Raw genomic sequence first — 461,373 nt, 5'->3', positions numbered from 1 at the left:
GCAAGGATCGGATCGCGCTCTGTTCACCTGATGCGTCGTCACCGCGCATCCGTCCGGTTGGCAGCGGGGGCGGCTGTCGTTGTCGTCGGCATCTTTGTGGTTCTGGGACCACTGCGCTGGTGACACGGTGGGGGACCTTCACGGCAAGGACCGGGCCCACGCGCTGAACGCTGTGCGTCAGACGGTCCTGGCCGGGTTCGCTGGAGCCTCCGTACTGCTCGGGCTGAGGTGCACGGCTCGCACCTACCAGCTTTCGAGGCGTGGGAAGGTGACCGAACGGTTCAGCAGGGCTGTCGGACAGCTGGCCTCCGAGAGGCTCGAAGAACGACTGGGCGGTACGGGTGTCGTAGCCGTCCCTGAGCTTGTTGGACAGCCGGTTACCGGGCTGGTCGACGGCGAGGACCGTAAATTGCCTGGCCAGCGTCGGCATCATTGGGCTCCAGACGTACCAAGTCTCGAGGTCTCGGGCCAGCCGTGCACCAGGAGCACTGCCAACCCGCGTGAACGTCCTGGTGAGCCCCTACGAGCGGGGCGCCCACTGGACGGCGCCGAGGCCCTGGGACGTCGGGGCGGGCATGGCGCTCGGTGACCCGCCGCGAGGTGTCACGGCACCGGTCAGCGTGACACCTCACCCGCCACGGCCGCGCGCAGCACGTCCCGGCGGGGCATCCGGGCGCCGAACCCGTCCGTGGGGTTCTCGTTCGCAGGTTCCTGAGACATCAGACTCCCATTCGCATCTGGCGGTCGCCCACCCGGTGAGGCACCGGGACCGATCACCTCGTCCGAGGCCGAGCCCACCCGGCGCATGGCCCGGGGTGCCCCCACGGGATGCGTCCACAGGCCCGACGGGCGGATGTGCACCTGGGACGTCCGGCCCATGCTGCGGCGCATACGGCGCTGTCCCATGCCGGGGATCGGCCATGGTGGCATTCCTCCGTGCGGGCCGCTGTGCTGAAAGCCCGACCTGGACCTGCACCTCACGACGCGTGTCATCCAGCGCTTCTCGGAAGACCTCAGGGAGACGACGGCTGTTCGGCATGTGCCCGGTTCGCGGTGGGTGACCGTGCACCTCGACTGTGACGGCGATGTCGTCCTGCTGATGAGCCTCGTCAGCACCGCGCTGCAGGCCCATCAGGCGGTGTGTCCGTTCGTGGACGCACCGCCCGCGGTGTGCAATTTCCGCCGCGTCACGGTGGTGGACCGCGACAATGAAGCCGTCGTGGCCTGTGCCTATGCCGCGTTCAGGGACCGGCCTGTACGTGACTTCGTTCCGATCCTCGTCGAGCCCAGGGCACGGCGGATCCTAGACGGGGCTTCCGAGTGATGCGACGGCTCTATCCGGCGCCGACGGTCTTACACGGTGATCGACGCCTTCTTCGGCCTCGCCGACACGATCATCACCATCTGTAGCCTGATCGGCCGGGTCTGGACCACCCACCGCGGGGACACACGCCCACAACACCAACCATGACCGGCCGCCTACCTGCGCGGCCCCCTTAGGTCGGTGGCCGTCCGGTCGGCCATGTGGGTGTGCGGTCAACTGATGCCGACGATGCCGGTCAGCGGGTGGGGGCGGGACACGATGTCGCGTTCCCCTCGCCCGTCGGCCGGTCCGCCGGGCAGCGGGACGGCGCGGATGTGTCCACCGAGGTCGGACACGTAGGCGGTGTCCGCGTCGGCGTCGATGGCCAGGCCGATCGTCTCGGCGAGCCCGCTCGCCAGGATCTGCGGTGTACCGCCGGGGGCGCCCGCCGCCGGGACCCGTGCCCGGTTGAGGGTGTTGCCGGCCGGCGGAGCGCCGCGGTCGGTCCAGTAGAGCCAGTCGCCGTCGAGGTGCAGGTCGATCGGCTCGGGCAGGCTCGTCCAGAGCAGTTCGATGTCGCTGCGCCGCTCGGGGCTCTCTCCGGCGAGGAGCTCGATGCCGGCGCGGAAGATGCGGCCCCCGCCGCCCTTGGCCGGGCCTTTCTGAGTCCAGTAGAGGTGCCCGCGTACGGGGTCCACAGCCACACCCACGCATTCCTGCGAGATGTCGCCGGCCGGGTTGACCACCAGGTCGGACAGGCCGCTGCCGTCCGTCCGGACTCGGCTCACCCGGCAGCCCTCACGCTCGCCCCAGTACAGGAACCCGGCGCCGTCCGAGGCCAGTTGGTTACCGGTGGTGACCGCTCCGGGCTCGACCACGTCCCGGCGGCCGCTGCCGTCCAGACGCACCGCGTGCACGCCGCCGTTGCGCCGGGAGAAGTCCTGGGCCGCCCCCGAGCCCTTGGCCGGATCGTGCGTTGGCGTGCCCATGGTGGTCCAGTAGACGACGCCGGCCTCGACGACGATCCCGTCCGGGGCGGGCCCTGCATCCTGGACCAGGGTTTCCACCTGGCCGTCCGCGATGCGGACCCGCAGCACGCTCCCCGGTACGGCCGTCAGTGCCAGCAGTTCGCCACATCCGGCTCTCCTCGTGTCTCTCGGCATGGCCACCGGACGTGCCTTCCGTGGCAGTGGGCTCCGCCCAGCGGTACGACTGCAGTTGGGCCGATCGGCGGACCGGATGGATGACACGGGAGAGGCTGTATGCCACCGAGTCCGGCCGCAGCTGAGCTCTGCCTCGAACGGTCCTCCCCGGTTTCCGACTGCATGGCGCGCGCTGAGACTGAGGTTCCGAGGCGATTCAACATCGCAGCAATCGCAGCAGCCGCCACGAGAGCAGGAACCAGCATGTCCTTCGCGCTCCCCGCGAACATCGAGAGCCGTCCGGTCGCGGTGATCGGCGCAGGCACCCTCGGCCGCAGGATCGCGCTGATGTTCGCCGACCGCGGCGGGCTCGTCCGGATCTACGACAAGTCCGCGCAGGCCGGCGAAGCGGCGCGCGCCTATGTCGAGGAGAACCTGCCCAAGGTCGTCGCGAAGATCCAGGGCGGCAAGCCGGGCTCGGTGGTCGTCACCAACGACATGGCCGAAGCCCTCGCGGAGGCCTGGCTCGTGGTTGAGGCCGTGCCGGAACGCCTCGACCTGAAGAAGGAGATCTTCGGCGAACTCGACCGCACTGCGGCCCCCGACGCGATCCTGGCCAGCAACTCCTCCTCCTACGCGTCGAGCGAGTTCATCGACCAGGTCGAGCACCCGGAACGGGTGCTGAACATGCACTTCTACATGCCGCCCGCGCAGAATGCCATCGACATCATGTCCGACGGCCACACCGCTCCGGGCATCATGGAACTGCTCAAGAAGGAACTGCCCCGGTACGGCGTGTACGCGTTCGAGGCTCACCAGAAGTCGACCGGCTTCATCTTCAACCGCATCTGGGCGGCCATCAAGCGCGAGGCCCTCGAAGTGGTCGCCGAGGGGGTGTCCACGCCACAGGACGTGGACGAGATATGGAAGATCAACACTGGTACCCCGGCTGGACCGTTCCGGATGATGGACCAGGTCGGCCTGGACGTGGTCCTGGACATCGAGAAGCACTACGCCGCCGAGAACCCGGCCCTGCCCACCGGGCCGCGAGAGTTGTTGGAGAAGTACGTGGACGCAGGCCACCTGGGCGTCAAGACCGGACAGGGCTTCTACACCTACAGCCACCAGGGTTGATCTGCCCGCATCGCGGTGTGCTTCGTGGTCGCGCTCGCCTTCGGCTTCGCGAAGACCTGCCATGACGACCGCAAGGGCCTGTACCGCATGGCGCCCGCGCAGGGACGAAGCGACCGGGCGGTCTGACCACCCCCGGCCGCGCCGCCGCTTCGCGTTGGCGGGGGGGAGTCAGGCCAGCCTGAGCTGTACGTTGTCGCAGTGCTGTGGGCCGCGAGGCCCGTAGTCGATGTCTGCGCCGGTGTTGCTGCTGGCCATGACCGCGGCGGGAGCGTCGTAGGGATCCATGACCGCCTCGATGAAGATCAGCGTGTCGTTGGGCGCGCTGAGGGCCTCCGCCAGGTCCGCGGGAGTCTTGACGACGAACCTCGGTCTTCCCGAGGTAACCGCGTTCGATGGTGTATCCGCCGTTGTTGATCAGGAAGATCACCGGCTTGTGGTCGTGCCGCAGGATGGTCGACAGCTCCTGCGCGGTCAGCTGAGCCCTCCCCCAGTCGCTGCGGCAGCGAGCCGGTCCTTCAACCGTGACTGACGTTCGCGGTGAGCAGGCGGAGCAGCTGCTTCGCGGTGGCGTCCTGCTCGGGGGTCAGACCCATCGCCTCCCCGATGGCCAGGGGGACCGTGCGGGCTTTCTCCCGGAGATCCGCCCCGGCCTGGGTGAGGCGTACGGCGACGGAGCGTTCGTCCTCGGCGCGCCGCTCGCGGCGTATCAGACCGCCCGCTTCGAGGCGCTTGAGCAGCGGTGACAGGGTGCTGGATTCCAGCTGGAGCGCGTTGCCCAGATCCCGCACGGAGACCGAGTCCTGCTCCCACAGCACCAGCATGACGAGGTACTGCGGGTAAGTCAGCCCCAGCTCGTCCAGCAGGGGCCGGTAGCGGGTCGTGACCGACCGCGAGGCGGCATACAGGGCGAAGCAGAGCTGGTCCTGAAGGAACAGCGAACCCTGTTCGATGTCGTGGCGCGCGTCGTGGCCCATGAGTGCGGTCCTTACCTCCGATGATCAGCAGAGGCCATTCTACCCATTCCAGACGCCCACGACCATGTATCGCTCGATTAAGTTGTGCACGACCAAATCGAGCGCTACAGTTCTATCCGTGCCCGCCGAACGGCCGGGCGCACCAGCCGTCGAGGCCACCGGCCCCGGCATCACCTCAAGGAGTCCCCATGTCCGAGAACATCACCGCTCCGGTGCTGGAGCCGACCGCCGCCGCGTTCGCCGAGGCCACCGCCAACCCGCCGTACCTGTTCGACCTCGGCCCGGCCGAGGGACGCAAGGCCGTCGACGAGGTCCAGTCCGGCGAGATCGACAAGCCCGAGATCCACGAGGAATGGGTGACCGTCCAGGGCGGCCCCACCGGATCAGTGCGGGCCCGCATCGTCCGCCCGACCGACGCCGACGGACCGCTGCCGGTGATCGTCTACCTGCACGGCGCGGGCTGGGTCTTCGGCAACGCCCACACCCACGACCGCCTGGTGCGCGAACTCGCCGTCGGCGCGAACGCCGCGGTCGTCTTCCCCGAGTACGACCTCTCGCCCGAGGCCCGCTACCCCGTCGCGATCGAGCAGAACTACGCCGTCGCCCGCTGGATCATCACCGACGGCGCCTCCAAGGGCCTGGACGCCACCCGCATCGCAGTGGCCGGCGACTCGGTCGGCGGCAACATGTCCGCCGCGCTGACCCTGATGGCCAAGGAACGCGGCGACGTCCCCCTGGTGCAGCAGGTGCTGTTCTACCCGGTCACCGACGCCGCCTTCGACACGCCCTCGTACCACCAGTTCGCCACCGGCTACTTCCTGCGCCGGGATGCCATGCAGTGGTTCTGGGACCAGTACACGACCGACGAGCGGCAGCGCGCCGAGATCACGGCCTCCCCGCTGCGCGCCACCACCGAGCAGCTCACCGGCCTGCCCCCGGCCCTGGTCATCACCGGCGAGGCCGACGTCCTGCGGGACGAGGGCGAGGCGTACGCGAACAAGCTGCGCCAGGCCGGTGTCCCCGTCACCGCCGTTCGCTACCAGGGCATCATCCACGACTTCGTGATGCTCAACGCCCTGCGCGAGACCCACGCCGCAGAAGCGGCCATCAACCAGGCCATCGCCACCCTGCGCACCGCCTTCGGCACCGTCTGAGCGCGCTCACCTCACCGCACCCGAGGCGTCGGCGGCGGCGAGCTCCGCGCCGCCGGCAACGACATCACCACCGTCCGCTACCCCGGCATCTTCCACGACTTCGCCATGCTCACCGCCCTCGCCAACACCAACGTCGCCAAGGCAGCCCTCGACCAGGCCAACCGCTTCCTCTACACCGGCCTGCACAGCGGCTCCTGACCCCTCTCCAAAGCGGCCCGGCTCGGCCCGGGCCGCCCCCGGGTGCGCATACCCGACCCCTTCCACGGCCGGACGCCGCGCACTGCACAGCCCCTTCCGGCCGACCAGCCCAACTCACCGCCGGCACGCTTCATCAACCGTGTGGTCGTTCAACCATCGTCGCCGGTCAGAACGGTTCGAAACGCGGCACACCCGCCTTCCCGCAAGACCGTGTCACCGGCGACTGCCTTCAAGGAGACCGTCATGTCCCGTTTGCAATCCCCTCACCTGGGACGACCTGCCCTGGCTGCGCTCGATCACCGACCTGCCGCTGATCCTCAAAGGCATCTGCCACCCCGATGACGCCCGCCGCGCCAGGGACGCGGGTGTGGACGGCATCTACTGCTCCAACCGCGGCGGACGCCAAGCCAACGGCGGCCTGCCAGCCCTTGACGCCCTGCCGGAGGTGGTCGCGGCCGCCGACGACATGCCCATTCTGTTCGACTCGGGCATCCGCACGGGAGCCGACGTCATCAAGGCCATCGCCGTGGGCGCCACAGCCGTAGGCGTCGGCCGGCCCTACGCATACGGCCTGGCCCTGGACGGCGCCGACGGCATCGTCCACGTGCTGCGCTCCCTGCTTGCCGAAGCCGTTCTCGTCATGACCGTCGACGGTTAACCCACCCTCGCCGACCTCACGCCCGACACACTCCGCCGCATCCGCTGACAGGAGTTCCGGGGACGGCCCGCCACGGTCGTGCAGGGCCGCCCGCGGTGGATGACGCCGTCAGCCGTCACGACACCATGACGACATCACGCTCGGGCCAGGGCACACAGCTGGTGGGCCAGGTCGCGTACCGGCTTCGCACCGAGCGCCACCACGAACCGCACCCGACCGGTGCCCCGCGCCAGAACGTCTGCTGTCGGCTGTGCACCCGCGTGGTGCAGCGTCGCCACCCCGTGGGCTCACAGGGCACTGCCTCGCCATAAGTACCACGGAGGGTGGGAGGCGGGCCGTCCCGCGCTGGCTGGGCGTCCGGTGTGCGACCTCAACTCGGCAGTCCGTGTCGAGACCATCCGCCGTCATCTGATCGTGGGCCTTCGGCGGCTGGGTAATGTCGCGCCCGACCGGCAATGCCCCGCCTCCCTTCACCCTGGTGAGCCAGAGCGCTCGACAACAGCGGGGCCGCACGGCGGCAGCACGTCCGACAACGCTCGCAATGTGAGGGAGCGCCACGCAGGCGCCAGGAGCAGGCTGGATGGTGGAGGTGGGTTGCCATGGCGCAAGACGAAGCCATCTCGCCCGTCGAGGGTGCCGCGGTACTGGAAGCGCTGTTCCACCAGTCCCCTACAGGGCTGCTGATCCTGGACACGGAGCTGCGAATCCTACGGATCAACCTCACCAGGCCGGTTCTGCACGCCGCGCCCCCTGAACAGATCATGGGTCGACACGTCACCGAGGTGTACGACCTTTCCGCACCCGGTGAGGTGGAGGCGATGCTGCACGGAGTGTTGGAGGGCGGCACACCCGCGCAGGGGCGACTCGTGGGGGTTCGTCCGAAGGGTGCACCGGGGCCGGAGTACCTGTTCTCCGTCTCGGCATCTCGCCTGGAGGACGCGCAGGGGAGGATCTTGGGGCTGCTGACGGAGATGCTCGACGTCACCGAACGCGAAAAGGTGGACGCTCGCCTGCGTGTCCTCGGCTCCGTGCGCGAGCACGTGGGACAGACCCTCGACGTGGTGGCCACTTGTGAGGAACTGGTGCAGGCAGTGGTGCCGGACCTCGCCGACATCGCTGTGGTGGAAGTCGTGGACGCAGTGGTACGTGGCGAGGAACCTCCGCTGAGCCCTCTGGGACCGGTGCCCCTGCGCCGTGCCGCCTACGGCCACCGCGGCGGCGGCGATCAGATTCAGGCGCATCCCGTGGGCGACGTGCGCGCTCTGCCGCTTCCAACGCCTTACGCCCAGACACTGACCGACCTCAAGCCCCGCCTCGTCGCCCTGGGCCCCGACACCCCGTGGCTGGCAGCCAACCCGCCCCGCGCCGAGGCGATCCGTGCATCCGGTGCCCGCTTTCTCATCACAGCACCCTTGACGCTGCGGGGAACCGTGCTCGGGCTGCTGAGCCTGTACCGCACCGACCAGGCCGACGTCTACGACGAGGACGATGTCACCCTGGCCCTCGCAGTGGCCGCTCACACCGCGCTGTGCATCGACAACGCCCGCCGCTACACCCGCGAACACGCCATCGCCTCGACCATCCAGCGCCATCTGCTGCCTCCACACCCTGCGCCCCGGACCACCGTTGAAACAGCGCACGTGCACGTGCCCGCCGAGGCGGGAGGAGGCGGCGGGTTCGACACCTTCGCCCTGCCCGGCGCCCGCACCGCACTGGTGGTCGGCGAAGTCGCCGGCCAAGGCATCCACGCGGCCACCACCATGGGACAGATGCGGACCGCCACCCACTCCCTGGCCGCACTCGACCTGGAGCCCGACGAACTACTCGCCCGCCTCAACGACACCGCCATCAGCCTGGCCCAGGAACGCGCAGCCCTGCCGCCCGACGACCCCATGCCCCTCACCGGAAGCTGCGCGTACGCGGTCCACGACCCACTCGCCCAGACCTGCACCATCGCCCTGGCCGGCCATCCCCCACCGGTCATCGCCCATCCCGACGGGACCACCCAGATCCCCGACCTGCCCGCCGGACCTCCTCTGGGCACTGCAGAGGGACCCCCCTTCGCCGCCACCACCGTCTCTGTCGCCGACGGCAGCGTCCTCGCCTTCTACACCGCGTCACTCCTGCACACCTCACCGTCTCCGGACACCCTCCAACGGGTGCTGGCCCACCCTGAGCGGCCACTTCAGGATCTGTGCGATGACGTGCTCTACCGGCTGCGGAGCGACATCCGCCACGGCGACGTGATCCTCCTCCTCGCCCGCACCCACCCGTTCCCCGCCGACCAGGTCGCCACGTGGCATCTCGACCACCACCCCAAAACCGTCGCCACGGCCCGCGCCCACGCCCGCCACCAGCTCGTCCTTTGGAGAGTCGATGAGGAAACCACCTACGCCACCGAAATGATCGTCAGCGAACTGGTCACCAACGCCGTCCGCTACGGCACCCCACCCGTTTGGTTGCAGCTCATCAAGGACAGCACACTCACCTGCGAAGTCCACGACAGCAATGCCCTCGCGCCACGACTGCGCCACGCGAAGACGATCGACGAAGGCGGGCGCGGCTTGTTCATCATCGCCCAACTCGCACAGAACTGGGGCGTCCGCTACACGCTCGACGGCAAGACCGTCTGGGCCGAGCAGACTCTCCCGCCCGCAACCACAGCCCGCCCCCAACAGCGGGCATAGGTTTGCGACGCGCATCACTCCGCGCCCGCCCGGAGTTCCCGCCGGACTGCGCCATTGAGATGCCGGGCTACCCGCACCCGCCAAGCCCACCCGTCACTGGCTACTCCAGCCTGGGCCCGGGCCTACTACGAGGTGTGGAGCCTGGCGAACGGCATTGTGGCTGAGGAACGACACGAGCAACGGTCCGTTCGGTCCCCCGCACAGTCCCAGAGTCATCTACGGCCTACGCGCAGAGCTTGCCAAAGTCGTCACCGAACTCCTCGACGCCTTCGAAGGCAAGGATCAGGTCGACATCGTCAGGGCTTTTTATACCCTTCCCGTCGACCCCCGGCTGAACTACTGACCTCCGCAGTTTCGCGTCGCTGAAAAGTCAGGCCGGCCGGAGTTGGGCGTTGTCGCGGTGCTGCGGGCCGCGAGGCCCGTAGTCGATGTCCGCGCCGGTGTTGCTGCTGGCCATGACCGCGGCGGGAGCGTCGTAGGGATCCATGACCGCCTCGATGAAGATCAGCGTGTCGTTGGGCGCGCTGAGGGCCTCCGCCAGGTCCGCGGGAGTCTTGACGACGAACGATCGCGCCGTGGTGTCCGGGCGGAGCACCCGCGGCAGATCCGCGTAGGCCCAGGTCGCGATGTCGTTGTACTGCTCGGTCTTGCCGAGGTAACCGCGTTCGATGGTGTATCCGCCGTTGTTGATCAGGAAGATCACCGGCTTGTGGTCGTGCCGCAGGATGGTCGACAGCTCCTGCGCGGTCAGCTGGAACGAGCCATCACCCAGGAACAGCAGGTGGCGACGGTCCGGCGCTGCGGTCAGCGTGCCGAGCAGGGCAGCGACCGAGTAGCCGATCGAACCCCAGTTGATCGATCCGACGAAGGTGCAGTCCGGTGGCAGCTGCAGGCCGAGCAGGGCGTACGACGTCCCGTTGTCGAGGAGGAGCACGTCCCCAGCCCGGAGGTAGCTCTGGATTGCTTGCCAGTACGCGGCCTGCGTCAGGTTGGTGGAGCCGCCTGCGGGGGCCCCTGTCGCCGTAGCCCCTCGCCCTGTAGCCCCCCGCTGTGGTGCAGCGCGGCTCGTGCCGTGCGGGACGGTGTCCAGTACGCCGCGGATGACTTCCTGGAGCGTCACCGCCTGATAGTTGTCATCGCCGATGTCCACCGAGTGGCTGCGGGCTTGGATCGTGTCGGCGGGCAGCGAAGCGGTGAAGTCGCCCGTGGTCACCTCGATCGGCCGGTAGCCGATGGAGAGCAGGCAGTCGCTGGTCTCGATCGCCGCGCGCACGTGCGGCTCGCTTGCCCGGCCGTTGTAGATGCCGACGTAATAGGGGAACGTCTCGTCGATGACCGCCTTGGCTGTGCTGATCACTGCTACGGGGAGCCGCAATTTCTCGGCCAGTCCCATGACGTCGGCTGCCACGCCGAACCGGTCCGCGTCCAGATCCACCAGGACCGCCGGTGACTTGGCGGCGGACAGGTGGTCTGCGATTGCGGTGATGCACGACCGCAGCCGTTCCGGGTCGCTGGGCGGTTGCGCGAGCACCAGCGGGGCCTCGGGGACCTCAATGTCGAGGTAGGCGATGTCGGAAGGCAGTTCCAGATACACCGGGAGCTTTTCCCGCCACGCGGTGAGGATCAGCCTGTCGATCTCGGTGACCGCGTTGTGCGGCGTCAGTCGCGCCTGCGCGGCGGTCACCTGCGCGTAGGCGCCGAGGAAGCGGTCCCATGTGCCGTCGGCCATCGTGTGGTGCATCCCCAGGCCGCGATCGATGGACTTGAGCGGTATCGACCCGCAGATACAGACCACCGGCACGTGCTCGCTGTAGGAGCCGGCGACCCCGTTGATCGCGCTCAGGGCGCCGACGGCGTTCGTCACGAGGAGCGCACCCATGCCGTTCAGCCGGGCGTAGCCGTCCGCTGCATAGGACGCGTTCAGCTCACTGCAGTTGCCGACCCATTTCAGCGTGCCCGTGTCCTGAAGCTGCTGCAGCAGTTCGAGGTTGAAGTCACCAGGGACGCCGAAGAGGTGCCCGACGCCGGCCTCCTTCAGGCGCCGGAGCAGGAAGTCGCCGATCGTCATCCATCGGCTCGGGCTGGTGGACATCGTCTGTGCCTCCGAATCGCCGGTATCGTCTCCTCCAGGAGGGGAGCGGCTTATATCCATTTTGCGGTGAGAGATGGTTGGAGGCCTCCGGAGGCTCGCGCTTCCACTCACGGGCGGAACAACCAGAGAGTTGCGGGCGGCCTCGTACCCCGGTCCCTTTGGTGGCGCCAGGGCACGCTGCAACGGCAAGACCGCCGGCAGAGTGAAGCCGATGACTAGCAGACCGAGAAGAGGACGGCGCCTTCCTGATGGCCTGGACCCGCGGGCAGAGGGCCGCCCGAGCCGTCATGTGTGCGCTGGGCGGGCTTCCGCCCGTCCCCGCCCGATAATCTTGAGGGGTGAGCGCCACGATCCGCTGGGCGTAGATGCCAGGCAGGTAGATCTGCGGGCACAGACGCTGCCGCTGATCCTGCCACAGTCGCGAGGCACGGGGGCGACGCCGCCGCAGCTGGCGAGGCAGCCGTCGGTGCCCACTGGCCTGGCTCAGTGCAGCCAGCCGCGGCGGGCGGCTTGGGCCGCGGCCTGGAAGCGGGTGGCTGCACCCAGTTCCGTCATCAGACGTTGGATACGGCGCTGGGTGGTGCGTTGGCTCCAGCCCTGCGTACGGGCGATGGCCGCATCCGTACAGCCGGAGGCGAGCAGGCCGAGGAGGGCCAGGGTATCGGCGTCCGGGCCGCCGGTTCCTCCCGCCGGCGGCTTGGTGTCCCGCACCGGGGTCGCGCGCTCCCACTCGGCCTCGAAGAGAGCCTCCAGCGCGGCGAGCATGGGTGAGCGGTGTACGAGGTAGGCCACGGAATGGCCACCGGTGGCGAGGCTGAAGGGAATGACCGCCCATCTGTCGTCCGCGATCACAAGCTTCAGGGGCAACTTCTCCCGAACCCGGGCTTCCTCACCGATACGGACGCTCGGCAGGATGTCGTCCCGCAAGCGCCCCGGCCACGCCACGGCGGCCCGGTCGTAGATGACACGATGGCCGACACCGACGTGCTGCCGGCGACGCTGGTTCTCCAGGTTGCTGCCCGGACGCTCGACATAGGGCGGACGGTCGAAGGCGCGCAGCTGGCGCCGAGCGCTCGCAGTGAGCCGGGAGACGGCCGCACTGATGTCCTCATGACCGGTGATCAGTTCGACAGCGATGTTCGGGTCGCTGATCCGACGGGCCTCACGGTGCTTCTCGGCGAGCTGCCGCACCACAGAGCGAGCCGCGTCGAGCCGGCGCTCACGTTCGTGGATCAGCTCGGTGACCGCCACATCGGGAGCCGCTGCGGTGAAGCGTGGGGGACGGCCCGCCGCCTTGGTGGCAAGGCCGTCCTTCACCAACGCGGACAAATACCGGCCGGCCGTGCCCAGGCGCAACCCGCAGGCATCGGCGACCTCCGAGGCCGTACTGGGGCGCAGCCCCACCAGGGTGCTGTACACGAGTTGTGAGGCGTCGCTGAGTCCGACGACGTCAAGTTCCATGTGTGTTCCGGTCATTCCTGTCAACCAACCACCCACCCGGCCCGACTCGGCACCGGGCCATCCCTGCCACACTCCGCCTGGGCTGACATGCCGGCCAGCGGAGTCCCGGTCTGTGTCGGCCTCGCCGCAGCCCTGGCATCCCACGATCGGCATCGGTATCAGCGATCAGAGGCTGCCGACACGCCAGGGCAACAGCTCCTCGGCCAGGGCCACGCTGTAGGGCCTGACCAGACGGCGCAACTCGGCACACTTCTCAGGGCCTATCGCGACATACGGCAGCGCGGCCAGCTCGTCGGTGGTGTGCTCCACCATCGCGCGTCGCTCCCGTCCTTCCAGGGTGAAGGCGAGGTCGGGGCCCTCTGCCAGCCAGCCGCGCTCGCGCAGCCGCTGTGCTGCCTGCGCCCACTGGCCCTCGGACCAGGCCCGAGTCCTCCGAAGGCCCTCGGCAGCCACCGGGCCCGCGGCAGCATGTGTGACCAGCGCTTCGATCCCGTCCAGCCCGGCGGCGAGCAGCGTCGCGATGTGGCCGTCGCCGCGGAACTCACGCAGCAGCGTCTGTGCCTGCCAAAGCGCCAGGTGTGGTTCGTGCGGCCAGGGCAGGGCAGCGTGCGCGGCGAAGAGCGGGCGGCCCTGAGGATGGAGCAGTGTCACTCGGGCCGCTTCCTGGGCCAGTTCCGCAGCGCGCTCCATCTTGGAGGAGCGGACGGCGGGGCCGAGGATGCGGCGCAGCGTGGCATCGACGGCCGCCAGCCGAGCCGCCAGCAGTTGCTCCGGCGACGCTGTCTTCCATACCGCGGGAACCACACTGCGCACCAGCTCCGGGCTGAAGTTGTAGAAGGTGGCGATCACCAGTTCGGCGGATGCCGGACCCAGGGCCGCGGCACGCGAACCGAAGTAGCCGGCCCTGCCATCGACTCCCAGCTCCGCGTATCGGGCCTGGGCCTCGGGAGCGAAGTACACGGCTCCGTGGAAGGGCTCCACCATGTTCCAGGTGGCCCGTGCATAGGCGCAGGCGAGTTCTTCCTTCATGTGCATGAGATGACTCCTTCGACTCTTCCATGCGTCCGCAGGCACCGGAACAAGTCCCTGATTGTCGACGGGTACTGCGGTTTCCTTGTGGTGTGGGCGGAGCACGGTGCTGGTGCCGCAGGCGGGCCGGGGCAAGTTCGCGTGCTGGGGCACGGTGGGGCCCGACTCCTGCCGCGTCGGTACGCCGGCGGTCGCTCCCCTGCTTCCCTGCCTGGGGCGTGTGTTCGCCAAGACGGCGATCCTGGTCGGCGCGTGCGCGGAGTGGAGCGGCTCCCCGATGGTGCCGACCCCGGTGCTGCCACGGCGCGCTGCCGGAGCTTTCCGGCTGTGGGCGCAGGTCCCCACCATGTGGGAGACGGCGATGCCCCCGGGCGCGGTACTGATCGCGGGACGAGGCTCCCGGGTCCAGGTTTCCGGGAGCCCCGTCAGGTCGTGCCCATTCGGCCGGCCGTGGGCAGTCAGCCGTCCGCGGTCACTGTGTGCCGACCACCTTCATCGTGGCGGCGAGCGCCGGGACGGCGTACGGCGAGTCGGTGTCGACGGTCAGCCCGCTCGTGTAGGTGCCGACCTGGTCGACCGCGCCCGCGTTCAGGGTGACCCGCACCTTCACCGTGGCGCCCGGGTCGACGGTGACGTTATGCGGTGCCGACAGCCAGGTGGCGGCCCCCGAGCTGCCGCAGTCGCCGTAGCCCGGGAGCTGCTCGACGCCGGTGACCGCGTGGTAGGCGTCCGAGCCGCCGACGACGTACAGTCCGCAGGCGCCGCTGCCGCGGTAGACCAGCGCGTTGGCCGTCGGCAGAGCCGACCAGGAGTCGGTGGCCGGGTCGTACTCCTCGGCTTGGTTGGTCAGCTGTCCGCCGCTGACTCCGCCGACCAGCTGCAGCCGACCGCCGGAGGACGCGGAAGCCATCGCCCAGTTCGCGTACGGCAGGTCGGCCCGCACAGTCCACTTGCCGGTGACCGGGTCAAAGGCGTACGTAGCCGTCGTGTCCTCGCCGCTGAGCGGATCGTACCCGCCGACGCAGACGACCTGGCCGTCGATGCCGGCGCAGGAGAGCCACTCGTCCGTGATCGGGTAGTTCGCCACCTGGCTCCAGGCATCGGCCTGGGGATCGTAGACGTAGGTCGCCTGCGAGGCCGGGAAGCAGTCGCCGCCGCAGCCGGCGACCACGTAGAGCCGGCCGCCGAGGACCGCCGTGCCGCCGGCGGCGACGCCCGCGGGGAGCGACGCCACCGAGGACCACGAGTCGTGCTTCGGGTCGTAGCGGTACACCGCTGCTGAGGCGTTGCGAGTGCTGTTCCAGCCGCCGACGACGTAGATCTCGCCGTCGACCGCCTCCACACCGGGCTTCTCCAGCCCCTCCGGCATGTTCGCCAGCCGCTGCCACCCGCCGGTGGCCGGGTCGTGGACGTAGGACTTGAACAGCAGGTTCGCCCCGTCGGTCCCGCCGAAGACGTAAACCTTCCCGTCGAGCGTCACCGAGCCGCTGTCCATCACCGGCGTCGGCAGAGCGTCGGCGGTCGTCCAGGCGGTGGCACTCGCCACGGCGGTCGCGTCGGTCGAGCCCGTCGGTGCCGCGACCCTGTGCGTCTCATCGGCGACCAGCGACCGGGGGGTGAAGTCGCCACCGACGTGCCGGACCGGTGCCCCGGCGCCGGACTGCCTCGGGCTGCCCGAGCGGGAGTTGGGCGTGTACGAGCCGTCCTGCGGGTTGAGGACGACGTGGACGGGTGCGGTGCCGGTGTTGCGGAGTGTCACGGTCCGGGTCGTCGAGCGGCCCAGCGGCTGGGCGACCCGCAGCGAGTCGCCGGAGACGCTGATCCGGCCGGCGCCCAGGCGCCAGTCCTTACGGGTTACCTGATCGCGGGCGACGGTGACCTGTGCGGTCGAGCCGGTGTACGCGCCGTCGACGACCCCCAGCGTGGTCCGGCCGGAGCTGTCGGCGGCCGAAGCGGACGCGAAGAGCTCGTAGGCGCCGTTGGTCGTCGAAGCCGTCGGGGTGCCGGCCACGCTGACGGTGGCACCGGAGAGTGCCTTGCCCGTGTTGGCGTCGTCGACGGTGCCGGCCACGAGCCCGCCGGCGGTGGCATCGCAGGAGCGGTTGCCGATGAAGACGTTGTCGACCTTCCAGAAGTACGAGTGGGCCGCGTCGTACCGGAACCGCACCTGTACGTTGCTCTTGCCGGCAGCCTGAGGAATCGCGACGACCTCGGGGCCGATGGAGGGGAGTGTGAAATTCCGGACCGAGGTCCAGGTCTGTCCGCCGTCGACGCTCACCTCCACGGATGCGTTGGCCGGGGTGTGGATCCCCCTGAAGAAGGAGTTGTCGAAGGAGACGATCGGCGTGGCATCGCCGCTCAGGTCGAGCAGCGGCGAGACCAGGCTGCTCGTCACGCGGCTGCCGATGTCACCGGAACGGGAGTCGACCTCGGCGAACTGGCCGGTGCCGCCGGTGTCGTTGCCGTAGTGAGCCGGGTCGTCGAAGCGCCAGGTGACCCCGGAGCCGCTGTCGTCGGTGACCGTCCAGCCGTCCTGCGGTTTTCCGCCGGGCCAGCCCTCGAAGTCGGTCGTGGTTCCCTTGTACCCGAAGTGGTAGCCGAGCGCGGTGCAGGCGCTCGCGTCCACGGACAGCCGCACGTCATGGCGTACGTCGCCGGAGCCGACGGCAAGGGTGTCGTCCGCCGTCTTGTAGCCCGGCAGGGTCGCCGAGACGTGCAGCTTGTAGTTCCCGTGGTCCGGCAGCCGGACGGCGTATCGGCCGGTGACCGGGTCGGTGTCGACCACGCCGCCGGGGTAGCCGTCGACGGTGATCGCCGCGGCGAGCGGCCAGCCGTGGCGCGAGGCGTCGGTGACGGTGCCGGAGACGACGTGGGTGGGCAGGGCGTGCAGGGTGATGGACTCCTTCGCCGTGCTCCCCTCGGTGATCTTCACCGTGGCGGTGGTCGTCGCATAGCCGAACTGCGCGAGAGTCAGGTGGTAGGTGCCCGGTGCCGGGGCGAGGTCGAAGCCGCCCGACGCGTCGGTCGTGGCGCCGTAGCTGCGGCCGTCCCCGTCGGTGGCGGTGACGGCGGCACCCGGAATCGGGCCGTTGGCCGTTGCCGAGCCGGTGCCGCGCACGGTGCCGGCCACCAGACCGTGCGGACCCTGGCGGAACGCGCCGACGCCGACGGGCGTACCGAGCCCGGTCGGGCCGTCCCAGCCGTGGCGGGCGTCGCAGAGCTGGTTGCCGCAGAAGCCGTCGGAGCCGGCGGTGACGTCGGTGAGGTCGCCGGCGTGGGTGTCGGCGTACGGGTAGGTGACCGGGTAGGTACCGGGCGTCGGGGTGCCCGCGAGGGCGTACATCGCGGCGACGAGCGGCGACGAGAGCGAAGTGCCGCCGACCTGGAGCCAGCCGCCGACCGTCGGGGTCGAGTTGTAGATGCCGAGACCGGTGGCCGGGTCGGCGTCCGCGGAGACGTCGGCGATGGCACGGTTGTCGCAGCCGGTGTCGATCCCCTGCTGGTACGCCGGTTTCGGTTCGAATCTCGAGCAGCCCGAGCCGCCCGATGCCCAGGCCGCCTCGGTCCAGCCGCGGGCGGTGGTGTCGTCGCGGGTCAGCGTCGTCCCGCCGACGGCGACGACGTTCCCGTTCGACGCGGGCCAGTTCACGGTGTTGCCGTAGTCGCCGGTGGATGCGGTGACCGCGATACCGGGGTGGTCGTAGTAGTGGTCGTACGCCGCGGGGAAGCCGCCACCCTCGCGGGGGATGCCGTAGGAGTTGGAGATGGCCGCGGGGTGGTGGGCGGCAGCGGTGTCCTCGGCCTGGCCGAGGTCGTCGATACCGGCCGAGTCGGCCTGGACCAGCAGGATGCGGCACGCCGGACAGGCGGCGGAGACAGCGTCGAGATCGAGCGCAGTCTCCATCGACCAGTCGCCGTCCTGCGGTGGGTAGTTGTGGCCGCCGTCCTGGTCGAGCTTGGTGAAGCAGCCGTTCGCCGTCGTACACGCGGGAAGGCCGTAGGTGCTGCGGAAGACGGCCAGGTCGGCCTCGGCGGTCGCATAGCCGCCGGCGTCGACGATGGCGACCGTCTCGCCCGAGCCGCCCGAGGGCAGGTCGTACGCAGTCCTGAGGTCCTTCGGGGCGAGGGCGGTGGCGGGCGGGGTCGACGAACCCGCGGCCAGGGTGCCGTGACTGTCGGTCACGCCCATGAGGTCGCAGGTGGCGTAGGGCGCGCCCCCCTTCTGCTCGGAGGCAGGTAGGGGGACGGCGCATCCGGCGGGCTTGTAGGTCGCTGTGCTCTGCGGGGTGCCGCTGGCCAGGGTGGGCGCCGCTTGCGCCGGGGCGACGGCCATCAGGCCGGACGCCACTGCGCAAGCGACCGCCATCCCGGCGGCCCATATCCGTATTGGTCTGTGCATCGCTCTTCTCGGGAGGGTGCGTCGGCCGGGCCGACTCGAGTGGGTGCTGGTCAGACCGGCCGGTACACCACGCCGGCCTTCCGTCGGTACTCACGCGATCGGTCCGCGCTCGCCGCCGGGGCCGGATCGGCGGAGGTGCCCTCGCCGTCGTTGGAGTCCTCGTCGGGGTCCTCGGTGGAACCCTTGAGGGATCCGTCGATGGGGCCGACCGCGATCTCCTCGCCAGACCGTTCGACGCCGTTGCCAGAAGCCATCGTGGCTGCTCCGTTCTGTCCCAGAGCCAGCAGTGAACGCCGCACGGCGATCAGGCGGCAATGCGCAGAACTACCCGGGAAACCCCCGTACGGTTACCGGTGGCTACTCCGTCGGTGTCGGCGGCTGCGGCATGCTCCCCGGCAGCGGTACGTCACCGGACTCCACCGCGGTGACGGCGAGCGCGGTCCGCGAGGGCGCTTGCCGTTTGCGCATCGCGGAGTGGACGTGCTTCTCGACGGTGCGGGGCGAGAGCCCGAGAACCCGGGCGATCTGTGCGCTGGTCCGACCCTCGACGAGCAGGCGCACCACGTCGAGTTCGCGCGGCGAGAGCTGGTCGCCGTAGCCGGGTCGACCCGACCGCGCTCCGGTCCGGACCCCCTCGTCCGCGAGGGTACGCCGCACCCGGTCCGCGTCCTCGGTCGCGCCGAGGGCGGTGAGGTCGCCGAAGACCTCGCGGAGCAGGCCGACGGCCCGGTCCCGCTCGCCGACGGCGAGGTGACAGCCGGCCGCCGCCTCGCGGGCCAGCAGGGCTTCGTACGGCCTCGGAAGGGCGGTCCAGGCGGCGCCCGCCTCCTCGAAGAGCTTGGCGGCTCCCGTGAGGTCACCGCTGGCGCGGGCGAGTAGGGCCTCGGTCAGCCGGCGGGCTGCCGTAGCCACCGGCGCATCCAGGTTGCGGGTACCCGCCGCGAAGGCCTCGGCCGCGCGGACGGCCTCCCCGACGCGCCCGCCTTCGAGCAGGGCGCGGATCCGGAGCGGGGCGATCTCGGCGGCCCAGAGCCAGAGTCCCTTGGCCTCGACGAGCCGCCAGGCGGCATCGGTGGCGGCCAGGGCCTCCTCGGAGCGGCCGGCGGCGATCGCCAGTCGTGCGAGCGCAGCGGACGGGTCGCGGGACCCGTCGGCGGGGCCACGCGGACGCCCGACCGCGATCGCGGCGCGGACCTGCTCCTGGGCCCGACGGTGGTCGCCGCGGGCCGCGTCGAGCAGACCGGCCAGCAGCAATGCGTCGGCGCGCAGCACGGGTTCGTCGGCGTCAAGGGCCGAGGCCTGCCACTTCATGGGGCCCTTCCAACCGCCGGTGAGCCAGTCGAGATGAACGAGGGTGGCCCCGACGAGGTCACGCAGGCGCAGATATCGGTGCTGCTCGGCCAGGGCAGCGGCCGCATCGAGCCGACGCCGGGCGTCGTCGTAGCAGCCCCACAGCATCGCCGCCTCACCGAGGTTGGCGTACCCACGGGCGCGCTGCAGCACCTCGCCGGGGGTCTCCCCGCCGGCCGGCAGGTCACGCGCCGCCGCCCAGCCGGCAGGGTCCCCGAGTACCAGGAGCGTGGCGGCACGGTCCATGAGAAAGGCGAGCCGCTCCTCGGACGACGGGCCCGGCCCGGCCTCAATGAGATGCCCGGCGCGCTCCAGCCAGGCACGGTGATGCGCCGCCGGGTGCGCGGTACCGAGTGGGCGGGCGAGCATCATCATCGCGTGGACCGCAGCGACCGGCCGGTCCTGGACCAGCCCCGGCACGGCCTGCTCCATCTCGGCCGAGGCACCCTCCACGTCACCGACGTGGAACATCAGCCGGGCCAGCTGCCAGGTCGCCTCGGTCCGCTCCTCCGGCGTGAGTTCGCCGGCGGCGGTCTCACGTAGCACTGTCACGAGTTCGCGCAGTGGCCCGTTACCGGGTGCCGCGTACAGCGGCATGCGCCGAACCAGACGAGACACCGCCGCGCCGCGGACGGCACCGCCGGTGAGGAGGTCGAGAAGCAGTCCGAACGCCGTACGTGGGTCGCCCGACGAGATCGCGTGATCCGCCGCCTGCTCGGCGTACGCAGCCCAGCGGCCCGGGTCGCCCGCCTCCCGGAAGTGCCGGGCCAACTCGGCGACGCTGCGTATCGGCTCCCACTCAAGGGCCTCCCCGGCGCGGCGGTGGAGGCGACCGCGCTCCATGGCGCCGAGGGCGTGGTAGATGCTGCGCGCGGCCAGCACATGACGGAACCCCACCCGGGCGTCGCGGTCCTCGTGCAGCAGACCGCCCGCAAGCGCCTCGACCAGACCGTTCTCCGCCTCGGACAGGGGTATACCGGCGACCTCGGCGACCAGCACCGGTGCCCGCTCCCCCTCAAGTACGGCGAGCGCGGCCAGCGCCGCGCGGGCCGCGGGCTGCAGATGGGAGGTCCGCTCGAGCACGGCGTCGCGGATGCTGGGCGGGACGTCGAGCTCCGCGACGTCGCGCCGCAGCCAGGCGCCGTCCTCACAGACCAGGTCTGCACGGTCGTAGAGCAGACGGACGGACTCCTCGATCGCGAGCGGCAGCCCGTCGGTATGGCCGCGGAGGAACTCGGCGAACTCCGCCGAGACCGGCTCCCCACCGAGCATCGAGGACACCAGGTCCGCCGTCCCAGCGGTGTCCAGCGGCCCAGGTTCCAGGCGGGTAACGCCGGTCTGGGCGACCAGTCGGCGCAGCAGCGACTCCGGGCGGACGTCCTCGGGCCGGTAGGTGAGGACGAGGCGCGGGCTCCGCTCCCGCCGGGACCGCAGGAACAGCAGGAGTTCGAGCGTGGTCTCGTCGGCCCAGTGGGCGTCCTCCACCACGAACAGCCCGATGCCGAGGGCGTCGATGAGTTCGACGAGCGCGCGGAGCAGACGGTGCCGGGCGGCTGCGGCGTCGGGCAGCGGCGCGGGCGCAGGCGGCAGTTGTTCGGCCCACTCCGGGAAGACCGGCCGCAGCGCTCCCGCCAGCCCGGTGAGCTGCAAACCGCCGACACGGTCGGCCAAACGACGTACGGCGTCCACGACCGGGCCGAGCGTGTATGGCTCCCGGAATGGCGGGCACACCGCGACCACCGCCGTCTCCGGACGCCTCCGGAGGAGTTCGTGGAGCAACCGGGTCTTCCCGATCCCCGCCTCACCCGCGACCACGACGAGTCCCGGCCACTCGTCGAGGGCGTGGTCGAGCAACGAAAGGTCGTGGCCGCGGCCGACCAGACGGGGTACGCCGAGGCCAGGTCGGCGCGCCGACACGCCGGCGCTCTCCGCTACGGTCATCCCTGCCTCCGATCCAGCCACGTGGACTCACTCTTCCGGACACCCCTTCAGCCCCCACTCTGGCGTTCTGCACGCGTATGTCTGGTGGATTCCTCTGCTCGAAGCGATTCGGTAGCGGAGATTCCGGTGGGCCGGCAAAGCGCCGCCGTACAGTAGCGCGCCTCCCGTCCGGCAGGAACCTGCCCCTACCAGAGGCACCGCCGCCGGTAGCCCGTCGTGCGCAGGACGGTCAGGGTCTGGTCGGGCGGGGGCGGGAGATGAGGACTACCGGTGCGCAGCGCCGCCGCACTGTGAGCCGCGCGAGCCGCGCGCCCGGCGACGTCGGCAATAGTGCCGTGTCGTCGGAGCGGACGTAGCCCGCCGTGCGGACCATCCGCGCGCGGCCGTGGGCGCGGGCGGTGCGCCTCCGCTCGATATCGCCGGGAGACGCAGCGGGCACGGCCCTCGCTGTTCGTCGCCGCCGCGCGCTCCGGCGAGCGTCTCTCCCTGTTCCCCAGTCCATGTGCCCGGCCAGGGACTCGAAAACGCGGCTACGTGCCGACGGGCCTACGGCTTCAGCCGCACCACCGTTTTGAATGACCAATTGCCCGCCACCGACCACCGGTTCCACCCGTCCCCATGCTCCGAGCGTCCCGCCCAGGACTCGGACCTGCGAGCAGGGCCTCATGCCGCTCCCCTGCCGTTGGGCCGCGCGGCCCAGCGGGCCCCGCCGCGGCGCCCGCATCGTCCGCGGCAATGTCACAACGCGCCCCCACCCGGTCCCGCGACGGTCCCCCGACACCCGGCCAGCAACGAAATCCGTAGCCAACGTGCGCGACAACGGCCCTGCGTGGTTGTGCATCAGGAGCAGCATCACCACAGCGAAGGTGAGCGACCGGCCGCGCACCTACCGGCTGGCCACAGCGCAGGCCAACGCGTAGCCGACCCGCCGTCTCCAACCGGGCTGGCTCCCAGAGGGATTGGGAACCAGCCCGGCTACTGTGCGAGTCTGGAGGGCATGCAGCGGCCACAGACGAAGGGGGCGAGCCACCGCCGAAACGATGAGTGACCGAACGGATCTTCGCCTGGTTGATGCGGCCCCGTTACCCGGCGCGGGACTGCAAAGCTCGCGCACAGAGATCGCGAGCAAGTCAGTCCGCCTCTTCGCGGGGCTCTGGCCGCCGACATAGGCGTCCTGCCCGCCGAGCACGTCGACCACGCTGTCGCGGGGCGACAGGGGTCGCCAGGCAGGGGCCCACGCTACTCAGGCGGCCTACCGACCTCGTGGATCCGTGACCGCAGCCGTTCCTCGGCCTTGTCGAGGGTGGTCCACAGATCGAACCCACCTGGTCTTGGCGGCTGCCGTCGAGACCGGCCGACACCCACGAAAACACGCCGGTCAGAACGTCAGGCCTCTCGTTGGGTGGCTTGGCTGAAAGGGCGAACGGGACAGCGATGCCGGCGCGTGTGACTACGAGCTGCCCCGAGTTTCGTAGAGTCCGGTGATCTTGTTTCAGGCGGACTGCAGGGTGGCTTCCTGTTGTCGCCACCACTCGCGTTCGTACTCGGCGGGCGGTACGTAGTCGAGGGCGGTGAGATACCGCGGAGTCTCAAGCGTAGGTGTAGCCACCGAGTTCCTGCGGGCTGCTGACCTCGAACACAGCCCTCTCTGCCAGCCTTGGGTGAGACGCTGATGAAGCGGCCTCCAGGCAGAAGGGCTGTTCGTTCGCCACACACGGCTGATGCCCCGGCGGATTTCTCCACCGGGGCATCGGCCGTCAGTCCTCAGACCGGCCGGGCTATTGCGGTGGCCCCGTCCAGTTCTCAGGAACGAGTGGTGCGGGCATCAGGTACGCGGCGAAGGCGATCTGGCACAGGAGCTGGAACACCAGCGGCTGGGGATAACTTGCCCCGAGGAGAGGCCACACGAAGAACGCCATTGGGAAGGCCACCCCCGCCCGGAACTTGGTGACGTCCATCTGCGTGTGAGCCAGGCCCGCGAGGAGAGCGAGGAGCAGCGTCGGTATGCCGATGAAAGCCAGCATGCCGAAGCCGAGCCGCATGACGTCGGTGAACGAGTCCTCCGAGGACACGAGGAGGGCGATGATCACCCATGCCACGGTATGCAGGGCCACATAGGTCAGGACCAATCGCCCTATCCGCTCCAGTACCCGGCGCACGCCAGGACCGCCCGAGGATTCCGTCTCTCGCGTCAGCATCCCGAAACGCACTTCCCGTCCGTCCACGTCTTGTTGATCTTCGTGCCCCACCAGGGGGCCGAGTCCATGCCGCTCTCGCTCGCCATGCGATCCGTAGCGATCACGCGCGGCGCCTGATTGGTCCGGTACTGAACCACTTCCATATCAGGATAGGCGTCCCCCTGCCGGCTCACGGTGACGGAGGTCTGCGTCGCCTTGATCTTGATGTTGTTGTCGACCGCGAAGAAGTTCATCAGGCTGTTGACGCAGTGCACACCGATGTCAAGCTGCTCGGGGGTCGACTTGTGTCCGAGGGTGTCGACGTCCAGGTCATTGTCGCCACCCCAGGTGTCACCCGGCCACCCCTCCATCTTCAGCGGGTTGGCATGGAGCATCTCGCTCGGATCGTCGACCATTCTGGTGCGGGCGAGGAGGCCGACCCCATCTGCCACGAGATGCTTCGAAGGACTGGTGTGGGACGCGCTGATCGTAAAGGTGCACTCGCCCAATTCGGTGTTCCACACGAGCGACATCCGATACGGCAGGTCCGGGTCTATGCTCGCGTCACGGTTGTCGCCGAGCAGCAGGTGCATCGCCGCCAGCTTCGTGTGGATGAAGAAGGTCATGCGGATGATGCCTCGGTTCGGGCCTTTCCCGACATTGAAGGTTCCGCGGACCGACCCATCGGGCGTCGGCCCGAAGCCGGCGTTCAGAACTTCGTTCATCATGTCGTCCACGGTCGGCTGCGTCTGGCTGTCATCGCCAACGCCACCGCCGACGCTGCCGTGCTTGGGGCAGGCGGGTGCATCGCCATCGCAGATCAGTCGAAGACCCGTGGGGTCGCTGTTCCTGAGGGGGTTGTCGCCTGCGTAGGCGTAGCCGCCCAGCTCCTGCGGGTTGGCAGCCTCGAATACGGGGTCGGCACTGATGAAGCTGCCCAGGGTGGGGTCGTACTTACGAGCGCCGACGTCGGTGTAACCCGTGCTCGTGTCCTGGGGTTTGCCGAGGAAGGTGTGGGTGGGGTCGGGCCAACCGCTGCTATTCGCGCTGGACCGTTGCTGCCCGTAGGGCGTGTACTGCTGCCGGGCGACCTGCTGGGTGGTGGCGTCCATGGACAGGTTCGCCGTGCCGTGCGGGTCGCTGAAGAGGTACTTCAGTCCACCGCCGGCCAGGCTGGAGCGGACGGCCATGGCCACACCGGCGCCGCCGCCGTGCACGTAGGTGCGCACGGCCCCGAGCAGCGTGTTGGGGGTGACACTGGTGTTGACGACGATCTCGGTGTCCCCGGCGAAGAGGGTGGTCTGCCCGGGGTCGCGGCGGATGAGCTGGCTGCCGTCCGCGTCGTACAGGTACTTGGTGGTCGATGGGCTGGCGCCGGCGACGTCCACCTGTGCCAGGTGGCCCTCGTCGTCCCAAGTCAGGGTCTGGCCCGGGCCGCTGGCAGGGGTCCGGGTCTGCAGGTTGCCGTCCTCGTCGTAGCCGAACTTCGTCGGGTTCGTGCCACCCGTGGTGGCGGTCAGGGTGTGCGGCTGCGCGCCGGTGGAGTTGCAGCCCGTGGTGCAGCCGTCGGTGTAACCGGTGGTGACCGTCGTGCCGGAACTGCCGATGGCGTGGTCGACGCTCTGCTTACGGTTGCCGATGGCGTCATAACTGAAGGACTGCCAGTACGAGCCGGCGGTGGTGCTCAGGGTTCCGGATGTTGGTGGGTTGGCGGCGCAGTTGTCCTTGGCCGTCCAGGCGTCGGTGAGCCGGTTCAGGGTGTCATAGCTGTAGCACTGCTGGTCGGTGACGGTGTTACCGGTCTCCGACTGCTGGTCGGTGGTGGACGTGGGGTTGCCGAAGGCGTCGTAGGTGTACGTGGTCTCGTCGACCGTCGGTCCGGGCGCCTGAGTACGGGTGATCAGACGGTCGGTCAGCCGACGGGTCTGGTCGTCGTAGCTGTAGGTGACCCAGGCCGGGTTGGTCGACGCCCCCATGGTGACCTGCGACGGCTCACCGTAGTTGGTGAGGACCGTGTCCCCGACGTAGGTGTTGATGCTGCTGCTCGTCTTGACCGGGGCGCCCAGGGCGTCGTGGCTGTAGGTGATGGTCTCGTTCAGCAGGCCCTGGGTGCGCGGGTCGCTCTGCGTGGCCAGCGTCTGGGTGTTTGTCGTGTACGTGTAGGTCGTGGTGTACGTCGACGGCAGCGGCGCCTCCGACGTGGGCAGGGTGATCTTGGTACCGGTCGGCTTGCCGAGGCTGGTGTAGCCAGTGTTGGCGACCGTGTATCCGCCGGTCACGCCTTGGACGTAACGCGTGGACGAGGTCGGCAGGCCGATCCGCAGGGTGTCGTAGGCCCAGGAAGCAAACTCGAAGCCGGACTTGGCCTTGTCCGTAGCCGTGAGCTTGCGGCCCAGCAGGTCGTAGGTGTAATCGAGTTCGGTCTTCTTGGCGTCCGTGGTGGAGATCATGTTGCCGGCGTCGTCGAAGCCGTAGCTGCTGCCGCCGGCGTCGGGGTCCGTCTGGGAGGTCTTGCGGCCGAGCAGGTCGTAGCCGAACGACCATACCGCCTTGTCCGGGCCAGTGACCTGGCGCTGCTTCCCGTTGGGGAAGTAGGTGTAGGCGGTGGCCGAGGTGGTGCCGCCGGTGGCGGTGAAGCCTGCCGCGACCGAGCCACTCAGGGTGGGAGGCGCGGTGTATTGGTCGAATTCCGTGGTCTGCCCGCGGGCGTCGGTGATCGTGGTGGTGGGCACCCCTCCCTTGGGCGGCAGGACCGTGGTCCTGTCACCGGCGTAGGCGCTAGTCGTGGCCCAGGTCTTGGCCCCGGCATGCTCCTCGGTGACCAGATCCGCGCGCCCCATTCCGTCGTGGTCGGTGACGGTGGTGTCCGGGATGGACACCTGGGAGACCGAGACCAGCTTGGCGCCGGGGCTGCCTCCGACGTTGTAAGCGTTGTTGGTGACGACCGTCCAGCCATGCGAGTCGTACTGCGTGTCCGAGACGGTGGTCGTGCCGTTCTCGGCGGTGGTCTGCGTCTGCAGGGTGCGCAGCATGGCGTCTTGCAGTGTCTCGCTGATCTTGTAACTGCCATTGTCCAACAGCGTGCTGGTGGTCACGACCGAGGGCGCCGTCTGGGACAGGCTGTAGGCGTAGGTCATGTTCGCCGGCGCGCTGTTGACCTTGCTCTCATTGGGTAGCCAGGCGGCCGTGAGGCGGCCGAGGGCGTCGTAGGTGAGCGAGGTGAGTAGGCCTGCCGCGTCGGTCTTGGCGGTGGGCTGGACGCGGGCCGGATCCTGGACCGTGGTGGTCAGCTGGCAGTCCTTGGACGACACGGTGACCGTGGAGCAGTCTGTGCCCGGAGTGACCTGGGTGACGGCCGTGGTGCTGGTGGGCAGCTCGCCGCTGGCCGGGGTGTAGGCGGTGAAGACGCTCTGGGCCAGGCTCCTGCCGTCAGGAGACGTGGAGTTGGGGGTACGGGTCGCTTTGGTGACGCGGCCGTAGCTGTCGTAGCTGCTGGCGGTCTGGTCGATGAACGAGGTCGCGGTCGCGCCGGATGCCGCCGACGCGGCCTGCACCAGGGTGGCGTCGCCGCGCGTAGGGAGGTCGGGGTTCTGCCGGCCGTCGCCGTCGTAGCCGAAGGCCTTGTTGTCGTAGGAGGTGCGACTGTCCAAGAGCAGCGCGCCGCTGGGGGTCGTTCCGGAGGTGGAGCAGTCCTGGGCCGTGGTGATGGTCTCGGCCGGCAAGGTCAACAGCGGACTGGTGTTGGACAGGTAACGGGTGTAGGTGCACTTGGCAACGTTGCTGCTGTCGGCGTTCTCACCACGGTCGTCGACCTGCACCGGCATACCAGTGGTGGGCTTGCCCAGCGTCGTCTCGTAGAAAGTGTCGGTCTCGGTCTTGCGCCAGCCGTACGAAACCGCTTCCCGGGTCAGCGTCTTGGCGGTCCGGACCATCTGCGCCGTCAGGTCCTGCATACCGCTGCGGCTGCGCGTGGCGGTGGGGCCGATGATCGCGGGAACGTCGACCACAGCCTTGTTCAGGCTGCCGCCGGAAGCGGTGTAGGTGTCGGTCTCGAAGACCTGGCCGGCCAGCGCGTCGCTGTCGGCGACAGTGGCGGTGGTGCCGTCCTGGCTGGTCAGAGACGACACCGAGCGGGTCTTGCCGCCGGGCAGTGTGTCACCGTTCATGCCCAGGAAGTAATACGTCTTCGTCAACGTCTTCTGGTCGTAGGCCTTGGCGCCGTCGGTCAGATGGAAGACGTTCGGGTCGCCGGTGGTGACGTCCACCTCCGGGTAGCCGCGGAACTGGCCCCAAGTGCGGTTCTTCGCCTTGACGACCTCGTTGTCGTCGTAGTGCCAGCCAGGGTTGCCCTTGTAGGCGTAGTCCGTCTCCAGCTTGGGCTCGGTACCGTCCTGGTAGGAGTTGTGCGTATCTTCGGTGACGACAGAGGTGACCTTGTACTTGTAGAACCAGTCCATCCACGGCGCAGGCTGCCCGTCCGGTGTCCAGTACACCGGGAAGCACGACAGCGTGTTGGTGGAGGCGAAGGTCTGCGCGGCTGCATCCGTGGGGTCATTGGGGTCGCTGGCCGGGGCGCTGGAGCAGTCGGGCCGGTCGTAGGTGACGCTGGTCTGGGCGCCGGTCTCGCTGGTGACCGCCTGGATTCGGTCGTGGTACATCAGCGGCATCTGCGGGATCGTGCCCACGCGGTTAGGCAGCTGAAGCGGCGGGTCGAAGCTCAACGACGGCGTCGAGGTGCTGCCCGACGCGCCGCCCAGTGTATCCAGGCCGGTGCGCTGGATGGAGTCCAGCCACAGAGTAGGGGCGTGGTCACCGCCGTCGGGGAAGGACTGGGTGAAGCTGTACTTGTCGACCTGCTTGGTGACCCCGCCGGTCTGGATCTGCGTCGTGATGGAGATCAGCCGCTTACGCGACCAGAAACCCGGCCCGTGGTTGGTGCAGTTCGTCGATCCCGACGTGCAGTTCAGGTCGATCGGCACATCCGGCCAGTACGCCGCGTTGGCGACCGTGAACTGACTGTCCGCACACGTGTTGCCCACCGGAGTACCCGCGATGCAGCGCTCGGCGGTGTCGAAGACGACCTGCGCTGGGGCAGTACCCGAGTAGATCGTCGAAGACGTCATGCCGTAGTCGATACGCGCCAGGGTGCCGCCACGAATGTAGGAGACCGCGGTGTCCTTCATGTCCGCGCCGTAGTAGCCGGTCTCCGGCGTGTAGTACCAGGCGGTGGCGTTGCCGTGCAGGTCGACGGCGTAGTCCAAGTTGAACCGGTAGCCCAGCGTGCACGAGGTGGAGGCGAAGTCGGTGCTGTCCGGACAGTCGGAGGCCCCGCTGTGCGCGTGGTAGACCGGCTCGGTCCAGACGGACTTCGTCTCGTCCTTGCCACTGGACCAACCCGGCAGCCGGTTGTAACCGAAGAAGTACTGCACACCTCCCTGCGTGACCTTGAAGTACTCCTTGTTGTCCGTGCCGTTGGTCGTCGACCCGGTCACGTCCTCGATCTTCGTGGTGCCGTCGTCCGTGGCCGGGTGGAAGGTCTTGGTCGCGTCGTCGTAGACGATCTGCGTGGACTTGCCGTTCAGCGACAGGGTCAGGATCTGCCCTGCCCAGCACTGGTCCCCGTCGTTCTTGGGCGCACCCGAGGCCGAATCGTCACTGCACGGCTTGTAGGTGCGCTCGACGAAGTTCTCCGTCGTGGACCAGCCGTCACCCAGCCACGAGGACTGGTTGTTCGTTCCCTCCGTCCGTGCGTCCTGGTCCGAGGAGTCGTACGACAGGTCCACCTTGGGGGGCGAGCCACCGATCGCCGCCGGCACCGTGATCGGGTAACTGTAGGTGAATGCACCGGTGTTGCCAGAAGTCGCCCAGGTACCCGCCGGCGACAGGCTGGTCGCCGAGTAGTCACCGGACGAACCGGAGGTCCCAGCTGTTGCAGCCATGACAAGCATGGGACTGGACGCGGCCTTCTCCGAGAGCGGAGAGGCCGCGCCGGCCGGGGCCGCAGATATCCCCGGCAGGGAGACCTGGGCGGACAGCGGGGTACCGGACGTGGTGCGCACCGGCGTCTGGTGCTGGCACTTCGCCGCCTTGGGCGTGCGCAGGGCACATGAGGGCAGCTGGACCAGGTGCAGACGGGCGGCGAAGTCACCGCCGAAGGCGTAGCGGAACGACGAGTCGTCCACCCGCACGGCGACCTTGCCGCCTCCCGGGCTGGTGCGCTGCAGCGTGAAGAGCACACCGTGGACACCGGCAGCACGCGCGGCCTTCTGGTCCAGCACCGTCACCCGCACCTGCTGCGATCCGGTGACGGCACTCGCCTGGGGCCGTGCGTCCGCGGCGGCACCGAGGAGGACGGGCGTGTTGCCGGCCCGCACCTGGGTCGCCTTGGCGGTCAGTCGCGTGGAGGCGGCGGCGATGGGAAGGGTGACCTCGGCGCTGCCCGGCGGGGGCAGCTTCACGTGCGCTGTGGGGTCGTAGTGCTTGAACCCCTTGTGCGCGGCGCCCGTGTGAGGCGTGGCGCGGGTGAACGGGATGTTCTTGCCGTGCGGTACGGCCGGAGCCGACACGTGGCGCTTCGGCGCGGAAGCCGCCGCGGCCAGCTGGGCGGGAAGCAGTCCTGCGAGCACCAGGGCCCCGGCCGTCGCGAGCGCCGTACGGCGACGTAGATATCGGGTGCGTAAAACCTCCGGCCTGCGTCTCCACCCCGTTCTTCGCACCATGCGTGCAACCCCCTCCGTGGTCCCGGAACGAACAAGTCGCCTCGCTCTGCAGCGACATGAACGAACGTCAAGAAAACGGAAGCACTAAGTCGATCAAGCCCCCGCCGGGCTTCAAGGTATGGCTTCGATTCGCCACCCTTGGCAAAGTCTTCTCAGAAGAATCACAAAGAAATCACCTAACTTGGAACTCAATTCGCTTCGTATCCCTCAAAAAGGGTTCCCTCGTGAGCAGTTGACGGTCAGGCGGCCATGGACCTGATCATCGGCGCCCTCCAGAATGCACACCTGCGCGCGGGCCCACGGGGGGACCGCCATAGACCCGCAAGGAATCCCAGTCGATGTCCGCCTTTCGCAGACCCCAGCGTGTGTCCAGAGGTCCTTCACCCAGACCCATCGCGCTCGCGGCGGTCGCAGCCCTCGCCACCGGGTCACTGACCGCCACAGTGCCGGCCCATGCAACGCCGGCCACTCCCGCTCAGCCGTCGAGCACCGCCTCGCAGACCACGCCTTCCGACTCCGCCGCCCGGGGACTCAACCCCACGGAATCGGCGTCCGCCCAGGCCAAGGCGACCGGAAAGCCGGTGACCATCGACCAACTCACCGACACGGCAACGACGGTGGTGGCCAACCCGGACGGCACCTTCACCCGCACCGACTCCTCTATGCCACAGCGCACACAGCAGAACGGGAAGTGGGTGGCGATCGACACCACGCTGGTGCGGCGGTCGGACGGAACCTGGGCACCCAAGGCCGCCGTCACGGACGTGTCCTTCTCCGGCGGCGGCGCCGGCGCCCTCGTCACCCTGCGCGACGGCCGGCACAGGCTGGGCTTCTCCTGGCCCGACGCCCTGCCGAAGCCGTTAATCTCCGGTGACACCGCCACCTACCCCGACGTGCTGCCCCAGGTCGACCTCCAGCTGACCGCAGACGCCTCCGGGTATTCCTCGGTCCTGGTGGTCAAGTCCCCCAAGGCGGCTGCTGATCCGCACCTGCGCAGCCTCGCGCTGAACACTACGTCGGTCGGCCTCGCGCTGAACACTACGCGCGACGGCGGTTCCCAGGCCATCGACAAGCGCACGGGTGAGACCGTGTTCCACAGCGACACCGCGCTGATGTGGGACAGCGCAGGCCGGAAAGCCACCGGCACGTCCCTGGCCCAAACCTCGACGGTTTCCTCGGCCCGCGCCGAGCACAGCGCGGCGGTCAGGGTCGGCGGACACCGCGCCCAGGTCCGCGTGAGCCTCAAGGCTGACCGGCAACTGCTGGGGCTCGACACGGCGTTGCTTACCGCCAAGAGCACCGCCTACCCGGTGTACGTAGACCCGGAGTGGAGCGGCCGGCCGTCTCAGCTGGACTGGGCGCGGATCTCGGACAACGGTTGGAACGTCTACAACTCGACGTCCACCACGGGCGCGACCAACGCCCGCGAGGGCTGGGACAACAACGCGCCTGGCAACGGTGAACGCGCCCGCACCTACTACCAGATGAACACGAGCGGCATCAAGGGCGCCGTGGTCACGAGCGCCTCGTTGTACGTGAAGCAGCTCTCTGCCGCCTCCTGCGACGACACTCCGGCTGCCGTCTACGGCACCGACCGCCCCGCGGGCTGGAACTCCTCCTCCCTCTACTGGGGCCACGAGCCTGGTGGACGGACCGGCTCGCTCGGTAATACCAACCCGGTCAGCCATGAGGCCGGCACCTGCCCGGTCACGGACGGCGCCAACTCATGGGTCAGCCCGCCGTCCCTGGAGTTCGACGTGACCTCCCGGGCGCAGAGCGCGGCGGCAGGCGGCTGGAAGAGCATGACACTGATGGTCCAGTCGCCGGACATGAACAACGCCAACCAGTGGAAGCAGCTCGCCTTCGGCGGCGGCGCCACGATGTCGGTCACCTACACGTACCGGCCCCAGCTCAAGAACGGCACCGGCACCCCCGCCGTCAAGCCGTCCACGGTGAGCATGGGCAAGACGATGACCACCACCCACACCCCGACGCTGTCCGCACGGGCGGTCGACCCCGACCTGGCCGGCGGCAGTGAGCTGGTGCGCATCGACTACAACGTCTTCAACTCCTCGGGCACCCTGGTCGGTGAGGGCTTCGGCCCCAACCTGGACTCCAAGAAACGCGCCCGCTACAACACCAATGGCAGTGACTGGACCACGCCGAGTCTGCCTGACGGCACCTACACCTGGAAGGCCACCGCGCAGAACGCGGCCGGCTATTGGGCGGGATCCGGCTCCAGACTCTGGACCAAGACGCAGACGTTCACGGTGGACACCAGCGCACCGCCCGCGCCCACGGTGACCTCCGATCAGTTCCCGACCAAGCAGATCGGCGCCGCGTTTGGCGACACCGGAACCTTCACTCTGAGCAACAATCACACCAACAACATCACCGGCTACCTGTTCTGCCTGGACGGCACGCTCGGCAACACGGTGTACAGCAGCAGCGTCACCTCGTGGACCACCACCACGAAGATCGTGCCAGGCCATGTGTACTACGCCACCTCCGACAACGGCCCCGGTACCGGCACCTCCGTCCTCAACGGCAGCGCCTCACCGGCCTTCGCCCCCGGCAAGGCAGGACCGCACACCCTGTACGCCAAGGCAGTGGACCAGGCCGGATCGACATCCATCTCCCAGACCGCGTACTCCTTCTACGCGGGCACCAGCACCCCGACGTACGCCTACGGCGACAAGATGATCAGCGGCTGGACCGCGACCAACGCGGACGGCACGACGACCGCCGTGCCGAAGGCGACCACCACCTCCGGCGGGGGGCAACTGATCAGCCAGGCCGCCGGCAGTGGCTACGCGTTCGCTGACGGCTACCAGGCCATGCTCGCCAACAAGAGCAGCACTTCGAAGGTCGTCGCCGGCGACAATGCCACCTTCGGCTTCGACGTCCCCAAGGATGGCCCCTGGAGCTTCGGCGTCAACCTGACCAAAGCCAAGGACTACGGCATCTACCGTCTCGTCCTGGACGCGGGCAAGCCCACCGAATCCACCCTGCTCAATGGCTTCGACGCCTACAACTCCTACGTCGCCACCCAGTTCGTCAACCTGGGCATCCCCAAGGACTCCAGCGGTCATCTGCAAACCCTCAAACAGGGTGCGCACACCCTGACCCTCACCCTGACCGGCAAGAACCCCGGTTCCACCGGCTACCAGGCAGGCATCGACGTGCTGCGGCTCGCGCCCGCGCTGAGCTGCACGCTCAACAGCACCGACAGCTGCTTGAACAACACCGCCACCAGCACCTTCACCACCACGACCAGCCCGGCCGACGCCGACGGCTCCGGCAACAGCGTCAACTCCGCCGACCTGACAGGCACGGCGGGCTGGCAGAGCGGCAAGACCGTGACCGTCGACGGCGGCACCATCACGCTGCCGAAGTTCGGCACCGGCGCCTACGACAACATGCTGTCCTCCGGACAGACCCTCACCGTGCCGGGCAGCGGCGTGACGAACACCGGTGACGCCGTGGTCTTCCTCGCCTTCGCCACCGGCGGCGCGGCCAAGGGCGCCACCGGCACCATCACCTACGCCAAAAACAACTGCCTGGACCCCAACGGCGACCCGGCCGACCAGTCGTACCAGATGGACACCGTCCCCGACTGGATCACCGGCCCTGTCTCCGCGGCCTCACTGACCCTGGTCCACGAGAACCACAGCAACAACACCCAGACGAGCCCGGCCTCGGGCCCGAAGGTCTACGCCATCAGCGTCCCCCTGGCCTGTCCGGGCTCGGTCGTCAGCAGCATCTCCCTGCCCGTGTTCACCAACGGTGTCCAGGCCGGCCAGCCCAGCCTGCACATCCTCGGACTGGGCATCCGACCGCTGACCGTCACCGGAAGCGGATCCGGCGCTCAGCACTGGGTCGGCACCTGGTCGTCCGTGCAGGACACCGGCAAGGTGCAGCAGTCCGGCGGCAGCACCGCCACCGTCAACGGACAGACACTGCGCATCCCCGCCCACGTCAGCATCGGCACCGACAGCGGCAATGGGGTCCGCGTCCATCTGTCCAACGCCCTGGGCAGCACACCCGTGACCTTCGACGCAGCCTCGCTCGCCCTGCAGGACGGCACCGCAGGTGGCGCAACCGCGGCCGCGGCACCCGTTCCTCTGTCCTTCGGCGGCGCTAGCGCCGTTACCGTCCCCGCGGGCGGTGATGCCACCAGCGATCCGGTGACGCTGACCGTCGCGCAGCAGGCGACCCTGCTGGTCAGCCTGCAGGTGCATGGGTCGGTGTCCGCCATGCCCGGGCATGGGGCGGCCCAGACCCCGGTGTGGCTCAGTGACGCAGCCAACCGCACCGGTGACACCGCGGCCGACAAGTACACGCAGACGACATACACCGGCCTGCCGTACCTGGCCGGCATCGACGTCACCACGCCCGTGTCCGCCCCCACCGGCTCCCTGGTCCTCTACGGAGACCAGAGCGTCAACGCCGACACAGGAAGCGGCGACGGCAGGCACCATCTCAGTGATGCCATCACCGACGCCCTGGCCACCGACTCGAACGGGGACGGAAACGTGGACTACGGCGTGCTCAACGCCGGTACAAGCAGTGCCAGTCTCAGTGACAATCTGCTTCCGCAGGACACGAACAGTGACACCCCGACCAACGCCCTCAACCCACTGGACCGCAATGTCCTGGCCCAGGGCAACGTGCGCACCGTCCTCGTCTCCAACGGGGCCACCGACCTGCTCGCCTGCACCGGCGACGCCAACACCTGTGCCAAGAATGTTGAGAACGGACTGACCGCGCTCAACAGCGAGCTGAGTTCGTACTACACCGACGACGGGCAGACCTACGTCAACGGGCAGCCGGTGACACAGAACGCCAACATCACCGTCTACCTCACCACTATTCCGCCGTTCACCGCCGTCCACCCCGGCACGGCAACTCAGGAGTCCGCGCGCGAGCTGGTAAACAGCTACCTGTCCAGCACGTTCCCCAGCCAGGTCATCGACTTCGCGGCGGCGGTCTCCACGGACGGCACGGCCACCTCCTCGACCGTGAAGGCGGCCGACCTCTCGGGCGGCAACCCGTCCGACGCCTACTACACCGACCTCGCGAACCGGTATCTGCACGACACCAACACCCAGGCCGTGAGCATCGCGCCCAACCTGATCGTGCCGCTCGCCACCGGCAGCGACACTCCCGACAACGAGTGGGAGCTGGCCGCCGACGGCACCGACCAGCGCGGCGACAACCCGGTCACCGCGATCGGCGGAGCGACCTTCAACGCGACCGGGCCGGACGCGGTCAACGCACCGGCCGGCGCCACCAAGTTCGATGGCACCACCGGATTCCTGGAGAGCGACCACACCGCGGTGAACACCCTCGCCGACTACACCGTCTCCGCGTGGGTGAAACTCGACTCGGCAACCGGCCCCGCCACGGCCATCTGCGAGGGAACCAGCCAACACCAGGCGTTCTACCTCGGCTACGACCGAGGCAACCAGGGCTGGATGTTCCAGACCACGACCACCAATGACGCGAGTTCCGACTTCCCCACCGCGGAAGGGGACGCGAACACCGCAGCCCTGGGCACCTGGACCCACCTCCTGGTCACCTACAGCGCTCCCGTCGACGGCGACTCAAGCACCGGCGTGATGTCGCTCTACCAGAACGGCACCCTGATGGGGACAGCCACCAACCTCACCCCGCAGTACGACTCCTCCATGCCCCTGACCATCGGCGGCTGCGTCAACAGCCCCGACGCCACCACGCCGTACAACGCCTTCCCCGGATCCGTCTCTGACATCCGCGTCTACCCGTACGCGATGACCGCGAGCCAGGCCGGCGCGAACAGCGTGATCGTGCCCGCGGGCTGGGACAAGGGCATGCCCGAGGACGAGTGGAAACTCGCCACCGACGGCACCGACACCGCCGCCCTCAACCCACTCACCGCATCCGGCAGCGCCACCTTCGGCACCGACGCGCCCAGCGGGCTCACCGGCAGCATCGCCTTCGACGGCAGCACCGGCTTCCTCAAGAGCAAACAGAGCGCGGTGAACACCCTCGGCGACTACACCGTCTCCGCCTGGGTGAAGATCAACCAAGCGCTCGGCACCACAGCCCTCTGCCAGGGCACGACGCAACACCAGGCCTTCTACCTGTCCTACGACAAACCCAGCAGCGCCTGGATGTTCCAGACCACGACCACCAACGACCCGAACTCCGCCTTCCCCACTGCAGAAGGAGACCCGGGCAGCGGCCCGGTCGGCACCTGGACCCACCTGGTCGCCGCCTACCGGGCACCCGTCGCCGGGAACTCCAGCACCGGCTCGATGGCCCTCTACCAGAACGGCACCCTCATGGGGACGGCCACCAACCTCAGCCCCCAGTACGACTCCTCCATGCCCCTGACCATCGGCGGCTGCGTCAACAGCGCCTCCGCAACAACCCCGTACCTGGCGTTCCCCGGATCCGTCGCCGACGTCCACGTCTACCCGCGGACGCTCTCAGCGACCGAGGTCAGCGCCCTGCGCTGACCCGTACCACCATCTCGCCGCGACGCCCGTCGCTCCCGCCAGGAGCGACGGGCGCCGCCTGCTTTCGCCGGCCTCCTGCCGGACCCAGATCGCGAAGTGCCCGGCGCCCATGGGAGGTGAGGTACGGCAGGGAGCCAGTAAGGCAGCATCAGGATCGGCCACATACCGTCTGAGGTGACTTGAAGGTCAGATGCAGGGGTCGCTCAGCGCCTGCCGAGGTCCCGGAGGCGGCTTGCCATGTGCGGGACCTGCGATCGGATGGGAGTGCAAGTACCGGTCGGCACTTCTACGGCGGCCTCGGCTACGACTCGGGCGAGGGCGGGCACGTCAAGGCCGGCGCGGTCCGGCCGGAGCCATTGTCAAAATCTGTGGATTCGCCGCCCTGGTGACTACTGGTGGTCGCTCTGGCGGGCCCGGGTCTCGCGTGTGACCGCGTATTCGACGTCGCCGTGCTCGGCCCACTCGATGGGCTCGGGCCACTCCTTTAAGAACGTGCGGATCAAGGACAGGCCGGCCTTCTCCAAGACCCGCCTCGATGCAGTGTTGACCGTCCGGCGTTCGTGAGGGCACCTCCCGGCCGATGGCTGGGAGCGAGACACAGCGCTGCCGCGCGACACCCGTTCCGAAGGCCGCAGTTGCAGAACCGAGACGAAAACGCACCCGGGACGGTCTTGAACCGGGGATCATATGTTCGCCGTACGGGACGGACCCGGGCCGGCAGGGGCTCGCCAGAGAGGCGCGGCTCATTGTTTCAGGGCCGGTGGCGGACCGGCAAAGGCGAAGGAGAGAACGCTTTGGGCAGGCATGCGCTTCCGCGTGGCAGGAACAGGAAAAACGGGAGGACCGGCCCGCGGGTGGCCGTGATCGCGGCTCCGGTGGTGGCCGCGATGGCTGTGACCGCCGCCTCCGCATCAGCGGCGAGCGGGCTGACGGTTGCCGACAAGGCCATGGCCGGGAAGCTGAACCAGCGGGTGGGCGTCGCCCTCCTGGGCAGCAATGTGGTGGGCGAGGTCCGGGACGTCGCCTCGGGGCAGACGGTGTGGTCCGAGAACCACGCAAAGGGGTTGATGCCCGCGTCCACCAACAAGCTGGCGACCGCGGTCGCCGCGCTCACCGTGCTGGGTCCCAACCACACCGTGCAGACCAAGGCCGTCTACCGTTCCGGCACGGTGTATCTGGTCGGCGGCGGCGATCAGCAGCTCAGCTCCGCCGACCTGGAGAGTCTCGCGACCGCCGCCGCCGAGGCACTGAAGGCCAAGGGCCACCACTCGGTGCGGCTGATGATCGACGACCACCTTTTCGCCGCCCCCAGTCTCGCCACCGGCTGGAGCAGCGGCTACTACCCGGACACCGTAGCTCCGGTCCGAGCCCTGCGCATCGAGGGGAACAACACCCAGGACACCGCGCTCACCGCCACCGAGTACTTCGCCCAGCAGCTCACCGCCCACGGCATCACGGTAGGCAAGCCCGCGCGCGCCAGGACACCGTCGGGCAGCACGGTTCTGGCCACCCATCAGTCCAAGCCGCTGTCGACGACCGTGGAATACATGCTCAAGCACAGCGACAACGACATCGCCGAGGGCCTGCTGCGTCTCACCGCGCTCGGCCAGGGCCGGGCTGCCACCTTCGCGGGCGGCGCCGCCGCGGTCCACGCCGTGCTCGTCCAGTACGGCATACCGCTCACCGGCGTGCAGGAGTACGACGGCAGCGGCCTGTCCCGCAGCGACCGGATGACCGCCGACGCTCTCTCCGCCATCGCCGGGCTCGCCGTCGACACCCACTACCAGGACAAGCTGTGGCCGATCCTGAAGGGTCTGCCGGTCGCAGGCGTTGACGGCACCCTCAGCACCTCCTACGGCCGTTTCACCACCGCACCCGCCTCCTGCGCCGTAGGAAAAGTCGATGCCAAGACCGGCTCCCTGAGCGATGTGTCCGCCCTGGCCGGGGTCGCCAAGGGGGAGGACGGCCGCTGGAAGAGCTTCGCATTCGTCGAGAACGGCTCAGCACCCACCGACACCGTCACCCAGGGCCTGGATGGCCTCGCCGCCACGGTCGAGGGCTGCTGGTAGCGCCGACCGCTGTACCGGCCAAACCAGCGGCACCCTTTCTCTCCCGCCCCGAGCACATTCATGAAGTACCGGGTGTGCTCGGGTCTATGCGGCCCGGGCGCCACTCCCAAGGACACGATGGTGCGCGTCGGCCAGTCCTGCGAGAGGGCCGCGTCCCGCACCACCATCCCCGCGGCACCCGTCGCTCCCGCGAGGAGCGACGGGTGCCGGCCGCCATCCGCCGGTCTCCTGCTGAACCCGGCTCTCGAAGTGCCCGATGTCTGTGGAGGTGCGATACGGCAGGGAGCGGGTGAGGCGGTATCGACCGCATACGTTCTGAGGTGAATTGAGGGTCAGGTGTGGCGTTCGCTCTGCGCCCGCAGAGGTCCCGGACAACACCGAGAAGTACGACCTGAACGCTGCCCAGATCTGCGCATTCGCTCTACACCTGATCATCGTGGTCCCGGCGGGGTCCCCCACTGCAGCGCGCCCAGGTGCAGATTTCGTACATGGTCCCTCAGCTCATCGCGTGTGATACCCGGAGACACATAGCCAGGGCGGACCCACTGGCTCTTCTCGCCCAATTCGAGGTACGACAGACCGTCATATAACACCCGCAACGCGCTCCACTCCACACACTCCGGGAGTCTGACCGCACGTGATCCGTTTCGCCTTCGCCGGACGCTGCTCCACCGAGGACCTCCAAGACCCGGAGGCTTCCAGGAACTGGCAGCTCACTCGCGCCCGAGCCCTGATCGAGCCCGTCGGCGGCCAGGTCGTCGCCGAGTACTTCGATGTCGGCCACAGCCGCTCCCCGCCCTGGCAACGCCGCCCCCGCGCCAACGAACTCCTCCAAGCCCTCCGCGACCCCAACCGCGGCTTCGACGCCGTCGTGATCGGCGAACCCCAGCGACGATCCCCAGCTCCGCCTGCCGCACGGACGCGCCGCACAGACCCTGCTCAATGCCGTCATCATCTTCGTGGCGAACCTCAGAGCCATCCGACGGTTCCTCCGCGACCAGGGCATCCAGCCCCCCAAAGCCAGCACGCAGAGCGCCGCAACCCAACCCGGTGAGCCCTCCGACCCGCCCCAGGCGCGACCGCTTCCGACCGAGCAGGTCGAGCCTCCGGCACGCGAGTGACACACCCCCGCAGCGCTCCGCCCCCTGAAAACCCCACATGCCTGCGCCACGGCCACCAGCCGTCGCACAGGCATGTCCTGTTTCCGCAGATGAGAGGCGCAGCACTCGGACCGCCACCGCACCAACCCCTCACCGAGCCGATCACGAGGCCCGAAGGCCCAGAAACGACGAAATACCGGCGAGTAACATGACTCGACCGGTAATTCGTGAACGCTTCGGGACGATCTCGTGAACGTCCCAGCTGGTGTCCGAGGGGGAGTTGGCGACTGACGATGCGGTCTTGGTCGCGCAGGGGAAGCTCCACCGCTGAGGCTACTGTCGCCGTACGCCAAGGTTTGGCTCGGCCGCGTCGTCCATCGTAGCTGCCCAGTTCTCATCCCTCTCAGGACGGCAGCATTCCGCGTTTTTCGCTCCTCGCATGGACCTTGGGCCCGCTGTACGCGTCCGTGCAGGCCTTCAAACTCCGTGATCCGCGTGCACACACCGAGGGATCGAACTCGTGCGGCCTCGCTTCCGTGGGAATGGAAACGGGAAACAGCATCGTTCGCCTTGTCCGTCCGGTCGGGGTTGACGCACTCTTTCGTGCGGCAACCCCGTTCAACTGGATGGATGGTTATGGAGGTTTTCCGTGCCGCAGCCGTCCACCCACTTCGGCGAGGAGCTGAGGCAACGGCGTTTGGACGCTGGTCTCACTCTCACCACGCTGTCTGCCGCCGTGCACTACAGCAAGGCGCAGCTGAGCAAGGTCGAACGAGGTATCAAGGCGCCCAGCCGCGATCTCGCCCGACTGTGCGACGCCGCCCTTGAAGCCGACGGAGCGCTGATCGCCCTGGTCACCGCGCCCGTTGTCGGCGCGCCGGACACAGCGGCGCCCAGCGGGATCGACGAGGAGGAGTGGATGATGCAGCTGTCACTGAACGGCCCAAGCCGGTTCCACCCCGTGAGTCGGCGACAGGTCGTCAGTGCCGGCACCGCCTCGCTGATGACATGGCGTGCGGGTGGCCAAGGACCAGTCTCCGTGGCTGCCGCGGGCGGCATGCTCGAAGCGTCCCGCTCGCTGTTCACGCACTACCGTCGGCTCGGCCAGAGCGTGGAACCCGGCTTCCTGCTGCCGGGGCTGATCGCGCAGACGCACACGTTGCGAGAACTGTCAGTGCATGCGGATTCCCGCACCCGTCGGCAATTGCTGGGACTCGGCTCCCGGTACGCCGAGTACGTCGGATGGCTGGTGCAGGAGACTGGAGACGAACAGGCGGCACTGTGGTGGACGCAGCGCGCCGTGGATCTCGCGGCTGCTGCCGGTGACCGTGCGCTGGCCGGGTATGCGTTGGTCCGCCGAGCGCTGGTCACGCTGTACCAGGAGGACGCAGCGCAGACAGTCGCCCTCGCACAGCAGGCACAGAGCAGCACTCTCCCGACGCGGATCCGCGGGCTTGCTGCGCAGCGTGAGGCGCAGGGGCACGCGCTCGCCGGTGAGCGCGACGCGTGCCTTCGCGCCCTGGACCGGGCCCGGCCTCTGTTGGCCCGCCAGGAAGACGATGCCGACGCACCGGTGATCGGCAGCATGCACCTGCCCGATTCGGTCGGCATGGTCACCGGGTGGTGCCTGTTCGACCTCGGTCGGCCGCGGGAGGCAGCGGAGGAGCTGAGTCGGCAACTGGCACGGGTCTCCGCCGAGGCGGTGCGCACGCAGGTGCGGTACGGCGTACGCCGAGCGCTCGCTTACGCGTCGGCTGGTGAGATCGAGGAGGCCTGTGCGTCGATGGCACCGCTTCTCGATGCGGTTGCGGCGGTCCGGTCCGCCACTGTCACGATCGATCTCCGCCGTCTCGCCCGCGTCCTGGGCCGGCACTCCGATCACCCTGCGGTACGTCAACTGGCCGCGCGGCTCGGCGCTTTAACGCACCTACCTTCCTGAAGAGAGGCATGGCCGTGACCGATGTGTTCATCAACTACCGGACTGGGGACGGCGACAAGACCGCCGCACTCATCGACCACGAACTCTCGCGCCGCTTCGGCCGGGACCGCGCCTTCCGTGCTTCCAAGTCCATCGTCCCAGGCAGCGCCTACCCCGAAGCCCTGTTGACCGGTCTGCGACGCAGCTCCGTGCTCCTGGCTGTCATCGGGCCTGACTGGACGAACTTCCAAACCCGCCTGCGGGACCCGGAGGACTGGGTACGCAAAGAGATCTTGGAGGCCTTCACCTGCGGAATTCCGGTCGTCCCCGTACTGGACGGTCGGAAGACGGACCGGCTGAACAGGGCAGACCTGCCGGACGGGCTGGCGCGGCTGGCCGACCTCCAGTCCATACGGCTGGACGGCCACGACACCGAGACGGGTCTCAAGCGCCTCGGCGACCTGGTGGCCGAGATGGCCGGCCTCCACGACCTGGACCGGGATACCGTCCCCCCGCCCGCGTCCGACTCTGTGACGAACTCGACCGGAGACGTGAACGGAACAGCTGTACAGAGCCGGGACTTCACCGGTGACGTCGGCGGGACCGTCATCAAAGGCTCCATCGGGCCCGTGCACACGGGACAGGGCGATATCTACCAGAACTCGCGGCACGTGTCGGGTGGCCGGCACTTCTCCGGCGACGGGATGACGTACTACGAGGGCGACCATCACGGAGACAACCGGCACCGCTTCGGCGATGCCGACCGGCGCGAGGGCGACGACGCGTGAGCGAGTCGCACAGCACACGGATCGACAACCCCCTCGGTCCCATGCACACCGGAAGCGGCGACATGTACGTAACCGTCGGCGCGCAGCTGCACGAGGTGGACCGATCCGTCTTGCGGCGCGTTGCTGACGACCAGCTCGCTTGGCTGCGCAGTGTGCTGGTCGCCCCGACCGGCATGGGAGACGCTCGTCACAAGCTGGACGACACCGGTACCGTCATCCTGGACGGTACCCCGGGAAGCGGTCGCACCTCGGCGGCTCGGGTACTTCTGCGCGAACAACACCAGGACACCGGCGTCTTCCACGAGCTTCTACCCGACGAGGAGGAGCTGTCCCTGAGGGACCCGGACCTCGTAGGTGTCGGCGACCGGCTGCTCCTGGACCTGTCGGCCGCCGAAGCCGACCAATGGGCCGCAGCCCGGGCGGACCTCTCCACTCTCCGTAAGGCGGTGCACGAACAGTGCGCCCATCTCGTGGTCGTGATGCCCCGTGGGAGCACCCTCGACTCAGATCTGCAGCAATACCGGGTCGAAATCGAACGCCCGCCCGCGCTTGACGTCTTCCGGCGCCACCTGCGTGTGCATGGTGTGCCCTATGAGCAGTACCTTCAGACTGCCTCGACTGTCACCGACCTTCCGGGTGACCAGTGGCCGATGCGAGAGATCGCGACCTTCGCCGACCTGGTGCGCCGCGCCCGCGAGGCAGCTCCCGTCGACCACGGATTCGCGCGGTGGTGCGCATCGGCTCGCAGAGCGCAAAACGACCGGCGCAAGGAGATCGCCACAGTCGTCAACGGATTACGCGAAGGCCCGCAGCGTGCCTTGTTGATCACCGTCGCCATGCTGCACGGCGCCCACGCCGACGTCATCCACCAGGCGGCCCAACTCTTGCTCAGCACCCTCAGGCACCCGCCGGACGAACTCCCAATACTCCAGCGCAAGGACCTCGCCGAGCGACTGAGCGAGATCTCCGCCGGTACGGGACCGGACGGTCACGTCCGCTTCGAGGAACTCGACTACGACGCCGCGATCCGCGCCCACTTCTGGGACCACGTCCCCGAACTGCGGCAGCACCTCGGCACCTGGACCGCGCGCAACGTGGACCTGAACGACCCACACGTCACCCGGGAGGTCCGTGACCGGTTGGTGGCGCGGCTGGCCACGCAGTACCTGCGGACCGGACGCGGGGAAGGCCTGGCGTCCCTGGCCGAGCACTGGAGCACCACGACCACGAGCCGGGTCCGCCTGGAGGCCGCCGTCCATGCGCTCACCTGCGGTCTCAACGACCCAGCACACGGCAGGAGCTTCCGCCAACGGATCTACCAATGGTGCGCCAACAAGCAGCTCAAAGGGGAGTTCGCGCAGGTCCTCGTCCGGGTCTGCGCTGATGTCATCGCGTCCAGCCACCCCGATCAGGCCCTGCTCCGGTTGTACCACCTGGCTCGCCGTGAGCGCGGAACCACCCTCGCCCTGCAGGAACTGTGCGACCTGGTGGCAACGAGCGGCCGATTACGCCGACGGTTGCTCGACCGCCTGGCACGCTCTGCCCTCTCCCCCGCCGAACTCCGCATCTTCCTGCCCGCCTGTGACCCGATGGCGCTGATCGCGTCGCATGACAACTCACGCGCCCTCGTCGAGGAGAACGGGGTGCAGAACTCCGTGACCATGTGCTGGCGAGCGGTGCTGGACGGGCTGCCGCATATGGAGTGGCAACCGTTCGCGGAACGCTGGCTACACACGGCGACCGACGCTGGACACCGCGGTGACCTGCTACTGGACCTCGTCGTCGGTGCGGCGGACCAGTGTGATGACAAGCGTGGCACAACCTTCGCCTCGCTGTATGCAAGCGCGCGTAGCGCCGAGTGCACTGCCCCCGGCGGGGCCGCGCGAGCCGCTGCGACCACCGAGCGGCTGCTCCAGAAAATCTCCGCGGCTCAGGGCCTCGCCCTGCACGACACTCCACCGCCGACGGAATCACCCAGGGGGACCACACCATGACGACCGGCTGTAAGACGACAACCGTCTTCCTCACCATCCTGTGCGGCCTCCTGCTGATCATTCTCGGCCTGGCGCAGAATTGGCCCACGTTTGCGTGGCCCGCACTGGCCGCACTCCTCGTCGGGGTCCCCACAGCCGCGTTCAAGATCGCCGCATTACGACGTGGACCTCTTCCAGTCGACGTGCAGGAGCAGCGCACAGATCCCCCCGTCGAACGCAGGGAACACAACGTCAGACACGTGGCACTGCCCAGCCAGTGGGCCGACTACGACTTCGTGTTCTCGGCAACTGTTCGGTGGTACCCCCTCGAAGCAGTCGGCAACGACCCCGTCCTGAACCCAGCCGGCCTCGCAGTCGAAGCAGTCCTGGAACGAGCCCGTTCGATGACCGAGCAGCGGGAGCCAGGTCGGCCATCCCTGGTCCAGCATGAACTGAGCGGCGCGCTCAGCAGGATGCTCCCGGACCCCACCGGACACCTTCACGTCATGGCGGAGGACATCACCCTTGCCTTGCGCGAACACGACCAGGAGCGGCTGGACCGACTCGCCGAGGTACGCAAGGACAAGGCGGTCTGGGAACATCAGCGGAAGTATGAGCAGAGCAAGCGTCAATACCTGAGCGAAGACGTACTGAAGGACACCGGCAGCGCGGTCGTCTGGTGGCTCGCCAAGAATGACGACCGTGTAGAGAAGACCGTGGCTGATCTCGGTCTGCTCGCGCAGCTCACGTCTGCCGCCAACGACACCGACGTGCCCACACGGCTTCTTCATCTCATGGCACAGCCGCACGGCGAACGACCCGGTCCGCTACACGAGCCGACACCTCCCTTCGAACAAGAGCTGACGACCGCCGACCACTTCGAGGCCTTCCTCAACAGCATGGGCTTTCCAGACGGAGACGTCCGACGAGCAATGCTGGCCAAGCAAATCGCCGACGTCATCAAGACACAGGACCGGCACGAGACCGCCGAGGACCTCCTACGCAGGTTCGATCCACCTGCAAGCTTCACAGCGAACGCCGGTGACCCATCGGCCTCAGCACACGCCGCGCCCGGCGGAACGCCCGAAACCCCGTCCTGTGAAAGGAAGACCGATGGACAGTGAGATGGCCGCCCTCGCCGCATCTGGAGCAACCACCCTGGTCTCGCTCATGGTCACCGACTCCTGGATGCACGCCCGCGAACTCGTCGCGCGCTACTTCTCACGCATCGGTACAGATGAAACCTCGATCACCAACTTGGACACCACCCGAACTCGGCTACTCGCCGCCGAAGCCAGAGGTGACGCACAAACGACCCGTGACATCACCACCGAGTGGGATGCCTACCTGCGACATCTCCTGCAGTCAGGTTCGGCAACCGGCGACGACCTCCGCGAATTACTCGCATGCTTGCCGGACGTCACGAACAGCGTGGAGGCACAAGCAAGCACCGTGCACAACACCATCAGTGGAGGCGTACAGCACGGTCCCGTCATCCAATCCGGCCGGATCGCCCGGATCACCGTCCACACACACCGTCCCACCGATCCGGCGTAGGAACGGGCCACGGCGGTCAGTATCAGCACTGGGCCGAACTGCCGATGTGGCAAGCCCTGTGCCATCCGCAGTTCCAGGGCAGATGCAGGCCGTCAGCACCACGGTGATGGCCGGTCTCCTGTCCGCTCACTGTTGCAATCGGGTCTGTACGGTCTTCGGTGTAACTCCCGATCATGGAAGTAGCACCTGATGAGCGACGTGACTGTCTCTGTTGAGGCGGTTGAAGAGGTCCGGCCGGCCGAGTCGCCGGCGGACCTGCTGGATGACCAGTTGATCGGGCAGCTGGTCGACCGGGCCCGCGCGAGCGGCCTGCAGCTGACCGGCGACGGCGGGCTGCTGCAGCAATTGACCAAGCGCGTGCTGGAGTCCGCCCTGGAAGGCGAGATCACCGACCACCTCGGCTACGAGAAGCACGACCCGGCCGGTGCCGGCAGCGGCAACAGCCGCAACGGGGCCCGGTCCAAGACCGTTCTGACCGACGTGGGGCCGGTGGAGATCACGGTGCCGCGTGACCGCGACGGCAGCTTCGAGCCGCAGATCGTCAAGAAGCGGCAGAGGCGGCTGACCGGCGTCGACGAGATGGTCCTGTCGCTGTCCGCGCGTGGTCTGACGCACGGTGACATCTCCGCCCACCTGGCCGAGGTCTATGGCGCGAGCGTGTCCAAGCAGACCATCTCGACCATCACCGACAAGGTCATGGACGGGATGGCCGAATGGCAGAACCGGCCGCTGGACCCGGTCTATCCAGTGATCTTCATCGACTGCGTGCACGTCAAGGTGCGAGATGGGCAGGTGGCGAACCGGCCCATCTACGTCGCACTCGCCGTCACGGTGGACGGCACGCGCGACATTCTCGGCCTGTGGGCCGGCGACGGCGGCGAAGGCGCCAAATACTGGCTCCAGGTCCTGACCGAGATCAAGAACCGCGGTGTCGAGGATGTGTGCATGGTCGTCTGTGACGGGCTCAAGGGCCTGCCCGACTCGATCTCGGCGGTCTGGCCCCAGGCGGTGACCCAGACCTGTGTCGTCCACCTGATCCGGGCGTCGTTCCGCTACGCGGGCCGCCAGGACTGGGACAAGATCTCCCGCGCGCTCAAGCCGGTCTACACGGCTCCCACTGCGAGCGCGGCGGAGGACCGGTTCCTGGAGTTCCAGGAGGAGTGGGGCGCCAAGTACCCGGCGATCGTGCGCCTTTGGGAGAACGCCTGGGCAGAGTTCGTGCCCTTCCTGCAGTTCGACACCGAGATCCGCCGTGTCGTCTGCACCACCAACGCTATCGAGTCGGTCAACGCTCGCATACGAAAAGCCGTCCGGGCCCGCGGGCACTTCCCGAACGAGGCCGCAGCCCTCAAATGCGTCTACATGGCCATCATGAGCCTCGACCCCACCGGCCAGGGACGCAAACGCTGGACCATGCGTTGGAAGCCCGCCCTGCAGGCATTCGACATCGCCTTCGACGGCCGACTCTCCGTCGGCCGCCGATAACTCACATCACCCGAGTTACACCGTTGGCTGGACAGACCCTTGCAATCGCCGGTGTTCTGGTTGCCCACCTGCTCGACGTGCGCACCGCTGAGCCTGAGTACGATAGGTGTCGTATTTGCACGACAACTGTCGTCATCCGCGTCCGACCTCCTGGTGCAGGCGCTCTCGGGACACCCTCCAGGAGCCGCCGGCAAGCGGCGTTGTCGGTGGGCTCTGCCAGGGTGTGCGTCGTGGATGAACTAGTGGAGCGTGTCGACGATCAAGATCGTGTGCTGGGGGTGGTGGTCAGCCGCCGACAGGCCATCCGGGAGGGTTGGCTGCACCGGGTCGCCGTGACGGTGTGTCGTGATGAGCGTGGGCGGATCCTCGTCCACCGGCGGTCGGAGCAGCTGTCGCGCTTCCCCGGGTTCTACGAGGTCGTGGTCGGTGGCGCCGTGGATATCGGTGAGTCCTATGAAAAGGCCGCTGCGCGGGAACTGGCTGAAGAGCTGGGGACTCGTGTGCTGCCGCGCTTGTTGTTCACGTTCATCAACCGAAGCGGTTTGAGCCCTCACTGGCTCGGCGTGCACGAAGCCGTGGTGCCGGATGCCGTGGTCCCCGATCCCGATGAGGTCGCCTGGCATGCCTGGCTGACGGAGCCGGAACTGCGGTCGGCCCTGCTTGAGTGGTGCTTCACCCCCGACAGCCACGAAGCCTTCAGCCGGTATCTCGCGTTCCGGACCGCGCAGTCCTGACCTTGCCCTCCTTAGCTTGCAATAAGCGCGGCAGGCGCCAAGAACGTACGATCTGGCACGCGACTGGCACGGCCTCTTCGCGGGCAATGAGCGCTGTGGCTGCTGAGGTCTCCCGCCTGGTCGAGACAGCGGCCGATCTGTGTGATCCAGACCCCCCCCAGGCACCACCCGTTCACCTTCGGGGTGGTGCCTGCCGCACGCTGCTTTCAGGGCTCAGGCCTTGTTGACCATGGCTGCTTTTCCGGGTCCTTCGACCCGGAACGAGACGGTGTCCCCCTGATGGATCTCGCCGGGGTCGATCATGAGGTCGTCTACCGTGAAGTACAGCACGGGACCACCTCGGTCGCTCTTGATGCTTCCCTCGCCCGGGTCCGCGTCCCACTCATGGATCTTGCCTTGGTCCATGGCTGTGTCTCCTTGGCTTGATGGGGGGTGAGCTCCGGTCAGATGCGGGGCTCGCTCCCAGCGAACGCGAACCCGGGTGCGACAGCGACCGCTGCGCGCCGAACGGGCGACGGCGGCGACCAGCCTCCGGCGGGGCGTTCAGTGCTCCCAAACCTCCGGGCCGCCGCCGAGCCACTCGATCAGCGGCGAGTTCACCAGGTCCACCACGTCCAACCCCTCCAGGCCGGCACGCTCAAGAAACACGCTCAGGTCGTGCAGGCTGTGTGCGGTGCCCAGAGTCTCGCTGTCGACCTGGACACGACGGCCGCCACCCTCGCCGGGCGGGAACACGATCACTCGACGCTCAGCCATAACCGCAGCCTCACCCAACGGCAGGTGAGCCGCACTCGGGAGTCGGCTGTCGGTGGCGGCCAGTCGCCCCACGATTCCGAGCGCCTGGGACTCCCGGTCGGTGTCGGGCCGGTGTTTCTCTATCGCCGAGTGCTACCAGCCGGTGTAGCGTCGTAAACAGCAGTCGTGGTTCCGAAGTCCCGTTCGCCCGTGATCGCAATCGCGGGCGTTCTGGCTGTTCAACGCCTCTCCGGACCAGGGCGATCACCTCCGGATCCCGCACGGCGTGGGACCCGATACGAGCCCCTCGAAGGAGACAGCACATGGCCAAGGGCACTGTGAAGTGGTTCAACGCGGAAAAGGGCTTCGGCTTCATCGAGCAGGAAGGCGGCGGCCCAGACGTCTTCGCCCACTACTCGAACATCGCCACCGAGGGCTTCCGCGAGCTCCGGGAAGGCCAGCACGTCGAGTTCGACGTTACGCAGGGCCAGAAGGGCCCGCAGGCGGAGAACATCCGCCCCCTGTAACACCGAGCACGAAGAAGCCCCAGCCGGTGGGTACATCCCGGCTGGGGCTCCTTCGTTCCCGCCCGCCATCTACCTGGTGCAACCTTCTGATCCGTAGCTCCAAGAGCATCACATAGCTACTGGGCCAGACGACGGGACGGTGAGCCTGGCATGCGGCGGAACCGGTCCGACCAGTCGAGCCTCCCGGGCTCGGCTGCTCCACGATCGGGGACCGTAAGGACACGTGGATTAACGTCTACATTCATGTAGACGTTAATCCACGTGTTGCCTGTGGGCTTGTTCAGGGCCACAAGTGCGCCATGACTTCTGCGGAGGGTCGGACACGAGCCCCCCACCCCCACGGCTTAAAGGAACGTCATGGCAAAGCTGTCCACCAAGTTCGTCCGCATCTACGCGGGAACCGTCGCGGCTGTGGCCGTCAGCGGGATCGGCTACTCGGCGTCGGCGAGTGCCGCGACGCCGCCGGCGACCGTGCCCGCGGGCTTCTCCACGACCGTGTTCGCCCATGCCGGGGGGAAGCTGACCGGAGCGGACGACATCGCCCGGCTCGGCGACAAGCTCTTCGTCGGTTACCAGAACGGCGTCGGCTCCAAGGGCGAGCCCGCAGCCAACGGCACCAAGAGCAGCACCGTGGTGGAGTTCGACAGGCACGGCAAGGAGGTGGCGCACTGGGACGTGGCCGGCAAGGTCGACGGTCTCGGCGCCGACAAGCGCACCGGGCAGATCGTCGCCACGGTCAACGAGGACGGCAACAGCAGCGCCTACACCGTCGACCCGGACAGCAAGCACCACGCCGTCAGGCACTACCACTTCAGCTCGCTGCCGCACGGCGGCGGCACCGACAACGTCAGTGTCCGCCACGGCGTCGTCTACATCGTCGCCTCCAACCCGACCGCGGACGCCAAGGGCAGCACCGCCGGCCGCCCCGCGCTCTACAAGGTCACCTTCCACGGCACCACCGCCAAGACCACCCCGGTCTTCGACGACAACATCACCGCCACCAACCTGGTGACGGGCAAGACGGGCGCGCTCAACCTGACCGACCCGGACTCCAGCACCTTCGTCCCGCGCAGCGTGCCCAGCCTCGGCGGCAGCCTGCTGCTCGACGGCCAGGGCGACCAGCAGGCGGTCTTCGTCAAGAACTGGGGGACGAAGAAGCAGCGCGCCCACGTTCTGCCGCTGAGCCAGCAGGTGGACGACACCGCCTTCGCGACCTCCACCGAGGGCACCCTCTACGTGGTGGACAGCGCCAAGAGCGAGGTCATCGCCGTCACCGGCCACTTCACCAGGGGCGAGGCGTTCGTCTCCGCGAAGGGCGGTCTCGGCACCCTCAGCCTGAAGACCGGCACGGTCACCGCCTTCGGCAACGCCGTCTCCAGCCCGAAGGGCCTGCTCTTCGTCGCCGCCGAACGCGACGAGCGAAAGTAGACGGTCCCCCACCCCGGAAACGCCAAGGACCCCGGATCTCTGCGGGGCCCCTGGCCTGTGTGCACCCGGCAGGATGTGAACTTGCGACATCCGCTTTAGGAGTGGGATCGAATCCTTGCCGGGTGGTGCTCAACGCTGCCGCAGGGTGTTGTTCCGCCTGATCAGGACCCTGCGGGGTCGTACCTCATCCCGCTCGTGACGCCTCGTGCCGCACCATCCGCTCACGCATCGCGCACGCACGAAGCCGCGTCCTGGGAAGCCAAAGGCGCAGATGGCGGCCAGGCCATGCAGGGCGCGGTGGCGAGCGGAGCGCCCAGGGTGAACTCGCCGACCTGCCGCTCGACCGTACCCTCCGACTGTGGAGGCACGAGGTTGCTCCTCCTGTACATGAGGGCACGCCAGGGCAGCCGACAGTACGCAGGCTCGCGGACCGGACTCGGAATGCCGACAGCGTGGGGGCGCCCGGTCATCACCATTCGCGGGTGCCTTCACCCTGGAACACCGGCGGTCTCACTCGGTCGTGGATCGTGGCCGACATCCCATGAAGCTGCTGGTCAACGACGCGTAGGGCATCACGGTGAGGTAGTCGGGATGCTGTGCTTGTCAGCGGTTCGGTCCGACCGCGCCAGGGGAAGGAGTCGCTGATGGTGCGCCAGGGGTCGACGTTGTCGGCGTTGACCGGCCCGGACAGGGTCAGGTCGACTTCATGGCCGGAGCGCTGGAAGGCACAGCCCTCTACCCGGTGGTCGGGGAGCAGACGCTGCGCGGCCTAGTGGCCGAGGCGAAGGCGAACGAGAAGGTCTTCAAAGCCAAGGTCCGCACCACGCTGCGCTCCTCCTACAGCTCCTACTACCGGCAGATGCTGCCGCCGCTGCTGCGGACGCTGGGATTCCGCTGCAACAACACCGCCTACGGCCTGTGATGGACGCGCTCGCGCTGCTGGAGAAGTACGCCGACGTCGACGGCAAGACTCGCCTCTACGACGCCGCGGACGTGGTGCCGATGGACGGCGTCGTACGCAAGGACTGGTGCGAGGCCGTTGTCGACGACAAGGGCAGGGTCGAGCGCATCCCGTACGAGCTGTGCGTCCTGGTCGCGCTGCGCGATGCGATCCGGCGCCGGGAGATCTACATCGAGGGCGCGGCCCGCTGGCGCAACCCTTCTGGCCGCTGGGCCCGGTGTGCAGTGGCTGCTACCGCCGACGGCGCGTCAACCCCTCGCCCTGCGCCGGATGCGAGACCACCCGGATCCTGGTCTGCGTCACACACGACGGCGAGTCGGGCCTGTGCGCCACGTGCTGCACCCACGGTGGAGCCGTCGGGACGTGCCATGCCAGCGCGGACCTGCGGCCGGACGGGCGGTGCCCGGAATGCTCCCTACGGCACAAGGTGCACGACCTTCTCACCAACACCGCCGGCGAGGTCCCCGCCGGTCTGGCAGCCCTGGAAGCCGTCCTCACCGACGTCACCAACCCCTACCCGGTCCTGGAGTGGATCCGCCGCAGCCCCGCCGCACGGCTGCTGGCACGCCTGGCCCAGGCCGCGGACCCCCTCACGCACCAGGCACTGGACGCGCTCCCGCCAGATGCGAACACCGCCTACGTCCGCGGGCTACTGGTGACCGCTGGTGTCCTGCCCCAGCGACAGGAGAACCTCGCTCGGCTGGAGATTTGGCTGACGGGCAAACTCGCCCGGCTTCCGGCTCACCACGTCACACTCATCCGGCCCTTCGCAGAATGGGGCATCGTCAAGGATGCCCGGCGCCGGGCCGCCCGGGGCCGCTACAGCCTGGCTGCCTTCAAGGGAGACTGCACCGGCATCCGCGTCACCATCAGGTTCCTCGCCTGGCTGGATGACCAGGACCTGCACGTCCGAGACCTCTCACAGGCGCACCTGGACGACTGGACAAGCACACATGCGACCCAGCGCACGTGCCTCATCCCGTTCGTCCGCTGGGCACATGCCCGCCACATCGTCCGCGACCTGGAGATCCACCACCGGCCGACCCAGGCCCCCGGCACCTTCCAGGACGAGACCACCCACCAGGCCGAACTGCGACGCTGTCTGACCGATACCGAACTCCCCCTGCACGTAAGGATCATCGGCGCTCTGGTTCGCCTCTACGCCCTGCCGCTGACGCGCATCGTCGAACTCACCACGGACCAGTTCCACCAAGACGCCGAGGCCCACCCGGTGCTGCTCCCGCCGGCGCCGGCACGCCTGCTTGACGAGCAGATCACCAACCCCGGAGAAGCCCTGACCCCGTCAGGCCAGCGACTCCTCCTGCCCGGCGTCGTGCCCGGCCGCCCCCGCAATCCGGCAGGTCTGGCAGACCAGATGAGGCAGCACGGGCTCCCCGTACGTGCCGCGCGCAACACTGCGCTGATGGAGGCCATCACCGATCTGCCGCCCATCGTGGTCGCCGACCTCTTCGGCATCAGCCCCGCAACCGCCCAGCGCTGGTCCCAGCTCGCCGGGAACAGGCGGCGTGGACGGAAGCGCGGGAGTTCGCAGATTCCGGGACGGGTCGACGAACGAACCGTACGTGTATGTGTAAGTGAGGCTCTTGGTAATTCGGGTTCGTCAATGATCGCGCGTGGCGGATCTGACTGCCTCATCGGTCGTGTCCTGTGAACGGCCGTCGTCGTTACACGACTGAGCTGTCCTTGCGGGGCACCGCCGGTTCCCGCCCGTTGCTGGGGGCGGTGCAGCCGAGGAGGTCGTGACTGCACTCGGTCGCAACAGGCTGGCCCTGAAGGAAGCGATGGGCGTGGAGGGTGGAGCGGTGAGTGCAGTTGGTCCGGTTCTGGACGTGCGGGATGTACGCAAGGGCTACCGGGATCGTCCTGTCCTGCGCGGGGTGTTCCTGGATCTCTGTCCGGGCCAGCTGGTGGGCATCGTCGGCGAGAACGGGGCCGGGAAGAGCACCCTGCTGCGCATCCTGGCCGGAGATCTCGCTGCAGACAGTGGCACCGTGGAGCGGGCAGGCCGGCTGGGCTGCTGCCCGCAGGGGACCGTGCTCCACCAGGCGTTCACCGTCGAACAGCACCTGCAGTTCTTCCAGGCCGCCTATGGCATCAGCCATCTGACTCGGGCCTACGAGCTGCTGGAGGAGCTGAACTTCAGCGACTACCGGCACGAGCCGGTGGCCGCACTCAGCGGCGGCACACGCCAGAAACTCAACCTGGTCCTGGCCTTGATGCACGACCCTCAGGTGCTCCTTCTGGACGAGCCGTACCAGGGCTTCGACTGGGAGACCTATCTGCGGTTCTGGGACCTGGCCGCGGCCTTGCGGGACCGGGGCTGCGCGGTGCTCGTGGTCTCCCATCTCGCCTACGACGCCTCGCGCCTGGACATCCTGTACCGCCTTCAGGCAGGCGTATTGCTGCAGACGGAGCAGACCGAAGCGGGGAGGGCAGCGGTATGACGCGGTGGTGGTCCTGCTTCCGCACGGCCTTGCGTTTTGCGCTGATCGAGCAGGCCCGTAACCGGCTGGCGTTGCTCATCGTGGTCCTGTTCGTGCCGCTGTGGACCACGCTGGCCTTCACTGTGGTGCCCTCCACTCCCTTGCGGTTCCGCATCCGGTCGATCGGCCGCACGGTGGTCATGGACGGCAACATCCTGCTCCAGATCAACGGTGCGCTGCAGGCCCTTTCGCTGGTCATCGCTTTCATGATGTTCGTCGCCACAGCCCGCTCCGCGCTCTTCGACCAGCGTCTGGCGCGCGCCGGCTATCCACGCTCGTGTCTGGCGATCGCCAAGTGCACCGCGCTCCTGCTGGTCGCGGCCCTCGTCGCCGCCTACACCACCGCGTGGATGCACCTGTTCTGGCGGCCCGAGCAGCCCTTGGTGCTCGCTGCGGGCATGTTCACCGGCGCCTTGGTCTACGGCGGTATCGGGATCGTGCTGGCGGCCGTGGTGCGCAGCGAGCTGGCCGGCATGTTCCTCGCCATCATGATCAGTTCCATCGATCTGGTGCTGCAGAACCCGCTGATCAACCCGGACGCGGACAGCCTCGTGGTGCGCTTCCTCCCGGCCTACGCAGCGGTTCAGACCTCGGTGACCGCGGCCGGTCTGCAGGTGGTGCCGGTCACCGGCCTGCTACTGGGCGGAGGCTGGGCGGTGGGCATGGCTGCCCTGGGCCTGGCCGCCTTCACCGCCCGGACGCGCAGCCGCCAGTCACGCGCGGCGACCCGAAAAGAAACGGCGAGTGTCGAGCAGGGCGCGCTGGTGCCGTGACGGGCCTGGTGAGCACGTCGTTTGGATGATGGACGCCGAACACGGCGGCAACACCTTACGGAGGGGCGGGACGTAGCGAGTGTCGCAATGCAACCAGGCTTCGGCCGCTCCACCGGACGTATCAGCCCCTCCTGGTGTCGGCCCTGCCCAGGCGGCCGCGGATGAGCTGGTGCCGCGAGGTGAAGCGTGCTGGGCGTGGCTGCTCAGTGACGGCGGCGAGCCCCGGAACTGGATGCTCATCCTGGCCCCGCTGTTGGGCTGGCACGCCGACGGCTGGGCCGGCCTGGGCTGGGGATTGTTCGCCGCGTTGTTCACCGCGGTGCTGCCCACGCTAATCCTTCGCTTCGGTGAGCGCCGCCGGTACTGGGGCGACCGGCACGTGCGGCGCAGGCAGGACCGCATCGTGGCCGCCCCCGGGGTGATGGGCTCGGTCCTCACCGGCAGCGCACTGCTGTACGCACTGGATGCTCCCGCGGCGGTGGTGGCGCTCGTAACGGCGATGGTCGCTGTCCTGCTCGCCCTGCTGATGATTACGTTCTTCTGGAAAGTGTCGGTGCACTCTGCTGTTGCCTCTGGCGCTCTCGCCATTCTCGTGACGGGCTTCGGCCCCTGGATGCTCGTGCTGGCTCCCTTGGTGGTGCTGATCGGCTGGTCCCGCGTCCGGCTGCACTGCCACACCGTCGGCCAGGTCGCTGTCGGGATGCTGATCGGCGCGGCCGTCAGCACCCCCCTCTACACGTTCCTGGGATGAGGAAGATGAGCCGGTTTCCGGACCCCAGTCCCGCCGACCTTGCCGTGCTCAAGGCTGAACAGCTGGCGCAGCACCCGGACGCCAACGCGACGATCGGGGTAGTGCTGCACCTGAGCGGCACCGTGCCCGAACTGGCCGGGCTGCGCGAGCACGTCACCGGCCACCTTGACACCCTGCCTTGCCTGACACACCTTCTGACCGGCGGCGGGCCCTCTGCACGGTGGACGCATGCCGACCCGGACATGGACCGGCACGTTCTCGCCCAGCACATCGGCGAAGGCCCGTCGGCTCTCGAGGATGCGGTGCGCCTACGGCTGCGAGAACCGTGGCCAGAGGGTGCCCCGGCTTGGCACATGATCTTGCTGCACGGCCACGTGCGCGACGGGTTCGCGCTGCTGTATCTCACCCACCACGCCGTCCAGGACGGCGCCAACGTGATCAGGTTCCTGGAAACCCTGTTCGGGCCGCGGCCGCAAGAGTTCTCCGCGCTCGCACACGACGTTTCCTCCACCGCCCGGCCCAGCCCGCACCAGGTCGCGCGCAGCACGGTGAGCCTGCTGCGGCACGCACGCCAGCACCGCCTGTGGCAGTCCGCCGCGCATCCGCTGTCCAGCCGCCGCCACCTGCTGTGGGCCCAGGCGCCCTCCGACAGTCTGCGCACCGCAGCACGCGCCGGCGCAGCCAGCACCAACGACGTCTACCTCACTGCTCTGGCCCACGCGATCACCCAATGGGCCACGGACGCATGGCCCCGTGCCGCCTGCGCAGCCCTGCCGGTGATGGTGCCCGTCAACCTGCGCACGCCCGACGAAGTAGCGGCACCCGGTAACCGGCTGTTCCTGACGCGGATCGACCTGCCCGGCGGACCCATGACGATGGACCAGCGACTGGCACGTACACGAGAGCGCACCCCGACCCTGAAGTCGGCCGCACACAAGACGGTGCTGCGATCGGCACTCACCCGCCTTCCCCAGCGGCTGTTCCAGCGTCTTGTGGACGTGAGCACGGTCCCGGGCCGGCTCACCGTCTGCGCCTCCTATCTCGTGGTGCGCCAGCGGCTGCACTACGGCGAGGCGGAAGTGCATCGCATCGACCCCATCATGTGCTGCCCGCCCGGTGTCCCCATCGCTGTCGTGGCGACGGCATACGGCGACACAACCAGCGCGTGCTTCCGCATCGACACCGCACTCCCCGACGCCGACAGCCTCCCCGAACTCTGGCAGCAGGCACTGGCGGACCTGGCAGCCGCAGCCCCGCCGACCGCGGGCGACGATCCCGCATCCACGCGGTGCACACCGGCCGGGCGCATCACGCCAGTGGTGCGGTCGCTGGTCACCTGGCTCGCTCAACGCTCCACAGCGGCAGCTGCTCGAAGAAGGCGACCGCCTCCTCCCTCCACCGCGACCGCCAGCCGGCTGCCACCGCGGACGCCTGCTGCGCGTAGCGGCGCATGTAGGCCTGCATTTGGTCTGCCACGCCGCGGCGTTCGCCGATCTCCCTGATGGCGGCGATGGTTTCCGGCGTGCAGGACGAATCACCGAGCGCCGCTTCCACCGTGCGACGCTCCGGGCCGGTGATGGCCGCCAGCAGGGCGTTGACGGTGTAGCTGTGCTTGCCGTCGCGGATGTCGGCGCCTGTCGGCTTGCCCAGGCGGGCGGCCTCCCCGAACAGGTCCAGGTAGTCATCGCGCATCGTTTCGCTGATCCCGACCAGCCGCGCATAGTCACGCAGCTCTTCCTCAAAGAGGGAGGGCTGCTCCCCTGCGGCCAGCAGTCCCAGCTGCATGGGCGCGAGGATCGAGTAGCGTGCCGTCTTGTAGTCGGCCACGCAGTGCAGGACATCCTCGTCCGGGGTGGTCATGAAGTCCCGCTCGACGTCGATGATCTGCCCCATGAACGTGTCGGCCGCGGCCCGGGTCTGGACCTCGACCATGGCCTGCCGCACCCCCATCGGCGCCTTCGACTCCAGCAGCACCTGCAGGGACATCACGAGTGCGAGGTCACCCGCGAGCACGGTGAGACCGACGGCTGTGTGCGGGTGTTCGGGGAACCGCTCGCGGTAGGCGTAGTAAGTGGACGGGCCTCCCCGGCGGACAGGACCGTCATCGATGACGTCGTCATGCACCAGGCCGGAAGTCTGCAGCAGCTCGACGCTCAGCGCCGCAGCGTCCAGTCCTTCGACCGGGTCGGCGGTCACCAGGCGAGCTGCCTCGTTCAGTGCCACGACCCTGAACCGCTTCCCGCCGCGCAAGGAGACGTCCCACAGCAACTCAACGCAGTCCGGGGTGAAACGGCTGAGCGACGGCACGTCCAGCCGCGCGCTCAACGTGTCGAAGTACTCCTCGAAGAGTGTGTTGAAGCGGCGCTCATATTCGGCGACGCGTTGCATAACCTGCTCGGTCATCAAGCGTTCTCTCTGTTCAGGTCGGACGGCATAGTCGTGGCCGTGCGCCAGCGACGGTGGTGCTGACGGCTCCAGGCCGCGTGGTGTCAGGAGGTGTACTGGGTGGCCTTGGCGGCCAGGCCACGCAGCGCGCGATCTGCGGCCTGCGGGAAGCCAGCCTGATCCAGAACGCGCAGCACATGTTCGTAGCGGGACGCGATCATCCGCTCGGTCTGCTCCCGCGCCCCGGTCACCTGCAGAATGTCCCGGACCTCCGCCGCTTCACGTTCCTCCAGGGCGGCGCGGCCCACCAAGTGGCCAAGCCGTTCCCGCTGGACCGGGTCGGCTAATCCCAGTCCCAGGGCCAGCAGGACGGTCCGCTTGCCCTCTCGCAGGTCGCTCAGGCCAGGCGCGCACGCGCCGTCTGGGCTGCCGAAGACGTCCAGCAGGTCATCCCTCAGCTGGAACGCCTCACCCAGCGGCAGACCCAGCCTGGTGAAGGTATCCATCACGGCCTCACCGGCCCCGGCGACGGCGGCCCCCAACTGCAGGGGCCGCTCGATCGTCGCGGTGGCGGTCTTGTAGCGGATGATCCGCAAGGCTGCCTCGATGTCGTCGGCGCCCCGGCCGGTCCCCATGACGTCCAGGTACTGCCCGTACATCACCTCCTCCAGCATCGCGTCGTACAGGCCGTGGACCAACCGCTGCCGCCCGGGCTCCAGCCGGGCAGTGTGCAACAGCTCTTGCGCCCACGTCAGCGCGAGGTTGCCCACCAGCAGCGCGCCGCCCGCGCCCAGCCGTTCAGCTCGCTCGCCGCCTCCCAGCTGGGCTCGCATCACGCGGTGGACCGCGGGCCGGCCTCGGCGGCTGGCCGAGTCGTCCATGATGTCGTCGTGGATGAGGGCGAAGGCCACGAACAGCTCCAGCGACGCCGCCACCCGCACCGCCGACGCCGCATCCCCCTGCCCGCCGGCGGCGTGCCAGCCCACCACACACAGCAGTGCCCTGATTCGCTTCCCGCCGGCTGCCAGGAAGTCGCGGACGCTCTGCACGACCTCCGGCGGATGCCCCCGGCCAGTCGCCGCCCGGGCCTTCTCAGACAGAAAGTCCTCAAGCACTCCATCAACCTGGCGTTGCACCACACGCAGGTCAATCGCCTGTGCGTCGACCACACTCGAGGTCACCGATTCACCACTCCCAAGCGGGCAGATTCCGGCCCAGCGGGGACGGAGGGGAGGTGATCGTTATGGCCGCACCCTGTGACAGGGCGCTGATGACACCCGGGGCCACTGGCTGGCCACGTCACCCATTTGGTCTGCATGATCCGTCCAACGACCCAGACCGCTGAAGAACACGCGCGACGCGACGTGCTTGCGTGGGGACTCGACGTCGCCTTCGGACACTCCCGGGAGGGCCGATCAGCGGGGGAGCCGGGAGGTCCGGGTACGCGGCGGCGACGTACTGCATGGCCGTTTCTACACCGAACAGACGCAGGGCCGCCGAGGAGATCCGGATCACTCGCTCCGCGCCATCAGCCCACCTGATGACCCGAGCCAACAGCCGAATCGGCCAAGAGCGGATCAGAACCTCTCCTAAGGTTCATTTAGTGCGCCGAGAGCTTGGTGTGACTGGACTACTGCGCCCAGCGTCCCATGGTCGGCGCGGTGCCGATCAGGCACTCGATGTCGGTCGGGAAGCCAACGATGGCGTAGACGGTCAGGCGCAGGTGGCCCTCAAGGCAGACCAGATTGTCCCGCTTCTCGCCGACGAGGATGAGCGGAGGAAACCGCTCGCCTCTGATGAGCGCCTGGGCTGCGTCGACAAACGGTTCGTTGGACACGTCGAACGCCCGCAGCCCTGCCTTGATGCGTGCGGCCGCGTCGGTCGGCCGGCGGCTGCCACCCGACAGTTCGACCCAGTAGGAATACTTGAGGTAGCGCACGCTGGCCGCCTCGTCGGCGGACAGGAGTGCCCTGGTCCAGGTGACCTCAGTGGGGAAGTTTTCGAACAGGTCGCGGTTCTCGCCGTACCCGCGCGTCGCAGCGAGCAGAGCACGACGTGCGAAGTTCGCTCCAGCGTCGGAGAGGTCTGGATGCGTCAGCAACTGCTCGGCCTGCCCGGCTGCCGCCAGGTGGGACCGGAGGTTCTGGCCGAACCTCTGGCTGGACAGCTCGCCGCTCAAGAAGCAGGCGACCATCTCGTCCTCACTGCTCATGCCCAGTACCTGCACGACCGTCAGCATAGGGTCGACCTCGTTCGCCTGGCGGCGCCCGGGTAACCCGTCGCTCCGCGCCACCAGCCCACCTGACACAAGCCAGCGGTCGAACCGGGTAAAGCGGTTCAGAACGTCCTCTCACATCCAGGGTGAACTCCACACCGGTGCTGCTGCCGCCGTCTGGAGCCAGCCCCGCATCGACCCGCCCGCGGGCGATCACCCACTCCTGCCACTCCTGCTCGGCCCACAACAGCTACGGAGGCGCGGTCGGTATCTACGATGTTGGTCTGACGGAATACCGCAACTTTCGAATAGCGACACTTCGCCAGTGGGACGATCTACCCGGCGACTTCGAGGCCACCCGCACCGTGCACTACGCGGCGATCCGTCAGCCGCTGAACGTTCGGGAGTTCATCACGGATCTGAAGCAGCGGATGGCGAGCGGCCGGGACCGGCTCACGGCCGCGCTGGCGGACGGCTCGTCGGGCGGAGTGAAGGTGATCACCCGGCACGGTGAGCCGTGGATCTCCGTGCCGAAGCTGGACGGGCCCACCGGCCAGCAGCGCTCAAGGACGAGGTGGTGCGCCGCTGGGGTGTGCTCGACCTCCTGGACGTGCTGACGAACGCCGACTTCGACGCCGGTTTCACCGACGAGTTCGCCTCGGTCGCCGGGTACGACCGCATCGACCGCGCCGTCCTCCAGCGACGCCTCCTCTTGGCCCTGTTCGCCCTCGGTACGAACATGGGCATCCGTGCCATCGTGGCGACCGGCGAGCATGGTGAGAGCGAGGCGGCGCTGCGGCACGTGCGCCGGCACTTCATCACCGTCGACAACCTGCGGGCCGCCGTGCGGAAGTTGGTGAACGCCACCTTCGCCGCCCGGGACACCGCATGGTGGGGCCAGGGAACCGCGTGCGTGTCGGACTCGAAGAAGTTCGGGTCCTGGAAACCCCGTTGGGGTCCGGGCCTTGGTGGCCCGGCATGCTCCTCCCGTGGTCGGACAGCCTCCGAAGATGGATGGGACCAGCCGCCGCATGCTCGAGGTGCTGCGAGCCGACGGACGAACGTCGATCGACGAGCTGATGGCTGCCACGGCGCCGCATCGGCGAGCACTGTCCGCCGTCGACTGCACGAGTTTCGGGCCGCCGGTGTCCTGCACTTCGACGTCGATGTCGACCTCGCCGTCTTCGACGTGCCAGTGCGCACCATGTTGTGGCTCACCATGGGATCGATGAACTCCTCGCCGCGGGCACCGCGCTCGCCGCCAGTCCCGAGGTGGCGTTCGCAGCGGGGGTCACCGGGGCCAGCAACCTGTTCGCGGGCGTCTCGACGCCGGACACGTCCGCGCTGTGGCAATTCCTGACGTCATTCGTGGGGCGACTGCCCGGCGTGCGGGACGTCGAGACGGTGACGGCCTTGCGCCCGGTCAAAGGCGCCGTCGCCTTCTTCCCCCGTCCGCCGACACGCGCGTCCCGGCATGCGTCGCCCCGAGCCGGGTCACCGCGCGGACCTGCCGCTACGGTGACGCGGTGCTTCAACCGGTCGAGTCGGACAGCGGGTGGCTCGTGACGAACTCGCTGACGATGCGAGCCATCAACACGGGATCCTCCAACGGCATGGCGTGGGTGAGGCCGTCGACGACCAGCGTCTCGGCGTGTGGAAGGTGGGCGGCGATGGAGGCGGCTCGCGCCCGGTGGGGCGTGCCGAGCCGGTCGCCCCCGCCTCCGACGACGAGCAGCGTCGGCGCCTGCACGGCGCTCATCTGCCGTGCACCGAACTCCCAGCCGCCGAACGCGGCCGATTCCCGGGTGAAGAAGTAACGGCTGCTGTCGACAGCTTCGGCGAGCCCCTGCTCTCCCAGCCGTTCCGCGAACAGGCTGCGTACGCCCGGCCCGCACACCCCGGTGAGAAAGGCGTAGAAGGCCGCTTCCCATGCACCGGTCCTGGCCGCGGCGATCGCGGCCGGCATTGCCGGACTCGCGGGCTCGTCGTCCGCCCGGGGCAGCGCGGGCTCCAGGAGGACCAGCGAGACGACCAGGTCCGGTCGGGCGTAGGCCAGGTGCAGTGCGATGTCGGCCCCGGCGGAGTGCCCCACCAAGTGGGCACGCCGCAGCCCCAACTCCGTCAGAACCGCGGCACAGTGGCCGGCCTGCGCGGACACGCCGGCCCCGCTCGTGCGGTCCTCGCTGCGGCCGTAGCCGGCACGGTGGATGACGACGCGTCGGAACTCCGTCAGCTCGCGCGCCATGGGGGTGAGCCAGTCGGCGCACAGCGAACCGTGCAAGAACACCACGGGTTCGCCCTCGCCGGCGTCGTCGTAGAAGATGGAGGCATCGGATAGTTCGAGTCTCATCTCCACACACCTCAACCCCGGTCCGGGTCGCGCAGCCCGTCGATGAAGCCGCTCACCTCTGTGAAGAACCTCTCCGGCTGCTCCAGTTCGATGAGCTCGCCCGCATCCTCGAAGACGGCCAGCGTGGCGTCCGGGATGCCGTGCACGAGCTCCTCCGACAGCGGAAGCGGCGTGCAGAAGTTGTGCTCGCCGCACAGAACCAGTGTCGGCTGGGCGATCTCGCGGAGCCGTGCGAACGTGTCGTGTGCCGCGATCATGTCGATCCGCGCCAGGCCGATCCGCCGGTCGTCGGGGTGGGCCGGGAGCGCGGCTGCGCGGTCGATCCACTCCACGACGGCCTCGGGGTGCTCACGGGCGTACCGCGGCCCGAACAAGAACAGTGAGTAGGCGGACAGCAGTTCATGCCTGTCCCACTCGGCGGCGAGCTTACGCCGCACCTCGAACTCACGCCTGGTGAAGGCGTCGAAGCGCGCGAACGTCGAACTCAACGTCAGCGAGCGCACAAGCCTCGGGTGTTCCAGCGCCATGTACTGCGCGATGGCGCCGCCCGTCGACGCGCCAACGACATGGACCGGGCCGACGTCGAGTTCCTCGACGAGCGAGGCCATGTCGGCCGCGAGCTGCCGAGTGGTGTGGCCGTCGAGGGCCCGGGTTGTACGCCCTGTGCCCCGCTGATCCGGCAGGATCACGTGGTACTTCTCGGTGAAGCGGGCGATCTGCGTCCCCCAGCTCGCGCCCACCCCACCCAGACCGGAGACGAGCAGAACCGGCGCGGCCTCCGGGTCCCCGTGGCTCTCGTAGTAGAGAGAAATACCTTGCACGTTCCGAGTGCTCATGCTGCTGTCCCTTGCGTCTTGCCTGCTGTTCCTTCGACACGAGGCAAGCACTCGTCCACCGGTATGCCACCCTTGGACCGTCAGTTTGAGCGATATCCGACAGCTGTTTGCTATCGATGGGCAAAAAGCGACACACTCGCCGCCGACCAGTGAAGCTGGCGTACCTCGATCTCGCCCATGCGATGTGCTGCCCCCCTCTCCGAGCCTGACTACAAGGACCCGGCGACCTCACTGACCTACCCCCTCCTCCACGGCTGCTCCGAACAACGGCTCCGCACGGAGGCCGCCCGCGTCCAGGGCTTCCTCAGGCAACCCTGCTCTACGCTGCCCCGCCTGACCGCCGACGCGCTCACGCTCCCCGCCCCACGCCGCAAGCGGAAGGGCGGCGCCGCGGCTCCGACGGCGCCCGGCGGTACGACGGGCGCGGCCGCCCCGGCAAACGCACCTTCCGGAACGGCTTCTGCGCGTCCGCCGCCGAGCCTGGCGGCAGCCACAACCCATCCCTGCACGCAGCCCCGTCCGCTGACGTCGCAGGCTCTCCTGAAGTCAAGTCAGGACTTTCTCCTCGGATTATTCGAGGACCAACCGGGAACCAACCGAGCAATCGACCACCAGCAGACGGTGGTACTGCTGGTCCTATCCACGCCTCTGGCGGTGGCCGCTTCCGGAAGCGCATCATCACTCGTGGGAGGCGACCCGCCGAAGGTCGCCGGCCACGGCCGTCCGGGCCCGAGGTGGCATGGGCAGAGCACACCGCCCGTCCGTCAGGCCACCCGACCTCGTCTCGCACCGGAGAAGTGATGGCTGATACCACCGCTTTCAACGCACGCAATATCGAGGAGTTCCGTGCGCATCACGGGCGGCTGAGCGGGGGTTTCGCCGGGCCCGGTGTTACTGCTGCAAACCGTAGGAGCACGCTCGGCCGCGGCCCGGGTGAGTCCGGTGATGTACCTGGCCGATCATGACCGCTATCTGGTCTTCGCCTCCGAGGCGGGCTCCGATCGCAATCCGGACTGGTGCCACAACCCGCTCGCGCGTCGAGGTGGGCGACGACGTGGTCGCCGCATGGGCCGTGGAGCTGCGCGGCGCCGAGCACGACGCCGCGTTCGCGGAGCAGGCCCGCCGCTATCCCGGTTTCTCCGGTTACCAGCGCAAGACGCATCGGGTGATCCCTGTCGTCGCGCTCATCCTCACGGGTGAGGGCGGCCCGGCACCCGCCGACTGCACAGAACGGACATCGTCGTGAGCATGACCTACCTCGCGCAGCCTGATCAGCAGCAGAAGCTCGAATGGCTCGACGGCGGTCAGTTCGCCGTGCTCCTGGACAGCGCGGCCACTGACGGACAGCTGACCGTCGGACGGTTCAGCGTCGCCAAGGGTGAGGCACCGCCCTACCACATGCACACCCGTGAGGACGAGATCTTCATGCTGATCAAGGGCACCGCGCTGCTGTGGTCGGACGACCGGGAGATGGAGCTGTCGGAGGGCGGCATCGTCTACCTGCCCAAGAACGTCCCCCACGGCTACCGGATCACCTCCGACACCGCGGACCTGCTGATGATCTGCACTCCCGGCGGCATCGAGGGCATGTTCCGGCACGCCGGGCGCGACATGTCGACCGCCCGGCCCGAGGGGTTCGAGATCTCCACGGACCTGATGGCGGAGGCCGCCGATCTGTACGGCCAGATCATCCTCGGCCCGCCGCGCTGAGTGCCGGCACACCGACCGCTCCAACCAAGCGCCCATCCCGTACGAACCGCACGAAAGGCACAGCCATGTCCGGGCAGCAACGCCGCGACCTCGACGAGATGCTTCGGCACGCTCCGCTCGACGTCGGAGGCGACGTGGCCGAAGCACGCGCCGTCTTCCACGAGATGATGACCTCGATTCCACTGCCTCCCGATGTCACGACCACCCCCGGGCAGCTCGGCAGCATCCCCGTCGTCACCGTCGACACTCCCGAAAGCGATGCGGCCGACGTGCTGCTGTACTTCCACGGCGGCGCGTATGCCATCGGTTCGGCGGCCGACGCGGCGGGCCTGGCCGCCGACGTGTCCCGGCGCTGCAGCGCCCGTGCCGTCTGCGTCGACTACCGGCTGGCTCCCGAGAACCCGTTTCCCGCGGCCGTAGACGACGCCGTGGCCGCGTACGGCGCGCTGCTCGACCAGGGCATCCCCAGCGACCGGATCGCCTTTGTCGGCGAATCCGCCGGCGGCGGTCTGACCGTCGCGACGCTGGTCGCCCTCAGGGACGCGAGCCTGGCCCGGCCCTCGTCCGCCACGGTGTTCTCGCCGTGGGCCGACCTCACGGTGTCCGGCGCCAGCGCGACCGGCAAGGCCCACCTCGACCCCGCACTGACCCCGCAGGCACTGCGCACCCGCGCCCGCGACTACCTCGGGCGAGCGGCCGGCCCTGAGCCACTGGCCAGTCCTGTCTTCGCCGACCTGACGGGCCTGCCACCGCTGCTCATCCAGGTGGGCTCGCACGAGATCCTCCTGGACGACGCCGTACGACTGGCCTCCCGCGCTGCCGAGCACGACGTTCATGTCGAACTCCAGGTCTGGCCCCAAGTCCCGCACGTCTTCCAGTCGTTCGCCGTGATGCTCGATGAGGCCGACGAGGCACTGCGGTCCGCCGCCGCCTTCGTCCGGGCCCACTGGGCCACCACCAAGAGCCCCAACGAGGCTGCGCCGGTCAGCTCGCTCCCGTCGTGACCGCGACTGTCTTCCGCACTCCGGAAAGGCTTGGAGAAGAACCGTTATGGTCGACGTGAACACAGCCCCCTTCGAGACCGAGGTCCGCACCCGCGCGGGAGATCTCGTCCGCGCCGATGTCTACCTCCCCGCCGACAGCGAGGGGCCGTTCCCGGTCGTTCTCGGCGCCTCCCCGTAACAGAAGGCGCTGCGCCACCTGCCGGCACACCCGGTGTTCCCGTTCATCGAATACGGGCCCATACAGCTCTACCTCAACAACGGCTACGCCTACGTCGTGATGGACGTACCCGGAACCGGCCGCTCCGAGGGCACTTGGGACCCGGTCTCCCGCGGCGAGGGCGAGGCCATCCACGACATGATCGAGCACGTCGCTGCCGAGCCGTGGTCGACCGGTGCGATCGGCATGATCGGCATGTCCCACTACTGCTGGAGCCAGTGGAACGCCGCGCGCACCCGCCCGCCGCATCTGAGGACGATCGTCGCCTACGACGGCGCCACCGACATGTACCGCGACTGGATGTACCACGGGGGCATCCCGATCCAGGGCTTCCTGAGCACCTGGCTGTTCGGCTCGGTGCTGGTCCAGCACGAGATCGAGGGCATCGGCTTCCGCGTCGGCGGCAAGCAGGACTTCGTCTACGACATCCTCTCCCACCCCGTGGACGACGAATGGCATCGTCGGCGCTCGCCGTTCTGGGAGTTGCCACAGATCGACATCCCCGTGTTCTCCATCGGCGTGTGGGGAAAGGCGGCGCTGCACCTGCGTGGCAACTTCTACGGCTTCGAGCGCGTACGGGGGCCCAAGAAGCTGCTGGTCACGCACCCCGGCAGCTTCGCCGCCGCGCAGAGGTACTACTTCGACGAGGACTTCCACCGCACTGAGTTGCTCCCCTGGTACGACCACCACCTCAAGGGCACCGACAACGGCGTGATGGAAAAGCCCAACATCCGTTTCTACGTCAACGGCGAGGACGCCTACCACTCGGCGCCCTCCTGGCCGCCACCGGACGTGCGCACCAGCACCTTCTACCTCGCCGGGGAGCACAGCGGCGCCGTCGACTCCCTCAACGACGGAACGCTCACCGAGACCAAGCCGGTGGCGGACGAGGCGTCCACCTCCTGGTCCTACCCGGATCCCGAGTGGATGGCCGGCGTCACGGTCTTCGACAAGCACGGCGTCCCCGACCACGTCGCGCGGGTCAACACCTTCACCACCGCTCCCATGGACAAGGACCGCGAGTTCACCGGCCATGCCACGCTGACCCTGCACGCCTCCACGGACCAGACCGACATGGACGTCATCGTCAAGGTCTCCCTCATCCCCAGCAACTCCGGCGCGAAGCTGCCGATCAAGGTCAGCCAGGGCTGGCTACGTGCCTCCCACCGCGCCGAGGACCCCGAACTCACCAGTGACATGCGTCCGTTCCACCTGCACAACGGCGTGGATCCGCTGGAGCCCGGCAAGGTCTACGAACTCCACATCGAACTGCTCCCCCTGTCGTTCCTGGCCCGCGAGGGCGACCGCATCCGCCTGGAGATCACGAACCAGGACTCGCTGATCACCGACGCTCCCATGACCCACTTCTACGGCCAGAAGGCCGGCACCGACACCTACCACCACGACCGGCTGCGCCCCTCGGCGCTGCACCTGCACGAGCGCCCGCGCCCCTGACGGTTTTGCCCAGATGTGGGAAAGGAGGACTGCTGCGGGCGGGGCACCTGAACGATGATGACCGCATGGCCATGACGAACAACTTCGGCATCGCCCTGCGAGGCTGGCGGGAGCGCTTCTCGCCCTTGGCGGGCGGGCTGGAATCCGACGCCCACCGGCGGATTCCCGGTCTGCGCCGCGAGGAACTCGCCGGCCTGGCCGGCCTGTCGGTCGACTACGTGGTGCGGCTCGAACAGGGCCGCGCCCGCAATCCCTCCGCCCAGGTCGTCACCGCCCTGGCCAGAGCCCTGCACCTGGGCACCTCCGAGCGTGACCACCTGTTCCGCTGTGCCCATCTCGCGCCGCCATCCAACGGCGACGTGTCACTGCACGTGCCGTCGAGCGTCCACCGGCTCGTCCGGCACATGGGCGACGCGCCTGTCGCGGTCTACGCCGCCGACTGGACGCTGGTCAGCTGGAACCGGATGTGGACCGCCGCCATCGGTGACCCCCTTACCTACGGCTGGGACCAGGGCAATCTCGTCGCCGGGATGTTCCGCTCCAGCGACGGTCGCCGAGTCGATTCGATTGCCGCCTGGCCAGTACGGTCCTGGGCGGGCGACGAGGACGAGGAGGAGGCCCTCGTCGCCGATCTGCGGGTCACGGCAGCGGCCTACCCCGACGACGCCCGCCTCACCTCGCTCGTCGACCGGTTGCTCCACACCAGCCCCCGCTTCGCCCACCTGTGGTCCAACGGCACTGCCGGCCTCCACACCGGCGACCGCAAGACAATCGAACATCCCAAGGTCGGCGACCTGACCCTCGACCTCGACGTCCTCATGGTCCCCGGCTCGGATCTCCGTATCGTCGCCTACACGGCCGTTGCCGGAACCGATGACGCCGAGAAGCTGGACGCTCTACGCGCCGACTCTCACCTGTAGTTCGTCGAACTCGTCGGTAGGTCGGGATGAAGTGGGGCCACGAGGTGGGCAGCACCATCACGAACGACCAAATTCGGTTTCGTTTACCGGTAGTTGGATTGATCCACTGCCCCAGGAAGCCATTTTCGATCTGGGCCTTCGAGCCCGGTTCGACGTTCCCCCGCAGCGTGGTGACCTTGGAGTGTGTCGCCTCGTCGGACAGGTTCTCCCGCTTGAGTGAGGCGAAGAACGACTCCGCGGCGGCGTTGTCCGCGGAGGTGCCGACTGCTCCCATGGACCGCCGGATCCCGGCCTGGCGGCAGGCATCGACGAACGCCTTCGACCCGTACTGAGCCCCGTGATCGCTGTGGAAAATGACGCCGTCCACCTGGGCGCCGCGAGTGCGGACGGCCGCGTTGAGCGCGTCGGTGACGAGCTCGGCCCGCATGTGATCGGCCATCGACCAGCCCAGCAGGCGACGGGAGAACACGTCGATGACGGTGGCCAGATACAGGAAATTCCCGCCGGCGACGGGCAGATAGGTGATGTCACCGACCCATGCCCGGTCAGCGGCGGATGCGGTGAAGTTCCGCCGCAGCAGATCGGGCGCCGCCTGGGCGGCGGGGTCCGAGATCGTGGTGTGGTGTCGCCGCGTCAACCTCCGCCCCTGGATGCCGTGTTGGCGCATGAGGCGCTCGATGCGCTTGCGGTTCACCATCACACCGTCGGCGCGGAGCTCGGCGGTGATCCGCTTGGCCCCGTACGTCTTCCCGGACTCTGTGTGGACCTTGCGTATCCGCCGGGTGAGCGCGGCGTCGGCGGCCTTCTTCGCGGCGCGGGCCGGGGCGGTCTTCAGCCACCGGTAGAACCCGGACCGGGACAGATTCAGCACGGTACACAGCCGCTTCACGCCGAAGGCGTCGCAGTGGTCGGCAACGAACTCGAATCGGCTCACCAGTTCGTCTCGCCCGCAAAATACTTGGCCGCCCGGCGCAGGATGTCACGTTCCATCTCCAGCTCGCGCACCTGCTTACGCAAGGCCGCGATCTCCGCGTCCTTCGCCGACGCCGCAACCGCCTCGGGCCTCTCCGCCTTCTCCGCCGTCTTGATCCATTGTCGTAGCGTCTCGTGGTTCACGCCGAGCTCGGCGGCAATGCGTGAGACAGGCCAGCCCGACGAACGGGCCAACGCCACCGCGTCGGCCCGGAACTCCGCCGAGTACTTGTAGGTCCCCACCTGGGACTCCTCTCCCTGGACTCAAGAACCAGTGGCGAGGTGTCCACGATCAAGGTGGAAGGCCCCTCCGCGAGAACACCCACACCCGCTACACCGCCGTCGCCCGGCTCTACCTCATCCCCGGCCTCGGACGAAAGAAGCTCGCCAAGCTCACCGCCAAGGACGTCCGCACCTGGCTCAACCCGCTCCGCACCACCTGCCAGTGCTGCACCCGCGGCCTCGACACCGCCCGCGACCAGCCCGTCTGCTGCGCCACGGGGAAGTGCTGCTCCAAGCGGCTCTCGCCGCTGACCTTGGCCTACGTGCACTCCGTGCTCAAGTCCGCCCTGGAGCACGCGGTACGCGAGGAGGAGATCCCGCGCAACGTTGCCCGCAACGTCCGCACCGGCACACCCCGGCCCCGCCGCTTCGAACCCCTCACCGCTGAAGAAGCCCGCCAGTTCCTGGCCGCCGCGCGCGGACACCGCCTGCACGCCCTGTTCGATTTCGCTCTGCACACCGGGCTCCGCAAAGGCGAACTCCTCGGCCGCGTCGGGAAGCCCTCGACCTCGCCGGCGGAACCGCCAGCATCCGACGCACCCTCCAGCGCACCAACTCCAGCGGCCTGACCGCCCTCCCGACCAAGACCCAGAGCTCCGAACGACGCATCGCCCTGCCGACACCATGCCTGCGCTCCCTCGAACAGCACCGCGAACGGCAGCGTCAGGAACGCGAAGCGGTGGGAACCCGCTGGAAAGCGAGCGGCTACGTCTTCACCCGGCCCTACGGCTCCCCGATCGAAGGGGCCACCCTCACCCGGCACTTCAACACCCTGCTCCGCCGCGCCCAGCTGCGCCGCATCCGTTTCCACGATCTCCGGCACTCGGCGGCAACCCTCCTCCTGGAGCAGGGCGTCGAACTCGTCGTGATCAAGGAGCTGTTGGGTCACGCCCACATCGGCGTCACCGCCACCGTGTACGCCCACGTCCGACTCCGCCTCCAACGCGACGCCATCGACCTCCTCGGCCACGCCCTCCGCAACCCCACGGAGATCAACAGCAAGCCCGACGGCGGCGACGAACCACCGCTCTGCCCGGTCCCCGTCCGCTGACGTTGCCGTCAACTACTGCCGTCACGGCACCCAGAAGCCCCGTCGGGCACACCCGGCGGGGCTTCGTGTTTGCTATTGGAACCATCGTGCTGGTTTCCGGTCAGGCCATCTCCTGAGACACATCAAACGCAGCAGGCACCTTTCCGCGGATAGCTCTCCAGACAGGATTCTGTTTCACCGCTTCAAGCCATCCATCGAACGGACCTTGACTTTCGGCGAACCACCAAGAGCTATGACTCTGAATTGGGTCCAGGTCAGCATCAACTCGATACCGAAATTCGAGCTGCACCTGCGAGTACGCTTCGTGTTCTCCGCCAGCGTCAACAATTTCCAGCTGACGCACAAAGCCCACGACGAAAGTTGGATCAGGAAACCAGTTCACCTGGCCATACTGGAACAGGAACCCGTCGGAATCTGCACGATCTGGAACGTCGAATTCAATGCGCTCGAAATCGCGGATAACCGTAAACAATTCCTCGACAGACGGAACGTCTTGACCCGGCACCGCCTGGTCAACAATGCCCTCTACCACGCCAAGCGCAGAGTCGATTGACCGTCTCATCGCTAACTCCACTTCATTGTCTCGAACCCACCACTACTCGGCGGTGGTGCGAGCGGGACTCCCGGGTCGCACCACCGCCGAGACTACACGTTCAACTACGGCCAGTACCCGCCCTGCAATTGACTTCGCAGGTACCCAAGCACGTCCCTGGCTTCATCAGCGTTTCGAGCTCCGCCAATCATGTCGTTGACGTAGGTGTAGTAGTCGTTGGTATGAATCCGCGAGTGCACGGACGCGCCTGACGGATTTACCGATGCCGATCCACGAGGCAAGAAGACACCATTGTCTGCATCATTGATGTCAATTCCGAACTTCGCGAGCTGTTGTCGAGCTGCCGCCGCCTTCGGGGATGTGCTGGCCACTATATGATGTGCCGCTGTCTCGGGAGGTCGGACAGTTCCCGCCGCTTCCATGTTCTCGCCGAGAATCTTGGCGTTGCTGGAGCAAGTGTTGTGCACCAGAACAGGTGTCTTGCCAGCCAGCACATAGTACGTGTGCTAAGCGACCCCTCTCTACCAGCGTTTTCGCAGGTCAAGTGGTATTCGGCGGTCCGGTGAGGTACGGGTTCGGCCGGGGTTGTTCGTGACTGTTGCCGTCACTACTGCCGTCAAGGGTCTAGACCAGCCGGGCAGGCCAGTCGTCTCTCGGCGGCTCGGCGGTCGATTGCCGGGGCGGCCTTTGGTTGGCGTGCGGCGGGGGCTTGTGCGTCGGCCAGTCTTGCAGCGCGGGGGCCGGGGCGGGAGGGGTTGGTCGACGGCGGGCGGCCGGGAGCTTTGCTCCCCGCCGGAGGCGACGTCGGCCGCCGCCCTCAGTGAGCCCGGCGACGGATGTTGAGGGTCGGCCCCCTGGTCGGCCCTTGCCTGCGATTCCGGCCGTAGGACGGTCGTAGGCGACAACTTGCTCCGCCAGGAGCACAGTTCAGGTCAGCCCGGCGGTCCCACCGGTCGCCGCACCTGCGCCCCTGGATCAGGCTCCGAACGACGGGTTCGTCGGCGACGGCGGCCAGCCCCGGCGGGCGGGGCCCGCCTTGAACCTCGTAGAGAAAATCTGAACGCACCGCCCTGGCCAGCGTCTGTCCGATCCCGGTAGATGCTTGACAGTTGGGTCCCAGCTGATGGTTGACAGTGGCCGTGATCGGCTTTTCTGTGCGTGTCGTTGCGGCGCGTGTGGGGAGGCCGGGATTGGCGCTGGTGGAGTTGTCGGTTGTCGAGCAGAGATACCGGGCTGTCCTGGCTGTGCTGGCGGGTGCGACGGTGACCGAGGTCGCCGCGTCGTTGGGGGTGTCCCGGCAGACGGTCAGCGGCTGGAAGTCCCGGTATGAGACCTCCGGTCTGGCCGGGTTGGCGGATCGTTCGCGCAAGCCGGCGTCGTGTCCGCATCAGGTCTCTGCCGAGGTGGAGGCGGCCGTGTGTGAGCTGCGGCGCAAGCACCCGAAGTGGGGTCCGCGGCGGATCGCGCATGTGCTGGAGCGGTCCGGGGCGGTGAGCCCGGTGCCGTCGCGGATGACTGTGTATCGGATCCTGGTCCGTCACGGCCTGGTGGAGCCGGGGGTGCGGCGCCGGAAGCGGTCGGATTACAAGCGCTGGCAGCGGGACCGGCCGATGCAGCTGTGGCAGATGGACATCGTTGGCGGCGTGATGCTGGTCGACCCGGTGACCGGGGAGCTGACCGAGGCCAAGGTCGTGACCGGGGTGGACGACCATTCCCGGTACTGCGTGATCGCGTCGGTGGTCGAGCGGGCGACCGGGAGGGCGGTGTGTGCGGCCTTCGCCCGGGCCTTGCAGGCGTTCGGGGTGCCGGAGGAGGTGCTGACGGACAACGGCAAGCAGTTCACCGATCGGTTCGGGCAGGGCGGTGAGGTGCTGTTCGACCGGATCTGCCGGGAGAACGGGATCGCGCACCGGCTCACCCAGCCGGCGTCGCCGACCACGACGGGCAAGGTCGAGCGGTTCCATCAGACGCTGCGGCGTGAACTCCTCGACGACTGCGGTGCGTTCGAGAGCATCGAGGCGGCTCAGGCGGCGCTGGATGCGTGGGTGGAGGAATACAACTCCATGCGGCCGCACCAGGCGCTGGACATGCAGTTCCCGGCGGACCGGTTTACCCCGGTTGCTGAGCAGGAGCGGGACGTCCTGGGCCTGAGGGTGCCCGGAGTGCTCGCGCTGGTGCCGCACCAGCGGACGGCCCCTGCGGTGACGTCGGAGCCGGCCGAAGCGCCGCCTGCCCCTGCCCCTCTTCCCGAGGCGGTGCAGGTGGACGAGGGCGGGCCGGTGGAGTTCGAGCGGGTGGTGCCTGCGAGTGGGAATCTGCAGGTCGCGGGCAAGCAGTTCTGGCTTGGACCGGCCCGCTCAGGGCTGACGGTGACCTTCTGGGCGGACACCTCGGTGATCCATCTGCTGATCGCCGGGGCGCGGATCAAGACCGTGCGGTCGCACTTGTCTGTGGCGGATCTGGGACGGCTGGCCGCCCGGGGCGGACGTGCGGCCGGGCCGGCACCGCTTCCGGCCGGTGAGGGGGCGGCGTTCGAGGTGGACCGGGTCGTGAACAACAGCGGCCTGGTCGGCCTGGGCGGGCACCAGGTGCTGGCAGCGGAGATCCTCGGCGGCCGCCAGGTGGGCATCCGGATCGATGACGAGACGCTGTCGTTCTTCGATCCGTCCTCGCGGGAACTGCTGAGGGTGCGGCCCAACCCGCTGACCGGCGAGGAAGTCCGCAGGCTGCGGGGCTTGCGTCCGGCCGGACCGCCGCCGCGGCCGGGTATCGAGCCGGTGCGGGTGCAGCGGCGGGTCAGCGCGGTGGGCACGGTCATGGTCTGCCGGCAGGTCGTGTCCCTCGGCCGCCCGTACGCAGGGCAGACCGTGACCGTGCACGTGTCGGACACGACGATCAGTGTCGAGCTGGACGGCCAGGTCCGGGTGATCCGGCGCACGACCGACGTCCCGGTCCGTAACGTGAAAGCGAACAAGCCCCACGGGGCTCCCTATGTTGTCTAGGTCCACCGTCAAGCATCACCTGGGACCAGAACGTCAGGCATCAGCTGGGATCCGACAGCCCTGGCCAGCGTCCCGGCACGGCGGGTCAGCGGCCCCGCTCGCCGCCGTCCGACTCCAGGGCCTCGACGCGGCCACGAAGGTCGGCAATCTGCTGGGCAGCCTCGGTCAGCGCTCGTTCCAACGCCTCGACGCGGGCCGTCGTCCCGGTGGCGGTCGCGTCCGGGCCGTCGAGGTCATCGGCATCGCCGGCGGCGTGGCCGTGGTGGGCGACGAAGGCTCCCTTACCTGGGCGGGAGACCGCCCACCCTTCCTGCTTCAGCAGGGTCATGGCCTTCTGCACGGTCAGGCTCGACGCCCCGAACTCCCGCATCAACACGGCCTGCGTCGGCAACGCGTCCCCCGGCCGCAGCCCACCCGAGCGGATCCGCTCCCGCACAGCCTCGGCGATGACCTCGAACGTCAGCGGCACCCCACTGCCCGCCGGCCTGCGCCCGCGCCTCCCCACCACCACGCCCGGCCACCCCCGCTTTCCACGCCCTCTACCAGCACAATCCGGCCCGTCCAAACCGGGAAACCAGCCCCACACTACCCGCGCCCCACCGCCTACCAGAAAGGAATCAGGAGGGATGTACTTGAATGTGCCAGTGAGGCGATGTTAACGTCACGCACTCGCCGGTGATCACCACCGCGCCCCGCCGACCAGACCCCCTGGTCCGGCCCTCCGCGCCCCACTCCGAGGCGCCCCCGTTCCCCTGTGAGCCGATCACTTCGGCCTGCCCACGTCACCCCACGCCGTACCGCTTCCGCGCTCCCGCCGAAAGGCCCCGTCCCGCATGCCCGCACAGCTCCCACTCCCGTACCCCGCGACCGTTCCAGCCACCTCGCGTCCCTCGTCGTCGACGTTCACGACGCCGCCCTGCCCAGCGGACGCCACCGCCATCGTCCCGCCGTCGACGGGGCGGTCGGCGCTGGAACGGCGCGCCAGGCTCACCGCCAGGCTGGCGAAGCTCGCCGCCACCGGCCACCTCGCACCCCTCGCACGACAGATCAGCGCGCTCGGCGGCTGCGCACTCCCGATCCGCCTCACCGGACACCGCACCCGACTCGACACCGCGACCGGCGAGATCCTCAACCACCTCGACTCCGGCCGACTCCCGGCAGGCGAACTGCTGGTCCGCTGCGGCAACCGCCGCGCCACCCGCTGCCCCGCCTGCTCCACCGTCTACCGCTACGACACCTACCAACTCATCGCCGCCGGACTACGCGGCGGCAAAACCGTCCCCACCAGCGTCGCCGCCCACCCCCGCGTGTTCGCCACCCTCACCGCCCCCGGCTTCGGCCCCGTCCACAACCAACCCGACACCGGCCGCTGCCACTGCGGCCAGGTCCACCCCGACGACGACCCGCTCCTCGGTACGCCGCTCGACCCCGAGCGCTACGACTACGCGGGCGCGGTGCTGTGGAACGCGCACGCCCCGGCCCTGTGGGCACGCTTCATCACCCACCTACGCCGCGAGATCGCCAAGGCCGCCGGCCTCACCCAGCGCGCGCTGCGCCACCACGCCACGCTCTCCTACGCCAAGGTCGCCGAGTACCAAAAACGCGGCCAGGTCCACTTCCACGCCGTCATCCGCCTCGACGGACCCACCGGCCCCACCAGCACACCACCCGCCTGGGCCACCACCCAGCTCCTCGACCACGCCGTCCGCGCCGCCACCACACGCACCCGCATAGCGCATGAGGGCCAGCAGCCGCAGCAGCCCGCTGGGGCCCCGGTCGGTGACCGAGCTGACCGGTTGGTGTTCCGGTTCGGGCGGCAGATCGACGTCCGCGCGATCCGAGGCACCGACTTCACCGGAGACGGCCCGGTCACCGACCGGCACGTCGCCGCCTACATCGCCAAGTACGCCACCAAGGGCGCCGAGACCACCACCGGCACCCTCGACCGCCGCCTCCGACTCCTCGCCGAACTCGCCACCCACGACATCACCGACCACGCCCGCCGCATGATCCACACAGCCTGGCACCTCGCCACCAACCGCCGGCACGCCCACCTCCGACTGCGGCAATGGGCCCACATGCTCGGCTTCCGAGGCCACTTCTCCACCCGCACCCGCCACTACTCCACCACCCTCGCCCACCTCCGAGCCGAACGCACCGCCTGGCGAACCAGCCAACCCGACACCCAGACCCCGGCACCTGCTGAAACGCAGGTCGGTCAGACGGACGGCAGTCCGGTCGATGACCGCACCGGACACCCCACCGACCTGGCCGCCGGTCACCGCTCCCGTCACCCCAACATCGCCGGTAAGCGCGTGGACTCGGACACCACGCTGGTCATCTCCCACTGGCAGTACGCCGGAACCGGCCTCGTGCCCGAACTCGAACACCTCGCCAACCTCCTGGCCACGACGCGACAGCACGGGACCCGAACCCGGCGCTCGGAACACTCTGGTGACCGCGCCGGTCGCCCCGCCGGTCACCCGGTCGGTCACTCCACTGACCGGCTGACCAGCGCTGCCCGGGCGGGGGCCGTCACGTGACCGCCGGCACGGAACTCCTCACCGTCCCCCAGGTCATGGAACGCCTCCAACTCGGCCGCACCGCCGTCTACGACCTCCTCCGCACCCGGCAACTCCCCTCCCTCACCCTCGGCCGCGCCCGCCGCATCCCCACCCACGCCCTCACCGACTTCATCCACACCCGCCTCGACCAGGAAGCCGCCGCCTGATGACCACACCCCGCGACACCCCCGCATCCCGCCGCACCCGCGCCAACGGCGACGGAACCGTCTACCAGCGAAAGGACCGCCGCTGGGAAGCCGCCGGATACGTCCTCGCCCCCGGCAACACCCGCAAACGCGTCCACGTCTACGGCAGCACGCGCACAGAGGCACTGGCCAAACTGACCGAGAAGATCGCCGCCAGCAACCGTGGCATCCCCGCTGTCGCCGCGCAGGGCAGCCTGACGGCCTTTCTGACGTACTGGCTTGAGAACGTCGCCGTGCACCAACTCCGCGAGACCACCCACACCCGGTACAACGCCGTCGTCGAGCAGTACCTCATACCGGGCCTGGGCAGGAAGAAGCTCGCCAAGCTCTCCGCCAAGGACGTCCGGACCTGGCTGAACACCCTGCGGACCGTCTGCCAGTGCTGCGCACGCGGCACCGACGCCCGACGCGACCCCAACACACAGGCCAGCCGCCGCCCGCGCTGCTGCGCACTCGGCCAGTGCTGCCGCAAACGGCTCTCCCCGCTGACGCTCGCCTACATCCACTCCGTACTCAAGTCCGCCCTGGAGCACGCCGTCCGCGAGGAGGAGATCTCCCGCAACGTTGCCCGCAACGTCCGCACCGGAACACCCCGCCCCCGCCGCTTCAACCCCCTCACCGCCGACGAAGCACGGCAGTTCCTCGCCGCTGCCCACGGGCACCGGCTTGCCGCGCTGTTCGAGCTCGCCCTACGCACCGGACTGCGCAAGGGCGAACTCCTCGGCCTGCACTGGGAAGACCTCGACCTCAACAGCGGCACGGCCAGCATCCGCCGCACCCTCCAGCGCACCCACAGCAGCGGCCTGGCCACACTGCCCACCAAGACCATCAGCTCCGAACGCCGCATCGCCCTGCCGGCCTCCTGCGTCACCTCGCTCCGCGCACACCGCGCCCGGCAAGCACAGGAGAAGGAGGAAGCGGGCTCGCGCTGGCAGGACAGCAGCCACGTCTTCACGCGACCCGACGGGCACCCGATCGAACCCGCCACCCTCACCCGCCACTTCAACGCCCTGCTCCGCGAAGCCCGCCTACGGCCCATCCGGTTTCACGACCTCCGCCACTCAACGGCGACCCTGCTCCTGGAGCAAGGCGTCGAACTCGTCGTCATCAAGGAGTTGCTGGGCCACGCCCACATCGGCGTGACCGCCACCGTCTACGCCCACGTCCGACTCCGTCTCCAGCGCCAGGCCATCGACCTCCTCGGCCACGCCCTCGGCAACCTCAATGGCACCGCCACCGAGTCCGACGGCAACGACGATCCGCCACTTGGTGCAGCACCCGTCCGCTGACGTTGCCGTCAACTACTGCCGTCAGACGCCGCAGCGGCCCCACCGGATGGATCCGGTGGGGCCGCTGCATAAGCCACGGAAATTTAGCGATTTCACTGCCGGATTAGTTGCGCCAAAGTCGTTTCACGACGACTTGGGCGCATCACCGTCGATGCCGACAACCAGCGACTCTGACCCCTCGGCCAGATAGTCATGTTCTGGAAAGTAATCCACATGGAGGTGGTCGCCTTGATCCGCCTCCAAGGCGAACCCTTCGATGTTATCGGCAAGAAGAGCAAGAGAATCTAGCTCGCCTTGAATCTCCATGGCTTCACCGTCTCCCGACGGAGAAATACGAACCTTCCCACTCGCTTGCTGAAATTCGATCCGCGACAACGCCCTATCGTACGGGAATGGATTTGAGGCCTTCGGAATGAGGATTTCCCCTCGGCCGCTCCGCAACTCCCGGCCCAAGGCCAGCAGCTCGGAGCGAGTCCCAGAGAGCTCCATTTCCCCGGTCGAATCTTCGCGCAAGACCTTCAACACCACACCTCCGTCAGTTACCTACGGCCAGTAGTCGCCCGGCCGGATCGTGGATGGATCGATAGGGGTGTGAGGATCCTTGAGTGGGCCACTCGTAACCGTCCTTCCATTGATCTGGGTTTCCAGATTAAGGTGCGGTCCAAGCTTCTGGACATGAGCGCTATTGGGGTTCACATCGAACCGCGCAATCTTCCTAACCGCGTTCCCGGCCTCATCGGTCGTCACGCTCATGAACTGAACTCCACCACTTCCAGACCGCACCACCGTTGCATTGTCGCCAACGTGTGCAACGGCACGGTTGACGGCCTCATCCATCGAAATATCGCAGTTGTGAACCAGGACCGGCGTGGCCCCCGCCAGCACATAGTACGGGTCTGTACGGTCTTCGGTGTAACTCCCGATCATGGAAGTAGCACCTGATGAGCGACGTGACTGTCTCTGTTGAGGCGGTTGAAGAGGTCCGGCCGGCCGAGTCGCCGGCGGACCTGCTGGATGACCAGTTGATCGGGCAGCTGGTCGACCGGGCCCGCGCGAGCGGCCTGCAGCTGACCGGCGACGGCGGGCTGCTGCAGCAATTGACCAAGCGCGTGCTGGAGTCCGCCCTGGAAGGCGAGATCACCGACCACCTCGGCTACGAGAAGCACGACCCGGCCGGTGCCGGCAGCGGCAACAGCCGCAACGGGGCCCGGTCCAAGACCGTTCTGACCGACGTGGGGCCGGTGGAGATCACGGTGCCGCGTGACCGCGACGGCAGCTTCGAGCCGCAGATCGTCAAGAAGCGGCAGAGGCGGCTGACCGGCGTCGACGAGATGGTCCTGTCGCTGTCCGCGCGTGGTCTGACGCACGGTGACATCTCCGCCCACCTGGCCGAGGTCTATGGCGCGAGCGTGTCCAAGCAGACCATCTCGACCATCACCGACAAGGTCATGGACGGGATGGCCGAATGGCAGAACCGGCCGCTGGACCCGGTCTATCCAGTGATCTTCATCGACTGCGTGCACGTCAAGGTGCGAGATGGGCAGGTGGCGAACCGGCCCATCTACGTCGCACTCGCCGTCACGGTGGACGGCACGCGCGACATTCTCGGCCTGTGGGCCGGCGACGGCGGCGAAGGCGCCAAATACTGGCTCCAGGTCCTGACCGAGATCAAGAACCGCGGTGTCGAGGATGTGTGCATGGTCGTCTGTGACGGGCTCAAGGGCCTGCCCGACTCGATCTCGGCGGTCTGGCCCCAGGCGGTGACCCAGACCTGTGTCGTCCACCTGATCCGGGCGTCGTTCCGCTACGCGGGCCGCCAGGACTGGGACAAGATCTCCCGCGCGCTCAAGCCGGTCTACACGGCTCCCACTGCGAGCGCGGCGGAGGACCGGTTCCTGGAGTTCCAGGAGGAGTGGGGCGCCAAGTACCCGGCGATCGTGCGCCTTTGGGAGAACGCCTGGGCAGAGTTCGTGCCCTTCCTGCAGTTCGACACCGAGATCCGCCGTGTCGTCTGCACCACCAACGCTATCGAGTCGGTCAACGCTCGCATACGAAAAGCCGTCCGGGCCCGCGGGCACTTCCCGAACGAGGCCGCAGCCCTCAAATGCGTCTACATGGCCATCATGAGCCTCGACCCCACCGGCCAGGGACGCAAACGCTGGACCATGCGTTGGAAGCCCGCCCTGCAGGCATTCGACATCGCCTTCGACGGCCGACTCTCCGTCGGCCGCCGATAACTCACATCACCCGAGTTACACCGTTGGCTGGACAGACCCACGGGGCTTCCCCCAAGGCCGGGAAGTTAACCCGTTTGTGCTGGTGACAAGGGGGTTGAGGTCCAGGCTGTGGCTGCATAGAGGCCTGGTCCGAGCTTGTGGATGAGGCCGCTGTCGGCCCATCGGGACAGCTGGCGATACATGGTGTGCAAGGTGATGTCGCCGAAGTGGGCGGCGATCTCTGCGGGTCTCCACAGGCGGGTCGGGTCGTCCTGCAGCAGGGCGAGGACGCGGTGCCGTCGGCGCTGGGCTGGAGCGGTGTGGCGGTCGTCGCGGGAGGCCGTGGGCAAGGGCTGCTGTTCGGGGCCGGGTTCGAGGACGGTCACGGCGAGGTCGGTGATGGTGCGGCTGCGGTCGGGGCGGCCGTCGTCGCGTTGCTCGCTGTAGCGGGAGATCGGGGACTTGACCTTGCGGGTGCTGGACCGGTGGCGGCGGGGTGCGAGGAGCCGGGCCAGCACCCGCCTGCCGATCAGGCCGATGGAGCCGGGATCCTCGGGGATGATCCCGGCGGCCTGGACGACCTGGTCACGGGCGGTCTGCAAGGCGACAGTGAAACTGCAGCGGTCGGGGTCGGTGCCGGGGACCGACTCGGCGGCCTCGACCATCACGGCCCGCAGGGCCTGGTAGAGCGTGAGCAGGGCCCACATCTCCTGTTCGAGGCCGACCGCGTCGTTCGAGCGGAGGTTGTGGCCGGCGAGGATCGTATGGCGGAGCGCGAAGTACGCGCTCTCGTGTTGTCGGGTAGGTGCGGCGCATTGCTGCGCCGCACCCCCCTCAGAACCGGACGGGCGGCGTTAACCGCATCCGGCTCAAGCAGGCCCTGAAGGCCCACGGGCAGCCAGGATGGCTGGTCACCGTGGTTCACTGCCGCCGCGCCAGCGGTGGCAGTGAACGTGGGTGAGTCGGAAGGTGACGGGATCGTCGGATTGGCTTCCGTCCGGTTCGGCGGTGAGCGCGTTCGCGCGTACCGCCGTCCGGATCGCCCGCAGCCACTGCTCCCATTCCTGGGGGCTCTGCGGCTGCTGGTCGGCATGAAGGAGAAGCGTTCCGCAGAGCGGGCACCGGCCGTGCTGCCCTTGGAGCAGACCCAGCAGGCGCGGGCTGAGCGGGGGCTTGTTCCGTTGTCGCCGCGAGGCCCAGTACTCGGTCAGCGCCGGGTCGTCCACGGACGCCCCTTTGATGACGAGTTGATGTCTGACGATCCTGGTCCAGGCGAACTTGGTGAGGTAGCGGCCGCTCTCGCGGTCACCGAATACCCACCGGTCCTGCCGGGACTCGTTGAACCGGCCGAAGTACCGGGATGTCACCCAGCCGTTCGGCTTGTTCGGGTGTGTGTGCCGGGCCCACTTGTAGACCAGCCTCCACACGTGGTTGTCCAGCGACGTGAACACCTCGCTGGAGACCACCCCCCGAAAGTAGGCAGCCCAACCCCGGATGATCGGGTTGAGCTTGGCGATCACCGCCGCCGCGTTCTGTCCTCGAAGGGCCAGTACTTCGGCGGTGAGCCGTGCCCGGATCCGTCGTACGGATGCCTTACTCGGCTTGATCAGGAGCATGCCGTGGTATCGGCGGACGGTGAAGCCCAGGAAATCGCAGCCCTCGTCGAGGTGCGCGATTCGCGTCTTGTCCTCATTGAAGGCCAGACCCCGGGGCTTGAGCCACCGGGAGAGCCGCTCCTTGACCTGTTGCGCCTCGTCACGGCTGTGACAGAGCACCACTAGGTCATCGGCGTACCTGATCAGAGTCGGTGAACCCACTGCCAGTTCGCCAGCCCGTGGGCCGGTGAGCCGGTAGCGGACTCCGGCAGCCTCTTCCATCCCGTGCAGGGCCACGTTCATCAGCGCCGGGGAGATGATCCCGCCTTGCGGGACCCCCTCCTCGGTCGGGGCGAGGACGCCGTGGTCGAGTACTCCCGCCTTGAGCCACCGCTCGACCAGACCCCGGGCGGGGAACTGTCCGATGGAGGCCATGAGGCGGTCATGGTCGATACGATCGAACGCCGCTGCCAGGTCCGCGTCAAGGACCCACTGGCGCTTCGGGCTCTTGCCCTTGGCAGCCAGGAAGATCGCTCCGATCGCGTCGTGACAGCCACGGCCGGGACGAAATCCGTAGGATCTCGGCTCGAACCGTGCCTTCCACTCGGGTTCCAGCGCGTTCAGCGTCACGGCTTGAAGACACCGGTCGATGATCACGGGAATTCCGAGGCCGCGCTGACGGCCATTGGCCTTGGGGATATAGACCCGCTTGACGGGCAGGGGCCTCCATGGAGCTGCCCGGTGCTGCATCCAGTCGGCCAGTTCGGCCTTCCCCTGGGGCAGCAGGACAACCCGTCCGTCGATCCCTGCCGTCTTGCGGCCAGCGTTGATCTCCGTCACCCGCCGCACGCTCACCAGCGTGTTGGAGCGGGAACGGAGCATCAGCTTCTGGAGATTGCGGACCTTCTTGAGGTCCCCTGCCTGTGATGCCGTGAAGATCCGCTGCCTCAGCCGCCGTACTTCGTTCTCCGCGCCCTGCCAGTCGATCGACTGCCAGTCGGTGGAGTCGTCCTCAGGTCCGTTCGCCGTGACGGCGCTGTCGTCCTGGACGGTGTCCGTCACGGGAGATGTTGTCGCCACGGTGTCCAACTTGTCCTTCGGTTCCAGCGTTGATGGTCATCAGTTCCTCACAGGCCCACCTGACCCACGTCAGCACCCTTTCGGGTCCGGGCAGAGCCCGTATCCGGCCGGTTATGCGGAGCGGCCAGCGGAGGTGCTGGCCTTCTGCTCCGGTTTCCCGCTGCCTTTCGGCCACCGGCGTTGGCTTCTTGGGTCATCCTGTGCCCGCTGGGGAGTTGGGCCTTCCTCGCGGTCGGCTGACCGGACACTTACGTGTCCGGACCCCAGCGGGGTTTCCACGTTCCACACGAGTGAGATACGACCGGGGTGGGTGCCCCCTAAACTCCGGGACGGCGATGCTCTCCCGGCTGACGTTGGGGCTTCAGCCAGCGCCTGCCACTTCTCAGCGGCCAGTCCTGCACCCCGCTGGAGCAGTCCATCGGCGGGGCCCACGATCACGAAGCATCATCAGGGGTTCACTTGCGTTCACCCGTCCGGTCTTCCCCTCGCCTGTAGTCCCCGGATGGCACGGGGGCCCTTGGGCTTCTCCTCTGGGCTTCACACCCCGCCGTTACCAGCGACGCATGCCAGAGTGGGGACGGGCCTTGAGCACTGGCCCGGAACTATCCTGTCGACAGCAACGGCCGTCCTCCTTCAGGTAATTCACTCAAACTCGTGCGACTTCGTGTCGCACCCCAGCGCTCGTGGTAGAGGTTGATCAGCGCCGCCGCGGGGTGTCGGCGGGCGTCGGTCAAGGTGGTGACCAGCCGGTAGGTGCCGGTGAAGACGGTGCCGTCGTTGCATGTCACCGTGATCTCGGCGTCGACGATCCGGACGCCCACGGTGCCGATCACCGACAGGTACGAGCCGTCGTCGAGACGGGCCAGGACCGGGGTCCGTCGGTTGCTGCGGAGCCTTCCCAGTACCTTTGCGCCGGTCGCGCCCACCTGGGCGAGGAAGTCGTTGGGGTCGAAGCCCTTGTCCCACAGCACGAGCATGTCCGGCCCGAGCAGGTGCAGGAGCCGGCGGGCGTAGGCGGTCTCGCCCTCGTCGGTGGTGCCGAACACCGCCCCGATCAACGCTCTCGTCCCGGTCTCGACCAGCGTCATCAACTCGACTGTGGGATAGCCGTGATGAGCCGTCCGCCCGAGCCAGGCCCGGTTGCGGGGCGAATCGGGCACCCGCAGAGAGCTGCAGCCGTCGAAGGACACGGTCCGGTAGGCGCCGAAACGCACCCCGGGAGTCGTCGGGCGGGCCAGGGGACCTGCGAGCACCTCGAACAGCGCCCGCACCGGCGCGGCTCCCAGCCGGCGGCGCAGGTCCCGCAGGGACTTCGCGCTCGGCGAGGCCACCGGAATCCCGGCCAGACCTGCGGTGAGCTTGTCCCACACCAGCCGGTAGCCGATCTCGGGGAACAGGCACATCGCGAGCAGGAAGTACATCCCGACCCTCGAAGGCAGGTCACGCAACCGCCGCTGCACGGTCCGCGTCTCCGCCAGCACCGCGTCCACCAGCTCGAACGGCACCACGACGGTCAGCTCTCCCAGATGCCCCGGCGCGAACCGGCCCGCAGCCACGGGCACCGTACGGGTGATGGCCGCCAGCGCGGACGGCAGGGCAAAATGAACCCGCAACGGAGCTCCTCACGTACAAGCTGTCTTGGTCGACTGCCTGTACCAACGAGCTCCGTTGTGCTTTCGCCTCGAACCCTCAACGCGCTTGCAGGACCTGCGAAAACGCTAACTTCCCGGCCTTGGGACAAGGCCCGCTCAACGACTTGTTGCGAGAGCGAGCTGCCGATGGGTGTGCTGTCCGTACCGCGATCGGCGACCCGGACAGCACGAACGTCCAACATCGCGGTAGCGAAGAGAGGTTCGGCCATGGGATCGAGTCCCGCTGCCGACTCGCCCTCATGCACTATCGCCCCTTGGCCGAGGTACCCGGCATCGAGGTGCGGACCCATGCCACCACGCTCTACAACTCGATCTATCGTGCGGATGACCAGGCGCTGGTCAATGCCCATGTCTGGGGCGTGAACGCCTACGGTGCTCCCGTGTGGCATCTTCGGCGCAACGGAGAGGGCGGCATGTTCGACACCTACGCCAGCAGCTTTGATGCGGTGTGGGAGACCGCGACGCCGATAGGAGAAGACTGACCATGGCACGGATCGAGTACTACGACGACCCGGCGGCACCTGAGCCGAACAGCTTGGTGGTCGCCGCGTCCGCCGTGGTTACCGATGAGGAAGGGCGCGTACTCCTTCAGCGCCGGCGGGACAACGACCTTTGGGCGCTCCCTGGTGGCGGCATGGAGATGACCGACTCACTCCCGGGAACGGCCATCCGGGAGGTGAAGGAGGAAACGGGTCTGGACGTAGAGATCACGGGGCTCGTGGGCACGTACACCGATCCTCGCCACGTCATTGTCTACTCGGACGGTGAGGTGCGCAGACAGTTCAACGTCTGCTTCACCGCGCGTGTGGTCGGCGACCGACTGGCGATCTCGGACGAGTCCACGGAGCTGCGGTTCGTCCATCCGGCGGAGATTGATCAACTGCCGATGCACCACACGCAGCGGCTCCGGATCCGTCACTTCCTGGAGCACCGTGAGCGGCCCTATCTCGGCTGATCGAACCTGAGACCCCCGCTTTAGGAGTGGGATTGGATCCTTGCCGGGGGGTGCTCGACGCTGCCACGGGGTGCTGTTTTGCCTGATCAGCGCCCTGCGGCGGCGTACGCCATCCCGCTCGTGACACCTCGTGCCGGACCGTCCGCTCACGCATCGCGCACGCACGGAGCCCGTGTTCCGGCAGGCAAAGCGCAGGTGGCCGTCAGGCCGGTCCACACAGGGGTGGCTCATCTGGTGCCCCAGTTCGAACGACTCTGCCTGTGAACGCGCCCACCCCGAAGGAGCGGTAACTTACCCCACTGCAACAGGAGGTCACAGCTCCGTTCTCGGCAACACTGAGTACTACCACGTTCGCCCCCGAATCATGCGTAACTGTGCGCTTGCCTCTTTCGGCCAGGGCAGATCTGGTTCGCGCCGATTATGGCAAATCGGGGCTCTTGGGTTGTCCGGCGGGACAACGCTGTGGAACGGCGGGGACTGCGCCCGTGGGGGCGGTGTACATCGTCATCTCCAATCCGACCAGGGACTGGGCGCCCTGGTACTCCATCGAGGTGGAAGTGCCCTGCGGGGAAGAGGAAGCCGATCTCACGCCCGATCCGAAGACGATCGACGCGCGGATCCAGCGAGGGTATTCGGTGAGGTTCAGGGACGAGCCGACGTCGCACTGGGACGGTGTCCTCACGGTGTCCGCCGGCCGGAACGGCGGGCTGTTCACTCCGGGCGATTCCATGGTCCTGCTGCTGGACGGCTTTCCTGTCTCCAGCAAGGCGGGGCTGGTCCTGCTGAAGGTGACGGAGACCTCGGGGAGGGCTGAGGAGGTGCAGGAGCACTCCGTCACTCTGAGCCTGCTGAAGCAGGCGCCCAAGGTGCCGCGCAACTTCCGCCCGAAGGTGGCGCTGGTGGACTCGGGCGAGAACGTCGTCCTGCTGTGGGACGGCCCCGACATACTGAAGTACGAGATCCAGAGGCCGGACGGCGGCGTAGAGCTCGCCGAGTTGCGGTCGGCATCCGGCTGGCAGTGGTCACCTCAGCCGGACCAGGCACCGAAGCGAGACGCCACCTACACCCTGATAGCCAAACCCGAAACGGGACAACAGCCGGGGTATTTCCTCACCACCACCGTCCAGCTGCGCAGCCCCGAGTTCGACAGCGTCACCGCCACCAACGGCGTACACACCCCGTGGGCCGAGGGCACGACGGACAAGGGGCGGATCGTCTTCTCCGCGCAGGGAGCGGAGATTCGCGGCGCATCCGGCGCGCCGGGGATCGTCTCGGCTGCCAAGGGCGAGCTGGACGTCGTGAGCACCACGTCGGTACGGGGCCGCGACAACGGTGCCGGGTGGATCCAGTTCCCGCCCGACGGAATCAAGGTAGGCCATGGCGAGGGTGGCGACTTGGGGACCGTCACGGCTGAGAAGGTCAGCGCGAACGGCGTGAATACCACGTGGGTGGGGGAGCTTGACGCCGGCAAGGGGTGGCTCGAATTCCCGCAGTCCGGAGTGCATGTGCACAAGGACGGAAAGCGGGAGTGGGGAACCGTCGACGCTGACAGGGCGGACCTGAACGGCATCAACACCAAGTGGGTTCAAGGCCGCGACAGCAGCACCGGCTGGATCGAGTTCCCGCCCGCCGGGGTGAACGTGTTCCAAGGCGCCGGAAACCGCCAGTGGGGAACCGTCGCAGCCGGCGAGGCGGACCTGAACGACCTGGTCACCCGTCGGGCTCGGGTGAAGGAACGTCTCACCGTCGAGGGCGATCTGAACGCTGCCCAGAACGCCGCCGTCGGCGGCGACCTCACCGTCAACGGCGATCTCCGGCCCATGCGGAACCTGGAGGTCCAGGGCGCGGTCATCGCGGGCGACCTGACGGTCAGGGACAAGCTGACGACCGACCACGAGCAGTTCAAGCTGGTCGTCCACGGGGAGTCGCTGTTCCTGGGGAAGGTGAACGCCAACCGGCTCCTGTCGGTCCGCACCGAGGACGCACGTCGACGGCGACCAGGTGTCGATCCAGGGCGACCTGCGAGTCCACGGAGCATTCCGTTCCGACAGCTGACCGTCATGGTGTGACGGCCGCCCGACAGGAGCACCACGAGCCCGACCGGGCGGCCGTCGGCATAGGGCAGCCGACATGTCCCAGACGTATCATCCAGGCGTCACACACTGAACGGACCCGATCCGGCCATCACGTCGTTGTCGCATGCTCTTCCGGTCGCCATTCTCTGGGCGCGCCGGGATTGTTAAAGGATCCCGGTTGATGTCAGGGGTTCTGCTGGTGACGGCTGGACTCCCGCGCATAGAATATTGCGCGCTGCTCGCGATGGCGGTCGGTGAGGTCGGCGGTGGGGGCGGGGATACCGTGATTGAGCTGCGAAAATATACAGCCCAGGGCGGTCCTGTCCGAGGTTCTGAACGCGCGTTCGCCTTTCCTGGCCTCCGGCTTTTACAGTTCGCCCACAATATCCTCAGGCGATCACCACAAAGCGGTCCACGCAACGGCAGTGGACCCTTTTTCTTGTCCGTGGCGTTCGCGACAGGCGTCCGCGCCTGGGGCCACGAACGGGACGTGCAGCGAGAAGCGGGTGCTTCGTTTTCATGACAAGTGAAGTGTGGAGTGTGATGCCATGAACCGAGTCGGCAGAGACTCGCGCCAGTCGGCCCCGAGGCTTGGGGGGCCGCTGGCGCGCATAGGGTTATCCGTTCTCTTGTTGGCAGGCGGCGCCGTGGGGGCGACGGCCGGAATGGCTGGAACGGCCGCCGCTTCGACCGCCGACGGCACGCTGACGGTCGAGGTGCTGCGTGACTTCTTCGGCACCGGCGTGATCAACGCGACGATGGACGTGCCGCAGCGGGGCATGAAGGTGGAGATCTCCGACCCTGCCGGGCACGCTGTCACCGGCGTCACGGACGCCACCGGAAAGGTCGTGGTGTCGGCGTCGACCGTGCTGAGCGGCGGCCAGTACCGCGTGGACGTCAGTGTCCCGGCACCGTACAGCGGCTATCTGCGGGCGGCGCCCGCGTCGACGGCGGCGAACCACTTCGACAGTTTCACGTCGTTCGTGGACGTGTCGGGCGGCAAGGACGCCTCGGTGGTGACGGGGGTGTGGAACCCGGCCGACTACGCGCTGCCGGACTCGCGCTATTTCGTGCCGGTCCAGAACGGCGCCACCGGAACCGACACCCGGGCCCTGGTGGCGTTCGGGACGAAGACCCGCGGCACGTGTCCTACCGCCGTGTCGTGCCCGGCCACGCTGGCCACGCAGGCCCAGGTGGGCACGACGTTCGGGCTGGCCTACGACAAGTACCGCAGCCGGCTGTTCCAGAGCGCGTTCGCCCGCCGGTACGCCCCGTACGGGCCGGAGGGCGCCGGCGCGATCTACACGGTGCCGGTCAGCGGCGGGGGTGCCCCGAAGCTGTTCGCGCGAGTGCCGGCCGCTGCGCTCACGCCGCACGACACCGCCGACATGGTGAAGGATCCCGGGTTCATCGACGCACCGGGCGAGGAGAGCATCGGCGGTCTGGCTCTGTCGGAGGACGGCTCCACGCTGTACGCGGTGAACCTGCTGACCCGCAGCCTGGTGAGCTTCGACGCGACGGGAACCACCGCCGCGGTGCCCGAGGCGACGGTGCCGATCCCGGACCCGGGGTGCGCGACGCCCGGCGACTGGCGGCCGTTCGGTCTCTCCGTCCACGACAACAAGCTTTACGTCGGCGGTGTGTGCGACGCGGAGAGCACGCAGCAGCGCGCCGACCTGAAGGCTGTCGTGTACGCCTACGACGGCAAGAAGTTCACCACGGTGCTGACCCACGCGCTCTCCTACAAGCGCGGCACCGTCTTCACCGGGGCCGGCGACATCGACCAGGCCACCCACTGGAACCCGTGGAACACCAGCCTGGCCACGTGGGACGAGCGGAAGGCGGGCGGCGCCTTCATCGATCCGCAGCCGGAGCTGGCCTCCCTCGCGTTCGGCCGCGACGGTTCGATGGTCCTGGGTTTCCGCGACCGGTTCATGGACGTGCTCAGCGCCAAGGGGCTGGATCCCCGCCCGGGGAACAACACGCCGGAACTCGGCATGTCCGGCGGTGACATCAACATGGCCTGCGCCGATCCCGCCGGTGGATACGCGTGGGAAGGCACCGGAAACTGCCCCAACCACGCCACCCCCGCCAACGATCACGGCGAGGACGCCGGTGTCGTCGAGTACTTCCCGGGCGACTTCTTTGTCGGCGGGCACCAGGAGACCGCACTGGGGGCGGTGGCCTACATTCCTCAGCAGCAGTGGGTTGTCAGCACGGAGTTCGACCCGACCACCAATATCGAGACCAGCGGGACCGGTTACTACGACATCACGACCGGTCAGGGCCCGGGCAACGCTCCGAACGCCAACGCGTACCAATTCGTCGGCCAGGAACAGAACGGGTTCGGCAAGGCCGGCGGGCTCGGCGACATCGCGTACGCGGCGGAGAACGCGCCGATCCAGATCGGCAACCTCGTGTGGTTCGACGGCGACCACAACGGGATCCAGGACCCGGCGGAACCGCTGCTGCCCGGGGCGACGATCAACCTGCTGGACGCGGGCGGCAAGCAGGTCGCCACGACCAAAACCGACGCCGCCGGCGAGTACTACTTCGGTGGGGTCGGCGCCGCGTACCAGCTCACGCCGGGTGCGAAATACACGGTGCAGTTCGACGTGTGTACCGCGGAGACCGGCAAGGTGCCCAGCCAACCCCCGGCAAGCGAGCTGCGGTTCACACTCCCGCGAGCCGGTGCCAACCGGGCGCACGACTCCAACGTGACGCCGCCGACCACCGGACAGCTGTGCAACGGCTACGCGCCTGTCACAGCGCCGGACAAGCCGGGCGGGGTCGATCACACCATCGATGCCGGGGTCTACATCCCGAAGGCAACACCGACCCCGACCCCGACCTCGAGTTCGCCACCGGCCTCACCGCCGGCTTCTACGCCGCCGTCACCCGCGCCGCCCGCCAACAACCCGGCCCCGGCCGGCGGGGACACGGGTTCGCTGGCGCACACCGGTATGTCCGGACTGCCGCAGATGATCGCCCTGGCCGGTCTGCTGGTGGGTGCGGGCCTGTTCATCGCGTTCATGAGTCGGAAGCGCCGCGCCCAGAAACACTGAACGCACCGAACAACAGTGATCTGCCCGCCCGCGACCCGGATGGCGCGGTCGGGCAGATCACGTCTGGGCCGGTCCACGAGGACCGGCCATCGCGTCGTCTGTCACCGGACTGCCGAGTGCCGCCGCGACAGCGCGACGGCCGAGCAGCGTGGTGATCGAGAGGGTGGATCAGAAGAGTGTCAGCGTCGAGCCGCGTGCGGAGCGGGAGAATCCAGCAAGCCCCACCAGGCCGTGCGGCTGACGGGCGCCGCTGGCTGCGGCCCCGCTGGGCGGCTGCAGTCATCGGCGCAGCGGCCGTCGCAGTGGGTGCCGCGTTCCTCCTCACTGGCGGCGGCTCCGGCTCCAGCAGTCCGCGCGCGCTGACGTCGGACGAGGCGAACCGGCTGGCGATCACGCGGTTCCGCAACTACGAGGCGCACGGCCGGGCGGTGACGATCACTGTGCCGGGCACCGCCGGCGGGCTGGTCGTCACCGGGTCCGTCGACTACCGGGGCAAGCTGGGTTACGGCGTGGTCCACGGCACCGGGCGCGACACGTCCAGCGACGGGCTGATCGAGTGGACGGCCACCTCGGTGTTCGTCCACCCGATGGCGAACGCCCCGGCCCGCGCACCCGCGTCGCCGCCCAGCTCGGGCTGGTACAGCCGTGCGCTGCAGTCCTCCGGCAGCTCGCTGGACAGTTCGCTGGCCATCGCGCTCGGTCTCGGCAGCGACCGGCCGGACAACGCCGAACTGCTGCCGCAGAACGGCGCCGCCTGGTGGGGGCGGGACCAGGTGGACGGGCACCCGGTGGACGTCATGACCGGGCCGTCCTCCCGTGACCGCTCCGGTACGGCGGGCAACGTGCGCTACTGGGTCGGCTCGGACGGCACCATGTACCGGGTCCGCGCCAGCGTGGGTTCCGCGTCGCAGCCGGTGGACATCGATTTCGACACCCAGAAGTACGTTCCGGTCGAGCCGGCGCCCGGAGTCACCCCGGCGCGGTAGTCGCTGTTCATGACGCTCATGGCGTCTGCACCCGCGCGTTCGCGGCGAGCAGGGACGCCGACGGCAGCGGGATGCCTGCCGGGTCGGGCAGGGCCGGAATGGCCGGGACGGCGGTGGCGCCCGTGGTGAGGGCGTGGGGGAACTGCGGCTGTGGACCTGGCGCCGCGACCTCGGTGAACGGGATGCCGCCGGGTGCCGTCGGCATCGCCCACCGGCCGTCCGGTGAGGGCGCCTTGGCCGGGACCGGGCACGACGTGGTGGTCGCGAGCCGGGCGGGCACCGTGGTGCGGAGCTCGTTGCCGCGCAGGCAGTTGCCCCGTCCCCGGGTGGCAGTGGGGAACGTCCAGCCGACATCGACGCCGTTGCCGGTGAACGTGTTGTCCGTGATCTGGTTGCCGACCGGTGGAATGTCGGCGGTCGCGGTGATCACCAGCCCGGCGTTGCTGTTGTCGGCGATGCGGTTGCGGAGGAACTGGTTGCTGCTGCCGCCGTCGATGCCGATGCCGGTGCCCCACCCGCCGTCGGCCTGCTCCGGGGTGGCCGTCTGCTGGTTGGCGGCGATCAGGTTGCCCGCGATGACGGCGTCCTGCTGCGGGAGCAGCTTCTCCTGGTGGTCGGAGTCGGTGGTCAGGCCGACCCGGTTGCCGACGAGGCGGTTGCCGACGACGTACATGTCACCGCTGGCGTTGGTGCCTTCGTAACCGACCGCGTTGAGTTCGGCGACGTTGTCCCGTACCACGACGTGGCACGGCTTGCACTGTCCGACGTAGATCCCCGAGTCGGCCCCGCCTGACGCGTACGAGTGCTCGATGACACCGTTCTGCGCGGAGAACGCGTAGATGCCGTACAGACCGTTACGGGTCGCGGTCACATACGAGACCAGGAACGACTTCAGGAAGGTGACGGGCTCGTCGCCGGTGTCGTAGCCGCCGTTTCGCCCCGGCAGGCCGGCGGCCGCCTTCGCCGAACCGGTGACCAGCACCCCGTTCTGCGTGTTGTTCTCCACGGTCAGGTTCTCCACGGCCACCCCGGGCGCCGCGACGACGACACCGTTCGGCTGCTGCAGCCGCCCGTCGATGACGACCTTGTCCCGGGACTCACCACGGAGAGTGACCCGGGGTGTGGAGACCTTCACCGACTCGTGGTACACCCCTGGCGCGACCAGCACCAGGTCACCGGGGTGAGCAAGAGACACCGCATCCGAGATCGTCGGGGCATCGCCAGGCACGCGGATCGTCACATGCGCACCGGACGGCCGCCGGCCGTGGCTCGGCCCGTCATCGCCGGACCCGCAGCCCGCCAGTACGCAGATCAGTGTGCTCAATAACGCGACCATCAGGCGAAGACGGAGACGAGGCATGGCCTCATCCTGGCATGAAGTCATCCCGGTACGGAGACCGATCAACTCGCCGCCGCCAGAATGGATATGGCATTCTTCACGCCGTGAGCCGAGCCGAGTCCCATCCGTCACGCCGCGCGTTCATGGGTGCCACCGGGGCCGTGGCGGCCACCGGGCTCACCGCCGGGTGCGAATCGCCCGCAGCGCGGCCGAGCCGGCCCCCTTCCCCCGCGTCAATTACACCGGTGTCGCCATTCGGCCGCTATCAGGCAGGCATCACACTCCCGCAACCGGCCCAGCCCAACCTGCTGGCGGTGGTGGCCGACCTCGGCGACAGCGTGGCCGTCGGCCCGCTGCTGGCAGAACTCGGCCAGGCCATTCACACGCTCACCGCGGGGACCGATCGACGACTGCTGGGCCTGCCACCGGGCGATCTCACCGTGACGATCGGGGTGGGCCCCCGCCTGGTGCGTATGGCCGATCCCTCACTGCCCGGCGCGGCGGACCTCCCCCGGTTCTCCCGCGAGCAGATCGCCCCACAGGCGCGAGGCGGCGACCTGTTGATACAGATCTGCGCCAGCGACGCCCTGCTGTTACCGGTCGTCACCGCCGCGCTCCTGGCGCAGGCCGGTGACCGGATACACGAACGCTGGCGCCAGTCAGCACGCCGCGGTCCGAACGTCCCCGTGGACAAAGGCATTTCTGCGCCTCGAAACCCGCTGGGTTTCGTCGACGGCATCGTGGGACCGCACACGACGGCCGAGCAACAGCGCCACCTGTGGCTGGCCGGGTCGGCTTCCGTCGCCGGCGGAACGATTGCCGTAGTGCGGCGCATGGAACTCGACCTGCCACGGTTCGCCGCGCTCTCCGTCGCCGATCAGGAGGCGGTCTTCGGCCGGCGCCGGACCACCGGCGTGCCTCTCTCCGGCGGCTCCATAGCCTCGGACCCGGACCTTGGCGCCAAAACACCTGACGGGCGCTACCTCGTCCCGGTCGACGCCCACATCCGCCGGGCCAACCCCAACGTGGTCGGCGCCGGCCTCATGCTCCGCCGCGCCTACAGCACCGACGATCCCGCCCCCGGCCTGCTCTTCATCAGCTTCCAGAACGACCTGCGGACCTTCACCGCCACCCTCACCCACATGGACACCTCCGACGCACTGCTGCAATTCACCACCACAACCGCCAGCGCGACATTCCTGATCCTCCCCGGCTTCGACCGACAGCACCCGCTTGGTTCCCAGCTGTTCGGCTGATCAGCGGCGGCTTGACCAGGAGGGAGCCGAGATCCGGCCCCCGATTGTCATCGCGTCTTACTCGTAAGCCCAAGCGTGCCCGGTTAACTACAGGAGCATCTTTCCCTCTGGCACCTCTGGTTCTGGAGGGGATCTTCATGTTCCTGGAAGGTATCCAAGGGTTTGCAAGGCATATCAGTTACGTCTGGCACGTCGACGACCGTCTACCGCGCGGAGAGGGCCGTCTCGCCTGCGAACGGGTCCGTCTCCTGGGTCGTGATCGACGGCAGCACCTATGAGCTCCACCGCGAGGCTTCGGCCTACCTCGACTCGCTCCGTGCGCGACACCTGTCGTGGAACACCGAACGCATCTACGCAGGCCGGTCGGCTCTGTACCTGACGTCCTGCGCGGCCCATGGTGTGGACTGGTCCCGACCGACGCTGGGGCAGCTCGCCCGGTTCATGCGCCGGCTGGTGCAGGAGCCGCTGCCGTCCCGGCGGCGCGACGGCGGCGGCGGTCAGCAGCGGTTCCGATCGGAGGAGACCGCAAACGCGGTGATGACCACCGTCTGTGAGCTGCTGCGATTCGGCGCCCGCTACGGCTGGGTTCCGCTCGAGACGGCCGCCCAGCTGACGCAGCAGAAGTACCGCAGGTCCACAGACTGCCCGACGCGCCGCGAGCTTACGGGGCCATGATCACTCGCGCCAAAGCAGCTCCCGGCCAAAATCGCTCCGCTGGTTCTTGATGTTGTGCCGTTCAGAAACGCGTCGCTGCAGTTCGCAGGGGTCTGGTGGTACTCGAGGGCTCGATGGAACCATGCTGCAAGTGATTGTCTCGCTGATGTACCAGGTGACACGGAAGCTGCTGTCGGTCCCGGCGGTGCTGCTGCGTCGGCAGGCAGCCAAGGAGGCCGAGGTTCTTGTCTTGCGGCACGAGAACGCGGTGCTGCGCAGGCAGCTCTCAGGCCCTGTGCGCTACCAGCCGGTGGACCGCTTGTGGTTCGCGGCGCTGTCCTCGCTGATACCCCAGCGGCAGTGGGCGAACGCGTTCCCGGTGACGCCGGGGACTTTGCTCGCGTGGCACCGAAGGCTCGTCGCGTGCAGGTGGGACTACAGCAGACGCCGGAGCAGGCCGGGCCGACCGCGGAGGCGATCAAGGAACTGGTACTGCGGCTGGCCGCAGAGAACCCGCGTTGGGGCTGCCGCAGAATCCAAGGAGAGCTCGCGAGGCTCGGGCACCAGGCCGGCGCCTCCACGGTATGGAAGATCTTGACCGATGCCGGCGTAGGCCCTGCGCCCCGCAGACGCGGGCCCACGTGGCGAGAGTTCCTCATGGCGCAGGCCGACGGCATCATCGCCTGCGATTTCCTGCACATCGACCTGGTGGACCTGAGCCGGGTCTACGCGCTGGTCTTCCTCGAGCACGGTGCACGCCGCCTGCACGTTGCCGGGGTGACCGCACATCCGACCGGGCAGTGGACGGTGCAGCAGGCCCGCAACCTCGCTGCCGATTTGGGCGTGCGCCACGAGACGCTGCGCTTCTTGGTCCGCGACCGGGACGGCAAGTACACCGACTCCTTTGACGCGGTCTTCGAATCCGAGAACATCGAGGTCGTGAGGACGGCACCACGCTCTCCACAGATGAACGCGCACTGTGAACGGGTCATCGGGACCCTGCGGCGCGAGGCCCTCGACCATGTGCTGATGTGGAACGAGACCCATGCCCGGCGAGTACTTGACGAGTACGCCCGGCACTACAACGGGCATCGCCCACATCAGGCCCGAGGACAGTTGCCACCGCTCGCCGAACGGCAGCCCGCACCGGTCACCGCCCTGAGCACCACGCGAGTCCTACGCAGCCGCGTTCTCGGCGGCCTGATCAACGAGTACAGATACGTGGCTTGACCAGCAGCGACGGATATCCGAACGGCACACGATCAGCACGGAAGTGACGGCGGGGTGAGCGCGGACGAAGGCGACAGCAAGGTGGGCGAGCGGCAGTCCGGCTTCGGCGGCCAGTACGGTGAGCCGCTGGACGGCGCCGGCCTTGGCGTGCACGCCCGCCGGGCTGGGAGAGGTCGAACGTCTTCGCACCGGCGCCGGCGTTACGGTGCCCCGTGGTGGGATCGGTGCGGCCGGAGAAGCTCGCTCATCCCCATCAACAAGGTAGGGACGCTTGACTACATGCCCGCTTGCGAGCGTCCATGGTCGCGGCCGACGCGCCAAGCGGGATCACGGAGACCACCGCGATTCCCATGCCTCGGTCTGTCTGTCCGGAACACTCGCGATGCGCACGCGCCGGCGACATCAGCGGCCCACAAGGGCCGCGCCCCGGCCGGGGACCTCACTCCTCAAGCCCTTCGGGAAGCGAGGCCCTCTTCATGTCCGACACCACGATCAGCGACCGATTGGCGGGGCTGTCCCCCGCTGTCCTCCACGTCTATACCCAACTCGTCGCCTTCACCGACCCAGCCACCGTCGATGACATCGCCCAAGCCGCCGACACCGCCCGCTCCAGCACCTTCAAGTCCCTCGTGGACCTCGAGAAGCGAAGTCTCGCCTACCGCAACCGGGGCATCAAGAACGGTCCCGATCGCCATCCCGACCTGTGGCACGCCGTCCACACCGCCGCGGCCCCGACGTTCGAGCAACCCGGCGCTCGTGAGGAACCCGTTGCGCAGGCAATCGCCGCGCCCCAGGCGGCTGCGCCAGCGCCGGAAAGCAGCCACCTGTTGAGGGACCTGCACGAGTCCACCGTCCATGGCACCGACGAGAAGTCCGACACGTCGGCATCGAAGCGGGCCGCCTCGTCCGCTCCACCACCTGCCCGGTGTTCCGCAGCCCTCCAGCCGAAAGACGTCACCACCGCGACCGCCTCGCCCGGTGGAGGCAGGCGCCTTGCCCGTGGAGCCCTCCGGCAGCTCGTCCTCGACCACCTCAACGCCTACCCCGGTGAGTCCTTCACCGCCACGAGGATCAGCCGTGTGATCGACCGCTCGTCCGGTGCCGTCGCCAATGCGCTCGTCACCCTGTCCATGCAGGGCCTCATCGAGCAGGTCGCCGATCGCCCGCGCACCTAGGGTCTGTCCAGCCAACGGTGTAACTCGGGTGATGTGAGTTATCGGCGGCCGACGGAGAGTCGGCCGTCGAAGGCGATGTCGAATGCCTGCAGGGCGGGCTTCCAACGCATGGTCCAGCGTTTGCGTCCCTGGCCGGTGGGGTCGAGGCTCATGATGGCCATGTAGACGCATTTGAGGGCTGCGGCCTCGTTCGGGAAGTGCCCGCGGGCCCGGACGGCTTTTCGTATGCGAGCGTTGACCGACTCGATAGCGTTGGTGGTGCAGACGACACGGCGGATCTCGGTGTCGAACTGCAGGAAGGGCACGAACTCTGCCCAGGCGTTCTCCCAAAGGCGCACGATCGCCGGGTACTTGGCGCCCCACTCCTCCTGGAACTCCAGGAACCGGTCCTCCGCCGCGCTCGCAGTGGGAGCCGTGTAGACCGGCTTGAGCGCGCGGGAGATCTTGTCCCAGTCCTGGCGGCCCGCGTAGCGGAACGACGCCCGGATCAGGTGGACGACACAGGTCTGGGTCACCGCCTGGGGCCAGACCGCCGAGATCGAGTCGGGCAGGCCCTTGAGCCCGTCACAGACGACCATGCACACATCCTCGACACCGCGGTTCTTGATCTCGGTCAGGACCTGGAGCCAGTATTTGGCGCCTTCGCCGCCGTCGCCGGCCCACAGGCCGAGAATGTCGCGCGTGCCGTCCACCGTGACGGCGAGTGCGACGTAGATGGGCCGGTTCGCCACCTGCCCATCTCGCACCTTGACGTGCACGCAGTCGATGAAGATCACTGGATAGACCGGGTCCAGCGGCCGGTTCTGCCATTCGGCCATCCCGTCCATGACCTTGTCGGTGATGGTCGAGATGGTCTGCTTGGACACGCTCGCGCCATAGACCTCGGCCAGGTGGGCGGAGATGTCACCGTGCGTCAGACCACGCGCGGACAGCGACAGGACCATCTCGTCGACGCCGGTCAGCCGCCTCTGCCGCTTCTTGACGATCTGCGGCTCGAAGCTGCCGTCGCGGTCACGCGGCACCGTGATCTCCACCGGCCCCACGTCGGTCAGAACGGTCTTGGACCGGGCCCCGTTGCGGCTGTTGCCGCTGCCGGCACCGGCCGGGTCGTGCTTCTCGTAGCCGAGGTGGTCGGTGATCTCGCCTTCCAGGGCGGACTCCAGCACGCGCTTGGTCAATTGCTGCAGCAGCCCGCCGTCGCCGGTCAGCTGCAGGCCGCTCGCGCGGGCCCGGTCGACCAGCTGCCCGATCAACTGGTCATCCAGCAGGTCCGCCGGCGACTCGGCCGGCCGGACCTCTTCAACCGCCTCAACAGAGACAGTCACGTCGCTCATCAGGTGCTACTTCCATGATCGGGAGTTACACCGAAGACCGTACAGACCCCGCACCTATCGCGCGGCGGCCCAGGAGCCGACTGCATAGTCCGGCAGCGAGCCGAGGCCTGCCGTGCCGGTTCCAGTCTGAGTGAGGAATCGGCACGGCAGCTTCCGTCATCAGCCTTCAGTGAAGCCACACTTGGCGGCCGTACAGGTCCGGCCATCCGGCAGGTGTGGTGGTCAAGCTGACCCGGAAGGTGTTGGGGCCTGACGAACCATCGGTTGCTGTGCAGCAAGAGTGGCTCAACCAGTTCTGCATGTCGTGGTCTGTCCGTCAGATGGGTCAGCGGCGGCCACAATCTGCTTGCGTTCTGTGGGTACGGGGTCGGCAAACGCCTTCGGTGGCGTGTGTCCGGGTCGTTCGGCTAGCGCACCGTGGCCTGCTCAACGTCAGCGCACCGTCGCCCGCTCTGGTCGGGCTGACCGCCTTGGTGAAGATGAGGATGTCCTCATGCTGGATCACCGCGAGCGGAATGCCCTGGCGGCGGGCATCGCGCACGTTCTTCATCTGAAAGAACGACGGTCGGGTGATCAGACGGCCGTCGCGGATGCCCGCGAGGAGGGCCACGCAGCGTTCGGTGGGAGTCAGGCCGGCGGCCTTCCCGGCGGCCAGGGCTGCCGACGGCAAGTCGATGAGTTCGCCGCGTTCGCGCCACGGACGGGTGGTGATCACGACAGTGCCGCCGGGCCTGAGCATCAAGCGGCACTGGGCGAGGATCTCGGTGAAGGCGTCCAGGAGCCGGTCGGTGGAGACGTGGGCGAGGTTGGAGGGGTCGTGGCTGTAGCGGTAGTCCTTCTTGACCACGCCGCGTTCGCCGGTCTCGCGGGTGGAGCGGACCTGCCCGTGCACGGAGCTTCCGTACGGCGGCGACGTGAGAACGAGGTCCACCTGGCCGTGGAGGGCGGCGGGAATGAGCTGGGTGAGTTTTCGGGCGTCGCCGCAGTGCACGGCGCCGGCGCTGGTGCCGTCCTCTCGGGTGGCGGAGGCGGCGTTGCGGCGTGCGAGGTCGGCCCACTTGGGTTCGTACTCGATGCCGAGGGCGCTGCGGTGGAGGTGGATGGCCTCCACGAGGGTGGTGCCGATGCCGCACATCGGGTCGAGGACGAGGTCGCCGGGGCGGGTGTACGTGGAGATGGCGTGGGCGGCGATCCGCGGGAGCATCTTGGCGGGGTGAGCAGCTGAGCCGGGCACATAGCGGCCCTTGCGCTGAGCCGGGGCGGAGGTGGGAGCGGTGTTCCACACCGAGAGGGGGAAGGACACGGTGGTATCTCCTCTTTCCCGTGTCTAGGCGTGGCGGATCGCGGACAGGGCGATCAGGTCGCAGTGCGCGACTCCGCGGGAGATGTCCGCAGGAAGGACGGGTTCGAGGTGGTCGCCGACCGGGCGGGCGTAGGCGACGACGATGTGCTGGAGGTAGCGGAAGCCGGCGGTGCGAGCGGAAGCGATCAGTGTCCCCAGCGGGTCGATGAGGTGTCCGGCCTCCCGGCGCTGGCGGGTGGCCAGCAGCAGAAGTCCGTAGTCGGGAAGGAGTCGGTGGGCGCGGTGGAAGAAGCCGGGCCAACCGTCCTCCAGTGCGCCGGGCATCCCGCTTTGGCCGGACCGCAGATCGTCGGTCGAAGGGGGGAGGGTGTCGGGGTGGAGTTCGGCGAGCAGGAGGGAGAGTTTCTTCGCTCCGTCCTGGTCGTCGGCCGGGGTCGTGAAGGGGGTGGTGGGGATGCGGGCGTCCATGCCCGGTGACATGTCCCGGATCGCGATCTTGAGGAGCGGGGCGGGCCGGTCGGCGGGGCGACCGACGAAGTCGGTGCGGATCTGGTCGAGGGCCCAGGCGGGCAGTACCGCGCCCGGGATGGGAGCAGCGTTGGGCTCGTCCGGGGCGGGGAGCCACACCGTCGACGGCAGCAGGTGGGCGGTACGACGGCGGCGAGAGGTGGGGTTCGGCATGGGCTGAGCGGCGCCCGGGGTGAGGGTCCGGCCGTGCTCGTGCTGACGTGGGTAATAGAGACTCGCTGGTCGATCTTCGCCATCGCCTCATAGGTGTTCGATCTCCTTGGCAGTCGCTCCGCGTGCGAGGCGGGCGCCGCGGCCTTTCCTCGCCGGGTGTGGCGTTGACGCAGGTCACCTTGCGGGCGAGCCAGTCGCGTGCCAGCTGCGAGCCACTACCGAACCACCGAAGGTGAGCCCCATGACGGCGATGGGATCGAGGGCGAAAAATTCTGTGTTCGAATTGCGCTGCTCTGGCTGAGGCGTCGTTCCAGTCCATCGCAGGAGTGGCGGATCCGGGCCGTCGCACATGCCGGTCCATTCGACCGGTGGTGACGCGGCACTGGCGTGTGGGTGGGCCGGCGGTGACACGGGGGCCTGGGAGGGGTGGCGGCGGAAGTCGTCCACACCGTCACGGGAGATGCACCATGCACCACCGCCACCCCCATCCCCCCACCGCCGCCCGCCCGCAGAGCACTCTTCGTTCCCCGCTCGGAGAGCTGGAACAGACATTCCTCGTCCTCGCCCACGCCGCCGAGCCCCTCACCTTCCCCGCACACCTGGTCTGCGACGAACCCGACCGCGCGGCCTGGCCGGTCGACCGGATCCGCACTCACCTCGCCCACCCCTCCACCCGCGCCGACCTGCGCGAGCAGACCTGGCGCGAGGTGGTCCGGCGCGCCCGCGACCTCGGCGAACCGTGGGATGTGGTCGCCGTGGCCATGACCGTGCCGGTGCTGCGCCGGATGCTCGCCCGCCTCGCCCGCCCCGTCCACCTGGAGCGTGCCGAGGTCGAACAGGAGGCACTGGCCGCCGTCGCCACGGCCCTGCACACGGTCGACCCCGGCATGGAGCGTCTGGACCGGGAACTGTTCAGCGCCGCCGACCGCGCCGTGCACCGACTCGTGTACGCAGCACGCCGCCACGCCACCCGCGAAACCGGCGCGAATACCGTTCCGCTCGACCACCTGTGCTCCACTTCCCGGGCAGATCACGGTGAGCCGGTGCACGAGCTGACGGTGCTGGACCGAGCCGTACAGGCACGGGTTGTCGACGTGGCGGAGGCGCGCCTGATCGCCCGTACCCGCCTCGACGGGGAACCCATGAGCCGACTCGCGGCCGAGCGCGGGGTGAGCGTGCGTCAGCTCTACCGCCACCGCAGCGCCGCCGAGCAGCACCTGGCCGCATATCTGCGACGCCAGGTCGAGAACCTGTAGAGCGCCCGACTGGGTGATCTCCCGACGGCTGGATGTCAATTCCAGCCAAAAGCCTCCCTATTCACGAGTGACGGCGGCCCAGCCCGGCTTCGGACGAAGCCGCCGGCTCCGCTCCGGAGCGGCGGCCGACGCCTCGGGCAGGGCGCCGCACGGCGCGCGGTGAGCACGACCGTCTCGTGCTGACACCCGAGAAACCCGTTCCGTGGCACCTCGAAGGAGGCCGGCCCCGGGTCCAGGGTTCTGCTCACCGCGCGCCTGCCTCTCTCACTCCCCCCGGGCGCTCCCGCTCCTGCACCCGGTTTCCGTCCTGTCCGGCTGCGTGCCCTTGGAGGTTTGCTGCCATGCTCGCAAGGTTCCGTCGGCCGTACCGGCCGGTGGTCCGGTCGCTCGGCCGGTGGTTCTTCCGGCTGGGGTTCCTCGCGGCCTGCACCGCTTCGGTGCTGCTGGCGGATCCGCCCTACGTATGGGCGGTCGCGGACATCCCGACCGTCATCACGAATCTACGGAACTGGATCATTGGCACCCTCGCCGGGCTCGCCACCCTGTTCCTGACCTTCGGCGGGCTGCGCTACCTGATGGCCGGCGGTGATCCCGGCGAAGTAGAGGCCGCCAAACGGGGGTTGAAGGCCGCGGCGATCGGCTACGGGCTGGCGATCCTGGCCCCGGTGATCGTGACGGTGCTGCAGGGCATCGTCGGTGCGGGCGGGGGCAAGCGGTGATGCGCACCAGGCGTCTTGGCCGTGTCCTGCCGCTGCTGTTCCTGGCTGCTCTCGTCGTGGTTCCGCTTGCCCAGGCGGACTCCGCGGACGCCGTGAGTACGGTTGCCTTCGCCCCGGCAGCCCCGGATCCGCCTCAGCCCGAACCGCAGCCCGCGCCCGGCCCCGAAGCGTCTTCGCCTGCGCCTGAGCCCGGACCAAGGCCGGATCCCACGCCCGGCGCCACGCCTTCTCCCGGCCGTCCCGCGCCGAAGCCAGAACGGCCGGCCTCCCCCGAGCCGACGCCAGGGGCCAGCCCTTCGGCGTGCGAGGCCGCAGGCGTCGGATGCGACAAGGCGACCGGCTGGGGCTTCCTCGACATCCCCGGCATGATCATGAACGCGATCACCTCGTTCCTCGGCACGCTGATCGAGCAGCTCATGAAGCCGGCCCGCGAGTTCCTCGCCGACACCCTGCTGGCCACCCCCGATGTCACCAAGCACGCCGACATCAAACGGCTGTGGACCTGGATGCTGAGTATCACCGCCGGGATCTACGTGCTGTTCGTGACAGCGGGCGGCATCACGGTGATGGGCTACGAGACCGTCCAGAACCGCTACGCCCTGCAGCAGATCGCCCCGCGCCTGCTGATGGGGATGGTCGCGGCGGCCGCCTCACTGACCGTGATGGGCAAGGCGATCAGCCTGTCCAATGCCCTCGCCCACGCGATCATGGCCACCGACATGGCGGACGCCGGGCAGGGCATGGTTGAACGCGTCCTGCCCTTCGCGTTGTTCGGCGCCCCGGGCCTGCAGCTGTACCTGCTCATCCTGGCGATCGTGACCACGGCGCTGGTACTCGCGGTGCTGATCGGCTTTATGGTCCGCGTCGCGGTGATGGCGCTCCTGGCCGCCTTTGCGCCCCTGATGCTGGCCTGTCACGCCCATCCCCTGACCGATCCGGTCGCCCGCCTGTGGTGGCGCGGCCTTGCCGGATGCCTGACCATCCAGGTCACCCAGTCGATGACGTTCATCCTCGCTTTGAAGCTGTTCTTCGCACCCGGCGCCACCGCCCTCGGCATCCCCAAATCCGACCAGCTGGGCACGATGCTCGCCGGGGTGGCCCTGTTCTGGGCACTGTTCAAGATTCCCGGCTGGACGCTGCAGGTCGTCCTGCGCGGCACCCCCGTGCACCATCCGCACGCACCCACCGGGCTGCGGATACTCAAACACCTGGCGATGTACCGGCTCATGGACCACTACCTGCCGGGCATGAACCTGCTGCGTCGCCGTCCCGGCGGTGGTGGGGGCGCCGGATCTCCTCTTGGCCGTGGCAGACCCGGAGGTGGCGGAGGTGGCCGTCCGGGACGGGGCAGGGGCGGGCCCCGTGGGAGCCGACCGCCCGCCGCGGGATCCGGGCACGGAGATATGCGAGGCCGGGGCAGGGCCCTGCTGGACCGTAGCCGTACGGTCCTCTCCCGTCCCGTTGGCCACCGGGGAGCATCGGGTCACTCCTCCCCCGGTGCACCAGCCGGGACCGGCACGGCCCGCGCCGGCGGCGCAGGTGCGCATCCGGTCCCCGCCGCAGCCGTCGCTCCTGGCGCCGTTCCCCGACCGGGCCGGGCTCCCCAGCGCCGCGGTCCCAGGGCGGCTTCTGCCGTCCGTACACCGAGAGGTCCCCGCACGGTGCTCCACCCCGCCCAGGCTCGCCAGACCCGACAACTAGCCCTGCCCGTCGCCGCCCCGCGCACCCCCACTCGACCGCCGAGGCCCACCCAGCTGTGGCTGCCGATCCACGCCGAGCGCGCCCCGGCACCGACCCCCGCGGCCCGCACTGCGCCCGCTGCGTCTGCGCCAGTGGCCCGCACCGTTCCCGCGCCACCGCCGGCGGTTCGGCCGGCCCGCGCGGCCCAAGGGCGCCAACTGGCCCTACCTGTTCCTGCCCGCCGCGTCCGCGTGCGGCCGCCGCACCCGATGCAGCTGCGCCTGCCCCTCGAACCACCACGGAGGTAACCCGCATGCATCCATCCGATGAGGCGGCACACGCCCCGTACACCACCACCCGCATTCCCGCCGACATCTCCCGCCCCGACCGCCTTCTGGGGCCTTTCACCGCCCGGCAGACGGCCATCCTCACTGTCGCGGCTCTCGTGCTGTACGGCGGCTGGTGGGCCACACGCCCCTTCATGACGCCGCTCGCATACGTGGTCCTCGTCATCCCGATCGCTGGGGCAGTAGCCGCCCTCGCAGTCGGCCGCCGAGAGGGAATCGGTCTCGACCGCTTCCTGCTCTGCGCGCTCGCCCACGCCCGCGCCCCGAAACGCCAAGTACACGCCCCCGAAGGAGTACCACCCCTACCAACCGTCGTTCCTGGCCGCTGGGCCGCAGCCGCAGGTCCGTCTCCGGCCGCGATGCGCATGCCCCATGGCGGCATCACCGCTGAAGGAGTGCTCGACCTGCACCTTGAGGGCAAGGCGGCCCTGGCCTCGTGCTCCACGGTCAACTTCGAACTGCGCTCGGCGGCCGAGCAGCAGAGCCTGACCGCCGCGTTCGCACGCTGGCTCAACTCCCTGACCGGGCCCACCCAGCTGCTGGTGCGCTGCCAACGCATCGACCTCACCCCACTCTCCGACACCCTGCAGCACGACGCCGCCGCGCTCCCGCACCCCGCGCTGGAACGCGCCGCCCGCGCACACGCCGACTTCCTCGCCGACCTCGCCACCGGCGGCAACCTGCTCGGCCGGCAGATCGTGCTGGTCACCCGCGAAGAAGCCACGGCACCGGGCACGCGACGTCACGCGGGCGAAGGGCGGGTCCGTCAGCGCGTGGCTGAGGCTGCCCACGCGTTGACCGCCGCGGAGATCACCGTCACGCCGCTGGACGCCGAGCAAAGCGCCAAGTTGGTCCGTGCCGCCTGCAACCCCGATACCCCCACCCCGCCCGAGGGCGGATCGGAAGGTGAGCTTGTATGACCCGGCTTCGCATCCGTACCCGGAACATTGCTGCCGGGGCGCCGATGGTTGACGGCGCCCACCTGCTGGATGTGGCGGGTCCCGAGGCAATTGAGGTGCGCGCGCGGGCCCTGGCCATCGGCGCGCACGTGGCCACCACACTGGTGGTCACCGGCTACCCGGCCGAGGTCACCCCCGGCTGGCTCGCCCCGCTGCTGAACTTCCCCGGCCACCTGGACATCGCCCTGCACATCGAGCCCGTACCCAACGCCGTCGCCGCTGCCGGGCTGAAGAAACAGCGCGCGCGCCTGGAGTCCGGCCGCCGCGCCGGCTTCGACAAGGGCCACCTGGACGATCCCGAGGTGGAGGCCGCCGCCGCAGATGCCGCCGATCTCGCCTATCGCATCGCCCGGGGCGAAGGAAAGCTCTTCCACGTCGCCTTCTACCTGACCGTGCACGCCCCAGACGAGGAGAGCCTGGCCGAGCAGGCCGCCGCAGTCCGGGCGGTCGCCGAGTCCCTGCTCATGACCATCGCTCCCACCACCTACCGGGCCCTGCCCGGCTGGCTCGCGACCCTCCCCCTGGGCATCGACACGCTCAAGATCCGCCGTACCTTTGACACCGCCGCGCTCGCCGCCTGCTTCCCCTTCACCAGCCCAGATCTGCCGATCACCACCGACGAGGACGGAATCGCATCCGGGGTGCTCTACGGGCTCAACGCGGTCTCCGGCGCCCCGGTGCTGTGGGACCGCTTCGCGCAGGACAACTACAACTCCATCACTCTGGCCCGCTCCGGCGCCGGCAAGTCCTATCTGACCAAACTGGAACTGCTCCGGCTGCTGTTCACGGGCGTGACGGCCTCGATCATCGACCCGGAGGACGAGTACGTCCGCCTCGCCGAAACCGTCGGCGGGCACGTCATCGCGCTCGGCGCCAACGGCGTACGCCTCAACCCCTTCGACCTCCCGGCAGCACCGGACGGCAGCGAGGACGTCCTGACGCGGCGCGTGCTGTTCCTGCACACCTTCCTCGCCGTCCTGCTGAGCAGCGAACTGACCGCGGCCGAGAAGGCAGTCCTGGACCGCGCCATTCTCGCCACATACACCCGCGCCGGGATCACCGCAGACCCCCGCACCTGGCAGCGCACCCCGCCGACCCTCGTCGACCTCGCCACCATCCTGGCTGAGGACGGAAGCGAAGCGGCATTTGATCTCGCCGACCGGCTGACTCCATTCACCACCGGCTCGCACGCACGGCTGTTCAACGGCCACAGCACCGCATCCACCACCGGGCATCTCGTGGTGTTCGCCCTGCGTCAGCTGCCCGAAGAGGTCAAGGCGCCGGCCATGCTGCTCGCGCTGGACGCGATCTGGCGGCAGGTCACTCACCGCACGCCACCGGGCCGGCACCTGGTCGTGGTGGACGAGGCATGGCTGCTGATGCGTGACGGCGCGGGTGCCGGCTTCCTGTTCCGCATGGCCAAGGCCGCCCGTAAACGCTGGACCGGCCTTGCGCTGGTGACCCAGGACGCTGATGACGTCCTCGCCTCCCCGCTCGGGCGTGCCATCGTCTCCAACGCGGCCACCCAGATCCTGCTCCGCCAGGCCCCGCAAGCCATCGAGGTGATCAGCGACAACTTCCATCTCTGCCACGGCGAGAGGGAGTTCCTGCTCTCCGCGACCCGCGGCGAGGCCCTACTGCTGACCGGGGACCGCCGCCACAAGGTGGCGCTGATCAGCGTCGCGGCACCGGGCGAGCACGAAGTGATCACGACGGATCCGGGCGAACTCGCATCCCGATATCTGGCAGACGAGGATCCCGATACCGATGACGCCTCCGGTGACGAGGCGGGATGGGAGTCATGACGGCGCGCCTCCCCCACGCCTCCCCGACGCCGGGTGGGCCCTTGGTGGACTTCCTTACTGACCCAGGCGGTTTCTGGACCACGAACAGTGGCCACGGCGTCGGCTGGCTCGCAGTCCACGCTCCCGTCCTCGCTCCGTGCGTGGCTGTCGCCGTGGCCGGCGGCTCGACGGTGAGGTATCACCTGCGCCTGTGGCACGAGCGGCGTCTCGCCCAGGGCGCACGCTGCGTGGAGGTCCTCGCGCCGCCCACGGTCGCTCCCCGAGGGGGTGAAGTTCTGTGGGCCCAGCTCGCCGGTCTCCTGCGCCCCTGGTGGCGCCGGATCACCACCGGCCAGCCGCACCTCGCCTTCGAATACACCTGGTCCCACACCGGGCTGTGCATCCGGCTGTGGCTGCCCGACACCGTGCCACTGGGTCTGGTACGCCGCGCCGTCGAGGCCGCCTGGCCCGGCGCCCACACCCGCATCGCCGGGCCCGCCCCGCTCCTCCCGCCCGGCCACACGGTGACCGCCGGTCGGCTGCGCTCCGCCCGTCCTGACGTGATGCCGCTGCGCACCGACCATGCCACGGACCCGCTTCGGGCGCTGCTCCAGGCCGCCACCGGCATGGGCGAAGACGAGACCGCGTGCGTGCAGATCCTGGCCCGCCCCGCCACCGGCAGCGCATTGCGCAGAGCCCGCCGCCAGGCCCGGAGACTGAAAGCCGGACACACGCCCGCCCGGCCACTCGCCCTCGCCGCACTCCTCCTCCACCGCGCCCAGCCCCCCGCCACCGGCAAACAGGACCCCGAACACGGCGCCACCGTACGGCAAACGGCCACGAAGCTCTCCGGCCCGCAGTGGCAGTGCGTCCTCACCTACGCCGCCACCTGCTCGACCAAGGTGGAGCGTGCGGAGGATGTGGCGCGCGGCCGGGCCCACGCGCTCGCCTCGGCCTTCGGCCTGTACGCCGACCGCAACTACCTCACGCGCACCCGCCTGCGCCACCCCGAGCCGCATCTGAGCAGCCGCTGTTTCCCGTTCGCGCGGCCAGCGCTGCTGTCGGTCCCGGAACTCGCCGCTCTGGCCCACCTGCCCGCCGATGCGGACGCACCCGGCCTCCAGCGGGCCGGTGCCCGCTCCGTTCTGCCCCCGCCCAGCATTCCCGAACCCTCGCCCGGTAACGGGGTCAAGCCCCTCGGCCTCGCCGACACTGGTGCCCGCCGCGGCGTCGGACTCGCGGTCGCCGACGCCCGCCACCACCTCCATGTCATGGGCGCGACGGGCTCCGGCAAGTCCACCCTCATCGCCAACCTCGTCCTCGACGACGTGTGCAACCACCGTGGCGTCATCGTCATCGACCCCAAGGGCGACCTGGTCACCGACCTCCTGGACCGCCTCCCGGACACCTGCGCCGACCGGCTGGTCCTCATCGACCCCGACGACCCTCACACCCCGCCCTGTCTGAACGTGCTCGACGGTGCGGACATCGACGTCGTCGTCGACAACATCACCGGCATCTTCCGCCGGATCTTCACTGCGTTCTGGGGGCCGCGCACCGACGACGTCATGCGCGCCGCGTGCCTCACGCTGCTCAAGCACCGCGAGCGCACCCGCCAGCTGGTCACCCTCGCCGACGTGCCCCGTCTTTTGGGTGAGTCCGCCTACCGGCTGCGGATCATCCCCGCCCTCAAGGATCCCGTCCTGCGGGGCTTCTGGGACTGGTACGAGTCGATGTCCGAGCCCTCCCGAGCGGCCGTGGTCGGCCCGGTGATGAACAAGCTGCGGGCCTTTCTGCTGCGCGACTTCGCCCGCCGCGCCATCGCCGCCGGCCCCTCCACCTTCGACCTCGCCGGCGTCCTCGACGGCGGCATCCTGCTCGCCCGCCTACCCAAGGGAGCGATCGGCGAGGAGACTGCCCGGCTCCTGGGCTCGTTCATCGTCGCCGGCACCTGGCAGGCCGCCGCCGCCCGCGCCCGCACACCTGAGCACGCCCGGATCGACGCCACGCTCAGCATCGACGAGGCGCACAACTTCCTGACCCTGCCGTACCCGCTGGAAGACATGCTCGCCGAGGCACGCGGCTACCGCCTGTCCATGCTGCTGGCCCACCAACACCTCGCCCAGCTCCCCCGCGACCTGCGCGAAGGCATCTCCGCCAACGCCCGCAACAAGATCTTCTTCAACGCCTCCCCCGAAGACGCAGGCGCCCTCGAACGGCACACGCTCCCGACGGTAGCCGCGCACGACCTCGCCCACCTCGGCCCCTACCAGGCCGCCGCCCACCTGCTCACCCGCGGCGCCGAATCCGCCGCGTTCACCCTCACCACCCGCCCCCTGCCACCCCCGATGCCCGGCCGGGCCAAGGACCTGCGGGCGGCAGCCGGCGGGCGCACCGGCCCGCGCCCGGCCACACGCCCCTGATCCACACCCTCACTCCTGTTCTCCGTCTCCTTCCGGTGGTGATCTGTCATGTCCGCACTGCCCCGCCCCGCCGTGGGCCCCGGCTCCCGTTACACCGCCCGTACCGCCACCACGCGTCCACGCCCGGTCCGGCACACCGACGTCGCCGCGCTCTCCCGCACCCTCACCGCCCGCGACCTCTGGCTGACACGGATGCTCCACGAACACCGTGTCCTGACCACCCACCAGATCGCCGCACTCGCCTACACCTCCTTGCGCTCCGCCCAGCGCCGCCTGCGCACCCTGCACCAGCACGCCGTGCTCGACTCCTTCCGTCCCCTGACCCAGACCGGCTCCGCCCCCGAGCACTACACTCTCGGTCCCGCCGGCGCCGCCGTCCTCGCCGCCCACGCCGGCTGCGACCTCGCCGGCCTCGGCTGGCGCCCCAGCCACACCGGCCGCATCGCCTACTCCCCCTCCCTCGGCCACGACCTCGGCGTCAACGAACTCCTCACCCACCTCGCCGCCCACGGCCGCACCACCCCGGAAACCGGCCTCCCGCTCTGGCTGTCCGAACGCTCCTGCGCCCGCCGCTGGGGCGACCTCGTCCGTCCCGACGCCTACGCGCACTGGCGCGACGGCAAGCACCTGCTGCCGTTCTTCCTCGAATACGACACCGGCAGCCAGACCCTCGCACGCGTCGAGGCCAAACTCGTCGGCTACGCCGCCTTCGCCACGACAGCCGGCGCCCGGCCGGCCCTGCTCATCCACACCCGCACCGCCACCCGCGACCAAGGGCTGCGGCGCCGACTCACCACCCCCGCACGGGAACTGGGCCTGCACGTCGCGACCTCGTCCACAGACTTCACCACCACCGAGCCCTGGGGCCCCTGGTGGAGCCCGCTCGGTCCCGGAGACACCCGCCGCACCACCCTCACCAACCTCGCTGCCCGCTGGCCGGGCACCGGTCCGGCTGCCGAACTGGAACCGACCGACGCCGACACCGCCCTCACCCTCCCGGTGCCCCCGCTCCCACCGGCACCCGAGGCAGCGGCGTGAGTTCCCTGTTCGCCAAGACCGCCACAGGCGTCGGCTGCGCGGTCCTGGCCCTGCCGATGCTGCCCGCTCTCGCCATCGCCGCCCTGCTGGGCGGTCTGTCCTCCGGCGGCAGCGTGGCAGCCTCACCGAGCAAACAGGCGCTGGCGGACATCCCCGCATACATGCTCGCCCTCTACCAGCGCGCCGCCCCCGAGTGCCCGGGCCTGTCCTGGACGATCCTCGCCGCGATCGGCAAGGTCGAGACCGACCACGCCCGCAACCCGGGCATGGTCTCCTCGGCAGGCGCCGTCGGACCGATGCAGTTCCTGCCGTCCACCTTCCAGGCATACGCCAACCCGGTGCCGGCGGGTGGCAAGAAGCCACTCACGCCGTGGGACCCGGTCGACGCCGTCTATGCCGCCGCCCGGCTGCTGTGCGCCAACGGCGCGAAGAACGGCAAAAACCTGCGGCACGCCATCTGGAGTTACAACCACTCCGACGCCTACGTGAACCAGGTCCTCAACATCGCCCGCAGATACGAGGCCGCAGCCCCCACCCCAACAGAAGCTGCCGCCAAGGCGATTACCTTCGCCCGCGCCCAGCTCGGCGCCCCCTACGTATGGGGAGGAGACGGCCCAGCCGACGGTGGTTTCGACTGCTCCGGCCTGACCCAGGCCGCCTACCATGCCGCCAGCATCAGCATCCCACGCGTCGCACAAGGCCAGTACGACGCCGGCCCCCGTCTTCCCCAGGGCACGCAACTACTCCCGGGCGACCTGCTGTTCTTCGGCAACAGCCCCCGCGCCATCACCCACGTCGCCCTCTACACCGGCGCCGGGCAGGCCATCGACGCCCCACACCCCGGAGCCGTCGTACGCCAAGGCCCCGCCCGCACCGACTCCCCCACCTTTCAAGGCGCGACACGGCCTTCACTGCGAAGAAGCGAGGCCCGGTGAAGCAGATCGCGGCCCGCGAAGCCGTCGGCCTGCTACGCACCATGACCTGGGTCCTGTGCGCGGTCGGACTCCTCGCCCTGGTCTTCACCACCGTCAACGTCACCCGCTTCGCCACGAGCCGGAACGTCCCGCTGCCCATCGCCATCCTCCTCGACCCGATGATCGGCACGGCCCTGGCCGGAGTCCTGTACGTGGACGCGCGCCTGGCCTCCTGGGGGATCCGCCCGCCGGCCTGGTCGACCGCTCTGCGCTGGAGTGCCGGATGCACCGCCGCTCTCATGAACTCCTGGGAGAGCCTGTGGCCCGACGGACAGATCGGCTTACCCCACCAGGCCGATCCGGCAGCCGTCCTCCTGCACCTGACCCCGGCTCTGCTCCTGATCGCCCTGACCGAAACGATCGCCGCCTACCGACGGACCGTCACCGACCTCATGGACCGGATCACGAGTGCCGATCCGCCCGAGCAGCAGTGCCTGCCCACCCGCAGCACATCCCGATCGCGCCCTGACAGCACCGATCCCGGCAAGAGCCGTCCCGAGGCGCCGACCGTCTCGCACCCAAGGAACCGAACCAGCTCCTCACCCGCCTCAGCCAACACCGCTGCCGCCGCGGAAACCGCTCATGCCCAGCCCCACACGGGCGACGACACGCGCCATCATCCCCTGCTGGCACCCGGTCCCCCACGAACCGATGACACGGCACCAGACGCCGATGTGTGGCCACGAGCCGTCGCGCTGCACGATGCTTCCCTCGCCACCACAGGGAAGCCCGTCAGCGTCTGGCGGCTGCGCACCGATCTGCGCATCGGGCCACGGCGCGCCAGACAGATCCGCGAGCAGCTCCTGTCCCGCGATCGCAATCCACCGCACCCCTCCGTCAATTGAGCCGCCGACCCGTCACCCGATCCGTCGCGGCCCCGCACCGATCGGTTCCGACGGAGGGTGATGTTCGGTTGCCCCGCTCCCCGATCGGCACACGGCTGACGCATCGCACCCGTCCAACGGTCGTAACACCTCTCTGAGCTGGTCCGATCCGAAGTGATCGGCCCGCTTGACTTCCCGCCGGAGCAGAGCGTCCATGGTCGTGGCCGACCACGCTCGGCGGGACCACGGACAATCCGTGAACCCGCCCACGCCACGGCCACGTCCGCACGGGAGACACGCGATGCGCACGCGCCCGGCGAACATCCACGACCCGCACCCACGCGGTTTCGCCCCCGGCCGGGGACCTCTCCCACCCGACATCGACAGAGTCGAGGTTCCCTCATGTCCGACACCACCAACGACACACGCATGCTGCACCCGGTACCCGACCCCGATCCGCTGGCCCGTCTGGCCGGCGCCCCCGCCGTCGTCTTCGGTCATTTGATCACCCACCCCAGTGACGAGGGGGCCACGGCCGCCGAACTCGCCCTCGCCACCAGCCTGGGCCGCTCCACCGCCGGCAAGGCCCTGGTCACCCTGGAGGAACACGGCCTGGCCATCCGCACCCCGGGCGGCCACGACGGCCCGCACCGCATCCCCGACCGCTGGCACGCCACGCGCGTTGCCGAGACCAGCAGCGGCGACGACTCGTGCACGTCGGAGCCCACGCCCACCGCCCCTGAGCCCTCCACCACCAACACATCTGAGTCAGAACCCGGCCACACGGGCGACGAGAGCACCCCGGCCGACGCAACCGCAACCGGCGGCGACGACACGAGCCCCGACGACGGGACGAGCGCAGCCGATGCATCGGTAACCCACACACCACAGGACAACACACACCAGAACGACCCGCAGCCCAAGGCCGTCTCCGGGAACCACGCCGACCCACACCACGACGAAATCGACGGCTCCGCAGCCAAGAACGCCCCTGCCCCACCCGCAAGCCCCGAACAGCCCTCGCCCGCACCGGCGATGGCGGCCATCCAATCGGGTTCGAAGAAACGGCTCGCGCCCGGAGCGCTCCGCCAGATGGTCATCGACCACCTGCAGGCGCATCCCGGTGAGGCATTCACCGCCACCAAGATCAGCCGTGTGATCGAGAGGTCCTCGGGAGCCATCGCCAACACCCTGATCAGCCTGGTCCAGCAGGGCATCGCCGAGCAGACGAGCGACCGGCCGCGCACCTACCGCATGGCGACGCCGGACAGCAACGCGTAATCGCCCGACAGCAGCGAACCGGGCTGGTTCCCACAGGGTGGGAACCAGCCCGGTTGGCTCTGTGCAGCAAGTTCGGGCTCCCCGACGGCGAATCGGGAGTGAGGTCTTCCGCTGGAGACGTGGTCGCCCCCACTGATCGCATCCTCCGGACAGCCTGGAGCTACGACCGGGATGGCCCAGCAAGGCAATACATGCGTTGCATCGGCTCGCCGCTCTGATCGCGACGTCGACGGCGTCCGCTCGGATGCGCCGCGCTTGTGCATCGCCCTCTGAAAGCCGCTGGTCAGGGCCAGCACACGGCATCATCCATGGCATTAGGAGGTAGGTTAGGGAGACCGATCTGCTCCCCCAAGGCGAGCATGTCCCTCGGCATCGTGTGCCATACGCCTTCGTCGCTCACCCCGCGGGACTGGCCTTCCGGCAGATCCCGAGCGGGAGTGATTAGCTCCCATGGCAGCCGGCGCGGCTCCCGAACCACGACCAGGACCGGTGTCGTCCGGCAGTCCAGTACGACGTAGAGCCACCAGTGCGGCCCGAGGTCAAGCATTGCCTCCCGCTGCCGGTCAAGGAGCGAAACCGATGTGCTGCGCCCGCCCCTGCCCTTTACCTCGATCAATCGGGGCGATGCTGCCATCCGGTTCACGCGACACGAGGTCGCACGTGAAGCTGCGGGCGCCAGGGTGAAGCCCTTCAATCCACTCACTGACTTCCCCGATGAGTCCCGCAGGCCAGCCACCACCGACGTCGGTGACCGTGCGGCCTTCTAATCGCTCGTAACGGATGTCGGCGGTCTTCGAAAGCTGACCCGGTGCTCGACTCCGAAGATGGACCCCCGCTGCGTCAGTTGATGTTGGTCATTCCCCGGTGTTGGCCGCGGGAACCCGTCCGAGGTCGCGGCCGCGCATGCGGTAGCTGTCGCCCTTCAACGAGATGACCTCTGCGTGGTGGACGAGGCGGTCGATCATCGCGGCGGCAACCGTGTCGTCGCCGAATACCTCGCCCCAGCGTCCGAAGGGCTTGTTGCTGGTCACGATTACGGAGGCGCGTTCGTAGCGGCCGGAGATGAACTGGAAGAACAGGTTCGCGGCCTCGGGTTCGAAGGGGATGTATCCGACCTCGTCGACCACGATCAGGGGGATCCGCCCGAGCCGGGTGAGTTCGTCGCTCAGGCGGCCGGCTTGATGGGCGTCGGCGAGGCGGGCGACCCACTGGGCGGCGGTGGCGAAGGCGACCCGGTGGCCAGCCTGGCAGGCCCGGATCCCGAGCCCGGTGGCGAGGTGGGTCTTGCCGGTGCCGGGCGGCCCCAGAAAGATCACGTTCTCCTTCCCGACGACGAAGTCCAGCGTCCCGAGATGGGCGATGACCTCGCGTTTCACGGACCGCTGGTGATCGAAGTCGAAGTCCTCCAGCGACTTGCGGGAGGGGAAACGGGCCGCCCGGATGCGTCCCTCGGCGCCGTGACTGTCGCGGGCGGCGACCTCCCGCTGCAGGCAGGCGGCCAGATACTCCTCATGACTCCAGCCCTCATCCCGGGCCCGATCGGCCAGCCGCACGGCTGCGTCCCGCAATGCTGGGGCCTTCAACGCCTTGGTGAGATAGGCCAGTTCGGAGGAGACGTCGCGGGCTTTCGAGGTCTGCTTGCTGGTGGCCATCAGGCGACTCCCTCGCCCGTGCTCAGGCCGCCGTCGATGACGCCGAAGATCCGGTCGTAGGTGTCGAGCGGTCGCTGTTCGACGTCGAGCTGGTCGGCTGCGACCGGCTGCTGCCGGGCCCGTTCGCGGCCGGCCTTCGCGGCGGCCGCGTGGGAGGGGTCGGTGAGGGACTGGTGGCGGGCCCAGCAGCGGGCATGCCGGGCGACTTCGGTGCCCTCGCAGAAGGCCAGGACCTGGTCCAGGTCGGCCTTCACCTCGATGCGGCGGCCGATCGCCAGGGGATGGATGGAGTAGTCGTTGGTGTCGATGCGGACGTAGTGGTCGCGTGGCAGTCGGAGCGATGTTCGCCACCAGCCCGGTGGATCGACCGGCGGCAGCGACAGCATCCTGGCCTTGTCCGTCTCGACCCGGTCGGCCGGGCGGGCCTGCAGGGTGCGGTGGATGCGCCGGTTGGCCTTGGTCAGCCAGTCGGCGAGCTGGATGTTGAAGTCGGTCGGCGAGGCGAAGATGCGGCCGGGCAGGAAGCTGGTTTCCAGATAGCCGTTGGCCCGCTCGACCAGACCCTTGGCCTCCGGGTCGCCCGGCCTGCACTGGATGATGCGGATGCCCAGCAGTCCGGCGAACGCTGCGAAGTCTTCGGTGAGTTGGGGCCGTCCGCCCCGCCAGGAACCCACGGCGGCTTCGTTGTCCCAGACGAGCGCCTTGGGCACCGCCCCGAGCCCGGTCAACAGCCGCCAGTGCCCGGCAATCAGGTCGGCCGCGGTCTTCGTCGGCAGCATCCTGGCCGTGATCCAGCGCGAGTAGCCGGCCACCATCACCAGCACCGGCGGGCTGCCGGTCTGCCCGAACCCGAGCGGGATCTCTGCCGGCGGGAACCACAAGTCGCACTGGGCCAGCTCGCCCGGCTCATAGCCGGTCCGCGAGACCGGGTCCGCCGCCTGATAGACCGGCCGCAGTTCCCGCACCCGCCGCCGGACCACCGCATAGGAGCGACTCCAGCCGATCCGTTCGGCAATCACCGTCGCGGGCATCTCCGGGAACCGCTACAGCAGCTCGCGGATCTGCGGCTCGACCGCATCGACGATCGAGCCCTTCGGCTCCCGCTGATACTTCGGCGCTGCCTCGCTCTTCAGGGCCCGCCGCACCGTGTTCCGCGAGATTCCCAGATGCCTCGCGATCGCCCGGATCGGCATCTGCTCGGCCCGGTGCAACCGGCGGATCTCCGCCCAGTCCTCCACGTCGATCACCCTTCCTCCCGGCCTGACTCAACGAGTCAGACCACTGGAGGGGGTCAACATTCAAAGTCGGAGAGTGGTCCCCTTTTCGAAGTCCACCGACAAACGGATCGCCAACTCAACGGCAGTACGCTCGGGCAGGTTCACGACCAGACGCCCCCTTGTGTCCCCCGCAGCGCCAGTTCCCGGATTACTCGGAGGGCTGCGGCCCCATCCGGCGGGCCATCCGTGCCGCCTGCTCCGGGGTCACCAGTTGCACCCTGCGGCGGAACATCCCCTTGATCACGAAGAAGCCCGAGAACTTCCCGTGCGGGCCGATCTCCCGGCACTCGTACAGGCCGTTCCCCCGGAGCGGCCATCCGTAAGGCTGGTTGCTGCTGCGGCTGAGGAATGTGCGCGCGTACACGTACTTCTCGTTCGTGCCCCGAATCTTGGCCACCCAGCCGAATGAAATGTGGCAGATGAGTCGGTGCGGCGTGATGGACACTTCCGGGAACACCGCGGCGGGGTCGGCAGTAGCGATGTCGATCGGGATGTCGAGAGCCGCTGTGGATGCGGTTTTCTGCTCGGGAGTGGCATGGCGCCTGCAAACGCCGGGGTGAGGGCCGATGCCGTACCACTCCATCAGGGGGTTTCCGCACGGGTTGCCCTTCAGCGTCGTGCACTTGTTCATGCGCTTACCCCGGCTTCTCGTGGCCCCCGGCCGCTCTTACACAGAACAGCGGCAGCGTAGACCGTCTGCGCCCATGCGCCGTAGCAGCCATCGGCTAGGACTTGGGTTCCCGGTGCCGGGCTGACCTGTCGATCAGGCGTCGGGCAGGCTGGCATGTCCGGAGGGTTGCTCCGGGCGGCGGTGCCCCGGACGCGGCTCTTGTGGATGAGGTGGTCGGTCATGGCAGCGGGGGGTCCTTTCCCACCAGGTGGGTTGTGCGGTGTCAGAGGGCCTCGCCGTAGCGGCAGGGGCTGGTGTGCCCTTCGTCGACGCCGAAGGTGTCCGGCACCGTGTCCGGCTGTGGGGTGTCGCCGGGTGTGAGCGGCGGGCGGGCAAGGTGAGTGCCGAGGTCGGCGAGGTGCCGGACCAGGGCGAGCGGGACTTGGCCGGAGCATTCGGGGCAAGGGCCCAGGAGTTCGAATGCTTCGTCGTCGTAGATCGGAAAACGAGCGAGGAAGACGTACTTCTCGTTCGTCTCGGGGCAAGTGGCGGTGGCCAGCACGGGTTCGCCTGGAGTGGTGCGGCGGCGCAGCCAGTCCGGCTCGGTGGTGACCTGGTCCAGGCCGAGCCCGAGGGCGGCGGCCAGGCGTACGGCGATGCGGGCGTGCTCCTCGCCCCGGTAGGGGCCGTGCGGGCTGACGATGGTGTTGCGGTGGATGAACACGGCGGCGGCGTGGGCGCGTTCGGCAAGCGACGTCATGACGGTTGTGGTCTCCTTCGCGGTCGTAGCAGGTTGATGTGCTGCCGGGGTGCCGCCCCGGGGTGCGACCGGGGCGGCACTGTCCGGTCAGGGTCAGGGGGTGGTTGCGGTGAGGGCGGTGGTGGCGGCCTGGCCGATGGCGGTGACGGCCTGGGCCGGGTCGTGGAGTTCCAGGAGGGTGGCGCCGGGCAGGGGGTGGGGGTCGGTGTCGAAGGCGAGCCATAGCACCGCGCACCCGGCCGCGCGCAGGGCGGTGATGCGGTCGGCTGCGCGGGCGGCTTCGTCGCTCCGGTAGCGGCCGTCGGAGGCGATCACCAGCAGTCGGCCTGTGCCCGGTGCGGTGAGGTCGAGGGCTGCGGTGAGGGCATCGGCGGCCTCGGCAAGGCTGTGTCCGCCGCCGTCCGCGTCGAACTCGGTCACCTTCGTGGGCACGCGCCCCGGTTGGGTGATGGCGGTCAGCGCGCGGCGGTAGGCGATGGTGGCTGTGCGCGAGTCGGGGTCGGTCAGTGCGGCGGCTTTGGCGACGATCCAGGCGGCCGAGGCGATCGGGGCTGCGGCGGCGTGCATGGAGCCGGAGACGTCGACCGCGATTCCGACGCGCAGCGGCGGGGTGGGGCCCTGGCGTCGTTGGGTGCGGATCCAGGGCTGGGCCGTGGGCAGGGCACCGGCCGCTTTCTGTGCGTCCCGGGCCAGTGCGCCGCGCATGTTCAGGCGCCCGGGTGGGACCGTCGAGGCAGCGACTGTGGTGGTGCGTTCCCGGTAGGCCGCCATGCGCAGGGCGCGGGCGAGGCGTCCGGCCGCTGCCTTCTCCGCTGCGGTGGGCAGGCGGGAGCCGATCACCGGGGAGGCTGCGTGGCCGCCCCGGCCTCGCCCTCGCTGGCTTTCGGGGGTGAAGGGGCGGTTTCCGGGGCCGAAGACCTTCTCGGCGATATTGGCCGCCTGCCGCGATTGGGCGGCTTGAGTGGCTTTCGCCCGGGACCGGGAGGCGCGGGCGGCCGTGACGCGGGCCTGGGCTGTTCGCTCGGCGGCCTCGTTGGCCGTCACGGTGGCGGCGACCTGTCCGACCGCAGCGGCGAGCTCACCGCCCCCACTACGGTTGCCGGGTACCGGGACCGGCTGCGGCTGGTCGGGGGGTGCGCCCAGCGCTTCGCACCAGGCGCGGGCGTGGGCCAGCATGGAGGATGTGTCGTCGTCGGCGGTGGCGTGCGCGGCCGTCCAGATCATCTGCAGCCTGGCGAGTGTTTCCTCGCCGAGGATGCGGTGTACGGCGTGGTGGAGGGGTTCGGTCTCGTCGGGGTCGAGGATTCCCGCGTCGCGGCGGCCCAGGATCAGGCCTGCCGCCCCGGCCGCTTCCCACCGGTCTGTCGGGCCGTTGGTGGCGAAGTCCGGCATCACCAAGTGCTGGATCGCGGCCCTCAGGTGTGCCCGGTCTGCGGGACGGCGCGAGACCTGGGCGCGTTCGACCCGTGACTCCTCCAGCAGCTGGGCTGCCGTATCGAGGGCGCTGCCGCGCAGGGGCGGCGGCGTGGACCAGCGGCTGTGGGCGGCATGTGCGGCCTCATGGGTGAACGCGCCCCAGGCGACAGGGTAGTTGGCTTCGTCCCCCACCTGGTTCGGGTTGATGGCGGCGGGGCGGAGGGGGGCGAACAAGGACCGGTCGATCTCCAGTTGGGCTGTCGTGGGGAAGAAGGCGGCCGGGGCGCCGGAGCGGGTCCGCTCCTCGCAGGTGACGATCACGTCGTCGCGCCCGGCAAGTTCCGGGAGCCGCTCGGCCAGGGCGGCAGCGATCCGCAGCCAGTGAGCGTCCTGCGGGCGGGGTGCTACCGCATAGGCGGGGCCGCCGTCGTCCTCCCAGCGGGCCAGAGCCTGTTCGGTGTCGGTGACAGCCGGGTCGGAGGGCAGAAGGTGAGCGGGTGCAGGCATGCCGGTTGAGTCCCTTCCAGGAAGACGCCGGTGGGCGGGATGGGTGCCCGGGGCCGGGAATGTGGCCCGGCCCCGTGGCATGTGTCAGAGCTGGCGGCCCAGCGCGAGGGCGGTGACCGGGCGGCCCGTGGCCTTGGTGACGATCTCGGCGACCGTGTCGCGGTCTTCCAGGGGGGCGATGCCGACCAGGTTGGCGAAGGCCGTCTCCGCGCCGAGAACGTCGGCGATCTTCTGGAAGGCGATCAACTCCCGTAGCTGCGGTGCCCATCCGATGTCGCCCGCCTGCTGGAGGGCGGCCAGGTTGCGGGCGATGCGTACGGCCGCGCGGTTGATCTTCAAGGAGGCAGCGAGGTCGTAGTCGGAGCCGACCTGGATCTGCACACTGAACCGGCTGGAGAGGGCTTCGGTCAGTACTGCTCCGTGGACGCCGGGGTTGTGTCCGGCGATCACGTAGAAACCGTCGGCGGCGGTGATCGACTCGCCCTTGTGTGCCTTGACCTGGATCTGCCTGCGCCCGTCCATGGCCGGATACAGGGCGGCCAGCACCTTCGGGGAGATCAGCGTGGCGTCGTCCAGGAGGAGGGCACGGCCCTCCTGCATGGCGGTGACAAGGGGGCCGTAGATGAACTCGTAGCCGCCATTGGCGTCCTGGGTGTATTCGCCGATCAGGTCACCGACCGTGGTGTCGCCGTCCCCGGCCACCGTGATCAGGTCCGGGAAGGCCGCCTCGATCAGCGAGGTCTTCCCCGTCCCTGGCGGCCCGTACAACAGCACCGCCACCTGCGCCTGCCGCAGCCGCCGCAACGCCTCGACATCCGGCAGCTGTGCCAGCGCTCGAGGGTGATACTTCTGCCCGTTGGGGCGCGTGATCGGCTCCGGCCGCCCACCCGGCGCCGGGGGTACGGGACTCTTCCCGACCGACTGCCGTGGCACCGACGGAGCCGGAGCCGGGCCCGGTGTCTGCGGGGGCGAGGTTTGCTGGGCTGCGACCCACGTCACTGAATTCGCACGATACATACGGGGTTTGGCCCCCGTCTGCTCTGCTTCGCCTCGGCACACCAGCGTCTCGCAGGCGTTGCCGACCGCACCGCCCGAATGTCCCAGGACCTTCGCGAGCTCCGTCACCGTGAACCCAGCGCCCGGGGTAGCCGCCAGGATCTGCGCGATCCTCGCCCGCAGCTCGCCCGGCCGGGCCTTGCCGACCGGGCCGGGCGGTGACGCCGCCGGGGGCGTGGGGGCACTCGGCGGTGCGGAGGCCACCGCCTGCTCGGATGCCGGGGCGGGCGATGCGGGTACAGGTGCGGGGGCAGGAGCAGGCGTGGCAGGGCTCGCCATCAGGTGAATTCCTTTCACTGAATGACCGAAAACCGGCTTATTCGAAGTCGGAAACGACCGCCGCTCGGGCACAGTTCACCCGTCATCCGTTTTCGGGCGGCGCCCATCGGGGGGATTTCCTTTCCCGGTCTTCCCGGGAACAATTCAAATATAGCTCGACCTGCAACGCACCTGAAGCGGGATTCCGGCTTGATAATGCTGGAATTCTCGGGAATTCGCGACGCCATTTCAGGGGAATTCTCGCCTCTACGACACAAGGTGTCGTAACCTGCAGCACGTACGACGGAAACGCAGGTGCACGGAGCACCTGGAATCCTCGAATTCGAATTCGTAGGCGAATCCGCCTGGCCTGGACTGGGCAGGGGTGCCTGCACCGGCGCCTGAAGGCCGCCTCCTGGTAGGGGCCGGCCAGTCCCGGGGCTGAGTCTGGTGGAGGTAGGAGGTGACCTGAAGCAGAGGAAGTGGCCAGCAAGCTTGCTGGCCATGGGGTGAGTTGAGAGGTGTACCGGCATACGGGGAGGGAGCCGGCCGGCGGGCTGGTGGAGATCGGGATGCCTTGCTGCACCGATATACAGTCGCCCTCGCCTGCCGGTGGCTCGCAGCCCCCCTGGCCTGCGAGTTCGGGGCGAGGCGGGGTGTCGTGTCCAAGTGCGCACGCAGAAACGACGGCAGATGCGACACCGGATACGACGGGGCGGACGCCATCACCTGCTCCCAGACGAGTCCGGCTCGACCCGGTGTTCTCCGGTCCGTTCTATCCAGCTCCGGCTGGTCGGCCCGTGTGGCTCTGTCCGCGACAACGGGCAGTGGATGTACACCGGTTTGGGAGGCAGCCGCCGCCCAGGGCTTCGGCGTAGTTGTGTGACGCCCGTTTTGTGATCATGCGAGGCCGAGGAGTGCGAGGGGGCGGCGGGGGGCGCGAGCGTTATGGCGGAGACCGGCCGCGATGTTCTTCACTCCTGCCGTGCGGAGGGCTCCGATGGCGAGGTTGCGCCAAGTGGCCATCGCGCGGGGCGCGTTGCCGGTCCGTAGCTGGGAGGCATCCTCGGCGAAGGTGGTGTCGCGGACGTGGTGCAGGGCCTCGATCTTCCAGTGGTGGCGGATGAGTCCGGCGAGCTGGGCCGTCGTGGTCTGCCCGGCGGTCAGGCTGGTGACGGCGTAGACCGTCCTGACGGTGGTCTTGCCGGTCTTGCGGTCGGTGCGCCGACGCTTGATCTGGACGGCCTGGCGGGCTCCGGGAAAGAACAGGTTGTTCACGGTGGCGACTTTGATCCGGCGGATCTCCGAGCGGCTATGGCCGATTGCGCCGGGTGTGGTCCTGAAGCGGGATGTCCTTCCACGGAAGGGACTTGAGCTGTCGGCGCAGCTTCTTCTGATTGCCCTTGACGATCACGATGCAGTGGGCACCCCTGCCGAGGAGGTAGTCGGCATGCTCGCGCTGGGTGTGCATCGCGCCGCTGGTGACCACGACGCCGGCCAGGTCGGCGACGGTGCCCAGCAGCGGCTGGAAGCAGGTGATCTCGTTCGTCTTCTCGCCGACGTCCAGCTGGGCCAGGACCAGGCCGGTGGTGTGGTCCAGTGCGGCGAGCAGGTGGATCTTGCAGCCCTTCGCCTTGGCCGCGTCGCGCAGGGTCTTGCCGTCCACGGCGAGGACGCGCAGCCCGGTCGACTTCGGGCAGCGGTCGGCGAGCCAGCTCCCGACCGCCCGGTCCAGGGCGTCGCCGTCGATGCGGGCCAACAGCCGGCGGACCGTGCTCTCGGCAGGCAGGACCCGTCTGGGTAGAAGCGGATCGGAGTCGACACCGACCCGTTCCAGCACATGCTCAGGCGCATCGGCAATCCATTCGCCGACCGCCAGCAGCGAGGTCGCACCGGCCAGCATCGCGCACGTAGTGAGAGCGAGCACGACGGCCAGACGGTGGCGCACCCCGCGTGGGTCACGCGGGTCCGGCACCTCGGCCAGCCGCTCCAGCAGGCCCGGGACCTCCGCGGGTCCGACCTGCGGATTCTCACGCAGTTGGTCAAGGGCATGCGGAATCGGAGATGATACGAGGGCAGGCATGGTCTTCCACTTGGATCACGGGGAGTAGAGAACTCCATGATCTTGGAATCCGTGCCTGTTACCTTCCAAGAGCACCGTCACGAACCGAGCGTCACGCAACTACGCCGAAGCCTTGGCGGAGTCATCCATGCGGACCACCATGTCGCCCGAACTGCACGGATGAGGTTTTCGGTAGGCGCAGGGGCGGGAAAAGCTGATGATCGCCGAACAGGTGCTGCACCGGTCTGGCTGAACAGTAGCGGGTCGAGGCGGAAGCTGCCGCTGCAGTGACTCCGGTGAAAGCACAGGTGGCGGGGCGTGCAGTGCTGCTGGTCCCGCACCGCGGCGATGCTGCCGACGAGGCCGCGCACCCCGCGGACTACCACCAGATCAACCAGCGACTACGGACGCGCTGTGTCACCACCCGTCGAGCCCGCGGGCACTTCCGCACCGCTCAACTTTGTAGACCCGAGAATCGCTGATCACGTGGGCGTCCATTAGCCTGATGCCCCGCCGACGCACCCGAAACCGGCGCGACGGTCGCCGCGTACACACCCAGCCGTGATGGCGGCCGCGGCGCCGGCAACGTCGTCTCAAGACCAGGAGATGATGTGCGACGAGCCGCCTCGATCTTGCACGGGACCGCACGCATACGCACCAGCCCAGCCAGCGGCGACAACGCCGTTATGAACATTGGACGCGGAAGAGAGGTCGGTGCGCAGACTGGTCGTCCAGATGATGTACTTGTCGACGTGGCGGAAGGCCCCTCCCTCCTCCGTCTTAGGATTTATCTTGTTTTCCTCGGTGCACGGAGTATGTCCCACCCCATTCAAGGGGCACCAGAGCGTTGACGGGTAGTTGCCCCCGTAGACGTATCCGTAGGCGAGGCTGGCATCCGTGACACTCGGGAACGAGATCACCTCGATACTCACCATGATCGGAGCAGAACCGCCCGTAGTGCGGCTCTGTTCAAGGTAGTCACCGACCGTCGCCGTGGTACAGCCATTGCCCTTCCATCGAGCCTGCAGAGCAGTCGATGACGTGGTCTGGGAGCACGGCACTATGTCGCTGTACACCTGCAAGAAGATCGCGCCAGCATCGTCCTCGAATGCGGTTGAAAGAAGAGAGCTCGCGCTGGTGGATTGATTTACAGAAGCCGTTGTCGTGGGTGATTTTGAGGGTTTAGAAGCACTTGTTCCATAGAGTGAATATATGAGCACTCCCATGATGCAAAGTGCGACTCCGGCAACCAGATAGAGTCTATTGATCGAATGACGGCCGCGGCCTGGACGTATCTGACCCGTGTTTGCCTTTCGCGCACGCTGGCCCGGGGGGCCCGGAACTCCGCCGGACCTGTCGCGCTTGCTCTGCGGTGGCGGGAGTTGTTCGAGCTGCGCGGCATTGGCGGGCAGGCCGATCAACTCGTTGAGTTCGCGAATTCGGGCTGGTGAGAGGAGTTGGTGCCAACGGTCCACCCGGCTCGCGGCGAGCGTGCCGAGCCCGTCGGTGCGATGATGTTCACTGACTACTCCGATCAGGCACCCGCCGCTCCACACCACAGCCCCCGACATCCCCTCCCATGGGGAGCGGTTCCGATCGATGTCGTACTCCGGCGCTCGCAGCGAGAGCTCCAGAGTCCCCTGGCGCACGTCGGCAAACGGGGTAGTGGTACCGCGCGCGTGGTGGGAATCCCGGTACAACATGGGATGGCCACCGCCCGCCGAGGTGGGATCACGGCGCATCTTGAACCTTGGGAATCCCAACGCTTCGCAGGCCACCACCTCCGTGATGCGTGCGAACCGCACCGGTGGGACATCGGCGGTCAGCGGTCCGCTGGTGTCCGGGCCGCATTCGATCCTGAGCACCGCGATGTCCACCACGGGGTCGATCCAGACCTGTTTGCCAGGCAACTCGGTCGTCTGACCGTGGTCGGTGAAGAAGCGCAGACGAACTGACGATGCGTCATGCACCACATGCGCGGCCGTGAGAACGGCGTCCGTCGCCACCCGGTAACCCGAACCGCGCTGCTGCGCGCCTGTCTCCCCCGTAGTGAGGACCTGGACCGCGCGCCGCAGATCAAGCCCTGCCGACTTCGAGGACCCGCGTCCTGCAGTGCTCATCCCTCATGCGCCTCGACATCGCCGCCGATGAACGTCTTGTCCGACCCTGTCAGGGTCGGCTGCAGCACCAGCCTAATGCGCTGGGTGGAGGTACCGTCCACGGTCGCTTGCGCGCCCGTTTCCACGACCCAGAATCGCACCTTTGCCTCCGCGTGCCCGGACCGTTCCAGCGCGACCGACATCTCCAACTCGATCGCTCCCAGCTCGAAGCGCAGCGCCTGACCCTCGGCGGCAACGACCGCGCGCTCCAACTCATCCCGCAGATCCCGGATCACAGTGGCTAACTCGATCAACTCCGCGCCCTTTTCTACCCGTCGACCGTCTGGTATCGCACCATGATGCACCCCAATACACTTGGCCGACGTGTCCGCGACACCACCTTCGCCGAGGACGCCTCCCAGCAGGGGGCCGGCAACGCGCCCCGGGCGATGGCCGCCTGGCGCAACCTCGCCATCGGGGCACTCCGGGCAGCCGGAGCGAAGAACATCGCGGCCTGCCCTCGCCACAACGCCCGCGACCCTCACCCGGAACTTGGTCCGACCAGATTCACGGCTCCTACCTGCGGTTTCCCGCTGATGTTCCGAGCGCGGGACGAAGCGTGGTACTCCGGTTCCGGGTCCGCCGGTTCACCTGCCGGAACGCCGAGTGTCCGCGCCGCACGTTCGTCGAGCAGGTACCCGGCCTGACCCGAAGGCACGGCCAGCGGACCGAGCGGCAGCGCTCGACCCTGGCCGCAATCGGGCTCGCTCTCGCCGGTCGGGCAGGCGCCCGCCTAGCCGACATCGTCGGCGTTCCGGTCAGCCGCAGCACGGTCCTGCGGCTGGTCGACGCACTTCCCGAGCCGGAGGCACCCTCACCCCGGAGCGTCGCCGGTTGGGTCCTCCGACGTCCGAAAACCCTTTCCGACACCGAGCAGCTCCTCCTGAAGAACGTTCGGGCTAACTGTCCCGAAATCGACGCACTTACCAGGCATGTCTGGACCTTCGTGACCATGCTTACCGAACGTCAGCGCGAGCGCCTGCTGGACTGGCTCGACGCCGTCAGACAGGACGACTGCGACTTTTCGAGTTAGGTGACGCTTGGTCGACCTGACTGCCACTCAGGGTGAGAGCGCCTGTGGCGGCATGTGCGGACGTTCGCTGTCGGGCGCGCGGCTCGCCGGCAGGTCACCGGGCGCTGGCGCTGGAGGGCAGGTCCTGTTCGGCCCAGACGACCTTGCCATCCGTTGCGCAGCGGGAGCCCCACCGGCGCGAGAGCTGGGCGACCAGGTGGAGGCCGCGGCCGTGCTCGTCGAGATCGCCGGGATGGCGGGGGCGTGGCTGGCCGGTGTTGCTGTCGAAGACCTCGCACGTCAGCACCCGGTGCTGGATGAGCCGTAGGCGGCTGGGTCCGCCGCCGTGGCGGATGGCATTAGTGACCAGTTCGCTGACGATCGACTCCACGGGCGTCACGAGCGGCTCCAGACCCCAGTCCCTGAGCTGACGGGCGGCCAGGTGCCGGGCTGTGGTGACGGTGACCGGTTCGTTCGGCAGGTCCCAGGAGGCGACCTGGGCGGGCTCGAGCGCGCGGGTCCGGGCAAGGAGCAAGGTGACATCGTCGGCCGGCGTGTGACTCCGCACGGTCTCCATCACTCGCGAGCACATGTCCTCCGGGGATGCGCCCGGCTGTGCCAGGGCGGCGCCCAGGCGGCGCAGGCCGACGTCGATGTCCTCGTCCCGGGACTCCACCAGCCCGTCGGAGTAGAGGGCGATCACACTTCCCTCGGGCAGTTCCAGTTCCACGGACTCGAAGGGAACCAGGCCGAGACCGAGGCCGAGCGGGGCTCCGGCGGGCAACTCGGGGACGGTGACCCGGCCCTGTGCCCCGACGATCAGGGGCGGCGGATGCCCGGCCCGCGCCATGGTGCACCGCCCGGTGACCGGGTCGTAGACGGCGTACAGACAGGTGGCACCCACCACCGCCGGGGCCTGGCCGGAGTCATCGGCGTCCTCGTCGTTCAGCCGCCGGACCGTGTCGTCGAGGTGCGTCAGCAGTTCGTCCGGGGGCAGGTCCAGGTCCGCGAGCGTGCGCACGGCGGTGCGCAGCCTGCCCATGGTCGCCGCGGCGTTGATGCCGTGTCCGACCACATCGCCGACGACGAGGGCCACCCGGGCCCCGGACAACTCGATCACGTCGAACCAGTCACCCCCCACGCCGTGGTCCATGTCGGCCGGCACATAGCGCGAGGCGACCTCAACGGCGGCACCGCCCTGCACCCGGTGGGGCAGCAGGTCGCGCTGCAAGGTGAGGGCCGCGGTGCGCTCGCGCGCATACTGCAGGGCGTTGTCCAGGCTGAGCGCGGCCCGGGTGACGAGCTCCTCGGCGAGGAGCAGGTCGTCCTCCTGGAACGGCGTTTGTTCCGCGGAGCGGCCGAACAGCGCCAGTCCCAGCACGCAGCGCCGCGCACGGATGGGCACGACCAGCAAGGAGTGGACGCCGCTGTCCCGCACCTTCTGCGCCCGCACCGGGTCGTGGTCGACCCACGGACCGGCCTGGGTGTCGAGCACCGGCTCCAGGTGAGACCTGCCCGTGCGCAGGGCGACGGCGAACGATGAGCTCGGGTGGGCGTGGATCACCTCTTCCCGCACCCACGGCAACTCCAGGAGTCCCAGGTCGATGGAGGCCAGGCCAGCACGCCGCAGCAGCGGCGGGCGGCCGCTCGTCGTGCCGATCCGTGCCGAGGGTTCCACGCCAAAGGGAACCGACTCGACCAGATCGACGAGGGCGTGGTCGGCCAGCAGGGGCACGGCGAGCTCGGCCAGTTCCTGCCCGGTCCGCATGACGTCGAGGGTGCTGCCGATGCGCGTACTCGCCTCGCTGAGGATGGCAAGGCGTTCGCGCGCCCGCCGGTTCCCGGTGACATCCACGGTCATGGAGCACACGCCCAGGGGCGTGCCGTCCGCGCCCTGGAGGCAGAAGAACGAGGCCGAGAACGCATGTTCACGGCGCCCGTCCGACAGCGGCCACGCCCGGTATTCGTGGACCATGGTGGTACCGCTCTGCAGCACCTGCTGCATCACCACCTCGAGCGCTTCGGCCTCCACGGCGGGCAGCGAGTCCTTCAGACGGCGTCCGAAGCGCCGGTTACGGGGAATGCCGTCGTGGCGCTCCATGGCGTCGTTCACCCAGGTACAGCGCAACTGTGGGTCATACACCACGATGCCGATCGGTGCATGGGCAAGGAGCGAGTCCCGCACCGGACCGTTGGCAGGCTCCGAGGACAGGGCGCCTATGTCGGTCACGGATACCAGCCACCGGGTGTCGGCGTCCTGTCCCCACAACAGCGAGACCCGCAGCGACATCTTGAGCGTGTGGCCGTCGCGGTGGCGGACCGCGGCGGTGCCGGACCAGCCCCTTTGGGTACGGCGCTGCTCGGCGAACAGCGAAGCCATTCGGGCCTCCTCAGGGGGCGGTAGCACGTGCGCGGCGGATCGGCCCACCACTTCCGCGGCCGAGTACCCGACAAGTCGCTCAGCGGCCTGCGTCCACGCCGCCACCGTCCCGTCCGCATTGATCACCGCTATCGCCGAGTCCGGTATCTCGCCGGGGCTCACCGGCTTGGCGAGTGGCGTGTGGTCGGTATGCGTCATCGTGGTTGATCCCCTTCAGTTCGGAGGTGAGGGAGTGCCGGCATGCGGGCGCGGCCGCCCGGTCTGTAGCCGTGGTGGACGGTGATGGGCAGGAGGCGGAGACCCCGGGGGTAGCGGGAGCCTTGCGGTGCAGCGGGCGACCTCCGCCGCTGTCCTGTGACCCGCAGCCCGACATCCGCCACCTTTGCACCATTTTGCCCACTTCTGATGAAATAGTCATATACGACCGCTTCATCGTCAAGGCCACCGAAACTGATCGTTCAATCAAATATGGCCATGCGGTGCGACGGGGAAGGTGAGGCGGCCTCTGTCGCCGCTGCAATCACTGACCCCTGGGCGGCGAAGTTGGGGTCCGGCGAGGTTCGGGCTGGACAATTCACAGCGGCAGCGCGATGATGAATTCATCAGAACTGGTGACCTTGTGTGCGGTGTATGCCGATGTCAGCCTCACCCAGGAATCGATTCGAACGCCGTCGGGCCGAGACCCGGCAGGCACTCGTCCGCGCCGCGCGGCAGCTCCTGGCCGATTCGGGCGATACGAGCGCCAGCATCCGGACCATCGCGGAGCTCGCCGACGTGGGCTTCGGCTCGTTCTACAACCACTTCACGTCCAAGGCGGACCTGTTCGACGTAGCCGTGGCCGATGCACTGGAGGAGTTCGCCCGAGCCGTCGACAAACATCTGTACGGCGTCGACGACCCCGCCGAGCGTCTCGCCGCCGGTATGCGGCTCAGCGCACGCATGGCCGGCTCACACCCGGAGATCATGCGGATTCTCTGCCACAGCGGGCTCGGCCGCATATGCGCCGGCTGCGGACTGGCTCCGCGCGCGAGACACGACATGGAGCAGGGCATGACTTCTGGCCGCTTCACCGTGGTCGACCCGATGATCGCCTTGACCGTGCTGAACGGCAGCCTGCTGGCGCTCCTGCAGCTCTGGTTCCATCAGCCCGAGGCCGACAGGGACCATGCAGCCGCAAAGATGGCCGAGACGCTCCTGCACATGCTTGGCGTCTCCGCGGACGAGGCCCGTGACCTCGCCCGGCGTCCCCTTCCCGCTGCGGCGTGAAGACGATGTGCTGTCTGCCGACGACGCGGCTTCACAGTTGGATGGACAGGTGGCGGGGGCCGCGGAGCATGGCGTTCTGGCGGTAGGGGGGCGGGTCCTCGACCAGGCGGGCGCTGCCGAGGTGGGGAAGCAGCGCGCGCGCTGAGCGCGATGTATGCCTCGATCCGGGCCAGGGGTCCGCCGTAGCAGAGGTGGATACCGCTGCCGAAGCCGAGGTGTTGGTTGTCTGGGCGGGTGGGTTCGAACCGGTCGGGCTCGTGGAACCGCATGGGGTCGCGGTTGCCTGAGGCCAGCACCAGAATGACGGACGCGTGTTGCGGGATCTTGGTGCCGGCGACGTCGATGTCGGCGTGCGGGATGCGCTCGCGCATGTGGACCGGGGGCTCGTTGCGCAGCAGTTCCTCCACTGCTAGCGGCAGCAGTTCGGGGTCGCGGCGCAGCCGGTCCAGCTGCTCGGGATGCGGTGAAGCCCTCCTCGCGCAGCGCCTCGGCTGCTCTCAGCCCGGCCAGCGAGGCGCCGACGATGACGATGCGGCCGTCTTTCAGGTCACCGGGCACCGGTGCTCACCTCTTCCCCGAGAAGGATCGCCTGCACCGGGCACGCCGCCGCGGCCTGGCGTACCCGCTCCACCTGGTCGTCCGGGACGGCAGTGGCGTACAGCAGCCCCTCCTCCCCGTGCAGCTCGAACACCTCAGGGGCGAGGAACACGCACTGCGCATATCCCTGGCAGCGTGTGAGGTCGACAACGGTCCGCATCTCCACCACTTCTTCCTCCGTTGTCGCACCCCCCTCCTCTCCAGCATGGGGCCAGAGCTGAGTGCCTACATGCCTTGTGATGGAGAGCTGGTATTCGGGCCAGCGGGGTGAGGGGGAAGGAGACGAACTCCCGGCAACCACCTTCCAGTTGCTGAGAAGCGTTCAGGTACCTCCCTTCGGTCAGGTGGTCCGGGTGACCCGAGTCACTGTCACCGCCGCCCCATTTCCATACGTCGTATGGTTATCCTGGCAGGGCGATTCCGTACAACGTATGGAACTGCTTGACGGACAACGCCACAACGCCAGGCGCCTCACATCGCCTGCAAAAGCAGCCGTTGGTGCAGATCGCACCAACCGGAAGGAAAGATCATGAAGAAGCTCACGAAGCGGATTGCTGTCGCCGTTTCCTCCGTGGCGGTCGCGGGTGTCGCCGTTGTCGGTGCCGGGGGCACCGCTTCGGCCGCGACTCCCGCCTCCGTACACGTCCAGCGGTCGGCCGAGGTCAACCCCGCCGACTACCGCTGGGACCACGGCGTGGGCTACCTGATCGAGCAGGGCTACTGCTGGGACGCAAACCGTGGCTGGCACCACGACGACCATGTCGCCGGCTCCCTCTGGCACAGCCGCGACGGTCGCTGCTACCGCTGGGACGACGAGGGGCGCGGGTGGAAGTCCGACAGGTCCTACCGGTACGACTGGAACCGCTACGAGAGCGACGGCCGGGGCTGGGACCACCATGACTGGAACCGCGGTGACCGGGACTACTTCGGCTGGGACCACTTCGACCGGAGCCACGGTGGCTGGGACTCCTACGGATGGGACCACTACGGCCGGAACCACGGTGACCGGTAGGACGGGTCCCGCCTGTGCCCCTGAGCGGAGGCTGCACCTCTCACCTCAACGCCTGTCGGCGCGGGGATGCGACCGCTGGTCACGGATCAGCGGTCCCCTGCCCGCCGCCCGGGCGGGCGATCGAGCGAGGGCCTGCACCCTGCTCCCCCTCTGAACCTGCCTGCGGCACCACCACGTGCCACAAGCGCGCGTCGCTTCAACTGCCGCGACGCCACGACCCGCACGGTCCGCCGATGCTGTCCGGCGCCCGGGCCCTGCTGAACACCTCCTGATTCGATGCGTGCTTGTCGCCACGAGCGCCGGGGCGCAGCCGAGGCAAGGGGGGTGCCTTGGAGTGAATGCCCATGGAGTCTTCGAGGACCGTGGTTCGGGCGGTGACCGCACAGCTCGTCATCTCACGCACCTACTCACAGCCCTTGTGCATGCGGCTGCGGTACGAGCCTGCAGATCCCTACGTCGTCCGTGCCGCCTTTTTCGTCCACAGCGACGAGCCGGTCGAATGGGTCCTGGGGCGTGACCTTCTGGCCGACGGCCTGAACGGTTGCGCAGGTCATGGGGAGGTCCGGATCTGGTCGGCCGCAGGGCGGGGTAACGAGTCGATCTACATCGCCCTCGGGTCTTCCACAGGCACGGCCTTGCTCGAGGCCCCCGTGCAGGACATCTCGTCCTTCCTTCAGGACACCCAGGCTCTGGTGCCACAAGGTACCGAGTCCGGACTCATCGACTGGGATGCCGAACTGGCACACCTCCTCCCCCGAGGCTGACCACCGACCATCCATGCTCAGAAGTAAAGGAACCAGTGTCATGCCCCAGTACCAGCTTCGCGTCTACACCCTGCGCAGCTCCGACGCGCTCACCGCCTACGAGAAGATCTGGGCCCAGCACATTCCCGGTATGGCCAAGCACCGGATCACCACCCACGGCGTCTGGACGGTGCCCTCGGCGCCCGGAAGCGACACTCCCCGGCTGTACGCCCTCGTTTCCTACAAGGACGCCGAGGACGTGCAGGAGCGGCTGGAGGCATACCTGTCGAGTCCTGAATTCCGCGCGGACATGGAGGGCTTCGACATCAGCCAGATCGTCGGCCTCGACGAGACCCTCCTGACGCCCACCGTGGACTCACCCTTGCGCTGACCGTCGGCCCGCGACGGGCGACGCGGCCAGAAAGGCCGGTATCCGGCGGCCCTGCGATGGTGGTTCCGGTGTCGTCGACGGCGACCCACCAGTGGCGGCCCTTGCCGGTATCGATACCGACCCATGAGCAGGGCACCTGTGTGGTCATGTGCATCTCCTCGGACTCGGACAGCATGCCGTTCCGGTCCAGGGCAGGGACGGCTCTGCCCTGCGTGACCGGGCCCCGGCAACCGCGGCCGGCGTCGAGGTGGGACCGCGACGAGTCGGTTCACTACCACCACGACCGGTACAGCGTCGATCGCTGAGACCAAGGGCGCCCTCTGTCCGGCAACCACCGTTGGCCACATCTTCGTGATGGCCCCGGCCGAAAGTGGTGGCCTCGACTGCTCCCGCCGGCCGGCCACCCTGGCGACGGCACGAAGAACTGCTCCTGCGGGTGTCCTCGTGCCGATCACCACCGGTCCCTCGCAGCAACCCCGTCTGTGCAGCCCCTTTGAATCCGGCGACAGCCCTTTCGATGGCCCTCCCCGGATGACTCAAAGCACCAGGAGTAAGACCCAATGAAGTCATTGAGAACTGTGATCCAGGGGCTGCCTGTGAAGCTTGTCGGCGTTCATGCGACGTCCTTGCCCGTGGTCATGAATCTGCGGTACGAGCCGAGTGATCCCTATGTGGTCCATGCCGCATTCACCACCGATGTCGACAGCGACGAGCCGGTGGAATGGATCATCGGGCGCGATTTGCTGATCGACGGCCTGGAGGGCCCCGCCGGCGAGGGAGACGTTCGCATATGGCCCACCGGCGAGGAGGGCTGCCGCGACTTGTACATCCTTCTCAACCCGCCGGCCGGTACGGCCCTGCTCAAGGCCCCAGCGCAGGAATTCAAGGCGTTCCTGCAGGAAACGGAGGCAGTGGTGCCCCGGGGGGCCGAGCTCGGCCACAGCGACTTCGACCACTTGCTGGCGCACTTCCTCGCCGAAGGGTGAGTCCTGTCAGGGTGCGACCTGAGGCAGGCACACGGACGTCTGCGCCTCGGCGTTCACCGCCATGGTGAGTGGATGTCCGCAGTCGTGGCGTCGAGGGCGGCCGGGTCGATGCCGGCCTCGGTCAGGATGTACGCCGCGACTCCGCGGCCGACCCTCGCTTGAGTGAGCGGCTTCAACGCCGCTCGGGGGCTCAGTAGGAACAAGGTTGGATGCGCTGCTCGAACCAGATCGTCTTGCGGCTCTGGCTGTGGCGGCAGCCCCAGCGAGTGGTGAGGCTGGGTACTGCTGGAGTCGGCGACCTCGCAGACCAGAACGCCGTGGCGCATCAGCCGCAGCTCCGCCGGCTGACGGCAGAGCCGCCCCAGCAACCCGGACCGCGGTGCTGCTGTGACGACCGCCGTCGTCAGACCCACTTGCTCACGACCGTTCCTTCAGGTCGGGCGGTCACCGTGCGTCGGTGTCGAACAAGCGGCCAGCATTGTGGGTGGTGAGGTCCCGCCAGGTGACGGTGGCGGACGGCTGCACGGCGGAGTCGATGGAGGTGACCTGAGCGAGCACCGCGTCAATGGGCGTCCAGCAGTAGTCGCTGCCATAGAGGAGACGCTCGGTGCCGAAGGCCGCGCCGAAGGCCGGGACCTGGCGCGGGAAGGGCGTGCCGGCCATGTCGTACCAGAGTCGGCCGAGTTGCTCGACGGCGCTCGGCGCGTCGACGGCGCCGCCGCCGACGTGGGTGCGGAAGAGTTCCATCCGGTCGGCGAGCAGCGGCAGTACACCTCCGCCGTGTGTCAGGATCCAGCGGATCCGCGGACGGCGGGCGAGGACACCGCGCAGGAGCAGGTCGCTCGCGGTGCGGGCAGTGTCGAAGAGGAACTCCAGCATCGGCCGTGGCCGGCCGAGAGCAAGCTCGTCGGCGTGGGGCGCTGACGTGGGGTGAACGAAGACGACGGCGCTGCGGCGGTCGAGCTCCTCCCACAGCGGCTCGAACCGGGGGTCACCGAGGTAGAGGCCATGGTGGTTGGTTTCCACCACCACTGCGTCTGCACCGAGGACGTCGAGCGCGTGGGCGGCCTCGGCGAGCGAGCCCTCGACGTCCGGCAGGGGCAGGGAGGCGAAGAGACCGAACCGCTGCGGGTCCTCCGTGCGGACCCGGGCGCCGAACTCATTGACCTCACGTGCGAGAGCCCGGGCCTCGCTGTCGTCCCCGAAGTGCACTCCGGGCGAGGAGATCGACAGGTAGGACTTGTCGATCCCTGAGCGCTTCATCATGTCGAGATGCTCTTCGACGCCCCACGCGGGCCAGCCGGGCATCCCGTCGGGATGTTCGACACCGGCGGCTCGAGCCGCCGCCACATAGCTGTCGGTGACGAAGTGGGCGTGCACATCGATGAACCCGGTCGCGGCCATACAATTCTCCCTTTCTGCGGGGCCCCTGTCAGTGCCAGCCACCGTAGGAAGCGTGCCGTACATTGGCAGCGGTGATTCCGATGAATGAAATGGCGACCGCCGACGGTGGTGCCCCCAGGAGACGCGGGGGCAGGCCGGCTGAGGGACAACCGGTGATCGACCGGGCTTTCCTCCTGCTCGGCAGCTTCGACGGTGACCATCGTGCGCAGACGCTTGCCGAACTCGCACAGCGAAGCGGCATCCCCCGCAGCAGTGCTCTCCGGCTCGCCCGGTCTCTGATGAACGTGGGCGCTCTGGAACGCCTCGGCGACGGCCGCTTCGTCGTGGGTCTTCGGCTGCTGGAGACCGCTTCCCTGGCCCCGCGCGGTCACGGGCTGCGATCGGTGGCGATGCCGTTCATGGAGGATCTCTTCCACGTCACGCGTCAGCATGTCCTGCTCGCCGTGCGGGACCAGGGGGAGGCGCTGCTCGTCGAGCGGCTGTCAGCGCGTGATGCGAGCCCCGTGCGCTACCGCGTGGGGGGCCGCCTTCCTCTGGCATCCACCGGCGTAGGACTGGTGCTTCTCGCCTTCGCCCCACCGGCCGTCCAGGAGCAGGCCATCGCCGCCTATGCGCCGGAGCACGACGACGACATCCGCACCCCCGCCGACCTGCGTCGCGTGCTGGCGGAGGTACGACGCGGTGATCACGCTGTCGGCCACCAGAACCGTCCATGGAAGGTGAGCACCGTGGCCGCGCCGGTACGTGACGGCAGCGAGGTGGTCGCGGCGTTGTCGGTCGTGGCGCCCGGCACCGGTTCGCCGAACCCGGGGTACGGACCGGCCGTGCGCGCGACGGCCCGTGCGATTTCCCGCCGTCTCGTCGAGGACGGTGGTCGGACCATGCCAGTCGAAGCCGCATACGGGCACCGGTAGCGTAACCGGGCCGCCCGCGCCGGCTGCCGTTGTGCGCCCCGCAGTTCTCCTGCTGGGAAGATCAGTCGGTGCTGGTGTCGAGCCTCGGGCGTGGCGAAGCCGGTGCCCTCCTCCCTGATCCTGCGGTCGATCGTCTGCCTGCACGCACGGCCCCGCCGACTGCGTGACCCCAGGGACGAAGCCGACGGTGCTCCTCGCTGTCCTCGGTGAGCACAGTAGGGAAGTCGTTGCGGTGCACTCGATGGGGTGTCGGGCTTGGCCGGTTCCAGGCAGTGCCGCCGAGAGCGAGCCGAACGCTGGCCTCCAGGGTCCTGGCCACTGCCAGAGGCCGCGGTTCCTGGAGCCCTGCCGGGGCCATGTACATCGTCCAGGCCAGCAGAGCATCGGCGAACGTGGTCGGCGAAGCGCTGCGGAAGGAAGGCGTAACCCGCTGCGAAGAATTGAAGGCCGGAAACCTTGTCGGACGGATGGCCTGGCTTGCTTCGTGACCGCAAGCCGCTACGCCTGGGACCAACCTCGCAAAGCGGCGTCCACGACGGCGTTCACGGTGTCGCGCCCCAGGTGGTGACGTCGGGCCGGAGCTGGCCGCGCTCGACGGCTGTGGCAACCGCCGGGCGCAGGGCGTCGGCGATCTGGTTCAGCAGTGACTCCCGGAGGCGGCGCATACCTTCGTCGTGCCGTGAGCCCCCGAGGACCGCGGCAAGGACGGCCCCCGATTGCTCGTCGTCCCAACGCTCGGCGAGCACGTTCAGGCGGTAAATGAGTTCGGCTCGCGGATCGTTGCCCGAAGCGGCCCGAAGCTCCTCGGGTACCGGAGGGAGAGGGGGCATGCCGGCCTCCAGCGCGGCCAGGCGGAGGTCGAGAAGGCTCGGCCAGTGCCGGTAGACGGTTGCCCTGGCGACGCCGGCACGAGTCGCAACCGTTTGATGTGTCACGGCCTCCAGCCCACCTTCCGTGAGCAACGCGGTGGCCGCCGCGACCATGGCCTCACGACTGCGCAAGAGACGCGGATCTGTTCGATCTCCCACCTGGTACACCTTCCGCTGATAGAACCCGAGTCGCAGCCACTATGGGACATCCGTTGAGCAGGGGAGGGGAGCCGCAAAGACCCTGTTCGCCCCCTTGAAGGTGGGCCCTCAAAGCACTGCTTGTCCCGCTACATGTGCACGACGGGTGCGGCGCTCTCGTCGTGCTGCGGCACGCCACGGCGGTACAGCAGTACGGTCACCACCAGACCCAACACGAAGACGGCCGTCGACCACCAGTAGGCCGTGGAGTAGCCCTCGAGACCGGCCTGCGCCAGGACGCCGGGGTCCTTGGGGTCACGGCCGGAGAGGTAGTTCGTGGCGGCGTCGGAGGCCATCGTGCTGAGCAGGGCGACGCCGATGGACCCACCCACCTGCTGGACGGTGTTGACGGCGGCGGACGCGACTCCGGCATCGGCCGCGGCCATACCGGAGGTGGCCAGGCTCATCGCGGGCGCGATCACCGTGCCCAGCCCGATGCCGACGAGCACCAGCTGGGGCAGCACCTGCGTCATGTATCCGCTGCCCAGGTCCAGCGTGGTCATCCACACCAGGCCGGCGGCCGCGATGGCCATCCCCAGCGGAACCACCGGCTTGGGACCTATGCGCCGCACCAGGACGTTGTTGGCCACCGCGGAGGCGGAAGAGGACGCCACGATCATGGGCAGGAAGGCGAAGCCCGTCTTCAGGGTGCTGTAGCCGAGGCTCTGCTGGAGGTAGTAGGTGAGGAACAGGAACACGCCGAACATGCCGGCGCCGGTGACGAAGAGGGCGGCGAAGGAGGCCCCGCGGTTACGGTCCAGGAGGACCCGCAAGGGCAGCAGCGGGTACGCCGCCCTGGTCTGCCACCACACAAAGACGGAAACCAGTACGGCGCCGGCCGCCAGCATGCCCCAGGTCTCCGGGGAACCCCAGCCGTGCGTCTCGGCGTTCGAGAACCCGTAGACCAGGCAGAACAGGCCGATGGAAACCAGTACAGTGCCGAGGACATCGAGCTTGGAGGACGTGTCGCGCGGGCTGCGGTGCAGCAGCGCGGCACCACCGACGAACGCGACCCCCGCGAAGACCACGTTGACGTACATCGTCCAGCGCCAGTCCAGGTACTGGGTCAGCACCCCGCCGAGGATCAGGCCGATGGCTCCGCCGGCACCGGCGACCGATCCCGCGACGGTGAAAGCTTTCGCCCTCTCGCGCGGATCGGTGAAGGTGGTCATCAGGACCGACAGGGCCGACGGGGCCAGCAGGGCGGCGAACAGGCCCTGAACTGCGCGCGCGATGACGAGCATGGCCAAACCGTTCGCCGCACCTCCCACCATGGAAGCGGTCGCGAAGCCGGCCAGACCCACCAGGAAGGTGACCTTCTGCCCGGCCAGGTCCGCGACCCGGCCGCCGAGCAGCAGCAGGCTGCCGAAGGCGAGCGCGTAGGCGGTGACCACCCACTGCCGGTCGGCGTCCGAGAAGCCGAGGTCGTGCTGGGCGGACGGCAGGGCGATGTTCACGATGGTGCCGTCGAGGACACCCATCAGCATGGACAGGGAGATGACCAACAGAATCCACCAGCGACGCCGGTGCGACAGGTCGGGCACGTTCTCAGGTGTGGTCTCGGCGCCGCAAGCAGCGACGGTGGCGTTCTGGGACATGGGGCAGCCCTCCGGACAGCGGATGGGGGTGGAGGAAGAGAGAAAAGATCGGACCGAGAGATCGGGTAGGTCTCATCCGGTACGGGGCGCCACTTCGCGCTCACGGGCGGGAGCACTCGGCGGCGTAGCCGCCTCGGTGAACGGATGACGCGGGTGATTCAGCTCGACGAGGCCGACGGTCTCCCCTCCAGGAGGGAGACCAGGAACAAGCCGACCACTATGGTCATTTCACGGTTCAGCGTCGGCATACGGCTGCCGTGTAGAGGCTGGATGTGGCACCACCCCGCCAGGCGGTCTCACCCGAGGGGACGCGGGGGTGGCTCCCGTGTGTCGCAGCCTGAGATCGCCCGACTTCGGGCGCGCCTCAGAGGCCAGCGCTTGGGGCGCAGCGTCTCAGGCTGGCTGGCTCAATGGCTGGCGTCCCGGGCGTCACGACCGGCGGTGAGCCGGCTTTCCAGCCCCGCGATCAGCGTGTCCATCACGAGGCGGAACATGTGGTCCTGGTCAGGGCCTTGAGGGGCCGCACTCGTAGAGCCAGGTTCTGCGTTCGCGGCCCCGTCTTCGTCGGCTTCAGGGCCGTGGGACTTGAGGGTCGACCACTGGTGGAGAGCGCCGTTGAGTTCGGCGGTGAGGACACCGATGACGACGGCGACCATCAGCGCGGCGATCTCCGAGACCTCTGACTGCGGCACACCGGCAGCCGCCACGATGGCGGTGAGGGTGGTCCAGAACGGGTCGTCGGGCTGGATGAAGTCCGGCTGGTGGCTGAACGAGTACGCCAGCAGCTTGGGGTGACGGTGCGCCAGGGTCCGGAAGTCCGTGGCGAGCAGACGGATCCGCTCCTGCCAGGGAGCGTCCTCCAGTGTCACGGTGCGGAACTGCGCTCCGACCATTCTCGTCACTCCGCGCAGCACGGCTTCCTTGTTCGGCACGTGGTGGTACAGCGACATCGGGTTCGCGTCGAGCTCGGTGGCGAGTTTGCGCATGGTGAGCGCCTCGACCCCGTCGGCGTCGATGAGCCGCAGGGCGGCGGCATAGATCCCGGCCTCGGTCAGAGGCACGTCTCTCTTCCTCGTTCCCCGCGGGGGACGTCTCACCTTCTTTTCCATACCTCGTACGGTACCAGTTCCGTACACGGTACGGAAATGAGCTTCACCACAGCGTCACCTGGGCCCCGGGGTTGCGCTCCACTTTCCGTACCGCGTATGGTTTCAATTCCATACGACGTATGCTTCTGTATGGCGCCACGGCATCGACCTGCGCAGCGCGCCCTTGCCCACCCCCCTCCACCCCCTCCGCAGAGGAGCAAGACATGACCACGCACTCCGCGAACGACCTTCGCCCCATCCGGTCCCCGCGCGGGGTCCCTTTCCTGGGCAACACGCCGCAGATCCCCGACACCAACCCGGTGGAGTACTTCGCCGAGCTGTCCAAGCAGTTCCCCGAGGGCATCTACGGCTTGGACATCGCCGGCATCGAGCAGATCTTCGTCTACGACCCGGACCTGGTGGCCGAGGTCTCCGACGAGACGCGGTTCTTCAAGCAGATCGAGAAGACGCCGCTGCAGCACGTCCGGGACTTCGCGGGCGCGGGCCTGTTCACGGCCCACCAGCACGAGGAGGAATGGGGCATGGCGCACCGGATCCTCCTGCCGGCGTTCAGCCAGCGCGCCATGAGGAATTACTTCGGGCAGATGCTGGAGATCGCCCAGAACCTGGCGGGCAAGTGGGAGCGCAAGGAGGGTCAGCCGGTCAACATCACCGACGACTACACCCGGCTCACCTTGGACACGATCGCCCTGTCCGGATTCGGCTACCGGTTCGACTCCTTCGGGAAGGAGGAGCTGCACCCCTTCCTCAACGCCCTGCTGGAGGCGCTGATCGAGTCGCTGCGGCGCTCGCAGGAACTCCCGATGATGACCAAGCTCCGCAAGGCCGATGCCAAGAAGTACGGCGCGAACATCCAGATGATGCAGGAACTGGTCGAGAGTGTGATCAAGGAGCGCCGCGAGGGGCAGTCCAGCGGTGAGGAGGACCTGCTGGGTCTGATGCTGGAGGCCACCGACCCGGAGACCGGCAAGAAGCTGGACATCGACAACGTCCGTGACCAGGTGCTGACGTTCCTGATCGCCGGCCACGAGACCACCAGTGGTCTGCTGTCGTTCGCCACGTACTCGCTGATGCGCAACCCGTCCGTGCTGGCCCAGGCGTACGCCGAGGTGGACCGCCTGCTGCCGGGCGACACCGTTCCGGACTACGACACGATCATGCAGCTGGACGTCATCCCGCGGATCCTGGACGAGACCCTGCGCCTGTGGGCTCCCATCCCGTCGTTCGGCAAGACGGCGCGGGAGGACACCGTCATCGGCGGCCACTACGAGCTGAAGAAGGACACGAAGGTCCTCATCCTCGAGGGCCCGCTGCACACACACCCCAAGGCGTGGGAGCGGCCCGACGAGTTCGACATCGACCGCTGGCTGCCGGAGAACCGCGTCCAGCAGCACCCGCACGCCTACAAGCCGTTCGGCAACGGCATACGTGCCTGCATCGGCCGCCAGTTCGCGCTCGTCGAGGCCCGCCTGGCCCTCGCGCTGGTGCTGCAGAAGTTCAAGTTCGCCGACACCAGCGACTACAAGATGGACCCCCGGGAGGCGCTGACCCGCAAGCCCGGCAACTTCGAGCTCATCGTGCGCCGCCGTCAGGAGCACGAGCGGACCGTGTTCGGCGTCGCGGATGTGCAGACCGGCGACACGCAGGCGCAGGCAGCGGTCAGCGGTGTCGGTGTGAACCTGACCGTCGCCTACGGCTCCAGCCTCGGCTCGTGCGAGGACCTGGCCCGCACCATCGCCGACCGCAGTGAGCGCTCCGGCTTCGGCACCACCCTCGTCAGCCTGGACGAGCTGGGCGACAACCTGCCCACCGAGGGCCTGCTCACCGTGGTAGCGGCCAGCTACAACGGCAAGGCCCCCGACAACGCCCAGCGCTTCGACGACCTGCTCGCCGCCGGGCTGCCCGAGGGCTCGCTGGCGAACGTGCGGTACGCGCTGCTCGGCGCCGGCAACACCCAATGGGTGGCCACCTACCAGGCATTCCCCAAGCGGATCGAGGAAGGTCTGCTGGCCGCAGGCGCCACCCCGGTCGTCGAGCGCGGCATCGCGGACGCCGCCGGGGACTTCGACGGCATGGCCACGCGGTGGATGGACAACCTGTGGGCCACTCTGGCCGAGGAGTACGCCGCCGACACCTCCCAGGCGAGCGGCCCCCGCTACCAGGTCCAGCTGCTCGGCGAGTCCGACGTGCGTCCCGCCATCGTCTCCGAGCAGGCGTACCCGCTCACCGTGGTGGCCAACGAGGAACTCGTGGCCGACGCGACCGGCCTGTGGGACTTCCAGATCGAGCCGCCGCGCCCGTCGGCGAAGTCCATCACCTTCGAGCTGCCCGAGGGCGTCACGTACGACACCGGCAACCACCTGGCCGTCTTCGCCAAGAACGAACTCGCCCTGGTGGAGCGCGCACTGAGGCGGCTCGGCGTCGACTACGACCAGGTGCTCCGGCTCGACCAGCCTGCCGGTGGCCGCACCCACCTGCCGGTCGGCACCCCGGTCACCGCCGGCATCCTGCTCACCGAGTTCCTGGAACTGCAGGACGTGGCCACCCGCTCCCAGATCCAGACCCTGGCCGAGCACACCGAGTGCCCCTGGACCCGGCCGCAGCTCCAGGCGTACACCGCCGAAACGGAGGAGGCCGAGGAGCGCTACCAGAAGGAGATCCTCGGCAAGCGCATCTCCGTCCTGGGCCTGCTGGAGCGCTTCCCGGCCGTCGAGCTGCCGCTGGCCGTGTTCCTGGAGATGACGGGCCCCATCCGCCCGCGCTTCTACTCCATCTCCTCCGCCCCGTCCGCCAACCCGCGCCACGTGCGCCTGACCGTCGGCCTGCTGGAAGGCCCGGCCCTGTCCGGCGACGGCCAGTACCGCGGCACCTGCTCCGCCTACATCGCGGGCCTCGAGCCCGGAGACGTCGTCTACGGCTACGTCCGCGTGCCCTCCCCGACCTTCGCCCCACCCGCCGACCCCGCCACGCCGCTGATCCTGATCGGCCCCGGCACCGGCATCGCGCCGCTGCGCGGCTTCCTCGAGGAGCGGGCCTGGCAGCACGCGAATGGCACGCAGGTCGGCCTGTCACAGGTCTTCGTCGGCTGCCGCCACCCGGAGCACGACTACTTCTACAAGCAGGAGATGCAGGACTGGGAGCAGGCCGGCATCGCACAGATCCACACCGCCTATTCCGCGGTGACCGGCCACCCGGCCCGGTTCGTGCAGAACGCCATAGCCAACGCCGCCGACACGGTGTGGCAGGCCATCCAGGACGGCGCGTACATCTACGTCTGCGGTGACGGCCGCCGCATGGCCCCCGCCGTCCGCGAGGCCCTCGCCGCCATCCACCGCCAGCAGACCGGCAGCGACGACGAGACCGCCCAGCAGTGGCTCGCCCAGCTCGAAGCGGACGAGCGCTACCAGCAGGACGTCTTCGCCTGACCGTCGCACGCCGTGAAGGCGTGCGACCCCCAGCCGCCGGGAGGCGTGCGGCCCCGTCCTGCAACCCCCCACGCCTCCCGGCCACCACAAGCCCTCCAGACACCACATGGCACCCTCCGGCCCGAACCGCCGGGCGGTACCGCTCACCGAAAGCAGATCTTCATGGACACCATGCTCGCCGGACGCTTCCACGTGGACAGCAAGAAGTTCGCCGTGGAAGAGGTCCCAATCCCCGTGCCGGGCCCGGGCGAGGTCCTCATCGAGGTCAAGGCCGCCGGCGTCTGCCTCTCCGACGTCCACCTGCTCGACGGCTCCCTCGTCCCGCTGTTCGCCACCACCGACACGGTCACCGTCGGCCACGAGGTATCCGGTGTCATCCACACGCTCGGCCCCGACCTCAAGCGCGGCCTGCACGTCGGCACCCGCGTCACCCTGGAGGCCGGCAAGACCTGCGGCCAGTGCGCCGGCTGCGTGCGCCACCGCCCCTGCACCCAGATGCTCACCGCCGGCATCGACTACGACGGCGGCTGGGCCGAGTACGTGATCGCCCGCGAGGACACCCTCATCCCCATCCCCGACAGCCTCCCCTTCGACCAGGCCGCGATCATCCCCGACGCGGTCTCCACCCCCTACGCCGCCGTCGTCGCCACCGCGGGCGTCCGTCCCGCCCAGTCCGTCGGCATCTGGGGAGTCGGCGGAGTCGGCGCGCACAACGTCCGCGTCGCCCGCCTGGTCGGCGCCGCCCCGATCATCGCCGTCGACCCGCTGCCCAGCGCCCGCGAGCGCGCCCTGGCCTTCGGCGCGGACCTCGCGCTCGACCCGGCAGCCCCCGACTTCGCCGACCAGGTCCGCGCAGCCACCGGCGGACGCGGCCTCGACTTCGCCTTCGACTGCGCCGGCGTCCCCGCCGTCCGCGACCAGGCCGCCTCCGTGCTCGGCCTGGGCGGCTCCCTGATCCTGGTGGGCATCACCCCCAGGCCACTGACCATCACCGAGGGCCTGACCTTCAACTACCTGCAGAAGCAGGTGCGCGGCCACTACGGCGGCTTCCCCGAGTCCGTCTCCGAGCTGGTACAGCTGACCGCGGCCGGCCGCCTCGATCTGGCCCCCTCCATCACGGACCACATCCCGCTCGTCGAGGCCGCCGACGCCGTCCACCGACTGGAGAACAAGATCGGCGACCCGATCCGCCTCATCCTCGTCCCCTGACACCCGTCAGCAGGACAACAAGCCACCCTGGGCAGGGGTGAGTGGGCGCCGGTGCGTGAGGGAACACCGGCGCCCGCGGCTTTCCCGCAGCCAGAACCCGTGGAGATGGAGCCATGCACACGACCGACGCCCCGCGCCGCACTCCGCAGCGCAGCGACGCTCGCTCGAACCGCCGACGCATCCTCGCCGCTGCCCGGCAGAAACTGCGGGACGACCCCGACGCAAGTCTCGACAGCATCGCCCTGGCGGCCGGCATCGCCCGACGCACCCTCTACGGTCACTTCTCCAACCGTCAAGCGCTGATCGCCGAGTTGACGCAGGAAGCAGCTCGGGCACTGCGACAGGCGTTCCCTGCAACCCGTGTCCCAGATGCCGACCCGCTGGAGACGATGACGCGGATGGCCCTTGCGGCATGGGCGGTGGGCGACCAGTACCGCATGCTCATCTCCCTGGGGCGACACCATCTGGGAGAGGAGACGATCCGCGCCACTCTGGCACCCGCTCGCGAAGAGGCCGTGGCGGCCATACGACGTGGCCAGGACGAAGGCGTCTTCGCGCACCACGTCCCCGCGCCCATCCTCGCTCAGGCGCTGGAAGCCCTGATGCTGGCCCTCGCCGAGGAGAACACCACCTCCGCCTGGGCAGACCCCGCGGGTGAGGCCGCGGCGACCGCGTTCCTCGTCGCCGCCGGCGTAGCTCCACAGACCGCATCACGCCGGGTTCGAGCCGTGTTGCATGACCAATTGGTGTCTGTGCTGCAGCCAGATGCAGCCATGACATGACCGGAACGCCGCCTGGCTGCGCGGTACTGGTGCTCACCCCGGTCGGGACAGCTGTACCGACTCGTTGACCAGTGTGGATCGAAACGACTCAGGCACGAAGTGCCGCGCCACTCGGTCCCGTTCACGTGGGAGCGAAGACCCTGACCCGCGGCACGAGGCTTCGACCTCTCTACCCGCCCTGTGCCGGTTCTTCGCTTCTCAATAAAAATATCCACCCTTGTAGGAGTTCGTTCATGCCTGCCATTCTGATCCACGGCGTACCCGACACCCACCACGTGTGGGACGACGTGCGCGAGCACCTGACCCGCAGCGACGTGGAGGCTTGGGACCTGCCCGGTTTCGGTTCGCCGCGACCCGAGGGCTTCCACTGCACCAAGGAGGAATACGTCTCCTGGCTCATCGAGCGGTTGGAGGCAATCGGCGAGCCGGTCGACCTGGTCGGCCATGACTGGGGCTGCCTCCTCACCGCGCGCGTGGCTTCCGTACGGCCGGATCTGATCCGCACATGGGCCGGCAGCAACGGCCCGGTCAGCGCCGAGTACGACTGGCATCCGCTGGCGAAGCTGTGGCAGGACCCCGTCGCGGGCGACCGCTGGGCCAAGGAGTACGACCCCGGCGCGTTCGCCAAGGACCTGACCGACAACCTCCAGATCCCGGCTGAGCTGGCCGAACAGACGGCCGGCCGCGTGGACGAGACCATGCGCGACAGCATCCTCAAGCTCTACCGCTCCGCATTGACGGTCGGCGCCGAGTGGGAACCGGATCTCGCGGACCTGACCGGACCGTCCCTGGTGTTCTGGGGGGCGTTCGACCCAGTCTGCCCCGTCAAGTTCGGCGAGAAGATGGCCGCTTCCGTGCGCGCCACCCGTTTTCTGAGGCTGGACAGCAGCCACTGGACGCCGATCCAGAAGCCGGCCGAGGTTGCCGCCGCCCTCGAGGTGCACTGGAGCAGCTCTCGGGGGTGACTGGCACGTCCAGCAACAGGGGCTACCGACGAAATGCCGCTCGTCAGGTGACGGAATGCGCGCAGCGTGCTCAGCGCGCGGGACGGTGATCAGCGGGGGTTTCGCGTTCTGGTGGTCGGTAAGTCCCTGGGTGGTGTGGGGGTTGGGCGCGGCGCGGTTGCGTCGGCGGCATCGCCGGGAGGGACGCATGGAGCAGGAACTGCTGACGTTGCTGAAGCAGCGTGAGGAGGCGGCCCGGCATCGGGTGGAGGGGCTGCGGGCTGAGCTGGCCGCGTTGAACGAGCGAATAGCTGCCGCCGAGGAAGAGCTGTCCGATAATCAGCTCTTGGAACGCTCGGCACCCGGGAAATCAAATCTGACGCCCTCATACCCTCAGTCACGCTGCGTAGATCCTTCACACAACACAACTCGTGCCAGAACCGAAACCGGTGAACAGAGCCATCCCGTGTGTCCGGCAGGTGGGCGGTGATTGACCGCGGCGGGGGTGACTGCTGCAATGACGGCATGTTCTCCGCGACGTTCCTGGTGATCAGGGCGCACATCGACTTCGGTCGGGTGTGGTCCGCCGCGTGTCGCTGACCGCGCGCCCCCTTCGCCAGAATCCGTCCGTACCGTCCCGGAGTCCTTCATGTCCGACCGCACCCCTGGTGTGCCTGTCCGCGTCGATCCGCGTGGGCCGCGCTTTGCCGCCGTGCTCACGACCCTCGTTCTGCTTCTCGTCCTGGTCAGCGGCAGCGGCGTGCTGCTCGCGGCGCAGGCCGTCGTCTTCGCCCTTGGCGCGGTTCTGGGACTGCGCTGGTCCCCCTACGGCTGGCTCTACCGCCGGCTGGTGCGGCCCCGTCTCGGGCCGCCGCAAGAACTCGAGGACGAGCGGCCGCCGCGGTTCGCACAGGCGGTCGGCCTGGGCTTCGCGGTTGCCGGGGCGGCGGGTTACCTGTCCGGTGCCACTTGGCTCGGCATCGCGGCGAGCGCGGCGGCGCTCGCCGCGGCCTTCCTGAACGCCGCCTTCGGCTATTGCCTGGGCTGCGAGTTCTACCTGCTCGCGGTCCGCGGCCGGGCCCGGCTGAGCCACGGGTGAGGCGGCCGTGAGCGATCCGACCGGGTTGATCGTGGCCGCCGTCGTGCTGGCGGCCGCGACGGCGTTCGGGCTGGTCCGTGCCCGTCGCGATGGCAGGCTGCGCGACGGTGGCCGGGGTGACGCGCTGCGGTTGTCCTCGGGTGAGCTGGGTGGGGCACTTGGCGAGCGGGCGACGCTGGTGCAGTTCTCGACGGCCCTGTGCTCGACCTGCCCCGGCACCCGGCGACTGCTGGCCGGTGTGGCCGCCCAGACGCCTGGCGTGCGTCTTGTGGAGATCGACGCCGAGACGCGGCTCGACCTGGTCCGCCGCGTCGAGGTGATGCGCACGCCGACGGTGCTCGTCCTCGACCGCGCCGGTCGCGTCGTGCTCCGCGCCTCCGGGGCGCCGAGCCGCGCCGATGTGGTGTCGGCGGTGGAACTGGCTACGGCGGGCTGATCACCGGGTCTGGCGGGTCCGGGCTGTGATGAGAGCCTGGGTGGCCGGCTCGGGTTCGAGGCCGAGATCGCTGAGGTGTCTTGCCAGGCGGGTGTAGGTGTGCCGGGCCGCGTCGTTGCGCCCACAGGCCTGGTAGAGGCGGATGGCGTGCTGAGCGAGGCGTTCGTGGTCGGGGTGGATGGTGCCCAGGTGTTCCAGCAGTGTCAGGACGGCGTCCCGGTCATGTGGTGCGGCCTCGGCGCGCTCGGCCTGGCGGGCCAGGCGGACGGCGGCGTCGGTGGCCCTCATGGCGAGGTGTTCGCGGACTGTGTCGGCCCAGAGGTAGTCGCCGCCCTGGGCGAAGGGGCCTCGGTAATGGTCCAGGGCGGCGCGTACGGCGTCCAGGGCATCGCTCAGGTTCCGCTCGTCTGAGGCGGCGAATGCTTCTTTCAGAGCGCGGCTGAAATCTGCAAGGTCGGTGTCTACGAGTTCCGGGTGGAGTTTGTGGAGTTCTCCTTGGAGGAGAATGAATTCCTGGGCGGTGATTCCGGTCGCGGTGCGCAGGGCGCGTCTCACGGCGCGGCGGAGGTTCTTGAGTGCGTTCTGGTCGCTGCCCGGTGCGAGGTGAAGTTTGTCGGCGATGTCGGAGGCGAGGAGTCCGGCGGGATGTGCGGCCAGGAGCGCGAGGAATTCGTGGACTTCACCGCGTAGGTTCGTGCCGACGGGGTCGTGTTGGCCGCGGGCGTAGAGGGTGATGGGGCCGAGGACGTTCAGACGCACGGGCTTGGTCTGCGTCGGTCGTGATGTCTCGGCTGGGGACGGGCGGGGCTGCGGGTTTTGCGGCGGGGGTTTTGCTGGTGTTTCGGGATGGTCGCCTTCGGTGTCGGGGTCGGGCGGGGGAAGGGCACGCAGCCGCGGGCGCCGGCCGTGGGCGGTGAGGAGGACCTCGGTCACGTCGCGTGCGGCGTCGGGGGTGAGGTGGAACAGCTTGAGTGGTGCGGGGTGTGGACCGGGTGTGCCTGCAGCGGTGGTGGTGCCGTCGGCGGCGATGTGCCAGGCGGCGGTGCCGGGCAGCGGGGTTCCCAGGGTGAGGACGATCAGTGTTCCGGGTCTGCTGCGGGCGGCCAGGGCCTGCAGTTGTCCGCTGTGGGCGGCGTCCGGCGCGGCGAGCAGGAGCAGGGTGCCGGGCCCGGTTTCCGGAGCGTAGTGGGGGCTCGCCTGCCCGGTTGCCGCAGGCGCGGTGTTCTGCTCGTCGTGCGTGCGGGCATGGGCGATCAGGTGCTGTTCTGCGGCTCGGACAGCCTCGGCGAGGTCGGCGCTCTGGGTCAGGGCAGTGAACTGGGAGGGCAGTGAAGGCAGTAGAAGCTCGCCCAGGTCGCGGGGGACGACCGCCGTGACGCACGAAGGCCCGGGGCGCTGGCGTTCGGCGGCGGTGAGGACGCCGACCAGCAGGGCGCGTGCGGCGCCGTCCGTACCAGGGCCGGTCCAGGCACAGCCTCCGGGCACCGCCAGCTCGTCGAGGCAGACCTCGGCGTCTTCTCGGACACCGATGGTGACGGTGCCGGTTGTGCGGGGTTGCTGAGGTGTGGGGCGGCGGGGAGCCAGGAGGTCGCCATCGGCTTGTGGTCGGCGGGGTCGGGTGGCTGCGTGGGCGGCCTGTGCGGCCTTGTCCACCAGCGGCCTCAGGGTGGGTACTTCCGTTTCCTGGTCGGGGTCGCGCCGGCGGTGTTGGTGCCAGTACCAGTAGCGGCGTGCGGCCAGCAGTCCGGCCGCCGCGGTAATGCCGATCAGGCCCGCCTCGCCAAGGCTGACCGCGGCCGGGCCCGGTTGTGGAGCCGCCTTGCGGACCGTGGCCCTGCTGTGCCGGTCGATGTCGGTGGGAGTGTGTTCGCCACCCGCCGATCGGTGAGTCTCCTTGCTCTGGCTTGGAGTTGGCGGCGACGGTGGGGTCGCTGTGGGCTTCGTGGGTGTGGGGTTCGGCTGTGGATGTGCCGGAGCGGGAGCAGGGGTTGGCGGTGGGGTCGTGGTCCGGTTGACGGGGATGGTCAGTCGCCACCCGGGCAGGATCAAGTCCGGGTCGGTCAGTCGGGCTCCGCCGTCCTGGACGCGGTCCTTGTTCAGCGCGTAGATGCGCGGCCACTTGAGTGCGTCGCCCAGGTGCGTACGTGCGATGTCCCACAGAGTGTCGCCCTCGATGACCGTGTACTCGACATGGCGGGCCGACTCGGTTGCTCCGCTCGGCTCAAAGCGTGGTGGAGCCGGCGGGGCGGTCGTGGCCTGCGCCGGGGCTGACCCAGCTCGGGCCAAAGGCACGGGCTGCTGGACCAGGGCGAGGGTGAGAGGAGCTGTCGCGGCGCTGCGCGGCCGTGCCTCGCCCAGGGACGGCCGCTGGGCACTGGCCGTCTGGGGGCGCCACAGGCCGAGCAGAGCAATCACGAGGGTGCCGATGCACAGCGCGGCCAGCGAGCCCTTCACGGACAGAGCTGCGACATGTTCGTGGTGCACGTGACGGTCACGCAGCAGTTGCGGGAGGTGGACGGCGTACCAGATGGTCTCGCGGACCACGGTGCAGGCGAAGGCGGCCCAGCACACCCAGCCCACCACAGCCAGCAGGTCGATCATCAAGGGGTCGCTGACCGGCTGCGCCAGCCACTGTCCGAACTCGGCGAGGGAAGAGACGTGTTCAGGCCAGGGCAGGCTTGTTGCTCTCCACAGGACGTAGGGCATTCCGGCGAGCAGAGCGAGCGTGACGACAAGGGTCCCGCCGGCCGTGGCAGCCGCGGTCAGGCGCTGGCGCAGCTGCGGTGGGTGTGTCATCGCCGGTTCGCTCTCGTTGGCCGGAAAGGGGTGGTGAACGGTTCTCAGGGTGTGATGCGTTCGGCGTGCGCGGTGGCCGTGGCGTGGACGGTGAGGGTGCGCAGGCCGATCAGTTGCAGGATCTGGGTGCGCTGGTGGTGGGTGACGTGAACGGTGACGGCTTCGCCCTTGACGGAGGCGGTGGCGGCGTCTCCCGTGGAGGCGACATACGCGCAGGCCGCCGCCGTGGCCTTGTCGCGTACGAGGCGGACCTCTTCGCCGTGCCGGAGCCGGCCGATGTCCAGTTGCTGGGCGCCGGTGCGGGCGGCTTCCTGCGCCGTGTCCAGGGCCTGGGCCTTGCCGGACAGGGCGAGGCCGCCGTCGACCACGATCCCGGCGAACAGCCACAGCGCGGCGAAGACACCGACGACGAACACGGTGACCTGCCCTCGGTCGTCCCCAGCCGCCAACCGGACGAAGCCCTGCGTCGGATGGTCTCGCGCTCGCCGTTTCACGGGCTGCTCCTGAAGGTGTCGACGGCGGAGAACGCGGTGTCGGTCAGCGTCACGTGGCCGGGCAGCCCGGTGTGGGTGAGGGTGCCCAGGTCGGCGACACAGGAGACTCGTGCCGTCACCGTGACGCCCGGTGCGAGTTTGCCGGTGGTGAGTCGGACGGTGGGGCGTGTGCAGGAGGCTCCCGCTTCCCGTAGTGCCGCGTCGGCCGCCCGTTCGGCCTGGGCGTGGGCGTCCTTGTCGGTGCGGGCCAGGGAGGCGGCGCGTGCGGCTTGGTGGGCGGCGTCCGTCACGACCAGGCGGGCGTCGGTGAGCAGCCCGAAGGCCACCACGGTCAGGAGTACGAGGATGAGCAGTGGTGTGACGAGCACCAGCTCCACGGCCGCCGAACCCCGCTGTCCGTCGTCTCGTGTGCGGCGCGCTCTTCGCGTCAAGGTCGGCCTCCGGTGGGGGTGGTGATCCTCTCGGTGGGGCCGGAGGCGGTTGCGGAGGCGTGCAGGACCAGCCCCGGGACGGGCAGTACGCGGATCACTGCCCCCTGCACGCGCACGGTCGTCTGGGTGGCGGTGCGCTCGGCGGTCACGGACACAGCGGTCAGGACCCGGCTGCCGAGCGCGGCGAGGCTTCGTCGTGCCTGGGTCCGGCCGTCCGCCGCGGTGCCGTGCTCGGTGCGGGCGGCGGCCAGGGCCCGCTGGGCGGCGTACTGGGCGATGTGCCGTGCATGCCAGACCAGCGCGAACTGCACGGTAAGCAGCGCGATCAGCAGCAGCGCCGGGACGACGAGGACCAGCTGGGTGCCGGCCGCCCCGCGGTCACCGCCCAGCCTTCGAAGGAGCGTGGTCGGCACCGTCTAGCCGCCCAGGTCGATGCCGTTCGCCTTGGCGGTGACCTTGGCGACGATGATGCCCACCACGGTCAGGCCCAGGATCGCCAGCAGGGCCGTGACGATGATGGTCTCGGTGGTGTAGCCCGCGTCCGAGCGGGCCTGTTCGCGGATTTCAGCCAGGTGCGCGCGGACGAGTCGGGCCAGGGTGTCGAGGTGGAACACACTGTGCTCTTTCTGTCGGTTTCGTGCTGGTGGGGGGAGGGTCAGGTGATCGACATGACGTGGGCGAGGGCCGGGTAGCCGATCAGCAGCAGGAAGGCGGCGAACAATCCGACCACGGGCAGGGACATCCGCTCGGTGGCCGCCTGGGCGGCCCCGTCGGCCTCGGAGATCCTGCGGCGGCGCATCGCCCGCGCCTTCGCTCCGAGCGAGCCGCGGATCTTTGCGCCTTCACTTCCGGCGAGGTTCAGCGTCGAGGCCAGCTCGGTCAGATCTGTCACGGCCAGATGCCGTCCCAGGTCCTCCAGGTGGGACCAGGGGCTGGTACGGGTGAGCTGGGCGACGTGCAGGGCGTGCCGCAGCCTCGCCGCAGCCCACCCCTGCGGCGCGGCCACCGCCTGGGCGAGCGCCTGCTGGATTCCGGCGCCGCCGGCGAGCGCGATCACGGTCAGGTCCAGGACGAGGCTGAGAGTATGGCGCATCTCGCGGCGCCGCCGTGCGGCCTGCTGCCGTACCGACAAGTCGGGAGTGAAGAACAGCACGACGGCCAGGGTGAGCGAGCCGGCCAGCGGCACCCACCAGCCTGTCCCGATACCGGCCCCGAGGCGCAGCAGGAGCATGGCGGCCCACGGGGCGATGAGTCCGGCGGCGGCGCAGACGGCCTTGCCCGCCAGGTGCCGTTCCTCATCCGTGCCGCACACGGCCAGGTCCGCGCGTAACGAGTCGGTGGGGAAGCCGAGGGCACGCACCAGCGGTACGGCGCGTCGGCCCAGCCGGGTTGCCCACTCCGCGTCGTCCGTCTCCCGCAGCCGTGAATCCGCCTGCGGCGCGGGAGCGTTGAGTGCGGTGAGGACATCGGCGAGCGCGGGCCGGGGTGGGCGCAGTCCGTAGACGAGGGCGGTCGCCCCGGTGCCGAACAGGGCGCCGAGCAGCATGACGATCACCGGGCGCCTCCCGGTTCACTCCCCGCCAGGGCGGCACCGGATGCGGTCGGGCTGATGAGGCGGACGGGTTCCTCGATGTGTCCGATCGCGGTCAGGTAGGCGAAACTCGCGGTGAACAGCGCGCCGACCATCGCCAGCACCACCTGTCCGGTCAGTGTGTTGAAGGGGTCGAGATAGGGGCGGTTGAAGACCACCAGCCCGACCGCCATGCCGAGGGTGACGATCACCGTGACCCGCACGCCGGTGCGTACACTCGCCCGTCCGGCGTCGATGCGCTGCCGCATGGCCACCTGCTCGCGCACCGACTCGGCCAGTTCGCCCAGCAGCGGCACGAGGTGGCTGGCCTGCTGCTCGGCCGCCATCACCAGGGCGGCCACCACCACATCGGCCAGCGGGTCATCGACGTCCTCGGCGAACGCCCGCAGGGCCGCCGGCAAGGGATGCCCGGAGCGGACGGCGAAGGCCAGTTCCCGCAGCTCGCGCTCCAGGGCGGCCGGGGCGATGTCCGCGGTCGCCAGCACCGCCTGCTCCAGACCTGCGGCGGCGGAAAGGGTGTCGCGGAGCATCTCCGTCCAGGTGGCCAGCGCCTCCATCCGCTCTGTGCGCCGTGCCGTGTGCCGGTCCGGGCCGAGCAGCCCGGGAAGGGTGAGGACGGCGACCGTGGTCAGCACCGCCGCCACCGGCCATGTCGTCAACACACCCGCGACCGCCCCGGCCGTCACCGAGGTCACCACGCGCCGCGTGGTCCAGTCCGCGGGCAGCCGCGCCACCAGCGCACGCCACGGGCCGTACTGCTCCTCGCGCACGGCTCGCCGCACCGCGCCGTAGCCGATGGCCACCAGGCCAAGTCCGAACACCGTCCCGCACGCCACCGCGGCTCCCGTCGAAGCGGCGGGGCCCAACAGGCTGCTCATCACAGGGCACCCCACCACTGGCAGGCGGCTTCCCGGGCGTCCAGGCCGGCCACGGCGAGGTCGTTGAGGGTCTCGGCGCGCAAGGGAGTGGCGGGCACGGCACGCCCCTCGGGGCCAGGGCGGTAGACCTCGTTGGAGACGATCTGCGTCCCGTCCGCGTCGATGACCTCGCGCACCGAATCGATGACCCTCCGGCCTGCGAGATCCCAGCCCAGGTGGACGACGAAGTGGACCGCGGAGGCCACCATCAGGTTCGTCGCCTCCAGCGTGAGGCGTTCGGGGGCCTGTGCGGCGTAGGAGGCGAGTTTGGTGAACACCCCGCGCGAGGTGGAGGCGTGGATGGTGGACAGCGAGCCGTCGTTGCCCTGGCTCATGGCGTTGCACATCGGGATGACCTCGGCCCCGCGGATCTCCCCGACGATGACCCGGTCCGGGGACATTCGCAGCCCCCACCGCACCAGCTCTGCCTGGTCGATGCCGCCCTGTCCCTCGATGTTCGGCTCGCGCGCCTGCATGGCCACCACGTTCGGGTGCGCCACCGGGTCGGCGTCCAGGCCGAGTTCGAAGGTGTCCTCGATCGTCACGAGCCTCTCTTCGGGAGGGATCTCGTGGGCGAAGGCACGCAGCACGGTGGTCTTGCCGACGTTTGTGCCACCGCCGATGACGATGTTCTTGCGCGCCCGCACCAGCGCCCGCAGGAACGCGGCAAGCCTCTCGTCGCACACGCCCAGCCGCACCAGGTCCGCCATTGAGGCAGCGGGGAAACGGTGGCGTCGGATCGTCAGCGACACCCGGCCCGTCACCGCCATCACCGCGAACAACCTGGATCCGTCAGGGAGTTGCAGATTCAGACGCGGCATGCCCCGGTCGAAGCGGCGTTCCTCCCCACCCGTACGGGACGCGAGGGTGCGGACCAGTTCCACCAGTTCCTCATCCGAGGTAGCCACCGGCGCTTCACGGCGCCATGATCCTGCCACGTCCTTGATCCACACCACGTCGCAGCCGTTGACGCAGATGTTCTCGATGGCCTCATCGGCCAGCAAGCGCTCCAGTCGGCCGGTACCGAACAGCTCGTCCCTGACCGCCTGCGCGATCCGCTCCTCCACCGCGGCATCGATCACCGGCCCACCCCGGGCCAGCGCCTGACGCCGCTGCTCCCCCAGCTCCTCGGCCAGCAGAAGCCCCACGGTGGCACGCCGCGCTGTCTCATCCTCTACCGGCAAACCCGCCGACTCACGCTCACCGGCGTACACCGCCAGCCGAGCCGACACACGCTGGCGCACGACATGCGCCAGCTCCCGCTCACCAACAGCGGGCACCACGCCCGCAGGCATCAGCAGCTTGCTCACGATCCGTCCTCCTCGGCTCCCGGCCCCTGAACCAGACCCGCCCTGCCGTGCCCGGCCAGTTGTGCCGCGTACCTCTCGGTCCCGTGCGCGCTGCCTGGGGCTCTCGCCCCGCTCGGGCTCTGCTGTGGTTGTGCCTGCCGTGGTTCGGCCAGCTGACGTGCCAGCGCCCGGACGGCGGTCATCAACGGTGACGGCCTGAATCCCGCCGTGCGCAGCACACCGTGCTTGGAGCTGCTCATGGCACCCACGCTCCTGGCATCCCAGGGAAGAAAGACCACTCGCTCCATCCCGAGCGTGTTGCCGATCTCCTCGGCCGGGTACGGGCACGGCCCGACCACGGCGAGCGTCAGCCGCCCGGCACACGCCTCAACGTGCAGGCCGCTGGCGGACACATGGGTCAGTGGCTCCGCCCCTCCCCTCGTCACCAGCACGACCTGGTCAGCGGCGTCGAGCAACGGCTCAGCATCCTCGCCGAGGCGGCCGACGTCCAGCAGTACCGTGCCCCAGTCATTGCTGTCCCCGAGCAGCACCCGCCGCCCAGCCTGACCGGCCAGCAGCCGCACTGCCTCCCGGCACGGACCACGGCCAGGCACCGCGACCACCGCGCGGACCCCGAAGGGCAGTTCACTCGTCGCTCCCAGCAAGGAACCCGGATACGGCTGCCCGGCCGCCGCCGCGACATCCAGCAGCGAGGGAGCCGACGGCAGACCGAAGCGAATCATGAGGTCACCGCCGGAGGAATCCGCCTCCACCATCACAGGCCGCACCCCGCCATCCACCTCCGGCGGCCACACGGCGGCCAGTGCCAGCGCCGTCGTCGTCACACCCGGCGCACCCGTAACCGACCCGAGAACAACGAGCCGCCTCACGGCGCCTCACCCCCCTCCGCGGGAAGCACCACGACCCGCGGATGCTCCAGCTGCGCCGCCCGCCGTGCCGCCCCGGTCTCCACCAGCACGGTGACCACGCGCGGCCCGCCCGCCGACTCCGGCTCCCGCATCCCGGTTACTGTCCCGGCCACCGTCGAGGTCGCCGTCTCGTCGTCGCCTGCCGCTCCCGCACCAACAGCGGTTGGACCGGGAAGGACGGCGACACGCTCCCCACGAGCAAGATCCGGCGGCGCACCGCCCGACTCCACAGCAAGCGCCACCTGCGAGAACCCCCTCGGCGGGAACACAGCGCTCATGCCCACCTGACCGGGAGCCAGCAACGACCCCGCCACCAACGGCACCTTCGCCTGCCGCCCCAGCACCGTGCCACGGTCCGCCAGACGCACCACGCCCGCGTCCGCCGCCACCTCCCCCACCCGCAGATCGCCCGGCTTCAACACCTGCCCGGCCGGCACATCACGGGCCAGCACGAGAACCTTCTCCCGCTCCCCCACCGCCTGCGCGACCAGCGCGAAGCCGACCGCCGAGACCACCACCGCCCCGACCCCGGCCCACACCCAGCCCACCCTGCGGCGCCGCGCGCCCGTCACCGCCGGCGGCCGCTCGGGGCTCGACACGCGTGCTCCCGGCACCCGCAATCCGCTGCCCGCCGGAGCCGAAGAAGACATGGAGGTACCCACCATTCACCTCGCGATCAGGAGAAATCCAACATTCACCAGGTCGACCCGCCGAGGCAGGCCGCGCACTCACCACACGTCGTCAGCGCGTGACAACGGCCTGCACCTCGTCCACCACCAGCCGCCGCTCAGCCGACATCACCAGCCCCGGCACCACCCCGGTCCGCCCAGCCCCGTGCCACTCGACATCCCAGGCCACCTGCACCGACACCGTGTACGCCCGCCCCGGCACGGACAGCGACGCCCGCCGATAGGTGTAACCACAGTCCGGCGACGACGCCTTGGGGCTGTAAGCGTCCGAGTACGGCGTCCCCGGCCCTCGGCACACCACCTGACCGCCATCGCCCATCGACCACACCGCCTGCCGCGGCCGGGCCGTCGCCGTCACCTGCGTACCCTCCACAGCGGCCGATGCGGACACCGGCCCCCACGTCGAGTGCTCCACCCACATCCAGGTCGGCACATGAACCACCTGCACGAAGTCCTCGTCCGGACTCGTGTGGATCACCGGCTTCGGCAACTTCAGCCGCTTCACCGCCTGCTGGACGACAACCTCAACGGGAACCTGCCGTCCGCCGACGCCCGACTTCGGCTCGTCCTTCTTCACGGGGTCGAAGCGCGGCAAGATCCCCATGCCGCCGCCCAGGTCATACTCCCAACCGCTCGACGTGATGGTCGGCGGCCCTTTCGGCACTGCGTCAGCGCCGCCCGACCTGGGCATCCCTCCACGAGGCGCTGGCGTTCTCTTCCCCGAACTGCCCGGGCTCCTGGTGATGCTCTTCGCCTCCACATCGCAGGCACCCGAGCCACATGCAACTCCAGCGAAGTGCAAGCCGTTTCCGTCCGCTTGGGCCGGGGTGCAAGGCGCCACCGCGAGAAGGGCCAAGGCGCCGACAGCCGCGGTCCCTGCAGTCACGCAGCCACGGATCAACACGATCCGGCCTCGTGCATATAGAGGTCCGTAACCTTCCAGAACCCGTTGTTGCGCCGGACAGTGGCGTCAGTCCTGTAGTGCCCGCCGGGGACGTCGTTCTTCAACTCACCATTCAGCTTGTACTGCAGCCAGTTCCGGTCATCCACGCAGTCGACGAGCACAACCTTCTGGTCGGTGGCTGACACCACTTGGGGATCCACTCGGGGTGCCCCTTTACTGACCACCCGTTCCTTCTTGGACTTCGAGAGCCCGTACTTCAGAAGCTCCAGCGCGCCTCCGCGCGCATGGTCGTCGAGCAACGGAGAAGAAGCGTCCGAGGTTCTCGATGCCACCGCCAGGTCATGCCACATGGCTCTGTACGCGGCGAGTGCATCCGCGTGCTCGGGTGCTGATGTCCGAGACGCCGACGCGTCAGATACTCCCCCGGGTAACGATCGAGCGTCTGACGAGCTGTGCGCACAGCCAGCCAGTAGTAGCCCCATGACCACAGCAGCCGCCCTCGCCAGAACCACCCTGATCTTCCGCTGCGTCTTCGACATCCCCCACCTTTCGTCGCCTTCTACACCCGGACGAGGACCGTCGGTGATCAGATGCGACTGGAGATACCCGGTGTCGCACCGACCAACCATGACAGGAGGGTGAATTCCACGCCCGTTTCGACCCGTTACTTACGAGACGCTTCACCTTGCTAACCGGCTTCCTCACCAAAAAGTGGTGCTCGTCGCTCGAATGAGCGACGAGCACCACTTTCAAAGGCTCATCCGCAAGGCCGATAAGTCGTCCCCGCCCAAATTCTTGACCGAAGGCCAGAGCACTACGAACCTTTGCCCCGGCCACCGGAAGCGACCGAGACCGCGAACCATGCCGTCTTAACCCTCTTCCGCCCCCTGAAACCCCAGGCACCGCCGGTGAGTTCATGAACGATGTGCAGGCCCCGCCCATGCTCGGACAACAACGTGCACAGCGCTTCCAAGCCGCCCCCGCGGTTCTCCTCGACAGGGGTGTACGGCGCCGTGGCAGGGAATGCGGGAACCTCCGGGATACGCGGGTCACGGTCCTCGACTTCGCAGATGATCCCTGCCGAGGTGTGGCGCAAGCGCATCTCGTACGGTCCGACCGCATGTGTGATGGCGTTGGTGACGAACTCCGAGACAGCCAGCACCGCATTGCTGATCACCTCGCCGCCGTAGCCGAGTTCAGCGAGGGCACACCGCAGGGTGGCACGTGCCTGGGCTGCGGCGTCGGGGGTGCAACTCGTCCAGCGCAACAGAACGCACGCGGGGGCGCCCAAGGCGTCGTGTGCGGTCATCGCAGTTCTCCCCGGGCGGCGTGACGCCCGCGCACGACACGGCGATGACGGCCACGTCCCGGGCGTGCGCAGTTGCGTGCCTCTCGCACTGCGAACGGGCCGGCCGCCGTCACAAACGGCAGTAGCAGCACAGCGGTGAATAGAATCGGCGCCACGGCAAGAACCTCCCAGTGATCGCGTCTGTGTCGCGACCACCACACCGTGGGCTTCCGAAGAGCGGAAGGCCCCTCTGACCAGGTCTTTCGAGTACTTTGGCCACGCCCCAATTCCGTGGGCCCGGAAATCCCATGAGTACCCCCGGCTTACTACCCGAAATTCATGAGTAAGCCCGGGCAGCATGCCTCTCCACAGCATGTCCAGGAGAGCCCGTCTTTTGGTGACAGATGGCCGTGATCAGCGCTGTCCCGGCCTTTGTCCATGACCGGGACAGCGTGGCGAGCGCGGGGTGGGTTCAGAACGTCTGCAGGTCGAGGAGCTTGGCCAGGAAGTCCGCGTTGGCGGTGACGTCGTGCCCGAGAGCCATGGTGTGGTGCGGCAGTGCCGCCAGCCGGTGTGCGACCTCGTGCCGGGACTCCTCACTGCCTCCGCTGTCGACCATGGTCAGGTCGAGGATGTCGGGGTAGCGGTCTTCGGTCGTCCCGTTCATGAAGTCGCTTTCGTCCAGGCCTCGAGCGGCTCCCTTCTCGGTGGGAGTCGCTCCTGCCAGTACGTGTGGGAAGAGGAGAGCCGCCGCCTCGCCGCCGGTGGCAAGCGGAACGCTGAACCAGCGGCCGAACTGGTCCGGGAAGACCTGAACCTTGAGCTCTTTTCCGTTCTCCCACAGTGGCGTCCGGGAACCCGCGAGGAGCGCTTGCGTCACGCGCGGGTCCTGGGTGGGATGAAGGCTCTCGCCGCCGTGCAGCCGTTCCCGCACGGTCTCGAACCAGTCGAGGGCGTCGAGCAGGCCGAGGCCGATGGCGGCGGCCGACGGCCACGCAAGGACGTCCACTGCGTCCCGGTCGTTGGGACGGACGAACACGCGGTCGTTGGCCAGCAGCCCCCACCTGTGTCGTGCCGCGAGCGCCAGGGCGGTGGTGGTCTTGCCGGCGCCCTTCTTGCCGAACGTCAGTGCCACGCGGCCGTCCTGGACGACCGCATAGGCGTGCAGCACGGCCCAGCCAGCCCGCAGCAGCACGCCCCGCACCATTTCCCGGGCCAGGCGGGCGGTGGCCGTGGCCACCGTCTGGGTGTCGCAGCCGTAGACCGTCAGCTTCCCCGAGGCGGGCTCGGACCGGTAGGCCAGCAACTCCCCGGGGGATGCAGCCCTGATGACACCCGAGGCGTCGTTGCGGGCCACCAGGGTCTGAGCCTTGGCGTAGGTGGTGCTCGTATGCGGGGCCTGCGTCACTGCCAGAGATGTCTCCCCGTACGCGTCTTCGTCCACCACGGCGATGACAAGCGGCCCTGCGCAGACACTCTCGGGCTTCGCGTCGGCCGCATTCCACCACGGCCCGAAGTAGCGGGTGGACCAATCAGTGACGTCTTTGTCGGCGGACAGGACAGTCACACCTGCTTCGGCGGCCTGCAGGCGGGTGGCGTAGCTGGTCATGGGTTCCTCACTGACACAGAGGGATGGGACAGGACCTCGCGCACGGCCTGGTAGGCGGTGCGGAGTTTGTCGCGGGCGAGGAGCAGCTGCCGCTGCTCGGCCTCGTCCAGTGACGGCATGCATGGCTGCGGCAGGCCGGCGAAGAACCGGAGCGGGACACCGAGGCAGCCGCCCCGGTACAGCGTCGACAGCTCGGTCAGTCCGTCGTCGAGACCGAGGGCCAGGCGCAGCGCAGACACCACGGCACCGGCAGGCCCGGACCGGGTACGGCCGATACCCGCACTGATCCGGCCCGGCCGCAGCGTGATCTCCTCCCGGATCCGCTCGACCGGCACAATGACGGGCCTGCCGTGGACCGTGGTGGAGGATGCACACACCACGGCGTTGTCGCCGTGCTCGCCGATGACATGGCCGCGGACAGCATCCACCGGCACGCATATGAGCCGGGCGAGGGTGTGCCGGTAGCGGGCTGTGTCGAGGTTGGAGCCGATCCCGAAGACGCGAGGGCACCCGGACTGCTCGGCGAACAGCCGCGTCATCAGATCCACCGGATTGGTGACCATCAGGACCGTGCCCGGGTAGTGGCTCAACTTGCGCGCCGGCCCGCGACCACAGCCGCGTTCACCTGGGCACCGCCCATACGGACCTCACTGCTGCGGGTGTTGGTGAACTGGGCCCGAGCGGCGATCACCACCGCGTCGCAGTCCCACAACCGGGGTACCTCGACGGCGTAGGCGACGACAGTCGAACCCATGACGGTCCTCATGTCGTCCAGGTCGGCCACCAGCGCGGCGGCCTGTTCGACCGTACGGGAGGCGATGAGGAGCCGTCCGCAGAGTCCGGTGGACATCAGCGCCGTGCCGACGGCTTGGCCGACCGCCCCTGCACCGACCATGCCGACGCATACGCCCTGTGGTGTCATGACGCCACCGCCTGGGCACCGTCCAAAGCGCGATTCCACGTGTCGCGTAGTGCTGATTCCGTCTCCAGGTCCGCGCTTGCCGACTCCACCATCGAGAAGACCGGCACAGCGCGATCGACCAGCGCCGCTCCGACGGGAGGCAGAGGCAGCGCCACCGGCGCGGACAGGTACGTGGTCAGGATGTTCACCGTGTCCATCAGCCACAGCACCAGCAGGTTGCGCAGCCAGAGGTGCCGTTCCCTGCCGGACAGCATCGGGACCTGAGATTCCACGAAGGCGTCCAGCCCCTGAAGCACTCGGCCCGCGACCGGTGCTCCCGGCCGCCAGGCGGCGAGGGCCAGCACCGTACGGCTGACCAGCTTCGCGATGTCCACCGTGCGGCTCGCGCGCAGCAGCCCCGGGTCGAGAAACACGGGGCGCCCATCGGCACCACCGGGGAACACCACGTGATCGGGCTTGAGGTCCCCGTAGGCGAGGGACGTACCACCAGCTGAAGGCAGGCGCATGCGCAGCCGCCCCAGACGACTCACCGCACGGTGCACCAGCCTCACAACCTCCTGTCGCTGCTCCGACTCGCATCGCTCCGAACCGAGCCGGTCCGCGTAGAGCGTCCCGGACAAGCCGTTGAACTTGCGGAGGAACGTGCTGGCGATGCTGCGTTCCTCGATCACGCCGGAGGTCGCAAGTCGGCGGGCAGCACCTGCTCGGTGCAGCGGTCGCAGCTCGGCGAAGATACGGTCCAGCAGGACGACGGTGTCGCCCGGCTGTTCCACAAGCAGCTCCCCCAACGTCGGGCCAGGCACTGGTTCCGTAAAGATCACGCCACTGCTCAACCCCACCAGCCGGCAAACCCTCGGGCCGCCCAGCTCGGCTAGAAGCCGCAACTGTGCGGCCTCGCGCTGGATCAGCCCGTCCGGCCGTTCCCCGTACGCTCGCTGCGCTCGCAGCACTTCGTGCCAGGGACCACGCACACCGCGCAGCAGCGACACCAAGGAGACACCGAGCAGCGACGTCTTCGCGTACAGCCTGCGCTCGCCGACGCGGGCGCGATGCACGTAGCCAGTGACGCTGGGGATGTGCCGCTCCAGGCATACAGGCTCGCTGGGCCATATCGCGGCGGCGGCCCGGTGGATCCGCGCGGCCTCATGCACGAAGACGTCCGCGACGCTGGGCTGCGCCAGGCGATGGGACGAAGCGGCAACGGTGTTCATGGTCACGGACGCCTCCTATGGCTGCGTCTATCCGTGCGGGCCCGCGCTCCAGTCGGAGAGCAGGCCCCCTCCCCGACGGGGTTGCGAGGAGAGAGGGGTCGGTGGGTCGTCCGAGGCAGCCCGCGGCCGGGGGCGCGGGTCATGGAGCCAGCACGTGGCTGGCGTTTAAAGCCTGGGGAAGATAGGCCCAGACAGGTCGGGTCGGGACCCGCCTCGTCCCGTGCTGCCATCGCTGCCCCCGGAAGGCGCAGCCGGGATGTGTGGCCTGTTCCGGTCGCGAGGCTGCGATGGGTGCGGCGGTCGGGCGGTGGGGAGACAACTGTGCCGCCACGACCGGCCGGAGACAGGTGTCTGGGTCGGTCAGGCCGCCAAGCGCACCGCAATCACGACGAGACAGGCGAACATCAGCGCCGACGTTCCCGCGGCTGCCAGTGCCACGCGGGGGTGGCGTTCACTGATGATGCGCCAAGCCTCCCGGCCGGTGCGGCCGTCGGCCTGCGCGCGCAGGCCGAACAGCCCCAGTTCGATGGACACGCGCTGTACGGGCGGCCAGCCGGTCGGAAGGTGCTCCATAGGGAACCTCATAGGCGGGACAGTGTGGGCGGGGGCAATGGTGGTGGCCAGCGGTGGCCCGGGCTGGTCTTCCAGGAAGTGGGTAAGGATGCGCCGTTCGAGCGCGATCAGGCAGTCCTCGCACAGGTAGACCGGAGCATGCTGACCGCACGATGTAGCGGGGCCGACCCACACGACCGGCACGTCGGTGTCGTCGCAGCGCCAGCACGCGCCGATGACCCAGTCCGCACTCACCGCGTGTCGAAAGCGACGGCCAGAGCGATCAGGCCGCCGAGCGCGACCACTATCAGCATCAGCCCGTACAGTGCGTACGCCCTGACCGTGGGGTATGTGGGGATGCTGCCAGGTGAGGTCAGGTCGTCGGGCGCAGGCGGCTCCAGATCTGCCCACACGCGCTTGCCCCAGCCCAGTCGATCCGTGCCCCACTTGCAGGAGACGGCGTCGACCAGAGCCAAGCCCCGGCCGCCCTCGGCCTTGTCGTCCAGCGGACGCACCACCGGCAGGACGGTGCTCTTGTCCGTCACGGCCACGCGTACACGGTCACCGGTGCCACGCTGCACCGTCACCCGGAACGTGTCGAGTCTGGCGTGCTCAACGGCATTCGAACTAAGCTCGGAGACTACGAGTTCGGCAACGTCCGCCAGGACCGACAGCCGCCAGTCCGCCAGGGTGTGGCGCACCAGGCGGCGCGCATCGGACACCGATTCCGGGACACGAGGCAACGCAGCAGTTACCTGCGGCTCGCCCTCTTCCGTCACCCCACGGCGCCCGGCGCTGGGGTGACTGCGTCGGAGCATCGCGCTACCCACCGAGCTGCCTGTCCCCTCGCGCGATCTTGGAGCGACCGACGCGCACGAGCCGGGCCACGGCATCCCCCGGGGCGAGTTCACCAGCACTGTCCATCTCCACGCACCAGTAGCGACGCACCTTCGGGGTGGTGGCATCCAGAGCCGGCACGCCCAGGTAGTGACCTACGCCCATGAACTCGGCGTCATCTCGCGCCAGTGTCCACTCCAGACGACACCCCGTGCTGGCTCCCACCAAGGCGTAGTATCGAAGGAGTTCCTGGTCCATGAACACCGGGCCGCCGAGCAAAGCCTGGGCCAGGAAGTGGTCCACGGCGGTGACGTCCTCGGCTCCGGCTGCCGCGCGTACAACTTCTGCGTTGATCCGTACGACGCCGAATAGACCGCCGGAACGCAGCAGCGTCACGCCCTCGGTCCGCCACTCCCGCCGTGCTCGGCCCCAGTCCTCGGCGGCCATCAGCAGCCAATGCTCGATGGCCAGAGACCGCTCAGCGCCCGTCGTGACGTGCTCGCCCTGCCGCTCTTGCATGTTCACGGTCGCATCTCCCTCCGTCCCTGCGCTTCCAATACGAGCCAACTCCCATTCACCAAGGGGCTGGGGACGTTAGGGCGGACTTTTCGGCGGACATTTCAAGCGAGGGGACATTCCACGCCCGCTGTAGCCGTTACGGTCGGTAGACGGGTGGATCACCGGAGGTACGGCGTGGCCGACGAGATGACACTGTTTGAACGGGCCTGCGCGGCCCAGGGCTTGGACGCCCCCAGCAAGTTCATCCGCCGGTTCGAGGACACAGCGGACCTACTCGGCGAGCCAGCCACTGTGACCACACGGCACGTCCGGCGCTGGTGGCGGGAGGTTCCCCCGCCTACGCCACGCGCCCGCGCCTGGCGCATCATCCACGCGATGCTGGGCGTAGACCCGATCGAGTTGGGCTTTCTCAACCGCCCCGCCGGTGTCACCGTGGGGAGCGCACCACTCCTCGCGCAGAAAGGCACCAGCGTGGACCGACGGGTGTTCCTCGCCGACACAATCGGTGTAGCTACGGCAGCCGGGCTCCCGACCCCTGTAGCCCAGCTCCCGCCATCCGGCAGACAAGGCGCAATCGGCACAGCCCACCTGATCGAACTACGGGAAGGCCTTCGCTCCCTGTACCACCTGGACAACGCCTACGGAGGCGGAGACCTCCGCTCACTGGCCGTCCGCCATCTAAAGCGGATCCGACGCGTCATCAACACCAGCAAGTACCCCGACACGATCGGTCGGCAACTCCAGCTCCTGGCTGGCGAGACCGCTGAACATTGCGCTTGGCTTCACTACGATGCGGACGAACAGGACGATGCCCGCCGCTACTGGGGCGAGGCACTGACCACCGCGACCATGCTGCGAGACTCCTCCCTGGAAATCCTCGTCCTGGCCTCCTTGAGCATGCAGGCCAGTTACGAGGAACGCCCCCGGGACGGCTACGACCTGGCCCATGCCGCCAAGGAGCGCGCTGTCCGCTTCGGGGCGCCCGTCCTCCAATCTCTACTCGCCTCCCGCGAGGCACGGGCACTCTCACTCATGGGCGATGCCTCCTCCGCTCGGCACAGCCTGACAGAGTCCATGCGTCTCGCGGACCGCGAAGGACGGGGCCGTCCCAGCCCCGAATGGGCAGCGTTCCACGGCGCGGCCGAGCTGGACTACGCGCAAGGACTTTTCTACAACGACAGCGGTCATCACGACCGCGCCGCACAGTTCCTGCGCGCTGCGCTCGATCACCACGACCGCACCTACGGCCGCAATCGCGCCCTTTACCGGCTCACTCTGGCCCGCAGCCTGGTCAACGCCGGCAACGTCGACGAGGGCGCCGCCCACGCCGTAGAAAGCCTGGGACACCTGGAAGAAGTCGAATCCGAGCGCGTCATGCGACGGCTGAACGAGGTGGTCGACCTGCTCGATCAACGGAATGCCGTCAGTGCCAGGAACGCCACTCAAGAACTCCGAGAATACGTCCACGAACGAGGGGCCGCCTGATGACCGATGTGAGGTTCGACCGGTACGAGAGCCAGGCTGCGGTCGCCCAACTCGACGCGTTCCTTCCGGCGTACGAAGAAATCTACGCTGAGCCGCCCTACCTGGAGGGCCCACGCGACATAGCCGAGTTCATCGACCGCTACCAGGTCCACACCCGCCGCCCGGGCATGCGGCTGATCATCGCCCGAGACAAAGAGGAGGTCGTCGGCTTCACATACGGGTACTTCCTCGCCACGGAGACCCGATGGTGGCACAACCTCCAGGACGTCACCCTGCCAGACGCGTACATGCGGGAGGACGGCCACCGATCCTTCGTGATCATCGAGCTCGCCGTACGAATGGCGTGGCGTCGCCGTGGTGTCGCAGCCAGCCTGCACGCCCATCTCCTCGACAGCGTCGACGCGGAGCGGGTCACCCTCACTGTACGACCGGAGGCGGAGGCCGACCCGGCCCGCGCCGCCTACCTCGCATGGGGGTACCGGAAGATCGGCACTTCCCACCCGTGGGTGGACGCCCCGCTGTACGACTGCATGGTGCGGGAGTTGTCGGCGGGCTAGCCGACCTAGTCCTTGCCAGAAACCTCGTCTGCCCAGGTAGTAGCGGGTCTGGCTGGTGAGCGAACTGCGCTGCTGGCCGTTCCCTGAGCAACTCGTGTCTTCCGGCGACCGGTGCAGGATGATGATCTGCCGGGCTGCTCCGACTGACCTATCTCGGTACGACGAGCGCGTTCGCGTTACTGCGGCTGCTGCCGATGAAAGATGGAGCCATGGACGTAAAGATCGTGGTGCTGCGCCACCAGATCGCCGTCCTGGAAGGACAACTGCGGCAGACTCGGCCGCGATTCTCTCCGAGCGACCGACTGCTGCTGGCCTCGCTGGTGCATCGGCTCCCACGGGAGCTGCTCGGCCGGTACCTACTGCTGGCTCGGCCCGAGACAGTGCTACCAGGAGTGCGGCGCGCCTCTTGCGGAGCCATAACACCCTGACTCTCCACTCTCAGTGTGGCGACGGTCAGGCCGGTGACTTCGTGGAGGACTTCGGCAGCCTGTGCGTACCGTTCCCCGTCCAGCAGGGCGTCCCATCGGGCGATTACGTCTTTCATCGCGTCGCTCAGCTGCGCGGCAGCAGAGGCGGGCGCGCGGACAAGTCGATGGCGGTCGGGATCGGCACCGTCGGCTGTGCCTGGGAGCGGGGCCGGGGTGCGTAGGGACGGCGGTACAGGAGCGGAGGGTCCGGGCCCCGCAGGGCGGCTTCAGCTCCAGGCCAGTTGCCCGGTCGGAGTCTGGGGCCGAGGTGCTGACACCGCGGTCCCAGTGTGGGTGATGCGGTGGGTCAGAGCCGTGTTGCGGCGCTGGGTGCGGTTGTTGGCGACGGCCCGCTCGACGGCCTCGGTCTGGCCGATGAGTAGGACGCCTTCGCGGGCGCGGGTGACTGCGGTGTAGAGCAGGTTGCGCTGGAGCAGCATCGGCCCGGCCGACTTGATCATGGGGATGACGACGTAGGGGTATTCGCTGCCCTGTGAGCGGTGAACGGTCAGCGCGTAGGCGTGTACGAGCTCGTCGAGGTCGGTGAACGGGTAGGCGGCCGCCTCGCTGTCGGTAAAGGTGACCGTGAGCTGGTGGGCTTCGAGGTCGACGGCGGTGATGGTGCCGCTGCTGCCGTTGAAGACGCCCGTCTCGCCGCGGCGTGGGTTGTTGCGGATCTGCTGGACGCGGTCGCCGAGGCGGAAGACGCACCCGCCGTGGAAGTGCTGGGGCTTGTAGTCGGCGGGTGGGTTGAGGCGCTGTTGGAGCCGCAGGTTGAGGTCTGTCATGCCGGCAACGTCCTTCTTGCCCGGGCACAGCACCTGGACGTCCTCCGCCCGGACCCCGAAGTGCTTCGGGATGATCTCGCAGACCAAGTCCACCACGCGCCGGGCGACGTCTTCCGCGACCACGACTGGCCGGTTCCAGAAGGCCCGGGGATCGCCCTCGGGCAGGTCGCCGCGCAGGATCCGGTGGGCGTTGATCACGATCGCGGCGCTGTCGTCGTGCTGGCGGAAGACCTTGGTCAGCCGGGTGCGCGGGATCGCGTCTACGTCGAGGAGGTCACGCAGGACCCGGCCGGGAGCGACACTGGGCAGCTGATCGGTGTCACCGACCAGGAGAAGGTGGCAGCCCTTGCGGACGGCGGCGAAGAGTCTGCGGGCCAGGGCTAGGTCGAGCATGGACGTCTCGTCGATCACCACCAAGTCGGCGGTCTCCAGCACGCCGGCATGGTCGAAGAGGGAGTCGCCCTCGGGCGACCGGATGAGGCGGTGTACGGTCATCGCAGCCTGCCCGCAGGTGTCCTCCAGGCGTTTGGCGGCCTTCCCCGTCGGCGCGGCCAGGGCGACAACCGCGCCAGCGGCGCCTGCTACCTCCACCAAGGTGCGCAAGGTGTGGGTCTTGCCGCAGCCCGGGCCGCCGGTGAGTACGGACAGGGGCCGGGTTAGTGCAATGCAGATCGCCTGATACTGCTCATCAGTCAGCCCGGCCGTCTCCGCCGTGCTCAGCCCGGCCAATCGTTCATCCCAGTCCGCGAGGTCAGCCAGAGCGGGCGCGGAGCCGAGCAGACGGCGTACGTGCCAGGCGAGCTGGGTCTCATCGCGGTGGTAGCGCGCGAGCAGGGCGATCTCCGTGTCCGCCACTGCGTCGGTGCCATCCAGTACGTTCGACGGCAGCGTCTCGGTAATCATCTCTCCCTGATCACTCAGCGTTTGCAGGGCTTGGCGCAGGACCGCGTCGTCGAGGATCTCCGCGGTGGCTGGATCGTCGTCGGACAGCAGCTGACGGGTGCGGACGAGCAGGACGGGGACGGGCAGATGGCAGTGGCCATGGCCGCCAGCCTGGTCCAGCTCGTGCAGCAGGGCGGCCTGGAGCCGTTCCTCACTGTGCTTGGGGACGCCGGCTGCGAGGGCGATCTTGTCGGCATTGACGAAGCCGACGCCGTGCACGTCCCGGCACAGTCGGTAGGGGTTGCGGCGGACGATATCGATCGGGTCGTCGTCGGTGTCGACGTATGTGGTGTAGATCTTCACCGCGAGCCCAGGTGTGATCCCGAGTTGCTGCAGGAACATCATAATCTCAGCGATGGCCTTCTGCTCCTGCCAGGCCGCCGTGATCCGGCCGAGCCGGATCTCCCCGATGTTGTGGACTTCCAGCAGCCGCTCTGGTTCGGTGTCGATGACATTCAAGGTCTGCTCGCGGAAGGCGTCCACGATCGCCGCGGCCAGCGCGGGACCGATGCCTCGGATCATGCCCGAGGCGAGGTAGAGGCGGATCGCCCGCTCATCGGCGGGCACCGTTCGCTCGCATCTCTCGGCCTTGAACTGCCGCCCATAGCGCGGATGATGACTCCACGAGCCACACAGGCGCAGGCTCTCTCCCGGCTTCGCCCCGAAAAGTGCCTTGCCGACCACGGTGATGCTCTCCTCACCGTCACCCACGGACGTCAGCCGCAGCACCGTGCGCTCGTCGTAACTGACATGCAGCAGGTGGTCGACGACACCCTCGATTACCTCGTCGACGTCTGGGGGAACGTGATGGGTCACGCGTTTGTCTCCCAAGGCCAAATCAGGTGCGACGGTGGAACATGCCGCGCTGTCACGCGGCAAGGCCAGCATGAGCCTCAACACGGCAGTCTGTCGCGCGACGGAAGGTTCTACTCACCGAAACGAGCGACCGATCTGCACGAAGAGGAAGGCCAAGGCCTCCGAGCTGTCGCGTTTGGGTGGGATGGGCGGGAGCACACGTGCCGACCGGAGTCCACATACGATCCTGGTTCGTACGGCGTAGACGTGCTCTGCGACCACAGGTCGCAGCGTCCTATGCCTTGTCTTCCCCGCCCCGTAGTGACGACAGGACCAGGCGCCCATACCGTGTGGTGAGGGCTCCGGCTGTGGCGGCGACCGACATTGTCAGCGCGATGAGGAGGTGTGCCACAGAGTTGTCGCCGAGGACCTGCAGAATGCTGAGAGCCGTACCGAGCGGCAGGCCGAGGACCGTGAGGACCCCCAGGGCGCCGCTGATCTGCTGGCTTTCCTGGGTCTGTACGAGTCTGCTGTAGTCGGCTGCTTCGGCCAGGATTTCGTGGAAACGCGCCGGCAGCCGGTGCTGGTTCTGGAAGGCGAGCAGGAGATCGTTCGCTGCGCCGTGTGCGGTGAGGTGCTGTCGCCAGTAGGTGCTGCGGAAGACGGCGATGTTCCTCTCCAGTGCGGCAACCTGGCGTGCCAGCTGTGGTGAGTTGAATACCTCGGAGAGTTCGTCGGTGAGCTCCTCGATATGATCGCGCTGGAGTGCGCCGAGGAGCAGGGCGTCGAGGTAGACGGTGCGGGAGTGCAGCGCCGCGAATTCGAAGAAGTCGCCCGTGCCGGTATCAGCCCGGTGGCCGAGGAAGGCGGCTCCTTGACGCAGTACGAGGGCACTCCAGTCCGCCGAGATCCGTACAACGTCTTTGAGCTCTTCACCGGCGGTCTCCGGAGGCAGGGGGAAGTCCTCCTGTGTGGAGCGTGATGCCAGCTCCCACAGCCAGCGGTCCGCACTCGCTGGCAGTGCCCCTTCCAGGCCCGATCGCAGGGCTGGGGTCTGCCTCGCGGTAGGGGTCATGAAGGCGATGGTGTAGGGCCGGGATATAGCGAACGGCCCGTCGGGGTCTCGGACGTCGGCGATGCCAGCGAGCAACTTGGCCGGGTCGAGGGGACCCGTGAGCGGCTCGTCGACGAGGTTCGGCCGCCGCCCGGCCAGGGTCCGCAGTACGGGTAGCAGCGGTCTGTCCACGCTCAAGTGAAAGACGGCAAAGGCGTGTTCCGGATTGCGGGCGGTGGCCGCGCGGAGAAGTTCCATGCCTAGCAGGTGCAGCCCGTCCTGCTTGGCGTCCAGCGGCAGGTGCCAGCGACGTGGGCGCCCGGGGGACCCGTAGAGGGCACGGGCGGAGGCAGGAGCAAAGTAGGTGGACCGAGTGGGGGCGTCGGTGCGGCGGCTGCCCAATTCGAAGGGAAAGGGGCCTTCGGGCCAGTCGGGGACGCGTAGCAGCCGCACGGGCAGGACGACGGTCAGTTCCTGGCGCGCACCCGTGTTACTGACGAGCGGCGGCACTCCGTAGGCGGTCACCGGTAGTACTCGGCTGGGTCGGGCTGGTTGAGGCGAATGACGAACTCCGCCCGGTCGGGGCTTTCGGCGCTCGTATGGAAGCGGACGCGTTCGCCAGTGCGGATGGTCCGGAATCCCTCGGTCACGATCTGCCGGTAGTCGAAGCTGTAGTAGCGATCGTCCTCGTCATCCCGGACGACATAGGAGCCGAGCGCGCCGCTCAGCCCACCCCCGCTCGGACGCCTGTCCACGATGGTTCCGTGACGCGGCCCGCCTGCGCTCATGCCGTCGTCTCCTCTGCCTCGGACGTGTCGATGTCCTGCACGCACCGGAAGCCGACCGCATTGCTCCCGCCGCGCTTGCGGTAGACGCCCTTGCTGCTGGTCTGTACCGCCCTCATGGGGTTGTCGTAGCTGCCACCGCAGATGACGGCCTCGCCGGGATCGTCCAGGCTGGTGGATGTCCATTCCCAGCAGTTGCCCACCATGTCGAGGACACCGAACGGGGAGCGGTTGCTTGGCCGTTCGTCGACGGGTGTCGCCCCGGCCCGCCGAACGGCGTCGCCCGCGAAGTCCCGGTACCACGCCTGATAGGTCACGACAGGCCGGCCGACCCAGGTGTCGGCGCAGTTGATTCGTGCGCTGTCTGGCGTGTCGCCCCATGGGAAGAGGCGTCCGTCGGTGCCACGCGCGGCGGCTTCCCACTCGAGGGACGTAGGCAGGCGTTTTCCTTCGAACGCTGCGAAGGCATGTGCGCTCCACCAGCTGACGCAAACAGCAGGGTGGGAGTCGTAGCGCGGGTTCTCGTAGTAGTCGGGCCGTCCGAGTCGGTCGGTCCAGGGGCGGTGGGTGACGCCGGCCGGTTGGTCGGGGTGGTCCCAGTGCGAGGTGCCGTCAGCGTTGAGGGCGTCGAGGAAGCGGCGGTATCGGGCGACGGTGGCGGCGTGGCGGTCGAAGCGTACGGGACGCTCGACGCGGCGGATCAGTAGTCGTTCGGCCGGCCCGACCAGGTATGCCCCGGCGGGCAGGACGCAGTCGTCAGTCTCCGGGTTGCTGGGCATTCCGGCGAGGAATGCGCGCACCTGCTCGGTGAGGAAGGCGCCGCTGGGAAGGTCCGCTGCCAGGGTCCGGTTCTCCGGCTCGGCCAGGAACCTGGCAGCCAGGAGTTCCTGGTACGCCGTGTGCACGAAGGCTACGTGATCTGGGCCTGCGGGTCGCAGCAGCGGAGCGAGGACACTGGCGTCGATATCGAGGCGTCCGTCCTTGAAGGCGTCGGCTCCCAGCTGTCGGTGTATGTCGAGGAGGGAGAACACGGTGCGGTCGGTGAGGAAGGCGTGTCCGAACGCGGCGGGCAGCCGCCCCTCCAGATAGGGCTTCCCACGCTCGACCAATGTCCGCGTGATATGCGCACCGAGGATGTGCGCGAGCGGCTGGCCCGCGGGAAGGTTCAGCGCTGTGGTGAGGCGCTTCTCGAGAGGGGTTGCCTCGGGTTCAGCCAGGCGTACGACGTGGAAGTGTGGCACGCGGGACGGGTCGAGGCCGTTCGCGTACATCTGCTCGACCAGTTGCTCGGAGCGCCCCGCCCCGTTGTCGAGCAGCTGGCGTACCTGGGGCGAGTCCGCGAGAAAGGACACCCGTGAACTCATGACCACCGCCGATTCGGCGGACAGGACGGCCGCGAGATCGGTGAAGAGCCGCAGGAATCCGGCAGGGCTTGGTTCGTCGACGCCTTCATCGATGGCATCGAGCACGCACAGCGCGGTTCCGGAACGGATGAGGTAGAGGAAGAGGTCGTAGGCGCGCGAGCGGTCCGACGTCATCGTAGGCGCGAGGAGACGGGCCGCGTACTCGGAGAACGGTTCGTCCTTCGGTTTGAGGCCCAGGTCGAAGTAGAAGCGGAAGCGGCGTGTCTCCGAGTTGGTGGCCAGTGAGCGCAGAAGCGTGCTCTTGCCGCTCCCTGGACGACCTGTGACCAGGACGTTCGCACTGCCACGCGCCAGTCGGGTCACCAGCTCCGCCGCGTCTGCGGACTGCTCCATCTTTGACTCACCGGTGCGCGTGTCGATGGTCAGCGCCGCGGCGGCAACGGCGGTCCGCGGCTCCGCCAAGTTGTCGGCTGTGGTGAGGTCGGCCAGGTGGGTGTCGAGATTGACGATGGTGTCGACGAAGCCGTCGTAACGCACGACCCGGAAGTCCAGACCCAGTATCCGGTGCAGGGCGCCGGGTCCCGCACCGCCGTCGTCGTCGTCGAGCACGACGAACCGCGTGAGCTTGGGCAATCGAGTTCGAAGCAGCTCCCCGTCGCTGGAGGCAAGGACAGTACTCAGGTCGTCGGCGTCCCTGGAGAGCATCAGCTCCACGTACTCCAGCCGCATCCCCGACTCACGGCAGAACAGCTGGTACACGGTGTCCGGGCTGAGGACGAACCGCTTGGCCTGCCGGTATCCGAGGGTGACATACAGTCCCGCGAGGAACTCGCAACGGCGTGCCACTTCAGGCGCCATGTCGGGCTCGCCCCCGAGGAGCGCCGCGCTGCCAGTGTCGGTGAACCAGACCAGCACGTCGACGAGCCTACGGACGGCCAGCAGCCCGTCCTCGTCGCTGATGTCGTAACCGTCGTGCGTGGACCGGTTGCGGAGCCGCCGAATGTCGTCCAGTGCGTCCAGAACCGTGCTGCTGCGAATGTACGGACGGCAGCGCTTGACCAGATCGTTCAGCGCCTTCGTCGCAGGGTCGCCCTCGACGCCGTGGTGACGCCACAGCTCCTTGAGGAGCTTCTCGGTCAGTTTCCCGACCAGAGCCACCGCGTTCTCGGGATAGCCGTCATTGAGGGACCGTAACGGCCGCTCCAGATCCAGCCCCAGTCGATCAGCGATCCGCGAGTGGTCGTCGAGTTCACTCCGCAGGCGCCGCAGCCGTTCATCGACCATGGTGCTCACGCGGACTCCCCACTTCGCTGGCCGAGAACGAACGCAAACCGGTCGGGAAACGCCAGCACTGGCTCCGGATGAGCGATGCGCATCTCTTCGATGCCCTTCTCGATCTCGCTGTCGCTGAAGGTGGAGAGCAGGGACATGTAACGGGCACGCACCATGCCGAGGTACTTGTCGCGGTCGATGCGCAGCTCATGCTCGACGTAACTGAGGCTGGCTTTCAGTCCAGCCGCACGCAGGTGCCCCTCGATCAAGGCCGGGTCCGGCTGCAGTTCCTCGAAGCGCGCGAGGGCCGCTTTGAACAGCGGGTACTGGATGCTGGCCGGGAGCATCACCACCAGCAGCCGGCCCCCGGGCGCCAGCCGGTCGGCCAGGCCCTGGAGCGTGTGCGCTGGATCGGCCACGTGGTGCACCGACTCTTTCAGCCACATCGCATCAAGCTGCTGGTACGGCAGCGGTTTGCGTCCTGCGGCGATGTCCTCGGCAGAAGCGACGATCGGTGTCAGGCCAGCTGGCGGTGGCGTCCCGAGTTGCCTGAGCATCGCCTCGGACGGATCGACGCACAGAACAGGTTGGCGAGGCTGTAGCTGTTTGGCCACTTCCCTGGCGAACAGGCCCGTCCCGGAGCCGATATCGGCGATTCGGTCCGTGGGGGCGAGCCGCAGTGACTCGGCGATCTGGCCGGACATCCAGGGAACGTAGTGCTGACCGTAGATCCAGTGCTCGTCGTACTCGGCTGCCAACTCCTCGTAATGACCATGCACATCGCGCCGCTCCACGATCCCCCTCGGTGCCCCTCGCGTGTCGCCGGTTGTGCCGCACAAGGCACAGGGCAGGCTATCGCGGGGGTTTGCGTCGCAACAGTCTGTAATTCGCCGGTTGCTGGACGTCCGCGCGATGGTCCGGATCTCTGCCTACCATGTGGGACAGCGACCCGGCTCCTCGGTCGCGCGTCGCGCGCACAGCCCGGCACTCGGCCCCGCAGGCGTGCCCCATAGAAGGCGTCGACCGCAAGGCGAGGGAGCAGGCCGTTCCACCAGGCCGGTCCGGAGCGCGTTGAACTCCGATCGAGACCGACTAATTGGTACAGTCGAGCTTCTTTGTTTCACGAGGGACGAAGTCGTTGACAAAGCGTTGGAGTTTCTTGTAGCCGGTGGGAGTATCCTCGACGCGTTCGCCCCAGAAGTCCACCACAACGGACACGTATGCGGTCTTGGTGTTACACGTTGCCTCGACCACGGCGCGGTCACTTCCGATCGACGCATGCCCCGGGAATACGACTTTTCGCTGGGCAGCATACTTGTACGGCGATCCCACTTTATTCCAGTCTGTCGGGTCCGGCGCCCGATCCCATCGGTGCACAGCGACGGACAGGACACCACGGCCGTCCACGCTCAGGTCACACTGTGCTCCGGGGCGTGACTCGAAGGGCGTGTATTTCTGCTTCAGACTGTCTCCATCGGGAACAAGCGGCGCTAGGGCCGAATTATCGACGGGGACGTTACAGAAATTGGCTGGAATGCTAGGTTGCGTTTTGCTGCAACCTGCCACCATGAGTACAATAGCCCCACAAAAGGCCAATTGCGCAGTGTGCCACGCTTTCGCCATCAATGAATTCCCGCCATCCCACGGAACTGGGCACCGCCGTCATTGGCCCAGCCTTCGATTTGCTTGTAAACGCCATCGTTGTGCGAATATCCGGGGTGACTGGACGCCCAGTCGGAGTTGGCTGAGTACCATTGGTCAGCGATGGAGTTGAGCTGATTCCGACGCAGGTAGTAGGTCTGCTGGCTATCGCTCGTCAGCTTGTCGGCCTGGTGCTTTTGCTCATCCATGATCCAGGCGCTGGTGAGCACGTCCGCTCCACGCTGGGCGGCATCTCCGTAAACCGGGATGAAGTTCAGCGCCCCTCCCAAGGCGTGATAGCTCCACGCCTTGTCCCAGGTATAGTCGTGTTGATTATCCTTGAGTGCGGCGTACCTGCCATCCTCCATGAACCCGACGGCGTATCCGGCCGAACTGAGGGTGTCCTCCGGCCGTCGCGACTTGTCATGGATGTCGTCCATGATGGCGTAGTTCATACCCTCATGTAGCAGACCATAAGAATTCTGGCTTCGGGAGATCTGCTTGGTTATTTCCATGACCTGCTTCTGATCCAGCGTGGGGCCGACATCGGGATGGCGCCTGCCGCTCGGGTCGCTCATCGCCACATAGGTCTCGTGACCGTGATTAGCCATGATCTTCGCCATGTCATCGCGCAGAGACGACGGCATGTCGTCTCCCTGCTGGGACAGGATATCCAGCGCGTGCACGAACACCCTGTTGTTTGCGTCCGTGTGCGACGTCGGTGCCACCGGGCGGGACCCGTGCGGGTCGATACCTGTGGCTGCCGCGGTCAGGGCGTCGCCTAGTCCCCTGCGATCGTCCGTGTCCTGTACATCGGACGTGTCGATTTCCCGGTTTCCCTGCCAGTCAGTGGTGTTGACGACCTTCCAGTCTCGGTCCTTGAGGAGGTAGTGGAGGCGGTCGTCGGTGCCGCCCGCGTGCGGGTCGAGATAGCCGGCGGCTGCCTCCGGGTCACGGCCCATGATGCCCAGGGCACCGTCAACCGGGTCATTGGCGAACCAGCCGTCGCCACTCTTGTCGCTGAAGCTGCCGTAGAGGTCCCAGATGTTCGGGTGGTCCTTCTCAGTGGCAATTGCGCCGTCGGTGACGTCGGCGAGGAACTGCGGGGAGTAGCCATGTCCCTGCTGCATCAGCGTGACCAGGCTCTGGTAGCCACGCACCTGCTGGCCATGGCCCTTGGTGACCATCTGGATCTTTTCCCCGGCGACCTTGAGGTCGTACTTGTCGACGCCATGTTCCCTTAGGTCGTTGCCCCATTTGATATAGAACTGGGCGTCGTCGGTCCTCAGCCAGTTGTCGAAGGCGTCGTTGTACCCCTTTGAACCGAAGGGCAGGTGTTTGCCGTTGGCGTCCTTGAAGTCCGGGACGCGGGTGGCGGTCGCCAGCGAGTCGGCCAGGCCTCCGTTGATCTGCAGGTATGCGTTCTTGTCCTTCGTGTCGTCGTAGTACGCCAGGTCGTCGATCTTGTTGGTGAGCTTGAGGGTCTTATCTGCACCGAGGGAGTTGAGGAGGGTCTGACTGAAGACCTTGTCATGGGAGTTTTCGCGCATCAGGCGCTGCCACTCCTTCAGGTCGTCACCGTCCAGCTTGTCGCCGGCCAGAATCACGTTCGCGTACCCCTTGGCCTCGCGGGCCTCGTACACCTCGATGTCACCGACCGCCGAGCCATTGAACGTGTGACTCATCCCATTGAAGGGGTCCAGGGCACGCTGGATCCAGCTCTTGATGCCGGCCGCCTCGTAGAGAGCGTGTTTGACACCCTCGTCGGCATCGTCCACCGCCTGCACAGCATCCTTGATCTTCTTCGTCCAGGCCGCCTCGGCGTCCTTCGCCCGGGACACGTACTTGGGGTAGTCCTCGTCGTGTCGCATGGGGGTGAGCTTGCGGAAGTCGTAAACCGCCTCGCCCTGGCTGTTGACGGACATATGGTCCGCCTTCACCTGGTCGACGACATCGTGCACGTGGCCGATCAGTTTGGAGAACTGCAGATGTGCTTCCCGCAGGATCGAGGCGATGGCGCGTGCTTCTGTCTGCGCGTCCTTGAACTGCTCGCGAGTGGCCTCCAATTGCGCGGCCCTGGCCGCCGCGGTGAGACCTGACGTGCCCTCGGTTGCGGCCGACTCCACCTTCGCGGCGTAGAGGGTCTCCAGTTCCTCGAAGCCGCCGGCCATGTCCTCCCAGTCAGTGGCCGCCGTCATCAGCGTGCCGAGTTTGACGGTGACCACGTCCTGATAGCTGAGCATGCCCGTCCTTTCCCCCGTCCCCGTTTGCCCGGTTTCCTAGACCTCGCGCCCCTGGTGGGGCCCGGCCTTGATCTGCGCCGCCCGGCTGCCAACTCCGTAGTCGACGTACTGGAGATGCTGATGGCTGCCCTCCAGCGCCGCCTTGTCCTGCCCCAGGCGACCCTTCAGGTTCTTGACCTGCAACTCCCACTCCGTGTGGGCATCCTTCAGCCCGGAGCCGGTCTGCCAGCCGCTGAACTCCCGCACGGCCGTGGCTGTGGACTCGTCGGCGTGGCTGCCGGTCTTGTCCGTGTCTTGCGGTATCTCACCCTGCAAGGCCTTGACGGCGGTGTCGTTCCCCACCTTGTTCGTCTTCAGATCAGGGGCGCCCGCGGCGCCGCCTCCTGTCGCACCCGCAGCGCTGTCCAGCTGCATCCCGTTCTGCCGACGGGCCAGCGCGTCGGCCTTCAGCTGCTCCCACTCGTCCCATGCCATCTCAAGGCCTCCCCCCGTAGTTGCTGTCTCCGTACCACAGCGTCTGCCCCGGCCCAGGTGGCATAGCCACCTGCGCCTGGGCTACCGCCGCTGCACGTCGGCGCCTGCGTACCGCCCCAGCGGCCAGAGCCGCACCTGCAACCACGACAACTCCCGCACCCCCGAGAATCCATGGCAGTGCAGAGCCGCCGCTCCCAGATGCAGATGCTGCCGGCGACGGGCTGCTGCCATCCTTCGCCGAGGCCGTGGCCGACCCGTTAGGTGCCTTGGACACCGCTTGCTTGAAGTCGGGCAGCGGGTACACGTCGGCCGGACCGGGGTCGCCGGGGTTGGTCAGCGCGATGCGGGGGCGGACGGCGCCGTAGCCGATGTAGTCGGTGCGCTCCTTGCCGCTCGTTGGCTTGCTGGCGGTGTTGAGCATGACCCGCAGGACCTGGTTGTTGGTCCAGTTCGGGTGCTTGGACCAGATCAGCGCGGCAGAGGCGGAGGCTAGGGCGCTGGCGTCGCTGGTACCGTGCGAGTCGCAGACGCCGCTCTTGCTTTCGAGGCAGGCGGAGATGACGTCATCGCCCGGCGCGACCACGTCCACTTGGGAGCCGTGCTCGGACTCCTTCGTCGCCTTGACGTTTCTGTCGATCGCCCCGACACCCACCACTCCTGGAGTAGCCGCCGGATAATTGACTTCGTTGACGGTGTCGCCGTCATTGCCCACAGCTGCGAAGATCAACTTTCCCTTGGACAGCGCATAGGCGACGGCCTCCGTCAGCTCCCGAGAGTTTTCGGTACTCCCCTGCGAGATGTTGATGATCTGGGCGTCCGAATCGGCCGCAAACCGGATGGCCTTCGCAACGCTCGTGGGGAAATCATCCTGATCGCCGTCGGTGCGGTTGCGCTCGATGAAGCCCGCAATGCGGATTGGCATGATCTTCGCGCCTGGGGCCAGACCGTACGAGCCCGTGGTGGCACCTCTTCCGCCAGTGCCAGCAATGAGGACAGCCATGCCAGTGCCGTGACCGTCGTAGTCCGTACGTTCGTCACCGGCCCGCTTGGAGAAGTCCTTGCCCGCGACAACCTGGCCGCGCAGGTCTGGAATGTCGGCCTGCACGCCAGTGTCGATCACGGCCACCGTGATGCCCTTGCCCGTGCTGGTCTTCCACATCTGCTCGGCGTGCATGGCATCGAGGTACCACTGCCGCTCGCGGATGGTATCGGCGTGCGCGGGAGTGGCGGCCAAGCTCGCCAGCAGGATCCCGAAGGCTGCGGACACGGCCCGCCCACGCCATCTGGCCTGCTTGCTGCGGCTGCGCATGGTCATCCTTCTCGTCCTATGTCTCCGTCGGGCCCCTTGGGCAGGGGCGGCGGGGCCGGTCGGCTTTCCCTCTCCTCTGCCTGGTCATCCCTGGCCTCAGCCCGGCCGGTCGCTCGGCTGCCAGAGCGCCTGTCGCGCGCGGAGCGGTCATCGCGGTTCGTGGCAGGTTTGGAGGCACCCAGGGATGGTCCGCCACGTCGCGGCATTTGCTCCTCTGTGGCAGCCTCGCTCGTCAGCCGGACGCCTCGCGAGGTGATCCCTGCCCGTCCGCGGTCTCGGGATGGTCTGGGCTGTCCCCCGACGATGCCGTTGGACGGGGCAGGCATGCGCCCCCTCGCCGAGCCCTCGCCCTCCGCCGTGCGGTTGTTGCCACGGGCCGGCGTGGCACCTGCAGAAGGGCGACCCGGCACGCCGCCACGGCCTCTGGGAGGTTGTTCCTGGTTCGGAGTGCCGCCGACGACGGTGCCCCGCGGAATTGCACCGGCAGGCCGTCCTACCGACGGCGAGACGGGGCGACCGCCGGTGACGCCGTTGACCGCTCTGGCCGAAGGGGAGCCAATCGGCCCACGCCCGGCACCGGGCTGACCACCGATCACCCCAGGGCCGAAGGGGCCTGAGAGGCCGCGTCCCGGGATACGCGGACTTGTGGAAGTGCCCGGTCCGGACGGCGTGGCCAGTGGGCCCCGGCCCCCGTACACGGGCCGTTCACCGCCTCCCCGGACACCAGGCGGCAGCGTCGTTCCTGCCCCGAAGGAGAGCGGGAGTGGACCGGTTGCCGACGGCTTCTGGGGGTCAGGCCCGTTTGGTCCGACTGGCGGCGTCGAAGGAGAAGACGGAGTTACTGGAGAGGACGGCAGAGTTTTTACGCTGTCGATCGCCGTGTTCGTTGGGTCTGGCACGTGGCGCGGCAGCGTGTCGGGCACATCCGTCGCATGGTGTCGCACAGCCGGTTGTGGTGCCGCACTCGTGCCACCTGAGCTTGCTCCCGCCGTCGCTTTGTGTCCAGATGCTCTCTCTGGCGTAGCCACGCCTTGGGCAGCCCGGAGCGTGGCCGCGCCCTGGGCTGCGGGCCCTTGACCGGAGGGAAGGTCGACGGCGGTGGTGCCGTAGAAGGTGGCTGGCACGAATTGCTTGGGCAACTCCGGAAACTTCGGCGCCTCCAGGGCGGTGATCTGCTCCGTCGAAGCCGTGTACGACTGGGCAAGCTTCATCATGAGACCGCCGGCCTCGGCGCGGGAGTTGGCGTACTGCGTCTTGGCCTTCGTCACCGCGGAGTCCGAGGGACCGCGGTCGTGGCTGCCGACATCCGTCGCCTTCGCCGCATGGGCGTCAAGCACCGAGCGCGCGCTGACATTCTGGTTCCGCAGCGTCTCAATCTGCGGCTTGACCTCGTGCAGCGTGTCCGCCGCGTGGCCCAGCCACTTGCCCGCGTTCTCGCTGTAATCGCCCAGGCTCAGTGTGGTCAGCGCCGCTTGGTAACACCAGGTCCGGAACGCCTCGCCGCCCGCTCCTTCCCACTCGACCGCCATGCTGTGGGTCTGAAGATCGCCGCCAATCTCCTTGATCGTCTTGGCAGCCTCCGTCAGCAGCTCACCGAGCCCGCTGGCCGTCGGCCCGTCGGCCGACTCGACCATGGCCCACAGCTGTTCGGGGTCTTGGACCAGGAACCGCTCCTGCCTGATCGTCTCCCACATGCGGCTGGCAAAGTCAGACATGGAGCCACACCGTCTTCCCTGTCGAGACCATCCCGTCGCACTGTCTCATCACCACGGAAGTCACAGGTCACCTGCCTTCGAGTCCGGCGCTGCCCCGTGCCTGCTGTTGCCGGCTCCGCCTGCCCCGCCGCCGGCGTGTCCCTCTGCTCCCAGCCGCGCCTGATCGACAGCCAGCTTGTTGGCCTCGACACGGATGCGGTGCAGGCGATCGCGAACGTCGTCGTCGAGATTGTGGTAGTTGGCCTTCGACGCGTCGACCGTGACCATCAGCCCTTCGATCTGCAGCGCCAGCATCTTGGACAGGTTCTCCAGCTGGGAATGTACTTGGGTGTAGGCGCCGTGGAGAGCGTGGGCTTCGTCGAAGTTGCCCAACCGTCCCGTCGGCATGGCACCGTCCGCGATCCTGTGTGGCGCGGCCTTGGATTTATCCAACCGGGTCAGAAGGTCGTTCACCCGGTTCTTGAAGGTCGTCAGCGTCTCGCCCTCGACCCGCAGTTGCTGGGCCATGGCGGCACCGACACCTGCGATCGGCCCGATGCCGGACGCGGCAAGCGCGTCAGCTGCCGATACCAGCGCAGCGGCAGTAGCCTGCGGGTCCTCCGTATTGTCGGCCACCGAGTCCTCCCCCGTGCAGTCAGCCCCTCAGCCACTCGCTTGTGGTGCCCCTGCCATCTCCATCCGTAACAGAAGCAACCCAGGCACGATACTCGTGATCTTGCCTAGTCACGGATTTTTGACGCCGCCCCGACACACGACTGACCGGAAAGTGACCATGCCGTACGTCACAGCTACGCCGCTCCCTCCGTCTAGGTCCTTGTTGCACCAGGATCGGGGCAGGGGCGTCTCGCGAATGGCTGGTACGGAATGGCATCGGCGCTGACCTCGGCCTTGGAAGTAGCTCTGCTACGCCGCTGTTCGGGCAGCCCTGCCAGCGCATGATGAACGTAGCCATCCGCTCAAGGGATCCCCTCACCACCCGGGCAGACCTTCACGGCCCTGGCGAATCCACCGACTCCGACGGGGGTGAACCCGGTGGATCCTCTGCTGGCGGCGCCCACCGTTACATGTCCCCCGCCGGGCTCCACTGCATGTCCGGCGACGCAAATCGCCCTACGTGGTTGTGCATCAGAAGCAACATCACCACAGCGAAGCCCATGGTCAGCACGCTCAAGGCGAAGCCTATGGGGTTGCGCGGATTGTACTCGTAACCGCTCGTCCCCCACTTGCTCCGCTTGAAGACAGGCTCGTTGTCGTCGAAGCGCACAAGTAGGGGCAGACTGTGCGGTCCGGGCTCAGATGGCGAGGTCACAGATGGCTTGGAGGGACTCAGGCCAGGACGCGCGTCGGCGGCCGCCGAGTGCCTTCTGGAGGCTCAGCTGAAGGGTCCTCTTCAGCGGGTGCGGGGAGTCCATGATCGCTTCGTTGCGCAGGGCCAGACGGTGCACCTCCACGGGGAAGGGCAGGCGGTCGCTCTTGCCACCGTTGCAGGTGGCATGGGCGGGAGCGAGGTTCCACAACGCGTCCAGGTCGGGCCCGACCCAGGCCCTCACGCTGTGCTGACGCTGCATGAGGGCGAAGGGGAAGACGTGATCAACCGCCACCGCCTCACTGGGTGCGACAACGCCATCACAGATGATGCAGCGACCGTGCTGGAAGGGAATGAGCGCGTCCCGACCTTGGCCACGGAGCGGCGTCGCTTCTTGTCGGTGAGCCTGAGCGACTTCCAGTCGACCGCTACGCCGTCCTCCATGAGGCTGCGTCCCACGCCGGCGGCAAAGGAGCTTTCGACGATGCTCCACCGAGCGTCGAGTTCCGCGCACAGGCCAGCCGCCTGCTCAGACCGCGCGACACGCAGAACCTCGGGCGTCAGGCGAACCAAGCGCTGCCGAGCATCGCCCGTCAGTTCGAAGAAGCGGTGAGGCAGCTGAGTGCCGCCCCGTAGATTGTGGAACTTCTGCATGACCATGGCCGGCATGGACCTGGCCGCGGCCGCAAGCAGGCGTTCGGTCGGCTGCCCAGTCGCCAGCGTCTCGGCACGCTCCTCCTTGGCAATCACGAGGAAGTCCGTGTCGCGCAGGGTGAGGCTCTCCGGAGCTTGGGGAGCGTCGCCAAGATGGCGCACCAGCTCCAACGCGTATGGCTCCGCGAGTTCAGTGAGAGGGATCTCGCTTCGCCCTCGGCTTGCCGCGTCGAGGAGCGCCGCGCCAAGCGCGAACTTGTACGTCCGGGAGTTCGCGCCCATGAGTACGGCGAGCCGCCACGAGGTACGTGCGGAGGGATCCTGCGCGTAGAAGGAGCTGCTCCCGCTCATCGCTGCTCTTTCCGGAGCGCCACGGAATCTGTGGCGCGAGCCTCGAAGATCATGGCCCCAGCGTCGTGCTTTAACGGGCAGGTCCACAGACTGCCCGACACGCCGGAAGCCTACGGGGCCAAGATCACTCGCCCCAAAGCAGCTCCAGCCCAAAGCCGCTCCGCCGCCCTGACGGTGCCCCTCACTGCCGCGTTCGACTGCCTGACGGCGACCAAGCCCCGGAGCGTCAGGCAGTATCGGCACCCAGGCTGGAACCCGGCGCTATCGTTGAGGCGCCCGACTTAGGCATTGCGGACGGTGACAACACGGTCACCCAATGGCACTTTTAGGATGGACGCCGCAGGATGGACAGTTCATACGTACACCTCGCCGCGGGATTGCGACCAGGCTTCGACCTCGACGCAGGCAAGGCGGTGGCGTAGTAGTGGCTCTCAAGAAGTCGGACCTGTACAGCTCGTTGTGGCGGAGCTGTGACGAGCTGCGCGGCGGCATGGATGCCGGCCAGTACAAGGACTACATCCTGACGCTGCTGTTCGTGAAGTACGTGACGGACAAGGCCAAGTCCGACCCGAACTCCTTGATCGACGTCCCCGCAGGCGGATCCTTCGATGACATGGTCGCCCTCAAGGGCGATAAGGAGATCGGCGACAAGATCAACAAGATCATCGGCAAGCTCGCCGAAGCCAACGGACTTGAAAAGGTCATCGACCTGGCCGACTTCAACGACGAGGAGAAGCTCGGCAAGGGCAAGGAGATGCAGGACCGCCTCTCCAAGCTGGTGACGATCTTCGCTGACCTGGACTTCCGAGGGAGCCGCGCTGAGGGCGACGACCTACTTGGAGACGCCTACGAGTACCTGATGCGGCATTTCGCAACGGAGTCGGGCAAGTCAAAGGGGCAGTTCTACACCCCGGCCGAGGTCTCACGCGTACTCGCCAAAGTCGTCGGTATCGGAGCGGGCACCCGACAAGACCACACAGTCTACGACCCCACGTGTGGATCGGGCTCGCTGCTCCTCAAGGTCGCTGACGAGGCGCCGCGTGGCATCACCATCTACGGCCAAGAGAAGGACAACGCCACCTGGGCACTGGCCAAGATGAACATGATCCTCCACGGCAACGAGGACGCGGACATCCTTAAAGGTGACACGATCACCAACCCGCAGTTCACTACGGGGAAGCAGCTGCGAACCTTCGACTTCGCCGTCGCCAACCCGCCGTTCTCCATCAAGTCGTGGAGCAACGGCCTAGAGAACGACTACAGCCGCTTCGAGTACGGCTGGCCGCCGGAGAAGAACGGCGACTATGCCTTCCTGCTGCACATCCTCAAGTCGCTCAAGAGCACGGGCAAGGCCGCAGTCATCCTGCCGCACGGTGTGCTGTTCCGCGGCCACGCCGAGGCAAGCATTCGTAGGGAGCTGCTGCGACGCGGCTATATCAAGGGAATCATCGGCCTGCCCGCGAACCTCTTCTACGGCACCGGCATTCCGGCCTGCATCATCGTGCTCGACAAGGAGAACGCCCAGGCACGCACCGGCGTCTTCATGATCGACGCCTCCAAGGGCTTCATCAAGGACGGCAATAAGAATCGTCTCCGGAGCCAGGACATTCACAAGATCGTCGACGTCTTCAACAAGCAGACCACGATCGAGCGCTACTCGCGCATGGTGCCGCTGCACGAGATCGCCGAGCCGAAGAATGACTACAACCTTAATATCCCACGCTACATCGACTCCTCCGAGCCGGAAGATATTCAGGACCTTCACGCTCACCTTCACGGCGGGATCCCGGACCGCGACCTGGACGCACTCAACGGGTACTGGGAGGCATTCCCGAGTCTTCGTGCCACTTTCTTCAAGCCGAACCGCCCTGGCTACAGCGATCTAGCCGTCGGCGTGGCTGAGGTACAGCAGGCCATCCTGGACTCTGACGAGTTCCAAAAGTTCACCCTGGAGGTCCGCGGTCAGGTCGACGACTGGTTCGCCGCGCACCGGCCGGTCTTGCAGGCCCTCAGCGCGGAAACCGTCCCTAAGGACCTGATCGCACGGATCAGCGACGACCTACTGGCTCGCTTTAAGACCACTCCGCTGCTCGACGAGTACGACGTCTACGAGCAGCTCATGACCTACTGGCACGGCGTCATGCACGACGACGTCTTCCTCGTCATGAACGACGGGTGGTGTGAGGCGGCGAAGCCCCGCAAGACCATCGAGGACAAGGAGCGCAAGCTCTCTGAGGATCCTGACCTCGAGGTTGGCACCGGCCGTCAGAAAACTAAGTACAAGATGGACCTCATCCCGCCGACGCTTGTCGTTGCTCGGTACTTCGTGGACCAGCAGGCCGAGGTGGACAGACTGCACACAGCGGCCGAGGAAGCCAGCCGTGCCGTTGAGGAGTACACCGAGGAGCACGCCGTCGAAGACGGCCGGCTAGCCGAGGCGATGGATGACGGCAAGATCACCAAGGCCCTTGCCTCGACGCGGCTCAAGGTGGCCCGGCACGAGGGAGCTGACGCGGAGGAGCTCAAGGCGCTGCAGCACCTGATCAAGCTGTACAACGAAGAGGCTGTCACCAAGAAAGCAGCCAAGGAAGCCCAGGCTGCCCTCGATCTCGTAACCCTCAAGAAGTACGGCGACCTCACCGAACCTGAGATCAAGCAATTGGTTCTCGACGATAAGTGGCATGCCACTGTCCGTGACGGCATCGCTGGCGAGGTTAACAGTCTCACACTCGGCCTCGTTTCACGTATCCAACAACTCGGTCAACGCTACGCCGAGACCATCAGCGATCTACACGCCGACCTCACGAGGCTTGAAGAAAAGGTTGCTGGACACCTGGCCAATATGGGGGTCGGGCGGTGAGTATTCCCGATGACTGGATCGCGACAAACGTTGGCAACTCGGCAGCCTTCCTGACAGGCTTCCCGTTCGCAAGCACCAAGTTTTCTCAAGCCGGCGTGCGGCTTATTCGCGGATCTAACGTAAAACGTGGCGTCCTTGATTGGTCTGCAGAGATCACGAAATACTGGCCCATCAATGATTCAAGTCTGCGCGCTTTCATTCTCCGCGAAGGCGACATTGTAATCGCTATGGATGGCGCCTTGGTAGGCAGAAGCTTTGCCCGTATCACGAGTACTGATCTGCCATCATTTCTCGTCCAGCGTGTCGCACGCCTGCGGGGAACGATGGTGGACCAGAATCTCCTGTACCAATGGATCGGGTCTCACGCCTTCGCCCGACATGTCGATGATCGGAAAACGCATACTGCAATCCCGCACATCAGCCCGAATGACATCAGAGACTTCCCGATACTAATTCCATCCAGTTCGGCCGAACAGCGACGGATCGCTGAGGCGCTATCGGATGCCGACGATCTCATTGCGACTCTCGAGAAGACAAAAGCTAAAAAGCAAGCGATTAAGCAGGGCTTGATGCAGCAGCTGCTGACCGGAAAGACCCGCCTTCCTGGTTTCACCAAAACCTGGTCCTCTACGACCCTAGGGGCCCTCGCATCCATCTCTCGCGGGGCGTCGCCGCGTCCGATCGCATCCAGTCGTTGGTTCGACTCAAACAGTGATGTTCGCTGGGTACGCATCGCAGATGTAAGCCGCTCGGATGGTCGCACGCTTCGCGTGACGACGCAGGCGCTTTCCCCCGATGGAATCGCACGGAGTCGCTTTCTCAAGGCCGGCACCTTGATTATGAGCATCGCAGCGACAGTCGGTATTCCTGTTATCACCGGAGTACCGACTTGCATCCACGACGGTTTCGTCGCACTCGAGAACTTGAAGGCCGACCAGCGGTTCCTGCTCTATTTGCTCAAGGCATCGGAGGCGACGCTTCGCGAGGCAGGGCAATCGGGGTCGCAGATGAACGTCAACACGGACATCGTGCGAGGGCTCGCTGTACGCCTACCGGATGATCGTAACGAGCAGGAGCGCATCGCAGAGGTGCTATGGGATCTTGACGATCAAATTTTCACCCTCGAACGCCGTATCGTCAAGAATTGGACGATCAAGCAGGGCATGCTGCAACAGCTGCTGACGGGCCGTACCCGCCTTCCGGCCAAGGGGGAATGACTCATGAGCAATGTTGGCCAGCCCGAACGCAAGACTCAAGATCGCGTCATCGATCTGTTCCGAGACGTCTTGGGCTACGAATACCTCGGTAACTGGGAGTATCGCGCGGCGAATTCTAACGTTGATATGGAGCTGCTCGCGCAGAATCTCCGCGCCCGGAACTACAATGACAACCTCATCAACAAGGCGATCGACAAGCTGAAGAGCGACGCGTCGCTCGGTGGCGGCCGTGATCTGTATGAGGCGAATCGGGACGTTTATGGCTTGCTGCGGTACGGGGTGAAGGTCAAGCCCGGCGTCGGTGAGCAAACGGAGACGGTATGGCTCGTCGACTGGGCGCATCCCGAAGCTAATCACTTCGCCCTGGCGGAGGAAGTAACAGTGTTGGGGCAGCACACCAAGCGCCCGGACATCGTGCTCTATGTCAACGGCATTGCCCTCGGGACGATAGAGCTCAAGCGGTCGAAGGTCGCCGTCTCTGAAGGCATCCGACAGACCATCGGGAACCAGCGTCCCGAGTTCATTCGGCCGTTCTTCAGCACGGTGCAGCTCGTCATGGCTGGCAACGACGTGGAGGGGCTACGCTACAGCGTCATCGACACGCCGGAGAAGTACTGGCTGGCGTGGCGTGAGCCGTCCAGTATCGCCGACACCCTCGATCGATCTTTAACTCAGCTCTGCTCAAAGGAGCGTCTGCTCGAGCTGGTTCACGACTTTATGGTCTTCGACGCAGGTCAGAAGAAGACGTGTCGACACAACCAGTACTTCGGCGTCAAGGCTGCTCAGGAGCGCATCGCCAAGCGCGAGGGCGGCATCATCTGGCACACCCAGGGCTCCGGCAAGTCCTTGACGATGGTGTGGCTGGCCAAGTGGATCCGCGAGAACCAGCGGGACTCTCGCGTTCTCCTCATCACTGACCGGACCGAACTGGATGATCAGATTGAGAAGGTCTTCCAGGGAGTCAATGAGTCCATCTATCGCACCAAGAGTGGTGGTGACCTCCTCGCCACATTGAATGTGAGCGAGGAGTGGTTGATCTGCTCGCTGGTCCATAAGTTTCGCGGATCGGAAGACGAGGCCGCCCGCGATGAGGCTGAGAGCGAGTTCATTCGTGAGCTGAAAGCGACCGTCCCCAAGGACTTCCACGCCAAGGGCAACATCTTTGTCTTTGTCGACGAGGCTCACCGTACGCAGTCGGGCAAGATGCACGACGCCATGAAGGCACTCATGCCGGGGGCCATGTTCATCGGCTTCACCGGGACGCCGCTACTCAAGGAGGACAAAGCCACTACCGAAGAAAAGTTTGGCAGTTTCATCCACACCTATCAGTTCGACGAGGGCGTGGCTGATGGAGTCGTCCTGGACCTGCGCTATGAGGCACGCAACATCGACCAGGACCTGACCTCGCCGGCGAAGGTCGACCAGTGGTTTGAGGCCAAGACGCGCGGCATGACGGACCTGTCCCGCGCCGAGCTCAAGAAGCGCTGGGGCACCATGCAGAAGGTTGTCAGCTCCGAGCCGCGCGCCCGACAGATAGTCAATGACATTCTGCTCGACATGGAGATCAAGCCGCGCCTCTCGGACGGCCGCGGTAATGCCATTCTCGTCAGCCAGAGCATCTACCAGGCGTGCAAGTTCTACGAGCTGTTCACGCAGGCTGGGTTCAAGGGCAAGTGCGCCATCATCACGTCCTACACACCACAGGCCAGCGACATCTCCAAGGAGGATTCCGGCCACGGCGCCACCGAGCGGCTCCGCCAGTACGAGATCTACCGGCAGATGCTCGCCGACCACTTCAGCGAGCCTGCCGACAAGGCAATGGGCAAGGCCGAGCAGTTCGAGGGGGAGGTCAAGGAACGTTTCATCAAGGACCCGGGCCAGATGCGGCTGCTCATCGTCGTCGATAAGCTCTTGACTGGCTTCGATGCCCCGAGCGCGACGTACCTGTACATCGACAAGAAGATGCGGGACCACGGCCTGTTCCAGGCGATCTGCCGGGTGAACCGCCTTGATGGCGAGGACAAGGACTACGGCTACATCGTCGACTACCGAGACCTGTTCAACTCCCTTGAGTCCGCGATCACGGACTACACCGGTGGCGCGCTCGAAGGCTATGAGAAGAAGGATATCGAGGGGCTGCTGTCAGACCGGATCGACAAGGCCCGTGAGGACCTCGATGAAGCTTTGGAGAAGATCCGGGCACTCTGTGAGCCGGTCGCACCGCCGAAGGACACCCTCCAGTACCAGCAGTACTTCTGCGCCCGCGACCAGGGCAACGCTGAGCAGCTCAAGGCCAACGAGCCCAAGCGGGTTGAGCTTTACAAGGCTGTCGCGGCCGTGACCCGCGCGTACGGCAATCTCGCCAACGAGATGGAAGCCGCCGACGCGGCAGCGATCAAGAAAGAGATCGCCCACTACGCCAACGTGCGCGACGAGGTGAAACTTGGTGCTGGCGAGAATGTCGACTTCAAGCAGTACGAGGCCGGCATGCGGCATCTGCTCGACACATACATCAGCGCCAGTCCCTCCGAAGTGGTATCCGACTTCCAGGAAGCTGGGCTGATCCAATTGATCGTCGAGATGGGGGCTGGCGCGCTCGACAAGCTTCCCGCGGGTATCAAGAAGGACCCCGAAGCGATGGCGGAGACGATCACCAACAACATGCGCAAAGTGATCATCGATGAGCGCCCGATGAACCCGAAGTACTACGACAACATGTCGGAACTACTCGACGCCATACTTGAGGAACGACGGCAGGGCGCACTGGACTACAAGGAGTACCTCGAAAAGCTCCTGGAGCACGCGACGAACCTCGGTAAGGGCGAATCGGACACCGAGTACCCGAAGTGGGCCGACAACGGTGCCCGCCGCGCCCTGATCGACTTCTTCGATCAGGCGCCGGAGCTGGCCGCGGTGGTGGATACCACCATCCTCCACACCAAGCCTGATTCGTGGGTGGGTAACGCGATGAAGGAGAAGAAGGTCAAGCGCGCGCTTGCTCAGGCGTTGCCCGCCGACTTTAATCGACTCGACGAACTGCTTGAACTGCTAAAGGCCCGTCATGAGTACCGCTAACGCCTATATCACCGTCCGTGGCATCGGCATCGACGTCATTTACAAGAACATCAAGAACCTGCACATCGGTGTCTATCCACCCCTTGGGCGCGTTCGGGTAGCGGCGCCGCACCAGCTCGGCGATGACCAGGTGCGGCTAGCCGTGATCCAGCGCCTGCCGTGGATCAAAGAGCAGCGCGAGCAACTCCAGTCAGCCGCGCGCCAGTCCACGCGAGAGATGGTCACCGGCGAGTCTCACTACGTGTGGGGCGTTCGCCGCCGGATGAAGGTCGTTGAGCGCCCCGGACGCGCCCACGTCGAGCTCGACGGTGAGCGACTGCTGCTATACGTTCCGGCCGGCACCACCGCTGATCGGCGGCGGGAGCTGCTCGACCGTTGGTATCGAGAGCAGCTTCGACACGTGATCCCGGACCTGATCGCAAAGTGGGAACCAGTCCTCGAGGTGTCGGTGCCGCGCTGGAGCATCAAGCGCATGAAGACCAAGTGGGGCTCGTGTAACCGCGAGACCGGGCACGTTTGGTTCAACGTCGAGCTCGCCAAGAAACCCCCAGCCTGCCTCGAGTACATCGTCGTCCATGAGATGGCGCATTACCTGGAACGCCATCACGACGACCGTTTCACCAAGTTGATGGACAGGTTCACGCCGAACTGGCGTAGCACTCGTGACCAGTTGAATAATGCGCCACTCGCGGAGGAGCAGTGGCTCTAAACCGCTGGTACACACGCCTCTTGAGAGGCTGCTATACCCTTCTCTAGGACACCGACTCTAGGTGCCGCGGGTGAGGCACCGACACTCTCTGTCGCGCTCGCAGCATCCACGCAGCCCAGTGGACTATCCGTGGACAGCGCGGTCTCCTTCTCGGCCCCCCTAGGCTGCCACCAGCGAATTCGCTCGATCTGCCAGAGCCCTCCGGAGCCGTTGCCGTACAGCAGTGGAGTACAGCAACCACCGCAGCCGCCGCTGACTGTCAGAAGCCGTCGATGGTGGGCTGACCAGCTCACCAGACCTCTCTGCCTGCGGACGTGCTCGCCGTGGGGGAGCGGGTCGACGTCCCCTTGTGACTTTGCGGGTTCGGGGCGGCGGATCACTGCCAGGGGTGCGCAACAGCTTGTCCCCCTTTCACCCGCGCAGCAAGAGACCCCAACCGGTAACCATCCGGCCGGGGTCTCTCTATTGCGTTGTTACTCGGGGCGGATGTGCTCCGCCTGCGGGCCCTTCTGCCCCTGGCCGACATCGAACGTGACCCGCTGGCCCTCTTCCAGGGAGCGGAAGCCGGAGGCGTCGATATTCGAGTAGTGGGCGAAGACGTCGGGGCCGCCGCCGTCCTGCTCGATGAAACCGAAGCCCTTTTCAGCGTTGAACCACTTGACGGTGCCGCTGGCCATGTCTGTCTCCCTCAAGGAAATTCGGAATCGCGCACCGTGCGGGATCCGGAGGTGATCGCCTTGGCCCGGAGAGGCGCTGAACAGCAAGGACGCCCGAGACGTGTGTCACGGGCGAACGGACTTCGGAACCACGACTACTTGTAGCGACGCTACACCGGGCGAGGCCGAAGATCACAGGCGTTATGGGATCGCGTAGGCGAATCTCTATCGTCACCACGGCCGTTACCGGCCGACGTCGCGGCGGCTGCGGACGGCCTTCCACGCCGGCCCGGTGAGATCGACGACCATCATTCCGTCTGCAGCCTCGCGGACGAGGATCCAGCCCTTCGCCTTGAGCCCTTCGAGCTGCTGCCGAATGTCCGGGCCCAGCTCCTCGACGAGCTGCGTCTCCAGCGGTTGCGTGCCGTCGTCCAAGAGCTCCGCGAGCCGGAAGACGAACGCTTCCTCCTCAGCGGTGATACGGAAGTCCATGCGCTGACGCTACGTCACTACCGACCTGGGCGCGCGGCCACCCCTAGGCCCCGGCACCATCACGTGGGGTCGAGTTCCGATCTGAGTGAAGGTCACCCAGGACGCCCTGTGTCGCATTGGCCCAGCATCCGTGGATGGGACAGGTACATGCCCTCACTCAAGAAGAGACGCACTCGCCGAGAGTTCGTTACGAACAGGTCGTGCCAGACGCGTGCCAGATCGTACGGGGAACCGCGGGGAATACCGGAGAATCAAGGGACGGGCCCGCCAGGCGCCAACACCCTTCCGCCGCAGGTCAGCCGCGCAGCGAGCCTTAGATCACCTTAGCTTCCCAAGCTGATGTCACGCGTTGGCCTGCCGTTCGTCCGGGCTGCGGCGCTGGGGCGCCGGTCCCGGCCGAGCGGCAGGCCAACCGAAATCACTCGCACAGCAATTGGCCCCCGCACGGCAGCGCTGGGGAACGCTGCCTCGCGGGGCCCGACCGAGTGACTGTGGAGGAGCGATCAGGTCGCGGCCGACCGAGAGTCCGGGAGCGGTTCAGGCCGCAGGCGTCTCGTGCCGGCTGGCCGGAGGCGCTTCAACCGTCTTGCTATGCATCCCGGCGTCCAGTCCAGCAGTGATCAGCTTCGCCAGCAGTTCGGCTGCTTCGGGGCGAACGGTGCCGAGTTGCACCAATCCGTCGCCGAAGACGTTCACGTCAGCTACCAGGCCGGGAAAGTCGGAGTCCAATCCGAGGAGCACGAGTTGATCGGCCAAGGTGCCGGCGCTTCGTCGTGCGCGTGCCCAGCCACGGACGTAGGCCACGCCGGGAACCAGGTCCTCCGCTCGCTTGGCCACCACTCCTCGCCGGTCGGTCATGGTCCTAGATCCTTCCCTTGTCCTCTTCGCTGGTGGCCGGTGCATGCTCGTGCTCGTCGCCGTCACGGTCGCGGCGGAATCCGCTGGCCATTGCCAGGCGCAGGAGTTCCGCGAGGCGCTCAGCCGTGTCTGGGGAAACCCGGCCCAACTCGACGAGACCGTGCCCGAAGGCGTTCAAGTCCGCACGCAGATACGGGAAGTCCTTCTCCAGACCGGCCCGCACCAGGGCGTCCCGCAGGGCGGTCGTCGCGTTCCGTGCCGCGTACCACCCCTCGCTGTCGAGAGGCGACCACGTGGCAGCGTCGTGTCCGTCGGTCGGCTCATGCGGCATCAGTGGTCGGTCTCCTCGGGAAGGGCAGCGACCGCGGCGTACGGGGTCGAGTACTGCTCGTCGAAGCGGTCGATCCTTGCCAGCAGCTCAGCGGAAGCCACTAGCGCCGTCGCGAGGGCGACCGGGCGGAGGGGATTAGCTTCCGGCCGGCGCGTAGGCGGGCGAAGCCACTGGTACCGGTCATCGAACAGCGGAATGGGTCCGGGGACGACCACGGCCGAGCCCTCATCGAGGTACCGGTACGTCGGAGGAGTCGAGGTTTCGCGTTCGAGGTAGTGCGTGAATCGCTCGCGGCTCCGGGAGTTGAGGAAGAAACCGACTCGCTGCGCCTTGCGGTCGATCGCCGTAGGCCCGAACGGCATTCCACTGCGCAGCAGCCGGTCGTACATCTCCATGCCGAGGCGCTGGTCCACGCTCAAGACGTCGAAGAAGCGGCCAGTCGGCAGCAACGCGGGCATCCGCGGATCGTCCGCCCACACCTGCCGGCACTCGACCGGGTTGTCCGCCGCCGCAGACAGCCATTCCATGCCCCGCCTGGTCATCCTGTGCACGTCGTCTCACCCTCAGTCGGACCACCGTGCGGCCCCGATGCCGCAGTAGGACCAGACTCCGCGCTCGGTACCTGACCAGGGCAGATGACGAGAGGTGACGGGGGATGACGCGTCCACGCATGTCATGTCATCCCCCGTCACCGACCTTCCGACATACGATCTCCGGTTACTGCCTGCAAGATGCCGTCACCAGCGCGTACATTCGATCAGGCAAGCTGAGTTGCCACACCGGCGCATGCGCGCGGGAGTGAAGGGGCACGACTCGATGAAGCCGACCAGCGTCCGCTTACGTGAAGCCCGCATCAGCCGAGGCTGGAGCCAGCCAAGGCTGGTGAGGGAACTGCGCCAGGCAGCAGCTCAGCGCGGTCATCAGCTTCCTTCGGACGCCAGTGTGAAGCGGCGTATCGCGAGTTGGGAGAACGGCCACAGCACGCCGGACGACTTCTACGGCCCGTTGCTGTGTGACGCCTTCGCTGCAAGCGCTGCAGAACTCGGGCTGAATCACGGAGAGCTCAAGGACGCTCCGGTACTGGACGCCGCGTACCCCGCCAGCCCGGACGACGCCATTCAAACGGTCAGCCAGTTGTGGCGGGCAGACCTCAACCAGTACGACCCACTGCTCACGGCGGAGCCGTCCGAGCCCGCGTGGAACGAGGCGTCCCTTCGGTGGTTGGTCGCGCCCGAGCCGGGCATCCCTCGCCCTCGACCCGAGGGAATGCGAGTCGGTCTCGGCGACGTGACAGCCGTGAAGACCACGGCGGACATATTCGCCCGGCTCGACGACCAGTTCGGCGGAGAACATGCGCGGCACTCGGTCATCCAGTACCTCAACAACGACGTGACCCCGCTTCTGCGAGGCCGCTACACCGAGCAGGTAGGCCGAGCCCTGTTCTCCACCGTGGCGGAAGCCACGCTCCTTGCCGGTTGGATGTCTTACGACGCCTGCCGCCACGGGCTCGCCCAGAGGTACTTCCTCCAGGCGCTCCGCCTTGCCCAGGACGCCAACGACCGCAGGTTCGCAGGCAGCGTCCTGTCTGCGATGAGCCACCAGGCGGCCTTCTTGGGTCGGTACACCGAGGCCGCCACTCTCGCCCGTGCAGCGCTCATGGGCATTTCGCCGGTGGCCACGCCGACATTGCGGGCTCAGTTCCACGCGATGGAGGCCCGCGCCCTTGCCCGTACCGGAGACGTCGCCGCGTGCGAGGCCGCCCTGAGTGCCGCCACGAAGGCGCTGGAAAGCCGGATTCAACAAGTCAGGGGCGTAATGATCTTGATCGGTACCCGCACGGTCGCGGCTTCCGGCGCAGGTCAGGGGCCCTATGGTCTCCCGCTCTCACCTGGGCTCCGGAGCCGTGTGCGCAGGTTCAAATCCAGCCGATGGCTCCTCGCGGGCGCCCTTCACAGCCCGCCGACCCACCCAGTAGCACCTCGCCCCCAGTGCACATCCAGTGCGCAATCCCCCGAGGACTCCCAGGAAACCCCAAGTAGAAGCGGGCATTCCCCCGCATGCACAAGAACCCTGATCAGGACATTTTCCCTGGTCAGGGCCCAAATGGCAGACGCGTCGGACTGTACACCGGATTCAGCCCGAGCCGGAATGGACCAACGGAATCCCCAACCGGCCGCCTCGCCCAAACGCTCATCGGCCGGCACAAGACGGCAAAACCGACCGGCAACATCCCTATACGGCATGTGTCAGCACCGACGGCTCCCCTGGCCCCGACGCCCAGCAGCGCATGCCTCAGCCCCCATCCGAGCCGCACTCAAGTCCGGACAACCCCCAGAAGCTCCACGTGGCCCTCCCCGACAAGCCACCCGCCGTGACGGAGTCCGTCGCAGTCGCCCTCCTGCAGTTACTTCGCGCCATGCTCGCCGATCCGGGCCAGCAGCGCCCCGAACCCGAAAACACCTAGGCGGGGAAATGGGCACGGCTGGCTCTTCTCGCCCGTTCGAGGTACGACAGACCGCCACATAACACCCGCACCACTCTGCACACCACAATCGCTGGGGGTCTGACCACACGTGATCCGATTCGCCTTCGCCGGACGCTGTTCCACCGAGGACCTACAAGACCCGGAAGCCTCCAGAAACTGGCAGCTCACCCGAGCCCGCGCCCTGATCGAACCCGCCGGCGGCCAGATCGTCACCGAGTACTTCGACATCGGCCACAGCCGCTCCCTGCCCTGGCAACGCCGCCCCCGCGCCAACGACCTCCTCCAAGCCCTCCGCGACCCCAACCGCGGATTCGACGCGGTCGTGATCGGAGAGCCCCAGCGCACCTTCTACGGCAACCAGTTCGGCAACACCTTCCCCGTCTTCGTCCACTTCCGCATCCCGCTCTGGGTACCGGAGGTCGGCGGACCCATCGACCCCGACAACGAAGCCCACGACCTGGTCATGTCCGTCTTCGGCGGCATGAGCAAAGGCGAACGCAACCGCATCAAGATCCGGGTCCGCACCGCCATGAGCTCCCAGGCCAAACTCCAGGGCCGCTACCTCGGCGGTCGGCCGCCCTACGGCTACCGGATCAGCGACGCCGGCACCCACCCCAACCCCGCCAAAGCAGCCACCGGACAACTCCTGCACAAACTCGAACCCGACCCCGAAACCGCACCCGTCGTCCTGCGCATCTTCACCCTGTACGTCGGCACCCGGTACATCGACGGCATGAGCGACGAGGCCATCGCCCGCCGCCTCGACAGCGAAAACGTCCCCTGCCCCTCCGCCCACGACGCCGCCCGCAACCCCCACCGCACGAAGACCGGATGGCAGGCCGGAGCGGTCAGGGCCATCCTCCTCAACCCCCGCTACACCGGCCACGAGGTCTGGAACAAGCAACGCAAGGAAGAACGCCTCATCGACGTCGACGACGTCACCCTCGGCCACCGCACCACCATGACCCGCAACCCCCACGACCAGTGGATCTGGTCCAACGAACCCGCACACGACCCACTCATCACCAAGGAACTCTTCGAAACCGCCCAACAGGCCCGCAAAGACCGCGCCCGCCCCTACCAACGGCACGAACGCCCCAACCAGCGCAGCACCCGGCGCCCCTACGTCCTGCGCGGACGGGTGAAGTGCGCTCTGTGCGGACGCAAGATGCAGCCCTCGCCGATCCGCGACCGCATCTACTACCGATGCGAGTACAAAGATCAGGAAGCAGCCCTCTACCCCGGGCTCGACCACCCCCGCCCCGTCAACCTGCGCGAAGACATCATCTGCCGCGCACTCGACGCCTGGATCGCCCGCGCCTTCACCCCCGAGCGCCCGCCACCATCACCGCACTCAGCCAGGCCAGCATCGCCGCCAGCGCCGCACAGACCCACACCCCCGAACAGACCCAAGCCCGCCAGGCCATCAAGCAATGCGAGCGGCGTCTCGCCCGCTACCAGGCCGCCCTCGACGCCGGAGCCGACCCAGCCATCGTCACCCAGTGGATCAACGACGCACTACACGACAGGGAAGCCGCCCAGAAGAAGCTCGACGCACTGCCCACCGTCCCCCGGAAGAGGAACGAACCCCTCACCACCGACCAGATCCGGGAGATCACTGAGAGACTCGGAGACATCGCACAACGCATCCAGACCGCCGACGCCGACAAGAAGGAGCCCCTCTACGAAGCCCTGGGCATCACGATCATCTACGACAACGCAACGAGGACCGCGACCGTTAGGTCGAGGCCCTCGCTTCGGTATCGCTATACAGGGTGTCCGAGGGGGGACTTGAACCCCCACGCCCGATAAAGGGCACTAGCACCTCAAGCTAGCGCGTCTGCCATTCCGCCACCCGGACTAGGTGTCTGTCGCCTTGCCGGGGGTGTTCCCCGCGGCGACATGGACAACAATACCAAGGTTTCGGAGTGCGTTTCACCTGCGTATCCGTGCTGTGAGGGGCGGCCCGGGCCTGCCGGGCCGCCTGGAGTGGCGGCCGTGCACGGAATGCAAGATTCCGCGTACGTCGCGTGAGGATCACGGCATGAGCTGGTACACCGGGAAGTGCCCGGGCGGCCGCTCCCCTGCGGGGCCCCGGGTGACGGCGCGCACCAGGAGGTCGCCGACGACGAAGGCGCCGCGCCAAGAGGCGCCGAACCCGCCGAACAGCTCGTCGCGGTCGCCCCGGGAGCGGGGCACTCCGTGCCCGGTCTTGAAGGCGCGGATCTGCGGTGCGAGACGGTCGTAGGCAGCCCGGTCGTCCGTGGCGAGGGTGGCGACCAGCGCCCCGTTGGACGCGTTCATGGCGGCCAGCAGCTCGGCCTCGGTGTCGACGAGGACGATCGTGTCGACCGGCCCGAAGGGTTCGGCGTGGTGCATCGGGGAGGAGGGCGGCGGGTTGCGCAGGGTGACCGGGTGGACGTACGCGGAGGTGTCCTGGCCGGTGAGGAAGCGTCCCCGCCTGCAGCCTCCCCCGGTGGAGCGGTACGGCGCCCCGGTCGACGGCCTCGGCCACCTGGTCGGTCGGCTACCGCACGTCGGCCGTCGGCGCCCGGTAGTCCGGCGGCGTTCGCGATCCGGGCCGCGACGGCGGAGGTGACGCCCTCGGACCGGTCGATCGGGATGCGGGCCACGGCCTCGGGTCGGCTCGCCGCCGCCTCCTCGATCTCCATGCCGCCCTGCGCGGAGGCGATCGCGAGAAAGCCGCCGGCGGTGCGGTCGAGGACGTAGAAGACGTGGAACTCTTCGGCGATGTCGACCGGTTGGGCCGGCATGACGGTGCCGACGCGGTGCCCCTTGATGTCCATGCCGAGTAGCTGACGTGCCGTCAGTTCGGCGGGGGCGGGGTCCGCGGCGGGCTTGACCCCGCCGGCCTTGCCTCGGCCGCCGGTCTTCACCTGCGCCTTGACCGCGGCCCGGCCGCCGAGCCTGCGGGCGATCTCGCGCGCTCCTCCGGGCTAGTGGGCGACCTCCGCCCTCCGCCTGCGGCACCGGAATGCCGTGTTCTTCGAAGAGTTGCCATGCCTGGTGTTCGTACAGGTCCATGTGCGACTCCTGTCCGGGCGGCCGGCCGCAGGCTCGCGACAGGCCGCGCTCATGTCGGGGAGACGGTTTCAGGGGGGCGGCTCCGCTGGCGCAAAGGTGGCGGACTGCCATGACCGAAAAGCGCGTCCGCCCCCTGGACGCCACCCACCGGGATGGGGGATAACAAGTTTCATACAGTATTCGTCGACTGTATGCAATCTACTGCATGCACCGTGCCGTAGTGCTCATACAAGACACCGCGAGCCGCCCAACCCCCCACGAAAGGGACAGGACTTCGCCATGCCCGACGGCACCCAGGACGTGATCTCCGGTGGTCATCTCGTTGCCAAGGCGCTGAAGGCCGAGGGGGTCGACCGCATCTACACGCTGTGCGGCGGCCACATCATCGACATCTACGACGGCTGCGTCGACGAGGGCGTAGAAGTCGTCGACGTCCGCCACGAGCAGGTCGCCGCGCACGCCGCCGACGGCTACGCCCGGATCACCGGCAAACCGGGCTGCGCGGTGGTCACCGCCGGCCCCGGCACGACCGACGCGGTCACCGGCGTCGCCAACGCCTTCCGCGCGGAGTCCCCGATGCTGCTGATCGGCGGTCAGGGCGCGCTCACCCAGCACAGGATGGGGTCCCTGCAGGACCTGCCGCACGTCGACATGATGGCGCCGATCACCAAGTTCGCGGCGACGGTGCCGGACACGGCCCGCGCGGCCGACATGGTCTCCATGGCGTTCCGCGAGTGCTACCACGGCGCGCCCGGCCCCTCCTTCCTCGAGATCCCCCGCGACGTCCTGGACGCGAGGGTGCCGGCGGACAAGGCGCGGGTCCCGAGGGCCGGCGCCTACCGCGCCTCCACTCGCTCGGCCGGTGATCCCGAGGCGGTCGAGAGGCTCGCCGACCTGCTGGTCCACGCCGAGAAGCCGGCGATCCTGCTGGGCAGCCAGGTGTGGACGACCCGCGGCACCGAGGCCGCCGTCGAGCTGGTGCGCGCCCTCAACATCCCCGCGTACATGAACGGCGCCGGTCGCGGCACGCTCCCGCCGGGCGACCCGCACCACTTCCAGCTCTCACGCCGCTACGCCTTCTCCAACGCCGAGGTCATCGTGATCGTCGGCACCCCCTTCGACTTCCGCATGGGCTACGGCAAACGACTGTCCCCCGACGCGACGGTCGTCCAGATCGACCTCGACTACCGGACCGTCGGCAAGAACCGCGACATCGACCTCGGCATCGCCGGCGACGCCGCACTGGTGCTCAAGTCCGTGACCGAGGCGGCCTCCGGGCGCGTCGACGGAGGTGCGTCCAGGCGCAAGGAGTGGCTCGACGAGCTGCGCGCGGCCGAGCAGAGCGCGATCGACAAGCGGCTGCCGCAGTTGCGCTCGGACGCGTCCCCCATCCACCCGTACCGCCTGGTCAGCGAGATCAACGACTTCCTCACCGAGGACTCGATCTACATCGGCGACGGCGGCGACGTCACCTTCTCCGGGCAGGTGGTGCAGCCCAAGTCGCCCGGCCACTGGATGGATCCGGGCCCGCTCGGCACGCTCGGCGTGGGCGTGCCGTTCGTGCTCGCCGCCAAGCAGGCCCGCCCGGACAAGGAGGTCGTCGCCCTCTTCGGCGACGGCGCGTTCTCGCTGACCGGCTGGGATTTCGAGACCCTGGTCCGCTACGACCTGCCGTTCGTCGGCATCGTCGGCAACAACTCCTCGATGAACCAGATCCGTTACGGCCAGGCCGCCAAGTACGGCAAGGAACGCGAGCGGGTCGGCAACACCCTCGGCGACGTGGCGTACGACAAGTTCGCGCAGCTGCTGGGCGGTTACGGCGAGGCGGTCCGCGACCCCGCCGACATCGGCCCCGCCCTGCGCCGGGCCCGCGAGTCGGGCAAGCCGTCGCTGATCAACGTCTGGGTCGACCCGGACGCGTACGCCCCCGGAACCATGAACCAGACCATGTACAAGTGAGGAGCGCCAGTCATGACCAAGGCTCTTGACGGCATCCGCGTCCTGGACATGACGCACGTCCAGTCCGGGCCCTCCGCCACCCAGCTGCTCGCCTGGCTCGGCGCCGACGTCATCAAGCTGGAGGCGCCGAGCGGAGACATCACCCGCAAGCAGTTGCGCGACCTCCCCGACGTCGACTCCCTCTACTTCACGATGCTCAACTGCAACAAGCGGAGCATCACCCTCAACACCAAGACCGAGCGCGGCAAGGAGATCCTGGCCGAGCTGATCCGGCGCTCGGACGTCATGGTCGAGAACTTCGGGCCGGGCGCGGTCGACCGTATGGGATTCACCTGGGAGCGCATCCAGGAGCTCAACCCCCGCATCGTGTACGCGTCCATCAAGGGCTTCGGGGAGGGCCCCTACACCAACTTCAAGGCGTACGAGGTCGTTGCGCAGGCCATGGGCGGGTCGATGTCGACGACCGGCTTCGAGGAGGGGCCGCCGCTGGCGACGGGGGCGCAGATCGGTGACTCGGGCACCGGAGTGCACACCGTGGCCGGAATACTGGCCGCGCTCCTCCAGCGCGAGCGGACCGGACGCGGCCAGCGGGTCAACGTCGCCATGCAGCACGCCGTGCTCAACCTGTGCCGGGTGAAGCTGCGCGACCAGCAACGGCTCACGCACGGCCCGCTCGCGGAGTACCCGAACGAGGACTTCGGCGTCGAGGTGCCGCGCTCCGGCAACGCGTCCGGCGGCGGCCAGCCCGGCTGGGCGGTCAAGTGCGCGCCGGGCGGCCCGAACGACTACGTGTACGTCATCGTGCAGCCCGTGGGCTGGCAGCCGATCACCGAACTCATCGGCCGGCCCGAGCTGGCCGACGACCCCGAGTGGGCGACCCCGGAGGCCCGGCTGCCCAAGCTCAACAAGATGTTCCAGCTGATCGAGGAGTGGTCCTCGACGCTCCCCAAGTGGGACGTGCTGGAGAGGCTCAACGCCCACAACATCCCGTGCGGGCCCATCCTGTCCACCAAGGAGATCATCGAGGACGCCTCACTGGTCGCCAACGAGATGGTGGTCACCGTCCCGCACCCCGAGCGCGGCTCGTTCGTCACCGTCGGAAGCCCGCTCAAGCTCTCCGACTCCCCCGTCGAGGTGACGGGTCCCCCGCTGCTCGGCGAGCACAACGAGGAGATCTACGTCGGCGAACTGGGCCTCGGCGACGCGGAGTTGCACCTGCTGAAGTCGAACGGAGTGATCTGACGTGATGGCAGAGGACCGTCGGCTGCGGGTCCGCGCGCTGCTCGACTCCGTGCGCGCCGAGGGCCGTAGCGCGCTGACTGCACCCGAGGGAAAGGTGATCGCCGACGCGTACGGGATCGCCGTGCCGGGCGAGGAACTGGCGGGGGACGTGGACGCGGCGGTGGCCGCGGCGGCCCGGTTCGGTGGGCCGGTGGTGATGAAGATCGTCTCGCCGGACATCCTGCACAAGACCGACGCGGGCGGGGTCGTCGTCGGGGTCGAGGGCGCGGCGGACGTACGCGCCGCCTTCCACCGGATCCTCGGCAACGCCCGTGCCCACGACGCCGGGGCCCGCATCGAGGGCGTGCAGGTGCAGGAGCTGCTGCCGGCGGGCCAGGAGGTCATCGTCGGCGCGGTCACCGATCCGACGTTCGGGAAGGTGGTGGCGTTCGGGCTCGGCGGGGTGCTGGTCGAGGTGCTGAAGGACGTGACCTTCCGGCTGGCCCCGGTGGACGCCGACGAGGCACTGTCGATGCTGGACTCCATCCGGTCGGCGGAAGTTCTGCGCGGGGTGCGCGGGCAGGCCGGGGTCGACCGGTGGGCGCTCGCCGAGCAGATCCGGCGGGTGTCCCAGCTGGTCGCCGACTTCCCGGAGATCGCCGAGGTGGACCTCAACCCGGTGATCGCCACCCCGCAGGGGGCACTGGCCGCCGACATCCGGGTGATCCTCGCCGAGCGGCAGCCGGTACCGAGGAAGACGTACACACGCGACGAGATCCTCGCGTCGATGCGCCGGCTGATGCAACCGTCCTCCGTCGCCGTCATCGGTGCCTCCAATGAGCAGGGCAAGATCGGCAATTCGGTCATGCGCAATCTCGTCGACGGCGGCTTCTCCGGCGAGATCCACCCGGTGAATCCCAGGGCCGACGACATTCTGGGCCGCAAGGCGTACAAGAGTGTCACGGACGTTCCCGGTGAGGTGGATGTGGCAGTCTTCGCCATTCCCGCCAGGTTCGTGGCCGCGGCCCTGGAAGAGGTGGGGCGCAAGAGGATCCCCAACGCCGTGCTCATCCCCTCCGGGTTCGCCGAGACCGGCGAGCACGCACTGCAGGCGGAGATCGTGCGGATCGCCGAGCGGCACGGCATCCGCCTGCTCGGCCCGAACATCTACGGCTACTACTCCACCTGGCAGGACCTGTGCGCCACGTTCTGCACTCCTTACGACGTCAAGGGCGGGGTGGCGCTGACCGCAGTCCGGCGGGATCGGCATGGCCGTCCTCGGCTTCGCCCGCACCACGAAGACGGGCGTGTCGGCGATCGTCGGCCTCGGCAACAAGTCGGACCTGGACGAGGACGACCTGCTGACCTGGTTCGGTGAGGACCCCCACACCGAGTGCATCGCCATGCATCTCGAGGACCTCAAGGACGGGCGGGCGTTCGTCGAGGCAGCGCGCGCGACCGTGCCGAGGAAGCCGGTGGTGGTGCTGAAGGCGGGCCGTACGGCGGCCGGCGCGAAGGCGGCCGGCTCGCACACCGGCGCGCTCGCGGGCGACGACGCGGTGTACGACGACGTCCTGCGGCAGGCGGGGGTGATCCGGGCGCCGGGCCTGAACGACATGCTGGAGTACGCCCGCGCCCTGTCCGTCCTGCCCTCCCCCAGGGGCGACAACGTCGTGATCATCACCGGGGCGGGCGGCAGCGGCGTGCTGTTGTCGGACGCGGTGAGCGAGAACGGGCTGTCCCTGATGGAGATCCCGCCCGACCTGGACGAGGCGTTCCGCCGCTACATCCCGCCGTTCGGCTCGGCCGGCAACCCGGTCGACATCACCGGGGGCGAACCGCCGTCGACGTACGAGGCGACGGTCCGACTGGGTCTGGAGGATCCGCGGATCCACGCGCTCGTCCTCGGCTACTGGCACACCATCGTCACTGCGCCGATGGCGTTCGCCGAACTGACCGCGCGGGTGGTCGCGGAGTTCCGCGAGCGCGGGATCGAGAAGCCGGTCGTGGCCTCCCTCGCCGGCGACGTCGAGGTCGAGGAGGCCTGCCAGTACCTGTTCGAGCGGGGGGTCGTGGCCTACCCGTACACGACCGAGAAGCCGGTGGCCGTGCTCGGCGCGAAGTACCGCTGGGCGCGGGCGGCCGGGGTGCTGGGGGGCGGTTCATGAGGTGAGTGACGCGGAGGCCGGCCGGCGGTGCGCGTCGGCCGGCCCCGGGACCCGTGTGCGCACGAAAGGCATTGGACAGGGGGCGCCGGCCAGAACTTTCGACGCAGAGGGTGGAACCGCGAGATGGAAACCACCGATCCCCCAGCCTCCCTGCTCTGCCGGGAGGTGAGGGACCGCAGGGGCCGCGTGTACCGGGTCGGCGAGTGCGACGTCGACCTGCTGGGCCGTGGCCGGATCTGGATGGTCGTCCTGCCCTGGGCGGGCATGACGGGCCTCAGCTGTGCCGCGTACGCGTATCTCGCGGCGCGGACCGGTCCTCGTGACACCCACGGGTGGGGCGGGGACCTGTGGCCGGCGGGCCTGTGGGCCCTGTCCCAGGCCGCCGCCTTCCCGGCCGGACGGCTCAGGGAGAGCGGCCGGCTCACCGCCCGCGCGGCCGTGACGACCGGAGCGCTCGGCACCCTTGTCGGGTACCTCGTGCTCGCCGCCGCACCTCAACTGATCGCGGCCCGGCTGGGATTCGGGCTGCTCGCCGACGTCGGCGCGGGCCTGGTGCACGCGACGTGTCTGCTGCTGCCGGGCAAGTGGTGGCCGGAACGCCGGGGCGCTTCCACGGGTCTGGTGACGAGCGGAAACGCCCTGGGGCCGCACCGTTCCTGTTTCCCGCCGTCCGGCAGGCCTCCGGGCGGGCCCTGCTCACGGCCGCGGGCCTCGGGTCGGGCCTGGCGGTCGCGGCGGCCGGGTGGTTCTTCCGGGACCCGCCGAGAAACTGGTGGCCGCCCGGACCGGGCGCCTTGTCCGGGCCGGCGGACCCGTTCGCCCGCCACGCGCGGCGCAGGAACCCGCCCGACGTACGGCATCTCACGGCCGGGCCACCACGTCCAGGCCACCCGGACACAGGGAGCCGAGTCCAGGCCACCCGGGCACAGGGGGGAGCCGGCGGGGCCGGGCCGTCCAAGGGGACGGCCGTCCGGGGTCAGGGCTCGTTGCGGTGGTGGTACGAGTGCCGGGTGTGCTCGGTGTGCTCGCGCATCAGCCGGCCGGCCTTCTGATCGTCCCGCTCCCTGATCGCGTCGACCAGGTCGGAGTGCTCGGACCAGGAGGTGCCGCCGCGCAGCTTGGCGACCGGTGTGTAGTACCAGCGGACCCGGCGGTCGACCTGGGCGGCCAGCTCGGCGAGGACCGCGTTGCCGGCCAGCTCCATGACCTTGGCGTGGAAGGCCGCGTTGAGCGTCACGGCGCGGGTCACGTCGTCGGCGGCGACCGCCGTGCGGCCCTCCTCGACGATGCCGCAGAGGACCTCGACACCCTTCGCGTCGGCGTTGAGCGCCGCGAGCCGCGCCGCCTCGGCCTCCAGCAGGGTGCGGACCGTGAGCAGTTGGTCGGCCTCCTCCTCGGTCGGCTCGTGCACGAACGCGCCCTGCGCCGGCCGCAGATCGACCCAGCCCTCGGTGTTCAGCCGCTGCAGTGCCTCGCGCACCGGCTGCCGGGAAACCCCGAGATGCCCGGCCAGCTCGCTCTCGACCAGATGCTGGCCGGGCTGCAGCGCGCGGGTGGTGATCAGTTCCAGCAGGGCTTCGTAGACGCGCTCGCGCAGCGGTCCGGGGCGTTCCAGCCTGGGCACGGCCCCCTGCGGCAGTCCGGTCGGCAACATCACGGTCCCCCTCCTGGGCAGCTCTGGCACGTAGGCACTGGACGCTCAGTATCGATTGTCTTTTGTCTACAGTCTACGGTGCACAAAATCCAGGCCTGAAGCGCCGGCTTCCGCCGGACCTGTGCCCCCGCTCGACCACCTCACGGGCAGCGTACGACCTGCCCGGCGTACGACAGATTGCCACCGAAGCCGAACAGGAGCACCGGTTCGCCGCTGCGCAGCGCCCCCTGCTCGAGCAGCTTGGAGAAGGCGAGCGGGATGCTGGCCGCCGAGGTGTTGCCGGACTCGGTGACATCGCGGGCGATCACCGCGTTGACAGCGCCGAGCTTCTCGGCGAGCGGCTCGATGATGCGCAGATTGGCCTGGTGCAGGACGACCCCGGCCAGGTCCGCGGGGGCCACGCCGGACTTCTCACAGGCCTGGCGGGCGATGGCCGGCAGCTGGGTGGTGGCCCAGCGGTAGACGCTCTGCCCCTCCTGTGCGAACCGCGGCGGGGTGCCCTCGATCCGCACCGCGTGCCCCATCTCGGGCACCGACCCCCACAGCACCGGCCCGATCCCCGGCTCCTCCCCCGGCAGGCACGCCTCGACCACGGCGGCCCCGGCCCCGTCGCCGACCAGCACGCAGGTGGTGCGGTCGGTCCAGTCGGTGACGTCGGACATCTTGTCGGCGCCGATGACCAGCGCCCGGGTGGCCGCGCCGGCCCGGACGGTGTGGTCCGCGGTGGCCAGGGCGTGGGTGAACCCGGCACACACCACGTTGACGTCCATCGCCGCCGGCTGCGCAATGCCGAGCCGGGCCGCGACCCGGGCGGCAGTGTTCGGGGAGCGGTCGATCGCCGTGGAGGTGGCGACCAGGACCAGGTCGATGTCGCCGGGGGCCAGCCCTGCGGCGGCCAGCGCCTTGGCGGCGGCGTGCGCGGCCAACTCGTCGACCGGCTCGTCCGGTCCGGCGATGTGCCGGGTACGGATGCCGACCCGGCTGCGGATCCACTCGTCGCTCGTGTCGACCATGCCCGCCAGGTCCTCGTTGGTGAGGACTCCGGCGGGCTGGTAGTGACCGATGGCGGCGATGCGCGAGCCGTTCATGGCGGGGTCCCCTCGGTGCCTTGGGTAGCGGGATCCACCAGTCTGGTCAGTGACTCACGGGTACGACGGCAGGTGAAGCCACAGGAATCACGCGTCCGCGTTGTCGGCTTCTTGCAGACCCTCGGACGTCCTGCCTTTCCCGGGACTCACCCGTTGAACAGCTGTGTCGCCTTCTGCACCAGCTCGTACACCCCGTAGCCGAAGGGCGCCCCCACCCAGATCCAGGCGAAGGCGATCAGCCACCGCCGGCCGGGGCTAGGCGGACTGCTGTCGTTCGACATCGACGGCCTCCCTCGGGGCGGGGATGTGGTGGCGGGCGTGGACGGGGCGGATCAGTTCGTTGGCGACGAAACCGACGACGAGCAGTCCGATCATGATGCCGAAGGACAGGGTGTACAGGGCCGAGCCGTGTTTGCCGGCGCCCTTCTGGTGGTCGGCGATCCAGTTGACGATCAGCGGTCCGAGCACACCGGCCAGGGACCACGCGGTCAGCAGCCGGCCGTGGATCGCGCCGACCTGGTAGGTGCCGAACAGGTCCTTCAGGTACGCCGGTACGGTCGCGAAGCCGCCGCCGTAGAAGGAGAGGATCACCAGGGCGCAGACCACGAACAGCGGCTTGGAGGAGTCGCCGAACAGCGCTATGAGCAGGTACATCAGTGCGCCGACGCCGAGGTAGACGCGGTAGACGTTCTTGCGTCCGACAAGGTCCGAGGCGGACGACCAGCCGATGCGGCCCGCCATGTTGGCGGCGGACAGCAGCGCGACGAACCCGGCGGCGGCGGAGGCCGAGACCGGGGTGGAGCTGTCGGCGAAGAAGTCCGTGATCATCGGGGCGGCCTTCTCCAGGATGCCGATGCCCGCGGTCACGTTCATGCAGAGCACGATCCACAGGCACCAGAACTGCGGGGTGCGCACCGCGGTGCGCGCGGAGACCTGCACTCCCTCGAAGGCGCTCGGCGCCTCCGCCGTGTTCTCACGGTCCTCGGTGCGCGGCACCCGGACCAGCAGTACGCCGAGGGTCATGAAGACGGCGTACGCCAGCCCGTGCACGAGGAAGGCCAGGGCGATGCCATCGTTGTCACGGCCGAAGGAGTCGAGCATCTGAGTGGACCAGGGCGAGGCGATCAGCGCGCCGCCGCCGAAGCCCATGATGGCGATGCCGGTGGCCGCGCCCGGCCGGTCCGGGAACCACTTGATCAGCGTGGACACCGGCGAGATGTAGCCGATACCGAGGCCGATGCCGCCGACGAAGCCGTAGCCGAGGACGATCAGCCAGTACTGCTTGGTCTCGGCGCCGAGCGCGGAGATGAGGAAGCCGGTGGAGAAGCAGACCAGGGCCACGGTCATGGCCCAGCGGGGTCCGTTGCGTTCGACGAGGGTGCCGCCGAACGCGGCCGACAGACCGAGCATCACGATCGCGAGCTGGAAGGGCAGTGCGCTCTGGGTGCCGTCGAGGTGCAGCGCGGATTCGAGGGGCGGTTTGAACACGCTCCAGGCGTAGGCCTGGCCGATGGAGAGGTGGACGGAGAGGGCGGCGGGCGGGACGAGCCAGCGGCTCCAGCCCGGGGGTGCGACAGGGGGGCTGCTCATGACCCCGAACCGTACGGCCGCACAAGGTAGTTGAGAACCCAATGGATCGATCGCACAAGAGGAACGGTCCGCAGAATGCGCCGAACGGTCGATGCCCGAACTCTTGTCCCACCCCAATCCCATACTGTAGTCAATATTTCGTAGGCAGGATTCGGGCGCTCGCGCCGCGTACGGAGTTCGACATGCGGGCGGCGGGCACCTGGGACGAGTCCCGCCAGACCGAGACGGACCCGGTGTGCGCGTACTGCGGCGTGGGCTGCACCCGCACGCTCCATGTGCAGGACAATGAGACCGTGAAGGTCACCTCGCCGCACGACGACACGGTGACCCACGGCAATCTCTGCATCAAGGGCCGTTTCGGCTACCAGCACGTACAGAACCGGGGCTGATCAGGACATGGGACGAGTCACGGAACGACGCAAGGTCCTCCGCATCCGCGACGGGGCGCTCTCGGCCCGGCCGGACACACTCGTCGCCGAGGAACCCCTGGAGATCCGGCTGAACGGCAAGCCGCTCGCGATCACCATGCGCACCCCCGGCGACGACTTCGCGCTGGCGGCGGGCTTCCTGGTGAGCGAGGGCGTGCTGGCCGACGCGGACGATCTGCGGAACATCGTCTACTGCGCGGGGGCGACCGTGGACGGTTCCAACACCTACAACGTGGTCGACGTGCAGACCGCGCCGGGCCTCGCCCTGCCGGACTTCACCCTGGAGCGCAACGTCTACACGTCCTCCTCGTGCGGTCTGTGCGGCAAGGCCAGCCTGGACGCGGTACGGACGACGGCGCGTTTCCCGATCGCCGACACCCCCCCGGTCCGGGTCACCCCTCAGCTGCTGTCGAGCCTCCCCGAGCGGCTGCGCGCGGCCCAGCGGGTGTTCGACCGGACGGGGGGCCTGCACGCCGCGGCCCTGTTCTCCGAGGACGGGGAGCTGCTGGACGTACGAGAGGACGTCGGCCGGCACAACGCGGTGGACAAGCTGGTCGGGCGGGCGCTGCAGAACGGGGCCCTGCCGCTCTCGCGGGCGATCCTGCTGGTCTCCGGGCGGGCCTCGTTCGAGCTGGCCCAGAAGGCGGTGATGGCGGGCATCCCGGTGCTGGCCGCCGTGTCGGCGCCGTCGTCGCTGGCGGTGGACCTGGCCGCGGAGACGGGGCTGACCCTGGTGGGTTTCCTGCGGGGCAGCTCGATGAACGTGTACGCGGGCGAGGACCGCATCGCCCTGCAAGAGGCGGCCGCCCAGGGCTGAGACGCCGCCCAGGGCTGAGACGCCGCCCAGGGCTGAGACGCCGCCCAGGGCTGAGACGCCTCCCCGCGGCACGGAGGCGGGGCCCCGGCCGGCGCCCCGCGCCTCCTGCGCCGCGGGGCCCCGCCGCAGCCGAGCGTCTGCGCGGCGTCGACGAACGCGGTGACCAGGGGTGAGTGCCGGCCGGCCGCCCAGGCCGGCAGCACCTGGTCGGGTTCGGCGTCGGTGACCGGCACGCAGCTGATGTCCGGGCTGGAGTACTGCCCGGCGGTCGAACGCGGGACGAGCGGGACGGCGGTGCCGGCGGCCACGCACTCGAACTTCTCCTCGAGGGTGCGGATCGGCAGGTCGCCCGGCCGGGGGCCGGCGTAGTGCAGCCAGGTCTCGCCGTCGAGGTCGGCGAGCGGCAGTTCCTGCTTCCCGGCGAGGCGGTGGCCGCCCGGGAGCATCGCCACACGGGGTTCGCGGTACAGGGGCCGCGGCTCCAGTCCCTCCTCATGGATCGGCCGTCGTACGTAGGCGACGTCCACGGTGCCGTCGAGGAGCAGTCGTTCCTGGTCGTCCCTCCCCCACTCTCGACTACGCTCGAGCGGGAGGTGCCCCCACGACCCGGCGGGCGCAGCCCTCGACGTCGGGGTGCGCCGCCGCGAAGGCGCGCAGGGCCTGGGTGACGACCGCACCGGCCCGGAAGCCGACGACGAGCCGTCGGGGCCCGCGTGGGGCCCGCAGCACACGGCGCCGGGCCGCGTCGGTGAGGCTGAGCAACTGCCGTCCGTCGAGGAGTTGGCGATCGGCATCGGTCAACGCCACGCCGCGGCTGTCGCGTACGAACAGCTCGGCACCCATGTCCTTCTCCAGGGCGCGGATCCGGCGGCTGAGCACCGGCTGAGCGATGTGCAGCCGCTCGGCGGCGCGGCCGAAGTGGAAGCGGTGAAGTACGGCGTCGGGTCGGTCCGCACGGGAGGGTCGGTGGTGCTGACCACAGGGACGGCGGGGCAGCGGCCACTGCCGGGTTCGAGCGCCGTGTCGGCGCTGTGCGGGGCGATGGAGTCGCGGACCCGGGCGCCGGCGGTGGAGGGGGCGCCCGTGCGGGTCAATGTGGTCTCGCCCGGGGTGGTGCGCACCGAGCTGTGGCGGGAGGCGCCGGAGGCGGACCGGGAGGAGCTGTTCCGGTCGTCCGCCGAGTCGCTGCCGGTGGGGCGGGTCGGCGAGCCGGCGGATGTGGCGGAGGCGTACCTGTATCTGATGCGTGGGGGCTGCAGCACAGGTTCGGTGGTGGTCGTGGACGGGGGCGGGACGCCGGTCCGAGCGGTCAGGCGGCGCCGAGGCGTACGTCGGCGGCGGACACGACCGTCCCCAGCCGGGGGAAGTCGAGCCGGACGGACGCCTCGTGCTCGGCGGCGGTGAGTGCGGCCATGGCGTCCTCCACGAAGACGAGGTCGTAGCCGAGGTCGGCGGCGGCGCGGGCGGTGGACTCGACGCCGAGGTTGGTGGCGATGCCGCCCAACACCAGGGTGGTGACACCGCGTTCGCGCAGCTGCTCGTGCAGGCCGGTGTCCTGGAAGGCGCCGATGGTGCGCTTGACCACCTCCAGGTCGCCGGCGCGGCCGAGGCCCGCCACCAGGGCGCTGCCGGGCGGCTGTTCGGCGACCGAGGCGCGTTCGACGCGCACGAGCACGACGGGTGCCGCGGCGGCACGGAAGGTGTTCGCCAACTCCTCGGCGGCGGCGAGCACTTCGGTGCCTTTGCGGGGTTCCAGGGGCAGCGCGACGATACGTTCCATCAGGTCGACGAGGACCAGGGCGGTGCGCTGCGCAGAGAGCACGGGAGCTGCGGTCATGACGGAACGTTAGCCGCCGTCAGCCGTCCGTGCCGGAAATCCGGATCAACAGGCCCATGAACTGATCACGTTCGGCGGCCGACAGCGGGGCCAGCAGTGCGTCATTGGCCGCGCGGGCCGCCTTCTCGCAGCGCGCGAGGAGGCGGGCGCCCTCGTCGGTGAGGGACACGGCGTTCTTGCGGCGGTCCCGGGGGTCGGGGGCGCGCACGACATGACCGGCGGTCTGCAGGTCGTTGAGCACGCCGACCAGGTCCTTGGGGTCCAGGCCCACGCTGCGGCCGAGGTCGGCCTGGGCGACGGGCTGGAGGTCACGGACGGCGGAGAGGACCACGTGGTGCCACATCCTCAGGCCCTCGACCGCAAGCGCGTCGGCGACCAGGGCGCGGCCCCGCGCGGCGGCCCGGCCGAGGAGCCAGCTGGGCAGGGAGCGGATCGTGGGCAGGGGTGCTTCGGCGGCCATACCGGCAGCCTATCCGAGAATCATTGGACTTCCCAATGAAACTCCCTTAACGTTGGAACTCCCAACGAGTTCGTGGGTGTTCCCCACGATGGGCGTTCCCCACGACTGATGCGCCGGGCTTTCCCCCGGCCACTGGAGGTTCCGATGCGTCGCGTCCGCTATGAATCCACCGGCGGCCCGCTGTTCCTGGAGGAGGTCCCCGTCCCCGAGCCCGGCCCCGGGGAGCTGCTGGTGCGCTGCGAGGCGGCCGGCGTCACCCTGCCCGTGGTGCGCAAGGTCACCGAGGCCGCCGAACCGGTCGCACTGGGCGGCGAGATCGCCGGTGAGGTGGTGGCGGCCGGTGAGGGCGTGACCCGCTTCCGGCCGGGCGATCGCGTGACCGGGATGTGCTTCGGGCACGGCTACGCCGACTTCGCCGTGCTGCACGAGGCCATGACCTCTCCGGTCCCCGACGGCGCCACCGCCGTGGACGCGATCGCACTGGTGCGCAGCGGCCTCGTGGCTTACGGCGCACTGGAGGCGGCGCGGCCCGCACCGGGCGAATCGGTCCTCGTCACGGCGGCGGCGAGCGGTGTCGGGCATCTCGCCGTGCAGCTGGCGCGGTCCCGGGGCGCGGGGCGGGTCGTGGGAGCGGTGTCGGACCCGGCGAAGGCGGACTTCGTGCGCGGGCTGGGCGCGGACGACTGCGTCCGGTACACGGACGCCAGTTGGGGAGATCCGGTCGACTGCGTCCTGGACGCGGTCGGCGGTGACCTGCTCACCCCTGCCGTCGCCGCTCTCGCCCCGCACGGCCGCCTGGTCGCCTACAGCTCGGGCGGGGGCACCGTCCAGGCGTACGACCTGCTGGTCGGCGCCAAGTCGGTGATCGGCTTCCAGATGGCGCTGATCGCACGCGGCCGGCCGGAGCTGTACGAGCAGTGGCGCCAGGAGCTGTGGCGGCTGTTCGCCGAGGGCAGCGTGAAGCCCGTCGTCCACGGCGAGTTCGCGCTGGAGGACGCGGCGAAGGCGCACGAGGTGATCGAGGCGCGGGCCAACCTCGGCAAGGTCGTCCTGCGGCCGTAGGCCCTTCGCCGGGCCTCGGACCTTTCGCGGACGCCGTGTGCTGCACGCTTCTTGTGGGGCGCCCTGCCCCCAACTACCTTCGATGGGGCGCACGTTGGACATGGGATGTCCACATGTCCAGATGTCCGGCCGACGAAGGGCAGGTCGTACCATGCCGTCAGGTCTTCGCGCCCGTCTCAGATCCGTACTCGCCCCCGCTGTCACCACCGCGGCACTGCTCCTGGTGCCACTGGCCTCACCCCATCCGGCACACGCCCAATCCTCCATGAACACACCCGAGTTCGAGCAGCAGATCCTGTTCAAGGCGTCCCAGGATCCCGGCTACGCCTGCTTCCGGATCCCGACGATCGTCAGGGCCGCCGACGGCACGCTGCTGGCGTTCGCCGAAGGACGGGTCCTCAACTGCGGTGACGCCGCCGACATCGACATCGTGCTCAAGCGCTCCACCGACGGCGGACGCACCTGGGGCCCGCTGCAGGTGGTCAACAAGGGAGGCGGCGACACCCACGGGAACCCGGCGCCGATCGTCGACCGCGAAACGGGGCGCGTCTGGCTCGCGGAGACGTACAACACGGGCCGTACGGACAGCGCCAGCTGCTCGGTGCCGTGCGATCGCACCCCCCATCTCCAGTACAGCGACGACAACGGTCTGACCTGGTCCGCGCCGCGCGATCTGAGCCCGGAGATCCTGCCCTCCGCCTGGAACTCCTGGTACGCGACCGGGCCGGTGCACGGCATCCAGCTCACCCACGGCCGGTACGCCGGGCGGCTGGTCTTCGGGGTCAACGCCGAGAGCTGGGACGGCACCCGGATCACCGCCAACCACGCGGCGCTGATCGTCAGCGACGACCACGGCGGCCACTGGCGGATCGGCGCCCAGGACACCTGGCCCATCGCCGAGGACGGCACCTTCCGGCAGAAGCCCTCCGAACTGACCCTCGCCGAGCGCGAGGACGGATCGATCCTGGTCAGCGGCCGGGAGCAGGACGGCACCGACCTCGGTCACCGCACCCAGGCGATCAGCCGCGACGGCGGCTCCAGCTTCACCGCGCCCTTCCACGACCTGCCGGACCTGTACGCCCCGATGGTGCAGGGTCCCTGCTGCGGCTCGGCGGCCGGCTGCTGCTCGCCTGCCCCGCCGACCCCGACCGGCGCCGCACGATGATGATCCGCTCCTCCTACAACGGCGGCCGCACCTGGGACAGCGTGGACCGCGGCACGGTCGTCACCACGGACTGGTCCGGCTACTCCGACCTGGTCCAGGTCGCCGGGGGCACGGTGGGCCTGATCTACGAGGGCGGCGCGCTGGACGCGCGCGACGAGATCCGCTTCGCCCGCTTCACCGAGAACTGGCTCGCCCCGCGCCGCGGCCCCGACCCGGTCACCGCCGACCTCGCCCCGCACGCCCGCCCGGCCGCGGTACTGGGCGGCGCGAAGGTGACACCAGGGGTGTTCGGCGGAGCGCTGCAGTTCGACGGCACCGACGACGCCGTACGCCTGCCGTACAGCAGTCGGCTGCCGCTGGGCACGAAGGACTTCACGGCGTCCCTGTGGTTCCGGTACACGGCCACCAGCGGCGAGCAGCCGCTGCTGTGGATGGGCGGGATCGGCACCACACAGCCCCAGGTGTGGCTGCGCGGGGAGCCGGCGAACAACCGGATCCAGGGCCTGATCACCGTGCGGGACGGCGCGGCGGCTCCACAGACCGCGTACGTGCGCACGGATACCGCGTACAACGACGGCCAGTGGCATCACGTGGTGCTCCGGCGGGGCGGGGGCCGGCTGATGTTGTCCGTCGACGGTACGCAGTCGTCCGTGGCCGACGTACCGGGCTCGGTCAGCCGTAACTCCCCCTTCGGCGTGCACATCGGTCAGCGCATGGACAGCCGGGCCTTCTTCACCGGTGCCATCGAGGAGGTGCACGTATGGGACCGGGCGCTCACCGACCAGGAACTGTCGGACCCCAAGGCGCTGCGGTCAGCGAAGGACACGGTCCTGTGGCTGCCCCTGGACCACGTGAGCCGCTGACGCCCCGGGAGCGTCCACGGCCTCCTCCGGATCGCGGGCGCGGCGCTTGGCGATGACCGCGCACACCATCAGCTGCATCTGGTGGAAGAGCATCAGCGGCAGCACGGCGAGGGAGGCGTGGGCGCCGAACAGGACACTGGCCATGGGCAGTCCGGAGGCGAGGGACTTCTTCGACCCGGCGAACTGGATGGCGATCCGGTCCGCCCGGCCGAAGCCGAGTGCCTTGCCTCCGTACCAGCTCAGCAGCAGCATCAGGGCCAGCAGGACGGCCTCGACGACGAGCAGACAGCCGAGGCGCGCGGGGCTCACCTGGTGCCAGATGCCCTGGTTCATGCCCTCGCTGAAGGCGGTGTAGACGACCAGCAGGATGGAGCCGCGGTCGACCAGGCCGAGGATCTTCTTGTGCCGGGTGATGGAGCCCCCGATCCAGCGCCGCAGCAGCTGCCCGGCGAGGAACGGCACCAGCAGCTGCAGCACGATCTTCACGAGCGAGTCGGCGGAGAACCCGCCGCCGCTGTTGCCGAGGAGGGCCGCCGCCAGCAGCGGGGTGATCAGTATGCCGGCCAGGGAGGAGAAGGAGCCCGCGCAGATCGCCGCGGGCACGTTGCCGCGGGCGATCGAGGTGAAGGCGATGGACGACTGGATCGTGGACGGCACCAGCGTCAGGAACAGCAGGCCCTGGTAGAGCGGCTGGGTCAGCACGGTCGGCACCAGGACGCGCGCAGCCAGCCCGAAGACCGGGAAGAACACGAACGTGCAGGCCAGCACGGTGACGTGGAGCCGCCAGTGGCGCAGCCCGTCCAGCGCCTCCCGGGTGGACAGCCGGGCGCCGTAGAGGAAGAAGAGGAACGCGATCGCGGCGGTCGACGCCCCCGAGGCCACGTCGGAGGCGGTTCCCCGGGCGGGCAGCAGTGCGGCAAGACCCACGGTCCCCAGCAGCAGGACGATGTACGGGTCGATCGGCATCCAGGTCGGCCAGCGCAGGCGTGTCACGGTGCTCCGATTGCTCTGTGTGTCGGCGGAGGGTGTGCAGTTGTCGCAGGTTGATCGGCAGGTGTCGCTTGATGTCTCCTTGCTTTCGGGCCCGCAGGAGCCCCCTCCATCGTCCTCTGCACCACGCCGATCGGGAATCCCGTACACCACTCTGACTGCCATCATGATTCGCGATAACGGGCTAGGCTGGGTGCCGTGTACGACCCGACACAGCTGCGCACGTTCCTGGCCGTGGCCCAGACTTTGAGCTTCACACAGGCCGCCCACCGGCTGGGGCTGCGCCAGTCCACGGTCAGCCAGCATGTACGCCGACTGGAGGAGGCGGCCGGGCGGCAGCTGTTCAGCCGGGACACCCATTCGGTGGAGCTGACCGACGACGGCGAGGCGATGCTGGGCTTCGCCCGGCGGATCCTGCAGGTGCACGAGCAGGCAACGGCGTTCTTCACCGGCACCCGGGTGCGCGGCAGGCTGCGGTTCGGCGCCTCGGAGGACTTCGTGCTCACCCGGCTTCCCGAGATCCTGGAGAGCTTCCGCCACGACCACCCCGAGGTCGACCTGGAACTGACCGTGGAGCTGTCCGGCACCCTGCACGAGCAGCTGGCCGCCGGAAAACTGGACCTGGTGCTGGCCAAGCGCCACCTCGAGGACCCGAGCGGCCAGCTGGTCTGGCGCGACGACCTGGTGTGGATCGGCGCCGAGCGGTTGCGCCTGGACGCCGACCGGCCCGTCCCGCTGATCGTCTATCCCCCGCCCGGCATCACCCGGGCCCGTGCGCTCAAGGTGCTGGAGAGCGAGGGCCGAGCATGGCGGATCGTGTGCACCAGCGGCAGCCTCAACGGACTCGTCGCGGCGGCCCGTGCCGGGCTCGGCGTGATGGCCCACTCCCGGCGCCTGATCCCGCCCGGCCTGTTCCGTCTCCCGGACCGCTCGGGCCTGCCCGACCTCGGCAGAATCGACTTCGTCCTGGTGCACGGCCGCCGCCGGGGCACGGCCGACGCCGCCGCGAACGCACTGGCCGCGGCCGTCCTGGCCGGCGGCGAACGGCTACGGCGGCGCGACGACTGAACGGCGTCCCGCCCGCCGGCCCGCCCGGACCCGCCGGGACGCCTGCCGCCGGCCTCCGTCGGGGTGATGCCGGGCTCGTTCGCGTTCAAGGGGGTGGCGTTCGCCGGGATCCCGCACCTGTCGCTGTGGATGCGCGGCGCCATCCCCGAACACACGCTGCGCACCGCGTTCGCCCCGGGCCTCGACGGCGCGCTCGTGGTGGCGGGCCTCGCCGGGACGGCCGCCGCCCTGGTGCTGCTCCTCGTCCGGGCGGGCCGTCCCACGAAGCCCACGGGAGCCGGGCGCGGTGGCGGAGCGGGCGGTGGCGGCACACCACTGACGGGAAGCGGCCACCGTTCGACCGGTGGCCGCTTCCCGTATCTCGTGTGCGCGGGGCGGGCTGCCGTATCCGGTGAGCGGGCCGGCGCAGGCGGTAATCGGCCCGTACAGATTCGGTGGAGATTACGGTACCGAAAGTTACTGACCCGTCAGTATTGTGTCCGGCCCTTCCCCATGTGCGGGCATTTTCCGGCCACCTCCCGGGAAAAACGTGAGGTTTGCACGGTTAACCACCCCCTCCCGCCCGGTGACGCCGTGGGGTAGCTTTCACCGCGCTGTGCCGAGAATCACGGGCGTGACCAACAGCGAGGATCGGGGAGCGAGGTTTGCGCGAGTTCACCAACCCGCCGTTGGCGTCGGCGCCGCCCGTGGGCGGTCTGGCCGACGTCGTCTTCGAGCATGCCCAGAGCGACCCGGCGCACATCGCCCTCGGCCGCAAGGACGCCGCCGGACAGTGGCGGGACGTCACGGCCGCCGAGTTCCGCGACGAGGTCATGGCCCTCGCCAAGGGGCTCCTCGCGCGCGGCATCCGCTTCGGCGACCGCGTCGCGATCATGTCCCGCACCCGCTACGAGTGGACCCTGTTCGACTTCGCGCTGTGGACGATCGGCGCCCAGGTGGTGCCCGTCTACCCCACCTCCTCCGCGGAACAGTGCTTCTGGATGCTCTACGACGCCGAGGTGTCCGCGGCGATCGTGGAGCACGAGGACCACGCGATGACCATCGCCACCGTCATCGGCCGCCTCCCGCAGCTGCGCCAGCTGTGGCAGCTGGACGCGGGCTGTGTGCAGGAGCTGTACGACGCCGGCGCGCACGTGGACGACGAGGTGGTGCACAGGCACCGGCAGGCCGTCACCCCGGACTCGGTCGCCACGATCATCTACACCTCGGGCACCACCGGCAGGCCCAAGGGGTGTGTCCTCTCGCACGCGAACTTCATGTACGAGGCGGACACGATGATCCAGCGGTGGCAACCGGTGTTCCACACCAAGAAGGACGACGAGGCGTCCACGCTGCTGTTCCTGCCACTCGCGCATGTCTTCGGGCGGATGGTGGAGGTCGCCGCGATCCGCGGCCGGGTCCGTTTCGGGCACCAGCCGCAGCTGCACGCCGCCGCCCTGCTGCCGGATCTGGCCGCGTTCCGGCCGACGTTCATCCTGGCGGTGCCGTACATCTTCGAGAAGGTCTTCAACGCCGCCCGTCGCAAGGCGGAGAAGGACGGCAGATCCGGCCCGTTCGAGAAGGCGGTCGACGTCGCGGTGAAGTACGCGGAGGCCGTCGAGGCGAAGGCGTGGGGCATCGGGCCCGGCCCGTCGGCGGGGCTGCGCATGCAGCACCAGTTCTTCGACAAGGTCGTCTACGCCAAGGTCCGCGCGGCGATGGGCGGCCGTATCCGCAACGCGATGTCCGGAGGTTCGGGGATGGACCGCCGGCTCGGGCTGTTCTTCGCGGGCGCGGGCGTGCAGATCTATGAGGGGTACGGCCTGACCGAGTCGACGGCCGCGGCCACCGCCAACCCGCCCGAGCGCACCCGCTACGGCACGGTCGGCCAGGCCATTCCGGGCGTGACCGTGCACATAGCCGACGACGGGGAGATCTGGCTGCACGGCGGCAACGTCTTCCAGGGCTACCTCAACAATCCCAAGGCCACCGACGAGACCCTGCACGAGGGCTGGCTGGCCACCGGGGACCTCGGTTCGCTGGACGAGGACGGCTATCTGACCATCACCGGCCGCAAGAAGGAGATCCTGGTGACCTCCGGCGGCAAGAGTGTCTCCCCCGGGGTGCTGGAGGAGCGGGTCCGCGAGCATCCGCTGGTGAACCAGTGCATCGTCGTCGGCAACGACCGGCCCTACATCGCCGCCCTGGTCACCCTCGACCAGGAGGCCGTGGAGCACTGGCTGCAGATGCGCGGCAAGCCCAGGATGACCCCGGTCCAGCTGGTGCGTGACGCCGACCTGGAGACGGAGGTGCGGCGGGCGGTGGTCGCCGCCAACACCCTCGTCTCCCAGGCCGAGTCGATCCGTACCTTCCGGATCCTGGCGCAGCCGTTCACCGAGGAACACGGCCTGCTCACGCCGTCGTTGAAGCTCAAGCGGAAGGCGATCGAGAAGGCGTACGGCAACGAGGTCGACGCACTCTACGGGACCTGACGCGGCGTCGGTTCGCCTGCGTCACCTCGTCCTCCTCACTTGATCGTGACGCGGAAGATCTGGTCGGATCCGTCGGCGGCGCCGCCGTTGTTGTCGCAGTTGGTGGTGGACAGCCACAGTTCGTCGGCTCCGGGCACCTTGGTGACGGTGCGCAGCCGGCCGTAGGAGCCGACGTAGTACGCGGTCGGGGTGCCGACGCTCTCGGTGTCGCCGTTGACGGGGATGCGCCACAGGCGTTCGCCGCGCAGGGATGCCATGTAGATGACGTTGCGGACGATGGCGATGCCGCTGGGCGAGGCCTCGGAGACGTTCCAGGTGGCCTTGGGGTTGGTCATACCGGCGACGCTGCAGGTGCCCTCGCAGGTCGGCCAGCCGTAGTTGGCGCCGGGCTTGATGAGGTTGAGTTCGTCCTTGGAGCTGTTGCCGAACTCGGCCTCCCACAGGCGGCCGTTGCGGTCGAAGGCGAGGCCCTGCGGGTTGCGGTGGCCCAGGGAGTAGACGTAGTTGCCGAACGGGTTGCCGGGCGCCGGCTTGCCGTCGGTGGTCATGCGCAGGATCTTGCCGTTGAGGGAGTTCTTGTCCTGCGCGAGATCGGGCTGCTGGGCCTCGCCGGTGGAGACGTAGAGGTAGCCGTCGGGGCCGAAGGCGAGGCGCCCGCCATTGTGATAGCGGTTCTTCCTGATGCCCTGGAGCAGGATCTTGTAGCCGGTGAGGGTGCTGCCGTCGTAGGTCATGCGGACGACCCGGTTGCCCTCGGCGGCGGTGTGCATGAAGTAGACGTAGTGGTTCGTGGCCCACTCGGGGTCGACGGCGACGCCGAGCAGGCCGCCCTCGCCGTTGGTGGTGACGGCGTTCGGGACGGTGCCGACCTGGGTCCTCGTCCCGTCCTTGGTGACCTTCCAGACCCGGAAGTCGTCCCGCTCGGTGACGAGGGCGGTCTTGCCGTCGGGCATCCAGTAGGTGCCCCAGGGGATGGTCCAGCCGGTGGAGAGCGTGGCGATGGACGACGGGACGCCGCCGTCGGTGGCGCAGGCCTTGGTGGTGAAGGTGACGGTGTTGCTCGGCGGGGACACGTTCCCGGCCGCGTCGCGGGCCACCACGTCCAGGGAGTAGGGGCTGTTGCAGGCGAGCCCGGTGAGCGTGGCCGAGGTGCCACCGGTGACGGTCCGGTAGACGGTGGTGCCGCTGCGGATGTCGTACGCGGTGACACCGCGGTCGTCGGTGGCGGCGCCCCAGGTGAGGCCGACCGTGTTCGAGGTGATGTCGGCCGTGTGCAAGGCACCCGGTGCGGTCGGCGGTGTGGTGTCGGAGCTGGGCTTCGTCGTGCAGTCGACGACCGGGCTGGCGGGCGAGGTGTTGCCGGCCGCGTCGCGGGCGATGACGGTGAGGTCGTAGGTGGTGTTCGGGGCGAGCCCGGTCAGCGTCTTCGTGGTGGTGTCGCCCGGCGCCTCGCCGATCTTGTTGCCGTGCTCGTAGAGGTCGTAGGCCGCGACGCCCGTGTCGTCCGTCGAGGCGCCCCAGGCCAGGGTCAGGCGGTCCTCACCGATGTCCGGGCAGGAGGGCTGACCGGGGCGGGTGGGCGCCTGGGTGTCGGTGACGGCGGCGAGGCTGATGCGGTCCAGGTTGGGGCCGCCGTTCGCCGTGGTGGCCGTCGCCCGGATCGTGTTGGTGCCCGCCTTCAGCGTCACGTTCACGGCCTTGGCCGCCCAGGTGTTCCAGTCGGCGGTGGCCGGGAAGGAGACGGCCGGCGCCACGACGGTGCCGTTCACGGAGAGGTCCATCGGCCGGTCGGCCGCGGTGCCGTTGGCGTACCGCAGGGTGACCGAGGCGGGGCCCGTGGCGGCTGCGGAGACCCTGAACTCCACGTAGGAGCCTTTGACGTTGGTGTAGTCGACGAAACCGGTTCCCGTGTAGCCGGTGTGGTTGCCGGCGACGGTCCCCTGGGAGATGGTCGCGTCCTCGGCCTGGTAGTCGGTGGCCGCGTGTGCGGTGCCCTGGCTCAGTCCGGCCAGCGGAAGGGCGAGCACGGCGGCCAGCCCGTAGGGCAGAACTCTGCTGGTTTTCATGGCTGTTGCTCCCCTCGGCCCGGGTACCGGGCCAAGACCTCGAGGTAGTCGTAGGGCTGCTGCGGGACGCCGCCGTCGCTGTCGGCAGACCGTGTGCGCCAGGCCGTCGGCCGATCGCTGCCGCCGGTCAGCGGTCCACCGCCGTCCCACGTGAGTCGACGGGTCGCACCCGGATCAGGCGGGTCTCCCCCGGGCGGAGGGCCGCGCTGTAGGAGCCGGCGACCGTGCCCTTGTGGGCACCGGACCACAGGTCGGTGACGTCGCCGGAGCCGGTGAGACCGATCCGGGACCAGTCCACGGTGACCGTGGCGGAGCCGGAGGTTCCGGTGTTGAACAGGGCCACCACACGGTCGCCGTTGCTCTCGCGCTTGCTCCAGACCTGTCCGGCCCCGCTGTTCACGACCCGTTGCGCGGCGATGCCGTCCTGGTCCACGCCGATCAGCCGGTCGTTGGTGAGCATCGCCCGGTCGACCGGGTCGAGGCGGGTGAGGTCGGTGCCGAGCAGGAGGGGTGCGGCCGCCATCGACCACAGCGTGAACTGGGAGCGGCGCTGGTCGGCGTCGAGGCCGGCCCGGTCGCCGTTGCCGATCTCCAGCGAGTCCAGGTCGTTCCAGCCGCCGGGGCCGGCGTACGGCTGCCAGGCGGCTGCGGAGTCGAAGCGCCGGGCGACATGGGCCCAGTCGGTGAGCGGGTATCCGCTTCCGCTCGGTCCCGGACCGCAGTAGCACTCGACGTCGCCCTGGGTGCGCCAGCTGTTGGCGAGCGTGCGCCAGGTGGTGGCCTGGTCGATCGGGAGGTTGTTGGACAGGGCGAAGGTGATGGGCCGGCCAGTGGCGCGCAGGGCCTTGTCCCAGGCCTGGACGTCGGGGATGTCCTGGCCGCCCACGCCGTCGATCTTCAGGTAGTCCACGCCCCACGAGGCGAACTGCCGGGCCCAGGAGTCGACGAACTCCTGCGCGCCGGGCCTGGCGTAGTCGAGGGCGTACATGTTCTTGCAGTTGTAGTTCTTCTCGGTCTTCGAGGTGTCCGCGATGTCCTTGGCGTGGTACGTGGTGCCCTCGACCGGGGTGTTCTTCAGGACGGCGTTCCTCGCGATGCCGGGAGTGACGTAGAAGCCGAACTTCAGGCCCTTGGCGTGGACGTGGTCGGCGAGGGACTTGATGCCGTCGGGGAACTTGGCGGGGTCGGGGCTCCAGCGGCCGTAGCCGTCGACCTGGAAGCCGTTTGCGTCGCACTTCTGCCAGAAGTCGTCGAGGTTGACCTGGACGAAGCCGTGCCGGGCCAGGCCCGAGGAGACCAGGGCATCGGCCTGTGCCTCGATCGCGGCCTCGGTGGGCTGCCGGCGCACATAGCTCCAGCTGCTCCAGCCCATGGCGGGCCGGACCGCCCGGCCGTTGTCGGAGGCGGCCGCCCGGTGCGGGGTGGCCATGAGCGGTATCGCGGTGGCGACGAGCAGGCCGGCCGCGGCGGCCGTGGCTGTCCTGAGCCGGGTCATGGGCGTCGTCCTCCCGGTACGGCGGGCGTGGCGTAGGAGGTGCCGATCCAGGCCTCGTCGATCCGCAGCCGCCGGTAGCGGGTGGTGTCGGTGGCGGCGGCCCAGGTGGAGTCGGCCTCGAGGCGGACGTAGCGGGCGGTGGCGGCGGTCAGGTCGATGGTCTGCACACCGCGGGTGCTGGGGAGTTGGCCGGTCGTGGCGGCCTTGGTCCAGTGGGTCCCGTCGGTGCTGAGGAACACCTGGTACGCCTTGATCCGCGCCGACTGTTCGGTGGCGGAGCGGGCGTAGGCGACGGAGTCCTCGCGCTGGTTGAGTCCGAGGTAGCGGACCTGCTTCGCCGCGCCGAGGTCGAAGGTGAGGGTGACCGGCAGGGTCTTGTCGTTGTCCCAGTAGGTGAGGTGGTCGCCGTCGCCGGCGGCCGAGGCGGCGTGGCCGCTCGCGGAGGCGCTCGCGGTCACCGTGACACCGGTCGCGATGCCCTGGCGGCCGGCGGTGATCACCTTGAGAACGGTGTCGTACGGGTCCCAGCCGCCGAGGCCGGTGAGGGTGAGCACACCGCCGGACTGCGACCACGAGACGGGTTTGCCGGTACGCAGGTTGGTGACGGAGGCGATGCGGTAGCCGTTGTCGCGGACGCGCAGGGTGGAGGTGCTCGGTGGGGTGAGGACGTGGATGTACTGGCGGTCGGGGTCGTCCTTGGCGATGGTGGTGACACCGTGGGCGCCGTCGTTCCACCCGCCGGGCGCGAGGCCGCCGTACATGTAGCCGCCGCCCTCGGTGCCGTGGAGGGACTCCCAGATCGGGTCGAGGTAGGAGTCGGCAAAGGTGTTGAAGGCGGCCTGGTTCGGCGGGAACTGGCCGTTGACCTCAGCGGTCTCGGCCATCAGGGCCTTCACCGAGGAACCGGCGTTGCTGATGAGCCGGCCGAGGGTGAGTCCGCGGTCGACCGTGGGGTCGGAGCCGTCGTACCACCAGGCGCCGGTCGACGGCAGTTTGAAGTCGGCCTCCGTCAGGCGGGGCTGGGCGGTGTACACGGCCTGCGGGTAGTCGTATGCGGGCGTCATTCCCGTCTTCTGCTCATTGCTGATCATGTCCATGATCGGCGTGTCTTCGTTGTTGTTGCTGAGGGTGTAGTTGGGGCGCTTCTGGTAGATCTGCTCGTAGAGGTGGTGGCTCTCCCAGTACGCGTTGTCGTTGTCGATCCAGAAGCCGCCGAGGTCCGGGTAGCGGTTCATGACCTCGAAGAAGTTGTCGTAGGAGAACTCGCCGAAGCCGTCGCGGGTGGTCAGGTCGACGTTCTTGCCCTTGTAGGCGGAGTAGGCGGCCGAGTCGAGCCATTCGTGGCCGCCGTCGTCGTGCCACTGGGGGTCGTCGGTCATGTAGAGGATGACCTTCATGCCCTTGGCCTTGGCGGCGTTGATCAGTTCACCGAGGAAGTCCCGCTTGGTGGAGCAGGATCCGGGGATCTTCGACGGCCAGGGGCGGGCGTAGCCGAGCCGGCTGTGGAAGGTCGCCAGTACGAGGTACTGCGTATGCAGCTTTCCGGCTTCGTTCACCCAGTACTGCGGTGTCCAGCCGCCGTTCGTGACGTCCTTCTCCCAGGCCGTGCAACTGGTGTGGGCGGGAGCGGTGCGCAGCCCCCAGTGCAGGAAGAGGCCGCCGACGGAGGCGCGCAGGAAGGCCTGGCGGGGGTTCTCCAGGTCGAGGGGGCGGGCCGGGGTACCGCAGTCCTCGCTGGACCCGCTCGCCGAGACGCGCAGTGCGCCGCCGGTGGTGGTGTGGCTGTCGGCCAGGCAGTAGCCCGTGACGTTCTGCAGGCCGATGTCGTGGGGTGATCTGCTCCCCTCCTGTGCCGTGAACCGGGTCAGCCGGATGCCGCTCGCCGCGTTGGCGATGACGGCGGGGCGGCCGTCGTCGGCGGCGTAGCGCACTGCGCTGTCGGTGAACCGGATGTCGTCGGCGTTGTGCAGGTACCAGCCGTACGCCGGCCGGGTGCCGATGCTCTTCGGGTTGTAGTCGTTCGGGTCGTTGCCCGGCACCCCGGTGGACAGGGTGCCGTTGCCGCCCGGGACGGTGATGTCGACGTTCGTGAAGGTGATCCCGCTGATCCGGTGGCCGTTCTCGCCCCAGAGGGTCGGGCTGAAGGAGGGGCTGTTGCCGGTGGCGGTGATGTGGTCGTACGTCACGTCGCTGATCGATCCGACACCCGGACTGTTCCCGCACCGTCCGCGCGTGCCGATCTTCTCCATGATCGGTGAGTGGACGTGCGTCATGGTGATGTCGCGGTAGTGGACGTCGGAGATCTTCGCGCCGTCCATGGAGACCATGCCGAGGCCGGACTTGTCGGCACCCTCGATGCGGATCTTCTCGAACTGGTAGTCCGAGAAGTCCCCGCAGGTCTCGGAGCCGAACATCAGGGCGTTGCAGCAGCGCGCCGACAGCACCGCATCGCTCACCCGGACATGGCCGCTGGGCAGTGTGGCGCCGAGGGCGTAGTCGCTCTTGAAGACCAGGGCGTCGTCGTTGGCGGAGATGTGCGCGCCCGTGATCGTGACGTTGGTGGTGGAGATGACGTTCCAGCCGTCGCGGTCGCCCGCGGTGTCGATCGTCAGGCTGTCGGAGACGACGTTCGTGCAGCCGTTGATCAGGGCGGCGAAGTGGCCGCCGCGGCGCAGGGTGAGACCGTCGCCGAGGCGGAGTCCGTCGCAGCGGGTCAGCGACAGGATCTTGTCCGCCTGGCCGGACCGGGGGTTGCCGGTGATCAGGTCGCCGCCGCCGTCGATGACCCCCTCGCCGGTGAAGCCGATGTCGGTCAGCCTGTCGCCGTAGATCATCGCGTCGTGGAAGTGGCTGTGCCCGAAGTCCTGGTACTTGTCGTAGGCGTTGGGTTCGGGCGGGTCGTAGGTGCGCGCGGAGGAGCCCCGGATCGTGGCGCCCTTGTCGAGCTGGAGCGTCACATGGCTCTTCATGTGGATGGTGTTGGCGGACTTGTAGGTGCCGGGCGGGAAGCGGACGGTGCCGCCGCCGGCCGTGGCCGCGGCGGTGACGGCCTTGTCGATGGCGGGGGTGTCGTTGGCTGAGCCGTCGCCCTTGGCGCCGTAGTCGCGTACGTCGTACCCGGCGGTGGGGCGGGAGGCCGTGGGGTGGGGGGCCGCGAGGGCGGCGGGGTGGGCGAGGCCGAGGACGACGGCCAGCGTGCACAGGATGAACGCCGCCGCCCGTCCGGGTCCGGCGATGTGGGATGTCACGGGACCGCTCCTCTAGGCGAGTTGGTAGCCGCGCAGGTCGGTGAGCAGCAGATAGGTGTCGCCGAGGGAGCTGCGGATGCCCCACTTGGGGCGCACCCGGTCGGCGGTGTGGGTGGTGAAGCGCCAGTCGTCGCCGCTGGCGCAGATGTGCGGATGGCCGGCGGGGTGCGAGTGGGCGCGGTCGTCCCCGACGGTCTCGAAGGCACCGAGCCCGTCGGTGCGCGCCGACGGCGACCACTTCAGCCGCCAGGAGGCGGCGCCGGGGGGACCCGGCACGACTCTTCTGGACGCGTTCATGCCATCCCTCCATCGTCGTGCAGCTGCTCGTTCATGATCAGGAAGGCCCCGAGCCCGTGGAAGTCGTTGACGGCCCGGGGGCGGCCGACGTAGTACGCGTACGTGCCGACATTGGTGCCGACGGAGATGTCGGTGAGGTCGGTACGGCCGTCCGCACCGACCGAGAGCCGGGCCAGCACGCCCTGCCCGCCACGCCGGGCGACACTCCTGAAGTGCGGGTCCAGATAGCCCTGTTGCGCGCCGCGGTCGAGGGCGTAGGCGAACATGCTGGAGCAGGACGTCTCGGTCCAGTTGTCCGGCCGCGCACCCTTGTCGATCACCTGGAACCACCGCCCGGACGCCGGGTCCTGGTACTTCTCCAGCGCCGCCGCCAACGCGCGGAACATGCCGAGCAGTTGGGGCCGGTACCGCTGGTCCGCCGGGATCGCGTCCAGGACGTCGGTCAGGGCCATGGCGTACCAGCCGACGGCGCGGCACCAGTGCTCGGGGGCCAGCCCCGTGGCCGGATCGGCCCAGCTCGCCGACTTCGACTCGTCGTAGGCGTGCCGGAGCAGGCCGTTTGCGACCTGGAGATGGCGGCCGTAGACATACAGCTGCCGGGCGGCCTCGGCGTCGGTGTACGCGCTGTCGTGGAACTCCCTGCCGTACTCGACGAGGAACGGGTTCACCATGTAGGCGCCGTCCGCCCACAGCTGGTGTGCGCGGCTGCTGGTGTCGGCGTGCCAGAAGCCGCCGTCGGAGGTGCGCGGATAGCTGTTCAGACGGTCGCGGATCTTCCGGGCGGCCTGGGCGTAGCGGTCCTGGCCGGTCTCGTGGTGCAGGATCACGAGCAGCCGGCCCGCCTGCATGCTGTCCAGGCTGTCGAAGGACTGGCCGATCGTGCCGTCGCTGCCGACGAACCGGTCGACGTAGGCCTTGATGTAGGACAGCAGGCGCGGGTCGTGGGTGCGCCGGTAGACGAGGTACTGGCCGTAGAGGTACAGGCCCACCGGGTACGACCAGCCGCCGATGGTGGCCGGGGTGAAGCGGGCCGTGGTGGAGTCGACGACGGCCGTGGACCAGTCACGGGCGGCGCCGGGACGCGATGCGGCGGCCGGGGCGGCGGCGGCCGGGGGCAGGGCGGCGGGAAGTGTCGCCAGGGTGGCGGTGGCAAGCGCGGCGGCGATCAGCGCCGCGCGCAGGCGTCGGCGTCTCATGACCCTCCCTCTCGGTGGGCGAACGCGGGCGGTTCGGCGGGGTCGTGCACCAAGGCACGGACGAGGTGGTGGTCCGGGGCAGCGGCAGGCGGGAGCAGGGCGGCGGGGAACGCCGCCAGGACCCCGGTGACAAGCGCAGCGGCAGCCGGCGCCGCGCGCAGGCCCCGGCATCTCATGACCCTCCCTCTCGGTAGGCGAACGCGGGCGGTTCGGCGGGGTCGTGCACCAAGGCACGGACGAGGTGGTGGTCCGGGGCATGCCGGCAGGCCGGGTCGGTGCGGGTGGGGTCGCCGGTCAGGGCGTGGGCCTGGCAGCGGCAGCCGCCGTGGTCGGTGGTGCGCAGGGCGCAGCCGCGGCAGGGATCGGGCATCCAGGCCTCGCCGCGGAAGGCGTTGAAGGCCTTCGACTCCCGCCAGATCCAGTCCAGTTCGTGGTCCTGCACACGGGGCGGGTCCAGTGCGGGCAGGGTACCGGCGGCCGGGCAGGGCAGCACCGTGCCGTCGGGGGTGACCGTGAGGGAGACGGCGCCCCACCCACCCATGCAGGGTTTCGCGGTGGCGTCCACCAGATCCGGCGCGACCCACACCAACTCCAGTGTGTCCGCGAGCCGTTCACGCCAGTGGGCCACCCGGTCGCGGGCGCGTCCGACCTGCGCGGGTGTGGGCATCAGGGCGGCGCGGTTGCGGGCCGCCCAGCCGTGGTACTGGGTGTGGGCGAGTTCGATCCGGTCGGCACCCCAGTCGAGCGCGAGCCGGATCAGGCCGTCGAGGGCGTCCAGATTGCCGCGGTGCAGCACGGCGTTCAGCCCGAGGGGCAGGCCCGCCGCGCGAACCAGTCGGGCGGCGCGTTGTTTCGCCGTGAACGACCGTGCGCCCGCGATGTGTTCGGCGGCCAGGGGGTCCGCGTGCTGCACCGACAGCTGCACGCTGCGCAGCCCGGCCCGGATCAGCTCGGCCAGCCGCCGCTCGCCGAGTCCGACCCCGCTGGTGACGAGCTGGGTGTACAGGCCCGCTCCGTCGGCGGCGGCCACCAGGGCCGGCAGATCGCGCCGCAGGAGCGGTTCGCCGCCGGACAGATGGGTGTGCACGACACCGAGCGCGCCCGCCTGCCGGAAGACGTCCGACCGCTGTGCGGTACTCAACTCGGCTGACCGGCTGACCAGTTCGACGGGGTTGGAGCAGTAACCGCAGCGCAGCGGACAGGCATGGGTGAGTTCGGCGAGCAGGGCCCAGGGAGGCGCTGGAGTCATCGCAGCCAGCCCTCCTCGCGCAACCGTTCCAGGAACGCCGCCGCTTCGGCGGCCACGGGTGCCGCGGGGTGCCGTACCGTCAGCTCGGCGACGACGGCGGCCACGTCCCGGACGCCGTCGCACAGCCGGAGCACCTCGCCCGCGCTGCCGTCGAGCAGCACGACCCGCTCCGGAAGCAGCAGCAGGTCGGCGCCACGGACCCGGTCGTGGCGCAGCACCACGCCCCGGGCCAGGACGGCCCGCCATGTCGTGGCCGGTGGGGCCGGCGCCGCTGTCACGGCTCGCTCCGGTCCACCGCGTCCAGCAGGGCCCACAGCACCTCGCACTTGAACTCCAGTGCGGCGACGGCCCGTTGCTGCTCCTCGCGGGTGCGGGCCCGGGCGAGGACGAGGGCGAGGGCCTGTTCGGCGTCCCGGGCGCCCTGGGTGACGCGGGCGCGGAAGTAGGCGAGACCCGCCGGGTCGATCCAGGGATAGTGGCGTTCGAAGGCGGCGATGCGGGTGCGCATCAGATCCGGGGCGGACAGTTCGGTCAGCGAGGCCGCGACGGCCTCCAGGACCGGACGGCGCCGGCAGAAGGTGACGTACGCCTCCACCGCGAACCGCACCCCGGGCGGCACCCGCGAGGTGTCCAAAAGGTCCGCGCGGGCGAGTCCGGCCGCCTCGCCGAGCCGCAGCCAGCGTTCGATACCGCCGCCCTCCCGGGAGTCGGCGTCGGTGCCGTCCTGGTCGTGGATGCGGCGCAGCCAGGCGCGGCGTTCCTCGGGCCGGTCGAGCCCGGCGAGGATCAGCGCGTCCTTGACGGGGATGTGCCGCTGGTAGTGGAAGCGGGCGGCGATCCAGCGGCGCAGTTCGGCGCGGGTCAGCTCGCCGCGGTGCATGCGCTGGTTGAAGGGGTGGCGGTCGTGGTAGCGCAGCGCCGTGACGGCGCGCAGCCGGCCGGTGAACTCGGCGGCCGGCCAGGCGGCGCGGCCGTCGAGGTCCGCTGGCGCGGCGGTCATGCGGCCAGGGGCGCCGCGGGCCGACGGCGGTCGGCGAGCGCGTAGGCGGTCACCTCCAGCGCGGTCTCCACGACACGGTAACCAGGGCTTCGCCAGACCTTTTCATCCGATGTCTTCGGGGTGGCGTCGTCCGTACGGGCAGGCAGAGAAAGGCTCTCGTTCATGTGTGCACACTCGCTTTCCTGAGGATGAGGGATCTCAGCAGGGAGCCAGAGAGGAGGCAGCGGCCATGGTCAGGGCCGGTTCACATGTATGCACCGGGTTCATCGACACGTCCGGTAGCGCGATACAGAGTCGCGGGACGACGCTCCACGGTCAATGGTCCGGACCGAAAACGTCGGATGCATTTCCGGCCAATCTCGACCCTGGGAACTGATCCGCCGGTCAGTTGCCCCGGATTCGCCGATCAGGAATGCGACACCGATCGTGATCGTTGACGATGGGAGTAGCACCTGTCTTCAACCGAAGGATCCAAGGCTCGTGAGCAGCAAGGTCCCCCCGATCATCCTGAACAACGGCATCGAGATGCCCCAGCTGGGCTACGGCGTCTGGCAGGTGCCCGACGACGAGGCCGAGCGGGCCGTCGCCACGGCCCTGGAGGCCGGGTACCGCAGCATCGACACCGCGGCGATCTACGGCAACGAAGTGGGCACCGGCAAGGCCATCGCCGCCGCCGGCCTGCCCCGCGAGGATGTCTTCGTCACCACCAAGCTCTGGAACAGCGACCAGGGATACGACTCCACGCTGCGCGCCTTCGACGCGTCGCTCGAGAAGCTGGGTCTCGACTACGTCGACCTGTACCTGATCCACTGGCCGCTGCCGGCCCGCGGCACCTACGTCGACACCTACAAGGCGCTCGAGAGGCTCTACGCCGACAAGCGGGTCCGCGCCATCGGCGTCTCCAACTTCCTCCCCGAGCACCTGCGACGGCTGATCGAGGCGACCAGCGTCATCCCGGCGGTCAACCAGATCGAGCTGCACCCGCATCTGCAGCAGCACACCGCCCGCGAGTTCCACGCGGAGCAGGGCATCGCCACCGAGGCATGGTCCCCGCTCGGGCAGGGCAAGGGCCTGCTGGACGTGCCGGCGATCGTCGCGATCGCGCAGAAGCACGGCCGTACCCCGGCCCAGGTCGTGCTGCGCTGGCACGTCCAGCTCGGCAACATCGTGATCCCCAAGTCCGTGACGCCGTCCCGGATCAAGGAGAACATCGACGTCTTCGGCTTCAGCCTGGACGAGGAGGACCTCGGGGCGATCAGCGCGCTCAACGAGGACCGGCGCATCGGCCCCGACCCTGCCACCTTCGACCTGGGCTGAGCGGACCGCGTCCCGCCGCGACGCCGGGGCCGGGCCCGGACCGGCATCGCGCACACCCGCGCACCACGGACACCACGGCCGCCCGTACCGCCCGCCGGCGGGACGTGCGGCCGTGCTCCGTCGCAAGGGCCGCACGTCGCACGGCTCAGTCTGCCCGCACGTCCGCGTGCACGATCTCGAACTCCTCCAGGGCGACGACCGCGACATGAGCCTTGGCCACGCCCTCGCGCCGGACGGCCGCCTGGCGTGAGCGGGACGCGACGAGCGCGTGCTGGTCCGCGAAGAGAACCCCGGTCATGCCGCGCCCGCGCTCGCGGTCCAGGAACAGCGCCGCCCCGGCGAATCCGGGCAGCACCTCCAGGCGGGGCAGCACGCCCCCGTGGAAGGTGTCGGCGACCAGATCCGCGTCCGCGGGCGCGAACTCCAGCCGCGTCAGCCGCATCCCGCCGCCGGTGAGCGGCCGGTGCCCGACGGGGAAGACCGTGGCCTCGTAGTTCTCGACCGCAACGGTCCCGGCGAACGGATGCAGCAACGCCGGCCGCCGCTCGCGCATCACCTCGTCGCTGTTGTCACGCGCCTCGACCGACTCCCACCAGCTCACCGAGAGCAGGGTGCCAAGAGCCCGGTCGACGAAGACGCCCGCGCCCCTGAAGCCGGGCCGTTCCTCGAGCAGGTCGTGCCCCTGGGTGTTCAGGACCCGGATCGCCGTGCCCAGCTGTGCCGGATCGCCGGTCGCGTACACCGTGCGGACGAACAACATGCCTCTCACCTCCCGGAGCCGTGACCGAGCCGGGCCGACGGCGGCAGACATATCCGGAGAAATAACTCCTCTTCAGTCTTGCGGCGTACGTAAATCACCGCAATACGCACAGGTTTCGGGACTTCGCAACCGGAGGCTTGACGAGGACATGTACATGGGTCCACGGTGTACGGCACCCGGTAAGGAAACTTTCCTAACAGAAGGGTCCCCCACGTGCCCCCCACAGTGCGCCTTCGAACGCTGACTCTCGCCGCGGCCTCCGGGGCCGCCCTGCTCGCCGCCGGAGTGCTCCCCGCGCACGCGTCCGCCGTCCCGTCGCCGAGGTCCGGCCCGGCCTCGGCCCAGGAGGGCTCGGTCAGCGCCGCCGACCTGCTGGCCAAGGTGAAGTCCTGCTCGCAGATCTCCAACGGCAAGTACAAGACCGACGACGAGACGTCGGCCACGGTCCCGGTGTGCGGCAAGAACGGCGCGGTGTTCTGGAAGGCCGACATGGACATCGACTGCGACGGCCAGCGCACCACCAACTGCAACGAGGACCGCGACCCCTGGTACCAGGACGACACCGCCTTCCACCAGTCCGACGGCAAGCCGCTGAAGGCGGAGTCGCTCCCGTACGTCGTGGTGCCCAGCTCCAGCAGTATCTGGAACTACTCCAGCGCCGGCATCAAGGGCGGCGGCGTCGTGGCCGTCATCTACAACAACAAGGTGGAGTACGCCGTCGTCGGCGACACCGGCCCCACGAAGATCATCGGTGAGGCGTCGTACGCCACCGCCAAGGCGCTCGGCATCGACCCCGACCCGGCCACCGGTGGCGCCGACTCGGGCGTGACCTACATCCTGTTCAAGAACTCCAAGGTCTCCCCGATCGAGAGCCACAGCGCCGCGGTCTCGCTCGGGGACCAGCTGGCCAAGCAGTTCCTCGCAAACAACTGACGTGCGCCGTACGTCAGTTGGGCTGCCCCAGCGGACGTACGACCACGGTGTTGACGTCGACCCCGGCCGGCTGGCGGATCGCCCAGAGCACCGAGTCGGCCATCTGGTCGGCGCTCAGCAGACGCCCCGGGGGCAGGCTGCCGTTGCCGTCCCAGAACGGGGTCTCCACCCGGCCGGGGGCGACCAGCGTCACACCGATCCCGAACTCCGTGACCTGGCGCCGAGTGTTCTCGGCGAGCCCGGTGACCGCCCACTTCGTGGCCCCGTAGAGATTGCCCGGGGTGTTCACGAAGCCGGCGACGCTGCCGACGAGGACGATCCGGCCGCGGGTCTCCTTGAGCGCCTCGACGGAGGCACGGACGAGCAGGGCCGGGCCGAGGACGTTGGTGAGGACCATCTCGGTCCAGCCGGCCGGGTCGCCCTCGGCGACGGTGTCGTGGGTGGCGAAGCCTGCGTTGGCGACGACGGTGTCCAGTCGGCCGTACGCCTTGAGCGTACGGCCGACAGCATTCTGCACATCGTCGAACACAGCCGCGTCACCGGCGACCGTCAGCAGTTCCTCGGGCCGGCCGAGGCCGTCGGCGAAGTCCCGCAGCCGGGCCTCGCTGCGGCCGGTGACGGTCACCCGGTGGCCGGCGGCGAGCAGTTGCCGGGCGACGGCGGCGCCGATGCCGGTGGCGCCGCCGGTGATCAGTGCGACCGGAGAGTCGTTCACGGGTTCCCCCTCGTGTGTCGGTGACGCCGGGGAGTTCATCACGTGGAGCGCGCTCGAGGTCAAGCGTCCGCCCACGGCCCGGGAACCGGCCGCACCCTCGCCCGCCGTCGGCCCGCTAGGCCACCGGCCGTACCGCCCGGTGCACGGTGTGGGCCGCCAGCAGGAACACATCGGGGCGGCGGTGGACACTGCCGGGGTCGGCGGGGTCGAGGAGCCGGTCGAGGGTGGCGCGGTCCTCGGCGTCCAGGGCCCCGGCGTACCCGTCCCGGGCACGCGTGAGCGCGGTGACGACGAAAGCGCGGGCCCGCTCGGGCACGGGGGCGGGGATGTCGAGCAGGAAGCTGCGGGTGCCGGTGTGCTTCAGGCCCGCGGCGGCAAGCAGGGCCGGCCAGTCCTCGGTCTCGGCGACCGAGCCGGGCAGCTGCGCACGCATCGTCGCGAACCGGTCCTCCTGGGCGGCGTCGAGACGGGTCTGCAGTCCGGGGCGGCCGAAGCCCAGGTCGCGGGGCAGATAGCGGGCAGCCAGGCCGCCCTCCAGGATGGCGAGCGTGCCGCCGGGAGCGAGCCGGGCGGCGAACGCGGTGAGCGCCGCCTTCTGGTCGCCGAGGTGGTGCAGGCTGCGGCTGGCCCACAGCAGATCCGCCGGATACTCCAACTCCTGGAGGGAATCGGGGAGTTCACCGGTGATGGTGTCGAAGCGGTCGGCGGCGCCCTGCCGGTCGGCCCGGGCACGGGCACGCTCCAGGAGCCGGGCGGAGCCGTCGGCGGCGACCACCCGCGCGCCGGGGAAGGTCTGCGCGAGCAGGCAGGCGATCACTCCGGGCCCGCTGCCCGCGTCCACGATCAGCCCGGGTTCGGCCACCTCCTCGCCCAGCCAGGCCAGCGCGCGCTCGTAGGCGGGGGTGTGCGCCTCGGCCTCCGTCTCCAGCAGCGACGCCATGGCGGCCCAGTCGACGTCGTCCCCGTGCCCCTGACCGTGGCTGTGGGGCTGGGTGTGGCTGTGACTGTGGTGCGCGGGGTGCCCGTGGTCGTCGTGGTGGTCGTATGCCATGGTGGCCGCCTCTCCTTGGGTTGCCGCCAGCGTGCGACGGCGCTCCCCCAGGGGGCCAGTTCTGTTGCCGGTGCCGCAAAGAAATTGCCGGTACCGCAAAAAACGTGGGTGCGCGGTGAGGGCCCGTGACAGCACGACGAGGCCTCGTGGACGGCGAACCGGTGCACGCGCGATCCGCCGGGGCCAGGACCCAGGGGCGGGCCGACCCCGGCGGACGCTCATCGCGCCGTGCCTACGACAGCGGCGGGTAGGCGTTCTGCATCAGCTGCTGGAACTGGGCGGAGAACCAGTGCCCGGCCAGCGGCGCGTTCGCCAGGGCGCCAGTGGGGTTGTTGCCGTTGCGGGCGTTGCCGCCGTACGTCGGGTCGCACATCCGGTCGAAGCCCTTGCCCTCGTCGTTGGCGATGGCTGTGCTGGAGCCGTCCGACTCCCCCGGCGGCTTGGCCCACACATAGGCGTCGACACCGGCGGCCGGGGCGGCGGTCGGCCGTTCACCGAGACCGGCGCCGCTCTGGTTGCACCAGTTGCCGACGTGGATGCGCCGGTCGGTCCTGCTGCCGTTGACATAGTCGTCAACCGACGTCAGCGGGCCGGGGCCGGTGGGCCGGGCGGTCCCGCCCCAGCCGTTGCGGGAGGTGTCGATCAGCATGCCGATGCCGGAGTCGAAGCCCGCCGAGACCAGCTGGGAGCGCAGCGCGAGGGCGTAGGACTGCTCGTCCACGTACTGGTCCCAGTCCACCCACTTCGACTGGCGCACGCTCGTGCCGTTCACCGTGTCGCCGACCTTGAGGTACGGCTCCGTGGTGGCGCTGTAGTTGGCCGTGTTGACGATGAACCCGGCCACGTCGTGCACATCGGCGCCGTTGGTGGTGGCCACCTTGTGGAACTCCTGCACGGCCGGGCCGAGGTTGGTGTCCCAGCCGAGCCAGCCGTGGTGGGCGGCATCCACGTAGTTGTAGACGTTCGGGATCGCACCGAGTTTCTGCAGGGCGTAGGAGACGCCCTTCTCGTAGTTGCCGTTGGACTTCATGGTCTCGCAGGCGGCGGTGCTGGTGTCGGTACCGCCGCCGTTGGTGACCAGGTTCGGCAGCGAGTCGGGCTCGATGATGGTGGCGATCCTGAGGGAGGCGTAGGCCGGGTCGGCGAGGATCGAGGCGATCGGGTCGATGTAGTCGCTCTTGTACTTGTCGATGTCGTCGGGGCCGAGTTCGCCGTTGGAGGCGAGGGCGGCACAGTCGCGGCCGGGCAGGTCGTAGACGACCAGCTGGACGACCAGGTCGCCCGAGCCCTTCTGCCGGAGGGCCGCGTCGAGATGGTCGCGCAGGCCCATGGCTCCGTTGACGCCGTCGATCGTGGCGATGCGGTCGAGCCAGACGGCGGTGGGCCGGCTGGAGACACGGCTGCCGCCCGGTTCCGCGGCGGCCCGCGCGGACCACTCGGGGTTCACATAGACCTTGGCTCCGGCATAGGGGTTGTCGACGCGGCCGTCGGTGGGGCCGCCGGTTCCGCCGCCCGTGCCGCCTCCCCCGCCGCTGCCGTCGTCGACGTTGCAGGCGACACCGTCGAGGGTGAACACGGCCGGCACGGCGTTGGTGCCGGTGTAGCTGCCGTTGAAGCCGAAGCTGACCGAACCGCCGTTCGCCAGCGCGCCGTTGTAGCTCTCGTTGGCGGCGGTGACGTCGCTGCCGCTCTGGCTGATCCCGGCGTTCCAGCCGCTGGTGACCTTCTGGTCGCCGGCGTAGCTCCACCTGAGCAACCAACTCGACTTGGCGGCAGCGTTGTTGGTGATGGTGACGGCGGCGGTGAAGCCGGTGTCCCACTGGTTCTGCACCGTGTAGCCGACGGTGCAGGGGACGGCGTCGGTGGCGGCACCTGCCGGTGTCTGAAGCAGTGCCGTCCCCATGGTCCCGGCGACCAGCGCCAGGGCTGCGAGCAGTGAGGTTCTGTTACGGCTCATCAGTGCGGGTTCCTTCTTCCGTGGCGGGTTACGGGTTGAGGGCACGCAGGTGGTCGCGCAGCCCGGTGCCGTAGGCGGTGGGTGTGCCGTCGTAGGCGGAGATCAGGGACGGCCCCGAGGAGCAGTCCCAGGTGTTCCAGGTCCAGCCGAGGTAGGACAGGTTGTGGGCGTCGAACCACTTCATGGCCTGATCGACGAAGCCGTGCGCGCAGGTGTTCTCGCCGATCTCGCCGGCGATCAGGGGCACCTGGTCCGCGACCGGGGCGAGGGTGGAGTTCCAGCAGCTCTCGCTCGCGCAGGCGTTGAAGTTGTAGCCGTGGTAGGAGGCGGCGAGGTTGCCTGCCGGGGCGGTGGGTTTGTATGCGGTCCACCGGCTGAGGTCGTTCGCGTACGCCAGACCGCCGACCATGATGACGTTCCTGGATCCGGTACCGCGGACACTGTCGACGAGATCCTGCATGCCGGCGACCTCGTACGAGATCCCGGGGCAGGTCCCGCCGTCCCGCCAGCACCTCCAGGCATCGGCCGGGTCGGTGGTCGCCCGGTCCGGATACGGCTCGTTGAACAGGTCGAAGACCGGCGCCGGGTCGTCCTTGAAGGTGTTCGCCACCGACGCCCAGAACGACGGGCTGTACTGCGCGTCGGGCATCGGCTTCTGGCAGGTGGCGTGGATGTCGGAGCAGCCGGCCGAGTTGCCGGTGTACTGGCCGTAGGACCAGTGCAGGTCGAGGACCGGCGTCAGGCCGTGGGCCTCGACGCGGGTCACCAGGTCCTTCACGGCGCTGATGTAGGCGGCGCCGCCGTACTCGGGCTTGATGCCGGAAAGGCCCAGCCAGCACTCCTCGTTGAGCGGGATGCGGACCGCATCGGCCTTCCAGTCGGCGATGGCCTGGATCGCCGTGTCGTCCACCGGTCCGTCCCAGATGCCGTGGCCCTGCACGCACATGAACTCGCCGCCGGAGCGGTTGACGCCGAGCAGCCGGTGCGCCGTGCCGGAGGCGTCCACGAGCCCGGTGCCCGAGACGTGCAGGGCGGGCGCGGTGCCGCTCGAGGGCGGGGAGGCCGGCGGGGTCGGCGGGGGCTCCCCGTCGAGGGCGCAGGTCGTGCCGTTGAGCGTGAAGGCCGTCGGTGCGGCGTTGCTGCCCGCCCAGGAGCCGAGGAAGTTGGTGGTCACGCGCGCGCCGGAGCCGAGGGAGCCGTTGTAGCTCTCGTTGGCCGCGGTCACGGTGGCGCCGGACTGGGACCAGGTGGCGTTCCAGCCCCGGGTCACCTGCTGGCCGTCGGCGAAGTCGAAGGCGAGCCGCCAACTGCTCAGTGCCGAGGCGTTGTTGGTGATGGTCACCGAGCCCTGGAAGCCGCCGGCCCACTGGTTGGTGACGGAGTACTCCACCGTGCAGGCGGGCGTGGCCCCCTGGGCCGACACCACCGGGACGAGCGCGCCCGCGATGAGCGCGCCCGCGCCGGCGGTGGACAAGAGTACTGAACGCGGGGGGTGTCGCATGAGCGACTCCTTGCAGTTTGGCGCGCCGTCACAGGCGCGTCGACTGACTGGAACCGCTCCCACTGGTGCGAAGGAAGGTAGCGCCAAGTGGCTTGGATGCCCAGGGGAGTTGCCGACTTTTCCGCAAGGGTGTCCGTCGAATCTTTTCGACTCTTCGAGCACCTTGACCGCGCACCGGGCCGTCTCCACTATGGGAGCGCTCCCACTGGTTGGTTCCGGGCCCGGGCAGTCGCCCCGCCACTGGCCCCTGTACCGCGACGGGCGGTCCCCACGACACAGGGGACCGCCCGGCCGTCGCGTTCACGGTTTCCGCGGCTCGCACGGAAGGTGTGGGAGTCGGTCCGTGGTCGGCTTGCGGTAGGCACGCACCTCGAACACCGGGTCCGGCCGTGGGCGGTCCTGGTCCGGAAGGCCCGCGAGGCGCGTCGCGAACTCCTCGGTGCGCGGCCCGTCCGGCGCCAGCTGGGTGAACCAGCCGCGGCGCAGATCGGCGATGGTGGCGCGGGGGCTGCGGCCCTGCCCGACGCCGCGGAAGCTGGTGGCGCCGGCCGGTTCCAGCCCGTGCCGGGCGGCGTGCGCGGTGACGGTGGCGGCGGCGTCCTGGGCGGGGCGGCGCGGGCGGGAGGCGAGGACGGAGTCGATGTCGCTGCCGACGTCGTGCGCGGCGGCCTTGTCGACGGTGGTGACGTAGATCCCGCCGGGCCTCAGCACCCGGGCGCACTCGGCGACGACGGCGCGGGCGTCCTCGGCGTCGTCCAGCAGGTGCAGCAGCCAGATGCTGATGACGGCGTCGAATCCGCCGGTGGGAAAGGGCAGGCGGCGGCTGTCGGCGCGGACGATCGCGCCCGGCAGCCTCGCCCCCGCCCGGCGGACCATGGCAGTGGCGAGGTCGGCGCCGGTCACCCGCAGCGCGGGGCGGCGGGCGGCCAGCCGCCGAGTGACGATGCCGGTGCCACAGGCCACGTCGAGCAGCCGGCCCGGCCCCTCGGGGATCAGGTCGAGCAGGGCTTCGGTGGCGGCGTGGGCGCGAGCCTCGCCGCCGCGGGACGCGTCGTAGGCGTCGGCTTCCTTGTCGTAATCGAGCACGCCTGTCAGTGTGCGCCGTGACCTGGGGCGACGTCCTCCACCCTGCGGGCGAGACCGAAGTCCTTCTCGGTGAGGGCGCCGCCCGCGCTGTGCGTGTGCACGCTGAGAAGGACGGTGTGGTAGCCGAGGGTGAGGTCGGAGTGGTGGTCCAGCTCGTCCTGGACGGCGGCGATGTGCATGACGAACGCCGCCGCCGCGACATGCGAGCCGAGCCGGTAGGAGCGGGTCAGCCGGCCCTCCTCCACCGACCAGCCCGGCAGCTCCGCCAGCCGGTCCTCGATCTCCTTCTGCGACAGCGGTTCCACGGCCATGGCCTTCGGCTCCCTTCGGGGCGGCGGGACGGCGGGGTTCGGATTTCGGATCAGGTGCAGGTGCAGGTCCACGTTCAGCCTGCCACGCCGGCCGCGCGCCTACTCCGCCGTGAAGGCGCCGTCAGCCGCGTGCGTACTCGGCCGCCAGGTCGTCGGCGAGCGCGGCGATGCGGTACCGGCCCTCCACCCGGGCCACCCAGTCGTGCGGCAGACCGGTGTCGCCGTGCAGCGTGCCGAGGAGGTTGCCGCAGATCGAGCCGGTGGAGTCGCTGTCGCCCGAGTGGTTGACGGCCAGCAGCAGCGCCTGTTCGGGGCGGGGCTCGGCGAGCGCGCCGTACACACCGATGGCGAGGGCCTCCTCGGCGACCCAGCCCGCGCCGAGGGACTCGACCTTCTCGGCCGTCGGTGTCCCGTCGGTGGCCAGGTCCAGGGCCTCGCGCAGGGCGTCCGAGGTCTCCGAGTGGCCGCGGTGCCGCTGCAGCAGCCGCAGGGTGCGCAGCACCGCGCCCTCCAGGGACTCCCCGCCGACCAGGTGCGCCACGATCGCGGCGAACGCACCGGCCGCATAGGAGCCGGTGGGGTGGCCGTGGGTGATCCGGGCGCCGCGCGCCGCCATGGCGAAGGCCGCCTCGGCGGAGCCGGCCAGGCCGAAGGGGGCCGAGCGCATGACCGTGCCGCAGCCCTTGGAGTCGGGGTTGACCTCGCCCGGTGTGCCGTCGAGCGGGAGCGCGGGGTCGGGTGCGTACCCCTGGGCGACGCCGGACAGGCAGGCGTTGCCGGGGGCGCGGCGGGAGTACAGCCAGGCCTCGCCGACCAGGCCGCCGCCCGCCGGCGCGTCGGGCCAGGGCGCTGTCGGCTGCTCGGGGCCGGGCTTGGACTGGGTCTGCAGCCAGCGTTCGTAGGCCCGGCGCAGCAGCAGGGGCCAGGCGTCGTCGGTGCCCCGCTCGCGCCGCTGCGCATGGGCCTGGATCAGGGCCTCGACGGTGAACAGGGTCATCTGGGTGTCGTCGCTGATCAGCCCGATCGCGCCGTGGGCGCCGGGTACCAGGCCGGTGACGCCGCGCGGACCGTGGGCGGCGCGGATCCGGTCCAGGGAGGCGAACTCGACGGGGTAGCCGAGCGCGTCACCGAGCGCGCCGCCGAGCAGACAACCACGGACCCTGGCCCGGTACACGGCCGCCGTCTGAAGGGACGACGGCTGCCACGGTGTCGTCGACGGCTCGATCCTGCGCAACTCGGCATCTCCTCGACTACGGTCGGACGTATGACCATTGTCGCCACCGGCCCCTCCGCGTCCGCCACCACCCCCGCCGCCGACAAGGGTGTCGGCCCGCTGCTGCGCGCCTGGCGGGAGCGGCGCCGGGTCTCCCAGCTGGAACTGGCGCTGCGCGCCGACTCCTCGGCGCGGCACATCAGCTTTATCGAGACCGGCCGCTCCCGGCCGAGCGAGGAGATGGTCCTGCGGCTCGCCGAGCATCTGGAGGTGCCGGTGCGCGAACGCAACTCCCTTCTGCTGGCGGCCGGTTACGCACCGCACTATCCGGAGACCCCGCTGGACGACCCGGCGCTGGACGCGCTGCGCGGCGGCCTGGAGCGACTCATCCAGGGCTACGAGCCCTACCCCGCGCTGGTGGTCGACGCCACCTACACGGTCGTGGCCGCGAACCGGGGCATCGCGATGCTGCTGGACGGCGTGGCGGACAAGCTGTACTCACCGGCGCCGAACGCGATGCGGCTGACCCTGCACCCGGAGGGGATGGCACCTCGCATCCGCAATCTGCGCGAGTGGCGCGGGCATCTGCTGGAGCAGATGGAGCGGCAGATCGCCCTGCAGCGTTCGGAACAACTGCGCGCCCTGTACGAGGAGGTGAAGGCGTACCCGGTGCCCGAGGACGCGGCGGACGACGAACCGACCGAGCCCGTCGCGTACTTCGCGCTGCCGCTGCGCATCGAGCACGACGGCCGGATCCTGTCGTTCGTGTCGTCGATCTCCACCTTCAACACCCCCATGGACGTCACGGTCGCCGAACTCGCCATCGAGACGTTCCTGCCGGCGGACCCGGCGACTGCCAAGTACCTGAACACGTTCACCGGTTGACCGCACCGCCGTAGGCCCGGTTCCGCTCGAAGTCGCCTCCGGTTCTCCTCGGACCCGTGTGCGAGAGAGGATCACATGGCAGACTGCCCGGGTACTTAGGCGCGTAGGGGAGGCGTGGCGTGAGTGAGCGTCGGGCTGCGCCCACCGTGGGCCAGGTGGTGCTCGGCAAGCGGCTGCAGGAACTGCGCGAGGCATCGGGCCTGAGCCGCGAGGAGGCCGCCCAGGTCCTCAGGGTGGCGTCGGCGACCGTACGGCGGATGGAGATGGCCGAGGTCGCGCTGAAGATCCCGTACGTGCAGGTGCTGCTGGAGACGTACGGGGTGGCCGAGGAGGAGGCGGTCGCGTTCGTGCGGCTGGCCGAGGAGGCGAACCAGCCGGGCTGGTGGCAGCGGTTCCACGACGTGCTGCCGGAGTGGTTCAGCCTGTACGTCAGCCTGGAGGGCGCCGCCCGGATCATCCGCTCCTACGAGCCGCACTTCATACCCGGCCTGCTGCAGACCGAGCAGTACGCGCGTGCGGTGCTGGAGGCCGGCACGATCGGGCACAGCTCGCCGCAGTCGGTCGAGCGGCATGTGTCGCTGCGCCTGGAGCGGCAGCGGCTGCTGGAGCGGGAGGACTCGCCCCACCTCTGGGTGATCATGGACGAGACGGTGCTGCGGCGCCCGGTGAGCGTGCGCGGCGAGGTGATGCGCGACCAGGTGGACAAGCTGCTGGAGTACGCCGAGCGGGACCGGGTCACGCTCCAGGTCGCCGAGTTCGCCGCGGGCCCGCATCCGGGGACGTACGCGCCGTTCACACTGTTCCGGTTCGCCGAGCCGGAGCTGCCGGACATGGTGTTCACCGAGTACCTGACGGGTGCCCTGTACCTGGACTCGCGCCGCGAGGTCTCGGCCCATCTGGAAGTGCTGGACCACATGACGGCGCGGGCCGCGTCGACGCAGCGCACGCAGGCGCTGCTGCGGGAGTTCCGCAGCAGCCTGTGAGGGACCCCGGTCGCGCCGCTCACACGGCCGGGGACACAGCGGGCGTCCCCTTCCGCCAGGGCGCCTTCGGCACTCCCAGCACAGGACGTACGTACGGTGCCGTCAATGCCGGGGTGGGCGCGTGCCCGGGAACGGCGATGCCGCGCCCCGGCAACGGGACGCGGCATCCGGGACGTACGGGTGTCAGGCCAGCTCGGCCGTGAGCGTGATGGTCGTACCGGCCAGGGCCTGGCTGACCGGGCAGTTCTTCTTGGCGTCCTCGGCGGCCGAGGCGAAACCCTCCGCGTCCAGGCCCGGCACCTCGCCGCGCACGGTGAGGTGGATGCCGGTGATGCCCTCGCCCGGCTGGAAGGTCACTTCGGCCTTGGTCTCCAGTTGCCTGGGCGGGGTGCCGGCGCCGGCCAGACCGTGCGAGAGGGCCATCGAGAAGCAGCTGGAGTGGGCGGCGGCGATCAGCTCCTCGGGGCTGGTCCTGCCGTTCGGCTGCTCGGCGCGCGAGGCCCACGTGACGTCGTAGGTACCGATGTTGGAGGAGTCGAGGGAGACAGTGCCGCTGCCCTGGAGCAGGTTGCCTTCCCAGACGGTGTGCGCGGTGCGCGTGGTGGCCACGGTGGTTCCTTTCGCGGATGGTCGGTCCCGTTTCCGGGGTTTCCGTCTCCGGGTTTCCCTGTCCCTATCCGATCACATCCGGGCCCCGCGCACGCCCAAGACCGGCCCACGCGCGGTGAACGGCGGATGACGTGGCCCGTCCGGTCGCGCACGGCCGGCTCAGGCCGCCCGCTCCTCCTCGGCGGGGGCGGTCAGCGGGATCTCGGGGCCGTTGAGTTCACGCAGCCAGCGGCGCAGGACGCGGTGCACGTGCTCGGCGCCGGCCAGTTCTTCCCGCTGCCCGACCGGCGCGGACAGGTCGAGCGGGGAGAGCAGGAACGGGCGGGACTGGGCGCCGCCGAGGCCGCCGTGGGAGCCGATCTGCTCCTCGAAGGCGAGGACCTCGCCGTCGGCGGGGTCGTGGGCGGAGTTCACCATGATGTCGGCGGTGTGCGGGAAGGAGTGGGTGCGCCGGACGGCGTCGGCGGCGCCGGGGCCGAAGCGCGCCAGCGGCCCGGGGTCGTCGTCGAGCGCGGCCAGCGGGATCTCGACGCCGTGGGCGCCCAGCACCACACCGTCGTGCTCCGCACTGCGCACCAGCAGGAACCCAATGCCGGGGTGGTTGGCGAGGGTGGTGAGCAGGGCGGGGTGGCGGGCGTCGATCTCCTCCTTGGTCATGCGGTGGTCGACGTCCGGGAAGGAGACCAGGCCGAGGTTGCCGGAGGCCAGCACGATCGGCTCACGGCCCCGGTCGGGCCGGTGCTCGTCGCTCCTGTCCGCCACGGGCCGGCGCAGCGCGGCACGGACGGCGGCGCGGGCCTCGGCACCGCTGTGGGTGTGTTCGGCCCGGCGCGGCACATGCAGCCCGCACCCGGCCCGGACGAGGTCGCCGAGGGTGAGGCCGTAGCGCGCGTGGAAGGTCTCGCCGGGACTCTGCCCGTGGTCGGAGAGGACGACGATGCGGTAGGGGCGTGGGGCGTGTTCGGCGACCCGCTGGAGCAGGGCGAGGGCCCGGTCGAGACGTTGCAGGACCTTCTCGGCGTCCCGGCTGTGCGGGCCGGAGTGGTGGGCGACCTCGTCGTAGGCGACCAGGTCGGCGTAGACGGCGGTGCGGCCGGCGAGCATGTCGCCCATCACCGCGGCGACGACGACGTCCCGTTCGACGACGGTGGCGAAGGCCCGCACGAGGGGGTAGAGGCCGCCGCGGCCGATCCGGGGGCGCTGTCTGCGCAGCCGGGCGCGGGTGGACTGGCCGATCTCGCGGGCCACCTCGGCGACGAAGGACAGGGCGGTACGGACGGCGCCCGCGGGGTCGGAGAAGTAGGCGAAGTATCCGGCGCGGGAACGGTTCTCCCGGCTGCGGCGGCGGGCCGCTATGGACAGCACGAGGGCCTGTTCACCGGCACCGCCGCTGAACAGGTTGCCGCGGCTGGCGCCGTCGACGCTGAGCAGTCCGCCGTCGCCCGTGCGTACGACGGCGCGGCGCTGGAGTTCGGCGGCGCTCGTCGGCCGATTGCACACCATCACCTCCCCGCGGTCCTTCTCGTACCAGCGGAACGCCGGCACGTCGAAGGTGCTGCCGTGCAGAATGCCGAGCTGGCTGGCACCGGTCTGGCTGGACCAGTCGGTGCGCCAGGGGGTGAGGCGGTGGGTCGGCCGTGTGCCGTGGTCCGCCGACTGCCGACCGCCGAGCGTCCGTACGCCGTCCGTCGGTTGCCCACCGTCGCCCGTCGCCAGCCATCGGCCCACCGTCGGCATCAGCCCCTTGCGCACCGCGTCCGTCAGGACGTCGTGGCCCACACCGTCGAGTTGGACGAAGACCAGGCCGGGGGTGGTGGGGCAGGGCGGGTCGGATCTGCGCCGGCGGGTGGCAAGGCGGTGCAGGCGGCGACGGTAGGTCTCGTCGTCGCGTACGGCGAGGGCGGCGCCGGTGGCCGAGGCGACGGCGGACATCACGGCGGCCACGATGACGGCGGTCTCGGGGGCGACGGCGCCGCGGCCGGAGGGGTTGATGCGCAGGGCGAGCAGCAGCAACGAGCCGTTGAGGAAGAAGACGAGCAGGCCGAGAACGAAGGCGGGGACGAGGAGCAGAAGGCGGACCAGGAGTGGCCAGACCACGGCCGACAGGACGCCGAAGGCGCCGGCACCGCACGCGGCGGTGACGGCGATCCGGGTGGCGCTGTCGCCGTCGGCGGACTGGAGCTGGAAGTCGGGCAGAAGGCCGGCGAGGACCAGCATGGTGGCGGTGGAGGCCGCCCATACGGTGACGCTCCGTCCGATCTGACGGGTGGCCTGCCGCCATCGCACGCCTTGTAGGCCTCGCACGCCTTGTACACCTCGCGTTCTGGTCCTCCGCGCCGCCCGGGCTCCGGGCTCCGCTCCGGGCAGGAGGACCGCGTCCTGCTTCGCCGGCCGAGCGGGCCGTGGCTCTCCACCTTGTCATACCGGGTGGGAACGCCGGCCGGTCGCGTGCGGCGGGGGTGGCCGGGGCCGGCTCGGTCAGCGGCCGTCGTAGCCGGCCGTCGGCATGGACAGCCGACGGTGGACGTGGGCCTTCATCTGAGCGTCGTAGGCGGGTTCGGCACGGCCGACCGTCTCCACCCGTACGCCGCGCCGGGCGCATTCGGCGGTGAAGGCCTCGACGGAGGACAGGGCCCGTTGCAGGACCCGCAGGCTGGGGGCGACGAAGACGTCGACGCCGGGGCGGACACCGTCCCACAGGGCGCAGTGGTCGAAGCGCAGTCCGCCGACGAGGAGTTCCCGGGCGACCACGTATCCGTGTTCGGCGGCCCAGCGGGCGCACATGGCGTGCTGGCTGCGGGAGTCGACGAGGAAGGGGTCGGCTTCCAGTTCCTCCAGCGGGGTCAGGCTCGCGATGGCAGTGACGCGCACGGGCCTGGGCACGTCGGAGGCGGCCTGCGGGTGTCCCATGGCGTCCCCCCTCACCTCCGGGTTTCCTCGCCGACCCTACTCCTGCCCGTAGGCTTCGGGGAGTCGCGTGAAGGAGGCGAAGAGGGTGCCGGTGGAGATCACCTGGTGGGGTCATGCCACCTGCACGGTCGAGGACGGGCACATACGGGTGCTGACCGATCCTCTGTTCGCACGCCGGCTGGCGCATCTGCGGCGGCGCCGGGGGGAGGTGCCGCCGGCCGGGGCGCGGCGCGCGGACGTGGCGCTCGTGTCCCATCTGCATGCCGACCATCTGCATGTGCCCTCGCTGGCCTCGCTCGCCCCGGGTACGCGCCTGCTCGTGCCCCGGGGCGCGCCACGGGCGGTGCCCGCGCTGCGCCGTCTGCGCCAGGTGCGGATGACGGAGGTGGAGCCGGGGGACGAGGTGCGGGTCGGCGAGGCGCTGATCCGGGTGGTACCCGCGTTGCACGACGGGCGACGGCTGCCGGTGGGTCCGCGTCGTTCGCCGGCGCTGGGGTTCGTCGTGGAGGGCGAGGCGCGGACGTATTTCGCCGGGGACACGGGGCTGTTCGACGCGATGGCGCAGTGGGTCGGGCCGGTGGACGTGGCGTTGCTGCCGGTGGGGGGCTGGGGTCCGTTCCTGGGTGAGGGGCATCTGGACGCGGGGCGGGCCGCGCGGGCGCTGGCCCGGCTGGCGCCGCGGGTGGCGGTGCCGGTGCACTACGGGACGTACTGGCCGATCGGCATGGAGGCGGTACGGCCGCACGAGTTCCATGCGCCGGGCGAGGAGTTCGTACGGCTGGCGGCGGTGGTCGCGCCGCAGGTGGCGGTGTACCGGCTGGGGCACGGGGAGCGTGTGCGGCTGGAGGTCGCACGGTGACCCGGCCGGCCTGCACGGCGGTGCTCGCCGCCGTGTCGACGTCGGCGGTGCCGCCGGAGTCGACGCAGCAGGCGGCCGGGTATCCGTCGTTGTTCCTGCTCGTGCTGGTCGGTGCGCTGGTGCCGGTGGTGCCCACAGGTGCGCTGGTGAGTTCGGCGGCGGTGGTGGCGTTCCATCAGACGGCGCCGTTCTCGCTGGCCCTGGTGTTCGTGACGGCGTCGCTGGCCGCGTTCTTGGGGGACGGGGCGCTGTACTGGCTGGGGCGGCGTGGGATGCGGTCGCGGGGCGGGTCGCGGTGGCTGGAGGTGATCCGGTCGCGGGCTCCGGACGCTGCGCTGGCCTCGGCGCGGGGGAGGTTGGCCGAGCACGGGGTCGCGGTGCTGGTGTTGTCCCGGCTGGTGCCGGCCGGTCGTATTCCGGTGATGTTGGCTTGTCTGATGGCTGACTGGCCGCTCAGGCGGTTCGGCCGGGGGAATGTGGCGGCGTGCCTGGCGTGGGCGGCGACGTATCAGGTCATCGGGATCCTGGGGGGTTCGTTGTTCAGCGAGCCCTGGGAGGGGGTTGTGGTGGCGGTGGGGCTGACCGTGGTGATCAGTGCGGTGCCGAGTGTGGTGCGGCGGTTTCGGTAGCGCCGTCGGGGTGGGTGTGCGTTTCGGGGTGGGTGTGCGATTCGGGGTGCGGGTTCGTCGTGGTGGATCGCGCAGTTCCCCGCGCCCCTCGCGGGGCGCTCCCGCCGAGCACGCTCGAAGCTCCCACCGGTAGATCCCACAGGTCTTCGCGCTCCAGCCCCGCCTTCTCCCAGGCCGCCCGCACTCTCGTGAGCGGTTCCAGGACCGGTTCGGCCGAGAGGACGAAGGTGCCCCAGTGCATGGGGGCCATGCGGCGGGCGCCGAGGTCGAGGGTGGCCCGGACGGCTTCCTCGGGGTCGCAGTGGACGTCGCCGAGCCACCAGCGGGGGTCGTAGGCGCCGATGGGCATGAGGGCGAGGTCGATGCCGGGGTAGCGGCGGCCGATGCGGGAGAACCAGTGGCCGTAGCCGGTGTCGCCGGCGAAGTACAGGCGCCGGCCGTCGCCGTTGGTGAGGATCCAGCCGCCCCACAGGCTGTGGCAGGTGTCGGTGAGGCCGCGCTTGGACCAGTGATGGGCCGGGACGAAGTCGAAGCGGACTCCGGCCAGTTCGGCTCCCTCCCACCAGTCCAGTTCGGTGACGCAGGAGAAGCGGCGGCGGCGGAACCAGCGGCCGAGCCCGGCCGGGGCGAACACCGGTGTGGCGCGCGGGAGCCGGCGCAGGGTGGGGGCGTCGAGGTGGTCGTAGTGGTTGTGGCTGATGACGACGGCGTCGATGCGGGGCAGGCTGTCCCAGGGGACGCCGACCGGGGTGATGCGGGCGGGGGTGCCGAGGATGCGGCGGGACCAGACGGGGTCCGTGAGGACGGTCAGGCCGCCGATGCGGATGATCCAGCTGGCGTGTCCGGCCCAGGTGACGGCGAGGGTACGGGAGTCGGCGGAAGGCAGCGGGGCGGGTGCGACGGGGAGGCGGGGGATGTCGGCGAGGCCGTCGCGGCCGGGCCGTACGGCGCCTTCGCGGGCGAAGCGCGCGAGTGCTTTGAGGCCGGGCAGCGGGGCGGTGAGCCGGTCGTGGAACGTCCGTGGCCACACGCGGTGTTCGCCCAGGGGGCGGGGCTCGGCGAGCGGGGGGAACGGGGGTGCGAGGGGGGTGGTGAGCGTGGCACCGGTCAGGGATGCGGGAGTCGTCGGGGACATGGGAGGCGTCGGGTGCGACGGGGTCGTCGGGGCCGATCCGGGCTCGTGCGTCTGCTGCGTCATCGAGGCGGCTCCCATCACTGAGCGTCGTCGCGGAGTTCGTCGAGGACCGTGGTCAAGGAGATCAACGCACGTTGCACGTGTGGCAGTTCCAACGGAACGGGTGAGGTGAGGCATTCCGCGCGTTCTTCGTCCGTGCCACCCAGCAGGGGTCCGGTGGCGAGCCGTACGCGCAGTGCGCCGAGGTCGTCGCCGAAGCGGTGGCCGCCAGGGGCGGGCATCCCGAGCCGGGCGGTGAGGAGGTCCTCCAACTCCTGTGCGTCACCGACTCCTTGTGCGGCGAGGCGTTCACGCAGCGGGCCCAGGTCGGCGTACAGGTGGCGGCCGGCCTGCGGGGGGCGGACGAGGGCGCCGGCGGCGAGGAGCGCGGCATGCGCGGCCGCGGCTGCGCGCGCGTGCAGCCGCACGGTGGCCTCGCGGCGCTCGGTGACGGGCGCAGGTTCGTCGAGGGCGTAGCCGGCCGCGGCGGCGACCGGGGCGGCTACGCGTGCGCCGAGCGCGGTGAGGATGTCGAGCACGCGCGCGTGGAGGTGAAGTCCGGTCCGGGTCGCGGGGAAGCGGGCGACGGCGGCGGGCCAGCCGGGGGGCAGCAGGGAGCCGGCGAGGTCGGTGACGACGGTGACCCGGTCGGGCCGCATCTCGGCGGGGCTGAGCAGGACGGTGCCGTGCGGTTGGTGCAGGGTGTCGCGCCAGGTCTCGTCGCTGACCAGGTGCAGGCCCTCGGCGGTGGCGACTTCGACGGTCTCGTGCAGCAGTTCGGGCGGGGCGACGGTGGCGGTGGGGTCGTCGGCGACGGACAGCACGAGCAGCCGTGGGTCGCCGCCCTCGGTGCGCACCCGGCGGACGGTCTCCAGCAGGGCGTAGGGGTCGGGCACTCCCCCGCTCTCGGCGGGGGTCGGCACATGGAAGGTGGGCCGGCCGAGCACGCGGGCGTACGGCGCCCACCAGGCGGCACAGGGGCGGGGTACGAGGATGTCGGCGCCGTCCGAGGCGAGCGCGGCGGTGAGGGCGAGCAGCAGGGCGGGGGCGCCGGGGCCGGACGCCACCTGGTCGGGGACGGTGAGCAGGCCGCGCCGGGTCCAGTAGCCGCAGGCCGCTTCCAGCAGGGCGGGGGCGCCGCCGACGGGCTGGGCCTCGGCGCGGCCCGCGGCGGCGGCGAGCACGGCGGCCAGCTCGGGGAGCACGGGCAGGCCGTCGCCCGGGAGCGGGGGGCCGTAGCGGACGGGTCCGTGGTCCTCGGGGTCCGTCCGCCGCATGTCCGCCTCCGCGCAGTCCGTGGTGCCGTGTGCCGCCCGCTGCGGGCGGTGCGGTGTGGGTGGCCGTGTCGTCGTGGGCTGCTGTGTCGTGTGCCGTGGTGGGGTGGGTGCCGGTTGTGGATGGGTGTCGTTGTGCGTGGGGATCGGTTGTGGTGGGTGTCGGTTGTGGCGGGTCTCGGTTGTGTGTGGGCGCCGTGGCATCGGCTGGTGGCCCGGTCACACCCCGGTGGGCCGGTGGGCCGTGATGCGCCGGTGGCCGTACAGCCGGTGGCCGGCTCCGGCGCACGCCGTGGCGACGAGGATGCCACCGGCGACCAGAGCGGGGACGGAGTCGGTGAAGCTGCCGCCCTGACCGGCCCGGACGCCGTGCGGCACACCGGCCGGGGCACAGGGGAAGTCGTCGGTACAGGCGTGCCGGCCGGAGCAGGACTCCGCGCCCGGCAGCGGTCCGGTGGCCGAAGCGCAGTCCCGGGAGACGGTACCGGGGCCGGGGCGCGCCCGGACGGCGGGATCCGCACCGGCGGCGGGACCGGCCAGGGCGAGCACGGCACCGGCGGCGAGGACGACGGACAGGGCGCGGGCGGTGCGGCGCATGGGGCTGGCTCCTCGGCGAGCTGCGGCGGGTCGGCCCGGCGGCGGTACGGCGGCGCTTCCGGGCGGCGCCACGGGTACCGGGCACGGGGCCGGGGCACGGGGTGTGCCCTCGCTGCCATCTCAGCCCGTGCCGCGGCGCACCGCGCGCGGCCGGACCCCATTCGCGGGACACGGACGGCCAGGCGGGTGACACGGGCGCACGGCGGCCCCTACGACGTCGTGCTCGGGGCTGTGCCGACGCAGGAGATCACCGAGAGCACCGAGAGCACAGCACCGAGTACCGGTCCACACGGTGCCGGAGCCCTCGCCCGCCTGCCGGGGGTTCCGGGCCTGCCCGGGGTTCCGGGCCTGCCCGGGGTTCCGGGCCTGCCCGGGGTTCCGGGCCTGCCCGGGGTTCCGGGCCTGCCCGGGGCTGCGGGCCTGCCCGGGGCTGCGGGCGGAGGCCGGCCACGGGCGTCCGCGCGATGGCCGGGGAAGTGCGGCGGCCCGGAGCCGGCAGGAGGTACCGGTCAGGTGCCGGAGGTGCGCGGAACCGTCGCCTCGCCGCAGCAGCGTTCCCGGGCGCCCTCGCGGGTGCGGCCCGCGCTGACCAGACGGCGCGGGTTGCGGCGCAGGTATTCGCCCTCCAGCTGCGCCATGCGCTCGTTGTGGGCCCGCAGTGCGTCGTTCGAGCCGTACAGGAGGGTGTCGTGGCGCGTGCGGTGGATCGTCTCCAGCTCTTTCATGAGCTGCTGGTCGTCCAGTCGGCTGGGCTCGACTCCGGTCATGGTGGTGCCCCGCTCGTCGTGTCCGTGGTCCCGGGCCCGGGCGTTTTCCGGGACGAAACCAGGGAGCCGGCATTCCTGCATCCACTGTACGAACATCCGGGGTGCGGGGCCTGCGATGGCCCGGCGGGCGCGCTCCCCCGCCGCCCGGCGGTCCGCGGATGCGGCCGACCGGGCGCAGCGGGGGTGGTCCGCCGGAGTCAGCGGGCGCGTTCCACCCGGCGTTCGTCCCAGACCGGTTCCGGGGTCTCGCGAACCCGGCCGTCGGTGCCGAAGACCAGGTAGCGGTCGAAGGAGCGGGCGAACCAGCGGTCGTGGGTGACCGCGAGGACCGTGCCGTCGAAGGCTTCCAGGCCCTCCTGGAGCGCCTCGGCCGACTCCAGGTCGAGGTTGTCGGTGGGCTCGTCCAGGAGCAGTGCGGTGACGCCCTGCAACTCCAGCAGGAGGATCTGGAAGCGGGCCTGCTGGCCGCCGGAGAGTCGGTCGAAGGCCTGCTCCGCCTGCTGGGTCAGTTCGTAGCGGCGCAGTCTCGACATGGCGGCGCCCCGGTCCTGGGCGTGCTCCTTCCACAGGATGTCGAGGAGGGCGCGGCCGTGGAGTTCGGGGTGGGCGTGGGTCTGGGCGAAGTGGCCGGGTACGACCCGTGCGCCGAGCTTCCACTCCCCCGTGTGCGCCACGTCGTCGCCGGCCAGCAGGCGCAGGAAGTGGGACTTGCCGGAGCCGTTGGAGCCGAGGACGGCGACCCGTTCGCCGTAGAAGACCTCCAGGTCGAACGGCCGCATCAGGCCGGTCAGTTCGAGTCCTTCGCAGGTGACGGCCCGTACGCCGGTGCGGCCGCCCTTGAGGCGCATGGTGATGTCCTGCTCGCGCGGCGGCTCCGGGGGCGGTCCGGCCTCCTCGAACTTGCGCAGGCGCGTCTGGGCGGCGGCGTAGCGGGAGGCCATCTCGTGGCTGACGGCGGCGGCCTGACGGAGGTTCAGGACGAGTTTCTTCAGCTGGGCGTGCTTCTCGTCCCAGCGGCGGCGCAGTTCCTCGAAGCGGGCGAAGCGTTCGCGGCGGGCCTCGTGGTAGGTGGCGAAACCGCCGCCGTGGACCCAGGCGTCGGCGCCGGCCGGTCCCGGTTCCACGGAGACGATCTTCTCGGCGGCGCGGGAGAGGAGTTCGCGGTCGTGGGAGACGAACAGGACCGTCTTGCGGGTCTCCCGCAGCTGCTCCTCGAGCCAGCGCTTGCCCGGCACGTCGAGGTAGTTGTCGGGCTCGTCCAGCAGCAGCACCTCGTCGGTGCCGCGCAGCAGTGCCTCCAGTACGAGGCGTTTCTGCTCGCCGCCCGACAGGGTGCGCACCTGGCGCCACTGGGCGCGTTCGTAGGGCATGCCGAGTGCGGCGGTGGTGCACATGTCCCACAGGGTCTCGGCCTCGTAGCCGCGTGCCTCCGCCCAGTCCGCGAGGGCCTGGGCGTAGGCGAGCTGGGCTGCTTCGTCGTCGACGGTCATGAGGGCGTGCTCGGCCTCGTCGACCGCCCGGGCGGCCTCTCGGATGCGGGGCGGGGCGACGGAGACGAGCAGGTCACGCACGGTCGTGTCGTCACGTACGGAGCCCACGAACTGGCGCATCACGCCGAGGCCGCCGCTGACGGTGACGGTGCCACCGTGCGGTTTCAGCTCGCCGGAGATCAGGCGCAGCAGGGTGGTCTTGCCGGCGCCGTTGGGGCCGACCAGGGCGACGGCGGAGCCTTCGCCGACCCGGAAGGAGACGTCCCCGAGGAGAGTCCTCCCGTCGGGGAGGTGGTACTCGAGGTGCGCGGCTTCCAGATGTCCCATGAGCAGGCATTGTGCGGGGCGGCCCGTAGCCGGGGCAAACTCTTAATCCGCCCTTGACGGCAGGACCGGGCCCACGGCGCTCCCACACCCCGCGGCGCACCGCATCCGGCGGCGCACCGCACCCGGCGGTCCGGCACGCCCGGGCGCCCGGTGCCCGGCGCCCAGGGGCCGCTCGCCTCGCCGCCCCTGCGCCGTCCGTCCCGCCGTCATGCCTCCGTGTCGAGCGGTTCCCCGGCCGGACCGGTCTCGCCGGCCGGTGCCACCGTGGCGCCCTGCCAGGACAGCACCTTCCAGCCGTCGGACGGGGAGCCCTCGAGGATCACCACGCCGGTGTTCTCCAGGGGACGGGCGGCGGCGAAGGCCACGTCGACGTTGTCGGCGCGGGCGGCGGTCCACACGCGGATCGCGGCGCCGTGGCTGACCATGGCGACGGTGCCGGCGCCGCTCGCCGCGGCCTCGGCGACGACGGCGTCGTACCGGGCGAGGGCCTCCGCGCCGCTCTCGCCGCCGGGCATGCGCAGCGCGGTGTCCCCGGCCGCCCACGCGAACACCGTGCGCAGGTACCGCTCGCCCTCGGGCGTGTGTCCCGGCAGCATCTCCAGGTCGCCGGCGGACAGCTCGCGGATGCCGTCGCGGACGATCACCGCGAGGCCCCGGGCGGCGGCCAGCGGGGCCGCGGTCAGCTGCGTGCGCAGCAGTGTGGAGACGTAGAGGGCCTCGATGTCCTCACCGGCGAGCGCTTCGGGCAGCGCGGCGGCCTGTGCCTCGCCGAGCGGCGTCAGCCCCGGTCCGGGTACGGCGGTGTCCAGCAGATGGTTCACGTTGGACGGGGTCTCGCCATGGCGGACGAGGAGCAGACGCATCCGGGGATCTCCTGTCGTGTCGGTCGGACGCCCGGCGGACGCGCACGCGGCGAACGGGCGCTTCAGGGTAACCAACCTGTTCGACACGCGGTCGGCCGCAGGCGAACCGACAGACCGTCAGTCCATATGCCAATACAGATATCTCATTATTCGACATGCGGGCGTACGGTGATGCCCACACCGGCAGACCAGAGGTGAAGGGGAACCGTCATGCCGAAAGCGCAGGAGACCGCCGTCTACACGCACGGGCACCACGAGTCGGTGCTGCGTTCGCACACCTGGCGGACCGCCGCCAACTCCGCGGCCTATCTGCTCGGTTCGCTCAAGCCCCACATGCGGATCCTGGACATCGGCTGCGGCCCCGGGACCATCACGGCGGACCTGGCGGAGCTGGTCCCCGACGGCCATGTCACCGGTGTCGACGCCGCCCCGGGCGTCCTGGAGCAGGCCCGGGCCGCCGCGAGCGCGCGAGGGCTGACCAACGTCGACTTCGCGGTCGCCGACGTCCACGCCCTGGACCACCCGGACGACACCTTCTGCGTGGTCCACGCCCACCAGGTGCTCCAGCACGTCGGCGACCCGGTGCAGGCGCTGCGCGAGATGCACCGGGTGACGAAGCCCGGCGGGCTCATCGCCGTACGCGACGCGGACTACGCGACGATGACCTGGTACCCGGCGGTGCCCGGCCTGGACGGCTGGCTGGACCTGTACGAGCGCGTGGCCCGCGCGAACGGCGGTGAGCCGGACGCCGGGCGCCGGCTCAAGGCGTGGGCGCGGGCCGCCGGGCTGCGGGACGTCACCGCCACCGCCACCGCCTGGACGTTCGCCACGCCCGAGGAGCGGGCCTGGTGGAGCGGCCTGTGGGCGGACCGCACCCTGGCCTCCTCGTACGCCGAACGCGCCACGCAGGGCGGCCATGCGACGTCGGAGCAGCTGCAGGCGGTGTCCGAGGCGTGGCGGGAGTGGGGCCGGCAGGAGGACGGCTGGTTCGCCGTGCTGCACGGGGAGATCCTGTGCCGCAAGGAGGGCTGAGCGAGGAAGGCCGAGGAGGGGTGGGCGGGGTCAGCGTGCGTCCTCGCCCGTGAAGGAGTAGGCGGCCCAGGGGCCGGTGAGTTCGACCCGGATCCCGGGCTCCTCGGCCCGGGTGCGGTCGACCAGTTCCACGAACTCCTCGCAGTGCGTGCGGGGCACCAGATAGGCCGCGTCCAGGAGGCTGTGGGGCGCGGGTCCGGGCAGGGCGCACTCCTTCGGGTCGTGCACCCGGCAGGCCTCCGCGCGCCCGGCGAGGCGTTCGTGCAGGGACCGGGCGAGCGCCTCGGCGGGCCTGGAGAGGGCGCCGGCCACGGTGGCGGTCGCGGGCTCCGTGTACACCTTCACGCTCCACTCCACCTGGCCCTCCAGCCGGTCCAGGACGCGCCGGAAGGCTTCCTCGTGGGTCTCGAGCAGCGTGCGCACCACGCTGTCGTCCTCGCAGACGGTCGCGAACCTCAGCGGCAGTGGTGTGGTGACGGTGGTCAGCGCGGCGATCACACCCTGGTGGGCGCGGACGGCCGCGGCCAGCCAGGCGGGGTCCTCCAGGTGGGCCTGGAGGGCCTCCTCGCCGAAGTCGGCCGCGGGGACGCTACTGACGACCGCGATCAGCCCGCGGTGGCGCAGCAGACCCGGCGGGGCTCCCGCGACGCCCGTGAGCTGGACCTGCAGGGGTGTGTCGAAGGGGCGGCAGACGGCGTAGACGTACCGCAGTCCGCTCATGGTCTCTCCATTCCGTTTCGCACGCGACGGCTCGCGCGCCCGGCGCGCCCGGCGTCCCCGGGCTCCGCCACGTCCTCGTGCCCGGCCTCCTGCCCGGCCTTCGGTCCGTGCTGTGCGCCCGGCCGGGTGCTCCAGCTCCAGCCTGACCCGGCGGGCGCTCACGCGCCACAGCTCGCCGGGCCGGCCGGCGCACCGCCGTGCGCCGGGCCGCGCCGGGGCGCGCCGGACCGCTCAGTGCACGGCCCGCTCCTGCAGCAGCAGCCTGGCGGCGTCCACGATGCCCGCGGCGTCGATGCCCGCCGCGTTCAGCTGCTCGTCGGGCGCGGCCGAGCCCGGCATGGTGCGCACCGCGAGCCGTACCAGCCGGGGCACCGCACGGCCGTCGGAGAAGACCTCCGCCACGGCGTCGCCGAGGCCGCCCTCGGGGTGGTGGTCCTCGACGGTGAGCAGACACCCGGTCTCCTCGGCGGCCCGGCGCAGCGTGGCGGCGTCGGCCGGCTTGACGGAGTACAGGTCGATCACCCGCACCCGGATGCCGTCCTCGGCGAGCCGGTCGGCCGCCGCCAGCGCCTCGGGCACGGTGACCCCGGCCGCGACGACGGTCAGCCGGTCCTCCTCGCCGGCACGCAGGGTCTTGCTGCCGCCGACCGGGAACTCCTCGCCGGGGCCGTAGATCACCGGGGTCGCGCCGCGCGAGGTGCGCAGATAGCGGATGCCGTCGAGGCCGGCCATGGCCGCGACCAGGTGGGCGGTCTGGTTGGCGTCGCACGGGTACAGCACGGTCGAGCCGTACAGGGCGCGGAACATCGCCAGGTCCTCCAGGCCCATCTGGGAGGGCCCGTCCTGGCCGATCGCGACGCCCGCGTGCGAGCCGACCAGATTGATCCCGGCGCCGCTGATGGACGCCATGCGCACGAAGTCGTGGGCGCGGGTGAAGAACGCGGCGAACGTCGAGGCGTACGGCAGCCAGCCGCGCGCGGCCATGCCCACGCAGCAGGCGACGAGCTGCTGCTCGGCGATGTAGCACTCGAAGAAGCGCTCGGGGTGGGCCTTGGCGAACTCCTCGGTACGGGTGGAGTCGCCGACCTCGCCGTCCAGGGCGACGACGTCGCCGCGGGCGGTGCCGAGGGCGGCGAGGGCCGCGCCGAAGGCGTCCCTCGTCGCGACCCGGTCGCCCTCGTCGTAGCGCGGCAGCCGGACCACCTCGGTGGTCCGGTCGCGCAGCGCGGCGGCGGCCGGGGGCTCGCCGACGTGCACGCGCAGGTCGCGCAGGCCGCCGAGTTCGGCGATGGCCTCCTCGGGCGCGGGCAGCGGCTTGCCGTGCATGCCCTCGCGGTCCTCGACGGAGGCCACACCCTTGCCCTTGAGGGTGCGGGCGAGGATCACGACGGGCTGCCCGCTCGTGGCCTGTGCCTCGCGGTAGGCCTGGTCGATCTTCTCGATGTCGTGGCCGTCGGTCTCCACGGCGTGCCAGCCGAACGCCTCGAAGCGGCGGGCGTAGGCGTCGAGGTCGTGGCCGTGCCGGGTGGGGCCGTGCTGCCCGAGCCGGTTGACGTCGACGATGGCGATCAGGTTGTCCAGGTGCTCGTACCCGGCGTGTTCGGCGGCCTCCCACACCGAGCCCTCGGCCAGCTCGCTGTCGCCGCACAGCACCCACACCCGGTAGCCGGTGCGGTCCAGGCGCTTGCCGGCGAGCGCGATTCCGACGCCGACGGGCAGGCCCTGGCCGAGGGATCCGGTGGCCGTCTCCACCCAGGGCAGCCGGCGGGGCGTGGGGTGGCCCTCCAGGCGGCTGCCGAGCTTGCGGAAGGTGAGCAGTTCGCCGTCCTCGACGGCGCCGGCCGCCTTGTACGCGGCGTACAGCAGGGGCGAGGCGTGTCCCTTGGACAGGACGAAGCGGTCGTTGGCGGGGTGTTCGGGGCGCTCGAAGTCGTAGCGCAGGTGGTGGGCGAGCAGGACGGCCATCAGGTCGGCGGCGGACATCGAGGAGGTCGGGTGCCCGGAGCCCGCGGCGGCAGAGGCGCGTACGCTGTCCACGCGCAACTGCGCTGCAAGTTCGGCGAGTTCGGTGGTGTTCATGTTTCTCCACGGATCGTTGTGCGGGTCGGCTCACGGGAGGTTTTCCGTGTATCCGTGGGCGCAGCACCCAAACGTCGCGTGGGTCACCCGAACGGCATTGCGGTGCACGGCCGGGCACCGGCCGGTGGGGCGCGTGTGCACGGTTCCCCGCGCCCCTTCGGGTCTGCTGCCCCTGCGTCCGCTGCGAGGCTCCAACTAGGCTCGGGTTCATGGAGATTCTGGGCGCCACACTGCGCATCTGCGTCGATGACCTCGAAGCCGCTGTCCCGTTCTACGAGCGGCTGGCGGGCGGCAGAGCCCAGCGGTTCGAGCAAGGCGGGGTGCAGGTCGCCGCGATCGGTTCCTTTCTGCTGATGAGCGGGCCGGAGGCGCAGTTGGAGATCCTCCGGAAGGTGACGGCGACCATCGCGGTGAAGGACGTGACGCAGGCGCACCAGGTGCTGACCGGCCTCGGTGCGCGGATCCTCGCCGGGCCGCTGCCGAGCCCGGCCGGACGCAGTCTGCTGGTGATGCATCCGGACGGGGCCGTCTTCGAGTACGTGGACCAGCAGCGGGCCTGAAGCCGCGGCCCGAGGCCGGTCCGGCCGGCGCCGGGCCTGCGTGAGGCCCGCGCAGGCCCCCGTGAGGCCCGCGCGTCAGGCCTGGTCCGGGCGCATCCGGAAGTCGTGGCGGGCGGGCAGCGGCTCGTCGGTCAGGCGCGCCCACAGCCGTCCGATCGCCTCCTCCCCCTCCCTGAGGTCGGCGACCTCGAAACCGGCGTCGAAGACGGCCCGCGCATGGTCGGGCCGTCCCTCGGCGAGCAGCAGCTCGGCCTGGAGCAGCCGGAAGCGGCCGCGCTCGCGGACGGCGGGCAGCAGGCGGTCCCAGACGGCGCGGGCGTCCGCCGTGCGCCGTGCGCGCAGCAGTGCACGGAGGGTCTCGCGGCCGAGCGCGGCCAGGGCGGCGGTCCATACCTCGCCGTCGTCGCGGCGCTCCCGGCACAGGTCGTCGAAGGCCTCCGCATACCGTTCGGCGGCCCGCTCATGATGGCCGACGGTCTGGTCGGCGACGGCCAGGCAGCGCAGCAACGGCCAGAGGGAGGGGGCAAGTTGGAGGGCGCGTTCCCAGCTGCGGACGGCCTGGGCGCGGTCGCCGGCGTGCCACTGGGCGATGCCGAGGTGGTACTCGGTGTGCGGGGTGGCGGGCGCGGTCTCCAGCATGTCCCGCCAGTGCGGGGCGACGAGGGTCTCGCCGGGCGGCCGCACCCGGCGCGGCTCGGGCAGTGAGCCGGTGCGCAGCAGTTCCCGCCAGGGTGCCTGGGCCTCGGTGAGGGTGGACTCGGCAAACGGGGTGCCGGGCAGTTTCCAGTCGGCGCGCAGGACTTCGAGGGCGCCCCAGCCGGATCCGGCGGCCAGGATCTCGCCGGGTTCGGTGTCGGCGCACGACTGCCAGGCGGCGTACGCCTCCTCGACGCGGGCGGGCGGCAGAGCCGTCTCCAGCCGTTCCTCGGCGCCCTGCACGGCCCGGGCCCAGTCGCCGTCGGCCGGTGTGTCCAGCGGTCCGTACGCCTCCAGCCAGGACACCTCGCTCTCGGCCTCGAGCCGGACGTGTTCGAGCTGGGTGCGGGCGAGGCCGGCCTGGATCTCGCAGTAGCCGCCGGTGCCGGGTTCGGTCAGCCACTGCTGCCAGCGCCGTCCGCCGGGCAGATGGCCCCATACGAAGAGTTTGCGGCCGCGCAGGGTGTCGGTGGAGGTCTGCACCAGCCCGTGCCCGTCGGCGTCCACCGCGGCGATCCAGCGACGCCGGCCGTCCGGCACCTCGTAGAAGTAGTCGGCGGCGTAGGGGCTGTTGAGGGGGTGGGTGCGGTCGACGCCGTCGTACGACGGGACGGGCACCCGGCGCAGCCGGCGCTCGTAGCCGAACTGCCAGGCCTCGTCGGCCGGGGCGAGGATCCTGCGCTCCTCCGGTACCGCGGTGTTGGACCACCAGTAGGCCGGCGCGGGCCGCTCGTGCGGGTTGCGGACGCGGACGGCGACGTAGAGGAAGTCGGAGCCGTCCGGGAGCCACAGGTCGACCTGGAAGGGCAGGTCGCGCAGCCGCTCCCACTCCCACAGCCGCAGCATCTCGCCGCCGTCGGGGGCGGTGACGCGGGCGGCGTGCAACGGCGCACAGGACAGGGTGGTGTGGCCGGTGGCGCCGATGTTCCATTCGATGCCGCCGGAGTACCAGGCGCCGTTGAGGGCGAAGTTCGCGGGCTGGAACACCGGGTTGCGGTAGAGGAGTTCGCGTCCGGTGGGCAGGTGGAGCAGGGAGGCGACGCGCCCGCCGAGGCCGGGCAGGACGGTGGCGCGCAACCGGTCGTTCTCGATCACCAGCGCGTCGAGGGCGCGGGGTGCGCGGGATCTGCCGTAGCCGTCGCGGACCCGGACCGGGAGCAGGCTGGTGAGCGGCTCGTGGGCGAGCTGCCGTGCCATGTCCCGGGGCAGGCCGTCGAGGTCCCGGTCGTCGACACGGTGAACCTCGTCGAGCAGGTGCAGCGGGGGCAGCGGGTTGTCGGGGCCCAGCTGCGCGGCGGGCAGGGTCAGTACCTCACGTCGGATCCTTGTCACGATCACCATGGAACCCGGCGTGCGGTGCGACGGCCAGGGGAGGTGCTGGTCAGGATTGCGCAAAGGCGCGGAAAGCGGTCCTGCCCGGCCGGGGTTCAGCCGGAGGCGCGCATCTCCGCGGTGAGCGCCCAGCGTTCGTGGTCGCGCCAGGCTCCGTCGATGTGGATCATGGCGGGCGAGAAGCCCTCCAGCCGGAACCCGGCACCCCGGGCGAGGGCGATGGAGGCGGTGTTGCCGGGCTGGGCGTTGATCTCCAGCCGGTGCAGGCCCAGCGGGCCGAAGGCGTGGCCGACGACCAGGTCGAGGCCCTCGCGCATCAGGCCGCGACCGGCGGCGTGGACGAAGGCGCCGTAGCCGAGCGCGCCGCACTGGAAGCCGCCCCGGACGATGTTGTTGATGTTGATGTAACCGGCGATGCCCCCGCCGTCCCTCGCGCACACCAGGAACCCGGCCTTCGTCGGGTCCTTGATCAGCCGGCCGGCGTAGGAGGCGTAGGCCTCCTCGGTGTCCGGCGGGAACAGCCACGGCCGGTGCAGGTCCTTGCTCTCGCGGGTGCGGGCCGTGAACTCGGGCCCGTCCTCGAGGGCGAAGTGGCGGATGGCCACGCGCGGGCCCTCGGCGAGGTAGCGGGGTACGGGGTGCGGCATCGGGCCAGCGTACGGCGCCGCGGCGCACGCCGCACCCGGAAAACCGCCGCAGAGGACACCGGTGGCGCGGGGGGCATGTGAGGGGCGCCGGGGTCCGCCGTCGCGGCGTGCGGGTCCCGAGGCGGCCTGTGAGGCCACAGGTGAGGGTGCGGGCAGGTCAGCGCAGGGCGGGCTCGTCCAGGGTCAAGGTGACGGTGTCCGCGTCCAGTTCGGCCGCCACACCGAAGGGGATGGTCAGCGCGCCCGCGCAGTGACCGAAGCCGAACTCCTCCACCACCGGCACGCCGAGCCCGCCGAGCCGGTCGGCCAGCAGGGGGCGTATCCCGGCGTGGTCGGAGCAGTCCTCCCAGGAGCCGAGCAGCACCCCGCGCACACCCTCCAGCCAGCCGGCACGCAGGAGTTGGGTGAGGTAGCGGTCCAGCCGGTACGTCCTCTCGCCGACGTCCTCCAGGCACAGCAGTCCGCCGGCGGCCGAAGGACGTGCGTGCGGTGCGCCGCGTTCCGCGGCGAGCAGGGCCAGGCAGCCGCCGAGGGTGATCCCACGGGCCCGGCCGGGCACCAGGGCCGTACCGCCGGAGGCGATGGTGCGGACGGTCTCCGGGGCGAGGAGGGTGGCCCGCAGATGGTCCTGGGCCCGGGCGTTCTTGATGAAGTCGATGCCGGCCGCCATCGGCCCGTACAGCGTGGCGAGGCCGAGTCGGGTTGCGAAGGCCTCGTGCAGGACGGTGGTGTCGCTGAAGCCGACGAAGACCTTCGGGCCGGCCGCCCGCATCGCCTCCCAGTCCAGCAGGTCGATCATGCGCTGCGCCCCGTACCCGCCGCGGGCGCACAGCACCGCGTCCACCGACGGGTCGCACCAGGCGTTCTGCAGGTCGGCCGCGCGGTCGGCGTCCGCACCGGCCAGATACCCGAACTCGGCGTGCCGGTCCAGGACATGGGGTGCAGCGACCGGGTCGAGGTCCCAGCCGCGCAGTACGTCGAGCCCGGCCTGGAGCCGCTCCTCGGGCACCGGTCCGCTGGTGGCGACGACCGCCACCCGCGCGCCGGGGGCCAGTCGCTCCGGCCGGGTCAGTTCCTTCACGGGTGCAGCTCCAGTCTCGGGACGCCGGGCACGTCCAGTCCGAACACCTGAGCGTACAAGGACAGCTCGGCCTCCAATGCACGCACCATCGTCTCGGCCCTCCGGAACCCGTGCCCCTCCCCCGCGAAGGTGAGGTGGGCGTGCGGCACGTCCCGGCCGGCGATCCGGGCGAGGAAGCGCTCGCTCTGGGCGGGCGGGCAGATCACGTCGTCCAGGCCCTGGAGCAGCAGGAACGGTGCGGTGAGCCGGTCGGCGTGGCTGGTGGGCGAGCGCTCGGCGTACCGGGCGGGCACCTCGGTGAACGGTCCGATCAGCGATTCGAGGTAGCGGGACTCGAAGTCGTGGGTATCGCCGGGGCCCCAGGTGGCGAGGTCCAGGATCGGGTAGACGATGGTGCCGCAGGCGTAGACGTCGGTGGTGGTCAGGGAGGCGGCGGCGGTCCAGCCGCCCGCGCTGCCGCCGCGGATGGCGAGCCGGTCCGGGTCGGCGGTGCCCTCCTCGGCGAGGGCGCGGGCGACGGCCGCGCAGTCCTCGACGTCGACCACGCCCCACTGCTCGCGCAGCCGCTCACGGTAGGCGCGGCCGTAGCCGGTGGAGCCGCCGTAGTTCACCTCGGCGACCCCGATGCCCCGCGAGGTGAAATAGGCGATCGCCAGGTCCAGTACGAGCGGCACCCGGTCGGTGGGTCCGCCGTGCGCCCAGATGACGTAAGGGGGCGCCTCGCCGTCGGACGCGGTGCACGTGGGGTGGTGCGGCGGGTAGACGTGGGCGTGCACCTCGCGGCCGTCGGGTCCGGGGAAGGTACGGATCCGCGGCTCGGGGTAGTAGGCGGGGTCGACGGCGTCGCGGTGCCGGGCACCGATGGCGCGGGTCCGGCCGGTGACGGTGTCCAGTTCGACCACTTCGTAGCCGGTGCGCGGGCCGGCGCCGACCGCGACGGCCCGGCCGCCGCGGGCGGCGAGCGTGGGCGCGAACTCGGTCCAGGGTCCGACGGCGTCGCCGATCTCACCGGACTCCGGATCCAGTATGCCGAGCATGGTCGACCCCCTGCCGTGGACGACCGCGATCAGCCCGCTGTCCAGCGGCGCGAACCAGCGCAGACCCGGGCGCCACAGCGGGCCGGCGAACTCCTCCTCGCGCGGGCACAGCGGGGTGCCGTCGCGGTACAGGTTCCACCAGCCGCTGCGGTCGCTCGTGTACAGAAGACTGCCGTCCGCGGACCAGTCGGCCTGTGCGATCGCCTCACGCGGTCCGCCGGCGACCGTGTGGACGCCATGCAGTACGCCGTCGGCTCCGATCTCGGCGACGAGAAGTTCCGTGCCGTCCCACGGCATCCGTGGATGGTCCCAGGCGAGCCACGCGGCGCGGCGGCCGTCGGGTGACAGGCGCGGGCCGGTGACGAACCGGTGCCGTCCGTCGGTGAGTTCGCGCACCGCCGAGCGGTCCTCGGCGGCGGATCCGTCCAGCGGTACGGCGGCGAGCACGCGCCGTACGTCGCCGGGGCCGTCCCCGGTGAACTCCTCCAGGACGCACCACACCTCGCCGCGGTCGAGGTCCAGGTGCGGGTCCGCCCAGCGCAGTCCCGCGCCCACCAGGGAGGGCGGGGTCAGCGCAAGCGGCTCGCCGCCGGGCTCGTACCGGTACATCCGCTGGTCGGCGAAGTGCGTGAAGACGACCAGCGGCCGGCCCGCGTCCATCGCCCCCGTCCAGGGGCAGCCGCCGTACTCGACGACCCGGTTGCGCACGTGCCAGGGCGCGGGCAGCACGGTCTCCTCCGTGCCCTCGGCCGTGCGGCGCACCAGGGCCCGGCGGCCGCCCTCGGCCGGCCGGGGCTCGGTCCACCACACCTCGTCCCCGACGAAGCCCACCCACTCCGGCCGCCCGTCGTGCGCGGCGGCCAGCGCCGCGTCGACGGGTGACGGCCATGTGCCGTACGGCGAGGTCAGCACCGTGCACCCTCCGTTCTCGGGGCTAGACCGTGCGCAGCAGGCGGTCGAGGACGCGGACGCCGAAGTGCAGTGCCTCGACGGGCACCCGCTCGTCCACGCCGTGGAACAGGGCCTGGTAGTCGAGGTCCTCGGGCAGCTTCAACGGGGTGAAACCGTAGCCGGTGATGCCGAGCCGGGAGAACTGCTTGGCATCGGTGCCGCCCGACATGCAGTACGGCACCACATGCCCCTCCGGAGCGAACTCCTCGACGGCGGCCCGCATCCGCGCGAAGGTCGGCGAGTCCACGGGCGCCTGCAGGGCCACCTCCCGGTGGGCGAACTCCCAGCTGACATCAGGGCCGGTCAACTCGTCGAGGGTGGCGGCGAACTCCTCCTCGCCACCCGGCAGATACCGTCCGTCGACATGGGCGACTGCCTCGCCGGGGATGACGTTGACCTTGTAACCGGCGTTCAGCATGGTCGGGTTGGCGCTGTTGCGGACGGTCGCCTCCACCAGCTTCGCCGCCGGGCCGAGCTTGTCCAGCAGCATGTCCACGTCCCGGAAGTCGGGCTCGATGCCGTACAGGGCGGCGAGTTCGGTGAGAGCGGCCCGCACGGTCGGGGTGAGGCGCAGCGGCCAGGTGTGCTCGCCGATGCGGGTGACGGCGGCGGCGAGCCGGGTGACCGCGTTCTCGTCGTTCACCTTGGAGCCGTGTCCGGCCCGGCCGCGCGCGGTGAGCTTCAGCCAGGCGGTGCCGCGCTCGCCCGCCCCGATCGGGTAGATCCCTCTGCCCGCGCCGTCGTGGAAGGTGAAGGCACCGGACTCGCTGATGCCCTCGGTGCAGCCCTCGAACAGTTCGGGGTGGCGGTCGGCGAGGAACCCGGAGCCGTCCTCGGCGCTGGCCTCCTCGTCGGCGGTGAAGGCGATGACGATGTCCCGGCGGGGTCGTACGCCCTGGCGGGCCCAGCCGCGCACGACCGCGAGGATCATCGCGTCCATGTTCTTCATGTCGACGGCGCCGCGCCCCCAGACCACCCCGTCGCGGACCTCCCCGGAGAACGGGTGCACGCTCCAGTCGGCGGCCTCGGCGGGCACCACGTCGAGGTGACCGTGGACGAGCAGCGCGTCGGCGGAGGGGTCGGTGCCCTCGATCCGGGCGACGACGTTGGTACGGCCCGGTGTGCGTTCCAGCAGCAGCGGCTCGAGGCCTGCGCCGGCCAGCCGCTCGGCGGCGTACTCGGCGGCCGGCCGCTCCCGGCAGTCGCCGCCGCCCCGGTTGGTGGTGTCGATCCGGATCAGGCCGGAGGTGAACTCCACGACCTCGGCCAGGGCCAGGTCGTCCGCCTGCTGCTCAGCCATACTGCTCCTCCACGGCGGCGGACACGATCGTGGTGACCGCCTTGAACGTCCGGATGGCCTCGTACATGGTGGCGCCGGTGTACGTCACCTTCCGCTCCCCGATGTGCGCGACCCCGGGGACGACGGTGGCGGCCATCGCCAGGTGCTCGGCGTCGAACTCGACCGCGACCGTGAACGGACCGGCCTGGACCGGCTCCTGACGGACCGCCAGGCGTGCGGCCTCCTTGGCGGCGGCGCGGATCTCGGCGGCGGTGCGGGCCGGGGTCCGGCACACCGCCGCATAGCGGGACACATGGTCCTTGACGGCGACCTTGAGCGCCTCGGGCGCATAGCCGAGGGCGTCCTCGCAGGCGAGGTCGTCGCCGGTGACCAGGACGACGGGCACGCCGTACTCGGCGACGACATGGGCGTTGAGCAGACCCTCGCTGGCGCGGACGTCGTTGAGCCACACCCCGGTGATCTGGTTGGCGAGGTAGGTGTGGGCGAGGACGCCCTCCATACCGGCGCCCGTGTGGTAGCCGACGAAGGCGATGCCGTCGACGTCGCCGTGCTGGACGCCCTCCACCATGGACAGTGTCTTGTGCCGTCCGGTGAGCATCTCGACCCGGTCGTCGAGGCGCTCCAGCAGCAGGTTGCGCATGGACCAGTGGGCCTCGTTGACGAGCACCTGGTCGGCGCCGCCGTCGAAGAAGCCCTGCGCGGCGGCGTTCACGTCGGAGGTGAACATCGACCGGCACCGCTCCCACTGCGGTGTCCCCGGCAGCACGTCACCCGGCCACGTGACGCCCGTGGCCCCCTCCATGTCGGCACTGATGAGGATCTTCATGCTGCTTCACGTTACGCGCCGACGAGGGAACTTCCTACGAGGCGGGGAGGAGGCAGAGACCGGGTGGTCTCGGATCGACCCGGCTCCGGAGCTGTCAACGGACGGGCCTCTGCGGCCGGACAGGTGCGGTGGACCGGCGAGCCTGCGTCCGACGGGCACGCAGTTCCGTGCCGCGCTTGCGGAGGATGAACAGGGCCGCGATGACGATCCCGGTGGGGATGCCGGTCCATCCGGCGATGTAGTGGGCGAGGAACATGTCAGGGCCTCCGGTTTGCTGTCATCGCTGGTGGGCGTTTCCTTGGACGTCCTTCACGCTAGGGACCGGAGGGTGCGCCGGGCGTCGGCGCGTGGTTGTACTCCGGGTGGGGACCGGGTGGAGACGGACGCGACCATGGCGTGCGTGGCGGTGGGTGGCTCCGCCCAGGGTCCGGGGCGCCCGGCGCGGACGGCCTGACTGGTGTCGGCCGGGGTGCTCAGGTGCGAGGGCGGGAGGCCGGCCACCAGCACAGGCCGGCGAGGAGGAGGGAGAGCGGCAAGTCGTGCCGGGTGCTGGTGGTGACGTCGAACCATGCGTCGAGGCAGAGCATGGCGGTGCTCGCGGCGGCGTGGGGAGGGACACGGTCGCGCCGGCGGGGACGCAGGGCGTAGGCGCCGGTACGCGCGAGTTGGCCGAGGAGGAAGACGTCGAAGCCGACCCGGGCCATGCGGTAGCGCTCGGACAGGTGTCGCCCCGGCAGGCAGTCGCAGAGGTGGACGATCCAGGACGACAGGATCGCGCTCGGCGTCAGGTAGAGCGGTCCGAGCCGGCGTGGGAGCCCTGAGCGAGTCGTCGCCACGGGTGTCGTCCGGTGGGTGGTCACGTACTCGTTCCGGGCTCGGCGTAGCCGTGGGTGTAGGCGTAGCGGATGGCCTGGGCCCGGTCGCGGCTTCCGGTCTTGGCGAAGATGCGGTTGATGTGAGTCTTGACGGTGGCTTCGCTGACGACGAGCCTGCGGGCGATCTCCCGGTTGGAGCGTCCTTCGGCGATCAGTCGCAGTACGTCCGCCTCGCGGGCGGTGAGATCGTCCGGGGCGGAGTCGGTGGGTGTGGCCGGGGCGGGTATGCCGGTGGCGGCGGCGAGCAGGGTGCGCTGGGCGGCGGGGTCGAGGACGGCCTGGCCCGCGGCGGCGGCTTTGACGGCGCGTTCGATGTCGGCGCGGGTGGCGGCCTTGGTCAGGTAGCCGAGGGCGCCGGCCTGCAGGGCGCCGAGGATGGACGTGTCGTCCTCGTAGGTGGTCAGCACCACGACCCGGATGTCCGGGTGGTCGGTGAGGATGCGGGTGGTGGCGTCGATGCCGTCGCAGTGCGGCATGTTGAGGTCCATCAGCACCACGTCCGGTTGGAGGTCGCGGGCCAGCGCGGCGGCGGCGTTGCCGTCCTCGGCCTGGCCGACGACCTCGATGCCCGGGAGCGTGCCCAGCAGCAGCGCCAGTCCTTCCCGGACGGCGGCTTGGTCGTCGGCGACGAGGACCCTGATCGGGGGCGTGGTACCGGTCACGCGGGAATTGTGACGCACACCTGCCAGGTGTTGTCCACGACTTCGGTGTGAAGGGTGCCGCCTGCCAGCAGGGCGCGTTCGCGCAGCCCGGTCAGTCCGTAGCCGGCTCCGCTGGCGCCGAGGGGCCGGGGAGCGGCGGCGTCGGACAGCGGGTTGGAAGCGGTGAGCGTGGTGTGGTCCTCGGTGTAGACGAGGGTGAGCGTGACAGGTTGGCCAGGGGCGTGTTTGGCCGCGTTGGTGACCGCCTCCTGCGCGGTACGCAGCACGGCGAGGGTGGCGTCCGGCTCCAGGCGGCGGACGGTCCCCGCGACCTGGAGGCGCACGGCGGGGGCGGTGTCGTCCTGCTCGGGCCCGGTGGCCAGGCGGGCCAGCAACTCGGGCAGAAGCACGCTGTCCTCGCGCAGGGCGTGGACGGCGCGGCGGGTCTCGGTCAGGCCCGTGCGGGCGAGGTCACCGGCCCGGCCGACGCATCCGAGGGCCTTGCCCAGGGCGGGGTCCTCGCCGGTTGCCGGGCTTGCCTGCAACAGCGCCTGCGCGGCTTCGAGTTGCATGGACAGGGCGCCGAGGGAGTGGGCGAGGATGTCGTGGATCTCGCGGGCGATCCGGGTGCGCTCGTGCAGGACGGCGGCCTGGGCCTCGGCCTGCTGGGCGCGGCGGGTCTGTTCCAGCAGCGCCTCGGCCTGCTCGGCGCGCTGGATCTGGCCGAGACGGATGAAGCCCATACCCAGACCGGCCCCGACCAGCACCAGGTAGCCGAGCATCACCGCCGTACCGCCACCGACCACGATGGTGGTCACGGCGAGGGCGAGTGAGGCGGCCACGGCGATCGCGATGGACGTCTCGGGGGTCAGGGCCGCCGCCGCCACCAGCGCCGCCACGGCCGCCGCGGCGATGCCGACCGAGTGCGGGGACAGTCCGCCCAGGGCACCCCCGCCCAGCGCCGTCGCGGCCAGGGACACGGTCAGCAGCCGCGGCCGGTGCTCCGCGGCGATCCACAGCAGCCACCCGGCCGCCATCACCCCCAGCGCGCAGGAGATCGCCGGTCCCCGGCCGTGCCAGCCGGCGGGTGGACGAGCATGCACGGTGGAGAAGAACAGGGCCGCCAGACCGGCGAGCCGCATGACGCGGATGCCCCACAGATAGGCGGACCGGTCGCGGAGCGCTGGGACGACGGCGGGCATGCAGGCTCCCGGATCAGGCAGGCGAGCGCCGGCCGGGCCGGACAGTACTCGGGGTGGGCCGGACGCGATGAACGGACCCTACCGCGCCCCGCACCGATGCCATCCGTGCTGGTGCCGGGCCACAGGGGCACCGCCCGGCGCGGAGGCCTTCAGCCCCCCGGACCCGGTTGCCGCAGGCTCGGTCGGAGCGTTCTCCTCCTGCGCCGCCTCCTACCAACCACCGTACCCCGAAGGCGAGTTCGGCCATGCCGAACGGTCTCGTCGTCCGCCTCGTCAAGCGCCTCGCCTCCCGTGGGTGAGTGACCGCCCTCGGGCCACCACGCCAAGCGCCCCGGGCATCTGCTCCTCTGGGCGCCCGCCTATGCGCCACCCCGCAACCGAGAGGGCATTTCGCACAGCTCAGCGGCATCAACCCGGCCTCCACCCGGCACCCACCCGCAGACCGACGAGCCGGGCCCACCCCCGCTCGTAGCTTCGAAGACGTCAGCCCGTCCCCGGCACCACCACACTGCGAAGGACCCGCCATGAACGCCAGCGTCTGGATCGTCAACCTCGCCGTCCTGGCCACCGTGCTCCACGCCGACCTCGGCTACAAGAAGATCGCCTGGATCCGCCTCGCCCGCCCGATCCTGCTTGCCGTGGCGGTCGTACCGGTCTTCGCCAAGAACATCGCCACCCACGGCAACGGTCTCACCCTGGAGACCATCGGCCTGGCCGCCGGCCTGCTGCTCGGCCTGCTGGCCGCCGCCCTGCTCAAGGTCCGCTACGACGAAGGCCGCCGGGCCTCGTTCTCCACCGGCCGGGCCCCCTACGCCGCGCTGTGGGCCGTGGTCATCGGCGCCCGGCTGCTGTTCGCGTACGCCTCCGTGCACGTCTTCCCCGACCAGCTCGGCCGCTGGATGTTCACCCACCACATCACCGGCGACGCCCTCACCGACGCACTGATCTTCCTGGCCATCGGCATGCTGGTCGCCCGCACCGCCGCACTCCTCGCCAAGTCCACCCGCGCCACCCGCGCCCACCTCACCCACACCGCCGCAGCGCCCACCCAGCAGTACAACGCGGCCTGATGCCTCACGGCACCGAAGCCGGACCGCCGATGCCACCAGCGTGTGGGACGGCGGTCCCGTCGTGCGAAACAGGCCGACCGGACCTCACGGGCGGGGTGGGTGCCGGCTGTGGATCCGGCGAGCAGCGCGAACCCCTCCGGGTGACGGAGAAAACCCGTTGGCGGGCCACGGCGTCACTGCTAGATTCCCAGCGGCCGTGCGAGAGATCGAGGAGGTGGTACCCGTGAACACAGTGAATACATGGGTGCTCCCCTCCGGGGTCACGGTCGGGCGATAGGTCGTCCGGGAGCGCCGTTCCAGAGCACTCCCGAAAGGTACGACCATGCACTTCACTTCCGAACAGCGCCTCGACAGCGGCGTCCTCGAACGTGAATTCACCCTCGGTGAGATCCCCGGCACCCTGTGGACGCCTGAATCCGCCGCACCGGCCCCGCTGATCCTCATGGCCCACAACAACGGCCTGCCCAAGAGGGAAGCCCGGCTGGTGGCCCGGGCCCGGCAATCGGCGGCGTACGGCTACGCGGTGGCCACCATCGACGCCGCCGGATGCGGTGACCGGCCCCGTTCAGCCGCCGACGAGCAGGCCCGCGCCGACATCCGCCGGGCGATGCAGGCCGGTGAGCCGGCCGACGAGATCTTCGAGTCCTTCATCGGCCCGCTGGTCGAAAAGGTGGTCCCGGAATGGCGGACCACCCTGGATGCCCTTCTTTCACTGTCCGAGATCGGCGGCCCGGTCGGGTACTCGGGGTGGACCGCGGTCGGCATCCGGCTGGCGGTGGTCGAGCCGCGCGTCGTGGCCGCCGGTTTCTTCGCCGGGGGGTACGTGCCCCTCGCCCAGCGCGAGGAGGCCCGACAACTCACCATTCCCCTGCTGTTCCTGCTGCAGTGGGACGACGAAGGCAACCCGCGGCAGCGGGCCCTGGACCTGTTCGACGCCTTCGGCAGCAGGGCGAAGACGCTGCACGCCAATCTGGGCGGGCACACCGGTACCCCGTGGTTCGAGGTCGAGGACGGGGACCGGTTCTTCGGCCGGCACCTGAAGTGAGGCCGGGCCGCCAGGCCGTCATCAGACGGTAGGCGGTGTCGGCCATGATGCCGTCGTCGAGGACAGGCTCCGGCCCTCCTCGATGGCGGTGGCCGGCAGATGCACGACCGCCCCGGTCGCGGCGGTACCGGCTGTCGGCGGTACCGGCCGGTCGGGGCGGCGCTCGTCCACCGGCTCCTCCATCAGCCGGGCCCGCGCCGCGAGGCAGGCGGTACGCATCGCGGCGTTCGGCGTCCCGCGCAGGCCGTCACCGGGCTCGATGGTCCGGCTGACCTCGGTGGACAGGACCTCGGTGGCCGACTGTCGTTGCGCATGGCCAACTGTCGCCGGGCATCACACCGAGGCCCGGCGCTCGCACCAAAAATCGAACACGTGATTGAATCCGGCCATGCGACAGATTCCCGACGACCTCGCCCGAGCACAAGAGGAGTGGCACGCGGTCTACCTCCGGCTCGCCGCGCGTCCGGGCACGGCGCTGCGGCGACGGCTGACCCGTCTGTCGTCGCAGGTCCTGTTCCACCCGTACTGGCAAGGACGCCGGACGGCGGCTCGGGCGGCGCTGTTCGCCCCGCGGTGGGGTGGACGGAGCCGACGGTGAGCGGCTCCATCCCGCCCGGGGACGGTGTGCGCCATGTCCCTGCTGCCGCCTGACCCGCGCCGGCTGCGGGCGATCCTGGGCTACCTCGACGAGCGGCTCGCCGAGAACGAGACCCTCGCCACCTACCTCCGGATCCAGCGCGACACCGTGCTGGCCGCCCTCGCCGAGGCGGAACGCCCGGCGCGGCAACGGCCGAGGCGCCAGGGGAAGGGCAACGGTCCGCTGCCCGGCCTCACGCCGCCGCGCGTGCGGACCGGTTACGTCGTCCAGCAGAAGCGCACGCCGACCGGGCCCGAGCCTGCCCTCATTCACCTGGCCGACTGCACGATGATCCAGGGCACGCCCCACCGCATCAGGGCCGACGAGGCGCGCGCCGCGCTCACCGACCCGACCGTCGAGCCGTGCACGTTCTGCCGGCCCGACACCGAACTGGGCACCGACCTGGCGTGAGCACCCGCCGACCGTCCACGAGGTGCCCTCGGCCACATCCGGCAGGCGCCCGCCCGTACCCGGGACTGCTTCCCGGCGAGGACGTGCCCTTGCTTCCCTGTGGGGACGACCTACTGCCCGGCGAGGACGAACCAGCGGGCCGGCAGCTCTATGCGGGTGCCATCGGAGAGGTACTCGGTCTGCGGCAGGGCGGTGTCTCCCTCGGCGAGGACTGTCAGACCCGCCGCACCGAGCAGCTTCGGGATCTCGTTGTCGTCGGCGTCGGCCGGCTTGAGCCCGTACTGGAAGACGCGCTGCAGCTTGGGCCCAGGGCCGCCCGGCTGGGCCGCGGCACGCCTGAGGACGTCCCGGGAGCCGGAGGTGAGTTCGACGACGAAGGCGCGCCCCTCTCTGCCGATGATCTCGGCGACGGCGGCGGCGACCGCCGACCGTGCCTCCGGCTCGCTCTGGTGCATCACGGCCCGCATATAGACGTGGGCGTCGCCGAGCCGCTCGTGCAGGGCGCGCACGGCGTCCGTGTCGGTGAGGTCGAGCTGCTGGAACTCCACGGTCTCGTTGTCCGTGGCGTGGCGGGCGTGCTCGACAGCGGCGTGCGAGAGGTCGACGCCGACGGCACGTGCGAACCGGGTGGCGAGGGAGCGGGTCGTGGTGCCGTTGCCGCAGCCCAGGTCGACGATGGTGCGCGACGAGTCGGCGTGGGGCAGGAGCAGGGCGCTGTGCGGTTCGGCGGAGAGGGCGGGATCACAGTCCCAGATCGCCTCGCCTGCCTTGTCGGAGGTCTCTCTCCAGTAACCTTCCCAGGCGTTGCGGTAGTTGTCCGAGACGTTCATGCGTTCTCCCCACGGTTCGGTTCCGTGATCGGGATATCGCGAAGGACGGGAGTGGGGCAAGGGGCGCGTGGCCACCTTCATCGGATGTACGAGCCCGGGCCATATCGGGGGCGTGCGCGGCCAGGGCGCACGCCCCTGGCCTGGTCATGGCTGTGTGGTGACGGACTGTTCGAACCAGACGGTCTTGCGGTGCCCGGACGCGGTGGCGCCCCACTCCCGGGCCAGCCGGCTGACCACGCGCAGACCTCGGCCCGCCTCGTCGTGCGGGTCGGTGCCGAGCATGACGGGCAGGGCCGGTTCGTCGTCGGTGACCTCGAACAGCAGGGCGTCGGCGAGGATCACCCGCAGCCCCACTCGCTCGGTCTCGGCGTGTCGGACGGCGTTGGTGACGACCTCGCTGACCAGGAGTTCGGCCGTGTCCACCGCATGCGCAAGGCCCCAGTCGAGGAGTTGTGCGCGCACCAGGCGGCGGGCCCGGGCGACCTCGCGGGGATCGGGGTCGAGCTGCCATGCGGCGACGTGGTCGCCGGGCAGGCCGTTGAGGCGGGCCATGAGCAGGGCGACGTCGTCCTTGCGGCCGCCGTGGGTGTTCAGGGCGCGGATGATGGTGTCGCAGGCGTCGTCCATGGAGGCGGCCGGGTGCGCGGCGGACTCGCACAGCGCGGCCAGGCCCTCGCCGATGTCGGAGCCGCGCACCTCGACCAGGCCGTCGGTGCACAGCACGAGCCGGTCGCCGGGCGCGACCTTGACCCGGGTGGCCTCGAAGGGGACACCACCGACGCCGACGGGGGCTCCGGTGGGCAGGTCGAGGAGTTCGCTGCTGCCGTCCTCGGCGCGGACGAGGACGGGCGGGATGTGTCCGGCGTTGGCCAGGTGCAGTTCGCCGCCGATCGGGTCGTAGACCGCGTACAGGCAGGTGGCGAGGTAGTTGTCGCCGAGCCTGCGGGCGAGGTCGTCGAGGTTGCGCAGGAGTTGGGCGGGCGGGGTCTCCATCGCGGCCATGGTCTGTACGGCGGTGCGCAACTGGCCCATCATCGCGGCCGAGTTCAGGCCGTGACCCATGACGTCGCCGACGACGAGAGCGGTGCGTGAGCCGGGCAGTTTGATGGTGTCGAACCAGTCGCCGCCGATCCTGCCGAGCCGGGTGCCGGGCAGGTAGCGGGTGGCGACGTCGCAGCCGGCCATCCGCGGGGTCACCTGCGGCAGCATGCTGTCCTGCAGGGTGTCGGCGACGTTCTCCTGGTAGGTGTACATACGGGCGTTGTCGAGCACGAGGCCCGCGCGGGCGGCGAGTTCGGCGCCGGTGGTGCGGTCCATGTCGTCGAACTGCGGCCGGTCGGGGCGGCGCATCAGCACCATGAAGCCGAGGACGACGTTGCGGGCCTTGAGGGGCACGATCAGCAGGGAGCGGCCGCCGATGAGCGGCCTGAGGTCGCGCTTTTCGAACTCGCCGGAGATGCGTTCGCTCAACTCCTCGGTGACCCGCGGGATGAGGACCGGCTCGCCGGTGACCATGCACTTGTAGAACGGGGTGTGCTCGGGGAAGGCGAAGGCCTCGCCGACGGGCACGGTGTCGTCCCAGCGGCCCGGTTCGTCGTTGTGCTCGACCCAGACGCGGAACATCACGGTGCTGGCGTCGGGCGGGCCGTCCGGGAAGCCCTCGCCGGCCAGGACGGCGGCGCGCAGATGGGTGCCTGCGAAGTCCGCGAACCGGGGTACGGCGGCGCTGGTGACCTCGCGGATGGTCTCGCCGAGGTCGAGCGAGGTGCCGATGCCGGAGCTGACCTCGTTGAGGAACTCCAGCCGCTCGCGCACCGCGGCGTACTCCAGGTCGCCCTCGGCGCCGGCCGGGACGAGGACGGATGCGGAGCGCTGCTGCGGCACGACGGCCTCGGCGCGCCGCCGTCCCGGGCGGCGGGGCACGCCCCAGTACGGGGTGACGGGCACCCGGTCGGACTGGCTGAACTCCAGGACGGGATAGCCCAGTTCGAGGACCTGGGCGACGATCCGGGAGCTGAGTCCCGGGCCCATGTTGGGCAGGATCTCCGGCAGCCGCCGCTCCAGCTCGTCAAAGGCGGGCAGTTCGGTGTGGCGGGCGAAGCCCGGCGAGATGCGTTCGGCGGTCTCGTCGCCGTAGCCGCGCTCGTCGCGCAGCCGGGCGGCGTCGGCGGCGAGCACGAGCAGCCGGGACGGGCCGGGGCCGATCAGCGGGTAGGCCCACCACAGCACGTCGAGCCGCTCGCCGTGCGGATCCGGTGCCGGGTGGTGCGGGAAGACACGGGCGCGGCCGGCCGTGGCGTAGGCGGTGCGGCCGCCGAGCGAGGCCTCCAGGTCGGGGCCGAGCCCGTCGTACGCGTCGTAGGCGTCCGGCATCGCCTCGCCGTGCGCCTCCTCGGGGAGGGCGCCGGAGACCGGGAGCAGGTCGGCCGCGGGCCGTCCGACGGCGTCCTCGCGTCCGACGCCGAACAGGCGCCGGGCGCCGCTGCTCCAGTGGGACACCAGGCCGTCGCGGTCGACGACGACAACTGCCAGCGGAATCCGGCCCGCGGCGGTGCCCTCTGTGTCGCGGCCGGGAGGTGTGTCCCGCTCGCTGCCACGGTCGTCGCCGAATTCCATGGCCCCGGCCCTTTCTCCCCACGGCTGTTCGCAAACGATCTGTGAAGCCTGCCACTACCGTACGGCGGCGGCCGGTCGCGATGTGTGGCAATCCCGGAATTGGTTTCACCGAACCGCACCGGCGCGCAGCTCAGCGCCCTGCGGGCGCCTGCCGCGCGTCCTGCCCTCAGTCCTCGTGGCCCAGTTGGAGGTCCCGTTCGGTGCGGCCGCCGCCCGCGACCTGGAGGACGGTGGCGACCGGCGGGTAGCCGGCGGCGATGACGGTGTACTCGCCGGAGGAGAGGTCGACGAACCGGAACGTTCCGTCCGCTCCGGTGGTGAGGGTGTCCACGACGTTGCCGGCGGCGTCCAGGAGCGTGACGCGCGCGTCCTCCACGGGCCGTCCGCCGCTCGCCCGCACGGTACCTCTCAGCACGGCGCCGCCCGCGAGTTCGACGTCCTGCCGGGTCTCCCGGGAGGCCTGCACGGTGACCGGGAGCGCGGCCGGGCGGAAGGCGGGTGCGCTGGCGGCCAGGGTGTACTCGCCGGCGACGAGTTCGGTGATGACGTAGCCGCCCTCGCGTCCGCTGCGGGTGGCGGCGACGACCTCGCCGTGCACATTGGTGAGGGTGACGGTGGCCTCGCGCACGGGGCTGCCGTCGGCGGTCAGGACGCTGCCGGCGAGGCGTCCGGCGCCGCCGAGGACGACGTCGAGTTCGACGGGCCGTTCGCCGACGGTGACGGAGACGGCCTGCGGCTGGTGGCCGCCCGCGGCGGCGATCAGCACGTACGAGCCGGAGCCGGGCGTGCTGAGCGCGTACCGCCCGTCCTCACCGCTCGCGCCGCGGCCGATCTGCTGGCCGGTGACGTCGATGAGGGTGAGGGCCGCGCGGGGCACCACGGTGCCGTCGGGGTGCTGCACCGTCCCGCACACGGGGATTCCGGCGGTATGGGGCGAGCGATGTGGGAGGGGGGTTCCCGCGGCCGAAGGCTGGGGGCGGGCCTGCGGAATGGAGACGTTGGCGTTCACTGTCTCGGGATCGGTTTCGGCGCTGGGATGGGACACCAGGGGTTTCTCCTTGAGGAAGAAGGCGATGAGCAGGCCGGCGGCGAGCACGGGGACCAGGTAGAGGAAGATCCTCGGCATCGCGTCGGCGTAGGCGCGGATGTAGCTGTCGCGCAGGGCCGTGGGCAGTGCGCGGACGAGCTGCGGGGTGATGGAGTCGGCGTCGGGCAGCGCCGCGCCCGCGCGCGGGGGCAGTTCCCTGCGCAGCGCGGAGGTGAGCCGGTCGGCGAAGAGGGTGCCGAAGATCGCGGCGCCGACGCTGCCGCCGATCTGCCGGAAGTAGTTGTTGGCACTGGTGGCGGTGCCCAGGTCGGCGGGGCGTACGGAGTTCTGCACGGCGAGGACGAGGACGGGCATGACCAGGCCGATACCGGCGCCGAGGACGGCCATCCAGATGCTGTAGTGCAGCCGGGGGGTGTCGACTTCGAGGCGGGACAGCAGCCACATGCCCACGGCGGAGAGGGCACCGCCGAGCACGGGGAAGATCTTGTAACGGCCGGTGCGGCTGATGAGCTGCCCACCGACGATGGAGGCGCCGACGATCCCGGCCATCATGGGCAGCATCAGCAGCCCGGACTCGGTGGCGCTGGCGCCGTCGACCATCTGCAGGAAGGTCGGCAGGTAGCTGGCGGCACCGAACAGGGCGACACCGATCACGAGGCCGACCAGGCCGGAGACGTTGAAGACGGAGTCGCGGAACAGCCGGAGCGGGATGAGGGGTTCGGCGGCGAAGCGCTCGGCGACGAGGAAGAGGAGCGTGGCGGCGAGGGCGCCCGCGCCGAGACCGATGATCTGCCGCGAGCCCCAGGCGTACTCGGTGCCACCCCAACTGGTCAGCAGCACCAAGCAGGTGGAGGCGGCGGCGAGGAGCAGCGAGCCGAGGACGTCGAAGCGCCCGCGGGCGGCGGGTTTCGGCAGTTTCAGTACGACGGTGACGACGGCGAGGGTGACCAGTCCGAAGGGGACGTTGACGTAGAAGCACCAGCGCCAGGAGAGGTGGTCGGTGAAGTAGCCGCCGAGCAGCGGGCCCGCCACGGAGGCGAGGCCGAAGGCGGCACCGATCAGGCCCATGTAGCGGCCGCGCTCGCGGGGCGGCACGATGTCGGCGATGATCGCCTGCACACCGATCATGAGGCCGCCCGCGCCGACTCCCTGCACCGCGCGGAATGCGATCAGCTGGTCCATCGACTGGGCCCGGCCGGCGAGCGCGGAGCCGACGACGAAGACGGCGATGGCGAACTGGAAGACGCCCTTGCGGCCGACGAGGTCACCGAGCTTGCCGTACAGCGGCAGGCCGACGGTGGAGGTGAGCAGATAGGCGGTGATCGCCCAGCTCATCCGGTCCAGGCCGTGCAGCTCGCCGACGATCCTGGGCAGCGCGGTGGCGACGATCATCTGGTCGAGCGCCGCGAGGAGCAGGGCGAGCATCAGCCCGACGAACACCAACCGCACGCGGCGCGCGCCGAGTCGGGGCGCCGGTGCGGCCGGCGGCGCGGCGGCGGTGGCCTCCTGCGCCGCCGGCGGTGCCACGACCGGCTCGTGCTTCACCAACGTCGTTCCGCCCACGTACCGCTCCCCTCGTCACACCTGTCACATGTCCCGCGTACGGCGGCAACGGGGAACAACTGCGGCGGGTTACGGCCTGGTTCCGGAGGGGAGGGAGATCCACTCGAATCGGTGAAGGGGTGCAACACCCCTTCACCGCTGGGGGCTTGGGGCTACTTCTCGACCTCGGCGGCGAGGTTGGCGAGCAGGGCGTCGTAGATCCGGCCGAGGCCCTTGGGGGCGAAGGTCTTCTCGAAGAAGCCGCCGATGCCGCCGGCGCCCTGCCAGGTGGTGGTGACGACGACGCGGGATGCGCCCTCGCCGGCGGGGGTGACGCGCCAGGTGGTGACCATGGAGGAGTTGCGGTCCTTCTCGACCAGCTCGCCGTCGGTGGGCTCGCTCACCTCCAGCAGGCAGTCGCGCACCCGCTTGCTGGTGGCCTGGAGCTTCCAGTGGACGAGGGTGCCCTCGCCGTCGCCGCCCTCACGGACCTCGTACTCGCTGAAGTGCTCGGGCAGCAGCTTCTGCCGCGTGCCGCGGTAGTCGGCGAGGGCGTCGAACACCTTCTCCGCGTCCGCCGCGACGACCCGCTCCGTAGTGGCCTCGACCTGCGCCATTGCGTTCCTCCAGGACCTGGTTTCTCGGGGTTGGGGCAAGCCAACCACCCCGGTGCCCGGCCCCCCAAATCGGGGGTGGTGAATACGGGGCGCACGATCATGGGAACAGATGTTCTATTCTGTGCGGCAGTGCTAGCGAGGAGGCGTCATGCGCTGGGAGAACCTCACCGCGGAATCCGCGGAATCCGCGGCGTCCGGGGCGGCGGCCGAGCACGGCCGGGCCGCCGAGCCCGCGCTGTTCGACGCGAACACCGTGGTCCGCACCTTCGACACCCCCGAGTTCCGCGGGATCACCTTCCACGAGGTGCGGGCGCGCTCGGTGCTGAACCGGGTGCCGGGCGCCTCGCGCATGCCGTTCGAGTGGACGGTCAACCCCTACCGCGGGTGCACGCACGCGTGCGTCTACTGTTTCGCCAGGAAGACGCACAGCTATCTGGACCTCGACACGGGCCTCGGCTTCGACACCCAGATCGTGGTCAAGGTGAACGCGCCCGAGGTGCTGCGCCGCCAGCTCGCCTCCCGCCGCTGGCAGGGCGACCACGTGGCGATGGGCACGAACGTCGACTGCTACCAGCGCGCCGAGGGCCGCTACCGCCTGATGCCGGGCATCATCGGTGCCCTCACCGAACACGCCAACCCGTTCTCGATCCTGACCAAGGGCACGCTGATCCTGCGCGATCTGGACCTGCTGGTGCGGGCGGCCGAGGTGACGGACGTGGGCATCTCGGTCTCGGTCGGCTTCCTCGACCCCGAGCTGTGGCGCACGGTGGAGCCGGGCACCCCCGCTCCCGAGCGCCGGCTGGACGTCGTACGCACCCTCGGCGAGCACGGCATCGGCTGCGGGGTGCTGATGGCGCCCGTCGTCCCGTTCCTGAGCGACCACCCTGACCAACTGCGCGCCACCGTACGGGCGATCGCGGCGGCCGGGGCCACCTCTGTGACCCCGCTGACGCTGCATCTGCGCCCCGGCGCCCGGGAGTGGTTCATGGCCTGGCTCGGCCGGCACCATCCGCACCTGGTACGGCGCTACGAGCGGCTGTACGCGGCGGGTGCCTACGCGCCCACCTGGTACCAGCGCCGGATCACCCGTCAGGTGCACGACCTGGCGCGGGAGTACGGCATCGGGCCCGCGCGCGCGGGTCTGGCCCGCCGGATCCGCCCGGCGGGACCGGCCGAGCCGGAGACCGCGGCCGAGCCGACCCAGCTCACCCTCATGTGACGGCGACACACATCCTCATGTGACCGCGGCCGGTACGGGCGTTCGAGGGCTTCGCACGGCGCAATCGGGTCAAGTACGCTCCCGGCGCGTTAGCTTCGGACCCCGGCGCCGGGACGATGCGGCGAGGGCTGTGATCATCACGGCCCACCGCCCCCGCCGTCCCGGGAGGACCCATGAGAACTCGCGCAGCCGTGCTGTGCGCTGCCGCCGCCGTGCTGGCGGGCTCGGTCACCGCCGTACCCGCGCACGGGGCCTCGGCCGCCCCGGCCCCGCGGCTCGCCTGGAAGAAGTGCGGCACCAGCGACTACCCGACGCTCCAGTGCGCGTCCCTGAAGGTGCCGCTGGACCACGCCCACCCGCAGGGGCGGCGGATCACGCTCGCCCTGTCCCGCGTCAAGCACACGGCGAAGACCTTCCAGGGTCCACTGCTGGTCAACCCCGGAGGCCCCGGCGGCAGCGGCCTGAGGCTCGCCGGGTTCGTCGCCTCCGCACTGCCCAGGAGCGTCGCCGCCCAGTACGACGTGATCGGCTTCGACCCGCGCGGCGTCGGCAGGTCCACCCCGGCCCTGGACTGCGTGCCCGGCCACTTCAAGGCGGTACGGCCGGACACGGTGCCCGCGACCCCGGCCCTGGAGCGGACGAACCTCGCGCGCGCGAAGGCCTTCGCCGCCGCCTGCGGCCGCCGCCACGCCGATCTGCTGCCGTACATCGACACCGTCAGCGCCGTACGCGACATGGACCTCATCCGCGCGGCCCTCGGCGCCTCGAAGATCAACTACTTCGGCTACTCCTACGGCACCTACCTCGGCGCGGTCTACGCCAAGCTGTTCCCGCAGCGGATCCGCCGCCTGGTGCTGGACTCGGTCGTCGACCCGGCCGGGGTCTGGTACGCGGACAACCTCGGCCAGGACTACGCCTTCAACGACCGCCACCGCGCCCTGATGGCCTGGATCGCCCGCTACGACTCCGCCTACCACCTCGGCCGGGACCCGGAGAAGATCGAGACCAGGTGGTACGCGATGCGAGCGGCACTGGCGAAGAAGCCGGCCGGCGGCAAGGTGGGCGCCGCCGAGTTGGAGGACACCTTCATCCCCGGCGGCTACTACAACGGCTACTGGCCCTACCTCGCCGAGGCGTTCGCGGCGTACGTGCGCGACAGGAACGCCGGGCCGCTGGTGCAGGTGTGGAAGAACCTCGGCGCCGTGAACCACTCGGGGGACAACGGCTACAGCGTCTACGCGGCGGTGCAGTGCCGCGACACCTCCTGGCCCGGTGGCTGGAACCGGTGGCACAGCGACACCTGGACCGTGTACGGCAAGGCTCCCTTCATGGCCTGGAACAACGCCTGGTACAACGCACCGTGCGCCTACTGGCCGACCGCGCGGCGCCGGCCGGTGGACATCGCCAACACCGGGCTTCCGCCGGTGCTGCTGTTCCAGGCCACCGACGATGCGGCCACCCCCTACCCCGGCGGCGTCACGGTGCACCGGCTGCTCGCCCGCTCCAGCCTGGTGGTCGAGGCGGGCGGCGGCAACCACGGAGTCACGCTGAGCGACAACGCCTGTCTGGACCGGTATCTGACGGCCTATCTGAAGAACGGCCGGGTGCCGCGCGGCTCCGCCGGGGTGGCCGACGCGGTGTGCGCGAAGTCGCCCGACCCGAAGCCGTTGGCCGTCAAGGCGGCGCCCGCGCCGCGCGGGGAGACGCTGCACGAGTTGCTCGGCTTCCGCCGGTAGACGCCTGGCACTGCGCCGTGCGGGCGCCGTGATGTGCCGTCGTGCGGGCGCGGCCTCGTCCTGGCCACGCCCCACGGCGGAGTCGCACGTCGATACCGCCCCGTGCCCTCCCGGGGGTGTTGTCAGTGCCGTGGTTCACCATGGGACCCATGAGTGAACCGATCCGGATCCCCGCCCCCGACGGCGTCGCGCCCGCGGCCCGGTACAGCCACGTGGTCACGGCGAGCGGCCGTCTTGTCGTCGTCTCCGGTCAGTTGCCCCTGGACGAGGACGGCAAGCTGGTCGGCGCGGGCGATCCCGCGGCGCAGGCCCGACAGGTGTTCGAGAACCTGAAGCGGTGTCTGGCCGCTGCCGGCGCCGGCTTCGAGCACGTCGTGAAGCTGACGTACTTCGTGACGGACACCGCCCACCTGCCCGCGATACGCGCGGCCCGCGCCGCCCATCTGAGCGACGACCGGCTGCCGGCGTCCTCGGCGGTGCAGGTGGCCGGACTGGTCGCGCCGGAGTTCCTCATGGAGATCGAGGCGTTCGCGGTGGTGCCCGAGTGACCGCCGCACACTGACCCGGCGTCACCTCGCCTCCTTCTGCTGGGGAATGCGGCCCAGCGCGCGCACCGCCGCCTGCGCGAGTGCCGGGTGGGCGAGGGCCTCGTTCAGGACGCGGCGGGCGCGCGGGTCGCCCAGGCTGCCCAGGCCCTCCACACAGGCGAGGGCGACCCGGCGGTAGGGGTCGTGCGGGCGCAGCCGGCGTTCCAGGGTGGTGATCAGCGCGGGCACGGACTCGGGGGCCCGCAGATCGGCCAGCAGCCGTACCGGATGCAGGGCGTAGGCGACGCGCAGTTCGTTGGTGGCGAGCGCGGCGGCCGCCCGGGCCGTGCGCGGGTCACCGAGCCGGGCCAGGGCGTGTGCGGCGGAGGCGCAGCGCGGAGGGTCACGGTGATTGAGGAGCAGCACCAGGGACTCGAAGGCCCGGCGGTCGCCCGCGCGCCCGAGCCGGAACGCGGCAAGCTCCCTTGCCCACAGGGGCTGCCCGGGCGCGGTGAGCACCTCCGCCAGCTCGCCTTGGTCCTCGGTCGTCAGCAGCCGGTCGAACGCGGTCGAGCCGCGCGACTCCTGCCGTAAGCGCTCCGTGAGCGATCGCAACTCTTCGTCCACGAAGTCCAGCGTAGGGGGGTGGCGCGGCCGGAGGGAGCCACCTCACACAGTCAAATTCGAGCGGACGTCTGGCGCGCTCGTTACTCACCGGTTAAGCTCAGACGAGCGAGTTACCCACTCGCGAACTCGCTGACGACGGTCTGGTGACGCGGCCGTCGTGAGCAGCCGTCAGTTCGGTACGTCTTGTGCCGCTGTACGACCCGGCTCCGGGACAGGGCCGGTCGGATTTCCTGCCGTTCGTGCGGGCGTGTGCACGCCCGTGGCACCGGCAGCACCGGGCGTGTGCGCTTGCAGCCCGACAACACCCGCACTCCTTTCCGCTCCCCGGTGCGCCTCTGGGCGCACCCGGGTGCGCTCCTCGTCGTCACCCTCATTCCTGGAGTCCCGCGATGGCCACTCCCCTGTCCCCCCTGTCCGGCACCCCGCTGTCCCCGTTCAAGACGATCGCCGTCGTCGGCCTCGGCACCATGGGCACCGGTATCACCGAGGTCCTTGTGAAGGCCGGCCGCGAGGTGATCGGCATCGACGTCAGCGAGGCCCAGGCCGTCCGGTGCGTCGCCGCGCTGGAGGCCTCCACCGCCCGTGCCGTGGAGCGCGGCCGGATCACCGAGTCCGAGCGCGCCGACGCGCTGGCCCGGGTGCGTACCGGCACCGACCTCGGCGCGGCGGCCGACGCCGACCTCGTGATCGAGGTGGCCCCGGAGTCGTACGAGGTCAAGCACCAGATCTTCCGCGAGCTGGACGCCATCGTCCGCCCGGAGACGGTCCTCGCCACCGGCACCAACGCCCTGTCCGTGACCCGGCTCGCCGCCGACTCCGCCCGCCCCGAGCGCGTGCTGGGCCTGCACTTCTTCAACCCGGCGCCCGCGATGAAGCTGGTCGAGGTCGTCTCCTCGGTGCTGACCGCGCCGCAGGCCGTCGCCGCGGTCACCGACCTCGCGCTCGAGCTGGGCAAGGAGCCGGTCGCGGTCGGCGACCGCCCCGGCTTCGTCGCCGACGGCCTGCTCTTCGGCTACCTCAACCAGGCGGCCGCGATGTACGAGGCCCGCTACGCCTCCCGTGAGGACATCGACGCGGCGATGCGGCTCGGCTGCGGCCTGCCGATGGGCCCCCTCGCCCTGCTGGACCTGATCGGCATCGACACCGCGCGCACGGTCCTGGAGGCCATGTACGCCGAGTCCCGCGACCGGCTGCACGCACCCGCACCGATCCTGAAGCAGCTCAGCGAGGCGGGCCTGACCGGCCGCAAGTCCGGGCGCGGCTTCTACAGCTACGAAGCACCGGGCAGCGCCACGGTCGTGCCGGACACGCTGACCCCGGCCGAGGGGGACACCGGGGCCACCGGCCGCAGCGTGCGCAGCGTCGGTGTCGCCGGCTCGGGCACCATGGCCTCCGGCATCGCCGAGGTGTTCGCCAAGGCCGGCTACGAGGTCGTGCTGGCCGCCCGCAGCGAGGAGAAGGCACAGGCCGCCAAGGCCCGGATCGGCAAGTCGCTCGCACGCTCCGTCGACAAGGGCCGGCTGACCGCCGAGGCCGCCGCCGGGGTCCTGGACCTGATCACCCCGGCCGGGTCCTACGACGCCTTCGCCGACGTCGACCTGGCCGTCGAAGCGGTCGCCGAGGACCTGGAGGTCAAGCGGCAGCTGTTCCAGACGCTGGACAAGGTCTGCAAGCCCGGCGCGATCCTCGCCACCACCACCTCCTCACTGCCCGTCGTCGCCTGCGCCCGCGCCACCTCGCGCCCGCAGGACGTCATCGGCATGCACTTCTTCAACCCGGCGCCCGCGATGAAGCTGGTCGAGGTCGTGCGCACGGTGCTGACCGCCGACGACGTCCACGCGACCGTCCGCGAGGTCTGCGCGACGATCAGGAAGCACGCGGTGGACTGCGGCGACCGGGCCGGTTTCATCGTGAACGCGCTGCTGTTCCCGTACCTGAACAACGCCATCAAGATGGTCGAGGAGCACTACGCGTCCCTGGACGACATCGACGCGGCGATGCGGCTCGGCGGCGGCTACCCGATGGGCCCCTTCGAGCTGCTGGACGTGGTGGGCCTCGACGTCTCGCTGGCCATCGAGAAGGTCCTGCACCGCGAGTTCCGCGACCCGGGTCTCGCCCCGTCCCCGCTGCTGGAACACCTGGTGGCGGCGGGCTGCCTCGGCCGCAAGACCGGCCGCGGCTTCCGCGAGTATGCCCGCCGCTGACGGCGTCGGCGACTGGTCCCACGCGGAGGCGGACTGGGGCGGGCTGCTCGATCCCGGTGTCCTTGCCCCGCCCGGCCGGCCGGGCTCTCCCCCGCCCCCGCCGGGCGGGGGAAACGGCACACCTGCGCACCGAGCTGCGCACATGCAGTACGTTCAGGTCATGTCCCAGCCCGCCAAGTCCTCACGTACACCAGCTACGCCCGACGCGCCGGAAAGTGCCGCAGGCAGTCGCGCCGCCGCCCAGCGGCTCAAGATGCGCCGAGAGCTGGCGGCCGCAGCCATGGAGCTGTTCGCGACCAAGGGGTACGAGGCAACCACCGTCGACGAGATCGCGGCCGCCGCCGGGGTCGCCCGCCGCACCTTCTTCCGCCACTTCCGCTCCAAGGAAGAGGCGATCTTCCCCGACCACGACGACACGCTGATCCGCGCCGAGGCGGTGCTCAACGCCGCCCCCGCGCACGAGCACCCGCTCGACACCGTGTGCCGTGGCATCAAGGAAGTCATGAAGATGTACGCGGCCCGGCCCGAGATCTCGGTCGCCCGCTACAAGCTCACGCGCGAGGTGCCCACCCTGCGCGAGGCCGAGATCGCCTCGGTGGCCCGCTACGAGCGTCTGTTCACCCGCTATCTGCTCGGCCACTTCGACGAGCACGCGCACGCCGACGACGCCAACGACGACCCGCTCCTCGCCGAGGTGGCCGCCTCCGCGGTCGTCACCGCCCACAACCATGTGCTGCGCCGCTGGCTGCGGGCGGGCGGCCAGGGCGACGTCGAGGCACAGCTCGACCACGCCTTCGCGATCGTGCGCAAGACGTTCGGCAACGGGATCGGGGCCGGGCGCGGTCCGGCGCCCCGCCCGGCCGCCGGCTCCGCCCCGGCGGCGGTCTCCGCGCACGGCGAGGTACTCGTGACGGTCGCCCGTACCGACGCCCCGCTGGACGAGGTCATGCGGACCATCGAGGAGGCGCTCAAGGAGCGCTGAGCGCCCCTCCCCAGCCTTTCTCGGCTGTGATGACGGCCACCCTTGGGGGTGGCCGTTTTGGCATGTCAGGGCAGGTTTTCCAGCGGATTTCCGAAGCCGTTCGATCGATCATCGCTCATTTGTTACGTAAAGATTTCATCTGAGGGCTTGTTCTGGCACTCAGTGCCTTGCCACCTGACACGCGGTGTCATACGTTGATGGTGTCCGGGCGGCCGGCGAGCAGAGACCTTTCGCTCGTCGGCTGTCCCCAAGGGTCCACGGCCCGCGCGCCCGGACGCCTGCGTCACAGGCAACCTCCCGCGCCACAAAGCGCTGCCGAAGCACCACCGAGCCGAACCGACGGCACTCCTCAAAAACCCTCAGCAGCACTCCCAGCAGTACCGACGAACCCTCAGCGCCCCCTCCCTCAGGGGCGTCCACCGCCGGAGGCAACACCGTGACCGTGAAGGACATCCTGGACGCGATCCAGTCGAAGGACGCCACGTCCGCCGACTTCGCCGCTCTGCCGCTTCCCGAGTCGTACCGCGCGATCACCGTGCACAAGGACGACACGGAGATGTTCGCTGGCCTCGAGACCCGCGACAAGGACCCCCGCAAGTCGATCCACCTCGACGAGGTGCCCGTGCCCGAACTCGGCCCGGGCGAGGCCCTGGTGGCCGTCATGGCCTCCTCGGTCAACTACAACTCGGTGTGGACCTCGATCTTCGAGCCGCTGTCCACGTTCGGGTTCCTGGAGCGCTACGGCAAGGTCAGCGAGCTGACGAAGCGCCACGACCTGCCGTACCACATCATCGGCTCCGACCTCGCGGGCGTCGTCCTGCGCACCGGCCCGGGCGTCAACGCCTGGAAGCCCGGCGACGAGGTCGTCGCCCACTGCCTGTCCGTCGAGCTGGAGTCCTCCGACGGCCACAACGACACCATGCTCGACCCCGAGCAGCGGATCTGGGGCTTCGAGACCAACTTCGGCGGCCTCGCCGAGATCGCGCTCGTGAAGTCCAACCAGCTGATGCCCAAGCCCGCCCACCTGTCGTGGGAGGAGGCCGCGGCCCCGGGCCTGGTGAACTCCACCGCCTACCGCCAGCTGGTCTCCCGCAACGGCGCCCAGATGAAGCAGGGCGACAACGTCCTGATCTGGGGCGCGAGCGGCGGACTCGGCTCCTACGCCACCCAGTTCGCCCTCGCCGGCGGCGCCACCCCCATCTGCGTGGTCTCCAGCGAGCAGAAGGCCGAGATCGCCCGGAAGATGGGCGCCGAGCTGGTCATCGACCGCACCGCCGAGGGCTACAGGTTCTGGAAGGACGAGCACACCCAGGACCCCAAGGAGTGGAAGCGCTTCGGCAAGCGCATCCGCGAGCTGACCGGCGGCGAGGACGTCGACATCGTCTTCGAGCACCCGGGCCGCGAGACCTTCGGCGCCTCCGTCTACGTCACCCGCAAGGGCGGCACCATCGTCACCTGTGCCTCCACCTCGGGCTACCAGCACGAGTACGACAACCGCTACCTGTGGATGTCCCTGAAGCGCATCATCGGCTCGCACTTCGCGAACTACCGCGAGGCCTGGGAGGCCAACCGCCTCGTCGCCAAGGGCAAGATCCACCCGACCCTGTCGAAGGTGTACTCCCTCCAGGACACCGGCCAGGCCGCCCACGACGTCCACCGCAACGTGCACCAGGGCAAGGTCGGCGTGCTGTGCCTCGCGCCCGAGGAAGGCCTCGGCGTGCGCGACGAGGAGATGCGCGCCCAGCACATCGACGCCATCAACCGCTTCCGCAACATCTGAGACACCCGGGGTCATAGATGACTGAGCGTCAGAATGCCGAAGGCAACCGGGAGAAGGACCGGCCGTGGCTCATGCGCACGTACGCCGGCCACTCCACCGCCGAGGCGTCCAACGAGCTGTACCGGCGCAACCTCGCCAAGGGCCAGACCGGCCTGTCGGTGGCGTTCGACCTGCCGACGCAGACCGGCTACGACCCCGACCACATCCTCGCCCGGGGCGAGGTCGGCCGGGTCGGCGTGCCGGTCTCGCACCTCGGTGACATGCGCCGGCTGTTCCAGGACATCCCCCTGGAGCAGATGAACACCTCGATGACGATCAACGCGACCGCCATGTGGCTGCTGGCGCTCTACCAGGTCGTCGCCGAGGAGCAGGGCGCGGACATCACCAAGCTCCAGGGCACGACCCAGAACGACATCGTCAAGGAGTACCTGTCCCGGGGCACCCATGTGTTCCCGCCGGGGCCCTCGCTCCGCCTGACGACGGACATGATCGCGTACACGGTCTCCCACATCCCCAAGTGGAACCCGATCAACATCTGCAGCTACCACCTGCAGGAGGCCGGGGCCACGCCGGTGCAGGAGATCGCGTACGCGATGTCCACCGCGATCGCCGTCCTGGACGCCGTCCGCGACTCGGGCCAGGTGCCCGAGGAGCGCATGGGCGACGTGGTCGCGCGCATCTCCTTCTTCGTCAACGCGGGCGTCCGCTTCGTCGAGGAGATGTGCAAGATGCGGGCGTTCGGCCGCATCTGGGACAAGGTCACGCGCGAGCGGTACGGCATCGAGAACCCCAAGCAGCGCCGCTTCCGCTACGGCGTCCAGGTCAACTCGCTCGGCCTGACCGAGGCGCAGCCGGAGAACAACGTCCAGCGGATCGTGCTGGAGATGCTGGCCGTGACGCTGTCGAAGGACGCACGCGCGCGTGCCGTGCAGCTGCCCGCCTGGAACGAGGCGCTCGGCCTGCCCCGTCCCTGGGACCAGCAGTGGAGCCTGCGCATCCAGCAGGTGCTCGCCTACGAGAGCGACCTGCTGGAGTACGAGGACATCTTCGAGGGCTCGAAGGTGATCGAGGCGAAGGTGGAGCAGCTGGTCGCGGACGCGCTCGCGGAGATCGGCCGGATCCAGGAGATGGGCGGCGCGATGGCCGCCGTCGAGTCCGGTTACCTCAAGTCGCAGCTCGTCTCCTCGCACGCCGAGCGGCGGGCCCGGATCGAGTCCGGCGAGGAGAAGATCATCGGTGTCAACGCCTTCGAGGGCACCGAGCCGAACCCGCTGACCGCCGACCTGGACACCGCGATCCAGACGGTCGACCCGGCGGTCGAGGCCCGGGTCGTCGACGGGCTGCGGACCTGGCGCGACACGCGCTACCAGCCGCCCTTCAACCACCCGCGCCCCTGCAAGGCGCTGGAGCGGCTGAAGGCGGCCGCCAAGGGCACCGAGAACCTGATGGAGGCCACGCTGGAGTGCGCCCGGGCCGGGGTGACGACCGGCGAGTGGGCGTCGGCCCTGCGCGAGGTGTTCGGCGAGTACCGGGCGCCCACCGGGGTCTCCTCCGCGCCGGTGGCGGTCGCCGCCGAGCCGGGTTCCGCGCTCGCCGAGGTCCGCGCCAGGGTGGACGCCACCGCCCGCGAGCTGGGCACCGGCAAGCTGCGCTTCCTGGTCGGCAAGCCGGGCCTGGACGGGCACTCCAACGGCGCCGAGCAGATCGCCGTACGGGCCCGGGACGCCGGCTTCGAGGTGGTCTACCAGGGCATCCGGCTCACCCCCGAGCAGATCGTGGACGCGGCCCTCGCGGAGGACGTGCACGCGGTGGGCCTGTCGATCCTGTCCGGCTCGCACGCCCAGCTGGTGCCGGACGTACTGGAGCGGCTGCGTGTGGCCGGTGCCACAGATATACCGGTGATCGCTGGTGGCATCATCCCGAATGGTGATGCCGACCAGCTCAGGGCCGCCGGAGTGGCTGCGGTGTTCACCCCGAAGGACTTCGACATCACCGGAATCATCGGCCGCATCGTCGACGAGATCCGGACCGCGAACAAGCTCGACCCCCTGGAGGTCCCCGCATGACCGTCAACCGTCTTCGTCCGCGGCGCTCCTGCCTCGCCGTGCCGGGGAGCAACCCCCGCTTCCTGGAGAAGGCGCAGGGACTCCCGGCCGACCAGGTCTTCCTGGACCTGGAGGACGCGTGCGCGCCGCTCGCCAAGCCCGAGGCGCGGCACACCATCGTCAAGTTCCTCAACGAGGGCGACTGGACCGGCAAGACCCGCGTGGTGCGCGTCAACGACTGGACGACCGAGTGGACGTACCGGGACGTCGTCACGGTCGTCGAGGGCGCCGGGCAGAACCTCGACTGCATCATGCTGCCGAAGGTGCAGACGGCCGAGCAGGTCGTCGCCCTGGACCTGCTGCTGACGCAGATCGAGAAGACCATGGGCTTCGAGGTCGGCAAGATCGGCATCGAGGCGCAGATCGAGAACGCGCAGGGCCTGAACAACGTCAACGCCATCGCGCAGGCCTCCCCGCGCGTCGAGACGATCATCTTCGGCCCGGCCGACTTCATGGCGTCCATCAACATGAAGTCGCTCGTCGTGGGCGAGCAGCCGCCCGGCTACCCGGCGGACGCCTACCACTACATCCTGATGAAGATCCTGATGGCCGCCCGCGCCAACAACCTCCAGGCAATCGACGGCCCCTACCTGCAGATCCGCAACGTCGAGGGCTACCGCGAGGTCGCCCAGCGCGCCGCCGCGCTCGGCTTCGACGGCAAGTGGGTGCTGCACCCGGGTCAGGTCGAGGCGTCCAACGAGATCTTCTCGCCGTCCCAGGAGGACTACGACCACGCCGAGCTGATCCTGGACGCGTACGACTACTACACGTCCGAGGCGGGCGGCAAGAAGGGTTCCGCGATGCTCGGCGACGAGATGATCGACGAGGCCAGCCGCAAGATGGCCCTGGTCATCTCCGGCAAGGGCCGGGCCGCCGGCATGCAGCGCACCAGCAAGTTCGAGATCCCGGAGGCCTGACGGTCATGCAGTTCGGACGCACCTACGAGGAGTTCGAGGTCGGGGCGACGTACAAGCACTGGCCCGGCAAGACGGTCACGGAGTACGACGACCACCTGTTCTGCCTCCTCACCATGAACCACCACCCGCTCCACATGGACACCAACTACGCGGAGAAGACGACGGACTTCGGCAGGAACGTCGTCGTCGGCAACTACATCTACTCGCTGCTGCTCGGCATGTCGGTGCCGGACGTCTCCGGCAAGGCGATCGCCAACCTGGAGATCGAGTCGCTCAGGCACGTGGCGCCGACCTTCCACGGCGACACGATCTACGGCGAGACGACCGTGCTCGACAAGTGGCCGTCGAAGTCGAAGAACGACCGCGGCATCGTCCACGTCGAGACCAAGGGCTACAAGCAGGACGGCACCCTGGTGTGCGTCTTCCGCCGCAAGGTCATGGTGCCCACCGAGACGTACATCAAGGAGCGCGGCGGCGAGCAGCCGGGCCGCCCAGAGCTGACCGCACCTGCGGAAAAGAACACGGAGAAGTAATGGCGCGCCTCGCCCAGACCGCCGGTCTGACCGACGTCCAGCAGGAGATCCTCTCCACCGTCCGGGACTTTGTCGACAAAGAGATCATTCCTGTCGCGACCGAGCTGGAGCACCGCGACGAGTACCCGCAAGCGATCGTGGACGGCCTGAAGGAACTCGGCCTGTTCGGTCTGATGATCCCCGAGGAGTACGGCGGTCTGGGCGAGTCGCTGCTCACCTACGCGCTGTGCGTGGAGGAGATCGCCCGCGGCTGGATGTCGGTGTCCGGCATCATCAACACGCACTTCATCGTCGCGTACATGCTCAAGCAGCACGGAACGCAGGAGCAGAAGGACCACTTCCTGCCCCGTATGGCCGCGGGCGACATCCGCGGCGCCTTCTCGATGTCGGAGCCGGGCCTGGGCTCCGACGTGTCGGCGATCACCTCGAAGGCGGTGCGGGACGGCGACGAGTACGTCCTGAACGGCCAGAAGATGTGGCTGACGAACGGCGGCACGTCGTCCCTGGTGGCCGTTCTCGTCCGCAGTGACGAAGGCCACCCCGAGGGGACGGCGCCCCACAAGTCCATGACGACCTTCCTGGTCGAGAAGGAGCCGGGCTTCGGCGAGGTCCGCCCGGGCCTCACCATCCCCGGCAAGATCGAGAAGATGGGCTACAAGGGCGTCGACACCACCGAGCTGATCATGGACGGCCTGCGGGTGCCGGCCGACCGGGTGCTCGGCGGCGTCACCGGCCGCGGCTTCTACCAGATGATGGACGGCGTCGAGGTCGGCCGGGTCAACGTGGCGGCCCGTGGCTGCGGTGTCGCCCAGCGCGCCTTCGAGCTGGGGGTGAGCTACGCGCAGCAGCGGCACACCTTCGGCAAGCCGATCGCCCAGCACCAGGCGATCCAGTTCAAACTGGCCGAAATGGCCACCAAGGTCGAGGCCGCCCACGCGCTGATGGTCAACGCCGCGCGCAAGAAGGACTCCGGCGAGCGCAACGACCTCGAGGCGGGCATGGCGAAGTACCTCGCCTCCGAGTACTGCAAGGAGGTCGTGGAGGACGCCTTCCGCATCCACGGCGGCTACGGTTTCTCCAAGGAGTACGAGATCGAGCGGCTCTACCGCGAGGCGCCGATGCTACTCATCGGTGAAGGTACCGCCGAGATCCAGAAAATGATCATCGGCCGCAGGCTGCTCGAAGAGTATCGCTTCCAGGGCTGAATGTCCGCCTATGGGGTGTTTTCTTCGAGAAGAAGATCACACCCCGTAGACGCTGTTCAGCCGTTCTTCGGCCGTCGACTCGGCTTCCTGGCTTGCCCAGTTGCGGCCCGCGACCGGTACGATCCCCGGAAAGCCGCCGTCCCCCCGTTCCAGCGCGGCATCATCCGCTACGAAGGTCATCCATGCCCCACAGCCAAACCTCTGCATCCCGAGACAGCCTGGCCGGCGTACGCCTCGCGCGCGGAGCATCGCCGTGGCTCCTCCCGACCGTCGCCACCGCAGCCCTCAGCCTGGCCCGCGCCCGCCGCTCGGGCGTCGCCAAGGCCGTCGCCGTGCCCGCCACCGCGCTCGCGGCGGGCATGCTGTGGTTCTTCCGCGACCCCGAGCGCGAGATCGCCCCGGGCCGGGTCATCTCGCCCGCCGACGGCGTGGTGCAGAGCATCATGCCGTGGAAGGACGGGCGCACCCGCGTCGCGATCTTCATGAGCCCGCTGAACGTCCACGTCAACCGCGCGCCCCTCGCGGGCACGGTGACATCGGTCGAACACATCCCCGGCGGCTTTGTTCCGGCCTTCAACAAGGAGAGCGAGAACAACGAGCGCGTAGTCTGGCATTTCGACACCGAACTCGGGGACATCGAGATGATCCAGATCGCCGGCGCGGTGGCCCGCCGCATCGTGCCCTACCTCCCGGAGGGTACGAAGGTCGAGCAGGGCGACCGAATCGGTCTGATCCGCTTCGGCTCGCGTGTCGACCTCTACCTGCCCGAGGGCGTGGAGGTCTCGGTCGAGGTCGGACAGAAGACCGTGGCTGGGGTGACTCGCATTGACCGTGATTGATCCGGAGACCCAGGCGGGCTGGGTGCCCGAGGCCGACGAGGTGGACGAAGAGGAGGAGATGCCCCTCTCTCTGCGCCTGTCGATAGCGGACACCCTGACGCTCGGCAACGCCACGTGCGGCTTCATGGCGGTGTACTTCACCACCACCGGCATCCTGATCCCGCACCTGACGGGCAACGACGAGTCCGCGGGCATGGCGCGGCACAGCGCCGCCACTGCGGTCATCCTGATGCTCTGTGCGGCCGTCTTCGACCTGTTCGACGGACTGGTGGCCCGCAAGCTGCGCTCGTCCCCCATGGGGGCGGAGCTGGACAACCTGTCCGACCTGATCAGCTTCGGGCTCGCGCCCGCGTACTTCGTCCTCGTCTACGGCATGGTCGCGGACGACGCGCACCAGCGGATGGCGGCGCTGGGCGCGATCGTGGTGCTCCTGGCGGTCGTGCTGCGGCTGGCCCGCTTCTCCTGCGTGACGATGAAGGACGGCATGTTCCAGGGCATGCCCAGCCCGTTCGGAGCGCTGACGGTGGTCTCCATCGTCCTGCTGGAGCTGCCCTTCGTGGCGACGCTGCTGGCCATCGTGGGCACCGCCTGGCTGATGGTGAGCCGCGTGGAGTACCCGAAGCCGCGGGGACGCCTGGCCGGGGCCATGCTGTCCTGGATCGTGCTCTCGATGGGCCTGCTGGCGGCATGGGCCTTCGACGCCCCGAGCGGGCAGCTGCTGCTCCAGACGGGCTGTGCGCTGCAGCTGGTCATGGGCGCGGTGATTCCCCTGTTCGCCACGGCCCGGCGGGTGAACAACTTCCGCGACAACCGGCGTGAGGCGCGCGCGGCGCAGCTGCCGTAGCGGCGCATGCACGAGGGGCCCCGGACCATCTGCTGGTCCGGGGCCCCTTGCTTGTGTGACCCACCAGGGGGCAGCGCCCCACAGGCTCAGCGCAGGTGGTCCTCGGCGATGCGGGCGGCGACCTGCTCAAGGATCGGCCCCGCATCGGCGATGCACCTGGCCACGTCCGGCTCGACCGACGTCAGCGGGTACGCCCGCCCGATCCCGGCCCGCTCGAGCGCCGCAGGCTCCAGCGCGAGCCGCCCGCACACCGCCACCACGGGCTTGCCCGCGGAGCGTGAGGCCGCGGCGACCCCCGCCGGCGCCTTCCCGTGCAGCGTCTGCTCGTCCAGCGACCCCTCACCGGTGATCACCAGCGATGCCCGCCCAAGCGCCGGTGCGAAGCCCAGCACGTCCAGCATGACCTCGATGCCGGGGCGGAAGCGGGCGCCCAGCAGCAGGGCGCCGTATCCGATGCCTCCCGCGGCACCCGCGCCCGGCGCCGCCGCGTACTCGGCGGCCTGCGGCCCCACGGCCGCCTCCAGCGCCTTCGCGAAGTGCGCGAGCGCCGCGTCCAGGGTCGCCACGTCGTCCGGCGAGGCGCCCTTCTGCGGGCCGTAGACGGCCGGTGCGCCCTTGGGGCCGGTCAGCGGATTGTCGACGTCGCTCGCCAGGACCAGCTCCACCGAGGACAGGCGCGGGTCCAGGCCGGAGAGGTCGGCGGCGGCCAGGTCGGCCAGCCCCCCGCCGCCCGGCGGCACCGGCTCGCCGTCCTCGTCCAGGAACCGGGCGCCCAGCGCCGCCAGCATCCCCGCGCCGCCGTCCGTGGTGGCGCTGCCGCCGACACCGAACACGATCGTCCGCGCGCCCGCGTCCAGCGCGGCCCGCAGCAGCTCCCCGGAGCCGTACGTCGAGGCGGTCAGGGGCGCGAAGACACCGGCCGGAAGCCGCTGCAAACCGCTCGCCTCGGCCATCTCCACGACCGCGGTGTCGCCGCGCAGCGCGTACGCGGCCGTCACCTCCTGGCCCAGCGGCCCGGCGACGCGCACCTCGCGCCGCTCGAAACCGGCCGCGACCGCCGCGTCCACGGTGCCGTCGCCACCGTCGGCCACGGGCAGCGCCTCGACCTCGAGGTCCGGTACGACCCGGCGCAGCCCGGCCGTCACCCGCTCGGCGACCTGTACGGCCGTCAGCGAGCCCTTGAACTTGTCCGCGGCGATGAGCACCCGACGGGTCTCGTCCACTGCAGCGTGAGCCACCTTGCTTTCCCCTTGCTCTCCGGGCCCCGCGCACGTCAGGGCCAGTCGCGCCGCTGCGACCTTAACCTCAGCAGGCCCCCGCCGTCATGCCCCGACCGAAGGCTGGGAAGCGGCTGGGAGCGGCCTGGGGAAAGCGGGTAGATCCCCACCATGACCCCGCAGCCCACCACGGCCGCCCCGTCCGCCGACGCCGCCGGCCGCACCGGGCCGGACCTCGCCGACCGTATCCACGGCGGCTGGCTCGGCCGGATCGCGGGCAACATGCTCGGCAAGCCGGTCGAACAGGGCGAGGTGTGGACCCGCGCCCGTATCGACCGCTATCTGCAAAGGGCCGAAGCCCTGCCGCTCACCGACTATCTGCCCGAGCCCACCGACCCGGCCGACCGGGCCGTGCTGCGCCCGGAGTGGCGCGCCTGCGTACGCGGCCGGATCCAGGGCAGTTGCCGGGACGACGACGTGGACTACACCATCCTCGGCCTGGACCTGCTGGAGACCCACGGCTTCGGCTTCAGCACCGAGCAGGTCGGCGCCCTGTGGCTGCTCAGACTGCCGTACCTGCAGACCTTCACCGCGGAACGGGTGGCGTACCGCAATCTCGTCGACGGGCTCAGACCGCCGCTGACGGCGACGTACCACAACCCGTACCAGGAGTGGATCGGGGCGCTGATCCGCGCCGACATCCACGGCTGGACCTGCCCGGGCGACCCGGCCCGCGCCGCCGGTCTGGCCCGTCGGGACGCGGTGCTGTCGCACACCGGAAACGGGGTGTACGGCGCCATGTGGGCGGCGGCGCTGATCGCGGCGGCGTTCACCGCGCCGAGCGTGCGGGACGCACTGGAGAGCGCGCTCGGCGTGATCCCGGCGGGCAGCAGGCTCGCCCGTACCGTACGGCGGGTCGCGGCGCTGCACGACTCCGCTCTGCCCTGGCAGGAGACCCTGGCCACGGTGGCCGGGGAGACCCCCGGGCTCGGCTGGATCCACACCGTCCCCAATGCCGCCGTGCTCACCGCCGCGCTGCTCTACGGCGACGACGACTTCACCCGGACCCTCGCCCTGGCCGTGCGTGGCGGCCTGGACACCGACTCCAACGCGGCGACCGCCGGGTCGGTGGCCGGGGTCCGCACCGGCGCGGCCGCGATTCCCGCCCGGTGGACGCAGCCGTTGCAGGACACGGTGCGCAGTGCGGTGTCCGGCTTCGACGGAGTACGGATCAGTGCGCTGGCCGAACGCACCCTGCGCCTGGCGGCGGCCGGGCCGTAGCCGTCCGGCGGCTGGTTAGGCTTCCTCAATGACCACGACTTCTGACTTCGCCGCCTACATCGCGGGCCTGCCCCGGGTCCTCGCCGGTGCCGCCGCGCTCTTCCGGGACGCCGAGGGACGGGTCCTGCTCGTCGAGCCGAACTACCGCGAGGGCTGGGCTCTCCCGGGCGGCACCATCGAGTCCGACGACGGCGAGACCCCGCGCGAGGGCGCGCGCCGCGAGACGCTGGAGGAGATCGGCCTCGACCGCGGGCTGGGGCGGCTGCTGGCCGTGGACTGGTCGCACGGTGAGGGCCGGCCGCCGCTGGTGGCGTACCTGTACGACGGCGGTGTCCTGCAGGAGTCGGACCTGAAGGCCATCCGGCTGCAGGAGGAGGAGCTGCTGTCCTGGCGCCTGGTCTCCCGCGAGGAGATCACCGCCCACCTCCCCGGCGCGCTCGGCCGCCGCGTCCTGACCGCCCTGGACGTCCTCGCGGACGGCTCCGGCACGGCTGAGCTGGAGAACGGCCACCGAGTGGCGTGACCGGCCCCGGCTCCCCGGTGTCTCCGACGACGGCCGACCTCCGTTCACACGGGCCGGGCCGGGCCGCGCCGGCCTGGGCTCGGCCGCTAAATGATGTTGAGGCAGTCGAGGAACGGTGTCGCGGCGGATGCGTCCCCCGTGATGCGGCAGTGGTCGCGCCAGGGCTTGCGGGTGGTGGCCCACGCGATGAAGTCGAGCGCCGTGCTGTGGACCCGGGTGGTGGCGTCCGCACCGGGTGCCACGGTCAGCAGCCCGTCCGGACCGGTCGCGGGCAGGACGGTGACGGTGGTGGCGCCCGGCCCGGTCAGGTCGAGGACGAGAGGCCTGCGGACGGTGGCGGTGAGTTCGGGCCCCTGCATCTGGGGAAGGCCGGCGAGCATGAAGTCGACGGCGGGGGCGACCAGGCCGTCGGTCGGTTCCGGCAGGGTGAGTGGGAGCGGGCCGTCCGGGGCGAGCATGTCGTTGCGCAGGTGGCAGAAGACGTTGAACGCCATGGTGTTCGCCAGGAGGTGGCGCGGATACGTCCCGAGCCCCGGCACCCCGACGGGCTCGTCGGCCCCGGGGGGTTCCTGGGCCGCTTCCAGGAGGTCCAGCTGCCGAGGGGTGCTGCGCCGCCACTCGTCGAGGACTTGGGCGTGGCTCCAGCCACGGCGTTCGTCGACGCGCAGGTCGTGGTAGCGCTCGCGGTTCTTCGGCAGTGTGGGATCGGGCGGTGGCGGGTCCACCGCCTCGGAGGCGAGGGCCGCGAGGTGGGCCACCACGTCGATCACGCGCCAGCCGGCGCACGCAGACGGCAGGTCCCACTGCTCGTCGTCGACCTGGGGGACGATCTCCGCCAGGTGCGCCGTGCTCGCGCGCGCGGCGGCGATGCCGGCACGGGTCATCGTTTCCTCCCTCGCCTCTGTCGCCAGGCCTCAGGCGTTGCACGCGAGTTCGAGGCTGCTCGGTTGGCCGCCCCCGGCCGGCTCCTTGGCACCGAGGAGGGCGCGGTGTCGACTGCCGCCCGGTATCCGGGAGTTCAGGCTCCCGGCCGAACCCGCTGCCACAGCCGCTCTGTTCGACGCCGTCCAAGGGGGGTCCCCGCACCGACGCACCCGTTCGCCCCGTCCTGGCCCGCCACAACGACAGGTCCCGTCGTTGCAATCGCCATGGATCGACGATAGGGCCGCGGGTTGGGGCCCGCAATTCACCCGTGCGCACCTGACAGGCCCGCGAAACAGCGCGCTCACCGCCGGGTCCCCGGAAGCCGCAGCTCGCACGGCACCGGATGCACGACAAGCGCGGACACGCGACCATGGCCGTATCCGATATCGGCGGCTGCGGTGACCGACGCCAGAACCCATGTTCCTGCCCACTTCGCGCGGGACACCGACCGCGAAAAGACACCCAACGTCGGCTCTCCACCTCGTACGCCAAGGAAGTGGAAGCACATGAACGCCTCCAGGATCTCGAAATCAGGCGAGGGCAGACTGGCCCTCGCAGTGGCGGTCCTCTCCGCCCTGACCGTGGCGTCGACTCACAGCGCGGACAGTCTCGGCGGCGCCCCGCAAGGCCAGAAGCCGACCGTGGTGCTCGTGCACGGAGCGTTCGCCGACGGGTCCAGCTGGAACGAAGTGGTGCAGCGCCTGCAGCAGGACGGCTACCAGGTCGTCGCCCCGCCCAACACGCTGCGCGGCATACCCAAGGACTCGACCTACCTGAACAGCTTCCTGAAGACCATCAAAGGGCCGATCGTCCTCGTCGGACACTCCTACGGCGGCGAGGTGATCTCGCAGGCCGCCGCCGGGCTCGACACCGTCAAGGCGCTGGTCTACGTCAACGCGATCATGCCGGACAAGGGCGAGTCGTTCGCCGGCCTCTCCGGCAGGTTCCCGGCCGCCCCGATCACCAAGGCGTTCAAACAAGTGCCGTTCCGCAACGGCGACGGCACCACGGGCACGGACGTGTACCTCCAAGCCGCCAAGCTCCACGCGACCTTCGCCCAGGACCTCCCGCAGCAACAGGCGTCCATCATGGCGGCGACGCAGCGCCCGATCGCGCAGTCGGCGTTCACCGACAAGCTCACCGCGGCGGCCTGGCGGGACAAGCCGGTCTACGTCCTCGTCGGCAGTCAGGACAGGGCCATCGACCCGGGCCTCGAGCGGTACGAGGCCAAGCGCGCACATGCGCGCAGGACGGTGGAGATCAACTCCTCGCACGTGTCCCTGGTCTCCCACCCCCAGGCGGTCACGGATCTCATCGTGAGCGCGGCCCGCGACTCCGGTGGATCCTGAAGCGGCGGTCGGAAAGTTGCCGTGAGAACGCGTTCACCCAAGGCAGCGAACGCGAAGCTGCTGGCGTACTCGGTCGAGGTCGGCCTGGCCAGTCTGCTGAGCTACTGGGCGGCCACCAGACTGTGGTCGAGCGCTCATCAGCCGTACGAGGACGGCCAGATCGGCGGCATGTGGGCCGCGATCTCCGCGATTTTCGTGGTCCGGGAATGCAGGAGGAGGAGCCTGGCAGCGGCGATCACCCGTATGTCGGCGACGCTCATCAGCTTCGTACTGTGTCTGGTCTACCTCGCGTTCCTGCCGTTCCACGCCTGGGGTCTCGCCCTGCTCGTGGCTTTGAGCGTCCTGGTGCCCGGGCTGGTCGGGCGGCCCGGCGACGAGGCCACCGCGGCCATCACCACCACTGTCGTCATGGTCGTCGCGGGGCTGAGCCCGCACGGGGCCTGGAAACAGCCGCTGTTGCGTCTGGTGGACACCTCCGTCGGCGTAGCCGCAGGAATTGTCACGCTGACCGTTGTGCAACAGATCGGCAAGTGGACAGCCGGGCGATGACGGCTGGATCCGGCAATACGAAAGGAAGCACACCACCATGGCCAGTGCAGCACTCAAGAAGGTCCTCATCACGGGAGCGGGTACCGGCTTCGGACATGAAGCCGCCATGCGGTTGGCGGAGAAGGGATTCTCCGTGATCGCCGCAGTGGAGATCTACGCCCAGGTGCAGACGCTCAAGCGGCAGGCTGCCGAGCGAGGGGTGAGCCTGCAGGTCGAGAAGCTCGACGTCACCAACGACGGCGACCGTCGCAAAGCTCTGGACTGGGGTGTGGAGATCCTCGTGAACAACGCGGGAGTCGGCGAAGGCGGCTCAACGGTCGACATTCCCGCACCCAACATCCGGCACCAGTTCGAGGTCAACGTCACCGGACCGCTGCTCCTCACCCAGGGGATCGCCAAGCAGATGGTCAAGCGCGGCGCCGGAAGAATCGTGTGGGTCTCCTCCCGGGAGGGACTGAACGTCAACCCCTTCACCGGCATCTACTCCGCGTCCAAGCATGCGGTCGAGGCGATCGCCGAAACCATGGCCTACGAGCTGCAGGAGCACAACATCGAAGTCGCCACGGTCAATCCGGGGCCGTTCCTGACCGGATTCAACGACCGGATGTTCCAGACCTGGGAGAGCTGGGAGGACGACCCCTCCGAGCGGCTCTTCGACTACTCCAAGCTCGCCTTCCCCCGCGCGCAGTTCGACCCGGAACCGGTCTACGCGACATTGACGTCCGTCGCTGCCGGAGAAGTCGACAGCTTCCGCAATCTGGAGCCCACGTCGATGATCGACGAGACCAAGCACCTCCAGCAGGTTCCCTGGGAGCGCAAGGTCACGGATGGCCTCGGGACCCGGCATCAGGCCATCCAGCACTCCTACGAGATGGAGCCCGAGACTCCCGTCGCGGGCTGACCGCCGCCGGTCGGACCGCAAGGGTGGACGCTGCACGCGGAGCCACCCGGTATTCGCTCGCTCCGACTCGGCAGGCGCCCTACTCTCAGTCCATGAACAGCCCTCTCGTGGCCATACTCAGTGGCGCGGGGATCTCCACCGATTCCGGGATTCCCGACTACCGCGGTCCGAACGGACTGTGGCGGCGGGATCCGGAGGCGGAGAAGCTCGTCACGTACGAGTACTACATGGCCGATCCGGAGATCCGGCGGCGGTCCTGGCAGATGCGCCGCAAGAACCGCACGCTGCAGGCCGAGCCGAACGCGGCCCACCGCGCCGTCGCCGACCTGGAGAAGTCCGGCATCCCGGTCCGGGTCATCACACAGAACGTGGACGGGCTGCACCAGCTCGCCGGCATGCCCGCCCGCAAGGTGCTCGAACTGCACGGCAGCGCACGGAGTTTCGTGTGCACCGGATGTCATGCACGCGGGCCGATGGAGGACGCCCTCGCCCGGGTCGAGGCCGGCGAGGAGGATCCCGCCTGCCTGGTGTGCGGAGGCATCCTGAAGTCGGCCACCGTGATGTTCGGCGAGCGGCTCGATCCGGTCGTCCTCGGCGAGGCCGTGGGGATCAGCAAGGCGTGCACCGTGTTCTTCGCCGTCGGCAGCAGCCTGCAGGTGCAGCCCGCCGCCGGACTGGTCGCAGTCGCCGCCGACCACGGCGCCCGGCTGGTCATCGTCAACGCCGAGCCGACGCCCTACGACGAGATCGCCGACGAGATCGTACGCGAGCCGATCGGCACCGCCCTGCCCGCCCTGCTCGGTCGGATGGCCGCGGAGTACGGCGCCGGCTAGGTCCTGTCGACGACAGGGCCTGGCGGCGCTCAGAAGAGGGACGTGCCGCGTTCGAAGTCCAGGAGCCGGCGTTTGCGGTCCAGGCCGCCGCCGTATCCGGTGAGGTCGCCGCCCGCGCCGATGACCCGGTGGCAGGGCACGATGATGCCGATCGGGTTCCTGCCGTTGGCGAGGCCGACCGCGCGGGAGGCCTGGGGATTGCCGAGGGCGTCGGCGAGTTCGCCGTAGGAGCGGGTCTCGCCGAACGGGATGCGGGTGAGCTGCTCCCAGACGCTGCGCTGGAACGGGGTTCCGTGCAGGCGCAGTTCGAGGGTGAACTCGGTCAACTCGCCCGCGAAATAGGCCGACAGCTGCTCCTCGGCCGCGGCGAAGGGCGTGTCGTCGAGGCCGCCGAAACTCTCCTCCGGCGGGCGGTGGCGCTGGCCCTCCATGTACAGGCCGCACAGCACGCCGTCGTCGGCGACGAGGGTGAGGGGGCCGTAGGGACTGGGGATGACGGTGTGCTGTTTCATGTGCGTCGAACGTCCTTGTGCGAACAGGTCCCGGTTCGGGCTTGCTTGTGCGGACTCGTGTTCCTTCCTCGACCTTGTGCGGCCTATACGGGCAGGAAGTTGATCGGGTGGCTGTCGGTTGCCCACAGGTACTGCACCGCGTACGCCCGCCAGGGCCGCCAGGCCTCGGCGCGGGCGGTGAGCGCGGCCGGGGTGGCGGGCAGGCCCAGCTCCTGGGCGGCGCGCCGGATGCCGAGGTCCGTGGGGAGGAAGGCGTCGGGGTCGCCGAGGGCGCGCATGGCGATGACGTCGACGGTCCAGGGGCCGAAACCGGGCAGGGCGAGCAGCAGGGCACGGGCCTCGGCCCAGTCGGACTCGACGCCCAGGTGGAGGGCGCCGTCGGCGAGTTGGCGTACCAGGGTGGTGAAGGTGGTGCGCCGGGTGCGGGGCATGGCCAGGGTCTCGGGGTCGACGGCGGCGAGCGCCTCGGGGGACGGGAAGAGGTGGGTGAGGCCGCCCTCGGGGTCGTCCAGCGGTTTGCCGTGCGCGGTGACAAGGCGGGCCGCGTGGGTGCGGGCGGCGGCCGTGGAGACCTGCTGTCCGAGCACGGCGCGCACGGCGAACTCGGCCTCGTCGACCGTGCGCGGCACCCGGCGGCCTGGCGCCTTGTCGACCAGCGGGGCGAGGAACGGGTCGGTGCGCAGCTGGTCGTCGACGGCGACCGGGTCGGCGTCCAGGTCGAGCATGCGCCGGCAGCGGCTGATCGCCACGGTCAGGTCACGCAGGTCGCTGAGCATGAGCCGGCAGGCGATGTGGTCGGGGCACGGGGCGAGGGAGACGATCCCGTGACCGTACGGCAGTCGCAGCGTGCGCCGGTAGGCGCCCTCGCGCCACTCCTCGACGCCGGGTACGGCGGTGGCGGCGAGGTGGCCGAAGAGGTTGTCCGGGTTGAGCGGGGCGCGGAACGGCAGCCGCAGCGAGAGGGTGCCGGGGGCGGGCGCCGGGCTGCTGCGGGGCGCCCGGGCGCGCAGCTCGGTCGGGGTGAGCGCGAAGACCTCGCGGACGGTGTCGTTGAAGGTGCGGATGGAGGAGAAACCGGCCGCGAAGGCGATCTCCGCCATGGACAGGGAGCTGGTCTCGATGAGCAGCCGAGCGGTCTGGGCCCGCTGGGCGCGGGCGAGCGCGAGCGGGCCCGCGCCCAGTTCGGCGAAGAGCTGCCGCTCCACCTGGCGGGTGCTGTAGCCGAGCCGGGCGGCGAGTCCGGGTACACCCTCGCGGTCCACGACACCGTCGGCGATCAGCCGCATGGCCCGGGCCACCAGGTCGGCGCGCCGGTTCCACTCGGGGGAGCCGGGGCTGGTGTCGGGGCGGCACCGCTTGCAGGCCCGGAACCCGGCCTGCTGGCAGGCCGCGGCGCTCGGGTAGAACGTCATGTTCTCCGGCTTGGGCGGGACGACGGGGCAGCTGGGCCGACAGTAGATCCGGGTGGTCAGGACGGCCGTGAAGAACCATCCGTCGAACCGCGCGTCCTTGGATTGCACGGCGCGTACGCAATGGTCCCGGTCGAGGTGCGTCGCTGTCTGCATGTCTCAAGGATCGGTCACGGACACCGTCCGTCGCTGGCGGAAATTCGACACCATGGTTCGTGGGCCTGGCCATGCGCCCGTCCGGGTCGCGTCGTCTTCGCACCATGGGCACGAGGTGCCGTTGCGGTCGCACCCGCCTGCGCGGACGTCCTAGGCGCGGCTCTCGCGCGGGCCGTCCTGCTGCCGGAAGGCAGCGATCCACTCGGCGGTGTGCCGCAGTCCGCCGAAGGTGTAGAAGTGCACCTTGACCGTGCCGTGGCGCTCGGGGTCGTAGCGGCGGGCGAGGGTGTGCAGGAAGCGGTCGGGGCCGGTCGTGCCCATGAGGTTGGTCAGCGAGAAGCCGTACTTGCGGGCGACGGAGGCGCTGGTCGCGACGCCGAAGCGGGTGGCGTAGCCGAGCAGCCGGCGTACGCCCGCCGGGCCGGGCACGCCGATGCGGACGGGCAGGTGCATGCCGCGGGCGCGCGCGGCCTCCAGCCAGCTGAGGACCGGGTCGACGTCGAAGCCGAACTGGGTGATGACGTCGCCGCCGAACCGCTCGGCGCCGATGGCCGTCGCCTTGTCCGTGAGCGCCGACCACAGGGTGCCGTCGGCTATCGCGGGGTGGCCCTCGGGGTAGCCGCTGATGCCGACGTGGCGCACGCCGTGGCGCCGGAGCAGTCCGGTGCGCAGCAGGGCGAGGGAGTCCTCGTAAGGGCCCTCGGGGCGGGCGGGGTCGCCGCCGACGACGAAGACGTTCTCGGCGGTGCCGTCCGCGGCCAGCCCGGACAGGAACTCCTCCAGGGCGCTGCGGGACGGCAGGAGGCGCGCGGAGATGTGCGGCACAGGGACGAAGCCGAGGCGCTTGACCGCGCGGGCTGCTGCCAGCCGCATGCCGAGGTCCTCACCCGCGAGGAAGGTGATGTTGATGCGGGTGCCGGGCGGGATGCTGCCCCGGGCCTCCTCCAGCCGGGACACGTCCTTGCCGGTCATCTCCAGCGAGAAGTCGTCCAGCAGAGCGGCACCGGCCACCGCGGCGGCAGCGAGAACGGGCTTCATGGTGCTCCTCGTACGACAACGGTCCTGACCTCGGCCGATGATGCCACGCGAGAGGAGGGGGACCGGGGCTGGGGGGAGGCGGGGGACCGGGGCTGTAGTCACGCGCGGCGCGCTGGTCCACGCGGACCCGGCCGACGCCACCCCGCTCGGCGAACCGGCCCGGCCGGCGGTCGTCGCGCATCCCGACGACCCTGCGCACGCTCGCCAGCCGCATGGCCGAGTACGAGGTGACCCGGCTGCTGGTGGTCACGCGCGGGCCGCAACCCCGCCTCGAGGGCATCGTCAGCCTGCGCCATCTGCTGACCGCGCGCCGCATCGACCTGCACGAGGAACGCCATGCGCAGCGCGTCCTCACCCTCAGGGCGCGCAGCGCCGAGGCACCGGCGACCGCCCGATCCGGCCTCCCGCCCGCCCGACAGATCCTTGGGCCGGGCAACTATTGCAAAGGCCAAGAAAAACTCCCCTCCAGACACCATCAATAGCGCGTAGTCACCGCACTCCGCATGGCAACACCGGCTCACGCTGAAGGAAGCGGAACACCCGGCTCCGGGAGGAGTGAGCACGGTGGGACGGCGCGGTACCCGGGCGAGAAGCGGAACGGGTGGCGGCTAACGCCGCCGAGCGGCTTCCGCGGGCCGACGGGTACTGCGGCGCGCCCCGGCCACCCGGGACGGCAGAGCCGTCTTCCGCACCGCTCAGGGCGTCAACGACACGCCCTGCCGGGTGCGTTGGGCGCACGACAAAATCGTGCGCTCCACGCACGGGGGGACTGCACCGGCTCGGGCTCGTGGAAGGTGTGCGGCAAGGACGTCCCCCACGTCCGTTGACCCTGTGCACGCGGTGTGCTGACGGAGTTGCACGCCGAAGCCCGCGCCCGGCTCGGCGTTCCTGTGGGCGCAGTTCACCTCCGACCCGGTGAAGCACCGGCACTACCGGCCGGGGCGCGGATCCGGAGCATCCGCCGACCGGTCTGCGGGTGCCCGACGCCGGCCACCGCGGCCGGCCGCGCCGGCACCGCGATCGCCGTGTGGCGGCGCATGGTCCTGCTCCGCGCACCGACGCCCTTCGCAACAGACTCCGGGTTCGCCACGACAGGGGGCACGGGCGGCGACGGGAGACCCGCACCGCGGCTCCGTCAGTGCAGCTGCGCGGCGAAGGCCTCGTACGCCTGCTCGTCGAAGAGCACGAACCGCACCTCTTCGACGTCGGTCGGTGTGCTGCGTACCGTCTCCACCGCGATGCGCGCCGCGTCCTGCATCGGCCACCGGTAGACGCCGGTGGAGACGGCCGGGAAAGCGACGGTGCGGGCGCCGAGTTCGTCGGCCACGCGGAGGCACTCGCGGAAGCAGGAGGCGAGCAGCTCCGAACGGTCCTCGCTCCGGCTGTGCACCGGCCCGACCGTGTGGATCACCCAGCGGGCCTCCAGCTCGCCCGCCGTCGTGGCGACCGCCTGGCCCGTGGGCAGCCCCTTGCCGTACCGGGAGGCGCGCAGGGCGCGGCACTCCTCCAGGATGGCGGGGCCGCCGCGGCGGTGGATCGCACCGTCCACGCCACCGCCGCCGAGCAGCGAGGAGTTGGCGGCATTCACGATCGCGTCGGCGCTCTGCCGGGTGATGTCGCCCTGGACGAGCGTGATGGTGGTCATGTACGTCTCAGTCTCCGCCATACGGCCTTGGCCGCGTTGTGCCCCGACATGCCGTGCACACCCGGACCCGGCGGGGTGGCCGAGGAGCAGATGAACACGGCCGGATGAGGCGTGTGGTAGGGGAACATGGACAGTCTGGGGCGCAGCAGGAGCTGGAGTCCGGAAGCCGCGCCGCAGGCGATGTCGCCGCCGACGTAGTTCGCGTTGTGGGCGGCCAGCTCGGCGGGACCGGCGGTGGCCCGGGCGAGCACGCGGTCGCGGAAACCGGGGGCGACGCGCTCCAGTTGGCGTTCGAGAGCGTCGGTGAGGTCCCCGGACCAGCCATGGGGCACATGGCCGTACGCCCAGAAGACCTGCTTGCCCTCGGGGGCGCGGGTGGCGTCGACGACGCTCGGCTGCACGGTGATCATGAACGGGTGGTCCGGAGCGCGGTTCTCACGGGAGACGGCGCGCAGGGCGGTGCCGATCTCGGCCTGGCTCGCGCCGATGTGGACGGTGGTGGCGAGGCGGGCCTCGGGCGCGGTCCAGGGCACCGGGCCGTCCAGGGCATAGTCGATCTTGAACACGCCGGGTCCGTAGCGGAAGTGCGCGTAGTAATCGCCGAAACCGGCGATGCGGGCGAGCGCGGTGGGCGAGGTGTCGAAGACGTACGCGCGCGCGGGCGGCAGCTCGTCCAGGCGCTTGACCTCGTAGTCGGTGTGCACCGCGCCGCCGAGGTCGCCGAGATACGCGGCGAGCGCGTCGGAGATCGCCTGGGAGCCGCCGCGCGGCACCGGCCAGCCGCGGGCGTGCGCGGCCAGTGCGAAGACCAGGCCGACGGCTCCGGTGGCCGGGCCGTCGAGCGGTGACATCACATGCGCGACCAGCCCCGAGAAGAGGGCCTTGGCCCGCTCGTCCTTGAAGCGGCGCATCAGCCATGTGGACGGGGGCAGCCCGGCCAGGCCGAACCGGGCGAGGGTCACGGGGTCGCGCGGCAGCGCGGTCAGCGGCAGGGACATGAAGTCCCGCAGAAGGGTGTCCCAGCGGGCGAGGAACGGCTCGACCAGCCGGCGGTACGCACCCGCGTCACGCGGGCCCAGGGACGCGGCCGTCTCGGCCACCGACCGGGACAGCACGGCCGCACTGCCGTCGGGGAAGGGATGCGCCATCGGCAGCTCGGAGTTCAGCCACTGGAGGCCGTAGCGCTCGAGGGGCAGGGCGCGGAACGCCGGGGAGTTGACGCCGAAGGGGTGGGCGGCCGAGCACGGGTCGTGCCGGAAGCCGGGGAGGGTCAGCTCCTCGGTGCGGGCACCACCGCCGACGGTGGACTTCGCCTCGAACAGTGCGACGGAGAAGCCGCGCCGGGCCAGCTCCACGGCAGCGGTCAGTCCGTTCGGCCCCGCACCCACCACGACCGCATCGAGCATCGACGGCACCTTGGGACCCCTTCGTCAGCCGATGGCCACTCGGGATCAGGATATGCCGGAGGACCGACACCGCCCCGGTCCGGGTGGGCAAGCGGGGCGGCGCCGCGCGGCCGGGGCCGGCGAACAGGTCCGGGAGACGGGGCTCGCCGGATTCAGGGCGCCGTGCGCAGCAGCGCGGCCACCCGGGCCGCGGTCGCGGCGTCGCGGGCCGCGGTGAACGGCAGGGCGTTGCCACCGGTGACGCGGAAGGGCTCGCCGGCCCGGGTGAGGTGGGTGCCGCCCGCCTCCTCGACCAGGAGCAGCCCGGCCGCGTGATCCCAGGCGGCCTCCCAGGAGAACGCCACGGCATCCAACTCGCCCCTGGCCACGGCGAGATACTCCAGGCCCGCCGAGCCGCACGGGCGCGGTGCGATCCCGTCGGTCCACAGGACGCGCAGCGAGTGCTTCTGCTCGTCGGTGGTGTAGTCCGGGTGGGAGGTGGCGACGACGAGGTCCCGGCCCGGTGCGGGCGGGCCCGCGAACAGCGGCTCGCCGTCGAGGAAGGCGCCCCGGCCGCGGACCGCGGTGGCCAGCTGCCCGCGTGCCGCCGCATAGGTCCACGAGGCGATGACGACGCCGCGGTGGGCGAGCGCGACCAGGGTGCAGAACCCGTCGTCGCCGTGGACGAACTGGCGGGTGCCGTCGACCGGGTCGACGATCCAGACCGGTGCGTCGCCCTGGAGCGCGCCGTAGGTGGCCGGGTTGGCGTGCACCGCTTCCTCGCCGACCACGACCGAGCCGGGCAACATGGCGCCGAGCGCCTCGGTGAGCCGCTTCTCGGCGAGCCGGTCGGCGTCCGTCACCAGGTCGTGCGGCCCGCTCTTCTGGTCCACGTCGTCCTCGGCGAGGCAGCGGAAGCGGGGCAGGATCTCGGCCGCGGCAGCCGTGCGCAGCGCGTCTTCCACGTCGGCCGAGCTGCGGGTGAGAAACTCGTCGATGGTTTCCGTCATCTTTTCGAACATGCCCCCATGAGAACACGCCCCACTGACAATCCCCGCCCGCCCGGTGCACAGCGGGTGGAATCGGGATGAAGAACGGGGGTCGCCCCCGGCCCTCGCCCGGGCCGCGGCGGGCCGTACCGCGCGCCGTCAGCGGCCGACCGCGTAGCCCTGCATCCCGCGCGGGTTCGCCGCCGCCGACAGCACACCGGTCCGCGGATCCCGGGCGACCGCGCACAGCCGGCCCTCGGACCAGGCGGGGCCGACGGTGACGTCGTGGCCGCGCCCCCGCAGTTCCTCGATGACCTCGGGGTCCATGCGCGACTCCACGGTCACGCTGCCGGGGCGCCGGCCGCGAGGATAGAAGGAGCTGGGGAAACTGTCGTTGTGCCAGTTCGGTGCGTCGATGGCGCCCTGGAGGTCGAGGCCGCCGCGGACGGGGGCACGCAGCACGGCGGCCAGGAAGAAGTGCAGCTGCCACTGGTCCTGCTGGTCCCCGCCGGGCGTACCGAAGGCCAGGACCGGCACCCCCTCGCGCAGCGCGAGGGACGGGGTGAGGGTGGTGCGGGGACGACGGCCCGGGGTGAGGGAGTTGGGCAGCCCCTCCTCCAGCCAGGCCATCTGCAGGCGTGTGCCGAGCGGGAAGCCCAGCTCGGGTACGACCGGGTTGGACTGCAGCCAGCCGCCGCTGGGCGTGGCCGCGATCATGTTGCCCCAGCGGTCGACGACGTCCAGGTGGCAGGTGTCGCCGCGGGTGGTGCCGTCGGCGGCGATGTGCGGCTCGCCGGGGAACTCGGCGACGGTCGGCTCGCCCGCGCCCATCGGGTCGAAGCCCCGCCTGCCGGTCTCCACGCGCGCGTACGCCTGCGCGGGCAGCCGGGGAGCGCGTTTGCCTGGGCTGCCCGGCCGCAGCTCGTGGCCGGCCTTGACGCCGACCAGGCCGCGCCGGTCCGCGTTGTAGCCGTCCGAGAGCAGCTCGGCCACCGGCACCTCGGCGGCGTCCCCGTACCAGGCCTCGCGGTCGGCCATGGCGAGCTTGCAGTTCTCGACGAGCAGGTGGACGTAGTCGGCGGAGCCGTAGGCAGGCAACTCAGCGGGAAGCAGGGCGAGTTGCTGCAGGAGGACGGGGCCCTGACTCCAGGGGCCGGCCTTGCACACCGTCCAGCCGTTCCAGTCGTACGACGCCGGGGGCTCGTAACCCGCCGACCAGCCCTCGAGGTCGGACTCGGCGAGCGTGCCGGTGTGCCGTGCACCGCTGGTGTCCAGGGTGGGCCGCCGGGACTGGCGCAGCAGGGCCTCGGCGATGAAGCCGGAGCGCCACACCGCGCGCGCGGCGTCGATCCGCGCCTCCCGGTCGCCCGCGCCGGCGGTCTCGGCCAGCAGCCGCCTCCAGGTGGCGGCGAGGGCGGGGTTGCGGAAGAGCCGACCGGTCCGTGGGGCCCTGCCGTCCGGCAGATACACCTCGGCCGACGACGTCCACTCCGTCTCGAACAGCTCCCGTACGGTCTCCACGGTCGCGCCGAGCTTCTCCACGGGCGCGTGCCCGTGTTCGGCGTATCCGACGGCGTACTTCAGGACGTCGTCGAGACTCTTCGTGCCGTGGTCGCGCAGGAGCAGCAGCCAGGCGTCGAAGGCGCCGGGCACGGCGGCGGCGAGCGGCCCTGTGCCGGGCACGAGATCCAGGCCCAGCCCCCGGTAGTGCGCCACGGTGGCGCCGGCCGGGGCCACACCCTGTCCGCACAGCACGCGCACGTCGCCGCCCGCCGGGGCGAGCAGGATCGGCACCTCTCCGGCCGGTCCGTTCAGGTGCGGCTCCACCACATGCAGCACGAACGCCCCGGCCACGGCGGCGTCGAAGGCGTTGCCGCCGTCCTCCAGGACCGCCATCGCCGACTGGGAGGCCAGCCAGTGCGTGGAGGACACCATGCCGAAGGTGCCCTGAAGGGTGGGTCGAGTCGTGAACTGCATCTCTCACCTCGGAGTTTGCGTGCGCCGGTCGGGCTGTCCCCGCATCAGAACGGGTCCGTGGGATCTTCCCGGGCACTGCCATGGCGAACCCGCTTGAAAGCGTGCGGCTGTGCAGACGAGCACGCGTTGCCGACCAGGGCCCCGCCGGCGACAGACTCGGTGCGCAGGACGGATCGGGGGCCGGCAGGGCGCGGTCAGAACCCCGGTGTGAAGATCTCCGCGGTCGCGGTGAGGACGTCGTCGCCCAGCCGCTGGGCTGCCACGCCGTTGCGGACCGAGCCGCCCGCCGCGAGGACGCGGCCGTCGCGGAGGGGGGTGAAGGCGCTTTCCCAGCGGGGGACGGACATGGGGGCTGCGGGGGTCCAGGCGCGGGTGAGGGTGTTGCTCACGGCCCGTCCTCCGTCCCGCTCCGACTGCTGCACCACGGAACCACGAGTCGATGAACGCCCGATAACCGCGTGCGTCATCGGTTCGACGTGGTGTACAGCGCCTCCCAGGTGACCGTACGGGCGTGTTCACCGTCCGGGGAACGCGGCGGCCACCTGCGCCGCTGATCTCTGAAATTGATGAGGAAGGTATGGTTTCGCCGGGTGCGAGGGCATCTCGAATGAGCGCGGAACCTTACCGGGTAAGCGACAGTCGAAGGAAGGGTGAGTCAGTGGAAAAGCCTGCGGCAGGTTCCCGGTCCGGAAGGGGTGCACGGAAAGTTCTGTGGCTCGTCTGCCTCCTTCCCGCTGTCCTCCTGATCGGTCTTGTCTCAGCTTTTCTTTACCACCCTGATGATCAACCTGCGGCTGTGAGCGTCAACTCCTCGCAGCTGACCGGCCAGTGGAAAGCCGCGGAGGGCGGGAAACTGGTTCTGCGCAGCAATGGAACCTTCGCCGCGCAGAATTCCTGCGGCTTTGGGCCGGATGCTGCTCCAGGTTCTGCGAACGGCACGTGGGCCATAGCGCAGTCGGGCGACTGGGGCCATGGAATGGGCGTGCAGTTCGTATTCGACAAGGTCCATATCGGGCTGGGTGCAAGCAAGGAAGGGGAGACGCTTGTGCTGTGGAGACACATCGGGGACCCTGATGAGGGTAATTACTGCAAGGTGAGAAAGCAGTAGACGACGTCGGACCGGGCGGGGTTCGAATCAGCGCGCCGGAAGGAAACGAAGCCGTGCATGGGGAGTACAAGGTGCCCGGCGGCAAGCTGGTCGTCGTGGATCTGGACGTCGAGGAAGGTGTCCTGCGCAACGTACGAGTCGCCGGGGACTTCTTCCTGGAGCCGGACGAAGCGATCCTCTCGATCGACACAGCCCTTGAGGGTTCATCCTCATCGACGGACGCCGCAGGGCTGGCCGCCCGGATCACCGCGGCACTGCCGGAGTCGACCGTGATGCTCGGCCTGACAGCGGAGGGTGTCGGCATCGCCGTCCGGCGCGCTCTGGCCCGGGCGACCGAGTGGAGCGACTACGAGTGGCAGCTGGTGCGCATGGGGCCGCAGGCACCGGCCCTGCACATGGCGCTGGACGAGGTGATCACCACCGAGGTGGCAGCCGGGCGGCGAGCCCCGACTCTTCGGGTATGGGAGTGGGCCTCGCCCTCCGTGGTGATCGGCAGCTTCCAGTCCCTGCGCAACGAGGTGGACCCCGAAGGGGCCGCGAAGCACGGGATCACCGTGGTTCGCCGTGTTTCCGGTGGTGGGGCCATGTTCGTGGAGCCCATGAGTACGATCACGTACTCGCTGTCCGTGCCGGAGTCCCTGGTCTCGGGGCTCTCCTTCGCAGACAGCTACGCCTACCTCGACGACTGGGTGCTGGGCGCACTCGGTGACATGGGCATCAGGGCCTGGTACCAGCCCCTGAACGACATCGCCACCGAGGCCGGCAAGATCGCCGGTGCCGCCCAGAAGCGCATGGTCGGCCCTGACGGCGGCCCCGGAGCCGTCCTGCATCACGTGACGATGTCCTACGACATCGACGCCGACAAGATGCTCGAAGTGCTCCGGATCGGGCGGGAGAAGATGTCCGACAAGGGGACCAGGAGCGCCGGGAAGCGCGTCGACCCGCTCCGCCGGCAGACGGGCCTCGCGCGGGAGCAGGTCATCGAGAACATGATCACCTCCTTCCGCAACCGCTACGGGCTGACCGCCGGCGAAGTCACGGCCGAAGACCTGGCCCGCGCCGAGGAACTGGTGCGGACGAAGTACGCCACCGAGGAGTGGACCGCGCGCGTGCCGTGAACGCCGCGCCCTGCCGGGCGCCGCGCAGCAGCGGGTCGTGGGCGGACGGCGGCCGGGCCGGCGCGCGAGGCGGTCATCGACCCGCATGACCGAGTCGCCGGGCGGCGAGTGTGCCGTAGCCGACGGACCGGCCGGAATCCCCGGTTCAGGAACAGGTCAAGGGCTGCTCTCCCCCGGACCAAACGGTCGTATGAGTTCCGTGTACGTCGGATCCGCCACCCCGACATAGCCGGATTTGCACTGTTGACCGCTGGCTAACGTGGTCGAGCCCAACGGCCACGCACAACCACGGGGAAGAGGTGAAGGCGGTGGGGGCGCCTATACGTTCACGGCTGCACGATTTTCTGGAACCGGATCAGCCGGGACACGACACCGCACAGCAGGCTCCCGAGCCGCGCCGTTCGGCGCTGCTGGATCTGCTGGACGCGGCCCCGCCGCCCCGATCGGCCACGGACGACCGGCCCGGCCCCAAACCGGGCGTGCCCGCCCACCACACGCCGGTGTTCGTACCGGCGCATCCGAGGTCCGTCGCCGGCACGGGCGCGGACGGCCGTCCCACACGCCTGGTCTTCGTGGTCTTCGAACTCTTCGACCATCCCTCCCACGGCACCGTGGCCCTCGCCTTCACCACACCGGAGAAGCTGGTCGAGGCGCTCGGCGAGGCGCAGCCATGGGTGGCCACCTCGCTGGGCCCGCTGGCCGAGGGCGTGCGCGAGCAGGACGTCACCGTTCTGCTGGACCCGTGCGCGGCACCCGCCCAACCCACCTGGCAGCCGGAGGACCTGGCCGCCTTCGCGCAGGAGGTGCGCCGATGACGGCCGACTTCAAGGTCGTGTACAGCGACCTGGACACCTTGACGAAGACCTTCCACACCGAGGCCGGCGACTACCGCAAGCTGCACAACGACGTGGCGCCGCCCGTGGTGAGCGGCGGCGATCCGGGGCTCGACTCGGCCATCAAGGAGATCTCCCACCTCATCATCGGCCTGCATCTCGCACTCGCGGACCGGATGGACGACCACGGGGACAAGGCCGGGTACGCGCGCGACTCCTTCCATCGACACGACGTGGACGTCCACGGCGTGTTCGAAGACCTGGTGCCGGACGAGGGCTGATGAGCGACAGCTGGGTCGGCGGTGACATCGGCGGACTGCGCACGATGGCCGAGACGTACAAGAACGCGAAGGACAAGCTGGACGGCATCGTCAAGCCGCTCAGCCACGCCGTGGACAAGCTGGTGGACGACGCGAGCTGGAAGGGCGACGCGGCCGAGGCCTTCCGCGGCAAGTGGAGCGAGGACGCGGTGGCCGCCGCCGGTTTCGCCGAGTTGGTGTACGCGGCGGGCGGCATCCTCGAGACACTGGCCAACGCACTGTCCACGTGCGACGCGTCCCTCAAGAACGCGCAGCACACCGCGGCCGGCAAGGGGGTGCCCACGGACCTGCAGGGCGCGCCGCTGGACATGGTCACGGCGAATCCGCCGAGCGCGGACGACCAGAAGGTCATCTCCGCGAAGAGCGAGTACACCAAGGCGCGCAACGAGATCCTGCACACGGCGCAGCACGCGCGGCTGGTGGCGGCGAAGGACCTGCAGAAGCTGTACGACAACGCGACGGCGAAGGACAACTCGGTGTCCGCGGGGGACAAGGTCACCCTGTACGACGCGTTGCGCGGCCTGTACGCCTATGACGCCGAGGACGCGCGGGCCGGGGGCAACAAGGCACGCGAGCAGCTCGACGCGGCCAAGGCCGATGCGGAGGCCGCCAAGAAGCAGCTTCGCGCCGAACGCAAGACGTTCCAGCAGCAGGGCCGCAGGATGCCCGACGACCTGCCCGCCAAGAGCGCCTACCGGGACGCGCTCACCAAGGTCGACTCGCTGGAGGAGGACATCGCCCGCGCCGACAACGGCAGCACCAAACTGCCGTACGACCGGGCCCTGAACGTCAAGCTGGCCGACGCCGCGGACGCGCTGCGCCTGGGCAAGGGGCTGGAGGCGGTACCGGACGTCCTCAAGGAACTGCCCGTCCTGGACGTCGCCGCGGCCGGCGCCTGTGGTCTGATCGAGGCGAAGGGCGACCACGACAGGGGCTGGTCCTGGCAGCGCTCCGTCGCCACCGACGAGGGTGCCAACGTCGGTGGCCTGGTCGCGGGCGCGGTCATCGCGAGCGCCGTCATGCCGGCCGCGGCGCCCGCCGCCGCGGTGGCGGCGGTGGGTGTGGGAGCGGCGCTCATCTCGACCAGCGTCATCGACCACTCCCTGCACGAGCACTGGAGCGAGGACATCCACGATCATGGTGTGGTGGGCGGGGTGGCCGTAGGCGCCGGGCATGTCGCCACAGGGGTTTATCACGACGGCAAGCGACTGGCGAAGGATGTCTGGCATGGCGTCACAAGCATCTTCTGAGGCCCCGGCGCCCGGGTTCTCGGTCCCCATCCCTGCCCTGCCGAAGCTGGGCAGGACCTGGTACGAGCGCGGCGCGTCGTACTGGCTGCGCCGCAGCGGTACGGCCTTCAGCATGGTCTTCCTGCTGGCCATGTTCTGCGTCTTCGCGCTGGGGCTGTACGCGGGGTTCCTCGACGTGCTGCCGTCCTCCCTGCGTATCCCGTGGGACGGCGTGCAGGTGGTGGCGTCCGTCGTGGCCCTCGTGTGGGGCTGGATCGCACAGCGCCGGAGCCACCGCGAGGCACTGCTCGATCCCCCCGCGCCCGGACAGACCCTCCAGGCCAAGCGCGATCACAACAGGCGCGTTCCGGGCCTGATCGCCGTGGGTCGCGCGCTCGTGGTCCTTGCCGCTCCCGTCATGCCGGCGTGCGCCGCGTGGATCGTCGGCTGGCTGGTCGCCTACACCACCGTCCGCGAGTACCCCAGCGAGGTCGGCGCCCGCCGCTGGCTCGAGGAGCACCGCGCCGCACGATGACACCGACCCGTACCGCAGCCGACATCCCGTCCCTGCCCAAGCTGGGCAGGACGTGGTACGAGCGTGGCGTGCGCTACTGGCTCTCGCGGGCCCGCACGACCGTCGCCATGCTCCTCATCATGGCCATGACCAGCTGGTTCTCGCTCGCCCTCTGCTCGGGCTTCAGCAGCGAGTGGCCGTACTCCGTGCGTCGGTTGTGGTACGGGGTGCTGGCGGTCGCCGCGTGCGGGGCGCTCGTCGGGGGCTGGGTCAAGCAGCGGCGGGACCACCACAAGGCCCTCCTCGACCCGCCCACTCCGCAGCAGACCCGGCTGGCCAAGCAGGACCACAACAGACGGGTCCCCGGCCGGATCGCCCTCGGCCGCGGCCTGGTGCTGCTCGCCGCGCCTGCCCTGCCGGTGTTCGCGGCGTACTTCGTCGGCTGGATGCTGGCCTGGCTCACCGTCCGCGAGTACCCCAGCGAGGTCGGTGCCCGCCGCTGGCTGGAGGTGCAAAACGGGCAGAGCGGTACGTCGTGAACACGCTGGCGTAGCCACCCCGGCACACAGCGAGTTTTCTCTTCCGCCCCACAGACACTCGTGTGACACTGACGTCCCCGTCCACCATGCGGACCCCTTCCGCACCCCCTCCCCCACGAGAAGTGCGCCGTGCGTTCTCTTCCTCTGCCGCTCGCCCTCACCGCCCGTCTGACGCCGGTCGCGGTTCTCGCCTGCGCCGGCTGGGCGCTGACGTCCGGGCCCGCCACGCCCCCCGCCGCCGACGGTCACCAGACGGCCCAGAAGTCCCCCACCCAGTCGTCCTCCGAGCCGTCGTCCACCGCCGCGTCGAAGTCGTACTCCGACGCGCCGTCGCCCTGTACGAGCGTGCCCGCGGCCACCGTCACCTCCCTGGTGCCGGGAGCGAACACGACGGGCAAGGAGATCCCTTCGACGGACACCAAGGTGCGCCGCACCTGCTCCTGGAACGCCCTCAAGGGCTACTCCTACCGCTGGCTGGACGTGTCGTTCGAGATCAGCGGGTCGGAGCAGGAGGCGAAGCAGGAGTACCAGCAGCGGGTCGCCGAGAAGAGCGGCGGCGGCGCGGTGCCGGGGCTCGGGGACAGCGCCTACTCGGTCGTGGACCTCAGCACGCAGGACAAGCAGCAGACCCGCGAGGGCGTGGTGATGGTCCGCATCTCCAACGCCCTCGTCGTGATCACCTACAACGGCAGCGACTTCGACACGAAGAAGGCGCCGGGAACGGACGAGATCAACACGGGGGCCATCAAGGCGGCGCGCGCCGCGGTCGGCGCGCTCGGGGGCGGGCAGTCACAGTCCGGCTGACTGCCCCGGCCCGGCTCCGCGGTGACCGCCCCCGGCTCCGTCACACCGTGCTCACCCGGCGGCCGGTCAACAGCGTGAGCGCCAGGTACAGCACCAGGGACGTGCCGAGGCCCACCGCCCAGCCGTAGTCCGCGAGGGAGGCGAGGGCCGGGATGGGGCGGCCGTCGGTCAGGGGCTTGAGGCTGGCGCCGCCGATCGCGAGGACTCCGCCCGCGAGGAAGGCGAGAACCGCCCGCCAGTTCCAGCCGCCCGCGTACCAGTACCGGCCGCCCGCACGGTACAGGTCGGCGAGGTCCAGACGGGTGCGGCGCAACAGCCAGTAGTCGGCCACGAGGATGCCCGCGACCGTGCCGAGCAGACCGCCGACCAGCCCCAGCCAGGTGAAGATGTAGCCCTGCGGGTCGGAGTAGAGCTTCCAGGGGCGGATCAGTACGGCGAGGACGGCCGTGATCAGGGCGCCGGTGCGGAAACTGACCTTCCGGGGCGCCACGTTGGAGAAGTCGAAGGCCGGGGAGACCAGGTTGGCCGCGATGTTCACCGACAGGGTCGCGACCAGCACGGTGACCAGGGCGTAGAGCAGGCCGACCGCGTTGTCCGTCTTCGCGGCCAGTTGGACCGGGTCCCATACGGGGGTGCCGTAGACCGCCTGCGAGCCGGACGTCACCAGTACGGAGAGGAAGGCGAACAGGGTCATCGTGGTCGGCAGGCCGAGCGCCTGGCCGCGGGTCTGGGCCTTCTGGCTCTTTCCGTAGCGGGTGAAGTCGGGGATGTTCAGCGACAGCGTGGACCAGAAGCCGATCATGCCCATCAGGGAGGGCCAGAACAGCTTCCAGAAGTCGCCGCCCCAGCCGAGCCTGGACGGCTGGCCGAACAACGGTCCGACGCCGCCGGCCTTGCTGCTCATCCACCCCAGCATGACCAGCGCGCCCACGATCACGAAGGGGGCCGCCCAGTTCTCGAATCGACGGATGGTCTCCATGCCCCGCAGGATGATGGCGACCTGGAGGAGCCAGAAGACCGCGAACGACAGCCACATGGTCCAGGCGTAGCCGCCGATGTGCCCGGACTTCGACCAGCTGTCGCCGATCAGCTTGCCGGCGAGGAAGTAGATGGCCTCGCCGCCGATCCAGGTCTGGATGCCGAACCAGCCGCACGCCACCAACGCCCGTACGACGGCTGGCAGGTTGGCGCCGCGCACACCGAAGGAGGCGCGGGCGAAGACCGGGAAGGGGATGCCGTACTTGGGGCCCGCGTGCCCGGTGAGCAGCATCGGGACGAGGACGATCAGGTTGGCGAGGGCGATGGTGAACACCGCCTGCTTCCAGTCCATCCCGACGGCGATCAGCCCGGAGGCGAGCGTCCAGGAGGCGGTGTTGTGGGCCATGCCGACCCAGAGCGCGGAGAAGTTGTACGTGGTCCAGGTGCGCCCGGCCGCGGGGACCGGGAGCAGGTCGGCGTTGGCGTAGGGGCCGCTGGGCGGTGGGGTGCCGGGAGCGAGTTCCACGCGCCCGTCGGGGAGGGTGACCTGGCCGGACGGGGGTATGGCTGCGGGAGCGATGTCGGTCATGGGCTGGCCAATCGGAACGAGACGGATCGGAAGTGGCCGTGCGGGCACCAGCCCCCTCCCCGGGACGGCGGGGAGGGGAGACCAAGACGTGCGTGGGGGGCTCGGAAAGGGGTGAGGGACGGGGCCGGGTACGGGCCCCGAACGGCCCTGGGACTCAGGAGTTGACCGCGGGGATCACCTTCTGGCCGTAGGCGTCGATGACGGCCTCCTGCGCGTCGTGCATGTCGTACACGGCGAACTGGTCGACTCCCAGGGCGCGGAGCGCGTTCAGCTTCTCGATGTGCTTCTCCACGGGGCCGATCACACAGAACCGGTCCACGATCTCGTCGGGCACGAACTCGGTGTCCGGGTTGCCGCTGCGGCCGTGGTGGGCGTAGTCGTAGCCCTCCCGCGCCCTGATGTAGTCGGTGAGAGCGTCGGGGACCTGCGCGGAGTGCTCGCCGTACTTGGCGACGAGGTCGGCGACGTGGTTGCCGACCATGCCGCCGAACCAGCGGCACTGCTCGCGGGCGTGGGCGAGGGCGGCAGGCGAGTCGTCGGCGGTGACGTAGGCGGGGGCGGCCACGCAGATCGTCACCTGGGACGGGTCGCGTCCGGCGGCGACGGCCGCGTCCTTCACCGCCTTGACCATGTACTCGGTCAGGTAGAGGTCGGACAGCTGGAGGATGAACCCGTCGGCCTCCTCGCCGGTCATCTTGAGCGCCTTGGGGCCGTACGCGGCCATCCAGACGGGGAGTTCGGCGCCCTCCTTGATCCAGGGGAAGCGCAGCTTCGTACCGCCGAGGTCTGCCTCCTCGCCCCGGGCGAGGGCGCGGATGACCTTGATCGCCTCGCTTATACGGGCGAGGGTGTTGGGTTTGCGGCCGGCGACGCGCATCGCGGAGTCGCCGCGGCCGATGCCGCACACGGTGCGGTTGCCGAACATGTCGTTGAGGGTGGCGAAGGTGGAGGCGGTGACCTCCCAGGTGCGGGTGCCGGGGTTGGTGACCATCGGACCGACCGTCAGCTTCTGGGTGTTGGCCAGGATCTGGCTGTAGATGACGAACGGCTCCTGCCACAGCACGGCGGAGTCGAACGTCCAGCCGTACCGGAAGCCGTTGCGCTCGGCCCGTTTCATCAGGCTGACGACGTGGGAGGCGGGGGGATCGGTCTGCAGGACAAGCCCGAAGTCCATGGGCGCCACTCCTAGTTGAGGTACTGACAGGTGGAGCGCGGGGTGTAGACGCCGTGTCCGGCGTGTCCGGTGTACTCCCGCTCGGTAATGACGGGAACGCCGCGCGAGAGCACGGTCTCGACCCGGCCGGTGGTCCTTTTGCCCTCGTAGGCCGAGTAGTCGACGTTCATGTGGTGGGTGGCCGCCGAGATGACCTGTTCGGCGTGCGGGTCGTAGATGACGACGTCGGCGTCGGCGCCGGGGGCGATGGTGCCCTTCTTCGGGTACAGACCGAACATGCGGGCCGGGGTGGCGCAGGCGATCTCGATCCAGCGGCGGCGGGAGATGCGGCCCTCCACGACGGCCTGGTGGAGCAGGTCCATGCGGTTCTCCACGCCCGGCAGGCCGTTGGGGATCTTGGAGAAGTCGCCGCGGCCCAGCTCCTTCTGGCCCACGAAGCAGAAGGGGCAGTGGTCGGTGGAGACGACCTGGAGATCGTTGGTCCGCAGCCCCTTCCACAGCCCCGCCTGGTGCTCCTTCGGCCTGAGCGGCGTGCTGCACACGTACTTGGCGCCCTCGAAGTCCGGTTCGGCGAGGTTGTCCGTGGACAGGAACAGATACTGCGGGCAGGTCTCGCCGAAGACCGGCAGCCCCTCGTCGCGGGCGCGGGTCAGCTCGGCGACCGCCTCCTGCGCCGAGACGTGCACGACGTACAGCGGCGCCCCGGCGACCTGGGCGAGCCTGATGGCGCGGTGGGTGGCCTCGGCCTCCAGCAGGGCCTTGCGGACCTCGCCGTGGTAGCGCGGGTCGGTCTCGCCCCGGGCGAGCGCCTGCTCGACCAGGACGTCGATGGCGATGCCGTTCTCGGCGTGCATCATGATCAGTCCGCCGTTGTCGGCGGCCCGCTGCATGGCGCGCAGGATCTGCCCGTCGTCGGAGTAGAAGACGCCCGGATACGCCATGAACTGCTTGAAGGAGGTCACCCCCTCCTCCACCAGCAGGTCCATCTCCTTGAGCGTCTCGTCGTGCACATCGGAGACGATCATGTGGAAGCCGTAGTCGATCGCGCAGTTGCCCTCGGCCTTGGCGTGCCAGGCGTCCAGGCCCTCGCGCAGGGTGTGGCCCACGCTCTGGATGGCGAAGTCCACGATCGTGGTCGTACCGCCCCAGGCGGCGGCCCGGGTGCCGGTCTCGAAGGTGTCGGCGGCGGTGGTGCCGCCGAACGGCATCTCCATGTGGGTGTGGCCGTCGACGCCGCCCGGGATGACGTACTTCCCGGTGGCGTCGATAACCCGCTCGGCGGTGAACGCCCCGGCCGCGGGGGTGCCGGAGGCGGCGAGGGCGGCGATGCGGCCGTCCTCGATCAGGACGTCGGCGTGGATCTCGTCCGACGCGGTGATCACGAGACCCCCGCGGACGACGGTACGGCTGCTCATGCTGCTCCCTCGGTCAAGAGTGCGGTCAGGGTGCGGTCAGCGGCGTGTACGCCCCCGGTGCCCGGTCGCGGTAGAACTGCCAGCGGTCGCGGACCTCGCGGAGTTTGGCCAGGTCCAGGTCGCGGACGACGAGTTCGCTCTCCTTGTCGCTCGCGACCTCGCCGACGAACCGGGCCTCGGGGTCCACGAAGTACGTCGTGCCGTAGAAGTCGTTGTCGCCGAGGTCCTCCACGCCGACCCGGTTGATCGCGCCGACGAAGTACTCGTTGGCGGCGGCCGCCGCAGGCTGCTCCAGCTGCCACAGGTAGTGGGACAGGCCGCGCGAGGTGGCCGAGGGGTTGAAGACGATCTCGGCACCGGCCAGGCCGAGGGCCCGCCAGCCCTCGGGGAAGTGGCGGTCGTAGCAGATGTAGACGCCGATCCTGCCCGCGGCCGTGTCGAAGACGGGCCAGCCGCTGTTGCCGGGGCGGAAGTAGAACTTCTCCCAGAATCCCTGGACCTGGGGAATGTGGGTCTTGCGGTACTTGCCGAGGTAGGTGCCGTCCGCGTCGATCACGGCGGCCGTGTTGTACAGCACGCCGGGCTGCTCCTCCTCGTACATGGGCAGCACCAGGACGATGCCCAGTTCGCGTGCCAGGCTCTGGAAGCGCTGCACGGTCGGGCCCTCGGGGATCCGTTCGGCGTACTCGTAGAAGGCCTTGTCCTGGACCTGGCAGAAGTAGGGGCCGTAGAACAGCTCCTGGAAGCAGAGGACTTGGGCGCCCTGCGCGGCCGCGTCGCGGGCCGCCTGCTCGTGTACCTGGATCATGGATTCCTTGTCGCCGGTCCACGCGGTCTGGAACAGGGCGGCACGGATCACTCGGCTCATCGGGACCTCCGGTAGCTCGGTGTCCGGTGAGCCTAGAAAGCCGCAGCGGGCCGTTCGACGGGCAGCGTGTCACGTCTGCGGCCGTCCCGCGTGCCACCGTGTCACGTGTCGCCTGCCGCATGTTTCACCGCCGTTTTCCCAGGTCGTAGTGTGTTTCACCGTTGTTGCGCATCGTGCGCGAGCAGCGCGATGTGGACGGAGGCCGCCTGTTCGAAGTCGTCCAGGTCGACTCCGAGGCGGGCCTGTATCGCCTCCAGGCGGCGGTAGAGGGCGGGCCGGGAGACATGGTGGAGCTGGGCGGTGCGGGACTTGTTGCGGCCGGTGGCCAGATAGGTCCGCAGGACGTTCAGCAGTTCCGGTTCGGCCGCGCACAGCAGTCCGTCCAGCTCCCGCTCGGCGAAGGACTGCACGTGCGGGTCGTCGCGCAGCAGCCGCACCAGTCCACGCAGGTGCACGTCCTTGAGCCGGACGACGGCCGGCAGGTCGAGGGCGGCGCGGGAACCGGTGACGGCGTCGGCGACATGCCGGGCCTCGCGCAGTCCGGCGGGCACCTCGTCCCAGTCGGTACGGGGGTCCGCGGCGGCGACCACGGCCCGCGGCCCGGCGCCGAGGCGGGTGGCGAAGTGGCCGGTGAGGGCCGCGGCGTCCTGGTCCCGGGCGAGGCTGAGCAGCACGGCCGCCGCCCCGCCGGCGAGTTCGGCGACGAGCCCGGACAGCCCCAGCAGGCGCAGCACACGGTCGAGTTGCCCGGGGCCGCGGCCCAGCACGACGAGCGGCACGAAGGTGCGCCGGTTGACCGGAAGCCCGGCCGCGCGGGCCCTGGGCAGCAGCTGCCGGGCCGGTACGACCCCGGAGACCAGGTCGGTCAGCAGGCTCTGCGCGGACTGCTCCTCCCAGGTCTGCGCGGAGCCGTCACCGAGCATGCGGTGCAGGACCAGCGCCTCGGCGGCCCGGTCGGCGAGCAGCCGCCCGGCGGCCGTCTCTCCCCGGTAGCCGCACAGCAGCAGCCGCCCCCAGCGCTCCCCGCGGCCGCCCAGTTCGGCGCTGATCCAGCCGTCCGCGGCGGCGCCGCCCGCCTGCCGGGCGATCCGCTCCCAGTCGCGCAGTACGTCGTCCACCGCGGACCGCTCGCCCGCCGTGGCGAGGACGCGATGGGCGAGGTTGGTGACGACGACCGGGCAGCCGCTGTGCCGGGCGACCTCGTCGAGCAGCCGGCCGAGCGGCGCGCCGGCGGTGATCAGCGTGGTGAGCGCGGTGCGGACGGTCTCCGACAGGCTGACGGCGGCGAACTTCCGCCGCACCAGCCGGGACTGGACCTCCTCGGTCAGCTCGGCGAACGGGAAGGGCCGGTGCAGGACCACCATGGGCAGGTCGCACCGCTCGGCGGCCCGCCGCATCACCTCGGGCGGCGTGGGAAAGGCCCGGCCGAGGCCGAGCACCACGGCGGCGGCCTCGGCCCGGTGCAACGAGCGGACGTACTCGGCCTGCTTGGTCTCGTCACCGGCGAGCAGCACGCCGGTGGTGAGCACCATCTCGCCGCCGCTGAGCATCACTCCGACATCGGCGGCCTCGGCGACGTGCACCCACCGCACCGGCCGGTCCAGCTGCCCGGCCCCGGCCACCACCTCGGGCTCCCCGGCGAGGACCCGCTCCAGGGTCAGCACCTGGCGCACGGAGAGGGCGGGTTCCCAGGCGTACCGGGTCTGCGAGGTGGTGGTCATGGCCGTATCCCCTTGGTGCTAAAACGTGCTCCTCAGCGCCCGTTCCAGGATCGCCGCGCCCTCCTCGGCCTCGGCGACGGTCAGGGAGAGCGGCGGTGCGATGCGCAGGGCGCTGGTGTTGTGCCCGCCGCCCTTGCCGATGAGCAGGCCGCCCGCGCGGGCCGCCTCCAGGACGGCGGAGGCCGCCTGCGGATCGGCTTCGTCGGTCCCCGGCCTGGCCAGTTCGACGCCGATCATCAGCCCGCGCCCGCGCACCTCGCGCACGCCGGGCAGCTGGGCGGCGACGGCCCGCAGCCGCTCGATGAGCAGACCGCCGACCCGGCGGGCGTTGCCCTGCAGGTCGTGCTCGAGGAGGTAAGCGAGGTTGGCGAGCCCGGCGGCCATGGTGATCTGGGTGCCGCCGAAGGTCGAAATGCTGTTGGCGTCCAGGCAGTTCATGATCTCGGCGCGGGCGATCACCCCGCCGACGGACATGCCGTTGCCGATGCCCTTGGCGAAGGTGACGATGTCCGGCGGGCCGCTGCGGGCGTGTGCCTGCCAGCCCCAGAAGTGCTCGCCGGTGCGGCCCCAGCCGGTCTGCACCTCGTCGGCGATCCACAGGATGCCCTGCTCGTTCAGGACCTCGCGGAAGGCGGCGTAGAGGCCGTCGGGCGGGGAGGTGAAGCCGCCCACGCCCTGGATGGGCTCGGCGATCAGCGCGGCGGGCGGCCGGGTGTGCCCGAGGATGTCCCGCAGGTCGGCCACGCAGGCGTCGATGAACGCGCGGTCGTCCAGCTCGGCGAACGGCCCCCGGGTGCGTACCCCGCCGTGCACGTAGAGGGTCTGCAGCGGGGACAGGGAGGTCGGGGACCAGCTGCGGTTGCCTGTGATGCCGACCGTGCTGAAGGAGCGCCCGTGGTAGCTGTTGCGCATCGCGAGGACGGTGTTGCTGCGCCGGTGGGTGGTGGCGAGCAGCAGGGCGGTGTCGTTGGCCTCGGTGCCGGAGGTGGTGAAGAAGACCCGGGCGTCCGGGATGCCGCTCAGCTGGGCGATGCGCTCGGCGAGTTCGACCATCGGCCGGTTGAGGTACAGCGTGGACGAGTGGATGATCCGCCCGGCCTGCTCGGTGACCGCCTTGGTGATCTCGGGCAGCGCGTGCGCGGTCATCGTGGTCAGGATGCCGCCGAAGAAGTCCAGGTACTTGTTTCCGGCGGAGTCCCAGACGTGGCGCCCCTCGCCGTGGGTGATCTCGATCGGCTCGTCGTAGTAGAGGGCCAGCCAGTCGGGCAGGACCTGGCGGTGGCGGGAGTAGAGGTCGTTCACGGCTGGACCAGCCCTTCGTAGGCGTCGGGGCGGCGGTCGCGGTAGAAGGCCCACTGCTGCCGCACTTCGTCGATCAGGCCGAAGTCGAGGTCGCGGACGAGGAGTTCCTCGGACTTGTCGCTCGCGGCCTCGCCCACGAACTGCCCACGTGGATCAACGAAGTAACTGGTGCCGTAGAAGTCGTTGTCCCCGTACTCCTCCTGGCCGATCCGGTTGATGGCGGCGACGAAGTACTCGTTGGCGACGGCCGCGGCGGGCTGCTCCAGCTGCCACAGGTACGCCGACAGGCCGCGGTGGGTGGCGGAGGGGTTGTAGACCAACTGGGCGCCGTTGAGCCCGAGTTGCCGCCACCCCTCCGGGAAGTGCCGGTCGTAGCAGATGTAGACGCCGATGCGGCCGACGCGGGTGTCGAAGACGGGCCACCCCAGATTCCCGGGCTTGAAGTAGTACTTCTCCCAGAAGCCCTTGACCTGCGGGATGTGGTGCTTGCGGTACTTGCCGAGGTAGGTGCCGTCGGCGTCGATCACGGCGGCGGTGTTGTAGTAGAAGCCGGACTGCTCGACCTCGAAGACCGGAACGACGAGCACCATGCCGGTCTCGCGCGCGAGGTCCTGCATCCGCCGCACGGTCGGCCCGTCGGGCACCGGCTCGGCCCAGCGGTAGTGCTCCGGCTCCTGGACCTGGCAGAAGTAGGGGGCGTTGAAGACTTCCTGGAACCCGATGACCTTGGCACCCTGCCGGGCCGCCGCGCGGGCGTGCTCCTCGTGTTTCGCCACCATGGACTCCGTGTCGCCGGTCCAGGTCGCCTGGACCAGTGCGGCGCGTACGACGTTGGCCATGAACTGCTCCTTCGACGGGACGCCAGAGCCTCTACGCCCGTAGAACAGGCCTAGAGGGACGAAAGTAAGCCTCCTGGAGGCCCTTGCCAAGACCATTGTCGTCAACCCGCGGAGCAGATCACGTTTCACACTCCGCCGGGTGAGCGGACGCGCCTGTCGGCGGGTGGAAGCGGGGCACACCGGGACGAGGGGGCCGCTCGGCCGTCACGCGGCGTGCCCCGCGACCCGCAGGGCGTGCACAAGGTCCCAGTACCGCTCGGCGGAGACGGCGCGGGCGGCCTCAAGCAGCAGCGGCACGAGCCGGCCCGGCTCGGGCCCGACGGCACGGGCGGCCTCCTCCGGCGTCCGCACGCGCACACAGGCGTCCAGCAGCGCCCGCGCCTCCCGCCGCCGCCCCGCGTCCTCCAGCCGCAGCACGGCGGCCCCGACCTGCTCGGCCGGCCGGGCCACGCCCTGCCGCAGCAGTTGCCGCCCGTCCACGTCCCGGCCTGCGCCGGTGAGCCGCTCGGCGACACCGACCAGCCGCTCGGCGGGCAGCGAGGCGGCCTCCCACAGCAGCGTCGTCCAGTCGGCGCCGAGCCCGGCGCGGTGCAACGCGTCGGCGAGCAGCGGGAACCGGGCGGCGGACCACTGCGCGACCTCGACCAGCAGCACATGCGCCTCGCCGCTGCGTCCGTCGGCCCGCAGCCGTGCCAGCCGCCCGACGGCACCGGCGACCGCCGCCCCGGCCTCGGCGTCCGGTTCCTCACTCTCCGCCGGCGCCACCTCGGCGACCCGCTCCGCTCCCCCGGCGAACCGGGCCCCGCGCGGCGACCCGGCCACGGCACTCTGCGGCACGGCAACGGGCTCGTCCCCGCCCTCCCCCATCCCGGCGAACCGAGCGCTGCCGCGCCGGCGTCTGCGAGGTTGGGCGGGAGCGGCCGTCGGCGCAGGCGACTGCGGGGTGGATGAGGCGGAGGTCGCGGGGTCGGAGACGGGCGCCTCCGGGTCTACGGCGTCCAGGACGGACGGAATACGAGAGGCGGCGGACACGGCGAGGCCGGTGCGGGGGGCGGGGGCTTGACGAGGCTGGGGACCAAGGTCCGGGCGGGGTGCGGGGGCTCGACCAGGCTGGGAGCCGAGGCCGGGGCGAAGCACAGAGGCCTGACCAGGCTGGGAGCCGAGATCCGGGCCGGGTGCAGAGGCCTGACCACCAGACTGGGAGCCGAGATCCGGGCGGGGTGCGGGGGCTCCATCAGACTGGGAGCCGAAGCCGGGGCGAAGCACAGAGGCCTGACCAGACTGGGAGCCGAGATCCGGACCGGGTGCAGAGGCCCGACCACCAGACTGGGAGCCGAGATCCGAGCCGGGCGCAGAGGCCTGACCACCAGGCGGGGAGCCGAGATCCAGGCCGGATGCGCGGGCCGCGCGACGGTCCAACTCCGCCAATCGGGAGCGGAGTTCGGCGCAGCGGGCGACGGCGCGGGCATGGTCGTCGCGGGCCCAGGCCAGGTCGAGGCGGAGGGAGTCGGGGGCTTCGCCGGTGGGCGGTGCGGACAGCAGGCGGGACAGGCCGGCCTGGCGTTCGACGGCGTACCGCTGTTCGCGGAGCATGACGTCGAGGCGGTCGGCGAGGGCCTCGCGCGCGCCGGGGCGGGCGTCGCACTCGTCGAGAGCGGCCCGGTAGAGGACGCCGGCCCGGGCGCGCTCGGCGGTCGAGGCCGCCGTGCCGTACACCGCCGCGACATCCTCCAGCAGCGCCAGGACCACGTCCCACGGCGGCACCTCGTGCCCCGCCAGACAGGCCCGCATGCCCTCGGGGTCACGCCGCCAGAAGACGCCGCTCCAGCCCTCCTCGTGGTCCAGGCGCGCCAGCAGTCCATCCAGGTAGCCCGCGAACTCCCGTACCCGACCAGGGAGTTGATCCACCGCCATCGCCCCGCTCCTGCCCGACCGCCAGCGCCTCGGCCGCCAGGCAACACCAGTGGTGTTACGGCCTTGCTACACGCGGTTTTCCGGCAGCGCGCGGACCGCTCACCTCACGCGGCGACCAGCGCACAGCGGGCGACCAGCTCGTCCATCGACAGCCCGAGGACCGCGGCCAGCGCGGCCACGGTGAAGAACGCCGGCGTCGGCGCCCGCCCGGTCTCGATCTTGCGGAGGGTCTCGGCCGAGACACCCGCCGCCGCGGCGATCTCGGTCATGCTCCGGCCGCCGCGCGCCTCGCGCAGCAACCGGCCGAGCCGCTCGCCGCGTTCGCGCTCTTCGGGGGTGAGTGGGGTGCGCACCATGTCACCCATTCTAATACCGGCCACCACCGTGACCCCCATTTAAATACCGGTATAGTAATTGGCATGGTGGAACTCAAGACAGACACGTCGATCGACGCGATGCACGCAGCGGGCCAGGTCGTCGGGCGCGCCCTGACGGCCGTACGGCAGGCCGCGGACGTCGGTGTCTCACTGCTGGAGCTGGACGAGGTGGCCCGGCAGGTGCTGCGCGAGGCCGGTGCGACCTCGCCGTTCCTCGGGTATCGCCCCTCCTTCGCCCCGACCCCCTTCCCCGCGGTGATCTGCGCCTCCGTGAACGACGCGATCGTGCACGGCATCCCGACCCGCCAGCGCCTGCGCGACGGCGACCTGCTCTCCGTCGACTGCGGCGCCGTACTGGACGGCTGGGCCGGCGACTCGGCGATCAGCTTCACGGTCGGCCGCGCGCGCCCGGCGGACCTGCGCCTGGTCGACACCGCCGAGCGCGCCCTGGCGGCCGGCATCGCGGCGGCCACGGCCGGAAACCGCATGGGCGACATCGCCCACGCCGTCGGCCGGGCCTGCCGCAGCGCCGGGTACGGCATCCCGCAGGGCTTCGGTGGCCACGGCGTGGGCCGCAGGATGCACGAGGACCCCGAGGTCCCGAACGAGGGCCGCCCCGGCCGCGGCCTTCCGCTGCGCCCGGGCATGGTCCTCGCCATCGAGCCGATGCTCATCGCGAGCGGCAAGGACGCCTACTACGAAGCGGGCGACGGCTGGACCCTGCGCACCTGCGACGGCTCCCGCGCGGCCCATGTCGAGCACACCGTGGCCATCACGGACTCCGGTCCCCGCATCCTCACGGCACGGGAGACACCCTGAGGGGCCCCGTGGGCGAACATGCCCACCCTCCCAGATCGTGACATCGTGGGCATGAGCAACCCGTCCCGGGTTACCCGGCAGCCCCGCATGTCGTCAGCGAAGGAACGGAACGCCATGACCAACGGCTACCCGCCCGACCCCTTCGGTGAGTTCCTGGGCCGCTTCTTCGGCGGCACCCCCGACGGAGCGCAGGCGCCCCGCCACATCGACATCGGCCGGCTGCTCAGCCAGCCGGCCCGGGAACTGGTCAGAGGGGCCGCCCAGTACGCCGCCGAGCACGGCAGCCGGAACCTGGACACCCAGCACCTGCTGCGCGCCGCCGTGGCGGCGGAGCCCACCCGGAGCCTGCTGACCCGGGCGGGCGCGGACCCGGACTCGCTCGCGACGGAGATCGACGACCGGGCGGGCCCGGTCCAGCACCCGCCGGGCGAGGCGCCACCGCCGACCTCGCTGTCCCTCACCCCGGCCGTGAAGCGGGCCCTGCTGGACGCGCACGACATGGCGCGCTCCAGCGGCGCCGGGTACATCGGCCCGGAGCACGTGCTGAGCGCGCTGGCCTCGAACCCGGACTCGGCGGCCGGGCACATCCTGAACGCGGCCCGGTTCTCCGGCGGCGCCCTGCCTCCCGAGGCCCCGGAGGTCACCCCGAGCCGTCCGGAACGGCAGCGGCCCACCGGCACCCCCACCCTGGACAAGTACGGACGTGACCTGACCGGCATGGCCCGGCAGGGCCGGATCGACCCAGTCATCGGCCGGGACACCGAGATCGAGCAGACCGTCGAGGTGCTCTCCCGGCGCGGCAAGAACAACCCCGTCCTGATCGGGGACGCCGGTGTCGGCAAGACGGCCATCGTGGAGGGACTCGCACAGCGCATCGTCGACGGTGACGTGCCGGACGGGCTGGCCGGCCGGAGAGTCGTCGCGCTGGACCTCACCGGGGTCGTCGCCGGCACTCGCTACCGGGGCGACTTCGAGGAGCGGCTGAACAACATCGTGGAGGAGATCCGCGCCCACTCCGACCGGCTGATCGTGTTCATCGACGAACTCCACACCGTCGTCGGCGCCGGGTCCGGCGGCGAGGGAGGTGCGATGGACGCCGGCAACATCCTCAAGCCGGCGCTCGCCCGGGGCGAGCTGCACATCGTCGGCGCGACCACGCTGGAGGAGTTCCGCCGGATCGAGAAGGACGCGGCGCTGGCCCGCCGGTTCCAGCCGATCCTGGTGCCCGAGCCGACGGTCGCGGACACCATCGAGATCCTGCGCGGCCTGCGCGACCGCTACGAGGCCCACCACCAGATCCGCTACACCGACGAGGCACTGGTCGCCGCCGTCCAGCTGTCGGACCGCTACCTCACCGACCGCCGGCTGCCGGACAAGGCCATCGACCTGATCGACCAGGCGGGCGCGCGGGTACGGCTGGGCGCCCGGACCAAGGGCACGGACGTGCGCGCGATGGAGCGCGAGGTCGAGCAGCTGGTGCGGGACAAGGACCAGGCGGTCGCCGACGAGGACTACGACGCGGCCAAACAGCTGCGCGACCGGATCGCCGAACTCAAGCAGCGCGTCTCCGAGGCGAGCGGCGACGAGAAGGCCGACGAGGGGCTGGACCTGGAGGTGACGGCGGAGGCCGTCGCCGAGGTGGTGTCCCGGCAGACCGGCATCCCGGTCAGCAGCCTCACCCAGGAGGAGAAGGAACGGCTTCTCAGTCTGGAGAGCCATCTGCGCCAGCGGGTCGTCGGCCAGGAGGAGGCCGTCGCCGTGGTCTCCGAGGCCGTCCTGCGCTCCCGGGCGGGCCTTGCGAGCCCGAACCGGCCGATCGGCAGCTTCCTGTTCCTCGGCCCGACCGGCGTAGGCAAGACCGAGCTGGCCCGGGCGCTCGCCGAGGCGCTGTTCAGCAGCGAGGACCGCATGGTCCGCCTCGACATGAGCGAGTACCAGGAGCGGCACACCGTCTCCCGGCTGGTGGGCGCCCCGCCCGGATACGTCGGCCACGAGGAGGCCGGGCAGCTCACCGAGGTGGTCCGACGGCACCCGTACTCGCTGCTCCTGCTCGACGAGGTGGAGAAGGCCCATCCGGACGTCTTCAACATCCTGCTGCAGGTCCTGGACGACGGCCGGCTGACCGACTCCCAGGGCCGGACGGTGGACTTCACCAACACGGTCATCGTGATGACCAGCAACCTCGGCTCGGAGGCGATCATCCGGCGCGGTGCCGGGATCGGGTTCGGGCCGGGCGGTGCGGAGGCGGACGAGGAGGCGCGGCGCGAGCAGATCCTCAGGCCGCTGCGCGAGCACTTCCGGCCGGAGTTCCTCAACCGCATCGACGAGATCGTGGTCTTCCGGCAGCTGACCAGCGCCCAACTGCGGCAGATCACCGACCTGTTGCTGGAAAGCACCCGGCGACTGATGGACGGGCAGGGTGTCGCGGTCCACTTCACGGACGCGGCCGTCGACTGGATCGCCGAGCGCGGCTACCAGCCCGAGTACGGTGCCCGCCCGCTGCGCCGCACCATTCAGCGGGAGGTGGACAACCAGCTGTCCCGGCTGCTGCTGAACGGCACGATCTCCGAGGGCAGCCGGGTGACGGCGGACGTCGAGAACGGCCGCCTCGACTTCCGCACGGACCGCTCCCAGCCGCCCCCGCCGCAGCCGTAGCGGCTCGCGGCGGGGGGCCGTGAGACCTGTGGCGCCGGTCCCCTCCGAGAGCCCGGCGCCGCAGGCATGACGTCCGTCACGGCGCCGCCGGGTCCACCACCATCGCCGAGCCTCCGCCGCGGCGTACCTTCTCGGCGGCGGCCAGCCACTTGCCGCCCGGCAGGCTCTGGATGCCCGTCGCCGCGCCGATCTCGGGGTTGAGCGAGAAGGAGTGGCCGATGGCCTCCAGCTGTCTCCTCATGTCGCTGTTGTAGAGGGCCGGTTCGAGTTCGGTCTGGGCCGCGTTGCGCTGGCTGGCGCGGGGGGCCGCGATGGCGTCGACCAGCGGGAGGTGCCGGTCGAGGAACTCGGTCAGGGTCTGCAGCACGGTCGTGATGATGGTGGCTCCGCCGGGCGAACCGAGCGCCACCACCGGCCGGTCCTGCCGGTCCAGGACGATCGTCGGGGCGATCGAGGAGCGCGGGCGCTTGCCCGGGCCGGGCAGGTTCGGGTCGTGCACGGCCGGGTTGGCCGGGGCGAAGGAGAAGTCGGTCAGCTCGTTGTTGAGCAGGAAGCCACGGCCGGGCACGGTGATGGCACTGCCGCCGGTCTGCTCGATGGTGAGCGTGTAGGAGACGACGTTGCCCCACTTGTCGGCGACGGTCAGGTGCGTGGTGTTCTGGCCCTCGTACGTCGTCGGTGCCGCCGTACCGCCCTTGGCGCAGGGCGCCGGGTGGCGCGGGTCTCCGGGAGCGAGCGGGCTGGTGAGGACGGCGTTGTCCTTGATCAGGCAGGCGCGCGAGTCGGCGTACCGCTGGGACAGCAGCTGCTGGGTCGGTACGTTCTCGTAGGAGGGGTCACCGACCCAGCGCCCCCGGTCGGCGAAGGCGATCCGGCTGGCCTCGATGAAGTGGTGCAGATACTGCACCTCGCTCGCCTTCGAAAGGTCGGTCCTCTCCAGGATGTTGAGCGCCTCGCCGACCGTGGTGCCACCGGAGGAGGAGGGCGCTATGGAGTACACCTTCAGACCCCGGTACGAGGTCTGCGTGGGCTTTTGCAGCTTGGCACCGTAGACGGCGAGATCCTTCGCGGACAGCTTGCCCGGACGGGCGTCGTAGCCCGAACCCGGGTCCACCGGCGGCTTGTTCACCGTCTTGACGATGTCCCGGCCGAGGTCGCCGTGGTAGACCGAGCCGACGCCCTCGCGGGCCAGCTCCTCGTAGGTCCGGGCGAGGTCGGGGTTCTTGAAGGTGGAGCCGACGACGGGGAGCCTGCCATTGGGCAGGAACAGCCTGGCGGTGGCCGGGAAGTAGCGGAAGCGGGTCTCGTTGGCCGCCGTCTGCGAGCGGAAGGTGTCGTCGACGGTGAAGCCGTGGCGGGCGATCCGCTCGGCGGGCTTGAGGACCGCGGCGAGCTTCTTGCTGCCCCACTGCTCCAGTGCGGTCTGCCAGGTCGCGGGCGTGCCGGGGGTGCCGACGCTCAGGCCGCTGGTGACGGCGTCGGTGAAGGGGAGCGGCTTGCCGTTCTCCACGAAGAGGTTCTGGTCGGCACTCAGCGGTGCGGTCTCGCGGCCGTCGATGGTGTGCACCGTACGGGACTTGGCGTCGTAGTAGACGAAGTAACCGCCTCCGCCGACCCCGGAGGAGTAGGGCTCGGTGACGCCGAGCGCGGCGGCGGTGGCGACGGCCGCGTCGACCGCGTTGCCGCCGTGTCTGAGCACCTCGATGCCGGCCGCGGTGGCGTCCGCGTCGACACTCGCGACGGCGCCGCCGTAACCGACGGCCACCGGGACCTTGGCGGGTGTGCTGCCCGTTGCGGCGGGAGGCGCCGCCGCCCCCACCGACACCAGTGCGGCCGTGACCGCCAGAGCCGCCAGCTTCCGTCTTTCAGGACGATCCATCCGAACCTCCCCGTCGGGACCGGTCAGCGCAGCGTAACGATATTGTCCGACCCCCGACAGTGGGCCTCGGCCACCTGGCACACGGACGTCACACGTCGAACACCGGTACGCCACCCGTCGCTTGGGGCCGCTACCATGCGCGGCCATGGACGACGACCTGCGTAACATCATCCTGGGGCTGGCCGCAACCGGGATCTCGGCCTCGCTGGGCTGGCTCGCCCGGACGTATCTGTGGCGGCGCAAGCTGCGGCGCAAGCAGGCCTTCTTCGGGCTGCCGGAGCACGCCGAGTCGCTGCTCGTCGTCAACCGCGACCCCGCGGCCGGTGAACCGGCGGTGCACCGCTTCGACGTCTTCGCGCTGCTGGAGCTGTCCGCTCTCATCAAGGACTGCGGCGCGAACGCCCAGGTGGCCACCCAGGACGCCGTCCGGCAGGGCTTCGGCGAGCGGACCGAGTTCTGTGTGGGCGGGCCGTCCTCCAACCGGCGCATGGCCGCCCACATGACGGCGATGCTGCCCGGCCTCGCCGTCAACACCGATACGGAGCCCGGGCCCGAGCGCGGCGCCTTCCGGATCGGCGGCGAGCACTACCGGATGGAGCGCGGCACCGCGGAGTACGTGCTGCTCGCCCGGGTCACCGCGGGCGGCCAGGCCCGGCCGGTGTTCCTGTTCTGCGGGCAGAGCGCGATCACCAATCAGGCCGCGACCCGCTATCTCGCCCGTCATCACGAGCGACTGCACCGCAAGTACGGCACCGGCTCGTTCGTGCTGCTGCTGAAGGTGCTCAACTCGCACGCCTACGGCCCCGACGTGGTCGAACTGGTCGCGGACGTCACCCGCGCGGCCCGCACACCGCAGCCCCAGGCGGCGCCGACCAGTACTGCGTGAGGCGTCAACAATCTTTACCGGCACGTAACTTACCGACGGGTTACTTGCGGTAAGGAGGCGCGGTTACCGTCGGGTCACTTTGCACTGACACGAGTGAAGGAGTGACCCATGGGACAAGGTCGCACCGCTCTGCGCACCGCCGCCGCCTCGGCCGTCTCGGCGGCGCTGATCACCGGCGGGGTCGTCGGGCTGGCCCCGGCCGCCCAGGCCGCGGCCCCGACGCCCCGCTTCGTGGACATCACCGGCGACGGCGGCACCGCACTGAAGGCGAACGTCCTCACGCCCGCACACGCGATGGGCTCGCACCGCTACCCCCTCATCGTGCTGCCCACGAGCTGGTCCCTGCCCCAGGTGGAGTATCTGGCGCAGGCGCAGAAGCTGGCCGACGCCGGCTATGTGGTGCTCAGCTACAACGTGCGCGGGTTCTGGCAGTCCGGCGGGCAGATAGAAGTGGCCGGTCCGCCGGACGTGGCGGACGCCTCCAAGGTCATCGACTGGGGTCTCGCGCACACCCCGGCCGACCCCGCGCACGTGGGCATGGCGGGGGTGTCGTACGGCGCCGGGATCAGCCTGCTCGCCGCCGCCCACGACAAGCGGATCAAGGCGGTCGCGGCGCTCAGCGGCTGGGCGGACCTGGTCGCCTCGATCTACTCGGGCCGCACCCAGCACGTCCAGGCGCTCGGCGTGCTCGACGGCGCGGCCACCCTCACCGGCCGCGAGAGCCCGGAACTGCGCGAGATGTTCGACAACCTGTACTCCTCGAACCTGTCGAAGGAGCAGGAGATGATCGCCTGGGGGCGCAAGCGCTCCCCCGCGACGTACGTCGACCAGCTGAACCGGAACGGCGCCGCCGTGCTGCTCGCCAACGCCTGGGGCGACAGCATCTTCAACCCCAACGAGTACGCCGACTTCTACCAGAAGCTGACCGTACCCAAACGGCTGGAGCTGCGCCCGGGCGACCACGCGACCGCCGAGCTGACCGGCCTGTTCGGGCTGCCCAACGACGTCTGGACGGACACCGGGCGCTGGTTCGACCACTACCTCAAGGGCGCCGACAACGGCATCGACCGTGAGCAGCCGGTCCAGCTCAAGTCCCGTAGCGCGGGGGGATACGAGGGCTACCCGGACTGGAAGTCGGTCGGCGCCACCCGGAAGAAGATCGCGCTCGCGGGATCGACCACGATCCACGCGAACGTCGACTCCGGCGCGGACGGCGGGATCGTCTTCCTCTCCAGCATTCTCGACCAGGTCGCCCAGCTGCCGCCGGTCGCCTCGATGCCGCTGCTGCCCCGCCGCTGGGCGGCCGTGTGGCAGTCGCAGACGTCCGCCGGCGCCCAGCGGGTGCGCGGCACGGCCCGCCTGCACACGACGCTGACCCCGACGGCGGAGAGCGGCACCCTCGTCGCCTATCTGTACGACGTGGGGCCCCTCGGCCTCGGGAAACTGGTCACACACGCGCCGTACACCTGGCACGGGCGGACGCCCGGCAGGCCGTTCGACGTGAACCTGGATCTGTTCTCCACGGCCTACGACGTGCCCGCCGGGCACCACCTCGCCCTGGTCGTCGACACCGTCGACCCGCTGTACATCGAGCACAACCCGTCCGGCGCGCAGCTGACCTTCTCCTCGCCCCCGGACGACCCGTCGTACGTGTCCGTCCCCGTGCGCGAGCAGTGATCTCCGGCTGCCGCCGGACGAGCCTGGCCCGTGTGAACTGCCGCCCCCCTAGGGTTTCGGGGCCATGGGGGGCTCCCCACCCGGCAGCAGCGCCCCAGGGCCCGGCGTGGCGATCGTCACGGCCTCGGTCTTGGGGCTGCGCTGCTCCCGGCGGGACACCCGGACGGCGAACCACGAGAGCAGCATGCACATCCCGATGTAGATCGGCGAGATCACCATCACCACAGGGATGAACGGCAAATCGTAGTCGAGGTTGGAAGCGATCAGTTTCCCGGCATGGAGGAACTCCTCGTAGGTGATGAGATAGCCGAGGGAGGTGTCCTTCAGGGCGACCACCAACTGGCTGATGATGGCGGGCAGCATGGCGCGTACGGCCTGTGGGACGAGGACGTGCGCCATGACGAGTGTCTTGCGCATGCCGAGCGCGAACGCGGCCTCCTGCTGGCCGCGTTCGACCGCGTTGACCCCGGAGCGGAAGACCTCGGCGAGCACCGAGCCGTTGTAGAGGGTGAGTCCGGCGACCAGCGCGGGCAGCGGCTGCACCTTGAGCGCCACGAAGATGAAGAAGATCATCACCAGGACGGGCATGGCGCGGAAGAACTCCACGACGACGGTGGCCGGCAGGCGCACCGGCCGGTGGTCGGACAGCCGCCCGGTGGCCAGCGCCCCGCCGAGGACGAGGGAGAGCACGGCCGCGATCGCGAAGGCCGTCAGGGTGTTGCCGAGGCCGCGCAGCAGCAGTTCCTGGATGCCCTTGTACGCGAAGGGCATCCACTTGGTGCGGGTGAACTGGCCGGTGTCGAAGAGCAGGTACAGGATCCAGGCGACCAGCGCGAGGATCACGGCCGTGGACGCCACGGCGTAGAGGCGGTGCCGCTGCCGGGTGCGCGGGCCCGGTAGGTCGTACAGGGCGGTGGCGTCGGTCATCGGGCGGCTCCCCATGTGTGCTCCAGCACACGGAAGAGCGCGCTGACGGCGAGCGTGATGATCAGGTAGCCGAGGGCGATCCAGGCGAAGGTCCAGACGATGTTGTATCCCAGTTCGTTGAGGGTCTTGTAGGTGCCGAGCAGTTCGGTGACGCTGAACGCGCCCGCGATCGCGGAGTTCTTCGTGAGCGCGATGAGCGTGGAGCCGACCGGTGGGATCACCGACCGGAACGCCTGCGGCAGCACGATCAGGCCCAGTGTCTGAGCGAAGGTCATGCCGAGACTGCGGGCCGCCTCGCCCTGCCCGCGGGGCACGGTGTTGATGCCGGCGCGCAGCGCCTCGCAGATGAACGCCGAGGTGTAGCAGCCGAGCGCGAGGACGGCGAACACCTGGAAGGGCAGCAGGAGTCCGAACCGGGGCAGCCCGAGCACCACCGCGAAGAACAGCAGGGTGAGCGGGGTGTTGCGCAGCACGGTGACCCACACGGTGCCGAAGACGCGCAGGGAGGCGACGGGGGCGACCCGGAAGGACGCCATCACGAAGCCCAGCGCCAGCGCGAGCAGTCCGGCGTAGACGATGAGTTCGAGGGTGCCGAGGAAACCCTCGCCGTAGGTGGACAGGTTGTCGGTCAGTACGTTCATGCCGTCCTCGCTCAGCTCGCCGGGTAGCGGTCGATCGCGGGCGGGGTGGGCGCGGGCACGCCGGACAGGCCGAGCGTGGCCTCGTACGCCTTCTTCCAGTCGCCGTTCTTCTCACGGGCCTCCAGGGCGTCGTTCAGGGCGAAGCGCAGGGCGTTGTCGCTGCGCGGGACTCCGATGCCGTACGGCTCCTTCGAGAACGGCCTGCCGACGACCTTCAACTCGCCGGGAGCCTTGGCCGCGTAGCCGATGAGGATGGCGTCGTCGGTCGTGACCGCGTCGACCTGGTAGGTGAGCAGGTTGTCGACACAGACCGAGTAGGTGTCGTAGGAGACCAGGACCGCCTTGGGGTAGTCGGCCCGGATGCGCTGGTACGGCGTGGAACCGGCGGCCGAGCAGACGCGTCTGCCGTCGAGGTCCTCGGGGCCGTGGATGTCGCGCTCCGCCTTGTGGACCAGCAGGGACTGTCCGGCCATGTAGTACGGCCCGGCGAAGCCGACGAGCTTCTTGCGGCCCGCGTTGATGGTGTAGGTGCCGACGTAGTAGTCGATCTGGCCGTTCTGCAGGGCGGTCTCGCGGTTGGCGGAGGCGATCGTCCGGAAGCGGACGGTGTGCGGCGGGAGGCCGAGGGAGGCGGACATCATCCTGGCGATCTCGATGTCGAAGCCGGCGTAGGTGCCGGTCGCCGGATCCTTCTCGCCGAGGTAGGGCTGGTCCTCCTTGGCGCCCACGACGAAGTAACCGCGCTTCTTCGCCCGGGTCCAGGTCCGGGAGGCGGGCAGGGTGAAGCCCTGGGCCACCCGGTAGTGCGGAAGCCTGTCGGCGGCTGGGCCCTTGCCGGGCGGGCTGCCCTCCTTGCCGCAGGCGGCGGCGAGCAGCGCGAGCGAGGCGCCGAGGGCGGTGCACAGGGCGCGAGGCACACGGGTGCTACGGATCACGGTTCGCACTCCCCCGGTCAGTGCTTGAGGATCTTGGAGAGGAAGTCCTTGGCGCGCTCGCTGCGCGGGTTGGTGAAGAACTCCTCCGGGGCGCGGTCCTCGATGATGCGGCCTTCGGCCATGAAGACGACCCGGTTGGCGGAGGCGCGGGCGAAGCCCATCTCGTGGGTGACGACGACCATGGTCATGCCGTCGCGGGCAAGCTGCCGCATGACCTCCAGCACCTCGTTGATCATCTCCGGGTCGAGGGCGGAGGTGGGCTCGTCGAAGAGCATCACCTTGGGCTCCATGGCGAGGGCACGGGCGATGGCCACGCGCTGCTGCTGGCCGCCGGAGAGCTGCGCCGGGTACTTGTCGGCGTGCGCGAGCAGGCCGACCCGGTCGAGGAGTTCACGGGAATGGCGGTCGGCCTCGTCCCTCCTGCGCCGACGGACCTTGACCTGTGCGAGGGAGACGTTCTGCAGGACCGTCTTGTGGGCGAAGAGGTTGAATGACTGGAAGACCATGCCGACCTCGGCGCGCAGCCGGGCGAGGGCCCTGCCCTCCTGGGGCAGCGGCCGGCCCTCGAGCGTGATGGTGCCGGACTGGATGGTCTCCAGTCGGTTGATCGTCCTGCACAGCGTCGACTTTCCCGACCCCGACGGGCCGATGACCACGACCACCTCCCCCTTGCCGACGGTGAGGTCGACGTCCCTGAGGACATGCAGTGCCCCGTAGTACTTGTTGACGCCCAGCAGCTCGATCAACGGATCGACGGCCATACGCAGCCCTACCCACTCTCAGCTGTGTCGTGGTTGCCGCAAACTATCCAGACACCGGTGGAGCCGAGGGACGACACGCACTTTTCGGGCATTAGCCGTATTTACCGCATATGGTGGCGCGGGAGCCTGGGGGCGGCTCAGGTCTCGGCGATCTCCGCGTACAGCTGGGACAGTTCGGGGACGCCGCTCGCAGCCCACTCCTGCCCGGCCTCCGCGACCTCGATCTCCCGCCCGGAGGCCAGCACGACGACGGGCTCGCCGTCGGAGCGGATGCGCCAGCCGGCGCCGGGCACGGTGCGCACCACGACCGTGCCCAGATAGAGCCCCGCGTCATGGCCCAGCCAGGGCAGGGTCTCGGCGTCGTCGCGCCAGCGCGGGACGAGCTGGTCCAGGGCCTCCAGGGAGGCCGGGGTGTCGTCCAGGCGGATGCCCGCCTGGACCGCCTGGGAGCGGAGCAGCTCGCACTCGGACAGCAGGGCGGCGACGCCCTCGGGGTCGGAGGGGAGCGCCGTGCCGCCGTTCTTCTTCTGCCGGTGGCCCAGGAACGGAAGGTTCATGGCCCCAGCGTGGCATCACACGTCGAGGTCGACCACCACCGGCGCGTGATCGGAGGCACCCTTGCCCTTGCGTTCCTCGCGGTCCACGTAGGAGTCCTTGACGGCCTGGGTGAAGGGTGCGTTGCCGTACACCAGGTCGATGCGCATGCCGCGGTTCTTCGGGAAGCAGAGCTGGCGGTAGTCCCAGTAGGTGTAGGGGTGGTCGTACTTGAGCGGGCGGGGCACGACGTCGTGCAGGCCCGTCTCGCGCAGCGCGGCCAGGGCCGCGCGCTCGGCGGGGGTGACATGGGTGAGGCCCTCGAAGGCGGCCGTGTCGTAGACGTCGTCGTCCGTCGGCGCCACGTTGTAGTCCCCCATGACGGCGAACGGGCGGCTGCCGCCCGCATCACCGGCGACGGCGGCCTTCAGGGCCTCGAACCACTGGATCTTGTAGGCGTAGTGCGGGTGGCCCACCTCGCGGCCGTTCGGGACGTAGACCGACCACACGCGCAGCGGACCGCAGGTCGCCGAGATGGCCCGGGGCTCGCTGACGCCGTCGTAGCCCGGGTCGCCGGGCAGGCCCTTGACCACGTCCTCGACACCGACGCGGGAGAGCACCGCCACGCCGTTCCACCGGCCGGTGGCGTGCACCGCCGACTCGTAGCCCAGCTCGCGCAGCTGGTCGAACGGGAACTGCTCCTCGGCGACCTTGGCCTCCTGCAGGCAGAGCACGTCCGTGCCGCTGCTCTCCAGCCAGGCCAGGAGCCTTGGCAGGCGGGCGGTGATCGAGTTCACGTTCCAGGTGGCGATGCGCATGCCACACAACCTACCCGGAGGGTGTGACAACCGGCCCGGCTCACACCTCGGCGGAGTCTCCCGGCGTCAGCCGACGGTGGTCGGTACCGCCCAGGGCGCCGATCTGGCGGTCGTAGATCGGGCGGGCGAGGTCGGTGAGCAGGGCGTCGTGGACGTCGTAGGCGCGCTGCGGCTTCACCTCGCGGACGTAGTCGATGACCTCGGAGATCTTGTTCCAGGGGGCCATCACCGGAAGCATCAGCGTCTCCACGTCCTGGTGGGGGACGGTGAGGGCGTCGCCGGGGTGGAAGACCTTGCCGCCGTCGACGAGGTAGCCGACGTTGGTGATGCGCGGGATGTCCGGGTGGATGACGGCGTGCAGTTCGCCATGGACCTGGACGTCGAAGCCTGCCGCGGTGAAGGTGTCGCCGTGGCCGACGGTGTGCACCCGGCCCGGGAAGGCCGACTCGATCTGCTCCGCCACCGACCTGAGGGTCCAGATCCGGGCCGCCGGGTTGTTCTCCATGGCGGCCCGGAGCCGGAACTCGTCGAAGTGGTCCGGGTGTTCGTGCGTGATCAGGATGGCGTCCGCGCCGAGCGCGGCGTCCTCCTCGCTGAACCCTCCGGGGTCGATGACGAGGCTCTGTCCGTCCTTCTCCAGACGGACACAGGCATGGGACTTCTTCGTGAGCTTCATGCCGGCCATCCTGCCGCCTGCGGCGGCCCGGCGTTTCACTCGGCGGGCGTGGTCTCCTCCTGGACGACCTCCTGGGCCACCCGGAAGGCTCTGCCCGCGGCCGGCATCCCGCAGTACACGGCCGTCTGGAGCAGCACCTCCTTGATCTCGTCCGGGGTGAGGCCATTGCGCAGGGCGGCCCGGACGTGGGAGGCCAGATCCTCCAGATGGCCGCCCGCGACCAGCGCGGTCAGCGTGATGCAGCTGCGGGTACGGCGGTCCAGGCCGGGCCGGCCCCAGACCTCGCCCCAGGTGTAGCGGGTGAGCAGGTCCTCGTAGTCACCGGAGAAGTCGTCGGCCGTGGCCAGCGCCCGGTCCACGTGCGCGTCGCCGAGCACCTCGCGGCGGATCTTCAGCCCGGCCTCGTACCGGTCGGACGGCACGGGAACCTCGGCCGGTACGGCGGCCGGGGCGATCTCGGCGACCGGCACGGCCTGCGGCGGCGCGGCCGGGACGGGGAGGGCGGGCAGGTTCGGCAGGACCGTCTGGCCGGTGTCGTAGGGCTGCTGCCAGGCGGTGGCGAAGTGGTGCGCCAGCAGGTCGGTGACGGCGGCGGGCTGCTCGACCGGGACCAGGTGGGAGGCGGCGGGGACGACGGCGAGCCGGGCGTCCCGTATGCCGGCCACCAGGGTGCGGGCCTCGGCGGGGCCGGTGACCTGGTCGTCGGAGCCGACCAGCACGAGGGTCGGCACACCGACCCGGCCCAGCTCGGCGCGTACGTCGAAGGCGGCGAGGGCCTCGCAGGCGGCGATGTAGCAGCCGGGGTCGGTGGTGCGGACCATCTGCACCGCCCACTCGGTGATCGCGGGCTGGGCGGCGGCGAAGGAGCCGGTGAACCAGCGGTCCGGCGAGGTCCGGGCGATCGGGTCCAGCCCGTTCGTGCGCACGATCACCCCGCGCTGGCGGAACTCGTCGGCGGTCCCGAACCGGGGGGAGGTGGCGACCAGCGCCAGTGAGGCGAGCCGTTCCGGGGTGCGCAGGGCCAGCTCGAGCCCGATCGCGCCGCCGAACGCACAGCCCGCGTAGCCGAACCGCTGCACGCCGAGCGAGTCCAGCGTGCCCAGCAGCCGCGTCGCCAGCTCGGCGACGGAACCGGCCGGGTGGGCGGGGGCGCCGCCGTGTCCGGGAAGGTCGAACCGGAAGACCCGCCATTGCTTGGTCAGTTCCGGCACCTGGCGGTCCCACATGTGCCATGTGGTACCCAGTGAGGGACCCAGGATCAGGACCGGAGCGTCTTCTGGCCCGTCAAAGCGGTATTGCAGGGTGTTCGGGGGTGTCTCACTCACGCCCCAGACCCTCTCACGTCTCACGGACGCCCCTATAGCGAGGGGTCGCGGGAAACCGGTCTGACCAGGTTGAAGACCTCGCGGGCGGCATATCGCTTGAGGCATCGGATGATCTCGCGTCGGGTCTTGCCCTCCTGGGTGCGGCGTTCGTAGTACGCCTGGGTGCGCGGGTCGTGGCGCAGGCGGGTGAAGACGATGCGGTGCAGGGCGGCGTTGGCCTGTCGGTCGCCGCCGTAGTTGAGCCGGCGCGTGCGACGCCGGCCGGAGGAGTACTCGATGGGGCTGACTCCGCAAAGGGCAGCAAAGGACGCCTCGGTGTTCAGCCGTTCGGGATTGTCCCCCATGGTGATCAGGAGAGTGACGGCGCTGTCCGGACCGATGCCCATCGGTACGAGCAGTTGCGGCGCGTGGCGTTCGACGAGTCGGGTCAGGCGTTGGTTCAGCTCGTTGATCTGCCCGGTGAGCTGTTCGATGCGTTCGGCGAGCATGCGTAATGTCATGTGGGTGGCCTGGACCACCGCGTCCTCGTCTCCCCCACCATCGGGTGGGCTGAGGGTCGCGCAGGTGCGGAACAGCTCGGCATTGCCCAAGCTCGACAACCGTTCCCGCAGGGCGGGGTCGGCGATCACTAGGACGGCCTTGAGCTGGTTGATCTCCTGTGTGCGGGCCTTGACCGCGGAGTCCTTGGCGAGTTTGTAGATCCGGGCGCCTTGCACGGGTCCGTCGCCGGACTTGGCCTGGGCCCGGGTGCGACCGCTGAGCACGGCTCGCGCTGCGGCCTGCGCATCGAGCGGGTCCGACTTGCCGAGCAGACGGCGGGCTGTGCGGTCAGGCCGATTCACTTCGAACACCTGGATCTGCTGGGTCAGCAGGTAGCGGGACAGGCCCGCGCCGAAGGTACCGGTGCCCTCCACACCGGCCCGGCGCACCGTCCCCCGCCTGCGGGCCCACACGAGCAGCCGACGGTAGCCGGCCACCGTCGCCGGAAAGGACTCGGTGCCAAGGACCTTCCCCAGCGGGGAGATTACGGCGGCGACGTGCACCTCACCGTGCGTGTCCACGCCGAGCACGACTTCTCTCCGCACGGGAGGATCCGTACTGGAGGAGGTGCTGCGCTGTCTGGTCGTCATGGTGGTTCGCCTCCCGCAGGGTGACACGCTGAGTGGATGGCACCGGCCCGCTCGGGCGGTCTGAACCGTGATGGCGCCTGGAACTCGGCAAGGCCCCTGACTTGTTGAATCGAGCCCAGATGCTCGGTCTGCAGCCGTAGCGTCCAGGGTGTCGGTCGGCACGGGCCCGCAGTGCCCCTTGCCGCCCTCGGGCTGGCTCACCAATAGCGTGCCGTCGCCGGCCGACACCCGCGCGGTGTGGCTCGACAGAGGCATGAAGGTGACACGGTGACTTCAAGTCAGGGTGCCCACCGCACTCCCCTTCCTGACTCATCGAGTGCGAAAGCAGCAGCCTGTGATCCTGATCGGTGTCGATCCCCATAAGTCGTCCCACACCGCCGTCGCAGTTGACGCCGCAGGCCATCAGGTGGCCCAGCGCCGGTTCGTCGTCAATGCCGGAACCTTCCGCCAGCTGATGGGCTGGTGCGAGCAGTGGCCCGACCGTCGTTTCGCGATCGAGGGTGCCGGCGGCCTGGGCCGCTCGCTCGCCCAGCAGCTGGCCGCCGCGGGCGAGAACGTGGTCGACGTGCCCTCCACCCTGTCGGCCCGGGCCCGGCTGCTGGCCACCGGAGGAGACCGCAAGACCGACGCCAAGGACGCTCTCCACGTCGCCCAGGTCGCCCTCTTCCGCCCCGACCTGCGTCCTGTGACTCGGGAGGACCAGACGACCATCCTCCGCAAGATCAGTGAGGGGAAGACACCTTCGGAAGCCCGAAGGGCCCTCAAACGACGTCTGTCCAACGTGGTCTACCGGATCATGAAACGAGACCACCGGAACCACCTTGCTCAAGCCGCTTGACACACAGAGGCGCTATTGGGACACGCCCTGTGGCTCGGTGACAGCAGAAGCCAGCCCGCAACGACGGTCGACAAGCCAGTGACTGGACACTTCGGTCAAAGATCTCAAGAGTCAGACCCCCGTCCGGGACGGCATCGCGCAACCGTCGCATCGATCCCGGCGTATCGGCATCTACCGACCACAGCCGGATGGCTTCGCCCGAACCAATGCCCAACCTGGCCGGAGCAGGCTGAGAATGAGTTGACTCCCCGCCCACTCGCGACCGGCAATGACAGACAGCCGTCTGGGCCGCCTTACGGTCGCCCTCCATCGGCCATCGCACGAACGGCTTCGAGCCCTCATTCTGGTGCACGGTTGTCCGCAGTCATGGCGCGGGCTGCCAAAGAGGCTGCCTAGCAACTCGGCAAAGGCACCGGCGAGTGCTTGGGAACTCGGTCTACTCGAGTAACGGGGAACAGCAGCACCGCACGAAGGGGCGCCCGCGTGGAAGGCATGGCGCATGTGGGCGCTGCCGGACCCGATGCTCGCGACCCCCGTCTCCGACCCGGCGCCGCCCGATGGGTGGGCCGCCGAGGAGAAGTGGGACGGTTCTCCAGACACCTCGTGATGTCTCATTCGCGTTGGCACCGTTCACCCAGGTCACGACTGGTCCTTCGTGCGTGCGGCTGAGGCTTGCCGGGTGTCTGCGCCGCTGCTGACGTGCCGCTGGGTCTCCTGGGGGCCGTGCCAGTCCAGGCAGACGGCGGTGGCATCGTCTTCGAGCCGGCCGTCGGCGGCGTCCCGGACCGCGGACGTCAGCGCCAGCGCGGTCTCCCTCGGGTGCAGATTCCGGGTGCACCCCAGCAGGGCGGGCAGATCGACCTTCTCTCCGTGACGTTCGAGCATGCCGTCGGTGAACATGAGCAGACGGTCACCGGGCCGCAGGTCGAGGTCCTGCACACGGTACGGGTGGGGAGTCAGCTCAGACAGCCCGAAGGGATGGTCCACCTCGCAGGTGATCGTCTCCACAGCCCCGTCGCGCATGCGCAGCGGCCAGGGATGACCGGCGTTGACGAATTGGGCCCGCCCGGTATGGAGATTGATGCGCAGGAGCTGCCCGGTGGCATGACCGTGGCCGTGTTCGATCAGTGCCTGGTCTGCCCGGTGGGCCTGTTCGCCCAGGCCGGTGCCCGCCCGGCGGGCACCGCGCAGGGCGCCCACCAGGACCGTGGCGGCCAGGGCGGAATCCATGTCGTGGCCCATGGGATCGGTCACCGACACGTGCAAGGTGTCGCGGTCCACGGTGTAGTCGAAGGTGTCGCCGCTGAGGTCCTCGGAGGGCTCCAGGTTCCCGCACAGGGTGAACTGTGCGGCCTCGCACGACAGCGACAGGGGCAGCAGCTGGTACTGGATTTCAGCTGCCAGGGTGGCCGGCTTGGAGCGTTTGCCCCAGGTGTAGAGATCGGTGAAGCGGCCGTTGGCGATCACGATGTAGGCCAGGATGTGGGCGGCTTCCCCGACTGCGTCGAGCACATCCTCGCCAGGGCCGGTCGGCAGGAGCAGTTCCAGCAGCCCGATCGCATCCCCGCGGTTGGTGACGGGCACGATCACCCGCTGCCCCTCGCCGGTCGCGTCCTGATACAGGCGCTGGGTACGGATCACCTCCTCGTAGACACTGCCGAACAGGGGAACCCGCTCGGCCTGCCGCCCACCCTGAGTGGGAGCACCCTGAGTGGGAGCGGTGGACAGCCGAGCCACCGCCTTCCCCGTCAGGTCCACGATGAGGAAAGAGACCTTAGTGGCCTCGAAACGCCGCCGCAGGTCCTCCGCGATCACGTCGACGGCGTCCGCCGGCGCCGCTGTCTCCGCTGCTGTCAGCAATCGGGTGAGCCCACTTTGTCCACCGCTCACGACCGCAGTCCTTTCCACAACCCCCCACCAGCTTGGTAATCACCGCAGTGAGCGTCAATCCGTGAACAGTCACGCTCCGGCGTTCGCCCGCGGACGGCGCCGCCACGGCTGCTCTGTACAAAAGCGGCTCGACGGGCCCATGTCTTAGGAGACACGCCAGAGTCTGGATAACGATCGCTGGAGAGCGCTGCTCTCTCTGGATGCCGGGCGTTTGGTGTTGCGCTATCGCAGGCAGGAACCTCGCACCGTCCTTCCCCGAGGTTCGTTCCGGGCACGGTCCAGCTGCCGACGCGACGGCACTGGACGGCGAGCTGGTCGTACGGGAAATCCAGCAGGCTCGCCTTCGAGCGACTCCAGGGTCGCCTCCTGCCGACAGCCTCCAGCGGCGCGGCGCCGGCGCTGCCCGGCTCGCCGAGCAGTGGCCCGCCCACTTCGTCGCCTTCGACTTGTTGCGCCTGGCGGGCACCGACACGACCAGGTGGCCGTACGCGAGCGCCAGGGCGGCTGCTCCGGAACGCCTTTTGCCGAACAGAACCTCACCGCGCCGTGGGCGCTGTGCCCGTCGTTCCCCCCCCCCGCTGACCTGGGGATTCACGAAACTGCGGACAGGGCCCTGAAAGCGGCCAGGGCTACTTGTCGCCCCAGCCGGACGGGAGCCGACCCGCAGGTCCACCGCGGCCCGGTCGGTGAGGCGGGGAGCAAGGCTGCGGCTCAACCGGGCGAGGGCCTCGTCCACCTCCAGAGTCTGACCGAGCACGTCGGGACCAGCCGTCCGTCACCACGCAGGCACCTGTCGTCGTCCCCGCGCGCCGCACGCCCCTCGGCCGGTGCCCACAACAGCGGGCAGCGCTCCCGCGGGACGAGGCCACCTCCCAGGTCGCGACGGCACGGATCGTGCGTGGAACTCCCCGTCGCCACCCGCCACACCAACGGCGGGGCCATGGGCATCGTCGTCGGTCGTCACCACTGCGATCCTGTCAGCGGCTCCCCCGGCTCGTTGGCTGAACCGGAGGAGCCTGAGTCGAGCCGGCCCCATGGATACGCTGCTGAACGCGGCCCACCTCCTGGGTCCCCCCTCTCGAGTCCCCCACACCCGAATGCCCTGCCGCGATGTGCGACAGGCGCTCAATCGGAGCCGCGACCGGTCGTGCGCAGAATCCCGGGAGAAGGGGATGCTTTGGGACGCCGCGATCAGGACGTCTTCTTCCGGCTGCGGTTGATGCACTCCGAACGCACGGCCGTCCGCGTCGGCACCGGGGAGCCTCGAACCGACTCTGAAGACGGTCAGCCGAGCCAGGACGACACCACCCGGCCTCGTGATCCTGCCCCGGCGTCTGGTGGTCGAGCAGTCCTTCGCCCGATCAGGCGCGCCCGCAGGCACCGCGACCATGGACGGAACATCCCTCGATCCGAGCGGTACTGATCGTCGCAGGGCAGGGCCCACCGTCATGGCCGAGTTGAAACCTGAGTGAGCTCCGCTCCAACGGCCGCTGCGCGCCGTGGAACGGGATGCACGAAAACGGCAACCTGGGGTAATAGTCGAACTGTCGTCCTCGCAATTCCGTACGGCACCGGCGACCCGGACGGGAAACCCGAGGTCTGGGATGTGAACATGATGGAAGACTCTTCGAACGGCACCCCGATGCGGCTCGAGGGGCACTTGGTTCCGGCACGGACACCGCTCCTGAACAAGATCAGCGAGTTGCAGACGGAAATCGGTCAGCTGCAGGAGGCCGTCGTCTCCCACACCGTGGTGGACCAAGCGATCGGTGTGGTCATCACCCTCGGTGGCCTGCGTCCCGAGCAGGGCTTCCAACTGCTACGAGAGGTCTCACAGCACACCAATACAAAACTGCGGCAGGTCTCCGAACTGATCGTGGAGTGGGTACACAGCGAACAGCTGCCCGATGAGATCCGCACCTCCCTGGACAAGGCACTGGCCACCGCACGGTCCATCTGAACGCAGCACAGCTCTGCCGCCCGCGTTCCGAGCCGGACGGCAGGGCGGGCGGACGGTTGAATGCCAGCTCACTTCCGAACCCGCACGCGACGCGACCTCCGCTCAACGCGTCCCCGAACCCATCTGACCAAAACGTCGCACGCCAGACTTACCGGCGGTCGCTGATGACGCACGCTCCGGAGCACTCGCCGGCGTGCCCGCAAGGGCCCCACGATCACGGAGTCTCCCCCGAGTCGCGCGAACGGTTGCGTGGTTGCCGTGTGCAGCGGATCGGACGCCTCCTGCGCGGCCGGCAGCCGCCCGGCCGACAACAGGAGCGGGCCGGCGCCGCGAAGCACCCGGGACAGCGGGCCCGTCGCCGTCTCCGGCACCGGCGGCAACGGTCCCGTCAGGCCGGTCAGGGCCGCGTCGGGGTCAAACAGACCCGCTCGGCGGCGCCGTCCTCGTCCACCAGACCGGCCGCGGACCAGTCGGCCAGTCCCGGCACCAGCACGCGGCACACCCGCCTGAGCCCCTCGACCGCGTCCAGCGTGCTCGACAGCGCCGCCGCGCTCCGGGTGGCGAACGCCAGCTGGTCGAGCGCCGCTCGCAGCGCCGCGTCCGCGTCATCCTCGTCCATGGCGACCACCTGCCCGCCTGGTGGCCCCGCGGCCGCTTCCGCCCTGGGAAACCAGCTTGCCGAACGACGGTTCGTGGGGCCTGTGCCCGCGCCGCCGCTCATGCCGCGTCGCGCCAGGCGGCGATACCGGTCACCGTGACCGCGACGGTGACCGGCTCCGCGGCACCGTGGGTGGCGAGGTGGGTGACGAGGGCGGCTGTCACCCGGTCGTGGACGATTCGGGCGATGTCCAGCGCCCGCCGACCCTCCGTCAGGACGCAGCGCACCTCGATGTGCCATCCCGACCCGTCCGGCGCCCGGTCGGCGCGTATGCCGGCCTCGGGTGGCGTGGTGTCCGCCCGGGTGGGCGCGGCGGCTGCCGCGAGGCGCCGGGCGAGGCGGGGTTGCAGGGCGGCCACGCCAGGAACCGCGAGGGCTGCCTCGGCCGCGACGCCGAGGAGCGCGGTGGTGCCGGTGGCGGTCATCATGCGCCACCGCCCGTCGGGAGGCGGGGACCTGGGGTCGGCCCCGGTTCCAGAACGTCGGCCACGGTGATATCGACGGCTGTGACCGTGAGCCCCAGGTCCTGTCCGGCCGAGTGGAGGACCGTTCGGCGCACCTGGTGGACCCGGTCGGGCAGCGGGCGGTCGAGGGCGGCGGCCAGGGTCATGGTCACCCGCACGTCGGTGCCGTTGCCCTCGGGTACGAGCCGGCAGGTCGCGGCCCTGGCACCGGGGACCGTGTCCGCGGCCTGCCTCAGCACCTTCGCCGCGGCGCTCTCGGCGATCCGCAGGTCGCGGTCGGGGTCGGCCAGGGGCAGCAGTCGCCCGAACCGGGCCTCTGCCCTGACGACGTCCATGACCCGGTCCGCGAGTGCGTGCAGGCCCGGAGGGTCCTCGTCGCGCAGCGCCCGGGCGGCCGCGTTCACCGTTGCCAGTCCCTCGACTGCCTCTCGGCAGTGAGGACAGGACACCGGGTGCAGGTCGGCGGCCGGCGGTGCGTCCCGCGCCTGTTCCCAGACCCGGCTGAGCAGGCGGCCGCAGGGCAGTACCTCATCGCCTGCGATCGGGGGCACGTCGGCGGCGGCCGAGCCGTTGCGGGGCCCGCCGGCTCCGGGCGGTCCGGGAGGCCGCGTGTGCGGGTCGTCTAGCGCCATGGGCCCATCGCCTCCTGCAGGGATCGGCGTGCCCTGAACAGTCTGCCGCGTACCGTCTGCTCGCCGGTACGCGTCACGTGCGCGATCTCCTTGTAGGGCAAGCCCTGCACCTCCCTCAGGATCCAGCAGACCCGCTGCCCGGCGTCCAGCTCGGCGAGTGCGCGGGACAGGGCGGCCGTGGCCGCGTCCTGCTCGGCGGTCCGGGCGGGCTGGCTCCACGCGTCGCCCGCCGCGGGTTCGGCGACGGCGTCCAGGGGGAGGGGCGGCGGTCGGCGGCGGCACATGGTCTGGCAGCGGTTGACGGTGATCCGGTACATCCAGGTGCGGAACTCCGCCCTGTGGCGGTATTCCGGCAGGTGGCGCCAGGCGCTGACGAAGGCGTCCTGAACGGCCTCTTCTGCGTCCTGGGGGTTGCCCAGCATGCAACGGGCCAGGGCCAGGAGGGACCGGCTGTGCCGCTGGACGAGAACGGCGAAGGAGTCCTCGTCCCCCTCGGCCGCCCGTACGGCCAGCAGGCGGTCGGGCAGGTCGCATCCCAGTCGTGGGGAAGCAGTGCGTTCGATCATGGCGCTCCCACGCAGGCTCGGAACAAGCGTGTACCCCTGAACCGAGCTGTGATGCATGTCACACATCGGGCATGTGAGGAACACGCCGCCCGGTATGTCCAACCTTTGACGGGCACCATTCCGGTGTCCGGCCGACCGATCGAGGCGACCGCCATGACGGACAACATCACCAGCGTCGGCGGGGGCAGCCGGCCCGAAGCGGACGTGAGCGCGCTCAAGGGCCGCACCGGGGCCGGGGCTCCGGCCGAGACACGGGGCAGGACCACCATCGCGGACGGTGTGGTGGCCAAGATCGCGGGCATGGCCGCCCGCGAGGTACCGGGCATCTACAACCTAGGAGCGGGGATGGCCCGCGCCTTCGGCGCCATGCGGGAACGCGTCCCCGGCGCGGGCGGAGGCGGAGCGGTCACCCGCGGCGTCAAGGTCGAGGTCGGGGAACGGCAGGCCGCGGTGGACCTGGACGTCGTCGTCGAGTACGGCGTCTCCATCGTCGACGTCGCGGGCGGCGTACGCACCAACGTCATCAGCGCCGTGGAGCGGATGACGGGCCTGGAGGTCGTCGAGGTGAACATCGCCGTCGACGACGTCCACCTGCCCGACGACGAGGAGGAACAGACCGAACCGAACGAGGGCCGCGTGAGGTGACCGCTGCCGGGAGCACCGCCGTGTCCTCGGGCCCGAGCGGATGATCACGGTGAGAGGGGCGCTCGCGAGACGGGTGAGTGCGAGATGAACACAGCAACGACGGGACTCGCGGCCGGCATGGCCCTCGGCTTCGCCGGCTACTTCGGCGGCTTCTGGGCCTTTCTGCTGGTGCTGGTCCTGGGTGCGGCAGGGCTGATCGTCGGCCTCGTCGTACAGGGCGACCTGGACCTCCGGACACGGAGGCAGCGGTGAAGAGCCGGCCCGGTTCCCCCGGCGAGGGGTCGAGCCCGCCGGCGTCGGCCGCCGGGCTGCCGCCCCCGGCCGAGCGGGGCGCCACCGTCATCCCGGACAGGGTGGTCGCCCGTATCGCCGCGCAGGCCGCGCGCTCGGCGCAGGCGCGGCGCGCCGCGGTACCGCCCGATCGGGGCGGACCTGCGGCACCCCACGCCTCCGCCGCCGTCCGTACCGGATCGGTGCGCCTGCATCTGACCATGGACCTGCCCTACCCCACCGACATCCCGCGTGTCTGCGAGCGGATCCAGCGGGACGTCGCCGAACGGGTCGCCCAGCTGACCGGGCTGCGAGTGGGAGAGGTCCTCCTCACCGTCCGGCGGCTGGTGACCGCCACCGACTCGAGCCGGGGGCGGGTCCGGTGAGCGGCCGGGCGGCCCGGGTCATCGGGCACGCCGTGCAGGAAGGGCGATCGCGATGACATCCGGTCCACGTCCCCCGGGCCGCGGCTCCGAGTCGACCACGCACCCTGCCGCGGTGCCCCTGGCGAAGGAGCCCGACCCTCCCGAACGCGACGTGTCCACCTCTGACCTCACAGCCGGTGAGCGCGAAGGAGGACACCGAACACATCGCAAGTGGTCCGCGCGCCGCGTCACGGCGGCGATGGTCGCCGCGGTGATCCTCGTGGCCGCGGTCGCGGCGCTCGTCGACGTCGTCGCCGTACGGGTGGGACGTCCGGCGGCGGCCTGGCGGCGGCACCTGGCCGACGAACTGGCGACCCGCCCGGTGGACGACGTGTGGATGCTGACGGGGGCCGCCGTGGCCGCCGCCGTCGGCGTCTGGCTGATCGTCCTGGCCCTCACCCCCGGTCAGCGACGCTGGCTGCCCCTGCGCTCACCCGCCGGCTGCCCGCGATTGCGGGCCTTCGTGGACCGCAACAGCGCCGCCGTCCTGCTGCGCGACGCCGCCATGCGGGTCCCCGGAGTCGGCGCGGCGCACGTCATGGTGGGCCGCCACCGCATCAAAGCCCGCGCGGACGTCCGCTTCCGAGACCCCCGACAGGTGAAGGACGACCTCACCGCCGTCCTCGACGAGGAGCGCGACCGGCTCGCCCTCGCCCGTCCTCCCCGCATCGCCGTACGGACGCGGCGACGCACCCGCTGACACAAACCCGGAGCACCGGAGCCCGCCATGACGCCGCGATCCGCCCTCAACCGCACCCTGCTGGCCCTCGCCGGACTGGTTTTCCTCGGCGGCGGACTGCTCATCCTCTTCGCCGGGCTCGACCTCTACCGGCGGCACGATCTGGCCCCACCCGCCGGCTGGCCCCTGACCACCCCGGCCGACGTCCTGCTCGGCTCCGCCGACCGGGCACGCTGGAGCAGCCAGGGCTGGTGGTGGTGGCCCGCGGTCATCGCCGCCCTCGTCCTCACCGCCCTGCTCGCCCTGTGGTGGCTGCTCGCCCAGCTGAGCCGACACCGCCCCGGCTCACTGCCCGTCGGCGGCACACCCCCGCAGGAAGGCGTCGAACTGCGCGACCGCGCACTCAGCGAAGCGATCGCGAACGAAGCCGGTGCCCTGCCAGGGGTAGGCCATGCGGCCGTAGTCATCACCGGCCGACCGGCCCGCCACCGCACCCGCATTGACCTCACCCTCACCCCCGAGGGCACGCCCGGCGCCACTCTCGGTGCCCTGTGCGAAGGCCCGATCGGCACCGCGCGTCGGTCCACCGGCCTCACCGACATGCCAACCGAGGTCCGCCTACAGGTCAGCCGCCACGGACCACACCGCGTGGAGTGAGGAGGAGATCGGCCGTTCCCGCCGACGCCCTTGCGGCCCATAGCAGTTCGCGGGCGCGCCGGCACCACTCCCCGAAGGAGAGATCATGATCATCCTGGGCGTCATTCTGCTCGTCGTCGGCTTCCTCACCGGCCTGTCCATCCTGTGGACCATCGGGATCATCCTGCTGGTCGTGGGAGCCATCCTGTGGATCCTCGGCGCGATGGGACACGCCGTCGCCGGTCGACGCCACTACTGGTAGGCGGGGTCGGTTGCCCTGCAGGGCAGAGATCCATGCTGCGGGCAGGCCGGCAGACGGCGCGGACCCCACCAAGATGTTCGCGGCGGCGGACGACGACGGCGAAGAGGTCGATCCGGCTGAGGCCGCCGCCGGTGCCGGCCAGCCGCCGCGGCTCGGACGCGGGGCGCCCGGTGGCCGTTGTGCCGGTCCTCGCCGCACGAGCGCACGGCCGACTCGTTGGGGAGTCGGTGGATCGGCCCCCACGGTCCGGGCGGAAGTTCCCCACCGCGTCGGCCGGTGAGTCTCCGTCGGGAGTTCGTATGCACAGCACCTTCGTGAGGATCCGCCCGAACGTCCCCCGGGGCCACGGCGATGACGGGCGGTGAGCGGCAAGGACCCGCGGGAGGCTCCACCCGGTCGGAGCACTTCGGGGAGGAGTTTCTGGGAGTCCTGCTGGACCAGGGGCACGAGTTGCCGCCGCACGAGCTCGGTCCGCTCGTCGCACGGCAGATCGGCAGGCTCGACGGCCGCGAGACCTCTTTCTTTCTGCAGGACTACGGCCAGGTGTGGCTCGTCCCCCTGCCGGGCGACGGGCTGGCGGCCGGGGAACCGCAGCCGATCGACGGCTCCGACGCCGGACGCGCCTTCCGGGAAGCGCGTCCCGTCGAGGTTTCGCAGGCCGACGGTGTGCGGGTCTATCTGCCCCTGCTGGACGGTGGCGACCAGGTGGGCGTCATGGCCGTCACCCTGGACCGTCTCCAGGACGACGAGCGACGGCTGCTGCGCAGGCTCGCCTCACTCGTGGCCGACATGCTGGTGACCAAGCACGGTTACACCGATCTGTTCTTCCGGCTGCGCCGCAGAGAACCGATGAGTGTGGCGGCGGAGATCCAGTGGTCACTGCTGCCACCGCTGGCGATGTCCACGCCCCGGGTCGAGCTGGCCGGGATGCTGGAACCCGCCTACGACGTGGCCGGCGACAGCTTCGACTACGCCCTCAACGGCGATGTCCTGCATGTGGCCATGGTCGACGCGATGGGCCACGGACTGGACGCCGCCACGATGGCCACGGTGGTCATCGGAGCCTACCGGCATGCCCGGCGCATCAGCGTCGGCCTGTCGGAGATCTATACGTTCATGGACCGGGCCGTCGCCGATCAGTTCGGCCCCGACCACTTCGTGACCGCTCAGATGATGCGGCTCAACACGGCAACGGGCAGGCTTCAGTGGGTCAACGCCGGACATCCCGCTCCTCTGTTGATCCGTGGACACCGTGTCGTACGACGGCTGGAGGGCCCGACGACGCTGCCCGTCGGTTTCGGCGGTCACGAGCCCCGGATCAGTGAAGTGGCTCTCATGCCCGGCGACCGGATCCTGTGCTTCACCGACGGACTGATAGAGGAGCGCGATGTCGGCGGTGAGGAATTCGGTGAGGAGCAGCTCATCGGGTGGGTGAACCGCCTTGAGCCCACGGCCCAGCAGATCCGGACGGTGGCGCGCTCCCTCTCCCACACGCTGCAACGGGCGCGGGGCGGGATCACGACGGACGATGCGACGCTCCTGCTGATCGAATGGCGCGGGACCGCCACCGACGACCTCGCCCTCCCGGAGTGAGCCGGCCTCCCACCCCCAAGGAAAGGCCGACGGCACGCAGCCTTTCCCCCACCGCCGATCTCTCACACTCCTGCTGCCGCGGTGGGCACGTGACGGGTGACCGGTCCGTCAGGAGTGCGTGAGGCGGGGTGGGGGGCGTCGTGTCCGCCTTCGGAGTCCCAGACCGCCTCCCGGAGCGAGTCCGAGTCGGCCGCTGCCTCTGCCGCGGCCCGGAAACGTTCGGCCTCATGGATCAGGCCGGTCGCCGTGAGGCTCCGCGACGGGTCGGTGGCCGTGGCCATGAGCCGGGCTGCGGTGGCCGGGGCTGTCTCCGGTGGGATCACCAGCAGGTCCCAGCGGCCGAAGGTGTGGGACAGCAGCAACAGCTTGTGCGGGTCCTGCCCGGCGTTGGACCAGCCGACGCGCACCATGTGGCCGTGCGCGGGCACTTCACCCGGGATGACCGGCCACAACGTGCGGCTCACCGCTATCCGGGTGATCCGCCCCCACAGCGGGTCGAGACATTCGACGAGCGCCGGGAGCTCCTCCGTCAGGTTGCGCGAACGGGGCCACCAGGCACCGTCGATCAGGGCCGGAGGGGCGCCGGCCCGCGCCAGCGTGAGTCGGAGCGGTGACGAAGAAGGGGCCCGGTCTCCGACTGCGGGTGTGAACGGAATGGTCGCGGTCATGACGCGGACCCAACCCCGGGCCGGTCACGGCCGGCCCGGTTGCCATGAATCGCCGAGAACGACCCGGCGTGGAAGCCGGTGTACGAGATGCTCTCGGTAATCACCAGGATACTCCTCGCCGAGGCCCGGCGGACTGGCGGGGAGTGACGGGCTGAACGGAACGACACACGTCACAGAGCCAGGGGAGTGCTGGGCCGGGGCATGCGGGCCGTCGGGCGTGAGACCGGTCCGGGAGCCGGCATACGAAGGGCCCCGGCGCCCTCGGCCCACTGCCGCCGGTATCGACAGCCGCTTCACCGAATGCGGCGGCGTCTCCACAACCGCCCCGGCGTGTGCGGAGTACCGTGGACAGCACCGAGGGCATTTCGCACACCGGCTTCCACGCCGGGTCGTTCTCGGCGAGAGACGAAACCCGGGGCGCCGCCAAGGCGGCCCGGAGACGGGTCCGCATCATGTCGGCGACCTTGCACCAACTCCTGCCACACCACGAGCCCGTCGCAGCCCCGGCCGTGCGTCTCGCGCTGAAGACCGACGGCCCGTCGCGCGGCCTCCTGGACGGTGCCTGGTGGCCCCGCTCCCGAGACCTGCTGAGCGAGCTGCCCGCACTGACCGATGTGCTGGACCCTCTGTGGGGCCGCATCACCCGCATCGCCGTCAACCCGAAGTACTGGCCGGTCATCCCGCACGAGATCCCCGTGGGCGGTCATGTCGTCAAGGTCGGATGGTTCACCCCGGAGATCGACCCGCACAAGCTGCTGCTGCTCTCCTACGGCACCGGCCGCTGGGACCTGCTGGTCATCCCGCCCGAGACCGAGACGGAGTCGGCGGCCCGCCTGATGGCGGCCGCGTCCGACTACGACGGCCCACCGCTGACCGCAAGCGCTCTCATCGCCGCGGACGAGACCCGGCACGCCGTCTCCGCCGCCGACCGGCCACTCGAACCGGACGAGGCAGGGAAGCACGAGGAGGACGGCCCCGCCTCAGCGGCCGTTCCGGCACGGACGGATCGCGCCAGTCGCCTGGTCATCGGCATGTGAGACGGCCGCCACGACCGGTGCCTTCACGGGTTTCGGACCTGCCTCACGAGCCGGCGCAGGCACATGCAGGGGTCTCGACCGGCGAGTCTCCGCCCCACGTGGTCCTCGTCCCGAGGAGCAGTACATGCAAGCCCTGATCGTTCTCATCGTCGTGATCGGTCTTCTGGCCGTCCTGGCCCTCGCCCTGTCCGTGAAGGTCGTCAAGCAGTACGAGAAGGGAGTGCTGTTCCGCTTCGGCCGACTCGTCGGAACACGCTCCCCGGGACTGCGGTTCATCATCCCGTTCGTCGACGCCCTGCACCGGGTGTCGCTGCGGGTCGTCACCATGCCGATCCAGTCCCAGGGCATCATCACCAGGGACAACGTGAGCGTGGACGTGTCGGCGGTCGCCTACTTCCGGGTCGTCGACGCCGTGAAGTCGGTCGTCGCCGTGGAGAACGTCAACGCGGCGATCAACCAGATCGCCCAGACCACCCTGCGGAAGGTCGTCGGCCGGCACACGCTCGACGAGACACTGTCGGAGACGGACCGCATCAACCTGGACATCCGCCAGATCCTGGACGTCACCACCGTCGACTGGGGTGTGCAGGTCACCCTGGTCGAGCTCAAGGACATCCAGCTGCCCGACACCATGAAGCGCGCCATGGCCCGCCAGGCTGAGGCCGAGCGGGAGAAGCGAGCGAAGATCATCAACGCGGAGGGCGAGTCCCTGGCCGCAGCCGCGCTCGGCGACGCCTCGGACACCATGATGGCCCACCCCCTGGCGCTTCAACTGCGCAATCTCCAGAGCCTGGTGGAGATCGGTGTCGACCAGAACACCACCGTCGTCTTCCCGGCCCCCCTCATGAGCACGATCGGCGAGCTCGGCTCCTTCCTCGCCCGGGAAACCGCTGCCGCCGCACCCGCCGCGGCAGCGCCACCGGCCGGCACCGGCCGCACCCACACGTCCCTCAGCCCGGCAGGCAGCGCGCCCGGCACCGCGGCGTGAAGCCGACTACGGCCCGAGCGATCCGTGGCACCAGGGAGGATTCGTGACCGTCGCCTGTCGCGCGCATCCTCCGGGCACCGGCTGATGATGGGGGTACGGCCGAACACGCGGAGCTGATCATGACGGGTTGGCGGGTCAGGGACTACACCCAGGACGATCTCGAAGCGGTGATCCGTGTCGACATGCAGAGCGGCACGACCGAGGAGCCGCCGCTCTTCCCACTCTCGGACGCCGTGACGGCCCTCCAGACCCGCCACCCGGCCGTGGTGGCCACGGCCGACGACGTGCTGATCGGCGCCGCGGTGAGCAGGGTGGAGGGCGAACGGGCATGGATCCTGCGCATCTGCATGGCGCCCACCTGGCGGCAGCGCGGGCTGGGCAGTGCCCTGATCACCGCCCTTGAGCAACGCGTCTTCGCCGCCGGCGTCCGCGCGGTGCACGCCGCCCTGCCCGAGGGCGAGACCGGTGCCACCGCCCTGCGCAATTGCGACTTCGGCGCCCGCCCCGGGCTGGTCTTCTTCGAGAAACGCGGACCGGTGACCCCGCAGTCGGCCGGCACGCTGTCCTCGCTCGGAGCGGAGCTGCCGCCAGGGGGGCTCTGGCAGAAGGTCGCGGGCATGCAACGGGAGAAGCAGCTCATCGAGCGGCGCCTGGTCCTGCCGCTGGCCCATCCCGAACTGGCCGCCCAGCACGGAGTGGAACCGCCACGGGCGGTGATGCTGTTCGGCCCGCCCGGGACCGGCAAGAGCACGTTCGCGCACGCGATCGCCAGCCGCCTGGGATGGCCCTTCCTCGAACTGTTCCCCGCCCGTCTGGCCGCCGAGTACGGCCTGGCGACCGGGCTGAACCGGCGCTTCGACGAGATCGCCCGGCTCGACCACGTCCTCGTCTTCATCGACGAGGTCGAGGAGGTCGCCGGCGAACGCGGCGGCGCGGACGCGACCGCTGTCGGCGTCGTCAACGAACTGCTCAAGGCGATCGTCCGGTTCCGAAGCCAGGACGGACGGCTGCTCGTCTGCGCCACGAACAACGTGACCACGCTCGACTCCGCGTTCCTGCGGCACGGCCGCTTCGACTACGTGCTGCCGATCGGCCCTCCCGACCACACCGCCAGGACCGCACTGTGGGAGAGCTACCTGGCCCGAGCGGGCGCGCGGGCCGACAGCGCGGTACTCGCGTCCGCCAGCGAGGGGTTCACCCCCGCCGACATCGCCCACGCGGCGCGTACCGTCTCCCAGGCCCAGTTCGAGCGCACCTTCGACACCGGAACCCGGACCACCCCCACCACCGACGACTACCTGGACACGATCTGCGACACCAAGCCCACGGTCAGCGCTGCCATGGCCCGGGAATTCGCCCAGCAGACGGAGGAGTTCGCCCGCATCTAGCGTCCAGGCCGGGTGGGGAGTCGATCTGCGACGGACGTGTCAGGCCGGCGTAGGTGGCGTGTCGCTGCCCGTTTCGATGAGGATCTGCCTGGCCTCGGTGACGTTTTCGGCCCGTACGGCCCTGGCCATCGCGGCGCGTGCCGCGTCGGGCGACGTGTCCGGAGGGACCAGCAACAGAGAGAAAAGGTCCCCTTCGCCTCGGGTGATGAGGACGGTGTCGTCACCGACCGGGAAGGAGTCGATGTGCACGACCCGGTCGTCGACCATCACCCGGGTCGGCAGTTCGTCCCAGGCGCTGCCGTCCAGACCGACCCGGGTGACAGGCCCGAGATGCTCGGTCAACGCGGAGATCAGCGAGGGAAGCTCGGCACCGATGTCCCGGGACCGCGGCCACCATGCGCCGTCCAGGATTCCCTCGCGTGCGTGGGTGGTCTCCAGTCGCAGCAGGGCCGTTCCGGGTTTCACCGACCGGTGCACGGCGTCCGGCAGGAGCCTGGGGAAGTCGGGGGTGTCTGAGCCTGCCATGGTGTCCGCCCGTCCGCAGAGAGCAGTGCGACCGCACGGCGTGCGACCATGATACGACCCTGCTACCTCACGGTACTCCGCACGACGCTCCCGCGAGCGCTTCGCCGCAGGCGCGGTTGCGGAAACAGGCAACGGCTCCGGCGTATACCCGCCGGAGCCGCCCTTCCGGGTCATTGCACGTGAGCGTGCGCCGACCCGCTTTCCAGGTTACGTCAAAGGGACTAATCCGCCATAAGCAATCCTTGCGAGGGTTCACTTCGGTCCGAGAAGCCGACGCGGCGGTTCAGCCACGCCCTTCCTCTTCCGTCTCCATCTGCCGGATCCCCTGGTGCGTCAGCGTGATCATCCCGGGCGTGTTGCCCCTCTCCCAGTCCACGACGACCCAGCCTTCACCTGCCAGGTACATACAGGCAGCGGCCATGTCCTGCTCAGGGATACCCAGGTCCGTGCGGAGCTTCGCCCCATCGACACCCAGGAGGCGATTACCCTCGGCGGCCTGGTACAGAGCCTGCATGATCCTCTCGCGGTACGTCTTCCGGTCCCGCAACATCGCCATGACGCGCCTTCCTCTACTGCCCACGGTCGGGCCGAAGCCGATGTCATCCGCGGTCGCCGTCGCGGTGGGGCGCGTCGGAACGGTCGCGTCCACCGACCGACGGTGTCTCCGGGGCCGACGCCCGATCCCCGGCAGAACATCGCTGTAGTGGAAGGCAGCGATCCGTTCGGCGTGCTGACCATTGAGCTGGTGGATCAGAACGACTCCGACGGCGATCAGGACGAGCAGCACGGCCACGGCGATGACGAGCATGGGATCTCACCTCCGTCGACCGGCGGGCGAAGGCCCTGCCGCGCCGATGGGCCGGGGCCGGGACGACGGTCGACCTGCTCCGCCGTCGTCCTCCCAGGCTTCTTCCCTGTTTCGTGCATCGATCCTGTCTGCTGCTTGCTCCCGGGCCGAGGCATCGACGCCGTCGCCGACCATCAACTGCGCGGCGGCATCCGCACCGGTTTCCGGCGGAATCACCAGCACGTCCCGGCGGCCGTCAGCGGAGAAAAGAGTGAGTCGGTGGGGATCCTGCTCCTCGGTGGACCAGCCCACCTGCACGGTGCGCCCGGCGTAGGACACCCAATGCGGCAGGACGGGCCAGTAGGCCGGGTGCACGGTGACACTCGTGATACGACCCCAGAGATCACCCAATGCGGCCGTCAACGACGGCAGCTCACGGGTGAAGGCACGGGAGCGAGGCCACCACATACCGTCCAGCCCGCCCGGCGCGGGCGTCAGGGACAGCCGGGCCGGCTGCGGCGGCGCACATCTGCTCGATGTCGTACGGTCAATGGTCACGGCCATGGCGCGAACCTGTCCCCGGGCTCGTGGGTGCGGCCCGGCGCTGTCGATCACCGGGAACGGCACCCGCAGCGGAGCCGGTGCGCGAAGAACTCCCGGTGTCTTCACACTACTCCGCTCACCGGTCCGAAAAGCCCGGGATGACCAGGCAGTTTCCTGCCTTCGGGACCTGGTCGCCGGTGCCGATGCCGGTCAGAGCCAGTCCTTGCGCTTGAACGTCAGATACAGCAATGCGGACAGGAGCACGATGACGGCGGCGGAGGTGACGAATCCCGACTCGCGGCCGAAACCGGGATAGGGGAGGTTCTGGCCGTAGTAGCCGGTGATCGCGGTGGGTACGGCGATGATCGCGGCCCAGCTCGTCACCTTCTTCATGATCAGGTTCATGCGGTTGGCCTGGACCGAGAGGTTCGTCTCCATGACCGAGGCCACCAGGTCCCGCAGTGATTCCGTCCACTCGGTGGCACGCAGCACGTGGTCGTAGACGTCCTGGTAGTACGGGGCGAGAGGATCGTTGATCAGGTGCAGGCCGGGGCGCATGAGGGTGTTGACCACCTCACGCATCGGGAGCACGACGCGGCGCAGCTGGACGAGCGACTTACGCAGTGCGAAAACTCGGCGCTGCACGGCTTCGATCTCACGGCGCCCGGCCGCGAAGAGCAGACCCTCCAGGTCCTCGATGCTGTCGTCCAACTGCTGGACCGCGGCGAAATGTCCGTCCACGAGATGGTCGAGCAGACCGTGCAGCAGGAATCCGACGCCGTGGCCGGCCAGGTCCGGGCTCTCGTCCCAGCGGGCGACGACGTCCTCGATGTCGAGGCCGTCGTCCTTGCGGACGGTGATCATGGCCTGGCTGGTGAGGAATACGGCGATCTCGCTGTACGTCAGTTGCGCACCGTCCGGGCTGACGGTCACGGCGTAGGCGCTGAGGAACTCGTGGGTGCGATAGCGGTCGAGTTTCGGCCGCTGTCCATGGTGAGCGGCATCCTCCAGAGCCAGTTCGTGGATGCCGAACTCCTGACCGAGCATGGTGAGTTCAGCGGCTCCGGGCCGGTGCAGGTCCAGCCACAGGACCGACGCCGGATCAGCGAGATGCGCAGGGACGTCACTGACGGGAAAGTCCTCCAGGACCAGAGTGCCGTCGTGATACAGCCGGGTACGCGTCACCATGGCCCGAGGCTAGTGTCTTATACCCCTGTCATGCCGCTTCGCCCCGATTGCCAGCGCGGCAGGTTCATCGACAGCAGCCACCCTCCGTGGGGGCCTTACGTCAAAGCCCGCGACATCCGGAGCTCCGACCGACGAACATCGGGTGCCGGTCCGAAGGCAGGGATGTGGGTACCCGGCTGCCGCATCGCATCCGGCCTACACCGCACGACCGGATGCGGCACGTCAGCCGGGAAGGACACTCCGAGACCATGACCACCCATACCCCGCGCCGTCGCCCGCCTCCCCCCGCAGGTGGCAGTGATTTCGCCCGCCTGTCGAAGAAGATCGCCGAGGCCGGCCTGATGAACCGGCGCCCCGGCTACTACACCGTCCGGTCCATCGCCGTGGCCGTCGCCTACGCCGGGGGCTGGAGCGCGTTCGTCGTCATCGGCGCCGGCTGGTGGACCCTGGCGGTCGCCGCGTTCCTCGCCATGATGTTCGGCCAGGTGGCTCTGCTCGCCCACGACGTCGCCCACCGCCAGGTCTTCCGTCGGCGCCGGCCCAGCGAGACGGCTGGCCGCATCGCCGGGGCCGCGATCGGGATGGGCTATGGATGGTGGCAGGACAAACACACCCGCCACCACGCCAACCCCAACCACGAGGACCTCGACCCCGACATCGCCCCCGACCTGCTCGTGTGGTCCCAGGACCAGGCCCGCGCCGCGACCGGACTGCCGAGGATCATCGGCCGTCGGCAGGCGTTCCTCTTCTTTCCCCTGCTCCTGCTCGAAGGGGTCAACCTTCATGTCTCCAGCGCGCGGGCACTGGGCAACCGCGCCCTGAAGAACCGCGTCCTGGACGGCACGCTGCTCTACGGGCACATCGCCGCCTACCTGACCGCAGTGTTCCTCGTCCTCCCACCCGGCATGGCGATCGCGTTCCTGGCCGTCAACCAGGGCCTGTTCGGCCTCTACCTCGGCTACCTCTTCGCCCCCAACCACAAGGGCATGCCGACCCTGACCGGCAACGACCGCCCCGACTTCCTGCGCCGGCAGGTCCTCACCGCACGCAACGTACGCGGCAGCTGGTTCACCGACCTCGCCCTGGGCGGCCTGAACCACCAGATCGAACACCACCTGTTCCCCAGCATGCCCAGCCCCCACCTGCGCAGGGCCCGGCCCATCGTCCGCCACTACTGCCAGGACTTGGGAGTCGACTATCTGGAAACCGGACTGATCGCCTCCTACCGGCAAGCACTCGCCAGTCTCCACCGAGCAGGAGCGCCACTGCGGCGTGCCCGTATCAGCAGCGCCCGAGCATGACGCACCGGCGCCGACGGTAGATGATCTCGCCGCCCTGTCTGAACCAGGAGGCAATCCCGTCGAACCGCTTGCATGAGTCGGCAGCTGTAACGCATCCAGATGCCCTTGCCGTACTCCAGCGCCTTTTCCCGGTGCCCGGCTGAAGTGATCCGGTGAGACCCAGCGGCTGGAACAGCCCCGTCGGCTTCCCGGCGCGGCTGCGTCGTCTTACGGCTCCCCTCCCAGATGGGCGCAATCGCAAATCCAGCGTCCCGCGAGCATCGCAGGAGCGCGCACTGTGTGCGGAGCCGAACGCGGTCATGCGCGCAAGCACAGTCGAGATCACGGCGAAGCCCCGCCGGAGCGCTCCGGCGGGGGCTTCGTCTCATGGCGCCGAGCAGAAGCCCCGTCGGGGGATGGTTCCCGGAAGGGCTTCACTGCTTCGCCCTCTCTCACAGACGCCCCTATAACGCAGGGGTGCGGGAAACCGGTCTGACCAGGTTGAAGACCTCTCGGGCGGCATATCGCTTGAGGTATCGGATGGTCTCGCGTCGGGTCTTTCCCTCCTGGGTGCGGCGTTCGTAGTACGCCTGGGTGCGCGGCTCGTGACGCAGGCGGGTGAACACGATGCGGTGCAGGGCCGCGTTCGCACGGCGGTCGCCGCCGTGGTTGAGCCGGTGCGTGCTCCGCCGGCCCGACGAATACTCGACTGGGCTGACTCCGCAAAGGGCAGCAAAGGACGCCTCGGTGTTCAGCCGCTCGGGATTGTCCCCCATGGTGATCAGGAGAGTGACGGCGCTGTCCGGGCCGATGCCCACCGGTACGAGCAGCTGGGGGGCGTGGGCTTCGACGAGTTGGGTCAGGCGCTGGTTCAGCTCATCGATCTGCCCGGTGAGCTGCTCAATGCGTTCGGCGAGCATGCGCAAGGTCAGGTGGGTGGCCTGGGCCACCGCGTCCTCGTCTCCCCCACCGGCGGGTGGGCCGAGGCGTGCGCAGGTGCGGAACAGCTCGCGGTTGCCCAGGCTGGACAGCTGTTCCCGCAGGGCGGGATCGGCGATGACCAGGACGGCCTTGAGTTGGTTGATCGCCTCCCGGGCCCGAAGAAGTCGATCATGTAGCCCTCGGTGCGGGGCTGGGGCGCCTTCTCCAGGACCACGACCTCCCAGCCGAGCACGTTGTGCAGGCGGCCGGCCAGGGCGAGTCCCGCGATACCGGCCCCACAGATGACGACCCTCATCGGCACATACCACCTTCATGCTCAGGCACGTTCAGCGAGCTACCGGCCGACACCCATTTTGCACTATGCAAAGCTTAGCGCGTCAAGACGAGCAGCGATCCTGTTCGCGAAGGCCTGCGCGTGCTGGGCAGCGACGCCGACCCTGACGTGTTCCCTGCGGCCCTCCGGTCCCGATGGGTGGACAGACAAAGCGCCCTCTTGACTCGTTTTGCATAATGCAAATGTAGGAAGGGGTAAATGAATGACTGCCATACCGGCGACGAGGGACAGAACACGAGGACCCATCACGGCAGCGAGCGGGGCCGAACCCGCGCAACGGCTCGCGGGACTACGGAACGCCTCGTGGGGTGTCATGGCATTGGCCGTGGTGGTCGGTGCTGGTGCGGGCGTCGGCTCGGTCGTCTTCCGCTGGTGCATCAAGACCTTCACCCGCCTGTTGTCCGGGCACAATGACTACTCCGCCTCCCCCGGCACGAGCAATCCGCACGTGCCGTGGCTGGGCCCGTATTTCGTGGTGCTCGTCCCGGTGATCGGCGGTCTGCTGTACGGCCCGCTGGTCAACCGTTTCGCCAAGGAGGCCCGCGGGCACGGCGTGCCCGAGGTCATGCTGGCCGTCGCTCAGCGCGGCGGGAAGATCAGCCCGAAGGTCGCCGTCGTCAAGACGCTCGCCTCCGCCCTGTGCATCGGCTCCGGCGGCTCGGTCGGACGCGAGGGCCCGATCGTGCAGATCGGCTCCGCGCTCGGTTCCACCCTCGGCCGCGTGACGAAGGCGGCCGAGGGCCGCACGAAGCTGCTGGTCGCCTGCGGCGCGGCGGGCGGCATCGCGGCCACCTTCAACGCCCCCCTGGCCGGCGTCTTCTTCGCCATGGAACTGATCCTCGGCACCTTCTCGGCGGAGGCGTTCGGCGCGACGGTGCTGGCCAGCGTCACCTCGAGCGTCATCGGCCGCGCCTCCTTCGGTGACGTCGCCTTCCTGACCCTGCCCGCCTTCCACGTCGACCACCTCGCCCAGTACGGCTTCTTCGCCCTGCTCGGTATCGTCGCCGCGCTCGTCGGCCTGGGCTTCACCCGCTTCCTCTACCTGATCGAGGACGCCTGCGACTGGCTCTGGCGCGGCCCGGAGTGGCTGCGCCCCGCAGTCGGCGGTGGGCTGCTCGGCCTGGTGCTGCTGGCGCTCCCGGAGATGTACGGCGTCGGCTACCCGGTCCTGGAGAAGGCGACCGAGGGCGGTTACGCGGTCGGTTTCCTGCTCCTGCTGCTGGCCGGCAAGATGCTGGCGACCAGCCTCACCATCGGCATCGGCGGCTCGGGCGGCGTCTTCGCGCCGAGCCTGTTCATCGGTGCCATGCTGGGCTCCGCGTACGGCATCGGCGTCCACCACCTGCTGCCCGGCACCGCCGGCGCGGTAGGCGCCTATGCCGTGATCGGCATGGGTGCCACCTTCGCCGGCGCGGCCCGGGCGCCGATCACCGCCGTGGTCATCCTCTTCGAGCTAACCGGCGAGTACTCGATCATCCTGCCCCTGATGCTGGCCATCGTGCTGGCCACCGCCACCAGCCACCTGCTGTCCCGCGACACCATCTACACCCTGAAGCTGCGCCGCCGCGGCATCGACCTGGAAGGCCCGGCCCCCGGAGCGGCCATCGGCACCCAGCACGTCGGTGCCGTCATGGAACCACTGCCCTCCCCGCTGCCCGCGACCACAGCTCTCGCCGACGCCGCCGACCTCCTGAGCCTGTCCGGCCACGGCGCACTCCCGGTCGTCGCCGAGACCGGGGAGTATGTCGGCGTCGTCACGGCACAGGCAGTGGCCGAGGCCCTCGCGGAACAACCGGACGCCGCGCCGCACACCGTCGAGCAACTCGCCGCGCCACCGACGACCGTCACGCCGGAGCAGCCCCTCGCCCAGGCCCTGCACGCCCTGCTGTCGGCCGCCGGAACCGGGGTACCCGTCCTGGACTCCGAGCGGGGCAAGCCGGTGGGATGGCTCAGCCACCAGAGCGCACTTCGCGCGGTACACGCGACCACCTGAACTCGCCTCCCCAGATGTTGCGATCCACGCCCGAGAACTCTTTTGCATCGTGCAAAAATGGATACAGGGACCTCGATGGGCATTCCGCTCCAGGAGGTGAACCGTGGACACGAAGCGCGTCCGGCGCGCCTACTCGTTCGTCTGCCTCGACTGCGGGCACGGATGGGAAAGCGCGTACGACATCGATGTGACGGTGGACGATCGCGGGCAGATCATTGCCGCCTACCACCTCGGCGGCAAGCTCGTGCCTTCACCGCTGCAGTCGCCGCGCTGCCCCGATTGTGAGGGCCGCAAGATCCGCATCATGCGACCGGGGCGCGTGGCGTCGGCACGGCTGCACGAGAGGTGACGGCAGTGGAGCCACACCACCCGCCTCCGCCTTGGCTGGAGGCGCTCGGCTGGACCAGTCTCGCGGTGGCAGGGGCGAGCGCCCTGGCCATCGTGGGGAACATGACACTGCGCGGATACCGGCAGCGCATGTGGATCATGCACCTCGTGTACCCGATCACAGCTCTGTACTGGGGTCCCGCCGCGCTCTGGTTCTACCAGGCTGGCCCACCCAAGGCCGCATGACGCAAACCGGGGGCACCCGTGGTAGCCCTCGACCCGCCCCGGGAAATGCCGAAAAACACAGCCTCGCCCGCGCCGTCCACCATCCCGACGAGGGTTGATCAGCGGCGGCCCGTGGGGCGCCGTTCGCTGACCTGGGCAACGTCGGGAGGACTGGAAAGCCTGTAGGAGCGCACCACAGCGGTCACGCTCGCGGCCATGAGGGCCATGCTCCACGAGGCAAGATCCCGCAGCGGTCCCGGACCTCCGGCCACGCCACGCGGCGGCACCCGCCCTTCGGGGTCGTAGATGATCGCCAGCGCATCTCCCGGCCGTGTCGCCTCGCCACAGCCGCGCCAGATCCGAGTCTTGAACGGGACGCCGTCGTGGTCCATCACCGAGCAGAGGTAGCGGCCGTGACCACCGTTCGCCGCCTGGCCATCGTCGACCGATGTCACCACCACCGACTGCACCTGCCCGCGCTCAGCCAGCACCACACCAGCGGCGGCCTGCGGCGCCTGAAGCGCGAGACACACGCCGAGCAGGGCGGTGATACCGACCAGTACGCGGCCGGCTCCCACGGACGCCAGATAGAGGGCCAGCGCGATCCCGCACACCAGCCCTGCTTCGCCGTCGGCCAGCGAAGGTCTGCCCGACCATGCACCGAAGAGTGCCGTTCCGACGATTGCGGCGGTGGCGACGGCCCCCGCGAGGACGCCTTCTGCGACGAGCCATCCGGGCGGCAGCCCGACAAACTCGGCCGGCCCCCACACCGTAGTGCGCACATGCGACATGAGGTGTGACTCAGCGGAGGACGAGGACCGACGCCTTCGGCGCATGCGTTCCGCACCCCGCATTCTTGTCCCTGTCCATCGGCGACCGCCGATGCTCCTCCAGTTCGCTTGCATTATGCAAAACGTGGGGGAAGCAGAGATAGGGAGCCCCTGAAGGTAGTTCACGGCCGACCGCGCCCCGTCAGGCGTCGTGCGCCAGCGTTCCGTCCACGATCCAGCCGAGCGGGTGCGGCTCCGGATCGTCCGCTCCCGGTGCCGGAGGCTCGCCTCCCGCCTCGTTGAAGGCGTTGAGCGCCTCCACGAGCGCCAGCCGTTCCATTGGGCGAAGTCGTTCGACGATGGCAGCGATCTCGGCGCGCCGCCGGGCGGTGACTTCCTCGACGGTGCGCCGGCCCTCTTCAGTCAGCCGCAGCAGGGTCTCGCGACGGTTGACGGGATTGGCCTGCCGGTCGGCAAGCCCGGCGACGATGAGCCGGTCGACCATACGCATGGCGGTGGAAGGTGCCACCTGGAGCAGCTCGGCGAGCTCGACCAGCTTGGTCGTCCCCCTGGTGGACAGCACCACCAGCATCCGGAACTGGGCGACGGTCACCCTCTCCTCCACCGCCGCCAACGATCGGGCGGAGACCGCAACCAACAGGCGCGACGCGGTCAGCACCGCTCTGGTAACCGCATCTACGTCGTCCAAGGCACCCTTGGGGGTCTGCTGCTCCGCCATACATCCTTTCTACCGTGCCGAAGCCGCCCGCTTGCCCTTCATACGAACAGACATTCATCCCGCATGGTCGTGATAGCGGAGCAAAAGCATCGCGGCATCGTCATGGAGCGGCCCGGCGGCATGCCGGACCAAGTCCTCACGCAGCGCCTCCAGGGCACGATCCGCATCCGGTTCCTTCAGCAGGCCCGCCCGGTCACCGAGCGGATAGAAGGAGCCGCCCGGGTCCCGGGCTTCAGTGACACCGTCCGTGTACAACAGCAACTGATCACCGGGCGCGAAGACCACCCGATAGGGCCGCGGCCCCTCACCGCCATGCGCGCCCAGACCCAGCGGCAGGGCGAAGGACGGCGGCTGTGCAAAATCGACGCTGCCGCTTTCACGGACAACCAACGGGGCCGGATGCCCGTAGTTGAGGAAGACCGCCTCGTACTCCGATCCGAACTCAGCGAGGACCGCGGTCACGAACTTCTCTCCCTCCAGCTCACGGGCCACGCTCCGCTCCCCCCTCCCCCAGCCTGACCAGGTCCGGCTCGTCGTGGGCTGCCTCCCGGAAAGCGCCGAGCACGACGGCGGCCGTCTCCACCGCAGCCAGCCCCTTGCCCTGCACATCCCCACGATCGCGCGGATCCCGTGCGGCGAGGCCACCACCTCGTACAGGTCGCCTCCGATGCGAGCCTCCGCCACGGCCGATGTGTACGACACCGCCGCCTGGAGCGGGCCCGCTGTCCGCGGCACCGGCCGCAGGAGCACCCGCTGAGCCACCTCCGCGACCGACCGGACGCTGGCCAGCTCGGCCTCCCGACGCAAGCGCATCACGGCCGCCGCGATGCCCGCCGCGGTGACCCCGGCGACCGACGCCATCGCCGTGAACCCTCGGCGCTCCTCGAACAGCCCGTCGTACAGACCGAGCCCCACACACACCAATAGGGCCACCGCGCCGATCAGCGCCGTACGACGCCACCCGCCGACCAGCCCGGAGAAAGCCGGCCCGAGCGAGACCAACGGCAAAAACCCCACCCCTGGCCCGGCAACGACGTCCGCCGCGGCCACCACGGCCATCGCCGCCACCGGCAGCCAGGACAGCATCACGGAACCCGATGTCAGTTTGTGCACGGTCACCACGTCCTCCAACGGCACAGCAGAGCACGGGAGCCGCCGATCACATCTGACACAGTCACCTCCCCGCCTTTAGACTGCAAAGGTTCACGCAGGAAAGCGGCTTGCACCCCCCGGCCCTTTACCCAACGGAGGCGGAGAATCGACACGCCCTACTCTCCGGAAGGCGAAGATGCCCCGCCGACAGACCGCTCCCAACCGGCCTCAACCCCCCTTCAGCTGGCTGCGCTTTGGCGCACGGCTGCCGATCGCCGTCTTCCGCGCGATACTGGGATGATTCTCCGGCAGGCGCCTTCTGCTGCAGCACGCGGGGCCGCGCCACCGGACCGGCCCGTGGGGTGGTCCTGAGGGAGCATGAGCCGACGGCCCTGCAGTTGGACCGTCGCCTTCGGCTTTCGACCAAGGGCAGCCTGGTACCGCAATCTGCACGCTCAGCCGAAGCCGGTCGTCCGGGTCGGCAACCAACCCGACGCCGTTACGGCACACTTGCTCACGCCGAACGAAGGCGCCGACATCATGCTGCACCGCGCCCCCGGCATTCCCGAACCACGCGCAGCCTGTGCGCTCCTGGAGTTGTCGTCGGACGGCGGCGAGGTCGAGTCCAGGCAGGCAGAGCCATACCCTTCGTTCGACTGGACACCGGCACCGATTCCCCGCTGGCATGACGGGCACGGCAAACCCGCCTTGCCGCCTTACACGCCCACAGCCGAGACACTGGCGCCACTTTTTGCATCATGCAAGACTTGCATGGGGGGCCTAGTCGGCCGTCGGAGGTTGCACGGCGCCATGGAGTGAAGCGTCATCGCGATGGAGCGACGCCGGCCGCCGACAGGCCCCCGCCAGGCACGCACTCGACGAATCGGGATCGATCACGGCGAGCAGCGAGATCCCCTGCCGACGTATCTGCGCCGGCTCCTGTTGTCCGAGACGGATGCCGGACGGCTGCTCTTCCGGCGGATGTACGACCTGAGCAGGGCCGCGCTGGACGGGCTGGCCACGGCTGGGCTGGCTGCTCCGGGAAACGATCCGGCTGTGCGCGCCGCCCTGTTCCTCGCCAACGACCTGGCGCTGTTCCTGTTGCGCGACCGTCTCACCGAAGTCCTCGGTACAGACCCTTTGTCGGCCGAGGGCACGACCCGGTGGGCGCCGGGGATGCTCAGCATCTACGCGGGCGGACTGAACGCGGCACCACCCCCACCACAAGGAGACACCCCATAGGGAGACCGCGCATGGCGCCCGGATCAACACCCGCTCCAGCGCCCGTCCTTCGGGCCACCGACGTCCACAAGTCCTACGGCAAGCACCCTGTCCTGCGCGGTGCCGAACTCACGGTAGGACCCGGGCAACTCGTCGCCGTCGTCGGCGAGAACGGCGCCGGCAAATCGACCCTGCTGAAGATACTGGCCGGTGTCCTCCCCCTGGACCGCGGCGAGCTCGCAGTGCCCGGCACTCTCGGCTACTGCCCGCAGGAACCGGTCCTGAACACGGCACTCACCGTCGAGCAGCACCTGCGCTACTTCGCCGCCGCCCACCGCCTGCCCGATCTGGACCGCGGCCACGAACTCGTCCGCCTCCTCGGCTACGAGCGATACGCACGGTCGACCGCCGGACAGCTGTCCGGCGGCACCCGACAGAAACTCAACCTCACCCTCGCCCTGCTGCACGACCCGGACGTCCTCCTCCTGGACGAGCCGTACCAAGGCTTCGACTGGGAGACGTACCTGCGGTTCTGAGACCTGGTCGACGACCTGCGCGCCCGGGACCGGGCCGTCGTGATCATCACCCACCTCGTCTTCGAGCAGGACCGGTTCGACGTGCTCGCCGACCTCAACGACGGCCGCCTCACCCCCCGCGCATCCTCCCGGGAGGACAACCATGCCGGCGCCTGAGACCTCACCGACCCGATCCGTCTACAGCGCGTTCCCCACAGCTCTGCGCATCTCCGTACGCGACCAGACCCGCAACCGGCTCGCGGGACTTCTGCTCCTGGTCTTCGTGCCCGTCTGGTACCTGGTGATGAACGCCATGGCCTCGGGCGAGGCACTCGACTTCAAGCTGTACGCGACCGGGCAGGTCCTGCGCATCGACGGCGGCCACCTCACCCTGATCTCGGCGGGACTCAACTCCGTCACGATGATCACCGGATTCGTCGTCTTCGACGCCGTACGCAAGGCCCTCGCCTTCGACCGGCGGCTCGTCTTCGCCGGTTACCGGCAGTCCACCCTCATCGGCGCCAAGACCCTCGCCGTCACGGTGGTCGCCACCGCGATCGCCCTCTACACCGCACTCGCCATCCTGTTCTTCTGGCGGCCTACGGGGGCCGGTTGGTTCGCCGTACTCGCAGGATTCGCGATCATCGCCCTCACCTACGGCGCCTTCGGTCTCCTCCTCGGCGTCCTGGTCAAACGAGACCTGGACGGCTTCTTCCTCATCATCATGGGCGGGCTGATGGACACATTCCTGCAGAACCCACTTGGCAACCCGCTCGCCAACAAGCCCGTCCTGCAATGGTTTCCGTCCTTCGGCCCCATGCAGTTCGCCGTCGGCGGGGCGTTCGGCCACACGACCCTGTGGGGACACCTCGCACTGGGACTCGGGGGGACCGCCGCGTTCAGCACGGCAGGGCTGGTCATCTTCCGAATCCGGACCCGCAAGCGCACAGGCAGGTGACAACACACTCGACCAGGGCAATGCTCATGGCCCGGACGTGAGCGCTCCCTGCCCGGCATCCTGCTCACTCTCCTGGCCGGTGAGGCAGGGCTGCACCTGCGGTTCTCCCTGAGACAGGGCACGACGACCGGTGCTCCGGCCGATCGCTCGAGCCATACGGTGGCACTGGCCGGCTATCTCTCGTACGGCACCGGGTCAGTACGTCTGACTCCTATGACAGGCACACAACGATCCCGTACGAGCCCTCCCCGTCGACCACGCCGCACAGACCGTGGCCGACATGACAGCCCATGCGGGCCACGCCATGACACTCAGGGGTGCCGACCCGGCCGACGGCCGGTCCGGACGGGTGCCCCTGGCGGCCGGGCCGCCCCTCACTCGGCCTGCGCCCGCATCGCTGCCACATGCGGGTAATTTACGTAGCTCCTTGACCCGAGCTTTGCGCAGTGCAAAGAATGGAGAGCACACGGACACCTGCCGGCCGAGCCCCTGGATGCGTTGTCCTGCCTGAGCACCAGCGACCATCCGGTCCCGGATGCGGCACTCTTGGACGAGTGTGGGCGGTTCCGCGCCGAGGCCGGCGGGAGACACCGTTCCCACACCACTGCGGCTGAGCACAGTGCCATGTTTCAGAAGGTCAGCCATGAACGCGGAGCACGCCCGTTGCATCCCTTGCTCATTTCTCTGTCTCGACTGCAGACATGGCTGGGACGGCACGTACGACATCGACATGATCGTGGACGAGCGTGACAGGATCGCTCCCGTCTACCACCTTGACGGCAGGCAGTCGCCCCGCTGCCCCGCCTGCCAGAGCCATCAGATCCACGTTGCGCGGGCGATGGCGGATCCGCCCGCCGGGCTAGCCGATCGCGTCAGCCGCAATGACCTGCTCCGTCCAGATGATCTTGCCGGTCTTCGTGTACCGCGTGCCCCAGCGGCGGGCCATGTGGGCCACGATCAGCAGGCCCGGTCCTCCCTCGTCGGTGGCCCGCGCGTGACGCAGGCGGGGCGAGATGCTGCTGGCACCGGAGACTTCGCAGATCAGGCCGCGGTCCCGGATAAGGCGCAGGCAGACCGGCCCGGTCGCATGGCGGATCGCGTTGGTCACCAGTTCAGCGGACCTACATCGCGGCAATCAGGCGCGGGAGTTCGATCCTTTCGGCATGGGCAGCCCGATCAAGAGCCCAAAATGATCTGCGGTTAGCCGGACGACGCAACGCCGCTGCCCGCTCGTCCACTGGCCAGTAGCCGCGCACAGGGGAAAGGGTGGTCCACTACGGCCCTGAAGGTCCTTCGGACGAGCCGTGCGCCGTTCTGCGATGTCATGGCATCAGCCTTGACGACACAAGCCGCCCGGTCGGGGTGATGAGCCCGCGACAGCGGTGCAGCATGCTACGCGGATCTCCTCCGATGCTGATATTGACGTCGATCAGCAGAACCGGCTGCCAGCCATTCTCTGTCGGCAGCCGGTCGAGGAGCATCAGCCGAACACCGCGGTCAGCCCGAGCCCGCGGATCGGACTGCGCCAGAACTCCGGCCGGCACGGCCCCGGGAGCGGGGCAGCAGCCGGAAGCGGTGCACCGCCCTCGGCCATGGACGGTCGCCCACACCACCGCAGCCGTCCCACCGGTCCGCACACGCTTGGGCCACTCCCGGGCACGCTTCGGGCCCGGTGCCCGACGCTGGGACCCGATGGGCGGGGCCGAAACCGACGGCCGCCCGCCGGTTTCCCCGGCATCACGTCACCGGTGTTCGGGGTTCTCGTAGTCGCGGCGGCAGCCGGCGTCCCAGGCGGTGCGCTGGTTGCCGTAGGCGGGGATGCCGCCCAGGTCCTTCAGAGCCCGGGCCAGGTGCAGCAGGTTCCAGGTCATGAAGGTGGTGTTGCGGTTGGTGAAGTCGTTCTCCGGGCCGCCCGAGCCGGGGTCGAGGTACGAGGGGCCGGGGCCCGCCTCGCCGATCCATCCGGCGTCCGCCTGGGGCGGGATGGTGTAGCCCAGGTGCTGGAGGCTGTAGAGGACGTTCATGGCGCAGTGCTTGACGCCGTCCTCGTTGCCGGTGATCAGACAGCCCCCGACACGGCCGTAATAGGCGTACTGCCCGGCCTCGTTGAGCAGGCTGGAGCAGGCGTAGAGGCGTTCGATCACCTGCTTCGTCACGGAACTGTTGTCGCCCAGCCAGATGGGTCCGGCCAGTACCAGGATGTCGGCCTCCAGGACCCGCCGGTAGAGGTCCGGCCAGGCGTCCGTCTCCCAGCCGTGCTCCCGCATGTCGGGCCACACACCGGTCGCGATGTCGTGGTCCACCGCCCGTACGACGTCCACGTGCACGCCCTGCGCGTCCATGATGGCGGTGCTGCGGTCGATCAGTCCCTGGGTGTTGCTCTTCTCCGGTGAGCGTTTGAGGGTGCAGTTGATCACCAGCGCACGCAGGTCGTCGTACCGGGCCGGCGGTGCGTCGGTGTCGGGCGACGAAGGGGTCACACGGTCCTCCCGGAGTTCCGCCGCCGCTTCGTGCACGGCGGATCGTTCCCACTTCGCCAGCGTGCGGTCCGACCGCGGCAGCCGCCACCACAACGCCTCCGAACGGCCACAGCGGTCCCCGCCCGGTCGGCGGCGGACGAGTGGCCCGGGCAGCCAGGGGTACCTACGTTCGCCTCATGAGCACCGAAGGCGCGACCAGGTCGCGGACCACGGCAGCAGCGGACGACGTCGCACACCTGCTGGTGCGCTGTCTGCGAGCCGAAGGCGTCGAGTACGTCTTCGGGATCCCCGGCGAGGAGAACATCCGCTTCGTCGACGCCCTGAGCGGCTCCGGGATCCGGTACGTCCTGGTGCGCCACGAGCAGGCCGCCTCGTTCATGGCCGAGATCTACGGACGGCTGACCGGCCGGGCCGGGGTGTGTTCGGCCACTCTGGGCCCCGGCGCGATCAACCTGCTGCTCGGCACCGCCGATGCCATGACCAACAGCGCACCGATGGTGGCCCTTGCCGCCCAGGGCTCGCTGCGCCGCACCCACAAGGAGTCGCACCAGGTCATCGATCTGGTATCGATGTTCGCCCCCGTCACCCAGTGGGCGGCCCGCGTGGAGTGTCCCGACGCGGTGCCGGAGATGACACGCAAGGCTTTCAAGATCGCGCAGAGCGAGCGCCCCGGTGCCGTGTTCCTGGCCGTGCCCGAGGACATCGAAGCGGAGCGGCCCGCCGAGCATCTGGCACCCCTGCAGATCGACACGGTGCACGCCGACGCGCCGTCACTCACGCAGATCGCGCGGGCGGTCGAGGTGCTCACCACGGCACGGCGTCCTGTCGTGCTGGCAGGCCATGGCGCCGCGCGAGCCCGCGCCTCGGACGCTCTCGTGCGGTTCGCCGAGCGGTTGGACATCCCGGTCGCGACCACCTTCCACGGCAAGGGTGTCTTCCCCGACGACCATCCGAACGCCCTCGGCGCGGTCGGCTTCATGCGCCACGACTACAGCAACTTCGGCTTCGACACCGCCGACGTGGTGATCTGCGTCGGCTACGAGATCCAGGAATTCGACCCCACCAAGATCAACCCCGACGGCGACAAGCGCATCGTGCACGTACACCGCTTCCCCTCCGAGGTGGACGCACATTACCCGGTCGCAGTGGGCATCGAGGGCGACCTGTCACAGGCGCTGGACGCACTCGCTTCGGCACTGCCCGAAGGGTTCACCTACGACTCGGAGAGCATCGTGAAGATCCGTACACTGCTCGACGACGAACTAGCGTACGGGCGTGACAACGACGCCTTCCCGCTGGTGCCCCAGCGTGTGGTGAGCGATGTCCGGACCGCCCTGGACCGCCACGACATCGTGCTCGCCGACACCGGCGCCGGGAAGATGTGGATGTCCCGCCTCTACCCCACCTACGAACCCGACACCTGCCTCGTCTCCAACGGCCTGTCCACCATGGGCTTCGCACTGCCGGGCGCCATCGCCGCCAAACTGGCCAGGCCCGACCGGCGCGTCCTGGCCATGATGGGCGACGGCTCCTTCCTGATGAACTCCCAGGAACTCGAAACCGCCGACCGCGAACACATCCCCCTGGTCGTCCTCGTCCTGGTGGACGAGGAGTACGGCCTGATCACCTGGAAGATGGAACTCGAACTCGGCCGCCACAGCCACACCCGCTTCACCAACCCGGACCTGGTCGCCTACGCCGAAAGCTTCGGCGCACACGGCTACCGGGTCGAGTCCGCCGACCAGCTGCTGCCCGCATTGCGTCGCGCCCTCGACGACGAAGGCGTCTCCGTGATCGCCTGCCCCGTCGACTACACCGAGAACCTGCGCCTGACCGATCGGCTCGGCAGCCTCAGCGGACCGTTCTGACCCGCCGGCCCAGGTTCTCGACACCACAAGCCGTCCAATTGCCAGGAGCATGAGAGGCCGCCGCAGGTCAGTAACAACGGCTAACGCCTGGAGCCGCTGCTGCCTCAGCGTGACTGACGCTTTCGCTACTCGAACACGATGACGTACTCCTCGACCCGACCCAAGATCCGGTGCAGATCCATTCCACCATTGGCCCGGTTAGCCACTCTTCAAATGGACCACATGCCCGGGCCACTAGATGCATAGGCTCGACACCAATGCGGCTGAGACCACGGGCGACCTCTGCAGGGGATCCCGAGGTCGACACGTGCCTGGTTTGGATTTCCGGCCCGTACCTCCCGGTCGGCCGGACTGAGTAAGAGGACAAAGATCTGCTGTGAAGGCGTGCGGAGTATCCGGGGCCGGGAAGGAAGTCGCCCTGCTGGAGCTGTCCGAACCGTCATCTCCCGGGCCCGGTCAGATCCTGGTGGCGGTGGAGGCGGCCGGGGTCGGCCCGTGGGACGAACTGCTGAACGGCGCCGGCTGGGACGTGGGGCTGCGCCCCCCGGCGGCGCTGGGAGTGGAGGGCGCGGGCAAGGTGCTGGCCGTCGGCGCGGGTGTCACCGGGTTTGCCGTGGGCGACCGGGTGCTCGCACACGAGGCCCCGCTGCCCGGGGGAAGCGGCTTCTGGGCCGAACGCGTTCTGATCAACGCCGACCATACGGCAGCCTGCCCACCCGGGCTGGACGCCGTGCACGCGGCGGCGCTGCCGGTCAACGGACTCACCGCCTGGCAGTCCCTGGAGAAACTGGACCTCAGCCGAGGACAGCGGCTCCTGATCACCAACGGAGGCGGGGCCACCGGAGCCCTGGCCATCCAGCTCGCCGCGGCCCAGGGCATCGAGGTGACCGCGACCGCCTCTGCTGCCGCCGCAGAGCGCCTGCTCGGTCTGGGAGCGAGGGAGGCTGTCGACTACCACGACCCGAACTGGTCGGCCAGGGTACGCGGCGGGTTCGACGCCGCACTCACCATCGCCACCGGCACGGCGGACGCCGCCCTGCCCTTGGTCCGGGACGGCGGTCGACTGTGCTCCCTGACCTCGGACGCGCCTGCGGAGGAACGAGGCATCACGAGTTGGAACCTCTACCTCGAGCCCAACGCCGCGCAGCTTCTCCGGCTGGCGGAGCAGGCCGCCGCGGGAACCTTGAAACTCGCACCGGAACCCCTGCCGCTGAGCGAGGGACCGGCCGCGTTCGCCCGAGTGGTCACCGGTCGGGCCGGCGGCAAGAAGATCGTGCTCACCCCAGCATGACCCGACCGGGCACCGCCCGGTCCCGATGCTGGACCACGGTGCCCGCCGGGCGCGATCGAGAAGTCGGCTGAGGGTGGGCGACCGAGGAGGCGCTGTCAAAGTTTGCTCACTCCGGGGCCACGCCACTGTCGCCACGGCAGGACGTTATCCTCACCGCCAAACTTGACGTTCATCGCCTGGGAAACCGTCGTGTGGTGTCCACGGGTCCACGCAGTGGATGGCGTCGTTGCGCGGCTTGAGCAAGCAGCGTGGTCACCCAGAAGACTCTGGGCCGTCGGCTTTCTCGAAGGGTCGACGCCAGCGCAAGGCGTCCTGGCTCTGCCACGACTCCCCAAGTTCGATCTGCTCCTGAGTGAGCCCGGTCTCCTTGGCCAGCTCCTCCGGGCTGATCCTCCCACGGTGAGCCTCGATCGCACGGCCGATCTTGCCTGCCCACAGCTCGGCATCCACGAACGGCCGCTGTCTGTACACGTCGACCAGCGCATCCAAATGTTCGCGTGAACACGCCGTCAGCCACCGTTTGCCATCCAATTTCGGATCATGCCCATGGATCACCGAGGAATCAGGCACCAACGCGTGGACCTCGGCCTGCCCCGAGATCGCTTCCCCGCATAGATCACACAGTTCTGGCGGGGCAGCACCCGCGCCCGGTTCACCTCTATCGGTCACCTACCCTTCCTACCCCACCACGACCGCTGAGCGTTACGACCCTTTGGCCTCGGCAGCCGAACCTGGAAGCCTTCGCCCGACTCCCCCCGCAGCAGCGCCGCGTCCCCCGCCATTAGCGAGTCGGGATTTTCGGCGTGCGCGGGGCACGGCCTACCGCGTACCTCGCCGTCCGGCTGCGTCACCTTGATCATCAGGCGGCCATTCAGAGCCAGCTCTCACCCTTCCTTGGGCGTGGCAGTGATCAGAATCGGCAATCGAGCGCTCGCGGTGCCGCGGAATCGCCGATGGGGGCCCGCCGCAAATTGCGGCACGAGGCCACACCGTGGAGTCACAGCAACGCGGAACGTCCGAGGGGGTGCTGAGTCGCCGGGCCAAATGACGTTGGCATACTGCAAAGATGGCTGGCACAGCACCGCGCATCCACATCCTTCTGGCCGCCTCGCTGTCCGTGGGGCTGCGCGAACGGCTCCTCCGCCCCCACCTCTGACTCAACTCGACCAGTCACGAGCAGTACGGCCGTTCCTGGCCGTGTGTATGTGGTCGTCACCGGCGAGGTCGACCTGACGATCACGGATGCCGTCGCGCATCTGGACCGTTCCGGTGACGGCTCACTCCACATGACCGTACGAAACGACGACGGCGTCCACGAACACCTTGGCATGGTCGCGACCCCCCGTGGGAAACGCGGGGAACTGGTCGGGGGGAAGTCGGCCGAGGGCGACGGCTCACTGTCCACCGCCGGCATTCTGGTGACGAGCGGGACCAGTGTGACCTTCGGCAGCGCCGACGGACCACGCGTCCTGCTCCATCACGTGCACGGTGTCAGCACGCGACAGATATTGCCGGTGGCCCTGCAGTTCGGCGTGGCCGGACTGGTTCGGTTCCAGGCGCGGGTCTCCTCGCCCTGAGCGAGCCGGCCCGTCCGGTCGGTACCGCCGGTAGTACCCGTGAAGGCCGCGTTCAGCGCCTGGAGTTCTTCGCCGCGCTCGGTGGGGTGGCGGTCGGGAGGCACAGTGAGCGGCTGGGAGATCCGGTCCAGGCCGTAACCCGCCGCGGTTCCCGGCCGACTCCTTAGGTCATATTTGGCATCATGCAATCTTTACCTAGAGCAAAGGTTCTCTTGCATTGCGGTCTGCGTATCCCGGATGACGACCCCCCGTCCGCCCTGGGAGGCACCATGCCCGTCTCACGCAACGCGATCGGAACCGCCGCCGTTGGCGGCTCCCTGGTCCTGACCCTTGCTGCGCTCATCTACCCGAGCATGCTGGGCATTCAGAACACCGCTTCGAACCAGTCCCGCATCATCGCCAACACCCAGTGGGGACCGCTCACCGAAGCCGACCGGAACTTCGTCGTCTTCGTGCGCTCCGCCGGGCTGTGGGAAGGCCCCTCGGGGCAGCTGGCCATGCAGAAGGGGACGACAGCGACCGTGCGCGAAGCCGGGCGGCACCTGGTCATCGGGCACGCCGCGCTCGACGCCAGCTGTCGCAGGATCGCCCCCGAACTGAACATCACCATCCCCAACCAGCCCACACCCCAGCAGCAGGGCTTCCTTGCGACGTTCCAGTCCGACCGGGGCAGGCAGTTCGACACCGACTTCGCCAACACCCTGCGCATGACCCACGGTTCGATCTTCAACACCATCGCCAAGATCCGCTCCACCACGGAGAACACTCTCGTGCGGGCCCTCGCCGACCAGGCCAACGACGTGGTCCTGGACCACATCACACAGATGGAGAAGACCGGACTGGTCAACTTCGACCAGGTGAACTTCCAGGAGACGACCCCGCCCAAGCTCCCCGCAGCCCAGGTCACACCACCGGTGCCGCAGCCGGGCGCGCCCGTCGTGACCCTCACGGTGCCCCCCGGGCTGTCGACCGAGGGGGTACCGACAGGCCCCGCCACGGAACCCTCACCCACGGCTTCCCCAACTGCGGGATGACCCGGCGTGCAGGAACACCTTCACTTCCTTGGAGACCGACCGCTCATGCGCCATGGCTACTGTCCGTAGCACGATCGGAACCTGGCCAGCGGGGCATCCCCGGCCAAGCTGCCGCCCTCGTCCACTCGAGCACGCGCCGCATGCGGACCACGTCCTGCGATCCGTCCCCCGTCATCGTCGGAAGCATTGGGGATCGTTCACTGAGTTCGGCCGCGACCTCCATGTGGCTCCGCCGGCCTTTGGAAGCAGCAGGGAGTTCGCGCTGTCGAAGGACTCGACGTCGCGTCGAGAGGCGCCCCCGGCTCCAGTTCGTTCCTCCGCGCTCTCGCCCTGGCGTCAGGGGCTCGCCTCCGCACAGGGTCAGATGCCGATCCGCGCGTGCATGAGGGTGGCGAAGCGGCGGTGCCCGCTCGTCCACTGGTCGGTGACGTTGAAGGCAAGGTCCGCAGCGACCCCGTGGACCGCACGCAGCCCCAGCCGCGCCCAGGGAAAGGGCGGCCCACAGCGACCATGAGGGCCCTCGTACCGAACGGCCGAGCACTCTTCGACGTCTTCGGGCTCGGCCTCGATGACGAGGCGTCCAGTCGGGGCCAGGAGCCCGCCACAGCGGCGCAGCAGGCCGTAAGGATCACCTCCGATACCGATGTTGCCGTCGATGAGCAGAATCGTCTGCCAGGCCCTCTCGGCCGGCAGCCGGTCGAAGACCGACCGGCACAGTGCCAGTCCGCCTTGGGCGCAGGTCAGCGCGACCGCGCGGGGCGCGATGTCCACTCCCAGGGCGAAGACGCCCCGGCTCAGAAGTTCCCTGCACAACCGCCCCGGTCCGCAACCGACATCGAGAACGGGGCCGACACACCGCTCCAGCACGGTCTCGTCGTCCGCCGTGGGTGGTTCATGCCAGCGGCGCACCGGCATCCGGATCCGGCGACCGTTCGCCAACCGCAGGAACACCGGAGCCCAGGCCGGACGCAGAACCAGCGCATAAGGATCCTCCTCCGCGCCGTACTGCTCGCCCTCGTCGGTTGTCATGGTGTGGAGCCATGGTCCGTGACCGGTCGGCTTTCGTCGCCTCGGCCGGCCCGCCGGGCGCGGCGCAGTCTGAGCGCGAAGGCCGCTGCCGAGGCGGCGAAGAGCGCACCGGTGATGGCCAGCCACCGACCGAGGTAGACCGTGTCGGACAGGCCGGTGTCTCCGCTGTATCGGGCCGCCATGCGGAAGACGAGGGGGAACCAGACCAGCAGGAGCAGACCCGACAGGAAGGCGGGGACGCGCAGGTGATTGATCCACGGGACTGTCCGCCCGCCGGCAGAGCGGTGGCGCAGCACGGAGAGGGCCGACAGATCGGCCAGCGAGTAGAGGGGCAGCAGGATCAGGTCGTGGAGGATCGCTGCTCCGACGAACCAGAGCGCCACCGCGAGCGGCTGAACGGCGAACAGGCGCACCATGGCGTAGCCGGTGAGGGCGAACGAGGCGATCAGGACCAGTAGATGCAGGGGGCCGGAGCCGTACCAGCGGACGAATCGTGCCATGGTCACGCCCTGAAGGTGAGTCGGCCGACCCACTTGGTGTTGTTCACGCCGGGGTTGGCCGGAACGATGACTCGGGCCGGGTAGCCGTGGTCGAGCGAAAGGTCCGCGCCGTTGACCCGGAGGGCGAGCAACGACCGGGGATCGCGGATCTGGTTGCCCCGCAGCACCACTCTGGTGAAGGGGCCCGGCGGTTGGACGGACTCGACCAGAACACTTCCGGCGTCGGGCATCCCGGCCAGGGCGGCGAGGTCGGCCAGTCGTAGGCCGCTCCAGTGCTGGTCCTCGGTGGACCATCCCTCCACGCAGGCGATCGGCAGTGCGGCGGTGTGCTGGAGCATCGCCAGGAGCTGCTCACGGGTGAGGACCAGACCCGGGCCGCGGCCATGGATCTCCAGCCGCCAGTCGGTGCCGACCAGCTGGGGAGTGACACCCACGGCCGCCGCCGTCTTGTTGATCTGGAAGGCGTTCGGGCCGCTGCCGGGGTTGCGGTTGTGTGGTGCGAGGAGCGCGGTGGCGCGCAGCCGGCCGCCGATGCTCTGTCCCGCGGTCACGACGAGAAGGAGCAGTGATCCCGCGCCGACCATGCCCAGCGCGCCGCGCCGTGTCATCGTCGGCGCGGCGGGGGCAGCCGGCACCAGGCCGTCCGGATCCGGGGGTTCGGGCAGGGTGTGGGCGAGACCGGTGCGCAGTTCGGCGCCAAGACTGCGTGAGCGCAGGGCCCTGGTCATCCGGCCGAGTCTGAGGGACACGTGGACGACGAACGCGGCGAGGAACACCCAGGCGCCGTAGAAGTGCAGGCGGTAGAACGAGCCGGGGAAGACGTAGTAGAGCTGGATGTTGAGGATGCCGGTGACGAACTCGAAGATGACACCGCCGACCAGCATCAGCAGAGACAGCCGCTCCAGACCGTGGGCGACGGACCGCACGGGCAGCCATTCGAAGAGCTTCGGGATGACCGACCACAGCTTGGCCAGCACGACCGGAACGAGTACCACGCCCAGGGTCACGTGGACGCCCTGGAGCAGCCGGTAGAGCCAGTACGGGTGCGTGGGCCAGCTGAAGAGATAAAAGCCCAGAACGCCCTTGTCCGGGGTCTCGTCGTTGAAGGGGCTCAGGCCCGGGTTGTAGGACGCGTAAGAGAGCAGTCCAGTGACGAACAGCAACGGAATGCCGATCAGCAGGACGAGGCCGAACACCGACGTCAGCCAGGGCCCGCGGATCGGACTGCGCCAGAACTCCGGCCGGAAAGGACCCGGTGGCGCAGGCAGGCGCCCGGCACGCCGAGCCATCGCACGGCACCGCGCACCGCATGCCGCCACGGCGGCGGCCGCGGCGCACCGCATGCGATCAAGCCGTTTCGGCGCCGGTCTCTCTTCGGGTCCGCGGCGTGGTGTTCCACCAGGGGAAGCCGAACCCGGCGGCCGTCCGCCACGTGCCATCGACCGTCTCCTCCAGTCCTCGGACTGTGCTCGCCAACGTTCGCCCCAAGGCAAGCCGAACACACACAAGCTGGCACAGGTCGGGAAGGCTGTCCGGGTCCGAGGCGCGAGTAGGCGTCCACCGCCAACCGAACGGCGGAGCCGCTACCTCGGCCATCTGCCCCTCCCCCCTCGTGGCCGCTGCACCCTCGTCGGAGCGGCGCCTCCCTGTTCAGCCAGTCGCTCAGGTGCGTCGCAACGGACACGTTCTGGGCACACGGGGGAAACGGTCATCATGCTGATCTCCTTCGAGCCTTCGACAACTCGAAGATCAGCCGGTGGCCGTTCTTGTATCCGGACACTCGCTCCGACGCCGCGGAAAACGCCCGGATCAGGTGGGAGCCCGTACACCACTTCCCTCAATGTCATGCTCGGTAGTAGTCCCGCGGGTTCGCTCGACCACTTCGTGCCTCGTTGTCGGTGGCCAAGTCCCGTTATGCGGCCCGCGGGGCGGCCTTGCGGGCCAGCGGCAGTGGCTTGATAGGAGTGTGAGTTCGTCCGCATTGAGGGGTGCCCGTCGCCCGGCCCGTCCGTTGTGCGAGCACAGAGGAGGGGATCGATGGTCGTCTTGGGAATTGATGCCCACAAGCGCAACCACACCGCAGTCGCTGCTGATGAGCGAGGCCGTGAGCTTGGGACTCACACCACCGGCACCACCAGTTCCGATCACCTGCGTTTACTGGCCTGGGCACGGCGGTTCGGCGAGCACCGTCTGTGGGCGGTGGAAGACTGCCGACAACTCTCCCGGCGGCTGGAAGCCGATCTACTGGCAGCCGGGGAACGCATTGTCCGCGTGCCTCCCAAGCTCATGGCCAACTGCCGTAAGGCGGCCCGCACATACGGCAAGTCCGACCCCATCGATGCCTTGGCCGTCGCCCGGGCCGCGCTGCGTGAACCCGACCTACCCACAGCCCAACTGGACGGGCCCAGCAGGGAACTGCGCTTGCTGGTCGACTACCGCGAAGACCTGGTCACCGAACGCACGCGCATCATCAACCGGATGCGCTGGCATCTGCACGAACTCGACCCCGGTCTTGATCCCCCGGCTCGCAGCCTGACACATTCCCGGCAGGTCGCCGTGGTCGAGGACTTTTTGCGTGATTCCGACGGCATCGTTGCACGGCTGGCCAGGCGACTGCTGGCTCGCTGCCAGGCACTGACCGACGAGATCCGTGAGCTGGAGAAGGAGATCACCGGCAGGATCGAGACGCTGGCCCCGAACCTGCTGAAGATCCCCGGCTGCGGCACGCTCACCGCTGCGAAGATCCTGGGCGAGACCGCCGACGTCACGCGCTTCAGGTCCGAGGCCGCCTTCGCCCGACACAACGGCACCGCACCCCTGCCCGTGTGGTCGGGCAACCGCGCACGACACCGACTCAGTCGTACCGGAAACCGCCAGCTCAACACAGCCCTGCACCGCATCGCGGTCACCCAGGCCCATTACCACCCCGACGCCCGCGCTTACCTCCAGCGTCGGCAGAACGCCGGCAACACCACAACCGAAGCCATCCGCGCCCTCAAGCGTCACCTGTCCGACGTCGTCTACCGGGCCCTCCGGCGCGACGCCCGAGAATCACACAGCAACGTGATCACTCTCGCAACGGCCGCTTGACATAGGAGTAATAGGACGCAACCCCGGTCGGCGGGGGATCGCCGGAGCACTCAGCCCTCGATGTGATAGCGGCTCTGGGATACGACGGTTTGGCAGACCTTGGTGGTGGAGTCGGCGGTACAGGCGATCCGGTCCCCCCCGCCCGCCCTGTTACGGCGTAGGACGCTCTTGAAGTTCTGCTCCAGCGTCCCTGTCATTCGGAACATCAAGCGGGGCAGGCATCGCCTCAGGCACCTTCAGAGACGTTCGACTTTGCAGAAGCGAATGCTATGACCTGTTGGTCGCCAAGGGCCCCGGGCCGCATCTACCGCAGGCGTGTCTGTCATCACTACGCCCTCGCGTCAAGTGCTCGTTGGGGGAGAACCCGAGGGGTGCGGTGCCACCGCCGGAGCTGCAGCACACCCCCTCGGAAGCGCCCTCCGGCCGCGTCTGCAGGCTTGCCGTCGAACTGGCGCTCTCACAGACGCCCCTATAACGCAGGGGTGCGAGAAACCGGTCTGACCAGGTTGAAGACCTCTCGGGCGGCATACCGCTTGAGGCATCGGACGATCTCACGTCGGGCCTTTCCCTCCTGGGTGCGGCGTTCGTAGTACGCCTGGGTGCGCGGGTCGTGGCGCAGCCGGGTGAACACGATGCGGTGCAGGGCGGCGTTCGCCTGACGGTCGCCGCCGTAGTTGAGCCGGCGTGTGCTCCGACGGCCCGACGAATACTCGACGGGGCTGACTCCGCAAAGCGCAGCAAAGGACGCCTCGGTGTTCAGCCGTTCGGGATTGTCCCCCATGGTGATCAGCAAGGTGACTGCGCGGTCCGGGCCGATGCCCACCGGTACGACGCCGGCGCGCACCTTTGTGTATGAGCACGGGACTATGGGCGCAGGAACCGGGCGCCGGACCCGGACGTCACAGTGGCGTGCGGCGACGTGAAGAGGCAGTTGTGGCGCTTGAGCAGCAAAGACGCAGGCCGGTGCTCAGAGGGTCGTGGTTCGGGGCCGCCGTCGTTGCGGTCGGCTGCCTGCTGACCGCCTGCGGAAGCAGCGGCAGTAGCGACCACTCCGGCTCCACGCCACCGCGCTCTTCCGCCGACCCGCGCGCCACGACGCCGTCGGCAAGCAGTACAGGGAGGGCGAGTCACCCAGCCTCGCCCGCCACGTCGCCCTCGGCGACAGCACCTCCAGGGACACCGTCGTCGCCACCCAGGGACACCGCCAGGCCCCGCCCTACGGCCTCTGCGTCGTCAGGCTGCCTGGCAGGCTCTGCCACGATCACCCACAGCGCCGGGGATGCCTCGATCCGAAGCCTGTGTGTGCGATCCGGCACGACGGTGACGGTCGTCCTGGAGCCCCGCGCCCAGGGCTCCTGGCCGCAGCCGCGCAGCAGCAACCCGATGCTGGCGCTGGTGACCTCGTCCGCCACCGACGGCAGGGGCGTCACCCGGGTCACGGTGAGTGCCGCGCGCATCGGATCGGTGTCCGTGACGTGGGGTCCCGAGGGCGCGCCGCTCTTCACGCTCCGGCTGAGTGTGGCGGCATATCCGGTGCAGTGACCCGAACGCCGGACGGCCGGTGCGCCCCATGAGCGGGGCCGCACCGGCCGTCGTCGTGCTACGTGGCGTACGGGTGGTGATCAGTCCTTGCGGCCCGTGAGGCGGCGTACGTCGAAGGACCGGATGCCGCGTCCGTGCGTGGCGGCGTAGAGCTTGCCGTCGGGGCCGAGGCGCAGCTGCATCACGGCCGTCGTGGGCAGGTTGTGGCCCAGGACCAGCCACTTCGTGGCGCCGGCGGGCCGGTAGAAGGTGGCCAGGTCGGTGCCGAGGGCGAGGCCGCCGTTCGGCAGGAGCTTGACCGTGTCGGCGGGGACGTCGGGCAGGTCGGTGGAGATGTCCGTCCAGCTCGCGCCGCCGTCCCCGGACTCGAAGACGTGGCCGACGCCCGCCCCGGGACCCTCGGTGAAGCGGCGGGAGAAGCCGTTGATCGCCACGTACACGTGCTGGGCGTTGGCCGGGTCGATCTCGAAGCCGGAGATGTAGCGGTTGGGGATGGTGCCGTCGACCGGGAGGTTGAGCTGGTGCCAGCCGGTGCCGTCGGCGTTGCCGACCGCGATGCCCCGGGTGAAGCCCTGGTTGTTGCAGGGCCCGCACCAGCCGACGTAGACCGTGCCGCCGGAGGACGCCACGGCCGTAGCTGTGTGGCCCTCGCCGAGGTCGTAGGCGTTCGTCCATTCCTTTCCGGAGCGGATGGCGAAGCCCTTGGTGTTCACCCACACGTGCCGGCCACCGGCGATCCAGGTGTTGGTGTCCTTGGCGTCGGCGGTGATCGGCGCGATGAAGCGGGCGCCCGCGCCGCCCTGGTCCTTGTCCGGCGGGGCGACCTCGTACTCGGTGGCCTTGGACGGGTCCGTCGACCAGGAACCGTCGTTCACGCCGCAGTCCTGTGTCACCCACATGTCCAGGTAGACGTACTCCTGGGCGATGTTGCAGCCGTTGGCGAGGTCGGTGATGGTATCGCCGCCGTCGCCACCGAAGTTGGAGCCCATGACCTTGTCACGGCCGCGCAGGATCGACTGGCCGTTGTCCTGCAGGCCGCCGGTCACGGAGACGCCACCGTAGGTGAGGTCCTTGCCGACACCCACCGAGTAGTACTGGAGGGTGTCGAGCGTGCCGTCGTTCAGGGACTGCCAGTCCTTGGCGTGACCGCCGGAGTCGACGGCGCCGTTCAGCGGGCGCCGGTAGATGCCGCCGTCGTTGCCGACGTACGCCCAGGTCCTGCCCTTGTAGCTGCCGATCGCGACCGCGTGCTGGTCGGAGTGGACGGTGGGCGAGCAGTCACCGGTCTGCTTGGCCGGGTCGATGCTCCAGCAGGGGAAGGGGAAGTTCCAGTACGGGCCGGGCACGGTCCAGCTCTGGCCGCCGTTCTTGGTCTCGAAGACCTCTTCCAGGCCGAGGTAGAGATGGTCGGCGTTGGCCGGGTCGACCTGGAGGAACTGGTTGTACCAGGACTGGATGCCGGGCATGTAGCCCGCGCTCTGCAGGGCGGATCCGGACGCCTTCAGCTTGGTGTAGTCCGCGATCTGCGTCCACGGCCCGAAGGGCGAGCCGTTCTTCGACACGTACACGCCCTTGAGCCCGCTGTCCGGGTTGGCGGCCATCTGCGCCGGCGACTGGTCGATGGCGTACAGGCGCGAGCCGTCGGCCGCGGCGGCGAACGTCATGTTGCCGACGTCGGCACTGCTGGTGGGCAGGTCACCGAGGCCGCTGACCGGCTTCCAGCTGCCGTCGTCCTGCTTCGCATACAGGCCGTTGTAGGTGTCGCCGCCGCGCCAGCCGACCGCGAGGAGGACCTTGGAGGGGTCCTTGGGGTCGACGGCGATGTCGTTGGCGATGTTCTTGTACGGCGCGCTCGGGTCGTCCGCCTTCGAACCACCCGGCAGGTAGTCCGGGTTGGGGGCGAACTCGTGCTTCCAGGGCCCGGACAAGGTGGTCGTGGAGTGCGACCAGACGCCGGTGCTGGTGGCCGCCCACGCCGTAGTCCCGGCGAAGCGCAGGGCGTGGATGACCGTGGACTCCAGCTCGGCGCCGCCCACTCGGTCGCCGGGCTGGAACTGCCCGTGGCGCGGGTCCTTCAGGACGTACACGCCCGTCCCCACGAAGGACGTCGCCCCGGTGTTGGACTCGCCGGTGGCGTACCAGAGCCGGTTCTGCCCGTCCAGCGAGAGGGTGCCCGTCGACAGGGACGGCAGTTTGTCGGAGATCGGCTTCCAGTGCCCGCCGCCGGTCGTGGAGCGGAAGACACCGCCGTTGGCGCCGCCCGCGTACACATAGCCCTGGTCGTCGGCCGTGATGCCGGTGATCCGGCCCGTGACCTGGCCCGCGCCAGCACTGGAGTTGGAGTTCACATCGCGGTAGCGGGGGTCGTCGGCGTTGTACGCCTTCCTGGTGACGTGGTCCCAGCTGCCGCTCGTGTGCTTCATCGACTGCAACTGCTGCCAGGCCGCCCCGTAGGCGCCGGGTGCGACCACGCCGGGCGCGGTGCGGGCCTCGGTGAACTGGGCGGTCGCCTCGGCGGAGTTCTCCGCCTCGTCGGCCCCGTCGTCATCGCCGCCTTCCGCGGCGAACGCGGACACGCCGTGACCAGCGTGCACTGCCTTGATGTGCTGCCGGCCGATGGCGGCCTGGTGGCGTGCTTGCCAGGGGCGGGGTTTTGCGTTGTTGGACGCCGCGTACGACTGGGTGGTCACCAGTCCGAACGCGGCCGCTACGACGGTGCAGGTTATGAACCGTCGCTGGTGCTTCGGGGGCAACATGCCCGCTCCTCCCTGCGCCGGGAGCATGGGGGTGTCCTGGGCGCAGAGGGGATCTTGGCGTGACCACAACAGCCACACCAAGGGCTCACAGGAAAAATGGCGGGTTGTTTACCTGGCGCCTCACATGAATCCGAAGTTCCGGTGGCCGCAGCCGGTTTGCGACGCCTCTCCGGTCACCGGACGATCCTGTGCGGCCGGGCTGTCAGCGCTCCCGCCACGCGCGCTGGGGCTGTGGCCGCGGCCTCGGTGAACGGTCCGTAGGGCCTCCCGGTCCTCCCGGTGGGGAGCACACCGCTGTAGGCGTCCGTTGAGTCCTGCGGCGCGTTGGCGTTGGTCTCGACGAACAGTGGCCGTACGGCGGCGCGGCCGTCCGTAGCGAGGCCCGCGTAGTCGCCGAGAAAGTGGCCACCGGCGTAAGGGGCCTGGAGCCAGTCGAAGACGCGGGAAACGCGGCGCTCGGTGGCACGGCCTTCCGCACCACGGGGCAGGGAGACGAGCCAGGCTGCGGTGGGGAGGGTGGTGGTGTTCCCGGCAGCGAGATAGCGCAGGTCGTAGTAGGTGATCGCCACCGTGCCCCGGGTGCCCACGCTGATGGAGGGCGTGAAAGCGGGTGCCGAGGCGACAGTGTTCACCCTCTTCGGCGCCGACCAGGTCCGCCCACCGTCGACGGAATGGATCAGTTCCACGGAGTCGTAGGCGCCACCGCTGAAGTCCGAACCCTCATAGGCGACGTACAGCTCACCCGTGCGCGGATCGATGGCCACGTTCGGCAGATCGCCGCCCGCCCGCAGGGACTTGGTCGCGTCAGTGGGGGCGTTGGGATCGACCTCGGGTACGGACGTGTCCTTGGCGATGGTGACCGGCTTGCTCCACGTGCGCCCCTGGTCGGTCGACTTCACGACAGCGAAGTGCAGGTCGGTGGGCGTGAAGGTGCCGGTCGTGTAGTCGATGTCGTACGTCTGCCAGTCGAAGACGTCGTAGAGGGTGTCGGTGCGCGGGTCGACGACGATGACGTTGCCGATGGTCTGCGAGTGCGGCACCACCGAGGTGTCGACGAACGGGCGGGCCTTGGACCAGTGCCTGCCGCCGTCGCGGGTGACGGAGATGTAGGCGGGCCCGTCGTAGACCTTGGCGGAGTCGTCCTCGTCGATGCGGTCCCAGACCTGGTATGCGACGCCCGGACGGACGGGGTCGGCGGTGACGGCGTTCTTGTCGTCGGTGTACGCGGCTTGCGTGTCGTCGATCAGGCGGGTGGTGTGCTTCCAGGTACGTCCGCCGTCGTACGAGGTCGACGCGGCGACGCCGTTGCGCGCGTCGGTGGCGTCGAACACCAGGCCGCTGGCGTAGACCGTGCCGTCGGGGCCGGTGCTCACCCAGCCGTCCGACGCCCGCTGGTAGTCGAGGCCGGCCGGCGCGCAGTGCGAGAACGGCAGCGGAGTCTCGGTGAAGTGCCGCCCGTCGTGGGTGTACGTGGCGGTCAGCCCCCGGGCACCGCCATTGGACCAGCGGTCCTGCTGGAAGATCCCGACCGCGTCGCGCGGGTCGCGCGGGGAGACGGTGACGTACGGCTCGTCCTCAGCAGACGGGTAATTGGTGCCGCTCCCGTCGCCGCTGATGTCGCAGGTGGCATATGGGTCGGTGGGTGAGACCAGGTGGACTGGCTGGCTGCCGCTCAGGGCCGCGGAACTGCCCACAGCGGCGGCCAGCAGGAACACAGTGGCGGTGGCCGCGAAAGACGCTCTTGTACGTGTGCGCATGGCGATTCCCCAACTCCGCGAAAGACGGTCCGTCTTGGGCTGTGCTGGCGCAGGTACGGTCCCGGTGTCGCCGGGACATGAGTCGCCTGGCGAGCCTAGCCCGGCGTCGTGGGACCGGAGTTGGAGGAAGGAGTCAAGGACACGTCAATAATCGCCTGCCGGTTCGGTCACCTGTCGGCCTGCGGGGAGCGGCCGAGGACGGGCAGGCCAGCAGCGAGGGCGAGGGCAGCAGCGCCGGACACCAGGAGCGGGACATGCCCGTCGGAGCCCCAGGCGAGCCCGGCCCACAGTCCGGCGAGGAGGACGGCGGCGCCGGTTGCCCCCTGGTAGAGGCCCTGGGCCGTGCCCTGCTGGCGGTCGGGAACGAGGGTGGAGATCCAGGCTTTGCCCACACCGTCGGTGCAGGCGGCGAATCCGCCGTACAGGGGCAGGACGACGAACACCAGCCAGGGCGCATGGATGAGGCCGAGGCCGAGGTAGCCGACGGCGAAGAAGACCAGGCCCGCGGCGAAGACGAGCGGTCGTGGCAGCCGGTCGGACAGGGCTCCGGCGGGGTAGGACAGGGCGGCGTAGGCGAGGTTGTAGACCGCGTACGCACCGACGACTCCGGCCGTGGACAGGCCCAGCTCGTGGGCACGCAGCAAGAGCAACGCGTCGGGAAAGTTGATCAGGTTGAAGGCGAACAGCACCGTCAGAACGCGCCAGTACGGGCGGGGCAGCGACCGCCACCGGGTGCGTACGGCCTTCGCCGAAGCGCCACCCGTCCGGCCCGGGTCACGGACGACGGCGACCAGGGCGACCGAGGCGACAGCCGGGATCACCGCGACCCAGAACAACGGCCGCAGACGGTGGTCGAGGCCCTCGTACAGCGCGAGACCCACCAGTGGACCGACCACGGCGCCGGCGGTGTCGGCCGCCCGGTGCAGCCCGAACACCTTGCCTCGCTGCCTCTGCGGAACGCCGTCGACGAGGAGGGCGTCACGCGGGGCGCCCCGCACTCCCTTGCCGAGCCGGTCCACCACCCGGGCCACCAGCACCAGCGGCCACACGGTGGCGAGAGCGATGAGTAGCTTGCCGACTGCGGCCAGTCCGTATCCGGCGCCGATGAGCGGCCGGCGGGCGAATCGGTCGGCCAGGCGGCCGGCGGCGACCTTGGTGACCGACGCGGCGCCTTCGGCGAGGCCCTCGATCGCGCCGACCACGGCGGGCGGGGCGCCGAGAACGGTGGTCAGGAAGATCGGCAGGATCGGATAGAGCAGCTCACTGGCGGCGTCCTGGAGGAAGGACACCCCACACAGTACTTTCACGTTGTGGGTCAGCCACGTCGGGCGTGCTGCGGATGAAGGCGTTGGCGTTGCGGGCCCGTTCACGGGTGCAAGATCTCCAGGAATCGGTTGAGCGCCGAGGTGGCGTCGGCGAGCGCGACTGCCGTCGCGGTGACCAGGGACGCCGCCAGCAGTGCGGCGCTTCGGCGGCTTTCCGGGCGAGCGCCCTGCAGGGCGCGGACCCGTGCGGTGACCTGGTGGCGCAGGTAGGCCGGCGCTGTGGCGGGGCCTCGGCCGGTGCCGGCGAGGGCGGCTCGGGCCAGAGAGCGGGCCGCGAGCGCTCGGCTGGCCACCGCGTGGGCGGCGTCCTCGTCAGCCCAGCGTTCCACTGCGAAGCCGAGTTCGCCGCGCAGACGTCTCAGGATGGGGTTGAGCGCAGAAGCCATCTCACCCAGGGCCGTGTAGTAGTGGTGCCGGTGCGCCAAGTGGGCATGCTCATGGGCCAACAGCACCGCTCGCTCGTCGCCGGGCAGCGCGCGCAGCATGCCGGAGGTGACCACGATCCGCCCGGGCCGGCCGGGCAGCGCGTAGGCGTCCGGCTCATCGTCGGCCACCACGATCAGGTCGCCGGCCGCAGGCAGGGCCCGCAGACCGGCCAGTGCCCGCATCTCACGGCGCCGTCGCCACCCAGCGCGCACCAGACGGAAGAGGCCGCAGGACAACAGAGCGGCAGCCAGCACCCCGAGCGTGCGCGGCACCGGATCAGCGGCGGCGAGCGCGGCCGGGTCGGGGCGTGTGTAGGCGAGGACCTCTGCGATGCGGCCCAGGCCGCCGGCCGCCAAGACCAGCAGGCCCCAGACCGTGGACGCCGCCGCGACCGCCGTGATGGCCGCCAGGGTGCGCGCCGCGGCAGCCGGTGCGAGCTGCCGGGCCAGACGGGGGCCGACGGCAGCCAGCACGGCCGGCGCGAGAAGCAGGAGGTAGACGGTCAGGTACACGGACTTCGTCGCCTTTCCGGACCGGCTCAGTCCGTGGAGTCGAGCAGGGCGCGCAGGGCGGCTTGCTGATCGACGTCCAGGGTGTCCACGAAGCGCTGGAGCACCTCGGCGCGGTGACCGGTGCGGCGCAGCGCGGCGTTCATCTCCTGAGCGGCTACCTCTGCCGCTGCCCGGCTGGGCGTGTAGGCGTACGCACGGCCCACGGGCTCTCGATCCACCAGGCCCTTGGCGCGGAGCCGGCCGAGTACGGTCAGCACGGTCTTGTAGACCAAGCCGTCGCCGAGCCGCTGGTGGACTTCGGCGGCGGTCATCGGCCCTTCGCCGGCCCACAGCGCGGCCATGATCTCGGCCTCAAGTGCCCCGGCCGGACGCCGGGTAGCCGCCTCGGCGGCGTCGGCCCCGTCATGCGCGCCAGGCATGGTCAGCTCCCTTCCTTCCCGTCCGCCGCCGTCCGTCGCTACGGAGACTACGGCACCCCTTTGTCGCACACGCTGCGAGACTCAGGCTGGTCTCACAGCGTGTGAGTCTTCGCCCACCTCAGCTGTTCGGCGGAGAGGTTCGTCGCGCCCAGCGCCACCCGTGCAAGGAGAACGACCTCGGCTTCGACCACAACGACGCGCGGGCCGCCGGGCTGGCCCTGCCGCTCGCCCTGTCCTGCAGAGCCTTGTCCGCGGCGATCGTCCGTGTGGTCGGCCACCAATTCCCACACGGGGCGGGCGTGGACTTCGACGGTGGGGCCCCCTCAGATCCTCTGCCGTGCCGGTCCCCCCACCCTCCCCCACCACCACGCCTCCGATCGTCGAGCACGGCGGCTGCCAGGCCGACCAAGGCGGACACCCTGCCGCCGGGGCCGACACCGGAGCCGCTCATCGCTGCTCGGGAGGCACCTGTCGAGTCGGCGTTTTCACCCTCACTGGGTGGTCGTGTCTCCGCCTTCCTTGTCAGAGGCTGCGGCTACGGAAGCATGCGCGGACGCTCGCTGTCGGTCTCCCCGCTCCCCGACGGCACACCGTGCGCCGCTCGCGGAGGGCAGGTCCTGTTCGGCCCAGACGATCTTGCCGTCCATTGCGCAGCGGGAACCCCACCTGCGCGAGAGTTGGGCGACCAGGTGGAGGCCGCGACCGTGCTCGTCGAGCGTGTGGGGATGGCGGGGGCGTGGCTGGCCGGTGTTGCTGTCGGAGACCTCGCACGTCAGCACCCGGTGCTGGATGAGCCGCAGGCGACTGGGGCCGTCGCCGTGGCGGATGGCGTTGGTGACCAGTTCGCTGACGATCGTCTCCATGGGCGTCACGAGCGACTCCAGACCCCATTCCCTGAGCTGACGGGCGGCCAGGCGCCGGGCTGTCGTGACGACGGCCGGTTCGTTCCGCAGGTCCCAGGAAGCGACCTGAGTGGGCTCGAGCGCGCGGGTCCGGGCAAGGAGCAAGGTGACATCGTCGGCCGGTGTGTAATTCCGCGAGGTCTCCATCACTCTTGAGCACATGTCCTCCAGGGACGCACCCGGATGTGCCAGGGCGGCGCCCAGGCGGCGCAGGCCGACGTCGATGTCCTCGTCCCGGGACTCCACCAGCCCGTCGGAGTAGAGGGCGATCACGCTTCCCTCGGGCAGTTCCAGTTCCACGGACTCGAAGGGAACCAGGCCGAGACCGAGGCCGAGCGGGGCTCCGGCGGGCAACTCGGGGACGGTGACCCGGCCCTGTGCGCCGGCGATCAGGGGCGGTGGATGCCCGGCGCGCGCCATGGTGCACCGCCGGGTGACCGGGTCGTAGACGGCGTACAGACAGGTGGCGCCCACCACCGCCGGGGCCTGGCCGGAGTCGTCGGCGTCCTCGTCGTTCAGCCGCCGGACCGTGTCGTCGAGGTGTGCCAGCAGTTCGTCGGGGGGCAGGTCCAGGTCCGCGAGCGTGCGCACGGCGGTGCGCAGCCTGCCCATGGTCGCCGCGGCGTTGATGCCGTGTCCGACCACATCGCCGACGACGAGGGCCACCCGGGCCCCGGACAACTCGATCACGTCGAACCAGTCACCCCCCACGCCGTGGTCCATGTCGGCCGGCACATAGCGCGAGGCGACCTCAACGGCGGCACCGCCCTGCACCCGGTGGGGCAGCAGGTCGCGCTGCAGCGTGAGGGCGGCGGTGCGTTCGCGGGCGTACTGGAGCGCATTGTCCAGGCAGAGTGCCGCCCGGGTGACCAACTCCTCGGCGAGGAGCAGGTCGTCCTCCTGGAACGGCGTCTGTTCCTCGGAGCGGCCGAACAGCGCCAGTCCCAGCACGCAGCGCCGCGCACGGATGGGTACCACCATCAAGGAGTGGACGCCGCTGTCGCGTACCCTCTGCGCCCGTACCGGGTCGTGGTCGACCCAGGGGCCGGAACGGGTGTCCAGCGCGGGCTCCAAGTAGGAACGGCCCGTGCGTACGGCGGCGGTGAACGGTGAGTCCGGGTGGGCGTGGACCACTTCCTCGCGCACCCACGGCAACTCCAGGACACCCAGGTCGACTGAGGCCACACCGGCACGGCGCATCAGCAGTGGACGGCCGCTCATCGTGCCGATCCGAGCCGACGGCTCGATGCCGAACGGAACAGACTCCACCAGATCGACGAGGGCGTGGTCGGCCAGGAGGGGTACGGCGAGTTCGGCCAGTTCCTGCCCGGTCCGCATCACGTCGAGGGTGCTGCCGATGTGCGTGCTGGCCTCACTGAGGATGGCGAGGCGCTCGCGTGCCCGCCGGTTTCCGGTGACGTCCACGGTCATGGAGCACACGCCCAGGGGCGTGCCGTCCGCGCCCTGGAGGCAGAAGAACGAGGCCGAGAACGCATGTTCACGGCGCCGGTCTGCCGGCGGCCAGGCCCGGTACTCGTGCACCCTCGTGGTCCCGCTCTCCAGCACCTGCCGCATCACCACCTCGAGCGCTTCGGCCTCCACGGCGGGCAGCGAGTCCTTCAGGCCACGCCCGAAGCGCCGGTGCCGAGGCACGCCGTCGTGACGCTCCATGGCGTCGTTCGCATAGACGCAGCGCAGCCGCGGGTCATAGACGACGATGCCGATCGGAGCGCGGGTGAGGAGCGACTCGCGCACCGGTCCTCCGGCCGTTCCCGAGGACAGGGAACCTATGTCCGTGACGGACACCAGCCACCGGGTGTCGGCGTCCTGCCCGCACAACGACGAGACTCGCAGCGTCATGCTGAGCGTGTGGCCGTCGCGGTGGCGTATCGCCGCGGTCCCTGACCAGCCACCTCGCGCCCGGCACTGCTCGGCGAAGGCCGAAGCCGTCCGCACCTCCCCGAATGGCGGCAGCACGTGCTCGGCAGACCGTCCCACCACCTCCCCGGCCACATAGCCGACAAGCTGCTGCGCGGCCTGCGTCCACCCCACCACGATTCCCTCCGCATCGAGCATCGCGATCGCGGCGTCGGGCATCTCTCGGGGGCTCACCGGTTCGGCGCGGGGGGTGTGCTCGGTGTAGGTCATCGCGGTTCATCCCATCGTTGCGGAGGTGAAGAGAGCGTCGGCGCGGGGCGCGGCGGCTCTGTGTGCAGCGGTGGTGAACGGCGTTGTCCGGTTGAGCGGCACACGTGGGGGCATGGCGCCATATCCGGCATTCTGCCCACTTATGATGAAATCATCAGATAAAGCGGCGCCATCGTCAAGCACCTCAAGACTGATTGAATGATCACTTGATGTTGATGTGCACAGGTTTCGCCGTTGCCTGGGTACCGGTGGCATTCCTCCGGACGTGCGTGGAACAGAGATGCCGCTCCCGGCGGCCGAGTGTCACGGAGCGGTCATCCAGGGTCGCCGGACCCGTCGGCGTTCTCGGGGCTGTTGTCTGCGCTCATCGCCGACCTAAGCGGCCGACCCTTGCGGTGGGCCCAGAGGTCACCGAGGACGACCTGGATGACGCCGGTGACCGGAATGACCAGCAATGCACCGAGGATCCCGGCGACCTCGGCGGCGATCAGGATGGCCAGCAGCACGGTGAGGGGGTTGAGTTTCACCGTCCGGGACACCCGACGACGTCGCCATCCACGCCGACGCCCCGGTCGTCCCCGTCGGGCTCGACGGCGAAGCCGTCACCCTGCCCACTCCCGTACGGTGCCGGATCAGTCCCCGGACGCTACGAGTATGGGTTCCCCACCATCGACCGGGCGCCGTGCCCACCGGATGGCGGACGCCGGGATGGGCCGTCGTCCGGCGGGCGGCCTCACTCGTCGGACGGTCTCATGGCCGTCACACCGACTGACCCGAACGCCGCTCACCGCTTCCAGCCGGTCAGTGCTGAGGGTGCGGACGCGCGTGGAACAGAGGACGCCGCTGGGTGGCCGTGCCCGAAGCGAGATGACCGATCTCGACGCGCGTCCTGATGGCGCGGACCACCTCGGTCAGGCCCACGATGATGGCCATGACGCCCACCACCAGGGTGAGTGTCGCGATCGAGGCGAACGGCATGACGATCATCACGATGCCGGCCAGAGCTCCGACGATCCCGAAGGCGACGTGCCAGCCGCGCCCCGGCATGGCCGGGGCTGAGGCCGCCGCGGCCGTCTCCGTGGTGCCGCGCAGCAGCCAGCTGAAGCCGATCCACAGGGCGAGCAGCAGGATCGACTCAAGGGTGCCCCGGAAGCAGATCAGTCCCAGCAGGACGGAGGCCGCGCCGGTGATGAAGTGCAGCACGCGAAGGTGCCGTGGGACGTGGGTGCCGAAGGCGGCGGCGAGTTGGAAGACACCGGTGACCAGTAGGTAGACACCGAAGAGAATGCCAACGACGCGCAGCGTCGCGCCCGGCCAGGCCAGGGCGATGACGCCCAGGGCGATGGTGGCGAGGCCCATCGTGAGCAGGATCTGCCAGCCCATGTTCGCCAGGGCGGCCATGCCTTCTGACACAGGCCTCTCTTCCGGCTCGGTGCCGCGCGGGGGAACGGGGCCCAGGGAATCGGTGGGGAATGTCATGGCGCCTGCCTCCTTCTTGGCGCAGCGCTGTCGCGTCAGTGCATGTCCGTCGTCACCCGACCACGCCGCATGTGCGTGTCGGCCGCGTTGGCGTCGGTACTCATGCGTGGGGCGTGATGACGGCGCGCCCTTGGATCTTGCCGTCGTGCAGGAGCTGGTACGCCTCGGCGGCGCGTTCCAATGGGAAGTGCTCGACCAGCATCCTGATCTTTTCCTGCTGGGCGAGGGTGATCACTTCCATCAGTTCGGGGAGGGTGCCCCAGTAGGGCGAGGCGACCGAGCACTCGTGCGGCGGGCTGGAGAAGTCGACGGGCAGGGCTCCGCCGCCGAGGCCGACGATGGTCAGGTGGCCGAGCACCCTGGCCACCTGAGCAGCCATCCGCAGCGTCGGGTCTATTCCGACCATGTCCAGCACGAGTTCAGCGCCCACCTGTCCCGTGAGGTCCTTGATGCGCGTAATCGTCTCGTCGCCCGAGAGCAGTGCCTCGTCGGCTCCCATGTGCTTGGCGGTTTTCAGCTTGCCCGTGTCGGTGTCCACGGCGACTACGGTGGTTGCCGTGGTGAGCGCGCGCAGAATCTGGATGGTCATCTGACCCAGACCGCCGGCCCCGATCACGACCGCGGTCGAGCCCGGTCCCAGCAGGTGCAGCGACCGTTTGACGGCGTGATAGCTGGTCAGTCCGGCGTCGCTGAGCGGGGCGGCCCGGCGGGGGTCAAGGGTGCCGAGCGGAATCAGGTACCGCGGCGCCGGGACCAGCAGGTACTCGGCCATGCCGCCGTCGTGACCGCCTCCAAGGCCGGGGCCCTGACCGCCGAGGTTCTGGCAGTAGTTCTCCCGGCCCTGGCGGCAGTTGGCGCACACCCCGCAGCCCCAGGAGCCATAGACGATCACAGGGTCCCCGGGCGTGAACCCGGTGACGCCCGCTCCCAGCCGTTCCACCCATCCCGCGTTCTCGTGGCCGAGCGTGAAGGGCAGTTCGGTGACGAGCCCGGGTGGTGGCCCGGGTGCCTCCATGATGTGCAGATCGGAGTGGCACGCACCGGCACCCGCGACCTTCACCAGCACCTGCCCCGGCCCGGGCTCGGGAACCGGCACCTCGCGCAGCTCCGGCGGATGCCGCCACCCGACCAGTTGGAAAGCCCGCATAGCGATCCCTCACACACACGCGCTCAGTCGCGGATGCCGTCGATGTCGACCAGGACGTGCCGCGGGCCGCGGAAGATCTGGTTGTGCCGGTACGGCGGCGGGTCCTCGACCAGCCGGGGATTCTGCACCCGGCGGACGAACTCACCGACCGCGACCTGGACCTCGAGCCGCGCAAGCGGAGCGCCGAAGCAGAAGTGAATGCCCTGGCTGAATCCCAGGTGCTGGTTGTCGCGGCGCTCGAGATCGAGTTCATCGGGGTCGGTGAACCGTTCCGGGTCGCGGTTCGCCGAGCCGTACGCCAGGAAGATCGGCGCCCCCTTGGGGATGGTGGTGCCGGCGATGTCGATGTCTTCCAGGGCGGAGCGGGTGTGCCAGAACTGCACCGACGACTCGAAGCGCAGCAGTTCCTCCACCCCCGGCACGATCAACTCGGGTCGGCGCCGCAGCTTCTCGAGGGCGTCGGGGTGGCGCAGCAGGGTGAGGACGCTGTGGGCGATGAGATTGACCGTGGTTTCGTGTCCCGCGAAGATCAGGAGCAGGGCGTTGCTCGCGAGGACGCCCTTGGACATCCGTCCTTCCGGGCCGTCCTCGTTGACCAAGGCGGAGAGCATGCCGGGGCCGGGCTGGTCGGCGTACCGGTCGAGCAGCTCGGCTGCGAACTGCCCGAAGTCCTGCACGGCTTGGCGGGCCCCGGCCTGCCGGCTCCGGATCTCTTCGGAGGCGGCCTCGGGGCCGAAGTCCAAGGCGTCCAGGGCCGTTTCGATCCAGTGGTGGAAGCGTGGCTCGTCCTCCAGTGGCACGCCCAGGACCTTGCAGATCACCGTCACCGGCAGGGGGTAGGCGAAGTCGTCGACGGCGTCGATCCGGGTCTTGCCCTTCATGTCGTCGAGGAGGCCGTCCACGAGGCGGCGGATGTCGGGTTCCAAGTCGGAGATCAGGTGAGGCGCCTGGGGCGGGCCGACGAAGTGCGGCATCATCGTCCGGCGGTCCCGGTCGTGCTCGGGTGGATCGCAGGTGATGATGTTCGGCTCGGTCAGCGCCTCTCTGATCGGCTCAGCCGCCGGTTCCCCCAAGTCCTCCGTACCGGCCGCGACCGGACACTTCCTCGGGTCCGAACTGACCCGGGGATCATGCAACAGCGCGACGATCTCCCGGTAGGTGCTGACGACATAGGTGCCGTCCGGCTGCCGCGCCACCGGTGTCTTGCGCAGTTCCTCGTAGAAGGGGTACGGGTTGGCGCGGTTGGCGTAGCGCAGGGCCTGCTGCCAGGGGGTTTCCTCGACCACGAGGCTCCCCTCCTTCTTCCTGTCGGTGCTGTCCGCTCATCCGCCCGGTCGGCGGTCGGGTCAGCGATGTCGCGGCCGGAACTCGGCCGTGCGCTCGCTCGGGGCGTGGCCGGTCAGGACGACGTCGGGGATCGCCGTCGGGACCCTCGGGTCCGGGAACTCGGCCGGCATCGGCTTGACGTCGGGCGGTTGGTCCCATCCCGGAGGGGGAGGCGGGAACGGACCGGATTGCTCGATCAGCTTCCCGTAGTACTCCAGCCACTTGCCGTGGTCGAAGGTCACGGCCGCGACGATGCGGCCCCGGTGACCGTAGGCGGCGGCGAAGTGGCGTTCCTCGACGGATCCCTGGGTGAAGACGATCTCGTCGCCGAACGGCGGCACGCCGACGGACTTGATGTTCACGCCGAACTGACCGGACCAGAAGCCGGGCAGCAGCAGATGCGGGCGGTAGTTGGGCTCGAGGTTCACCATGTTGTGCGCCGCGGCCTCCGCGCCGAGCACCGCGTTGTCCCAGTGCTCCATCGCCAGGAACTGATACTCGTAGAGCACATGAGGCGCACGTGCCACATCCCCTGCCACGAAGATGCTGTCGGTGACCACGCCGTTGATGTCGAAGGCCCGGCCACCGGCGTCACACCCGACGCCCCAGAAACCGGCCGCCAGCCCGGAGCCCTCCAACCATTCCACGTTGCGGATCGACCCCAGCGAAGCCACCACCACATCGGCGTCGACGGTCGAACCGTCCGAAAGCCGAGCACGCCGCACATGGCCGGCGGCGTCGCCCTCAAGTGACGACACGCCCAGCCCGCAGCGCAGGTCCACACCGTGATCACGCTGCATCTGCGCGGCGATCTCCCCGATCACCCCGCCCAGCGCGCCGACCAGCGGCGCCGAACCCCGCTCGACGACGGTCACCGGGATGTCCAGTTCCCGGCAGACAGAGGCCACTTCCGAGCCGATGAACCCGGCGCCGATGACCAACACCCGTGACGGCGGCTCGGCCAGTTCCTTCTGCAACTGCTCCGCATCATCGCGCGAGCGAATCGTGTGGACCCCGTCCAGGGCGGCCTCGTCCGGGTTCGGCCACTGCCGTGCGCGGGTGCCCGTGGCGATGAGCAACCGGTCGTACGGGACCTGCTCACCGTCGGCAAGGCGCACCTGCTTGGCGGCCCGGTCCAGCCCGATGGCAGCCACCCCGAGCCGCCAGTCCGCATCCACTTCCCGCATACGGGGCAGCTTGGTGTGGTCGGCCGGCACCCAGCCCTTGAGCACCTGCTTGGACAACGGGGGACGGTCATACGGCTCGTACGGCTCGTCCCCGATGATGGTCAGAGAACCGGTGAAGCCCTCCTCACGCAGGGTCTCCGCGGCCCGCAGCCCGGCCAGAGAAGCACCCACGATGACGATCCGGCCGCTGGCCCGGAACTCGCGCACCAGCTCCTCGACCGTTGCCCGCCAGGTCATGACGTCTCGCCCCGCTCCTCGCCGTCCAAGCGGTCGATCACGATCGCCTGCACCGGGCACGCCGCAGCGGCTCGCTCGACCTGCAGGCGCCGCGCGTCATCAGGGTTCGGCTCATAGGTGAGCGCCTCCTGACCGTTCAACCTGAAGACCTCGTGCGCCAGATACACGCACTGTGCGTATCCCTGGCATCGATTCAGGTCCACGACGATCCGCATGGGCAGACTCCTTCCGCTCTGCCGACCGCCCCACGGCGGCGACCACCGACACGGTCATGCGGCTGTGGCGGAGTTCAGGCCGTCTGCCAGGTGAGCCGACCGCGGGTGTTCTACCCGTCAGCCCGGAACACCGGCTGAGCAGGTCCGGTCTTATTCGCTGCGCCGCCGCTTCACGGGCGACGTCTGTCGGAGTGTCGCAGCACGAAGGGCGCGTCCCTCCTCCCATGGCGCCGGCATTCAAGGCTTGGCCCGGCCGTTGCGCCCCTAGAAAAATGCTCGCGCCGCCTTCCGACGATCGCAAACCGCAGTTCGGGGCCCAGCACGTCTCGAGGACGGGGCAGCTCTTGGTCATTGACGGGTGCCTGCAGGTCAGGGGCTGCCGGAGAGCAGGTCAGCGAGCAAGCTGCCACCTGATCACGATGGTTTACGGATACAACACGGGCCTCGGCCAACCGATCCGGCCCAAGCCGCTGATCACACCTGGCGGGGCCCGATCACCAGCGTCGACCACGCGCTCATGAGGTCAGCTCCTGGTGGGCGACCACGCGTCGACGATCTCGCGAGAGCTGTTCCGGGGATGGCACGTCGCCGAAATGGGGTGCGCCCCTTCGGCCGGATTGCCAGGACGACTGCTCCGGTGACCCCGCGGCCTGTGGTGCGTGTCACCGTCCCCACCTGCGGCATTTCCATACGTCGTATGGTAATCCTTGAGAGGTGCTTCCATACAACGTATGGAAAAGCTTGATCGAACAAGGGCTAGGCACTACACACCGCCTGCACGAGAAGACGTTGGTGCAGATCGCGCCAACCGGAAGGAAAGATCATGAAGAAGCTCACGAAGCGGATCGCTGTCGCTGTTTCCTCCGTGGCGATCGCGGGTGTCGCCGTCATCGGTGCCGGGGGCACCGCTTCGGCCGCGACTCCCTCCTCCGCCCACGTCCAGCGGCCGGCCGTCGGCGTCAACCCCGCCGCCTACCGTTGGGACCACGGCATCGGCTACCTGATCGAGCAGGGCTACTGCTGGGACGAGAACCGTGGCTGGCACCACGACGAGCGTGTCACCGACTCGTCCTGGCACAGCCGCGACGGTCGCTGCTACTGGAGCGACGAGGGGCGCGGGTGGAAGTCCGACAGGTCGTACCGGCACAGCTGGAACCGCTACGAGCACGACGGCCGGGACTGGGACCGCCACGGCGGGAACCACGGTGACCGGAACTACGGCGGCTGGGACCACTTCGACCGGAACCACGGTGACCGGTGAGACAGGTTCTGTCGGTGCCCATGGGCCGAGGCTGTATCCCTCGCCCCGATGCCTGTCGGCGGCAGGGACACGACCGCTGGTCAAGGATCAACGGTCCCCCTACCGCCGCCCAGGCGGGCGATTGAGCGAGGCCCCGCTCCTCTCGAACCTGCCTGCCGACACCGACCTCGTGTCACAGGCACGCGTCGCCCATCTGCCGCGACGCCACGAATAGCGCGGTCTGCCGATGCCGTCCCGGCGCCCGGGCCCTGCTGCAACACCTCTTCCTCCGATGCGTCTTTACCGCCGCGAGCGGCGGGCGCAGCCGAGGGAGGGGCGCCTTGGAGTGAATGCCGATGGAGTCTTCGAGGACTGTGGTCCAGGGACTGACTGCCCGGCTCGTCGTCTCGCGGGTCTACTCGCTGCCCCTGCGTATGCGTCTGCGGTACGAGCCCGCTGATCCCTATGTCGTCCGTGCGACCTTCTTCTCCCGCAGTGACGAGCCCGTCGAATGGGTCCTGGGGCGTGACCTTCTCGCCGATGGCCTGGAGGGCTGCGCCGGTCATGGGGACGTCCGGATCTGGTCGGCCGTCGGTCGTGGTGACCAGGCGATGTACATCGCTCTCGGGTCTCGCGCGGGCGCCGCCCTGCTCGAGGTTCCCGTGCGGGACGTCGAGAGCTTCCTGGAAAGCACGGAGGCTCTGGTGCCACGGGGTACCGAGGCCGGACGCATCGACTGGGACACCGAACTGGCGTACCTGCTCTCCCAAAGTTGACCGCTGCCCATCCATGCCCAGACAGAAAAGGAATGAGCGTTCATGTCCCAGTACCAGCTTCGTGTCGTCTGGACGGTGCCAGCGGCTTCCGGGAGTGAGACGCCCCAGCTGTACGCCCTCGTCTCCTACAGGGACACCGACGACGTGCAGGAGCGGCTGCGGGCGTACCTGGCCAGCCCGGACTTTCGCGCCGACATGGAGGGCTTCGACCTCAGCCGGATTGTCGGCATCGCCGAGACCGTGCTCACGCCCACCACCGGCTCGCCCCTGAGCTGACTCAGCGGCTCGGCGCAACTCGGCCAGGTGACTGTCAGTCCAGCGGTGGGCATGGGCGGCGGCCGGGCTCCGCCGTGGGCACCAGTGCGCCGTGCGCCACCCGGCGGGGACGGTGTGACAGGTCAGCCAGTTGTGGACGGGAGAGGTCCCCCAGCGTGGGACATGAGGTGCGGCCGGTGCAGATGGCGCGCGGGGGTGCGTTCGATGATCAGGAAAGCGGCGTCGTCGCTGAGCTGCTCCCCGGTGTGCGCGAGCAGGTCGCGGTGAATGCGGTGCAGCAGGGCGTCGGGGCCTGAGGCAGGGAAGGAGGCAACCGTTCGGCGAGAGGGTAGAAGGCTCCGGTCGGTGAGCGGGCTTCGATCACGCCGTCGGTGTAGAGCAGCAGCATGTCGCCCGGTTCCAAGGTGAACGGGTCGCTGCGGTCGTTGCGTGTGCACAAGGCGCACAGACCCAACGGGAGTGAGGGTCGGCGGGAGTTCAGGACGGTCACCTGGTCACCACGGATCAGCAGGGGTGGCGGATGGCCGCAGTTGAGCATCTCGGCCTGCGGGCCCTGATCGTGGATGTCGATCCGATGTCCGTCACGGTGATGCCCACGATCAGTGCGAGCGCGGTCACCAGCAGCCCGCGCCCCGCCTGCGGCGCCAAGAAGCGGTCTTCCGATCTCCCGTGTGCACCCATAAGCCATTTTTATGCCTTGCGGGGTGGGGCACACTCCGCGCGTCGCTCCCTGTCGAGGTCGGTACCGCTCGTGGACTGGTTCGGGGCGGTGCTGCTCTCCACACGCCTCTCGGCACGAGCGAGCCTGCTGTCACTGCTGGCCGACCTCGGAACGCAGGAAGCTCGGACAGCGCCGGAAACGATCTCTTCCGGCCGCAGCGCCCCGAGTTCGCCTGCCACGGACGAGCCTCAAGCCGTAGCACCTCGAGCCGCGGACTCAACGGCGGCCGGCGTCCTGGCTGTTTCACGGTCAGCGGTGAGCCGGCTTTCCAGGCCCGTGATCAGCGTGTCCATCACGAGACGGAACATGTGGTCCCGATCAGGGCCCGCAGTCCCTGCACCCGTGGAGCCGGGGGCCGCATCCGTGGGCCCGTCTCCGCCGTCGGTATCAGGGCCGGGGGGCTTGAGGTTCGCCCACTGGTGGAGCGCTCCGTTGAGTTCGGCGCCGAGGACACCGATGACGACGGCGACGATCAGCGCCGCGATCTCAGGGACCTCCGACAACGGCACGCCGGCAGCGGCCACGATCGCGGTGAGGGCCGTCCAGAACGGGTCGTCGTGCTGGATGAAGTCGGGCTGGTGGCTGAACGAGTACGCCATCAGCTCGGGGTGCCGGTGTGCCAGCGTCCGGAAGTCCGTGGCGAGCAGCCGGAGGCGCTCCTGCCAGGGAGCGTCCTGAAGCGTCACGGTGCGGAACCGGGCTCCGACCATTCTCGTCACGCCGCGCAGCACGGCTTCCTTGTTCGGCACGTGGTGGTACAGCGACATCGGGTTCGCATCGAGCACGGTCGCGAGTTTGCGCATGGTGAGCGCCTCGGCCCCGTCCTCGTCGATCAGCCGCAGGGCGGCGGCGTAGATCCCGGCCTCGGTCAGAGGCACGTCTCTCTTCCTCGTTCCCCGCGGGGGACGTCTCACCTTTTTTTCCATACCTCGTACGGTATCAGCGCCCGTACAGCGTACGGAAAACGACTCCGCTCACGGCATCCCTCCCCTCGGCCGGGGTTGCACCGAGTTTCCATACGACGTACGGTACCAATCCATACGGCGTATGTTTCTGTGGTGCAGCGCGGCACCGACCAGCGCAGCGCGCCCTTGCCCATCCCCTCCACTCCACGCAGAGGAGCACGTCATGACCACGCACGCCGCGAACGACCTTCGCCCCACCCCGTCCTCGCAGGGCATCCCGGTCCTCGACCCCGCACCGCCGCTTCCCGACACCAGCCCGGTGGCGTTCTTCGGTGAACTGTCCAAGCAGTTCCCGGAGGGGATCTTCAGCCTGAACATCGCCGGCCAGGAGAACGTCTTCGTCTACGACCCGGACCTGGTCACCGAGGTCAGCGACGAGACCCGCTTCGGAAAGCCGATCTTCGCGCCGCTGAGCCATGTCCGGGACTACACGGGAGCGGGCCTGTTCACGGCCCACGAGGTCGAGGACGGTGATGCCTGGGGCATGGCCCACCGGATCCTCATGCCGGCCTTCAGCCAGCGCGCCATGAAGAACTACTACGGACAGATGCTGGAGATCGCCCAGAGCCTGGTGGGCAAGTGGGCGAACGCGGAAGGCGAGCCGGTCAGGATCACTGACGACTACACCCGGCTGACGCTGGACACCATCGCCCTGTCCGGCTTCGGCTACCGGTTCGACTCCTTCGCCGAGGAGGAGCTGCACCCCTTCCTCAACGCCCTGCTGGAGGCGCTGGTGGAGTCGATGCGGCGCTCCCAGGAACTGCCGGAGATGACCGCGCTGCGCACGGACGACGACAAGCGCTACCGCACGAACATCCAGCTGATGCGGGACCTCGTCGAGAGCGTGATCAAGGAACGTCGTCAGGGCAGGAGCAGCGGGGAGGACGACCTGCTGGGCCTGATGCTTCAAGCCACCGACCCGGAGACGGGCAGGCCGCTGGACGACGACAACGTCCGCGACCAGGTAGTGACGTTCCTGATCGCCGGCCACGAGACCACCAGCGGCCTGTTGTCGTTCGCCACGTACTCGCTGATGCGCAACCCGCACGTGCTGGCCCAGGCATACGCCGAGGTGGACCGCCTCATGCCGGGTGACACGCTCCCGGACTACGACACGATCATGAAAATGGACGTGATCCCGCGGATCCTGGAGGAGACCCTGCGCCTGTGGGCTCCCATACCGCAGATCATGAAGGCGCCGCTCGAGGACACCGTCATCGGAGGCCGGTACGAACTGAAGCAGGGCACGAAGACGAACCTGCTGATGGGTCCGCTGCACACCCACCCCAAGGCATGGGAGAGGCCGCACGAGTTCGACATCGACCGGTGGCTGCCGGAGAACCGCGCCCGGCACCACCAGCACGCCTACAAGCCGTTCGGCAACGGCCGGCGCGCGTGCATCGGCCGCCAGTTCGCCCTCACCGAGGCCCGCCTGGCGCTGGCGCTGGTGCTGCAGAAGTTCAAGTTCTCCGACACCACCGACTACAAGATGGACGTGCGGGAAGCCCTGACGCGCAAGCCCGGCGACTTCGAACTCGTCATCCGCAGGCGTCAGGAGCACGAGCGGGCCGTGTTCGGCGCCGTCGACCTGCACAGCGACGACGAGCGGCAGCAGGCCGCGGTGAGCGGCGTCGGGGTGAATCTGACCGTCGCCTACGGATCGAGCCTCGGTTCGTGCGAGGACCTGGCGCGCACCATCGCCGACCGCGGTGAGCGCTCCGGGTTCGGCACCACGCTGATGAGCCTGGACGAGCTCGGTGACAACCTGCCCACCGAGGGTCTGCTCGTGGTTGTTGCCGCCAGTTACAACGGCAAGGCCCCTGACAACGCGCAGCGCTTCGACGACCTGCTGCGCGCCGGACTGCCGGAGGGCTCTCTGTCGAACGTGCGGTTCGCGCTGCTGGGCGCCGGCAACACCCAGTGGGTGGCCACCTACCAGGCGTTCCCCAAGCGGATCGAGGAAGGGCTGCTGGCCGCCGGCGCCACTCCGGTCGTCGAGCGCGGCATCGCGGACGCCGCAGGTGACTTCGACGGCATGGCCAGTCGCTGGATGGACACGCTGTGGGCCACCCTGGCCGAGGAGTACGCCGCCGACACCTCCGAGGCGAGCGGCCCGCGCTACGAGGTCCAGCTGCTCACCGAGTCCGACGTGCGTCCCGCGATCGTCTCCGAGCAGGCATATCCGCTCAAGGTGGTGGCCAACGAGGAGCTGGTGGCCGACGCGACCGGCCTGTGGGACTTCCGGATCGAGCCGCCGCGCCCGTCCGCGAGGTCCATCACCTTCGAGCTGCCCGAGGGCGTCACCTACGACACCGGCAACCACGTGGCCGTCTTCGCCAAGAACGAGCCTGCCCTGGTGAACCGCGCGCTGAAGCGGCTCGGTGTCGAGTACGACCAGGTGCTGCGCCTGGACCTGCCCGCAGGCGGCCGCACGCACCTGCCGGTCGGCGTCCCCGTCACCGCGGGCATCCTGCTCACCGAGTTCCTGGAACTGCAGGACGTGGCCGCCCGCTCCCAGATCCAAACCCTGGCCGAGTACACCCAGTGCCCGTGGACCCGGCCGCAGCTCCAGGCGTACACCGCCGACACCGAGGAGGCCGAGGAGCGCTACAGCAAGGAGATCCTCGGCAAGCGGGTCTCGGTGCTGGGCCTGCTGGAGCGCTTTCCGGCGGTCGAGCTGCCGCTGGCGGTCTTCCTGGAGATGATGGGCCCGATCCGTCCGCGCTTCTACTCCATCTCCTCCGCCCCGTCGGCCAACCCACGGCAGGTGCGCCTGACCGTTGGCCTGCTGGAGGGCCCGGCCCTGTCCGGCGACGGCCACTACCGCGGCACCTGCTCCTCCTACATCGCGGGCCTGGAGCCCGGGGACGTCGTCTACGGCTACGTCCGCGTGCCCTCCCCGACGTTCGCCCCGCCCGCCGACCCCGCCACGCCGCTGATCCTCATCGGCCCCGGCACCGGCATCGCGCCCCTGCGCGGCTTCCTGGAGGAGCGGGCCTGGCAGCACGAGCACGGCATCCAGGTCGGCCTGGCGCAGGTCTTCGTCGGCTGCCGCCACCCCGAGCACGACTACTTCTACCGTCAGGAGATGCGGGACTGGGAGCAGGCCGGCATCGCGCAGATCCACACCGCCTACTCCGCGGTGACCAGCCACCCGGCCCGGTTCGTGCAGAACGCCATCGTGGGCGCCGCCGACACGGTGTGGCAGGCCATCGAGGACGGCGCGTACATCTACGTCTGCGGTGACGGCCGCCGTATGGCGCCCGCCGTCCGCGAGGCCCTCGCCGCCATCCACCGTCAGAGGACCGGCAGCGAAGACGAGACCGCCCAGCAGTGGCTCGCCCAGCTCGAAGCGGACGAGCGCTACCAGCAGGACGTCTTCGCCTGACCGTTACAACGTCGTCAAGGCGTGTGACCTCCCCACGCCGGGAGGCGTGCGGCACTCCCCCGCTGCCAGCCGTACGCCTCCCCGCCACCACAAGCCATCACACACCAGGGCACCGCTGAATCCCCATGATCGGTGCCGCTCACAGAAAGCAGTTCCTCATGGACACCATGCTCGCCGGACGCTTCCACGTGGACAGCAAGAAGTTCGCCGTGGAGGAGGTCCCCATCCCCGTACCCGGACCTGGTGAGGTCCTCATCGAGGTGAAGGCCGCAGGCGTCTGCCTTTCCGACGTCCACCTGCTCGACGGCTCCCTGCCTCCGCTCTTCCTGGACTCCGACACGGTCACCGTCGGCCACGAGGTCTCCGGTGTCGTCCACGCCCTCGGCCCCGACCTCAAGCGGGACCTGACCGTCGGCACCCGCGTCACCCTGGAGGCGGGCAAGACGTGCGGCAAGTGCGAGGGCTGTGTGCGCCATCGCGCCTGCGCCCAGGTCCGCACCGCCGGCATCGACTACGACGGCGGCTGGGCCGAGTACATGGTCACCCCCGAGGAGACCGTCGTCCCCATCCCCGACAGCCTGCCCTTCGACCAGGCCGCGATCATCCCCGACGCGGTCTCCACCCCCTACGCCGCCGTCGTCGCCACCGCGGGCGTCCGTCCCGCCCAGTCCGTCGGCATCTGGGGCGTGGGCGGAGTCGGCGCGCACAACGTGCGCCTGGCCCGCCTGGTCGGCGCGGCACCCATCATCGCCGTCGACCCGCTGCCCAGCGCGCGTGAGCGTGCTCTCGCCTTCGGCGCGGACTTCGCCCTGGACCCGGCCGCCCCGGACTTCACCGACCAGGTCCGCGCGGCCACCGGCGGACGCGGCCTCGACTTCGCCTTCGACTGCGCCGGCGTACCCGCCGTCCGCGAGCAGGCCGCCTCCGTCCTCGGCCTGGGCGGCTCCCTGATCCTGGTCGGCATCACCCCCAGGCCGCTGACCATCACCGAGGGCCTGACCTTCAACTACCTGCAGAAGCAAGTCCGCGGCCACTACGGCGGCACGCCCGACGGCGTCTACGAGCTGGTGCAGCTCGCCGCAGGCGGACGCCTCGATCTGGCCCCCTCCATCACGGACCACATCCCGCTCGTCGAGGCGGCCGACGCGGTCAACCGTCTGGAGAACAAGATCGGCGACCCGATCCGCCTCATCCTCGTCCCCTGACGCCGTCAGCGGGATGTGAAGCCACCTCGGGCAGGGGTGAGTGGGCGCCGGTGCGTGAGGGAGCACCGGCGCCCACGGTTTTCCGACAGGCAGAACCCGTGGAAGGACGGAGCCGTGCAGACTCCCGACACCCTGGCTCGCATCCCGCAGCTCAGGGACGCTCACTCCCACCGCAGCCGCATCCTCACCGCCGCCCGGCAGAAACTGCGGGACGACCCCGACGCGAGCCTCGACAGCATCGCTCAGGCAGCCGGCGTCGCCCGGCGCACGCTCTACCACCACTTCTCCAGCCGGCAGGCGCTGATCGCCGAGTTGACACAGGAAGCAGCCCAGGCACTGCAACAGGCGTTCGCCGCAACACGCATCCCGGGCGCTGATCCGCTGGCGGAGATGGCGCGGATGGCCCTGGCGGCATGGGCGGTGGGCGACCAGTACCGCATGCTCGTCTCTCTGGGGCGCCGCGCTGTGGGACGAGAGGCGATCCGCACCACCTTGGCGCCGGCGCGCGAAGAGGCCGTCGCGACCCTACGACGTGGCCAGGACGAAGGCGTGTTCGCGGACCATGTCCCCGCACGTGTCCTCGCCCAGGCACTGGAGGCCCTGATGCTGGCACTGGCCGAGGAGAACACCGAGTCCACGTGGGCGGATCCCAGGGGTGAGGCTGCGGCGACCGCGTTCCTCGTCGCCGCCGGCGTGGCACCGCGGGTCGCTGCGCGCCGGGTTCGGGACCTTCTGCGCGATGCAGAGGTGGGTTGACGGTCAGTCGAGGCCGGGCAGCGGGCGCCGGGTGACCTCGTGCGCGTCGTCTTGGGAGAGGCCGAGCATGCGCAGGACCATCTCGGCCAGTTCGGAGGCGGTCTCGTCGCCGTCGAGGTCGGGGCGGGCCAGCCGTAGCGCCACCAGGGACAGCAGGGTCCCGCCCAGAGCGGACAGGGCCGTGGTCGGGTCGGTGCCGGTGAAGCGCCCGGAGGCGATGCCGCGTTCCAGATCACGAAGCGCTCGGGGGGACAGGCCACGCTCGGAGTGGATGTGGGCCAGGCCGCGGTCCCGCAGGATCCGCATGAGTTCCGGGTGGGAGTCGGCCATCCGCGCGGTGAGCCGGAATCCCGCAGCGACCAGCTCGGCCGGGTCGTCGATCCCTTCCACACGCTCGTCGATGACCTGGCCGAACTCCTCCAGAGCGTCCGTCACCGCGGCGTCGAACAGCTCCGTCTTGGACTCGAAGTGGTTGTAGAAGGAGCCGAAACCGACGTCCGCGCGCTCGGCGATCGCCTGGATGCTGGCGCTGGTGTCCCCGGTCTCAGCGAGGATCTGCCGGGCCGCACGGACGAGTGCCTGACGGGTCTCGGCGCGGCGCCGTTCGAAGCGGTTGCGGGGCGGGGCTGACGTCGGCATACGACCGAGTGTAACAACTGGGCCGATGACACCCGCATGACTGATGATTCCCTCACTTCTTTGGGTTTGCTCTATTGACGATGAGCAGCGGCAAAGTTGATGATTTCCTCATTACGGCAGTGTTGCTTGGAGGGCACCATGTCCCACACCCCCGTTAACAGGGCCGATCTCCAGACGCCCCATCAAGATCTCCACAGTGAGCTGGGCGCCCTGCGCGGTGAGCACCCCGGCCGGTCCCGGAACCCCGTCATCAAGGTGGCGGACCTGGCCTGGCTGGAGTTCGAGAAGCCGGACCTGGACCGGGCCGAGGTGTTCGCCCGGGACTTCGGCTTCCAGATCGCCGCCCGCACCGAACGGGAGCTGTGGCTGCGCGGCACCTTCGCGGGCTCACCGTGCATGGTCATCCGTCGTGGGCAGGCGTCCCGCTTCGTCGGGCCGGCATTCCGCGCGGCCGAACGGGCCGATCTGGACCGGCTGGCCCGCGCGACCGGCAGTGACGTCCGCGACATCGACGTCCCCGGCGGCGGACAAGCGGTCGCCCTGCTCGATCCCTCGGGTTTCCCGGTCCGGGTCGTGCACTGCGCCGAGCAGCTGCCCGCTCTGCCCGAGCAGCAGCCGCTGATCCTCAACACCGGCACCGGGCGTCGCCGTACGAACGCCACCCAGCGACCGCCCCGCGAGCCGTCGCGCATCCAGCGGCTCGGTCACGTGGTGCTGGAGACGCGGGTGTTCCTGCGGGCCCTGAACTGGTACCTGGACACCCTCGGGATGATCGTGTCCGACTTCCTGTTCCTGGACGGGCAGCGCGACCGCGGGCCGACCATGGCGTTCATCCGCTGCGACCAGGGCAGCACGCCCGTGGACCACCACACCCTCGCCCTGCACCTCGGGCCGGGTACCGGATACGTCCACTCCGCCTACCAGGTCACCGACCTCGACTCGATCGCCGCCGGCGGCGAGTACCTCGCCGAGCGCGGCTACCGGCGCAGCTGGGGCATCGGCCGACACATCCAGGGCAGCCAGCTCTTCGACTACTGGCGCGACCCCGACCGCTTCATGCTGGAGCACTTCGCCGACGGCGACCTGTTCTCCCGCGACCTCGAACCCGGCTGGGCGCCGATGTCGGCGAGCGGCCTGGCTCAGTGGGGCCCGCCCGTCACCCGTGACTTCCTCGGCGCCAACCCCTCCCCCGCCAAGCTGCGCGAGGTCGTGACGGCCCTGCGCGGCGACAACGAACTCGACCCCTCACGCCTGCTGGGCCTGATGAAAGCGATGAGCTCATGAGCACCAATGTCCTGCGCACCCCCGACGGCTGGTGGGCCGTCCGGGACGAGCGCGCCGTCCGCGTCGACACCGAGGCGCTCACCACCGCCGAACTGCTCGCCGACCGGGCCGCGGTGCGGGAGGCCGCCGCCTCCGGTGAGGCCGGCACGCCCGTGGCCGACCTGGTGGCGCTGCCCCCGGTCACCACGCCCTGCCGGGTGGTGGCCCAGATGGTCAACTACCGCAGTCACGCCAAGGATTCGGGTTTCACCGGCGACATCCCGCCCACTTTCTTCCGCAAGGCGTCGGGCTCGGTCAGCGGCCCGCATGACACGATCGTCCGCCCGGCGCATGTGAAGTTCCTCGACTACGAGGTGGAACTCGGCCTCGTCATGGGCGCGAGCCTGCCCGTGGGCACCGTCGTCGAAGAGCAGGACCTGCCCCGCTACGTCGCCGGGCTCGTCCTCACCAACGACGTCAGCGCCCGCGATGTGCAGCTGACCAAGACCCAGTTCTACGAGAGCAAGTCGTACCCGACCTTCACGCCGACGGGTCCGTACCTGGCGCTGCTGGAGCCCGAGGACTTCGCCCACCTTCTGAACCTGCGGCTGCGGCTGAATGTCAATGACGCCCCGCGCCAGGACCGCACGCTCGCCGACATGATCGTACGGCCCGCCCAGGCCCTCACCCTGCTCGCCCGCTTCCAGACCCTCGACCCGGGCGACCTGCTGCTCACCGGCACACCCGGCGGCACGGCGCTCAAGGCCCCGCCCAAGCCGGTCGCGAAGATCAGTGCGCTGCTGCCGCCCGCGGTCAGGTGGAAGGCGTTCTTCAAGGGGCAGGCCAAGAACCCCCTCTACCTGCGCGACGGCGACCTCATCACCGCCACGATCGCCACCCCGGACGGGCGGATCGACCTCGGCGCGCAGCGGAACGCCGTGGCGGACGCGAGGTGAGCGCCGCAGCAGCCCGCAGACCGGTGGTGATCATCGGCGCGGGACCGGTCGGGGTCACGGCCGCCCTCCTGCTCGCACGACACGGAGTGCCCAGCCTGCTCCTCGAACGCCACCGGGACATCTACCCCCTGCCACGGGCCGTCGTCGCGGACGACGAGATCTGCCGGATCCTGCAGAGCGTCGGCGTCCACGAGGAGTTCGCCGCCGTCGCCCGCCCGGCACCGGGCCTGCGGCTGCTGGATCCCCGGCGCCGCGTGATCACCGAGTTCCCGCGCTCCCCGCACGGCCACCACGGCTTCGCCCAGACCAACATGTTCGACCAGCCTGAACTGGAACGCCTGCTGCGCGATGCCCTGAAGCGCCGCCCCGAGTGCGAGCTGTGGAGCGGCGCCGAGGCCGTGTCCGTCACGCAGCCCGCCGACGGCACGGCTCCGGTACGGGTGCCCTTCCGCCGCGACGGCAGCGAAGAGGAGGAGCACCTGTGGGCCGACGCCGTCCTCGGCTGCGACGGCGCGGGCAGCATCACCCGGGAGGCCATCGGCGCCGTCTGGGAGGACCTGCACTTCGAGGAGAGCTGGCGGGTCATCGACGTGCGCACCAGCCGCCGGGTGAGCAGTTGGGACGGCGCCGAGCAGATCTGCTGCCCCACCCGTCCGGCCACCTACATGCGGGTCGGCGAGGACCGCTACCGCTGGGAGTTCCGGCTGGACGATGACGAGCGCCTGGACGGCCCGCAGGGGCGGGCACGCCTGCGGGAGCTGGTAGCGCCCTGGGTGGATCTGCCGTCCGACGGGTCGGAGGACGACGACTTCGAGGTGATCCGGCAGGCGCAGTACACCTTCCGGGCCCGCCTCGCCGACCGGTGGCACCGGGGACGCGTCTTCCTGCTGGGCGACGCCGCCCACCTCACCCCACCCTTCATCGGGCAGGGGCTGTGCGCGGGCCTGCGCGATGCCTACAACCTCACCTGGAAACTTGCCCGCGTTCTCCGACAGGGCGCAGGCGACGGGCTGTTGAACACCTACGAACGCGAGCGCAAGCCACACGCCCGCCACCTCATCCGTGTCGCGGTCGCCGTCGGCTGGGCCATGACCGGCGGCCAGGACCGCGGCGCGGCATTCCGCCGGACCGTCATGGGTACGGCCTGCCGCATCCCCGGCGTGACCGCGACCGTCAGCCGCGACCTCAGCCCCGCCCTGACCGCCGGTCCACTCGTACGGCGCCGCCCCCGCCTGACCGGTCGCGGGCTGGCCGGCACCTTCTGCCCCCAACCCTGGGTCCTGCAGGGCGGCAGGCGAGTGCGCCTCGACGACGTCCTCGGCGACTCCTTCGCCGTCCTGACCGCCGTGCCGCCGACCGCGCAGATGACAGGCGTGGCCACGGCACTGGGCGCGCCCACGGTTCACGTCGGCGACCTGGACGAGGGCGGCACCTTGGCCGCCTGGCTGGCCCGCGGCCGCGCCGATGCCGTCCTGCTGCGCCCCGACCGCGTCGTACTGGACACCGTCCCCACAGGCGCCGGCGACTTCACCGACACCGCAGCCTGGGCCCCGCTGCTGCATACCGCCCGCCGCCCCGCCGAAGCCCGGCCCGCCCCCTGACGAGGAGCACCGCACCATGACCACCCCGCGCGCCACTCAGTATCCGGAGCCCTTCCTGCCGCCGGACCCGAAGGCGGCCGCCAACAGCCGCATCGCGGACTTCGCCCGCTGGGCCGCCCGGCACCATCACGCCGAAGGGCTCCAGGACCCCACCGACTACCAGTCCCTGCACCACTGGTCCGTCACCGACCTGGAGAGCTTCTGGGCGGCGGTGTGGAGGTACTTCGACATCGACGCGACCACTCCGTACGAGCGGGTGCTGGACGAGGAGACCATGCCCGGCGCCCGCTGGTTCCCCGGCGCCACCCTCAACTACGCCCACCACGCGCTGCGCAACCTGCATCCGGACGCACCCGCGATCACCGCACTGGACGAGACCGGAGCCAGCTACGAGATCACGGGCAGGGAGCTACGCGCCCAGGTCGCCTCCGTCGCAGCCACCCTGCGCGACCTCGGCGTCGGAACGGGCGACCGGGTGGTCGGCTACCTGCCCAACACCCCCCACGCCGTCATCGCCTTCCTCGCCACCGCCAGCCTGGGCGCGGTGTGGTCCGTGTGCGGCCAGGACTACGCACCCAAGGCCGCCGCCGACCGCTTCGCCCAGCTCGAACCCACCGTGCTCATCACCGCGGACGGCTACCTCTTCAACGGCACCACCCACGACCGCCGCGCAGCCTCACTCGAGCTGGCCGGCGCCCTGCCCACACTCAAGGCCACGGTCCTCGTGAACCACACGGGCCTCGCCCGGCCCGAAACCCGCACCGCAGGACTGACGGTTCCCTGGCAGGACGCGGCCACCCGCGCCGAGTACCTCACCATCACCCCGGTGCCCTTCGACCACCCGCTGTGGATCGTCTTCTCCTCCGGCACCACCGGCCTGCCCAAGGGCATCGTCCACGGGCACGGCGGCGTCCTGCTGGAGCACCTCAAGATCCTCGGCCTGCACTGCGACCTGGGCGTCGGGGACCGCTTGCTGTGGTACACCACGACCCACTGGATGATGTGGAACCTGGTCGTCTCCACCCTGCTGACCGGTGCCACCACCTGCACCTACGACGGCAGCCCCGCGCCGGTGGCGCGCCCGGACGTCCTGTGGGAGCTGGCGGCCCGCCACAAGGTCACCGTCTTCGGCACCAGCCCCCAATACCTGCTGGCCATGGCCAAACTCGGCATCGAAGCTGCCGTGCACGACCTGTCGTCGATCCGCGTCATCGGCTGCACCGGCTCCGCCCTGCCCGCCTCCGCCTACCCCTGGGTCCGCGACCACGTCGGCGCGGGCGTCCAGCTGGCCTCCACCAGCGGCGGCACGGACGTCGTCTCCGGCTTCGCCGGCAGCGCCCCCACCACCCCGGTGTGGGCGGGTGAACTGTCGGCACCCAACCTCGGCGTGGCGCTCGCGGCGTACGACGGCGCGGGCCGGCCGGTCGTCGACCAGGTCGGCGAACTGGTCGTCACCCGGCCCATGCCGTCCATGCCGCTGAACTTCTGGAACGACCCCGACGGCAGCCGCTACCGCGACGCCTACTTCAGCGCCTACCCGGGCGTGTGGCGGCACGGCGACTGGATCACCCACACCTCCCACGGCTCGGTGATCGTGCACGGCCGCTCCGACGCCACGCTCAACCGCAACGGCGTGCGCCTGGGCAGCGCCGACATCCACGACATCGTCGAACACCTCCCTGAGATCGCCGAGGCCCTCGTCATCGGTGCAGAGGAACCCGACGGCGGCTACTGGATGCCGCTCTTCGTGGTCCTCGCCGACGGGACCGTCCTGGACGAGTCCCTGTGCGAGAAGATCCGCGACGCGATCCGCACCGGCGCCTCACCCCGCCATGTCCCCGACGAGATCCTCGCCGTGCCGGCCATCCCGCACACGAAGACCGGCAAGAAGCTCGAGGTCCCCGTCAAGCGCCTCCTCCAGGGCACCCGCGCCGAGCAGGTCCTCAATCCCTCCGCGGTCGACAACCCCGACCTGATCGCCTACTTCGCCGGCCTGGGAGCCGAACGCCGCCGGGCCCGCCGCCCGCACACCCTCGAAGGCGCCTCGTGATCCTCTCCGCCTCACTGACCTGTCTCATCGCGTTGATCTTCGCCCTGCTGGGCGTGGCCAAGATTCTGGCCTTGGGGCCGATGCCCGAGCTGGCCGCCCACGCCGGCTTCACCACCGCGGCCTACCGGGTCATCGGCGCGCTGGAGCTGGCGGGTGCCCTCGGCGTGGCGCTCGGCCCGGTCGTGCCCCTGTGCGGCGGCCTGGCGGGTTCCGGGCTGCTGGTGCTGCTCGCCGGTGCCGTGGCCACGCACGTACGCAAGGGCGACGGGGTGCGCAAGCTCGTCCCCGCGGTGGCGTGCGCGGCCCTGGTCGCCTGGTATCTCGTACTCCTCGCCGAGCTGTGATCCGTTCCGGGGAGGACCGGCGGCCACTCGTCCTGTGAGCGGGCCCACCGGGGGACTGGCAGACTGGGTCTGTGGTTCCGCTGATGGCCGCGGCGGATCAGACCGCGTCCTCATCGCTTACCGGCGCCAGTGTCGTATCAGCCTGCGCACTGTTCTTCACCGTCGCGTCGTTCTGGTGGCTCCACGCCCGACAGGGGCGCCTGAAGGCGTGGGAGCCTCATGTCTTTGCGGCGATCGTCCACGGTTCCACGGCACGTCTACGGCTTCCGCTCATCCTGCACAACACCGGCCCCAAGCCGATCGTCGTGCAGGACCTCATCCTGACCTTCCCTGATGAGCCCGCCTCCCATCTGCCACTGCTGTGGGTGTCCTCCCCGTGCCGCCTCCAGCCGGGGCCGGACGAGGAGACGAAGCTGCCGGCCGGATTCGTCGTGCCCGGCAGAGAAGCGCAACAGCTCTTCATCGAGTTCGAGGCACCGTTCTCCGGATTCATCCCGGAGGCCCGTGACTACAAGGCCCAGATACAGGTGCGAGTCGGCCACCGCAAGGGCTGGCGCCCCCTGCTGACGTTCATCCTGAGGGCCGCCAACATCATCGATCCAGACCGCTACACCGTCTACAACAACGCACCGCTCGAGCTGACGAAGGAAGACCGGAGGAGAGCGGATGCGGCGCTCCTCGAGCTGCTGGAAGAGCACGGGGACGGCTCCCCTCCGGGCGGCAGGAGACAGAAGGACCCTCCGAATGACGAAGGGGACGCCGACACGAGCCGCTGATATCGCCGTCCGTCCTCCTCGGCTTCGATATCGACGTCATGATCACCATTGTCGACGCGCTGCAGGCGTTCGTCCGCGGCTACGCCATCGGCGAGCTCGCCCAGCAGGAAGCCGTCCGACGCTCCGGGGTCGGCATCCAGCAATGGATGGACGCCCATGCGCCCTACCTAGACAAAGTCGTCAAGAGCGGGCGCCATCCACTCCTCGCCAGGGTCGTTCGTGATGCCGAGCTTCCCCACGCTGCCGACAGGGCCGAGCGCGGATTCGAACGGTTCCTCGACGGATGGGAGGCCAACCTCCCGGTCCGGCAGCGTCACTTGCAGGTTCATCGGGGATCCAGACCCCGGCGCCGGCCTCCGCGCGCCGAACCCCCGATGCAGCGCGATGTGACGCCTCGCGGAAGGCCTCACCGAGGCTCCCGAGCGCGCACCGCCACCGCGCACAGCGGGGTGCCTGGCAGCCCGGTCAGTTGCTCGGATGAGAGGCTGCCCAGCCGTGTTCGAGCAGCGCGAAGGCCTCGTCGGCAGCTCGGCGCGGTTCGGCGTGCCGCAGGATGAGGCTGCGGGCCTCAAGGGCGAAACGGGCCAGGGCGGCGCAGCTGACGTCGTCCTCGGGCGCACCCACCGCCTCGGCGACGGCCCTGGCCAGGGCCGCTTCGTGGCGCGTCCACATGCGGTGGGCGTAGTCGCGCAGCGCAGGGGTCTCCTGCACCAGGCGCGTGAAGTCGGCGAACCGCGGGTCCGAGGCATGGACGGCGAGTTGGGCCTGTTTCAGCAGGATGTGCTCGCGCAGAGCCTGTGGGATCGACTGGCCCGGGGGGCGTTCGCGCACGGCGGCGACGAGTGCTGCTTCCAGGTCGTCGTCCTGATCGAAGACCAGGGCTTCCTTGCCGGAGAAGTGCTTGAACAGGGTGGTCACCGAGACGTCTGCGGCGTCGGCGACGTCCTTGACGCCGACCTGGTCGTAACCGCGCTCGAGGAAGAGCTCAAGCGCGGCGTCGGCCAGGGACTGGCGGGTCTGGGCCTTCTTGCGCTCGCGGCGCCCGGTCGGTTCGGTCACTCGCCCACCGTACCCCGAAGTGCAGTCGCTGTAAAAGTTTAGTCATTGCGCTTATTTATCGAGTGTGCTTTCTTGGTGATGCCGGGCCTCCCGGCAACTCACCCACCTCCCGAGGGACACTCCCATGAACTCTGCTCGTGATCCGCGCATCGCGATTGTCGGCGCCGGCCTCGGCGGCCTCACCTGCGCCCGAGTCCTGCAGCAACACGGCCGGTCCGTCACCGTCTTCGAAGGTGAAGCCTCCGCCGACGCCCGACCGCAGGGCGGCACCCTCGACATGCATCCCGACACCGGCCAGGCCGCCCTGCGGGCGGCAGGGGTCCTCGACCGGTTCCACGCCCTCGCCCGCCCCGAAGGAGACGAGTGGCGCGTGCTCGACTGTGCCACCGCCGCCCTCCTGGCGCAGCAGGGGCCGTCCGCCGACGGCGGCCGGCCGGAGATCGACCGAGGCCAACTCCGTGGCCTGCTCCTGGACTCGATCACCGAGGGCACGGTGCGGTGGGACCGCGCCGTCACCGGCGTCGCCCCGCTGGCGGACGGCACCTGCCGGCTGCTGTTCGGTGACGGCACCGCCGAGGACTTCGACCTGGTGGTCGGCGCCGACGGCGCCTGGTCACGCGTGCGCCCGGCTCTGTCGCCCGCCGTACCCGGCTACACCGGCGTCACCTTCGTCGAGACCGGGTTCGACGACTGCGATACCCGCCATCGCGACCTCGCGCGGCTGGTCGGCAACGGATCGATGCTGGCGAAGGGCGCCGGCAGGTCCCTGGTCGCCCAACGCAACAGCAACGGCCACATCCGCGCCTACATCGCCCTCCGCGCGCCCAGGGACTGGCATGAGGCCGCCGGTGTCGACCTCGGCGACCAGCGGGCCGTGCGGACATATCTGTTGAGGTTGTTCGACGACTGGGACGAGAGCCTGCGCTACATCCTGCGCCACAGCGACCACGGGTTCATCCACCGGTCCCTGTTCGTCCTGCCCGCCCCGCACACCTGGGATAACGTTCCCGGCGTCACGCTGCTCGGCGACGCCGCGCACCTGATGCCTCCGGTCGGGCTGGGCGCCAACCTCGCCATGCTCGACGGCGCCGACCTCGCCCACGCACTGGTCACCGAGTCCAGCGTCGACGACGCCGTCCGCGCCTACGAGGGCATCATGCTGCCGCGTTCGATCGAGGCCGCGACGGGGAGTGCGAAAGGACTCGACCACCTCGTTCCCGCGACGGCCTCCTGAAGCGACTTGTATCCGACCGACTGACCGAGCAGGGCAAACAGGTCAGCGATCGTGAGCCGCAGGCGTCGCTCCGGCCACCCCACGGCCTGCGCAGCATGGGGGTGGACGGCCAGGAGACCGTCAAGACGTTCGTGTCCTGCCTTCTCGGCAAGCTCGGGCTTCGCGGCCCCGTTCACCTCGGTCGTGTACGCCTACCGCCGGGGACTGAAGATCTGATACGGGTCCGCACGGCGGCCGGCCGTGCGGCATCGAGGTGGCCGCCTGGACGTATGGGTGAAGCAGCCGGCCGGCGCCGGCTACGACGACGCTCCGCCCATGGCCAGCGCGGTTCGCGCCAGCCCGCGCAGCCAAGCGTGGGCGTGGTCGGTGTCGTAGCGCTGATGCCACGACAGGTATATGGGCGCCGACGGCAGTTCGAGCGGGAGAGGGAGCACGACCAGGCCGAGGTCGGCAACCGCGGACCGCGCGGTGGCTTCAGGGACGCTGATCAGGAGATCGGAGCCGCGCGCGAACTCCAGCGCGGCAGCTTCCGTGGGTGCGGTCGCCACCACGCGGCGGGTGAGACCGAGCCGCGCGAGGGCGTCGTCGAGGGCATTGCTGAGGTTTCCACGTCGCGAGACGGTGACGTGCTCAGCGGCGGCGTACCGCTTCGCGGTGACGGTCCTGACACGAGTGAGCGGGTGCCCCTGCCTCACCACGATGACGAGGCGGGTCTCGCCCACCTTCTCGGCACGAACGTCCGGTGCGCCCGGCCGGTTGGCGTTCGCCTCCAGGTCGACCTCTCCACGCCGCAACTCGGGGGTGTCAATGCTCGATTCCGCGACGAAGCGCAACCGCACGCCCGGCGCCTGTCCGCGCACGGCCGAGAGCAGCGCGGGGCCGCCCAAGGCGACCAGGGAATCGTGCCAGCGGAGTGTGAAGGTGCGCTCCAACGTTGCCAGATCGAGTTCACGGCTCGGTGCCAGCACCCCCTGGACCTGGTGCAGCAGCTCGTGCACCTGTTCCCGGACGGCGATCGCATACGGCGTCGGGGTCATCGTGCGGCCGGTGCGCACCAGGATCTGGTCCCCGGTCGTGCGACGGATTCGGCCCAGACTCCGGCTCATCGCGGGGGCGGTGACATGCATGCGTGCGGCCGCCCCGGCGACACTTCCCTCCTCCAGCAGCGCGTCGAGCGCGGCCAGCAGATTCAAATCCAATTGCATGAGAGTAATCCTAGCCGTGCCTGACATGCATTTGAAGTTAATCAAGGGGCTGTATACCTTCGAGACCAGAGCGCTGAACGAAGCGCACAGTTCGACTCGAACGGCCTCATCACCCCCTATTCACAAGGGAATTCACCATGTCCGAAACGCTTCAGACCACTGACGTCGCCGCCCTCGACGCCGACCTGCTCGCCCAGACTGCGAACGCCGTGCGTGAGGCCGGTTCGGCGCTGCGCGAGCGCTTCGGCGAGGTGGTCCGCTACCAGACCCGCGAAGAGCTGATGCGCGCCCTCGCCTTCAACGACGACAGGGCCCTCGACATCCTGCGCCCCCGCCTCACGCGCCTGCGCCCGGACGCCGGGTGGGTGGAGGACGAGCTGGACGGCGGGGCGCTGCCGCCCGGCGAATGGTGGGTCGTGGATCCGGCCGAAGGCAACGTCAACCACCTGCACGCCCTGCCGGAGTGGGCGGTGACCGCCACCCTCGTGCGCGACAACCGGCCCGTGCTCACCGCGGTCCACCTGCCGTTGACCGGCGAGACCTACACCGCGCTCACCGGCGCGGGCGCCCACCTCGACGGCCGGCCGCTGCGCGTCTCCCAGAGCACGGACCTCGGCCTGAGCATCGTGGCCACCAGCCAGGCCCGGCCGGACGAGGACGAGAAGGTCGTGCGGCGCGTCGGCTCCTCGATCACCGCGATGCTCTTCGACGCGCTCGTCGTGCGCACCGCCGTGCCCGCGACCCTGCACCTGGCCAATGTGGCCGCCGGCCGCGTCGACGCCTTCTGGCAGTTCGCCGGCGCCCGCGCGGACCTGCTCCCCGGCGCGCTGCTCGTCACCGAGGCCGGCGGACAGATCTCCGACGCCCGGGGCCGCCCCTGGACCCCGCAGAGCGAAAGCCTCCTGGCCGCCGCCCCCGGCATCCATGCCCAGGCCGTCGCCACGCTCTCCCGCTGACCGCGCACCACGACCCGCACCCACGAAAAGGGCCACATCACCATGACCACGATCGCAGTACTCGGAAACGGCCGCGTCGGCGGCAACCTGGCCACAGCCCTCACCCGGGCAGGGCATGAGGTGACCGTCGCGGACCGCACGCCGGGCGCCGCCGCCGACGCTGCCCGGACAGCCCGGATCGTCATCAACGCCACCCCGGGAGCCGGCTCGCTGGACCGGCTCGCCGCCCTACGGGGGGAACTACGCGGCAAGATCCTCGTCGACGTCTCCAACGCCACCGTCGACGGACCGGACGGACTGCCCGCCGACCTGATCCACCCCGGCTCAAGCCTTGCCGAGCAACTCCAGGACGCCCTCCCCGAAACCCACATCGTCAAGACTCTCAACACCATGCTCTTCCCGGTGATGACCGCGCCGGCCACGCTCACCCAGCCACCGACCGCGTTCCTCTCCGGTGACGACCCGCAGGCCAAGCAGACCGTCCGTGAACTGCTCACCGACCTCGGCTGGCACAACAAGTGGGTCATCGACCTCGGCGGAATCCAGACCGCCCGCGCCACCGAGGCCGCGATACTTTTCGTCCCGCACGTGATGCGGTCCAGCGGATTCGCACCCTTCGCGATCTCGATCGCCCGCTGATCCGCACTCAGTGCACCGCTCCCTGCGGGCCCACATCCAGAACGGATACGACAGCGCAGCCAGGGCCGGCGATTCAGCGCCGGACGGCATCACGCTGCCGCTGCTCCACTCCTGCGCCCTGTAGAGATGGGAACAGTCATTCCAATCCGTGTCGCTTCGCCAGCTCCAGGAAGGTCCTCATCATGTCCCTCGACCCCCAGATCGATGCCCTGCTCGAGAAGTTGGCCGAAGGAGGCGAACCGGCACCGGAGAGTCGAACGGTCGCGGAGAACCGCGACCTCGTGAGCAGCTTCTCCACCCTCGCGGGCGACGTCGAGCCCGTCGGCAGCGTGCACAATGCAGTGGCCACCGCCGAAGGACTCGAGGTCCCCATCCGCATCTACGCCCCCGCCACCTTCCCGCGCTCCGGGCCGCGGCCCGTGACGGTCTTCTTCCACGGCGGCGGATGGGTGCTCGGAGACCTGGACAGCCAGGACCACATCGCCCGCATCATGGCCAACCGCTCCGGCACGATCGTGGTCTCCGTCGACTACCGGCTCGCGCCCGAACACCGCTTCCCGGCAGGGATCGAAGACGCCTACGCCGCCCTGACATGGGTCGCGGCCAACGCCGGAAGTTTCGGCGGCGACGGGCAAAGCATTGCGGTGTTCGGCGAGAGCGCCGGCGGCAACCTCGCCGCAGCCCTCGCGCAGGAAGCGCAGCGGCGCGGGGGACCTCACATCGCACTGCAGGTACTGGCGTACCCAGCGGTCGACCGGTTCGACGACAGCCCCTCCATGTATCAGAACATGGCCGGACCGGTGCTGAGCCGCAGCTGGCTCGAATGGTTCTGGGGCCTCTACCTCAACACGCCCGACGAAGGCGCCGACCCGCGCGTCTCGCCGGCGCGCTCCGACGACCTGGCCGGGCTTCCTCCCGCCGTCATCGTCACCGCCGAACACGATCCGTTGCGGGACCAGGGCGACCGGTACGCGCAGAAGCTCGCCGACGCCGGCGTGGCGGTCACGCACCTCCCGGTCAAGGGTGCCACCCACGCCTTCTTCTCGTTCACCGGGTCGGTGCAGCTTTCACGGGACGTCTTGAATCAGCTCGGAGATGCCGTGGCCACGGCGTTCAACGACTGACCCGCCCACCGTTGTGACGATCATCAGGCAGCGGCTGAGTGAGCTACGACGGCGTGCCTTTGCGGGGCGCACCGGTGAGATCGAGCTGTTCCGGTCGCTGCTGGGCGCAGGAGGCGTGCTTTTTCTTCACGGTCCCGGCGGCATTGGCAAGAGCGCACTGTTGGATGTCCTGGCCGATGTCGCCGTGACTGCGGGCGCCGATCCGATCACGATCGACGGCCGCCACGTGCCGCCGGTCCCAAGTTCCCTTGAAGCGCATTCCATCGGCAGCCGGGCGGTGCTGCTCCTCGACACCTACGAGCTGCTCGCCCCGATCGACGACTGGGTACGGGACGAGTTCCTGCCCGCGCTGCCCGCCGACGCGGTCGTGGTCATCGCGGCACGACGACCGCCCTCGTCGCCATGGTTGGCCGACCCCGCCTGGCGCGAGCTGATCCGGGTCGTCGCGCTGCGCAACCTCGCGCCGCGCGACGGCCGCGCCTACCTGGCGGGACAGAACGTCCCCGCCGAGTTCCACGAGCACCTGCTCGACATCAGCCACGGCCACCCACTCACCCTGTCCATGCTCGTGGACGCGGTGCGGCGGGGCGGTGGCGTACTGCCGCGCACGCTCGGGGACCTGCCCGACGTGGTGCGCGGTTTGCTGACCCGCACCCTGGACGAGGTGCCGGGTCCGCGCCATCGGCTTGCGTTGGAAGTCTGCGCGCACGCCAACGTCGTCACCGAGACCGTCCTGCGATCCGTGCTTGGCGACAACGCCGGGGAGCTGTTCACGTGGCTGCGCACGTTGTCGTTCGTCGAGGAGGGTCCGTACGGTCTGTTCCTGCACGACATGGTCCGCGACGTCCTTGACGCCGACCTGCGGTGGCGCGACCCGGAGCGTTACGCCGAGGTGCATCACCAGGTGCGGGCCGACTTGGTCGCGCGGATCCGCTCGGCGCCGGACGCACGGGAGCAGCAACGGCTCCTGGCCGACGCCATCGTCGTGACCTGCCCGCGGACCAGGCTCGCGGCATACGTCGCGGCCGCACGGCCGGTCGATCACCATATCGATGCGCTGCGGCCGGAAGACACGGCCCCGATCATTGAGATGACGACCCGGGTTCAGGGGGCGGAACAGGCCGAGCTGGTGGCGTACTGGATGCGGCGCCAGCCCGGAGCCTTCCGGGTCTTTCGCGGACGGGCCGGGGAGCCGCAAGGCTTCGGTGCCTGCCTCGACCTGTGCGCCGAGGACTTGGGGGTGGATCCGGGTGTCGACAGCATGTGGCAGTACACCCGGCGGCACGGCGCGGCACGCCCCGGCGAGCACGTGCGGGCCTGGCGGTTCTTCCTCGACCGTGACCGTGGGCAGGCGTCCTCGCCGTCGCTGACTCTGTTCGCCGTGTGCCAGGTCCTCGACATCCTCACTCGTGATGGTTCGGCCTGGACGTTGGTGGGGGCGTACGCGGATGCCGGGTTGTGGGGGCCGACACTCGGTTATCTGGACTTCTGGGCGGCAGCCGAGGCTGCGTACACGATCGGGGATACCACCTTCCCGGTCTTCGTCCACGACTGGCGGCGCACGGGCCTCGCCGAGTGGCTCGAGCTCATCGCGGCCCGCGAGGTGGGTGCCCCGGCCCGGCCGGCGGAGGAGCAGTCGGCCGAACTCGTTCTCTCCCAGGTCGAGTTCGCCGAGGCGGTCCGCACGGCGCTGCGCGATCTGCACGTGCCGCAGGCTCTGGGGCGCAATCCGCTGATGCGGTCGCGCGTCGTTCGGTCATCTGCCGCGGGACTCGGCGAACTCCTCGCGATGGCCGCCGAGCCGTTGCGGGCCGACCGCCGCGGCCTGTTCGAGGTGGTCGACCGCACCTTTCTGCACCCGGCCGGCCCGCAGGAGGGCGTGGCCCAGTCGCTGCACCTGTCCTTCAGCACCTACCGCCGGCACCGGGATGCGGCCGTGACTCACATCGTGGACTGGATGTGGGAACGCGAGGTCTACGGACACTCGGTGGACACCGGTTGACCTGTTTCTGGGCAGCAGGGTGCGTCGAGCATCACGTCTCATGCAAAACGAAAACGCAGTCGTCCTCGGTGCCGGCTTCGCCGGTCTCCTCACCGCCGGAGTGCTCACCAAGTTCTACCGGCGGGTCACGGTCGTCGACCAGGACCCGGCCCCCAGCCAATACCGCCGGGGCGTCCCTCAGGGCCGGCACGCCCACAACCTGCTTCCGGCCGGGGCGCGAGTCGTCGACGAGATCTTTCCCGGTCTGGTCGACGAGATGAGCGCCGATGGCGCGGTTCTGGCGGATGTGCTGTCGGACTACCGCTTCCACCTCGGCGGGAAGGAACTGCCGCGGGTGCCGGTCGGTGCGCACGCCGTCCACGCCACCCGGCCGTTCTACGAGCGCCACTTGCGCCGGCGGCTGGTCGCCCAGGGCGGCCTGCGGATGGTGTTCGGCGCCGACGTGGTCGGGCTGATCGGCGATGACCGGCGGATCACCGGCGTACGCATCCTGCCGCAGGAGCCCAGCAGCAGCGAAGAGATGTTGAACGCCGACCTGGTGGTCGATGCGATGGGCCGGGGCAGCCGCACGCCGGTCTGGCTCGAGCAACTCGGATACGAACGTCCGGCCGAACAACGCGTCAACGTCGACGTCGCCTACGCCAGCCGACTTGTCCGGCTCCCGCCCGAGCCCGACCGGGCGCTGCTCATCGGCGGCGATGTCAAGGCCGACGGCCGCGGGCTGCTGTTGCTGGCGGTCGAGGAGGGCCAGCACGTACTGACCGTCACCGGGGTGGGTCCTGCCGCGCGTCCACCGACCGACGAGGCCGGATTCGCGGAGTTTGTTGCCGCGGCGGCCCCGGATGACGTGGTCTCGGCGCTGAGGACCGCCGAGGCGCTCAGCGACGTCGTTGCGTACCGCTATCCCGCGTGCCGGTGGCGACGGTACGACCAGCTCGCCGGCTTTCCGGACGGGCTGGTCGTCGTCGGGGACGCTCTGTGCTCGTTGAGCCCGGTCAACGCGCAGGGCCTGACGGTGGCGGCGCTGGAGGCCCGCGCGCTGGCCGACACGCTCTCAGCCGGCCGGCGCGACGTCGCCGCGAACTTCTTCACCCGGGCGACGCGTATTCTGACCGCGCCGTGGGGGATGGCCGGCGAGCCGGCGCAACCTGCGCATCTGACGCAGAAGTTGCAGGGCGCCATGATGAGCCGGCTGATGGCCGCCGCGGCTACCGACGGTACAGTCGCGGCCCAGCTCATCCGGGTCTTGGCCCTCCTCGATCCGCCGTCGAGGCTGATGCGGCCGGCTGTGCTCGGGCGAGCGTTGTTCCGGCGGCACGAGTCCGGGGAAGGGTGATGGGCAGCACTCTCGATGCAGGCCCAGGGGCGGGCCCCAGCTGATCTGAGGGCTTGGGCAGGGCCTCGCTCGTACCGAAGCAGTCACGAAGGACCTGTCGAGATCATCGGCGCGCGAGCGAGACGATTCCGGCGGAGACCTGCAATCCACCTTCTCGGGCCGGCCGCAGACAGCCGGAGCAGGAAATCGACGGTGCCGGATCAACGCGCGGCCCCACCGAACCGGAAAGTGGCCCCTCACAAGGGGCCACTTTCCGGTTCACGGAGGTCAGCGCTTGAAGGCGTCCTTGGCCTTTTCCTTGGCTTCGCGGGCGTCCCCGGTGCTCTTCTCTGCCTGACCTCCGGCGGCCATACGGTCGTTGCCGATGGCGCTTCCCAGAGCCTCCTTGGCCTTGCCCTTGGCCTGCTCGGTCTTCGCCTTCGCCTTCTCGTTGGCAGTCATAGGAACAACGCCTCCTCGTAGCTTCGGGACCGCAGTCGCGGTAACCCGCTCGTGCCCCTGCCTCCCCTTGATAAACAAGGTGCCGATCTCGAATATTGAAGAAAAGGCAGGGAAGACGGGCGGGCAGGAGGTCGATAACTATGGTTCCCCTGCTTCTGGTCCTGCTTCTCGCAGTCATCCTTTTCGGTGCCGGTTTCGCTGTCAAGATCCTTTGGTGGGTGGCCCTCGCCGTCCTGGTCGTGTGGCTGCTCGGTTTCGTCATGCGATCCACCAGTGCCGGTGGTGGTCGCGGCCGCTGGTATCGATGGTGACCTGATCACCCAGCACGCCCGCAGGGCCCATACCGTCGCGGTATGGGCCCTGCGGGCGTGCTGGGCGGTGTGGCGGGCGAAGAGCTGTTTGCCGGTGAGGACGTCGGCGGCTGCGAACTCCCGGCCGACGTCGGTGACGGCGATGTCGGCGCCGTCGACCTGGGCGAGTTCGGGCAAGACGGCGGCGTCGACCAGAGGCAGCAGGTCGTCGATCTCGAGGCACAGCTCGTCGGAGATCTCCGCCAGGCCGTCCCGTCCGCCGCGCGCGACGAGTATCTCCAGCAGGCCGGCGAGTCCGCCGACGTCGAAAGGGCGTCCTCGTCGCTACGACGGCGGCTCGGGCGCCACTGCCACGCGGAATGCCCGAGCCGCCGTACAGGCGCGGGAGCGGGTCGGCACGGGGGGAACCGGACCGCTCCTGCGTACGGCGCCTGCGTGCCTCCCCATGAGAGCAGGCGCCCTGACCCACATGATCGGGTCACTTTGTCCAGCGAGCCGCGCGCCAAAAGTGTCACCAGCAGCAGGGGGGCATCACGGAGTCAACACTTTTGCAAAGGAGGTCACTTGAGACCACTACGTCGTAGACGCGATCGATACGCATCTCCTGGCGGCACAGTGGAGCTGGTGGGAACCGGCAGCGATGCACAACTCCGCGACGTGTCCTGACAAATGGCACGCCATCACAACCGGACAGGCGCCTGTCAAAGGGAGTCTCACCCTCGAACGCGGCCCTCGCGGGGCAGGTACGCTAAGGCCGCTGCGGCATCCTTCCACCTTCGTCCGTGCTCCCGCGGTGAGTCATGGCCTGCCGCGATCAAGACGTCTTCGGGCATGAGGAAGAGACACGGTGCTGATAGCGGACCGATACCGGCTGGGGGACGCCCTCGGGCGCGGAGCGATGGGGGAGGTCTGGCGCGCCTTCGACGAGACGTTGAGCAGACCGGTAGCCGTGAAACTGTTGCTCCCCCAGGATGCCGACCCCACTGCGGCCTCCCGCTTCCGCCTGGAGGCGCAGACCGCCGGGCGCCTCAGCCACCCGCACGTCGTCGGTGTCCGTGACTTCGGCGAGTACGAGAACCGGCTGTTCCTGGTGATGGACCTGGTCGAGGGCGGCAGCCTCGCCGGGCTGCTCGCCGCTCAGAGAACACTCTCCGCCGAGCAGGTGGCCCGTATCGCCGCCGAGGCCGCGGACGGACTCGCCGCCGCCCACCGCCGGGGCATCGTCCACCGGGACATCAAGCCCGCCAACCTCCTGCTGGACGCGGACGGCACCCTGAAGATCGGTGACTTCGGCATCGCCCGCTTCCTCGACGACCCCGGTAACGCCCTCACCGCCACCGGACAGATCGTCGGCACCAGCCTCTACCTCGCGCCCGAACGCGCCTTGGGCCGCACCGCCGGTCCGGCCTCCGACGTGTACTCCCTGGGTTGTGTGCTGTACCAACTCCTCACCGGAAGGCCGCCGTTCCAGGCGGACTCCGCGCTCGCAGTGCTGCATCAGCACCTCGACGCCGTCCCTCCAACGCCCCGGCAACTCGGCGTCAGCCTCCCACCCGCCTTCCAGAACTACCTGCTCGGTATGTTGGCCAAGGAGCCCCAGGAACGGCCCACGGCAGAGGATGTGGCGGCCTGGTTCGCAAGCGGGGCCTGGCTCGGTGCCCCGGAAGCCCTGCCACAGGAACACCAGGACCACACTCGCCGGGACGCGCGTCCCGGCACCGGGTCGAGGGTCACCGGGCCCGCGATGCCTCCGCCCACCGCACCCACCAAAGGCACCATCGTCCCAGCGGCGGACACCGAATGGAGGACGAGTGTGCACCGAGCGGCGCCACGTCGCCCTCGCCTGCCGTTCCTCCGCCGCTCCGGACTCGTGGCCGCGCTGGGCGCCGCCGCCCTGTTCGCCGTGGCACTCCTCATCGGCATGGCCTGGTTCTCACCCGACACCGGCTCGGCGCAGGATCCGCAGGCCGATCCGTCCACCACCACCACCACCAGCCCGACCACGCCCGTCTCCTCGTCCCCCGCAGCACCGGGACTCTCCGCCTCTCCCTCACAGCCTGCCGCCCAGGAGACACTGAAGCCGGCCGGCAACGCCGAACCGAAGCCCAAGAAGCCTGACAAGCACGGCGGCAAGGCAAATCACTGACGAGATCCGGGGTGGTTCCCCCCGGCACACACTCCCCCTCCCGGCCCAGGCCCGCAGAACATGTTCAGACCCAGCTCATGGACCACCCTGAATCTGACCCCGGCCGACCGCGAAGGGGCATCTGGGGCGGTGGTCGGTGCTGCCGCCGTGCGCAATGCGTTCCGAAGGACCGCCTTCGCCTGACATCGCGCAGCCGCCCTGTCTCAGGGGCCAGGACGCTCAACAAGAGGGCCCGGATCACCGCGATCCGGGCCCTCCGCGTTACGGCCCGTCAGGCTGCGACGGCCAACGGCGCGCCGCGCTCGGCCTCGTCCAGCCACTCGATCAGCGAGGTACGGGCGCGGGCGACCCGGGAGCGCACCGTGCCGATCGGGCAGTCGCTGGCGTCGGCCGCTTCCGCATACGGGAGCCCCAGCATCTGGGTGAGGACGAACGCCTCGCGGCGGTCGTCGGGGAGTGCGTCCACCAGTTCCGCGAGGGCGATGCCCTCCTCGAAGCCGGGCAGGTCGCACGGTTGGGTGTGCTCAACGACCGACTCCCAGTCGTCGGTGTCCGACAGTCGGGGGCGGCACGAGCGGTAGCGGATGCTGTCGATCACCGTATGGCGGGCGATGGAGAACAGCCAGGTGCGGGCCGAGGAGCGGCCTTCGAACCGTTGCAGGCTGCCCAGGGCCCGTAGAAAGGTGTCCTGGGTCAGGTCGTCGGCGCTCTGCGGATCGGCGCCGAGGTAGGTCACGTAATGGCGGACGTCCCGGTGCAGGGCTCGAACGAACAGGTCGACGGCATCGGGGTCACCGCCGCGGGCGGCGAGCGCCCAGGCGGTAATCGACTCTTCCGTCGAGTTCGTCCGCGATGGCTCACGTGCTGGAGGCAGGGCAGGAGTGATCACCTGTGTCTGTCCTTCTCGGGATCAGGAGTCCGGTCTCCGGGCCGGTGCGCGCAACAGCGCTGCGGGCGCTCCCGGTGGGACCGGTGATGGGGTGCAGGCCGGGCACGGGCGTGCGCGGCTGATGCCCGAGGCGGGAAGTCGACGGCGCGACGGCACGACGGCTGCGCGAACGGCCTCGGGGAACCGGCTGTCGTCAGGCGACAGCGAACCCCGTTGGCGGCCCCCGAGAGGTGATCGCGTGGGTGAGAAGGAGGCGGCGTGGAGCCCGGTCCGAACCCGCTCGGCGTGCACGGACGCGTGGCCGGTGTGGTGGCGCGGGCGGGCTGAGGAGCAGGCCCAGGGGCGCGACGAGCCAGCCGGCCAGGGCCCGCAGGATACGGAAGGCCGCGCGTTCGCCGTGGGCGAGCCACAAGCCGCACAGGAGTGCGGCCAGGAGGTGGGCGGCGAGCATGCCGGTCGAGGACATGCCGCCCATGCCGTGGCTCATGGAACCCGCTGTCCCCATGGAGTGCATGGCGTGCATGGAACCCATGTCCATGTCCATGGAGCCCATCGACATCGGCGTCGACATGGCGCCATGCTCCGCGCCCTGTCCTGACGGTGGAGCGCACAGGAGGTAGCCGAGCCACTGCCGGACGAGCGACCCGTCGGCGGACGGCTGTGGATGCACTACCGCCTGGGCGAGCGCGAAGGAGGAGTGGAGCACCGTCTGCGCGGCCACCGCGACGGAGACCACAAGGAACGGTCCGCGCTCACGGTCGGTCAGCGGCCATGCCGCGCCGCCGGTCACCACCAGGCCCGCGGTCATGGCCCACCAGGGCACCGCGGTTCCCGACATCATGACGTGGCCCAGGGCGGCGAGCAGCACACAGCAGGCCGCGAACACCGCGGCCCGTACCGTGCGAGAACACCACCCGGGAGACATAGCGGCCTCATTTTTGCATCCGCACTTCCGTGATCACCGGTGGGTACGGATATCGGCTTGCCTCCGTTCACCGTGCGCACGCACTCAGGTCAGGTGACGGCACCCGCGCCCTGGCGAAGGATGTGCAGCACCTTGCCCGGCTGCGGGAACTGCATCGGCAGGGAACCGTCCCGACGGTGACGCCGTCACCTCGGCCGGGGCGTCGGCCGGGATCCAGTACGAGTCACGCGGCCTTTGACCCCGGCTCAGTGGTCCACGGGTTCCGGCTCCCTGTCGCGGGCGAGCGGCTGGGCGGCGTAGGTGATGCGGACGACGCCGTCGGCATGGCGTTCCGCGCCGCCCACTACGCCGAAGACGTCACGGAGGAGGTCCGGGGTCAGGACGTCCAGCACAGGTCCCGCCGCCACCACCTCACCCTCGTGGAGGACGACAAGACGGTCGCAGAGCCGTGCCGCGAGGTCGAGGTCGTGCAGGACCGCGAGCGTGGTGATGCCGGTGCTGCGGATCAGGTCAAGGAGCTCGAACCGGGCGCGGATGTCGAGGTGGTTGGTGAGTTCGTCCAGCACCAGGAGCTGGGGGCGCTGCGCGAGGGCGCGGGCCAGCAGGACGCGCTGGCGTTCGCCGCCGGAGAGGGTGGCGTAGTCGCGGTCCGCGAAGGGGCCGACGCCGCACCGGGCCACCGCCTCGGCCACGGCCTCTCGGTCCTCGGCGCCGTCGCGGCCCAGCAGGCCGTGGTGGGGCGTACGGCCCAGGGACACGATCTCGGTCACCGTGAGACCCGCCGTCGTAGCGGCGTCCTGGAGGACGGCCGCAGTGCGGCGGGCTGCGGTGCGCGCGGAAAGTTCCCGCACGTCGTCGTCGCCCACCCTGACCACTCCGGCGGCCGGACGCAGTGAGCGGTAGACCGTGCGGAGCAGAGTGGATTTGCCGCTGCCGTTGGGGCCCACCAGCCCGACGATGTCGCCCTTGGCGGCCTCCAGATGCACATCGTGGAGGATCGGCTTGCGGTCCAGGGTGATGTGGAGGTGGTCCACGGTCAGCTTCATACGGTGTCCGGCCCTCGTCGTGGCTTCAGGGGCTTCATACGGTGTCCAGAGCCTTGTTGCGGCGCAGCAGCCACAGGAAGAAGGGGGCGCCGAGCAGGGCGGTGAGGATGCCCAGCGGCAGTTCGTCGGGGCGGCTTAGGGTACGGGAGAGCAGGTCGACGACCACCAGGTAGACGGCACCGAGCAGGGCGGTGAGTGGCAGGAGTCTGCGGTGGTCGGCGCCGATGGTGAGCCGGACCAGGTGGGGGATCATCAGGCCGACGAAGCCGATGCCGCCGGCGACTGCCATGACGGTGCCGGTGAGCAGCGCGCTGATCACCAGCAGGACGGCGCGCAGCCGGTTGACGTCCACGCCGAGCGCGGTGGCGGACTCGTCGCCGGCCAGCAGGGCGTTGAGCCGCCGCCCGAAGAGGGTCAGCAGCACGGTGCTCGCCAGGACCACCACCGTGACGCCGGGCAGCTGGCTCCACTGGGCCCCGGCGACGCTGCCCAGCATCCAGAACATGACCGTCCGCAGCTCGGTCGGGGTCGCCAGCAGCTGGACGAAGCTGGTGACGGACAACAGGACGTAGCCGACGGCGACTCCGGCCAGCACCAGCCGGGTCGGGGCCAGCCGGCCCCGCCGCTGCCCGAGCGCGAAGACCAGGGCACCGGCCGCCAGGGCACCGGCGAAAGCCGCGCCCGAGACTCCGATGCCGCCCAGTCCGCCGAGCGCGACGCCGCCGAGGGTGATGACCAGGACGGCGCCCAGCGAGGCACCGTAGGAGAAGCCGAGGACGACGGGGTCGGCGAGCGGGTTGGACACCAGGGTCTGGAGCACCGCGCCGGCCACCGCCAGGCCCGCGCCGACCACGGCGGCCAGGGCGACACGAGGCGCCCGGAACGTCCACACGATCTGGTCCAGCGCCGGATCACCCGCAGCGCCCCGGCCGGTGACATGGTGCAGGAGAACGCCCCACACGTCACCGACGGGGATGTCGACGGCACCGATGCTCACCGCCACCACCATCACCGCGACGAGGACGGCCAGCAGGCCCGCGACCGCGAGCGGCAGTCCCAGGCGGCGCAGGAGCGGGCTCAGAACTTGCCCGGGTGCAGCATCTTCGCGATCTTCTCGACGGCCAGGTCGTTGCTGGGGCCGAGGTACATCGAGTCGGACAGGGTCACGTACTTGTTGTTCTTCGCGGCCGGCCACTGGGGGAACTCCTTCAGCAGTTTCCTGGCGTAGGCCGCCGGGTCGGGGTCGTTGTAGCCGATGACGACGAGGGCGTCGACGTCGGTGGCGGCCACCTTCTCCCTGCTCAGGTCGGCGAAGGAGGTCCTGGAGGCGTTCGCGAAGGCGTTGCTGCCCCCGGCCTTGGTGAGGATGTCGTTGTAGATGCCCCTGGCGACGACCGAGCTGAAGTCGTTGCCACCCATGGCCATGTTGGAGAACAGCACCATGACCTTGGGCTGCTTCTCGCCCTTGACCTTCGCGGAGACGTCGGCGACGTGCTTGTGGGAGGCGGCGACGAGCTGCTCGGCCCGGTCGCTCCTGTCGAAGATCTTCCCCATGTCGCGCAGCAGCCGGTAACTGTCGGCGACGGTCATCTTCGACGTGTCCTGGGTACAACCCTGCGGCGAGACGTAGGTGTTGGCGCCGACCTGCTTGAGCTGGTCGCGGGTGGCGAAGCCGTTCTTTTCGTCGAAGCCGTACGACGTCGTGGACAGCACCAGGTCCGGGCGCAGCCCGATCATCGCCTCGCGCGGGATGTCGTAGGCGTCGTTCTGCTTCACGTTGCCGGTGGGCAGCTTCTTGATGGTGTCGACGCGGCCGGGAACCTCGGACATGCCGTAGTGCTGCTGGTTGGCGACGATCCGGTCGCCGAGGCCGAGGGAGAGCAGCGTGGAGACCTCCGCGACCGAGGCGCCGTTCATGACGACGACCCGGCTGGGCTCCTTGGTGAACTTCTCGGACACCCCGCAGTTGTCGAGGGTCACCGGGTAGCCGGACTTCGCGGCCGCGGCGGACGCGTCACCACCGGTGCCGGCCGCCTTGTCGGTGGAGGAGCCGCATGCCGCGGTGACCAGACAGAGGGCCCCGGCCAGGGCGACGGCGGCCGGCCGTTTCTTCGACATGCTGGCTCCTTGCTGAGGGGTGCTCGTGAGGTGACGGGTTCTGTTGCAGTAGTCGGGGGGCGCAGCGCGTGAGTTCCCGGAGGTTCCCCACTACTTCGAGCGAGACGGGTGATGACCGCGCTTTCCGGCTGGAGCGGGCAGCGCTGCGGTGGTGACGCAGTGGTCGAGGTAGCGGAAGACGAGGTCGCGGTCGACGGGCGGGGAGGTGATGTCGCTGCCGTACAGGCCGCCTACGACGTTCTCGGCGCGGATGCGCCCCAGGCGCAGGTCGGGTCCGGTCGCGTCATCAGCCGTCACGCCTGTTCGGTGCGTGGCGTCCGTCGCGTCGAAGAAGGCGAGCATGCTCTGCGCCGCCTCGGAGGAGCGCGGCAGCCCGGCGCGCCACCGGGTCAGCGGCAGGCGGCGCAGCACGTAGCCGTACTCCTCCAGCCAGTCGTAGACATCGCTCAGCCGGACCGGGGCGGTGGCCGCGTGGTTGAACACGACGGCGCCCGGCGTGCGCTGTCCGAGGCAGAGGTGGACGAGGGTCCGGGCGACGTGGTCGACCGGTGTCCAGATCTCCTCCTCGAACAGGTCGGGGACGATGCCCTCGGGGATGCCCGCGCGCAGCACGCTCCACAGGAAGTCCCGCTCGTTCACGTAGCCCGTGGCGGCAGGCCCGACAACCCGGCCGAGCCGGTGCACGGTGACCGGCAGGCCCCGCTCGGCGGCCTGTTCCAGCAGACGCTCGGCGGCCCACTTGGACTGCTGGTAGCCGTAGCGCAGTCCGGGATGGGGCGGGAGGAACGCCTCCGGGACCTCCGGGCTGAGAGTGAGCGGTGGGGCCACGGAGAGCGTCGAGACGAAGTGCAGCGGGGTCGCGTGCACGGCCGCCATGCGCAGCAGGGTCCTTGTGGACTCGGTGTTGGCGGCGCGGAGGGTGCCGTACTCGCGCATGATGCTGACGGTCGCGCCGTTGTGGAAGATCGCTCCGCAGGTTCGCGCAAGTTCGGAGAACAGCTCCTCGTCCAGTCCGAGGCGGGGGCGGGCGAGGTCGGCCGGAACCGCCGTGATGCGGGTGCGTGCCGCGTCCGGGAGGCTGATCCGGTGGGTGTCGAGAGCCTGGTGGACGCGGGCGGTGGCGTCGGCGGGGCTCGGGGCGCGGACGGGGCAGACGACCTCCGCGCTGGTGGTCGTGAGGAGTTCGGCGAGCAGGTGTACGCCGACGAAGCCGGTGGCGCCGGTGAGCAGGATCCTGTGCGGTGCCCGATCCGGGCGGGGGCCGCCGCCGGGACGAATGCCCTGGTCGAGGACCGAGTCTGCGAGCAGGGACGCCGGAAGGCCGGAAGCGGTCGGCGGTGCCTCCTCTTCGAGGTACGCGGCCAGCTGGGCCGGTGTCGGGTGCTGGAAGATCCAGGCGACCTTCATGTCACGGCGGAGTTCGGTGCCGAGGCGGTTGGCGACCTGGATGGCCTGGAGGGACTGGGCTCCCAGGTCGAACACGTCGTCCTGTGCGCAGAGGGTGGCGACGCCGAGCACCTGTTGCCAGACGGCGGTAATGGTCTGCTCCAACTCGGCGCCGGGCGAGGCTGGTTGTGTGCGGGGTGCGGGGGCGGAGAGTGCCATCCTGTCGGTCTTTCCCGTGCTCGTCCGGGGCAGGCGGTCCAGGAACTCGACAGCCGACGGGACCATCGCCGCGGGCAGCGTCGCCCGGAGGTGATCTCTGATCGCCGTCGCGGCCGGGGGCGGCCCGTCGGGAACGACGTACGCGGCGAGTCGTCGTCTCCCGTCGTCCAGCACCTGTCCCACGACGGCGGCGTCGCGCACTGCCGGGTGGGCCAGGAGGGCGCTCTCGACCTCGGCCGGGTGCACACGATGTCCGCTGATCTTGAACTCGGTGTCCGAGCGGCCCAGGTGGCGCAGCTGTCCGTCGTCGCTGATCCGTACCAGGTCGCCGGTGCGGTAGGCGCGGGGCGCTCCGGTCAGTGCGGCGAGGGGTGAGAACCGGGTGGCGTCCGGGATCCCGTCGCCCCGGTAGCCGACGGCCAGGTTGTCGCCCAGCAGGTGGAGTTCGCCGTCGACGACCGCGGCGCGGGTCCCGGGGAGCGGGAGCCCGATGGGGACGTCTCCCGGGGCGAGGGAAGGGTCGTGGAGGTCGGCGACGGTGGCGACCACCGTCGCCTCGGTCGGGCCGTAGGTGTTCAGGAGCCGGACCGACGTGCCGACGGCCTTGCGCCAGCGGTCGACCCGCTCGGGCAGTGCTGCCTCGCCACCGATCACGACGGTCCGCACCTCGGCGGGCAACGCGGCGGCACCGGTCGAGACCGCGTAGGCCAGCTCGTGCCAGTACGCCGTGGGAAGGTCGAGGAAGCTGATCCGCAGACGCGCGCAGGCGTCCAGGAACGCGGGGACCGAGTCGGTCATGTCGTCGGTACGGACGACGAGCGTGGCCCCCGTGCACAGCGTGAGGAAGATTTCCTCGACGCTGGTGTCGAAGTGCAGCGGGGCGAACTGCAGTACCCGGTCGGCCTGTTGGAGGCCGTAGCGGTGGGTGGCGCCGGTGACGAAGTGGGCGAGGGCGCGGTGGTCGGTCTCGACGCCCTTGGGGCGTCCGGTGGAGCCCGAGGTGTGCAGGACGTAGGCGAGGTCGTCCGGTGCGGGCGCCGGTGCAGTGGGCTGTCCGGGGCCGGACTCAGGCTGGTCGAGCGCCAGTACGTCACTGCCCGTGTGGTCGGCGGCGTGGGCGCTGGTCGTCAGCACGAGCGCGGGCCGGGCGTTGTCCAGCAGCTCCGCCCTGCGCACTGGGGGTGCCGTCGGGTCGAGCGGGCTGTAGGCGGCGCCGGAGAGCAGGACGCCGAGGATGGCGGTGATCGCGTCGATGCCGCGGGGCAGGGCGACGGCCACGAGGTCGCCGCGGCCGACCCGGCGGGCGGCCAGGCGGCGGGCGAGATCGCGTGCCGCGCCGAACAGCTGCGCGTACGTGACGTGGCGTCCGCCGTGCTCGACGGCGACGGCTCCGCCGCGCCGGGCGGCGTGGTCGGCGATCAGGCTGAGGACCTGGCGGGCAGGGCGAGGCAGTGGTCCCCCGTCCACGACGGTGACGGTGGAGCTGCGTGCCGAGAGGTCACCGAGCGGCCGGTCGGGGTCGGCGACGGCCGCCCGGAGCAGGGACAGCAGCCCGTTCTGGAGCGCGGTGACGTCGGCCTCGTCGTAGAGGTCGGGGTTGGCGTCCACCGCGATGCGCAGTCCGGCGCCCTCGGAGCGGTCGTAGACGTTGACGGCCAGGTCGTCGACGGGGCCCGCGGAGACGTTGTGGACCGTGCTGCGGTGTCCGGCGAAGCGCAGGTCGTACTCGAAGGGCATGATGTTCACGCCGGGGCCGGACAGCCGGCGCTGTCCGCCGACGAGTTTGAGGTCGCGCCGCAGTTGCTCGTAGCGGTAGCGCTGGTGGGGCAGTCCGGCGCGCAGTTCGGCCGAGACCCGGGCCGTGAGGTCACGGACGCTGTCCGAGGCGGTGACGGCGATGCGCAGGGGCAGGATGTTGCGCACCATGCAGGGGACGCGCAGGGAGACGGAGCCGAGACGTCCCATCGCCGGGAGGCTGAGGACGATCTCCGGTTCTCCGGTCAGGTGGTGCAGGTGGGCGACGGTGACGGCCAGCAACACCTCGGACCAGGTGGCCTTGAGGTCGCGGGCGGCGGCGCGCAGGGCCTCCGTCTCCCCTGCGTCGAGGTCCGCGACCCGCCGGTGGAAGCTGCGCGCGGGCAGTGCCGTACGGCCGGCCGGGGTCGCGACCGGCGGCCGGTCCGCGAACCGGTCCGCCCAGTAGGCGCGGTCCTTGGCGAAGCGGGCCGACTCCCGGTAGGCGCGTTCCTCCTCCCGGACCGAGGCCAGGGTGCCGAAGCCGCTGCCCTCCACCGGCTCGCCCGCCATGAGGGCGGTGTAGACCTGGGCGACCCGGCGGGCCACCAGCGACAGGCCGAAGCCGTCGAGGGCGATGTGGTGGACGCGGTGGTACCAGATGTACTGGTCCGCAGCGATGCGGAGCAGGGCGTGGCCGAAGACGGGGTCGCGGGCGAGGTCGACGGGGCGGGCCATGTCCTGGTCCATCCAGGTCAGGGCCGCCGTGTGCGGGTCGGGTTCGCCGGTGAGGTCCGCCGTGTGCAGGCGCCAGTCGCCTACCGGGGCGTCGGTCTGCCAGGGGCGACCCTGGTCGTCGGCGGCGAAGGTGACGTTGAGGGCCTCCGTCTCCGCGACGACGTGGTGAAGAGCCGCGTCGAGGACTCCGGTGTCCACCGGTCCGTCGATGTGCACGTACTCGGCCGTGTTGTACGCGGGACTGTCCGGGTCGAGCCGCTGGCCGGTCCAGATGCCCTCCTGGGCGGCCAGCAGCGGATGGCGCAGGCTCAGCGCGCTCACGTGGTGGCCTCCCGCCGTGCGGAGAGGAGCTGCCACCACTGGGCGAACGAGGTGCACTCGGCGAGTTCGACGAAGGTCACGCCCGCGCCGCTCTCCCGCCACCGTTCGATGAGGGTCACGATGCGCAGGGAGTCCAACCCCGCGTGGACGGGGTTCTCTTCCAGGTCGACTTCGTCGGGCTGCTGGTACAGGAACTCCGCCAGGTCCGCGCGGAAGGCCTCCAGCGTGAGGGGAGCAGGCATGTCGGTCTCTCTCAATCGTCCTCGGCGGCCGGTCAGTTGACCTTGCGGGCGGAGCCGTCCCAGAAGCGGTCGCGCAGTTCCCGGCGCAGGATCTTGCCGCTGGGGTTGCGCGGAACGCTGTCGATGAACTCGTAGCGGGCGGGCAGCTTGAAGCTCGCGAGCCGTGGGACGAGGAAGGTGTGCAGGTCACGGGGGCTGGGCTGGTGCCCGGGGGCGGGGACGACGAAGGCGTGCACGTACTCGCCCCACCGCACGTCGGGGGCGCCGACGACGACGGCCTCCGCGACGCCGGGGTGGCCCTCCAGCACGTTCTCGATCTCGGCCGGGTAGACGTTCTCGCCGGCGACGAGGATGGCGTCCTTGATGCGGTCGCGGATGAAGATGTAGCCGTCCTCGTCGATGCAGCCGGCGTCCCCGGTGTGGATCCAGCCGTCGACGAGGGTTTCGGCGGTCTTGTCGGGCAGTCCCCAGTACTCGACCATGTGGGCGGGCGTGGCCAGGCAGACCTCGCCGACCGCGCCCGGCGGCAGTTCGCGCCCCTGGCCGTCGATCACCTTGCCGCGCACACCCGGATAGGGGTGCCCCGCCGCCTGCATGAGCGGTGCGCCGGGGACATGGGCGGCCGGGGGCAGGCAGACGGCGGTGTTGCCGGTCTCGGTGAGGCCGTAGATCTGGGCGAACTCGCAGTCCAGGACTGCGAGGCTCTCCTCCAGGAGGGCCTCGGAGATCGGGGAGCCGCCGTAGACCGTCTTGCGCAGGGTGGTGAAGTCCTTGGCGCTGACCGCGGGTTCGGTCAGCATCATGCGGAGCATGGCGGGCACGACGCAGGCGGTGGTGATGCCGAGGTCGCGGATGAGGTCGACGGCCTGGCGGGCGGCGAAGGCGCGCATCGCGACGACGGTGGTGCCCGCGTTGAAGTTCTGCGTGGCCCACCACAGGCCGCCGACATGGAAGCCGGGAATGCCGATCAGCGCGATGTCCCCGGCCCGCCAGTCGATCCAGTCCAGCCCCTCGCCCGCCAGGGCGTCCCGGATGGCGAAGAAGCTGCGGTGGGCGAGTACGACGCCCTTGGGCAGTCCGGTGGTACCGCTGGTGTAGAGCTGGGCGACCGGCGTGTCCGGGGTGACGTTCAACGGCGCAGGGGCGGTGTCGAGGTGGGGGGTCTTCCAGGCCGCGAAGGCCCCGGCGAAAGACTCCCCCGGCCCGACGACCGTTTCGGGCGGCTCGGCCGGCATCTTGTCGAGGACGGATCCGAACTCGCCCTCCAGGAAGAGCAGTCGGGTACCGGAGTCGCGCAGGATGTGACCGACCTCGGGTGCGGTCAGCCGCCAGTTGACCGGAACCAGGACGGTGCCGCTCTTGGCACAGCCGAAGAGAACCTCGTAGTAGTGCTCGGACTCCTTGCCGAGGTACGCCACCCGGTCGCCCGACGTGAGTCCCGCGGCCTGGATCGCATGGGCGACGCGGTTGCTCTCACGGTGCAGTTGCCCGTAGGTCAGAGTGCGGCCCTCGCACAGGACCGCGGGGGTCTCCGGCTGGTGCCGCGCGTGGAAGCTCGTGGTCTGGACGAGCGTCTGAAGCTCCGGGTGGTAGAGCCGGTCCGTGGTCATGGATCTCTCGCCTCAGGTCAGGAAATGTTGACGATCGCCAGGGTCGCCTCGCCGTCGCAGCGGCCCGAGTCGGCGTCCCGGTAGCGGAAGGCGGTCTCCGCGTGCAGGAACGGGCTGCCGCCGGCCGGGGCACGTCGGGTGACGGTCCGGAATTCCATCTCCCCGGAGAATGCACCTGGGTTGACGGGCCGCCGGAAATGCGATGTGAAGCGCGCGATCAGGATGTCCGGAAGCTGATGCCTCCAGAAGTCGTCGAGCGTCCAGGATTCGAACCCCGCGCCGAGTCCTTCCTGAACGGACTTGGCCACCAGGTAATACATCATCTGGTTGTAGCAGATGTTCGCCTCGACGGAATTCAGGTGCCCGGTGTCGTCGATGTAGCACGACTCGGGGATCGCGAACTCGCAGCGAGCAGAAGCACGTCCGTCCCTCTCTGTGACGACGGCCGAACGCAGGTATTTACAGTGTTCCTTGTACGGCGTCAGCACCTTCGCCAGCAGAGCTTCGTCCGTCACGCCGTCTTGATCCCGTCATGCGGCCTGATCCCGTCGTGCAGCTTGCGCTCGTCGTGCACGGTGACGCGGTACGAGACGGTCGGCTCGGGCGTGGTCGTGTGCCGGGCGCGGTGGATGAGGCTGCGGTTGTCCCAGACCAGCAGGTCGCCCTGCTCGAAGCTCTGCAGATGGATGTTGTCGTGCTCGAAGGTCTCGTCGAGCTGGCCGGTGACCTCGAACAGACGGCGCAGGAGGCCCTCGTCGAGCGGCTTGCCGCCCTGGTCCTCGATGCCGACGGTGAAGCCCTCACTGATGTAGAGGACCGTCTCACCGGTCATGGGATGGGTGAAGGTGGTCGGCTGGCGGACGGCCGGGGTCCTCCGCTCGACCTCCTCGATGATCTCGGATATGGGCCGGTAGACGTCGTGGGGGCGAATCTTGAAGTACTTGCGGACGGAGTGCCGGCAGTACGTTCCGGCGATTTCCTTCTTGAGGTCCTCGGGCAGTCTTTCGTACGCCCGGCCCATGTCGATGAAGTACGTGCCGCGGTTCTTCTCCGGAATGACCTGGGGGTAGATCAGGGTGATACCGAAGGGGTCCGGCATGAACTGGTAGTCGGCGTGCCAGAACTTGCCCGTCCTGGGCACGCCGACCTGCTTTCCGTTCTTCGGCACATTGGAGGAGACGAATATCTCCGGGACCTCGGGATGGTGGTACATCGGCTCGTAGTAGGTCTCGGGGCGGCCCAGCTGCTCGCCGAGTTCGAGGAAGCGCCGGGGAGAGAGGTCCTGGCCCTTCAGGACAGCGATCTTCTTGGTGTGGACGGCGCTCTTGAGCGCGTCGATGTCGGCGCCCGAGGCGGCGGTGTGGTCGAAGCCCTCGACCGTCACGCCGATCGCGTTGCCGGGCTGTTCGATGATCCGCATGGGACGGTTCCTTTCGGGGAGTTGGGAGGGGCGGGCGGGGGTCAGACCGCCGCCTTGCGCGCGTCGATGAGTCCGACGACGTCGCCGAGGGTGAGGTCGGGCCGGAGTTCGTCGTCGCCGACCGCCACGCCGAGGTCGCGTTCGATGCGGATGCCGATCTCGACCGTCGTCAGCGAGTCGACGTCCAGTGCGCCGAGGGTCGCCTCCGGACGGATCCGGTCCACGGGGGTGTCGTGCAACTTCTGTAGGATCACGACGAGTTGCTCGTAGGTGGTGGTGCTCATGACGTTGTCCGTTCTTCTCGGTCGGGTGGGGTGGGCGCGGGCAGCGCGGGCCAGGTCAGGAGGCAGGAGCCCCAGGTGAGGCCGCCTCCGAAGGCGGTGAGCAGCAGCCGGTCGCCGGGTCGGAATGCCTGGCGGGCGGCGGTGTCGGCCAGGGCCAGCGGGATGGAGGCGGCGCCCGTGTTGCCTACGGATTCGACATGGGTCGCGCAGCGCTCACGGGGTATACCGAGGTCGTCGGCCACCGAGTGCAGGATCCGCAGATTGGCCTGGTGGGGTACGAAGTGGTCGACGTCGTCGGCCTTCCAGCCTGCCCGGGTCAGGGTGGCGCGTGCGGACTCGGCCATGCGCGTCACCGCGTGGCGGTAGACCTCCTTGCCCCGCATGGCGAAGTGCCGCTCCTCGTGGGTGGGTTCACCCGGTCGGGAGCGCTGCCGGGAGCCGCCGGCCCCGACCCTGATCAGGTCCTCGTGGGCGCCGTCGCTGCCGAGGTCGAAGTGGCCGACCGCGCCCGGCTCGTCGGGGCGTCCGGCGCGCAGGACGACCGCCCCGGCGCCGTCTCCGAAGATGATCGCGTTGGCCCGGTCCAGCGGGTCCACGATCGTGGAGTAGGTGTCCGCGCCGATCAGCAGGACCCGTTCGGCCAGTCCGGCCGCGATCAGCCCGGCGGCCGAGGCGAGTCCGTAGACGAATCCGGTGCACACGGCGCTGATGTCAAAGGCCGCCACGCCGGTCAGACCGAGCCGAGCCGCGACGGCGGGCGCGGTGGCCGGGCAGGTGTGGTCGGGGGTCGTCGTGGCGACGAGGACGGCGTCCACGGTGTCCGTCCGGGCGGAGGTGAGGGCTCGGCGGCCGGCTTCGACGGCCAGGTCGGAGGTCGCCTGTCCGGAATCGACGACGTGCCGTCGGCGGATTCCGGTCCGGGTGCGGATCCAGGCGTCGTCGGTGTCGAGCCGTCGGGCGAGGTGCTCGTTGGTCAGCACTCGGGAGGGCACCCATCCGGCCAGCGCGCACAGGACGGCGGCCGGAGGGGCAGAAGGACCGGCAGCGGCAGTGGACATGGGGTTTTCTTCTGAGATTCCTGGCATTCCTGGCATTCCTGGCGTGACGGAGGACGGACCGGGCAGCCCGGATGTGAGAGACGAAGTCGAGAAGGGAGGATCTGGAGGATCTAGGGGCCTGTGGTTCTGGTGCGAGCGAGGAGCGCCAGCGCACCGCACCCGATGCCGAGCGCTATCGCGAACACGGCGGTACGGATGCCGTCGAGGAGCCCGGGGCCGGAGGCGTTCTGTCCGACACCGCCGGCGACCGCGACCAGCACGGCGAGGCCCACCGCGCCGCCCACCTGGAGGGCGGTCGACGCCATACCGGAGGCGATGCCCTGATCACCGGGGGCCACCCCGGCCGCGGCGGCGATCCACATCCCCGTCCACGCCGCGCCCTGCCCGAGACCCAGCAGCACGATCCCCGGCAGGAGCCGGACGTACGAACCGTCCGAGGTGAGCGCCGGCCCGAGCGCGCCGGCCCCGGCGGCGCCCAGCACCATGCCGCCCACCAGCAAGCGGCGCACCCCGAAGGCTGATACGGCCCGTTCGCCGGCCTGTGTGCCGACGGCCACCACCACGGCGGGTACGAGGAACGCGAGCCCGGTCGCGACGGCGCTGTACCCGTGGACCCTCTGGAAGTACAGCGTCAGGAAGTACGGCACCGAGCTGAAGGTCGCGCTGAACAGAGCCGTCACCCCCATCGCCGCGAACAGCCCGCGGTGGGCGAACAGCCTGGCCGGTACGAGGGGATCCCGGGACCGCGTCTCCACGACGGCGAAGAGCGTGAGCAGCCCGAGGGCAAGCGCGGCGCTCACCAGGGCAGCGGGCGTGCCCCAGCCCTCCGCGGGAGCCTGGACCAGCAGGAACACCAGGAGCGTGACGCCGCCCGTCGCGGTCAGCGCGCCCGTCACGTCGAAGCGCCGTGAGCGGTCCCGCGACCCGTCGGCGGGGAACAGCAGCCGCCCGGCCACCGCGAGGGCCGCCGCCACGGGCACGTTGACGAAGAACACCGACGGCCAGCCGAACGCCTCCACCAGGACCCCGCCGAGCAGAGACCCGAAACAGAGCCCGCCGGCTCCGGCGGCACCCCATACCGCGAGGGCCCGGTTTCGGGCGGGCCCTTCGTCGTACAGGGTGTTGATCAGGGACAGCGTCGCCGGGAAGAGCAGGGAACCGCCGATGCCTTGGACCGCCCTCACGGCGACCAGGACGCCTGGTGACTCGGACAGGCCCCCCATGAGCGACGACCCCGCGTACAGCAGCGACGCGAGGACGAACATCCGGCGCCGACCGAGCAGGTCGGCGGCCCGGCCGCCCAGCAGCAGGAAGCCTCCGGTGGTCACGACGTAGGCGCTCACGACCCATTGCAGGTCGTGGTCGGAGAATCCCAGCCCTGCGCCCATGTCGGGCAGGGCGACGTACACGATGTTGTGGTCGAGCGAGATGACGAACTGCCCCAACGCCAGAACAAGCAGGGACATCATCCGTCTCCCCCCTCGGAATTACAGAATCCGGAATTTCCACGGAAGGAAATTCAAACAGTCGATCGTTTTCCGTCACCGTAGCATCCCGGATCGGACTTGGGAATGCCCAACTTCTGCGCACGCATTGCCCGTTCAGGACCATCGGGACAGCGCTCCGGCCCGGCAGTCGAAAACTGCCGGGTGAGGATAATCCAGGGATTTCCCAGGCTGAATTTCTACCCCGATTCAGCCCTCCCCCATCAGCCTGCGGATCTCGGTGATCAGAGCCACCAGCGCCCGTCGTTCCGGCAGGGTGGTCTCCGGATGCCAGAGGTCGATGAGCAGGCAGGTTCGCGGGCGGTCGCCCGCGTTGCGCGCCTCATGCTCGAAGGAGTAGTCGAAGAGCAGGCACTTCCCCTCCTCCCAGGTGCGCGTCTCCCCGGCGACCGTGATGCTGCACCTGTCGGGGATGTCCACGGCGAGATGCAGGTTGATGCTGAAGTTCCACAGGTCGCAGTGGGGTTCGATGACGGCGCCCGGCAACAGGGTGGAGAAGTGACACTCCAGGAGCGGGCATATCCTCTCCGTGTCGACGGCAACGTCTTTCACCACCTGATAAGCGGTGGGAGCCGTGGCGGCCGAATCTTCGACGAGACCTCCGCCACGGAAGAGGTAGAGGGCCTGCCAGTCGTCCTGGCGGGTCAGATAGTGCTCGTAGTCCGAGAATTCCTCCCGGCGCTGAGCCCATGCCGAATTCAGCTCTTCCTTGATCGCTTGATGACGCACCTCCAGCGCATGGACGACGGGCGCCAGTTCGGCATAGGCGTAAGGATCGTGCCAGGGAGTGGAAGAGAGTCCCGGCATGATCCACTTCGCCGCTTTCTGCAACGGATGCCGTTCGCTCCCGCCCGGCTCCAGCATCCGCTCGACCCGAGCGATCGATTCCGCACCGAACTCGCCCCTGATCGCGGCGAATGCACTCTCCATCTCTGGTGTCACACGGCTCTCCGGAGTTGAACGACCGGTGGTGTTCCGCCGGTCGGGGTCACGAGGCCGGCCAGGTTCATGAGGAGGCGGCCGACGTCCGGAGCACCGTCCCCCGGCGCTCGAACTCCATGACCGACCCCGTGTGCGGCGGCACTGCCCACCTCGCGTTCCAGCAGCCACAGAGCGCGGGACAGACGTCTGCGTCTCACGTGTGCCGAACCACCTTCGCCCGAAGTTCCGCGCCCGGCCCGCCTCGCACGGTGGTCGGCAGGTGTTGGGCTGCGCTGTCGAACCAGTAGTCGGGCGCCGGTGGGGTCGAGTTCCCGGGTTCCGGGCGAATTTCCTCTGATCCGACGGCAGTTGGCGACACGTCGTCGTCGGCTCGACGGACCACGGTGGTGTCGGCCCAGCCAGGCGTAGCCGCCGGCCAGCACGTCTGGCCGTGGAACCGGTCGGAACCGATCCGAGAGTGGACGTCAGGTGCCGTCCTGTCCCGGACGCACCACCACCGCGAGAGTCCGCACCGCCCCACTGTGCTCGAAGTGCAGGGTGAACGGGACCAGATCGCCGGCCTGCCGGCGCGTCGTCGCCGGGACCGTCACGTCAAGGCTGCTCGGGGACATCGCGAGGCTGCCGCCGGCCGGGACGGCGACCGACTCCACCGTCTGGGCATACGCCGAGCGGCCGTCGGTCATGCGGTGGCGGCTGAGCGTGGTCGCACCGCCGGGCCCCTCGGACGTCACCTTCACCAACCGGTCCACCGAGCCCCCGCTGTTGCTGATCCGGAAGAAGGCCGCCGTCTCCGGCACGCCGCCGTAGGGCAGGAAGACCCGTCCCCCGGTGACCGTGATCCGGGCCGGGCTGCCCGCGTTGCCGTAGGCGGTCCACACGCTCAGCCCGCCGAGGGCGAGACAGCACGCGGCGACGGGCGCGAGCGCGGCGAGCAGGGCATCGGTCAGCCGGCGCCGGGACAGCCGCCAGGGGTGGTTCTGTTCTGCCATCGCGCTCATCGGGTACGCCTCCGGGCGGGCGAGGGCTGCCAGGTGCGCAGCCGCAGGCTGTTGCCGACCACCAGCAGCGAGCTGACCGACATGGCCGCCGCGGCGAGCATCGGGGTGAGCAGGCCGACCATGGCCAGCGGCACGGTCACGACGTTGTAGCCGAACGCCCAGGCAAGGTTGGTGCGGATCGTGTCCAGCGTGCGGCGAGAGAGCCGTACCGCGTCCGCGAGGGCCTCGATGTTCCCGCGCACCAGCGTCACATCGGCGGCTCCGATCGCGACGTCGGTGCCGCTGCCCATGGCGATCCCGAGGTCGGCTCCGGCGAGCGCGGCGGCGTCGTTCACGCCGTCTCCGATGACCGCGACCCGGTAGCCCTGCTCGCGCAGGTCCCGTACGAGATCGGCCTTGTCCTCGGGGGTGCAGCGGGCGTGCACGTCATCGATGCCCAGGTCCTGTGCGACGGCCCTGGCGGGCGCCTCCCGGTCACCGGTGGCGAGCACCGGGCGCACCCCGAGGCGCCGCAGCCGGTCGACGGCACGGTAGCTGCCGGGTCGTACGACGTCACCGACCTCGATCAGGGCTTCGGCAGTGCCGTCCACCCGGACGAGTACCGAAGTGCGGGCGGCGGTTTCGGCGACGGGCAGGGCGTCCACGAGAGCCGCGGGCAACTCACCGTCCGGAGCGAGGACTTCGACCAGTCGTCCCTCGACCCGGCCACGCACGCCCCGCCCCGGCAGAGCACTGAACCGGGTCACGTCCGGAAGCCCCTGCCCGGCGCGACTCGCATACGCGCTGATCGCTCTCCCGAGCGGATGTTCCGAACCCTGCTCGACCGCCCCCGCCCACCGCACCACCGCGTCGCTGCCGAGCCCGCCCGGCACGGCGGTGACCCGAGCGACGCTCATGTGGCCGGAGGTGAGCGTGCCGGTCTTGTCGAGGACGACGGCGTCGAGGTGCTGGAGCCCCTCCAGCGCCTGCGGGCCGGTGACGAGGACGCCCAGTTGGGCGCCCCGGCCGGTCGCGGCCATCAGCGCGGTCGGGGTCGCGAGGCCCAGTGCGCAGGGGCAGGCGACGACGAGGACGGCCACGCACGCGGTGACGGCCGCCTGCGGTTCGGCCCCGGCCCCGAGCCAGAACCCGAGCGTCGTGACGGCCAGTGTCAGGACGACGGGCACGAAGACACCGGCGACCGCGTCGGCCAGCCGCTGCGCCCGCGCCTTGCCGGCCTGTGCCTCGGTCACCAGCTTCGTGATCCGGGCGAGCTGCGTGTCGGCGCCGACGGCGGTGGCCCGTACGAGCAGCATCCCACCTGAGTTGACGGCCCCGCCGACGACGGCCGAGCCCGGCTCGACCTCCACCGGTTCGCTCTCCCCGGTGACCAGGGACAGATCCAGGGCGGAACTGCCCTCGACCACCTCGCCGTCGGTGGCGACCCGTTCCCCGGGACGCACGACGAAGATCTGTCCGGATACCAACTCCTCTACGGGAACGCGTCGTTCGCGACCGCGCTCCCGTACCGACACCTCCTTGGCCGCGAGTTGGGCAAGCGACCGCAGCGCCGCCCCGGTCCCGCGCCGGGCCCGAGCCTCCAAAATCCGCCCAACGAGCACGAACAGCGGTACGCCGACGGCCGCTTCGAGATAGATGTGCGCCACGCCGTCCGAGGCAGTGGGGACGAGCCTGAACGGCATCCGCATACCGGGATCGCCGGCTCCCCCGAGGAAGAGCGCGTACGCCGACCAGGAGAAGGAGGCCACGACGCCGAGGGACACGAGCGTGTCCATGGTGGCAGCCGCGTGCCGCAGCCCGCGCACCGCCCGTACGTGGAAGGGCCAGGCGCCCCACACGGCGACCGGGGCGGCGAGCGCGAAGCACAGCCACTGCCAGTTGCGGAACTGGAGGCCGGGCAGCATGGACAGCACGAGGACGGGCACCGCGAGCTGGGCCGTGACCAGTAGCCGGGCACGCTCGTGCCGAGCCTCCTCGGTATCCCCGTCCGCTCCCTCGCGCGGCTCCTCCTTGGGCGGCTGGGGTCGCGCAGCCGTATAACCGGCCTTCTCGACCGTCGCGACGAGTTCGTCGACACCGACCCCCGCCGGATGACTCACGCGAGCCCGGCCGGTGGCGAGATTCACCGTCGCCGTGACACCGTCCAGTTTGCCGAGCTTCTTCTCGACCCGGGTCACGCAGGCGGCGCAGGTCATGCCGCCGACGGTCAGATCGGTCGTCACCAAGGCGGTCACCGGTTCCGCGCCCATCAGCCGTGCCCTCCCTGCATGCCGCCCATCTCATCCGTACCTCCGCCGCCTGCCCCGCCGCCATCGCGACTCGTGCCGCTGCCGTGCATGCCGGGTGCGACGGGACCGGCAGCAGTGCCAACGGCGTAGGACACGGTGAAGATCAGGGCCAGCAAGAGAAGAAAGCCGCAGAGCGCGGGCGGAGGTGTCGCTTTCCGCAAGGCCGCACCACTGCCGGTCAAGGGGGACTGCCGGGACTCGTCCATCAAGCGCGTCTCCAGGTCACGTCGTACAGCGTCACTCGGATCGCGCCGTACCGGTTCAGTAGTCGGGCCGGTAGCGCGCCGAGTTCCGGAGCGGCTATGTGCCGCGCGTCACGCGAGAGGGCGTTCGGCGGGGCGATCGGCTCGTCGGGACCGCGCGCACGCATGCCTTCCGCGGACTCGTCTTCAGGAAAGTCGCACGGGAAGGGGCACCCCAAGCGGAGCGGTGGTTCTGCAATGCGCGGCGCAGGGTTGCGAATACCGCGTTCGGAAAGTCTCCGCCCCATTCCGGAATCCGCCCTCGCGATACCGAACCCAGGACAGCCTCGAAGGCATCCGTGAATGCGGTCAGGAACGTCGGCATCGGGATCCGGGCCGTCAACAGGACCTTCCCGCGCACCGGCGCCCAGGGCGGGTCGGCCGGCGTGAGCCGGTCCGGGAGGCCGAGCCGGTGCACGGCGAGGGCACTCACCGCGACTGGCACGCCCGCCAGGTCTTGCACGGCGAACCCCGCCCGGCCACGACTGCCTGACCGCTGGGGATCAGCCGAGACGGAACCAGCCCGGGGCCGTCCCTTTCCGATCACCTCGCGCAGCATCGACTGCCAGGTCAGTCTCCGGCGAAGATCTCCCGCACCTCACGGACCGCGTAGTAGACGAGTACGTACCCGGCAGCCGGGTCGGCCCACCACCAGCCCAACGCCGCGTTGACGGCCAGACCGAGCAGGACCGCTGCGGCAAGCAGGCCGTCGACCAGCGTCACCCGGCCCTCGGTGGACAGCACCGGGTTGCCGAGGGCGGCGCCCGTGCGGGCCTTGCCGAACGCGAGGGCGAACATCACGACGGCGGTGGTCGCGGTCCAGCCGATGCCCAGCGGCGACGTGCGCGGGTGGAAACCGGCGGACAGAACCCAGGTGGACTGCACCAGCAGATAGAGGGCCAGGGCAGCGAAGCCGATGCCGATGAGCCGCAACGCACGGCGCTGACGGGCCTCACCGGTGCCGGACAGTTCCCAGATCACCACGGTCGAGGCACCGATCTCGATCAGGGAGTCCAGGCCGAATCCGGCCAGCGCGACCGATCGTGCCGACACGGCCGCCACCGCGAGGACGACGATGCCGATCACGTTCCAGCCGAGTGTCGTGTACTCCAGCGCGAAGCCACGGCGAAGCAGGGCCTTGCGGGACGCGTCATCATCCAACGTGGTCACCGCTGGAGTCTCCCAGGTCTGGTCAGTCCCAGGCAGAGTCGAGGGTCCGGCCGTACACGCCACCACCAGAGTGTGCGTGCCACCACTCCCACCGGCGGCCCAGGACACGGCAGTCGGTGCCCTGCCGACGAGATCGTGGGCAGGGCAGGTGGGGCGTTGCGCGTTACTCGGCCCGGGATCCGGTGGAGCGACCACGGACGAGGGCGAACGCGGCCGCGGCCAGCCCCAGCACGCCGGCGATCAGCCCGGCGACGCCGAGGCCACGGGCGGTCGAGTCGCCGGCCGGCGCAGCCGACTCGGTGCTCCCGGAACTCTTCGAGTTCGCCGGTGCGGCGGCCGAACTGCCACTCTTCAGCAGATCGCCGACCTCGCCACATGGGGCTGCCCGCCATGAGCACCCCGTCCGTCCAACTGGCCCGGGACGGCCGGATACAGTGCGCGCGACGGCAGCCTGGTTGCTCGAGGAGGGGAAGCGTGACCGACACCAGCGAAACCCGATCCGCCGACGGTGCAGCGCACACGACTCAGCAGAGTCGACTGCACCGCCTGATGCGCTACCTCCCCCTGATCGCCCCCGTCCTGCTGTGGACCGTGCCCTGCTGGCTGCTGCTGCACACCGGCCAGCGCTGGCCGCTCCCTGTCACGCTCACCGGCACCGCCCTGTTCGCCCTCGGCCTGATCGGTATGCCGCTCGCGATGGTGCGCGGCCACGGCCGACGCCAGCAGGACTGGGCGGCGATCGTCGGAGACACCCTGCTGGGCACCATCTGGACCCTGTTCGCCTGGTCCGTCGTGCTCGGCGTCCCGCTGCGGCTCGCCCTGACCGTGACCGGCGTCGGCGGCGGCCAGGACCGGGCCCGGATCGCCACCTGGGCGGTCCTCGGCGTGACCGCCGTACTGCTCACCTGGGGGTACGCCGAGGCCCGCCGGGTACCACGGATACGCCGCCTGGACGTGCAACTTCCGCGCCTGGGGGCCGGGTTGGACGGCACGCGTGTCGTCCTCATCACCGACACCCACTACGGGCCGCTCGACCGCGCCCGCTGGTCGGCGCGGGTCTGCGAGACGGTCAACACGCTGAAGGCCGACCTGGTCTGCCACACCGGAGACATCGCGGACGGCACGGCCGAACGCCGCCGCGCCCAGGCCGCCCCACTGGGCACCGTGCAGGCCACCCGGGCCCGGGTCTACGTCACCGGCAACCACGAGTACTACAGCGAGGCCCAGGGCTGGGTCGACCTGATGGACGAGCTGGGCTGGGAGCCGCTGCGCAACCGCCATCTGCTGCTCGAACGCGGTGGCGACACCCTCGTGGTCGCCGGCGTGGACGACGTCACGGCCGAGTCCTCCGGCCTTGCCGGCCACGGCGCCCACCTCGCCGGAGCCCTGCACGGCGCCGACCCCGACCACCCCGTCCTGCTCCTGGCCCACCAGCCCAAGTTCGTCGACCGGGCGGCAGCAGGCGGCGTCGACCTCCAGCTCTCCGGCCACACCCACGGCGGCCAGATCTGGCCCTTCCACCACCTGGTCCGCATCGACCAGCCCGCCCTCGCCGGCCTCAGCCGCCACGGCACCCGCACCCTCCTCTACACCAGCCGTGGCACCGGCTTCTGGGGCCCGCCCTTCCGCGTCTTCGCCCCGAGCGAGATCACCCTGCTCGTACTCCGCTCCCCGTAGGGCCTCCCCACGCCGTAGCGCTGGTCGGGCCGGAGGTTCCGCCTGGCGATGCTGCAGTGCGCCGGCACCCCTGAGAAGGGCTGCGCATCCTGCACGGACTCCCCACCGGCTACGCCCCAGCGACCTGCAGTCGGCCTACGGCCGGACCTCCGCCGCCTCCGCCACCGGCTCCTGCACGCCAGCCACCGTGCAGGTGAAGCCGATGCCCCGCGAACCGGCACACCGCGTCATTCCTGAGGAATGCGAAATTCGAATGTGGGACGGTCCCACGGCACGGCGGGCGGGTTCGCGAGCGCGGTCCCGGTCCGCACTGCACCGACGCGGTGGTAGAAGTCCTCGGCGGGAAGATGCGACACGACCTCGACACGGTCGAGCCCGGCGGCACGGGCCTCGGACTGCATGTGCGCGATGAGCAGCCGTCCAATTCCACGTCCTTGCGCCTCGTCGGCGACGAACAGCAGATCGAGCTCCGGTGGAGCGAGGACGAGCGAGTAGAACCCGATGACCCGGCCGTCATGCTCGTCGGCGCCGACGGCCACGAAGGCGCGGTGGGCTTCGATGTAGTCAGGACCGACCCGGTAGCCCGCCACTGCGGCTGAGTACTTCCCCTGGTAGGCGCCTGAGCCACGCACGAGCCGCGTGAGCCGTTTGGCATCCCGCGCGACTGCCCTCCGTATCGTGACCGGCTGGCTGACCGGAGAAGTGCGTGAACTCACCAGGAGAGTATTTCGCACCGGGAAGTGCCTCCCTGCGGCGGGTCCGCTGCTCGGGCAGGCGTTCCCGCGCCGCTCCCGGGAACGGCTGCCGACGGGGCTCGCCGTATCACCAACCATCACACAGGAATCACAGACCCCGGCGGCACGGCAGGTCGGTCAGGCCCGGATGCGAGTGCGGGAGGCCCGGTCGGGGCCTCCCGCACTTCGGGCGGCGGGGCACCGGCCCGTCCGCACACATGCCGCTCCTGCCGCCGCGCGAGCGGGGAACCGATCCCGGATCCCCCGCTCTGCCCGCGGCCGGCGGCGACTGCTACCTAGCCCCGTCCTGGTGGGACAGCTCGACGTCAAAGCCGGTCACGCCACTGCCGTCCAGGCGCAGCGACGCGGCGACGGGGGCGTAGCCGCTGGCGATGACGGTGTACTCGCCGCCGTCGAGGTCGGTGAACCCGTACACGCCGTCGGAGCCGGTGATCGTGGTGCCGACCACGTTCCCGGCCGAGTCCAGCAAGGTGATCTTGGCGTCCTCGAGCGGCCGGCCGGTGGCGCCGTTGACCACGCCCTGGAGCCGGGCACCGGGTTCGAGGCGGATCTCGTAGGGTTCCGTGGCACCCGGGGTGACGTCGACGGGGAGAGCGGCCGGGCGGTGTCCGGCCGCGTTCACCACGAGCGTGTAGCTGCCCGGGACCAGTTCGGTGAGCGTGAAGGCTCCGTCGGCGGCCGACGTCCCGGAGGACACGACCTCGCCGCGCACATCGGTGGCGACGAGCAGAGCGCCCGGCACCGGCTGTCCGTCGACGGCGTCCCGGACGGAGCCGGTGAGGGCGACGGTGCCGCTCAGCGCGAGGTCGCACTCGACCCGTTCATCGCCGACGACCACCGTGACGGCCTGCGGCTGGCGGGCACCGGCGGCACCGATCAGCACATAGGTGCCGGGACCGGCGACGTCCACCGAGTAGCTCCCGTCCACGCCGCTGACGGCGCGGCCGAGCTGCCGTCCGTTGATGTCGATCAGCGTGATGACGGCCTGCGGCACGGGCGCGCCCATGCCGTCCAGCACCCGGCCGCGCACGCCGTACGTCGCGGCGCCGGGCACCGGTTCGAACCGGTCGGCGACCGGCTGCTCGGCAACCGGCCGGACGGCGTCCGCGGCAGGCTCGGCGACCGTGCGCTCCACCATGGCCGGCGCGGTGACCGCCGGAGCGGCGACCGCCGGAGCGGTGACCGCCGGAGCGGTGACCGCCGGAGCGGACTGCTCCAGAGCCGGGCCGCCCTTCTCCTCCGCGGCCTGCGCCTCCAGCCCGGACACCTTGCGCAGCGGCACCTCCTTGGTCCACACCGCGACCAGGAAGCCCAGGACCATCACGGCCGCCGCGATGAGGAAGACAAGCTGCATCGAGTCGGTGAAGCCGGCCTTGAACGGCTGGGCCAGACGCGGGTCGAGCCGCTGGATGAACGAGGAGTCGTCGAGCACGCCCGAGCCACCAGAGCCGCTCGCCGCGGGGTGCTTGAGCATCTCGAGCACCGGCGCGTTCGCCGGGTTGGCCCGGACGGCCGGGTCATGGAGCGCGGCCTGGAACGCGGGCGTCCGGGCGGCGGACCGGAAGGCGGAGCTGATCTTGTCGCCGACGGTGCTGAACAGCACGGAGAGGAAGATCGCGGTACCGGCGGTGCCGCCCATCTGACGGAAGAAGGTGGCCGACGCGGTCGCCACACCCATGTCCTTGGGCTCGACCGCGTTCTGCACGGCCAGCGTCAGAATCTGCATGCAGCCGGCGAGGCCAATGCCGAACAGCGCCATGTAGGCCATGGTCTCCGGCAGCGCCGTGTTCCACTGCACCCGGTAGTGGAACAGCAGCATGGCGGCGATGATCAGCACGGTCCCGATGACGGGGAAGATCTTGTACTTGCCGGTCTGCTGGATGATGCGTCCGACCACGATGGTGCCGGCGATCATGCCGATCATCAGCGGCAGCATCAGCAGGCCGGACTTGGTGGGGCTGACACCCTTCACGATCTGCAGGTACAGCGGAACCATCATCATTCCGCCGAACATGCCCATGCCGATGATGACGGACAGCAGGCTCATC

Annotated in this window: 387 protein-coding genes, 1 tRNA gene and 23 pseudogenes (1 of these 411 only partly in view); 178 read left to right on the top strand and 233 right to left on the bottom strand. The window is 69.7% G+C overall.

Annotated features, from left to right (window positions below):
- The first annotated feature begins 964 nt into the window (after positions 1–964).
- Positions 965–1,324, top strand: coding sequence for a three-helix bundle dimerization domain-containing protein (locus tag GQF42_RS47795; protein ID WP_158930966.1), 360 nt, complete (start codon positions 965–967; stop codon positions 1,322–1,324).
- A gap of 212 nt (positions 1,325–1,536) precedes the next feature.
- Here the strand turns inward: GQF42_RS47795 and GQF42_RS35705 are convergent, their stop codons facing one another.
- Positions 1,537–2,466: an SMP-30/gluconolactonase/LRE family protein gene (locus tag GQF42_RS35705; protein ID WP_199273134.1), complete on the bottom strand. Its 930-nt coding sequence runs from the start codon at positions 2,464–2,466 to the stop codon at positions 1,537–1,539.
- A gap of 243 nt (positions 2,467–2,709) precedes the next feature.
- Here GQF42_RS35705 and GQF42_RS35700 point away from each other — a divergent pair, with 243 nt between their 5' ends.
- Positions 2,710–3,579 (top strand): 3-hydroxyacyl-CoA dehydrogenase family protein, encoded by an 870-nt coding sequence (locus GQF42_RS35700; RefSeq protein WP_158926860.1) that lies wholly within the window; start codon positions 2,710–2,712, stop codon positions 3,577–3,579.
- 515 nt (positions 3,580–4,094) lie between these two features.
- On the opposite strand, the gene GQF42_RS35695 is transcribed toward GQF42_RS35700, so the two are convergent.
- The gene (locus GQF42_RS35695) at positions 4,095–4,553 is read right to left on the bottom strand and encodes a MarR family winged helix-turn-helix transcriptional regulator (protein WP_199272912.1); all 459 of its coding nucleotides are present in this window, start codon (positions 4,551–4,553) and stop codon (positions 4,095–4,097) included.
- Between the two features lie 188 nt (positions 4,554–4,741).
- Here GQF42_RS35695 and GQF42_RS35690 point away from each other — a divergent pair, with 188 nt between their 5' ends.
- The 3 genes and pseudogenes from GQF42_RS35690 to GQF42_RS35680 all read left to right on the top strand — a co-directional run bounded on the left by GQF42_RS35690 (position 4,742) and on the right by GQF42_RS35680 (position 9,250).
- Positions 4,742–5,707 carry an alpha/beta hydrolase gene (locus tag GQF42_RS35690; RefSeq protein ID WP_158926858.1) on the top strand — a complete coding sequence of 322 codons (966 nt, stop codon included), beginning with the start codon at positions 4,742–4,744 and terminating at the stop codon, positions 5,705–5,707.
- 454 nt (positions 5,708–6,161) lie between these two features.
- Positions 6,162–6,563: pseudogene (locus GQF42_RS35685) on the top strand (alpha-hydroxy-acid oxidizing protein); the annotation flags it as partial.
- Positions 6,564–7,162: 599 nt separating this feature from the next.
- Positions 7,163–9,250: a SpoIIE family protein phosphatase gene (locus tag GQF42_RS35680; protein ID WP_158926856.1), complete on the top strand. Its 2,088-nt coding sequence runs from the start codon at positions 7,163–7,165 to the stop codon at positions 9,248–9,250.
- 370 nt (positions 9,251–9,620) lie between these two features.
- Here GQF42_RS35680 and GQF42_RS35675 read toward each other — a convergent pair whose 3' ends face one another.
- From GQF42_RS35675 to GQF42_RS35640, 8 genes are all read right to left on the bottom strand, one after another.
- Positions 9,621–11,531, bottom strand: coding sequence for an alpha-keto acid decarboxylase family protein (locus tag GQF42_RS35675; protein ID WP_158926854.1), 1,911 nt, complete (start codon positions 11,529–11,531; stop codon positions 9,621–9,623).
- Positions 11,532–11,825: 294 nt separating this feature from the next.
- Positions 11,826–12,803: a TrmB family transcriptional regulator gene (locus GQF42_RS35670; protein WP_158926852.1), complete on the bottom strand. Its 978-nt coding sequence runs from the start codon at positions 12,801–12,803 to the stop codon at positions 11,826–11,828.
- A 165-nt stretch (positions 12,804–12,968) separates the two neighbouring features.
- On the bottom strand, positions 12,969–13,838 hold the full coding sequence (locus GQF42_RS35665; protein WP_158926850.1) for an SCO6745 family protein: 870 nt from the start codon (positions 13,836–13,838) through the stop codon (positions 12,969–12,971).
- A 466-nt stretch (positions 13,839–14,304) separates the two neighbouring features.
- The gene (locus GQF42_RS35660) at positions 14,305–18,231 is read right to left on the bottom strand and encodes a Kelch repeat-containing protein (RefSeq protein ID WP_158926848.1); all 3,927 of its coding nucleotides are present in this window, start codon (positions 18,229–18,231) and stop codon (positions 14,305–14,307) included.
- 50 nt (positions 18,232–18,281) lie between these two features.
- Positions 18,282–18,485: a hypothetical protein gene (locus GQF42_RS35655; protein ID WP_158926846.1), complete on the bottom strand. Its 204-nt coding sequence runs from the start codon at positions 18,483–18,485 to the stop codon at positions 18,282–18,284.
- Between the two features lie 103 nt (positions 18,486–18,588).
- Positions 18,589–21,522 (bottom strand): helix-turn-helix transcriptional regulator, encoded by a 2,934-nt coding sequence (locus tag GQF42_RS35650; RefSeq protein ID WP_158926844.1) that lies wholly within the window; start codon positions 21,520–21,522, stop codon positions 18,589–18,591.
- 1,778 nt (positions 21,523–23,300) lie between these two features.
- The gene (locus GQF42_RS35645) at positions 23,301–23,747 is read right to left on the bottom strand and encodes a hypothetical protein (RefSeq protein ID WP_158926842.1); all 447 of its coding nucleotides are present in this window, start codon (positions 23,745–23,747) and stop codon (positions 23,301–23,303) included.
- Entirely contained in the window at positions 23,714–30,325 is a 6,612-nt protein-coding gene (locus tag GQF42_RS35640) for an RHS repeat domain-containing protein (protein WP_158926840.1), read from the bottom strand. Before GQF42_RS35640 ends, GQF42_RS35645 begins: the two co-directional genes overlap by 34 nt.
- Before the next feature lie 458 nt (positions 30,326–30,783).
- Here GQF42_RS35640 and GQF42_RS46290 point away from each other — a divergent pair, with 458 nt between their 5' ends.
- The 9 genes from GQF42_RS46290 to GQF42_RS35590 all read left to right on the top strand — a co-directional run bounded on the left by GQF42_RS46290 (position 30,784) and on the right by GQF42_RS35590 (position 48,545).
- Complete coding sequence (locus tag GQF42_RS46290; RefSeq protein WP_233273587.1) at positions 30,784–36,921, top strand: LamG-like jellyroll fold domain-containing protein; 6,138 nt, start codon at positions 30,784–30,786, stop codon at positions 36,919–36,921.
- Between the two features lie 854 nt (positions 36,922–37,775).
- The gene (gene dacB, locus GQF42_RS35630) at positions 37,776–38,990 is read left to right on the top strand and encodes a D-alanyl-D-alanine carboxypeptidase/D-alanyl-D-alanine endopeptidase (protein WP_158926838.1); all 1,215 of its coding nucleotides are present in this window, start codon (positions 37,776–37,778) and stop codon (positions 38,988–38,990) included.
- Between the two features lie 1,749 nt (positions 38,991–40,739).
- On the top strand, positions 40,740–42,029 hold the full coding sequence (locus GQF42_RS35625) for a helix-turn-helix domain-containing protein (RefSeq protein ID WP_158926836.1): 1,290 nt from the start codon (positions 40,740–40,742) through the stop codon (positions 42,027–42,029).
- Positions 42,030–42,043: 14 nt separating this feature from the next.
- Entirely contained in the window at positions 42,044–42,796 is a 753-nt protein-coding gene (locus GQF42_RS35620) for a toll/interleukin-1 receptor domain-containing protein (RefSeq protein WP_158926834.1), read from the top strand.
- On the top strand, positions 42,793–44,790 hold the full coding sequence (locus GQF42_RS35615; protein WP_158926832.1) for a hypothetical protein: 1,998 nt from the start codon (positions 42,793–42,795) through the stop codon (positions 44,788–44,790). The genes GQF42_RS35620 and GQF42_RS35615 overlap by 4 nt, the downstream gene beginning before the upstream one ends.
- Positions 44,787–45,893, top strand: a complete 1,107-nt coding sequence (locus GQF42_RS46280) for a hypothetical protein (RefSeq protein ID WP_233273586.1) — start codon at positions 44,787–44,789, stop codon at positions 45,891–45,893. Before GQF42_RS35615 ends, GQF42_RS46280 begins: the two co-directional genes overlap by 4 nt.
- A complete protein-coding gene (locus GQF42_RS35600) occupies positions 45,883–46,326 on the top strand; it encodes a hypothetical protein (RefSeq protein WP_158926830.1) in 444 nt (147 codons plus the stop codon). Before GQF42_RS46280 ends, GQF42_RS35600 begins: the two co-directional genes overlap by 11 nt.
- Before the next feature lie 198 nt (positions 46,327–46,524).
- Positions 46,525–47,811, top strand: coding sequence for an IS256 family transposase (locus tag GQF42_RS35595; protein ID WP_373300785.1), 1,287 nt, complete (start codon positions 46,525–46,527; stop codon positions 47,809–47,811).
- A gap of 230 nt (positions 47,812–48,041) precedes the next feature.
- Entirely contained in the window at positions 48,042–48,545 is a 504-nt protein-coding gene (locus GQF42_RS35590; RefSeq protein ID WP_407699511.1) for an NUDIX hydrolase, read from the top strand.
- A gap of 213 nt (positions 48,546–48,758) precedes the next feature.
- On the opposite strand, the gene GQF42_RS35585 is transcribed toward GQF42_RS35590, so the two are convergent.
- Together GQF42_RS35585 and GQF42_RS35580 are read right to left on the bottom strand one after the other, a co-directional pair.
- Positions 48,759–48,950, bottom strand: coding sequence for a hypothetical protein (locus tag GQF42_RS35585; protein ID WP_158926828.1), 192 nt, complete (start codon positions 48,948–48,950; stop codon positions 48,759–48,761).
- Between the two features lie 138 nt (positions 48,951–49,088).
- A complete protein-coding gene (locus tag GQF42_RS35580) occupies positions 49,089–49,301 on the bottom strand; it encodes a hypothetical protein (RefSeq protein ID WP_158926826.1) in 213 nt (70 codons plus the stop codon).
- 302 nt (positions 49,302–49,603) lie between these two features.
- Between GQF42_RS35580 and GQF42_RS35575 the strand changes: the two genes are divergently transcribed.
- The 7 genes from GQF42_RS35575 (at position 49,604) to GQF42_RS35545 (ending at position 56,224) form a co-directional block, all read left to right on the top strand.
- Positions 49,604–49,807, top strand: a complete 204-nt coding sequence (locus tag GQF42_RS35575; RefSeq protein WP_158926824.1) for a cold-shock protein — start codon at positions 49,604–49,606, stop codon at positions 49,805–49,807.
- 357 nt (positions 49,808–50,164) lie between these two features.
- Positions 50,165–51,235 carry a hypothetical protein gene (locus GQF42_RS35570; protein WP_158926822.1) on the top strand — a complete coding sequence of 357 codons (1,071 nt, stop codon included), beginning with the start codon at positions 50,165–50,167 and terminating at the stop codon, positions 51,233–51,235.
- Between the two features lie 706 nt (positions 51,236–51,941).
- Positions 51,942–52,157, top strand: coding sequence for a hypothetical protein (locus GQF42_RS45140; protein WP_199272911.1), 216 nt, complete (start codon positions 51,942–51,944; stop codon positions 52,155–52,157).
- Between the two features lie 466 nt (positions 52,158–52,623).
- Positions 52,624–53,868 carry a hypothetical protein gene (locus GQF42_RS35560; RefSeq protein ID WP_233273584.1) on the top strand — a complete coding sequence of 415 codons (1,245 nt, stop codon included), beginning with the start codon at positions 52,624–52,626 and terminating at the stop codon, positions 53,866–53,868.
- Positions 53,869–54,040: 172 nt separating this feature from the next.
- Entirely contained in the window at positions 54,041–54,661 is a 621-nt protein-coding gene (locus tag GQF42_RS35555; protein WP_233273827.1) for an ABC transporter ATP-binding protein, read from the top strand.
- Entirely contained in the window at positions 54,658–55,473 is an 816-nt protein-coding gene (locus GQF42_RS35550; protein WP_158926820.1) for an ABC transporter permease, read from the top strand. Before GQF42_RS35555 ends, GQF42_RS35550 begins: the two co-directional genes overlap by 4 nt.
- Before the next feature lie 232 nt (positions 55,474–55,705).
- The gene (locus tag GQF42_RS35545) at positions 55,706–56,224 is read left to right on the top strand and encodes a hypothetical protein (RefSeq protein ID WP_233273583.1); all 519 of its coding nucleotides are present in this window, start codon (positions 55,706–55,708) and stop codon (positions 56,222–56,224) included.
- A 1,332-nt stretch (positions 56,225–57,556) separates the two neighbouring features.
- Here GQF42_RS35545 and GQF42_RS35540 read toward each other — a convergent pair.
- From GQF42_RS35540 to GQF42_RS35530, 3 genes are all read right to left on the bottom strand, one after another.
- Positions 57,557–58,627 (bottom strand): polyprenyl synthetase family protein, encoded by a 1,071-nt coding sequence (locus GQF42_RS35540; RefSeq protein WP_158926818.1) that lies wholly within the window; start codon positions 58,625–58,627, stop codon positions 57,557–57,559.
- A gap of 86 nt (positions 58,628–58,713) precedes the next feature.
- Positions 58,714–59,778: a polyprenyl synthetase family protein gene (locus GQF42_RS35535; RefSeq protein ID WP_233273582.1), complete on the bottom strand. Its 1,065-nt coding sequence runs from the start codon at positions 59,776–59,778 to the stop codon at positions 58,714–58,716.
- A 461-nt stretch (positions 59,779–60,239) separates the two neighbouring features.
- Positions 60,240–60,848 (bottom strand): hypothetical protein, encoded by a 609-nt coding sequence (locus tag GQF42_RS35530; protein ID WP_158926816.1) that lies wholly within the window; start codon positions 60,846–60,848, stop codon positions 60,240–60,242.
- A 122-nt stretch (positions 60,849–60,970) separates the two neighbouring features.
- On the opposite strand from GQF42_RS35530, the gene GQF42_RS45135 reads away from it, so the two are divergent.
- The 3 genes and pseudogenes from GQF42_RS45135 (at position 60,971) to GQF42_RS47785 (ending at position 62,390) form a co-directional block, all read left to right on the top strand.
- Positions 60,971–61,441, top strand: coding sequence for a hypothetical protein (locus tag GQF42_RS45135; protein WP_199272910.1), 471 nt, complete (start codon positions 60,971–60,973; stop codon positions 61,439–61,441).
- A pseudogene (locus GQF42_RS47790) lies at positions 61,342–61,716 on the top strand (Tn3 family transposase); the annotation flags it as partial. The gene GQF42_RS45135 and the pseudogene GQF42_RS47790, both read left to right, overlap by 100 nt.
- A 317-nt stretch (positions 61,717–62,033) precedes the next feature.
- On the top strand, positions 62,034–62,390 hold the full coding sequence (locus GQF42_RS47785) for an Lrp/AsnC ligand binding domain-containing protein (protein WP_407699510.1): 357 nt from the start codon (positions 62,034–62,036) through the stop codon (positions 62,388–62,390).
- On the opposite strand, the gene GQF42_RS35515 is transcribed toward GQF42_RS47785, so the two are convergent.
- Positions 62,356–63,174 (bottom strand): alpha/beta fold hydrolase, encoded by an 819-nt coding sequence (locus GQF42_RS35515; RefSeq protein ID WP_158926814.1) that lies wholly within the window; start codon positions 63,172–63,174, stop codon positions 62,356–62,358. The genes GQF42_RS47785 and GQF42_RS35515 overlap by 35 nt on opposite strands.
- 11 nt (positions 63,175–63,185) lie before the next feature.
- The gene (locus tag GQF42_RS35510) at positions 63,186–64,010 is read right to left on the bottom strand and encodes an alpha/beta fold hydrolase (protein WP_158926812.1); all 825 of its coding nucleotides are present in this window, start codon (positions 64,008–64,010) and stop codon (positions 63,186–63,188) included.
- 888 nt (positions 64,011–64,898) lie between these two features.
- Between GQF42_RS35510 and GQF42_RS35505 the strand changes: the two are divergent.
- From GQF42_RS35505 to GQF42_RS35485, 6 genes and pseudogenes are all read left to right on the top strand, one after another.
- Positions 64,899–65,256: pseudogene (locus GQF42_RS35505) on the top strand (nitroreductase/quinone reductase family protein).
- A 2-nt stretch (positions 65,257–65,258) separates the two neighbouring features.
- Positions 65,259–65,720, top strand: coding sequence for a cupin domain-containing protein (locus GQF42_RS35500; RefSeq protein WP_233273824.1), 462 nt, complete (start codon positions 65,259–65,261; stop codon positions 65,718–65,720).
- A 65-nt stretch (positions 65,721–65,785) separates the two neighbouring features.
- Complete coding sequence (locus GQF42_RS35495) at positions 65,786–66,724, top strand: alpha/beta hydrolase (protein WP_158926808.1); 939 nt, start codon at positions 65,786–65,788, stop codon at positions 66,722–66,724.
- Positions 66,725–66,770: 46 nt separating this feature from the next.
- On the top strand, positions 66,771–66,902 hold the full coding sequence (locus tag GQF42_RS46275; protein WP_233273581.1) for a CocE/NonD family hydrolase: 132 nt from the start codon (positions 66,771–66,773) through the stop codon (positions 66,900–66,902).
- 33 nt (positions 66,903–66,935) lie between these two features.
- Positions 66,936–68,396 (top strand): CocE/NonD family hydrolase, encoded by a 1,461-nt coding sequence (locus GQF42_RS35490; RefSeq protein WP_158926806.1) that lies wholly within the window; start codon positions 66,936–66,938, stop codon positions 68,394–68,396.
- A gap of 65 nt (positions 68,397–68,461) precedes the next feature.
- Complete coding sequence (locus tag GQF42_RS35485; RefSeq protein WP_158926804.1) at positions 68,462–69,316, top strand: helix-turn-helix transcriptional regulator; 855 nt, start codon at positions 68,462–68,464, stop codon at positions 69,314–69,316.
- 199 nt (positions 69,317–69,515) lie between these two features.
- On the opposite strand, the pseudogene GQF42_RS35480 reads toward GQF42_RS35485, so the two are convergent.
- A pseudogene (locus tag GQF42_RS35480) lies at positions 69,516–70,531 on the bottom strand (IS3 family transposase); the annotation flags it as partial.
- Positions 70,532–70,596: 65 nt separating this feature from the next.
- On the opposite strand from GQF42_RS35480, the pseudogene GQF42_RS35465 reads away from it, so the two are divergent.
- Positions 70,597–71,621 (top strand): annotated as a pseudogene (locus GQF42_RS35465) (tyrosine-type recombinase/integrase); the annotation flags it as partial.
- 100 nt (positions 71,622–71,721) lie between these two features.
- Here the strand turns inward: GQF42_RS35465 and GQF42_RS35460 are convergent.
- Positions 71,722–72,183, bottom strand: coding sequence for a hypothetical protein (locus GQF42_RS35460; protein WP_158926798.1), 462 nt, complete (start codon positions 72,181–72,183; stop codon positions 71,722–71,724).
- A 95-nt stretch (positions 72,184–72,278) separates the two neighbouring features.
- Complete coding sequence (locus GQF42_RS35455) at positions 72,279–72,668, bottom strand: AHH domain-containing protein (protein WP_233273580.1); 390 nt, start codon at positions 72,666–72,668, stop codon at positions 72,279–72,281.
- A 711-nt stretch (positions 72,669–73,379) separates the two neighbouring features.
- On the opposite strand from GQF42_RS35455, the gene GQF42_RS35450 reads away from it, so the two are divergent.
- Positions 73,380–75,176, top strand: a complete 1,797-nt coding sequence (locus tag GQF42_RS35450; protein ID WP_456115214.1) for an IS481 family transposase — start codon at positions 73,380–73,382, stop codon at positions 75,174–75,176.
- A gap of 85 nt (positions 75,177–75,261) precedes the next feature.
- Here GQF42_RS35450 and GQF42_RS35445 read toward each other — a convergent pair whose 3' ends face one another.
- Positions 75,262–75,687: a GntR family transcriptional regulator gene (locus GQF42_RS35445; protein WP_158926796.1), complete on the bottom strand. Its 426-nt coding sequence runs from the start codon at positions 75,685–75,687 to the stop codon at positions 75,262–75,264.
- A gap of 322 nt (positions 75,688–76,009) precedes the next feature.
- Here GQF42_RS35445 and GQF42_RS35440 point away from each other — a divergent pair, with 322 nt between their 5' ends.
- Genes GQF42_RS35440 through GQF42_RS35430 form a run of 3 tightly spaced genes read left to right on the top strand, consistent with a single transcriptional unit; the run spans position 76,010 to position 79,235 of the window.
- Positions 76,010–77,719, top strand: coding sequence for a replication initiator (locus GQF42_RS35440; RefSeq protein ID WP_158926794.1), 1,710 nt, complete (start codon positions 76,010–76,012; stop codon positions 77,717–77,719).
- Positions 77,716–77,907, top strand: coding sequence for a helix-turn-helix domain-containing protein (locus GQF42_RS35435; RefSeq protein ID WP_158926792.1), 192 nt, complete (start codon positions 77,716–77,718; stop codon positions 77,905–77,907). The genes GQF42_RS35440 and GQF42_RS35435 overlap by 4 nt, the downstream gene beginning before the upstream one ends.
- Complete coding sequence (locus tag GQF42_RS35430) at positions 77,907–79,235, top strand: tyrosine-type recombinase/integrase (RefSeq protein ID WP_158926790.1); 1,329 nt, start codon at positions 77,907–77,909, stop codon at positions 79,233–79,235. The genes GQF42_RS35435 and GQF42_RS35430 overlap by 1 nt, the downstream gene beginning before the upstream one ends.
- A 123-nt stretch (positions 79,236–79,358) precedes the next feature.
- Here the strand turns inward: GQF42_RS35430 and GQF42_RS35425 are convergent, their stop codons facing one another.
- Positions 79,359–79,760, bottom strand: a complete 402-nt coding sequence (locus GQF42_RS35425) for an Imm32 family immunity protein (protein WP_158926788.1) — start codon at positions 79,758–79,760, stop codon at positions 79,359–79,361.
- A gap of 18 nt (positions 79,761–79,778) precedes the next feature.
- On the bottom strand, positions 79,779–80,162 hold the full coding sequence (locus tag GQF42_RS35420; RefSeq protein ID WP_158926786.1) for a hypothetical protein: 384 nt from the start codon (positions 80,160–80,162) through the stop codon (positions 79,779–79,781).
- A 23-nt stretch (positions 80,163–80,185) separates the two neighbouring features.
- On the opposite strand from GQF42_RS35420, the gene GQF42_RS35415 reads away from it, so the two are divergent.
- Positions 80,186–81,472, top strand: coding sequence for an IS256 family transposase (locus GQF42_RS35415; protein WP_373300785.1), 1,287 nt, complete (start codon positions 80,186–80,188; stop codon positions 81,470–81,472).
- A 65-nt stretch (positions 81,473–81,537) separates the two neighbouring features.
- On the opposite strand, the gene GQF42_RS35410 is transcribed toward GQF42_RS35415, so the two are convergent.
- From GQF42_RS35410 to GQF42_RS35400, 3 genes are all read right to left on the bottom strand, one after another.
- Positions 81,538–82,158: a helix-turn-helix domain-containing protein gene (locus GQF42_RS35410; RefSeq protein ID WP_158926784.1), complete on the bottom strand. Its 621-nt coding sequence runs from the start codon at positions 82,156–82,158 to the stop codon at positions 81,538–81,540.
- 204 nt (positions 82,159–82,362) lie between these two features.
- Positions 82,363–84,108 (bottom strand): group II intron reverse transcriptase/maturase, encoded by a 1,746-nt coding sequence (ltrA, locus tag GQF42_RS35405; protein ID WP_158926782.1) that lies wholly within the window; start codon positions 84,106–84,108, stop codon positions 82,363–82,365.
- Between the two features lie 620 nt (positions 84,109–84,728).
- The gene (locus tag GQF42_RS35400) at positions 84,729–85,739 is read right to left on the bottom strand and encodes a transposase domain-containing protein (RefSeq protein ID WP_158926780.1); all 1,011 of its coding nucleotides are present in this window, start codon (positions 85,737–85,739) and stop codon (positions 84,729–84,731) included.
- A 134-nt stretch (positions 85,740–85,873) separates the two neighbouring features.
- Between GQF42_RS35400 and GQF42_RS35395 the strand changes: the two are divergent.
- The 5 genes and pseudogenes from GQF42_RS35395 to GQF42_RS35375 form a co-directional block, all read left to right on the top strand.
- Positions 85,874–86,260: pseudogene (locus tag GQF42_RS35395) on the top strand (XRE family transcriptional regulator); the annotation flags it as partial.
- Positions 86,261–86,262: 2 nt separating this feature from the next.
- Complete coding sequence (locus GQF42_RS35390) at positions 86,263–86,733, top strand: NUDIX domain-containing protein (RefSeq protein WP_158926778.1); 471 nt, start codon at positions 86,263–86,265, stop codon at positions 86,731–86,733.
- 380 nt (positions 86,734–87,113) lie between these two features.
- Entirely contained in the window at positions 87,114–88,802 is a 1,689-nt protein-coding gene (locus GQF42_RS35385; RefSeq protein WP_158926776.1) for a hypothetical protein, read from the top strand.
- A gap of 671 nt (positions 88,803–89,473) precedes the next feature.
- Positions 89,474–91,873 carry an SdrD B-like domain-containing protein gene (locus GQF42_RS35380; RefSeq protein ID WP_233273579.1) on the top strand — a complete coding sequence of 800 codons (2,400 nt, stop codon included), beginning with the start codon at positions 89,474–89,476 and terminating at the stop codon, positions 91,871–91,873.
- A gap of 302 nt (positions 91,874–92,175) precedes the next feature.
- Entirely contained in the window at positions 92,176–92,859 is a 684-nt protein-coding gene (locus GQF42_RS35375; protein ID WP_158930948.1) for a hypothetical protein, read from the top strand.
- 16 nt (positions 92,860–92,875) lie between these two features.
- Here the strand turns inward: GQF42_RS35375 and GQF42_RS35370 are convergent, their stop codons facing one another.
- Entirely contained in the window at positions 92,876–94,087 is a 1,212-nt protein-coding gene (locus GQF42_RS35370) for a right-handed parallel beta-helix repeat-containing protein (RefSeq protein ID WP_158926772.1), read from the bottom strand.
- A 215-nt stretch (positions 94,088–94,302) separates the two neighbouring features.
- Here GQF42_RS35370 and GQF42_RS35365 point away from each other — a divergent pair, with 215 nt between their 5' ends.
- The 4 genes and pseudogenes from GQF42_RS35365 to GQF42_RS35350 all read left to right on the top strand — a co-directional run bounded on the left by GQF42_RS35365 (position 94,303) and on the right by GQF42_RS35350 (position 98,513).
- Positions 94,303–95,454, top strand: a complete 1,152-nt coding sequence (locus GQF42_RS35365) for a Dyp-type peroxidase (RefSeq protein ID WP_158926770.1) — start codon at positions 94,303–94,305, stop codon at positions 95,452–95,454.
- Positions 95,455–95,709: 255 nt separating this feature from the next.
- Positions 95,710–96,129 (top strand): hypothetical protein, encoded by a 420-nt coding sequence (locus GQF42_RS35360; RefSeq protein WP_199272906.1) that lies wholly within the window; start codon positions 95,710–95,712, stop codon positions 96,127–96,129.
- A 130-nt stretch (positions 96,130–96,259) separates the two neighbouring features.
- Positions 96,260–97,338: pseudogene (locus tag GQF42_RS35355) on the top strand (integrase core domain-containing protein).
- Positions 97,339–97,814: 476 nt separating this feature from the next.
- The gene (locus tag GQF42_RS35350) at positions 97,815–98,513 is read left to right on the top strand and encodes a hypothetical protein (protein WP_158926768.1); all 699 of its coding nucleotides are present in this window, start codon (positions 97,815–97,817) and stop codon (positions 98,511–98,513) included.
- A gap of 38 nt (positions 98,514–98,551) precedes the next feature.
- On the opposite strand, the gene GQF42_RS35345 is transcribed toward GQF42_RS35350, so the two are convergent.
- The 3 genes from GQF42_RS35345 to GQF42_RS35335 form a co-directional block, all read right to left on the bottom strand.
- Entirely contained in the window at positions 98,552–99,838 is a 1,287-nt protein-coding gene (locus GQF42_RS35345; protein WP_373300785.1) for an IS256 family transposase, read from the bottom strand.
- Between the two features lie 334 nt (positions 99,839–100,172).
- Positions 100,173–101,150, bottom strand: coding sequence for a TRM11 family SAM-dependent methyltransferase (locus GQF42_RS35340; RefSeq protein WP_158926766.1), 978 nt, complete (start codon positions 101,148–101,150; stop codon positions 100,173–100,175).
- A gap of 24 nt (positions 101,151–101,174) precedes the next feature.
- Entirely contained in the window at positions 101,175–101,831 is a 657-nt protein-coding gene (locus GQF42_RS35335; RefSeq protein WP_158926764.1) for a hypothetical protein, read from the bottom strand.
- A 467-nt stretch (positions 101,832–102,298) separates the two neighbouring features.
- On the opposite strand from GQF42_RS35335, the gene GQF42_RS35330 reads away from it, so the two are divergent.
- The 10 genes from GQF42_RS35330 (at position 102,299) to GQF42_RS35285 (ending at position 115,116) form a co-directional block, all read left to right on the top strand.
- Positions 102,299–103,087 carry a hypothetical protein gene (locus tag GQF42_RS35330; protein WP_158926762.1) on the top strand — a complete coding sequence of 263 codons (789 nt, stop codon included), beginning with the start codon at positions 102,299–102,301 and terminating at the stop codon, positions 103,085–103,087.
- 341 nt (positions 103,088–103,428) lie between these two features.
- Entirely contained in the window at positions 103,429–103,806 is a 378-nt protein-coding gene (locus GQF42_RS35325) for a pilin (RefSeq protein ID WP_158926760.1), read from the top strand.
- Positions 103,807–104,171: 365 nt separating this feature from the next.
- Complete coding sequence (locus GQF42_RS35320) at positions 104,172–105,794, top strand: hypothetical protein (RefSeq protein ID WP_158926758.1); 1,623 nt, start codon at positions 104,172–104,174, stop codon at positions 105,792–105,794.
- 5 nt (positions 105,795–105,799) lie between these two features.
- Positions 105,800–106,753 (top strand): PrgI family protein, encoded by a 954-nt coding sequence (locus GQF42_RS35315; RefSeq protein WP_158926756.1) that lies wholly within the window; start codon positions 105,800–105,802, stop codon positions 106,751–106,753.
- Positions 106,754–106,797: 44 nt separating this feature from the next.
- Entirely contained in the window at positions 106,798–108,597 is a 1,800-nt protein-coding gene (locus GQF42_RS35310) for a VirB4 family type IV secretion system protein (protein ID WP_158930946.1), read from the top strand.
- Positions 108,594–110,999, top strand: a complete 2,406-nt coding sequence (locus GQF42_RS35305; protein WP_158926754.1) for a type IV secretory system conjugative DNA transfer family protein — start codon at positions 108,594–108,596, stop codon at positions 110,997–110,999. The genes GQF42_RS35310 and GQF42_RS35305 overlap by 4 nt, the downstream gene beginning before the upstream one ends.
- A 48-nt stretch (positions 111,000–111,047) precedes the next feature.
- Positions 111,048–112,037, top strand: a complete 990-nt coding sequence (locus GQF42_RS35300) for a replication-relaxation family protein (protein ID WP_158926752.1) — start codon at positions 111,048–111,050, stop codon at positions 112,035–112,037.
- Positions 112,034–112,972 (top strand): C40 family peptidase, encoded by a 939-nt coding sequence (locus GQF42_RS35295; protein WP_158926750.1) that lies wholly within the window; start codon positions 112,034–112,036, stop codon positions 112,970–112,972. Before GQF42_RS35300 ends, GQF42_RS35295 begins: the two co-directional genes overlap by 4 nt.
- The gene (locus GQF42_RS35290; protein WP_158926748.1) at positions 112,969–113,856 is read left to right on the top strand and encodes an extensin; all 888 of its coding nucleotides are present in this window, start codon (positions 112,969–112,971) and stop codon (positions 113,854–113,856) included. The genes GQF42_RS35295 and GQF42_RS35290 overlap by 4 nt, the downstream gene beginning before the upstream one ends.
- A gap of 381 nt (positions 113,857–114,237) precedes the next feature.
- Entirely contained in the window at positions 114,238–115,116 is an 879-nt protein-coding gene (locus tag GQF42_RS35285; protein WP_158926746.1) for a hypothetical protein, read from the top strand.
- A gap of 283 nt (positions 115,117–115,399) precedes the next feature.
- On the opposite strand, the gene GQF42_RS47780 is transcribed toward GQF42_RS35285, so the two are convergent.
- From GQF42_RS47780 to GQF42_RS35230, 11 genes and pseudogenes are all read right to left on the bottom strand, one after another.
- A complete protein-coding gene (locus GQF42_RS47780) occupies positions 115,400–115,750 on the bottom strand; it encodes a protein NO VEIN domain-containing protein (protein ID WP_158926744.1) in 351 nt (116 codons plus the stop codon).
- A gap of 220 nt (positions 115,751–115,970) precedes the next feature.
- Positions 115,971–116,768: an IS21-like element helper ATPase IstB gene (gene istB / locus GQF42_RS35275; protein ID WP_158917305.1), complete on the bottom strand. Its 798-nt coding sequence runs from the start codon at positions 116,766–116,768 to the stop codon at positions 115,971–115,973.
- Positions 116,768–118,015 (bottom strand): annotated as a pseudogene (gene istA / locus GQF42_RS35270) (IS21 family transposase). Before istA ends, istB begins: the two are co-directional and overlap by 1 nt.
- Before the next feature lie 178 nt (positions 118,016–118,193).
- Positions 118,194–118,676 (bottom strand): hypothetical protein, encoded by a 483-nt coding sequence (locus tag GQF42_RS35265; protein WP_158926742.1) that lies wholly within the window; start codon positions 118,674–118,676, stop codon positions 118,194–118,196.
- Between the two features lie 262 nt (positions 118,677–118,938).
- Complete coding sequence (locus tag GQF42_RS35260) at positions 118,939–119,415, bottom strand: hypothetical protein (protein ID WP_158926740.1); 477 nt, start codon at positions 119,413–119,415, stop codon at positions 118,939–118,941.
- A gap of 93 nt (positions 119,416–119,508) precedes the next feature.
- Positions 119,509–121,338, bottom strand: a complete 1,830-nt coding sequence (locus GQF42_RS35255) for a VWA domain-containing protein (protein ID WP_158926738.1) — start codon at positions 121,336–121,338, stop codon at positions 119,509–119,511.
- A gap of 84 nt (positions 121,339–121,422) precedes the next feature.
- Positions 121,423–122,505: an AAA family ATPase gene (locus GQF42_RS35250; protein ID WP_199273131.1), complete on the bottom strand. Its 1,083-nt coding sequence runs from the start codon at positions 122,503–122,505 to the stop codon at positions 121,423–121,425.
- A 1,047-nt stretch (positions 122,506–123,552) separates the two neighbouring features.
- The gene (locus tag GQF42_RS46270; RefSeq protein ID WP_233273578.1) at positions 123,553–123,930 is read right to left on the bottom strand and encodes a hypothetical protein; all 378 of its coding nucleotides are present in this window, start codon (positions 123,928–123,930) and stop codon (positions 123,553–123,555) included.
- Positions 123,931–123,964: 34 nt separating this feature from the next.
- Entirely contained in the window at positions 123,965–124,735 is a 771-nt protein-coding gene (locus tag GQF42_RS35245) for an ISAs1 family transposase (protein ID WP_233273577.1), read from the bottom strand.
- A 572-nt stretch (positions 124,736–125,307) separates the two neighbouring features.
- Positions 125,308–126,834 (bottom strand): S1 family peptidase, encoded by a 1,527-nt coding sequence (locus GQF42_RS35235; RefSeq protein WP_158926734.1) that lies wholly within the window; start codon positions 126,832–126,834, stop codon positions 125,308–125,310.
- On the bottom strand, positions 126,831–127,127 hold the full coding sequence (locus tag GQF42_RS35230) for a trypco2 family protein (protein ID WP_158926732.1): 297 nt from the start codon (positions 127,125–127,127) through the stop codon (positions 126,831–126,833). Before GQF42_RS35230 ends, GQF42_RS35235 begins: the two co-directional genes overlap by 4 nt.
- Positions 127,128–127,432: 305 nt before the next feature.
- Between GQF42_RS35230 and GQF42_RS45125 the strand changes: the two genes are divergently transcribed.
- Complete coding sequence (locus GQF42_RS45125; protein ID WP_199272905.1) at positions 127,433–127,906, top strand: hypothetical protein; 474 nt, start codon at positions 127,433–127,435, stop codon at positions 127,904–127,906.
- Between the two features lie 94 nt (positions 127,907–128,000).
- Here the strand turns inward: GQF42_RS45125 and GQF42_RS35220 are convergent, their stop codons facing one another.
- Positions 128,001–130,463, bottom strand: a complete 2,463-nt coding sequence (locus tag GQF42_RS35220; RefSeq protein WP_158926730.1) for a SpoIIE family protein phosphatase — start codon at positions 130,461–130,463, stop codon at positions 128,001–128,003.
- A gap of 432 nt (positions 130,464–130,895) precedes the next feature.
- Here GQF42_RS35220 and GQF42_RS35215 point away from each other — a divergent pair, with 432 nt between their 5' ends.
- A complete protein-coding gene (locus GQF42_RS35215; protein ID WP_158926728.1) occupies positions 130,896–131,531 on the top strand; it encodes a TetR/AcrR family transcriptional regulator in 636 nt (211 codons plus the stop codon).
- 31 nt (positions 131,532–131,562) lie between these two features.
- Here the strand turns inward: GQF42_RS35215 and GQF42_RS35210 are convergent.
- Positions 131,563–131,989: pseudogene (locus GQF42_RS35210) on the bottom strand (cytochrome P450); the annotation flags it as partial.
- 89 nt (positions 131,990–132,078) lie between these two features.
- Positions 132,079–132,288, bottom strand: coding sequence for a ferredoxin (locus GQF42_RS35205; protein WP_030176846.1), 210 nt, complete (start codon positions 132,286–132,288; stop codon positions 132,079–132,081).
- A 369-nt stretch (positions 132,289–132,657) separates the two neighbouring features.
- Here GQF42_RS35205 and GQF42_RS35200 point away from each other — a divergent pair, with 369 nt between their 5' ends.
- The 4 genes from GQF42_RS35200 (at position 132,658) to GQF42_RS35185 (ending at position 135,260) form a co-directional block, all read left to right on the top strand.
- Entirely contained in the window at positions 132,658–133,140 is a 483-nt protein-coding gene (locus GQF42_RS35200) for a hypothetical protein (RefSeq protein ID WP_158926726.1), read from the top strand.
- A 374-nt stretch (positions 133,141–133,514) separates the two neighbouring features.
- Positions 133,515–133,904 (top strand): SsgA family sporulation/cell division regulator, encoded by a 390-nt coding sequence (locus GQF42_RS35195; RefSeq protein WP_233273576.1) that lies wholly within the window; start codon positions 133,515–133,517, stop codon positions 133,902–133,904.
- A 40-nt stretch (positions 133,905–133,944) separates the two neighbouring features.
- Entirely contained in the window at positions 133,945–134,274 is a 330-nt protein-coding gene (locus tag GQF42_RS35190; RefSeq protein WP_158926722.1) for an NIPSNAP family protein, read from the top strand.
- A 560-nt stretch (positions 134,275–134,834) separates the two neighbouring features.
- Entirely contained in the window at positions 134,835–135,260 is a 426-nt protein-coding gene (locus GQF42_RS35185) for an SsgA family sporulation/cell division regulator (protein ID WP_233273575.1), read from the top strand.
- A gap of 444 nt (positions 135,261–135,704) precedes the next feature.
- On the opposite strand, the gene GQF42_RS35180 is transcribed toward GQF42_RS35185, so the two are convergent.
- Positions 135,705–136,664 (bottom strand): amidohydrolase family protein, encoded by a 960-nt coding sequence (locus tag GQF42_RS35180; protein WP_158926720.1) that lies wholly within the window; start codon positions 136,662–136,664, stop codon positions 135,705–135,707.
- A 152-nt stretch (positions 136,665–136,816) separates the two neighbouring features.
- Between GQF42_RS35180 and GQF42_RS35175 the strand changes: the two genes are divergently transcribed.
- Positions 136,817–137,578 (top strand): IclR family transcriptional regulator, encoded by a 762-nt coding sequence (locus GQF42_RS35175; RefSeq protein ID WP_233273574.1) that lies wholly within the window; start codon positions 136,817–136,819, stop codon positions 137,576–137,578.
- Between the two features lie 542 nt (positions 137,579–138,120).
- Here the strand turns inward: GQF42_RS35175 and GQF42_RS46260 are convergent.
- The 4 genes and pseudogenes from GQF42_RS46260 to GQF42_RS35160 form a co-directional block, all read right to left on the bottom strand.
- A complete protein-coding gene (locus GQF42_RS46260) occupies positions 138,121–138,408 on the bottom strand; it encodes a TetR/AcrR family transcriptional regulator C-terminal ligand-binding domain-containing protein (protein WP_233273822.1) in 288 nt (95 codons plus the stop codon).
- Between the two features lie 81 nt (positions 138,409–138,489).
- A pseudogene (locus tag GQF42_RS46255) lies at positions 138,490–138,561 on the bottom strand (TetR/AcrR family transcriptional regulator); the annotation flags it as partial.
- Between the two features lie 173 nt (positions 138,562–138,734).
- On the bottom strand, positions 138,735–140,243 hold the full coding sequence (locus GQF42_RS35165) for an MFS transporter (RefSeq protein ID WP_158926716.1): 1,509 nt from the start codon (positions 140,241–140,243) through the stop codon (positions 138,735–138,737).
- Positions 140,244–140,650: 407 nt separating this feature from the next.
- Entirely contained in the window at positions 140,651–141,304 is a 654-nt protein-coding gene (locus tag GQF42_RS35160) for a TetR/AcrR family transcriptional regulator (protein ID WP_233273573.1), read from the bottom strand.
- Between the two features lie 251 nt (positions 141,305–141,555).
- On the opposite strand from GQF42_RS35160, the gene GQF42_RS35155 reads away from it, so the two are divergent.
- From GQF42_RS35155 to GQF42_RS35125, 7 genes are all read left to right on the top strand, one after another.
- The gene (locus GQF42_RS35155) at positions 141,556–144,777 is read left to right on the top strand and encodes a bifunctional cytochrome P450/NADPH--P450 reductase (protein ID WP_158926712.1); all 3,222 of its coding nucleotides are present in this window, start codon (positions 141,556–141,558) and stop codon (positions 144,775–144,777) included.
- Positions 144,778–144,939: 162 nt separating this feature from the next.
- A complete protein-coding gene (locus tag GQF42_RS35150; protein ID WP_158926710.1) occupies positions 144,940–145,986 on the top strand; it encodes a zinc-binding dehydrogenase in 1,047 nt (348 codons plus the stop codon).
- Positions 145,987–146,099: 113 nt separating this feature from the next.
- Entirely contained in the window at positions 146,100–146,768 is a 669-nt protein-coding gene (locus tag GQF42_RS35145; protein WP_158926708.1) for a TetR/AcrR family transcriptional regulator, read from the top strand.
- Positions 146,769–147,001: 233 nt separating this feature from the next.
- Complete coding sequence (locus GQF42_RS35140) at positions 147,002–147,733, top strand: alpha/beta fold hydrolase (RefSeq protein WP_158926706.1); 732 nt, start codon at positions 147,002–147,004, stop codon at positions 147,731–147,733.
- A gap of 187 nt (positions 147,734–147,920) precedes the next feature.
- Positions 147,921–148,202, top strand: a complete 282-nt coding sequence (locus GQF42_RS35135; RefSeq protein ID WP_158926704.1) for a hypothetical protein — start codon at positions 147,921–147,923, stop codon at positions 148,200–148,202.
- Between the two features lie 159 nt (positions 148,203–148,361).
- Positions 148,362–148,811 carry a DUF4395 domain-containing protein gene (locus tag GQF42_RS35130; RefSeq protein ID WP_158926702.1) on the top strand — a complete coding sequence of 150 codons (450 nt, stop codon included), beginning with the start codon at positions 148,362–148,364 and terminating at the stop codon, positions 148,809–148,811.
- Positions 148,812–148,818: 7 nt separating this feature from the next.
- Positions 148,819–149,247: a thioredoxin family protein gene (locus tag GQF42_RS35125; RefSeq protein WP_158926700.1), complete on the top strand. Its 429-nt coding sequence runs from the start codon at positions 148,819–148,821 to the stop codon at positions 149,245–149,247.
- On the opposite strand, the gene GQF42_RS35120 is transcribed toward GQF42_RS35125, so the two are convergent.
- The 20 genes from GQF42_RS35120 to GQF42_RS35030 form a co-directional block, all read right to left on the bottom strand.
- Positions 149,248–152,043: a BTAD domain-containing putative transcriptional regulator gene (locus GQF42_RS35120; protein ID WP_158926698.1), complete on the bottom strand. Its 2,796-nt coding sequence runs from the start codon at positions 152,041–152,043 to the stop codon at positions 149,248–149,250. It abuts the gene before it with no gap.
- A 44-nt stretch (positions 152,044–152,087) separates the two neighbouring features.
- Entirely contained in the window at positions 152,088–152,537 is a 450-nt protein-coding gene (locus GQF42_RS35115; RefSeq protein ID WP_158926696.1) for a Tad domain-containing protein, read from the bottom strand.
- Positions 152,534–152,968: a TadE/TadG family type IV pilus assembly protein gene (locus GQF42_RS35110; RefSeq protein WP_325100374.1), complete on the bottom strand. Its 435-nt coding sequence runs from the start codon at positions 152,966–152,968 to the stop codon at positions 152,534–152,536. Before GQF42_RS35110 ends, GQF42_RS35115 begins: the two co-directional genes overlap by 4 nt.
- The gene (locus GQF42_RS35105) at positions 152,965–153,381 is read right to left on the bottom strand and encodes a TadE/TadG family type IV pilus assembly protein (RefSeq protein WP_158926694.1); all 417 of its coding nucleotides are present in this window, start codon (positions 153,379–153,381) and stop codon (positions 152,965–152,967) included. The genes GQF42_RS35110 and GQF42_RS35105 overlap by 4 nt, the downstream gene beginning before the upstream one ends.
- Before the next feature lie 3 nt (positions 153,382–153,384).
- Positions 153,385–153,582, bottom strand: a complete 198-nt coding sequence (locus GQF42_RS35100; RefSeq protein WP_158926692.1) for a hypothetical protein — start codon at positions 153,580–153,582, stop codon at positions 153,385–153,387.
- A gap of 41 nt (positions 153,583–153,623) precedes the next feature.
- The gene (locus GQF42_RS35095) at positions 153,624–154,523 is read right to left on the bottom strand and encodes a type II secretion system F family protein (protein ID WP_158926690.1); all 900 of its coding nucleotides are present in this window, start codon (positions 154,521–154,523) and stop codon (positions 153,624–153,626) included.
- On the bottom strand, positions 154,520–155,437 hold the full coding sequence (locus GQF42_RS35090) for a type II secretion system F family protein (RefSeq protein WP_158926688.1): 918 nt from the start codon (positions 155,435–155,437) through the stop codon (positions 154,520–154,522). Before GQF42_RS35090 ends, GQF42_RS35095 begins: the two co-directional genes overlap by 4 nt.
- Positions 155,437–156,786, bottom strand: a complete 1,350-nt coding sequence (locus GQF42_RS35085) for a CpaF family protein (protein WP_158926686.1) — start codon at positions 156,784–156,786, stop codon at positions 155,437–155,439. Before GQF42_RS35085 ends, GQF42_RS35090 begins: the two co-directional genes overlap by 1 nt.
- Positions 156,783–157,610 (bottom strand): MinD/ParA family ATP-binding protein, encoded by an 828-nt coding sequence (locus GQF42_RS35080; protein WP_233273572.1) that lies wholly within the window; start codon positions 157,608–157,610, stop codon positions 156,783–156,785. The genes GQF42_RS35085 and GQF42_RS35080 overlap by 4 nt, the downstream gene beginning before the upstream one ends.
- Positions 157,611–157,651: 41 nt before the next feature.
- On the bottom strand, positions 157,652–158,293 hold the full coding sequence (locus GQF42_RS35075) for an SAF domain-containing protein (RefSeq protein ID WP_233273571.1): 642 nt from the start codon (positions 158,291–158,293) through the stop codon (positions 157,652–157,654).
- A gap of 142 nt (positions 158,294–158,435) precedes the next feature.
- Positions 158,436–159,047, bottom strand: a complete 612-nt coding sequence (locus tag GQF42_RS35070; protein ID WP_233273570.1) for a hypothetical protein — start codon at positions 159,045–159,047, stop codon at positions 158,436–158,438.
- Between the two features lie 233 nt (positions 159,048–159,280).
- A complete protein-coding gene (locus GQF42_RS35065) occupies positions 159,281–159,826 on the bottom strand; it encodes a hypothetical protein (RefSeq protein WP_233273569.1) in 546 nt (181 codons plus the stop codon).
- Between the two features lie 275 nt (positions 159,827–160,101).
- A complete protein-coding gene (locus GQF42_RS35060; RefSeq protein ID WP_158926682.1) occupies positions 160,102–160,596 on the bottom strand; it encodes an ATP-binding protein in 495 nt (164 codons plus the stop codon).
- Positions 160,597–161,047: 451 nt separating this feature from the next.
- Entirely contained in the window at positions 161,048–162,184 is a 1,137-nt protein-coding gene (locus GQF42_RS35055; RefSeq protein WP_158926680.1) for a phosphoenolpyruvate carboxykinase (ATP), read from the bottom strand.
- Positions 162,181–162,774 (bottom strand): Rossmann-fold NAD(P)-binding domain-containing protein, encoded by a 594-nt coding sequence (locus tag GQF42_RS46250; protein WP_233273568.1) that lies wholly within the window; start codon positions 162,772–162,774, stop codon positions 162,181–162,183. Before GQF42_RS46250 ends, GQF42_RS35055 begins: the two co-directional genes overlap by 4 nt.
- Positions 162,771–163,106: a lactate/malate family dehydrogenase gene (locus GQF42_RS46245; RefSeq protein WP_233273567.1), complete on the bottom strand. Its 336-nt coding sequence runs from the start codon at positions 163,104–163,106 to the stop codon at positions 162,771–162,773. Before GQF42_RS46245 ends, GQF42_RS46250 begins: the two co-directional genes overlap by 4 nt.
- A complete protein-coding gene (locus GQF42_RS35045; protein WP_158930934.1) occupies positions 163,103–164,317 on the bottom strand; it encodes a phosphotransferase in 1,215 nt (404 codons plus the stop codon). The genes GQF42_RS46245 and GQF42_RS35045 overlap by 4 nt, the downstream gene beginning before the upstream one ends.
- 360 nt (positions 164,318–164,677) lie before the next feature.
- Entirely contained in the window at positions 164,678–165,124 is a 447-nt protein-coding gene (locus tag GQF42_RS35040; protein WP_158926678.1) for a hypothetical protein, read from the bottom strand.
- Positions 165,121–165,648 (bottom strand): ATP-binding protein, encoded by a 528-nt coding sequence (locus GQF42_RS35035; protein ID WP_233273566.1) that lies wholly within the window; start codon positions 165,646–165,648, stop codon positions 165,121–165,123. The genes GQF42_RS35040 and GQF42_RS35035 overlap by 4 nt, the downstream gene beginning before the upstream one ends.
- Positions 165,649–165,691: 43 nt before the next feature.
- Positions 165,692–166,231 carry a hypothetical protein gene (locus GQF42_RS35030; protein ID WP_158926674.1) on the bottom strand — a complete coding sequence of 180 codons (540 nt, stop codon included), beginning with the start codon at positions 166,229–166,231 and terminating at the stop codon, positions 165,692–165,694.
- A 168-nt stretch (positions 166,232–166,399) separates the two neighbouring features.
- On the opposite strand from GQF42_RS35030, the gene GQF42_RS35025 reads away from it, so the two are divergent.
- Positions 166,400–167,710 (top strand): hypothetical protein, encoded by a 1,311-nt coding sequence (locus GQF42_RS35025; RefSeq protein WP_233273565.1) that lies wholly within the window; start codon positions 166,400–166,402, stop codon positions 167,708–167,710.
- Positions 167,710–168,267: a GNAT family N-acetyltransferase gene (locus GQF42_RS35020; RefSeq protein WP_199272903.1), complete on the top strand. Its 558-nt coding sequence runs from the start codon at positions 167,710–167,712 to the stop codon at positions 168,265–168,267. Before GQF42_RS35025 ends, GQF42_RS35020 begins: the two co-directional genes overlap by 1 nt.
- Before the next feature lie 694 nt (positions 168,268–168,961).
- On the opposite strand, the gene recD2 is transcribed toward GQF42_RS35020, so the two are convergent.
- The 11 genes from recD2 to GQF42_RS34970 all read right to left on the bottom strand — a co-directional run bounded on the left by recD2 (position 168,962) and on the right by GQF42_RS34970 (position 185,427).
- Positions 168,962–171,280 carry an SF1B family DNA helicase RecD2 gene (gene recD2 / locus GQF42_RS35015; RefSeq protein WP_158926672.1) on the bottom strand — a complete coding sequence of 773 codons (2,319 nt, stop codon included), beginning with the start codon at positions 171,278–171,280 and terminating at the stop codon, positions 168,962–168,964.
- A gap of 274 nt (positions 171,281–171,554) precedes the next feature.
- A complete protein-coding gene (locus GQF42_RS35010) occupies positions 171,555–172,838 on the bottom strand; it encodes a ZIP family transporter (protein WP_158926670.1) in 1,284 nt (427 codons plus the stop codon).
- Positions 172,835–173,101 carry a hypothetical protein gene (locus GQF42_RS35005; RefSeq protein ID WP_158926668.1) on the bottom strand — a complete coding sequence of 89 codons (267 nt, stop codon included), beginning with the start codon at positions 173,099–173,101 and terminating at the stop codon, positions 172,835–172,837. Before GQF42_RS35005 ends, GQF42_RS35010 begins: the two co-directional genes overlap by 4 nt.
- On the bottom strand, positions 173,098–175,746 hold the full coding sequence (locus GQF42_RS35000; protein ID WP_233273821.1) for an SUMF1/EgtB/PvdO family nonheme iron enzyme: 2,649 nt from the start codon (positions 175,744–175,746) through the stop codon (positions 173,098–173,100). Before GQF42_RS35000 ends, GQF42_RS35005 begins: the two co-directional genes overlap by 4 nt.
- A 5-nt stretch (positions 175,747–175,751) precedes the next feature.
- Positions 175,752–176,528 (bottom strand): class I SAM-dependent methyltransferase, encoded by a 777-nt coding sequence (locus GQF42_RS34995; RefSeq protein ID WP_158926664.1) that lies wholly within the window; start codon positions 176,526–176,528, stop codon positions 175,752–175,754.
- Positions 176,529–177,356: 828 nt separating this feature from the next.
- On the bottom strand, positions 177,357–179,618 hold the full coding sequence (locus tag GQF42_RS34990; protein ID WP_158926662.1) for a hypothetical protein: 2,262 nt from the start codon (positions 179,616–179,618) through the stop codon (positions 177,357–177,359).
- 36 nt (positions 179,619–179,654) lie between these two features.
- Entirely contained in the window at positions 179,655–180,092 is a 438-nt protein-coding gene (locus GQF42_RS34985) for a hypothetical protein (protein ID WP_158926660.1), read from the bottom strand.
- Position 180,093: 1 nt separating this feature from the next.
- Complete coding sequence (gene mycP / locus GQF42_RS34980; RefSeq protein ID WP_233273564.1) at positions 180,094–181,407, bottom strand: type VII secretion-associated serine protease mycosin; 1,314 nt, start codon at positions 181,405–181,407, stop codon at positions 180,094–180,096.
- 1,769 nt (positions 181,408–183,176) lie between these two features.
- A complete protein-coding gene (locus GQF42_RS34975; RefSeq protein ID WP_158926658.1) occupies positions 183,177–183,731 on the bottom strand; it encodes a hypothetical protein in 555 nt (184 codons plus the stop codon).
- A 677-nt stretch (positions 183,732–184,408) separates the two neighbouring features.
- Positions 184,409–184,684 (bottom strand): HNH endonuclease family protein, encoded by a 276-nt coding sequence (locus tag GQF42_RS46240; protein ID WP_233273563.1) that lies wholly within the window; start codon positions 184,682–184,684, stop codon positions 184,409–184,411.
- On the bottom strand, positions 184,663–185,427 hold the full coding sequence (locus GQF42_RS34970) for a hypothetical protein (protein ID WP_233273562.1): 765 nt from the start codon (positions 185,425–185,427) through the stop codon (positions 184,663–184,665). The genes GQF42_RS46240 and GQF42_RS34970 overlap by 22 nt, the downstream gene beginning before the upstream one ends.
- Positions 185,428–185,851: 424 nt before the next feature.
- On the opposite strand from GQF42_RS34970, the gene GQF42_RS34965 reads away from it, so the two are divergent.
- The 4 genes from GQF42_RS34965 to GQF42_RS34950 are packed head-to-tail and all read left to right on the top strand — an operon-like array spanning position 185,852 to position 193,288.
- Complete coding sequence (locus tag GQF42_RS34965) at positions 185,852–188,287, top strand: type I restriction-modification system subunit M (protein WP_199272902.1); 2,436 nt, start codon at positions 185,852–185,854, stop codon at positions 188,285–188,287.
- Positions 188,284–189,504, top strand: coding sequence for a restriction endonuclease subunit S (locus GQF42_RS34960; protein WP_158926654.1), 1,221 nt, complete (start codon positions 188,284–188,286; stop codon positions 189,502–189,504). The genes GQF42_RS34965 and GQF42_RS34960 overlap by 4 nt, the downstream gene beginning before the upstream one ends.
- A gap of 3 nt (positions 189,505–189,507) precedes the next feature.
- Entirely contained in the window at positions 189,508–192,579 is a 3,072-nt protein-coding gene (locus GQF42_RS34955) for a type I restriction endonuclease subunit R (RefSeq protein ID WP_158926652.1), read from the top strand.
- Complete coding sequence (locus GQF42_RS34950) at positions 192,566–193,288, top strand: M48 family metallopeptidase (RefSeq protein WP_158926650.1); 723 nt, start codon at positions 192,566–192,568, stop codon at positions 193,286–193,288. The genes GQF42_RS34955 and GQF42_RS34950 overlap by 14 nt, the downstream gene beginning before the upstream one ends.
- A 473-nt stretch (positions 193,289–193,761) precedes the next feature.
- On the opposite strand, the gene GQF42_RS34945 is transcribed toward GQF42_RS34950, so the two are convergent.
- The 5 genes from GQF42_RS34945 to GQF42_RS34925 all read right to left on the bottom strand — a co-directional run bounded on the left by GQF42_RS34945 (position 193,762) and on the right by GQF42_RS34925 (position 196,152).
- Positions 193,762–193,965, bottom strand: coding sequence for a cold-shock protein (locus GQF42_RS34945; RefSeq protein ID WP_141360305.1), 204 nt, complete (start codon positions 193,963–193,965; stop codon positions 193,762–193,764).
- Between the two features lie 222 nt (positions 193,966–194,187).
- The gene (locus GQF42_RS34940) at positions 194,188–194,436 is read right to left on the bottom strand and encodes a hypothetical protein (RefSeq protein WP_158926648.1); all 249 of its coding nucleotides are present in this window, start codon (positions 194,434–194,436) and stop codon (positions 194,188–194,190) included.
- 537 nt (positions 194,437–194,973) lie between these two features.
- Positions 194,974–195,294: a hypothetical protein gene (locus GQF42_RS34935; RefSeq protein ID WP_158926646.1), complete on the bottom strand. Its 321-nt coding sequence runs from the start codon at positions 195,292–195,294 to the stop codon at positions 194,974–194,976.
- Positions 195,295–195,298: 4 nt separating this feature from the next.
- A complete protein-coding gene (locus GQF42_RS34930) occupies positions 195,299–195,625 on the bottom strand; it encodes a hypothetical protein (RefSeq protein WP_158926644.1) in 327 nt (108 codons plus the stop codon).
- On the bottom strand, positions 195,625–196,152 hold the full coding sequence (locus GQF42_RS34925; protein ID WP_158926642.1) for a bifunctional DNA primase/polymerase: 528 nt from the start codon (positions 196,150–196,152) through the stop codon (positions 195,625–195,627). The genes GQF42_RS34930 and GQF42_RS34925 overlap by 1 nt, the downstream gene beginning before the upstream one ends.
- Positions 196,153–196,567: 415 nt before the next feature.
- Here GQF42_RS34925 and GQF42_RS46235 point away from each other — a divergent pair.
- From GQF42_RS46235 to GQF42_RS34915, 3 genes and pseudogenes are all read left to right on the top strand, one after another.
- Positions 196,568–197,419, top strand: a pseudogene (locus GQF42_RS46235) (hypothetical protein); the annotation flags it as partial.
- A 493-nt stretch (positions 197,420–197,912) separates the two neighbouring features.
- Positions 197,913–198,089, top strand: coding sequence for a hypothetical protein (locus tag GQF42_RS45120; protein ID WP_199272901.1), 177 nt, complete (start codon positions 197,913–197,915; stop codon positions 198,087–198,089).
- A 109-nt stretch (positions 198,090–198,198) separates the two neighbouring features.
- Positions 198,199–199,905 (top strand): recombinase family protein, encoded by a 1,707-nt coding sequence (locus GQF42_RS34915; protein ID WP_233273560.1) that lies wholly within the window; start codon positions 198,199–198,201, stop codon positions 199,903–199,905.
- On the opposite strand, the gene GQF42_RS34910 is transcribed toward GQF42_RS34915, so the two are convergent.
- From GQF42_RS34910 to GQF42_RS34900, 3 genes and pseudogenes are all read right to left on the bottom strand, one after another.
- Positions 199,887–199,971: transfer RNA gene (locus GQF42_RS34910), tRNA-Leu, on the bottom strand. The two genes, GQF42_RS34915 and GQF42_RS34910, sit on opposite strands and share 19 nt — an antisense overlap.
- Before the next feature lie 176 nt (positions 199,972–200,147).
- A pseudogene (locus GQF42_RS34905) lies at positions 200,148–200,631 on the bottom strand (aldehyde dehydrogenase family protein); the annotation flags it as partial.
- 31 nt (positions 200,632–200,662) lie between these two features.
- Positions 200,663–201,155: pseudogene (locus GQF42_RS34900) on the bottom strand (ATP-grasp domain-containing protein); the annotation flags it as partial.
- A 279-nt stretch (positions 201,156–201,434) separates the two neighbouring features.
- Between GQF42_RS34900 and GQF42_RS34895 the strand changes: the two are divergent.
- The 3 genes and pseudogenes from GQF42_RS34895 (at position 201,435) to GQF42_RS34885 (ending at position 206,503) form a co-directional block, all read left to right on the top strand.
- Positions 201,435–203,114, top strand: a complete 1,680-nt coding sequence (locus tag GQF42_RS34895; RefSeq protein ID WP_158926640.1) for a thiamine pyrophosphate-binding protein — start codon at positions 201,435–201,437, stop codon at positions 203,112–203,114.
- 12 nt (positions 203,115–203,126) lie between these two features.
- Positions 203,127–204,356: a formyl-CoA transferase gene (gene frc / locus GQF42_RS34890; RefSeq protein WP_158926638.1), complete on the top strand. Its 1,230-nt coding sequence runs from the start codon at positions 203,127–203,129 to the stop codon at positions 204,354–204,356.
- Positions 204,357–204,360: 4 nt separating this feature from the next.
- Positions 204,361–206,503, top strand: a pseudogene (locus tag GQF42_RS34885) (acetate--CoA ligase family protein).
- Positions 206,504–207,479: 976 nt separating this feature from the next.
- Here GQF42_RS34885 and GQF42_RS34880 read toward each other — a convergent pair.
- From GQF42_RS34880 to GQF42_RS34870, 4 genes are all read right to left on the bottom strand, one after another.
- Complete coding sequence (locus GQF42_RS34880; RefSeq protein ID WP_158930926.1) at positions 207,480–208,157, bottom strand: GntR family transcriptional regulator; 678 nt, start codon at positions 208,155–208,157, stop codon at positions 207,480–207,482.
- Between the two features lie 140 nt (positions 208,158–208,297).
- On the bottom strand, positions 208,298–209,245 hold the full coding sequence (locus tag GQF42_RS34875) for a beta-ketoacyl-ACP synthase III (RefSeq protein WP_158926636.1): 948 nt from the start codon (positions 209,243–209,245) through the stop codon (positions 208,298–208,300).
- Between the two features lie 146 nt (positions 209,246–209,391).
- Entirely contained in the window at positions 209,392–209,526 is a 135-nt protein-coding gene (locus tag GQF42_RS47025) for an MFS transporter small subunit (protein WP_267906156.1), read from the bottom strand.
- Positions 209,501–210,835, bottom strand: coding sequence for an OFA family MFS transporter (locus GQF42_RS34870; RefSeq protein WP_158926634.1), 1,335 nt, complete (start codon positions 210,833–210,835; stop codon positions 209,501–209,503). Before GQF42_RS34870 ends, GQF42_RS47025 begins: the two co-directional genes overlap by 26 nt.
- Positions 210,836–210,921: 86 nt before the next feature.
- Between GQF42_RS34870 and GQF42_RS34865 the strand changes: the two are divergent.
- Positions 210,922–211,224 (top strand): annotated as a pseudogene (locus tag GQF42_RS34865) (hypothetical protein); the annotation flags it as partial.
- Positions 211,225–211,231: 7 nt separating this feature from the next.
- Positions 211,232–212,080, top strand: a complete 849-nt coding sequence (gene fdhD, locus GQF42_RS34860; RefSeq protein WP_158926632.1) for a formate dehydrogenase accessory sulfurtransferase FdhD — start codon at positions 211,232–211,234, stop codon at positions 212,078–212,080.
- A 197-nt stretch (positions 212,081–212,277) separates the two neighbouring features.
- On the opposite strand, the pseudogene GQF42_RS47355 reads toward fdhD, so the two are convergent.
- Both GQF42_RS47355 and GQF42_RS46225 read right to left on the bottom strand, forming a co-directional pair.
- A pseudogene (locus GQF42_RS47355) lies at positions 212,278–212,607 on the bottom strand (LysR substrate-binding domain-containing protein); the annotation flags it as partial.
- 49 nt (positions 212,608–212,656) lie between these two features.
- Entirely contained in the window at positions 212,657–212,959 is a 303-nt protein-coding gene (locus tag GQF42_RS46225) for a LysR family transcriptional regulator (RefSeq protein ID WP_233273559.1), read from the bottom strand.
- 12 nt (positions 212,960–212,971) lie between these two features.
- On the opposite strand from GQF42_RS46225, the gene GQF42_RS46220 reads away from it, so the two are divergent.
- A complete protein-coding gene (locus GQF42_RS46220) occupies positions 212,972–213,484 on the top strand; it encodes an SDR family oxidoreductase (RefSeq protein ID WP_325100373.1) in 513 nt (170 codons plus the stop codon).
- Here the strand turns inward: GQF42_RS46220 and GQF42_RS34845 are convergent.
- Entirely contained in the window at positions 213,390–213,917 is a 528-nt protein-coding gene (locus tag GQF42_RS34845; RefSeq protein ID WP_199272900.1) for an isochorismatase family protein, read from the bottom strand. The two genes, GQF42_RS46220 and GQF42_RS34845, sit on opposite strands and share 95 nt — an antisense overlap.
- Before the next feature lie 19 nt (positions 213,918–213,936).
- Positions 213,937–214,377: a MarR family winged helix-turn-helix transcriptional regulator gene (locus GQF42_RS34840; RefSeq protein ID WP_158926628.1), complete on the bottom strand. Its 441-nt coding sequence runs from the start codon at positions 214,375–214,377 to the stop codon at positions 213,937–213,939.
- Between the two features lie 144 nt (positions 214,378–214,521).
- Here GQF42_RS34840 and GQF42_RS34835 point away from each other — a divergent pair, with 144 nt between their 5' ends.
- Together GQF42_RS34835 and GQF42_RS34830 are read left to right on the top strand one after the other, a co-directional pair.
- Positions 214,522–215,439, top strand: coding sequence for a quinone oxidoreductase family protein (locus tag GQF42_RS34835; protein ID WP_158926626.1), 918 nt, complete (start codon positions 214,522–214,524; stop codon positions 215,437–215,439).
- 151 nt (positions 215,440–215,590) lie between these two features.
- A pseudogene (locus GQF42_RS34830) lies at positions 215,591–217,467 on the top strand (exo-alpha-sialidase).
- On the opposite strand, the gene GQF42_RS34825 reads toward GQF42_RS34830, so the two are convergent.
- The gene (locus GQF42_RS34825; protein ID WP_199273128.1) at positions 217,417–218,433 is read right to left on the bottom strand and encodes a bile acid:sodium symporter family protein; all 1,017 of its coding nucleotides are present in this window, start codon (positions 218,431–218,433) and stop codon (positions 217,417–217,419) included. The pseudogene GQF42_RS34830 and the gene GQF42_RS34825 overlap by 51 nt on opposite strands.
- Before the next feature lie 222 nt (positions 218,434–218,655).
- Between GQF42_RS34825 and GQF42_RS34820 the strand changes: the two genes are divergently transcribed.
- Both GQF42_RS34820 and GQF42_RS34815 read left to right on the top strand, forming a co-directional pair.
- Positions 218,656–219,525, top strand: a complete 870-nt coding sequence (locus GQF42_RS34820) for a LysR substrate-binding domain-containing protein (protein ID WP_158926624.1) — start codon at positions 218,656–218,658, stop codon at positions 219,523–219,525.
- A 644-nt stretch (positions 219,526–220,169) separates the two neighbouring features.
- On the top strand, positions 220,170–221,996 hold the full coding sequence (locus tag GQF42_RS34815; RefSeq protein ID WP_158926622.1) for an AMP-dependent synthetase/ligase: 1,827 nt from the start codon (positions 220,170–220,172) through the stop codon (positions 221,994–221,996).
- A gap of 35 nt (positions 221,997–222,031) precedes the next feature.
- On the opposite strand, the gene GQF42_RS34810 is transcribed toward GQF42_RS34815, so the two are convergent.
- From GQF42_RS34810 to GQF42_RS34770, 9 genes are all read right to left on the bottom strand, one after another.
- A complete protein-coding gene (locus GQF42_RS34810) occupies positions 222,032–224,062 on the bottom strand; it encodes a PQQ-dependent sugar dehydrogenase (protein ID WP_158926620.1) in 2,031 nt (676 codons plus the stop codon).
- Positions 224,063–224,189: 127 nt separating this feature from the next.
- A complete protein-coding gene (locus GQF42_RS34805) occupies positions 224,190–225,557 on the bottom strand; it encodes a glycoside hydrolase family 27 protein (RefSeq protein ID WP_158926618.1) in 1,368 nt (455 codons plus the stop codon).
- Entirely contained in the window at positions 225,554–228,805 is a 3,252-nt protein-coding gene (locus tag GQF42_RS34800; protein ID WP_233273558.1) for a glycosyl hydrolase family 28 protein, read from the bottom strand. Before GQF42_RS34800 ends, GQF42_RS34805 begins: the two co-directional genes overlap by 4 nt.
- A gap of 12 nt (positions 228,806–228,817) precedes the next feature.
- Positions 228,818–229,102, bottom strand: a complete 285-nt coding sequence (locus GQF42_RS47775) for a hypothetical protein (protein WP_407699509.1) — start codon at positions 229,100–229,102, stop codon at positions 228,818–228,820.
- Complete coding sequence (locus tag GQF42_RS34790) at positions 229,099–230,298, bottom strand: glycoside hydrolase family 88/105 protein (RefSeq protein ID WP_158926616.1); 1,200 nt, start codon at positions 230,296–230,298, stop codon at positions 229,099–229,101. Before GQF42_RS34790 ends, GQF42_RS47775 begins: the two co-directional genes overlap by 4 nt.
- Positions 230,299–230,470: 172 nt before the next feature.
- A complete protein-coding gene (gene pqqE, locus GQF42_RS34785) occupies positions 230,471–231,547 on the bottom strand; it encodes a pyrroloquinoline quinone biosynthesis protein PqqE (RefSeq protein WP_158926613.1) in 1,077 nt (358 codons plus the stop codon).
- A complete protein-coding gene (pqqD, locus tag GQF42_RS34780) occupies positions 231,544–231,825 on the bottom strand; it encodes a pyrroloquinoline quinone biosynthesis peptide chaperone PqqD (RefSeq protein ID WP_233273557.1) in 282 nt (93 codons plus the stop codon). The genes pqqE and pqqD overlap by 4 nt, the downstream gene beginning before the upstream one ends.
- On the bottom strand, positions 231,822–232,547 hold the full coding sequence (pqqC, locus tag GQF42_RS34775; RefSeq protein WP_158926609.1) for a pyrroloquinoline-quinone synthase PqqC: 726 nt from the start codon (positions 232,545–232,547) through the stop codon (positions 231,822–231,824). Before pqqC ends, pqqD begins: the two co-directional genes overlap by 4 nt.
- Positions 232,544–232,711, bottom strand: a complete 168-nt coding sequence (locus GQF42_RS34770; protein WP_158926607.1) for a pyrroloquinoline quinone precursor peptide PqqA — start codon at positions 232,709–232,711, stop codon at positions 232,544–232,546. The genes pqqC and GQF42_RS34770 overlap by 4 nt, the downstream gene beginning before the upstream one ends.
- A gap of 316 nt (positions 232,712–233,027) precedes the next feature.
- Between GQF42_RS34770 and GQF42_RS34765 the strand changes: the two genes are divergently transcribed.
- Positions 233,028–233,864, top strand: a complete 837-nt coding sequence (locus GQF42_RS34765) for an aldo/keto reductase (RefSeq protein ID WP_158926605.1) — start codon at positions 233,028–233,030, stop codon at positions 233,862–233,864.
- 145 nt (positions 233,865–234,009) lie between these two features.
- Here the strand turns inward: GQF42_RS34765 and GQF42_RS34760 are convergent, their stop codons facing one another.
- Positions 234,010–234,624, bottom strand: a complete 615-nt coding sequence (locus tag GQF42_RS34760; protein WP_233273556.1) for a hypothetical protein — start codon at positions 234,622–234,624, stop codon at positions 234,010–234,012.
- Positions 234,625–234,849: 225 nt separating this feature from the next.
- On the opposite strand from GQF42_RS34760, the gene GQF42_RS34755 reads away from it, so the two are divergent.
- On the top strand, positions 234,850–235,557 hold the full coding sequence (locus tag GQF42_RS34755) for a glycoside hydrolase family 75 protein (protein ID WP_158930918.1): 708 nt from the start codon (positions 234,850–234,852) through the stop codon (positions 235,555–235,557).
- 13 nt (positions 235,558–235,570) lie between these two features.
- On the opposite strand, the gene GQF42_RS34750 is transcribed toward GQF42_RS34755, so the two are convergent.
- From GQF42_RS34750 to GQF42_RS34720, 7 genes are all read right to left on the bottom strand, one after another.
- The gene (locus tag GQF42_RS34750) at positions 235,571–236,272 is read right to left on the bottom strand and encodes an SDR family oxidoreductase (protein WP_158926603.1); all 702 of its coding nucleotides are present in this window, start codon (positions 236,270–236,272) and stop codon (positions 235,571–235,573) included.
- A 115-nt stretch (positions 236,273–236,387) separates the two neighbouring features.
- Positions 236,388–237,323, bottom strand: a complete 936-nt coding sequence (locus GQF42_RS34745) for a class I SAM-dependent methyltransferase (RefSeq protein WP_158926601.1) — start codon at positions 237,321–237,323, stop codon at positions 236,388–236,390.
- A 232-nt stretch (positions 237,324–237,555) separates the two neighbouring features.
- Entirely contained in the window at positions 237,556–239,280 is a 1,725-nt protein-coding gene (locus tag GQF42_RS34740; protein WP_158926599.1) for a glycoside hydrolase family 6 protein, read from the bottom strand.
- 28 nt (positions 239,281–239,308) lie between these two features.
- A complete protein-coding gene (locus GQF42_RS34735; protein ID WP_158926597.1) occupies positions 239,309–240,781 on the bottom strand; it encodes a cellulose binding domain-containing protein in 1,473 nt (490 codons plus the stop codon).
- Positions 240,782–241,081: 300 nt separating this feature from the next.
- A complete protein-coding gene (locus GQF42_RS34730) occupies positions 241,082–241,867 on the bottom strand; it encodes a class I SAM-dependent methyltransferase (RefSeq protein WP_158926595.1) in 786 nt (261 codons plus the stop codon).
- Between the two features lie 5 nt (positions 241,868–241,872).
- Positions 241,873–242,178 (bottom strand): 4a-hydroxytetrahydrobiopterin dehydratase, encoded by a 306-nt coding sequence (locus tag GQF42_RS34725; protein WP_158926593.1) that lies wholly within the window; start codon positions 242,176–242,178, stop codon positions 241,873–241,875.
- Between the two features lie 121 nt (positions 242,179–242,299).
- Positions 242,300–243,412: an ADP-ribosylglycohydrolase family protein gene (locus GQF42_RS34720; RefSeq protein ID WP_407699508.1), complete on the bottom strand. Its 1,113-nt coding sequence runs from the start codon at positions 243,410–243,412 to the stop codon at positions 242,300–242,302.
- A gap of 30 nt (positions 243,413–243,442) precedes the next feature.
- On the opposite strand from GQF42_RS34720, the gene GQF42_RS34715 reads away from it, so the two are divergent.
- Both GQF42_RS34715 and GQF42_RS34710 read left to right on the top strand, forming a co-directional pair.
- On the top strand, positions 243,443–244,276 hold the full coding sequence (locus GQF42_RS34715; protein WP_158926591.1) for a helix-turn-helix domain-containing protein: 834 nt from the start codon (positions 243,443–243,445) through the stop codon (positions 244,274–244,276).
- A gap of 119 nt (positions 244,277–244,395) precedes the next feature.
- A complete protein-coding gene (locus GQF42_RS34710) occupies positions 244,396–245,259 on the top strand; it encodes a helix-turn-helix domain-containing protein (protein ID WP_158926589.1) in 864 nt (287 codons plus the stop codon).
- 183 nt (positions 245,260–245,442) lie between these two features.
- On the opposite strand, the gene GQF42_RS34705 is transcribed toward GQF42_RS34710, so the two are convergent.
- The 3 genes from GQF42_RS34705 to GQF42_RS34695 form a co-directional block, all read right to left on the bottom strand.
- Entirely contained in the window at positions 245,443–245,868 is a 426-nt protein-coding gene (locus GQF42_RS34705; protein ID WP_158926587.1) for an OsmC family protein, read from the bottom strand.
- 159 nt (positions 245,869–246,027) lie between these two features.
- Complete coding sequence (locus GQF42_RS34700) at positions 246,028–248,085, bottom strand: alkaline phosphatase family protein (RefSeq protein WP_407699536.1); 2,058 nt, start codon at positions 248,083–248,085, stop codon at positions 246,028–246,030.
- Positions 248,086–248,346: 261 nt separating this feature from the next.
- Positions 248,347–248,778, bottom strand: coding sequence for a hypothetical protein (locus tag GQF42_RS34695; protein ID WP_158926583.1), 432 nt, complete (start codon positions 248,776–248,778; stop codon positions 248,347–248,349).
- A gap of 85 nt (positions 248,779–248,863) precedes the next feature.
- Here GQF42_RS34695 and GQF42_RS34690 point away from each other — a divergent pair, with 85 nt between their 5' ends.
- The gene (locus GQF42_RS34690) at positions 248,864–249,637 is read left to right on the top strand and encodes an MBL fold metallo-hydrolase (RefSeq protein WP_199273127.1); all 774 of its coding nucleotides are present in this window, start codon (positions 248,864–248,866) and stop codon (positions 249,635–249,637) included.
- Positions 249,634–250,266, top strand: a complete 633-nt coding sequence (locus GQF42_RS34685; protein ID WP_375994684.1) for a DedA family protein — start codon at positions 249,634–249,636, stop codon at positions 250,264–250,266. The genes GQF42_RS34690 and GQF42_RS34685 overlap by 4 nt, the downstream gene beginning before the upstream one ends.
- Here the strand turns inward: GQF42_RS34685 and GQF42_RS34680 are convergent.
- The 6 genes from GQF42_RS34680 to GQF42_RS34655 all read right to left on the bottom strand — a co-directional run bounded on the left by GQF42_RS34680 (position 250,229) and on the right by GQF42_RS34655 (position 256,758).
- Positions 250,229–251,464: an MBL fold metallo-hydrolase gene (locus GQF42_RS34680; protein ID WP_407699507.1), complete on the bottom strand. Its 1,236-nt coding sequence runs from the start codon at positions 251,462–251,464 to the stop codon at positions 250,229–250,231. The two genes, GQF42_RS34685 and GQF42_RS34680, sit on opposite strands and share 38 nt — an antisense overlap.
- Before the next feature lie 14 nt (positions 251,465–251,478).
- Entirely contained in the window at positions 251,479–252,717 is a 1,239-nt protein-coding gene (locus tag GQF42_RS34675; RefSeq protein ID WP_158926581.1) for an aminotransferase class I/II-fold pyridoxal phosphate-dependent enzyme, read from the bottom strand.
- A 216-nt stretch (positions 252,718–252,933) separates the two neighbouring features.
- Positions 252,934–253,311 carry a hypothetical protein gene (locus GQF42_RS34670; RefSeq protein WP_158926579.1) on the bottom strand — a complete coding sequence of 126 codons (378 nt, stop codon included), beginning with the start codon at positions 253,309–253,311 and terminating at the stop codon, positions 252,934–252,936.
- Between the two features lie 509 nt (positions 253,312–253,820).
- Positions 253,821–254,159, bottom strand: coding sequence for a DUF6158 family protein (locus tag GQF42_RS34665; protein WP_158930910.1), 339 nt, complete (start codon positions 254,157–254,159; stop codon positions 253,821–253,823).
- Between the two features lie 116 nt (positions 254,160–254,275).
- Positions 254,276–255,895: an ABC-F family ATP-binding cassette domain-containing protein gene (locus GQF42_RS34660; protein WP_158926577.1), complete on the bottom strand. Its 1,620-nt coding sequence runs from the start codon at positions 255,893–255,895 to the stop codon at positions 254,276–254,278.
- A 206-nt stretch (positions 255,896–256,101) separates the two neighbouring features.
- Positions 256,102–256,758, bottom strand: coding sequence for a histidine phosphatase family protein (locus GQF42_RS34655; protein WP_158926575.1), 657 nt, complete (start codon positions 256,756–256,758; stop codon positions 256,102–256,104).
- 210 nt (positions 256,759–256,968) lie between these two features.
- Here GQF42_RS34655 and GQF42_RS34650 point away from each other — a divergent pair, with 210 nt between their 5' ends.
- Entirely contained in the window at positions 256,969–257,790 is an 822-nt protein-coding gene (locus GQF42_RS34650) for a class I SAM-dependent methyltransferase (protein WP_158926573.1), read from the top strand.
- A 30-nt stretch (positions 257,791–257,820) separates the two neighbouring features.
- Here the strand turns inward: GQF42_RS34650 and GQF42_RS34645 are convergent, their stop codons facing one another.
- Both GQF42_RS34645 and GQF42_RS34640 read right to left on the bottom strand, forming a co-directional pair.
- Positions 257,821–258,510 (bottom strand): GvpL/GvpF family gas vesicle protein, encoded by a 690-nt coding sequence (locus GQF42_RS34645; protein ID WP_158926571.1) that lies wholly within the window; start codon positions 258,508–258,510, stop codon positions 257,821–257,823.
- A 231-nt stretch (positions 258,511–258,741) separates the two neighbouring features.
- On the bottom strand, positions 258,742–260,589 hold the full coding sequence (locus tag GQF42_RS34640; protein ID WP_158926569.1) for a transketolase: 1,848 nt from the start codon (positions 260,587–260,589) through the stop codon (positions 258,742–258,744).
- 209 nt (positions 260,590–260,798) lie between these two features.
- On the opposite strand from GQF42_RS34640, the gene GQF42_RS34635 reads away from it, so the two are divergent.
- A complete protein-coding gene (locus GQF42_RS34635; protein ID WP_158926567.1) occupies positions 260,799–261,149 on the top strand; it encodes a VOC family protein in 351 nt (116 codons plus the stop codon).
- Positions 261,150–261,224: 75 nt separating this feature from the next.
- Here GQF42_RS34635 and GQF42_RS34630 read toward each other — a convergent pair whose 3' ends face one another.
- From GQF42_RS34630 to GQF42_RS34585, 10 genes are all read right to left on the bottom strand, one after another.
- Entirely contained in the window at positions 261,225–263,186 is a 1,962-nt protein-coding gene (locus tag GQF42_RS34630; RefSeq protein ID WP_158926565.1) for a DUF5107 domain-containing protein, read from the bottom strand.
- Between the two features lie 86 nt (positions 263,187–263,272).
- The gene (locus GQF42_RS34625) at positions 263,273–263,824 is read right to left on the bottom strand and encodes a GNAT family N-acetyltransferase (protein ID WP_158926563.1); all 552 of its coding nucleotides are present in this window, start codon (positions 263,822–263,824) and stop codon (positions 263,273–263,275) included.
- Between the two features lie 157 nt (positions 263,825–263,981).
- The gene (locus tag GQF42_RS34620; RefSeq protein WP_158926560.1) at positions 263,982–264,905 is read right to left on the bottom strand and encodes a S66 peptidase family protein; all 924 of its coding nucleotides are present in this window, start codon (positions 264,903–264,905) and stop codon (positions 263,982–263,984) included.
- On the bottom strand, positions 264,902–266,854 hold the full coding sequence (locus GQF42_RS34615; RefSeq protein WP_158926558.1) for a S9 family peptidase: 1,953 nt from the start codon (positions 266,852–266,854) through the stop codon (positions 264,902–264,904). Before GQF42_RS34615 ends, GQF42_RS34620 begins: the two co-directional genes overlap by 4 nt.
- 22 nt (positions 266,855–266,876) lie before the next feature.
- Positions 266,877–268,193 carry a M20/M25/M40 family metallo-hydrolase gene (locus tag GQF42_RS34610; protein WP_158926556.1) on the bottom strand — a complete coding sequence of 439 codons (1,317 nt, stop codon included), beginning with the start codon at positions 268,191–268,193 and terminating at the stop codon, positions 266,877–266,879.
- On the bottom strand, positions 268,186–269,019 hold the full coding sequence (locus GQF42_RS34605) for a M55 family metallopeptidase (RefSeq protein ID WP_158926554.1): 834 nt from the start codon (positions 269,017–269,019) through the stop codon (positions 268,186–268,188). The genes GQF42_RS34610 and GQF42_RS34605 overlap by 8 nt, the downstream gene beginning before the upstream one ends.
- Before the next feature lie 94 nt (positions 269,020–269,113).
- Entirely contained in the window at positions 269,114–269,275 is a 162-nt protein-coding gene (locus GQF42_RS34600; protein ID WP_158926552.1) for a hypothetical protein, read from the bottom strand.
- Positions 269,276–269,492: 217 nt separating this feature from the next.
- Positions 269,493–269,855: a hypothetical protein gene (locus GQF42_RS34595; protein WP_158926550.1), complete on the bottom strand. Its 363-nt coding sequence runs from the start codon at positions 269,853–269,855 to the stop codon at positions 269,493–269,495.
- A gap of 20 nt (positions 269,856–269,875) precedes the next feature.
- Positions 269,876–270,556 carry a response regulator transcription factor gene (locus GQF42_RS34590; protein ID WP_158926548.1) on the bottom strand — a complete coding sequence of 227 codons (681 nt, stop codon included), beginning with the start codon at positions 270,554–270,556 and terminating at the stop codon, positions 269,876–269,878.
- Complete coding sequence (locus tag GQF42_RS34585) at positions 270,553–271,737, bottom strand: sensor histidine kinase (RefSeq protein WP_158926546.1); 1,185 nt, start codon at positions 271,735–271,737, stop codon at positions 270,553–270,555. The genes GQF42_RS34590 and GQF42_RS34585 overlap by 4 nt, the downstream gene beginning before the upstream one ends.
- Positions 271,738–272,261: 524 nt before the next feature.
- Between GQF42_RS34585 and GQF42_RS34580 the strand changes: the two genes are divergently transcribed.
- A complete protein-coding gene (locus tag GQF42_RS34580) occupies positions 272,262–272,807 on the top strand; it encodes a hypothetical protein (RefSeq protein WP_158926544.1) in 546 nt (181 codons plus the stop codon).
- 322 nt (positions 272,808–273,129) lie between these two features.
- Positions 273,130–273,852, top strand: coding sequence for a dienelactone hydrolase family protein (locus GQF42_RS34575; protein ID WP_158926542.1), 723 nt, complete (start codon positions 273,130–273,132; stop codon positions 273,850–273,852).
- A gap of 21 nt (positions 273,853–273,873) precedes the next feature.
- Here GQF42_RS34575 and GQF42_RS34570 read toward each other — a convergent pair whose 3' ends face one another.
- Positions 273,874–274,071, bottom strand: a complete 198-nt coding sequence (locus GQF42_RS34570) for a hypothetical protein (protein WP_158926540.1) — start codon at positions 274,069–274,071, stop codon at positions 273,874–273,876.
- A gap of 169 nt (positions 274,072–274,240) precedes the next feature.
- Here GQF42_RS34570 and GQF42_RS34565 point away from each other — a divergent pair, with 169 nt between their 5' ends.
- Together GQF42_RS34565 and GQF42_RS34560 are read left to right on the top strand one after the other, a co-directional pair.
- Positions 274,241–274,450, top strand: coding sequence for a hypothetical protein (locus GQF42_RS34565; protein WP_158926538.1), 210 nt, complete (start codon positions 274,241–274,243; stop codon positions 274,448–274,450).
- A gap of 33 nt (positions 274,451–274,483) precedes the next feature.
- A complete protein-coding gene (locus GQF42_RS34560; protein ID WP_158926536.1) occupies positions 274,484–274,900 on the top strand; it encodes a DUF6233 domain-containing protein in 417 nt (138 codons plus the stop codon).
- 110 nt (positions 274,901–275,010) lie between these two features.
- On the opposite strand, the gene GQF42_RS34555 is transcribed toward GQF42_RS34560, so the two are convergent.
- The 4 genes from GQF42_RS34555 to GQF42_RS34540 form a co-directional block, all read right to left on the bottom strand.
- Positions 275,011–275,730 (bottom strand): class I SAM-dependent methyltransferase, encoded by a 720-nt coding sequence (locus GQF42_RS34555; RefSeq protein ID WP_158926534.1) that lies wholly within the window; start codon positions 275,728–275,730, stop codon positions 275,011–275,013.
- Positions 275,731–275,874: 144 nt separating this feature from the next.
- Entirely contained in the window at positions 275,875–278,346 is a 2,472-nt protein-coding gene (locus GQF42_RS34550; RefSeq protein WP_158926532.1) for a SpoIIE family protein phosphatase, read from the bottom strand.
- Positions 278,347–278,512: 166 nt separating this feature from the next.
- Positions 278,513–280,957, bottom strand: coding sequence for an MFS transporter (locus GQF42_RS34545; RefSeq protein ID WP_158926530.1), 2,445 nt, complete (start codon positions 280,955–280,957; stop codon positions 278,513–278,515).
- A gap of 152 nt (positions 280,958–281,109) precedes the next feature.
- Entirely contained in the window at positions 281,110–281,553 is a 444-nt protein-coding gene (locus GQF42_RS34540) for an SRPBCC family protein (RefSeq protein ID WP_158926528.1), read from the bottom strand.
- 148 nt (positions 281,554–281,701) lie between these two features.
- Here GQF42_RS34540 and GQF42_RS34535 point away from each other — a divergent pair, with 148 nt between their 5' ends.
- The 3 genes from GQF42_RS34535 to GQF42_RS34525 all read left to right on the top strand — a co-directional run bounded on the left by GQF42_RS34535 (position 281,702) and on the right by GQF42_RS34525 (position 285,056).
- Positions 281,702–282,772, top strand: coding sequence for an Rv2578c family radical SAM protein (locus tag GQF42_RS34535; RefSeq protein ID WP_158926526.1), 1,071 nt, complete (start codon positions 281,702–281,704; stop codon positions 282,770–282,772).
- A gap of 173 nt (positions 282,773–282,945) precedes the next feature.
- A complete protein-coding gene (locus GQF42_RS34530) occupies positions 282,946–284,508 on the top strand; it encodes an alpha/beta hydrolase (protein WP_158926524.1) in 1,563 nt (520 codons plus the stop codon).
- Between the two features lie 149 nt (positions 284,509–284,657).
- Positions 284,658–285,056, top strand: a complete 399-nt coding sequence (locus tag GQF42_RS34525) for a RidA family protein (protein WP_158926523.1) — start codon at positions 284,658–284,660, stop codon at positions 285,054–285,056.
- A gap of 21 nt (positions 285,057–285,077) precedes the next feature.
- Here GQF42_RS34525 and GQF42_RS34520 read toward each other — a convergent pair whose 3' ends face one another.
- Complete coding sequence (locus GQF42_RS34520) at positions 285,078–285,662, bottom strand: adenylosuccinate lyase (protein ID WP_158926522.1); 585 nt, start codon at positions 285,660–285,662, stop codon at positions 285,078–285,080.
- A 389-nt stretch (positions 285,663–286,051) separates the two neighbouring features.
- On the opposite strand from GQF42_RS34520, the gene GQF42_RS34515 reads away from it, so the two are divergent.
- The 7 genes from GQF42_RS34515 to GQF42_RS34485 all read left to right on the top strand — a co-directional run bounded on the left by GQF42_RS34515 (position 286,052) and on the right by GQF42_RS34485 (position 295,388).
- Positions 286,052–287,866 (top strand): 3-hydroxyacyl-CoA dehydrogenase family protein, encoded by a 1,815-nt coding sequence (locus GQF42_RS34515; protein WP_158926521.1) that lies wholly within the window; start codon positions 286,052–286,054, stop codon positions 287,864–287,866.
- Positions 287,867–288,026: 160 nt separating this feature from the next.
- Complete coding sequence (locus GQF42_RS34510; RefSeq protein WP_233273555.1) at positions 288,027–288,848, top strand: TetR family transcriptional regulator; 822 nt, start codon at positions 288,027–288,029, stop codon at positions 288,846–288,848.
- Between the two features lie 442 nt (positions 288,849–289,290).
- Positions 289,291–290,628, top strand: a complete 1,338-nt coding sequence (gene ccrA, locus GQF42_RS34505; protein ID WP_199273126.1) for a crotonyl-CoA carboxylase/reductase — start codon at positions 289,291–289,293, stop codon at positions 290,626–290,628.
- 17 nt (positions 290,629–290,645) lie between these two features.
- Positions 290,646–292,694, top strand: coding sequence for a protein meaA (locus tag GQF42_RS34500; RefSeq protein WP_158926518.1), 2,049 nt, complete (start codon positions 290,646–290,648; stop codon positions 292,692–292,694).
- A complete protein-coding gene (locus tag GQF42_RS34495; RefSeq protein ID WP_158926517.1) occupies positions 292,691–293,650 on the top strand; it encodes an HpcH/HpaI aldolase/citrate lyase family protein in 960 nt (319 codons plus the stop codon). Before GQF42_RS34500 ends, GQF42_RS34495 begins: the two co-directional genes overlap by 4 nt.
- A gap of 5 nt (positions 293,651–293,655) precedes the next feature.
- On the top strand, positions 293,656–294,183 hold the full coding sequence (locus tag GQF42_RS34490) for a MaoC family dehydratase (RefSeq protein WP_158926516.1): 528 nt from the start codon (positions 293,656–293,658) through the stop codon (positions 294,181–294,183).
- A complete protein-coding gene (locus tag GQF42_RS34485; protein WP_158926515.1) occupies positions 294,183–295,388 on the top strand; it encodes an acyl-CoA dehydrogenase family protein in 1,206 nt (401 codons plus the stop codon). The genes GQF42_RS34490 and GQF42_RS34485 overlap by 1 nt, the downstream gene beginning before the upstream one ends.
- 36 nt (positions 295,389–295,424) lie before the next feature.
- Here GQF42_RS34485 and GQF42_RS34480 read toward each other — a convergent pair whose 3' ends face one another.
- Entirely contained in the window at positions 295,425–295,568 is a 144-nt protein-coding gene (locus GQF42_RS34480; protein ID WP_158926514.1) for a hypothetical protein, read from the bottom strand.
- A 2-nt stretch (positions 295,569–295,570) separates the two neighbouring features.
- Here GQF42_RS34480 and GQF42_RS34475 point away from each other — a divergent pair, with 2 nt between their 5' ends.
- Positions 295,571–296,227, top strand: coding sequence for a phosphatidylserine decarboxylase (locus tag GQF42_RS34475; protein WP_158926513.1), 657 nt, complete (start codon positions 295,571–295,573; stop codon positions 296,225–296,227).
- 22 nt (positions 296,228–296,249) lie between these two features.
- A complete protein-coding gene (gene pssA, locus GQF42_RS34470) occupies positions 296,250–297,071 on the top strand; it encodes a CDP-diacylglycerol--serine O-phosphatidyltransferase (protein ID WP_158930908.1) in 822 nt (273 codons plus the stop codon).
- Positions 297,072–297,157: 86 nt separating this feature from the next.
- Here pssA and GQF42_RS34465 read toward each other — a convergent pair whose 3' ends face one another.
- The gene (locus GQF42_RS34465; protein ID WP_158930906.1) at positions 297,158–298,294 is read right to left on the bottom strand and encodes a glycerate kinase; all 1,137 of its coding nucleotides are present in this window, start codon (positions 298,292–298,294) and stop codon (positions 297,158–297,160) included.
- A 165-nt stretch (positions 298,295–298,459) separates the two neighbouring features.
- Between GQF42_RS34465 and GQF42_RS34460 the strand changes: the two genes are divergently transcribed.
- Together GQF42_RS34460 and GQF42_RS34455 are read left to right on the top strand one after the other, a co-directional pair.
- On the top strand, positions 298,460–299,569 hold the full coding sequence (locus GQF42_RS34460; RefSeq protein WP_158926512.1) for an ADP-ribosylglycohydrolase family protein: 1,110 nt from the start codon (positions 298,460–298,462) through the stop codon (positions 299,567–299,569).
- Positions 299,570–299,597: 28 nt separating this feature from the next.
- Entirely contained in the window at positions 299,598–300,092 is a 495-nt protein-coding gene (locus GQF42_RS34455) for an NUDIX domain-containing protein (protein ID WP_158926511.1), read from the top strand.
- A gap of 86 nt (positions 300,093–300,178) precedes the next feature.
- Here the strand turns inward: GQF42_RS34455 and GQF42_RS34450 are convergent, their stop codons facing one another.
- A complete protein-coding gene (locus GQF42_RS34450) occupies positions 300,179–300,976 on the bottom strand; it encodes a maleylpyruvate isomerase family mycothiol-dependent enzyme (protein WP_158926510.1) in 798 nt (265 codons plus the stop codon).
- Between the two features lie 546 nt (positions 300,977–301,522).
- Here GQF42_RS34450 and GQF42_RS34445 point away from each other — a divergent pair.
- The 4 genes from GQF42_RS34445 (at position 301,523) to GQF42_RS34430 (ending at position 304,648) form a co-directional block, all read left to right on the top strand.
- Positions 301,523–302,365 (top strand): alpha/beta fold hydrolase, encoded by an 843-nt coding sequence (locus tag GQF42_RS34445; protein WP_158926508.1) that lies wholly within the window; start codon positions 301,523–301,525, stop codon positions 302,363–302,365.
- A 21-nt stretch (positions 302,366–302,386) separates the two neighbouring features.
- Positions 302,387–302,914 (top strand): FUSC family protein, encoded by a 528-nt coding sequence (locus tag GQF42_RS34440; RefSeq protein ID WP_158926506.1) that lies wholly within the window; start codon positions 302,387–302,389, stop codon positions 302,912–302,914.
- Positions 302,915–302,951: 37 nt separating this feature from the next.
- The gene (locus GQF42_RS34435) at positions 302,952–303,815 is read left to right on the top strand and encodes an SDR family oxidoreductase (RefSeq protein ID WP_158926504.1); all 864 of its coding nucleotides are present in this window, start codon (positions 302,952–302,954) and stop codon (positions 303,813–303,815) included.
- A gap of 92 nt (positions 303,816–303,907) precedes the next feature.
- The gene (locus tag GQF42_RS34430; protein WP_158926502.1) at positions 303,908–304,648 is read left to right on the top strand and encodes an SIR2 family NAD-dependent protein deacylase; all 741 of its coding nucleotides are present in this window, start codon (positions 303,908–303,910) and stop codon (positions 304,646–304,648) included.
- 29 nt (positions 304,649–304,677) lie between these two features.
- On the opposite strand, the gene GQF42_RS34425 is transcribed toward GQF42_RS34430, so the two are convergent.
- From GQF42_RS34425 to GQF42_RS34415, 3 genes are all read right to left on the bottom strand, one after another.
- On the bottom strand, positions 304,678–305,160 hold the full coding sequence (locus GQF42_RS34425) for a methylated-DNA--[protein]-cysteine S-methyltransferase (RefSeq protein WP_158926500.1): 483 nt from the start codon (positions 305,158–305,160) through the stop codon (positions 304,678–304,680).
- Between the two features lie 83 nt (positions 305,161–305,243).
- A complete protein-coding gene (locus tag GQF42_RS34420) occupies positions 305,244–306,725 on the bottom strand; it encodes an AlkA N-terminal domain-containing protein (RefSeq protein WP_158926498.1) in 1,482 nt (493 codons plus the stop codon).
- Between the two features lie 150 nt (positions 306,726–306,875).
- A complete protein-coding gene (locus GQF42_RS34415) occupies positions 306,876–307,763 on the bottom strand; it encodes a methylenetetrahydrofolate reductase (protein ID WP_158926496.1) in 888 nt (295 codons plus the stop codon).
- A 212-nt stretch (positions 307,764–307,975) separates the two neighbouring features.
- Between GQF42_RS34415 and GQF42_RS34410 the strand changes: the two genes are divergently transcribed.
- On the top strand, positions 307,976–308,245 hold the full coding sequence (locus GQF42_RS34410) for a hypothetical protein (RefSeq protein WP_158926494.1): 270 nt from the start codon (positions 307,976–307,978) through the stop codon (positions 308,243–308,245).
- A 653-nt stretch (positions 308,246–308,898) separates the two neighbouring features.
- On the opposite strand, the gene GQF42_RS34405 is transcribed toward GQF42_RS34410, so the two are convergent.
- The 5 genes from GQF42_RS34405 to GQF42_RS34385 all read right to left on the bottom strand — a co-directional run bounded on the left by GQF42_RS34405 (position 308,899) and on the right by GQF42_RS34385 (position 314,148).
- Positions 308,899–309,408 (bottom strand): O-acetyl-ADP-ribose deacetylase, encoded by a 510-nt coding sequence (locus GQF42_RS34405; protein WP_158926492.1) that lies wholly within the window; start codon positions 309,406–309,408, stop codon positions 308,899–308,901.
- A complete protein-coding gene (locus GQF42_RS34400) occupies positions 309,405–310,823 on the bottom strand; it encodes a phytoene desaturase family protein (RefSeq protein ID WP_199272897.1) in 1,419 nt (472 codons plus the stop codon). The genes GQF42_RS34405 and GQF42_RS34400 overlap by 4 nt, the downstream gene beginning before the upstream one ends.
- Before the next feature lie 143 nt (positions 310,824–310,966).
- Positions 310,967–311,803 (bottom strand): inositol monophosphatase family protein, encoded by an 837-nt coding sequence (locus GQF42_RS34395; RefSeq protein ID WP_375994370.1) that lies wholly within the window; start codon positions 311,801–311,803, stop codon positions 310,967–310,969.
- Positions 311,804–311,941: 138 nt separating this feature from the next.
- A complete protein-coding gene (locus GQF42_RS34390; RefSeq protein ID WP_158926486.1) occupies positions 311,942–313,759 on the bottom strand; it encodes a gamma-glutamyltransferase family protein in 1,818 nt (605 codons plus the stop codon).
- Positions 313,760–313,953: 194 nt separating this feature from the next.
- Positions 313,954–314,148, bottom strand: a complete 195-nt coding sequence (locus tag GQF42_RS34385; protein WP_158926484.1) for a hypothetical protein — start codon at positions 314,146–314,148, stop codon at positions 313,954–313,956.
- A 407-nt stretch (positions 314,149–314,555) separates the two neighbouring features.
- Here GQF42_RS34385 and GQF42_RS34380 point away from each other — a divergent pair, with 407 nt between their 5' ends.
- The 8 genes from GQF42_RS34380 to GQF42_RS34345 all read left to right on the top strand — a co-directional run bounded on the left by GQF42_RS34380 (position 314,556) and on the right by GQF42_RS34345 (position 320,224).
- Positions 314,556–314,867, top strand: coding sequence for a hypothetical protein (locus GQF42_RS34380; RefSeq protein WP_158926482.1), 312 nt, complete (start codon positions 314,556–314,558; stop codon positions 314,865–314,867).
- A gap of 53 nt (positions 314,868–314,920) precedes the next feature.
- Positions 314,921–315,985 carry a lipoate--protein ligase family protein gene (locus tag GQF42_RS34375; RefSeq protein WP_158926480.1) on the top strand — a complete coding sequence of 355 codons (1,065 nt, stop codon included), beginning with the start codon at positions 314,921–314,923 and terminating at the stop codon, positions 315,983–315,985.
- A 308-nt stretch (positions 315,986–316,293) separates the two neighbouring features.
- Positions 316,294–316,800, top strand: coding sequence for an SAV_915 family protein (locus GQF42_RS46215; RefSeq protein ID WP_233273554.1), 507 nt, complete (start codon positions 316,294–316,296; stop codon positions 316,798–316,800).
- On the top strand, positions 316,797–317,099 hold the full coding sequence (locus tag GQF42_RS34365; protein WP_158926478.1) for a DUF6317 family protein: 303 nt from the start codon (positions 316,797–316,799) through the stop codon (positions 317,097–317,099). The genes GQF42_RS46215 and GQF42_RS34365 overlap by 4 nt, the downstream gene beginning before the upstream one ends.
- On the top strand, positions 317,099–318,388 hold the full coding sequence (locus tag GQF42_RS34360) for a WXG100 family type VII secretion target (RefSeq protein ID WP_158926476.1): 1,290 nt from the start codon (positions 317,099–317,101) through the stop codon (positions 318,386–318,388). Before GQF42_RS34365 ends, GQF42_RS34360 begins: the two co-directional genes overlap by 1 nt.
- Entirely contained in the window at positions 318,366–318,902 is a 537-nt protein-coding gene (locus tag GQF42_RS34355; protein ID WP_158926474.1) for a hypothetical protein, read from the top strand. Before GQF42_RS34360 ends, GQF42_RS34355 begins: the two co-directional genes overlap by 23 nt.
- Positions 318,899–319,420 carry a hypothetical protein gene (locus GQF42_RS34350; protein ID WP_158926472.1) on the top strand — a complete coding sequence of 174 codons (522 nt, stop codon included), beginning with the start codon at positions 318,899–318,901 and terminating at the stop codon, positions 319,418–319,420. The genes GQF42_RS34355 and GQF42_RS34350 overlap by 4 nt, the downstream gene beginning before the upstream one ends.
- Before the next feature lie 129 nt (positions 319,421–319,549).
- Complete coding sequence (locus GQF42_RS34345; protein ID WP_158926470.1) at positions 319,550–320,224, top strand: hypothetical protein; 675 nt, start codon at positions 319,550–319,552, stop codon at positions 320,222–320,224.
- A gap of 40 nt (positions 320,225–320,264) precedes the next feature.
- On the opposite strand, the gene GQF42_RS34340 is transcribed toward GQF42_RS34345, so the two are convergent.
- The 9 genes from GQF42_RS34340 to GQF42_RS34300 form a co-directional block, all read right to left on the bottom strand.
- A complete protein-coding gene (locus GQF42_RS34340; RefSeq protein ID WP_158926468.1) occupies positions 320,265–321,791 on the bottom strand; it encodes an NCS1 family nucleobase:cation symporter-1 in 1,527 nt (508 codons plus the stop codon).
- A gap of 154 nt (positions 321,792–321,945) precedes the next feature.
- Positions 321,946–322,965 carry a TIGR03842 family LLM class F420-dependent oxidoreductase gene (locus GQF42_RS34335; protein WP_158926466.1) on the bottom strand — a complete coding sequence of 340 codons (1,020 nt, stop codon included), beginning with the start codon at positions 322,963–322,965 and terminating at the stop codon, positions 321,946–321,948.
- Between the two features lie 11 nt (positions 322,966–322,976).
- Positions 322,977–324,380 carry a dihydropyrimidinase gene (gene hydA, locus GQF42_RS34330; protein WP_158926464.1) on the bottom strand — a complete coding sequence of 468 codons (1,404 nt, stop codon included), beginning with the start codon at positions 324,378–324,380 and terminating at the stop codon, positions 322,977–322,979.
- A gap of 25 nt (positions 324,381–324,405) precedes the next feature.
- Entirely contained in the window at positions 324,406–325,248 is an 843-nt protein-coding gene (locus GQF42_RS34325; protein ID WP_158926462.1) for a nitrilase-related carbon-nitrogen hydrolase, read from the bottom strand.
- 155 nt (positions 325,249–325,403) lie between these two features.
- Positions 325,404–326,969 carry a PucR family transcriptional regulator gene (locus GQF42_RS34320; protein ID WP_158926460.1) on the bottom strand — a complete coding sequence of 522 codons (1,566 nt, stop codon included), beginning with the start codon at positions 326,967–326,969 and terminating at the stop codon, positions 325,404–325,406.
- Positions 326,970–326,987: 18 nt separating this feature from the next.
- Positions 326,988–328,271: an aspartate aminotransferase family protein gene (locus GQF42_RS34315; protein ID WP_158926458.1), complete on the bottom strand. Its 1,284-nt coding sequence runs from the start codon at positions 328,269–328,271 to the stop codon at positions 326,988–326,990.
- Positions 328,268–329,110, bottom strand: a complete 843-nt coding sequence (locus GQF42_RS34310) for a nitrilase-related carbon-nitrogen hydrolase (RefSeq protein ID WP_158926456.1) — start codon at positions 329,108–329,110, stop codon at positions 328,268–328,270. The genes GQF42_RS34315 and GQF42_RS34310 overlap by 4 nt, the downstream gene beginning before the upstream one ends.
- A gap of 204 nt (positions 329,111–329,314) precedes the next feature.
- Positions 329,315–331,024, bottom strand: coding sequence for a hypothetical protein (locus GQF42_RS34305; protein WP_199272896.1), 1,710 nt, complete (start codon positions 331,022–331,024; stop codon positions 329,315–329,317).
- A 104-nt stretch (positions 331,025–331,128) separates the two neighbouring features.
- A complete protein-coding gene (locus tag GQF42_RS34300; protein ID WP_158926454.1) occupies positions 331,129–331,380 on the bottom strand; it encodes a helix-turn-helix domain-containing protein in 252 nt (83 codons plus the stop codon).
- A gap of 63 nt (positions 331,381–331,443) precedes the next feature.
- Here GQF42_RS34300 and map point away from each other — a divergent pair, with 63 nt between their 5' ends.
- Together map and GQF42_RS34290 are read left to right on the top strand one after the other, a co-directional pair.
- Positions 331,444–332,220 (top strand): type I methionyl aminopeptidase, encoded by a 777-nt coding sequence (map, locus tag GQF42_RS34295; protein WP_158926452.1) that lies wholly within the window; start codon positions 331,444–331,446, stop codon positions 332,218–332,220.
- Between the two features lie 114 nt (positions 332,221–332,334).
- Positions 332,335–334,875, top strand: a complete 2,541-nt coding sequence (locus GQF42_RS34290) for an ATP-dependent Clp protease ATP-binding subunit (protein ID WP_158926449.1) — start codon at positions 332,335–332,337, stop codon at positions 334,873–334,875.
- Positions 334,876–334,951: 76 nt separating this feature from the next.
- On the opposite strand, the gene ggt is transcribed toward GQF42_RS34290, so the two are convergent.
- The gene (gene ggt / locus GQF42_RS34285; protein ID WP_158926447.1) at positions 334,952–336,754 is read right to left on the bottom strand and encodes a gamma-glutamyltransferase; all 1,803 of its coding nucleotides are present in this window, start codon (positions 336,752–336,754) and stop codon (positions 334,952–334,954) included.
- 145 nt (positions 336,755–336,899) lie between these two features.
- Here ggt and GQF42_RS34280 point away from each other — a divergent pair, with 145 nt between their 5' ends.
- Both GQF42_RS34280 and GQF42_RS34275 read left to right on the top strand, forming a co-directional pair.
- The gene (locus GQF42_RS34280) at positions 336,900–337,640 is read left to right on the top strand and encodes a hypothetical protein (RefSeq protein ID WP_158926445.1); all 741 of its coding nucleotides are present in this window, start codon (positions 336,900–336,902) and stop codon (positions 337,638–337,640) included.
- A 108-nt stretch (positions 337,641–337,748) separates the two neighbouring features.
- Positions 337,749–339,317 (top strand): CocE/NonD family hydrolase, encoded by a 1,569-nt coding sequence (locus GQF42_RS34275; RefSeq protein ID WP_158926443.1) that lies wholly within the window; start codon positions 337,749–337,751, stop codon positions 339,315–339,317.
- Between the two features lie 48 nt (positions 339,318–339,365).
- On the opposite strand, the gene GQF42_RS34270 is transcribed toward GQF42_RS34275, so the two are convergent.
- The 9 genes from GQF42_RS34270 to GQF42_RS34230 form a co-directional block, all read right to left on the bottom strand.
- The gene (locus tag GQF42_RS34270; RefSeq protein ID WP_158926441.1) at positions 339,366–340,244 is read right to left on the bottom strand and encodes an amino acid ABC transporter permease; all 879 of its coding nucleotides are present in this window, start codon (positions 340,242–340,244) and stop codon (positions 339,366–339,368) included.
- Complete coding sequence (locus GQF42_RS34265) at positions 340,241–340,885, bottom strand: amino acid ABC transporter permease (protein WP_158926439.1); 645 nt, start codon at positions 340,883–340,885, stop codon at positions 340,241–340,243. Before GQF42_RS34265 ends, GQF42_RS34270 begins: the two co-directional genes overlap by 4 nt.
- 11 nt (positions 340,886–340,896) lie before the next feature.
- A complete protein-coding gene (locus GQF42_RS34260) occupies positions 340,897–341,820 on the bottom strand; it encodes a glutamate ABC transporter substrate-binding protein (RefSeq protein ID WP_199272895.1) in 924 nt (307 codons plus the stop codon).
- A 17-nt stretch (positions 341,821–341,837) separates the two neighbouring features.
- The gene (locus GQF42_RS34255) at positions 341,838–342,581 is read right to left on the bottom strand and encodes an amino acid ABC transporter ATP-binding protein (protein WP_158926437.1); all 744 of its coding nucleotides are present in this window, start codon (positions 342,579–342,581) and stop codon (positions 341,838–341,840) included.
- A gap of 137 nt (positions 342,582–342,718) precedes the next feature.
- Complete coding sequence (locus GQF42_RS34250; RefSeq protein WP_158926435.1) at positions 342,719–343,138, bottom strand: DUF6278 family protein; 420 nt, start codon at positions 343,136–343,138, stop codon at positions 342,719–342,721.
- Positions 343,139–343,153: 15 nt separating this feature from the next.
- Positions 343,154–343,933 carry an exodeoxyribonuclease III gene (locus GQF42_RS34245; protein WP_158926433.1) on the bottom strand — a complete coding sequence of 260 codons (780 nt, stop codon included), beginning with the start codon at positions 343,931–343,933 and terminating at the stop codon, positions 343,154–343,156.
- Between the two features lie 40 nt (positions 343,934–343,973).
- Positions 343,974–344,609 carry an MBL fold metallo-hydrolase gene (locus tag GQF42_RS34240; protein ID WP_158926431.1) on the bottom strand — a complete coding sequence of 212 codons (636 nt, stop codon included), beginning with the start codon at positions 344,607–344,609 and terminating at the stop codon, positions 343,974–343,976.
- Positions 344,610–344,644: 35 nt separating this feature from the next.
- Positions 344,645–345,934: a bifunctional 3-oxoadipate enol-lactonase/4-carboxymuconolactone decarboxylase PcaDC gene (gene pcaDC / locus GQF42_RS34235; RefSeq protein ID WP_158926429.1), complete on the bottom strand. Its 1,290-nt coding sequence runs from the start codon at positions 345,932–345,934 to the stop codon at positions 344,645–344,647.
- Positions 345,935–345,966: 32 nt separating this feature from the next.
- The gene (locus GQF42_RS34230) at positions 345,967–347,064 is read right to left on the bottom strand and encodes an IS110 family RNA-guided transposase (RefSeq protein ID WP_456115210.1); all 1,098 of its coding nucleotides are present in this window, start codon (positions 347,062–347,064) and stop codon (positions 345,967–345,969) included.
- A 334-nt stretch (positions 347,065–347,398) separates the two neighbouring features.
- Here GQF42_RS34230 and GQF42_RS34225 point away from each other — a divergent pair, with 334 nt between their 5' ends.
- Positions 347,399–347,902 (top strand): IS110 family transposase, encoded by a 504-nt coding sequence (locus GQF42_RS34225; RefSeq protein WP_233273552.1) that lies wholly within the window; start codon positions 347,399–347,401, stop codon positions 347,900–347,902.
- A gap of 639 nt (positions 347,903–348,541) precedes the next feature.
- Here the strand turns inward: GQF42_RS34225 and GQF42_RS34220 are convergent.
- Positions 348,542–349,762, bottom strand: coding sequence for a PP2C family protein-serine/threonine phosphatase (locus GQF42_RS34220; protein WP_233273551.1), 1,221 nt, complete (start codon positions 349,760–349,762; stop codon positions 348,542–348,544).
- Positions 349,763–351,404: 1,642 nt separating this feature from the next.
- Here GQF42_RS34220 and GQF42_RS34215 point away from each other — a divergent pair.
- Positions 351,405–351,752: an ANTAR domain-containing protein gene (locus tag GQF42_RS34215; RefSeq protein WP_308437751.1), complete on the top strand. Its 348-nt coding sequence runs from the start codon at positions 351,405–351,407 to the stop codon at positions 351,750–351,752.
- A gap of 397 nt (positions 351,753–352,149) precedes the next feature.
- Here GQF42_RS34215 and GQF42_RS34210 read toward each other — a convergent pair whose 3' ends face one another.
- From GQF42_RS34210 to GQF42_RS34195, 4 genes are all read right to left on the bottom strand, one after another.
- Entirely contained in the window at positions 352,150–352,371 is a 222-nt protein-coding gene (locus GQF42_RS34210; protein ID WP_158926425.1) for a hypothetical protein, read from the bottom strand.
- 98 nt (positions 352,372–352,469) lie between these two features.
- Positions 352,470–352,838, bottom strand: a complete 369-nt coding sequence (locus tag GQF42_RS34205) for a hypothetical protein (RefSeq protein WP_233273550.1) — start codon at positions 352,836–352,838, stop codon at positions 352,470–352,472.
- On the bottom strand, positions 352,835–353,506 hold the full coding sequence (locus GQF42_RS34200) for an Asp23/Gls24 family envelope stress response protein (RefSeq protein ID WP_158926423.1): 672 nt from the start codon (positions 353,504–353,506) through the stop codon (positions 352,835–352,837). The genes GQF42_RS34205 and GQF42_RS34200 overlap by 4 nt, the downstream gene beginning before the upstream one ends.
- The gene (locus GQF42_RS34195; protein WP_199272894.1) at positions 353,497–354,072 is read right to left on the bottom strand and encodes an RNA polymerase sigma factor; all 576 of its coding nucleotides are present in this window, start codon (positions 354,070–354,072) and stop codon (positions 353,497–353,499) included. Before GQF42_RS34195 ends, GQF42_RS34200 begins: the two co-directional genes overlap by 10 nt.
- Before the next feature lie 153 nt (positions 354,073–354,225).
- On the opposite strand from GQF42_RS34195, the gene GQF42_RS34190 reads away from it, so the two are divergent.
- The 7 genes from GQF42_RS34190 to GQF42_RS34170 all read left to right on the top strand — a co-directional run bounded on the left by GQF42_RS34190 (position 354,226) and on the right by GQF42_RS34170 (position 358,582).
- Positions 354,226–354,717: an Asp23/Gls24 family envelope stress response protein gene (locus tag GQF42_RS34190; protein WP_158926421.1), complete on the top strand. Its 492-nt coding sequence runs from the start codon at positions 354,226–354,228 to the stop codon at positions 354,715–354,717.
- 84 nt (positions 354,718–354,801) lie between these two features.
- Positions 354,802–354,969 carry a hypothetical protein gene (locus tag GQF42_RS45110; RefSeq protein ID WP_030645371.1) on the top strand — a complete coding sequence of 56 codons (168 nt, stop codon included), beginning with the start codon at positions 354,802–354,804 and terminating at the stop codon, positions 354,967–354,969.
- Entirely contained in the window at positions 354,966–355,373 is a 408-nt protein-coding gene (locus tag GQF42_RS34185; protein ID WP_158926419.1) for an Asp23/Gls24 family envelope stress response protein, read from the top strand. The genes GQF42_RS45110 and GQF42_RS34185 overlap by 4 nt, the downstream gene beginning before the upstream one ends.
- A 112-nt stretch (positions 355,374–355,485) precedes the next feature.
- Complete coding sequence (locus GQF42_RS34180; RefSeq protein WP_233273549.1) at positions 355,486–356,112, top strand: DUF6286 domain-containing protein; 627 nt, start codon at positions 355,486–355,488, stop codon at positions 356,110–356,112.
- Positions 356,113–356,139: 27 nt separating this feature from the next.
- Positions 356,140–356,748, top strand: coding sequence for an alkaline shock response membrane anchor protein AmaP (locus GQF42_RS34175; protein WP_158926417.1), 609 nt, complete (start codon positions 356,140–356,142; stop codon positions 356,746–356,748).
- Positions 356,749–356,833: 85 nt separating this feature from the next.
- Positions 356,834–356,989, top strand: a complete 156-nt coding sequence (locus GQF42_RS45105) for a DUF6131 family protein (protein ID WP_099054839.1) — start codon at positions 356,834–356,836, stop codon at positions 356,987–356,989.
- Between the two features lie 351 nt (positions 356,990–357,340).
- Positions 357,341–358,582 carry a PP2C family protein-serine/threonine phosphatase gene (locus tag GQF42_RS34170; RefSeq protein WP_158926415.1) on the top strand — a complete coding sequence of 414 codons (1,242 nt, stop codon included), beginning with the start codon at positions 357,341–357,343 and terminating at the stop codon, positions 358,580–358,582.
- 62 nt (positions 358,583–358,644) lie between these two features.
- On the opposite strand, the gene GQF42_RS34165 is transcribed toward GQF42_RS34170, so the two are convergent.
- Positions 358,645–359,250 (bottom strand): DUF5994 family protein, encoded by a 606-nt coding sequence (locus GQF42_RS34165; RefSeq protein WP_055707165.1) that lies wholly within the window; start codon positions 359,248–359,250, stop codon positions 358,645–358,647.
- 344 nt (positions 359,251–359,594) lie between these two features.
- Between GQF42_RS34165 and GQF42_RS34160 the strand changes: the two genes are divergently transcribed.
- From GQF42_RS34160 to GQF42_RS34150, 3 genes are all read left to right on the top strand, one after another.
- On the top strand, positions 359,595–360,287 hold the full coding sequence (locus tag GQF42_RS34160; protein ID WP_107461326.1) for a DUF5994 family protein: 693 nt from the start codon (positions 359,595–359,597) through the stop codon (positions 360,285–360,287).
- Between the two features lie 124 nt (positions 360,288–360,411).
- Positions 360,412–361,275 (top strand): slipin family protein, encoded by an 864-nt coding sequence (locus GQF42_RS34155; protein ID WP_107461324.1) that lies wholly within the window; start codon positions 360,412–360,414, stop codon positions 361,273–361,275.
- Between the two features lie 119 nt (positions 361,276–361,394).
- Complete coding sequence (locus tag GQF42_RS34150) at positions 361,395–362,663, top strand: ATP-binding protein (protein ID WP_158926413.1); 1,269 nt, start codon at positions 361,395–361,397, stop codon at positions 362,661–362,663.
- A gap of 39 nt (positions 362,664–362,702) precedes the next feature.
- Here the strand turns inward: GQF42_RS34150 and GQF42_RS34145 are convergent, their stop codons facing one another.
- From GQF42_RS34145 to GQF42_RS34130, 4 genes are all read right to left on the bottom strand, one after another.
- Positions 362,703–363,188 (bottom strand): DUF5994 family protein, encoded by a 486-nt coding sequence (locus GQF42_RS34145; protein ID WP_069777876.1) that lies wholly within the window; start codon positions 363,186–363,188, stop codon positions 362,703–362,705.
- Between the two features lie 283 nt (positions 363,189–363,471).
- Positions 363,472–363,996 carry a hypothetical protein gene (locus GQF42_RS47770; RefSeq protein WP_407699506.1) on the bottom strand — a complete coding sequence of 175 codons (525 nt, stop codon included), beginning with the start codon at positions 363,994–363,996 and terminating at the stop codon, positions 363,472–363,474.
- A gap of 6 nt (positions 363,997–364,002) precedes the next feature.
- Positions 364,003–364,590, bottom strand: a complete 588-nt coding sequence (locus GQF42_RS34135; RefSeq protein WP_325100370.1) for a DUF5994 family protein — start codon at positions 364,588–364,590, stop codon at positions 364,003–364,005.
- A 138-nt stretch (positions 364,591–364,728) separates the two neighbouring features.
- Positions 364,729–365,706, bottom strand: a complete 978-nt coding sequence (locus GQF42_RS34130; protein WP_158926411.1) for a magnesium transporter CorA family protein — start codon at positions 365,704–365,706, stop codon at positions 364,729–364,731.
- Positions 365,707–365,954: 248 nt separating this feature from the next.
- Here GQF42_RS34130 and GQF42_RS34125 point away from each other — a divergent pair, with 248 nt between their 5' ends.
- The gene (locus tag GQF42_RS34125) at positions 365,955–367,007 is read left to right on the top strand and encodes a fatty acid desaturase family protein (RefSeq protein ID WP_158926409.1); all 1,053 of its coding nucleotides are present in this window, start codon (positions 365,955–365,957) and stop codon (positions 367,005–367,007) included.
- Between the two features lie 443 nt (positions 367,008–367,450).
- Here the strand turns inward: GQF42_RS34125 and GQF42_RS34115 are convergent, their stop codons facing one another.
- Both GQF42_RS34115 and GQF42_RS46210 read right to left on the bottom strand, forming a co-directional pair.
- On the bottom strand, positions 367,451–367,936 hold the full coding sequence (locus GQF42_RS34115; RefSeq protein ID WP_233273548.1) for a transposase: 486 nt from the start codon (positions 367,934–367,936) through the stop codon (positions 367,451–367,453).
- The gene (locus tag GQF42_RS46210) at positions 367,915–368,223 is read right to left on the bottom strand and encodes an NAD(P)-binding protein (protein ID WP_233273547.1); all 309 of its coding nucleotides are present in this window, start codon (positions 368,221–368,223) and stop codon (positions 367,915–367,917) included. The genes GQF42_RS34115 and GQF42_RS46210 overlap by 22 nt, the downstream gene beginning before the upstream one ends.
- Before the next feature lie 352 nt (positions 368,224–368,575).
- On the opposite strand from GQF42_RS46210, the gene GQF42_RS34105 reads away from it, so the two are divergent.
- The 3 genes from GQF42_RS34105 (at position 368,576) to GQF42_RS34095 (ending at position 370,828) form a co-directional block, all read left to right on the top strand.
- Entirely contained in the window at positions 368,576–370,255 is a 1,680-nt protein-coding gene (locus GQF42_RS34105; RefSeq protein ID WP_199272892.1) for a chloride channel protein, read from the top strand.
- A gap of 103 nt (positions 370,256–370,358) precedes the next feature.
- Positions 370,359–370,604, top strand: coding sequence for a hypothetical protein (locus tag GQF42_RS34100; protein ID WP_158926403.1), 246 nt, complete (start codon positions 370,359–370,361; stop codon positions 370,602–370,604).
- Between the two features lie 5 nt (positions 370,605–370,609).
- The gene (locus GQF42_RS34095; RefSeq protein ID WP_233273546.1) at positions 370,610–370,828 is read left to right on the top strand and encodes a hypothetical protein; all 219 of its coding nucleotides are present in this window, start codon (positions 370,610–370,612) and stop codon (positions 370,826–370,828) included.
- Between the two features lie 98 nt (positions 370,829–370,926).
- Here GQF42_RS34095 and GQF42_RS34090 read toward each other — a convergent pair whose 3' ends face one another.
- The 3 genes from GQF42_RS34090 to GQF42_RS34080 form a co-directional block, all read right to left on the bottom strand.
- Positions 370,927–371,598, bottom strand: a complete 672-nt coding sequence (locus tag GQF42_RS34090; protein ID WP_158926401.1) for a hypothetical protein — start codon at positions 371,596–371,598, stop codon at positions 370,927–370,929.
- A 181-nt stretch (positions 371,599–371,779) separates the two neighbouring features.
- Entirely contained in the window at positions 371,780–372,316 is a 537-nt protein-coding gene (locus GQF42_RS34085; RefSeq protein ID WP_158926399.1) for a MarR family winged helix-turn-helix transcriptional regulator, read from the bottom strand.
- A 54-nt stretch (positions 372,317–372,370) separates the two neighbouring features.
- Complete coding sequence (locus GQF42_RS34080) at positions 372,371–373,438, bottom strand: PP2C family protein-serine/threonine phosphatase (RefSeq protein WP_233273816.1); 1,068 nt, start codon at positions 373,436–373,438, stop codon at positions 372,371–372,373.
- Between the two features lie 801 nt (positions 373,439–374,239).
- On the opposite strand from GQF42_RS34080, the gene GQF42_RS34075 reads away from it, so the two are divergent.
- The 3 genes and pseudogenes from GQF42_RS34075 to GQF42_RS34065 all read left to right on the top strand — a co-directional run bounded on the left by GQF42_RS34075 (position 374,240) and on the right by GQF42_RS34065 (position 376,102).
- Positions 374,240–374,650 carry a hypothetical protein gene (locus GQF42_RS34075; RefSeq protein ID WP_233273545.1) on the top strand — a complete coding sequence of 137 codons (411 nt, stop codon included), beginning with the start codon at positions 374,240–374,242 and terminating at the stop codon, positions 374,648–374,650.
- An 11-nt stretch (positions 374,651–374,661) separates the two neighbouring features.
- Positions 374,662–375,321 (top strand): annotated as a pseudogene (locus GQF42_RS34070) (ABC transporter ATP-binding protein).
- Positions 375,308–376,102, top strand: a complete 795-nt coding sequence (locus tag GQF42_RS34065) for an ABC transporter permease (protein ID WP_158926395.1) — start codon at positions 375,308–375,310, stop codon at positions 376,100–376,102. The pseudogene GQF42_RS34070 and the gene GQF42_RS34065 overlap by 14 nt, the downstream one beginning before the upstream one ends.
- An 859-nt stretch (positions 376,103–376,961) precedes the next feature.
- Here the strand turns inward: GQF42_RS34065 and GQF42_RS34060 are convergent.
- Both GQF42_RS34060 and GQF42_RS34055 read right to left on the bottom strand, forming a co-directional pair.
- Positions 376,962–377,219: pseudogene (locus GQF42_RS34060) on the bottom strand (ATP-binding protein); the annotation flags it as partial.
- Positions 377,220–377,844: 625 nt separating this feature from the next.
- Positions 377,845–378,582: a flavodoxin family protein gene (locus GQF42_RS34055; RefSeq protein WP_158926393.1), complete on the bottom strand. Its 738-nt coding sequence runs from the start codon at positions 378,580–378,582 to the stop codon at positions 377,845–377,847.
- A 176-nt stretch (positions 378,583–378,758) separates the two neighbouring features.
- Between GQF42_RS34055 and GQF42_RS34050 the strand changes: the two genes are divergently transcribed.
- A complete protein-coding gene (locus GQF42_RS34050; protein WP_158926391.1) occupies positions 378,759–380,450 on the top strand; it encodes an acetolactate synthase large subunit in 1,692 nt (563 codons plus the stop codon).
- A gap of 376 nt (positions 380,451–380,826) precedes the next feature.
- The gene (locus GQF42_RS34045; protein WP_158926389.1) at positions 380,827–381,741 is read left to right on the top strand and encodes an NADP-dependent oxidoreductase; all 915 of its coding nucleotides are present in this window, start codon (positions 380,827–380,829) and stop codon (positions 381,739–381,741) included.
- Positions 381,742–381,993: 252 nt separating this feature from the next.
- Here the strand turns inward: GQF42_RS34045 and GQF42_RS45100 are convergent, their stop codons facing one another.
- Positions 381,994–382,410 carry a hypothetical protein gene (locus GQF42_RS45100; RefSeq protein ID WP_199272891.1) on the bottom strand — a complete coding sequence of 139 codons (417 nt, stop codon included), beginning with the start codon at positions 382,408–382,410 and terminating at the stop codon, positions 381,994–381,996.
- Positions 382,411–382,940: 530 nt separating this feature from the next.
- Between GQF42_RS45100 and GQF42_RS34035 the strand changes: the two genes are divergently transcribed.
- Together GQF42_RS34035 and GQF42_RS34030 are read left to right on the top strand one after the other, a co-directional pair.
- The gene (locus GQF42_RS34035) at positions 382,941–383,318 is read left to right on the top strand and encodes a hypothetical protein (RefSeq protein WP_233273543.1); all 378 of its coding nucleotides are present in this window, start codon (positions 382,941–382,943) and stop codon (positions 383,316–383,318) included.
- A gap of 269 nt (positions 383,319–383,587) precedes the next feature.
- The gene (locus GQF42_RS34030; protein ID WP_158926387.1) at positions 383,588–384,352 is read left to right on the top strand and encodes a DUF4142 domain-containing protein; all 765 of its coding nucleotides are present in this window, start codon (positions 383,588–383,590) and stop codon (positions 384,350–384,352) included.
- 360 nt (positions 384,353–384,712) lie between these two features.
- Here GQF42_RS34030 and GQF42_RS34025 read toward each other — a convergent pair whose 3' ends face one another.
- The 3 genes from GQF42_RS34025 to GQF42_RS34015 are packed head-to-tail and all read right to left on the bottom strand — an operon-like array spanning position 384,713 to position 387,170.
- The gene (locus tag GQF42_RS34025) at positions 384,713–385,381 is read right to left on the bottom strand and encodes a class I SAM-dependent methyltransferase (RefSeq protein WP_158926385.1); all 669 of its coding nucleotides are present in this window, start codon (positions 385,379–385,381) and stop codon (positions 384,713–384,715) included.
- Complete coding sequence (locus tag GQF42_RS34020; RefSeq protein ID WP_158930884.1) at positions 385,378–385,881, bottom strand: hypothetical protein; 504 nt, start codon at positions 385,879–385,881, stop codon at positions 385,378–385,380. The genes GQF42_RS34025 and GQF42_RS34020 overlap by 4 nt, the downstream gene beginning before the upstream one ends.
- A 2-nt stretch (positions 385,882–385,883) precedes the next feature.
- Positions 385,884–387,170, bottom strand: a complete 1,287-nt coding sequence (locus GQF42_RS34015; RefSeq protein ID WP_158926383.1) for a molybdopterin-dependent oxidoreductase — start codon at positions 387,168–387,170, stop codon at positions 385,884–385,886.
- 748 nt (positions 387,171–387,918) lie between these two features.
- Between GQF42_RS34015 and GQF42_RS34010 the strand changes: the two genes are divergently transcribed.
- Positions 387,919–388,971 (top strand): IS110 family RNA-guided transposase, encoded by a 1,053-nt coding sequence (locus tag GQF42_RS34010; RefSeq protein ID WP_158916606.1) that lies wholly within the window; start codon positions 387,919–387,921, stop codon positions 388,969–388,971.
- A gap of 50 nt (positions 388,972–389,021) precedes the next feature.
- Here the strand turns inward: GQF42_RS34010 and GQF42_RS45095 are convergent, their stop codons facing one another.
- A complete protein-coding gene (locus tag GQF42_RS45095; RefSeq protein WP_199273178.1) occupies positions 389,022–389,168 on the bottom strand; it encodes a hypothetical protein in 147 nt (48 codons plus the stop codon).
- Between the two features lie 272 nt (positions 389,169–389,440).
- Positions 389,441–389,788: pseudogene (locus GQF42_RS34005) on the bottom strand (transposase); the annotation flags it as partial.
- A gap of 485 nt (positions 389,789–390,273) precedes the next feature.
- On the opposite strand from GQF42_RS34005, the gene GQF42_RS34000 reads away from it, so the two are divergent.
- The gene (locus GQF42_RS34000) at positions 390,274–390,513 is read left to right on the top strand and encodes a hypothetical protein (RefSeq protein ID WP_158926381.1); all 240 of its coding nucleotides are present in this window, start codon (positions 390,274–390,276) and stop codon (positions 390,511–390,513) included.
- 80 nt (positions 390,514–390,593) lie between these two features.
- Here the strand turns inward: GQF42_RS34000 and GQF42_RS33995 are convergent, their stop codons facing one another.
- The 12 genes from GQF42_RS33995 to GQF42_RS33940 form a co-directional block, all read right to left on the bottom strand.
- Positions 390,594–393,269: a WD40/YVTN/BNR-like repeat-containing protein gene (locus tag GQF42_RS33995; RefSeq protein WP_158926379.1), complete on the bottom strand. Its 2,676-nt coding sequence runs from the start codon at positions 393,267–393,269 to the stop codon at positions 390,594–390,596.
- 173 nt (positions 393,270–393,442) lie between these two features.
- The gene (locus GQF42_RS33990; protein ID WP_199272890.1) at positions 393,443–395,026 is read right to left on the bottom strand and encodes a sialidase family protein; all 1,584 of its coding nucleotides are present in this window, start codon (positions 395,024–395,026) and stop codon (positions 393,443–393,445) included.
- Positions 395,027–395,193: 167 nt separating this feature from the next.
- The gene (locus GQF42_RS33985) at positions 395,194–396,315 is read right to left on the bottom strand and encodes an MFS transporter (RefSeq protein WP_233273542.1); all 1,122 of its coding nucleotides are present in this window, start codon (positions 396,313–396,315) and stop codon (positions 395,194–395,196) included.
- A gap of 77 nt (positions 396,316–396,392) precedes the next feature.
- A complete protein-coding gene (locus GQF42_RS33980) occupies positions 396,393–397,289 on the bottom strand; it encodes a M56 family metallopeptidase (RefSeq protein ID WP_158926375.1) in 897 nt (298 codons plus the stop codon).
- A gap of 26 nt (positions 397,290–397,315) precedes the next feature.
- Positions 397,316–397,708: a BlaI/MecI/CopY family transcriptional regulator gene (locus GQF42_RS33975; RefSeq protein WP_158926373.1), complete on the bottom strand. Its 393-nt coding sequence runs from the start codon at positions 397,706–397,708 to the stop codon at positions 397,316–397,318.
- A 491-nt stretch (positions 397,709–398,199) separates the two neighbouring features.
- On the bottom strand, positions 398,200–400,758 hold the full coding sequence (locus GQF42_RS33970; protein WP_158926371.1) for a SpoIIE family protein phosphatase: 2,559 nt from the start codon (positions 400,756–400,758) through the stop codon (positions 398,200–398,202).
- Between the two features lie 314 nt (positions 400,759–401,072).
- The gene (locus GQF42_RS33965) at positions 401,073–401,285 is read right to left on the bottom strand and encodes an AI-2E family transporter (protein ID WP_233273541.1); all 213 of its coding nucleotides are present in this window, start codon (positions 401,283–401,285) and stop codon (positions 401,073–401,075) included.
- Positions 401,286–401,559: 274 nt separating this feature from the next.
- Positions 401,560–402,237: an HdeD family acid-resistance protein gene (locus tag GQF42_RS33960; protein ID WP_158926367.1), complete on the bottom strand. Its 678-nt coding sequence runs from the start codon at positions 402,235–402,237 to the stop codon at positions 401,560–401,562.
- A 100-nt stretch (positions 402,238–402,337) separates the two neighbouring features.
- Positions 402,338–403,384 (bottom strand): NAD(P)-dependent alcohol dehydrogenase, encoded by a 1,047-nt coding sequence (locus tag GQF42_RS33955; RefSeq protein ID WP_158926365.1) that lies wholly within the window; start codon positions 403,382–403,384, stop codon positions 402,338–402,340.
- Between the two features lie 23 nt (positions 403,385–403,407).
- Positions 403,408–404,670 carry a cytochrome P450 gene (locus GQF42_RS33950; protein WP_158926363.1) on the bottom strand — a complete coding sequence of 421 codons (1,263 nt, stop codon included), beginning with the start codon at positions 404,668–404,670 and terminating at the stop codon, positions 403,408–403,410.
- Between the two features lie 60 nt (positions 404,671–404,730).
- Entirely contained in the window at positions 404,731–406,134 is a 1,404-nt protein-coding gene (locus GQF42_RS33945; RefSeq protein ID WP_158926360.1) for an NAD(P)/FAD-dependent oxidoreductase, read from the bottom strand.
- Positions 406,131–406,349, bottom strand: a complete 219-nt coding sequence (locus GQF42_RS33940) for a ferredoxin (protein ID WP_158926358.1) — start codon at positions 406,347–406,349, stop codon at positions 406,131–406,133. Before GQF42_RS33940 ends, GQF42_RS33945 begins: the two co-directional genes overlap by 4 nt.
- An 823-nt stretch (positions 406,350–407,172) precedes the next feature.
- Between GQF42_RS33940 and GQF42_RS33935 the strand changes: the two genes are divergently transcribed.
- The 3 genes from GQF42_RS33935 (at position 407,173) to GQF42_RS33925 (ending at position 408,641) form a co-directional block, all read left to right on the top strand.
- Positions 407,173–407,610: a hypothetical protein gene (locus GQF42_RS33935; protein ID WP_158926356.1), complete on the top strand. Its 438-nt coding sequence runs from the start codon at positions 407,173–407,175 to the stop codon at positions 407,608–407,610.
- A 335-nt stretch (positions 407,611–407,945) separates the two neighbouring features.
- Positions 407,946–408,365 (top strand): SsgA family sporulation/cell division regulator, encoded by a 420-nt coding sequence (locus tag GQF42_RS33930; protein WP_158926354.1) that lies wholly within the window; start codon positions 407,946–407,948, stop codon positions 408,363–408,365.
- Positions 408,366–408,407: 42 nt separating this feature from the next.
- A complete protein-coding gene (locus tag GQF42_RS33925) occupies positions 408,408–408,641 on the top strand; it encodes an NIPSNAP family protein (RefSeq protein WP_158926352.1) in 234 nt (77 codons plus the stop codon).
- Between the two features lie 340 nt (positions 408,642–408,981).
- On the opposite strand, the pseudogene GQF42_RS47765 reads toward GQF42_RS33925, so the two are convergent.
- Together GQF42_RS47765 and GQF42_RS33915 are read right to left on the bottom strand one after the other, a co-directional pair.
- A pseudogene (locus GQF42_RS47765) lies at positions 408,982–409,179 on the bottom strand (SpoIIE family protein phosphatase); the annotation flags it as partial.
- Positions 409,180–409,550: 371 nt separating this feature from the next.
- Complete coding sequence (locus GQF42_RS33915) at positions 409,551–410,240, bottom strand: TetR/AcrR family transcriptional regulator (RefSeq protein ID WP_233273540.1); 690 nt, start codon at positions 410,238–410,240, stop codon at positions 409,551–409,553.
- A gap of 250 nt (positions 410,241–410,490) precedes the next feature.
- Here GQF42_RS33915 and GQF42_RS33910 point away from each other — a divergent pair, with 250 nt between their 5' ends.
- The 3 genes from GQF42_RS33910 (at position 410,491) to GQF42_RS33900 (ending at position 415,676) form a co-directional block, all read left to right on the top strand.
- Positions 410,491–413,715: a bifunctional cytochrome P450/NADPH--P450 reductase gene (locus GQF42_RS33910; protein WP_158926346.1), complete on the top strand. Its 3,225-nt coding sequence runs from the start codon at positions 410,491–410,493 to the stop codon at positions 413,713–413,715.
- Positions 413,716–413,873: 158 nt separating this feature from the next.
- Positions 413,874–414,920: a zinc-binding dehydrogenase gene (locus GQF42_RS33905; protein WP_158926344.1), complete on the top strand. Its 1,047-nt coding sequence runs from the start codon at positions 413,874–413,876 to the stop codon at positions 414,918–414,920.
- 114 nt (positions 414,921–415,034) lie between these two features.
- Positions 415,035–415,676: a TetR/AcrR family transcriptional regulator gene (locus tag GQF42_RS33900; RefSeq protein WP_199272889.1), complete on the top strand. Its 642-nt coding sequence runs from the start codon at positions 415,035–415,037 to the stop codon at positions 415,674–415,676.
- A gap of 3 nt (positions 415,677–415,679) precedes the next feature.
- On the opposite strand, the gene GQF42_RS33895 is transcribed toward GQF42_RS33900, so the two are convergent.
- Complete coding sequence (locus tag GQF42_RS33895; RefSeq protein WP_158926342.1) at positions 415,680–416,315, bottom strand: TetR/AcrR family transcriptional regulator; 636 nt, start codon at positions 416,313–416,315, stop codon at positions 415,680–415,682.
- 138 nt (positions 416,316–416,453) lie between these two features.
- On the opposite strand from GQF42_RS33895, the gene GQF42_RS33890 reads away from it, so the two are divergent.
- The 6 genes from GQF42_RS33890 (at position 416,454) to GQF42_RS33865 (ending at position 423,305) form a co-directional block, all read left to right on the top strand.
- Positions 416,454–417,599 carry a VOC family protein gene (locus GQF42_RS33890; RefSeq protein WP_158926340.1) on the top strand — a complete coding sequence of 382 codons (1,146 nt, stop codon included), beginning with the start codon at positions 416,454–416,456 and terminating at the stop codon, positions 417,597–417,599.
- Complete coding sequence (locus GQF42_RS33885) at positions 417,596–418,534, top strand: fumarylacetoacetate hydrolase family protein (protein ID WP_158926338.1); 939 nt, start codon at positions 417,596–417,598, stop codon at positions 418,532–418,534. Before GQF42_RS33890 ends, GQF42_RS33885 begins: the two co-directional genes overlap by 4 nt.
- On the top strand, positions 418,531–420,135 hold the full coding sequence (gene mhpA, locus GQF42_RS33880) for a bifunctional 3-(3-hydroxy-phenyl)propionate/3-hydroxycinnamic acid hydroxylase MhpA (protein WP_158926336.1): 1,605 nt from the start codon (positions 418,531–418,533) through the stop codon (positions 420,133–420,135). The genes GQF42_RS33885 and mhpA overlap by 4 nt, the downstream gene beginning before the upstream one ends.
- A 16-nt stretch (positions 420,136–420,151) precedes the next feature.
- A complete protein-coding gene (locus GQF42_RS33875) occupies positions 420,152–422,185 on the top strand; it encodes an acetoacetate--CoA ligase (protein ID WP_158926334.1) in 2,034 nt (677 codons plus the stop codon).
- Complete coding sequence (locus GQF42_RS33870; protein WP_158926332.1) at positions 422,182–422,529, top strand: DoxX family protein; 348 nt, start codon at positions 422,182–422,184, stop codon at positions 422,527–422,529. The genes GQF42_RS33875 and GQF42_RS33870 overlap by 4 nt, the downstream gene beginning before the upstream one ends.
- A 71-nt stretch (positions 422,530–422,600) precedes the next feature.
- Positions 422,601–423,305, top strand: coding sequence for a hypothetical protein (locus GQF42_RS33865; RefSeq protein WP_158926330.1), 705 nt, complete (start codon positions 422,601–422,603; stop codon positions 423,303–423,305).
- A 167-nt stretch (positions 423,306–423,472) separates the two neighbouring features.
- Here the strand turns inward: GQF42_RS33865 and GQF42_RS33860 are convergent, their stop codons facing one another.
- The gene (locus GQF42_RS33860; RefSeq protein ID WP_158926328.1) at positions 423,473–423,634 is read right to left on the bottom strand and encodes a hypothetical protein; all 162 of its coding nucleotides are present in this window, start codon (positions 423,632–423,634) and stop codon (positions 423,473–423,475) included.
- A 136-nt stretch (positions 423,635–423,770) separates the two neighbouring features.
- A complete protein-coding gene (locus GQF42_RS33855) occupies positions 423,771–424,364 on the bottom strand; it encodes a TetR/AcrR family transcriptional regulator (protein WP_158926326.1) in 594 nt (197 codons plus the stop codon).
- 124 nt (positions 424,365–424,488) lie between these two features.
- Between GQF42_RS33855 and GQF42_RS33850 the strand changes: the two genes are divergently transcribed.
- Positions 424,489–425,598: an FAD-dependent oxidoreductase gene (locus GQF42_RS33850; protein ID WP_158926324.1), complete on the top strand. Its 1,110-nt coding sequence runs from the start codon at positions 424,489–424,491 to the stop codon at positions 425,596–425,598.
- A 296-nt stretch (positions 425,599–425,894) separates the two neighbouring features.
- Here GQF42_RS33850 and GQF42_RS33845 read toward each other — a convergent pair whose 3' ends face one another.
- Positions 425,895–426,803, bottom strand: a complete 909-nt coding sequence (locus GQF42_RS33845; RefSeq protein ID WP_158926322.1) for a LysR family transcriptional regulator — start codon at positions 426,801–426,803, stop codon at positions 425,895–425,897.
- Between the two features lie 137 nt (positions 426,804–426,940).
- On the opposite strand from GQF42_RS33845, the gene GQF42_RS33840 reads away from it, so the two are divergent.
- From GQF42_RS33840 to GQF42_RS33820, 5 genes are all read left to right on the top strand, one after another.
- Positions 426,941–427,759, top strand: a complete 819-nt coding sequence (locus tag GQF42_RS33840) for an inositol monophosphatase family protein (RefSeq protein ID WP_158926320.1) — start codon at positions 426,941–426,943, stop codon at positions 427,757–427,759.
- A gap of 42 nt (positions 427,760–427,801) precedes the next feature.
- The gene (locus GQF42_RS33835) at positions 427,802–428,398 is read left to right on the top strand and encodes an NADPH-dependent F420 reductase (protein WP_158926318.1); all 597 of its coding nucleotides are present in this window, start codon (positions 427,802–427,804) and stop codon (positions 428,396–428,398) included.
- Positions 428,399–428,580: 182 nt separating this feature from the next.
- Positions 428,581–429,522 carry an alpha/beta hydrolase gene (locus tag GQF42_RS33830; RefSeq protein ID WP_158926316.1) on the top strand — a complete coding sequence of 314 codons (942 nt, stop codon included), beginning with the start codon at positions 428,581–428,583 and terminating at the stop codon, positions 429,520–429,522.
- 115 nt (positions 429,523–429,637) lie between these two features.
- Positions 429,638–431,524 (top strand): ATP-binding protein, encoded by a 1,887-nt coding sequence (locus GQF42_RS33825; RefSeq protein WP_158926314.1) that lies wholly within the window; start codon positions 429,638–429,640, stop codon positions 431,522–431,524.
- A gap of 40 nt (positions 431,525–431,564) precedes the next feature.
- The gene (locus GQF42_RS33820; RefSeq protein WP_267906185.1) at positions 431,565–432,860 is read left to right on the top strand and encodes an FAD-dependent oxidoreductase; all 1,296 of its coding nucleotides are present in this window, start codon (positions 431,565–431,567) and stop codon (positions 432,858–432,860) included.
- Between the two features lie 267 nt (positions 432,861–433,127).
- On the opposite strand, the gene GQF42_RS33815 is transcribed toward GQF42_RS33820, so the two are convergent.
- Complete coding sequence (locus GQF42_RS33815; protein ID WP_158926310.1) at positions 433,128–433,301, bottom strand: CsbD family protein; 174 nt, start codon at positions 433,299–433,301, stop codon at positions 433,128–433,130.
- A gap of 140 nt (positions 433,302–433,441) precedes the next feature.
- Between GQF42_RS33815 and GQF42_RS33810 the strand changes: the two genes are divergently transcribed.
- Positions 433,442–433,612 carry a hypothetical protein gene (locus GQF42_RS33810; protein ID WP_055495969.1) on the top strand — a complete coding sequence of 57 codons (171 nt, stop codon included), beginning with the start codon at positions 433,442–433,444 and terminating at the stop codon, positions 433,610–433,612.
- Between the two features lie 51 nt (positions 433,613–433,663).
- On the opposite strand, the pseudogene GQF42_RS47760 reads toward GQF42_RS33810, so the two are convergent.
- Positions 433,664–433,849 (bottom strand): annotated as a pseudogene (locus tag GQF42_RS47760) (AAA-associated domain-containing protein); the annotation flags it as partial.
- Positions 433,850–434,459: 610 nt separating this feature from the next.
- Here GQF42_RS47760 and GQF42_RS33800 point away from each other — a divergent pair.
- On the top strand, positions 434,460–435,758 hold the full coding sequence (locus GQF42_RS33800; protein ID WP_158926309.1) for a serine/threonine-protein kinase: 1,299 nt from the start codon (positions 434,460–434,462) through the stop codon (positions 435,756–435,758).
- A 271-nt stretch (positions 435,759–436,029) separates the two neighbouring features.
- Here GQF42_RS33800 and GQF42_RS33795 read toward each other — a convergent pair whose 3' ends face one another.
- The 16 genes from GQF42_RS33795 to GQF42_RS33720 all read right to left on the bottom strand — a co-directional run bounded on the left by GQF42_RS33795 (position 436,030) and on the right by GQF42_RS33720 (position 455,442).
- A complete protein-coding gene (locus GQF42_RS33795) occupies positions 436,030–436,647 on the bottom strand; it encodes a sigma-70 family RNA polymerase sigma factor (RefSeq protein ID WP_158926307.1) in 618 nt (205 codons plus the stop codon).
- Positions 436,648–436,840: 193 nt separating this feature from the next.
- On the bottom strand, positions 436,841–437,572 hold the full coding sequence (locus GQF42_RS33790) for a hypothetical protein (protein ID WP_158926305.1): 732 nt from the start codon (positions 437,570–437,572) through the stop codon (positions 436,841–436,843).
- A gap of 245 nt (positions 437,573–437,817) precedes the next feature.
- On the bottom strand, positions 437,818–438,618 hold the full coding sequence (locus GQF42_RS33785) for an ABC transporter ATP-binding protein (protein WP_158926303.1): 801 nt from the start codon (positions 438,616–438,618) through the stop codon (positions 437,818–437,820).
- A 34-nt stretch (positions 438,619–438,652) separates the two neighbouring features.
- Positions 438,653–439,627 (bottom strand): FecCD family ABC transporter permease, encoded by a 975-nt coding sequence (locus GQF42_RS33780; protein ID WP_158926301.1) that lies wholly within the window; start codon positions 439,625–439,627, stop codon positions 438,653–438,655.
- Between the two features lie 68 nt (positions 439,628–439,695).
- Complete coding sequence (locus tag GQF42_RS33775; protein WP_158926299.1) at positions 439,696–440,736, bottom strand: ABC transporter substrate-binding protein; 1,041 nt, start codon at positions 440,734–440,736, stop codon at positions 439,696–439,698.
- A gap of 90 nt (positions 440,737–440,826) precedes the next feature.
- Entirely contained in the window at positions 440,827–445,125 is a 4,299-nt protein-coding gene (locus tag GQF42_RS33770) for a non-ribosomal peptide synthetase (RefSeq protein ID WP_158930880.1), read from the bottom strand.
- A 5-nt stretch (positions 445,126–445,130) separates the two neighbouring features.
- Positions 445,131–445,376 carry a phosphopantetheine-binding protein gene (locus tag GQF42_RS33765; protein WP_158926297.1) on the bottom strand — a complete coding sequence of 82 codons (246 nt, stop codon included), beginning with the start codon at positions 445,374–445,376 and terminating at the stop codon, positions 445,131–445,133.
- A gap of 32 nt (positions 445,377–445,408) precedes the next feature.
- Complete coding sequence (locus GQF42_RS33760) at positions 445,409–446,986, bottom strand: fatty acid--CoA ligase (RefSeq protein ID WP_158926295.1); 1,578 nt, start codon at positions 446,984–446,986, stop codon at positions 445,409–445,411.
- Positions 446,987–447,003: 17 nt separating this feature from the next.
- Complete coding sequence (gene scoD / locus GQF42_RS33755; RefSeq protein WP_158926293.1) at positions 447,004–447,501, bottom strand: (2E)-enoyl-ACP glycyltransferase; 498 nt, start codon at positions 447,499–447,501, stop codon at positions 447,004–447,006.
- Entirely contained in the window at positions 447,498–448,406 is a 909-nt protein-coding gene (gene scoE, locus GQF42_RS33750; RefSeq protein ID WP_158926291.1) for a (3R)-3-[(carboxymethyl)amino]fatty acid oxygenase/decarboxylase, read from the bottom strand. Before scoE ends, scoD begins: the two co-directional genes overlap by 4 nt.
- 41 nt (positions 448,407–448,447) lie before the next feature.
- Positions 448,448–448,690, bottom strand: a complete 243-nt coding sequence (locus tag GQF42_RS33745; protein WP_158926289.1) for an acyl carrier protein — start codon at positions 448,688–448,690, stop codon at positions 448,448–448,450.
- Positions 448,687–449,748 (bottom strand): beta-ketoacyl-ACP synthase III, encoded by a 1,062-nt coding sequence (locus tag GQF42_RS33740; protein ID WP_158926287.1) that lies wholly within the window; start codon positions 449,746–449,748, stop codon positions 448,687–448,689. Before GQF42_RS33740 ends, GQF42_RS33745 begins: the two co-directional genes overlap by 4 nt.
- 110 nt (positions 449,749–449,858) lie before the next feature.
- Entirely contained in the window at positions 449,859–451,214 is a 1,356-nt protein-coding gene (locus GQF42_RS33735; RefSeq protein WP_158926285.1) for an MFS transporter, read from the bottom strand.
- A 228-nt stretch (positions 451,215–451,442) separates the two neighbouring features.
- Positions 451,443–452,195, bottom strand: a complete 753-nt coding sequence (locus tag GQF42_RS33730) for an aspartyl/asparaginyl beta-hydroxylase domain-containing protein (RefSeq protein ID WP_158926283.1) — start codon at positions 452,193–452,195, stop codon at positions 451,443–451,445.
- Between the two features lie 464 nt (positions 452,196–452,659).
- The gene (locus GQF42_RS33725; RefSeq protein WP_233273538.1) at positions 452,660–453,193 is read right to left on the bottom strand and encodes a copper chaperone PCu(A)C; all 534 of its coding nucleotides are present in this window, start codon (positions 453,191–453,193) and stop codon (positions 452,660–452,662) included.
- Positions 453,190–455,442, bottom strand: coding sequence for a heavy metal translocating P-type ATPase (locus tag GQF42_RS33720; RefSeq protein WP_158926281.1), 2,253 nt, complete (start codon positions 455,440–455,442; stop codon positions 453,190–453,192). The genes GQF42_RS33725 and GQF42_RS33720 overlap by 4 nt, the downstream gene beginning before the upstream one ends.
- A 672-nt stretch (positions 455,443–456,114) precedes the next feature.
- Between GQF42_RS33720 and GQF42_RS47755 the strand changes: the two are divergent.
- Positions 456,115–456,216 (top strand): annotated as a pseudogene (locus GQF42_RS47755) (phosphorothioated DNA-binding restriction endonuclease); the annotation flags it as partial.
- Between the two features lie 77 nt (positions 456,217–456,293).
- On the opposite strand, the gene GQF42_RS33715 reads toward GQF42_RS47755, so the two are convergent.
- Positions 456,294–456,893 carry a cation diffusion facilitator family transporter gene (locus GQF42_RS33715; RefSeq protein ID WP_158926279.1) on the bottom strand — a complete coding sequence of 200 codons (600 nt, stop codon included), beginning with the start codon at positions 456,891–456,893 and terminating at the stop codon, positions 456,294–456,296.
- 474 nt (positions 456,894–457,367) lie between these two features.
- Between GQF42_RS33715 and GQF42_RS33710 the strand changes: the two genes are divergently transcribed.
- Positions 457,368–458,570, top strand: coding sequence for a metallophosphoesterase (locus GQF42_RS33710; protein WP_158926277.1), 1,203 nt, complete (start codon positions 457,368–457,370; stop codon positions 458,568–458,570).
- 227 nt (positions 458,571–458,797) lie between these two features.
- Here the strand turns inward: GQF42_RS33710 and GQF42_RS33705 are convergent, their stop codons facing one another.
- Together GQF42_RS33705 and GQF42_RS33700 are read right to left on the bottom strand one after the other, a co-directional pair.
- Positions 458,798–459,286: a GNAT family N-acetyltransferase gene (locus GQF42_RS33705; protein ID WP_199272888.1), complete on the bottom strand. Its 489-nt coding sequence runs from the start codon at positions 459,284–459,286 to the stop codon at positions 458,798–458,800.
- A 310-nt stretch (positions 459,287–459,596) separates the two neighbouring features.
- On the bottom strand, positions 459,597–461,373 hold the 3' portion of the coding sequence (locus tag GQF42_RS33700; protein ID WP_158926275.1) for an MFS transporter. It continues 881 nt past the right edge of the window; the window shows 1,777 of its 2,658 coding nt (coding positions 882–2,658); its start codon lies off the right edge, out of view; its stop codon occupies positions 459,597–459,599.

It is taken from the genome of Streptomyces broussonetiae (genome assembly GCF_009796285.1).
GTDB classification, from domain to species: Bacteria; Actinomycetota; Actinomycetes; order Streptomycetales; family Streptomycetaceae; genus Streptomyces; species Streptomyces broussonetiae.
Note: the sequence above shows the minus strand (reverse complement) of the source record. Positions and strands in the feature narration are given on the sequence as shown.

What these genes read in the sequence shown, in the direction of transcription:
- pqqE (WP_158926613.1), bottom strand. Translation starts at nt 231,547, where the DNA reads ATGACTCCAGCGCCTCCCTGGGCCCTGCTCGCCGAACTCACCCATGCC.
- GQF42_RS35065 (WP_233273569.1), bottom strand. Translation starts at nt 159,826, where the DNA reads ATGTCGAAGACGCAGCGGAAGATCAGGGTGGTTCTGGCGAGGGCGGCT.
- GQF42_RS35140 (WP_158926706.1), top strand. Translation starts at nt 147,002, where the DNA reads ATGCCTGCCATTCTGATCCACGGCGTACCCGACACCCACCACGTGTGG.
- GQF42_RS33890 (WP_158926340.1), top strand. Translation starts at nt 416,454, where the DNA reads ATGTCCCACACCCCCGTTAACAGGGCCGATCTCCAGACGCCCCATCAA.
- GQF42_RS33790 (WP_158926305.1), bottom strand. Translation starts at nt 437,572, where the DNA reads ATGTCTCCCGGGTGGTGTTCTCGCACGGTACGGGCCGCGGTGTTCGCG.
- GQF42_RS34735 (WP_158926597.1), bottom strand. Translation starts at nt 240,781, where the DNA reads ATGCGACACCCCCCGCGTTCAGTACTCTTGTCCACCGCCGGCGCGGGC.
- GQF42_RS34575 (WP_158926542.1), top strand. Translation starts at nt 273,130, where the DNA reads ATGCACTTCACTTCCGAACAGCGCCTCGACAGCGGCGTCCTCGAACGT.
- GQF42_RS34525 (WP_158926523.1), top strand. Translation starts at nt 284,658, where the DNA reads ATGAGTGAACCGATCCGGATCCCCGCCCCCGACGGCGTCGCGCCCGCG.
- GQF42_RS33765 (WP_158926297.1), bottom strand. Translation starts at nt 445,376, where the DNA reads ATGCCTGCTCCCCTCACGCTGGAGGCCTTCCGCGCGGACCTGGCGGAG.
- GQF42_RS34600 (WP_158926552.1), bottom strand. Translation starts at nt 269,275, where the DNA reads ATGTTCCTCGCCCACTACATCGCCGGATGGACCGGCATCCCCACCGGG.
- GQF42_RS33780 (WP_158926301.1), bottom strand. Translation starts at nt 439,627, where the DNA reads ATGGTGGTGGCGGTGAGCATCGGTGCCGTCGACATCCCCGTCGGTGAC.
- GQF42_RS34205 (WP_233273550.1), bottom strand. Translation starts at nt 352,838, where the DNA reads ATGATGACCGCCACCGGCACCACCGCGCTCCTCGGCGTCGCGGCCGAG.
- GQF42_RS35235 (WP_158926734.1), bottom strand. Translation starts at nt 126,834, where the DNA reads ATGAGCACTGCAGGACGCGGGTCCTCGAAGTCGGCAGGGCTTGATCTG.
- GQF42_RS34155 (WP_107461324.1), top strand. Translation starts at nt 360,412, where the DNA reads ATGCAAGCCCTGATCGTTCTCATCGTCGTGATCGGTCTTCTGGCCGTC.
- GQF42_RS34010 (WP_158916606.1), top strand. Translation starts at nt 387,919, where the DNA reads ATGGTCGTCTTGGGAATTGATGCCCACAAGCGCAACCACACCGCAGTC.
- frc (WP_158926638.1), top strand. Translation starts at nt 203,127, where the DNA reads ATGACCAAGGCTCTTGACGGCATCCGCGTCCTGGACATGACGCACGTC.
- GQF42_RS33925 (WP_158926352.1), top strand. Translation starts at nt 408,408, where the DNA reads ATGTCCCAGTACCAGCTTCGTGTCGTCTGGACGGTGCCAGCGGCTTCC.
- GQF42_RS34200 (WP_158926423.1), bottom strand. Translation starts at nt 353,506, where the DNA reads ATGGCGCTAGACGACCCGCACACGCGGCCTCCCGGACCGCCCGGAGCC.
- GQF42_RS35510 (WP_158926812.1), bottom strand. Translation starts at nt 64,010, where the DNA reads ATGAGCACTCGGAACGTGCAAGGTATTTCTCTCTACTACGAGAGCCAC.
- GQF42_RS33775 (WP_158926299.1), bottom strand. Translation starts at nt 440,736, where the DNA reads ATGTCGAAGAAACGGCCGGCCGCCGTCGCCCTGGCCGGGGCCCTCTGT.
- GQF42_RS35310 (WP_158930946.1), top strand. Translation starts at nt 106,798, where the DNA reads ATGGTTGACGGCGCCCACCTGCTGGATGTGGCGGGTCCCGAGGCAATT.
- GQF42_RS34015 (WP_158926383.1), bottom strand. Translation starts at nt 387,170, where the DNA reads ATGGCTCGGCGTGCCGGGCGCCTGCCTGCGCCACCGGGTCCTTTCCGG.
- GQF42_RS35650 (WP_158926844.1), bottom strand. Translation starts at nt 21,522, where the DNA reads ATGACCGTAGCGGAGAGCGCCGGCGTGTCGGCGCGCCGACCTGGCCTC.
- GQF42_RS35205 (WP_030176846.1), bottom strand. Translation starts at nt 132,288, where the DNA reads ATGCGGACCGTTGTCGACCTCACACGCTGCCAGGGATATGCGCAGTGC.
- GQF42_RS34805 (WP_158926618.1), bottom strand. Translation starts at nt 225,557, where the DNA reads ATGACCCGGCTCAGGACAGCCACGGCCGCCGCGGCCGGCCTGCTCGTC.
- GQF42_RS33810 (WP_055495969.1), top strand. Translation starts at nt 433,442, where the DNA reads ATGGTTCCCCTGCTTCTGGTCCTGCTTCTCGCAGTCATCCTTTTCGGT.
- GQF42_RS35540 (WP_158926818.1), bottom strand. Translation starts at nt 58,627, where the DNA reads ATGACCGAGCAGGTTATGCAACGCGTCGCCGAATATGAGCGCCGCTTC.
- GQF42_RS35145 (WP_158926708.1), top strand. Translation starts at nt 146,100, where the DNA reads ATGCACACGACCGACGCCCCGCGCCGCACTCCGCAGCGCAGCGACGCT.
- GQF42_RS34255 (WP_158926437.1), bottom strand. Translation starts at nt 342,581, where the DNA reads ATGGCCGTCGATCCGTTGATCGAGCTGCTGGGCGTCAACAAGTACTAC.
- GQF42_RS45105 (WP_099054839.1), top strand. Translation starts at nt 356,834, where the DNA reads ATGATCATCCTGGGCGTCATTCTGCTCGTCGTCGGCTTCCTCACCGGC.
- GQF42_RS34030 (WP_158926387.1), top strand. Translation starts at nt 383,588, where the DNA reads ATGCCCGTCTCACGCAACGCGATCGGAACCGCCGCCGTTGGCGGCTCC.
- GQF42_RS46275 (WP_233273581.1), top strand. Translation starts at nt 66,771, where the DNA reads ATGGTCGACGTGAACACAGCCCCCTTCGAGACCGAGGTCCGCACCCGC.
- GQF42_RS34310 (WP_158926456.1), bottom strand. Translation starts at nt 329,110, where the DNA reads ATGGCCAACGTCGTACGCGCCGCACTGGTCCAGGCGACCTGGACCGGC.
- GQF42_RS34555 (WP_158926534.1), bottom strand. Translation starts at nt 275,730, where the DNA reads ATGAACGTCTCGGACAACTACCGCAACGCCTGGGAAGGTTACTGGAGA.
- GQF42_RS34895 (WP_158926640.1), top strand. Translation starts at nt 201,435, where the DNA reads ATGCCCGACGGCACCCAGGACGTGATCTCCGGTGGTCATCTCGTTGCC.
- GQF42_RS33970 (WP_158926371.1), bottom strand. Translation starts at nt 400,758, where the DNA reads ATGACCTACACCGAGCACACCCCCCGCGCCGAACCGGTGAGCCCCCGA.
- GQF42_RS34680 (WP_407699507.1), bottom strand. Translation starts at nt 251,464, where the DNA reads ATGACGCAGCAGACGCACGAGCCCGGATCGGCCCCGACGACCCCGTCG.
- GQF42_RS33885 (WP_158926338.1), top strand. Translation starts at nt 417,596, where the DNA reads ATGAGCACCAATGTCCTGCGCACCCCCGACGGCTGGTGGGCCGTCCGG.
- GQF42_RS35190 (WP_158926722.1), top strand. Translation starts at nt 133,945, where the DNA reads ATGCCCCAGTACCAGCTTCGCGTCTACACCCTGCGCAGCTCCGACGCG.
- GQF42_RS33815 (WP_158926310.1), bottom strand. Translation starts at nt 433,301, where the DNA reads ATGACTGCCAACGAGAAGGCGAAGGCGAAGACCGAGCAGGCCAAGGGC.
- GQF42_RS34605 (WP_158926554.1), bottom strand. Translation starts at nt 269,019, where the DNA reads ATGAAGATCCTCATCAGTGCCGACATGGAGGGGGCCACGGGCGTCACG.
- GQF42_RS34450 (WP_158926510.1), bottom strand. Translation starts at nt 300,976, where the DNA reads ATGACCCGTGCCGGCATCGCCGCCGCGCGCGCGAGCACGGCGCACCTG.
- GQF42_RS35335 (WP_158926764.1), bottom strand. Translation starts at nt 101,831, where the DNA reads ATGCCGAACCCCACCTCTCGCCGCCGTCGTACCGCCCACCTGCTGCCG.
- GQF42_RS35330 (WP_158926762.1), top strand. Translation starts at nt 102,299, where the DNA reads ATGCACCACCGCCACCCCCATCCCCCCACCGCCGCCCGCCCGCAGAGC.
- hydA (WP_158926464.1), bottom strand. Translation starts at nt 324,380, where the DNA reads ATGAGCAGCCGTACCGTCGTCCGCGGGGGTCTCGTGATCACCGCGTCG.
- GQF42_RS34215 (WP_308437751.1), top strand. Translation starts at nt 351,405, where the DNA reads ATGATGGAAGACTCTTCGAACGGCACCCCGATGCGGCTCGAGGGGCAC.
- GQF42_RS34090 (WP_158926401.1), bottom strand. Translation starts at nt 371,598, where the DNA reads ATGTCGCATGTGCGCACTACGGTGTGGGGGCCGGCCGAGTTTGTCGGG.
- GQF42_RS35695 (WP_199272912.1), bottom strand. Translation starts at nt 4,553, where the DNA reads ATGGGCCACGACGCGCGCCACGACATCGAACAGGGTTCGCTGTTCCTT.
- GQF42_RS35410 (WP_158926784.1), bottom strand. Translation starts at nt 82,158, where the DNA reads ATGTGGGCCCTGCTCACGCTCTACCAGGCCCTGCGGGCCGTGATGGTC.
- pqqC (WP_158926609.1), bottom strand. Translation starts at nt 232,547, where the DNA reads ATGACCGCCGCGCCAGCGGACCTCGACGGCCGCGCCGCCTGGCCGGCC.
- GQF42_RS35600 (WP_158926830.1), top strand. Translation starts at nt 45,883, where the DNA reads ATGGACAGTGAGATGGCCGCCCTCGCCGCATCTGGAGCAACCACCCTG.
- GQF42_RS34195 (WP_199272894.1), bottom strand. Translation starts at nt 354,072, where the DNA reads ATGATCGAACGCACTGCTTCCCCACGACTGGGATGCGACCTGCCCGAC.
- GQF42_RS35515 (WP_158926814.1), bottom strand. Translation starts at nt 63,174, where the DNA reads ATGAGACTCGAACTATCCGATGCCTCCATCTTCTACGACGACGCCGGC.
- GQF42_RS35485 (WP_158926804.1), top strand. Translation starts at nt 68,462, where the DNA reads ATGGCCATGACGAACAACTTCGGCATCGCCCTGCGAGGCTGGCGGGAG.
- GQF42_RS34645 (WP_158926571.1), bottom strand. Translation starts at nt 258,510, where the DNA reads ATGAGCGGACTGCGGTACGTCTACGCCGTCTGCCGCCCCTTCGACACA.
- GQF42_RS34560 (WP_158926536.1), top strand. Translation starts at nt 274,484, where the DNA reads ATGTCCCTGCTGCCGCCTGACCCGCGCCGGCTGCGGGCGATCCTGGGC.
- GQF42_RS35585 (WP_158926828.1), bottom strand. Translation starts at nt 48,950, where the DNA reads ATGGACCAAGGCAAGATCCATGAGTGGGACGCGGACCCGGGCGAGGGA.
- GQF42_RS34570 (WP_158926540.1), bottom strand. Translation starts at nt 274,071, where the DNA reads ATGCGTACCGCCTGCCTCGCGGCGCGGGCCCGGCTGATGGAGGAGCCG.
- GQF42_RS34810 (WP_158926620.1), bottom strand. Translation starts at nt 224,062, where the DNA reads ATGAAAACCAGCAGAGTTCTGCCCTACGGGCTGGCCGCCGTGCTCGCC.
- GQF42_RS35120 (WP_158926698.1), bottom strand. Translation starts at nt 152,043, where the DNA reads ATGACACACCCACCGCAGCTGCGCCAGCGCCTGACCGCGGCTGCCACG.
- GQF42_RS34565 (WP_158926538.1), top strand. Translation starts at nt 274,241, where the DNA reads ATGCGACAGATTCCCGACGACCTCGCCCGAGCACAAGAGGAGTGGCAC.
- GQF42_RS33935 (WP_158926356.1), top strand. Translation starts at nt 407,173, where the DNA reads ATGAAGAAGCTCACGAAGCGGATCGCTGTCGCTGTTTCCTCCGTGGCG.
- GQF42_RS46245 (WP_233273567.1), bottom strand. Translation starts at nt 163,106, where the DNA reads ATGACACCACAGGGCGTATGCGTCGGCATGGTCGGTGCAGGGGCGGTC.
- GQF42_RS34445 (WP_158926508.1), top strand. Translation starts at nt 301,523, where the DNA reads ATGAACGCCTCCAGGATCTCGAAATCAGGCGAGGGCAGACTGGCCCTC.
- GQF42_RS35315 (WP_158926756.1), top strand. Translation starts at nt 105,800, where the DNA reads ATGCATCCATCCGATGAGGCGGCACACGCCCCGTACACCACCACCCGC.
- GQF42_RS35260 (WP_158926740.1), bottom strand. Translation starts at nt 119,415, where the DNA reads ATGACGTCGCTTGCCGAACGCGCCCACGCCGCCGCCGTGTTCATCCAC.
- GQF42_RS34990 (WP_158926662.1), bottom strand. Translation starts at nt 179,618, where the DNA reads ATGCTCAGCTATCAGGACGTGGTCACCGTCAAACTCGGCACGCTGATG.
- GQF42_RS34435 (WP_158926504.1), top strand. Translation starts at nt 302,952, where the DNA reads ATGGCCAGTGCAGCACTCAAGAAGGTCCTCATCACGGGAGCGGGTACC.
- GQF42_RS34970 (WP_233273562.1), bottom strand. Translation starts at nt 185,427, where the DNA reads ATGAGCGGGAGCAGCTCCTTCTACGCGCAGGATCCCTCCGCACGTACC.
- GQF42_RS34150 (WP_158926413.1), top strand. Translation starts at nt 361,395, where the DNA reads ATGACGGGTTGGCGGGTCAGGGACTACACCCAGGACGATCTCGAAGCG.
- GQF42_RS47770 (WP_407699506.1), bottom strand. Translation starts at nt 363,996, where the DNA reads ATGCTCGTCATCGCCGTGGCCGTGCTGCTCGTCCTGATCGCCGTCGGA.
- istB (WP_158917305.1), bottom strand. Translation starts at nt 116,768, where the DNA reads ATGGCCACCAGCAAGCAGACCTCGAAAGCCCGCGACGTCTCCTCCGAA.
- GQF42_RS34945 (WP_141360305.1), bottom strand. Translation starts at nt 193,965, where the DNA reads ATGGCCAGCGGCACCGTCAAGTGGTTCAACGCTGAAAAGGGCTTCGGT.
- GQF42_RS34510 (WP_233273555.1), top strand. Translation starts at nt 288,027, where the DNA reads ATGTCCCAGCCCGCCAAGTCCTCACGTACACCAGCTACGCCCGACGCG.
- GQF42_RS35090 (WP_158926688.1), bottom strand. Translation starts at nt 155,437, where the DNA reads ATGAGCAGCCTGTTGGGCCCCGCCGCTTCGACGGGAGCCGCGGTGGCG.
- GQF42_RS33990 (WP_199272890.1), bottom strand. Translation starts at nt 395,026, where the DNA reads ATGCGCACACGTACAAGAGCGTCTTTCGCGGCCACCGCCACTGTGTTC.
- GQF42_RS34845 (WP_199272900.1), bottom strand. Translation starts at nt 213,917, where the DNA reads ATGACCGCAGCTCCCGTGCTCTCTGCGCAGCGCACCGCCCTGGTCCTC.
- GQF42_RS46210 (WP_233273547.1), bottom strand. Translation starts at nt 368,223, where the DNA reads ATGAGGGTCGTCATCTGTGGGGCCGGTATCGCGGGACTCGCCCTGGCC.
- GQF42_RS34530 (WP_158926524.1), top strand. Translation starts at nt 282,946, where the DNA reads ATGAGAACTCGCGCAGCCGTGCTGTGCGCTGCCGCCGCCGTGCTGGCG.
- GQF42_RS33910 (WP_158926346.1), top strand. Translation starts at nt 410,491, where the DNA reads ATGACCACGCACGCCGCGAACGACCTTCGCCCCACCCCGTCCTCGCAG.
- mycP (WP_233273564.1), bottom strand. Translation starts at nt 181,407, where the DNA reads ATGACCATGCGCAGCCGCAGCAAGCAGGCCAGATGGCGTGGGCGGGCC.
- GQF42_RS45140 (WP_199272911.1), top strand. Translation starts at nt 51,942, where the DNA reads ATGGCCGGAGCGCTGGAAGGCACAGCCCTCTACCCGGTGGTCGGGGAG.
- GQF42_RS34415 (WP_158926496.1), bottom strand. Translation starts at nt 307,763, where the DNA reads ATGAAGCCCGTTCTCGCTGCCGCCGCGGTGGCCGGTGCCGCTCTGCTG.
- map (WP_158926452.1), top strand. Translation starts at nt 331,444, where the DNA reads ATGGTGGAACTCAAGACAGACACGTCGATCGACGCGATGCACGCAGCG.
- GQF42_RS35665 (WP_158926850.1), bottom strand. Translation starts at nt 13,838, where the DNA reads ATGCACATGAAGGAAGAACTCGCCTGCGCCTATGCACGGGCCACCTGG.
- GQF42_RS47775 (WP_407699509.1), bottom strand. Translation starts at nt 229,102, where the DNA reads ATGAACGCGTCCAGAAGAGTCGTGCCGGGTCCCCCCGGCGCCGCCTCC.
- GQF42_RS34535 (WP_158926526.1), top strand. Translation starts at nt 281,702, where the DNA reads ATGCGCTGGGAGAACCTCACCGCGGAATCCGCGGAATCCGCGGCGTCC.
- GQF42_RS34430 (WP_158926502.1), top strand. Translation starts at nt 303,908, where the DNA reads ATGAACAGCCCTCTCGTGGCCATACTCAGTGGCGCGGGGATCTCCACC.
- GQF42_RS33895 (WP_158926342.1), bottom strand. Translation starts at nt 416,315, where the DNA reads ATGCCGACGTCAGCCCCGCCCCGCAACCGCTTCGAACGGCGCCGCGCC.
- GQF42_RS35570 (WP_158926822.1), top strand. Translation starts at nt 50,165, where the DNA reads ATGGCAAAGCTGTCCACCAAGTTCGTCCGCATCTACGCGGGAACCGTC.
- GQF42_RS34305 (WP_199272896.1), bottom strand. Translation starts at nt 331,024, where the DNA reads ATGGCGGTGGATCAACTCCCTGGTCGGGTACGGGAGTTCGCGGGCTAC.
- GQF42_RS46260 (WP_233273822.1), bottom strand. Translation starts at nt 138,408, where the DNA reads ATGCCCCCTCTCCCTCCGGTACCCGAGGAGCTTCGGGCCGCTTCGGGC.
- GQF42_RS33745 (WP_158926289.1), bottom strand. Translation starts at nt 448,690, where the DNA reads ATGAGCACCACCACCTACGAGCAACTCGTCGTGATCCTACAGAAGTTG.
- GQF42_RS33845 (WP_158926322.1), bottom strand. Translation starts at nt 426,803, where the DNA reads ATGCAATTGGATTTGAATCTGCTGGCCGCGCTCGACGCGCTGCTGGAG.
- GQF42_RS45095 (WP_199273178.1), bottom strand. Translation starts at nt 389,168, where the DNA reads ATGACAGGGACGCTGGAGCAGAACTTCAAGAGCGTCCTACGCCGTAAC.
- GQF42_RS34610 (WP_158926556.1), bottom strand. Translation starts at nt 268,193, where the DNA reads ATGGCTGAGCAGCAGGCGGACGACCTGGCCCTGGCCGAGGTCGTGGAG.
- GQF42_RS34175 (WP_158926417.1), top strand. Translation starts at nt 356,140, where the DNA reads ATGACGCCGCGATCCGCCCTCAACCGCACCCTGCTGGCCCTCGCCGGA.
- GQF42_RS35130 (WP_158926702.1), top strand. Translation starts at nt 148,362, where the DNA reads ATGTCCGACCGCACCCCTGGTGTGCCTGTCCGCGTCGATCCGCGTGGG.
- GQF42_RS35545 (WP_233273583.1), top strand. Translation starts at nt 55,706, where the DNA reads ATGCTCATCCTGGCCCCGCTGTTGGGCTGGCACGCCGACGGCTGGGCC.
- GQF42_RS45110 (WP_030645371.1), top strand. Translation starts at nt 354,802, where the DNA reads ATGAACACAGCAACGACGGGACTCGCGGCCGGCATGGCCCTCGGCTTC.
- GQF42_RS34245 (WP_158926433.1), bottom strand. Translation starts at nt 343,933, where the DNA reads ATGCGCATCGCCACCTGGAACGTGAACTCGATCACCGCCCGCCTGCCA.
- GQF42_RS33820 (WP_267906185.1), top strand. Translation starts at nt 431,565, where the DNA reads ATGCAAAACGAAAACGCAGTCGTCCTCGGTGCCGGCTTCGCCGGTCTC.
- GQF42_RS34075 (WP_233273545.1), top strand. Translation starts at nt 374,240, where the DNA reads ATGGAGCGACGCCGGCCGCCGACAGGCCCCCGCCAGGCACGCACTCGA.
- GQF42_RS33835 (WP_158926318.1), top strand. Translation starts at nt 427,802, where the DNA reads ATGACCACGATCGCAGTACTCGGAAACGGCCGCGTCGGCGGCAACCTG.
- GQF42_RS33905 (WP_158926344.1), top strand. Translation starts at nt 413,874, where the DNA reads ATGGACACCATGCTCGCCGGACGCTTCCACGTGGACAGCAAGAAGTTC.
- GQF42_RS34655 (WP_158926575.1), bottom strand. Translation starts at nt 256,758, where the DNA reads ATGCGTCTGCTCCTCGTCCGCCATGGCGAGACCCCGTCCAACGTGAAC.
- GQF42_RS34580 (WP_158926544.1), top strand. Translation starts at nt 272,262, where the DNA reads ATGAACGCCAGCGTCTGGATCGTCAACCTCGCCGTCCTGGCCACCGTG.
- GQF42_RS34760 (WP_233273556.1), bottom strand. Translation starts at nt 234,624, where the DNA reads ATGTTGTTCGTCCGCACGGTGTACGCGACCGGCGATCCGGCACAGCTG.
- GQF42_RS34930 (WP_158926644.1), bottom strand. Translation starts at nt 195,625, where the DNA reads ATGCCGCATGAGCCGACCGACGGACACGACGCTGCCACGTGGTCGCCT.
- GQF42_RS33940 (WP_158926358.1), bottom strand. Translation starts at nt 406,349, where the DNA reads ATGCGGATCGTCGTGGACCTGAATCGATGCCAGGGATACGCACAGTGC.
- GQF42_RS35420 (WP_158926786.1), bottom strand. Translation starts at nt 80,162, where the DNA reads ATGATCGGGAGTTACACCGAAGACCGTACAGACCCGTACTATGTGCTG.
- GQF42_RS34540 (WP_158926528.1), bottom strand. Translation starts at nt 281,553, where the DNA reads ATGGCGCAGGTCGAGGCCACTACGGAGCGGGTCGTCGCGGCGGACGCG.
- GQF42_RS34640 (WP_158926569.1), bottom strand. Translation starts at nt 260,589, where the DNA reads ATGAACACCACCGAACTCGCCGAACTTGCAGCGCAGTTGCGCGTGGAC.
- GQF42_RS34270 (WP_158926441.1), bottom strand. Translation starts at nt 340,244, where the DNA reads ATGACCGACGCCACCGCCCTGTACGACCTACCGGGCCCGCGCACCCGG.
- GQF42_RS34550 (WP_158926532.1), bottom strand. Translation starts at nt 278,346, where the DNA reads ATGGAATTCGGCGACGACCGTGGCAGCGAGCGGGACACACCTCCCGGC.
- GQF42_RS34695 (WP_158926583.1), bottom strand. Translation starts at nt 248,778, where the DNA reads ATGGGACACCCGCAGGCCGCCTCCGACGTGCCCAGGCCCGTGCGCGTC.
- GQF42_RS34280 (WP_158926445.1), top strand. Translation starts at nt 336,900, where the DNA reads ATGGACGACGACCTGCGTAACATCATCCTGGGGCTGGCCGCAACCGGG.
- GQF42_RS33960 (WP_158926367.1), bottom strand. Translation starts at nt 402,237, where the DNA reads ATGACATTCCCCACCGATTCCCTGGGCCCCGTTCCCCCGCGCGGCACC.
- GQF42_RS34190 (WP_158926421.1), top strand. Translation starts at nt 354,226, where the DNA reads ATGACGGACAACATCACCAGCGTCGGCGGGGGCAGCCGGCCCGAAGCG.
- GQF42_RS34625 (WP_158926563.1), bottom strand. Translation starts at nt 263,824, where the DNA reads ATGCCGCACCCCGTACCCCGCTACCTCGCCGAGGGCCCGCGCGTGGCC.
- GQF42_RS35530 (WP_158926816.1), bottom strand. Translation starts at nt 60,848, where the DNA reads ATGCTGACGGTCGTGCAGGTACTGGGCATGAGCAGTGAGGACGAGATG.
- GQF42_RS34125 (WP_158926409.1), top strand. Translation starts at nt 365,955, where the DNA reads ATGACCACCCATACCCCGCGCCGTCGCCCGCCTCCCCCCGCAGGTGGC.
- GQF42_RS34500 (WP_158926518.1), top strand. Translation starts at nt 290,646, where the DNA reads ATGACTGAGCGTCAGAATGCCGAAGGCAACCGGGAGAAGGACCGGCCG.
- GQF42_RS34745 (WP_158926601.1), bottom strand. Translation starts at nt 237,323, where the DNA reads ATGGCATACGACCACCACGACGACCACGGGCACCCCGCGCACCACAGT.
- GQF42_RS34025 (WP_158926385.1), bottom strand. Translation starts at nt 385,381, where the DNA reads ATGACAACCGACGAGGGCGAGCAGTACGGCGCGGAGGAGGATCCTTAT.
- scoE (WP_158926291.1), bottom strand. Translation starts at nt 448,406, where the DNA reads ATGCGGATCATCGAACAGCCCGGCAACGCGATCGGCGTGACGGTCGAG.
- GQF42_RS33875 (WP_158926334.1), top strand. Translation starts at nt 420,152, where the DNA reads ATGACCACCCCGCGCGCCACTCAGTATCCGGAGCCCTTCCTGCCGCCG.
- GQF42_RS35655 (WP_158926846.1), bottom strand. Translation starts at nt 18,485, where the DNA reads ATGGCTTCTGGCAACGGCGTCGAACGGTCTGGCGAGGAGATCGCGGTC.
- GQF42_RS34650 (WP_158926573.1), top strand. Translation starts at nt 256,969, where the DNA reads ATGCCGAAAGCGCAGGAGACCGCCGTCTACACGCACGGGCACCACGAG.
- GQF42_RS34250 (WP_158926435.1), bottom strand. Translation starts at nt 343,138, where the DNA reads ATGAACCTTCCGTTCCTGGGCCACCGGCAGAAGAAGAACGGCGGCACG.
- GQF42_RS35325 (WP_158926760.1), top strand. Translation starts at nt 103,429, where the DNA reads ATGCTCGCAAGGTTCCGTCGGCCGTACCGGCCGGTGGTCCGGTCGCTC.
- GQF42_RS33720 (WP_158926281.1), bottom strand. Translation starts at nt 455,442, where the DNA reads ATGGGCGCGGAACCGGTGACCGCCTTGGTGACGACCGATCTGACCGTC.
- GQF42_RS34515 (WP_158926521.1), top strand. Translation starts at nt 286,052, where the DNA reads ATGGCCACTCCCCTGTCCCCCCTGTCCGGCACCCCGCTGTCCCCGTTC.
- GQF42_RS34290 (WP_158926449.1), top strand. Translation starts at nt 332,335, where the DNA reads ATGACCAACGGCTACCCGCCCGACCCCTTCGGTGAGTTCCTGGGCCGC.
- GQF42_RS35390 (WP_158926778.1), top strand. Translation starts at nt 86,263, where the DNA reads ATGGCACGGATCGAGTACTACGACGACCCGGCGGCACCTGAGCCGAAC.
- GQF42_RS34935 (WP_158926646.1), bottom strand. Translation starts at nt 195,294, where the DNA reads ATGACCGACCGGCGAGGAGTGGTGGCCAAGCGAGCGGAGGACCTGGTT.
- ggt (WP_158926447.1), bottom strand. Translation starts at nt 336,754, where the DNA reads ATGGATCGTCCTGAAAGACGGAAGCTGGCGGCTCTGGCGGTCACGGCC.
- GQF42_RS34700 (WP_407699536.1), bottom strand. Translation starts at nt 248,085, where the DNA reads ATGCTGGTCCTCGCCGGCCTTCTGCCCGACTTCCAGCTCCAGTCCGCC.
- GQF42_RS34355 (WP_158926474.1), top strand. Translation starts at nt 318,366, where the DNA reads ATGGCGTCACAAGCATCTTCTGAGGCCCCGGCGCCCGGGTTCTCGGTC.
- GQF42_RS34630 (WP_158926565.1), bottom strand. Translation starts at nt 263,186, where the DNA reads ATGGTGATCGTGACAAGGATCCGACGTGAGGTACTGACCCTGCCCGCC.
- GQF42_RS34020 (WP_158930884.1), bottom strand. Translation starts at nt 385,881, where the DNA reads ATGGCACGATTCGTCCGCTGGTACGGCTCCGGCCCCCTGCATCTACTG.
- GQF42_RS34475 (WP_158926513.1), top strand. Translation starts at nt 295,571, where the DNA reads ATGCCCCACAGCCAAACCTCTGCATCCCGAGACAGCCTGGCCGGCGTA.
- GQF42_RS33840 (WP_158926320.1), top strand. Translation starts at nt 426,941, where the DNA reads ATGTCCGAAACGCTTCAGACCACTGACGTCGCCGCCCTCGACGCCGAC.
- GQF42_RS35495 (WP_158926808.1), top strand. Translation starts at nt 65,786, where the DNA reads ATGTCCGGGCAGCAACGCCGCGACCTCGACGAGATGCTTCGGCACGCT.
- GQF42_RS34145 (WP_069777876.1), bottom strand. Translation starts at nt 363,188, where the DNA reads ATGGCAGGCTCAGACACCCCCGACTTCCCCAGGCTCCTGCCGGACGCC.
- GQF42_RS35680 (WP_158926856.1), top strand. Translation starts at nt 7,163, where the DNA reads ATGGCGCAAGACGAAGCCATCTCGCCCGTCGAGGGTGCCGCGGTACTG.
- GQF42_RS35285 (WP_158926746.1), top strand. Translation starts at nt 114,238, where the DNA reads ATGTCCGACACCACCAACGACACACGCATGCTGCACCCGGTACCCGAC.
- GQF42_RS35155 (WP_158926712.1), top strand. Translation starts at nt 141,556, where the DNA reads ATGACCACGCACTCCGCGAACGACCTTCGCCCCATCCGGTCCCCGCGC.
- GQF42_RS33995 (WP_158926379.1), bottom strand. Translation starts at nt 393,269, where the DNA reads ATGTTGCCCCCGAAGCACCAGCGACGGTTCATAACCTGCACCGTCGTA.
- GQF42_RS33850 (WP_158926324.1), top strand. Translation starts at nt 424,489, where the DNA reads ATGAACTCTGCTCGTGATCCGCGCATCGCGATTGTCGGCGCCGGCCTC.
- GQF42_RS34350 (WP_158926472.1), top strand. Translation starts at nt 318,899, where the DNA reads ATGACACCGACCCGTACCGCAGCCGACATCCCGTCCCTGCCCAAGCTG.
- GQF42_RS35265 (WP_158926742.1), bottom strand. Translation starts at nt 118,676, where the DNA reads ATGAACAAGTGCACGACGCTGAAGGGCAACCCGTGCGGAAACCCCCTG.
- GQF42_RS34210 (WP_158926425.1), bottom strand. Translation starts at nt 352,371, where the DNA reads ATGGACGAGGATGACGCGGACGCGGCGCTGCGAGCGGCGCTCGACCAG.
- GQF42_RS35550 (WP_158926820.1), top strand. Translation starts at nt 54,658, where the DNA reads ATGACGCGGTGGTGGTCCTGCTTCCGCACGGCCTTGCGTTTTGCGCTG.
- fdhD (WP_158926632.1), top strand. Translation starts at nt 211,232, where the DNA reads ATGGGACGAGTCACGGAACGACGCAAGGTCCTCCGCATCCGCGACGGG.
- GQF42_RS34340 (WP_158926468.1), bottom strand. Translation starts at nt 321,791, where the DNA reads ATGACCGACATCGCTCCCGCAGCCATACCCCCGTCCGGCCAGGTCACC.
- GQF42_RS34405 (WP_158926492.1), bottom strand. Translation starts at nt 309,408, where the DNA reads ATGACCACCATCACGCTCGTCCAGGGCGACATCACCCGGCAGAGCGCC.
- GQF42_RS35500 (WP_233273824.1), top strand. Translation starts at nt 65,259, where the DNA reads ATGACCTACCTCGCGCAGCCTGATCAGCAGCAGAAGCTCGAATGGCTC.
- GQF42_RS34240 (WP_158926431.1), bottom strand. Translation starts at nt 344,609, where the DNA reads ATGAAGCTCACGAAGAAGTCCCATGCCTGTGTCCGTCTGGAGAAGGAC.
- GQF42_RS34950 (WP_158926650.1), top strand. Translation starts at nt 192,566, where the DNA reads ATGAGTACCGCTAACGCCTATATCACCGTCCGTGGCATCGGCATCGAC.
- GQF42_RS35000 (WP_233273821.1), bottom strand. Translation starts at nt 175,746, where the DNA reads ATGGTCGATGAACGGCTGCGGCGCCTGCGGAGTGAACTCGACGACCAC.
- GQF42_RS35670 (WP_158926852.1), bottom strand. Translation starts at nt 12,803, where the DNA reads ATGGAACTTGACGTCGTCGGACTCAGCGACGCCTCACAACTCGTGTAC.
- GQF42_RS33955 (WP_158926365.1), bottom strand. Translation starts at nt 403,384, where the DNA reads ATGCGGGCTTTCCAACTGGTCGGGTGGCGGCATCCGCCGGAGCTGCGC.
- GQF42_RS34715 (WP_158926591.1), top strand. Translation starts at nt 243,443, where the DNA reads ATGACCATTGTCGCCACCGGCCCCTCCGCGTCCGCCACCACCCCCGCC.
- GQF42_RS34490 (WP_158926516.1), top strand. Translation starts at nt 293,656, where the DNA reads ATGCAGTTCGGACGCACCTACGAGGAGTTCGAGGTCGGGGCGACGTAC.
- GQF42_RS34050 (WP_158926391.1), top strand. Translation starts at nt 378,759, where the DNA reads ATGAGCACCGAAGGCGCGACCAGGTCGCGGACCACGGCAGCAGCGGAC.
- GQF42_RS34880 (WP_158930926.1), bottom strand. Translation starts at nt 208,157, where the DNA reads ATGTTGCCGACCGGACTGCCGCAGGGGGCCGTGCCCAGGCTGGAACGC.
- GQF42_RS34165 (WP_055707165.1), bottom strand. Translation starts at nt 359,250, where the DNA reads ATGACCGCGACCATTCCGTTCACACCCGCAGTCGGAGACCGGGCCCCT.
- GQF42_RS35215 (WP_158926728.1), top strand. Translation starts at nt 130,896, where the DNA reads ATGCCGATGTCAGCCTCACCCAGGAATCGATTCGAACGCCGTCGGGCC.
- GQF42_RS34130 (WP_158926411.1), bottom strand. Translation starts at nt 365,706, where the DNA reads ATGGTGACGCGTACCCGGCTGTATCACGACGGCACTCTGGTCCTGGAG.
- GQF42_RS35005 (WP_158926668.1), bottom strand. Translation starts at nt 173,101, where the DNA reads ATGAGCGCAGGCGGGCCGCGTCACGGAACCATCGTGGACAGGCGTCCG.
- GQF42_RS34790 (WP_158926616.1), bottom strand. Translation starts at nt 230,298, where the DNA reads ATGAGACGCCGACGCCTGCGCGCGGCGCTGATCGCCGCCGCGCTTGCC.
- GQF42_RS34365 (WP_158926478.1), top strand. Translation starts at nt 316,797, where the DNA reads ATGACGGCCGACTTCAAGGTCGTGTACAGCGACCTGGACACCTTGACG.
- GQF42_RS34395 (WP_375994370.1), bottom strand. Translation starts at nt 311,803, where the DNA reads ATGACGGAAACCATCGACGAGTTTCTCACCCGCAGCTCGGCCGACGTG.
- GQF42_RS34840 (WP_158926628.1), bottom strand. Translation starts at nt 214,377, where the DNA reads ATGGCCGCCGAAGCACCCCTGCCCACGATCCGCTCCCTGCCCAGCTGG.
- GQF42_RS34835 (WP_158926626.1), top strand. Translation starts at nt 214,522, where the DNA reads ATGCGTCGCGTCCGCTATGAATCCACCGGCGGCCCGCTGTTCCTGGAG.
- GQF42_RS33945 (WP_158926360.1), bottom strand. Translation starts at nt 406,134, where the DNA reads ATGACCTGGCGGGCAACGGTCGAGGAGCTGGTGCGCGAGTTCCGGGCC.
- GQF42_RS34455 (WP_158926511.1), top strand. Translation starts at nt 299,598, where the DNA reads ATGACCACGACTTCTGACTTCGCCGCCTACATCGCGGGCCTGCCCCGG.
- GQF42_RS35575 (WP_158926824.1), top strand. Translation starts at nt 49,604, where the DNA reads ATGGCCAAGGGCACTGTGAAGTGGTTCAACGCGGAAAAGGGCTTCGGC.
- GQF42_RS34460 (WP_158926512.1), top strand. Translation starts at nt 298,460, where the DNA reads ATGACCCCGCAGCCCACCACGGCCGCCCCGTCCGCCGACGCCGCCGGC.
- GQF42_RS34825 (WP_199273128.1), bottom strand. Translation starts at nt 218,433, where the DNA reads ATGCCGATCGACCCGTACATCGTCCTGCTGCTGGGGACCGTGGGTCTT.
- GQF42_RS47025 (WP_267906156.1), bottom strand. Translation starts at nt 209,526, where the DNA reads ATGTCGAACGACAGCAGTCCGCCTAGCCCCGGCCGGCGGTGGCTGATC.
- GQF42_RS34275 (WP_158926443.1), top strand. Translation starts at nt 337,749, where the DNA reads ATGGGACAAGGTCGCACCGCTCTGCGCACCGCCGCCGCCTCGGCCGTC.
- GQF42_RS35690 (WP_158926858.1), top strand. Translation starts at nt 4,742, where the DNA reads ATGTCCGAGAACATCACCGCTCCGGTGCTGGAGCCGACCGCCGCCGCG.
- GQF42_RS35460 (WP_158926798.1), bottom strand. Translation starts at nt 72,183, where the DNA reads ATGAGACGGTCAATCGACTCTGCGCTTGGCGTGGTAGAGGGCATTGTT.
- GQF42_RS35060 (WP_158926682.1), bottom strand. Translation starts at nt 160,596, where the DNA reads ATGACCGCACACGACGCCTTGGGCGCCCCCGCGTGCGTTCTGTTGCGC.
- GQF42_RS34670 (WP_158926579.1), bottom strand. Translation starts at nt 253,311, where the DNA reads ATGCGCCGCACCGCCCGCGCCCTGTCCGTCGTCCTCGCCGCCGGTGCC.
- GQF42_RS35185 (WP_233273575.1), top strand. Translation starts at nt 134,835, where the DNA reads ATGAAGTCATTGAGAACTGTGATCCAGGGGCTGCCTGTGAAGCTTGTC.
- GQF42_RS34725 (WP_158926593.1), bottom strand. Translation starts at nt 242,178, where the DNA reads ATGGCCGTGGAACCGCTGTCGCAGAAGGAGATCGAGGACCGGCTGGCG.
- GQF42_RS34985 (WP_158926660.1), bottom strand. Translation starts at nt 180,092, where the DNA reads ATGGCATGGGACGAGTGGGAGCAGCTGAAGGCCGACGCGCTGGCCCGT.
- GQF42_RS35440 (WP_158926794.1), top strand. Translation starts at nt 76,010, where the DNA reads ATGCCCGCACAGCTCCCACTCCCGTACCCCGCGACCGTTCCAGCCACC.
- GQF42_RS34105 (WP_199272892.1), top strand. Translation starts at nt 368,576, where the DNA reads ATGGCATTGGCCGTGGTGGTCGGTGCTGGTGCGGGCGTCGGCTCGGTC.
- GQF42_RS34230 (WP_456115210.1), bottom strand. Translation starts at nt 347,064, where the DNA reads ATGACGACCAGACAGCGCAGCACCTCCTCCAGTACGGATCCTCCCGTG.
- GQF42_RS34665 (WP_158930910.1), bottom strand. Translation starts at nt 254,159, where the DNA reads ATGCAGGAATGCCGGCTCCCTGGTTTCGTCCCGGAAAACGCCCGGGCC.
- GQF42_RS34065 (WP_158926395.1), top strand. Translation starts at nt 375,308, where the DNA reads ATGCCGGCGCCTGAGACCTCACCGACCCGATCCGTCTACAGCGCGTTC.
- GQF42_RS35135 (WP_158926704.1), top strand. Translation starts at nt 147,921, where the DNA reads ATGGAGCAGGAACTGCTGACGTTGCTGAAGCAGCGTGAGGAGGCGGCC.
- GQF42_RS46280 (WP_233273586.1), top strand. Translation starts at nt 44,787, where the DNA reads ATGACGACCGGCTGTAAGACGACAACCGTCTTCCTCACCATCCTGTGC.
- GQF42_RS34955 (WP_158926652.1), top strand. Translation starts at nt 189,508, where the DNA reads ATGAGCAATGTTGGCCAGCCCGAACGCAAGACTCAAGATCGCGTCATC.
- GQF42_RS35245 (WP_233273577.1), bottom strand. Translation starts at nt 124,735, where the DNA reads ATGCCTGCCCTCGTATCATCTCCGATTCCGCATGCCCTTGACCAACTG.
- GQF42_RS35580 (WP_158926826.1), bottom strand. Translation starts at nt 49,301, where the DNA reads ATGGCTGAGCGTCGAGTGATCGTGTTCCCGCCCGGCGAGGGTGGCGGC.
- GQF42_RS33785 (WP_158926303.1), bottom strand. Translation starts at nt 438,618, where the DNA reads ATGAAGCTGACCGTGGACCACCTCCACATCACCCTGGACCGCAAGCCG.
- GQF42_RS34740 (WP_158926599.1), bottom strand. Translation starts at nt 239,280, where the DNA reads ATGAGCCGTAACAGAACCTCACTGCTCGCAGCCCTGGCGCTGGTCGCC.
- GQF42_RS33930 (WP_158926354.1), top strand. Translation starts at nt 407,946, where the DNA reads ATGGAGTCTTCGAGGACTGTGGTCCAGGGACTGACTGCCCGGCTCGTC.
- GQF42_RS35320 (WP_158926758.1), top strand. Translation starts at nt 104,172, where the DNA reads ATGATCATGAACGCGATCACCTCGTTCCTCGGCACGCTGATCGAGCAG.
- GQF42_RS33830 (WP_158926316.1), top strand. Translation starts at nt 428,581, where the DNA reads ATGTCCCTCGACCCCCAGATCGATGCCCTGCTCGAGAAGTTGGCCGAA.
- GQF42_RS34085 (WP_158926399.1), bottom strand. Translation starts at nt 372,316, where the DNA reads ATGGCGGAGCAGCAGACCCCCAAGGGTGCCTTGGACGACGTAGATGCG.
- GQF42_RS35700 (WP_158926860.1), top strand. Translation starts at nt 2,710, where the DNA reads ATGTCCTTCGCGCTCCCCGCGAACATCGAGAGCCGTCCGGTCGCGGTG.
- GQF42_RS34925 (WP_158926642.1), bottom strand. Translation starts at nt 196,152, where the DNA reads ATGGAATGGCTGTCTGCGGCGGCGGACAACCCGGTCGAGTGCCGGCAG.
- GQF42_RS35180 (WP_158926720.1), bottom strand. Translation starts at nt 136,664, where the DNA reads ATGGCCGCGACCGGGTTCATCGATGTGCACGCCCACTTCGTCACCGAC.
- GQF42_RS35020 (WP_199272903.1), top strand. Translation starts at nt 167,710, where the DNA reads ATGACCGATGTGAGGTTCGACCGGTACGAGAGCCAGGCTGCGGTCGCC.
- GQF42_RS45120 (WP_199272901.1), top strand. Translation starts at nt 197,913, where the DNA reads ATGCCTCAGCCCCCATCCGAGCCGCACTCAAGTCCGGACAACCCCCAG.
- GQF42_RS35200 (WP_158926726.1), top strand. Translation starts at nt 132,658, where the DNA reads ATGAAGAAGCTCACGAAGCGGATTGCTGTCGCCGTTTCCTCCGTGGCG.
- GQF42_RS35220 (WP_158926730.1), bottom strand. Translation starts at nt 130,463, where the DNA reads ATGACGCATACCGACCACACGCCACTCGCCAAGCCGGTGAGCCCCGGC.
- GQF42_RS34660 (WP_158926577.1), bottom strand. Translation starts at nt 255,895, where the DNA reads ATGGGACATCTGGAAGCCGCGCACCTCGAGTACCACCTCCCCGACGGG.
- GQF42_RS47780 (WP_158926744.1), bottom strand. Translation starts at nt 115,750, where the DNA reads ATGGCAGCATCGCCCCGATTGATCGAGGTAAAGGGCAGGGGCGGGCGC.
- GQF42_RS34480 (WP_158926514.1), bottom strand. Translation starts at nt 295,568, where the DNA reads ATGACCTTCGTAGCGGATGATGCCGCGCTGGAACGGGGGGACGGCGGC.
- GQF42_RS46240 (WP_233273563.1), bottom strand. Translation starts at nt 184,684, where the DNA reads ATGCAGCGTCAGCACAGCGTGAGGGCCTGGGTCGGGCCCGACCTGGAC.
- GQF42_RS33735 (WP_158926285.1), bottom strand. Translation starts at nt 451,214, where the DNA reads ATGTCCCTGCTTGTTCTGGCGTTGGGGCAGTTCGTCATCTCGCTCGAC.
- GQF42_RS34390 (WP_158926486.1), bottom strand. Translation starts at nt 313,759, where the DNA reads ATGCAGTTCACGACTCGACCCACCCTTCAGGGCACCTTCGGCATGGTG.
- GQF42_RS33860 (WP_158926328.1), bottom strand. Translation starts at nt 423,634, where the DNA reads ATGAACCTGCAAGTGACGCTGCCGGACCGGGAGGTTGGCCTCCCATCC.
- GQF42_RS34410 (WP_158926494.1), top strand. Translation starts at nt 307,976, where the DNA reads ATGGCCGAGTACGAGGTGACCCGGCTGCTGGTGGTCACGCGCGGGCCG.
- GQF42_RS34325 (WP_158926462.1), bottom strand. Translation starts at nt 325,248, where the DNA reads ATGAGCCGAGTGATCCGTGCCGCCCTGTTCCAGACCGCGTGGACCGGC.
- GQF42_RS35430 (WP_158926790.1), top strand. Translation starts at nt 77,907, where the DNA reads ATGACCACACCCCGCGACACCCCCGCATCCCGCCGCACCCGCGCCAAC.
- GQF42_RS34360 (WP_158926476.1), top strand. Translation starts at nt 317,099, where the DNA reads ATGAGCGACAGCTGGGTCGGCGGTGACATCGGCGGACTGCGCACGATG.
- GQF42_RS35055 (WP_158926680.1), bottom strand. Translation starts at nt 162,184, where the DNA reads ATGACCAGCTACGCCACCCGCCTGCAGGCCGCCGAAGCAGGTGTGACT.
- GQF42_RS34300 (WP_158926454.1), bottom strand. Translation starts at nt 331,380, where the DNA reads ATGGTGCGCACCCCACTCACCCCCGAAGAGCGCGAACGCGGCGAGCGG.
- GQF42_RS35705 (WP_199273134.1), bottom strand. Translation starts at nt 2,466, where the DNA reads ATGCCGAGAGACACGAGGAGAGCCGGATGTGGCGAACTGCTGGCACTG.
- GQF42_RS34420 (WP_158926498.1), bottom strand. Translation starts at nt 306,725, where the DNA reads ATGCAGACAGCGACGCACCTCGACCGGGACCATTGCGTACGCGCCGTG.
- GQF42_RS34875 (WP_158926636.1), bottom strand. Translation starts at nt 209,245, where the DNA reads ATGAACGGCTCGCGCATCGCCGCCATCGGTCACTACCAGCCCGCCGGA.
- GQF42_RS33740 (WP_158926287.1), bottom strand. Translation starts at nt 449,748, where the DNA reads ATGTCCACTGCCGCTGCCGGTCCTTCTGCCCCTCCGGCCGCCGTCCTG.
- GQF42_RS34495 (WP_158926517.1), top strand. Translation starts at nt 292,691, where the DNA reads ATGACCGTCAACCGTCTTCGTCCGCGGCGCTCCTGCCTCGCCGTGCCG.
- GQF42_RS35350 (WP_158926768.1), top strand. Translation starts at nt 97,815, where the DNA reads ATGTCCGACACCACGATCAGCGACCGATTGGCGGGGCTGTCCCCCGCT.
- GQF42_RS34335 (WP_158926466.1), bottom strand. Translation starts at nt 322,965, where the DNA reads ATGGACTTCGGGCTTGTCCTGCAGACCGATCCCCCCGCCTCCCACGTC.
- GQF42_RS34940 (WP_158926648.1), bottom strand. Translation starts at nt 194,436, where the DNA reads ATGGACTTCCGTATCACCGCTGAGGAGGAAGCGTTCGTCTTCCGGCTC.
- GQF42_RS34485 (WP_158926515.1), top strand. Translation starts at nt 294,183, where the DNA reads ATGGCGCGCCTCGCCCAGACCGCCGGTCTGACCGACGTCCAGCAGGAG.
- GQF42_RS35255 (WP_158926738.1), bottom strand. Translation starts at nt 121,338, where the DNA reads ATGCCTGCACCCGCTCACCTTCTGCCCTCCGACCCGGCTGTCACCGAC.
- GQF42_RS34170 (WP_158926415.1), top strand. Translation starts at nt 357,341, where the DNA reads ATGACGGGCGGTGAGCGGCAAGGACCCGCGGGAGGCTCCACCCGGTCG.
- GQF42_RS35300 (WP_158926752.1), top strand. Translation starts at nt 111,048, where the DNA reads ATGTCCGCACTGCCCCGCCCCGCCGTGGGCCCCGGCTCCCGTTACACC.
- GQF42_RS35150 (WP_158926710.1), top strand. Translation starts at nt 144,940, where the DNA reads ATGGACACCATGCTCGCCGGACGCTTCCACGTGGACAGCAAGAAGTTC.
- GQF42_RS35045 (WP_158930934.1), bottom strand. Translation starts at nt 164,317, where the DNA reads ATGAACACCGTTGCCGCTTCGTCCCATCGCCTGGCGCAGCCCAGCGTC.
- GQF42_RS33725 (WP_233273538.1), bottom strand. Translation starts at nt 453,193, where the DNA reads ATGAGCGCGATGGCAGAACAGAACCACCCCTGGCGGCTGTCCCGGCGC.
- GQF42_RS34425 (WP_158926500.1), bottom strand. Translation starts at nt 305,160, where the DNA reads ATGAAACAGCACACCGTCATCCCCAGTCCCTACGGCCCCCTCACCCTC.
- GQF42_RS34870 (WP_158926634.1), bottom strand. Translation starts at nt 210,835, where the DNA reads ATGAGCAGCCCCCCTGTCGCACCCCCGGGCTGGAGCCGCTGGCTCGTC.
- GQF42_RS35165 (WP_158926716.1), bottom strand. Translation starts at nt 140,243, where the DNA reads ATGTCCCAGAACGCCACCGTCGCTGCTTGCGGCGCCGAGACCACACCT.
- GQF42_RS35380 (WP_233273579.1), top strand. Translation starts at nt 89,474, where the DNA reads ATGGCTGGAACGGCCGCCGCTTCGACCGCCGACGGCACGCTGACGGTC.
- GQF42_RS35660 (WP_158926848.1), bottom strand. Translation starts at nt 18,231, where the DNA reads ATGCACAGACCAATACGGATATGGGCCGCCGGGATGGCGGTCGCTTGC.
- GQF42_RS33760 (WP_158926295.1), bottom strand. Translation starts at nt 446,986, where the DNA reads ATGACCACGGACCGGCTCTACCACCCGGAGCTTCAGACGCTCGTCCAG.
- GQF42_RS33975 (WP_158926373.1), bottom strand. Translation starts at nt 397,708, where the DNA reads ATGCCTGGCGCGCATGACGGGGCCGACGCCGCCGAGGCGGCTACCCGG.
- GQF42_RS34635 (WP_158926567.1), top strand. Translation starts at nt 260,799, where the DNA reads ATGGAGATTCTGGGCGCCACACTGCGCATCTGCGTCGATGACCTCGAA.
- GQF42_RS34320 (WP_158926460.1), bottom strand. Translation starts at nt 326,969, where the DNA reads ATGACCACCACCTCGCAGACCCGGTACGCCTGGGAACCCGCCCTCTCC.
- GQF42_RS34770 (WP_158926607.1), bottom strand. Translation starts at nt 232,711, where the DNA reads ATGAACGAGAGCCTTTCTCTGCCTGCCCGTACGGACGACGCCACCCCG.
- GQF42_RS35305 (WP_158926754.1), top strand. Translation starts at nt 108,594, where the DNA reads ATGACGGCGCGCCTCCCCCACGCCTCCCCGACGCCGGGTGGGCCCTTG.
- GQF42_RS34265 (WP_158926439.1), bottom strand. Translation starts at nt 340,885, where the DNA reads ATGAACGTACTGACCGACAACCTGTCCACCTACGGCGAGGGTTTCCTC.
- GQF42_RS34675 (WP_158926581.1), bottom strand. Translation starts at nt 252,717, where the DNA reads ATGCGGCGGACGGACCCCGAGGACCACGGACCCGTCCGCTACGGCCCC.
- GQF42_RS34585 (WP_158926546.1), bottom strand. Translation starts at nt 271,737, where the DNA reads ATGCCCGCCGTCGTCCCAGCGCTCCGCGACCGGTCCGCCTATCTGTGG.